The organism is Amycolatopsis balhimycina FH 1894 (assembly GCF_000384295.1).
GTDB lineage: Bacteria > Actinomycetota > Actinomycetes > Mycobacteriales > Pseudonocardiaceae > Amycolatopsis > Amycolatopsis balhimycina.
Genome location: NZ_KB913037.1, coordinates 8537910 through 8991256, shown reverse-complemented (window position 1 = coordinate 8991256; position 453347 = coordinate 8537910). Strand labels below are relative to the sequence as shown.

The window sequence follows — 453347 nt, the reverse complement described above, 5'->3', positions numbered from 1 at the left end:
GCGGTTCTACTACCTGACCGGCGACCTGGGCGGCCGGCGCAACAGCTACGAGTTCTGGTGCGAATGCCTGTCCTACGACGGGTGCTACCTGGGGAACAGCCACGTGCGGCCGCTGCTGCAGGTGATCGACGACGCGGGGACGTTCCAGGGCTGGGTGGGCGCCGAGGTCAGCCCCGACCGCAGCGGCACCCGGGTGATGGACGGCGAGTACTACAGCGCCTTCGCGATGGTGGCCTGACGCTCGGAGAACCCGGTCACGCCAGGCGCTCCCCCACGAACTTCAGGACGTCCGGCAGCACGCCGCGCCAGTACTCGTCGTCGTGCTTGCCCGGCGAGAACCGGGACACCGCCGGGTTCACGGCTTTCACCAGCTTGCGGTCCGCGCCCAGGAACGGGTCCGACTCGCCGCACCACACGCCGACGGCCTCCGGGCGCAGGTCGGCCGTGTGCAGCAGGGGTTCGGAAGCCCGCCAGCCGGCCTCGTCCGCGAACACCTTGCGGCTGCGGGCGTCCGGCCAGCTGACGAACAGCGCCGCGCTCGCCGTGGCCACCGCCTTCAGGTCCGGGTGGGCGCGGGCGAACCGCAACGCGCCGAAGCCGCCCATCGAAATGCCGAACACCGCCGACGCCGGGCGCAGGTCGCGTCCCGCCAGCCAGCCGGGGACCTCGTCGGTGAGCATGCGCTGCGGGTCGTCGTCCGAACCGACGTTCACCCAGTAGTGGTCACCGTCGACCGCGGCGACCGCGAACGGTGGTGTTCCGGCGCGGACCGCCGCCGTCAGCAGCTGCGGGACGCCCAGCGAAAGGAACGTCCGCGCCTGGGCACCTCGGCCGTGCAGGGCCAGGCACACCGGCAGCCCCGAAGCCGGGACGCCTTCGGGCGTGATCAGGACCAGGTCGACGTCGGTGCCGCGGGCCGCCGAGTGCATGCGCTGCACCGTCACCGGGTCGCGCAACGCCGACGGGCGGGTCGGCTCCGGCACCGCGGGCGGGCCGGGTGGTGGCCCGGACGGTGGGGACGAGCAGCCCGCCAGCAGCGCGAGTGCGCTGCCGGCGAGCAGGCCACGGCGGGAGAGCACGGGTCAGCCCCGGCTCTCCTCCTCCGCGAACTCGTCGGTCTCGGCGTCTTCGGAGTCTTCGGTGTCCTCGCGAGGAGCCTTGTACGGGTCGGCGTCGCCCGCGTGCTGGGCACCGGCCGAGCGGCGCGCGACCTCCGCGTCGGCCTCGCGGGCCTTCGCGAGGAGATCTTCGATCCGCTTCGACTCCTCGGGAATCGTGTCGGCGACGAAGGTCAACGTCGGGGTGTAGCGGACTCCGGTGCCCTGCCCGACCTTCGTGCGCAGCACGCCGCGCGCCGATTCGAGCGCTGCGGCGGCACCGGCGAAGTCCGGGGGGACGTCCAGCTTCTCGCCGAGCACCGTGTAGAACACCGTCGCGTCGTGCAGGTCGCCCGTGACCTTCGTGTCCGTGATGGTCACGTAGTCCAGCCGCGGGTCCTTGACCTCGTGCTCGATCGCCGACGCGACGATCTGCGAGATCCGCTTGGCGAGCTTGCGAGCTCGAGCAGGATCGGCCATGTCGTTCTCCTAGAAAGTGCTAATCGTCCGGACCGAGCAGCCGGCGGCGCGCGGAAAGCAGTTCGAACTCCGGTCTGCTCGCCACGTACCGCTCACACGAGTCGAGCACGTCACGGACGTGCTCGCCACCTTCGGCGACCACGGCCACCCCGATGAGGGTCCGGCGGTGCAGGTCGGTGTGTCCGGCTTCGGCCACCGACACGGCGAAGCGCTTGCGCACCTCGGCCAGCACCGGACGGACCACGGATCGCTTCTGCTTCAGCGAATGGACTTCGCCGAGCAGGATGTCGAGCTCGAGAGCTCCGACGAACATAGGCAGTTTTGGTGGTGTAGTAGGGAGACACCGGGTGTGCGCGAGAACGCACACCCGGTGTCGATCGTCCTTACGCTCGCGGCTTCTCGCGCTGCTCGTACGTCTCGATCAGGTCGCCGACCTTCAGGTCGCCGTACGAACCGAGCGTCAGACCGCACTCGTAGCCTTCGCGAACCTCGACCACGTCGTCCTTGAACCGCCGCAGCGAGCTGATCGGCAGGTTCTCCGCGACGACGGTGCCGTCGCGGAGGAGACGGGCCCGGGCGTTGCGCCGGATCTCGCCGGACATGACCAGGCAACCCGCGATCGTGCCGATCTTGGAGGACTTGAAGACCTCGCGAACCTCCGCGCGGCCCAGCTCGACCTCTTCGTACTCCGGCTTGAGCATGCCCTTGAGGGCCTGCTCGATCTCGTCGATCGCCTGGTAGATGACCGTGTAGTACCGGACGTCGACGCCCTCGCGGGTGGCCCGCTCGGTCGCCTTGCCCTGGGCGCGGACGTTGAACCCGAGGACGATCGCGTCGGACGCGGTCGCCAGGTCGATGTCCGACTCGGTCACGCCACCGACACCGCGGTGGACCACGTTCAGCTCGACCTCGTCGCCGACGTCCAGCTGGAGCAGCGAGGCTTCGAGGGCCTCGACCGTACCCGAGTTGTCACCCTTGATGATCAGGTTGAGGCTGTTCGTCTCCTTCAAGGCGGAGTCGAGGTCCTCGAGGCTGACCCGCTTGCGGCGCGACGCGTTGAGCGCGTTGCGCGTACGAGCGGAACGGCGCTCGGCGATCTGCCGGGCGACGCGGTCCTCGTCGACCACCAGGAAGGTGTCGCCCGCACCCGGCACCGAGGTGAACCCGATGACCTGGACGGGACGCGACGGCAGCGCCTCGGTGACGTCGACGTTGTGCTCGTCGACCATCCGGCGGACGCGGCCGTAGGCGTCACCCGCCACGACCGAGTCACCGACACGCAGCGTGCCTCGCTGGACCAGGACGGTGGCCACCGGGCCGCGGCCGCGGTCGAGGTGCGCCTCGATCGCGACACCCTGGGCCTCCATGTCCGGGTTGGCCCGGAGGTCCAGCGCGGCGTCGGCGGTCAGCAGGATCGCCTCGAGCAGGCCGTCGATGTTGATGTTCTGCCGCGCGGAGATCTCGACGAACATCGTGTCGCCGCCGTACTCCTCGGCCACGAGGTTGTACTCGGTCAGCTGCTGCCGGATCTTGTCCGGGTTCGCGCCTTCCTTGTCGATCTTGTTGATCGCGACCACGATCGGGGCCTTGGCGGCCTGCGCGTGGTTGATCGCCTCGACCGTCTGCGGCATCACACCGTCGTCGGCCGCCACCACGATCACCGCGATGTCGGTCGAGTTCGCACCACGGGCACGCATGGCGGTGAACGCCTCGTGACCCGGGGTGTCGATGAAGGTGATCAGGCGCGGGTTGCCCTCGAGCTCGGTCTCGATCTGGTACGCACCGATGTGCTGCGTGATGCCGCCGGCCTCGCTCTCGCGGACCTTCGTCTTCCGGATCGTGTCGAGCAGGCGGGTCTTACCGTGGTCGACGTGACCCATGATGGTCACGACCGGCGGCCTGACCTGCAGGTCCTCTTCGCCACCCGCGTCGTCGCCGTAGGTGATGTCGAAGGTACCCAGCAGCTCGCGGTCCTCCTCCTCGGGGCTGACGACCTGAACGTGGTAGTTCATTTCGCCGCCGAGCAGCTCGAGGATGTCGTCCGACACGGACTGCGTCGCGGTGACCATCTCGCCGAGGTGGAAGAGCACCTGCACCAGCGAAGCCGGGTTGGCGTCGATCTTCTCGGCGAAGTCGGTCAGCGAAGCACCCCGCGGCAGCCGGATCGTCTCGCCCTGGCCCTTGGGCAGGCGGACGCCGCCGACGCTGGGCGCCTGCATGTTGTCCATGTACTCCTGGCGCTTCTGCCGCTTCGACTTGCGGCCCTTGCGCGAGGGACCACCGGGACGCCCGAAGGCACCCGCGGTACCGCCACGGCCACCGGGGCCGCCACGGCCACCGCCGCCGCCACGGAAACCGCCGCCGCCACCGGCCGGGGCACCGCCGCCGCCACCGGGACCGCCGCCACCGGGACGGAAGCCACCGCCACCGCCGCCGCCACCACCGGGACGGAAGCCACCGCCGCCGCCACCGCCACCGGGACCGCCGCGGAAACCGCCGCCGCCACCGGCGCCACCGGGACGACCGCCGCCGCCACCACCGGGGCCGCCACGGGCGCCGCCACCGGGACCACCGCGGGCGCCGCCGCCGGGACCGGCCGGGCGCTGCGTGCGGCCCGGCATCATGCCGGGGTTCGGCCGCGGGGGCATGTTGCCCGGGCTCGGCCGGTTGCCACCGGCGCCGCCACCGGGGCGCGGGGCCGGACGGTCACCGGCACCCTGGTTGCCGCCGCCGGGACGCGGCGGGCGGTTGTCGCCGCCCTGGCCGCCACCGGGGCGCGGGCCCTGCGGGCGCGGCGGGGCGCCGGAACCGACGCCGAACGGGTTGTTGCCGACGCGCGGGGTGCGCGGGCCGGGCTTGGGACCGCCGGGCTTGGGGCCCTGCGGCTTCGGCGGGACGACCGAGCCGGTGCCCTGCGCGGGCGCGGCCGGGGTGTCCTGCTTCGGAGCGGCCGGAGCCTCCGCTTTGGCGGCCGGGACCTGCTCCTGGGGTTCGGGCGCGGCGGGCTGCTGACGCGGGCCGGGCCGGGGACCGGGGCGCTGCCCCGGGGTGGCCGGCTTCGACGCCGCGGGCGCCTGCTGCTGGGGTGCGGCCGGAGCCGCCTGGACCGACGGGGCCGGAGCGGGAGCCGCCTGGGCCGCCGGAGCCTGCTGGGCAGGCGCGGGGGGCTTCGGGGCGGCGGGCTTGGCGGCCGGCGGACCGGGGCGCGCCGACGGGCCGGGGGTGGGCTTCTTGGCGCCCTTGGGCGCATACGCGTCGCGAAGACGGCGGGCGACGGGCGCCTCGACCGTGGACGACGCGGACTTGACGAACTCGCCCTGTTCCTTCAACTTCGCGAGAACGTCCTTGCTGGTAATGCCGAGCTCCTTAGCGAGCTCGTGTACTCGGGCCTTGCCTGGCACAGCTCTCCTCATCTAGGGGAGGCCAGGCGGAAAACCCGCTGACCTCGTCCTTATTGTCTGACGCTCATGGCTTCAGCTTCACGGCTGACTCATGACGGGTCGACCTGCTTCCTTGATTCCTCGCGACCCCGGGGACGTCCCGGGGTCGTGGTGCGGAGTGGTGCGCCCGACGTGCTCGCGGACCTCGCGGGCGTCGAGCGCCCCGGGAGCCCGCAAGGCTCTCGGGAAGGCTCGCCGCCGTTCGGCCTTGGCCAGGCAGTCCGGGTCGGGGTGCAGCCAAGCTCCCCGGCCCGGCAGCCGCCGACGTTCGTCGACGACCACCCGCCCGGCCACCGCGACCACGCGCAGCAGCTCACCGATCAATGCCCGCCGCTTGCAGCCGACACAAGTCCGCACCGGGGAATTCCGGTGGGGCTGGTGCTCGGCTACCCGCCGCGGGCGTTGAACCACTCCTGAGTCTAGCGCTTCGACATTCACTCAGCCGAACCGGTTGTCGCGGCGGGCCGCGGCGGACGGGCGTGGTCTTGATCACCCTCGTCGTCAGCCGGTGCGGCGTCGCTGCGGATGTCGATCCGCCAGCCGGTCAGGCGGGCGGCAAGACGGGCGTTCTGGCCCTCCTTGCCGATCGCCAGCGACAGCTGGAAGTCCGGCACCACGACGCGGGCGGTCTTCGCCCGCTCGTCCACGACTCGTACCGAAACAACCTTCGCCGGCGACAGCGCATTCCCGACGAAGCGGGCCGGGTCCTCGGAGTAGTCGATGATGTCGATCTTCTCACCGGCCAGCTCGCTCATCACGTTGCGCACGCGCGCGCCGACCGGGCCGATGCACGCGCCCTTGGCGTTGACGCCCGCCACGGTCGACTTGACCGCGATCTTCGTGCGGTGCCCCGGCTCGCGCGCGACGGCGGCGATCTCCACCGTCCCGTCGGCGATCTCCGGGACCTCCAGCGCGAACAGCTTGCGCACCAGGTTCGGGTGCGAGCGCGAGAGCGTGATCTGCGGGCCGCGGTTGCCCCGCGAGACCGTGACGACGTACGCCTTGATCCGGCTGCCGTGCTCGTAGGACTCCCCCGCCACCTGCTCGGCGGACGGCAGCACGCCCTCGGTGTCACCCACCTGGACGACGACCATGCCGCGCGCGTTGGCGCGGGCGTCGCGCTGGATGACGCCGGCGACGATCTCGCCCTCCTTGGTGGAGAACTCGCCGAAGGTCTTCTCGTGCTCGGCGTCGCGCAGGCGTTGCAGGATGACCTGGCGCGCGGTGGTGGCGGCGATCCGGCCGAACCCCTCCGGGGTGTCGTCCCACTCCTCGTCGGTCTCGCCGTCGTGGGTCAGCGTGCGCGCGAGGACGCGCACCAGCCCCGTCTTGCGGTCGATGTCGATGCGGGCGTGCGCCTGGTGGCCCTCGGTGTGCTTGTACGCGGTGAGCAAGGCCGTCTCGATGGCCTCGATCACCGTTTCGAAGGGGATGTCCTTGTCCCGTTCGATCGCCCGTAGCGCGGCGATGTCGACGTTCACTTCGACCCCTTCTCCGTCTCGGCGGCGATCATGCCGGACGCGTCGTCTTCGAGCAGTTTCAGGTCCTCGGCGGGCGGCTGCTTGAACTCGATCTCCACGACCGCCTTCGCCACGTCGGCGTAGCGGACCTCGCGGATCTTGCCGCCTTCGAGGACGCGGGCGGCGTCCGCGCCCGCGTGGCCGACCCGGCCGATGAAGGGCGCGCCGTCGGCCGGGGTGACCTTCACCAGGCGGTACCGCGCGCGCCGCCAGTGCCGCGGCTGGGTGAGCGGGCGGTCGAGGCCCGGCGAGGTGACCTCCAGCGTGTAGGCGCTCGCGAGCACGTGCTCGTTCTCGTCGAGCACCGCCGAGACCTTGCGGCTGATCTCGGCGACCTCGTCCAGCCCGACCCCGTCGTCGGCGTCGACGACGACCTTGACCAGCTGCCGCCGGCCGGCCTGCTGCACCTCGAACGAATCGAGGTCGAAACCCGCGGCGGTGACGGCTTCGGCCACTATCGGCTGAAGCCGGCTGGCGAGTTCTCCTGGCACGTGGGGCTCTCCTGTCTCGGTCGGGTCGGTGGTGGACCAGCTTATCCGGTCGCCCGGTCACCCCGCGCGAGCGGCGGGGGCGGCCAGGGGCCTGGCAGGATGGGGCGGCGTGACCGGAAGACCGACCGAGCTGACCCGTCGTGCCGCCCTCCGCGCGGGGGCGCTGGCCTCCCTGACCACGCTGGCCGTCCCCCTCGCCGCCTGCGGGCCCGGCTACGACGAAAGCCCCGACCCGCTGCGGCCGCTGCTGGCCGCCGCCCAGGCGGACGCCACCGCCGCGCGGGCACTGGCCGCGGGCAAGGACGCCGACGCCGCGGGCCAAGTCGCCGACGCGCGCGCGGCGCACTCGGCCGCGCTGAAGTCCGAAGTGGACCGCCTGAACCGGCCCGCGCCGTCGCCGTCCCCGGCGCCGCCGGCGCCCGCGGCGCTCAGTGATCTGAAGGAGCGGCTGGCGACCGCCCGCAAGCAGGCCGAAGACCTCGTCGGCGGGCTGCCGCGCTACCGCGCCGGCCTGGTCGCGGCGGTCGCGGCGGGCTGTGCGTCGCTCCAGCGCGTCGCCCCGGCTCTCGGGCCCGGCGAAGACGCCCCGAAGGTGGGAGCCGCGCCGCCCGGCGCCGTCCCCCAGGAGGCGGTGGACCCACTGCAGGTGGCGCTCGCCGCCGAGCACGCCGCCGTGTGGGTGTACGGGCTGGTCAGCGCGTTCCTGCCGGGCGCCTTCGGCGACGCTGAGAAGAGCGGCGCCGCGGAGCACGCGCTGCGCCGTGACTTCCTGCAGACGATGCTGTCGGCGTCCGGGGCGACCCCGGTCGCCCCGGAACCGGCGTACGTGCCGAAGAAGCCGGTGACGGACGCGGCGTCGGCGGCGCTGGTCGTCGCGACGGCCGAAGCCGACTGCGCGTCGGCGTGGCTGGCGGTGATCAACCACACGGACGACGCGGGCCTGCGCACGACGGCCCTGCACGCGCTGGTCGCCGCCTCCCGCCGCGGCACGCCGTGGCGGTCCGAAGCCGGCGAGAAGCCGGTGGCGATCGCCATGCCCGGCCAAGCGGGCTGAAAGTCCGTGAATGGCACATTGAGGGACTTAGAGTCCCTCAATGTGCCATTCACGGACTTCGGCAGGGTCAGGGGTGCAGGTCGGCCGAGAGGCGCAGGGCGTCCTCGGCGATCTTCTTGATCAGATTCTTGTCCGTGTGCTTGCCGTAGAAGTCGGCCAGCACGATCGTGGTGTTCGTGCCGTCCACCTTCGCGGCGTACGCCGCGTTGGTGCCGCTCACACTCGGGACGCCGGTGCCGGCGAACGTCTTGTCGCGGACCAGGTCGGTGACGTTGCCGGTGTTGTCCTTCTCGGTCAGCGTCTTGAGCGCCTTCGCCTTGGCCGAGTCCGGCATGCCCACCAGCACCACCGAGACGAGGGCCTTCTGGCCGCCCGTCTCCGTCGTGTACAGCGCACGGACCAGCGACTGGCACGGGTTGTCCTGGAAGAAGTCCTTGGTCTTGCCGTAGGACTTCGCGACGCAGTCGTCGGCCTTGTCCGGCCCGGCGACCTGGGTGAACTGGAACTGCCCGGTGTTCTGCGCCGGTGGCTGCGCGACCGGCGCCTCCGGGGTCGAGTCGTGCCGGATCAGGAACCACAGCAGCCCGGAGACGACGGCGATCGCGACCAGCCCGGCGCCCTTGAGCAGCAGGGACCGGGTGTCGCGCGCCGGCGGTCCCGGCACGGGCGGGCGGGGCTGCGGGGGAACCGCGCCCAGCGGGGCCGTGTCGGACGGGCCTGGGGTGAAGTGCGCACCAACCACGAGACCATACGGTAGTTCACCGGCATTCCGCGGTTCACTCGAACGCGCGTAAGACGCGTTCGACGTCGTCAGCGGTGTTGTAGAGGTGGAAACCGACGCGCACCCGGCCGGCGCGGACACTGGAGACGATCCCCGCCGCGGCCGACCGCCCGGGATCGGCTTCGAGCGAGACGATCGCGGTGCCGCGCGGCGGCAGCCCGAGCTTCTCCAGCAGCGAGTCGGCCAGGCCGACGTTGTGGGCCGCGACCTGCGCGAGGTCGAGGCCGCCGAGGTACTCCAGCGCCACGGCCGCGCCCACCTGGGCCAGCCACACGGGCGAGAGGTCGAACGCGCGGGCGTCGCCGGCCAGGCGCAGCGGGAGGCCGTAGACGGTGGCCCACGGGTCCTCGCCGGCGAACCAGTTGGCCGCGACCGCCCGGGTGCGCTCGCGCGCGTCCGGCCGGACCGCGAGCCACGCACTGCCGCGCGGCGACAGCAGCCACTTGTAGCCCGCCGCGACCACCCAGTCCGCCCAGGCGACGTCCAGGGGCAGCCAGCCGGCCGCCTGCGAGGCGTCGAGCAGCACCGCCGCCCCGGCGGCCTCGGCCGCGGCCCGCAGCGCCGGCAGGTCCACGATCCGGCCGTCGGCGGACTGGACGACGCTCACCGCGACGACGTCGTGGCCTTCGACTCGCGACGGCAGCACGTCGAGGGGCACTTCGGTGACCGTGACACCCGGGTTCGCGGCGAACGGGAAGGTCACGCTGGTGAAGTCGCCTCCGGCGGCGAGCACGCGGGTGCCGGCGGGCAGCGCGGCGGCCACGTTGGCGACCAGCTGCGAGGCCGACGCGCCCATCGCGACGTCCCCGGGTCCGACGCCGAGCAGGCGGGCGAACCCGGCCCGCGCCCGCGCGACCCACGGATCGAACTCCGCCGGCCGGATCGCGCCGGTCCGCCACCGTTCGACCGACTCGGCCACCGCGGCGGCCACCGGCGCGGGCGGGATACCCACGCTGGGCGTGTTCAGGTAGCCGGGCGGGACGGCGAAGTCGGTTCCGAAGGCACGCATGCCCCGACCAAAGCAGATCCGGCCGGTCCGGTTCACCCGGTTTTCGGCAGCAGCGCGGTGACGTCGGCGTAGCCCGGCGGGCTCAGCGGCAGGTCACGGCCGTCGCGCACGGCCAGCGCGGTTCCGGCGGCGGCCGCGAGCGCCATCCGGTAGGGCAGCGACCCCAGGCTGACCCGCGCGACCCCCAGCTCCGCCAACCCGGCCAGCGTCACCCGGCCGGGCAGGAACAGCAGGTTGAGCGGCACCGCGGCGGCGACGATCCGCTCGACGTCCGCGGCTTCGGCGAGGCCGGGCACGAAGACGCCGTCCGCGCCCGCCGCCGCGTACGCCCGCACGCGCGTCTCGGCTTCGGCGATCGAGCGGCCGCCCGCCCAGTGCGTGTCCGTCCGGGCGTTGACGAACAGCCCCGGCACACGCTCCTTCACCGCCCTGACCAGCGCACACTGGACGTCGACCGGCGCGAGCGAGCCGTCGGCGCGGCCGTCTTCGAGGTTGACGCCGACGGCACCCGCGTCGGCCAGTTCCGCCACGAGGTCGGCGACGGCGGCCGGGTCCGCGCTGAAGCCGTCGGCGATGTCGACGCTGACGAGCACGTCCAGCCGGGCCAGGCGCCCGGCCAGCGCGACGGTCGCGTCCCGCGTCGACGGCGCGCCGTCCGGCTCCCCGGCCGCCGCGGACACGCCGAGGCTGGTCGTGCCGAGGGCGCGGAAGCCCTGCGCCGCGAGGAAGGCGCCGACGCCGAACTCCCACGCGTTCGGCAGCAGCAGCGGGGACCCGGGGACGTGCAGGGCACGGAAGTCGTCCATGCCCTCGAACCTAGGTCCGCGACGCTTCGGCGGGCACCGAAGCGAACGGCTCGAGGACCCCGGGCACGGCCGCCGCCGCGAACGCGAGCCCCTCGACGGCGTCGGCGTCGCGGATCGAGTAGGCGCCGGCGCCCGCCGCGGTGGTCGCGGTGAAGGTCGCGAGCCCGCGACGGCGCTGGAAGACCGACTGCTTGACCGTCCAGCCGAGGACGCCGTCCCGAGCCAGCACGGCCGTGCTCCGCCGGACCGAGCCCGCCCGGACCACCAGGTAGCGCCCGCGCGTGCCGTGCCCGAGCCCGCGGTAGGCGTCCAGGGCCAGCAGGACCGCCACCGGCAGCGCGACGGCGGCGAATACCGCGGCCGGCACGAGAAGGACGCCGGTGAGCAGCGCGCCGAGCACCAGCAGGACCAGCACCGGGGTGAGCGCGGCCAGGAGGGCCCAGCGCAGCCGCCGTCCCCGGGCGGCCGTGGGGTGCGGCACCAGCCGGACGTCGGCGACGGGCTCGCCCACGATCCGCGCCGCCACGTCGGCCGCCACCGCGCGCGGTGCCACGGGCAGGAGCGTCTTGGACTCGGTCTTGTCGTCGTCACGCTTCATGCCGGTGGCGATGGCGTCCACGCGCGCGGCGCCGGCGAGCCGGGCCCCGAGCGGCTCGACGAGTTCGACGCCGCGCAGCCGCCGCTCCTCGAGGGTGACCGACCGGGTCGTCAGCAGGCCGCGGCGGACGCGCAGGGTGCCGCCGGGCTCGCGGTCGAGCCGGTGGTGCCACCACATCTCGGTGAACAGACCGGCCGCGCCGGCGACGCCGGCGACGAGCGCGAGCACCAGCAGGAGCAGGACGCTCGCGGCGAAGGGTAGCTCGCCGAAGAGGTTCAGCAGCCACTTCAGCAGCCCGCCCCCGGCGCCGAACCAGTCGGCGACCTTGAACAGCCCGCCGAACGCGGCCAGGCCGAGCGCCGGCGCGACGAACGACAGGGGTGCGTACCGGATCCAGCGCGGGTCGAGTGTCGCGAGTGGACCGTCCTGCGATCCGGGGCTCCGGTGCAGCAGCTCGGTGCGCAGGGCTTCGGCGTCCGCCCTGGCCAGCGGGGCGAGGGTGAGCCTTTCGTGCTGCCCGGTACCGATGGTCAGCACCGCGACACCGAACGCGCGGTGCAGCGGGTTCGCTGTCAGGTCGGCGCTCCGGATCCGTTCGCGGGGCAGGGATTTGCGCGTGTGTGCGACGAACGCGAACTCGAGCTCCAGCCGCTCGGCCGTGCACCGGAAGCGGGTGTGGCGCCAGCGGACGTAGTCGGCCAGCACGCCGGCGCCGACGAGGAGCACCGCCGCCGGGACGAGCCACAACAGCACGGTCCCTCCCGCCCCGATGACGATCGGGGTGCCCGCCGACACGGCGAACCCGGCCAGGAGGACCGCGGTGACGCCGAGGGTGCGCCGGTCGAGCCGGCACCAGCCGGTCACGTCGCGTCCCCGGGCGTGGCAGTGTTGTCCGGGGCTTCGCCCCGAGCCGGGGGCTCCGCCACCCGGACCCCCGAAAGCAGTGTGTCCGTGCGTTCGGTCAGCTGCTCCGCGATGTCGGCCGCGATCCGGGCGTCGAGGCCGCGAAGCTTCACGGCGCCGCGCGCCGACGCCGTCGTCACCGTGACGGTCGCAAGCCCGAAGCGTTGCTGCAGCGGCCCGCGCAGCGTGTCGACGGTCTGGACGCGCGAAAGCGGCGCCACCCGCCACTCCTGCCACAGGAAGCCCGACCGCACGTAGACGGCGGTGCCGGTGACCTCCCAGCGGTGCAGGCCGAACCACCACCGCGGCAGAAAGGCGCACCAGGCCACGCCGAGCAGCGCGATCACGGCGGCCGGAGCCAGCAGCCAGAACGCGGCCGGCGGGATCAGCAGGCCGAGGACCGCGAGCACCAGCGCGGCCGGGCCGAAGACGAGTGCCCCTTGGGCACGCCACCACGTGATCGCGCGGCGGTCCAGTGCGTTTCGCGGCGGCCTCAGCCGCACTGTTCCGGTCTGCACCGGACACCCCCCGAGGTTGTTTACAATGCGGTCGCATCGTAACGGCGGAGCCAGGGTTTTCGCAATGCGATCGCATGACAACGGGAGCCAGCGTGCCGAAACAGGTCGACCACGAGCAACGCCGGGTGCAGATCGCCGAGGCGCTGCAACGGCTGACGACGCGGGCCGGGCTGGAAGGCGTCAGCCTGCGCCAGGTCGCCGCCGAAGCGGGGATGTCCATGGGGTCGGTGCAGCACTACTTCCGGACGAAAGACGAAATGCTGCGGTACGCTCTCGAACACCGCCACAAGCTCCGCAGCGAGCGGATCACGGCGAAGATCCTGGCCGAGGGACCGCCGACGCCGCGGTCGATCCTGCGCGCGTGCCTGGTCGAGATCCTGCCGCGCGACCCCGACAGCGAAGCCGACTTCCTCATCGGCGTCGCGTACTTCATCCGCGCGGTGGCCGACCCGGCGATGGCGAAGGCCTTCGGCGAAGGCATGCCCGAACTCCTGGCGTTCTTCGCCGGCCAGGTCCGCCAGGCCCAGGAGGCGGGCGACGTCCCCGCCTGGGCCGACCCGGAGACCGAAGCGTCCCTGCTCTGGGCGATCGCGGACTCCCAGGGCTCGGAAATCGTGATGGGCCACCGGACCCCGGCGGAGGCAATATCCACAGTGGACTACTACCTGGACCGGTTGTTCAGCGGCTGACCCCGTGTCGACCCTTCAATCACGCGTGTCGACTGTGCAATCACGCGTGTCGGCGTTCCGGTCACGCGAACAGGTTCGCCGCTCGTGCGCGAAGAGTCGACACGCGTGATCAGGAGGTCGACACGCGTGATTCGGGGGTCGACACGGCGTCAGCCTCCGCCGCCGGAGCTTGCCGCGATCGCCGCCGCGCGGGCCGCTTGGAGTTCGCGGAGCACCTTTCGCAGGGCCGGGACCGCGACGCCCGCCGCGTCCTCCAGCTGGGCGAGGCGGGCCCGGTGCCGGCGGCGTTCGGCGCGCGAGAACACCGTGCCCAGCTCGGCCGCCGCGGCGAGGGACGTCAGGGCCGCGATGTCCCGCGGCACCGGCGAATCGGTCCGCAGCGCCGCCGTCACCCGGTCGTGGAGCGCGGCCGCCGTCGCCACGTCGCGGACCACCGGGCGGCGGCGCGGGAACACCCCCAGCACGCGGGACGTCCGCAGCTCGATCGTGCCCGCCGCGTCGAGCTGGGCCTCCAGGGAGTACAGCGTCGCACGGGCGCCGCGGCGCACCCAGGCGCGCCACTTCCGGTGCGGGTCGGCGGTGAGCTCGGCGAGCAGGTCGTCGAGGACCAGGTGGCCGGTTCCCCCGGCACCGGTGACGGCCGGGCGGCCGCCGTCGTCGGCCACCCGGCCGCGCAGCACCAGATCCGTCAGCGCCGCCGCGCGGACCAGCAGGGCCACGCGCTCGCGGCCGGGCAGCCGGTCGCGCCGGGTGTCGCACGCCAGCAGGTACGCCCGGGCGGGCAGGGACGGCTCGGTCATTTCACTCCCGTTTCGGTGCGGTGGCCGGTCGAAATACCCCCGGTCGCTTGATCTCGACCGGCCACCGGGCACCTCGTCCGTCGCGTTAGGACAGTCGATGTGGCGGTTCCAGTAGACCGCTTCCGGCAGCCGGGCGAAACCGGTGGAGGATGCTGACCGCGGCGACGAAAGTTGCGCTCCTCCCCGCGGGCCGCAACTTTGGTTGCGCATCCGGGGCGGCGCCCCACGCGAGCCGTTACCGTGGCCGCGTGACCAGCATCCGGCGGCCGATGTGGCCGAGCCGCGCCGACACCTTCTGGCTGTTCCTGCCGGCGGCGGCGTTCACCGGGCTCAACGTCCTGTACCACGTCCTCGGCGACCGGACGACCGGCGCGCTCGGCCCGGCGGCCGGGCTGGTCCTGCAGATCTGCTGTGACCTCGCGCTGGTGCTGCTGTTCCGGTTCCCGGCACTGGTGGCCGGGACCCTCGTGGCGGCCGCGTTCGCGATGCTGGGCTCCGACCTGTTCGCGCCCGGGCTGCTCGTGCCGGTGCACCCAGTCGCGCTGATGACCGTCCCGACCATCACGCCGGTGGTGCTGGCCCAGCTGGTGCGGGTGCTGGACCGGCGGACCGTGCTGTGGCTGACCGGGATCCTCGCGGTCGTGGCCACGCGGCCGTGGGAGCCGAGCTGGAGCGTCACGCCGTTCGGGCTGCTGAGCACCGTGCTGCCGGTCGTGATCACGTTCTACGTCGAAGCCCGCAAGCAGCTGCTGCGGTCGCTGCGGGACCGGGCGGAACGCGCCGAGCGGGAGCAGCACCTGCTCGCCGAGCAGGCCGGCGCGGAGGAACGGCGGCGGCTCGCGGGCGAGATGCACGACGTCGTCACGCACCGGCTCAGCCTGATGGTGCTGCACGCCGGGGCGCTCGGCGTGACGTCGGCCGACCCGGCGGTGCGGACGGCGGCCGAGGACATCCGCCGCGAAGGCGCGCTGGCGCTGGACGAGCTGCGCGACCTGGTCGGAGTCCTGCGCAACGGCGCCGAAGCCGGGCCGCGGACGCTCAGCCCGGAGGCCCCCGGCGACCCGGCGCGGCTGGTCGAGGAGTCGCGGTCGGTCGGCGTCCCGACGGAGCTGGCGGTGGACGGCGACCCGGCGCAGGTGTCGCCGACCGTCGCGCGCACCGCGTACCGGCTGGTGCAGGAGGCGCTGACGAACGTGCGCAAGCACGCGCCGGGCGCGACCGTAGCGGTCTCGCTGCGCTACCACCCCGGTGGTCTGGACGTCTCGGTGGACAGCACGGCGGCGGCCCGCCCGCCCGACCCGGCGCTGGCGGGCAGCGGTTCCGGGGCCGGCCTGGCCGGGCTGCGGCAGCGCGTCGAGCTGGTCGGCGGGCGGTTCACCGCGGGTCCGGCGCCCGGCGGCGGGTTCCGGGTCGGTGCGATACTGCCCCCCTACGTCCCGACGGCGGAAGGCACGCGCTGTGATCCCGGTGCTCGTGGTCGATGACGAGCCGATGGTGTGCGCGCACCTGCGCACGATCCTGGGCTCGGCGGCCGACATCGAGGTCGTCGCCCAGGCGGCCGACGGCGCCGAAGCCGTGGAGGCAGTGGTCCGGCACCGGCCGCGCGTGGTGCTGATGGACCTGCGGATGCCGGGCGTCGACGGGCTCACGGCGATCGCGCGGATCACGGCGTTGCCGGACCCGCCGGCGGTGGTGGCGCTGACGACGTTCGACGCGGACACGTACGTGATCCGGGCGTTGCGCGCGGGCGCGGCGGGGTTCCTGGTGAAGTCGACGCCGCCGGAGGACCTGATCGGCCTGGTCCGCGTGGCGGCGGACGGCCACACGGTGCTGTCCCCGTCGGCGGCGCGCCGCCTGGTGGCGCTGTCCGCGGACGGCCGCGAGCGCGGCGAGGACGCGCGGCGGCGGACCGCGGGGCTGACCGAGCGGGAACGGGATGTGCTGGCGTGCCTCGGCGAGGGACTGTCCAATGCGGACATCGCCGGGCGGCTGCACCTCGCCGAAGCGACGGTGAAGAGCTATGTGTCGCGGATGCTCGTGAAGCTGGAGTGCGCGAACCGGACGCAGGCGGGATTGCTGGCCCACGAAGCGGGTTTGGTGGCTCGCTGACGCAGTCAGGAGGACTTGTCCACAGCCATGCTCGAATGTGGACAACTCGGCGAGTTCGGGTTCGCACGGCCGATTTCGCCCAGGGCCACCGATAGACTGGACTTGGGCACGCCCCCCAGGGCGGGTGGGGGCCGTCTGGGGGCGGGTGGCTGCCCTACGCCGACGCGGGGGTGTGCTCCGCGTCGTAGGCGTCCCGGGCCTCCTGGACCGAAGCCATGTGCCGCCGCGCCCAGCGGTCCAGCACGTCCAGCGGCTCGGACAGGTTGCGCCCCAGCGCGGTCAGCTCGTACTCCACCTTCGGGGGGATCGTCGGGTAGGCCGTGCGGGTCAGGATGCCGTCGCGGACCAGGCTGCGCAGCGTCTGCGTCAGCACCTTCTGGGAGATCCCGTCCACCCGGCGGCCGATCTCGGTGAACCGCAGCGGGCCGTCCGTGAGCGCGCCGACGATCAGCACCGTCCACTGGTCGCCGATGCGGTCCAGCAGCTGGCGGGTCGGGCAGTTGCGGTCGTACGGGTCGGGCCCCACGGCGTCCCCTCCTCGCTTTCCCGGAGAGAGTAACACCCTGACCAGACAGTGAGACACGCTTCAGGACGCCGTCGCGAGCCCCGCCACCACCCGCCCGATGAAGCGGCCGAGGAACCAGCGGTAGAACCAGCCGGTGCCCGGGATCTTCGCCCGAAACGTCGAGTGCCAGTGGATGTCGGTGCCGTCGTCGCGAGGCGAAAGGTCGACGTAGGCGACGTAGTCCCGCAGCGGCAGGCCGTGTTCCAGCGCGTAGCCGAACCGGCGGCCGGGCTCGAGTGCGACGATCTTCTCGTACGAGCGGAAGCCGCCGGTCTTGAACAGCCGGACCGCGCCCACGCCCTCCGGTTCGTCCTTCCCTTCGCTGACCAGCTCGAACGACCCGAGCGGCGACCACGTCGGCCAGCTCGCGCCGTCCCTCAGCAAGGCGTACACGGTGTCGGCCGGCGCGGATGTCCGGCCGCGAACGGAGATGCGTTGTACCATTTGGTACGTGTACCATTTGGTACATGATCGAGGCAAGCCCGCGCGCCAAGCTGCTCGACGCGGCGATCGACCACATCGCCCACCACGGCGGCGCCGGCAAGAGCCTGCGCGCGCTGGCCGCGGGCCTCGGCACCAGCCACCGCATGCTGATCTACCACTTCGGCTCGAAGGAAGGCCTGCTCACGGCGGTGGCGCGGGAGGTCGAAGCCCGGCAGCGCGCGGCGCTCGCCGACCTCGATCCGGCCGGAGCGGGCCGCGAGTTCTGGCGGCGGCTCACCGACGAAAGCCTGCGTGCCAACGAAAAGCTCTTCTTCCAGCTCTACGGCCAGGCGCTGGGCGGCACCCCGGGCACGAAGGAGTTCCTCGACGGCGTCATCGAGGATTGGCTCGGCCCGGTCGAGGCCTTGCTCGCCCAGTACGGCGTCCCGGAGGCCGACCGGCCGGCCCACGCGCGGCTCGGGCTCGCTGTGGCCCGCGGGCTGCTGCTCGACCTCGTCACGACCGGCGATCGCGACGCCGTCGACGCCGCGATGGAGAAGTTCCTGGCGCTCTACGAAAACCCGTGATCCCCTGTTCTGATGCGACTGATACTGGGGTTCTTGGCCGCTTTGCTCACGACATCGGGGCTCACGCCCGCGGCTTCCGCGTCACCACCGGAGAGCCGCCCGAGCTACGCCTACGACCAGGCGATCCGCCAGACGGCGTGGGTGGAGACCGGCACCGACCACGACCGCGACGGCAGGATCGACCGCGTGGCCGCCGACGTCATCCGGCCCGACGCGCGGGTGCGCGTCCCGGCGATCCTCGACGTCAGCCCGTACTACGCGTGCTGCGGCCGCGGCAACGAAATGCAGAAGAAGACCTACGCCCCCGACGGCACCCCGCAGCAGTTCCCACTGTTCTACGACAACTACTTCGTGCCGCGCGGCTACGCCGTGGTGCTCGCCGACGTCGGCGGGACGAACCGGTCCTCGGGCTGCTTCGACGACGTCGGCTCCGGCAACGCGGTCGTGAACTGGCTCAACGGCCGGGCGAAGGCGTTCGACGCGCCCGAGGGCGGCCACGCGGTGACGGCGGACTGGGCCACCGGTGACGTCGGCGCGATCGGCAAGTCGCAGGACGGCGCCACCGCGATCGGCATGGCCGCCTCGGGGATCGCCGGACTGAAGACGATCGTGCCGATCGAAGGCGTCGCCGACAACTACGCCCAGCTCATCGGCAACGGCGCGCCCTTCGCCACGCCGGAGAACACCGGGTCGTCCTTCACCTACAACGAACGTGCCGCCGAGCTGTGCAAGCCGTTCGAGGCGGACCTCAAGGCGCGCGCCGGCACGAACGGCGATTACAACACCTTCTGGCAGAGCCAGAACTACGCCGCGCAGGCCGGCAAGGTCCGGGCGAGCGTGCTCGCCGCGCAGGGCTTCGGGGACTGGGTCGTGGCGCCGGACCAGTTCGCCCGCTACTGGGACGCGCTCGGCCGGGCCGGCGTCCCGCGCAAGGCGTGGCTGAGCCAGGCCGGGCACACCGACCCCTTCGACCTGCAGCGGCAGCAGTGGGCCGAGACGCTGCACCGCTGGTTCGACCGCTGGCTGCTCGGGCTGCGCAACGGCGTCGAGCACGAGCCCGCCGTGCACCTCGAAACCGCGCCGGACCACTGGACCGACCTCCGGAGCTGGCCGCCCGCGACGGTCCCGGCAACGCTCCGGCCGTCGAGCGACGGCACCCTCGGCCACCGCGGGTCCGGCACGGCCACCGTCGTCGACGATCCCGCCATCGGGCGCGAGCAGTGGGCGGCCGGGACGTCGGCCGCGCGGTTCACCGGCACTCCCCTGCCGTCGCCGGTGCGGCTGGCCGGGTCGCCGTCGGTGACCATCACCGCGTCGTCCGACCAGCCCGCCGCCCGGCTCGGCGTCGCGCTCGTCGACTACGGCCCGGCCGACGAGCGGAACACCGCGACCTACGGCAGCGGGATCAAGAACCTGGCCACCCGGTCGTGCTGGGGTTCGAGCACGACGGCGGACAGCGCGTGCTTCCTCGACACGGCCGCCGACGTCGTTTCCGCCGACCACCGGATCGTCGCCGCCGGCTGGGCCGATCTCGGGCACCACGCGTCGCTGTGGCACGGCGAGCCACTCGTCCCCGGGCAGCAGTACACGATGACGTTCTCGCTCACCGCGCTCGATCACGTGGTCCCGGCCGGGCACCGGCTCGGGCTGCTCCTCGGCGGCACCGACGGGCAGCTGTTCGACCCGGCGCTGCCACGGCTGGGTGACACGCTGACGTTCGACCTCGCGCGGACGTCGGTCACCGTGGGCCTTACACACCCCGAACACTAGGCGGACACCCTTCGAACACCACCCGGCCAGAGTTCTCCTCAGCACCCCGAAGTACCCGGAAGTACCCCGGAACGGAAACGAGGAGAGACGATGCGAGGAACCACCTGGACGCGGCTGGCGCTGGCGGGCTGCGGGAGCGCGGCCTGCCTGCTGGTGGCGGCGCCACTGGCTTCGGCCCAGACGCCGACGCCGGTGGCGCCGATCACGCTCAGCCCCGAGGAGTCGCAGCAGGTCTGCTCGGAGTGGGTGCCGAAGCTGCAGAAGCGAGCCGACAACCTGGAGAAGCGGATCAACGGCGGGCCCGAGGTCAAGGGCTCGGTCGCCAACCTGAAGGCGCGGGCGGCCGACCAGCGGGCCGCGGGGCACACCGCCCGCGCCGACCAGCTGGACCAGCGCGCCACCAAGCGGCAGGGCCGCATCGGCGAGCTGGACACGGCCAAGCAGAAGCTCGACGCCTTCGCGTCCGCGCACTGCAAGCCGGCCAAGTGAGGGGCGCGAGGGTCGCGGCGGCGGTCGGGGCCGCCGCGCTCATCGCGCTCGGCTGCTCGGCGTGCCGCGACAACCTGATGGGTTCGCCTGGTGACTCGCCGGCGTCGTCTTCTTCGTCGCCCTCTGAATTGAGCGGGATCGAGTCGACACTGAACGGCATCGAATCCGACATGAACAGCGATGGCTCGCCCTGACCGGCTAGCGTCTCCCCTCTGAACACGGCGGAGACGGGAGCAGGCATGGGGTCACCGGGACGCGGCCTCGTCCTCGTGGTCGAGGACGAGACCGCGATCGCCGAGCTGGCGGCGCTCTACCTCAAGCGCGACGGTTTCGGCGTGCACGTCGAGGCCGACGGCGGCCGGGCGCTGGACGCCGTGCGGCGCCTCAAGCCGGTGGCGATCGTGCTCGACATCGGACTGTCCGGAATGGACGGTATCGAGATCTGCAAGACGCTGCGCGCCGCCGGGAACTGGACGCCGGTGCTGTTCGTCACCGCCCGCGACGACGAGCTGGACCGGCTGCTGGGCCTGGAGATCGGCGCGGACGACTACCTCACCAAGCCGTTCAGCCCGCGCGAGCTGGCCGCCCGGGTGCGGACGGTGCTGCGCCGGGCCTCGGGGGCGACGCCGGCCGCGGAGACGTTCGCCGTGGGCGGCGCGCGCGTCGACGTTCTTTCGCGGCGAGCGTGGGCGGGCGACGTCGAGATTTCGCTGACGTCGACCGAGTTCGACCTGCTGACGCACCTGCTCCGGCACCCGGGGCAGGTGCTTTCGCGCGACCAGCTGCTCAGCGCCGTCTGGGGGTACGCCGCGGCGGCGGGCACGCGCACGGTCGACGTCCACGTGGCGCAGCTGCGGGCGAAACTGGGCGCGTCGAGTCCGATCCGGACGGTGCGGGGCATCGGTTACGCGGCGGATCCGGCATGAGGGGCACCTTGGCCGGCCGGATCACGTTGGTGTGCCTCGCGGTCGCGAGTGTCGCGGTGATCGTGGCGGGGCTGGTCGCGTCCCCGCTGATCCGGACCACGGCGGACAACGTGCTGCAGTCGTCACTGGCCGCGCAGGCCGACGTCGTCGCGTCGCAGCTGGACGAAACGGGCATCGGGAACCGGCTGGGCGTCGGCAAGGTCGCGGACGTCGTGCGGGGGCAGGGCATTTCGGTGGTCGTCCGGCGCGCGGGCGGGCAGGCGCTCGGGGACGCCGTCGCCGTGCAGGCCGCCGTCAAGGCCGGGCTGGCGGCGGATCACTCGGGGCGCGTCACGGTGGCGGGCTCGCAGTACCTGGTCGAGACGCGGGTGGTGGGCGCGCGCGGGGCGGCGTTCGCGCTGGTCCTGCCCACGCGGAACGCCCAAGCGACGCAACGGGCGCTGGTGCGCAACATCCTGGTGGCGCTGGGCATCGGGTTGCTGGTGGCGGCCGCGGCGGGCTTCGTCTCGGGGCGGCTGCTGGGCCGTCCGCTGCGCCGGGCCGCTCTTGCCGCGGGGTCGCTGCGGGCGGGGCGTCGCGACGTGCGGGTGCCGGTGCAGGGACCGCGGGAGGTGGCGGAGGTGGCGGGGTCGTTGAATTCACTGGCCGACGCGCTGTCTCAGAGTGAATCCCGGCAGCGCGACTTCCTGCTGTCGGTGTCGCACGAGCTGCGGACGCCGCTGACCGCCGTGACGGGCTTCGCCGAGGCGATCGCGGACGGCGTCGCGTCGGGGCCCGACGCCGTCCGGGCCGGGCAGACGATCCAGCGGGAGGCATTGCGGCTCGAGCGGCTGGTCACGGACCTGCTGGAGCTGGCGCGGCTGGGCGCGGACGAGTTCCGGCTGGACGTCGCTTCGCTGGATTTGGGGGCACTGGTCCGCGACTGCGCGGAGGTCTGGCAGCTGCGGTGCGCGCGGGAGGACGTCCGGCTGTCGGTTTCGGCGCCTGCTACTCCGGTCCCGGTGCTGGCGGACGCCCGGCGGCTGCGTCAGGTGGTCGACGGGCTGGCGGAGAACGCTCTGCGCGTCACCCCTTCGGGTGCCCCGATGGTGTTCTCGCTGTCCTCGTCCGATTCGTCGGCCTCGCTTGCGGTCCGCGACGGCGGTCCGGGCCTGGCGCCGGAGGACTACCCGGTGGCGTTCGAGCGCGGGGTGCTGAACGCACGGTACCGCGACCGCCGTCCGGTCGGCTCCGGCATCGGCCTGGCCCTGGTCCACGCCCTGGTCACCCGCATGGGCGGGACGTTGGCAGCGGGCCCGGCGCCCGAAGGCGGCGCCGCCTTCACCATCACCTTCCCGCTGACCGCGGGCTGAGCTGGGCGGCGCGGGCGGTGACGTCCATGAGCGCCCAGTGCTCGACGACCCGGCCGTCGCGAACCCGGATCATGTCCATGCTGGTCACGGCGTAGCTCCGGCCGGTCGAAAGCTGCGTGCCCGAGCTGGTGTAGCGGTTCACCGAGAACTCGCCGTCGGCGACGTTCTGCTCGACCCGCACGGTGACGTCGCGGAAGTCGGCGAAGAAGTCCCCGGCGGCCATCGCCTCCCACTTCGCCCGCCAGGCGTCGATGCCGTGGTGGTCGCCGCCCGCGCCGCCGCGATGGTCGACGACGTCGGGGTCGATGTACCGCAGGCCTTCGGCGTACCGGCCGGCGGTCCAGAGTTCGATCAGGCGGGCGTGCACCGCGGAAGGGGTCACGGCGACCTCCATCAAGTGGGGAGTTCCCCGGTTAGGGGAACGCTAGACTAACCGGGGAACTCCCCACTTGACAACTCCCCGTTGGACAAGGAGCACGATGCCCGGACGAGCCCGCCGATCCGACGCCCGGGACAACCACGCGCTCCTGCTCGCGGCGGCGAAGGAGGTGTTCGCCGAGGACGGGCCGGACACCCCGCTCGACCGGATCGCCCGGCGCGCGGGCATCGGCAACGCGACGATGTACCGGCACTTCCCCAGCCGTCGCGAACTGGTCATCGCGGTGTATGCCGACGAAGTCGCTTCGCTGACGAGCCGCGCGCGGCTCGACGCGGCCGACCCGGGCGCGGAGCTGTTCGCCTGGCTCGGGTCGTTCGTCGAGCACGTCCGGGGCAAGCGCGACCTCGCCCTGTCCCTCACCACCCCGGCCGGCGACCACGAAACCCTGTTCGCCCGCTGGCACGAGACGGTGAACGAGACCGCGGCCGCACTCGTCGCCCGGGCGAAGGCCGCCGGTGCCGTCGAGCCGGACACCGACGCGCTCGACCTCCTCCTGCTGGGCACCGGCGTCGCCCTCGCCAACGCCCCGGCCCGCACCCCCCGCCTCCTGGAACTGGTCCGCCGCGGCGTGTCGGCCTCCTGATCACGCGCGTTGTCCGACTGGGTACGCGAGTTCGACGGGCCGGTACGCGGGATTCGCGTGATCGGGGGCGTAACTCGCGTGATCGGGGCCGGAACTCGCGTGATTGGGGGCGGAACTCGCGTGATTGAGGGGACGACACTCGTGATTGGAGGGACGACACGTGTGTCTGGGGGGACGACACGGGGTGGCCGTTAGGGTCGGGGTATGGAGATGCTGCATCTGCGTTATTTCGTTGCGGTTGCCGAGGAGCTGAACTTCTCCGCTGCCGCGCGGAAGCTGCACATGGCCGCGTCGCCGCTCAGCCAGCGGATCAAGGACCTCGAGCACGAGCTGGGACAGCAGCTTTTCGACCGCAGCACCCACCACGTCACCCTCACCGGCGCCGGGGCCGCGCTGCTGCCGCTCGCGCGAGACGTCCTCGAGCAGGTCAGCGCCATTCCGTGGAAGCTGGCCGAGGCGACGCGGCCGCAGCGCAGCACCCTCTTCCTCGGCATGCCCGCCGGCGTGCACCCCGACCTGCGGGAACGCGTCAACGCCCTCGCCGAACGCGTGAAACAACGGTATGAGCTCAAACGCTGGCCCGGCACCACCGCCGACCTCGTGCAGGGCGTGCACGACGGCAAGCTCGCGCTCACCCTCGCCCGGCTGCCGGTCACCGATCCCGCGCTGGAGCAGCTGCCCGTGATGACCGAACGGCTCGGCGCGGTCGTGCCCGCCGACCGGTTCGCCGGCCGGGACTCCGTCAGCCTGGCCGAGCTGGCCGGATTCCCGTACGTGGCCTCACCAGGGGAAATCACCCCCGCCTATTTCGACCAGCTCGACCACCAATTGAACGAACTGGGCGTCAGGAAACGCATCCGGCTGACCAATACCGGTTACGGCGGGACGTCGGAAATCATCTCCAGCGGCGAAGCCTTTTCCATTTCCATGCTCGACGACAAGAGCCCCATGCACGGCTACCGGCTCGACAACGTCATCGTGCTGCCCTTCACCGACTTCCGGCCCCAGCTGGACACCGGCCTGCTCTGGCGGCGCGATCGTACCGACGGCGACCTGAACGAACTCGTCGAAGCCGCGAAAGAGATCTTCGCGGAGCCGCTCAGCAGCTAGAACAATGGTATGACTACTGTGGTCATACCATTGTTCGCATCATGATCATTCCCTTTCGCGTCGGTCGCGCCTACGTTCGTAAGTAGAGCGAAACAGCAAGGCGCGAAAGGACGGAAAAGATGACGGACATCACGACCGGACCGCTGGACGGCGTGCGCGTGATCGACCTCTCGACCGTGGTCATGGGCCCGTACGCGGCGCAGATCCTCGGCGACCTGGGCGCCGACGTGATCAAGATCGAGTCCCCCGCGGACACCGTGCGGGTGGGCGAGTACCGCACCACGCCGGGCATGACCGCACTGAACCTCAACGTCAACCGCAACAAGCGCAGCGTGGCCCTCAACCTCAAGGACGAGACCGAGCGCGAGCAAGCGCTCAAGCTGATCGACACGGCCGACGTGCTGATCACCAACATGCGCCCCGGCGCGCTGGCCCGCCTCGGCCTGAACTACGCCGACGTCGCCGCGCGCAACCCCCGCCTGGTCTACGCCCACGCGCAGGGTTTCCGCAGCGACTCCGACCGCGCCGGGAACGCCGCCTACGACGAGACCGTGCAGGCCTCCTCCGGCCTGGTCGACGTGGCCAACCGGGCGCTGGGCGAGCCGGTCTACCTGCCGACGATCATCGGCGACAAGGTTTCGTCGCTGACCATCGCCTACAGCGTGCTCGCCGCGCTGGTCCACCGGGACAAGACCGGCCAGGGCCAGCAGATCGAGATCCCGATGACCGACACGCTGATCGCGTTCAACCTGGTCGAGCACCTCGCCGGGCACACCTACGAGCCGGCCGAAGGCCCCACCGGGTTCGCGCTGTCGATGACGAAGGGCCACGCCGCGGTCCGCACCAAGGACGGCCTCGCCTGTGTCATCCCCTACAACCCGCAGAACTTCCGCGACTTCTTCGCCGCGGCCGGGCGCCCGGACCTCGCCGCCGACCCGCGGGTGAACGGCGACGCGATCAACCGCGCCGACAACGAGTGGCTGAGCGAGCAGATCGCGGTGTGCGCCCCGGCGCTGACCACCGAGGAGTGGGCCGAGGTGTGCGCCAAGCACAGCATCCCGATGGCCCCGGTGCTCGAGCTGGACCGCGCGCACGAGGACCCGTACGTCCGCGACGGCCACCTGCTGGACACCGTCGAGCACCCGAGCGAGGGCACCATCCGCACGGTCGGCATCCCGGTGAAGTTCTCCGCGACGCCCGGCTCGATCCGCCGCCTGGCCCCGCTGGCCGGCCAGGACACCGCCGAGGTCCTCGCCGAACTGGTCTGAACCACCGCCACTTTCACGTGAAAGTGGCACCAAGGAAGTGAAGTCATGACCGAAGTACGCACCGAACGGATCGGCAGCACCCTGCTGATCACGATCGACCGGCCGCAGGCCCGCAACGCGGTCAACGCCGCCGTCGCGACCCAGCTGGCCGCCGCCCTCGACGACCTCGAGAGCGACCCGACGCTCCGGGTAGGCGTCCTCACCGGCGCCGAGAACACCTTCAGCGCCGGCATGGACCTCAAGGCCGCGCTCACGGGCGAGTCGCCGGAGATCCCCGGCCGCGGGTTCGGCGGCCTGACCGAAGCCGAGCTGACCAAGCCGCTGATCGCCGCCGTCGAAGGATTCGCCATGGGCGGCGGGTTCGAACTCGCCCTCGGCTGTGACCTGATCGTCGCCGGTGAAGATGCCAAGTTCGGCCTCCCCGAAGTGAAGCGCGGCCTGATCGCCGCGGGCGGCGGCGTGATCCGGCTGCCGAAGCGGATCCCCCACCACCTGGCGATGGAGTTCCTGCTCACCGGCGAGCCCATCACCGGCCGCCGCGCCGGCGAGCTGGGCCTGGTCAACCGCGTCACGCCGAACGGCGACGCCGCCGCCGTCGCGCTCCAGCTGGCCGAGAAGCTGGCGGAGAACGCGCCCCTGGCGCTCGCCGCCGTCAAGAAGATCGTGCGTGGCTCGGAGGCGAAAGCCTTTGCCGTGCAGCGCGAAGAGACCAAGAAGCTGATGCAGTCCAAGGACGTCCGAGAAGGCATGACCGCCTTCGCCGAGCGCCGCGCTCCGAAGTGGACAGGCGAATGAAGATCGAAGAAGTCCGCCGTCACGTGACGACCCCGCTGACCGCCCCGGCGTTCGCGCCCGTGGTCCCCCGGTTCACGAACCGCGAGTACCTCAACATCGTCTACCGCACCGACGCCGACGCCCTGCGCGCGGTCGTCCCGGAGCCGCTGCAGGTCGAGGAACCGTTGGTGCGCTTCGAGGTCATGAAGATGGGCGACGTCTCCGGCTACGGCCCGTACACCGAGTCCGGCCAGGCGATCGAGGTCAGCTTCGACGGCGAGCGCGGCGAGTACCTGCACGCGATGTACCTCGACAACTTCCCGGCCACCGCGTCCGGGCGCGAGGTCAGCGCGTACCCGAAGACCGTCGGCAGCCCGGATCTCTATGTCGACAACGGCGTTCTCGTCGGCACCCTGGACTACGGGACGCTGCGGGTGGCCACCGCGACCATGGGCTACAAGCACCACGAACTGGACGCCCGCGAGGCCGAACACCAGATCACGGTCCCGACGTTCATGCTCAAGACGATCCCCGGCTACGACGGCGCCCCGCGCGTGCAGGAGCTGGTCCGCACCGAGATCACCGACGTCGTGGTCAAGGAGGCCTACACCGGCCCAGCCCGGCTGCAGCTGTTCCAGCACGTCCTCGCCCCGCTCGCCGACCTGCCGGTGCTGGAGGTCGTCTCCGCGAGCCACATCCTCACCGACCTGACACTCGCCCCGGTCAAGCCGGTCTTCGACTACCTGAAGGGAGCCCAGGCATGAAAGACACAGTCATGAGTTTCCGCAATGCCGCCGTCATTGGCGCCGGAACGATCGGGTTGTCCTGGACGGCGCTGTTCGCCCACCACGGCCTGACCGTCCGGGTCACCGACCCCCGCCCCGACCTCGCCGACGCCGTGGCCGACGCGCTGAAGACGTTCGCCCCGCACCTCGGCACGACCGCCGATGACCTGGCGAGCCGGGTCCACATCGCCGCCGACGTCACCGAGGCCGTGAAAGACGCGGATGTCGTGCAGGAGAACGGTCCGGAGAACGTCGAGTTCAAAAAGGACCTCTTCAAGCAACTCGTCGAGGAAGCGCCCGGGCACGCGTTGTTGCTGAGTTCGTCGAGCGCCATCCCCTCGACGGCCTTCACCGGCGAGATCGACGGCAGTCGTGTCCTCATCGGACACCCGTTCAACCCGCCGCACCTGATCCCGCTGGTCGAGGTCGTTCCCGGCGAGCGCACCAGCGACGAGTCGGTGCAGGAAGCGGTCGACTTCTACACCTCGCTCGGCCGGGCGCCGGTCGTGGAGCGCAAGGAGATCCCCGGGTTCGTCGGGAACCGGCTGCAGAACGCGCTGAGCCGCGAAGCGATCTACCTCGTCGAGCAAGGCGTGGTGACCCCGGAAGACCTGGACAAGGTGATCACGAATTCGCTCGGCATCCGCTGGGCGACGGTCGGGCCGTTCCTCGGTTCGCACCTGGGCGGTGGCCCCGGCGGCTACCGGCACATGGCCGAGCACATCGGCAAGTCCATGAAGAAGATGTGGGCCGGGCTGGGCAACCCCAGCCAGAGCCCCGAAGAGCAGGAACGGCTCATCGAAGCCGTCGAAAAGGCTTACGGCTCCTCCACGTACTCGGAACTCGCCGAGACGCGCGACCGCAAGCAGCTCGCAGTGTTGAACGCAGTGGAGGAGAACTGACATGGAACCGCTCAAGGACAAGCTCACCGCCGACTTCTACGACTTCGAGGCGCTGCTGCCCGACGAGGAGCGCAAGCTGCTCGTCAAGGCGCGGGAGTTCATGACCGGCGAAGTCAAGCCGCTAGTGAACGACAACTGGGAAGCCGGGACCTTCCCGAAGGAACTGATCGGGATGTTCCGCGACTCCGGCCTCGCGGGCCTGCCCTACGAGGGCTACGGCGAGCACAAGCCCGCGGTCAGCAACCTCCTCACCGGCATGATGGCGATGGAGATGAGCCGCACGGACGCTTCCGTCGCAACGTTCTTCGGCGTCCACAACGGACTCGCGATGTACTCGATCCACAGCGGCGGCAGCCAGGAACAGCGCGACCGCTGGCTCCCCGAGATGGCCGCGATGGACAAGATCGGCGCGTTCGCGATGACCGAACCGCTCGGTGGCTCCGACGTCGCGGGCGGCATGCGCACCACCGCACAGCGTCTTTCAAAAGAAGGGTCCGGCGACGTCTGGATCCTCAACGGCGCCAAGAAGTGGATCGGCAACGCGACCTTCGCCGACTACGTCGTGGTGTGGGCGCGGGACGTCGACGACAACAACGTCAAGGGCTTCGTCGTCGAGAAGGGCACGCCGGGTTTCGTGGCGGAGAAGATCCAGGGCAAGACCGCGTTCCGGATCGTCGAGAACGCCGAGATCACCCTGACCGACGTCCGCGTGCCGGAGGAGAACCGCCTGCAGGGCATCGATTCCTTCCGCGACGTCGCGGAGATCCTGCGCGCCACCCGCGGCGGCGTCGCCTGGCAGGCGCTGGGCGTGATGATCGGCGCCTACGAGGCCGCGCTCGCCTACGCTCAGGAGCGCAAGCAGTTCGGCCGGCCGATCGCCCGCTTCCAGCTGGTGCAGGACCTGCTCGTGAAGAGCCTCGGCAACATCACCGCGTCGTGGGGCATGCTGGTGCAGCTCGCCCAGCTGCAGGACGCGGGAATCTTCAAGGACGAGCACTCGTCGCTGGCCAAGGCGTTCGTCACCTCGCGGATGCGCGAGGTCGTCGCGTGGAGCCGGGAGATCTTCGGCGGCAACGGGATCGTGCTCGAATACGACGTCGCGCGGTTCTTCGCCGACGCCGAGGCGATCTACTCCTTCGAGGGCACGCGCGAGATGAACACCCTGATCGTCGGCAAGGCGATCACCGGGCAGTCCGCGTTCGTGTAAGGAATCAGTTCACGCAGCCGGCGGCCGTACTGGTCGCCGGCTGCTTCGCGTCCGACGCACCCGGGGCCTTGGTACCCGTCGCCGCGACCGGCTTCACGCCGCCGGTCGTGTCGTCGCCCGCGGCCTGGACCGCCGGGGTGCTGATCGTCGTGCGCACGAACTGCTGGACCTGCGCCGGGTCGACCTTCACCGCGTCGCCGTCGGACGGCGTCGGCAGGGACAGGCTCAGCACCGGAATCGTGACGAACGCGATCGCGCCCGAAGACATCCCCCGCAGCTGCTGCGCGAAGCTCAGGATGTCCCAGCCCCTGTCCAGCACCACCGCGCCCTGCACCGCGCCGACCAGGGCGCTCAGCTTCGACGGGTCGGTGAACGTGCCTGCGCTCAGCACCTTCTTCGCCATCCCGGACAGGAACGCCTGCTGCCGCGCGATCCGGTCGAGGTCGCTGGTCAGGCCGTGGCGCTGGCGGACGAACGCAAGCGCCTGCGCCCCGGACAGCGTCTGCGTCCCGGCCGGGAAGTCCGCGCCGGAGTAGCTGTCGTGCACCGGCGCCTTGAGGCAGACCTCGACGCCGCCGACCGCCTGCGAAAGCGCGTCGAAGCCCGCGAGGTTGATCGCCGCGTAGTGGTTGATCGTCAGGCCGGTGAACTTCTCCACGGTCTGGATGGCCGTCCGCGCGCCCTGCTCGTTCGCGGCCACTTCGAGCTGCGCGCCGGAGAGGCCCTGGGCGCGCAGACCGGGCAACGAGGCGTTCTTGCCGCGGCTGTAGGCCGAGTTGATCTTGTGCTTGCCGAACCCACCCGCGATGTCCACATAGGAGTCACGCGGGATCGAGATCGCGGTGGCCGCGGCGCCGCCCGCCGGGATGTGCACCACGATCATCGTGTCGGTGGTGTCGCCGCCGTCGTCGCCGCCTCCGGCGTGGAGCGCGTCGAGCACGTTCTGTGGCAACGGGTTGCCGTAGGTGTCGGTTCGCGCGTCGATCCCGGCGAGCAGGATGTTCTGGGCGACCTTGAGCGGCTCGCCGGGCGGGGTGTCATCGTTGTCGATCTGGGCCGCGGGCGGGATGACGTCGGCGGTGACGATGCCGGAGTCCAGCGTGCTCAGCTGCGTCCACAGGTAGCCGGTGGCGCCGAGCACCAGCGTCGACACGACGCCGAGCGCGACCCGGCCGCCGATGCGGCGCCCCCGCGACGACAACAGCACGACACTTCCCCTTGCTTCCCGCCGGTGGTTCCCCCGGCTTCGAGGATCACCGGCTTAGCTGGGAATCAGCTGAGAAAGTTGTCGGAAACCTGTGACGCTGCCCGATCGGCCGAGCCACATCGAGCCCATCGACGGGTTTCGCCACGGAAAGTACCCGGGCGGGCACGGGAAAGTGCTGTGGCAGTGGCCACATTGGGCGGCTAGCGCGGCATCCTGCGCCAGATCGCGCGCGGCAGAAAGCGCATCCCGAAGAAGACCGTTCGGAGGATGCCGGGCACCCAGACGACCCCGCGGCCGCGGCGCAACGCGGCGACCGTCGCGTCGGCCACCTGGTCCGGGGTGCTGGAGAACGGCGCGGGCGTCATGCCCTCGGTCATCCGGCCGATCACGAAACCGGGACGGACGAGCAGCAAATGGACGCCCGAGCCACCGCGTTTTCGGGGGCCCGGGTGGCGGAGCCCCCGGCCCGGGGCGGAGCCCCGGTTGTCACAGTGCAAGGCGTCGGCGAGGCCGCTCGCGAAGCCGTCGAGACCGGCTTTGGCCGAGCCGTAGACGTAGTTCGCGCGGCGCACGCGCACCCCGGCCACCGAGGAGAACACGACCAGGCTGCCGTGCCCCTGCGCGCGCAGCAGGTTCGCGGCGTGGGTCAGCACGCCGACCTGGGCGACGTAGTCGGTGTGCACGATCGCCGTGGCGTGCGCGGCGTCCGTCTCGGCGCGGGCCTGGTCGCCGAGGATGCCGAAGGCGAGCACGACCACGCCGAGCGGCCCGTGCCCGGCCGCCACCTTCTCCAGGAACGGGCCCTGCGCGGCGAGGTCGTCGGCGTCGAACTCGGCCGTTTCCACCGTTTCGGCACCCGCCTCGCGCAGCGCCGCGACCTCCGCGGCCAGGTCCGCGCCCGGCCGCGCGGCCAGCACGAACCGCCGGGTGTCCCCGCTGACCAGGCGTTTCGCCACGGCCAGCCCGATCTCGCTGCGTCCGCCGAGCACCAGCACCGTTCCGCTCACTGCAACATTCTCCCAGCCGGGGTGCGCTAGCGTGCCGGGGTGGGTCACGTCAGCGACTTCGAGACGCTCGTCGAACGGCACCGCCGGGAGATCCAGGTGCACTGCTACCGGATGCTCGGTTCCCTGGCCGACGCCGAAGACCTCGCGCAGGAGACGTTCCTGCGAGCGTGGAAGGGCCGGGACGGCTTCGAAGGCCGGGCGAGCGCGCGTACCTGGCTGTACCGGATCGCGACGAACGCGTGCCTCGACGTCCTCGCCCGCCGTCCGCGGCGGGTGCTGCCCGACCAGCTCGGCCCGGCCGGCGAACCGGACGGCCCGATCACCGCCGTCGACCTGCCGTGGCTCGAGCCGTACCCGGACCGGCTGCTCGACGCGGCGGCGCCGGACGACACGGGGGCCACCGTGATCGAGCGGGAGACCATCGAGCTGGCGTACCTCGCCGCCCTCCAGTACCTGCCGCCGCGGCAGCGGGCGACGCTCGTCCTGCGTGACGTGCTCGGCTGGTCGGCGAAGGAGACCGCGGCGTCGCTGGAGACGAGCGTCGCGTCGGCGAACAGCGCGCTCCAGCGGGCTCGCGCGACGTTGCGTGAGCGACTGCCCGCGCGCCGTGCCGAGTGGACGGCCGGCGACCCGACCACCGGGGAAACCGCGCTGCTGAAGCGGTTCATCGCGGCGTACACCGACGGCGACCCCGCCGCGGTCGCCCGGCTGCTGCACGAGGACGCCCAGGCCGTCATGCCGCCGTACCCGTTGTGGTTCGGCAACCGCGCCTCGATCGTCCGGGCGCTCTCGCTGTCGATGGATCCGGCTTCGCCGCACTGCATCGGGCGGTTCCGGATGCGGCCGACCCGCGCCAACCGGCAGCCCGCCGTCGCCGGCTATCTGCGGCGCCCAGGTGAGCACGATTACCGGTGGTTCGGGGTCACCCTGCTGACGATCGAGGCCGGGCTGGTGACGGCGATGGCCGCCTTCGAGTCGGCCTCGGCCGCCGCCTGGGGAATGCCCGAGACGTGGCCGGACGACCACGGAGGGGAATGACGTCTCCCCGCCGGGAGACTGATGCGAACAATCGCATACTTACTCACCGCCCTTCGAACGACGAAAAGCCCGGGCGGGTGATTCACTCAGGAATCACCCGCCCGGGCACACACCGCGAATCTCGATTTTTCCGGATTCGGGGGTTTCATGCTCGAGGCCGCCGGGAAGAGGTCACCGGGCGGCGGGTCAGGCAGCTCGGTGCCGCTGCGGAGCGGTCCGCACCAGCCGGCGGCGTTCATCCGCGGTGGCGCCGCCGAAGACGCCGTGGTCGAGGCCGTTGTCGAGCGCGTAGCCGAGGCATTCGGCACGCACCGGGCAGCGCGCGCACACGGCCTTCGCCTGCGCCGTCTGGCGGCCGCCGGGACCGACCTCGGAGATCGGGAAGAACAGTTCCGGGTCCTCGTCCTTGCAGGCCGCGAGTTCCGCCCAGCCCGTCATCGTGGCTTCCATTTCCTTCGTTCACCTCCCTTGCTCTCTCTTACTGCTTCCCATTGTGGGGGCGCGTCAACCGACTTGACCGCGGCGGACGCGCGAGCTTATCCGCCTGGGTCAAGGGGGTTTTGGCTTCGGTCCCCGGCTCACCCTCCGGGCAACCAAGACTGCAACACATGAGAGTACGCCCTTCTTCCCGGGATCTCGATGTCGATCACGTCACCCGATCGGCGAGATCGCGTCCCCGCGCGCCCCGGACCGGGGCCGCCGTCGCGGCTCCGCCGCCCGGCTCCCGCGCGAACCTCAGTCCGCGCGCGCCGTCCGTCTTTCCCTGATCCGGCAAGGCTTTTCCCGCCGGACGCGACGGCATCGCCGGGCGGCGGCGCCGGCCACCTCCCGGCGGAGACGGCGGCGGCCGGCAGCCACACCCCGGCTGCCGGGCCGGTGACCGGAATCCGCCGTTCGCGGACCCCCGTTTCGCGGATCGGCACCACCGCGGGCGAGCACGGCTCGCGCCCCCTCGCGGGGCGCCGTCGCGATCGCGTCTCGGTAGATCATCGGCCTCGGGTACCCGACATCTCCGCAGTCATTCGTCACCGGCCGTCACCACTGCGACGCGGTCCATTACTCCGGCCGGGCAGTCTTGATCGAATCGTTACACGTAGCCGCCCCTTCACCGCACCTGTCCTTGTGGAGGCGAGGGGCGGTGAGGGGTCCGTGTGGGGTCATGACGAGTTCGACGCGTTCTTCCGCGCCGAGTTCCCGCCACTCGTGGCGTTCCTCTGCAAGGCCGGGTTCGAGGTCGAGACCGCGCGCGACGTCGCCGCCGAGGCGATGCTGCACGCGCTGGAAGCGTGGCCGGTCGCCGGGGACCCGCGGGCCTGGGTCCGCCGGGTCGTCGGACAGCTGCTCGACGCCGCGGGCGACGCGCGCGCGGACTGGTCCCTGGGGGGCGACCCGCGGGACGACGAGGAGCTCGCCGCGCTGGTCGAGAAGCACGCGGGGCTCATCGACCTGCTCGCTTCCCTCCCCGGCCGGCAACGGATGGTCCTCGCGTGGTCGCTCGACGGGTTCACCCCCGCCCAGATCGCGGAGGCGCTCCGGATCACCCCGTCGACCGTCCGCTCCACCCTCCGCCACGTGCGCGAACGCCTCCGACGACAGCAGGGCGCCCGGCCCGGCGGCCACCGGGACAGGGAAAGGTGAACAGAATGCCGGCAACCGAGTACGGGGATCGGGCGGTCACCGAGCTGCTGCGGGAGTCCAACGCCGCGCTGCACGACTCGATGCGCGGTGGCCTCGACGTGGAGGGCGCCCTGCTGCGGGTGCGCAGCCGGGCCCTGGTCCGGGAGATCGCCGCGGCGCAGCCCGTCGAAGCGTTCCCGTCGCACTGGCGGCGGCACGACGAGCCGGTCGCCGCCGCGATCGCCGGTGACGACGCCGCGACAGCCCGCCTGCTCGCCACCATCCGGCCGCTGGTGGTGCGCTACTGCCGGGCCCGCGTCGGACGGCACGAACGGTCGTTCGCCTCGGCCGACGACGTCGCCCAGGAGGTGTGCCTCGCCGTGCTCACCGCGCTGCCGTCCTACCACGACCAGGGCCGCCCGTTCCTCGCCTTCGTCTACGGCATCGCCCAGCACAAGGTCGCCGACGCGCACCGCGCGGCGGCCCGCAACCGCACCGACCCGGTGCCCGAGGTGCCCGACGGCGTCAGCGAAACCGCCGGCCCGGAGCAGCACGCGCTGCGGTTCGAGCTGAACGAGCGGCTGGCCCGGCTGCTCGACGTGCTGCCGGCCAAACAGCGGGAGATCGTCGTGCTGCGCGTGGTCGTGGGGCTCTCGGCCGAGGAGACGGCCACGGCGGTGGGTTCGACGCCCGGCGCCGTCCGCGTCGCCCAGCACCGCGCGCTCGGCCGCCTGCGCCGCCTGCTCACCGGCGAAGAGGACTGAAGAGGGCTAGCGCGCCACGCGCTCGAGGACGAAGTCCGCCAGCGCCGCCGCCGGTCCTTCCATCGACTCCCGCGCCAGCAGCATGAACTCGATGTCACCGGGCTCGGGCAGGCCGTCGAGCTCGACCAGGTCGGGCGGCACCAGGCTGCGCGCGTGCAGGGTGACACCCAGCCCGGCCGCCGCCGCGGCCCGCAGGCCGGTGAGGCTCGACGTCTGGCACGCCGCGCGCCACTCGAGGCCGGCGCGTTCGAGGCACTCCACCGCCAGCTGCCGCGTGATCGACGGCATCGGGTACTGCACCAGCGGCACCGGCCGGCCCGGCTCCAGCACCGTCGCCGCCGACCCGATCCAGACCAGGGGTTCCCGCCAGAGCAGCCGGCCGTGGTGCGCGCCCGGACGGCGTTTCCCCAGCACCAGGTCGAGCTGCCCGGCCCGCAGGCGCTGGGCCAGGACGTCCGACAGCTCGACGGTCAGCTCGACGTCCACCAGCGGGTGACTGCGGCGCAGCCGGTGCAGGATCTCCGGCAGCTCGCCGAGCGCGAAGTCCTCGGACACGCCGAAGCGCACGCGGCCGCGGAGCTCGGCGCCGCGAAAGTGCCGCTCCGCGCGCTCTTCGGTGTCGATGATCGTCTGCGCGAAGCCCAGCATCGCCTGGCCGCGCGCGGTGAGCTCCACGGTGTGGGTGTCGCGGGCGAAGAGCAGCCCGCCCGCGTCGCGTTCCAGCCGCCGGACGTGCTGGCTGACCGTCGGCTGGCCGACCCCCAGCCGCCGCGCGGCCGCGGTGAAGCTGCGCGTCTCGGCGACGGCGAGGAACGAACGGCACAGGCGGGAGTCCAGCACCGCGTCACCCTATCGCGATTCGCGATGACAGTCAGTCCGGTCATCGGGGTTCACAATGATCGCGCGAGCGCCGAGAATGGGCCGTGGAAGGAGATCCATGTCCCGGTTGCGTCCAGACCCGTTCGTCCTCGCCATCCTCGCGACCGTCGGCGTCGCCACCCTGCTGCCCGCTTCGGGTGTGGTGGCCGGCGGCTTCGGCGTCGCCACCACGGTCGCCGTGGGGGTGCTGTTCTTCCTCTACGGCGCCCGGTTGTCCACGCAGGAGGCCCTGGACGGGCTGCGGCACTGGCGGCTGCACGCGCTCGTGCTGGCCGCGACGTTCGTCCTGTTCCCCCTGCTCGGCCTGGCCGCGATGCTGCTGCCTTCGTCGGTGCTGCCCCCGGACCTCGCCGCCGGCGTGCTGTTCCTCGCCGTGCTGCCCTCGACGGTGCAGTCGTCGATCGCGTTCACCTCGATCGCGCGCGGCAACGTCGCGGCGGCGATCTGCAGCGCGTCGCTGTCCAACCTGGCCGGGATCGTGCTCACCCCGCTGCTGGTGGCGCTGCTGCTCGCCGGCGACGGCGCCGGTGTCGACGGCTCGGCCGTGCTCGGGATCGTGCTGCAGCTGCTCGCGCCGTTCGTGGCGGGCCAGCTGGCCCGGCGCTGGATCGGCGGCTGGATCACGCGCCACTCCGCGCCGTTGAAGCTGGTCGACCGCGGCTCGATCCTCCTGGTGGTCTACACGGCGTTCAGCGCGGGCATGACCGAAGGCATCTGGCACCGGCTCGACCTCGGCCACCTGCTGGTGCTCGTCGTGGTGTGCGGCGTCCTGCTCGCGGCGGTGCTGGGCGCGACCGGGCAGGCTGCCCGCGTGCTGGGCTTCGCCCGCGCCGACCGGATCACCATCGTGTTCTGCGGGTCGAAGAAGAGCCTGGCCAGCGGCCTGCCGATGGCGACGGTGCTGTTCGGGCACGCCCAGGTGGGGCTGATCGTGCTGCCGCTGATGCTGTTCCACCAGATCCAGCTGATCGTCTGCGCGACACTGGCGCGCCGCTACGCCGCCGCGTCGGAGGCCAGGGAACTCATGCCGGCCTGACCGATGAGTTTTTCCGGGCGCGTCGTCGGTACAGGGTGCCCCCCCAATACCGAAAGGCGGTCCCATGGCCAAGCTGCTGTACCACATCACGATGTCCCTCGACGGTTTCGTCGCGGCACCCGGCGACGACATGACCTGGCTTCGCGACCTGCACGCCGGGCCGAACCCGGTCGTCGAGCGGGTGATCGGCGGGATCGGCGCGGTGCTGATGGGCCACCACACCTACGCGCCCGCGACGACGGCGGAGGGCGAGGTCTACGGCGGCCGTTGGCGAGGCCCGATCTTCGTGGTGACCCGCGACGCGCCGCCGTCACCTGGTTTCACCCTCGTCGACGACCTGGGCAAGGCCGTGGCGGCGGCTTCCGAGGCGGCGGGAGACGGCTACGTCGCGGTGCTGGGGGCCACGACGGCCCGGCGGTGCCTGGAAGCCGGGCTGCTCGACGAAGTGCTGGTGCACGTGGCCCCGGTCCTGCTCGGCGACGGCGTCCGGCTCTTCGACCACCCCGGCGGGACGCAGGTGCGGCTGACGCCCGTGGAGCTGAGCCACGCCGGCCCGATCACCAACGCCTGGTACCGGGTCGCCTGAAGTCCGTGAATGGCACATTCAGGGACTCTACGTCCCTCGATGTGCCATTCACGGACTTTCCGCTCCCTTGTGGACGGTCAGGTGCGTTTCCCGTCTCACCCGACCATGACGTTCTTGGAGAAGATGTTGGCGTAGCGGTTGATGTCGTCCATGCTGCTACGTGAACCGAAGCCGAGGAAGAGCCGGGTTTCGCCGTCGGCCGTGCGGTACACCGCCATGCCCTCGGGTTCGCGGTAGACGAGGGACTCGCCGGCCCGGGTGATCGCGCGCTCCTTCACCTCGCCGGTCTTCATGTCGATGCGCGTGACGTAGGAGTCGATGTCCGCCGCGTCGGCGTGCCCCGATCCGTCCAATGTGTACAGATAGCTGCCGAGGATCGTGTAGCCCTGGAAGACGACGCTCGACGTGCTCAGCGCCGGTTGCGGGAAGTGGGCCAGCGGCGTGGAGAAGTCGCCGGCGGCGGCCTTGGCGAGCGGATGGACGCTGTACCACATCTGGCCGCCTTCGCTGCGGCGCACGGCGATCCGCTGGTACACCGGGTCGGTGGCGCAGGTGATGGTCTTGCTGCCGGTGAGGAACTTCTTCATGGACGGGGTGCCGCCGTTGACGAACTTGAAGCGGGCGAGGGCGGTGCCGCGGGCGTCGGTGGTGGTCCCGTCGGCGTCGCATTCCATCCAGATGTAGGACGCGGTGCCGACGGGTTCGACGCCGAACGACACGCCGTGCCCGGCGTGCCCCAGGTGCATCGAGCCGAGCAGTTCGCCGGAGAAGCTGACCTGGTTGACGCACAGGTCGTCGCCGGAGGTGCCGTTCTGCGCCTGCACGACGAAGAGCCGCCGGTTGACGTTGTCGAAGGCGAAGCCCTGCATGACGTGGTGCGATTCGTGCAGCATCTTGCTGCGGAAGAGGTCCTGGGAGGGCTTGGTGATGTCGATGTAGGGCGAGGTGGGGAGTTCCCCGGCGAAAGCGGTCCGGGTGAGCAGGGCCCCGCTGCCGAGCGCGACGGCGGTGGCGGCCCCGGCCCGGAAGAGCGACCGCCGGGAAAGCGCTCGCCGGGTGAGGTCGGGAAGGGGGTTCTGTGGCACTGCTCGCCTCCTGGATCGGATGTATGGCGAGCGACCCTGCCTCCGCGTCGTACACGCGGCGTACAACCGGGGATCCAGGGTTGTAGACACCCGCGCGGCACGACCGCAACGCCCGAACCGAAGGCGACCACGGTGTGGGGGTCCGGGGGCTCGCCCCCGGCCGGGGTCTGGGGGCTGGGCCCCCAGAGGCGATGACGATGATCGCCAAGGGGGAAGGCGTGCCCGCCGAACAGGCGGGAACGAAGATCGGGTGGGGCGGGCGGGGCTCGAACCCGCGGCCAAGGGATTATGAGTCCCCTGCTCTAACCAACTGAGCTACCGCCCCCTGACCCCCGGCGCGTAGGCGGCACGGGGGGTTTGCTTCCGCACAGAAGACTCAGTTCGCTCCAAGTTATCACAGCGGCCATCCGGGCAGATCCGGTAGGCCAAACAGGTTGAAGTGCCCGCCAACCGGCGCAGGCTCGTCTACCTTGCAAGGGCGTCACCGCTGAACGGAACGGCGGGAGGGCCATGGCCACGTCACCGCGGACCACACCGCCCCGCTCCCGGGCCGTCAAGCTGGCGCTGCTCGACGCACTGACCGCCGGGGCGGCCCTGGGTTACCTCGCGCACCAGTACCGGGAGGCGCTCGTGGCGAACTCCGCGGCCATCGGCCTGGCCTTGCTCCTCGGCGTGGGGTTCGCCGGTGTGGTCCGGGCGGCGGCGCGGCTGCTGCGGCAGGCGAGTTCGCGGGTCGACGCGATCTTCGCCGACGAACTGCGGGACAAGCCGTCACCTTGGCCGCGGTGATTCTCCCGGAATCGGGAACTCCGCGATATGATGGATTTCCGGAAAGCCCACTGGGGAAAGGCTCTACGTGGACTGGCGACCTGCGCTGTTGTTCGAACCGTCGGGGTCACGGCTGAAATGCACGCTGTGCCCGATCGGCTGCGCGCTCGCCGATGGTCAGACCGGGGCCTGCAAGGTCCGGCGCCGCACCGGGCACGGCGGGGAGACAGCTACGTTCGCGACGTCGGTCCGCCACCGTGACGTGATCGAGCGGAAACCCTTTTACCATTTCCGGCCGGGCAGTGAAACCCTCACCGTCGCGGCACCCGGGTGCAGTTTCCGGTGCGACTACTGCATCAACTTCCGCCTTTCCCAATTCGGGCGTGACGAGCAGGCCGAGTGGCAGGCCGAACCGGTCGACGCGGGTGAGCTGGCCCGCGAAGCCGCGGCCGCCGGTGCCGCCGTCGCCTTTTCCTACACCGAACCGTCGCTGGCGCTGGAACTCACGCTCGCCGTCGCCGAAGCGGGTGCGCCGCTCGGGGTCGACGTCGTGTGGAAGAGCAACGGCTACCTCACCGAAGAGGCGGTCCGGCTCGTCGGGCCGGCGCTGGCCGCGGTGAACATCGACGTCAAGGGCAGCGACGACGCGCGGCACCGGGAGCTGACCGGGGCCCCGGTGCGGCCGGTGTTCGCCGCGCTCGGGCTGTTCCGCGAGCTCGGCGTGTGGGCGGAGGTCAGCACGCCGCTGATCCCCGGGGTCAGCTCGGCTCCCGCCGACCTCGCCGCGATCGCCCGGGAGATCGCCGCCGTCGATCCGGACGTCCCGTGGCACCTGCTGCGGTACACGCCGACCTACCGTCGCAGCGGCGACCGGCCGACCGCGCCGGAAGCGCTGGCCGAAGCGGTGAAGATCGGCCGGGATGCGGGCCTGAAGCACGTCTACGTCGAGCGCGCGCTCGGCGAAGCCGGGCGGACCACCAGCTGCCCGTCGTGCGGCACCGCGGTCGTCGAACGGGCGGTGTGGGGCGCGGTGCGCTCCCACCTGTCCGGCGGCGCCTGCCCCGCCTGTGGCACCACGGTGGCGGGCCGCTGGAAATCCGCCGGACATCCCGAAACCGTGAGGGGACGATGACCGACCACGCCTTCGTGCCGGACCTGCCCGACCTGATCGACGCCGGCGAATACGAGCGGTACCCGAAGGGCGAGCTGGTGCGCGTCCGGATCTCGCGCACGGAGAACGGCGTGGAGATCCTCGGCGACGGCCTGCGCCCCGAAGTCGTCGAGAAGCTGCTGGCGGCGCTCGGGCCCGAGGTCATCCAGCAGATGCTCTGCGGCTGACACCGGTCACGGCGCCGCGCCCAGGACCGTGGCGACCGCGGTCCGGATCTCGTCCGGACCGGCGCCGCAGGCCAGGCTCACCACCCGCGCTCCCGGCACCGCCGGCCCGCTTCGCGGGTACCGCACCCGCACGACCCAGTGGTCCCGTTCCGGGAGTTTCCGGTGCTCGTGCGTGAACAGCACGATCCGCGCCCGGCCGCCGAGGTCGTCGGGGTGCTCGTCCGCCGCCCGCTCGGCGACCTCCAGCGCGCCCGGGACGTCGCCGGGGCGCAGCGACGATTCCAGCCACAACAGGCTGAGGTCGGCGGACTCCACCATCGGCACGGCGAGGGCCGGTTCGCCGAACGGGACGAGCAGGCACCGCTGACCGCTGCCGAGGACCGCCGAGGCCAGGACGTGCGCCGCCGAGCGCAGCGTGGTGCCGACCTGACCGCAGGCGGCGGGGGTGTCGTCGAGGACGACGATGGTCGTGCGGGGCGTCGGCGGCACCCCGCCGCGGCGCGTGCGGAACAGCAGCTCGCCCCGGCTCGCCCGCAGCCCCAGCAGTTCCGGGACCGCGAGCTGCGTCGGCAGCAACGCGGTGATCGGGCCGTGCCGGGCCAGGCCCGCCCGCTCGCCCAGCCCGCCGCCTTCGGCCTGCCGCGCCGCCGCGGTGGACAGCCGCAGCCCGATCAGTTTCCGTTGCGGGGCCGACAAAGTCCACCCTCCGCCGCCGCGCAGCCCGCGCAGCTGCGCCGGCAGCAGCGGCTCGGCGGCGACGGCGGCCGGCCCCAGCAGGGTGAGGATCGTCAGGACGTCGTCGTCGACGCGGTCGAAGATGGCCGACAGCGCATCCGCGTCGCCCGCGTCCGGGTCCGCCGGCACCGGGGGCGCGGCGAGCGCTTCGGTGAGCGCGCTCAGCATCGCGGCCGGCCGGATTTCCGGCGGCAGCGGGAAACCGGGGTCCGCGCCGAGGTCGCAGACCAGCAGCGTGACCACCCCGATCAGGCCGCCGACCGGCCAGCGCAGCGCCTGCAGCGCCCGGACTCCGGGGTGGCCGGCCAGCCGGGCCAGCGGCGGCGGGGCCTTGCCCGCCAGCAGCGCGAGGACGTCGGCGGGCCGTGACAGCGGCAGCGCCGCGCCCGCCGCGGCGACCGTGACGCCCAGCCGGGCCAGCACGTCCGTGTCGAACGGCGTCCGCGGCGGGGAGTCCGGGTCCTCGGCCAGCAGCCGCCAGTGCCGGACGCACCCGCCGCGGTAGGTGGTCACCAGCTCGCCGGCCACCGGCGACCAGCGGATCGCCCAGACGTGCTCGTTCCGTTCCTGCGGCGGCAGGCTGCGCACGATCCGCCCGGACGCGACGTCGTAGAGCTCCACCGAGCCCGGTGCGGCCGACGGGTACGCCAGCGTGGCCGAGTCCGGTGACCAGGCCAAAGCCGGCGCCCACCCCGGCTCGCCCGGCGCGGACGGCTCGCGCCGCAGCCGCCAGGTTCCGGTGTCCCACAAGAAGAGTTCGGCGTGTTCGCCCACCGACAGCGCCGCCAGCCGGGTGCCGTCGGGTGACCACGCGACCGGCCCGAACACCGTGCGCTCGCCCGCGGGCGGCGGCCCGGCGACCCGCTGACGGCGTTCGACGTCCCAGAGCACGATGCGGCCCCGTGAGGCGGCCGCGAGCCGCGAGCCGTCGGGTGACCAGGCGATCCGGCCGACGCCTTCCGCAGCCGCCAGCCGCACCGGCGGCCGGTCCGTGCCGAGGTCGGCGACGCGGTGGACGTGCACCGCGGCCGGCCGCGGCCCGGGCGCGGTGACCGCGAGCCGGTCCCCGCGCGGCGACCAGGCCGGCGACTGTCCACCCGGGACGGTCGCGGTGACTTCGCCGGTGTCGGTGTCGACGACGAGCACGGTGCCGTCCGGCCCGTCGTTGCGGAACCCCAGTGCGGCCAGGGGTTCCGCGTCACCGCCCGCCGGTTCGACGTCGAGGGCCCCGCCCGCGCGCGGCAACGGCCGCCGCCACCGCACCGCGCCCCCGGCCTCCGTGCGGATCAGCGCGCCACCGACGTCCTGGTAGCACCGGCCGTCGCCCCGCGGCGTCCAGCCGAACCCCGGGCCCCACCGGCCCGGCCCGTCGGTGACCAGGGTGCGGACGCGGACGGCGAGCACCGCGGCGCTGCCCGCGCCGTGGTCACGGCCGACCGAGCGGGCCGCGCGCCGCGCCCAGTGGCGGATCGCCGTGCCGTCCCGGTCGGCGGGCGGGGCGTCCTCGGTGTCCGCCAGCCGCCAGCAGGCCACCAGTTCGGGGTTCTCCCGGCCGAGCAGCAGCCCGGTGGCGCCGACGTGCAGGTCGCCGGGCTCGGCCAGCCGCACCGGCAGCGTGCCCGCCTGCCGCAGCTGCCGGTCGACGATCACGACGGCTTCGGTGAACCCGACGAGCAGGTGGGTGCCGGAGCGGCTGAAGGCCAGCGTCACCGGGCGGCCCGGGCGGCCGTCGACGCGCAGCAGGTCCAGGCCGCGGCGTTCGCGGACGTCCACGGTGAACACGTCGGCCGCACCGGCGACGGCGAGCAGGACGCCGTCCGGGGACCAGGCCAGCCCGGCCACGCCGATGATCCCGAGGAACGGCAGGCTGGAGAGCAGCGAGCCGGTGCCGAGACTCCAGAACTGGAGGTTGCGCTCCATCGCGACGCAGAGTTCGGGGTCGCGCGGGCCCCAGGCCAGCGCCCGCACCCGGCCCCCGACGGGGAACTGCCGGGTCGAGCCGTCGCCCCGGTCGGCAACGGTGACCGCACCCGAGTACGTGCCCGCCGCGAGCCGCACGCCGGCGGCGTCGAACGCGACGGCGGTCAGGTCGGTGACGCCGTCCAGGGCCGCCGGTGGCGGCAGCGGCGCCCCGGTTTCCGGGTGGAAGCCGGACAGCCGCCGTCCGGCGAGCACGAACAGCTCCGGCCGCGTCGCCGACCACGCGACGGCGACGTCGTCTTCGCCGGGGACGTCGAGGGGGCTCGACCACACCGGGGCGCCGCTCGGGCCGAGCAGGGTGACGCCGGTGGCGCGCACGACCAGGACCGCGCCGCCGTCCGGGGACAGCGCCGTGCACCGGGCCCGGCCGGTCCGCGTGCGGCCGGTCAGCGCCGCGACCGGCGTCATGACGGCTCACGCGCGATGCGCTCGTAGATCCGGCCCGCCCGGTAGAACTCCCCCGCCTGCTCCAGTTTCGCCGCCGCCGCGCTCAGCTTTCCCGCGTGCTCCAGCCGGTCCGCCGCGCGCAGCAACCCGGCACGCGCTCCCGGATCCTCCGCCGGTGCGCCGGTTTCGGGGGCGTCCTCGGTGCGCGGCGCGGCGCGGCCCGGCACCGCCTCGTCCAAGCGGCGGAGCAGGGTGCGGCCGCGCTCGTCGAGACCGGCGCGGACTTCCGGCGGTTCGCCGAGCCAGAGCGTCCACGCCGGCACCAGGTGTTCGGTGGAGAACCGGAAGACGCCCTCCCTCGTGACGGCGACGACGGTGTCCTCTGCCAGGCCGTAGTGCCGGACCAGCGCCGTGCGGGGTGGCGGCGGCCGCAGCCGGCAGCCCGCTTCGACGTACAGGCCGTCGGAACCGAGCCGGGTGAGCCCGACGCCGAAGGGCACCGGCCTGCTCAGCCCGCCGGGTTCGACGAGCAGGCTGCGGCCCGCACCGGGCACCAGGTGCAGCGCGTCGTCGTGCGGGCCGAACGCCAGGTAGCCGCACAGCGCGCCCAGGTCCGCGTGGTCGATCAGGGTCGCGTGGACCTCCCCGGTGCCGGTCCCGCACGGCACCAGTTCGACGTCGACGCGCAGGGCCGCGTCGAGCCGCGCGGGGTCGAGGACGTCGGACTCGGGTGGCGGGGCGGGCGGGGTGTCGAGGACGAGCGACGGCGTCGTCGGCCGGCCGCGCTCGGTCACCACCCAGGTCACGCCGTCGGCGATCAGCCAGCGCTCCCCGGGCGGGATCGCGACGGCCAGCTCCACGGCCGGCCGTTCCAGCACGCTCCGGTAGTCGACGAGCAGGGCCGGGTGCGGCGCGCGGCAGACCGTGGTCCCCGGCTGCCCGGCCAGCAGCCGCAGCAGCGGGGCCGGCAGCCTGGTCGTGCCCGGGCTGCCCAGGTGCAGCAGCACCCCGGCGCGCTCGTGGCCGGCAGTGGTGAGGTCGACGGCGGTGAGCGTGACCGGGATCTCCGCGGCGAGGCAGTGCCGGACGAACGCGGCCGCGAGGGTGCCGCCGGTGACGACGTCGGCCTCGGCGGGCACCACCGGGGTGGCCGTGGTGGCCAGGCCCGCGGCCAGTTCGGCGGGCGCGATCGGCGGCCAGCCGAGTGCGCCGTCCGGCATCCCCCGGACCACTTCGCCGCCGAGGGCGCGCGCGAGCTCGAGCACGGCCTCGGCCGGGTCGTCGGTGAAGGCCCACGCGGCGCCGTCCCGGGGATCGCGGTAGTACTCCGGCCCGCCCTCGACGCCGAACACGGCGAGGAAGTCGAAGGCGCGGGCCGGTTCGGTGAACCGGATCCCGACGCCGTCCCCGGCTACCGGCGGGGCCACCGGGTAGGCCGGCGGGACCGGGGCGGCCGGCGGTGTCAGCGGCCGGACGTCGAACGACGGCTGGGGCGCGGCCGGGCGCGGCAACGGCAGCGGGAGCAGCGGGTCGGGCTCACTGCGGCCGTTCCCGAACGGCCACTTCACGCCGCGCTCCCGTGTTCTTGAGTGCGGCGGGGTTCTTGAGTGCGGCGGGGCTCGCCGGGCAGCCCGAGCGTGCCGCCCATCGCCTCCTCGGCCCACGCCCGCCAGGCGGGCAGGACGCTGTCGCCGTCGATCCCGTAGGCGGCCGCGAACACGGTGGCCGCGAGGTCGCGCCGGCCGGCCAGGTCGGCCGCGGCGACCGCGCGGTCGCGCAGCTCGGCCCGCCGCGCCGCGGTGTCCGACCGCAGCGCGTCCCCGGTGGCCAGCTGTTCGACGACCCGTTCGAGCCGCGCTTCCCCGGCGCCTTCGCGGACTTCGGCGAGCGCGAGCGCCAGCTCGTGGCGCGGGCCGTGTTCGCCGGTGCCGTCGAGCAGCCAGCGGGCGTGCCGGAACCGGCGGGTGTGCACCAGCAGCAGCCACGCGGCGGTGACGCCCTCGCCCGCCCGTTCCCAGCAGCCCGCGGCCTCTTCGGCGCGGCCCAGCCGCAGCAGCAGGTCCGCCGCTTCGGCCGGGTGGCGGGCCCGCTCGTAGCACTCGGCCGCGCGCGCCGGATCGCCCGCCCGGACGTACAGCGGCGCCGCGGCGAGCAGCGTGCCCGCCTCTTCCCGGCAGCGCGCGGCGTCGCCGAAGAGCCCGGCGCGCTCGTAACAGCCCGCGGCGAGATCGAGGTAGCGGGTCCGGTCGCCGCTCATCCACCCTCCGTGTGCGTCCGCCGTTCGGGCAGTTCGGCCGGCTCCGCCTCGGGCCGGGGGAGCAACGGGGTCTCCTCCGCGGGCCCGCTGCCCGGCAGGACCTCGACGACCCGCGGGCGGGGATCGAGCACCCGGCCCACCTCGGCGGCGATCTCGTCGTGCCGGGCGTCGTGGTCCTCGCCGCGCCGCGTCCCGAGGTCGTCGACCACCATCGGCGTGATCTCCCCGGTGGCGACGTTCAGCCGCATCGTCACCCGTACCCGCACGTCACGCCTCCATCTCGAACTGGATCTCGACGACGTCGCCGGACTCGGTCACCGACAGGTTCTCCGCGTTGTTCTGCCGCGCGTACCGGACGATCGCGGCGCGGTAGCCGGCCGCCATGGTCCGGAACACCGCGTCGAGGGTCTGCCGGTGGATCTCGGCCAGCCGGGCGTCGGCTTCGCCGCGCAGCGCGGCGGACCGGGTCTCGGCCGCGTCCGCGTACCGGCGCTGCGCGTCCGCCTCCGCCTCGGCCTGGACGCGGCCGGCGTCGGCCCGCATCGCCTCCTGGGCGCGTTCCCGGCCGGCGCGGGTGAGCGTTTCCCGTTCCCGCGCCGCGTTCGCTTCGGCGGCGGCCGCGGCGGCCTGCTCGGCCTCGCGCTGGGCCACCGCGCGGGTCCGGCCCGCGAACCCGTCGGTGTAGTAGGTGGCTTCGCCCTCGGCGGTGACTTCGGTGTCCACCGCGCCGGTCACGACGCGTTCGGCGTGCCCTTCCGTCCGCAGCTGCTCGGTCAGCCGCACGACGATCTCGATGCGCTCGCCCGCCGGGTCGAACGTCACCTGCCCGCCGGGGACGGCCAGCCGGTACACGCCGTCCGCGAAGACCCACTGGTCGTCGTCCCGCACCGCTTCGACGAACGCGGCCAGCGCCGCCGGCGCCAGCATTGTCGCAAGTGGACACTCGAGCCGGGCTTCCCCGGCGACCGTGCCGCTCGCTTCGGCGGTGCGGGCGATCTCCGCCCGCCACTGCTCGGAAATCGTCCTGGTCGCGCGTACCTGGACGCGCCGTGGGTTGCACATCTGTCGCCTCAGCCCCGTCCGTTCAGCCGCTGGGTGACGCCGGCGATGAGCCGGCGCACCTCGTCGATGGTGTCGTGTTCCCCCGGGTGATGCCGTTGCAGCACCTGGAGAACATCCGTGTTGAGCGAATACAGCGTGCTCAAGATCGAGTTGTCGCCCGCCGCCGCCTCGAGCCGCCCGACGCGCTGGCGGGCCAGCTCCACCAGGCTCAGCGCCGAACGCACCTTCGGCTCGGCGACGACTTCGCTGCCGAGCCGCTCGTCGAGGACCTCTTCGAGGACGCGCGCGTCCTCGCTGCCTGCCCACAGGTACCGCAGCGGCCAGAGATCCGGGACGTCGGCGACCTCGGCCAGCCGCAGCAGCGCGGCGCCCGCGATCAGCTTCTGCCCGCGCACGATCCGCCGGTCCGACAGCACGACGCCCTGGGCGGCGAGCTCGGCGATGATCTCGCCGTACGGCCCGCGGACCCGGCCGAGCTCGACGTGCCGCAGCTGCGGGGTGAGCTGCTCGAGCTCGGCGATCCGGAGCACCGCCTGCTCCGCCCGGTGCCGGCCGGCGAGCGCCTCCTGCTCCTGGGTCCAGCCGCGGTCCAGCAGCTCCGGCAGCCGCAGCCGCGCGACCGGCGCCACCCGCAGCCGCAGCAGGAACCGGTCGGCGAACGCGGCGAGCGCCGGATCGTCCGGCAGTTCGGCGGCCGCGCCGAACAGGCTGACCAGCGGGGTCACCGTGGTCTGCGAGCCGTTGTCGAACCGCCGTTCGTTGAGCACGGTGAGCAGCGTGTTGAGGATCGCGCTGCTGCCGTGGAACACCTCGTCGAGGAACACCACGTTCGCCTCGGGCAGCATCCCGCTGGTGCGCACGTGGTACTCGCCCGCGCGGAAGCGCTGGAAGTCCAGCGGCCCGAAGATCTCCGCGGGCTCGGTGAACCGCGTCAGCAGGTAGCGGAAGTGGCGGGCGTCGATCAGCTCGGCGAACCGGGTGATCAGCTCGGTCTTGGCGGTGCCCGGCGGGCCGAGCAGCAGCAGGTGCTCGCGGCACACGGCGGCCAGCAGGAGCAGCCGGACCGCCTCGGTGCGGGCGACGAACCGCGCCTCGAGGGTCTGCCGGATCGCGTCGAGCCGGTGGACGAGCTTCTCGGTGGCTTCCGGCCAGCTCATGCTTCCCGCCGTTCCGCGGCCAGCCGCTGCCGCCGTGCCGTGAGGTGCTGCCCGACGAGCTCGCCGAGCTGGTAGGCGTCCGCTGGCCGGTCGTCGAACTTCTCCCCGACGTAGGCATCGCGGAACAGGGCGCGGATCTGGTCGCCGTTCCAGCCGTCGGTCGCGTGCGTCAGGGCTTCGAGGACGCCGTCGACGGAGACCCGGTACCGGCGCGCGTGCACCTGGATGATGCCGCGGCGGGCCTGGGCGTCCGGGAGCCCGATGTGGAACCCCACGAACCGGGCGGGCCGCAGCAGCGCCGGGTCGATCAGCGACAGCCGGTTGGTCGTGCCGACCACCAGCAGCTGGACGTCCGGGCGGAAGCCGTCCATCTCGGTGAGGATCTGCGCGACCATCGCGTTGCCGGCCCGGCTGCCGCCGTCGTCGCCGCCGGTGCGCCGTGCGGCGATCGAGTCGATCTCGTCGAACACGATCACCGACGGCGCGTTGCGGCGGCCCTCCGCGAACAGCTCGCGGATCCGGCGTTCCCCTTCCCCGACGTACTTGTTGGTGACCTCCGGGCCGGAGACGATCTGGATGGTGGCGTTGAACTTGTTCGCGATCGCCTTGGCGAACAACGTCTTCCCGGTGCCCGGTTCGCCGTGGAAGATGAACCCGCGCGGGGTCAGCTCGCCGCGCAGGTGCTCGTCCTCCTGCGGGAGCGTGCGGCTGCGGTCCATCGTGTCCAGCGTCCGGGCCAGTGCCTCCTTCACCTCTTCGTAGCCGCCGATGTCCTCCCACTGGACGTCGGGGATCTCGAAGTTCGACGACTGCTGGGCCTTGAAGGTGCGGATGGTGTCGCGCAGGTCGTTGACGGTCGCGTCGACGCGGCCTTCGTAGCGCTGCAACGCATAGCGCAGCGCGTGCCGCAGCCGCACCGGGTTCAGCCCGGCGAGGAACTTGTACATGTCGGTGTCGTCGAGCCCGGCGAAGTGCGCGGCCTCGTCGCGGGTGATCAGCGCCTTCTGGATCGGCTGATGCTCACCGGTGCCCGGGATCGGCACCTGGCGCGGCGTGCCTTCCAGCGCGAGCCGGGTGCTGAACCGCGCGGCCAGCACCTCCGGCAGCGGCAGCGACGGGTCGACGAATCCGAGCAGCACGACGTCGCCGGCGCTGTAGAGCAGTTCGATGAGCTCGCGGGCCTCGTTCGGCAGGGCCGCGTCCTGGCCTCCGCCGAGAAGGTCGAGGTGCGGGACGACGAGCACCTGGCCGTCCTTCAGCTCGCGCAGGATGCCGCGCAGCTGGTTGAGCAGCCGCTGCCGCAGGCTCTGCTGCGCACCGCCGCCCATGCCCAGCGCGCCCGGCGAGGCGTCGCCGTCGGTGTCCTCGGGCCCGCCCGCTTCGAGCAGCCGCGGCTCGCGCCCCGCCTGGAGCACGACGTGCTCGGCCAGGTACGGGACGACGATCTTGTCGCACACCACGAGCACCGACTGCCCGGCCCGCAGCAAGGACGCGGCATCGGCGACTTCGGCGCCGTAGGCGAGCCGGGTCGCCTGTTCCTCGGTGAGTGTCTCCGGGTGCTCCCGGGTCCGCGGCCCGGCGAGCGGAGTGCCCTCCGGGGGTGGTGCGGCGAGGACGAACTCGAAGTCGAAGTCCCCGATCGGCAGGTCCGCCCAGGTGCCGGGCACGGGGTCGAGCGGACGGCACGGCGAGTCCCGCAGCGCCTCGCCCAGCGGCTTGTCCCGGGCCGTCCCGAGGAACTCGATCCGGTCCGTGGGACCGCGGATCTCCAGCCGCAGCCGGATTCCCGTGCTCATGACCGCCTCCTCTCGAACGCTTCGCGGACCATCGCGGCCAGCCGGGCCCGGCGACGCGCGAAGTCGATCCCGGCCGGATAGCCGACGAGACCCGGGCGGGCCCGCAGCAGCTGCCGGTGTGAGCGCTCCAGCGCGGCGAGGGGACGCCACCACGCCGCCGTCGCCTCGGCCAGCTCCCCGTTGTCGCGGACCGCCTCGGCGAGCCGCTCGCGGTGTTCCGCGCCGTGGAACCGCAACGCCTTCTCGTAGACGTCGAGCACGAACGCGCGGTCCGCGAGCCGGAACCCGTCCAGCAGGTCACCGCGCCAGCGGGCCTGGGCCGCGTCGGCCGGGACCCCGGCGAGCTCCACCGCGGCGAGCGTCCGCCCGTCCGCGTGCGCGAGCAGGCGTTCCAGTTCCTCTTCCGCCGCGGGCTCGCCGGCACGGGACGGCGTGCCGAACAGGCCGGTGAGCGGAGAGGCGTCGAGTACGGCCGCGCGCAGCGGGCCGGTCAGCCGCGCCACCGCCGGGGCCACCACGCCGTGGCGCGCCAGCCGGTCGAACGCCGAGCCCGCGCGCGGCACCGCCGCCGCCACGGCGAGGGCCTCACGCGGCCGCGTCCGCGCGCCGATCACCGCCGCCAGCAGGACCGGTCCCGGCCCCACCGGGCCGCGGTCGCCCAGCGGCGGGGACGGCAGCCGCAGCCGGGCCGCGGTCACCGCGGCCAGCCGCGCGGCCGCCGCGGTGACGTCCCGGCCCGGATCGGCCAGCCCCGCGGCGCCGGTCAAGTCACCCCGTGGCAGGGGCGCCGACGGCTCACTCGCGCTCCAGCCGAGTACCCGCGCCGCGGTATCGGTCGCCGTCATCGCACACCCATAGCTTGCATTCCTTCATCGCGTCCGCCACACGGCCGTAGCAGCGCAGGACGCGTTCGTCGTCGGTCAGGTTGAGCAGCCCCGCGACCTGCCACGGCCGCCGGAAGGTGGAGAAGTGCGTGTCGACGTCCACATCGGACAGTCCCATCCGGCGCGTCGCGGAGAACAGGTGCGTGTGGTACCAGCCGGCCAGCACCTCGTCCTTGCCGCGCTCGGCCAGCAGCCGGTTCACCGCGCTGAACGAGTCGCTGGTGAAGGTGAAGTGCCCGCTGCCCGCCCCGGATCCCTCGGCCGGGGTGACGTCGGTGATCTCGACGAGGTAGCGCGGGACGTCCCCGTCGACGGTCCGGATCCGGCCGAGGAAGAACCCGCCCTCCTCGACCTGGCGCGACAGCGGCAGGTCGGCGACCAGCATCCGCCGCGCCCGCGCCGGCAGCAGCACGTTGATCGTGCTCAGCTCCGCCGGGTCGAGGCCCAGCTCCGCCGGGTCGACGGTCTCCATGCCCGGTTCGTCGAGCCTGCTCACGCTGAACGGCAGCGGCCGCGCGGTGTCGAGGTCGACGTCGATCGCCCCCTCGACCTTCGGCGGGCGCCGCTGCTCGCCCGAGCCGTCGAGCACCGGGTGGCTGATCCGGAACGCCCAGCTGTCCTCGTCGGGGTCGATCCGCCCGACCAGCCGCTGGATCACCGGGCCGAACAGCTCGGCGACCGAACCCCGGGTCCGCGCCACCATCTTGCTGCCCCGCAGCATCACGACGTCGACCTCGGTCACCGTCGGCAGCAGGTTGACCAGCTGCGAGCCGTCGGCCACCGCCTCCGCCGCCCGGTGGAACACCAGCGCGAACCGGATCTTCGGGTCGCTCGTGTCCACGTGCCTGCTCAGCAGCTCCCGCAGGATCGGGTCCATCGACAGCCGGCCGAAGTACGTCTGGTTCGTTCCCTTGTAGAGCACGATCTCCGCGGTCATTCGCCGGCTCCCCACGGTTCGACCCACAGCGGGATCGGCCGGCCGGCCGCACCGCCGGGGTCGTCGTCCGGCGGCGGCAACGGGATGCCGCCGATGGCCAGGATCCGTTCCTGCCCGTGCTCGGACCGGGCCCAGGTGGCCGCGGGAATGTTGACGTACCCCTCGGTCTCTTCCCAGCGGCCCAGCGTCCGGGCTTCGTAGTTGCGGTAGCCCGCCATGTCCACGAGCAGCTGGCACAGCACGGCGAAGTCGAGGTCGGGGCGGTAGGCGTCCATCAGCGGGCCGAGGCACACCGCGCCCTTGGGCACATCGCCCCGCCAGGCCGGGACGATGTTGGGGTGGAAGACCTCCGACCGCCACTGCACCGCGGGCGCCCGCCGCGGGAACTCCCGGGTCAGCATGATCCGCAGCCGGTGGCGGTCGATCAGGACCGGTTCCGCCCCGGCCTCCGGCGGCGGGGCGAACCCCGGCGACCGGATCTCGATCTCGAACAGCGTCGGCAGGTCGGGATCGTCGGTTTTGGTGACCGTGAACTCTTCGTGCCGCTGGGCGAACAGGTCGATCTGCGCCCGGGCCCGGTCGAACCACTCCATCGTCTGGCCGACGCCGCTGCCCGCCGTCGCCCGGGCGCCGACCCGCATGGACGCGCCGTCGGTGACGCCGTTCTCGTGCAGGCTGCGGTTCGGGTCGAGCCGGTGCGGCGTGCCGTCCTCGTCGACCAGGTCGACGGTGGTCTCCATGAACTGGCCACGCCGGTTGCGCACGGCCTCGTCGTCGTAGTGGTTGAGCACCGCGAACGGGATGTCCCGCACCGGCGTGCTGGCCGGCACCCCGCGCAGCTCGTACGGCGCGCCGTCGGGGCCGTAGACCACCAGGCTGGCCAGCAGGTACGGCCGGAAGGCGTAGTTGGCGTAGCTCACGTCCGCGCTGATCTGCCGCGCGGCCAGCTCCTCCTCGATCCGGGCGGCCACCTGGCCCGCGCTCGCGCCCGGGTCCTGGATCCGGACCGCGGAGATCTGGCGCGTCGCGTACAGCAGCTCCGCGTCCGGGTCGGCGACCGACCGCACGACGTCGAGGAACTCCGCGTGCTGGGTCGTGTTGATCGCGAGGATCGCGAAGCAGTCGCCGTCCTCCTCCACCGGCGGTTCCGCCGAGCGGCCTGCCGGGGCGTCCCGGGCTTCGTCGACCGCGGCCTGCTTCGCCGCCAGCTCCTGGAGCACCGCGTGGCCGGGATACCACTCGGCGGCGGCGACCACGATCGTCGGGATGCCGTCGGCCAGGATGCCCAGCTCCAGCTCGGAGACGACCTCCGCCCAGAACTGCCGCGCGCTGCCGAACGGCTGGAGCCGGTCGACGGGGTAGCCCATCTCGGTCAGGAACGAGCGGGCGCCCTGCTCGTCCCGGAAGCACTGCGCCAGTGCCGCCGCCAGTTCTTTCATCGGTTTCCTTCTCCTTCGGCGGCCAGCTCCAGATAACGCGTCCGGGCCGGGTCACCCGGGACGACGACGGGGATCAGCTCCCGCGGGGCGACCCGCAGGCTCGCGAGGGTGGCGTCCGGGGCGGCGTCCCGCAGGCGGATCGTGGTCGGCAGCGGAGTGCCGAACGGGTTCCAGCCCAGCGCGATCTCGTCGGCCGCCACCAGGGCGAGCAGCTCGCCGACCCGGCCGCCGGCGGCGACCGGGGTGCGGCTGACCGACCCCGGCGCGATCCGCTCGTGCAGCGGGCAGTCCGGGTCGCGCTCGGCCGCCAGCCGGTACGCCGTGCCGGACACCGGTTCGACCCGGGTGATCCCGGCCGGTTCCGGGAGTCCGAAAAGGACTCTCAACGCCGTGGTCGTGAGCCAGGCCGCGGTCAGCGCGGACACCGGGGCCGACGCGCCGTGGCTCGCCGCCGCCACCGGCCGCGCGCAGCTCCACGGGTCGTCCGCGGTCTCCCGCTCGGCCGGGGTGAGGCCGCACCCGAAGCAGGCGCCGCCCGGGACGTAGTGGCGGACCTCGCCGCCCCACGGGTGCGTGCCCGCGTCGAGCAGCCCGGCACCGACGAGGGTGCACCGCCGGGTCAGGCTCACCCGGGCCGCGATGCTGTCCAGGCAGCTCAGGACGAGGTCGGCGGACCGCAGTTCGGCGAGGCCGACCCCGGCCGACAGCTCGGCGTGCCGGGCCTCGGCCCGGAGGCCGGGCACGAGCGCGGTCAGCGCCGCCGCCGCGGCCTCGGCCTTGGGCCTGCCGACGTCGGCGGGCGTGAACAGCGCGCCCCGGCTGAGGTTCGACTCGTCGACGTCGTCCGGGTCGCACAGCACGAGCCTGCCGACACCGGCCTGGGCCAGCAGCCGCGCGGTCTCCGTGCCGAGCGCGCCGACGCCGATCACGACAGCCGTCGCCTCGGTGAGCGCGTCCTGGTGCCAGCCGGGAATCTCCGCGTGCCGTCGGTAGCGCGTCACGGCTTCCTCTTGCGGTAGCTCATCGGGCAGTGCTCGAGCGGACGGCCGGTCAGCCACTCGTCGAAACAGCTGACGCCGCGGGCCCGGTCGTTGTGCACGGCCAGCCGGCAGCGCGGTTTCTCCGGGTCACAGGGGCAGAACACGATGACCTCCAGCGGCCGCAGGGAATGCCCGCAGCCGGCGCACTTCACGCGGTGGACGAGCTTGGCCACCTGCGGCGAGTCCGCCTTCAGCCGGACACCGCCCTTGAGCGGGTTGCTCGCGTCGACGGCGGCGAAGAACCGCGCGGCCAGTTCCGGGTCGTCCGTGCCGCCTTCGACGGTTTCGCCGTGACACGGCAGTTCCCGGCTCGCGTGCACGACGCGGGCCGGCTTCCCGGCCACCGCGTGGTCCACCCACACCCGCTCGCCGATGCGGAAGGTGTGCCGGCACACCGGGCACACCCGGCTGCCCCCTTCGGCGACCCAGAACGACGCGGCCGTGGTGACCGCCGGGCCGTCGGCGCCGCTGTTCGTCCGGTCCATGCCGTGCTGGCGGCCGCGGTCGAACAGCTCGTCCGGGGTGAGGCCCGCCAGGTCCTCTCGCGGTTCGTTCACACGCGCTTCGGTCACACGCGGTTCGGTCACACGGCCCGCCCGGCGCCGGACCGGAAGCACATCTTGCCGGTGTCGCACCGCGAAAGCCGCATCTGGGCCAGGCCGGCCCGGTAGGCGACGTCGAGCTCCTCGCCGCCGGCGAGCCCGGTGTAGAAGCCTTCGGTGAACGCGATCGCGCAGCGGTCGCCGAGCGGCACCCGCGAGCCGGTGACGGCTTCCGCGCGGCCGGCCAGGACGTCGGCGTAGGCCCCGGTGTAGCAGGAGTTCAGCACCACGCACAGCAGCGGCGGAACGACGTCGAGCACCTCGGCCAGCACCTGCGCCGACACCGGGCGGGCGAAGCCGCGGTCGTCCTCGAAGACCAGTTCGCCCTCGGCGGTGCCGTGGCCGGCGAAGTGCAGGATGTCGGGCTTGGCGCGCAGCAGGCCGGGCACGATGTCGCGGGTCCGGGTGGCCGGGAGGACGGTCACCTCGAGCCGCGGGCTCGTGCGCGCGATCTCCTGGAGAACGCGGTGTTCGACTTCCAGCCGAATTCGCGACGTATCGGCGGGCGAGGCGAGCAAACAGAGGACGCGAAGCGTGGAGGTGGCCCGGCCGCGCCCGCGCAATGCTTTCAGTTCGGCGCTCGCCGGATACCAGCCGATGGCCGCGTCCAGCAGTTTTTCCAGGGTCGTCGGATGCCGTCCGTCGGCAATTTCCCGACAGACCGTGCGCCAGTACTCGGCCGGGGCCGACGGCGCCATCGGCGGCACGGCCCCGATCCCGACTCCGGCGTCCTCCAGCAGGCCACGCGCCTTCGCCTGGTCCGGGAAGAGGTTTCCGAGCAACGAGAAAGCGCCTTCCCGCCGCAGTTCGTCGTAGGTCAGGCCGACCACTCCCCGTCCCGAATCAGCGCGCGCCAGAACGCGAAAACGGTCATTGACGTGGTGTCCAATCGGTCGTCGGAGGATGCGCGTTACAACTGACGGACAGGACGACCGGAACGTTAGGAAACACTCGTCCGTTCGGAGACTACTGAGCAGTAGGGATCGTCGGGCCGGGTATTCCGACCTACGGTGCGCGAGTCACGATTCACGAGGGGCATGGATGACCGAACGGCTCCAGCTGATCATCGCCGGGCACATCGGCCGGGGTTACCAACCGTATGACGTCGAGTTCGAGGGGCACCGCGTGCTGGGTGGGCTCGCCTGCGCGCGCCGCGCGCACGACCGGCTCAACGAACCGATCGTCGTCAAGGAGGCCCTCGACCGCGCCGGGGCCGGCGAGGCGCTGCGGCGCGAGATCACGATGCTCGACCGGCTCACCGGGCGGCTGACCGACACCCGTTATCCGGCGCAGCTGACCCGGCTGGTCGGGCACAACCCCGACCACGCGCCGCCGTTCCTGGTCGCCACCTGCCGCGGGGAACCGCTGCGCCACTGGGAAAGCGACCTGCCCTGGGACCCGGCGCGGACCGGCCCGGTCGTCGACGACCTGCTGCGCATCCTGCGCTACCTGGCGATGACCCGGATCGTGCACGGCCGCATCGGCTTCGACACGCTCCGCTGGGACGGCAAGGGCCTGCAGCTCACCGACTTCGAGCACGCCACGCTGGCCGGCGGCCCCCGGCCGCCGTGCTCCTGCTGCCCGCCGCGGCCCGCCACGCCCGCCCACCCGGCCGACGACGTCGCCGCCGCGGGGCTGGTGGTCTACCGGCTCTACACCGGGGAGGCCGTGGCCGGGCCCGCCGAAGCCGCCGAGCGGCTTGACCTGCAGGACACCCCGCTGCGGGTGCTGCTGGAGAACGTCTTCTCCGCCGACCCGCGCAAGGTGCCGGAAGCCCGCGAGCTGCTGCGCCGCCGCCGGCTGCCCGACCCGGTGACGCGCGCCGGTTCCGCGTCGCCGATGCCCGAGCGGGAAGTCGAGGCACGGCGGAACTTCGAGCGGCTCCGGCACGAGCAGCGCGCGTTCCGGCAGAGCCTGCCGCGCCGGCCCGACGCCGCGCCGCCGTCGTCTTTTCCGGCGCTGCTGACCGGATTGCTGCTCGTGGCCGCCCTGATCGTCGTGGTCGTGGTGGCGGCCCTGTGATCGGGCGCCGCCGCTCCGCCCGGGTGGAATGCCCGATCTGCCTGCACCGGCTCGACTGGGCGCGGGCCAGGGTGGTCGCCCTGGACGACGCCGGGGAGGCGACGCCGTTCCTGCCCCGGCCCGGGGAAAGCGAATCGGCCCGGCGGATGCGGCTCACCGCCGCCTACCGCGTCTGCACCGGTGACGGCACCACGCACTACCTGCCCTATGACTACGGCGAGTACGACGACCGCATCGTGGTCGGGGTGATCGGCGCGAGCGCCGCGGGCAAGAGTCACCTCCTCGCCGCCATGATCGGGCGGCTGCTGGCCGGGTCCGCGCAGCTGAAGCGGCTCGGCCTCCGGGTCGACCCGCTGGACCTGCGCGTCCACAACCAGTACATGCGGGACGTCGTGCAGCCGTTCATGGCGGGCCGGGAGCTGCGGCCCACGCCGCGGGAGCAGATCGAGTTCACCGACGCCTTCCGCGTCACCAACGACCTGACCGGCCGCCGCTGCGCGCTGACCTTCTTCGACGTCGCCGGCGAGGTCCTGGAGGACGTCGACCCCGGCGTCTCGTTCATCGGCGCGGTGAACGCGCTGCTGTTCGTCATCGACCCCGAGGCCGTGCCCCGGCTGGTCCGCCCGGACGCCGCCGCCACCCGGGACAACGCCTTCGACGTCTCGCTCGGCAAGCTGCAGCGGATCCGCAACCCGCGGCACCGGCCGTTCCTGCCGATCCCGTCGGCGTCGGTCGTGGTCAAGGCCGACCGGCTGCGGTTCCGGTCCGAGCTGGTGCGCCGCTGGCTGGACCACGACGGGGACGAGGAGTTCGACCTGAGCACGCTCGAAGCCGAAAGCCGGGACGTCTACGCGTACCTCTCCGCCCGCGGCGCGACGGGCTGGCTCGCCCCGGCCGAGCAGTGCCTGGACTCGACGCTGCACTTCGCGTCGGCGACCGGCACCCAGGCCGAGGACGGGCGCTTCCCGGCACTGACCTTCCGCCAGCGGCGGGTGCTCAAGCCGCTGCTGGCCCTGCTCGCCATGAAGGGCGTGGCCGGCCACGCCGAGGCCGGAGTGGACGGTGGCCGGGATGACTGAACAGCTGACGCGGCACGGGACGATCGACCAGATCGTCTACCGCTGGTCCCCGCGCTCGCTGACCGGCAAGCGCGGGGTGGGGCCGGTGGCGACGTCACTGGACGCCGAGGCGCTGCGGGTCTGGGACGGGCGCCTAGGCAAGCTGGTCTGGGCCACCGGCGACGACGGCGAAACCGAACCCCAGCACGGGTTCGTCTTCTTCGCCGCGGGCGAGCAGTACGCCCTGCTGCGGAAGATCCCGGTGGCCGACGACGAAGGCCGCGCCGGGTCGACGCTCGCGCACGTGCTGACCTGCCGCGCGCTGACGACCCCGGAGGCGCTCGGCCTGACCTACTGGGAGGGCTGGGCCGGGGACGCGGCGGAACTGCCCGAGGACGGCGTGCTGCCGGTGCTCGACGGCCCGGAACTGGGGCGGTGGGCCGAATACGGGCTGTACCAGCTCCGCGAGCGCGTCGCACAGCTGCCCCCGGAGGCGCTCACCTGCCTGCTCGGCGCGGTGCTGGAGAACCCGGTCGACGACCTCACCGTGACCGCCGCCGCCGCGCCGCCGCTGGAGCTGGTGTGCGCCCTCGCCGATATCCTCGGCGAGGAGCCCGGCCGGCCGTGGACCTTCGCCACGCACGAGGCCGCGGACACCGCGGCGGGCCTGCCCCGCGTCGTCTTCCTGGCCCACAACCAGTTCTCGACGCGCGGTTCGGCGCGCCGCCGGGTCCGGCTGGACACGGCGGCAGCCGCGCCCGCCGCGGCGAGCCCGGTGGTCGCGGCGATCGTGGCCCGGTACCTGCGGTCCGGGGTCGACGGCGTCGCGCGGCTGCGGCCGCCGGAACCGCTGTCGGGTCCCAAAAGCGTCGCGGTGTGGGCGAAGAGCGTCCAGTACGCGCCGGGGGTGCTCGCCGACGCGGCGGATCTGCTCCGGCGCATGATCGACGGCGGCCTCAGCGACACCGAGCAGCAGGTGGTCGTCTCCGGCCGGATCGACGAGCACCTGGTCGCCGCGGTCGGCAGGCTGCCGGACAGCACCCTGGTGCGGGCGGCGCGCGCACAAGCGGGGACGAAGACGGCGGAGGACCTGGCCCGCCGCGCGGTCCGCGAGCTCGCCGTCCGGGTCGCCACCGGCCGGCTCGCCCCGGAAACCCGGCTGGACGAGACCGGTCTCGTCTTCGACGAGCCGCTGATCGTCAGCGTGCTCGGGCAGGAGGGCCTGCTGCCGACCGGCACCGCGGGCCTCACCGGGTTCCTGCGCGCGGTCGGCCGGTTCGGCGGCCTGAGCCACGGCGGCAGGCTCGCCCTCGCCCACGGCGTCGAGGAGATCCCGGCGGCGAACCTGCTGCACTGGCTGGACCGCACCGACGACATCGAACCCGAGGTCGCCACGCACGTCCTGGCCGTGCTCACCGAGCGCAAGGAGAGCTCCCGCGACCGGCGGGACGCCCTCGACGTATTCCTGAACCGGCACGGGCTGGTGCAGGCGGTGACCCGGCTCGCCCCGGTCGACCAGGAGCCTGCCGTCCGCCACTTCGCCGCGCTGGTGGAGATCGTGCTCGGCAAGTCGGCCACGCGGGCCCGGACGATGGCGGAGGTCCTGGAGCGCCTCGGCCCCGACCCGGCCCCGGCCCTGCTGCGCGCGCTCTGGCTGGCCGCCGGCCGCGGCCGCGCGCGGCGCCTCGCCGAGCAGCGCATCGCCGCCCTGTACTTCCAGAGCAACGACGTCGCCGGTCCGCGAGGCTCCGCGGCGGGCAGGAGGACCTGGTGACCACAGCCATCCCGAGCCGTGAGCACGTCGCCGATCGGCTGGCGGCGCTCGCCGACCGCGCCGCGCCCGGCCCCGGGCAGGACGCGCTGGTCCGCCTGGCCCAGGTGCTGGCTTCGAGCCCCGGCGACCTCGCCGGCGTCGACCTGGTCCGGGCGTACCCGCCCGAGGTGCTGCTCCCCGACCACCGTCGGGAAACCCCGCGGTGGCAGCGCATCCTGCGGGGCACCGAGATCTTTCGCGACGTGCTCGTCTTCGTCCCCGTCGCGGTGACCTGGTGGCAGCTGCGTTCGGCGCTCGAGGCCTACCAGACGGCGGGCGGCGGCGAATCGTTCCTCCTCGGCTGGCAACGCGGGTTCGGCGGCGCCGTCACGCCACTCGGCGAGTCGGCGCGGGTCGTGGCGCTCACGGTGCTCTTCGTGATCGGCCTGACGCTCGGCGTCCACGCCGCGCACCGCGTCCCGTCGTCGCTGTCGCGGCAGAACGAGCGCGAAGAGCTCGGCGGGCTGCTGGCCGTGGCCACCCTGCTGACCTCCGCCGGTTCGGCCGGGCCACCGGTGACCGCGAAGGACCTGTCCCGGCTGGCCCCGCGGCTCGGCACGGCGAGCACCGCGCTCGCGTCCGCGCTGGAGAAGACGACCCGGCAGATCACCGAAGCGGTCGACAGCGGACCCGGCAGCCGCCTGCACGAGGCGATCGACGAGTGGACGGCGACCGCGCGGGAGCTGCGGCGCACCACCGAGGCGCTGGCCACGCCCGCGGAAGCCGTCAAGACGTTGGAGGAGCTGCAGAAGGCCATGCACGCGGACAGCCGGGGCCTGCAGGAGCGCATCGGCGTCCTGGTGGGACAGCTGGAAGCCGCGACGCAGAAGTCGGAAGCCGAAGCCCAGAGCCACCGGGAAATCGCGCAGGAGGTGGCGCGCTCGGCCGAACGGCTCGGCGAGACGCTCGAGGTGTTCCGGGAGCGCACCGAGTCGCTCAGCGAGCTCGTCGAACGGCTGCGGTACGCACTCGACCGCCTGGACAGCCCGCCCGCGGTCTACGACAGCGTGCTGCCGCTGGGCAACGCCGGGCCGCCGGGTGAGCACCGGTGACCGCCCGCCGCGACCCGATGCGGCTGGCCCTGCTGGCGGGCTGGCTCCTGGCCGACCTGTTCCTGGTGCTGTTCCTCGTCGGCCTGAGCACGATGCCGGCGGCCGCGCCGCTGCCGTCCAGCCCGCCGCCGAAGCCGACGCCGACCACCACGCCCCCGACCACGACGACGCCGCCGAAGGCGCCACCGGTGCTGCGGCCCGACCCGGTCGAGTTCACCGTCCCCGCCGACCTCGCCCACCTGGACGGCGACCAGGTGCGCCGCGACGTCGAGGCGGTGCTCGCCGGCACCGGCCCGCAGCCGCGGGTCGGCGTCGTCCTGGTGTTCGCGGCGGGCCCGCAGAGCGCCATCGGCGTCGCGACCGGCCGCGCGAACTCGGTGATCGACCTGCTGCGCGCCGGTTCGGCGCCGTTCCAGCGAGCGACCGGCAAGGGCTACTGGAAGGCGGGCTCGCGCGCCGACTCGCTCGACTTCGTCGTGTTCCTCTTCGCGTGAAGCGAGGTGCTCCCGTGACCGTCCTCGACCCGGCCACCACCGCCGACGCGCTCGACGTGCTCGCCGAAATTCCTTTGTGGACACTCGCACCGGCCCAATGGGACGCGGTGACGCGCGACCTCGGCGTACTCACCGACGCGGTGCGGTACAAGGAAACCGGCGACGCCCGCGCGGCCGTCGACCGGCTGCTGCTCGCCGAGCCCTCCCGGGTGACGCCCATCGGCGCGGAGCCCGCCGTGCCGGCGCCGCCGCCGGTGCGCGAGCGGATCGCGCTGCTCGTGCACGCCCTGCTCGGCGACGGAGGTGACCGCCGTGCCACCGGAACTCGTTGAGCCGGAGCTCGTCGTCCACGCGTTCGCGCCGCTCACCGGGCCGTCGGTGGCGGCCGCCTACGACCAGCTCGGCCGCGTCTGGACCCGCTGCCGGTCCCTGCTCGGCACCACCGAACCGCTGCCGGTGCCCGGGCTGCCGACCGGCCTGCCGGAACGGCCGCCGGAGCCGGGCAACGCGGAGAACGCCGTGGCGGGGCAGGAAAACCCCGGCGGTGACCGGCAGGCGATCGTGCGCCGGGTGCAGGACGTGCTGGTCTTCTCGCTGGTGTTCACCGGGCCGGGCGCCGGCTGGCGCCAGGCCGGGCGCCGGTGGGCGACGCTGGCCGCCGGATCGACCGGCGACCTGCTCGGCACCTGCCTGCTCCACCAAGCGAAACACGTAGACGAAGTCGCGTCACCCGCCGAACTCGCGGCCGCGCTCGACGGCTGGGCGGAGTGCCCGGAACCGGGTGAACGGCGGCCCGGCGGCTTCACCGTCTGGGACTTTTCCCCACCTTTCGACGCGCCGATCGAGCAGCGGCTGGTCGTGCTCGCCCCGGCGGGGCGCGACGCCGAACTGAGCGCCTGGACGTGGAGCCGCGGCGACGTCGTGCTGCCGCCCCTGCCGCGTTACCTCGCCCAGGTCGCGAAGATCCGGTACCAGAGCCGGGTCTGGCAGGCCGGCCAGGACCGCGTCGAAGAGCTGCGGACCCGGCTCGACGAGGCCGTCGAGGCACTCGGCGCCGATCCCGGGCAGCGAGCCGGCCTCGACGAGCTCGCGCGTGACCGGGCGCAGGCGGCGATCGCCGCCACGCGGCTGCGGGACATGGCGCGCACGGTGGAGATCTGCGCGGCCAACCTGACCACCGTCCTCGGCTCACCGCTGGCCGCGGACCTGCGCCGGACCACGTGGCTGGCCGACCGCCTCGCCGATTCGGCGTCCTATGTGGACAATGCGCTGCGCCGGGCCGAGCAGGTCGTCCAGGCGGTGGCCGCGGTTCCGGCCGCTTCCCCGGCGCCGGCGAAGCGGGCCGGGACGCTGACTGTCCGGCTCGGGTACGCGCTCGACATCGTCGGCTTCAGCAAGCGCCCCGCGCCGCGCCGCGAAGCCCTGCAGCGGCGCCTGGCCGCGCTGTCCGAAGAGGTCCTCGCCGATCTGGGTGTCCCGCCCGAAGAAACCGACCACCAGGGCACCGGCGACGGGCTGATCGTCTTCCTGCCCGACGGCTGCCCGGTGCACGAGGCACTGCCGCGGCTGCTGAACTCGTGGCACACGCGGCTGGCGGCCGACAACGCCCGGCACGCGGAACGTCTCCGGCTGCGGCTGGCCGTCGCGATCGGCCCATTCGGCCTGGCCGCGCTCGGCTTCCGCGGCCAGACGGTCATCGAGGTCAACCGGCTGCTGGACAGCGAGCTCCTGCGGGGGACGCTGGCCGAGCGCGACGACCTCGGCCTCGCCGCCCTGGTTTCCGACCAGCTCTACGGCTACGTCGTCGGCGACGGCTACCCCGGGCTCGACCCCGGGCAGTTCCACCGCCACGACGTCACGGTGAAGTCCTTCTCCGCGCAGGCCTGGCTCTGGACCGCGGGCTGACGGTTCACGAAGCCAGCCACCGCACGCCGTAGGCAAAGCCCAGCTGCGGGCCCACGAAGTCCTGGGCCACTTCGCAGGCGCCGTCCAGCGGCAGCGTCGCGCCCGGCTGGGCCGGGTCGGCGAGCACCGACTGCGGCACCCGGTCCAGCCGCCACACCGCCCGCGGCAGCCGGTGCGGGTGGAAGCGGACCCGGACCGTGAACGACTCGCACGTCACCAGCGGCACGAACGCGTACGACGTCCGGATCGGCCTGCCGTCGCGGACGCGGAACACCAGGGAGAAGGTGTGGCTGTCGCCGCGGGCCAGTGGCCGCGGCAGGTCGAGCAGCCAGCGGAAGTGCCGCTGGCCCTCCCGCTTCGAGGCGCCGATCCGGACGCCGTGCTGGGCGTCCGCGACCACGTCCCGTTCGCCTTCCCCGCCGTCTTCGGTGCGGGGCACGGTGAACCGGGCGGAGATCCGGCTCAGGCCGTCGCGGGTCGCCACGATCACCCGCTCTTCGATCAGCTCCGGTTCGTCGGTGTCCAGCCGCACGAGGGCCTTGAGCCGCTTGACGAACCAGCCCTTGTCCGGGTCGGGCACCGCCTCGCCGGGCCGGGTGCCCGCCTCGATCTCGGCGGCGAGCCGGGCGAACGCCCGGTCGATCCGGCGGCGCGCTGTGCGTTCCGAGATGCTCAGCTGGTGTGCGAGGACCCCGACCCGGTCGCTGAGCCGGGCGTGCCGCGCGTCGGGGGTGATGGCCAGCGCGACGTTGACCGCCAGGCGGTCGTCGGCCGGGAAGTCCGCCATCGCGGCCGCGATGGCTTCCCGCAGGACCCGTCTCGCTTCGCGGTCGCTGGTCGTGCGGTGGAGCTCGCACCAGCCGGAGACGAGCGGCCCCAGCCGGCCGCGTAGCTTTTCGGTTTCCAAGCCCCAGCCCCGCCGCAAAGTGGTCAGTTCCCGGATCAGTCCGTCGTCTTCTGCCATGGGATTTCGATTGTGACACGCGGACTTCCGGGCGATCGGCGGAAGCGGTTGGGCCGATCAGGTGATTCCGGGGTGGCCAGTGACTGGCCAGTTCCGCGGAAAATCGGCCCGCCACGGGCCTTTTCCGCTTCCCCGGCTGACCGACCATTCCCCCGTCGGTGCAGTTATGACGGCATCCGGAGGAAAGTTGCTCCCCAGCACGCTCCCGCCGAACGAGCAGGCCGACGTCGCGGTGCTCCGCCGGCTGGCGCGCGACGGCCTGCTCGCCAGCTCGGCCTCGTCCGCTCCGCCCGGCCGGCTCGCCCGGTTGCGCGGGGCGGTCTACACCGTGGCGTGGCCCCTGGTCTTCGCGCGGATCACGAAACCACTGGAACAGCAGCGCCGCCACCCGGACTGCACGAGACGCCTCGAGTCGATGCGGCCCGACTGCCTCGACCGCTTCCACGACGACGTGGAAGCGGTGGTGGAGCACGCGCTGCGGCGCGCGACCGACCCGATCGAGAACCTGGAGGGCTGGCTGGCGACCCGCCTCACCCCGGCGACGGTCGACGCGCACCGGCGGCGGCGCGGCGAAATCGGGGCCCTGCAACGACCGCGCCTGCCGGCCTGGCTGGCCGACGCCCTCGGCGGCGACCGGTGGCTGGGCGACCTGGCCGTGCAGGTCCTGGTCTGGGCCGGGGTGCCCTCGACCGCGGGCGCCGAGCTGTGGCCGCTGGACGGCTGGGCGGCGCGGCGCGCGGAGGTCACCGGCGAGCCGGTGGCCGGCCGGGAGACCCTCGACCGCGAGGTGCGGACGGTCCTGGCCGCGATGCGCACCCGGCCGAAGTGGCACGCCGAGCACGTCGAGCGCCCGCTGGGGCACAAGCAGGCACCGGTCGCGCCGATGCCGGCGGACAACGCGGCCGAGCTCCCGGCACTGGACCTGGCCGGCCCGCAGGAAGCCGAGGACACCCGGCTGACGGGGCTGGCCGAGCAGGCACTGCACGCGATCGAAGCCCGCCTGAACCGCGGCGAAGCTCCCCTGGCCGCGGTGACGGCGGTGGTCCGGCTGGTCTTCGGCGCGGACGAGCCGGGACGACGGCCGGACCACGGCTCGCCCCACGACGACTGGCTGGCCGCGGCACTGGCCGACGAGACCCGGCTGGCGGAGATCGTGGCCACGGCCCTGGCCATCCTCGGCCGCTGACCAGCCCGCGTGTCGCGCGTCGCAGGTTGTTTGACGCTCGGACCGCTGGAGTCAAGGCGCTCGCTCAGCCCCGGCGAGCTCGACAGCCCGGACCAAAGGTCTTGAATGACTCATTCAGGACCTCCGAAGACCTGAGTGAGTCATTCAGGACGCTCGCCCGCGCTGCCGCGCTATCGACGAACCTCGGACGCGCAACACTAGCCGCGGTCGCCCGCCGGTTCCCCGGCGCGGCCGTCGCCGGCCGCCGACCTCCGGCGGGCGTCGAAGACCGCCGCCAGTACCTCGGGCGGGCAGCCCGCGGCGCGTGCGCGCATTCCCGCGGCCACCAGCTCGGCCAGCAGGAGCGCGCGCACCGCCGCGCGGGTCGCGTGCGGAAGTCTCGTGCGCGGGGCCGCTGGTTCGGTCACCCGGCCTCCTCTCGCCCGGGGACGGCGTCCGCCGGCCCAGCCTTCACCTGACGGACACGCCGCCCCACGACGATCAGCGCCACCACGCCGGCGGGGGCACCGGGAGCCGCAGCGGGCGGCCGGGGTGGCGGCCCGTCCAGCTGTCCGCGAGCCGCCGGGTCAGCGCGACCGGCCCGAGCAGGCTGTCCTCCCACACCGGAGTCAGCTCGCCCGCCCGGCGCAGCACCGCTTCCGCCGTGCCGCAGCAGGAAACGATCGCGGCGACCGCGGCGTCGGCCCGCTCGACGGGCCAGGCGACGGCAGCTCCGGGCAGCCGGGCCGGAATGGCCAGGCCGGTGCCGACGGTGCAGTTGCGGGCCAGCTGCGCGGCGAGGTCGAACTCCACCGCTTCGGCGTGCAGCTGCCGGGCGCACCACCGGGACGAAACCGCGGCGGCGTGCAGGCCGCCCAGCCGGGCGGCGACCAGCCCGTCCCACACCGTCAGGAGCACCGCTCGCGTGTCCGCCGGGTGGAGGCCGGCGAGCTCGTGAGCGACGGCGGCGAGCCAGGCACACGGATCCTCGACATGACGATCAACGGTGACAGTCACGGCTGTCAGTCTCGCACCTGAGCGCACGTCCGGCAGCAAGATGATCATGGTTCGCGGCAGGACCACCCGGTCGGTGGCGAACCGTTGAGCGGCGCCGTCCCCCCATCGGGCACTGCACGTGACCGAATCGTCACAGCTGTGTCATCATGTCCGCGCTCAGTGCCGAGCACACCCTCCCCGACCGTTCCGCGAAAGGCCAGCACCCCCGTGATCAAGATCAGCAAGAGCCGGGCCGGCACCCCGCGCGTCACGTTCAGCCTCCCGGCCGGAGCGCCGCCCGGACGGGTGAGCGTCGTGGGTTCGTTCAACGACTGGACGCCCGGCCGCCACCACCTCACCCCGCGGTCCAACGGCCGCCGCTCGGCGTCGGTCGACGTCGCCCCGGGCACCGTGCTCCAGTTCCGCTACCTCGGGGAGGACGGCCTCTGGTTCGACGACCCCGACCTGCCCGACCGCGCCGACGGCAACTGCGTCTGCGCGACCTGCTGACGTTCAGCCGCGGCGGCGCCGCTTGCCCCCGCCTTGGCGGGCCGGCTTCGGCGCCGCGGGCTTGCGCGGCTGCCGCTCGGGACGTTTCACCGCGGGCTGCGGCGAGCGGCCGCGCGTGCTGTTGACCGTGCGGCCGCGGACGATCCCGATGAACTGCTCCATCAGGTCCGTCGTCTCCTCCTCCAGCCACGACAGCGCGACGCTCGACTGCGGCGCGTCCGCGACCGGCCGGTAGGTGAGGTCGCGGCGGTGGTGCAGCCGGGCGAGCGACTGCGGGACGACGAGGACGCCGGCCCCGGCCGCGACCAGCTCGATGGCGTCCGCCGTCGTCTCGGGCCGCGAAACCGCCGCTCGGCCTGGTAGCCGAGGCCACTCCAGCGTGTCGTCGAGGGGGTGCAGCACCACGTCGTCCGCGAGGTCCGCTGCCGACACCTCGTCCGCCGCCGCGATCAGGTGGTCCTTGGCCACCACGACCACCGACGTCTCGGTGTAGAGCGGGATCGCGTGGAGGCCGTCGCGGTCGATCGGCGAGCGCAGCAGCGCCGCGTCGGCGGCACGCTCACGCAGCAGGCCCGCCGCGTCGGCGGCGGCGACCGGGACGAGCACCAGCGGCACCTCCGGCACCCGCTCGCCCCAGGTCCGCACCCACTTGGCGGGGGTCGCGCCCGGGACGTAGGCGAGCTTGAAAGAGGTCACCGGGTCAGGTTACCGGGAGTGACGCTGGCTACCCTGGACGGCATGACGTCGCACAAGACCGCCCAGACCATGAAGCCCGCGACGGCGGCGAAGAAGCTGGGTGTGTACCTCGAAGCCACCCCCGCGGAGTTCCAGGAGGGTGTCGTGACGCGCGACGAGCTGAACGCGCTGCAGGCCGACCCGCCGGAGTGGCTGCGGGAGCTGCGCCGCACGGGCCCGCACCCGCGGCCGGTGGTCGCGGCGAAGCTGGGCGTCTCCATCGGCGGCCTCACCCGCGGCGGCATCTCCGAGCCGCTCACCACCGAGCAGATCGACGCGCTGAAGGCGGAAAACCCCGACTGGCTGGTGCGGGAACGCGCCACCCAGGCCGAGGTGCGCAAGGAAACGGTGCGGGTCAAGGAAAAGCACGACTGAGCCGGGCCGGTCATGGACCTCTCGCCCGAAGCGGCGAAACGGCTCGACACCACCGACGAGCTCGCCGCGTTCCGCGACCGGTTCGTCCCGATCACCGACGCGAGCGTGATCGCCTACCTCGACGGGAACTCCCTGGGCCGCCCGTTGCGGGCCACCGCCGAGCGGCTTCAGGCCCTCGTCGCCGAAGAGTGGGGCTCCCGGCTCATCCGGTCGTGGGAAGAACGCTGGCTCGCGCTGCCGGAGGAGATCGGGGACGAGCTGGGGCGCGTCGCGCTCGGGGCCGCGCCCGGGCAGACGATCGTCGCCGATTCGACGTCCGTGTGCCTGTACAAGACGCTCCGGGCGGCCGTCGCGCTCCGGCCGGGGCGCGACGAGATCGTCACGGACACCGCGAACTTCCCCACCGACCGGTTCCTCGTGGAGAGCGTCGCCGCCGAACTCGGCCTGACCCTCCGGTGGATCGAGACCGACCCGCTGACCGGGGTCCGGCCCGAGGACGTCACCGCGGCCACCCGGCGGCGGACCGCCGCGGTCGTTCTGTCCCATGTGGACTACCGGTCGGCGGCGATCGCGGACCTGGCCGCCATCACGCGGGAGACGCACGATCGCGGCGGCCTCGTCGTCTGGGACCTCTGCCACAGCGCCGGCGTGCTCCCGGTCGAACTGGACGCGGCGGGCGCCGACTTCGCCGTCGGCTGCACGTACAAGTTCCTCAACGCCGGGCCCGGCGCGCCGGCCTTCCTCTACGTGAACGCGCGGCACCACGAGGCGTTCGGCCAGCCCATCACCGGCTGGATGGGCGCGGCCGACACCTTCGCCATGGCGCCGCGCTACGAGCCCGCGCCGGGGATCCGGCGGGCGCTGTCGGGCACCCCGCCGGTGCTCGGCATGGTGGGCGTCCAGGAGGGGGTCGCGCTGCTGGCCGAAGCGGGGATCGACCGCGTGCGGGCCAAGGCCGTCGCACTGGGCCGGTGGGTGCTCGCCCTCGCCGACGCGTGGCTCGTCCCGCTCGGGTTCACGATCGCCTCACCCCGCGACGACGACCGGCGCGGCGGCCACGTCACCCTGCGGCACCCGGACGCCGAACGGCTCTCGCGCGTGCTCATCGAGAACGGCGTGCTCATCGACTTCCGCCGTCCCGACGGCATCCGGATCGGGCTGAGCCCGCTCACCACCGGCTTCGCCGAAGTCCGGCAGGCCATGGCGCGAGTGCGGGAACTCGCGGGCTGATCGCCACCGCCAACGCGCGGCGAGTGCCATTTCATTTTCACCCATTCGGACCAGCGTGCATGATGTCGAAATGTGTCCTGGGCCTGCTACCAGAGGAAATGCCGGTGATCACCCCGGTGCACTGAGTAAACGCCGTTCGCCGCGCGCCGGACGACTGTCCGCCAACCGGGTCAAAGCCACAGCCCTCCACGGGTTCGTGGTAAAAAACGCACCCTGATCGATTCCGCGGCAACACGGAGGGTGAGGCGAAGACGGGTGACGGCGGCCGCTGCATCCCATCATCGTGTCAACCTCCTCGTCCGGGTCCCCTTTTCTCGCCGACCGTCACTCAGGAGTTCGTGAACCGCCGTGCTGAACAAAGACCCCAGGGACGAGTCGGACAAGCCGTACGACAAGTCGATCCGCAAAAGGCTGACCAGGACCGTTCTCATTCCCAGCGTGACGCTGCTGGTGCTGTGGATCGCGGTCTCCTCTTACTTCCTCTTCAATGGCGTTTACGTCCGGTTGGTAGCCGCTTCCGTGCGCGAGGTGTCGATCCCCGCCGCCACCGCGCTGGCCGAGTTCCAGAAGGAACGCCAGACCGCGCTGCAGTACCTGGACGACCCGGCGCAGGGCCCGGCGCGGCTCCAGCAGCAGCAACGGGCGACCGACGAAAAGCTCGCCGCGCTGAAGGACGCCTTCGCCGCGACCATCTCCACCGCGCCCGACGAGATCGCGTCCAAGGTCAACGCGCTGAAGTCGCAGTTCGACCAGCTGCCCGTGCTGCGCTCGCAGATCAGCTTCCGCAGCATCGACCGCGCGCAGGTCAACAGCTACTACAACGGCGTGATGGACACGGCGTCCAACCTGTTCGACACCCAGGCTCGCGTCGTGCCCGACGCCGAAGCGGCGACCGGTGGCATCACGGCGACCTCGGTGTTCCGCGCCGGTGACATGATGTCGCGCGAAACGTCGCTCGCCTCGACGGCGTTCTCGTCCGGGACGTTCGCGCCCGACGACTTCGCGCAGTTCGCGCAGCTGTCCGGGCTCTACCGGACCCAGCTGGGGCAGATCGCGCCGTTCCTCGACCCGGGGGTCCGCGACAAGTACCGGGCGCTGACCGGCGGCACGGCTTGGCGGCAGCTGGCGACCGCCGAACAGGCGCTGGTGAAGCGCGGCCCGTGGTCCTCCGGCGAGCAGAACACCGTGCCGGTGTCCGAAACGGACTGGGAGAACGCGACGACCCAGGTCGCCCAGGGCCTCAACGATCTCGCCATCACCCAGGCGGACAAGGTTTCCGCGGCCGCGATCGACTCCGGCGACGCCCAGCTGCGCAACGTGATCATCGGCAGCATCGTGGCGCTGCTCGCGTCGCTGGCGGCGATCATCGTGGCGGTGCGGGTGTCCCGCTCGCTCGTCGACCGCGCGCTGATGACGCGCCTCGCCCGGCTGCGCAACGACTCGCTCGACCTCGCCCGCAACCGGCTGCCGAACATCGTGGAGCGGCTGAAGAGCGGCGAAGCCGTCGACCTCAAGGAAGAGCTGCCGCAGCTGGACCACGGCCGGGACGAGATCGGCCAGGTGGCCGAGGCGTTCAACGTCGCCCAGCTGACCGCCGTCAACGCCGCGGCGAGCGAGGCCAAGGCCCGCAGCGGCGTGCACAACGTCTTCCTCGGCATCGCGCACCGCAACCAGGTCCTGGTCCACCAGCAGCTGCAGATCCTCGACGAGATGGAAGCCCGCGAGGACGACTCGACGCAGCTGGCGTCGCTGTTCCAGCTCGACCACCTCGCGGCCCGTGCTCGCCGCACCACCGAAAACCTGATCATCCTCGGCGGCAAGCAGCCCGGCCGTCGCTGGCGCAAGCCGGTGCCGCTGATGGAGGTGCTGCGCGCGGCCGTCTCCGAGACCGAGCAGTACGCGCGGGTCCAGGTCGAGCAGGTGCCCGACGTCGCGATCCTCGGCGCCGCGGTGGCCGACACGATCCACCTCGTCGCCGAGCTGGTCGACAACGCGACGTCGTTCTCGCCGCCCGGCTCGCCGGTCGAGGTGACCAGCCGCCGGGTCGCGCGCGGCGTCGTCGTCGACGTGTCGGACCAGGGGCTCGGCATGAAGGACGGCGTCCGCGACTGGGCCAACGCGATGATGGCCGAGGCGCCCGAGTTCGACGCGATGGCCCTGCGGGCCGACTCCAGCCTCGGCCTGTTCGTGGTCGCGCGCCTGGCGGCCCGGCTCGGCATCACCGTCACCTTCGACCCGTCCCGCTACGGCGGCCTCCGCGCCACCGTCCTCATCCCGACTCAGCACCTGGCCGGCCAGGACGGCGACCAGGCCGACGACACCGGTTCCACGCCCGCGGAGGACACCGCGGTCCTCGCCCCGGTAGGCGGCCCCGCGCCGCAGGCAGCAGAAAGCTCGCTCCGCACGATGGACACCCCCAGCTCGTTCAGCGGCCAGATCCCGATGAAACGAGACACCAAGCCCCGGCCGTACCCGGCACGCGCCCTCACGCCGCCCGACGCGCTGCCCTCCGTGCCGGCGGCGACGCCGGAGCCGGCTCTCGCCGCCGACCCGGCCGACGCCGCGAACGCCGCAAAGAACCAGCCGACCGACGACCGGCCCCGGCTGCCCCGGCGTGAGCCCCAGCAGAACCTCGTCGCCCAGCTCGAGACCGAACCCGACGAAAGCGCCGACGAGGTCGTGGCGCCGGGCGAAGGCACCGCGCGCACGCTCGCGGCGTTCCACAAGGGCACCCGCCGCGGGCGCCGCGGGCCGGACGACGACTCGTAATCCGCGACAGCACACAGGAAAGTCCACACACCGAAAGTCAGGGTCTGACGTCGAATGAACGAGTACGGGAACCCCAAACCCGATCTCAACTGGTTGCTCGATGACATGGTGAACCGCGTGGTCGGCGCGCAGAACGCCATCGTGCTGTCCGCCGACGGGCTGCTGATCGGCAAGTCGGCGGGAATGGGCAAGGACGACTCGGACCAGCTGTCGGCCATCGCCTCCAGCCTGCAAAGCCTCGCCAAGGGGGTGAGCAAGCAGTTCAACCGCGGCCCGGTGCTGCAGAACATGATCGAGATGGAGCGCGGCTACCTGTTCGTCTCGGCGGCGGGCCAGGGCGCCTGCCTCGCCGTGCTGGCCGCGGACAACGTCGACGTCGAGATGATCGCCTACGAGATGAGCCGGCTGGTCAAGCGCGTCGGCGACTACATGGCGTCCGCGCCGCGAGAAGCGGCGTCCGTCCTGCGGGAGGCCACATGAGTGCCGACGACGGCTGGTACGACGAGGCCGCCGGGCCGCTGGTCCGGCCGTACACGATCACGAGCGGCCGGACACCGGCCGAGAACGCGCGGCTCGACCTGTCGACGCAGGTGATGACCCTGCGGTCGGAGCAGGAGCCGGCCGGGCTCGGCCCGGAGCACCAGGCGATCGTGCAGCTGTGCCGCCACCCGGTGTCCATCGCCGAGATCGCGGTCTACGTGAAGATCCCGCTCGGGGTCGTGCGCGTGCTCGTCGGCGACCTGATCGAACGCGGCCTCGTCATCACGCGGTCGCCCACCCATAACCCGGCGCAGGCGCCGGACCTCGAAACACTCCAGGCGGTTCTCGATGGCCTCATCAAGTACTGACCCCACGGGGGCGGACATGGTCCCCACGCCGGTCAAGATCATCATCGCGGGCGGCTTCGGTGCCGGGAAGACCACGATGGTCGGTTCGGTCAGCGAGATCCCGCCGCTGACGACCGAAGAGGTGCTGACCGAGGCGAGTGCCGGGGTGGACGACCTGTCCGGCGTCGAGCGGAAGACGACCACGACGGTCGCGCTGGACTTCGGCCGGATCACGATCTCGCCGCGGCACGTGCTGTACCTGTTCGGGACGCCGGGACAGGCGCGCTTCTGGTTCATGTGGGACGACCTGGCGCGCGGGGCCATCGGGACGATCGTGCTGGTCGACACGCGGCGGCTGGAGACCAGCTTCGCCGCGATCGACTTTTTCGAACGCCGGAAGATCCCGTTCGTCGTCGCGGTCAACTGCTTCGACAACGCGCCGCGCTACACGACGGACGAGATCCGCGAGGCCCTGGTCATCCCGGACCGCGTGCCGATCGTCATGTGTGACGCCCGCGACCGTGACTCGAGCAAGCTCGCGCTGATCCGCCTGGTCAAGCACGCGATGACGGTGGTGCCGGCGCGAGTCTGATTGTCCACTCGATGTCCGGTCGTGTCCGGACTGGACAACGCCGGTGTCCGATGTGCCCCTCCGTGTCCACCCCGGACACCGGCGTACCCACATGGCGCAATTGACTGGACCACCCGGGTGCAGACTTTTAGTTGAGCAAGCATCCAACTGATAACATCCGATCGTGACGAGTCATGTACCGGAAATTCCCGAATATATAAGGGAAAACTATCCGGCACAGGGTCGGCTCTTCGGTGACTTTCTGTGTGGACTTTGGTCGACGGCGTGTGACGCGCTCGAGGTCCCGGTCGAGCAGTCCGTCCGGACGACCCGGATGCTGCGCGCCCTGCTGCCGCCGTGGGCGCACGAGCGGATCGGGCACGCGCCCGCCCAGCCGTCCTATGTGGCGGACGACGGCTTCCCGGCCGAGATGTCGGTGAACTGGTCCGGCGGGCGACCGGAGCTGCGCGTGCTGTTCGACAGCCTCGGCCACGACCTGGTTTTCCCTGGTGAAAGCGGTTTCGCCGCCCGACGGCTCGAGCGCGTCCACGAGACGTTCACGCCGCGGGCGGGCCGGCCGTCGCCCGCGCCGCTGTGGCATTCGATCGCCTGGCGCCCGCCGTCCGGCGTAGTGCACAAGACCTACTTCGGGCTGTACTCGTGGCCCCACACGCAACGCGTGGCGGCCGTGGCCGAAGCCATGGCCCAGCTCGGCCTGGCGGCCGCCTGGGAAGACGCCCACCGTCGGATCGAAACTGTCGAAGGTGACCGGGAGATCGAGTTCTTCGCGGTCGACCTGGCGGGCGAAACCCGGGCCAGGGTGAAGATCTACTACCGCAACCACACGGCAGGCCTCGCGGAGGTCGACCGGGTCGCGGCGGTGGCGTTGCGCCACGACCCGGAGGAGGCGCGAGCCGCCTACCGGGTGCTGACCGGCGAACGCGGCGACGCCGGCGAGGCGGCCTTGAGCTGCTTGGCGTTCCGGTCCGGCGTGGACCGCGCCGCCGAGTCCACGACGTACCTGCGGTTGCCCGCTCTGGTGCCGGACGACCAGGAAGCCGTGGAGCGCACCGCCGAGCTGCTGCGCGACGAAGGCGTGGACCCCGGCCGCTTCCGCACGCTCGCCGCGGCGCTGGCGCCCGGACCGCTGTCCGAAAGCCGGGGCGTGCTGGAGCTGGTCAGCTACCGCGCGGCGGGCCGGCGCGGCGACGTCACCACGTACTTCAGGTTCCCCGTCTACGACCGGCCCGGTCCCGCTCCGCTCTCCCCTGTCGATCTTGCCTAGTGTTGATCTTGCAGAGTGTTGATCTCCCGCAGCACCACGGTAAGGAGCCGATCGTGACCCAGCAGGACGTCGAGCGCGTCGCCCGCCACAACGAGCAGCGGCAACGCGAGTACGAGTCGTCGGACCTGATCCGGCTGCTGACCGGCGAGGACACTTCCGAGGAGACGAAGAAGGCGGTGCTGACGTACCTGCAGCCGTGGTCGAACGCCTTCCAGCGGATGATCAGCGCGCGCGTCACGTTCGAGAGCGACCCGGAGCTGCGGGCGCTCGCGTGCGAGCACCAGCAGGAAGAGGTGGGCCACGACCGGATCCTGGCGCGCAGCCGCGCGGACGACCGGGAGCTGATCTGGGATCCGGTCATCGAGATGGGCGCGTCGTGGTTCGTCGACCAGTTCGCGATCCTGCCCGGCGTGCAGCGGGCGGTCCTGGCGCACCTGGCCCTCGAAGCGGGCAGCCTGGTGTTCAGCCAGGCGGGCACGAAGGCGTTCCCGGAAGACGAATACTTCGACCTGCACGACGAAGCCGACGTCGAGCACCTGGAGATGGGCTACGAACTCCTGCGGCGGCGCGAGGACTGGACCGCGGACGCGGTGATCACGGTGCTGGACCGGGCATGGCAGGTGATCGGAGTGGTCTCGGACCGCATCGCGGAGTGCGCCCGCCGCGATACGGTGGCACCGTGACGACGACCGAACCGGCAACCGAGGCCCGGGCGATAGCCGCCGAAGCGGCCGAGTCCTACCGGGAAGCGCTCGGTTCGCGCCTGATCGGCGCGTACGTGCTGGGCAGCCTGTCGTACGGCGGCTATTCGGCAGCAGTCAGCGACATCGACCTGGCCCTGGTCCTGACCGACGTCCAGGAGGGCGACCACGCGGCGGTGGCGGCGGCGACGGAGGCGCTGCAGGAGCGAAGCCCGTTGCACCGCAAGCTATCGGTGTTCTGGGCATCCCTGCCGGCCTTGCGAGCGGGAGAGGACGACGGCCGTTTCCCGGCCCTGGACCGCCTGCAGCTGGCCGAGCACGGCCGCGTCCTGCTCGGCGAGGACGTGACGGCGGAGATCGTCCGCCCAGCGGCGGAAGAGCTGCTGCTGGAGAGCGCCCGGTTCGCGGTAGCGATCTTGGCGACCGACGAGGTGACGGCGGAGTTCCGCACCCCCCGCCGTCTCCTCGCTGACAAGGTGTGGTTCACGAAAGCGGTGTTCTTCCCGGTCCGGTTCCTGTATTCGGGAACGACGACGACCGGGCGCGCGGCGACGAACGACGAAGCGCTGGAGTGGTATCTGGCCCAGCCGGAGGCACCATCGAAGTCTCTCGTTCGGTTGGGGGCGCGGGTCCGGGAGGGACAGCCGTTGGATGCGGACGAAGCCGGTCCCGAACTGGCTGCCGGTTTGGTTCCGTTGTACCGGTACTACATCGAGGCTGAGGTCCGTCGGTTGCGGGACGTTGGCGGTCCAGGGGATCTTGTCGCCGCGTTGACGGACTGGAGCGAACGCTTGGGGTGACGCTCGCGGGGTGCTGCGGGCTTTGCGGCGGCACCTTTGGAATTGACGCTCGGATGGGCCATGCCATTAGCGGCAACCCTTTCAGGCCGAGTAGCACGCCGGCGGGCAAAGGTTATGGTCAGCGTCGTCCATATGATGCCTCGCGCACGTGGGTGTAGGCCCGTAGCCGTGTGGCTGCGGGCCGGTCCCCTGTTCGGTTATGCCGCGACGGGCAGCGGTTGGTGGAGGTTGTTGCGCCTGGGTTTTCGCCGCTTGTCCAGAAACACCGGGGGCAGGAACTCCGGGAGACCGTCGGCGGCCATGCGGACTTCCCACCCGGAGCGATGCAACAGCCTGTGGTGGTGAGCGCACGTCAGCACCAGATTCCCCAGCTCTGTCGGACCACCATCCGCCCAATGACGAAGATGATGCCCCTGACAGTGTCGCGGCGGCCGATGACACCCAGGAAACGCACAGCCCCGGTCACGCAGATACAGAGCGTGGCGGAGTCCCGGGTTGACCAGGCGACGCAAGCGCCCCAGGTCGAGCGGTTCGCTCTTCGCACCGAGCACCGCGGGGATGATGTTGCAGTCACAGGCATGCAACCGCGCCTCCGCCGCCGAAATCGTCCCGACATCACCGAGGAGCGCGGTGCCCACCCCGGACTTCAAGTCCTCCAGCGAGACCGTAACCATGACGTGCGCTCGTTCACCGGCCTGCCTCGGCAACTCCGGAGAATTCAACGCCAGGTCGATCGCGTCGGAGAACGCATCACCGTAACGTTCCTGCGGCGAGCGTAAGTCGGGGCCCTCGTCGGTGGTGCGACGCTGCGCGAGAGAGTCCAGCAGGGCACTGGCGCGGGCACCGGTCTCGTCATCCAGTTTGCCGCTGAACTCCCACATCCCGGTTCTCCTGCGCCGCAACGACAGTTCCCGGGTCGGGATGGCGGGTTCGGTGTCGTCCGGCTCGGCGCCGTCGGGATCCAGGTGGGCCAGGATCCGGGCGCCGAGGGCGGCGACCTGCCGATGCCCGGCCTCCTCAGCAAAGGTGAGCAGATGCTGCTCGGCGCCCTCACGATGCTCGGGCGGGATGTCCTGCAACACCCCGACGATCACGTCGATCATCGGATTACTCAACCGCCCCGACCGGGCCGTAACCCCCGTGGCGACGGCGAGGGCGGGAATCGGGGTGCCATCGAGATTCACGCTGGGGTTGATGGCCCGGGCGCGTTTCACGATCCGCTCAGCCGAGGATTTCGGGACATCCGCCAGATGCTCGAGGAGCCGGGGAACGGACCGGTAGCCGAACAGCTCCAGCACACCCCGCCGCTCGATCTCCACCACCAACGCACCAACTTCAGCCTCAGCAGACCGTATCGACGCGAACAGCTCACCGAGACGGTCGGCGAGTGCCACCGCATCAGCTTGCCAGATCGCATGTTCGGCCATAACTCAAGAATACCGACAATCGAACACCTGTCATCACACGATCAGGTACCACCAAAGCCAACCTGTCACAGCAGCAGAACACCTACGAGAAAGGCAGACGAGGCTCGGTGCGTGGGGAATCGGCGCTGCCGACCACAACGAGAAAGCAACCCGAGGAGCGCCGATTTCCCACGCCACGGCGAAGCCGCATTTTGAAACCCAACCACGATCATCATGAGCAAGTCCACAAGCGCAGGCGGGCCGAGACCGGGCCGGACGCCTAGGGCGACGGCACCCGCGACGCCCTGGCCGCCCACGCGGCCACCTGCGCACGCGAGTCGAAACCCAGCTTCCGCAGGATCCGGTTCACGTGCCCCTCGGCGGTGCGGCGGGAGATGACCAGGCGGTCGGCGATCTCCTGGTTCGACCGGCCGTCCGCGATCAGGGCGGCGACCTGCGCTTCCCGGTCCGTCAGCGGTGTCGGCCGTTCCAGGGACGGCGACGGCGACGGGGACGGCGACGCGCAGCCGTCCCCGAGCGCGTAGGCGATCGCCTCCTTCAAGCCGAGTTCGGCGCCGCGCCGGAAGGCGGCTTCGTACGGGCCGTCCCCCAGCGCGCGGCGGGTCCGCGTCACGCATTCGCCGTGCGGGGCGCCGAAGTGCCGGGAGCCGAACATCGGGAAGCCGACCGCGTCCCAGATCGGCCGGGCGGACCCGAGCATCGTCGCGGCCGGTTCCCAGTGTTCGCGCGCGGCTTCGGTCCACGCCAGCACCTCGATCGCGAGCACGATGCCCAGCAGGTCGTGGAACGTGCTCTTGACGCGCAGGCAGTGGCGCCCGTGCGCGGCCGCCCGGTCGAGGTCGCCGCGTGCCAGCGCGACCATGGCCTGGACGTAGGCCGCGTAGGCGCGCGCCCACTGTTCGCCGTGGGCCGCGCCGATCGCGCACGCCTCTTCGCACAGTTCGGCGGCGCGGTCGAGGTCGCCGAGGAAGACCGACACGACGGCGAGTTCGATGCCGGCCAGCAGCACGGTGCTGTTGAGCTCGCCGAGCCGCCGGTAGCGGGCCTGCGCTTCCTCGAGCAGGGTCTTCGCGTCGGCGACGTCGTCTCCGACCAGCAGGTTGCAGCCGAGGCGGTGGGTCGCGTACGCCAGCGCGACGTCGTCGCCGGCTCGCCGCGCGTAGGCACGGCATTCCTCCAGCATCGCGACCGCCACGTCCTTGTCGCCCTGCACGGTGGCGACGTACCCGTTGACCCACAACGCTTTCGCTCGTGCTTCGCCGGGTTCGACGGCGAGCGCGAGGGCGCGGTCGAGCCAGTGGCGGCCTTCGCCGAACACCCCGCAGCCCGCCCAGTAGAACCACAGGGCCGAGGCGAGCCGGAGGCCGGTCTCGACCTCGCCCGGCACCGTCAGGCTGTAGTCCAGCGCCGCGCGCAGGTTCGCGTGTTCCCGGCGCATGCGCCGGAAGATGCCCGCCTGCTCCGGGCCGAACCACGCGCGTTCACTCCGCACGGCGAGGGCGAGGTAGTGGTCCCGCATCCGCCGCCGGACCGCCGCCGTCTCCCCGGACCCCGCCAGCTTGTCGCGGCCGAACTGCCGCAACGGCTCCAGCAGCCGGAACCGTTGCCGGTCGCCGTCCGTTTCCCGGACCAGCACGGACTTCTCCACCAGCCCGGCGAGCCGGTCCGGCAGCTCGCCGACGGGCAGCCCGTCGCCGGCGCAGACGCGCTCGGCCGCCGCCAGGTCGAAGCCGCCGGCGAACACCGACGCCCGGGCCCACAGGTGCCGTTCGGCCGGGCCGCACAAGGCGAAACTCCAGTCGATGGCGGCCAGCAGCGTCTGGTGGCGGGGTTCTCCGCCGCGTTTCACCGTTCCAGGCAGCCGGAAGCAGTCGCCCAGCCCGGCTTCCAGCTCCGCCAGCGTGAGGACCCGCAGCCGCACGGCCGCGAGCTCGATGGCCAGCGGGATGCCGGCCAGCAGGCGGCACACCTCGGCGACGCGATCCTGATTCTCCGCCGTGACGGCGAAACCCGGCACGACCGCGGCCGCGCGTTCGGCGAACAACGTCAGGGCCGGGTAGCGCAGCCAGCCGCCGCCGGGCAGCGGGCACCCGGGTTCCGGCAGCGGCAACGGGGAAACCGGCCAGAGGTGCTCGCCGGCCAGCGCGAGCCGTTCCCGGCTGGTCGCGAGCAGCCGGAGGCCGGGGGCGGCCCGCAGCAGGTCGTGCGCGAGCGTCGCACAGCCGTCCAGGAGGTGCTCGCAGTTGTCCAGGATCACCAGCAGCCGCCGGTCCCGCACGTGCCCGGCGAGCCGGACCGCGGCCGGCCGGCCGGTTTCGTCGGGCACGCCCAGCGCTTCCAGGACGGTGTGCGCCACGAGCGCCGGGTCCTCGAGCCCGGCGAGCTCGGCCAGCCAGACGCCGTCGGGGAACGCGCGGGACAGCCCGGCCGCGGTCTGCACGGCCAGCCGCGTCTTGCCGACTCCGCCCACGCCGGTCAGGGTCACCAGCCGGGCCTCGGCCAGCAGGTGTTTCACCTCGCCGACTTCGCGCTTGCGTCCCACGAAACTCGTGGTGTCCGCAGGCAGGTTTCCCCTCCCGCACGCCGCACCGGCCTTGCCCACCACTGAACCGTAGGGAGGACGTCACGAGCGGTCAATGCGACCGGGCGGGAGTCCCTCGGAGGAAGCAACCCCCAGGCCTCACCGGGCGGAAGTGGCCGGTCGCGGCAGCGGGTCGTCCGAGGGGGAGACGACCCGGAGGAGGGGACGCGACCGGCCGGGCACCATCTGCTTGGACCTCCCGCGGTCTTCGACGGCCCGTCCGAGCGTGCTCCCGGCGGCTCCGCGCCGCACCCGTACAAGTACCTCACTCCATACCTGTTTCATCGTCACTCACCGCACCCGGCGGGCTACTTTCAGCGCAAGGTGAGCGGGGTTTCGGCCGCGAGGCGGGTCAGTTTCGCCGGGTTGCGGACGTAGTAGAGGCCGGAGATGCGGCCGTCGTCGAACCGGACCGCCATCACGCCGTCGAGCTCTCCGTCCAGGCGCACGACGAAGCCCGGGTTGCCGTTGACCGTCGTGGGGTCGACGGTGATCCGCTCGGTCGTCTTGCCGAGGCCGCCGAGGATGAAGCGGACCACCTTGCCGGCACCGGAAACCGGGCGCAGCGCGGCCTGCTTGATCCCGCCGCCGTCACCGACGACGACCACGTCGGGCGCGAGGACGTCGAGCAAGCCCTGCAGGTCCCGGCCTTCCAGCGCGCGCCGGAACGAATCCAGCACTGCCCGGGTTTCGCGCGCGGAGACCGTCTCGCGCGGGCGGCGCGCGTCGACGTGCCGCCGCGCGCGGTGCGCTATCTGCCGGACGGCCGCGGGCGTCTTGCCGACGGCGTCGGCGATTTCGTCGTAGCCGACGTCGAAGACCTCGCGCAGCACGAACACGGCCCGCTCGGTCGGCGCGAGCGTCTCGAGGACGAGCATCAGTGCCATCGAGACGCTCTCGGCCAGCTCGACGTCCTCGGCCACGTCCGGCGTGGTGAGCAGCGGCTCGGGCAGCCACGGGCCGACGTAGGCCTCCTTGCGGCGCTTCATCGTGCGCAGCCGGTTGAGCGCCAGCCGGGTCGTGATCCGGACCAGGTAGGCGCGCTCGTCGCGCACGTCGGCCTGGTCGACCTTCACCCAGCGCAGCCAGGTTTCCTGGAGCACGTCCTCGGCGTCGGCCGCCGAACCGAGCATTTCGTAGGCGACGGTGAAGAGCAGGTTCCGGTGGGCGACGAAGGTTTCCGTGGCGTGGTCGCTCAAGAGCCGCTCCTTTCGCGGTCGCCGGTCACGCGGGTGGCGGTCCATCGTGATTCTCCTTTTCGGTTCGGCCTCAAGACACCGCCCGCCGGGACGCTGTGACATGACCTGGGTCACTTGATTCTGTACCTACTAGTATGTACATTCAGTCGCCATGGGCACCAGGGACCAGCTGATCGACAGCACCCGCGAGCTGTTGTGGGAACGGGGTTACGTCGGCACGAGCCCGAAGGCCATCCAGCAGCGGGCCGGCGCCGGCCAGGGCAGCATGTACCACCACTTCGCCGGCAAGAAGGAGCTGGCGCTGGCCGCCGTGCGACGCAGCGCCGACGTCCTGCTGGCCGCCGCCGACGAGCAGCTGCACGGGCCCGGCACCGCCGTCGACCGGATCACCGCGTACCTGCGGCGCGAGCGCGAAGTGCTCAAGGGCTGCCCGATCGGGAGGCTCACCCAGGATCCCGACATCGTGGCCGATCCCCTCCTGCGCGCCCCGGTGGACGAGACGCTGACCGGCCTGCGCGCGCGGCTGGCCGAGGTGCTCGACGAAGGCCGGGCCGCGGGGGAACTGCCCGGCACGACGGACGCCGCCGCGCTGGCCGCCACGATCGTCGCCGTGCTGCAAGGCGGGTACGTGCTGGCCCGCGCCGCGAACGCGCCCGAACCGTTCGACCAAGCCGTTTCCGGCGTGCTCTCACTGCTCGCCGCCCTCTGACGCTTTCAGGAGTACTCCGTGAACTTCCCAGCCACCGCCGATGTGGTCACCGGCAGCGCGTGGATCACCCCGCTCGCCGCTCCCGAAGGCGTTTCGCGCACCCGGGTCGACCGCGTGCAGTTCGCACCCGGCGCCCGCACGCACTGGCACCGGCACCCGCTCGGTCAGGTCCTCGTCGTCACCGAAGGCACCGGTTACGTGCAACGCCGGGGCGGCCCGGCGACGCTGATCAGGGCGGGCGAAACGGTCCGCGTCGCGGCCGGCGAATGGCACTGGCACGGCGCGACGGACACGACGTCGATGACCCACCTGGCGATCGAGGAGATCCCGGGCGACGGCACCCCGGCCGAGATCGGCGAACCGGCCGCCGCTCCCGCTGTCACGCGCACGATCGTGCTGGACCAGCAGCTGCCCGAACCCCGCGTGGTCGGCCACGTCGAGGTCCGCCGCATCACCATCGCCCCCCACCACAGCCCCGGCCCGCACACCCACAACGGCCCGGTCTTCGGCAGCATCGAGGCCGGCTCCGCCGTCTACCAGATCGAGGGCGAACCCGAGACGGTCCTGACGCCCGGAGACGTCTTCTACGAGCCGGAAGCGACCCGCATCGCACGGTTCGACGCCCAGGGCGACGGGGTCACGTTCCTCGCCCACTTCCCCGTCGGCCCCGGCGAAACCCCGCGCCTGGACCCGGTCGAAAACTGACGCGATGTCCGGTTGAAGTTTCACCAGGTGACGGTATAGCCTGTTGCTCCGGGAGCGCTCCCATAAGCCACCGCTCGATCATCCGAGAATGGAGGCTCATCCATGCGCACGCCCACCTCCCGGTCCGTCCCCACACGGCGGAGCGTCATCGCAGTGATCACCGGCGTCCTGGCCGGCCTGTTCCTCTGGGCCCCGCCGGCCTCCGCGCACGGCACCATCGTCAGCCCCGCCACCCGCGCCTACCAGTGCTGGAAGGACTGGGGCAACCAGCACACGAACCCCGCGATGCAGCAGCAGGACCCCATGTGCTGGCAGGCTTTCCAGGCCAACGCCGACACCATGTGGAACTGGATGAGCGCCCTGCGGGACGGCCTCCACGGGAACTTCCAGGGATCGACCCCCGACGGCCAGCTGTGCAGCAACGCCCTCGCGCGCAACAACTCCCTCAACACCACCGGCCAGTGGCGGACCACCAGCATCGGCAGCAGCTTCTCGATGCACCTGTACGACCAGGCCAGCCACGGCGCCGACTACATCCGCGTGTACGTCAGCAAGAACGGGTACGACCCCGCCACGCAGCGCCTCGGCTGGGGCAACCTCGACCTCATCACGCAGACGGGCAAGTACGCGCCGGCGAAGGACATCACGTTCGACGTCCAGACCTCCGGCGGTTACCGCGGACACCACGTCATCTTCACGATCTGGCAGGCTTCGCACCAGGACCAGACCTACATGTGGTGCAGTGACGTGAACTTCGGCTAGCACGCTGACCGGGTACGTCGTGAACGACTCTTTCCTGGCCTGCGAGGTCAGGAAAGAGTCGTTCACGATTTTCCCCAACCAGCCGCGCGAATCGGTACGGAATCACCAGCCAAAAGGGGTCGCGCACTGCGGCATTCGGGTGAGACTTGTAACTGTGCGTCAGTGCGCGACGAGTCTTCTGGTATCCGTGCGCGGAACACCAGCGTCCCTGGCGGCCGGCACGCAAGACCCGGGGAGGCGTCATGGTCGTCATCGGCACGTGGAACCTGGAAAACCTGTTCCGGCCCGGCGGAGCCGGCCATCCGGCTCCGCCGGTCTACGACGCCAAGCTGGAGGCCCTGCGGAGCACCATCACGACGATCGGCCCGGACGTGCTGGCCGTGCAGGAAGTCGGCGACCCGGAGGCGCTGAAGGAACTCGCCGAGCGGCTGCCCGGAGAATGGCACACGGTGTGCTCGCAGCACCCGGACTCACGCGAGATCCGGGTCGGCTTCCTCTCCCGCCTGCCGCTGACCGTCGTCTCCGACACCGTGGCGCTGCCGGCGAAGCTGGCGCCGATCCAGGTCGCCGACCCGCCCGCCCAGCTCAGCGGCGGGCTCGGCCGCGGCGTGCTGACCGTCAGCGTGGAACTCGCCGCCGGCGGCAGCCTCACCCTGATCACCTGCCACCTGAAGTCCAAGCTGCTGTCCTACCCGGGAAACCGGTTCTTCCCGCACGACGAAGGCGAACGCGCCCGCTATGGCGCCTACGCCCTCTACCGCCGGACCGCCGAAGCCGCCGCCGTCCGCGAACTGGCCACCACCGCCCTCGAGCAGGGCGACGGGAAACGCGTCATCGTGCTCGGCGACCTCAACGACGAAGCCACCGCGGCCACCACCCAGATCCTGAGCGGCCCACCGGGCTCGGAGATCGGCACCGGCGGCTTCGAGCGTGACGACACCGGCGACCGTCTCCGCCTGTGGAACCTCGCCCCGCTGATCCCCGACGCCGAGCGCTACTCCCGCGTCAACCACGGCCGCCGCGAACTGATCGACCACATCTTCGCCAGCCACGCGCTCGTCGCGCCGCTGCCCGAAGTCCACGTCCGCCACGACCACGACCTGCCCTCGGTCACCGAAGAGCCGTCCGCGCACGTGAGCAAGCCGGGCTCCGACCACGCCCCGGTCTTCGCTTCCTTCCCCCTGGCCGGCTAGGTCATTTCTTCTCCGGCGCGGTCCGCATCCGGCTGAAGTAGAGCTGCGTGAGCGGGAGGGGCACGAGCGAACCCACCACCACGACGAAGAACATGGGCCACAACAGGTTCAGCACCATCAACAGGACACTGACCGCGACCAGCGCGGCGAACCAGCCGAAGAGGGCGATCACGAACCAGCGGACCTTGCGTTTGACGAACGCCACCTGCTCCGGGTCCTCGGGGACGGGCGCCGCCGCGGGCTGAGCCGCGACCCGCAGGTTCAGCGCGTAGGCTGGCACGGCGTAGGGCGGCTCGCGCCAGCGGCCGTGCGGGAAGAGCACCACCATGTCGCGGTCGGTGCCGCCGATCCAGGCCCGCCGGTTCGGCTCGTGCTTCAACGGCGCCGCGCCGTGTGACGACGTGGCCGCGCGCAGCGTGATCGTCGTGCCGTCGCGGTATCGGACGTTGATGTCCGGCAGGTGCCTGTTCGAGCGCATCGGCTTGTCCGGCACGACGGTCACCGACGCGATCCGCCAGCCGGTGGCGCGGACCGCGCGGGAGCGGCGCCGCCAGTTCACCGCGGCGATGACCGAGAGCACGAGCCCGATCCCGCCGGCGGCCGTCCCCACCGTCAGCACCCAGGTCCAGGCCGGGTCGTCGTTGGTCTCCTCCAGCGTGCGCACCCGGGCGGGGTCGGCCTTGTCGTAGATGACCGTGATCCGCTGCCCCTTGCGGTACGACCGGCCGGAGTCCCAGACGATGTCGGCGAACCGGAGGTCGCCGTACCCGGTGGGGTACGCCACGTCGCCGTACCCCACCGGATACTCCACGTGGATCGTGTCCTCGCCACGGCTGTGCTTGTAGACGCCCAGCACCTCGCCGGTCACGCGCGTCCCGGTCTTCAGCAGGTGGTCGGCCGACGCGCTCATCGCGACGAATCCCGCGACCACCCCCGCGAGCACAGCCAGCCAGCCGAGCACGAGCCCCACCGAGCGCACCACCAGCGGCCGCAACCGGGCGGTCTCGACGTCGAGGTCGACCTGCCCCTGGCCGTCGCGTTCGGTCAGCGGCGGCAGCCAGTGCTCGTGCTCGGCGACCAGCGAGGCGCGCTGCCGGTCGTGGCGCCGCCCGAGGGCGACGCAGCCGAGCATCAGCGCGACGGCCAGGGCGAGGACCAGAATCTCGCCCGTGAGCTCGCCGTCGGCGAAGACGTACCCGGGAGCGCTCAGCGCGTAGCTCGTCCCTGCCGCGTCACCGAGCGCGGCCATGCCGAAGACGATCGCTCCGGCCAGAAAGGTGTTCTGCCACCGGCGGTGCTTCGTCGCATCCCGGTCCATCCCCAGCGTCATCGCCTCAGCGTAGACCCGGGAAACAGGCCGTGACCTGCGATCAATCAGACACCGGACGAAGGCAACCCCACGGGCCCGCCAAGCGTGCAAGCGAGCACTGCCCACCCCTTCGGCAGGGATCCCTGCCGAAGGGGTGGCGCGGGTCAGCGCTGCAGCGTCAGGACGCCCGGCCGCCACGGCAGCTGGTCGTACGGGCCGCCTGCGCTGGGGGACTTGCCCTGGTACAGCAACTGCAGGTTGCAGGGGTCGACGGTCATGGTCTGGTCCGGGTTGGACCGGACCAGGTCACCGTGGCTGATGTCGTTGGTCCAGTTCGCGCCGCTGTTCGCCTTGCCCGCGAAGGGGTTGCTTTCGCTGGCGGCCTGCGGCGTCCAGGAACCACTCAGGCTGCTGGCCGTGAACGAGCGGAAGTAGCGCCCGCCCGAGCCCATTGCCTCGACGATCATCAGGTACTGGTTCTGGCCCTGGACCTTGTAGACCTGGACCGCTTCGAACAGGTTGGCCTGCGAGTCGCTCATGATCGTCGTGTAGTTCGAGCCGAAACTGCCCGGGAAGTTCCCGATCGGCATGCTCGCCCGGTAGATCTTGCCGTTGTCACCGGCGAAGAACAGGTACATGTTCGAGCCGTCGGCGATCAGGGTCTGGTCGATCGGGCCGGTGCCGGAGCCGGAGATGCTGCCCGTGAACAGCGGCTGCGGCGAAGACCAGCCGTTGGGGTTGGTGGGGTCGCTCGACGTGCGGTAGATGAACGGCCAGGCACCCCACTGGTACGCCAGCACCCAGATGTTCTTGGGCGCGAAGTAGAACAGCGTCGGCGCCACCGTGCCCTGGTTCATCCCGGTCTGGCCGGCCGAGGCCATGTCGGACCAGTTCGTGAACGGGGTGAAGGCCATCGAGCCGTACGACGATCCCGAGACGTTCGACGCGTAGACGAGGTGCTTGCCGTTGTAGACGACGTTGGTGAAGTCCTTGAGCGAGACCCACCCGTTCTTCGGCTGTGCCAGCACACCCGTCGAAGACCAGCGGTACGTCGACGGAAGCGAGCAGCCGGTGTTCCCGCCGGTCGTGGTGGTGGTCGTCGTCGGCGGGGGCGTGGTCGACAGGCCCGTCCACTGCTGGTTGCTGCCGCCGTTGCACGTCCAGATCTCCACGGCGGTGCCGTTGGCCGTACCGGCGCCGGTGACATCCAGGCAGAGCCCGGACTGCACCCCGACCACCGTGCCGTCGGCGTTCACCCGCCACTGCTGGTTGGCCCCGCCGTGACAGGTCCAGATCTGCACCCGGGTACCGGCGCTGGTCGCGCTCCCGGGCACGTCCAGGCACTTGTTGCCGTACACGGTCAACAGGCCGGCTGCCGTCGACGTCCACTGCTGGCCCGCCCCGCCCGAGCAGTCGGAGATCTGCAGGGAGGCACCGTCGTTCTGGCTGCCGTTCGGGACGTCCAGGCACCGGCCCGAACCGACACCGCGCAGTGTTCCGGTGGCGTCGGCCAGCGCCGGGCCGGTGACACCCAGCGTCACCCCCAGGGCGACCGTCACCGCCGCGGCGCTGAGCACGGCGATCAGGCGCCGGCTCCGGCGGCTGATACTTCCTCTGTTCATGACGACCTTCTCCCAGTCCGCTTCGGATCCACTTCCGGTTGCTCCCGCCGTCGCACGGCCAGATCGGCATTCCCTTCAGTGAGCCGACTGTTACCGTTAACACGCGTCGCGCCAGCCTGAACTTCCCGGAGAAGAGTTGTCAATCCACGCGCCGGCGCGCCCGGAGACCTAGGCGCAGGCCGGGCGACCTCGCAGTTCAAGGCCACGATCGTCAGTCCACAAAGGACGAATAGGCTGTGTAAGTTACATTTGCGCGCGTGTCTCCGGCGACGCGGCACGGATGGAGCTGACCACGCTCGCGGCCGCCAGGTACGCCGGCGCCGCCATCGTTGTCGTGCTTGCGACGACCAGCGCCCACAGGGCGACGACGTTCACGGGCAGGTTCGTGAAGGTGACCTTGCGGACCTTCGGTGTCACGGTTTCGATGGCGAACTGCGTCATGGTGTTCCCTTTGCCGGCGCGGACGGGTTCAGGCGGCGAGGAAAGTGGCCACCTGGGTGGCGAAGTCCTTGGCGTGCTGGAAAAGGAACGCGTGACCGGCGTCGCCGTAGATCACGAGGGTGGCGTCGGCCAGGTGCTGGACGGCAACGTAAGCGCTGAGGGCGGGGATCATCGCGTCCCGCATGCCGGTGGCGTAGAGGACGGGGTGGGTGATGGTTTCCAGGTCCGCTCGGGTCCGGTCGAACGAGATTCCCGCGCTCTTGCCGATCGCGCTGAACTGGCTCGTGGCCGCCGCCTCGGAGATCTCGGGGCGCCCGGTGGCCAGCCGGCCTGCCACCCTGGCGAGGTAGGCGTGCCCGGCGGCGCGTCCCGTATCGGTGTCGGGGAAGAAGAGGTACACCAGGTCGTCCCCGCTGACCTCGGGCTGTCCCAGGATGGCTCGGACCTTCGGGTCCGGGGCCGGTGCGCCCGGCACCCGACCGTCCAGGTTGCTGGCCGCGAGGACCAGCTTGCGGACCAGTTCGGGCCGGCGGCGCGTCACGTACTGGGCGACGATGCCGCCGAGGGTCCAGCCGAGCAGGTCCACCCGCGTCAGGCCCAGGGCCTCGATGAACTCGATGGCGCCGTCGGCGAAGCCTTCGACGGAGTCGCGCGGGGTGCCGGTGCTGTAGCCGACTCCGATGTCGTCGAACACGATGACGTCGTGCTCGGCGGCCAGGTGGTCCAGGAACTCCGGGTCCCACCAGTCGATGGTGCCCCGGAGCCGGTTCAGCAGGATCAGCGGGACACCGCCGCGGGGGCCGAGGCGCCGGTAGGCGAAGGTCGCGGAAGGACCTTGTACGTAGAGGTTTTCGGCCGTGTCCGCCGTCGTGGTGCTCATGCGGGCAGCCCGTTGAGCTTGCGGATCTGCCGGTCGAAGATCCCGGCGGGAGCGAGGCGGCGCAGGGTGTGGACGCGTCCGCTTTGCCCGGCGGCGTAACGCAGCTTCGGCTTGACGTCGGTGGCGGCCGCGACGATGGCCTTGGCGACGATGGCGGGGTCGTCGCCGTTCTTCACCGCTTCCGCCATCTGCTGCTCGAAAGCGCGCCGCTGCCGGGCGTAGATCGGCAGCGGGTGGTCGGGCTGGGTGGCGTTGGCTTCGAAGGAGGTGTTCGTCCAGGCGGGCTCGACCAGCAGGACCCGCACGCCGTGCTCGCGGACCTCGTGGTCCAGGGACTCCGAGTAGCCCTCGATCGCGTGCTTGGACGCGGCGTAGACGGCCATGTAGGGCATCGGGATGAACCCGACGATGGATGAGATGTTGACGATCCGGCCGCTGCGCCGGGACCGCATGTGCGACAGGACGGCCTTCGTCATCCGCAGGACGCCGAAGACGTTGATGTCGAACACTTTCCGGTCCTGCGCGAGCGAGCTTTCCTCGGCGGCGCCGCCGGAGCCGAAGCCGGCGTTGTTGACCAGGACGTCGATCCGGCCGAACCGCTCGATCACCTCCCCGACCGCGGCGGTGACCGAGTCGTCGTCGGCGACGTCGAGGTCGATGAACGTGACGCCCGGCAGTGGACCGGCTTTGGCGGCGTCACGGCTGGTGCCGACCACGTCGTAGCCGGCTTCGACCAGCGCGAGGGCGGCGGCTTTGCCGATGCCGGAGGACGCGCCCGTCACCAGCGCTACCGGTTTGTTCGTTGTCATTGCGGGTCTCCTGATTGTCGCGGGGGGGGTTAGCGGTCGAGGAAGGTGGTGACCTCGGTGCCGAACTGGACGGCGTACTGGAAGAGGAACCCGTGACCGGCGTTCGGGTAGATGTGCAGCTGGGCGTCGGGCAGGCCCTTGGCCAGCAGGCGGGAGTTGGCCGGCGGCATCAGGATGTCGCTGTCGCCGTCGGCGACCAGGACCGGCTGGAACAGCGCTTCGAGACGCACCAGCTTGGACTTGTCGGGGATGCCCCAGTCGGACCACGCGGTGAGCTGTTCGTCGCGGGTGGCGAGACTCGCGGGGGCGTCGGGTTCGGCGGCGCGCTGCCCGAGGCGGTGCAGGAACTCGGTTCCCGCGGCCTGGCTGGTGGCGGTGTTCTTGAAGAACAGGAAAAGGAAGTCCGCGGGACCGGGGTCGTCCTTCAGGGCGCCGGCCAGCACCTTGGGGTCGGTGGCGCGCTGATCCACGCCACCCTGGGGGCCGGTACCGGCCAGGACGACACGACGGACCTGCCAGGGGCGGCGCAGGGCGACCTCCTGGGCGACCTCGCCGCCGAGGGAGAAGCCGAACAGGTCGTAGCGGGGCAGCTTGAGCGCGTCGATGAACGCGAGGGCGTCCAGGCTCATCTGCTGGACGGTGCCGGGGGTCGTGCCGGTGGAGCCGCCGACGCCGACGTTGTCCACGAGGATGACTTCGCGCTTGGCGGCGATGGTGTCGACGAGCAGGGGGTCCCAGTTGTCGAGGGTGCCGCGGTAGTGCTGGAAGAAGACCAGGGGCACGCGGCCGGCGCCGGGGTTGCCGAAGCGGCGGTACTGGTAGGTGACGCCGTTGGCGGCCGTGACGCGCAGGTTGGGCGCGGTGCCGGCGCTCTGCGTCCGGGCGACCGCGCCGGCCGGCCCGGCGCCGGCGGCGGTCGCCGCGCTCGGTGCCGCTCCGGCGACGGCGGCGGCGATCGACACCGCGGCCACCGCCACGGCGGTGCGCCGGGAGACACGGGCGCGGAGTTTCGTTGAGGGCATGGCAATTCCTTGGGTCTGGCCGGTGACTTCCCCGGCGTGAGGGACCGTCGAACCCCGTCGGCGTTGCGTCGACAGAGCCGCTATCCGTTTCACGAACGTATCACCTAGCCGCCATAGCTGCAACAGTGAAGTATCAACTAGTCAGGTACACGTAGCGTTCACGTATCCTCTCCGTGGGGACGAGTCGTGCACCGAGACAGGAGACAGACATGGGCCGAGCACTGCGGGCAGATGCCGAGCGCAGTGTGCGCGCGATCCTGGAGGCGGCCGAGCGGGTCCTCGCCGAGGACCCTTCGGCGTCGATGGAACAGATCGCCGAGGCGGCCGGCCTGACGAGGATCACCGTGCACCGCCGCTTCGCCAACCGGCAGGCGCTCCTGGAGGCACTCGCCGTCTCCGCGAAGCAGCAGCTCATCGACGCGATCGAAGACGCCCGCCCGGCGGCCGCGCCCGCGCTCGTCGCGCTGCACCGGGTGACCGCGAACGTCCTGCGGGTCAAGAGCACGTGGCGGTTCACCCTCAGCCACGCCACTGCGCACACCAGCGCGGCGGCCGCGCTGTGGGCGGAGATCGACGGCCACACCGTCGACCTCATGGTCCGCGCCCAGCGCGAAGGACTCCTCGGGCCCGACGCCGACCTGGACTGGGCGCGCCAGGTGTACTACGCCTTGCTCAGCGAGGCGATCGACAAGCCGGACACCCAGGACCCCGACGACCTGGCCACGCTGGTGATCGACACCCTCCTGCACGGTGCGGGACCACGCGGCTGAGCCGGAACCGATCCAACGCCGCAGCGGCCGGCCGCCGGGTAACGGAGGCACTCCGGGGTTCGACACGTTACCTGCGGGTGCGCGGGCAGTTCGGGACAGTTGTCCGTGACGAACGAGCCCGCACGCCGCATGATCGTTGTGGTCCGACGTCCACCGAATCGCCCCAGGAGCCGTCTCGTGGAAGCTTCACCGAAGGGCGTGCTCGACGCCGATCGGTGGCACGAGGAAGCAACCCGCAAGACCACGCTCGCGATCGTCGCCAAGCTCCAGCCGGCCGGCGTCCTCTTCCAGTTCCTCGGGTCGTTCATCAGCGCGATGGTCGATCCCTACGCCGGCCCGGTGGCCCGGAACATCGTCCTGGGCCTCTCCCTCGCTCACCTGCCCCTCGCCGCGTTGTTCCTGAAGCGGCCCAGTCCGTTCGCGCTGGGCCGCCGCTGGCTGTGGCTGCCGTGCCTGCAGAGCCTGCTGCTCCCCGCCGTCGCGGCTTTCCTCACGGCGACCGATCGCTACGGGGTGGGCGCCTGCACTCCCCTGTGCAACTACGCCGCGCCGACCATCACGTTCTTGACCATGTACGTGCAGGTGATCCCGCTCGCGCTCGCGGCCCGTGTCGTCGTCGAGACGCTGATCGTGGTCGTGCCGGTCGCCCAGCCGCTGGTCCTGCTGCTGCTCATGACGGACCACCCGACGGCCGAAAACCTCATCGCGGTCGGCGCCGGGCAGCTGCAGCTGGTGGTCGGGTACGTGATCGGCCGGGCCGCGGTGGCGGTCTGCCGGGTGGCCGTCGGCGGTCAGACGGAGACCCTGCAACGAAGCTACGACGAGTTCTTCAACTTCCTGCATTCGCACGTCAAGGCGGGGCTGGCCGCGGTGCGCGCGGAACAGCCCGCCATCCCGGCGATGCTGGAGAAGCTGGAGGAGCTGGAGCAGGCGGTCAGCGACCGGCGGATCGACATGCTGTTCATCCGGGACCAGATTCCCCTCGCGGTCGTGATCAGCGAGCGGACCCGGACCTTCACCGGGCGGCTGAAGATCGTCGAGAGCCCGCGGGTCGGAGCGCTCACCGTCGTGCGGCCGATCGGGGCACTGATCAGCAGGGCCCTGGGCGACCTGCTGAAGAACGTCGTCGTGCACGGTGGCGACACGGTGCGCATCCGGTGCTCGGTGCACGATTTCACGAGCGTGACCGTCGAAGTCGTCGACAACGGGCCGGGCTTCGCCGCCGCCGTGCTCGACGACCCGGCCAAGAGCCTGCACCGGCTTCGCGCCGACGCTCGCCGGCTCGGTGGCGACCTCGAGCGGTACACGGACGACGGGGAAACCGGGATGCGGCTCAGCCTGCCGCTGCGGTGAGCCGGCCATTCAGGTGAACGACGGAGACGACGATGCGAGTACTGCTCATCGAGGACACCATCCAGCTCGCCGGCCCGGTCGCCCAGCTGCTGCGCGACGAACACGGGCACGAAGTCGAACTGGCCCGGGATCCACTCGAGGCGCGGAGCTTGGCGGGCCCGTTCGACGTCGTGGTGGTGGACCTGTTGTTCGAGCACCTCAGCCAGGAGTTCGACCGGCGCCGGCTCCGCCGTGAGGTACGGCCGACCCGGGACCGGATGCTGATCACCGGCCTGACGGCGGTGAACGACTTCCGTGCCCGCCCGGATCCCGGCGGCATCGTCCTCTGGACCTCCGGCGAGGCGAACCGCAGGCTGCACCTGTTGTACGCCGAAGAGGAGCTGAAGATCCGCGCGTACTGCTCCAAGAGTTCCGGAACGGGGAAGGCCGATGTGCTCAACGCGGCGATCCTCGCCGCCGCGGCGGGCCGGCCCTACGTCGACCCGGTGCTCAGCGCGTATCTGCCGAGCAGCCACAGCCACCCGATTTCGCAAACGATTTTCCGCGACGAAAAGCACCGGGCGATTTGGCGGGCCATCGCTCTGGGCGCCCATTCACGGGAAGAGATCGCCGAACTGACCGGCCACCCCCGCCGGACGATCGGCAACCTGATGCCCGACCTGCTCGTCCAGCTCCTCACCCTGGACCCCGGGATCCAAGCCGGAAAGCCGCTCAACGAGATCGTCCGGTACGCCAACCGGAACTGGGAGTTCTTCCTCGACGACGCCGTGCGTGCTCGTTTTCCCTGACCGCCGGGGACAGTTGTCCTGGCTGCAGGGTCGACGGTTTATTAGATTCGGGGAGTACCCGATCGGGTGCACAACCTCGACCCACGCAAAGGAAACGCAAATGCAGGTCACCACGAGACGTGGCAGTGTCGAATTCGACGGCACCACGGTCACCATCAGGCCCCCGCGGGGTTTGGGCAGCGTTCTCGCCGGCAAGTCCGAGATGTCGGTGCCGCTGCGGGCGATCCGGTACATCGAATTCAGCCCGGCGGTGGCGTTGAAGAACGGCTACTTCCGCATCAACACCGGCCAGCCGCCCCTGACCGGTACGCCGATCCGGCCGGCGTTCATGGAGGCCATCAAGGACGCGCACTCCATCATCTTCACCGGCCGGGAAGCGGACCAGTTCGTGCAGCTGAAGAACGCGATCGAGGAAGCGCTCGACAATGGCCGCCGATGAGGCGAGCGCGTCACCGGACCGGAACGCACTGGTGGCGCTGGCATTGGCGGTACTCGGCGTCGCGGCCGGGGTTTTCGCCTTCAAGCTGCACCTGCGCGGCGGGGACGAAAAACTGTTCACCTACAGCCTGGGTCTTGCCTGCACCGGGTTCTACATGAGCAGTCTCGGAAAGGCGGTGAAGGCGCTCAGGGCCCGGACGGCACCCGCACCGGGCGCCTCGGGCACGGCGCGGATCCTGGCGACAGCCGCGGTCGTGACCCTGGCCGCAGCGATCATCTTCACCTTCTCGTCCGTGCTCGCCAACTACCTGTCGAAGTTCGGCAACCTCAGCGGCGTGGAGATCGCGGTGGGGCTCGTGGCCTCGGTTCTGCCGTTCCTCGGCCCTTTGCTCCTCGCCGCGTTTTACTTCTACTCGCTGCAGCAGTCGCTGTGCGACGCCGGCTGGAACATGGCTGCCGCACTACTGGCGGCACTGGTCTGCGCGGGCGGGTCCGTTGCCGTCTGGTACGGCCTGAACATCTACCTCGGCCCTCTGCTCTACCGGCAACTGGGGCTCTCGTAACACTCGCACCACCGCGACGCAGGGGCCGGCCGGCAGGCCCCTGCGTCAGGCCGGCTTCCGAAGCCGACCTGACCAGGGACTCAGTTCCGGTCCCGTGACCGCCGACGCACCAGCAACACGACGGCGATCAGCAGCACGAGCGCACCCGCCGCCCAGAACCACCACGACGACGGCCCGAAGCTCGACACGGCCGCGGCTTGCGATGTCGTTGTGTCAGAACTGATCGCGCCGGAACTGCCCGTCAGGACGACGTCATTGCCGTCGCCGCCGTGGTAGGAGAGCCGCAATGCGCCGACCGCCGCTCCCTCGGGCAGCCCGTCGAAGGTGCCACTGACCTGGTCGGTTCCCTGGTTGTCGATGATCACACCGGGGCTTTGCGCCGGGGCCGGTGCGAAGGTGCCCGCGAGCTTCACCGCGCCGGTGACGCTCATCCGGGTGGCGGTCAGGCGGGCGCCAGGCCGCTGGGTGTAGGCACCACGCACGGTCATGCCGGTCGCCTCGACCGTCCCGGCGTTGTCCACCGCTCCCTGGACCGTGCCGGTGGCCCGCACCGTACCGGCGGGCTCCACGGCGAGCTGCCGCGCCTGGACCGACCCGCCCAGCGCGAGCGCTCCCTCCCGGACGGTCCAGGTGCCGTCCGGGGTTGTGTGCTTGCCGGTCAAGGTGAGCGTTTCGGCGCCGGTCTTGGTGACACCGTCGGCGGCGTTCAGGGCGCCGCCGAACGTCGTCGCGGCCGTGGCACGGACGGTCAGCTTGCGTCCGGCCACCACAGTGCTGCCCTCGGCGCCGGAGAGGTTGTTGACCGTCTGGTCGCCGGCCCGGGCGAGGTCCAGCGTCGCCCCGGCCGCCGGCAGGTCGACCGCGGTGCTCGCGGTGAGGGAACCGCCGGTGACCGCGAGCGTGCCCGCCTTCACCGTGGTCCGGCCCGTGTAGCTGAGCTCGCCGGTCAGGGTGGTGGTGGCCGGGCCGGCCTGGGTCACCGAACCCTTGCCACCGATCCGGGCCAGTTCGGCACCGCCGGTGGCGTTCTGCACGATCAGCTCGCCGTTGTCGACGATCTTGCCGGTCCGCAGCAGCGAACTGTCACCCCGCGGGCTTCCGTCACCCAGCCGCAGCGACGCGCCCTCACCGATCGTCGTGTCGCCGTCGTAGTTCTGCGGCGCGGTGAAGGTGACCGCGTTACCGCGAGTCGCCGCGATGACGACGTCGCCGCGGCCGACGTCCGCCATCGTGTCGTGGTACTTGCCGCCGGAGATGGGCGCGTCCAGGGTGACCGGGCCGTCGTAGTCGAACTTCAGCACGCTGCGGGCGCCGCTCGGGTCCGCGTGCATGTTGAGGTAGACGGTGTTCTCGTTGCCCGGCAGGAAGAAGCGGTTGTTCGTGCCGTCGCCCCAGGTCACCGTGGCGCCTTCGATGTTGATACCGCGCTTGTTGTCGCGGTGCGGCACGGTGGCGAAGTTCCGGGACGGGTCGCTGAGCGCGGGATCGGTGTCCGACCCGTTGTCCGACCAGCTGTACACGCCCGACATCCGCACCACACCGGAACCCCAGGTGTGGAAGTTGATGTCGTTGCCGTAGTACTGCGAGTAGATGTCGGCGGCGTCGGTGACCACCTCGCCGTCCGGAGCATTGTGGATGAACGACCCCTGGTTGACCACCTTGCGCACGTGCGGCATGGCGGTGAGGTAGTTCACGCTGCCGTAGTCCGCGCCGGTCCCGACGTACAGCGTGCCCGAGAACGGGTGCGTTCCCGGCAGCTCGATGCCGGGCCAGGTGCTCCGCCGTTGCTTGACGAGTCCGGAGCCGCTGATCACGCCCAGGTCCACCTGCCGGTGCACGGCAAGGTCGAGGGTCCCGTCGATCTGGTGGTTGAGCGTGTTCAGCGACATTCCGGGCGCCTGGGCGAAATGCCCGATGATGCCATCCTCGCCGGTTCCGGCCCCGTACTGGAGAGTCGCACCGCGTTGCACGATCACGGCGGGCGGGTCGGGGTTCTCGATCGTGCTCACCGGATGGTTGCCGCCCACCGTGACGATCTTCTGCCGGCGGCGCTCACTCGGCAGGGAGAAGTCACTGTTTTTCACCAGCACCAAGGTGCCCGTTCCACCGACGGTGAAGACCCCTTCACCGCTCATCACGCCCGTGTAGGTCGTGACGCCACCGGTGAGCCGCACGACAGTGTCCCCGCTCAGCGTCACGTCCCGGTTCGCGAGGATGTCGGCGGTGACGTCCCTGCCCCCGGACTGGGCGAACGCGCTCGGCGCCCCCAGGGCCGCGAGGAGGACCGCGGTCACCACCACCGAAAACCAGCAACCGCCACGCCGCACGCGAACGACCTCTACTCCATGATGTTAGCGATAACATTCTTCCGGCGCTCAGTGTTCGTGGCCGGCACAGCCCTGTCAACCCCGTGCGCCCATTGCCCTGGCGTACTCGGCAAAGTCCACTCCGGACTCCGCGTCGGCAGCCTCAGCGCCTGGTCAGGCGTCCCCGTCGCCGGCGTCGCCGCTGTCGGCGTCGCCGCCGGACCGGCCGCCGGTCATGCCCCACAAGAGGAAGGCGAGCAGTACGCCACCGAAGATCGCGGTGGCGGGGTGGCCTTGGACGATGCCGGCGATCACCAACGCGATACCACCGGCCACCATCAGGAAGAGGACGATCACGACAGCGTGCTCCGTCCTCTGCGGAGGGCCAGTCCGGCGAGAACGGCGGTGCCGTCCGGCAGGACCGAGTCGTCGAACACGGCCAGCGGGGAATGGTTGTCCGTGGTGCCGTCGCCCGCACCGAGCAGGACGAAGGCTCCGGGGATCCGTTGCAGGACCCGGGAGAAGTCCTCGCCGCCCGGCAAGGGGTCGGCCAGGTGGCGGAACCGGTGTCCGCCGAGGACCTCGCCGACGGTGCCGGCGACGAACGCCGTCTCCTGGGGGTCGTTGACGGTCAGGGGATATCCGTCGATGTAGGTCACCTCGGCACGCAGGCCGTGTGCCCGGGCGATGGACTCCGCCAAGGTGATGACGGCGTCCTTGAGCCGGGCTTTGGCGGGTGCGGAGAACGTACGCAGGGTCGCTTCGAACTTCGCCGTGTCGGGTATGACGTTGCGTCGCGTTCCGGCGTGCAGGGACCCCACGGTCAGGACCACCGGGTCGAAGATGTCGGACTGGCGGGTCACCAGGGTCTGCAGTGCCGTGACGATCTCGCACACCACCGGGATCGGGTCGTGTGCGCGATGCGGCCTGGCGCCGTGCCCGCCGGAGCCGACAACGGTGACTTCGAGCCCGTCGGAGGCCGCCATGGTCGTGCCGGGGCGGGCCGTGAACATCCCGTGCGGCACGGCGGCGCTGAACACGTGCAGCGCATAAGCCGCGTCCGGTGGCTTTCCCGCGGCATCGAGCACGCCTTCGGCGATCATCGCGGCCGAGCCGTCCCAGCCTTCCTCGCCGGGCTGGAACATGAAGATCACGTCCCCGGGCAACGCGTCTCGCCTCGCCGCGAGCACGTGCGCGGCGCCGACCAGCATGGCGGTGTGCAGGTCGTGTCCGCACGCGTGCATGACTCCGTCGGCACGGGACGCATAGCCGAGTCCGGTGCGCTCGTGCACGGGCAGGGCGTCCATGTCCGCGCGCAGCAACACGACCGGCCCGGGCCGGTTCGCCCGCAGCACCGCGGTCACAGAGCTCAGCGCTACCCCGCGCGACACCTCCAGCGGCAGCCCGTCGAGTGCGGCGAGCACTTTCTCCTGCGTACGCGGCAGGTCCAGGCCGATCTCGGGTTCGGCGTGCAGCCGGCGGCGTAGCCGGACCAGATCGTCGCGTATCGCGGTGGCGTCGTCGTGCACGGACATCGGCGGTCTCCTCGGTGTCGCTGGGCTTCTTGCCGAGAATCGCGGCCGATGTCACCCTGAGGGTCCAGATCCACGATTTCGCTCACTTGGATGGCCCTAAGTGCGGGATGTGCTCACACCTGACGAGATGGATCTGCAGCTCGTGCACACGCTGCAGGCGGCACCCCGCGCGACCTGGCACGAGATCGGCCGGTCACTCGGCGTCGACCCCGCTACCGCCACGCGGCGCTGGCAGGGACTGGTCGAGGCCGGATCCGCCCGGGTCACCGCCTATCCCGACGTCCGGCTGTGGGCGCAGGACCACTGCAACGCGTTCATCGAACTGGACCTCCAGCCGACCGCTCGCGCGCATGCGGTGGAGGTGCTGTCCCGTGTCCCGCAGATCGCCTCGATCTCGATCGTCAGCAGCGGCCGGGACCTGTTCCTGACCGTGCTGACGCCCGATCTGGCGACGCTGTCCCGGCTCGTTCTCCAGAAGCTCCAGCAGCTTCCCGGACTGCGCGGAACGCGGACCCACGTGGTCACCACCGTCTACGGCGAGGGCAACCACTGGCGGCTCGACGCGCTGTCGCCGAAGCGGCGCGTCTACACCCCGCCGAAAACCGGCAACCGGCCCGTCTGGAACGATCACTACCGGGAAGTGCTCAGCGCCCTCGACGACGGCCGCACCCCCGCGGCCGACATCGCGGCCCGCACGGCGAAAAGCGGATCCACCGTCCGCCGCCGCCTCAACGAGATGATCGACGGCGGCCTGCTGTCCCTGCGCTGCGAGGTCGCCCAGCCCATCACCGGATGGCCGGTCGCCGCAACGTTCTGGGCCCGGGTACCCCCCGACGAACTGCACCGGACCGCCGCCACCTTGACCGAACTGCCGGAAGTCCGCCTGTGCGCGGCCACCACCGGAGCGGACAACCTGGTGATGACCCTGTGGCTGCGCTCCCTCGGCGACGTCCAACGCCTGGAAGCGGAACTCGCCGGAAAACTCCCCGCCCTCACCCTGACCGACCGCGCCGTCACGCTGCACGCCGCCAAGCGAATGGGCTGCCTGCTCGACGAAGCCGGCCGGATCACCGACGTGGTCCCCATCGACCCATGGGCATCGGCGGCGCCGCGGTAGCGCGAGGGTGGTGGAGCCGAGGATGCTTCGTCCACAATCCGAGACCGCACGAAGCCACGCTGCGGCAAGACACTCCCAGCGCGGCCCACCGCACCGATCTGGTTCGTGATCGCCTTCTCGCGTCGCCGGGTTGCAGCTCCTGCTCTACGCCCAGCGGCTGAGCCCCAGGCCGGCTCAATCACCGTCTGGCGTCAGCAGCTCCTCGATCTCGGCGATTGCCTGAGCGTTGTCGCGGTAGTGGATTCCGCGGATCCCGATCGCACGGGCGGCGGCGATGTTGGGCTCGATATCGTCGAGGAGAATCATTTCCTCGGGGCGGACCTCGAGCCGCGCACAGCTGAGCTCGTAGATCCGTGGATCTGGCTTGCTCATGCCGACCTCGTGCGAGTAGACGATGTCATCTACGAGGTCCTCGAACCCGTATGCGGCCTGCTCCCGTTCCCGGGCACCGACGAAGCTGTTGCTCAGGATGCCGGTCCGATAGCGCGGGCGCAGCCCCCGGCAATACTCGATCAACTCGGTGTTGCCGGTGCCCAGGTACTGCTCCCAGAGATCCGCCATGATCGCGTCGGCCTGTTCATCGGCAACGCCGAGTCGATCGCTGATCGCCTGACGCACCTCATCCTCGGTGACCACGCCAATGGCCCCGGCTGCCCAGACGTCAGCCAGTCGTCCGCCGACCTCGCCCTCCGCGAGACCGAGCCTGGCCTCCCACCGTCTGCCGACCCCCAGGTCGGGCGCGATCTCCAGTACGTTGCCGATGTCGAACACCGCCGCACGAATCGCCATGATCGCCACCCTATCGGCCGCAGACCAAAACACGGAGGGCAACAGGCCCCGCGCACCGCGCCAAGAACCTGACGCCGAGGCGTGAAACCCAGCATCATCACCGAAGCCGATGCTCAAGCCGCGCGGTTGAGCGACCGTGGCCCGTCTTGTCGACGAGTTGCGCCCGAGGCCGGCGCCGGTGCGCTCGCGGTAGACCTTGATGGCCTCGATCTTCTTGCCCTCACGCAGAAGCCGCAGCACCTCGTGCAGTCGGACTCGGGCTCGGCGATACCGAGGTGGGCCATGATCGCGTCGAGCTTGCGCTCGGTGCGCGTGAGGCGGCGTGCGACGCGCGCGACCTGCCGCTGCCCGCCGGCGGCGCTCACCGTGAAGGCGGTGTCGGACAGGGCGAGCACGGCGGCGATGCGCGCGTGCCCGAGTGCGCTCACCGTCGGATGCAGCCGGACGCAGTCGGCGACGTCGGCCGCGGCGGGTCCGCGCCGGCATTCGACCGCACGAGCCCAAAGCGCGAACGCCGCCTCCGGACGCCCGCCTTCGCGAGGAGCGCGGCGGTCGCCGAAACCTTCAGCAAACGCCGTGGTGGGAGTGAGTTCATCGCAGTGCGTCCGATGCACGATGTATCTCACCCCACAGCCGGGTGGACAACTGGGCACGCCGACCAGTGGGCACGACAGAGCGCCGGCCGGACGGACGAGTGACTTGAGCTACGCGGCGGAGTCGCGGGAACCGGCCGCGCCGACGTCAGGCAAAGGGCGCCGGCAGAGTTCGTGTGCTTCGTCGGCGGACAGGCCGAGCATGCGCAGGAGATCCTCGGCGACCTGGTCGGTCGCCTCCGCGGCGTCACGGCCGGGCCGGTCGTGCAGCAGCTGGCCGAGACACAGCATCGCGCCGGCCACCGTGACCATGGCGAGTTCGGGGTCGCGCACGGTGAACCGACCGGCTTCGACCGCGGCCTCGATGTCCCGGCGGGCCCGGGGCGCCAGCCCGTACTCGGACGTTGCCAGGGCCAGCCCGTTGTTCAGCAGCACCCGGCTCAACTCGGGCTGCAGCCGGTGCAGGCGGCCGCTCAGCCGGAAGCTCTGCGCGAACGCCAGCGCCGGGTCGTCCAGATCCGCGGTCAGTTCGTCGAGCAAGGCGCCGTAGCGGTCCAGCGCGTCTTCCACCGCCGCCTGGTAGAGCTGTTCCTTGCTCTCGAAGTGGTTGTAGAACGAACCCATCCCGACGTCGGCGGCCTGCGTGATCTCCAGGATCGGGACGTTCGTGTTCCCGGCCGCGATGAAGGCCTGAGCCGCCCGGAGCAGCGCGGCACGAGTTCGCGCCTTGCGCCGCGCCGACCGGTCACCGGTCGCTTGCTCGGTCATACCCGCACCTCCCGGGAGCCACCTTAGCTGATCACCTCAGAAATGAGGAAATCGTCAGAATCGCTTGACTGACGGTACCCTCGGGAGTGACGATATCGTCAACAACTTGGGAGGGGCGATGATCGACCACGACGATCCCCACGCCGACCTGCACAGCGAGCAGGGCGCGTTGCCCGGGGAGCACCCGGGAAGGGCGCCCAATCCGGTCATCAAGGTGCACGACCTGGCGTGGCTGGAGTTCGAGAAGCCGGACCTGGCCAAGGCCGAACTGTTCGCCCACGCCTTCGGTTTCACCACGTCGCTACGCACCGCGGACGAGCTGCAGCTGCGCGGTACCGAACCCGGCGCGCCCTGCGTCCTGATCCGCCGCGGCCCGCGCTCACGGTTCACCGGACCGGCGTTCCGGGCCGCCGACCCGACGGACGTGCTTCGCCTGGCGGAGGCGACCGGGCACCAGGTCACCCGCCTGCCGGAGAGCCTCGGCGGCGCCACAGTGGACCTGCACGACCCGAGCGGCGCCCGGGTGCGAGTCGTATCCGGCACGCACGAGCTCCCCGCGCTGCCGGGGCAGAAGCCGCTGCCCCTCAACTTCGGGCACGAGGTCACGCGGGTGAACGCCACCCAGCGGCCGCGGCGGGAGCCGGCCAAGGTGCAGCGGCTCGGCCACGTCGTGCTGCAGACCAGGAAGTACCGCGAAACGCTCGACTGGTACCTCAGCCACCTGGGCCTGATCGTGAGCGACTTCCTCTACTACCCCGGGCAGCGCGGCCGGGGTCCGGTGATGAGCTTCATCCGCTGCGACCGCGGCGGCACCCCGACCGACCACCACACCCTCGCGATGGTGCTCGGCCCGGCGAACCGGTACGTGCACTCGGCCTACCAGGTGCCCGACCTCGATTCGCTCGCCGCCGGCGGCGAGTACCTGCTCGAGCGGGGCTACCGCCGGTCGTGGGGCATCGGCAGGCACATCCAGGGCAGCCAGCTGTTCGACTACTGGCGCGACCCCGACGGATTCCTCGTCGAGCACTTCAGCGACGGCGACATGTTCGACCGCTCGCTCGAGCCCGGCTGGGCGCCGATGACGGCGTCGGGACTGGCCCAGTGGGGCCCGCCCGCCACCAAGGACTTCCTCGGCGTCAAACCCGGCCGGGAAGCGTTCGGCGAGCTGCGCGCCATCATCGGCGCGCTGCGCGAGGAAAACGAATTCGACTTCGACCGCCTGCGCGGCCTGCTGAAAGTAGCTGTGTCATGAGCATTTCCGTCCTGCGTACCGCCGACGCCTGGTGGGTGGCCACCCCGGCCGGGGTGGCCAAGGTCGCCACCCGCGCCACGACCACCGCCCAGCTGCTCGCCGACCGCAAAGCCCTCGAAGCGGCTACTGCCGGCGGCCGCACGGTCGGCGTGGAGACCCTCGAACTCGTCTCGCCGGTCACCGCCCCGTGCCGGGTGGTCGCGCAGATGACCAACTTCGCCTCGCACGTCGAGGACACCGGCGGGAACCCGGACACGGTGCCGCTGACGTTCTTCCGCAAGTCGTCCGGCTCGATCAGCGGCCCGCACGACGACGTGGTGCGCCCCGCCCACGTGCGGCTCCTGGACTACGAAGTCGAGATCGGCCTCGTCATCGGCACGGAGATCCCGGTCGGCACGGAGATCGGTGACGACGTCGCCGGGTACGTCGCGGGCCTCGTGGTGACCAACGACGTCTCCGCGCGCGACATCCAGCTGCCCCAGACCCAGTTCTACGAGGCCAAGTCCTACCCGACGTTCACCCCCACCGGGCCCGCGCTGGTCCTGCTCGACGCCGACGAGCTCAAGCGGTTCACCGATCTGCGGCTGAAACTGAGCGTCAACGGCGAAACCCGCCAAGACCAGACCGTCGCCGACATGATTTACCGGCCCGCCGAGGCCCTTCGGGCTCTCACCCGCTTCCAACGGCTCGACCCGGGTGATCTCGTCCTGACCGGAACCCCGGTCGGCACGGCGTTGTCCGCACCGCCGAAGCCAGTGGAGATCATCGGCTCGCTCCTGCCACCGGCGCTCAAGTGGAAGCTGTTCTTCCGGGGCCAGGCAAGGAATCCCCGCTACCTCCAGGACGGCGACGTCATCGAGGCAGGAGTGGCCACCGACGACGGCACGATCGACCTGGGCACCCAGCGCACGGTGGTGAGGCACGCCCGATGAACGGGAACCTGCTGTGGCCGGAGTACTCGGCCCCCACCGACGTCGCCGCGATCGAGGCCGTGCCGCTGGCGGCACGCGGCCTTCCCGCGTCCACCTACGCCCTGCTGGTCCGCGCCGCCACCACCTGGCCGGACCGCACCGCGATCACCGTGCTGCCGGAAGCCGCGCGCTGGCGCGAATCCCGGCAGCGCACCTTCGCCGAACTGCTCGGCGACGTCCACCGCTACGCGAATCTGCTGCACGAACTCGGCGTCCGCCGGCGGGACGCGGTCGCGCTGATGTCGCCCAACACCGCCGAGCTGGTGCCCGTCACCCTGGCCGCGCAGCTCGCCGGGATCGCGGCACCCCTCAACGGCGGCCTCTCGCGCAAGCACCTCGCCCAGCTCCTCCGCCGTTCCGGCGCGCGGGTGCTCGTCACCGCCGGGCCCGAGCTGTCGTCGGCCGTCTGGGAGACCGCGCAAGCCCTCGCCCAGGACGGGCATGTCGACTCTCTCCTGGTCCTCCGGCCCACGGGGGCCGCCGAGCCGGTCCCGGACCTGCCGAGCCTGCCCGGGGTTCGCGTCGGCTACCTCGGTGAGCTGGCGGCCGGGCAGGACTCGCCGGTGTTCCTCGGTGCACCACCGAGTCCGGACGACCTGGCCGCGTTCTTCCCGACCGGCGGCACCACCGGCGCACCGAAACTGGCCGCGCACACCCACGCCGGCGAGATCGCCGACGCCTGGATGCTGGCCGCCAACTCGCTGCTCGACGACGACGCCAGGCTCTTCGCCGCGCTGCCGCTGTTCCACGTCAACGCCCTGGTCGTGACCCTGCTCGCGCCGCTGTTCAAGGGACAGGCCACGGTCTGGGCCGGGCCGCTGGGCTACCGTGACGTCCAGCTCTACGGCGAGTTCTGGAAGATCGTCGAGCACCACCGGATCTTCTCGATGAGCGCGGTCCCCACCGTTTACGCGGTGCTCGCGCAGTGCCCGGTCAACGCGGACATCAGCAGCTTGCGCTTCGCCATGGTCGGCGCCTCTCCCCTGCCGGCCGCCGTCCGCGAAAGCTTCCAGGCCCACACCGGCATCACGCTCGTCGAAGGCTACGGCCTGACCGAAGCGACCTGTGCCAGCGCGCGCAGCTTCCCCGACGCGCCCCGGCCCGGCTCGGTCGGACAGCGGCTGCCCTACCAGCGGATGAAGGCCGTGCGCGTCCGCGAGGACGGCACCTGGGAAGACCTCCCACCCGCACACACCGGCGTGCTCGCGATCAGCGGCCCCACGGTGTTCCCCGGCTATGTCACCGGCCGCGACGAGCACGGCCACGTCCTCGACGGCCTCGGCAAGCTCGTCGACGGCTGGCTGGACACCGGCGACCTCGCCCGCCTCGACTCCGGCGGGTTCGTGTATCTCGCCGGCCGTGCCAAGGACCTCATCATCCGCGGTGGCCACAACATCGACCCCGCGCTCATCGAGGACGCCCTGCTCGCCCACCCCGCGGTCACCGCCGCCGGCGCGGTGGGCCGGCCCGACGCCCACTCCGGCGAGGTCCCCGTCGCCTACGTGACGCTCGCTGCCGGTTCCGCGGTCACCGAGCAGGAACTGGGCGACTGGGCCCGCGACCAGGTCCCCGAGTCCGCGGCGGCGCCGAAGACCGTCACGGTGCTCGATGCCCTGCCGCTGACCGACCTCGGCAAGCCGTACAAGCCCGCCCTGCGTGCCGACGCCACCCGCCGCGAACTCACCGAAGCCCTGGCCGGCGTCCCCGGGGTGCTGGACGTCGAGGCCGAGATCGACGACGGCGCGGTCGTCGCGGTAGTACGGACCACAGGCGAAGACTCCGCGATCAAGGCCGTCCTCGGTCGCTACGCGATCGGCTGGCGCCTGGCAGGTGCCTCGTGACCGACGTACCCGTGGTGATCATCGGTGCGGGCCCGACCGGCCTCACCGCCGCCACCCTGCTGGCCCAGTACGGCATCGAGTCCCTCGTCCTCGACCGCTGGGAAACGATCTACCCCCAGCCCCGCGCCGTCCACCTCGACGACGAGGTCTGCCGCATCCTCGGCCGGCTCGGTCTCTTCGAGGAGTTCGCGGCGATTTCCTGGCGCTGCAACGGGTTGCGGCTCGTGGACCGGGACATGCACGTGCTCGCGGAGTTCCGGCGCGACGCGGCGCACGGCAGGCACGGTTATCCCGAGGCCAGCATGTTCGACCAGCCCGAGCTGGAAGCGCTCCTGCGCTCGGGACTGAAGCGGCACAGCGTGGTCACGCTGCGCGGCGGTGCCGAGGTCACCTCTCTCGCCCCGGAGGCCGGTGGTGTGCGTGTCACGTTCACCGAGTCCGGCCGACCGGACTCCGTGCTCGCGAAGTACGTCCTCGGCTGCGACGGAGCGAACAGCCTGACCCGTACCTCGATCGGTGCCGTCCTGCGCGACCTCGGGTTCACCCAGCGCTGGCTCGTCGTCGACATCCGCGCCGACGTCGACCTCGGCGCCTGGGAAGGGGTGCACCAGGTCTCCGACCCGGGCCGCGCCGCCACGTACATGCGCATCGGCGAGAACCGCTACCGCTGGGAATTCCAGCTGGCCGACGGCGAAACGGCCGACGACTACCGCGCACCGGACGCGCTGCTCCCCCTCATCAAGCCGTGGACCGGGGAGGCACCGGCCGATCGCCTGGACATCCTCCGTGTCGCCGAATACACCTTCCGCGCCCAGGTCGCCGACCGCTGGCGCGATCGGCGGGTCTTCCTCCTCGGCGACGCCGCCCACCTCACCCCGCCGTTCATCGGCCAGGGCATGGGCGCCGGAATGCGCGACGCGATGAACCTCGCCTGGAAGCTCGCCGGCGTGCTCGACGGGACACTCGCCGAAACCGTCCTCGCCAGCTACGAGACCGAACGCAAACCCCACGCCACCACCATGATCAGGCTCGCCAAGCTGATGGGCACCGCCATGACCGAAGGCGGCGAACTCGGCAACCTCCTCCGCCGCGTCGCCGCCCCCCGCCTGCACCTCGTGCCCGGCCTGCTCAAGCGCGTGCTCCAAACCGAAACCCCGGCCCTGCACCGGTCCGCCCTGGTGGTGCGCCCGCCGCTGCGGCATTCCCTGGCCGGCCGGCAATGCCCCAACGCACCGATCGACGGCGACCGGCGCCTCGACGACGTGACAGCCGGGCGGTTCGCCGTCGTCAGCGCCGCCGAGCCGTCGCCCTCGCAGCGCGCGGACATCGAACAACGCGGTGCCGTGCTCGTGGTCGCCCGGCCGGGCAGAGTCCTGCACGACTGGCTGCGCCGCGGCTTCGCCCACGCTGCCGTCGTCCGTCCCGACGCGACGGTCCACAGCGCCGGGCGCGACTTGGCCGCCCTCTGCACGGCGATACCTCCTTACCGCGCAACCCCGTGAAACGGGACCACACGCGTGGCCGCGACAGCGCGGCCGGGTCACTACGCGATACTGGCCGGGGTGCTCAACAGTGCCGGCACCCGGATCGAACCGGGCATCGAAGCGCCCGTCCCGCTGAACTGACGAAGCACACCGCCGCTGGGAAGCCGGCGGGCGGGGGTCTATCCCGTGATCGGTATTTCCGGCGTTGTTGATCAGTAGGTTTCGGCTCAATCCGTGCGGGGCGGGGACACCCACGGGGCCGGGTGTCACGGCCCGGTGTAGGAGACCGAGAACGAGTTGCCGCCGGAGGGATCGGAGGGCGTCGAGTAGGTGACGCCGTTCTGCACCAGCGTGATCTTGTTGTTCGCGGTGAGGCCGGCATTGGCGCCGTTGGCCGTGGCGCCGGTGAAGCTGAACGTCGTGAACCGCGGCGGCGGGCCCACGGCACCGTTGACCGTGGGCGTTTCCTCGATCCACTCCACCGACGCGTCCGGGCCGGCGTAGGCGAGGGCGCCGCGGAAGGCTTCACCGGTGGTGTCGTCGGTGAGCGTGATGCGCCAGGCGGTGCTGGTGGGGCTCTTGGTCAGCGTGGCGGTCATCGCGTCGCCGCCGTGGATCGTCAGCGGAAGCGGGGATTCGGCGGCCGGGAGGATCTCCCACCACGCGTGGTAGGTCGCCCTGCCGTTCTCGACGTAGGCCGCGGTACCGGTTTGTATCAGGTTCGAATTGGCGAACCCGTCGATGCCGACCCACTGCGACGAGTAGTGGTTTCCGGAACCGGAGACCGTCGGCACGGTCCAGTGCCCGGTCACGGCGGTGTAGGTCCCGGTGAGCGCGTACCCGGACCAGTTCGTGGACGTGGACGCGTTGTGGGCGTGCGCGAAGGCGGCGTTCGCGACACCGCCGGCGGCCGGAGCCGCGGCGAACGCGACACCGGCCGCGGCGACCGCCACGACCGCGAAAGCACGTAGGACTTTGCCGGACATCGGACCCACTCCCCCTGGTTCCCGCCTCTGGTGACGGGACCACCGTGACACCGGCCGTCGACAATCCGCCGACAATCCGTCGACAGAGCCGCCGTCACCGCCCGGCCGGGGCGAAGATGTCCTCGCATGTGAGCCAGTCCGGGCCAGGGTGTGCTTGTCGTATCGGGTCGCCTGGCTGGTCGATCTCGTCCGCGACGGCGACAGCCCCGGCCGACGCGAACGTGTTCCAGGCTCACCTCGGCGGTGAGCCCGCGATCAAGGCGTCCGCCTCGCTGTTCCAAGACCCCGCTCCGCACGGACCGCTTCAGGTGACGCGAAAGACCGGCCAGCCGATCTCGGTGCGCCACGCAGCGGGATCGCTTACGTCACGAGGGCCGGCAACGTAGACCTCCCGCACCGGCCCGGCCACCGACATCGCGTTCTCCACCACCCAGGTCCCGAGTTCGCCGTACGTGACCTCGATGCCGTCGTGCTCGCCGACGTGGGTGGTGACGGCCAGTTCCGCGGCCGGAAGAACCGCGGGGTGCACGCGTCCGGTGCGAGGTGGCGCAGCGGTGGGCAGGTAGACGAGCAGGTGACCGCGTTCCTGTTCGAAAAGGGCGTTGTCGTAGCAGCCGCCCGGCGGTCCGGTCACGGCGGCGCCGACAGCCGCCTCCAGTTCGGCCATCGCGCCGGCGTACCAGGTCTCGACGTCGCGATGCCCGACTATGGCCTCCACCGCCGCGACCGTCCTGGCGGGCTCCGCACGCAGCTCGACGTCGATCGGCGCGGGGTCGGGCCGGAGCAGGCGCCGCAGCGACACGACCGCGGCCCGGGTGCGGTCGAGCACGTCCTCGAGGCGTTGCAGGTGGTCCGCGACCAGGGCCGCCCGGACACCGGGGTCGGGGGTCCGCAGGATTCGCTGCACGTCGCTCAGGGGGACGTCGAGTTCGCGGAGCCGGTGGATGACCTGCGCGGCCGGGATCTGGTCGATGCCGTAGTAGCGGTAACCGGTGGTCTCGTCCACCACGGCGGGTTCCAGCAGGGCCGCCTCGTGATACCGACGCAGGGTCCGCACGCTCAAGTGGGTCAGCCGCGAGAACTCTCCGATGCTCAGCACCTCTCCATTCTGGACTCTCTCCCCGGGGGAGAGTCCAAGGCTTGACCCTCCCACGCCGCGAGCTCACACGATGGGCTCATGACACAGCACACCGATCTCCCGTCCGATCTGCTCCCGGCCACCGTGCGCGAGTTCTTCGCCGCCCACGTCGTCCGCGACGCCGACACCGCCTCGTCGTTCCTCACCGAAGATGCGGTGCTCGTCGACCAGGGCGAGACCTTCCGCGGCAAAGAGGAGGCCCACGCGTTCCTGCGGGACGCCGGGTCCGAGTTCGAATACACGACCGAGCAGATCGGCGCTCGCCGCGTCGATGACGCCCACTGGGTGGTGACCGTGCGGCTCGAGGGCACTTTCCCGGGTGGTGTCGCCGAGCTCGACTACCGGTTCACGTTGCGGGATGACCTCATCGCCGAACTCGTCATCGCCAACCACGCAGCCTGACCGAACTCTTCAATGGAGAGAGAAATGTCCAGTTCAGATCGTGATCGTCTTGACGGTCGCCGGGCGCTGGTCACGGGCGGTTCGAAGGGCTCGGGCAAGGCCGTCGTGGAGAGGCTGCGAGAGATGGGTGCCGACGTGTACGTGACGGCGCGAACAATGCCCGACGGGTACGAGCACCCCGACCGGTTCATCGAAGCCGATCTGATGACGATCGAAGGCACCAACGCGGTGGCCGCTCGAATCGCCGAGGCCGGCGGCGCACTCGACATCCTGGTGCACGTCGTCGGAGGTGCGTCGACGCCGGCCGGCGGATTCGCCGTCATCACCGATGATCAGTGGCTCACTGAACTGAACCTCAACTTCCTGGGAGCGGTGCGGCTCGATCGAGCTCTTCTCCCGGCGATGATCGAGTCCGGGGCGGGCGTGGTGCTGCACTTCACCTCGATCCAGCGCGAACTACCCCAGTACGACGCGTCCCTGGCGTATGCGGCAGCGAAGGCCGCTCTGCGCACGTACAGCAAGGGACTGGCCAACGAGCTCGCCCCGCGCGGCGTACGGGTCAACGCAATCAGCCCCGGCGGGATCGAGACCGAAGCCTACGAAAGATTCGTGGACCGCATCGCCGAGGGCAACGGACTCACCCGTGAAGCAGCCAAGCAGACCATCTACGACTCCCTCGGAGGAGTGCCCCTGGGACGATTCGCGAACACCGGGGAGATCGCGGACCTGGTCGGTTTTCTGGTCTCGGACCGCGCCTCGGCCATCGTGGGCGCCGAGTACGTGATCGACGGCGGCACCGTTCCGACTGTCTGAGCGAGGAGAACATATGACTACGCAAGTCACGGACCGGTCCACCGCCCAGCCGGTCGGACCGCCACCACCCTTCGATCCGGAGCTCGCTCCCGTCGTCGAGATGCTGACCAGCCTGCGCCCTCCCGACGCGTACCGTTCGGACAACATCGTCGAGATGCGCAAGCCCGTCCCTGGTGTGGAGACCCCGACCGACGAGATCCTCTCGCGCGGTGGCGCCTACAGCGTGGAGGAGCGGGCGGTGCCCGGGCCGGCCGGGGAACCGGATATCTCGCTGCTGATCTGTCTCCCGAAGCACGCGGCGACCCCGACTCCGGTGATCTACCACATCCATGGCGGCGACATGATCGTCGGAGACAACCGGTTCGGCCTGGCCGAGATGGTGAACCTGGCCGAACCGATGGGCATGGCCGTGGTCTCGGTCGAGTACCGGCTTGCACCCGAGACACCCCACCCAGGTCCCGTCGAGGATTGCTACGCGGGCCTGGTGTGGGTGTCGGATCACGCCCACGAGCTCGACATCGACCCTGAGCGCATCGTCATCGGCGGTGCGAGCGCCGGCGGCGGCCTCGCGGCAGGTGTCACCTTGATGGCACGCGACCGCAACGGCCCGGCCATCCTGGCCCAGCTGCTCCTGTCGCCGATGCTTGACGACCGCAACGACTCGCCCTCTGCTCAGCAGATGCGCGGCATCGGCATCTGGGACAGCTCCTCGAACGAGACCGGATGGAACGCGCTCCTCGGCGACGGCGTTCGCGGAGGACCGGACGTGTCTCCGTACGCTGCGCCTTCCCGCGCCGCAGACCTCGCTGGCCTGCCGTCCACGTTCGTCGACGTCGGGTCGGCCGAAACGTTCCGGGACGAGGACGTCGCCTACGCAAGCCGCATGTGGCAGGCGGGCTGTCACGTCGAGCTGCACGTCTGGCCCGGTGGGTTCCACGGGTTCGACGTCGTGGTTCCTCATGCCGTGATCTCGCAGGACGCCATCGCTGCTCGGGTGGCATGGCTGCGCCGTCAGCCAGGGCGTGTTTCCCCGGTGAGGCGCTGAGCTGGGCCGAGCTGCGCGCCGTCCGCGCCCGACAGCTCCAAGACCGAGACGAGAAGGACCGGCAAGAGGCGCGCCGCGACGAAGGTCAAAACGAGTACGACGACCGGCGGGAACCTTCGGTGACAACCTGCATCGCGGCATGGGTTACTGACCGGCCCGTTGATCCGCGTCGGGGCGCTGGCGATCGTCCAGTACGTAGACGACGCTGGCCTTTCCGTCGGGCGCGGAACGGCGTTCGACATGGAACAGCGTGGTGGCTTCGATCAGGCCGCTGAGTTTCGGGTATCCGTAGTTGCGGGCGTCGAAGTCCGGGCGCCGTTTGAGGATGATGTTTCCCACGGCTCCCAGCGGCGCCCAGCCGTCCTCATCGGACGCCGCGTCGACCGCGCTGCGCAGCAGCGTGACCAGGCCGGTGTCCTGCTTCAGCTCAGCGGCTGATCGTCGCGGGTTTGGCTTCTCCGTCACGCCTACCGGGCTCACTGTGCTGGTCACGCGGACTAGATTTTCGGTGTAGACGAACTTGTCGCACGCCGCGACGAACGGAGCCGGTGTCTTGCGTTCCCCGAATCCGTACACCGTCAGCCCGGACTCCCGCAGCCGTGACGCGAGGCGGGTGAAGTCGCTGTCGCTGGACACCAGGCAGAAGCCGTCGAATCGCTCGGTGTAGAGCAGGTCCATCGCGTCAATGACCATCGCCGCGTCGGTGGCGTTTTTGCCGGTGGTGTAGGCGAACTGCTGCATCGGCTGGATCGACGCGGTCAGCAGCTGCTCCTTCCACCCACGCAAGTTCGTGCCGGTCCAGTCGCCGTAGGCGCGTTTGACGTGCGCGGTGCCGTACTTGGCGACCTCGGCCAGCAATCCGTCGACGATGCCCGGCTGGGCGTTGTCCGCATCGATGAGCACAGCCAGCTTCGCCGCGTCGGAGTTCACCACGAACGTCGTCCCTTCATCCGCTCCATCGATGATCGTCCGGCGACGCGCCCGAGCGTGCGACTCCGCGATCTTTCCCGAGCGTGCACGACGTCGGCTTCCGTGGCAACGGGACGCCCCGAGGTGGCGTTCGGTACTGCCCCATCGGGGCGTCCTGCGAAGCAGGCCGGTCTCGGGTCATTGAACCCGCCCTTGGGCTTCTTGACGAGCTACTCGCGCAGCGTGTCCGTCCACAGCCGCAGGACGCGGGAACCGACCTCGAGCAGCAGGGCCCGGACCGAGTCGAAGTGTTCGGCCGCCGTGCCGGGCGGGAGGCCCGCCTCGGCCGTCACCGTCTCCGCGGTGATGCTCGCGAGGCCGCCGCGCTGCGCCAGGCGGACGGCGGCATGCACGAGCCCGCTCTCGCCATTCGGGGTCGATCGGCTACAGCCAGTCGTGCTCACGGGCGTATCGGGCCGCTTCGTGGCGGGTGCGGGTCTGGGTCTTCTGCATCGCGTTGGACAGGTAGTTGCGGACCGTGCCCTCCGCGAGGTGCAGCTGCCCGGCGATGTCGGCCACCGAAAAACCCTCACGGGTCGCGCGCAGGACGTCCAGCTCGCGGTCGGTCAGCGGGCAGTCGTCGACGACGGCGAGGGCGGAGACGTCCGGGTCGATCCAGCGCTTGCCCGCGTGCAGGGTCTTGATCACCGAGGTGATGTGGGCCGGTTCCGCCGCCTTGCTGACGAAGCCCTGGACGCCGAGTTTCAGCGCCTTGCGGAGCACGCCGGGGCGGGCGTGGCGGGTCAGCATCAGGATCACCTGCTCCGGCCGGGCCCGGCGGATCTGCTCGACCGCGCCCAGCCCGTCCACGCGGGGCATCTCGAGGTCGATGACCAGCACGTCCGGCCGGTGTTCGAGGGTGGCCGCGATCGCCGTCTCGCCGTCGTCGGCCTCGGCCAGCACCGTGATCTCGCCTTCCAGCGGCAGCAGCGCGGCCAGTGCTTTGCGGAGCAGGGCTTCGTCGTCGGCGAGCACCACCGTCGTCATCGTCGGGCCTCCTTCGGCGCTTTTGGGGGTCCGGGTGGCGAAGCCCCCGGTTGTCACGGCGCGGGGAAGGCCGCCGCGGTGCGGAAGCGGCTGCCGGAGTGCGAGACTTCCAGCTCGGCGCCGTGCTCCGCCAAGCGCTGCCGGAGCACCGCGAGCCCGCCGAGCTCGAGCGGGCCGGTGTCCGGGGCGCCGTCGTTGACGATCGCGATCCCGCGCCGGGTGAGCGTGATTCCCACCTGGCGGGCTTCGGCGTGCCGCAGGATGTTGGTCGTCGTCTCGCGCAGGACCTGGCCGAGCAGTTCGCCCGCGGCGGCGTCCACTTCGGACTCGCGCGTGACGCGGACGTGGATCCCCGCGGCCTCGAAGAGGTTCTTGGCGTTCTCCAGCTCGGCGGACAGGTTCAGCCGCCGTTGGGCGTAGGCGAGTTCCCTGGTCCGGACGATGGTTTCACCGACCAGGTCGTGCACCTCACGCAGTTCCTCGCGCGCCCGATCCGGTTCGCGGTCCAGCAGCTTCTCGGCCAGCGCCACCTTCAGCTTCACCACGTGCAGGGTGTGCCCCTGGATGTCGTGCAGGTCGGACGCGAAGCGCACCCGCTCCCGGGTGACGGCGAGGTCCGCTTCGCGCTCGCGAGACTGCTCGAGCTCCGCGATTAGGTCGAAGAAGCGCTGGCTGACGAACATGAACGCGGTCGAGACCAGCATGGCGACCGCGGGCACGGCGGCGAACTGGAACAGCCGCCAGCCGATCCGGTCGTCGTGCACGAGGACGTTCGCCGCGCCCAGCCCCGCGATCAGGACCGTCAGCCCGGCCAGCGCGGCGAGCCGGTGGCGGGGCAGCGGCGGGATGAGGTACGACCCGACGACCGAAAGCCCGAAGAACGCGGCCGTGTCGTCGGTCAGTGACCCGGCCAGCCAGACCACCGCGGTGACGGCCAGACTCGGCCGCGCGACGCGGAGGTAGTCGCCCGCGGTCCAGCGTTCGGCCGTCGCCAGCGCCGCGAGCAGCCCCACGACCTGGATGACGACGTGCCACCAGGACCGGGCGGTCACCAGCAGCAGGAACACGCCGACGAGCGCCAGCGGCGGGACGGTCGTGATCAGGTTCAGCCGGCGTAGCCGTTCCTGGACCTTCCCACCGGTCCAGGACGTCCTGCGCGCGATCGCCGGCATCTCCACCAGCCGAGCGTATCCGGCCGAGCGGGCCGCACCAGTGACACCACGTCATGTATCCGGGTGACGTCGCCGCACTGCCGGGCCGCGCCGATCCACGCTGGAATTCGAGGCATGTCCACGACACCGGTCATCGACGTCGATCGCCTCACCCTCACCTACGGCGGCTTCCCCGCCGTGAAAGACCTTTCGTTCCAAGTGGATCGCGGGGAGCTGTACGCCCTGCTCGGTACGAACGGCGCCGGCAAGACCTCGACCCTGGAGACGGTCGAAGGCCACCGCGCGCCGACCTCGGGTGCTGTGCGGGTGTTCGGGAAGGACCCCCGCGACCGCGCCGCCGTCCGCCCGCGGCTGGGGATCATGCTGCAGGAGAGCGGGTTTTCCGCCGACCTGACCGTGCACGAGACCGTCGCGCTGGTCGGGCGGCTCACCGGACGGCACGACGACGTCGGGCGCCTGCTCGGCGTGGCCGGCCTCACCCACAAGGCGGGCACCAAGGCCGGGCAGCTCTCGGGTGGGGAGAAACGGCGGCTCGACTTCGGCACCGCCGTCTACGGCACGCCCGAGCTGGTCTTCCTCGACGAGCCCACCGCCGGCCTCGACATCCAGTCGCGGGACGCGCTCTGGGACGCCGTCGACCGGCTGCGCGAGGACGGCTCCACGGTCGTGCTCACCACGCACTACCTCGAGGAAGCCCAGCAGCGCGCCGACCGCATCGGGCTCATGCACCAGGGCGTCCTCCACCGCGAGGGTACCGTCGCCGAGCTGACCCGGACGCTGCCCTCGACCATCCACTTCGGACTCCCGGACCACGCGCCGTCGCCGCCGCTGCTCGCCACGCGCGGTGTGGACGGCAAGTTCCTCGTCGAGACCTTCGGCCTGCAGAAGGACCTGCACACGCTGCTCGCCTGGGCGCAGGACCAGGCCGTGGAGCTGCTCGACCTGCAGGCCGGGCCGACGCGGCTCGACGACGTCTTCCGCTCCATCGAAGCCATCGAAAACTCTTGAGAGAAGGAACCATGGTGACGATCGCTCGCGGCGAGCTGATCCAGCTCTTCCGGAACCGGCTCGTGCTGGTCACCGCGCTGGTGCTGCCGGCCGCGCTCAGCGCGTTCTTCATCGCCCGGCACGACGTCTTCACCGAGGTGGGGAGCCTCGGCTACATCGCGACGCTGACGTTGTTCTTCGTGCTGGGCATCGGCCTCTACACCACGACGGTGACGACGCTGGCCGCCCGCCGCCAGAACCTGTTCCTCAAGCGGCTGCGCTCGACCGCGGCCGGGGACGCCGGCATCCTCGGCGGGCTGCTGCTGCCGGTCACCGCGATCGCGGTGGTCCAGATCGCCGTGCTGCTCGCCGTGCTGGCCGTGGTCACCGGGAAGCCGGCGAACCCGCTGCTGCTGGCCACCGCTGTCGTGGCCACCGTGGTGATGATGCTCGCGCTGGGCCTGGCCACGGCCGGGCTGACGAACTCGCCGGAACACGCGCAGGTGACCACGCTGCCGATCAGCGTCGGCGTGATCGCGGTGGCCGGCTGGGTCGGCCTCACCGGCACCGGCGAGCTCACGCTGCTCAAGCGCCTGCTGCCCGGCGGTTCGGCGGCCGAGCTGGTGCTCGACGCGTGGAACGGCGGGAAACCGGCCGCCGGCTCCCTGCTCCTCTTCGCCCCGACCCTGGCCTGGGTCTTCGTCGCGGTCGTGCTGGCGAGGCGGCTCTTCCGCTGGGAACCGCGCCGCTGAGCGCGGTGCGAACGAAAGGAATTCCGATGCGCAAAGCCTTGCTGATGGCCGCGATCGCCGTGCTCGGCGCGACGACCGCCGTCCCCGCGGCCTCCGCCGCACCGAACACCGTGGACTGGGGACCGTGTCCCGCCGGGGCGTTCCCGACGCCGGACCTGCAGTGCACGACCCTGAAAGTCCCGCTGGACTACCGGGAGCCGGGCGGGCGGACGATCGACGTCGCCGTGTCGCGCCTGCCGAGCAAAAACCCGGAGAAGCGGCGGGGCGTGCTGCTGACCAACCCGGGCGGCCCCGGCGGCGGTGGCCTGGACTACCCGCAGCTGCTGAAGTACGTGAAGCTGCCCCAAGAAGTGCTCGACTCCTACGACATCATCGGGTTCGACCCGCGCGGGGTCGCGCACAGCACCCCGGTGACGTGCGACCTGACGCCGGAGCAGATCGCGGTCGGCAACCTGCCGTACGCGAAGGGCCCGGCCGACGTCGTGAAGCAAGCCGCGCTCGCGAAGCGGGAAGCCGAGCAGTGCGCCGGGTCGAAGACCGGATCGATGCTGCCGTACGTCACCACGGCGAACACCGCGCGGGACATGGACCGCATCCGGACGGCGCTCGGCGAGCCGAAGGTGTCGTTCCTGGGCGCGTCCTACGGCACGTACCTGGGCGCGGTGTACACGACGCTGTTCCCCGAGCGCAGTGACCGGTTCGTGCTGGACAGCAACCTCGGGCCGGGCGGCTACGACATCGACGCGATGCGCGGCTTCGGGCGGGGCATGGAGGACCGGTTCCCCGACTTCGCGGCCTTCGCGGCGAAGCACCCGGAGTACGGGCTCGGCACCACGCCTTCGCAGGTGACTGCCAAGTTCCACGAGCTGGTGGCGCGGCTGGACCGCGCGCCCGTCGAGGGCGTCACGGGCTCGGTCTTCCGCGGCGTGACGTTCGAAGGCCTGTACGTGACGAACCTGACACAGCTGGCCGAAGACTGGCAGGCCCTCGACCACGGGCGGGCCCCGAAGCCGCCGGCGGAACCGGTGACCGGGGTGGAAAACCTGCTGGCGTCCCGGTTCGCGGTGATCTGCGGCGACTCGGCGTGGCCTCGCTCGATCGCGAGCTACCAGCTGGACGTCGCGGTCGACCGGGTCCGCTACCCGCTGCTCGGCGCGGCGAGCGCGAACATCGCGGCGTGCGCGTACTGGGCCCCGCCAGCCGAGCCGCGGGTGCGGATCACCGGCCACGGCCCGGCGAACGTGCTGATGGTCCAGAACCAGCGTGACCCGGGCACGCCGTTGTCCGGGGCCCGCAAGCTGCGCGCGGCGTTCGGCGAGCGCGCCCGGATGATCACGATCGACCAGGGCGGGCACGGGGCCTACCTGTTCACGCCCAGCGAGTGCGGGAACTCGCTCGTGACCGAGTACCTGGTGAGCGGGAAGCGGCCGGACGACACCTTCTGCCCCGCGGGAAGCTGACCGTGGGCGGGCGGTGCCACCCCGTGCGGTCGGCGGGGGACAGGGCGCCGTAGGCGGTCGCGTTGGTGCCGGTGTTGTAGTACCCGACGACCACCCCTCGGTCGCCGAGATCGCCACGCTCCGCAACCTGGTCCTGCACGTGGGCGCCCGGATCACCCGCGGTGCCCGACAGGTCCGAGTCCGTATCGATGAAACCTGCACCCACGCCCCTGCGATCGCGGTGAACGCCCGCCGCGACGGACGCGGGCGGGGTCGGTCTGCTCCCCGCCGGCCGAACGCCGGGACTGCTCATCAGATGGTGTGGACACACGCACAGGATCTCCGGTCCTGCTCTCTCGATCAGGGACCCCGCACTCACACGGGGTGTCTCACACCAGTCTGACCAACAGGGATACGGGTCAGCGCGTCGACCACCGTGACGGGCTGCGCCGGTGAGGTGGAGGCGGCAAAGGTGCTGTCGCCGTTGTATGTAGCGGTGATCTGGAACGTGCCGACCTTGAGCTGGCTTGGCTTCAGGAAACAGCCGTCGCCGGAGGCGAGGACGATCGTGCACACCGCCACCGCCCCGTTCTTCACGGTGACGTTCCCGGTCGGAGCGCCGCTCACGGCCGGAACCGCCGCGACGGTGAACAGTTCGACGTCCTCGCTGCCGAAGGCGATGGTGTCCGCCGACAGCGTCAGCGCGGTGGTGGTCGGTTCCTTGGCCACGACCAGGGTCTGCGAGGTGTCCGAGGACCCGGTGTCGGTGGAGTCACCGCCGTAGGTGGCGGTGAGGGGATAGGTACCCGGCCGCAGCTGGCTGCCGGTCGGGCTGCACCTGCCCGTGCCCCCGGACAGGAACAAGGAGCAGACTGCCGTCCCCCCGGTGGTGATGTTGACCAACCCCGTCGGGGTACCGCCCCCGGCGTTCGTGACCCTGATGGTGAGGACCTCGTTCTGCTCACTGGCGAACGGCACTGAGGGGCTCGACAACGTCAGGGCGGTGGTGGTCGCCTGCACGGGCAACACGGTGACCGTCCGGGTCGTGGAGGACGCAGCGAAGAGGCCGTCGCCCGCATAGGTCGCGGTGATCTGGTTGGTGCCGACCGGCAGCGTGCTCGTGTCCAGCGTGCACAAGCCGGCGTCCCCCAAGTTCAGGGTGCTGGTGCACAGGGTGGTCGTGCCGGAGGACGTGGTGTCCGAGATGGTCATCGTGCCGTGTGGGATGCTCCCCACGCCGACGATCCCCCGGGTGTTGACGCTGAACGCGTAGTTCTGCTCGTGGCCGAAGACGAGCCGTGGATCGCCCGTCACCATGGAGCCACCGGGATCCAGTACCTGCATGCTCGTGGTGGTCGGCTGCACCGCCACGACGAGGGTCACCGGGTTGGAGAACGACGAGAACGTGTCCACGTTACCGTAGTAGTTGGCCCGTAGCGTGTAGGTGCCGGGAGCCAGGGCCTGTGACGCCATCGTGCAGGTTGCCGTGCCGTTCACGGAGCCGGAGCACAACGTCTTCCCCCCGCCCCCGACATCGAAGGGGCCGCTGGGATTCCCGGCGGAGACGGTCACCGTCATCACGTCCAGGTCCTCGGCGCCCGCGAACACGGTGCCGCTCTGCAGGGACAGCGACGTCGACGACCCGTCCTGGTCCGCCAGCGCCGGACCGGCCGCGACCGTCTGCACCGCGAGCACGGCCATCGCGGTCGCCACTCCGACCAGCACTTTTCGCCATTTCATGAATTACCTCGTTTCCCCGCATGGGCTTGGCGCTCCCATGGTGCCCGGGAGGACTGAAACGGCACTGAAACGGCGCTGGAACGGCCGCCGCCCGTGCCCGAGGCCACACCGGCGGCCGAAACCGGCCCCGACGGACCCCTTTCGACTTCCTGGCTTTGAAGATGGCAGCCCGTCGAAGGGTTCGGCATCGGCGTCGAACGTGCCCGGAGCAGATCGGCCTTTGTCGGCTGCGTGACCTGGCACCACAGTGCGGCCGAGGACGGGTTTACGGTGGTCCGGTGCCGCCATGGCGCCAGTCGGGAGCGGGTCGAGTGGCTTCCGGCGTCGTCGTATCGCCGCCGGCGTGATGTCGGCGTTCGTGGCTACGGTCCGGACGGCCTGCCCGGTCCTGGGTTCCGCGGGCGGTGGCCGGCGCGCAACGTCACCTTTTGCGATCCGATTGGTCGCCAAGCGATTCGCTGAGACTGGCGGCGATGTTCTTGCCACGATCTCGCGAAGGAGGCGTGACCTTCCCCCAGTGCCGTCGCCGGTGACTGGGGAGGTCGAGGCGCGGCTGATCGCCCTGGCGTGCTCGCAGCCACCGGCGGGGCATGCCCGGTGGTCGTTGCGGTTGCCGGAAAAGCACGTCGAACTCACCGAGGACATCCCGAACCTGGACCACTCCACCATCGGCCGGGTCCTAAAAAAAGAACGGGCGAACGCGGAGTTCGCCGCCCGCCTCCAAGATCGGTGGCGACGGGCTCCCGCGGTGGGAGCCGCAGAACGAAGACGACCAGAAAGAGCAGCGCCTGTCCGATGTAGAAATGTTCAGGATGCAGCTGTGCGCGCCGCTGTTCGCCAAGGCGTTGCACGAGATCGGTGTCGTCCACCACCCGATTCGCGAGGAAGTCGAGGAGTTCTTCTCAGAACAGACCTTCCTACCCGGTGGACATGCCCCGGGTCTTGGCCGACGCATTGACAAGGTACCGGCGCCGAGACTACGAAGGCTGCGCTTACCTCCTCGCACCGAAGATCGAGACGATGCTTCGCGCCCTCGCCAGAGCGATTGACGAGCCGGTCCATCTCACCCAGCGGAAGAACACTCCGGGGAAGTACGTCGGCCTTGGGACTCTGATCTCGACGCTCGGCAAGCACGGCCTGGACGAGTCCTGGGGCAGATATCTCTCCACGTTGCTCGCCGGTCCCACGGGGTGGAATCTGCGGAACGAGCTGGCGCACGGGTTCGTCGACGAGGTTTCCGTGCCCATGGCCGCGCTGCTGATCCAGGCGGCGCTCTACGTCGCCAAACTCGTCCCGCACGCGGACGAGTCGCCGGCGCCAGAAGCCGAATAGGCACCGTTCAAGGCGTGCATGCGGACCGACCGCGGCCTTCGCCCCGTCGAGGGCATCGGGCAGCAGGCCGCCTCTTGCCACCACTGAGTCGTGGGAGACGGCCGGCCAGATGGACGCGGAGCCGACCACAGCGAGCGGCGGGGAGCCCGCCGCCTCGTCCTACGGGTAACGCGGCGCGTCGGTGAACCGCTCCTCCGAGAGTTCGTACTTGCCGAGGACGATGGCGCTCTGCAGCCGAGGTAGCGGAAAACCGGCCACTCGTTCGGCCAAGCACGGTCAACCTTTGGGCACCCCGTACCCGTAGGAAGTGTCACAGAACGTCGTACAGACCGACCCCGCTCAGCCGGCGTTCGGCATGGCCGCGTCGCTGACTGGCACGCCGTGGGTCTGCTGGCGCACGCCGTCGGCGGCATGGTACCCAGCGTTGGACGATCGTCAAGATAGACACTAAATCACCCCTACTCAGGGGTAGCAAAAAAGCCCAGGTCTGTGACCTGGGCTTTGCTCCCCCGCTTGGACTCGAACCAAGAACCCTCCGGTTAACTGGAGGTTCTAGACGTGGGTCGACGTCAGTCGATCTAGCTGGGATGTTTGCATTCGCTCATGCCCTGATTTGGTCCCAGTCGACGTCAATCGACGCCGTTTATGGAGCATAAATGCTCCCTCGTTTGTGACCACCAAGCAGCGAAGGCGGCTGGTCAGGTGACCCGGTCGTGGTGATCGAGAAGCTGACGGGAAGCTAGCGTGACCCGCGCCACTGTGATCGGCAAGCCGATCGGCCAGTCCTCTGAGTGACCGTGGACGGCAAGCATTTCCGAGCGGCCCGCTTCAGTTGATGTTGTCCTAGATATTGCGCCCCCTCGCTGGACTGCGGGCGGCCAGCGCTACTACCGCATCGAACACCTTGGGTTCATCTTTACGCAGTTGCGATTCTCGCTCGCTGTCCGTGGCGAGCGCTGTCCTGCACGACCAGCCGGTTTCCGCCGAGACAGCAAACCGCCAAGCTGTCATACCAATTGTTGAGACGACGCGCCGACTCTCACCTCGATCCAGAGCTGCCCACCCGAGCTGCTGGAGGCCGCGTACCAGGCGATGCTGCCGTTGTTCGTCGGCGGGCGCCCACCAACATCAGCAACATCTGGAACCCCTGCGGCCTCAACACCTGGAGGACCTACAGCAAAGGATTCAGGGGGGCGTGGCAGGGGTTCGTGCAGAGCGCCCTGAAGCCGCAAGAGACTTGCTGACCACCACCGTTCGAAGTGGACCGCGGTCTTGGGCGCGACTGGCGACTCGATTCCGAATCGATAACAGTGCGTAACGAAGACGGCTGCAGAGTCGACCGCTACGTCACACGCCGACTTGGCGCGCCCAACCTGCCGTAGGAGGTCAGATGGCCAACAACTACACCCGCATCTCCTACACCTTGAGGCAGATCGTCGAACGCACGAGATGGTCCAGCCGCGCCGAGGTGGTCGAAGAGATCCGGCAGGCTAAACCAGTGGAGATGAAGATCCGGGGCGATGGTTCATCCGACGATCACTACATGTCGGCTCGAGCGCTCGATGACTTGCTCTCGTTGATGGTGGATCTGAGGCTCGTCACTGTCGACAACAGGGGGCGAGTATCCGCAAGCATCGAAGGAAGGCGGGCGGCAGACGACCCGAGTATCTACGACCTGCTGATCAAGTCGTCGATCCGCTCTCTCCTCGAACAGGACGGTTGCCCGATCGGCAAGGTACTTGACACCGTCCGGGGTATCCGCCTACCCGCGGTGCCGGACGCCAAGACTATCCACGATCGACTTAAGGCGAACAACAAGTCCATGACGCTCAATCTGGATCGCTTCCGCCGACTGCTATACATGTACGCCTGCGCCGGTGGCATCGATCGGCTTGTGCGCGTCCACTACCGCCAGGCGAATGGATAGAATCGATGACCTGGACGGGAGAATACTTCGGCGAGGCCGACGCCGCCACCGCCACGGATAGCGCCGTGACCGCACATCATGTCTTTCGTGGCATCGAAGCCAGTCTGAAATGGGGATCAGCCGATTCAGGGATTCAGGTCGTCGTCGGAGTCAAGGGCAGCGGCAAGACAGACCTGCGCCGATACCTGGAAACCAGCAACCCGACCTACGTGTTAAATCTAGACGCAGACCACGCCTATCTCAGCCTCAATGCCGCCAACATCCGCGAGCCGTCCGGCCGCACTAAGAACGCAATCACCGCCATCCTACTTCAGGAGTTTGCCCGTCGGATCGCTGAATCAAATTCAACAAGTGGAACAATGGCCAGAGCCCTGAAGGCAGCACTCGAGGTCTCGACAGCCACCCTCCGAAACCTGCCCGGAGCAATAGACCTCAGCGTTCCCGGCGCCAAGATACGGCTGGCTGACCTCCTCAGACGCGACGACGCCGACGTGCTACAGGTCACTGTCGATAAGCTGATGACCAACGTTTTGGACGCCCTGCAAACCCGGCGCGGCGCGATCATGATCGATGACGCCGAAGACGTTTTCCCCGGGATCGTTGAGAACCCGCGCTTCCTAGAAGGAGTCGTCAGGGCCGTGTCGGACATCAACGTGCACAGCGGTAACCGCATCCACGCGCTGCTGCTCATCAAGCATGGCCTTTGGCGATCGTGGTACGAGAACCAGCGAGAGTACGACCGCGTCAAGCACTCGATCGGCTTCCTCTCTTGGGACCACTCAGCTTTGGTGGAGTTGATCGCCCGGAGGATTTGTCATCGAGAAGGCATCACCGTCGGCTCCGACGGAATCGACGTTCGTAGCCTATGGTCCAGGCGGTTCGCCTGGAGCGGCGATTTTGAGGTATTCACTCGGTTCTGCACTCGACACTGCGTTAGCGGATCACGTGACATCGTCGCCCTGTGCAATATGGCGGCAGCAAGAGCCGGAGACGCCTTAATCGGACAAGAACACATCGAAGCTTGTTTGGGCAAGTACGCCGAAGACAAGCTCTATAACCTCAACGCTGACTACGGGGATACCTATCCGGACATCAGCCAGTTCGTGGAGAGGGTCTTTCAGGGAGCTGCGGCCATGATGACCGGCACCGAACTAGCCCAAATGATGGGCTCTCGTGCGCTGCTCACACCAGCAGTCGACCGAAAATTCAACCGCCTGACCTGGTACGCAAACGCCACCCAGGAGCGTCTGGCAAAAATCATGTATGAAGTCGGAGTGATCGGCTACGAATCACCGCGCGGCCCGGTCCACGCCATCGAGAATCCCAATCTCTCCACCGCCGACCTCCTGAGCAAGGACGCGCTCTTCGTGCACCCGGCATTCCGGCCGCACCTCGCAATCGTGCAGGCCTCCCCTGATGCTGAACAATAGGTCGGCCGGAGCGCGCGGCGTGGCATCTTCGCGGCGCGACTTATCACCACGTCGGGTGCGCGTTCGTTCGGGTCACGGCACCACGGACGACCAGGACCTGCTGCGCGAGCTCGTCCCGCTGACCAATCGACTACCACCGCGACGCCCCGACAAAAGTCACGCTGGAACAGACCGCCGGCGCCGGGCGGCAGCTTTGGGGACAATCCTCTCACCCAGTGGGCCCGGCGAGACACCGGCTACGCCCGCCAGATCGCCCCCAGCTTCCGCGCCATCCTCGGCCACCCCGACCCCCAAGCCTTCACCCGGGAGCTCTACTCCGAAGTCAACGGCACCCGCACCAAGATCTCGGACAACGTCACCGCCATCGCCGCGCCGAGCTGACAATCACCGGCGTCGTGTCTTCCCGACAGGTTGCGCGACCCCTACCCACCGCGGCGGTTCTATGAAGTCGCCTTCCGCAACCGCGGGGCCACACGCCGGACTTGTCGTGGCTGGCAGCGTGCTCGCGTTCTACATCGACGGGCTGGTCGAGCGCCGCCGCACCGACAAAGTGGCTGACACTAATACTGGCCACATTGCCGCGATCGGCGCACTGGCCAGCGTTCAGACCTTCGTTAACCATCCTCGGTCATCCGGCACTCCCTCACCCCATCTCACACGCCAGCCCGAAGGCCAAGCGTGCCGAACTTTTGAATCAGAAATGATTGCGCCCTCCAGGCCTGGCTCAATCGCGAAGCTTGCTCCAGAAAAGTTCACACTTCCTCGGAAAATTGCCGACCCGAAGTTCGCCGCCGCCTTGAACGCGGCACCCCTGAATCGAGCTTCCGAATTGAACGTAGTCTCTGTAAATCGAGCCACACTCCTGAAGGCTGCGTCGTCGAAGTCGGCAACATTGCAGAATTTCACGAACCCGAAGTCGACCCGGCCTCCGAATACGGCATGCCCAAATAGTGCCGCACCAGCGAAGGTCGCACCATCGAATTCCACGCGGCCCCTGAACATCGCAGACATGAACCACGCCGCCTCGACGAACTTAACACCACTAAAGACGCATCGATAACCGAATGATGTCTCATTGAACCGCACGCTCTTCAAGAAATCCACGTGACCGAAGTCGACTTCTTGCAAGAAGTCGACTTCGGAGAACAACGCATGGTCTTCGAAAGCCGCTCCCACGAAAGTGACCGGATCATTGAAGACGAGCCGATCGAACCAAGCCAGGTCACCGAACGTGGCCTCGTCGAAGTACGACTTTCCATAGAAGCTAGCTCCCCTGAAGTCCACTTCGGGAAGCCTGCACCTGGCGAAATTTACCTCGACCAAGCTGGCATCCCTGAGGTCGAGACTGCGCAACTCCCAGAAAGATGTCGGTTTGTCGTCGCCCTGCGGCCAGTACAGATGTCGAGAGAGAATTTTCTGTGCCGTGCGGCGGACATCCAACTCCAATCGACTTTCCGCCTCTTCCGCACCCGAAGCCAGCGCTTCATCGAGCGTCTCCGCCGAGTAATCGGCCGGCGGTCTGTAGGGTGCACGCAGATACGCACAGATCCGGTCGACGACGGTTTGCCGCAGATCCGGGTAGTTCTGGGCGAGCCGCTCCAGATCGGTGAGGCCACCTATGCGGACCGCGGCCTTGTCGCTGCCCAACTGCTCACTAGCTTTGGACGACAAGTTCGCGACCAATGTCGCGTGGTCGACAGCCTCCTTCGCAGCATCGGCAACAATCTGCCTTCGATGCTCATCTTCACCCAGTCGGAGTCGCCGCACGGTCACAAGGGCGGCAAGGATCGCGAGGACGGCGGCGGCAACCTTCCAGGACGTGTCCAGCGCATTCCGGTGGTCCGCAGTGGTATCTCCCCAGAGCACGACCGCGAAGACAACACCGGCAGTAGCACTGGCAGTAAGGAAGCAACCAACCCACCACCACGAAAACCTCTGCCCCATTCGATCATCCGTCGCTCCCGTCACGAAGCTATTTCAGCACGCCTCCGGTTCGACGACCCTGTCAGCCGAGGTAGAAGTCCTTGCGGACGGCGACGAACTCCTCGACCGTCTGGGGGCGTTTTCCGGTGATGCGCTCGACGTCGAGGGTCGCCCGGTCGTATCGGTTCGCGCGGTGTAGCTGGGCCATGGTCGCGATGTGTTGTTCGGTGTGCTGCGGCAGGCCGGCGTTCGCGAGTACCTCTGTGCGCCACCATTGCAAAGGGACGTCCACATAGGTCACCGTGCGGCCGAGCGCCTTGGAGAACTCCTGGGCTACTCCGGTCATGTCGAGCGCCCGCGGTCCGGTCAGCTCGTACACCTTCCCGACGTGCTCCCCGGGGTCGCGCAGGATGGTCGCGACCACCTGGGCGACGTCGTCGGCAGCGACGGGCGAGGTCCGTCCGGTGCCGAACGGCAGCGCCAGCGTGCCGTTCTCGGGGATCGACCGCGCCGCGAGGGTGGTGAACAACGGGTTGTCGAGGAACGTGGTCGGACGTATGTGCACCACGGGCAGGCCCGACCAGTCCAGCACCTGCTCGGCCAGCCAGTGCAGTCGCTGCTGGTGGGATTCGGCGGTGCTGATGGCGGTCATTTGTGACACCGTCATCTGCGACATGTCCACCAGCAGGTCGAGTTCGCCGTGCGCCTTGGCGACGGTGACGACGACGGTCGCCGCGAGCAGGTGGTCCGGGGAGACGCTGAGCCCGAGGTAGGCCCGGCGGACGCCGTCGAGCGCGGCCGCCACCGTGTCGGCGCGGGTCAGGTCGCCGGTGACGACCTCGGCGCCCAGTGCCCGCACCTCGGCCGCGCGGTCGTCCTCACGGCGGACCAGGACGCGGACCGGCGTGTTCTGCGCACGCAGCCGCTCGGTGACCAGGCGGCCACCATCGCCGCCGCGGCGGCCTGCTCCGACGACCGCTCCTTCGTCGGCCTGCGGTCACTCCTGCGTGGACTCACAGGCTCCGAAGTGATGCACAGTGCCCTTCCCCACCCGACCTCCGGCACGTCATGTCAGACCGAACACCAGACGGGGAACGGTCGCGTAGACTCCGGAACTTGCGCAACAAGACTGGCCGCTGCTACTCGGCGCGGAGCCGCAGTCGGTAGCAGGGACCAGCCTGATGCCGTGTGCGGCGAGTGCGACCCACACTGATCCAGGTCGTAGATCGGGCTTGTTGTCGGCGATGACGCCGTGGTCGTGATGGTATTGGCCGCCGTTCACGTCGACGATTGCTCCGGCGGGAAATGCTTCCACGCCGGGGGTTCCGTCGGGTAATCGCGGCAAGGCATCTCGCGTCGTGGTCATCGGTTCCTCCTGCAGCCGGTGTGGTCGGACCGTTTCCGACGGTCCGCCTGGCGGCGGCCCTGCGCTGGAGTCTTAAGTCACCTACGCAGCTGCCTTTCGTACGGCGGCCTCCACAGCCGGGTTCTGGCGGCGAGGGCGTGGCGCAGGCCGAGGCTGCGCGAGACGCTACGGCACTGCTAGTCGAATCAGTGTCGCGGCACCAGCGTGGCCGGCTCGCCGAGCGGCGCGGCGGTTACCCCGAGGTGCTCCCCCACCCGGAGGGAGAACCTACCAACCGGCGGCGGGCGCTCGTCCTGGTCAGCCTGACCAGGACGAGCACTTCGTCCTACCTGCCCGCTATGGGAGGCCGGTGCCAGTACCAACGCGAGCAGGTCGTTGCACGCCGACCGCCCGGCACGGACGGAACTGGCCTCCAGCAGCCCCGCTTCCCGCAGCGGCACCGGATTCCGGTCGCCGACCTTCACATTGACCGCGAACGACCCGGATGTCGGCGCGTACAGCTCGTTTTCAGCAATTCGGTCGCACCCGCAACGAATCCTTGACGAACTCGTCCCAGAAACCACCGGAAAGATCGTTGCCGAACATCCGCCACGTGTTCTTTCCAGTGTTCCACAGATTGCTAAGCCGCCAAGGACGCGGTCCGCGCAGCGTGAACAGATCGCCCGTTCCCATCAATTTGCCAAGTGGCCCCAGGACAAACCCGAATGCAGCCGCACCGGCCAGTTTACCGGGATCGAACTTCCAGTCGAAGAGCTGCTGGACACCTTCAGCGGCTGCACCGCCCGTCGCCCCGCACAGGGCGGCGGCGGCGAGGACAGTTGCGGTGTCACACGCACCGGTGATCGCGCCGCCAACTGCGCCGCCGACCGTAGCACCGAGAAATCCGTTCAGGGTGACCGGTTCCTTATTGGCCCACACGTTCACCGCATAGGTGGTGCCACCAACGATCGCTCCTGCGGCCGCCCCGACAATGGCACCCAGCGCGATGTGCACCCAGGTGCCGTTGGGATCGATATTGTTTGCGGGGTTGCTTTCGGCATACCGGTAAGCGTCGCCAGTGAGTGCGAGCGCAGGGTCGACGGTGAGGAATTGGGCGGTGGCTGGGTCGTAGTAGCGGTGGATGAGGTAGCTGAAGCCGGTCTCGGTGTCGCTGTAGGCGCCGGTGAAGGTCAACGGTGTCGTTGCGGGGCCGGTGGTCTTGGCCCGGCCGTAGGCGTCGTAGGTGTAGGTGGCGGCGAGTTTTCCGTCGGCGCCGAGGAGGGCTCGGGTGGAGCCGAGCTGGTCGTGGAAGAAGTAGCCGGCCTGTCCGTCGTTGTCGATCTGCTCGACGGGCAGCCCATCTGGTCCGTAGATGTAATTGGTCGTGCCGTCGGTGAGCAGTTCGGGGGTCGCGGTTGAGGTGTCCCAGGTGAAATGCTGGGTGACGCCGGCCGCGGTTTTGGCGGTGCGCAAGCCGTTGCCGTCATAGGCGTAGGTCGCGACGGTCGTAGGCGGTGTTTGGGCGATGGCCGACTTGACCGGTGCAGTGGTCGCCGAAGCGCTGGTGGCCGGTGGGCTGGTGGCGTAAAAGTCGGGGACCTGCCAGGTGGAACGGGTCTTGCTCGGGACGTAGGTGTAGCGGTCGGCCGCGCTGGTCGCGCTGGTGCCAGCCGCGGTGGTGACAGTGACGTCGACAGTCCCTGTTCCGGCGGGGGCAGCGACGAAGATCAGCATCGGGAACAAGCGGCTCTGGTAGAAGCGCGCGGGTTTGGTGCCGAACTTGACCGCGGTCGCATGCGCGAGGTTGGTCCCGATGATGACGGCGTAGGTGTTGCCGGTAGACGGGCCACGATTGGGGATCACCGCAGTAACGGCAGGTTTCGGGGCCGTCGTGTAGGTGAACCGGTCGGCCGCGGTGACGGCGCTGGTGCCGCCGGGCGTGGTGACGGTGATGTCAGCGGTTCCGGTGCCGGGCGGGGAGACGGCGGTGACGCTGGTGTCGGAGACGACCGTGTAGGACGTAGCGGGCACCGTTCCGAAGGTCACGGCGGTGGCGCCGGTGAGGCCGGTCCCGGTGATGGTGACCGTCGTGCCGCCGGCCGAAGGGCCGGACGCTGGGGCGATCTTGGTGACGGTCGGTGCGGGGGTGGCGGGTTTGGTGCTGGTGACCGTGGTGAGCCGGTCGGCCTGGTCGTAGGTGTAGGCGTAGCTGGTGGCGGTCGGCGTGGAGGCCGTGGTGCGGTTGCCGCGTTGGTCGTAGCCGTAGTTCGTGGTGGTGGCGCCGCTGGTCGCGGTGGTGAGCTGGTCGGCGTGGTCGAAAGTCTGGGTGACGGTGGTGGCGAGTTTGGTGGGGTTGCCGGCCAGGTCGTAGGAGTAAGCGGTGCCGTTGGCTGAGGTCAGCTGCAGTTTCGCGTCGTAGGTGTAGGCGGTGGTTCTGGACAGGCCCGTCGTGGCGGCTTCCCGGGTGAGCTGACTGTTCGCGTCGCGGGTGTTGCTCAAGGCCGCCAGCGGTGCCGCGGGAGTGCCGGTCGGTGCGACCTGGGTGGCGGTCTCCTGGTCCGTGGTGTCGAACGTGGTGGTGACGGTGTCGCCGTTGGGGTAGTTGGTCGTGGCGAGGTTGCCGTTCGGGTCGTAGCCGAAGGTGGTGGTGTGCCCGGCCCAGTCGGTGACGGCGGTGAGCCGGCCGGCGCCGTCGACGGCGCGGGTGAGGGTCTTCGTTCCGGGGTAGGTGACGGTGGTGGCGTTGCCGGCGCCGTCGTAGCCGTAGTGCACCTCGTTGCCGGCGCCGTCTCTGGTGGCGGTGAGGTGGCCGGCCGGGTCGTAGGTGTAGGTGCTGGTGCCGGTGCCGTCGGTCATGGTGGCGCGGCGGCCGTCGGGGTCGTAGCCGTAGGTGACGTTCGGGGTGCTGCCGTCGCTGTAGTTGATCGTGGTCGGCCGGTTCGCCGGGTCGTAGCCGTAGGTGGTCGCCTGGCCGGCCGGGTTGGTGCGGCCGGTCTCGTTTCCGGCGAGGTCGTACTGGTGGTTGGTCGTCAGGCCGCCGGGCCGGATCTCGGACAAGACCTGGCCGCGGACGGTGTAGGCGGTGGTCGTGACGTTGCTGTTGGGGTCGGTCTGCGTGGTGCAGTACGCGGCGCCGGCTGCAGCACTTGGACAACTTCCCGCGCCAGGTCGCTGGTCGTAGCTGGTGCTGGTGGTTGCCGCGCTCGCGGTGCCGGTGCCCTTGGTGACGGTCGTGGGCCGGTTGTCGGCGTCGTAGGCTGTGCCGGTGGTGTTGCCGATGGCGTCGGTCGTCGCGGTCAGGTTTCCGCCGGCGTCATAGGTATTGGTGGCGACGTGGCCGGCCGGGTCGGTGATCGAGGTCAGTTGCCCGTCCGGGTTGTAGCTCCACGTCGTCGTGCCGGCGACCCGCGCTGCGCCGGCGGCGGGGCAGCTGACAGTGGCGTAGGGCGCGGTCTGGCAGATCTGCTCGCCGTCGGCGTCGTAGACAGTTTTCGTGGTGTTCGTGCTGGTGGCCGTCGGTGAGACCGCGCTGCTGGTGACATTGCCGCTGGTGTCGTAGGCGAGGGTCTTGGTGCGGCCGTCGGCGTCCGTGACGGCGGTGACGTCCCCGGGATGTGCCGGGTCGCCGTGGGCGTAGTTCGTGGGCTTTCCGAGCGGGTCGGTCATCGAGAGCAGGTTGCCGGTCCCGTCGTAGGCCATCGAGGTCGTTTCCCCGGAGGGGGTCGTGCGGGAGGTGACTTCGTCGAGGCTGTTGTAGGCGTAGCTGGTGCGAAGGCCGCTGGGGTCGGTAGTCGAGGTCAGGTTGCCGTGGTTGTCGTAGGTGTTGCGCGTGACGTGCCCGAGCGGGTCGGTGATGGTGGCTCGGCCGAGTGTGGCGACGTCGTAGGAGTAGCTGGTCGTCGCCGCGGCAGCCGTGCCCGCGCCCCGGGTGAGCGCGGTGAGTTCGAGGTTGGCGTAGGCGTAGGCGGTCACGACCCCGTGCTCGTCGGTCATGGTCGTCGAGCCGCCCGCGGGCGAGGTGGGGTCGCCAGCGTAGGCCCAGGTCGTGGCCAGGCCGGCGGCATCGGTTTGGCGCACGACCCGGCCTGTGGTGTCGTAGACGTTGGTGACGACGCCGCCGCGGGGATCGGTCATGGTCAACAGCTGGTGCCCGGTGTCGTAGCCGAAGCTGAACGATCGTCCGGCCGGGTCGGTGGTCTTGGCGAGGTTCCCCGCGGTGTCGTAGGCGTAGGTGGTAGTGCGGCCGAGCGGGTCGGTGACCTTGCCGATGTGAGTTCCGGTGTAGGAGAAGGTCAGGGTCCGACCGGCGGGGTCGGTCACTGTGGACAGCTGGGTGCCGGTGTAGGTCAGCGTCGTCGTGGCGCCGTTGAGGTCGGTTTCGCTGAGCAACTGCCCCGCGCCGGAGAAGCGGTAGCCGATCTGATTGGCGCGGCGAGTGAAGGTGTAGGTGCCGTCGCTGTTGTGCAACAGCGTCGCCAGCACGCGAGGCGGAGCCGAGAAAACCCCGAAGCCGAGCGCCCGGAAGGTCACGGTGGCGCCGTTTTCCTGGCTGATCGTGACGTTGCCGGCGGCATCGGTGGCCAGGCTCATCCCGTAGCTGTCGGTCCAGCCGAACCCGAACAGCCCGTCGACGGACGCGGCCGACGAGGCATAGGAACGGTCCAGCTGCAGCGCTGGCCCGCGGCCGGGCACCTTGGCGTCGGTGAAGTCGTGCAGGAAGTCGCCGGAGGCGCAGTTGATCGGCTGCTTGGCGAAACAGACCGTGACGTGCTCGCTGGGGTTCGCACCCCGGCCCTGCTCGCTCAGGGTGGGACCGCCGGCGAACACGGCCGTGCCGGTCAGAGCCTCCTCAAGGGAGAAGTAGGCGGTCGCTCCAGGTGCGAGGGGAGGACTGAAGTTGACGACTCCGCCGCTGCCGTCACTGGAGATGTCGGAGAAGCTTGTCCCCGGGCCTTCGTATCCGGTCGGGCCAAACGGGCACCCCGCCGGCTGGGGAGACGCCGTGCACAAGCCGTCGCTGTCGAATCCGAACAGGTTGGTGTTGGACGACAGTTGGAGGCTGCTGACCGGCTGGCTCGAGTTGTTGACCACGCCGGTCAGCGTGTCGTCCGCACCGTCGTACGGGCCTTGGCCGGGGTCGCTGTAAACGTTCGTTTCGCCGTTGGTGACCTGGACCAGTACCCCGCAGCTGGTGTCCGCGCCGACGGCGGGGCATTCGGTGAACGGCGCTGCCGGAACCGCCACGGCGAGTGGTGCGGCCAGCGACCGCGCCGCCGTCCGCCCGGCGGGTGCGGCGAACGTCGCTTTCGCGGTGAGGGGGTGAGTACCGGCGCGAGGCTGGTCGTTGGGTCGTGGCGGCGGTGTCGTCGGGGAAACAGAGGTAGTCGGCGCCGTGGTCGTCGGTGTGACGGCTCTGCTCAACGACGATGACGTATTTGTAGTGGCGATCGTCGGCGCCGGAGAGGTCGAGTTGGCCACGGTCGAAGTTGGCGGCGCGGGAGCAGCAGAGGCTGCAGGCGGGACCAAGCCGGCGACCAGGATGAAGGCCGCGAACAAGCTTGCGCGAGAAGCGGAAGACGGTTGCACAGCGGACCTCCTGGCCAGGCGTCGAACGACAGCAACCCCTCATGTCGCCCACGTCATCAGCCGTGTTACACATTCCATATTTATTCGATGAATCCGCCTTCGTCAGCGAATTTCGACCATATGATGTTTTTCCGAAAATTTGCAGTGGCAATCCTTTGCCCTCGGCTTGTCATTCCCCTACCGAACGCGCATGCAGTGTGCTGACCGTCCCCAGGCAAGCGCGGGTGCAAGTTACGACGCTTCTCACACAACAGGGGCACACCCTCGTAAGCCAAAGAGTGCAAATGTACAGTTCTGTCCGGTATGATCTGTTTGACTTATTGAAAGGCAACTCCAGTTCATCACTCGTGTCGTTGTACGTACAGCTGGCTTCGGGCAGTAGTTTGGTCTGCGATCGCACGAAGATGATCAGGGCCGCGCCGGTTGCCCCCGTGCCGCGGTCGTCGTCCCAGCGACAGCGTTGACCGGGACACGCTCGTCAAAACCACCGGGCCTTGCCGGGTCGCTGGACCTGTCCCGGATTGGCATGTTCGGCTGGTCCATCGGCGGCGCGACCGCAGCGGCCGTCATGCACGGCGACCCGCGGGTCGCCGCAGGTGTCGACATGGACGGCACCTTCCACGGCCCCGTGGTCACCGACGGGCTGGATCGCCCGTTCCTGCTGCTCCGCGCACAAAACCACAACCGGGACAACAGGTAACACAGGACATCGGCACGATCAGTCCCGACCGCGCCGTCGGCATCGAACGCACCTACCTGGCGGCGTACTTCGACCAGCAGCTCCGCCACGAGCCTGGGCGGCTGCTGGACGGACCCTCGCCCTGCCACCCGGAAGTCGAGTTCCTGCCCTGAATCGCTACATATGCGCAACTCTCGACGCGGCACTGTTCGCGGCACGTCCCCCCGCCCTCGACGGGCGCCGCGGATGACAAGTTCGGGACGCCCGGAGTCCTGGACCCGTCATCCGCAGCCGTACCACCGGCATCCCCGACACCGATGGAGCTTCGCGGCTACTGGAGCGTGGACATCGGTTCTCGCCGATGCCCACCCCCAGTTCGCACCGTCAGCCGACCTTTTCGATCTTCGCCTTGCGGATGAGCTGCTTGCCGGGCTGGTGGATCTTCGCGAACGCCGCGTTGTTGAGCAGCGCGCAGCTGCCGGACTTCGCGGTCACCGGCACGGTGATGGACTTGGCGTTGTCCAGGTTGGTGACCTTCAGCATGGTGCCGACCGGGAACTGGTTGCTGGCCGCGGCGGGCGCACCCGCCTCTCCGGACAGGGTCACGGTCGAACCCTTGCAGACGACGTCACCCGCGGCCGCGGCGCCGGACTGATCCGCGGTGCTCGCCACCCCGGCCAGACCCTGGTTGGCCGCAGTGGCACAACTGGCGTCGGAAGCCGCTCCACCAGCCGCGGCGTTCGGATCCGCGGACGCGGCGGTGTCCTTTGCCCCGGCCTTCTTCTCCTTCGCGGCGTCCTTTTTGTTCTTGCCGGCGTCCTTGGTAGCTTGCTTGTCCTTGGCGGCCATGCCGTTCTGGTTCGCCATGCCGTTCTGATCGGCAGCCATCCCGTTGACCCCGGCATTCGGGTCAGCGGCGGCGTTCGCCTGGCACGCCGCGATGGCAGCGCAGTCGGCGGCGTTGACTACGTTGTTGTCGGTGGCCGCACCGTTCTGATCAGCGGCCATGCCGTTCTGGTTGGCCATGCCGTTCTGGTCGGCCATGCCGTTGTTGTTGGCCATGCCGTTCTGGTCGGCCATGCCGTTGTTGTTGGCCATGCCGTTCTGATCGGCAGCCATCCCGTTGGCCGCTGCATTGGGATCGGCAGCGACGTTCGCCTGGCAGGCCGCGATCGCGGCACAATCGGCACCGTTGGCAGCGGCGTTGTTGTCGACGGCCGCACCGTTCTGATCAGCGGCCATACCGTTCTGGTTCGCCATGCCATTGCCGCTGTCGGCCGCACCGTTGTTCGTGGCCATGCCGTGCTGGTTGGCCATGCCCTGGCCCGCGGCGTTCGGGTCGGCCGTCGCGGTCTGGTCGGCGGCGGCCGCTGCGCCGTTGTCCGCACAGTTCACGGCCGCTTCGGCGGCCTTGCCCGCCGCAGCACCCTTCGCCACGCAGCCGGTGGCCGCGAGCCGCTGCTGGATCAGATCCGCCACCGCCTGCCGGTTGGTGATCCTCGCGGCGGACTGTGCGTCCGCGTTCGACTTCTGCCCCGCGATGAAGTTCAGATTGTTCTGTAACGCCGTCTGGAGACCCTGGCAGTTCGCCGTCTGGGCCGTCGCGGCATTGCTGTCCGGACTGCTGAACGCGAGCACCGTTGCGGTGACTCCCGCAACTCCCAACAGGGCGGCGAGTCCGATCGTCGCCTGTTTGCGGTGTCGTCCGGAACTACGCAAGCGGGGCATCTGCCCCTCCTCTCTGGTCGCCACCTCACCCTGGGACACGGCTGCGCGACACAAGTGGTTCAGAGGAATTCATCCAGCCTCGCAAGCAAAGTCCGCACACGCGATCACAACAAGAGCGGAAAGATGCTTTACCAGCGGTGTTTGTGCGAATCGACGATCGGGCGCAACGAAAATCCGTTGGCAGATGGCGGGTTTGAGCCGACACAATCCACAGTGGACTGCTCAACCTCTCGCTCGAGCAGTCCACCAGAGCCAAGGCGGGCGGCATTCAGAAGCCGCGAGCCACACACTACATCTACACCAACGTAGTAGCAATGGCAAGCCGACATTCAGTAGTTACCAGGAGGAAAGTTATCCGCTGGTTAACGCGACCCCAGAACCCGTTTACCCTCGAGCGCAGCCGCCCCGACCAGCGGCCGGCATCTACCCGCCCTCAGGCGGATGACGAGGGCGGTCAGCGGCGCGCGCAGCAGCAGGCCGATCAGCGCCACCCCGGCGCCGAGCACAGCACCGGCGAGAACGTCATGGACGTAGTGCGCGCCGAGGTACACGCGGGAAAATCCGATCAGCACCGCCACCGCGAGCGAGGCGAGCCCGGCCCGGCGGCCGACGAGGAGCAGAGCGACGGCCGCGGACACGGCGATCGTCACGTGGTTGCTGGGGAACGAGTAGTCCGTCGCGAAGTCGCAGGTGGCCACGGTCGGCACGGCCGGAAAGCGGATGCAGGGGCGCGGTTCCTCGACGAGGATCTTGACGAGGTTGCTCAGGCCGTAGGCCAAGCCGACGGCGATCGGCACCCAGAGCACGGCCGCCATCCGGCCGGCGTCCCGGCGGCGTGCGCGCCACCACACGAACGCGACGACGAGCGCGAGCAGTACCAGTCCGGCGTTGGTGAAGACCTGGAAGAACCCGTGCAGCCACGGGGTGGCGCGGGCGAACCCGAGCACATCCAGGTACCAGCCGCCGTCGATGGCTCCGCCGTCCACCGCCCCATCCTTCCGTTCGATTGACAACGTCGTAGAACTTCTACTTCAGTGTAGATGTTCGACGAGTGCCCCGCCGCCGGGAGGTGACGAACGGGTTTCGACAGACAGGTAGATTGGTGGTATGCGGATGCGGCGAGACGACAGCGCCCGGCGCGCGCCCGGCGAGCTCGAGGCGCAGGTCCTGGCCGTGCTGTGGAAAGCCGACGGCCCGCTGGCCCCGGCCGAAGTGCGGGAGCGGCTCGGCGCCGACCTGGCCTACACGACCGTCGTGACCATCCTCTCCCGGCTCCACGACAAGGGCGTGGCGGAACGGGAGAAGGAAGGCCGGTCCTTCCGGTACCGCGCCGTCGACGACGAACCGGGGCTGGCCGCGCGGCGGATGACCAAGGTGCTCGACAGCGAACCCGATCGCGACAGCGTGCTCGCCCGCTTCGTCTCGAACTTGTCCGAATCGGACGAACACCTGCTCCGCGAGCTGTTGCGGCAGAACGAAGGCTGACCGCATGGACACCGACTTCTGGGTACCCTTGCTGCTGCCTTTCGCGGCCTGGCCCCTGGCGCGCATCGTCGTCCCCCGGTTGCCCCCGCGCGCCGCGAGCTGGCTGCTGACCTCCGGATGCCTCGTGCTCGCCGCCGCCAGCACCGCCGCACTGACATTGCAGGCTTTCGCCGGTCTGACGCTCGTACCGGCCATCGCTCAGGCCGGCCATTGGTCACCTCAGGCCCTGAACACCGTGGAACCGGTCAACGTCCCCCTGGCGATCGGCTGCGGGCTCCTGCTGAGCGTCCTCGGCCTGGCGTTCACGCGCACGGCCGTGCGGTACGCGCGCTGGAGCCGTGCACTGACCCGGGAACTCGACGAACACGACCCGGCCACGGGAATCATCATCCTGCGCGGCCAGGAACCGGTCGCCTTCTCCGCGCCGGGCCGCGGCGGTCGGATCGCCATCTCCAGCGGCATGCTCGACGCCCTCGGCCCGGCGGAACGGGACGCCCTGCTGGCGCACGAACGCGCCCACCTCCGCCTGCGCCATCACCGCTTCCTCATCGCGATCACCCTCGCCGCGGCGCTCAATCCGCTCCTGCGCCCGCTTTGCTCGGCAGCGAGGTTCGCGCTCGAACGCTGGGCCGACGAAGCCGCCGCGCAGGACGTCGGCGACCGGACGGTGGTGGCCAAGGCCGTCGCCAAGGCCGCGCTCGCCGGACGGGCCCAACCCGGCTTCGCCCTCGCGGCGACCGGCGGACCCGTGCCACGCCGGGTCAGCGCCCTGCTGACCGCACCCGCCCGCCGCCTTCCCGCCGCACTGCTCAGCGCGACCCTGGTCCTCGGCGTCACCGGCTGGTCCGCCCAGACGGTGCTGGACGCGGCCACCGACCTGCACCAGAACCTCGAATCCGCGCAGGACGTCGCCACGGATGCCCCGGGGGTTCTCCCCGACGACCACGACGGGTTTGACCGCTGAATCGGATTCAGAGCGGCGCTTCGAGCCGATAGCCGTGCCCGCGCAGCGTCGTGATCACCGGCGTCGCGCCGGTCCCCTCGGCGAGCCGCCGGCGCAGAGCGGCCATGGTGACGTCGAGGGTCTTGGTCGGCCCGAACCAGTGCTCGTCCCAGACCTCCGCCATGAGGTCTTCGCGGCTGACCGCGACACCCGGCCGGCGGGCCAATGCGGCGAGCAGGTCGAACTCCTTGGGACGCAGGGAGATCTCGTGCCCGCCCAGCAGGCATCGCCGCGCGTCGACGTCGAGCACGAGGTCGCCGAGGTCGACCGGACCGGTGCCGGCGGACGCGACGGGGCGGCGGCGCAGGTGGGCCCGCAGGCGGGCCAGCAGCACGGTGACGGTGACGGGTTTGACCACGTAGTCGTCGGCGCCGGCGTCGAGGCCCACGATGATGTCGATCTCGTCGGCCCGAGCCGTGAGGATGATGATCAGGACATCCGGGTCCGCGCCGCGCAGGGTGCGGGCGACGTCGACGCCGTCGGTGTCCGGGAGGCCGAGGTCGAGCAGGACGACGTCGGGTGCGGTCTGCCGCGCCTGTGCCAGCCCGCCTTCCCCCGTGCGGCACCAGTGCACCTCGTAGCCGTTGGCGAGCAGTCCGGTGCGGAGGTGACCACCGATCGCCGGGTCGTCCTCGATCAGCAGGACCTCGACGGCGTCGCCGGCACGCTGCATGCTCATGTGCCGGATCGTAACCAGTGTGGCCGCGGCCGGCCCGGGACACCGTGGCCGGTCACAGGTCCCGCAACTCCTCCACCGCCGGGCGGCTCGACGCCCGGGCGCTGAGCAGCGCGGCGGCGGCGAGGGCGGCGATCACGGCCGCGGTAGTGGCCGCCAGGTAGGTCCAGGGGACGGCGATGGTGGACGGAGGCGGATCGAAGACACCGGTCAGCACGGTCACGAGCATCCGGGCCAGGCCCCAGGCGATGACCGTGCCGCCGACCAGGCCGCAGGCGCCGAGCAGGAGTCCTTCGCCGAGTACCAGCCCGCGCAGCTGCCGCCGCTTCGCGCCGAGCACGGCCATGATGGCCAGGGTGCGTCGCCGTTCGGCCAGCCCGACGGCCAGGACGATGCCGCCGGCACCAGCCGCCAGCAGGACGGCGAAGGTCAGCTCCAGCCGGGTCAGGCCATGCAGGTTGACCGACGTGAGGCTGGAACCGACCTGCGCGCGGGTCTGCGTGAGGTCGGTGACGGTGGCGGCGGCTCCCAGCCGGGTCCGCAGTGCTGCGGCGACCTCGGCCTGACCGGTCCCCCCGGTGTCGACGAGGAACGCTCCGACGGCGTCGGAACCGGTCACCCGGGCGAGGTAGGCGGCGTTGGCGACGAAGAAGCTGTCCTTGGGCGCGGTCGGGAACTCCTTGACGATCCCCGCGTAGTGGAACGGCACGGTCTGCAGTTCCTTCGTGCGGCTGTCCTGCACCCGGAGATTGACCAGATCGCCCGGGACGAGCTGGAAGTCCTTCACCGTTTCGGCGCTGACCAGGATCGCATCGGGCTGCCGGGCGAGCATCGCCATCAGCTCGGCCGCGGTGCCGCCCTGGAAGTAGGCGTCCTGCAGGGCGGTGGCCTGGGTGATGGTGTCCGGCCGCACGCCGTACAGGTCCTGCAGATCGGCGCCGACGTAGGCGAACCGGTGCTGGATCGGCTCGACGGCGCGGACCCCGGGTACGGCCCGCAGCTGCCCGGCGGCACCCGGTCCGACCTGCGTGCCCGGCGACTCGGTGACGGTGACGTCGGCGCCGTTGGTCAGCTGGGCGTCCGCCTCGGCCTGCTGCTGGTAGGTGCTGTTGAACACCGCAGTCGACGCGGCGAAGGACAAGGCCAGCGCGAGCAGGACGATGGCCCGGGCGAGGATCCGGCGCTGACGGGACAGACTCGCCGCACCCGGTCCGGCGAGCCGGCCGGCCAGCGGCCGCAGCAGCCGTTCCAACGGGCGACGCCCGTGCGCCAGCGCCAGGATCACCAGGCGCCACAGCAGCACGGCGGCGCCGAGCCACAACAGCGCTGGTCCGAGAAAAGCCCAGTACGACACGGAAATCGACGGCACGCCCTCCGGGGCCAGCACCAACGCGTAGTCGTTGCCGCTCGACGCCCAGAAGACCACCAACGATCCGCCGATGAGCAGGAAGTCGCCCCCGGCCTTGAGCCACCACGGGGTTCTTTGCTTCCCGACGGCTTGTCGGGCCTCGGCGACGCTACGGCCGCGCAGGTCCACGACTGCGGGTACCAGGACCGTGAGGGTGGTGATCAGCAGGCCCGCGGTGAACGCGACGGCGAACCACAGCATGGTCGCCCAGATATCCGCACCGGCCGGAGAGGGTCCGAACGCGAGGCGGCCGGCCGCGGCGGCGATGCCGAGTCCGGCGGCACCGCCAAGGACACCGACGAGGACGGCTTCGCCGACCGCGAGCCGTACCACTGCTGCCGGTGCGTAGCCGCGAGTGCGGAGCAGCGCCTGTTCGGCACGCCGGCGTTCTGCGCCGGAGCTGACCAGCGCCGCGGTCAGCAGTGCGGACAGCACTACTCCGGGCAATCCGAGGAACAGGAAGAGCATCTGCGCATAGGCGGCATCACCGCGGGCGGCGTCCAGTGCCGCGGCGACGTTGTCACCGACCAGCGCCGCGCCGGCGGCGCGGGCCTCCAAGTTGTGCGCGGCGGCAATCGCCGACTGGTACGCCGCCGCCGGATCACCAGGCCACGGGGTGGTGAGCCGGACGTGGAACTGGGTCGTCCCGGGCTGGCCGCTCAGCTCGGCGAACATGGCTTCCGGCACCAGCAGCACGTTGTCCGGAGGCGCCGCGGGCTGTGCCTGGGCGGCTGCTCCGACCTTCTGGAACAGGGAGTCGGCCTGGGGCAGGTCGACGACCCCGGCAACGGTGATCGTCAAGGGGTCCGCCCCGGCGCGTCCGATGCCGACCTGGTCACCAGGGCGTACATGCAGGTTGGACGCGGTCTGCTGCGCGATGAGCACGCCGGTGGAAGCGCCGGCCAGGTGCCTGATCTCGCCCGGGAACGCCGCCGCGTAACCCGCTGGAACACCGAGGACGACGCCGGGACCCGTGGTCTGCGTGGTGCCGTCGGCGGAAGCCCGGAAACCCGGGGTTCGCGCGAGGCGGACGCGTTCCACCGCACCGGCTCCGGGTGTGGTGCGCAGTTCCCTCAACACAGCCTCGGGGTCTCCGCCGGGCTGCACCTCCACCTGCCAGTCGACGGCAACCGAGCGCAGTGCCCGGGCGGTCATCGTCGCCTGCGACGCCGTGAGGAACGTTCCCAGTGCCGCGATCAGCGCGACCCCGAGCGCGATGCCCGCCGCGGTGGCGAGCACCCGGCCGGTCCGGTGCCGCAGCAGCCCGGCCAGCCAGCGCACTGTCATGACTGCACCACGGCGGTGAACAATCTGCCTTCACGCATCGTCCAGTGCGTGTCGAGCCGATCGGCGACCGCATTGTCGTGGGTGGTGACGACCAGTGCGGCCTGGACGTGATCCGTCGCGGCGAGCAGTGCGTCGAGCAGACGGCGACCCGCCGCGTGGTCGAGCTGGCCCGTGGGCTCGTCGGCCAGGACCAGACGGGGACGCCGGGCGAGCACCCGCGCGACGGCCACCCGCTGCGCCTGGCCGCCGGAGATCTCCTCGGGGAGTTTCGCGGCCAGCTCCGCCACATCCACCAGTTCCAGGGCCTCGGCCACCCGTCGCGCGACTTCGGACCGGTCAACGCCCGCGATGACGAGTGGGAGGCCGGTGTTCTCCGCGACGTTCAGGGCCGGCACCAGGCTGGGGCTCTGGAAGACGACCCCGATCAGGTGCGCGCGGGTGTCGGCGGTCACCGGCAGCCCCGGCCACGTGACCTTCCCCCGCGTCGGCCGCTCCAGGGCCGCCATCAGGTGCAGCAGGGTGGACTTGCCCGAACCGGACGGCCCCGCTATGGCGATCCGGGCCCCGGCCGGGACCGTGCAGGTGGTGCCGTGCACCGCGACGACGGCCGACGGGCCGGTGCCGTAGGTACGCGACACGTCATCGCAGGCAACCATGATCTCGGTCATCCGGCCACCGCCCCGTCCTGCAAGGTCACCACGCGGTCGGCGATCCGCACCACCTCGGCGCTGTGGGTCACCACGAGCAGCCCGGCACCCCGGCCGGTGCGTTCCCGCAGCAGGGACAGGACCTCCTGCTCGGTCGCCCCGTCGAGCTCGCCGGTCGGTTCGTCGGCCAGGATGACGTCCGGGTCGTTGGCCAGCGCCACCGCCAAGCCGGCCCGCGCGAGCTCGCCGCCCGAGAGCTGCGCAGGGACGGCCCGGCCTCGGCAGGTGAGGCCGACCTGCTCGATCAGTTCGTCGGCTCGGACGCGCCCACGACCGGCGGCGCGACGGGCAAGCCGGATGTTCGCGCGCACGTCGAGGTGCGGGACGAGGTTCCGGGCCTGGAGGAGCACACCGATGCGGTCGGCCCGGAGACGCGCGCGATCGGCCTCGCGGCGATGGGTCATGCGCTCACCACCGACCCGGACGGTGCCACCCGCCGGTTCGTCCAGACCGGCCAGACAGGCCAGAAGGGTCGACTTTCCCGAACCGGACGGGCCGACCACAGCCACTGTCTCGCCCCGTTGGACGGTCAGCGACACGCCACGCAGAGCAAGCGTTTCGTCGTCGCCGGTGCGGAAGAACCGGTACAGGTCGCGGGCCTCCAACGCCGGGGCGGGTTCCGCCGTCATCACTGCCATCGCAGGGACTCGGTGACGGTGCGCCACGGGTCGACGTTGTCGGCGTTCACCGGACCGGACAGCGTCAGGTCGACCCGGGTACCGGCGTGGAAGAAGACGTAGTGCTCGAAGGCGTCCCGGACGACCTTGCCGGTGACCGGGTTCGGCGCCGAGTCACCTTGGTAGGTCACCAGGACGGCCGGACCGGCCTGGCGGGTCACGGTGGATACCTGACCGAGGGCGAATCGCGGCACCTGGCCGCGCCACGCGGGGACGTCCGTCGCCGTGACCGAGGCGGCGGTCGGGGCGGTCGCGGCGGCGGCCGTGCTGACCTGGACCTGGTTCAGCTTGTCGGTGAACGTCGTCGTAGCGCCCGCGGCGGTCGAGGCCCAGCCCTCCGGGATCTTCACCGAGAACGCCGCACCCGGCGGGGTGAATGCGACGAAGGCCTGGTTGTCCGGGATGTCACCCGGTGGGTTGGATTCCGTGGCCGGCTGCCCGGACCCCGACGTCGACGCCGAAGAGGTCACCGACGTCGGAGCCGACGCGCTCGGTCCCGGTGGTGCCGATGCGCCCGAACAGGCGGACACCGCCCACGCCGTGACCAGGATTCCCGCGCCCAGCACCACTTTCCCGCCCGACATGACACCTCCCGGCCGTGCGACAACCACCTGCTCCCAGGCTATGAACCACACGGCTACGGCAACCGCCCGGAAAGGTACGAGGACGGCAAAACACGAGCCGGCCGGCCCGGGATCCGTCGCGGCGGCCCGGCGGACGACCATGATGGGCTGCATGAGAGCTCGGGTTGTCCGGGTGGCCATGATCGCCGTCTCGGTGGCGCTGGTCCTCTTCGCCGTGCCGCTGGCGATCCTGGTGTGGTCCTCGCTGGTCACCGAAGAACAAGGCGAGCTGGAGCGGGTCGCGTTGGCCGTCGCCGTCCGAGTGGGCCCGCTGTTCCTCACCGGCGACCCGGTGGAGCTGCCGGCCGCGGAGGCCGACAACACCATCGGCGTCTACGACCTCGGCGGCCATCTCAAAAGCGGCCACGGACCGGAGACCGCCGACGACGTCGTCCGGCAGGCTTACGCCGGCGCTGCGGCCGACGGGCAGCCCGGAACGGATCTCGTGGTCGCGGTCCCGGTGTCCGCCGCCGAACACGTCAACGGCGTGGTGCGCGCCGCAGCGCCGGTGAACGTGGTGTGGACCCGGGCCTTTCTCGCCTGGTCCCTGCTCGGCGCCCTCGCCGGTGCCGCCCTCGTGGTCGCCGTGCTCGTCGCACGCCGTCAGGCCCGCCTGCTCACCGAACCGCTGGAGGACCTGTCGAGCGCGTCCGACCGGATCGCCGGCGGCGACCTCGGCGCGCGGGCCGAAACCGGCGACATCCCGGAAATCACCCGGGTGGCACTGGCCCACAACCTCATGGTGGACCGGCTGACCCAGCTGCTCGAACAGCAAAGCCATTTCAGCGCCGACGCCTCGCACCAGCTGCGGACCCCGCTCAGCGGGCTGCTGCTCAAGCTGGAAGCCGCGCGCACCGCGCCGCCGGCCGACCTGCCCCGGGTCCTCGACGACACCGCGCGGGGCGTCCGAGACCTGTCCCGGACCGTCGAGGACCTGTTGGCCTTGTCGCGCCACCATCCCGAACGGTGGTTCACGGCGGCGCCCGGCACCGTCGCCGAGGTCCTCACCGGCGCCGAGCAACGCTGGCACGGCCCGCTCGCCCGCGAAGGACGCCGGCTCGTCGTGGAGATCGAACCGCAGGTCAGGGCTTGGACCCTCCCGGCGAGCCTGCTCACCCAGATCGTCGACGTCCTCACTGACAACGCCGCACGCCACGGCCGAGGCACCGTGACCCTGACCGCCCGCGACACCTCCGGCGTCCTAGCCGTCGACGTCGCCGACGAAGGCACCATCCGGCTGGACCCCGCGGACGTGTTCGTCCGCGGCGCATCGGGCGGCGGGGGTCACGGCATCGGCCTGGCACTGGCCCGCACGATCGCCGAAGCCGGCGGGGGACGCCTGACCGTCACCCGCCGTGCCCCGACGACGTTCACCCTCTATTTCCCGCCCCTCGACGACGCGGTCTGAGAGGCCCGGGGATTTTGCCATGCGCTAACCAAGCTATGCCCATGCGTTTGCCTGACCGTCCGAAGTGGACCGATCGCGGTGCTCCGTCCGCATGAAACGCGCCACCTCAGGCGAATTAGGTACGCCTCACCTCTATGAGGCGAGCCTGGCCTGAGTTACGGTCGCAGCGTTCACCGCGAGACTCCGGGAGCCAAGCTCATGTCGCCCACCCAGATCGCCGTCCTCGGCGCCATTTCCGGGTTCACGATCTACCTGGGATTGCCGCTCGGCCGGCTACGCGCCGAGATGCCACGCCTGAAGACGTTCCTCAACGGCACGGCCACGGGCATCCTGGTCTTCCTGCTCTGGGACGTGCTCGCCCACGCCTGGGAACCGATCGACGCCAGGTTGGGCAAGGACGAGCTCGGCGGGGTCCTCGGCAACGGCGCCGTACTCCTGGTCACCGCGGGGGCGGGCCTGCTCGGCCTGGCCTACTTCGACCAGGCAACCGCTCGCCGCCGGGCCGACACGCAGCGCGCCTACGGGCCGGGTGCCGCATCGGTCGGCGAGCTGAGCGCGGCTGCGACCGGCAACCCGGCTTCCCGCCTGGCCATGACGATCGCGATCGGGATCGGCCTGCACAACTTCGCCGAAGGGCTCGCCATCGGCAATTCGGCGGCCGCCGGCGAACTCAGCCTCGCCGTCCTGCTGGTGGTCGGGTTCGGGCTGCACAACGCCACCGAGGGGTTCGGCATCGTGGCGCCGCTGACCGGGACCCGCCCGTCCTGGGGCTACCTCGCCCTGCTCGGCCTGATCGGCGGCGGCCCGACGTTCGTGGGCACGCTGGTCGGGCAGGCTTTCGTCAACGAGACCCTCTCGATCGCGTTCCTCGGCCTCGCCGCCGGGTCGATCCTCTACGTGGTCATCGAACTGCTCGCCGTGGCCCGCAAGGCGGACCTCAAGACTGTCACCACGTGGGGCGTGTTCCTCGGCCTCGTCCTGGGCTTTGCCACCGACGCGGTCATCACCGCCGCCGGAGCCTGACGAGCCGCGAGCTCACGGTCCGCCAAGGACGGACGCCGACGCACGTCCGCGTCATTCCCGGCCGAGTTCGTGGTGCTCGAAGCCGTCCCCGCCGATGCCGTGCAGCGCCAGCACGAGGAATGACACCGCGACAAGCACCGTGGCCAGGGTGATCAGCGCGATCGTCAGGCGGCGGCGCGTACTGACGGTTCCGTCACGTCCCAGCAGGGCCGACAGGTCGGTCAGCACCTGCCGGCTTGCCGCGGACACGATCGGACGCCAGCCAGTGACTGCTTCCGGCTCCGGTGGCAGATCCGCTGTGATCGCGGCGAGTTCGTGGCGGTATCGGGCGGTATAGACCCGGGCTATCCGGTCCTCGACCTCCGCGATCGTCAGCCGTCCTTTGCCGGCGGCGACGTGGAGCGCCGATTCCGTCTCGGCGCGCTCGGCGTCCGAGCAGCGCACGGCACCCGGCGTGGCCGCGCTGGTCTCGCCAGGTTGAGCCGGTCGGTGTTCAGGGGGTTCCGTCATGGTGCACCTCGGTCTGCAGCGAAGAGCAAGGAGCCGAAATTCTCATCATTCTTTAATCTACTACCGTGTAGAACTTCTACAGGATAGTCGTAGAAGGGAACCGGATGATGACGCGCATCGTGATCGTCTCGGCGCGCGTCGGCGCCGGCCACGACGGAGCGGCCTACGCCCTGGCTGAACGGCTCGTCCACCACGACGTCGAGGTCCTCGACTTCCTCGACCTGCTGCCACGGTCGTTGGGCCGGCGGCTTTGCGGCCTCTACCACCGGCAACTGGAGGTCGCTCCGCGCAGCTGGGACTGGACGCTGCGGGCTCTCGGCACCGCCGGGCCGGCCTGGCTCGCGGCGCGTGCGGCGACGCTCGCCTGCGACCGTCTGCGCGCCGTCCTCGGAGACGGCCCCGACCTGGCAATCTCGACCTATCCCCTGGCCACCCACGCACTGGGCGCGCTGCGTGCGCGGGGCGCGCTGACAGCACCGCTGGCGGTGTACCTGACCGATCCCTCGGTGCACCGGCTCTGTGTCAGCGGCATCGCCGACCTGCACCTCGCGCCGAACCAGAACGCCGCGACGCAGGCGCTCGTCTGGGGCGCCCGGCAGGTCGACGTCGCCGCGCCGCTGGTCCGAGCCCGGTTCGGGCCGGCCACGACGGCCGAGCGAGCCCGTGCCCGCCAGCAGTTCGGCCTGCCCCCGACCGGCCGGCTGGCGCTCGCCGTTGCGGGGTCGTGGGGTGTCGGGCAGCTGGCCGAGACGGCCTGCGACGTCGCGGCGTCCGGCGTCGCGGTGCCGGTCGTGGTCTGCGGGCGGAACACCGCCCTACGCGACCAGCTCCTCGCCGCCGGGCACCCCCACGTGTTCGGCTGGGTCGAGGACATGCCCCGCCTCATGCACGCCGTCGATGTCGTCGTGCAGAACGCCGGTGGCCTGACGACGTCCGAGGCGCTCGCCGCCGGGCTGCCCGTGGTGACTTACCGCTGCCTGCCCGGCCACGGCCGGGCCAACGCCGACGTGCTCGACCGGATCGGCGTGGTTCCCTGGATCCGGTCGGCGGCCGACCTGGCGTCCACGCTGGCGGCTGACCGACCAACCGCAGTCGCCGCCGTCCCGGCCGGCGATCCCGTCCCGCTGCTGGAGAAACTCTTGGACGTCGCGTGAAAACCGCTCTCACCCTCGCTGCCCTGGCGGCGGTGGCGCACGCCGGACCGGCGGCGACGTTCCTGCCGGGGCCGCGGCGGGGCCTCCTGCCCCGGCTGGCCGGCCTCGCCGCGGACGGCGAGGTCGCGCTGACCTTCGACGACGGGCCCTCGGCCGCGTCGACCCCGCACTTCCTCCGGCTGCTGGACCGCCACGGCGTCAAAGCCACCTTCTTCCTGCTCGGGACGGAGGCGCTGCGGGCACCGCAGCTGACCCGGGCGATCGCCGAGGCCGGCCACGAGATCGGCGTCCACGGCTGGGACCACCGATGCCTGCTGCGCAAGTCCCCCTGGCGCACCCATCGCGAACTCCTCGACACTCGCGCACTCCTCGAGTCCCTCGCCGGCGTCCGGCCGCGGTGGTTCCGCCCGCCCTACGGCGTCTTCAGCGCCGCATCCGTGGCGTCGGCGCGGTCGCTGGACCTCACGCCGGTGCTCTGGAGCACGTGGGGCTTCGACTGGACCGAAGGCTGCACCCCGGAGTCGATCCACCGCAAGGTCATGCGGCGGCTGGGGCCAAGGGGCACGATCCTGCTCCACGACAGCGACGTCACCACCGGCAATGGCGCGTGGCGGGCCACCCTGGCCGCGGTGCCGAAAATCCTCGACGACTGCCGGCGGCACGGACTCCGCGTCGGCCGGCTCGCCGACCTCACCCTCCCGCCGACGCCGCCACATCAGCCCGAGACAGGAATCGCTCCCGCGACTGCGCGGAGCGTGACGGCGAAGAAATCACGCTGGTCAGCGGTGAGATAGCGGTCAGGCGGGGACAGCATGGACGGCAGCAGCGTGTTGGGCGGCGCCCCCTCGATGCCGGGACGGAACAGGGTGCAGTCGACCCTGCCACTGTGGATGTCCAGCTCCATCCCCCGGACCACGCCCGCGGACGCCATGGCGCCGGCCAAGGCCGTCAACGTGAGCTGGCTACCGGCCACATAGATCAACCGGCCGTGGGCATCGGTCCCGATGCCCGAGCGCCAGGTGAACTGGAACTGGTTGCCCGCACTTCCCCATTGCCCCGCGGAGTTGCCCGCGAGGCCGGGAACCGGAACACCGCCGTCGACGATCAGTTCGAGGTTCTGCCGGACCGCTGCCACCTGCGGCCCCGGGCGGACGTCACGGCCCCACACACCGACGGTGGCCACTCCCGAACGATCGATCACCAGCGACGCCATGCCGTCCTTCAACGGCTTTCCGTAACGGCCGTCGGCGAAGAACCCGCCGTCGGTGTCCCGGAATTTGAAGCCCGAGTTGAACGTCGCGAGCAGTATGGCTCGCAGGGAGTCGGGGACTCGCGCGTGTTCGGGCCATTCCGGACCGCCGGGTTCCCGGGTCCCCGCGATCAACGAAGTACGGACCCAGTTCTGGTCGAACGCCACCATCCCGGCGACCACGCTCGTGTGGGCCCGGTCCGGCCGCGCAAAGGCCGTGTAGTCGGCGGCCTGCCCGCCGGACATCCGCGCCTCCGGGGCCCAGACGCCCTCTCCGGGCAAGGCGTCCGGCGAGACCGGCAAAGGGGCCGGTGCGTTCGCCGTGTCGCCGGTCGTCGGCGGCACGGGCTTCGGCAGCGCGTCCGCACCGGGTGGGTTGTCGGCGGGTGGATGCCTGGTGTACCACCAGTTCTCGAGCGCGTTCACGACCGGACCCGCGCCGATTTCGCGAGCCCAGTCGGCCGTCCGCGCCGTGAACGTGGCGGCACCGGGGTCGGTGAGCGCCTGGACATACGTGACCGTCGGATACACCAGCAGAACAGCGAAGACGAGGAGCGTCCTCTTGATCCGCCGCCTGCGACGGATCATCGCCGGCGCAGCCAACAGGTTCGCTGTCCGGGTCATATCCCACCGCAACGAGATCGAGATCTGTACAAGGAAGCGAAAAGTCAGAGCACGGTCAAAGCCGGCGATCCGGGTCGCCGGACGGGCGCTTGCGACCGCGCCGGAGTTCCAGCGCCAGCGGGATCAGCGAGACCACCACGACGACGGCGATGATCGGCAGGAGGTACTGGTCGATTCCCGGAATGCTGGCGCCGAGCACGTAGCCGGCGAGCGTGACCCCGACCGACCAGAGCAGGCCGCCGAGCACCTGCCACACCAGGAACGTCCGCGCGGGCACGTCGAGGATGCCCGCGAGCGGGTTCAGCACCGTCCGCACGACCGGCACGAACCGGGCGAGAACGATGGCCTTCGCGTGGCCGTACCGGGAGAAGAGCTCCTCGGCGCGCTCGACACCCCGGTGCAGGTGGGGATTTCCGATCTTCCCCAGCAGTGCCCGGCCACCCCGGCGGCCGAGCACGAACCCCACCTGCGCACCCGAAATCGCGCCGGCGACCGAGGCCACGAGCACGAGCGGCAAGGACAGGTGCACCGGCGCCGAGGCACTGGTGGTGCAGAACAGCCCGGCGGTGAACAGCAGGGAGTCACCGGGCAGGAAGAAGCCGACCAGCAACCCGGTCTCGGCGAACAAGACCAGGAACACCCCGGCCGTGCCCAGACTGGACAACCAGGACGTCGCACTCAGTGGATTCACGCCCGCGACCACCTTCCGACGGTGACTTCCGTACCGCTCCGACACCCGTGCAGCTCTTCTACACGATTGTAGAAGAGCTGCGGGCGCCCCGAGGACCCGGGACTCATCCAAGCGAGCCGAGCAGGGCCGTGAGAGCCGCCTTCTCGTCGGCAGGCTGGGGGCTGGTGGCCCGAAGCTCGCGCAGCACCTTGTCGATTTTGCCGTCGATTTCGGTCCACGAGGCTCGATCCTTGGGCTTCAGCCGGGCCTCGGCCTCGTCCCACTGGCTCTCGAGGTCGTCGACCCGGCTCGTCGCGCCGGACTGGTTGCCGGCGTTGAGCAGGTCGAGCGTGTCCTGGGTGATCTTCCGGAAGGCCGAGAGGTCACCCAGCGGCGTGACGTGAGCGACCGGGCCGCCGCCACTCGCGTTCGGTGCGGCGACCGGAGCAGGGTCCGCCGAGTCCTGTAGCGCGGACTTCCTCACGCTATAGCCGGTGGCCCCGGCGATCAGCACCAGCGCGAGCACCACCACGGTCTGCCACAGGCCACCTCGCTCCCGCGAAGCACTGGCCGGCGCCGCTGGCGTGAGGTCAGGCTTCGCGACCGACAGATAGAGAACGGTACCGAGGATGGCCGCCGCGAAGATCACGCTGGTCACGGTCGTCCCCAGACCGAGGCCGCCCGCATCCGGCGGCTGTGCGAGGTAGTCGCCGAGCGACGCGCCGAGCGGACGAGTCAGGACGTAGATGCACCAGAAGGCCAGCACCGGGTGGAGCCCGAGCCGCCACCCGATCGCGAGCAGGGCGATCAAGGCGGCCACGATGGCGCCCGTTGCGAGGTAGCCCAGGCCCAGCACCTCGGCCATGAGGTCGCCGGTCGCCGTACCGAGTGCGAAGGTGAACAGGATCGCCAGCCAGTAGAACGCCTCCCGACGCCAGGTGACGATGGAATGGATGGACAAGGTCTTCTCGGTGCCGTACCACGCGAGGAAGGTCACCGCGAGGAGAACGCCGAAGAGCAGGGTGCTCGTCTCTAGCGGCACGCCTGCGGCGTCCGTGAGGTTGTCGGTGACCAACGTGCCGAAGACGCTCACGAGCGCCACCGTCAGCCAATAGACGCCCGGCACGTAGCGCTTCGTCGCGAACTGGACGGCCAGTGTCACGGCCAGCAGGACGCCGGTGATGACGGAGACGCCGGTCAAGCCGAGGTTCAGGTTGACGTTGAGGAAGTCGGCCGCCGATTCGCCGACCGTCGTGCAGAGCACCTTGACGATCCAGAAATAGACCGTGATTTCCGGCACTTTGTTGAGCAGCTGGCGATGCGGCTGAAGAACACGTTGTGAGGTCATGGACTCTTTCCTGGTCCGTCCACCGCGGTGGCGGAAAGGGCGGGCGGGCACGTGCCGGTGAGGTGTGCCGGGACCCGGCAAAGCACCGTTGCCGAGTGGGGGGAATCTCGGCAACGGGCGCGAGGTCCCGTCACGGCTTGCCACGCTAGGGGTAACCGAATTAGTGATCACTTGCACGAGAGCAAAAGGACGGTTAAATGGACTCAGCCGTCTTATGGTTCACCCTTCCGGGTAACGTCCGACTCGTCCTGGTTGTGCGTTCTGCGGCGAATGCGTCGCAGCGTTCATCCGGAATTCGTTTCGGTGTGCCCTGGCCGCCGTGTGCCCGGCTTGGAATGCCTTCGGCCCCCACACCGGCCGCCCGTAGTCGAAGGAGAGATCCGTGCCGAGTACTCGATCGAGAACCGCCGCGCTGGCCGTGGTCGCAGCGGCCACCGTCGCCGTGACCGCGCCGCCCGCGTCCGCCGGTGATCGCTCCACCCACGTCCTGCTCATCTCGGTCGACGGGATGCACCAGTCGGACCTCACCCGCTACACCACCACCCACCCGGGCTCGACGCTGGCCGCCCTTCTCGGCCACGGCACCGAGTACACCCACGCACGCACCCCCGTGCCGTCGGACTCCTTCCCCGGGCTCCTCGCCCAGGTCACCGGCGGTGGGCCCGCGACGACCGGGGTCTACTACGACGCGACCTACAACCGTGCTCTCCTCCCGGCCGGCACGACCTCCTGCGTCGGCGCACGGCCCGGAACGGCGGTGAACTACACCGAAGACCTCGACCGAACGAAGAACGCCATCGACGCGGGCCAGGGTCTGCCCGGCCTGCCCGGCAACGTCCTCGCCATGACCGGAGCACCGCAATCGCTCCTCGACCCGGCCCGTCTTCCCGTCGATCCGCGGACCTGCACGCCCGTCTACCCCCATCAGTACCTCCAGGTCAACACCGTGTTCGAGGTCGCCCGCCAAGCCGGCCTGCGCACCGCGTGGGCCGACAAGCACCCCGCGTACGAAATCCTCGACGGGCCGACGGGTACCGGCGTGCAGGACCTGTTCACCCCGGAGATCAACAGCCTGGTCCCCGGCACGACCGGCGACTGGACCACCGACAACGCCGCGACCCAGCGCTACGACTCCTACAAGGTCCGCGCGGTGCTCAACGAAATCGGCGGATATGACCACAGCGGCGCCCACCGGGTGAGTACGCCGGCCATCTTCGGACTCAACTTCCAATCCGTGTCCACAGCGCAGAAACTGCCGCTCTCCGGTGGCCGCACCGGCGGCTACCTGCCCGGAGACGGTGGCCCGGGTCCGGTTCTGAGTTCGGCGCTGGACTTCGTCGACCAGCAGCTCGGCGCCATCACCGCCGAACTGAAGCGACGTCACCTCGACCGCAGCACGACCATCGTGCTCTCGGCCAAGCACGGCCAGTCGCCGACCGCCCCGTCCGCCCTGACCAGGATCGACGACGGCGCCCTGCTCGACGGTCTCAACGGCGCGTGGCGCGCCGCCCACCCCGGCGCGGCCGACCTCGTGACCCTGGCCACCGACGACGACGCCATGGTGCTGTGGCTGACCGATCGTTCCACCGTCGCGACGACGTTCGCGAAGAACTACCTGCTGACCCGGTCCGGGCTCGGCAACGACATCTCCGGAGCGCCGAAGCCGTTCGTCCACTCCGGACTCGACCGGGCCTACTCGGGCGATGACGCTGCCCGCTACTTCCACGCCCGGCCCGGTGACCCGCGGGTGCCCGACCTCGTTGGCATCGCGCAGTACGGCGTCGTCTACACCGGCGGCACCAAGAAGATCGCCGAACACGGCGGTGCCGCGGCCGACGACCGCGACGTCCCGCTGGTGATCACCGGACCCGGCCGCCCCCACGCGGTCGCCACCCCCGTCGGCACCACGCAGATCGCGCCGACCATCCTGCGGCTGCTGGGCCTGCGGCCGGACGCGCTGCAAGCCGTGCGCATCGAAGGCACCGAGGTCCTTCCCCGGTAGCGTCCGCCCGGCCGGGTTCGTCCCCGGCCGGGCGGCCGTTCAGGTCAGGGATTGAGGACGCCGGTCACCAGCAGACCCAGCAGCGCGACACCGACGACGACCCGGTAGACCACGAAAGCCGTGAACGTGTGCCCCGCCACGAACTTCAGCAGCCACGCGATGGACGCGTAGGCCACGACGAACGACACCACCGTCCCGACCAGCAACGGCAGTACGTCCACCCCGCCACCGACCGCGTCCTTCAGCTCGTACACACCGGCGCCGGTCAGCGCGGGAATGGACAGGAAGAACGACAACCGGGTCGCCGCGACGCGATCCAGCCCCCGCAGCAGCCCCGTCGAAATAGTGGCTCCGGATCGGGAGAAACCGGGGAACAAGAGGGCGAGGATCTGCGACGAACCGACCAGCATCGCGTCCGGCAGCGTCGTCTCGGCCTCCCGGCGCTCGCCCGTGCCGAACCGGTCGGCGGCCCACATGACGGCGCTGCCGGCGATCAGCGATCCGGCGACCACCCATAGGGAAGCCAGCGGTCCCTTGATCAGCGGCTGGAAGAGCAGGCCCGCCACGACGATCGGCACCGTGGCGAAGATGACCCACCACGCGAACTTGTAGTCGTGTTCCTGCCGCGCCTCCGGCCGCACCAGCCCACGGCCCCACGCCGCGGCGAACCGGATGATGTCCCGGAAGAAATAGACCAGCACTGCCGCGATGGCGCCGACCTGGATCACCGCGGTGAAGCCCACCACCGCCTGGTCGTCCACCGGGATGCCGAGGAATCCCTCGGCGATCTTCAGGTGCCCGGTCGAGGAGACCGGCAGGAACTCGGTCAGCCCTTCGACGACTCCCAGGATGACGGCCTGGCCGATGTCGATCACGCTCAACAGTCTTTTCCTTCGCTACCGGCGGAATCGGGGCGCGCCGAACAGTAGCGACCAGCCTCACCGGCGGGGCGAACCGCCCCGCCGGTTGACTGTCCGTTTGCTTTCGTCACGAGTGCGACACCACCGCCGCCGACACGCTTTCACGCTCACGAGTCCGTCGCATCCGAGAGGCGACCAACCCCAACGCCGTCCCGCCCAGCAAGAGCGCGGCGATCGCGAGCCACCCGGTGTATGCGGTCAGCGGTGACCAGGAGTAGACGGGCTGCCGGGCGAAAACCGCGGCAGGCGGGACAGTCCAGTCAAGGGTCGCCGTCGCCGGGACGAGACCGGGCCGCACCGCCGTCACCGTGATCGTCCACGGGCCACCGGTCGCGAGGTCGTCGGTCGCCAGCAGGTAGGAGCTGGGTCCGGCCGGGCTTGCCGTGCGGCTCGCCACCGTCCCGTCCGGGCGTAGACCCGGACTGTCGAGGTCGTCATCAGCTGCGCCACATCGAAGACAGCCTGTTCCAGGGTGCGGTTACCGTAGCCGCGAGACGCGGGCGGCCGCGTCGGCGTTTCAACCGCCGCAGCCCCCTCCCCCTCCACCGCCGCCACAGGAGCTGCCGCCGCCGCAGCCCCCACCGCCGGAGGAACTGCCACCGTAGAAGCCGGCGAACCCACCACCGGCGGCACCCGAGAACCGGCCTCGGCCGCTGTAAGTGCGTGCCGTCGAACGCTGCATGGCGCGCGTGACTGCCAGCCGGACATCCTTGTCGGGGTGCCCGGCAAGGCCGCCTGAGGCGACCGAACCCGCCGGGCTGGCGACGAGTGTCCCGGCCCGGCGTGCCTCTTCGGCGGCCGCCCGGCCGGCGGAAGTGGCTGTGGCCTGCGGTTCGTTCCGCGCTTTGACCGTGCTGGCGATCGCCGCGACCGTGCCGAGGGCCGCCAGCCCGAGCAGGTATCCCACCGGGTGCCCGGCGCTCGACCCGGCGAGCAGCCGGACCAGGCCGAGGACGATCAGCAGCCAGGCCGCCACCGCTGCGGACACCCAAATCGATCGGACTTTCCGCGGGTCGGCGAGCAGGCCACGGGCGATCAGCCCGGCCTCCAGCTCCGCCACCGCAGGCTGGTCCCCGACCGTGTGGCGGATCCAATCGACCGAGGCGCCGCGCGTGCCGGTCTTCCCCACGGCCGCGCGGCCCAGATCGTCGGACGCTGTGCCCGTGACGCGCGAGAGCCGTCCGGTGCCATCGAGCCGGACGACCTGCTGCTCCAGCAGCCGCGCGAGGACGACCTCGCCGACGCGCGGGCGGCCGCCGGTCAGCAACGCGAGCTCTTCCGCCGTCTCGGGCGCGCCGCCCGCGCGGCCGCGCCGCAGCAGCCGGAGGCGCACCGCGGCGGACAGCGCCGGCAGGACCAGCAGGCCAAGGTAGAGGCCCGCGAAAACCGGGCCGGGAATGCCCCAGGTGTCGGTCATGACTCCGCCCTCCTCGTCCGTGTGCGGAGACCACGTTCGAGGACGAGTGGCAGGTTGCTCCCTTGAGGAGGATTTAGGACTCGAGTACCAGGTTCAGCGAAAGCGAGTTGCTAGCGAATCGAGTTGATGCAGTACCGCCGATCGGTCGAGACGAGACCGAACTGACCATCTTCTCCGCGAGGTCACTCGCCGAAATCGGGCGATGTGGCCGACCAGCAGTGATCAGCCGTTGGTGGCGCGCTATTCAGAGATGACGCCGTGGACTGTGCCGACGGACAGCCTGTCTGCTGGAGGGGGGCCAGGTCGGCAACGCATCGGCAAGCTCGACACCGAGTATGACCAGCTCAGCCGGCGCCTGGACAGGGGGTAACGGAACGCTTCACTCCTGCGACTTGCTGACTATGAAATCCCTGCCGGGTGAGTGGTCTCGTGCGATCTACCCGTACGGACTGCTGTGCGGGTTCCTGATGTCGGTGTCGGCGTATCCGATGCGGCACTGGGACGCACCGGTCCCGATGATCGTTGTCGTGCTGTTCGTCCCGTGCTACATCGGGGCGGCGTTCCTGGCCGGACGGCGCGGTGGCCTCGCGTCGGCCGTGACGACCGGCGCGGTGACCGCGCTGACTGGCCACGTCGTGGTGTTCCTGCTGACAGCGCTCTACAAACTCATCAACGCGACGTGGCTGGTCGCGCTGCAGTGGTTGGGACTAGCGGCGTTCTCGGCGCTGCTCACGGCGGCCATCGGCGCAGGAGCAGGCCTGGCGGGCGGCATGATCGCCAAGGCCATCAAGCCGATCCAGTCGTGAACCGCCCAACGGTACGGCTCCATGGTCCTGACCGATGACTATGACTGTGGTGGCTTCGTCCTCGGCTCTGGCCACGTAGAGGATCCCGTAACGCTTACCCACCGACTGCGGTTCTATGGGACCAGCACTCTGTGGGCACGGCGGCGGGAGCGTCGGCGCACCGCGACAATCCGCCTCCTTCAAACAGCGCTTTTCCGCCGGTGATCCAGGTGATGGGTGACGCCGCGATTTTGCTGAGCACGCCAACACTTCGGCCAGGCCCCGCTCGAGGTGAATGTCGCCGTCGATCGGGCCGAGCCGCCTGTGGCGCTGATCCGCGCCGATCTCACCGAGGGCGACGGTGCTGCTCGACCTAGACGCGCGCCGGCGCCCACGTGACCCACGTCTCGGGCAACGGGAACGCTGTGCCATTGGGGCTTTCCCGACCTGTCTCTGAGGTTTCACACGTCGTCGGTCCGCGGGACGTCCTTGCGGGTGATCGAGAGATACCCGACGAGCGCGAGAATCGCCACCAGCAGGGCGAGGCTGACCGGTCCCGTGCCGAGGTCCAGTCCACCGCGTCCGGTGGACACGCCCATCCAGTCCGCGAACGACGCGCCTAGTGGGCGGGTGAGGACGTAGGCGACCCAGAAGGCAAAGACGGCGTTGAGGCCGAGCCACCGGCGAGCCAGCGGCGGCAGCGCGATCAGCACTGCGAAGGCCACTCCCGACCCGAGATATCCGAGGTGCAGGGTCGTCGCCGTCAGGTCTCCCGCGGCGGTGCCGAGCGCGAAGGTGGTGACGACCGCGAGCCAGTAGAACAGTTCCCGGCGGAATGTGGTGATGCTGTGGATCACCAGCGTCTTCTCGGTCGCGTACCAAAGCCCGAAAACCGCAGCCAGCGCGACGGCGAAGAATACAGTCGACACGGCGTACGGAATACCGAAACCGACATGCAGGACATCGGCTGCCATCGTGCCGAAAACACTCACCAACACCACAGCCGCCCAATACAGCCACGGGACGTAGGACCGGGTCCGGAACTGCACAGCCAACACGATCCCGAGTGCGCATCCGGCCAAGCCGACCGCGATCACCGGATCCATCAGATGGGCCAGGAAGTCCGACGTGGTCTCCCCCATGCCGGTCGTCAGGACCTTGACGACCCAAAAGTACATCGTCACTTCGGGAACCTTGACGGCCATACGGCGCGGAGCCGTCCGGGAATCGCCGAGCCGGATCTGACCAGTTGTCATGGCGGAAATCTTGACACACGACCGAATCGGCGCATCGGCGACCTCGACCGTTTCCGCAATCCGCCATTTGCCGAGTATGCCGGATTTTTCGCACGGAGAGTTTGCCAGGGGAAACCGTGGGTTAACCTTTCGACGCGCGTCCGGTTGGCGTCCACATCGGACGCCGACCGGTGCGCCGGGGCCTACTTGCTCGCTTGGACGAACTGGTTGGTGTAGGTCTTGGTGAGATCGATGGCCTTGCCCTTGACGTCGGGGTTGAACGCCTGCAGCACCTTGAGGTTGGTGGGCGGCCCGGTCGGCGGCATGATGCCGGTCGGGTTGTAGATGCCCTTCTCGTTGTCGAAGGCCTTGATGTAGGCGTCCTTGCCCGAGCCGGCGTAGTAGTCCGCCGGCATCGTGGCGGCCACGTCGGCGCCGGTGTGGGTCTGGATCCACTTCAGGGTCTCGACGTAGGCGTTGACCAGCTTCTGGACGGTTTCGGGGTGCTTCGACACGTAGTCCGTGGTCATGTACAGCGACGTCGCCGGGTACTCGCCGCCGAGTTGCTTGGCCGTCCCGTCCGCGGTGCGCATGTCGAGCAGGATGTAGGCCGTGCCGGTCGCCATCAGGGTGGACACCGTCGGCTCGGTCGTCATCGCGCAGTCGACGTTACCGTGCTGCATCGCGCCGATCAGGGTCGAGCCGGACTGCACCCCGATGCGGTGGATGCCCGCCGGGTCGACGCCGTTCTTCTGCGCCAGGTACTGGGTGAGGAAGTCGGTGGAGGACCCGATGTCGGTGACGCCGAGGTTCTTCCCGGCCCAGTCGGCCGGGGACTTGATCTTGTCCTTCACCTCGTTGCGGCAGAGCTCGACCTCGCCGGGGGTGGTCAGCATCGACACCACGGACTCCATCTGCTGCCCGAGGCCCTGCATGGCGATGGTGTGGTCGTAGAAGCCGCCGACGCCGTCGACCTTGCCGGCCACCATGTTCGTGGTGGCGTCGACGCCGGCACCTTCGTCCTGCAGCGTGACGTTGAGCCCCTGCTGCTGGTAGTAGCCGAGCCGTTGGGCGAGCATGAAGGGCAGGTAGATCTGCTTGTTCAGGCCGCCGACCATGATGCTCACCTTGGTACCGCTGCCGCCGGAGCTGCTGGTTCCGGCGTTCTGCGTGGCGGTGGACGCGCACCCGGACAGGCTGATCGCGGCGATGGCCGCCAGCGCGGCCCACGTCTTCTTGGACACGGAGGATCTCCTTTGATCGTTGTCAGAGTTCGGGGCCGGCGAGTTGCGCGGGGCGCCACCGCAGGAGGCGATGTTCGAGCCGGGTGATGAGCCATTCCGCGAGCAGGGCGACGATGCCCATGATCACCATGGCCGCCCACACGCCGTTGGCGTCGAAGGTGCCCTGGGCGTTCTTGATCAGCACGCCGAGCCCGGCGTAGCCGCCGAGGAACTCACCGACGATCGCGCCGATCAGCGCGAAGCCGAAGCTGACGTGCAGGCTCGCGATGATCCAGGTGAACGCCGAGGGCAGCACGACCTGCCGGGTGACCTGCCAGCGGGACGCACCGAGGATGCTGGCGTTGGCGACGAAGTTGCGGTCCACCTCGCGGGTGCCCTGGAAGGCGTTGAAGAACACGCCGAAGAACACCAGCACGATGACCAGCAGGATCTTCGACTCCAGCCCGAGCCCGAAGGCGAGCACGAACACCGACCCCAGCACGATCCGCGGGATCGCGTTGAGCACTTTGATGAACGGGCCGAAAACGTCGGCGAGGAACCGGATCCGACCCAGCGCGATGCCGCACACGATGCCCAGTGCCGTCCCGATCGCGAAACCGATCAACGCTTCCTGCAGGGTCGTCAGGATCTGATCACCGAGCGAGCCGATCGCGGTGCCTTCGGTGATCCAGGTCTTCAGCCGGTCCACGATGCCCGACGGGACGCCGTAAAGGATGATGCCGCGCTGGTCGCCCTGGACGAGCAGCTGCCAGCCGCCGAGCACGACGACCAGCACGGCGGCCTGGGTCAGGTGCACCAGGGCCTGCCGCCGGCGGCGGCGCGCTCGATGTGCCCCTTCCACGTCGGCCACCGGCGGAGCGCCGCTGACCGGTAGTTCGGTGGGTGCGCTCATCACGATGCCTCCTTCTCGCCGAGGCTGGTGCTCTGGGAGTAGGCGGCGTCCACTTCGGCGCGCAGTGCCTCCCAGATCTGGTGGTAGAGATCGGCGAAGCGCCGTTCGAACCGGATCTCCTGAACCACGCGCGGCCGGGGCAGGTCGATGGGGAAGCGGGCCTTGACCGTGGCCGCGGGGCCCGCGGTGAGCACCACCACGGTGTCCGCGAGCGCGATGGCCTCCTCGAGGTCGTGGGTCACGAACACCACGGCCGGCCGGGTCAGGTCCCACAGGGACAGCAGCTCGTCGGACATCTTCGCCCGTGTCTGCACGTCGAGGGCGGAGAATGGCTCGTCCATCAGCAGGATCTCCGGTTCGTTGATGAGGTTCTGCGCGAGCGCGACCCGCTTGCGCATCCCGCCGGAGAGCTGGTGCGGGTAGCGGTCCTCGAACCCGGCCAGCCCGACGCGGCGGATCCAGTCGCGGGCGTCGGCCAGCGCGACCCGCTTGGCCACACCACGGAACCGGGGGCCGGCGGACACGTTGTCCAGCACGGTCTTCCACGGCAGGATCGCGTCGGTCTGGAACATGAAGCCGACGCCGGGGGTGATGCCGGCGACCCGCCGGCCGTGCACCGTGACCGAGCCGGCCGACGGTCGCTCCAAACCGGACACCAGGGTCAGCGTGGTGGACTTGCCGCACCCGGTCGGGCCGACGATGGCGCAGAACTCGCCGGGCGCGACCCGGAGGTCGAGGTCTCGCAACGCCGTATAGGGCGTCCCGCGGTCGGTGGTGAACTGCTTGGTCACCCCCGACAGTTCGATCGCCGTGTCCCCCGGCTTCGCTGCATGCACGATGAGTTCCTTCCGTTCCGGCCGTCGTCGGAGCAGGACGCTAAAACGGCGGCAGGCACGGCAAAACGTTGTGCGCATTACCGGCGGTGGTGTGCGTTTACCGGGTTTTAGCTCGTTTAGTTCACACCGATCCGGACGATCGGGAGCTTTCGGCTGCGCAAGCTTGGCACCGCGGGGATCGCGTGGTGTCATGCGAAGCGCCCCTACGACCAGCGGCAGAGCGGAGCGGCCATGCGGCGCACACGGCCCCTGGCGTCACAGATCCTGCTCGCCGTGCTGGGCATCCTCGTCGTGACCGTGTCCGCGGGAGCACTGCTCTACGTCAAGATGACGGGCGACACCCTGGACCGGCAGTACGAACAGCGCGCGTTGGGCATCGCCGCGACCGTCGCGCAGATGCAGCCGGTTCGTGACGCACTGGCGGAGGGCGACCCCGGGCATGCGATCCAGGCGATCGCCGAACAGGTCCGCCACAGCACCGCCGCGGCTTACGTCGTCGTGACCGACCGCTCGGGGATCCGCTTCTCGCACCCGAACCTGTCCCTCATCGGACAGCGCCTTGAAGAGCCGGTCGCGGCGCTGGACGGCCAGGGCCACGTCGGCATCGACAACGGCAGCCTGTGCCGATCCGCCAACGGGAAAGCGCCCCTGCGCGGAGCTGACGGCACCATCGTCGGCCAGGTCTCCGTCGGGATCTGCGAGGAGCAGGTCACCAGCCAGCTCGTGCAGCAGACTTCCGACGTCGTCCTCTACTCGGCCGTCGCCCTGGCCATCGGCGTCATCGCGTCCTGGCTGCTGGCCCGCAGCCTCAAACGCGCGACCTTTGGCCTGGAGCTCGCGGAGATCGCGACGCTGCTGCAGGAGCGGGAGGCGATGCTGCACGGCATCCGGGAAGGCGTGATCGGCGTCGACGCCGGCGGCGGGGTGAGCGTGATCAACGACGAGGCACGCCGGCTGCTGGGGATCTCCGCCGCCGCCCAGGGCCAGCCGGTCGCCGATCTGCTCCCACCCGGCCGCGCCCGCGACGTGCTGGCCGGCCGGACCTCCGGCGCCGATGACGTCGTACTCACCGACGAGTACCTGCTGTTGGTGAACCGGATGCCGGTCGTGCTGGCCGGGCGCCACGCCGGACATGTGATCACCTTGCGCGACCACACTGAGCTCGAAGGCCTCGTCCGCGAGCTGCACGCGCTGACCGGGCTGACCACGGCACTGCGGGCCCAGGAACACGAGTTCAACAACCGGCTGCACATCCTGTCCGGCCTGCTCGGCCTCGGCGAGCTCGAGGAGGCGAACCGGTTCCTCGCGGAGATCTCCGCCGCGTCCCTGGCGCAGGCCAACGACCTTCGCGCGCGGATCGCGCCGGCCGAGCTCGCCGCACTGATGCTGGCGAAGGTCACGATCGCCGCCGAGCGCGACGTCCGGCTCACTGTGACCCCCGACTCGCACCTCGACCACCCGGCCACCGAGGCACAGACGCTGCTCACCGTGCTGGGCAACCTGATCGACAACGCCGTCGAGGCCACCGCCGGCGGCCCAGAGCCACGCGCAGTGACCGTCCACGTGTCCGACGCGGGCGAGGACATCCACATCGTCGTGACCGACACCGGGCCCGGCATCCCCCACGACGCACTACGCGAAATCTTCGTCGACGGGTACTCCACGAAGACCGCGCGCGGCGGGATGCCCCGCGGACTCGGGCTCGCGCTGGTGCACCGGCTGGTGCGCCGGGCGGGCGGCGTCATTGACGTCACCCCCGGCCCGGGCGGACGCTTCGAGGTCCACCTGCCCAAACCCGAACCCGGCGCGCCACGCGCGCTCGAGCCCGCCACCCCGGGGGTGACCCGATGATCAGGACACTCGTCGTGGACGACGACTACCGCGTGGCGAAGATCCACGCGGCCGGCATCGACCGGGTCCCCGGCTTCACCTGCGTCGGGCAGGCACACACCGCGGCCGAAGCCCGCCAGGCGGTCGCCCAGCTGCGGCCGGAGCTGCTGCTGCTCGACATCTACCTGCCCGACGAGGACGGCCTGGCGATCCTGCGCGGGCTCAATTCCGCCGACGGCACCGGCCCGGACTGCATCGTCATCACCGCGGCCCGCGACCTGGACACCGTGCGCACCGCGATGCACCTCGGCGCGGTCTATTACCTGGTCAAGCCGTTCGGGTTCCCCCAGCTGCGCGACCAGCTCGACGCCTACCGGCGCTGGCGCCAGCAGACCAGCGGCAGCGGCGACGCCGACCAGGCCACCGTCGACGCGCTGTATAACCTGCTCCGGGGCCCCGCCACCAAACCGGCGACGACGCCACCACTGCCCCCGACCATGCGGAAGATCCTCGACACCATCCGCTCCTCACCGCGCCCGATCGGGGCGAGCGCCCTCGCCGCACAGCTGGGCGTGAGCCGGCCGACGGCACAGCGGTACCTCACCGAACTACACCGGCGAGGAGCGATTCAGCTCCACCTCGAATACGGCCGCGCAGGACGACCGGTGCACCACTACACCTCCGCCCTCGGCACGCCGTAACGGATCAGGCTTCAGCGCCCTTTCTGCACAACGCCACCGAGGGCTTCGGCATCGTCGCCCCACTCACTGGCAGCCGCCCGTCCTAGGGCTACCTCGCGCTGCTCGGCCTCATCGGCGGCGGCCCCACCTTGCTGGGCACCCTCGTCGGGCAGGCCTTCGTCGACGACACCGTCTCGATCGCCTTCCTCGGCCTGGCCGCCGGCTCGATCCTGTACGTCGTGATCGAACTGCCTCGGTGGCCCGCAAGGCCAACCTCAAGACCATCACCACCTGGGGCCTGTTCTTCGGTCTGTTCCTCGGTTTCGCCACCGACGCGGTCATCACCGCCGCCGGGGCGTGAGACTCAGCCGGCTCGCTCGTCCGTGCCGACCAGCCGGGACATCCGCCCGGCGCGCCCCCGCACGACGAGAGGCGAGTGACCGTTGCCCTGGACGTCGAGATCGCGGCCGCCCTGGCCCCGGTCTACGAGGCGATGAAGGCCATCCCGCCACCGGTACCCGGCGACTGGCGCGGCCGGCGCGAGCTGTTCGGCGCGGCCATCGCCGCGCAGGCGGTCCCTGCTGCTGGTCCCCGACGGCGTCGTCGTCACGTCGTGCGCGGCGTCGATGTGCTCGGTGACCTCGTCCGAGAGGACGATCAACGCCCGTGGACACCTCGATCGCCGGCAGCTCGGGCAGTTCCGCCCGAGCTGCCGCCACCACGGCGGCGGCGACGTCGAGGTCGATCGCGTCCGCGCCGACCGCGGTCGGCGCGGACGCGACCCAGTAACCCGATTCGTGGCCGCCGAACAGCGTCGCCCAAGCCGACCAGGCGAAGGACGCCAGCACTCCGAGCGAGACCAGGGTGTCCATGCTTGACGATCGGTGCCGCAGGTTCCGCAGTGCCGCACGGTGGAACAACAGCGCTGCCCAGAACACCACCGGGACCGCCAGCGCGCGAAGCACAGCAGCTGCCAGCCCGGGAACCGTAGCGACGGGACCAGCGCCAAAGTGATCGACAGGTTGCCTAGCGGCACGGCCAAGGACGGCGGCGACGGTCAGCCTGCGACGCAGGCCGCGCACCGGGCCAGGGTGAGGTCTTCGTCGTTCTCGCCGCGGACGCGGGCGCCGTACCCTGCCTTACGGATGCGCTCGACCAGCACCTCGTTGCTGAGCTCGGCGGGGATCTGAACGCTGGCGCGCTCGGTCGGGTAGTTGACCGACGCTACTCCCTGATCAAGTCGTAGCGCTCCGAAACATGGCCAAATGGGTGGTCTTTTACGGCGCCGGTCACCGGCTCAATGTCTCACGATCCGAGCGTCTGGGGCCTCTGACGATCGTGAGGCCCGCGCCGTGAGCAGCCGCAGCGCCACAAAGCCGTTGTCTCATGAGACAACGAAATCTGGAGAACACCTGCGGCGCGGTCAGACTCCGGCGTGGGTCGCCAGCGCGGGAAGCGTTGCCGGGGTCCGGCCGGGGGTATCGAGCATGACGGTGATCAGGTCCCGGACTGACGGCCGCTGAAGTTCCTGCGGCGCGCAGGTGAAGGCCCGGTTCAGCGCGCTGGTGGCCTGGTCGAGGTTGCCGTGGGCGTTCCACGCTCGTGCGCCGTCGACGTAGGCGCGTGCCCGGCGTTCGGCGGTGGGCAGTTGGCCGGGCTCCACGGAGTCGAAGTAGCTGAGGGCCGTCGCGGTGTCGCCGAGAGCGGTGTGAATGCCGATGCGGTAGACCGCGACGGTCGTCTCGCTGAACTGGGCGCTGCCGCCCCCGGCGGTGGCGGTTCCGGGCAGCCGGCGGGCGGCGTGCTCGGCTTCCTCGATGAGCCCGATGGCCTGGGCGGTGTTGCCGTTCTGGGCAGCGGCGTAGCTGGCCGTACACAGCAGCGATCCGTAGGTCGCCAGCAGCGGCGCCCGCGGGTCGCCGTGGTCGGCTTCGAGGTCGAGCGCGGTCTTGGTAAGCATGGTGATCGCGCCGTTCAGCCCGGCCTCGCGGTCGATCCGCTCCGGCGCGTCGAGGGCGTGGCGGCGCATCGAGATGGCGATCGCGCGTGAGCTGGCCGCGATCGTGAGCGGGTCCCCGCTGGCTTCGGCGGCCGCGTGGGACCGGTCGGCGGCGACACGCGCGACGGTGTCGCGGTGCCGTTTGGTGGCCAGTTCCGAGCCGAGCAGGTAGGCGCGGGCCAAGGCCGCGGACATCCGCTCCCGCAGCTGGCCGGCGGCGGAGTCGCGGCTGGCGTGAGCGGCGGCGATCAGCCGGGGCAGCGCGCTGGTGAGTTCGCTGTACTCGCACCGCTCGAAGGCGTGCTGCGCCTGGCCCAGCGCGTGGTGGAGGGTCATCAGAGGCACGGGCGTCGCGGGCAGCTGTGACTTCGTGAGCAGCAGTGCTTCCAGCGATTCCTCGCTGGATGCTGCGCGGGCCGTGCCGGGCAGAACGCCGGCGATCGTGAAGCCGGCCAGTCCTGCGAGAACCTGTCGTCGCCGCATTGCCTCGTCACCGCCCTGTCCGCTGCCCGAGCTCGTTGCGCGGACAGTAACGGTCCGGGCACGGTCGTGCTCTTCTGCCGCGCCGGTCACGACCGGGGCCAGTCCGAACAGGTGCGGCGGGATCGCGAGGACCTCGGACAGGGTGCGCAGGTAGTGGACGTCGCTGAGCGTGCGCTGACCGGTTTCCATCCGGGAGAGGGTGCTCACCGACAGGTGGCATGGGACGGCGACCTGCGCCAACGTCCAGTGCCGAGCCTCCCGTACGGCTCGGGCCAGCATGCCGTAGCGGCCTTCGGCGGCGGCGCGTAAGACCTCGGGCGACGTCCAGAACGGGTGCAGAGCGTCCATCGCAACCCCCTCACCGATCATCCCTCATCAGACACCCTGAGCGACAGCCTGAGGTTGCGTGTTGCGGTTTGACAGTTCGCAAATCGGCCTCGAGCTCCTCGATCGCAGAGGACACCGCGGGCTCGGGATAGGCGAAGCGGGCGGCGAGAGCACCCACCGCAATCCCCCACATCCGGGCCGACAGCTCGGGCGATCGTCATAGCAGCCCAGCCGCTCGCAAGCTTCGAGATCGGGCGTCTCATGTAACGTTGAGCCCCGCCTAGAGCGACGAGGGGTAGTGCAGATGGCTGGGTGGTACGCGCGTTTGGCCGATGTGCCTCGGATTCAGTTCCAGGGAAGTCCGGGCGTTGACCGTGCCCGTCTCCCCGAGGCGAACGTCCGTCCGACCTCGGGATACGCCGGCACCTTGATGTGGCCTCACCCCGACGGCACCACCTCGGCATCTCCCGCACATCAACGCGCATTCACTGATGCGGCACCCGACGACGTGGAGGGGCTGGCGCAGTGGGTCTGGGAGGGTCTTGAGATCCCGGGAACACCTTCCGACTACCACTTCTTGCTTCAAGGAGCCGTGCAGACACTGTGGTCGTGGCGTCGGGATCAGCCCGACGGACTTCAATTCGTCGAGGTCTTCAGTTACGTTGATCTTGCATTGATCGAGGCGGTCCCGGAGGCCGCGATGATCGATGCCGCGAACCCTTCACGAGGGTTCCTGCGCATCGTCACGATGGAGAGGTTGCTGGTACTGCTCGAGCGAGAGGGTGCTTTTCGCGAGGCTATGGCCTTGTGTCGACGGGTCGAACGATTCGGGGAGCAGTACTGCAGCGACGGTCTCGCAAGCAAGATCGACTCACTCGACCGGGAACGCCTGTGAATAACTCGAGGCTCGTCGATCTGGTCGCTGGTCAATCCTTTCTTGAGGACGCCTTTGTTCGATGGGTGTTGGCCTCAGCTGCAACGCGGGACATCGCTCGACACATTGTTCCGCAGCATAAAGTGAATGTCGAAGATCATCAGTATCGTTTGGACTTCCTCTTACAGGGAGCCACGAGACGCGTCGCCGTGGAACTCGACGGCTACGAGTTCCACAGCGACAAGAAGGCGTTCGTATATGACCGGATTCGACAGAATGACTTGACCGGGCTGGGCTACACTGTCCTTCGTTTCTCCTACGACGCGATTCGCAGTCACACAGCTCGGTGCGTATCCCAGCTACAGGCGGTTCTCCGTAGCGACTCTGCGCTCGCCGCGTATGTTGTCAAGGATCCGATCGTTCCGGTGCCAGACGATATGGACGGCAACGCACTGTGGCTGGCCACCCCGGCATCACGCAGGCCCAGCGCTCAGGTCAGCTACTTTGAATCCGTCCGGAAGCGGTTTGACATGCGCCCACTGCGCGACTGTCAGCGCGAAGCAATGGTGGCTCTAGCAAACTACTATCGCCGCGGCGGCCTCAACGCCGCGTGCGTAATGTCGGTCGGTGCCGGCAAGACCGCGTTGGGAGTGGCTTCCGCCCTGGCTTTCGCCCGTACACGATCACTGGTCATCACACCAGGTCGAGTCATTCGGGGCACGTTTGCCACGGCGCTGGATCCCGGAACAGCCGGCAACGTCCTGTACACCCTCCGCGGAGGCGCACTCATTCCAGGTTGCCGCGCCCCGAAGACAAAGATCCTCGACAGTAGCGAGGGCTCGATCCGATCAGTGACCAGAGAGGCGCTGCTCGATGCAGAAGTGATCGTCACCAACTTCCACTCGATCAACGCTGCCAGCGACCGCGAAGACCTGTTGGAGAAACTTCGTCCCGACGATATCGACCTCATCGTCATCGACGAGGCTCACATGGCGGCAGCACACACATACCAACGACTACTCACACATTTCCCGAAAGCTCGACGGCTTCTGATGTCCGCCTGCTTCAGCAGAGCCGACGGAAAAAAGATCTCCGCCGACGTGGTCTATCGATACAGGCTTATTGATTCCGTCGCAGATGGGCACGCCAAACACCTGCGCGCACACAGGTTTACACCGCAGGTGGAACAAACTCGCTACGAGATCTTGTGGCCGAACGGCAAACGCGAGGACATCGTCGGCAAAGAAGCACTGCTCAGCGTCATGGAAGACGAGAGCAGGCTCGCTCGCATCACGGCCACGTCCGAGGAACCCATCAACCATGTCATGCAGATAGTCCGACAATGCCTTGCTCTCCAGACACACAGACTTTCGCCAGTACGACCCCGAGTGCTGTTCTCAGCTCTTGGACAGCGCCACGCAGAACAGATCTCACGAATCGCCAACAGCCACGGTATTGCCTGCGCCTCCTTGCACCACTCGATGGGCGATGCGGCAATCGCAGCCACGCGAACGCGATTCGAACACGAATCAGGCAGCCTCCAAGCTATCGTCCAACTCAAGATGCTCGGCCAAGGTTACGACCTGCCCGCGATCAGCATCGTCGTTCCGATGCGTCCCTACGGCAGCTTCGGTGAGTTCTACCAGTTCGTAGGCCGCGGCATCCGAATCATCCATCATCCACAGCTCACGGCAAGTCAACAGCAACATCTCGACCTGATCTATCACGGGGAGCTTGGGCTCGACGACCACCTGGAGACCCTTCGTGTCGAGAACGACATGGATCCTCATCCCGCCGATGACGACGCCTTCGGTGATCCGCCTGTACCGGACAGAACCGACGGCGGACGGGGTGGCGTACACGTCCCCGATGCGGTAGTCCTGGCCGAGTACGGCGACAGTCACCAGCAGCTACTGCATGGCATCGATCGGGTCGAGGCACGCCGCGAGGAACGAGAACTCAACGCACTGGCGCAAAAGTATGCAGCCTATGCGGCAACTACGCCCAACCCTCGTTCGTTCGATGACTTCGTCGCAGTTGTCCGGAGCACCCATGGCTGACGCCGAGTTCCCCGCCGCCTTAGTCGGCTCAACTCCCGAGCAGTTCCTCCTTCTTGAGGGTGAGAACAGCCACGCGGGGGGTCAGTTCGCTGAACTTGACCGTCTTGCTGCGAGCTTCATCGAAACAGCGCTATCTGGCCGCACGCTGATCAGCATCTCCCAGGGAACTCGGGGGACCAAGAACAGTGACCGCATCGCGCTGGCAACCGCAGTCAGCGACCGCGGCTTTGTTGACCGAACCTTCGCGCTGGCTGACCAGCGAGCACGCGGCGCGTGGTTCCTACCGGACACCCTGTCGCTGAAAGCCACGAGCGTTAACCTCGCCGCGCACATCCGCCAACACCCATGGCATGCGATGACGCTCGCCCATGAAGACGTCGCTCGCACGCGCCTCTCCGAGAGTTCGGACGCGCTGGTCACCTGGTCGTTGTTGATCCCACTCTTCGACGCATTGCTGGCGCCGATCAATGAACGTGCACACGGCTCCACAAAGACGGGCGACGAACAGAAAGAGCGATGGGCCGAAATATTCAATTCATACAGGCGCCTCGGAATCGACATCGGACCGGCCATCTCGACATTCGCCTACCAATGCAACTGGAGCAACCTCGACCGATCTGGTCAAGTACACGCGCGTTTGTCGCTTCTCGACGCGATCAGTCGCCACGACCCGCTGCAGCTCGCGAGCCGTTTTCGGGCCGACCGCATGCGACTGTTGATAGAAGCGACAATGAAGAAGGCCCGCCGCGGCACACCCTTGGCCCGGCAAGTGCTCGTCAAATCTTTGCAGCCAGTACTCGCAGCGTACTTTGGCGGCGATTGGCTTGTTTTCCTCGACTACCTCCAATTGAAGCCCAATCCAAACGAAGAAGTCATTGCTGCACTCCCCTCACCTAAGCTGTACGTCAAAGGATCCAAGGCCGCATCAGTCGCGGCTGAGCGTGGAATTCCCGCAGATGACGTAAACGCGATGCTGGCCGCGTTCATGGGAGAAGCCACCCCGGTATCTCCAGTCGAGCAACGTGTCGCCGCCCTGTCCCACTGGTGGGCCGAATTCGATGCAATACACGCACGACAGACAATCAGCATGGGACCACTGTGGGGACTGGTCGAAGACGGGCCGTATTTCATTGGCGAAGGACAACATCTCCCCAGGCAACAGCTTTACAATCAACTCCTGCCTCCGAACTTAGTGACTGAAGTTAATCGACTCTGGGACGGCGTCATCCTACCCCGCTGGCCGCAGACAGTAGTCAGCGAGCCCTACCCGCACAAGCTTATGGCCGAGAGTCTTGGGCCGGCTGTCACCGTGTGGCACGGCATTGCTCTTACAGCCTGGTATGTATGCGAAGGCCCCTATTCGCGCACTAACCTGTCGAGTTTACGCGAATACCACGCTCCGCAGTTAGCAGCGCTGACTGAAGCCAACACGCCGATCCATCCCACACTCTTCGACGAGCTGCAGCGCGCCGAGCTGCGACTCGGGCCGCCACAAGACCTCGAGACACACATCCATGAGATCGAAACTGCAGGTGGGCGCATGGGGGTGAGAGTCAGCGGCGGAGGTCAGCGTCGCGAAGGATTCGACATCCTGCGTGACATAATCTCGCACCATCGCGTGGGCTGGACTCGTCGATATTTCCAGGAATACTTGGACCACCGATGGAACCATGAACTAAGCGGTGTCGCACGCGAACTGCATCGCTTTATCGCAGCCAAAGGAAAGCCCCCAACCTTTCGTCAGTTCGCGCGATTCGCCGCCACAGCGGCAAATCGATGGTTCAACGGTGATCTTGCCAAGCTCTACACCGCACTCGGAGAGAAAGCCCCGGAGACGACCCGCCGCATCGATCTCCTTCCGGTCGGAGCACACGAGTTCGTCAATGCGGTCTACAAGCAGCTGGGCGGGAGGCCTCATGACGAACAGCTTCGAATCACAGATCCTGACGCAGCTGACCGCTTTCACCAGTTGGCGAGACTTGCTGCGGCCAGCGTCTACTATGTACAGGTTTCAGAAGCGCTTGGCCGGGCTCCCACGCCGATAGAGTTCCGCGCCAATCGATACGAGTGGAACTGGTCTGAAGGGCTCGAAAATGGCTGGCCGATATATCGGCAGACAATTGAGCATGTCCGCACAGCGCGCACGACCTAACAACAAACTGCCCCTCAGGCAACCCGGCAACCTAATCGCCGATCGACATCTACACACGACAACGTCGAAAAGCCGAGCATTCAAAGGCCAGACAGCACCTCGAGTGGAGCCAGCGATGATGCTCGCACGTCGGCATCACAAAACGGAGGAGGAATCCAATCTGCGCATTAGTAGGCTTGCGAAAGCAAGTTGGTCAAATGCCTCATTCTCATCCATTTCTAAGTGCTGCTCATGGGCCCCCGGGTTCCGTAGCGCTTGCATACCACCCATAAACATGAATCGATAACCACTCTGGATGTTTCGCCCAGTCTCAGTTGTCAGATCAGCTAACGCGATGCGCGGTCCCTTGTCCGCGAAGACCTGCCCCATTAGCCGTTGGCCATCCTCGTCGATGGATGCCATCTTCTTGACACGATTACTGACTGCCTTCATCGCCTCAAAGACTGCACCCGCATGATAACCATCGAGGACATACTGCTCTGCGACCGACCCAATCTCGGGATGCAAGGCAGCAATTCGTGCATCTCGCAACATGGGCGAGCTTGCCATGAGCCCACTTGTTGGCTTATCGACAACAAGGCGTCCGTCTCGAACAAACCAGCCTTGTCGACCGAGTTGCTCAACAAGTGCCACCCTCAATTCCCTCGTCGGACCAGAGAGCAGGCCACCTTCAACCCACCTCCCCAGGAAACCGCGCAGGACACGTCGCCCCTCAGACCCAAGTTGTTGTTCCAGGCACGCGAAAACCTCCATGGGATCGCCGTGGTTGACGTTATCAGGGAGCGAGATTCGATCCGGTATTAGATTTGATTCACGGAGGAAAATCGCGATTTGTTCAGGACTGTACTCCGCCCTGATGGCCGCAGCTATACGTCCAAGGATCAGCTTGCTGATAGGCCGACCGTCATCTTCAGCCGGATCTGACAGATCATGGACGACCTGGCGCCCACGAGCCCTATCTTGCCCGGCCACGGTCAGAGCGAAATTGCGAATCAACTGGAGGTAGTAATGCGGCTCCGCGACCGCCGATGGAGCTCCGGCACCACCAGGTGCCACGAGGTCGAAAGTCAGGAGACCAGCGTCACGTGCGATTTGAACTTCCTGAATGAAGCCCCTCCACAGCCATTCGTCAGCAACCAGCGCTCCCGCAAGTTCCTCCATAAGTTGGAGGCCGCTGACCGCGTACACGGCCGCGCCGCACGCGCGCTCCTGATGACGATCAATCGCTTGCAAAATCTCGATGTTATCCCAACGTTTCACCGTCATCGCATTCCTTCAGGTCCTCAGCGACACCTGACCGTGTCAGCCGATGAAGTATAGCTTGCATGAGGCGGCATTCCTTCTGAGCACCCAAGTCCGTCCGCCCCTGAAACGACGACGGACGGAACGTTGGCGAGCAGAACTTTGCTGACGCGCCAGAAGCCGACACTGCCGCCCCTTCGTCCTCTCCGCGACGTCGCGCTCAGGCGAACAAGCGCCGGTTCGGATGCAGTCACTGTTCGAGAAGATTGACGAGTAACGCTGCCGGACGCATGCGGACGGAGGATAATTCTCTCTGACTTCGAGAGCAGAGTATTCCCGCGATCTCCTGGTCCTCAACCAATTCGGGCGGCAGGGGATTCGGAATGCAGGCTCCGCACTCGCTCGACAGCAGCCGCTTGGCTGATGTCGTACTGTAACTGATCCTTGTAGAAGTCGAGTCCTCACTCGGCCTGGCAGATCAGCTCGCGCCAGGTGGCGACCCACACTTCGTGGTTTTCGTTCTGCAGGCCGATCCCGAACCAGCAGCTTCTCGATCCGGCTCAGCACCGGGTCACGCGCTCGCGCAGCCCAGCCGGGTCGGGGTTCGCGTTGGGCGACCTCCGAGACGTGCCGGCGAGGGAGCAGGGCACGCCTCGACGAGCCCGCTAAGCCACGTGTGCGCGGGCGGCGAGCTGGTCGATGCCGGGAAGATTCGCCCCGCGGTGGGCGCGCAAGTCGTGGATGAGGTTGCGGGCGGTGGCGCGGGTGTGGACTTCGCCGGGTGCACGGAGTTCTGCTTCGCGCAAGGCGTTGTACGCAGGTCCGGGCCGGCCAAGCGCATGGTGGGCGAGGGCGAGGTCGACGAGGTAGCGGCCTTGGCGTTCGGTACTGGTGCCGGTCAGCGGCCCGGCGCTGCGGGCGTGTTGCAGCGCGGCGGCGGGGTCGCCGAGGACGTGCAGGGCGGACACCTTGTGACTGGTGATGTTGGCGGCGAGAGGGCCGCGCAGCGCGCGGTGCTCGTCGAGGCGGGCTGCGGTGCGGATGGCGTCACCGAGCAGGTCCAGGGCCAGGTCGCGGTTGCCGGCGCGGGCTGCTCCGTAGCCGGCGGTGCACATAAGCACGCCATGCAGCGCCAGGTGCTGCGGGGCGGCGCGACCACTGGTGTCGAGGTGCTCGGCGGCGGCCAGAACGAGGTCCTGGGCGCGGTCGTGCTGGCCGCCGCGGCGGCAGACGGATGCCTTGAGGCGTTCGGCTTCGGCCAGCAGCAGCGGGTCGCTGGTACGGGCGGCGGCTCGGGAGGCGCGGTCGGCGCTGATCCATTCGAGCCCGCCGGCCGGCAGCTTGATCAGCGCGCGGGTGATCAGCGCGTACACCTGCCCGACGACGTCATGGCCGGTGTCGGTGGCCGCTTGGGTCGCTTCGGCGGTGCGGGCGAGATGCGGCAGGTTGCGGGCGACGGTGAGGTAGTCGGCCCGGTCGAACGCAGCCCGCGCGGTGAACAGCTCGCGGCGGAGCACCACCACGGTCGATGGGGCGGCTGGCACGGCCGGGCCGAGCAGGACGGGCTCGAGCTGCTCGGCCAGCAGCGCCGCCGGGTCCGGTTCAGCGGCGCTCGCGGTCCCGGCGGCGAGGCCCGACCCGAGTAGCCCGCTGGCCATCAGGAATGTGCGGCGCCGCATGTCGTCCTCCTCGGCTTGGCTGGTGCTCACCCTAGGAGACCGGGGCGGAATGTGCTGGGAGGCGGCGCCGTCGTGTAGGCCGAACGCGTTGGCGGGCAGGTCGAGCAGCCTCGCGAGCCGACGAAGTGTTGCCGGATCGCGCAGCGCGCGCTGCCTGCCCTCGAAGCGGCAGATCAGGCTGGGGTGACAGCCGAACATTCCGGCCAGCTCCGTCTGGCTGAGCCTGGCACGAAGGCGGGCCAGGCGCAGGATAGCGGCGTGGTCACCTGTGGCGATCGCCGCGGCGAGGGCGGCGTCGTCGGTGTGGGTCGAGCGGTTCGGCATCGGGGCGCCTCGATTCCCAGCGGCAACACACTCAGGGTAGTCGGCCGATGACCTGGCGGCGTCAGCTGTGCCAAGTTGGCACAGCTGTGCCACTCCGGCACAAAGCCCTGCCGCAACCGCGAGATTGAGCAGTTTCCTCGACCTCGGAACGGCGGGCGTCGCGCTCGCCGCCGAGGGCGTTGGAGGGCGAGCAGGTGGATGCGACACGAACGGCGGATGTAGCGGTCGTCGGCGCGGGCATCGTGGGCTTGGCGTGCGCAGTGGAGCTGGCGCGCGCCGGGACTTCGGTGGCGTTGGTGGGGCCGCGCACCGGGGATCACGCGGGGCAGGCCAGCCGCGCCGCGGGGGCGATGCTCACGGTGTTTTCGGAAGTCGAGGCCGCGCACGCGCCAGAGCGGGTTGCGATGGAAGTTGCCGAGCGTGTCGCGGCTCGCGCGGGCTACGAGGCGTGGCTGGATCAGCTGGCCGAGATCACTGGCGGCCCCGCAGTGTCGCTGGTACCGGGAGTGTGGGTCACGGCGAGCGTCCCGGCCGACCGCGCCGAGCTCGCGGCCATCGCAGCTGCGGCCGCCGACGCCGGCCTGCCTGGTCAGCTGCACCCGCCGGATGCCGTGCCGGGGCTGCAGTCCGAGTCGGTTTTCGAAGCGCTGTGGCTGCCGGGCGAAGCCGGGGTCGACGCGGCGGCCTTAACCGCGGTAGCCGCCGCCGCTGCGATCGCGCATCCGCGGATCACCTGGTACGACACCGACGCCGTCACCCTGGCCGAGACCGGCGCGGCAATGCAGGTCCGGGTCGCCACCGGTGACACCGTTACGACCGATCAGCTGGTGCTCGCCGCCGGGGTGCAGATACCGGCACTGCTGCGCCGCTCCCGCAGGATCGAGATGGGCGCTCCGCCGGTGCTGGCCGGGCGCGGAGTCAGCATGGTGCTGGACGCCGCCCCGGTGGCCGTGACCGCCCCGGTCCGCACACCGAATCGCGGATTCGCCTGCGGCGCACACCTCGTCGCCCGCGGCGACGGCCAGATCTACCTCGGCGCCACGAACCGGCTGACCACCCGCCCTGACCCGGACCGGCGAGCGAGCGCGGACGAGATCGCGACGTTGCTGCACGACGGGATCCGCGAGCTGAACGCCGGACTACGGAACGCCCAGGTACGCGACATCCGGGTCGGGTACCGGCCATTCACCATCGACCACCTGCCGCTGGTCGGCCGGACCGCACACCCGAACGTGCTGCTGGCGACCGCCACCTACCGGTGCGGAATGCTGCTCGCCCCGCGAGTGGCCACGCTGATACGTACCGAAATCGACCACCCCGGCGCGCTGAACAGCCACCCGTACTCGCCCAGCCGGCCGATGCCCGAGCCGGACCTCGCCCAGCTGGTCGGCGAGCACAGCGCCGCGCTCGTGGAGCTGGTGTGCCAACCCGGAGGTCAACTGCCCGCTGGCGCCCCCGCGCCGCTCGGCACGACCTTGTCCACCGCGCTCGCCCACCAACTCGCTGACCCTTCCGTTCGGCGGCTGGCCGCCAGCGCGCCGGTCCCGGAAGTCCTGCCCTTGCTACTTGACATCATTGGCCGGAGTACGCGATGACCCTGCCTGCCAGGCTGACCGCCATCGTCGCCGCGCTCCGGCCACCGACTGCCCTTCCGATGACGCTGACCCCGAAGTCGAGCCTGGATGAGCTCGGCCTCGACTCTCTCGACCGGATCCGGCTCGCGGCAGCATTCGAGGCCGCTTACGGCATCACCATCCCGGACACCGCGTTGGCTGACGCCCACCGGCTGGGCGATCTCGCCTCCTTGATCGCCCCGGACTCGACGGTCACGCCGGCGCAGGTCGAACTCGTCGGCATCGATGAACTTCCCGTCCCGAGGCCCGCACCGGAGCAGCTGCCCGAGGCATTCGTACACCCGACCGCCGACCTGGGCATCGGCGCCGAGGTCGGGCCGGGCAGCCGGGTCTGGCACCAGGCACAGCTCGCCGACGGCGTGCGGGTCGGTTCCAGCTGCGTCTTCGGCAAAGGCGTCTACCTGGGCTCCGGCACCCGGGTCGGAAGCCAGGTGAAGATCCAGAACGCGGCGCAGGTGTTCGGCGCCGACATCCACGACGAGGTACTGCTGTGCCCCGGCGTGCTGATCGTCGAAGACCCCACTCCACGGGCCGTGACCGTGTCCGGCGTGCCGCAAGCCGCGGAAGACTGGACCCCAAGCCCTGTGACCGTCGGCCGCGGCGCCACCATCGGCGCCGGCGCCGTCCTCCTGCCGGGAATCCGGATCGGCGCACATGCCCTGGTCGCTGCTGGCTCGGTCGTCGACCGCGACGTTCCGTCGCACGCCCTGGTCGCCGGTAACCCGCACCGGCATGTCGGCTGGGTTTGCCGCTGCGGGTGGCGACTCCCTGGCACCACCTGCACCCGCTGCGGCGCCCGCTATCTGCGCCGCACCCTCGACCAACCCGCAACGAACTACATTGTGTAATCGACCGCCGAGCGGAAAGTGATCAACGGGGCGGGATAGCCTGCCCCGGTGACGACACCCACCGCGACACAGAGCGGCTTCTTCCGCCGGTACCCGATGGCCATCCCATCCGCCGGCGTGCTGTTCTTCGACGAGGAAGGCCAGGTACTGGTGGTCAAGCCACGCGGCCGCGAACTGTGGGAGATCCCCGGCGGAGTCACCGAGATCCGCAACGGCGAATCCCCCATCGTCACCGCGCGGCGAGAGGTCGCCGAGGAAATCGGCCTGGACGTCATCATCGGCCGGCTGCTTGGCATCGACTCCGTACCACAAGGCGACGACCACGCACCGATGATCGCCTTTCTCTACGACGGCGGCATTCTGTCCACCGAGCAACTCGCTTCGATCCGGTACGTCGATCAGGAGATCGGGGAATCGCTGTTCGCCCACCCCGACGAGCTCGCCGGAATGATGGTCGCCCGCCTCGCCCGCCGCGTCGCCGCGTGCGCCCGTCACGCTCGCACCGAGAACCCGGCTCCGCTCTACCTCGAGCACGGCTTCGAGCCAGCGGCACCCTGATCACGACGACAGCGAGCCACTCGGCCCTGCCACGGCGGGGATATCGGACCGAGGTTTCAGCTGCGGAGATCTCGAAGAAAGGCGACCAGTTCGGCAGGTTGGAGGTCGCACAGCTCGGCCATGCGACACAGCGCCGCCAGATCCAGCTGAACGTCTTCGCCCGCGCCGGGCCGGCGGAGCCGGTCCTCAGCCCAGCGGCGCAACGGCGCAAGGCGCGGCTCGACGAGGGCCGCAAGCGAGCGCAGGTTCACCCGGACGTGGCCGGGTTCATCGACGACGACACGCTGATGCACTCTCGCGATCAGGTGCTGCGGAAGTTCGTCCATCGCAAGACACAGCTCGACCAGACGCACCACTGAGCATTGCCGGGAACCCAGCTCGTACGTGGCGATGGTCTGCACGGAAATGCCGCTTGGCAACTGCCGCTGCAGGTCATTCCGCGTCCAGCCACGCCGACGTCGCAGCATCCGGAGCTCGTCGCCGAGGATTCGCTGATAGACGTCCACATCAAGCATGCCGACCTCGGATCCCGGCACCAGAGCAGTCAATACTTCGCCACCAGTCATTGTGTCCCGACGTGTCGCCTCGTCCGATGAAGTCGGCACGCTCGCCGTAGGAGCGTCTGGCAGCAGGTCCGGCTCCCCCAACACTCTGGGCGCATGCAGGTTCTCAGTGCCGAGAGCGGCGAAGCCGCAGAGCGGAACATCCGGCCGGCGGTCACGCTCAGCCTGAGTCGAAGTCACAATGCGATCCACACCTCCGGTGCGTAGTCCCCCGTTCATGACTTCGGCCGCTCGACACCCTGAGCCTGCAAGATGTCCCAGATCTGCTGCTCGGACATGCCGTGACGCTGTACGAGCGTCAAGACGCTCACGCCCGAACGAAACTCAGCAGCAATTCCTTCAGCCGACACCGACTCTCGCGTGACATCAATCAGCTCCCGCACCCACCTGTCGATTTCGGACGGCGACGGTATCGGCGATGAGGCTGCTGAGGAGGCACCGCCGTCACGATGGCGGAGAATACGGCTCCCGACCGCGGAGAATCTCATTCCTGCGACTGGCGCGATCATCCGCAGCGACCACTCGTCGTTCTGAGCGGCAATGAATGCTTCGGCCACTTCGGCGGTCAACATTCCGGTCATGGCCGCAACCCAACGACGCCACCCTTTCTCGAGCTCGACCAGGCCCAGGATCCGCGCTCGGTGCGGCAGCTCCGCCAACGCGGCGCTCTGCTCCTGCACGACCGTAACCATCAGGTCTGCGCCTCGTGCCACTCGCGCCGGGGCCTCCACTACCCCGGGATCAACCCGGACCAACTGTCGTCGCAGCTCCCAGACCGTTTCGTCTGGCACGACTGTCCGGTCGTGTTCTGCCAGTGCCACAAGTGATACCTTCCACTTCGATGTGACTAGAAACCTTCGATGCCACGGAGAATGCGCTCCATGACTTCGACGGCTGGGCCGCTGGCCGCGGGACGCCGCGGGTACGGCGTCGGATTGCGTGGACGTTTCGGCAAGCCGCGCTCAGTGCGTTCGAATACCGGGAGTTGCGCCCAAACCGTCCGGCCTCGTCCATCTGGGACCTCACCCCAGCGTGCGGCGGTCACATGCAATGCTTCGACCAGGCGGCAGCTCACCTCGCTGGTCTTCAGCAGTGCTTCTGACGTGGCAGGGGCCGAGTCCCACACTTCCAGCCCAATGCTCCGGTGCAGGCAGAAGAGGCGGATTGTCAGTAACTCCAGGGTCGGCAATGCCCACCAGTTGACGATCGATTCGTCGGGGCCGGTCATCGCGACCGAGCGGCTGACCATCTCCTCCGCGAGCAGCACGGCGTCTCCGATGGCAGCCGGTGTCCGCCAGCGCTCCAAGGTGGACACGACAAAGGCTCGAGCCGAGCCCACGGCCGTAGGAAGAGCCGCCAACGTTAAGGATTCGACGTGAACGGGCCGCTCTGGCATCGTGGCGTCTTCAGATTTCACCGATCGGTGTACCGGTGGTCGCACCTGCGCCAACGTCGTCATCGACGACACCTCCTTCCGCTACTTGACCGGACGCACTGAGCGCCCGCTGTCGGATCGTTCCGATGGCCTCGACCAGACGAGGGGCGGAGCTGATCTGTTCGTCATGGCTCAAGCGCCTTAGCTGGAGCAAGATCGTCTCGGCGATGTCCTCCATCAGGGAATCTCCTCAAGCGTGAAGACCTCCGCAGCAGCGTCGAACTCGAGCCGAGCGAGCATCATGTTCTGCAACAGAAGTTCTGGGGGTCGGGGATGGCGTGCAGCAACTGCCGGAACAGGCCCGGAAGCCACCGCACGCCATCCGCTGACACCCGTGTGTCCGGTTCAGGCGGCTTCGTCGTCCCCGGCAGGGGTGGCCGCCTCCGCGTTGAACCACACCAGCCGAGCCCGGATCTGGCTGCCGACCCTGAACAGGCCCAGCGCGTTTTCCGGTGCTTGCAAACACATCCGCTGCGTCCGACCGACCGAGACGACTTCGGTGTGATCGTCAAAAGCCAGGCCCCACGCGGCGATTCGGCCGTCGACGCGTTCCCCATACTCCTGCACGACGGCGAACAGCCGGGGCGCTTCGTCGGCGACCATCTCCTCCAAGATCGCCGCGAACTCCAGCTCGTCACACACCGCCGGCAGCCCGGCGGGATCGGGCACCAATGCATCCAGCGGATGCGTGCGCCTTCGCTGATGATCGTCGTTGAGTTGGTGGGGTTGCGGGCCGCGTGTGAGTGCCGTGGTCATCGGGTTGCCTCTCCAATCGTGAAGGTTCTTTGCGGAGTTCGTGGGCGACGGACGTCAGCCGTCGGTTTGCCAGCGCTGCTCGTCGGGGATGTGAGCGCCGTAGAGCACGAGGCAGGCGGGGCAGAACACGCGCGGCGCGGTGTGCTCGGCATGGCGAGCTGGGACCGAGTGGTCGCACAGCGCCTGGTAGAACGTGCGTGCCGGGTCATCGACCTGAGCGGCGGGAAAGGCGTGCCAAGTCGAGTCGTAGGCCGACATCAGCCAATCCACTGCGGGCAGAAGGAGATTCATCCGCCACCTCCCGGCTCGTCGGATGCGTCGGGCGCGGCGTACGGGCGCGGCAGGTCGCCGGAAGGCAGTTCAGTGCTGGTGAGCAGCCAGTTCAGGGCGCTGACGGCGTGGCCGGAGCGGTGCTCGATCACCGGGCCGTGCTCGGTAAGACGCCGGAAGTCGAAAGTCGCCTTGGCTCGGACAGCGTGGGCGAGTCCATTGGGGCGCAGGGCAAGGTATTCCACGTGTCCGGCGCGCAGCCGCCACAGGCGAGTGCCGATCAGTTCGCCGTCGTCGGCGACGTCGGGCAAAGAGTGGAATCCGGCGGCGCGCAGACGTCCGCCCAGTGCGCGGGCAATACGTGCGGACAACGGGCTCACGGCTGCCGCTCCTGGCGGGCACGGCGGGCGGCGACGCGGCCGTCAACCCGCGCGTGATACAGCGCGACCACCAACCGGACGACGAACACCGTGGCCGCGATGACCAGCACTGCGGAACTCATGCGCTGGTCCGTTCGGTCGGGACGGCGTGCCGGTGGTCCTCGTGGTGGGGGGCGGGCTCGTTCAGTGCAAGGACGGCGTCCCGGAGGGCCGCCCGTAGGCGACCGGCCTGCAACGGCTTCAGGATGACGACCTCGCCGGGTGGGAAGACCAGCACCACCCTGTCATCGGTAGTCAGCACCAGGATCTCCCGGCGTCGAGCGGCGACATCCCGGCACGCCGCCATCCATCGACTGGGCTTGCGTCGCGTTCGCCACATGACCGCTCTCCCCTCGCCGAAGCGAGGCCAGGCAGGTCGTCCGGCCACGCTGGCTCCGTCGCTGCTCATGGTGTCCACGCCCGCCACGGGTGTTCGGCCGACAGCGTGCCCGTGCTCAGTCCGTCCCGGACCGCTTGAGGTTGAAGGGCGGACAGTTCTTGATCGTTGGCCCACCGATGTGGCTGTGCCGAGTCGGTGAGGAGGCCGGCGTCGGTGAGCGTCACATCGAACAGGAAGGCGATCTCGGAAGCGGATGGTTCGCCGGTGCCGTGTTCAACAACGGTGCAGAAGTCCAGCTCGGCGATTGTCGCGCCCAGCTGGTCGTGCAAGGCTCTGCGGAGGGCCTGCTCGACGGGTTCACCGGCGCGGACGTCGCCGCCGGGGAGGGCGTCATGCCCTGCATGCTCGACGAGAAGCAGGTGATCGTCTCGCCCGATGAGGGCGTGGACCCGGACGCGGGGTCCGATGGCCTGGGTGTCGGGTTCGCTCACGTGGAACACCTGCCGTTGAGAGGTCTCTGGATTTGCCGAATGTCCTCGGTCATCACTTGGCTCCCGAGCGGCTACCCAGGTCACGGCCAGGTCGAGAACATCGTGAAAGCTTCCGGCATGTCCGGTGTCTGGCGTGGTCATCGCAGGAGGCCGCCCACTCCGCCAGAAACCCTGGCCGCGCGGATAGAGGCCGACGAAGCAACTGCCGGAGGCACGCAGGGCGATGTTGACTTCCTGATCGAGCTCGCTCGCCCACTGACCCCAGACCGAGGGTTTAGCCTCGGATGCTTCCGTCGTCACCTGCCACGTGAACCTGAGCACGAGGTCTTGAAGCCGACGAGCCTGCTCGGCGGTGACCCAGGTCGGCCAAGGTGACGGTTCGGAGCTCATGCGATGTTTCCCGTCGATGCAAGCCCGGGGAGCACGCAACCGGCCATGACGCCGGGGCTTTCGTCCAGGAGCGCGTCCCAAAGCCTTCCCACGTTCATGCGATCAACCGTTCGCGCAGGACCCACGGGTCGTCGTAGAACTAGTCGACCGGGCGATCGCAAGGACAAAACCCTGGTCAGGACCGTCAGCGCCACCTCCGACACCATGACTATGCCACCTACCTGCATACGCTAGTCTCCTGACTTCCAGCTAGCCATATCGTCATACCATCAGTTCATAGTCTGATTGCCTGAAGCTTGATTATCAAGCTTCAGGCCGACGCCCATTCGGGTGGCTTCGAGCGATACCCTCTGGCTTGAAGGGAGGTGTCGGCCGATCTATGCCATGGGCCGCCCAGCCGGCTCACGGAGAGGGTCACGCGTATGGCTGCCACGGTGAAGACCGCGAAGAAACTGCTCCTCGGTCGCGAGATCGACCACATGATCAAGACGGCCGGCATCTCCCAGGCAGAAGCGGCGCGGCTGATCGAGACGAGTCAGCCGCGCATGGCGAGCCTGATCAGCGGCGGCAGCAGCATCTCACCCGGCGACCTTGAACTCCTCGCCCGGGAACTCGGGTTCGCGGACGAGGGTTACTTGGAGGCATTGCGCGAACTCCGCCGCGACAACCACAAGCGCGGGTTTTGGACGACTGGTCACAACCGCGCCTACTCCGAAGACATCCGGCTTCGTGTGGACCTGGAAAAGCACGCCGACGAGATCCGCGGTGTCGAGGTCGAGGTCGTGCCCGGTCTGCTTCAGAAGGAGTCCTACGTCCGCGCGCAGCACGCCGACTGGCCGAACGTCGTCGGCGTCACGCTTGAAGACAGGATCAAGGCGCGGCTCGCCCGGCAAGACATCCTCGACAAGACGGACCCGCCGATCCTCCGCTACGTGCTCTCGGAATCCTGCGTGCGCCGCGTGTGGGGCGACAACGACGTGATGCGGGAACAGATGTACTACCTGATCGAGCTCTCGAACCGCGAGAACATCCAGATTCAGGTGATGCCGTTCAACGCGAAGCCGGGGCGCCGATCGCCGATCTCGTCGCCCTTCACGCTGATTCGTGTACCGACCACGGGCGCGGCCGGCGCGCTCATGATGGCCTACGTCGAAGACGAAGGAGAGATCCGCTACCTCGATGACGCCAAGGCCCTCAAGGCGCGTGAGCTGGCATGGGGTCGCCTGACCAACGCCGCCCTGAAGTTCGACGAAACCCGAGCTTTCCTTCGAGACGTCGCCGAATCCTATGCGGCCTGACGACGAGTCCCACCCCCTCTAGGAGAAACGCAATGACTGCAGCCACCTTCCGCGAGCAGGACTTCCGCAAAGCCTCCGCCAGCAATCCGGACAAGGACTGCGTGCGTGTGGCCCGTCAGGGGTCGCGTGTCGAGCTGCGGGACGACAAGAACGTCTTCGGCAGCTCCGAGGACGTCCGCCTGCGCTTCACGGACGCGGAGTTCGACGAGATTCTCACCGCACTGCGGTCCACCGGGACTGCCGCTGGCACATGCCTGGAGATCACCCAGACCGTAGATGCCTTTGAGTTCCGCCGTACTGGCGAGCGCGCCGCTCTCGTGTTCACGGCGAGCGAGATGGACAAGTTCCTCATCGGAGTTCGTGACGGCGAGTTCGAAGCCTTGGCGTTCGCCGTGTAACTCGTATTCACCATTCTGAGGGCCCCGGCGTTTCGCGGGGCCCTCAGCGCTTTCCGCCCCTACCTGATGCTTCCCCATCGGGCGCCGACCCGTGCTCACCAGCGCGATGCGTACCGCACCAACCGAGAAGCCCAAGCAGGAGGTCGACATTCGCACCAAGAGTCGACACGTCAGACCCGCCTGTTGCGAGATCACCACGTTGCGATCAGTGTCCCAGGCAAGGTGATCCGCCGAGAAACGTGTTCCGGATCCTCAGCATCCGAGTACCCCTCGTTCCGACATCGACTCCTCGAAACAGCCTAGAGTCCCGGATCAATAGGCCCCGCCCCGATGCCGAGCGCAGACAGCGCACCTCGACGCCTCCTTGCGCGTGGTCGTCATCGATCTTGCCGAGCTGGCCGAGGTGCGCGCCTGGGGCAGCCGGTTGCTGCAGCGAGCGTCACGTCGGAACGAGGGTGATCGTGACCAACGCCCCGAATAGCAGAAACGGCCCCATCGGAAGCAATGAGCCCTCTGGCCTTCGTCGGAACATCCGAAGGACCAGCCATATCAGGGCGGCTGCAAACCAGCCGATGGCGGTGGCCGTGACGAGTGCCGACCAGCTAAGCCAGCCGAGAGCGAGTCCGAGCAGGCCACCGAGTTTCACGTCGCCAGCCCCCAGCCCGCCTCCGGACACAAGCGCGAGCACGAGGTAGAACACGGCAACAACCGCCATCCCAGCCAGCGCGCGCACAAAGTCCGGTCCTCTGGAGTGCATGATCGCCGAGCTCGCCAGCAGTACGCCGACTACGGCGACGCCCGAGTAAATGAGCACGCTGGGTAGTCGTCGGTCGATAGCGTCGATCGCACTGAGTGCCACGCCGAGTGCAGCGAGAACGCTGTATGGCAGCAAATCGAACTGGTGACCGAAGCGCCAGGCGAGTCCGCCAAACACAAGGGAGGTCAGCGGTACGGCCATGAGCCACGTCGTATGGGATGCGGGTGGGGCCACCGTGAGCAGGCATCGGACGCCGAACGCCAGGGCGAGACCGACGAGGATCCCCGCACTCGCCCATATCGTGATGAATTCGGTGGTCATCAGTCAGAACCGCCATAAGTCACGTTCCGTAGCCGTTGCACCATCCCTTCACCTCCAGAAAGCCGCTGGTGTCGTCCCCAGTGTTATCTGCGGCGGTATCGGAAAGTGACAGCCATGACCTGAAAGAGTGAAGATTCACTGGAAAACCCATTCCGACTTCAAAGTCAGTCACATACACACTTTGCAGTCGGCGGGGGTCAGTGGTGTAGACGTGGTGTGTATCACGAAAAAGATTGACGATCTTCGCTGACGTCTGAGGGGTGGGGCCGTGGTAAGCCGTAGGGGCTTGATCGTTGGTGGGCGCCGGTCCATGGCGACATTCGCGCTCGGAGTCACGTTGGTGGTCCTCGCCGCCTGCAGTCCCGGCACGACGCCTGCCCCCGCCCCCAGCACGGTCCAGCCGACCGGGAAGGCGACCTCGGCTCCGCCAACCACACCGTTGTCCGGTGTGGACAAAGCCAAGCAGGATGCCCTCGCGTCCTACCGGGGCATGTGGCAGGACTTCGTTGCCGCCGGGGCCACCTCGGACTGGCAGTCGCTGAAGTTGGGTCAGTACGCCACAGGAATCGCGTTGACGAATCTGTCGCGAGGGCTGTATGCCGATCACTTCAACGGCCTCGTGACCAAAGGCGAACCGGTCTTGAACCCCAGCGTGTCCTCCGTGGACCCGCCCGGTGCCCCGAAGAAGATCATCGTCACGGATTGTGGTGATTCGACTCACTGGTTGAAGTATCGTGCGGACAACGGGCAACTCGCCGACAACAAGCCAGGCGGTCGCCAGCAGATCAACGCCATCGTCGAGAAGCAAGCCGACGGGGCGTGGAAGGTCGCCGACTATGGCGTGCACGACGTGGGGACGTGCTGACCATGCGACGCATAGCGACCGTTACCGGAATCGTGGCCATCGCCATGCTCGGCATCGCAGCGCCTGCTCTGGCCGGCAACGGCTGGGGAAGCACGACCTGCAGCCAAACCCCTTCTCCGGCTTGCGATCTCGGCGCAGGCGAGGGCGGCGACAACAGCAAGCCGGGCGACCCAGGCAACGGCAACAAACCCGGACGTCCCGGCACCGGCAACCCAGGCAAGGACAACAGCAACCCCGGCGACACGATCATCGGCGGGAACTCGAACCTGGCCAAGTGTTCCTACGTGAAGAGCGACTACCAGCCGCCGTCCGGCGGTGTGGTCACTGCCGCCTTCACCAAGCCACTGAACACAGGCGGCGTGATCGCGCAACCTGCGGTCTTCACCCGTCCAGCGGCAGGTGGTGTGGTCCTGGCGCAAGCAGCCCAGCCGACGCAGGGCCAGCAGGGTTCTTGGTACGTATGGCAATGCTCGACCGCGGGCGTCACCGACGGGCTGTACCGGCCCCCGGTGTGGATCGCGGATGGACAGCAACCCGGTGCGGCGCAGTTGCCCTCGCCGGCCGAGTTGGCGCAGATGGCGCGCAAGCAGTTGCGGCTGCCCACGCCGACGATCGCGGCGAACCCTGTCGGCGACCAGCTGGTGAACTTGCCGACGTGGATGTGGCTCTCGAGCGGGTGGGGGCCGGTATCGGCGACAGCCTCCGTGCCGGGCGTGTCGGTGACGGCCACCGCGACGCCGACGTCGGTGACATGGTCCATGGGCGACGGCAGCACGGTGACGTGTACTGGGGCGGGCACGCCGTTCCGGGCCGGGACTGACCCGAAGGCGCCGTCGCCGGACTGCGGCCACACCTACCGCACCTCGTCCGCGAAGCGAGCGGGGCAAGCGTTCCCGGTCGCCGCGACGGTGCACTGGACGGTCACCTGGGCGGGCGCGGGGCAAGGTGGAACGTTCCCGGACCTGACCACGACCGGTAACGCGGCCTTCCGTGTCGCGGAGTCCCAAGCCCTCAACAACGGCGGCGGCTGACCTTCCCAGGCAGCACCTCCTTTCACGACAACACCAACAGCAACTCGTCCTTCCGCTCGCTGAAGAACCTTGGCGACGTGGCGCACTACTCCCATGCCTGGAGGAGGTACCGGCGTGACCACGAACATCACGACCCAGCCGGACACCGACCGACCCACGAAGTCGGCCAGCGGCCCCTGGGTGGCGGACGGCAAGAAGCCCGCCTCGCGGCTGCGCGGAACAAAACGACGTCGCAGCATCCCGCACCTACTGCTGGGTGCGCTGCTTGTGCTGGCGTGTGCGGCCGCGTTCCTAGTGGTTTCGCTGAACTCCGGGAACCGGCAATCGGTCTTGGCGTTGGCGCGGCCGGTTGCGGTCGGGCAGGTGCTGACCGCGCAGGATCTCAAGCAGGTAAACGTCGCCGTCGACCCCGGCGTTTCTGTTGTGGACGCGAACCAGGCTACGAACGTGGTGGGTAAGACGATGTCCGCGAGTCTGCCCGCCGGTGCGCTGCTGACTCTGGACGCGGTGAGCGGTGCCGGTGTTCCTGTGACAGGCCAAGCGATCGCGGCTTTGTCGTTGAAGGCGGGCCAGTTCCCGGTGGAGGTGTCGCCAGGCGCGCACGTGTCAGTGGTGTTCGTGCCGGGCCAATTGGGCGCTGCGCTGGCCAGCCCGCCGACGCCGGACGCCACGACGGTGTGGCCGGCCGTGGTCACCAGCGTGACCTCGCCGCCGAATCAGCAGGTCACGGTGGTGTCGGTGCAGCTGAGCCAGGCCGCCGCCCGCCAGATCGCCGCCGTGCCCGCGGGTCAGTTGTCGATCGTGATGCTTCCGGGAAGTGGTCAGTGATGCTGGTGGCGGTGCTGTCGGTGAAAGGGTCGCCTGGAGTGACCACGTTCTCGGTCGCGCTGGCCGCGCGCTGGCCATCGCCCTCGCGCGCGCTGCTGGTGGAGGCCGACCCCTCCGGCGGGGACGTCGGGACGCGGTTCTCGCTGGAATCGGCGCCGGGGCTGGTGAGCTTGGCGGTCGCCGCCCGGCGTAGCGACGACCCGGCGCTGCTGTGGCAGCACGCGCAGGCCCTGCCGGGCGGGCTGCCGGTGGTGGCCGCACCACCGGACGCCGACCGCGCGCGAGCAGCGTTGTCCGCGCTGGCCGACCCGACTACAGGCGCTGGGGTGCTGCGGACAGCTGCGGGCGCGCCGGAGTCCGTGGTGATCGTGGACTGCGGCCGAATTGACGCTGGGTCTCCGGCGATGCCGATCGTGCGTTCGGCCGACGCGATGGTCTTGCTGACCCGTGCGCACGCCGACGACCTCGCCCACCTGGCCCGTCGCCTGCCGGCGATCGGCAGGTGGACCGCGCATCCGGCGATGTTGCTGGTCGGCGAGGGGTATTCCACTGCTGAAGTCGCCCGCGAACTGGGCGTTCTGCCGCTGGGCCGCGTTCCCGACGATCCGCACGGGGCCGCTGTGCTGTGTGGACGGCCTAGCACGCTGCGGTGGGGCCGCAGCGGACCGGCGCATTCGGCGCTGGGGCAGGTCGCGCACAAGGTCGCGAAAGTGCTCATCGCCGAGCAGGCACCGCCGCCCGCGTTGCCCCGGCAGGCACCAGCCGACAACCAGCCGATGTCCATGCTGCGCGCGGTGCCCGGCGTGCCCACCCTCGCGGTCTCGGCCAACGGTTTTCGACTGGCACCTGCACCCCTGCCGCCGAACACCGAGACCACCTCGCGCGGAGGGCAAGCGTCATGACGTACCCGCCCAACAGTCCTCCGCCCAACGGCTATCCGGCTCCGGTGCCCCTGCGTCCGCACCAGCCGCAGGGACAACCGTCAGGTTGGCAACCGGCCAACACGTCCGGCAACCCCAGCTGGGCGCAGGCGACCCCGCAACCAGCGCCGGGCGGTTCGGAGCCGGCGCAGGCGACCGAGGCCGTCGGGCGGCTTCGCCAGCACCTGCGCGACACGCTCGGCACCGAGCTGCCGCTGCGGGTCGATGCCCAGCAGCGCCGCACCGGCGCCCCGGTCACCAGGGAGGCACGGCGCGAGCTGGCGCGGGCGATCCTGGAGGACGCGGTCGCCGCGCACAGCGAGAACGAGCTGATGGACAACCGGTCGCTGGTCGGCCGGGATGTCGAGCAGCGGGTGATCATCGAGGTCATCAACGAGCTGTTCGGCATGGCCGGCCTGCAGCCCCTGCTGGACGACTCGACGGTGGAGACGATCAACGCCAACCGCTACGACCGGGTCTTCGTGCAGTACAACGACGGCCGCCGCGCGCGGGTCGCCCCGATCGCGGGCTCGAACGAGGAGCTGACCGACCTGGTCCGGTTGCTCGCCGCCCGCGCCTCCAGCCAGGAACGCCGCTTCGACTACGGCTCCCCGGCGGTCAACCTTCAACTCCCCGGAGGGGAGAGGTTGTTCGCGGTGATGGGCCTGACCGCGGGCGGGGTGACCTCCCTGTCGATCCGTCGGCACGGCTACCTCACGGTGACCCTGCCCGAGCTGCGCGCTCGCGGCACCATCGACCCCGGCCTGGAGCAGTTCCTGCGCGCGCTGGTGCGGGCGCGCAAGAACATCCTGATTACCGGCGGCACGGGTGCGGGCAAGACCACGTTGTTGCGGGCACTGGCCTCGGAGATGGACTCGATGGAGCGGATCGTGACCATCGAGGACGCCTTCGAGCTCGGCCTGGAACTCGACCCCGACGTCCACGCCGACGTGACCGCCTTCCAGGCCCGTGAAGCCAACGTCGAGGGCGAGGGCGCGATCTCCCAGGCCGAACTCGTCCGGTGGGGCCTGCGCATGTCGCCGGACCGGGTGATCGTCGGCGAGATCCGGGGACCGGAAGTCATCCCGATGTGCAACGCCATGAGCCAGGGCAACGACGGCTCGATGGCGACCCTGCACGCCTCCAGCTCGCGGATCGCCTTCACCCGGCTGGCCTCCTACGCCGCGCAAGGCGTCGAACGCCTCCCGCTGGACGCGACGAACCTGCTGGTCGCCTCGGCGGTGCACTTTGTCGTGCACCTGGCCCGCGGCACCGACCGGACAACCCGCGTCGTGTCCTCGATCCGCGAGGTCGTCGGCGCCGACGGCCCGCAGGTGGTCTCCAACGAGGTCTACCGGCCCGGCGCAGACCGCCGCGCCCGCCCGGTGGCCGGGGCACTGCGAACCGACACCCTCGACGACCTCGTCGACGCCGGGTTCGACCCCGGCCTGCTCGAGCAGCCGGAAGGCTGGTGGCCGCGGTGAACATCACGATCAGCGCCACCACCGCCCTGTCGGCCTTGCTCGGCGTCGGCGTCGGTGTCGGGCTGCTGCTGGTCATCATCGGCTGGCGCGGCGTGGACCCGAACCGGCGCGCCGGCCTGTTCCGCCGCGGGCAAACGCGCCGCGCGCAGGCCGCACCGCGAGATCAGCGCCAGGCGCTGCGGATCGGCCTCGCCGTCGCGGTCGGTGTGCTCACTGGAGTGGCCACCGGCTGGGTCGTCGGCGCCGTGCTGGCCGGGCTCGCGGTCTGGGCACTGCCCCGTGTCCTGGGCCGCGACCCCGAGCACGCCCGCCGGGTGGCGCGGATCGAGGCGATCGCGACGTGGACGGAGATGCTGCGCGACACGCTGTCGGCCGCCGCCGGGCTGGAGCAGGCCATCCTCGCGACCGCTCCGCTGGCGCCGCCGGCCATCCGCGGTGAGATCACCGACCTCGCGGTGCGGATCGAGAACGGAGACCGGCTGGCGCCCTCCCTGCGCCATCTGGCCGAGCGGCTCGCTGACCCCACCGGCGACCTCGTCATCGCCGCGCTGGTGCTCGCGGCCGAACAGCAGGCCCGCCAGCTCGGGGACCTGCTCGGCTCGCTGGCGCACACCGCCCGCGAGCAAGCCTCGATGCGGATGCGGGTCGAAGCCGGGCGTGCCCGGACCCGAACCAGCGTGCGGGTGATCGTCGGCACCACGTTGTGCTTCGCCGTGGCCGTGGTGCTGCTCAACCGCCCGTACCTGTCGGCCTACGACTCCGCGACCGGGCAGATCGTCCTGCTGGGCATCGGGGTCCTGTTTGGACTGGGGTTCGCGTGGCTGGTGCGGGTCGCCAGGGTCGCCGAGCCCGAACGGTTCTTGTCCCTGGCCGCCGATTCCGAGGACCAGCCCGCGCTCGTCGCCGAGAGGCAGGTGTGACCACCGTGATCACCGCACTGATTCTGGGAGCCGGGCTGGGCCTGGGCCTGTGGGCGCTGGCGGTGTGGGCCTTCCCGCCCCGGCCCGCCTTGGGCGCGGTCCTGGCACGCAGCACAGCGACGCCCGCGCCGACCCCGATCCTGGCCACCGAGGACACCGGGTGGGCGGCCAGGCTCGGCCGCCCGTTCATCGCGCCATTGCGCGCGCTCGGTCTGCCCGGCGAGCGGCTGGCTCGGGATCTGGCGGTCATCGGCCGCCCGGTCGCGACCCATCTGGCCGAGAAGGCAACCCTGGCGATCGCCGGGCTGCTCGCGCCGGTCCTGCTGCAACTGCTGCTCACCTTGGCCGGGTTGTCGCTGGGAATCGAGTTCCCGATCATCGCCGGACTTGTTCTGGCCGCTGCCGGATTTGTCCTGCCCGACCTGCAAGCGAAGTCCGACGCGACGAAACTGCGCACGGGGTTCCGCCACGCCCTGTCCGCCTACCTCGACCTGGTGTGGATCACCCTCGCCGGTGGCGCCGGGGTCGACAGCGCGCTGAACGACTCGGTCGCCATCGGCCGGGGCTGGGCGTTCGAGCAGATCCGCCGAGCCCTGGACACCGCCCGGCTGACCCGCACGACGCCGTGGGCAACGCTGCGCCAGCTCGGCGAGGAACTCGACGTCACCGAGCTGTCCGAGCTCGCCGCGTCGGTCAGCCTGGCCGGCACGGAGGGCGCCAAGGTCCGCACCTCGCTCGCGGCCAAGGCCGGTGCCCTGCGCACCCACCAGATCACCGACGCCGAAGGCGACGCCCAGGCCGCCACCGAACGCATGTCGCTGCCGGTGATGGCGTTGTTCCTGGGCTTCTTGGCGTTCATCGCCTACCCCGCACTCACCCAAGTCCTCAACGGACTGTGAGTTGCGGGGGCACGTGGAAATGGGAGGAGAAGCGCGATGCACCTCTACCTGGTGGCATTGTGGACGACGGTAAAAGCGCGGTGGGAAGTGCTGCGCCGGGAACCCGAGGCCGGGTACTCGACCGAGACCGTGCTGGTGACAGCGTTGCTGGTGGTGGCCGCGTTGGCGATCATCGCGATCATCATCGCGAAGGTCACCGCCAAGGCCAACGGCATCAACCTGTAACCGTGATGAGCCGGGAGCAGTCACAGCGGTGGCGTCACTGTAGGGAGTCAACGGAAATGTCCGCTGGGCCCCCTACTTGTCCTTCGCGTGTCCAAAGCGCTGGCAACTTGTCCTTCCGCGTAGGGATATCGCTTGAACAGTGCCTATCCGTCCAGCCGACGGCAGATGGCTGCAACGGTCACGGAAGAGGAAGAGAACACCTGCGATGCTCCACCACGAACCGGCACGTCGGAAGTCGGCGCCGTTTCCGCATCGACCGGTGGACACGAAGGCGTCCCGGGTGGACAAATTCGCGGAATCCCTACAGTCACCGCCGAGCCGACAGAGGCCGCGGTGATGGCCGGCCGCGGCCTGTGCGCGGGAGGACGGCCTCGCGAGGCCGTATCCGGCTGCTGCTGCGCGGTGACCGCGGCGCGGTCAGCGCGGAGCTGGTGATCGCGACGCCGCTGCTTCTGTTGATGCTGCTGGCGATCGTGCAGTTCGCGCTGTGGTCGCACGCCACGCACATCGCCCAGGCCGCCGCGTCTCAAGGGCTCGCCGCCGCGCGAGCTCAGAACGGCACCGCGGCCGCGGGCAGCGCGAGCGCGCAGCAGATGCTCGACCAGCTCGCACGCGGCCCGTTGACCGGCACCAGTGTCGGTGCCGACCGCACCGCCAACTCGGCGTCGATCCGGATCTCCGGGACCGCGACGTCGGTAGTCCCGTTCCTCAGTTTGCCGGTGCACGCCGAGGCGTCCGGCCCGGTCGAACGGTTCGTTCCCGATCTGGCCAGCGGTGGGTGATCGGACGCTATGACGACCAAGAACTCGCCCGCCGCCCGGACACCCGCCACACGCCCGTCCGGTAGCCCAGAACGCCCGCTGGGGCGCGATCACCCGCGCTGGGGTTGGTGGGTGGCCTGGTGGCGCGCGGACCGTGGCTCAGTGGCTGCCGAAGTCACCCTAGCGGCGCCGTTTCTGGTCATGCTGCTCGTGTTCGTCGCCGTGGTGATCCACCGAGGGGTGGATGCCCGGCTGCGGGTGGACGATGCCGCGCACCAAGCGGCCCGCGCGGCGAGCATCGAACGCACCTCGGCCACCGCAAACGCAGCGGCCCAGTCCACCGCCACGAACGCGCTGTCCTCAGCCGGAGTGACCTGTGCGTCGCTGAGCGTGGACACCGCCACCGGCGGGATGCGACCGGGCGGCACGGTCAGCGTGACGGTGTCGTGTGCGGTCGACTTCGGCGACGCGCTGATCCTCGGCGTTCCCGGCCAGAAACGCTTGTCCGCCACCGCTGTCGAACCAGTCGATACCTGGCGCTCGGTCTCGGGAAATGCCTCCGGAGGCGGCGCATGATCCGCCAGGCAAACGATAAGTCGCCACTCTGGTGGACACGGTGGAGCCACTGGTGGCGATCGCAGCGGCGGACCTGGTGGCGGGCCGACGACGGCCGAGCAACCGCGTTCGTCGTGGTGCTCACCATCGGGATCCTCGCCTTGGCCGGGCTGACCCTGGACGGAGGCTTAGCCTTGTCCGCCAAGGTCAAGGCCAACGGGCAGGCGGAGGCCGCCGCTCGCGCCGGCGCCCAAGCCATCGACCTCTCCGCCTACCGCAGCACCGGAACCCTGCAACTGGTGCCCGTCCAAGCGGTCGCCGACGCGCAAAGCTATCTCGCCACCGTCGGCGCCTCCGGAACTGTGACCGTCTCCGGCGACACCGTCACAGTCACCATCACCGCCTCCCAGAACACGCAACTGCTGGGCATGGTCGGGATCTCCAGCCTCACCGTTCACGGCACCGGTAGCGCTCATCCCCAGCGCGGGGTGGTGACCGCAATCGACCCATAGCGGCACTCCAACGCTCACACCAGTACGTCAACACAGAGGAGAACAGGATGGCTACGACCGACGAGATCGCCACGGCTGAGGAGATCGACCGCCGAGTTGAGGCGGCCGACACGGCTCGGCGTCTGAAGCGATCCGCCGCGGCAAAGCAAGTCGGCGAACTCGCCAAAACCCGAAGCGAGCTCGCCGCGCAACTCGACGAGGTCGAACGACAGCTCGGCGAAGTACTCGCTGACGCGAGCGACGTGCTGGACATCGACGAGCTCGCGCGGTTCACCAACATTCCCGCAGCCGACCTGACCGGATGGCTCACAACGCGGAAACCGAACCGCACCACGAAAAAGAAGAAGCCCGCCGTGACTGCGCCGAGCACCACAGCCCGAGGACCGGCCGCGGCGAAGGCACCGACGAACGGCCTGGCGTCCGTGCCGCGCGAGCCCGCCGCACCTCGCGCTGACACCGCGGACACGCCTGAACGCGTCACGGCGGGGGTGACCTGACAGGCGGCTGTCACCAAGCCACGCCGACGCGTGCATCCGTTGCCTCGTCGAGGTGGTGGGCATCGAACCCTAAAGCCCTGTACTACCAAGGAAACGAGTCAGCTGTGACCTCGACATCGCACAAGTCCGGCCGGGAGCCGACCCGGCCACCGGGCACGGGCCGCCGCGTGTGGTGGGCACTGACCGGCATGTTCCGGTTCGTCGGCCGGGTGCTCCGAGGGCTTATCGCCGCCGCGGTGCTGCTCGCGCTTGTGGTGGGCTTGCCCTGGGCGTTGTGGCACTACGTCGGCTGGCCGTTGCCGAACCACGTCCCGACGTGGGCAGAGGTCCAAGGCGTGCTGCTCGGCCCGATGACGACCACGTTCCTGCTGAGCTTTCTCGCCTGCTTGTGCTGGATCACCTGGGCCGCGTTCACCATCGACGTCCTGCGGTGCACAGTCGACCTGGCACGCAGCGGGTTCGACGCGGCCCGGTTGCCGGACTTCTCCGCCGCCGGTCCGATGCACGCGCTGGCGGCCGTGCTGGTTGGCGCGGTCCTGTTGGCAATGCTGGGCAACCGGCCCGCTCCGGCACCATCCACCTCGTTGTCCACGGCGCTCTGGACCGGATCGCAAGTCGTGGCGACCGCTCCGGCCTGGCAGCACTCGACACCCATCGGGGAGACCCCGGTGGTGCGCAACGCGGTCTTCGCCACCCAGACCACCACCGGAGACAGCACCATCGTCGTCGCTCCCACACATCCGGAGTCGGTGGTCGTGCTGGCACCGCAGAACGGGGTGCATGACTCGTTGTGGCGAATCGCCGAACGCAGCCTCGGCGACGGCGCGCGGTGGCCGGAGATCTTCGACCTCAACAAGGGCAAGCCGCAACCGAACGGGCATACCTTCACCAAACCCAGCCTGATCTTCCCGGGCGAGGAACTCGCACTGCCGCACGACGCCAGCGCGCCCACGGTGCCGCCGCAGCAGCCAGCCGACCCGGACCAGTCCACTCCCGCCCCGCCGACCGCGCCCGCCCCGCCGACCACCGCTGTGCCACCGACGAGCATCCAACCGTCCACACCAGCGCAACCAGCGCCGTCCACCCAACACGCACCACCGACCGCGACCGGCACCAACTCTGCTTCCGCGACGAGCGAACCCGGCTTCCGCTGGGGAGCGGAGCTGTTCGTCGGGCTCGGCCTGGCCGCCGCTATCAGCGCGGCACTGCTCGTCGCCCGCCGCCGCCACAACAGCCGATACCGGCCCGGCAGCGGCGACCGCGACGACCTGCCCGTCGCACCGGTGGTCTACCAGCTGCGGCTGGCACACCTGCGCTCCGAGGCCGACGACGAGATCGACCTCGACGAGTACTACCCGGACGACGAGGAACAGCAGCGTCCGCAGCGTGTCCCGCCCGCGCCGCCCCTCGTGGTGGGCGCACCCCAGACCGGCGCCGGCCGACCCCCCACCGTCGCGCCAGGTCTGGGTGTCCGCGACGGTCGCGAGGTCGCCCTCGACCTCGCGACCGCCCGCGGCCTCGGCCTGGTCGGCGCCGGTGCTCCCGCCGCGGCCCGTGCTCTGCTGATCACCGCGCTCACCACCTCCCCAGACCACCTGGCGACGTCGGCCGGGGCGATCGTCATCGTCCCGGCCGACGACCTGGTCTCGGTGCTCGGACGCGGAGCAACACAGGAGCACCTGCCCTCGGCCGTGCGGGTCGTCGCCGACCTGGACGGCGCGCTGGACGCGGTGGAGGCCGAGACCCTGGTGCGAGCCACGGCCAGCCGGGAACCCGAGGCCGAGCCGGGGACGTGGCCGCCGCTGGTGTTGGTGGCACGACCACCAGCACACCACTCACGACTGCAGGCCGTCCTGGATAACGGAGCGCCGTTCGGGGTCACCGGTCTGCTGCTGGGCCAGTGGCAACCCGGCGTTACCGCCTACGTCCGCGACGATGGCTCGATCTCGGCCACCGGCCCTGGTCTGGGCGAGGCCCTGCGCGGCACCCGGATGTTCCGCCTCGGCGGCGGCGACGCCGCCGAGCTGCTGGCCCTGCTGCGTCGAGCCGAACCCGACCCGCCGGCCACCGACGAGCTCGTCGCGCCGCCCATGCCGCGTCCTCGCATCGTGGCGGCGCACCCCGCCGGCAACGACCAAGCACCAGGCGAGGCCGACCCGCTCGAGACCGGCGGCTCGAGCGCGGACGAGATCGAGCTGGAAGTCACGGCCGCGGTCACGCAATCGGCGCTCCCGGACACCGAGCTGGAGATCCTCGGCCCCGCTCAGGTTCAGCCGCCCGGTGCCCGGCTGCGCCCACCGGCCTCCAGCGGCCGGCAGGTCCCGTCGCGCTTGGCCGACGACGAGACCGAGCACCACGACGAGGGCGAAGCCGACGAACCGGCGTCCACCAGCGAGCCCGCCAAACCCGTGGCCGAGACACCGCCAACCACCACCAGCGGCGGTGAACCGGACACCAGCCCAGCGCTGCTCACCGTGACCGTGCTCGGTGACCTGCGGGTGCACTGGCACCCCGAACCCGGCGCCACCGGCGATGCGTGCGAGATCACCGGCGCCTTGCAGCCCCGCACCAAGGAGTTGCTGGTGCTGCTGGCGCTGCATCCGGACGGTGCCACCCGCGAGACGCTCGTCTCGGCCTTGTGGGGCCAGGACCCGCCGGCGCGGCCGACCAACGCCCTGCACACGGCATTGTCGCGGATGCGCAGCGCGCTGGCCACGGCCACGAACGGCGCGGTGACCGACGTCGTCTCCGCCAGCAACGGGCGCTACCAGCTCGATCCCGCGAGCGTTCGCAGTGACTACTGGCGCTTCGCGCACGCCGTGGCCGCCCGCCGCGCCGCCGCCACCGACTCAGCGCGTGTCGATGCGTACCGCGAGGTGGTCAACAGCTACGGCGGACCGCTGGCCGAGGGCATGTCGAACGAGTGGATCGAGCCCGCCCGCGAGGCGATCCGCCGCGACGCCATCGACGCTGTCGCGGCGCTGGCCCGCGCGCTGGTGGACTCCGATCCCCAGCAGACCCTGGATCTGCTGGAAGTCGCGCGGGCCTTCGATCCGCACAACGAGCTACTCTACCGCGACATCATGCGACTGCAGGAACGTCTCGGGCAGCTGGACGCCATCCCGCGGACGCTGACCTTGCTGACCACCCGGCTCGCCGAAGTCGACGCGGCACCGACTCCGCAGGCTCGTGGGCTGGCTGCCCGGCTGGGGCAGCGCCACGAGGACGGCTCAGCCGGCGCCGCGAGTGCACAGGCCCAGGGCGAACGTGGGCGCATCGCGGCCAGCTGAGGCGGTGAGGCAACGGCGGCGAGGGCCTGCCGTTGCCGGCCCGGAGCGTGCGGGTGTCTGCCAGCTCGGCCTATTCGTCGTCCTCGTCATCGGTGAGACCGATTTCGTCCAGCTCACCAATTCCGGTCAGCGTGCCCATCTCGTCACCATTCCGGCGACTGTATGCCTGAGCTTGCGCGATGAGTTCCTGATGCTTATCGGCCCAGGCCACGAGCACCTCGGCCTGCTTCAAGAACTCCAAGACTTCCGGCTTCAACTCGTAAGTAACCGTGACCGGAAAAGTCTTTGTGCACCGGATGCGCGTCAAAAGACCTTCTTCGGTCATCTTTTTCAATGTGCGCGCCAGAATGCTATCGTGCAGGACGGCGTGTTTGTCCGACCATTCTTCACCAATGGAATACGAGCTGATCGTGGAAAGAATCTCTTTTCGCCGCATGGGGCCGCCCGAGAGCGTGACCAGGATGGCCGGTGCCCACTTGTCCCCGAAAAGGTACTTCAGGTCGTACAAACCCCGAAGGAACCTCTCGTCCCCCACCTTCATAGCGCCTCCCCGTGTGCACTGACCCGGCCCTCGCGCCGCGCCCGTCGTCCCCTCGTCCGGCGACGCGCCCCCTGCGGCAGCCACCTGAACGGTCGTGCCTGCTCAGCACGACCACAGAGCCGGTCTCGGCCTCCTCGTCTCGTAGCGATAGAGCCCTCCACGTTACGCCGAACGGCGCAACCAGCCCACTGTATTCCTACTCAAAGCGAACCATGACCGAATGTCACGCAGAGTAGTCGTTTCGGAGATCATCGACACGCACGGTGGCTTCCGTTGGGGGTTCATACGGGGGATCATGATGGGGTTCATACGGGGGATCAGGTTAGAGGACCACCCCCTGCGGCCTGCGAAGACGCTGGTCATGCGGGCCATCGGGGGATCCGCTGGTATCCCAGACTCGCTTGTCCACAAGCCGGTAGACACATCGGGGCGGGCTGAGTGGTCGTCGCTTCCATGCTGCTCCCTTGGTCACCCTTTCTATCCATCTTACGCCCACTCTTGCCCCCCTTTTCTATTTGTTTGTTTTATTTCTTACTGCTCATTGAAGTCATTCCCTGTATCCTGCCGAACTATTCCCCTCCGCGGTGGCCGGCGCGTGGCCGGGTCGCTGACCTGCGGAAATCGGCGCAACGGCGGCCGGAATTGTGACCGTACGGACGGCTTTCTATTCGCCGGAAATGGCGGCGGCGAACATCGCGAAAAGAGTCTTGAAAATGGGCGGCTATTTCTATTGCGCGCGGCGCGTGGCAGAGTCATAATTGAATTACCACCGGAGGAACCGGAAACAACACCGAATACCACACCCGGCGCGAGCTATGTCCGACGAATGGGGCCGATTATGTGTTACGCCGACACCGCCACCGAAACCGACAACACGGTGACCGCGTTTTGTTACTGCGGGTGGGTCGAATACGGCCACACCCCGGAATCGGCCGACGCCGCCGCCGAAGCCCACCAGAACGCGCCCGACGTCATCGACGACACCGCCGCCGTGGCGGCCTGACCGTTCCCCGCCGCCCCGCACTAGATCCGAAAGGACCCACCCGCGATGACCACGCCAGCCACGCCGACGACCGCCCCGGCGGCATCCGGCACGACGACCACCGCCCCGGCGGGCGGGCGGTTGCCCAACGGCGAACTCCGCCGACAGGTGGCGCAAGTCCTCACCGATCAGGCGGGCACCGAACTGACCCCGCGCAACATCGCCGCCGCACTCGGCGGGAAGTCATCGGGCGCGATCGGCAACGCGCTCGCCGCGCTCACCGCCGGGGGCTACGCCGAACAAACCTCGACCAAACCGGTCCGCTACCGGTCGACCCCGACCACCGCTGACGCCGCCGCCGCGCCCGTGGCGGTCCCGTCGGGCACATCCCGCCGCCCCCGCACGCCCCGCCCGACGACGCCACCGCCCGCGACGACCACGCCCACCGCCCCGACGACTCCCGCCTGACCGGTCCGGTAACGCGCCCGAACGGGCAGCTCTACCACCCGCGCAAGCTGTCCGGACTTCCGGACGTGACCGCGCTGCGCAAGTTGCGCGACGCCGGGGTCGCCGCCCTGATGTACGGGCCACCCGGAACCGGGAAGACCTCGGTCGTCGAGGCCGCTTTCGGTGACCTGGTCACGGTTCAGGGTGACGGGGACACCACGGTCGCCGACATTGTGGGCGAGTACACCCAGACCCCGGACGGCAAATTCGTGTTCGTGCACGGTCCGCTGGTCCGCGCGATGCGCGAAGGCCGGACCCTGTTCATCGACGACGCCACGCTCATACCCCCGACCGTGCTCGCCGTGGTGTACCCCGCGATGGACGGCCGCCGCCAGATCATGATCAAGGCGAACGGCGGCGAGGTCATCGACGCCGCGCCCGGTTTCTACGTGGTGGCCGGACACAACCCCGGCGTGCACGGCGCGGTGCTGTCGGATGCGTTGGCGTCGCGGTTTTCCGTGCAGATCCAGGTGTCCACCGACTACGACCTCGCCACCCAACTCAAGATCGACACCCGCGCCGTGTCCGTGGCGCGCAACCTGTCCACCCGACAGACCAACGGCGAGGTCCGGTGGGCACCGCAACTCCGCGAACTGCTGGCATTTCAGAAGATCGCCGACGTGTTGGGCAGCGACGCCGCCGCTGGAAACCTGATCGGCACCGCCCCGGAAGAGGACCGCGACATCGTGGCCACCGCCGTCAAGGCGGCCTTCGGCAAAACCGTTGCCCCGCTGGCACTCGGTGCCCGTATCTGACCAACCGCCGCCCGCGCCCGAACCGTCCGGAAAGGACACACCGCGATGACCGCGCACATGATCGCCGACCCCGCCGCCACCGCCTCGGCCGTGTTCCCCGCCGCCCCCGGATGGGACGCGCTGTCGGCCGCGCTGACCGCCGAAGTCCCGGCGATCGCCGACCGCGACGACCTGCTGGTCACCATCGCGCCCGGTGCCGGACAGGGTGCCCCGGCGTGTTTCCTGCCCGCCACCGCCATGATCGAAGTCGACGGTACGCACCTGCACCCGGTCGACCCCGCCACCGCCAAACCGCACCGGATGAGCGACCGGAAACGCTACGCCCCCACATGGGGCGCGCTGACCCACGAGTGCGCGCACAGCAAGCACACCAAATGGCTCGCCGCCGTGCCCAACGACGCCGACCCCGGCGCGGTGGACGCCGCCCTGCTGCTGGAAGAGCCCCGGATCGAACGGGCGCAGATCCACCGCCGCCCCGACGACCGCCACTGGTTGCGCGCGTGCGTGAAAACCATCGTCACGGGCGGCATGAAACTCGACGCCCCCGCCTTCGCCCCGAAAATGACCCCGCGCGACGCCGCCCACACCGCCGCCCTGTTCCTGGGACGCACCGACGGCGGCATCCTCACCCGCACCGAAACCGCGCCCGTCGCGCGCGCCGTGGAAGACGTGCTCGGCGCGGAGAAACTCGGGAAGCTACGCGCGGTGTGGCGTCAGGCGTTCCGCACCGCCGACGACGACACCGCCGCCATGATCGAACTTGGCCGCCAGTGGTGCGAGATCATCGGACCCGACCCCGACACCACACCGCCGCACCTCGCCGACCCGTCGGCCACCCCCGACCCGTCCGGCACCCCGTCGCCGTCCCCGTTGGCGGACGCGATCGGCAAAGCACTGGGCAAGGTGGCGCGCGCGGTGGCGCGGGCGAAGCTGCCCGAGGACCCTGCCGAGATCGCCGCCCGCAAGAAGGCCGCCGTCGACGCCGCCGAGAAGAAGGCCGATGACGCCGCCCGCACCGTGTTCACGGTCGGTGGTCCCCGTGACGGGCGTACCGAAACGATCGGCACGCGCCCGCCGACCACGGGCGAACGCACCGCCGCGCGGGTGCTCGGGCGCGCGTTGACCACCGCCGGGGTGCGTGACCGGGTGGCGACGAAGACGACCTCGCCGATTCCGCCCGGACGCCTGCGGATGCGCGGTGCGCTGGCACGCGAGGCGCAACTTGCCGCCGGGGCGATGCCGACCGCCGAGCCGTTCACCCGCACCACCCGCACCACGGTCCCGACCCCGCCGCTCCGGCTGGGCATCGCGTGCGACGTGTCCGGTTCCATGGGCAGCTTTGCGAAACCGGTCGCCTCGACCGCGTGGATTCTGGCCAACGCCGCCACGCAGAGTCCGGTGCCCGCCGACACCGCCACCGTGATCTTCGGGCACCACGTCCGCCCGATCACCCGCCCCGGCAAGGCCCCCGCCGCCGTGACCGACTTCGCCACCCGCGACAACTGGGAAGCCATCGACACCGCGATCGACGCCCTCGACGGCGCGCTCGGCCTGTCCCGCCCCGGTGCCGCGCGGTTGCTGGTCATCGTGTCCGACGGGAAGTTCCGCGACACGCCCCGCCGCAACGGGCAGCAGCTTCTCGACCGGTTGCGCGCCACCGGTTGCGCCGTGTTGTGGATCGCCCCGGACGTCCCTGGGCGCAAGCCGATGACCGGGGCGACCGTGCACGTGATGACCGACCCCACCACCACCGCGCAGGCCATTGGCCGCGCCGCCACCGCCGCCCTGCGCGCCGCCCACTGACCGACCAACCAACACCCACACCAACACCGAGAGGTGATCACGTTGTACGACAACACCATCGCGACGGTCGGTGAACTGGTCGCTGCGCTCGAACAGTACGACCCGACCACTCCGGTACGCCTTGCCACGCAACCCGGCTACCCGCTGGAGAACCTCCTCGCGCGGGTTGCGTGCACCCCGGACGACGCCGAGTACGAAGGCCCCACACGCACCGACCCGCCCGTGGTGTGGCTCGGCGCGGGCCACCAGGTCGGGTACCTGCCCGCACTCGCCGCCAACGCCCTGGGGTGGTCGTGATGACCACCACCGCGCCCAGAATCGCCACCGCGCTGGCCGAGCGTGCCATGCACGCCGCACACGCCCACCGCGCCGCCGACCCCGACGGATTCCACCACCGCCACGACGACCCCGACCAGTGGAACCGGTGGGCACGCCGCGCCCGTGTCGCCCGCACCATCGCCGCCGCCCTGCAGGTCGGTGTGGACGGCGTGCTCGTCACCGATGACCCGCGCCGCACCTATCGCACCCGCACCGGACCGGTTCCTGGTGACCTGATCACCGTCACCGACCCGGTGACCGAGCGCGCGTGGCGGTTCATCCCGGACTTCACCGCCCCCGGCGACGGCTGGCTGCTCCTCGACCGTTGCCCCGGTTGTGACGCCGAGGTCCCGGTCACCCGCATCGCCACCTTGGGCGACCTTGGCGAGTACCTCGACCCCGACGGCGACAGCCCGATCGCCGACGAGGCTCGCGACGAGTCGATCCACCAACCGGGCTGTGTCCTCGGTTTACCCGCTGTGAACGGCTAGCGGCCTCGAGCCGACAACCGCCTCGGCACGTCCGCCGGAACCCGCACCGAAGGAGGTCACGTCGTGACCAGCAACGCCCACGGCACCACCACTCCGACCAACCACGCCTGTGCCGCCCTTCCGGCCGAGTCGGTGCTGGTCGCCCCCGCACCACCCCGCGCCGTGCCGCTACGCCCACCCGACGGGGCGTGGGGGCTGGTCGTGGTGGCGGTACGGACCACCGACGCCGCCGGAGCCCCGGTTCGGCTGACCGGGGACGCGCCCGCCCCCGACCCCGCTCTCACCGACACCACCGACCTGCTCGCGGGGGTGTGGCTGCCCGCACCACCGCCCTCCGCCCTGCACACCGGGGACGTCGTGGTGCGCCTGCTCGCACCCGCCGATGACGACCCCGCCGTGGCCGACGTCGAGGTCGTAGCCGCCACCCAGAGCGGGTGGACCACGGTCCGCACGTGGCAGGCGATGGGCACACGCTGGCCGCACGAGGTGGCGATGTCAGCACTCGTGCACATGCGCTACCTCGCCGACATCGCCTTCAAGGACGCCCAGTGGGCGACGCTGACCGGGCCGATCGCCGCCGCCTTGCCTCCAGGACTGCTTACTGCCGGACTCGCCGGCGAGTCCCGCGGGCGGGCCTCGCCGGCGGCGCCTTCGCGCGCCACCCGGATGCCCTCGCCGAGCTGATCGAGGCCGGACTCGTCGAAGGGGGCGAGCAGCTGGTGTGGAACGGGCACACCGCCACCGTCCGGCAGGGCGGTGTCCTGCACGACGGCGGACCGCACGAGTTCGCCGTCTCCACCGTCACCGCGCTCGCGACCAGTCTCGCGGGCTACACGGTCAACGGCTGGCACCTCTGGCGACGTGCCCGCGACGACCGCCCCCTGTCCGAACTGCGCACCGCACTCGCCGACCACTGACCCCGGCAAACCCACGACACGACGGAGACCGCCATGACCGCCTCAACCATCGAACGCGACCAGGACGCCGGAGCCACCTCGACCCGCTACCACTACACCCGCGTCGTCGAGATCGCCGGGCGCACCGTCCGCGCCCGCCTCGAGCGCGGCGTCTACCTCAACCACAGCGGTGCCGTCGCCGAGGTGCTCACCGACCAGACGGACTGGTCCACCCTCGTCGCCGACGACCTCAACAACTGGTGGCACGACACGCCACCCCCGAGCATGGACGTCAACGCCTCCGCCGTCCTCGGCCCGCTCGCCGAGCAGCTCCTACATCGCGCCGCCGAGATTCTCGCCGCACCGCCGCCCACGGTGACCTTGTCACCCCACCTCTACCGGGCGGTGAGCGCGTTGCTGGCCACCAGCAGCGGCTACAACGCCGAATGCCGCATCGACCCGAACGACATCACCTGGGCAACCAACAACGGCGGAACGCTGCACATCTTCGAGCACCCCGACGGCAGCGTCACCTTCACCAAAGCCCACCGCGACGAATGCCCTTTCGTAGCAAGCAAAGGCGGTCAGGACTGCGACGACGAATGCTACTTCGACCTTCCGAGCCGGGTATAGGAAACACCCCACCCACAGGAGATCACCATGACACCGTATGAAGTTCCCGAGACCGTCATCCGTCGCTTCACGGAGAACGGCTGCGAGGTGACCGCGATCGTCGCCGACCCCGCCGACGCACAACAAACCTTGTACGGCACCGTCACCCGCGACGGGGCACTCGTCGGCAGCTACTACTGCGCCGACCGCGTCCGCCAGTCCGACTGGCACATCGTGACCGCCCTCGGCCGTCCTCTTACCCTCGACGGCCAACCCGTGAACCCGGTCTCCGAAGGTGACGCCGTCCTCGTGCTGACCACCATTCTGACCGCCCGCGACAGCTTCGAGGTCGAACAGCGACTCCGCGACGCGATCCGCCCGCCGCAGAGGTGACCGGTGACCACCACCGCCGACTTCTACGACGGGCGCGGACCGCACGCCGTCTGGCTCGGTTCACTCCAAGGCGACGCCGACCCCGCCACGGTGCGCACCATCGCATGTGGACGGCTGCTACTGGACGCAACCGACCCGCTCACCTACGCCGACGCCGTGACCGACCTGCTCGACGTGTGGGCCGATGAGGACCACGGGCACGGCTACCACCCACGCAACGGCTGGCCGTGGTTGTGGCCCGACAGCCACGACACGGACTGGGTGTTCACGTTCGCCCACGGTCGGGTGTGGATCACGACCGGGCGCGCGTGGCTGCGTGTCCAACAGAGAGTGTCGCAGTAAGACCGACGTAACCGATCCCATTCCCTACTAGAACAACAGGAGTTCACGATGTCGGAGGCCGTCACAACAACACCGTCCATCACGAGGCAGGCCATGTCCGCCGCCGATCACTGCGCCGCCGCCGAAGACGAGTTTGCGAACGCACAGCGACTTTACGCCTCCGACCCGGACGAGTACCGGCGAGCGATGGACTCCGCGTCGATGCACCTGCGGATCGCCGAGGTCATGACCCAGGGGTCGTCACTGGTCACCGAGCTCGCGATCGCCGAGACGAACCCGGCGTGGAAGTCCATCCGGATGAACGCGTCGCACGAGGCCAAAGCATGGAACGAACTTCTGGGACGAGCCCGACGATGAACCCGTCGGACACAGGAGGCGCGATGAACGACAACAACGAAAACGCTCAGAGCAATCAGGTCCGCCTCCTGGACTTCGAGGCGACCTGTCCGGACTGCGCCGTCGCCGTCGGCGAGCCACACGAATACGACGAGTACGACGGCGGGTGTGACGTCGCGCGGTGCCTGGTGACCGGGCTGCAGCGGCTGATGTGCGACCTCGACCATGACTGCGGCCGAGACGTCTGGACCGGGTGGTGGCCCGGCTTGGTCGACTGCGAGCAACTCGGCTGGATGATCGGCCCTGGTCTTCCCGACCTCAACCGCCTTTACACCGAGGCGACCTGGGATCCCGCGCGGTGCGTCTGGGTGAAGGCCGACTGACCTCGGCCGCGCTACCGCCCGGAGGTAACCAGCATGCCCCGTGACCACGCCGACTTCTACGTCGGAACCGGACCGAACGCCCGCTGGCTGGGCTCACTGGCCGACGTCGGCGGCCCGGCCGAGCTGGCTCGTCTCGGCACGGCGGGCGACGCCGAGACGACCGCCGTACTCTCCGCCACCGATCGGAACGGCTTCGCGATGGCCGTCGCCGCACTGCTCGTGCGCCAGCGGGCCGCCGAGGTCGGGTTCGTCGCCGTACCTGGCCCGGACGGGAAGGCGGATTGGCCGTGGCTGGCCACTACCAGCAGCGGCTGGTACGCCTACGCCCTCGCCGACGGGCAGGTGCTGGTGTCCGCCCACGGCGGTCCGTGGTTCCGGCCCGACCCGCGCCGCCCCGACGGCGGTGCCGGGGTCGCCACCGGTCCGGACGCTGCGCTGCCCGTGTTCGGTGACACCACGCCGAAGACCGCGACTTTCACCTACACCGGCTTCCGGGGCCTGCCGATCCCGATCAGAGCCACCTTGCCGCCGGTGCCGCCGGCCTACCTTTGCGCACCGCGGCGAGGTCGCCCTCGCCGTGGCCGGCGCCGCGGAGTACGTGCTGGGCCGGCGTTGGCCTCTGGCCGACCTCGCCGCGTCAGCCGTCCGCGAGGTCATGCACGGCCTGCTGCGGCCCGGCCCGGCTCGTGGCCTGCACGTGCTGCCTGCCGATGCGACGTTCGCTCACGAGCGTGTGGTGACCGCGCTGCGGTTCATGCTCGACGCCGACCGCTACGCCGAGGGCAATAACCCTGACCACGCCCGTGAGCTGCTGGAGTCGGCCGCCGACGTCGCCGCGCAGGCCGTCACCGCCCACCGCACCCATCAACCGCACCCGTGGCCACCGCGCTGACCACGCCGAACGACAAGGTTCCGATCATGGGCTTCACCGGTTCGCTCATCCTCGCCCGCACTCAGGTCTCGCTGATCGACATGCTGGCCCCGCACGAGGCGGAGCTCGTCAGCCGCCGCGACGACAACTGGCAGCTCGCCGCTGTCATGGGGGAATCCCCGGACATACCCGGCTGGGCCGCCGAGCTGGTCGAGGCCACGGCCGCGCCCGTGCTGATCGCGGTCGTCGGCGACAGCGACACCGCTCTGCTGCTGGCCGACAGCCCCGACGGGCATCGGTGGGTCACGGTGCTCAACGCCCCGCCCGACAGCGCGGGCCGGGCGGCGGTCGCCGACTCCAGGGCGATGACCGCGATCGCCGAGGCTGCTGTCTCGTGGGCAGCTGAAGCCGGGCACGCCGTCGCGACCGATGCCGTCCTGACGGCGTTGTGTGAGGCCGACCGCGACAACCGCGCCGCCGACCAAGCGTTCAGCGATGCCCTGGACGCAGGCGATTTCGCGGCAACGCACGAGGTTGTGCGCAACCAGATCTCGTTCATCGAGGTCTACGTGCTGCGGGTGCTGGTCGCGCTCGGGGTTGCCGTGTCGGTCCAGGACACCGGTTCGTGGTGGGCGCATCTCGCCGACCAGGCACACGCGCCGTCCCCGTTGCCCGGAGATCTGCCGACCGGATAGCGGGCGGACGCGAATGTGGTTGTGTCCCAACGGAAGCCCGTTGGGACACAACCACATTCGCCATGTCGTCGGAGCGTTAGTTCGTCGGCGCGGGAGCCGCTTCCTGCTCTGCCGGGGCGAGCGCGAACCGCCTCGGCTTGTCCTGCGTCTTCGCCGCCACGCCGCCCTCGACCAGCTTGTCCAGCGCGTTGCTCACCGCGCCTGAGGACTTCCCGCCCAGCGCGTTCGCAATCGCGGTGGGACCGAACTGCTCGCCGGGGTGATCGCGCAGGTAGTCCTCGACCATCCCCCGCAACCCACCGGGTGCCAACCGTGCCTTCTTCTCGTCCGTCGCGTCCGCGCCATACTCCGTCGTCGTGTCGCCGTCTGTCGTCGCGCCGTCCGCGCCGTTGGCGGCGGTGGGGTCGTTCACCTCGGCGACGACAGGCTCGGCATCCACGGGGGCGGCGTCGTCGGAGTCGGCCGGGTCCTGCGCGCCATCGGCTGCGGTGTCTGCCTGCTCGACGGGGTCTTCCTCCGTGACTGCGGAGTCGTCGGCGTCGGGTGCGTCCGAGGCGACCGTTTCGGCCTGCGTGGTGTCGGTCGTGTCGGAGTCCTCCGCCGCAGCGGTGTCCACCGAGGTCGGGTCTGCCTGGGTGGTGTCGACTTCGGCGATCGCCCACAGGTCGGCGGCACGCCGCCCGCCCTCGGCGATCCCGGCGGTGCGGGTGACGCTGCCGTCGGCGGCCCATTTGACCAAGATCTTCTGCGCGGTCGACTTCCCGATCTTCGCCGCTGCGGACAGGTCGGCGGCGGTGCTGTTCGGGGCGGCGTGCAACGCCTCCCACAGCTTGTCTTCGGTGTCCGTGCGGACCTTCGCGGCGACGGTCTGCTCGGGAACCGGCCGCAACGTCGGAGCGGATCCGGTCGCGCTGGCGGTGGTGGTGCGGGTTTTGCGGGTGCGGGTCTTGCTGGACATGACATCCCTCGATTCGCGTTCATGATCGGTGTCGGGTGGTCATGCCCCGGCCGGAGCGGGTGTGGCCCCCGGTGCGCTGCCGGTGTGTTCGGGCTACACGACTATGGACGCTTCCTTCGGCCCATGAAGTCAAGCGGGTTCGGCAAACAAGACGTCTGTCTCGTGTAGACGGTGGCGCGGACCTGGGAATCGTTGCGCCACACGGGTCCACTTCGCGCCCATGGCGCACATGTCCGTTGACAACCACGCGGTCACGAAGCGTCCATACACGTCGGCCACCCGGCCGCTACCCGGAAACCGAAGGGGCGCATAGACAATGACGACCGACCGCGACATCCACGAACCACCCGAACTGGCCGCCGACGCGGCCGTAGACGCACCGCGAACCGATCCCCAGCCCGATGACACCACCGCGACCGCCGGGGCGTCACAGCCGCATGACGAGGCGACGATGCGGGCGTGGGAGGGGTTGCCGCCGGACACGATGATCCTCGCCCCGGCGTTCGCGCCGCCGCCGATGCGATGCCCCGACGACGTGTGGGCGATGCTCGTGACGGCGGTCGACATCATCGGCGACGCCGACCCCGACCGCGCGGGCGAGGTGGCATTGTTCGCGGGCAACTGGATAGCCGAGCAGCCCCCGGCGGACAGCTTGTACGACGGCGACCTCGTCGTGCGCCTGACCCACCCGGCCGATCCCACGTACCCGCTGCCCCGTGACCACGCCACCGATGTCGAGATGCTGCTGGCATACCAGGGACGCTGGCAGCGGGTCGGCCAGTGGCACGGGCTCGACGACGGCTGGCCGAATCTCGTCGCGCCCACCGCCGCCGCCGTGATGGGGCTGCACGGCGACGCCACCGAGGCCGCCATCTGGTCGGAGACCCCGCCGCCGTCGACCTCGCCGTCGCTGATCAAGTGGGCGCGCGGCGGCATCGCCGAACTGCTGGACGCCGGACTGGTCACAGCGGGCGAGGAACTGGTCTGGAACCGCCGCAACCTCGGAGTCCGGCACACCGCGCGCATCCGGGTCGACGGCACCCTCATCCTCGCCGACGGCCGTGTCTTCGCCAACCCGTGTGGTGCCACCACCGCGCTGGGTGGCAACCACCAGAACGGCTGGAACGCATTTCGGCGGGTTTCCGACGGCCGCACGTTGGGCGACCTTCGCGCGGAACTCCGCGCACGGCGCGGTAAGTAACCCGCCCCCTTCTCGTGCTGTGGGGCGCACGTGCCGGGGTCGGCCTCGGCTACACCTTGGAGGCCGCCGCCGTGCGGCTGGCCGAAGACATCGCCGAGTTGCGCGTCGACGGCGGACTCCCGGCGCACGTGTGCACCGTGATTACCGTGCTGCCGCAGCAGCGGGTATTGGAGATCCGGGTCGAGGGCTTGTCGGTCGAGGCCGACCCGGATCGCACCACCATCCGCGAGGTGACCCACACGCTCTTCGAACTGGCCAGCTACCACAACATTGTTGCACTCGACGCCACCACGCCGCCGCTGCTCGTCGACAGCGACGGCCGACCGTTCTCTGCTATGGTCGGCTCCGGTGTCGGCGACGTAGACTCCGTTACGCCACAACAGAACCGGCGGGACGCGTAGCACCTGCGTAGTCATCTCCCTTGTACCGGTAGGGTTGCACCTTCACAACCTGGCCGAAGTCCGGCGCGTCCACCATGGAACCTCCACCAATGTAGAGACCTACGTGGTGGATGTTGTTTGGTGTGCCGTAGAAAACGAGGTCACCCGGCAACAGTGGCTGCCCGGCCGGAACGTGGGGACCAGCATTGAACTGGGTCTGTGCGGTGCGCGGCAGGGTCACTCCTGCGGCGGCATAGGCCGCCTTGGTCAACCCCGAACAGTCGAAACCCGCGTGCCCGCCATCAGGCCCATTACCGCCCCAGACATACGGAAGTCCTCTCTGCCCGCAGGCGTAGTTGATCGCCGCCACCGCGACCGCGTTGGTGGCCTGGATGGCGTTGCAGTCTCCTGTGCCGACCGTCGCGGCGGCGTCGGCGTATTGCTTGGCTTGGTCGAGGACCTGTTTGACGTACCAGTCGGCGTGGTTGTAGGCGAAGATCGCTGCCCGCAGATCACCCCGCCGCACTCCGTCGTCGCAGAGCATGAAGGCGGCGGCGTAGATGGCGTCGTGTGGATTGTAACGCGAGGGTGGGCTGGCACCGCCTGGAGGGATCTGGTGGCGGGCAAGCACTCCGTCGAAGGTGGCGGACTTGAACTGCATCGGCCCCCCTGCCCCATAGCCGTTTTCGCCGCTGTGGACGCCGGGCAGGGGTGAGCGACCGTGATCACTTTCGATTTTGCCGATGGCGGCGAGGATCGACCAGTCCAGCCCTGGGCACTCTCCGGCCGCCGCGCGGTACAGCGCGAGGTAGTCGGCGGGGATGTCGGCCAGCGCGGTCGCGCTGGGCTTGCTGTTTCCACTACCGAACAGGGCTGAGATCGCGGCTGACACTCCGTTCCCGATCAACGTCGGGATGAAGATGATCACGCCGATCGCGATGGCGCCGACTTTCAGGATCATCGGGTACTCACCGCCTGCCTGTGCTCGGTCCGCGTGAGATGGGGGCTGGCGGCATCGGCGCGGGCGCCGGGGCCATCAGCGCCAGCGTCGAGTCCGGCCCGAGAGCCGACTCGCCGTCCGCGCTGCTGGTGCTGGGTGGCGCGACGTGCGGCCAGGCGTCGAGCAACCGGTGCAACTCGCGCCGGGCGCTCCCCGCGCTGCCGGTGGTGGTGTCCAGGGGTAGCCAGACCTCGTCGGCTGGGCTGGGGTGCGCGGCTTCGGGGTTGAGCAGCTCGGCCCCCGCGGTGGCCACCGGGACCGAGCGCGGATCGTCGAGTTCGCGCCAGGCGCGAGCCAGCAGCCGGCGGGCGGTGGCCTCGCGCCGCGAGGTCGGTAGCCACACCAGCAGCGGCGTGGTGATTCCGGTGGCCTCGGCGAGCGCGGCGTAGCCGACCAGTTTCCCGGCAAGCTTGGCCAGGACCTCGGTGCCGAAGTCGTACTCGAGGAAGAACTCGATCTCTCCACCGGCGCTGGCCCATCGGCCGTAGGCATCGGGCTTGATGAGGTCCCCGAAGTGCCGAGCGCAGCGGGCTTCCGACCACCACGCGCCGAGCGTGCTGTGCTCGTCGGCGTCGCTGTGGCGAGCGCGGTCGACCAGGGCGGTGAACCACTCGGCGACACCGACGGTGTGCGCGAGCCGCAGCGAATGGGCTACCCCGAAGGCGCGATCGTGGCGGTAGCCGAGTTCCTTGACGTCCAGGCCGTCCTCGGCGGCCAGCACCGCGGCCCCGGCGGGCGCGAGGACGTAGTGCATCGGCGCGGTGCCGACGGTGATGAACGGCTGGAACCGGTCCACCACGCCCCACTGGAACAATTCCCGCAGCCGCATCCGGCCCGAGCGGAACGACGGGAACGCGAGCGCGGTGATCTGGTGGGCGGTGAGTACGCGGTGCTCGTGCAGCATCCGGATGATCCACCGATCGCGCGGCGTCAGCCGCCACGCCAGCACCGCCTGGTGATCGGCGTTGTTCGCGGCGCGAGGGGTGGGCCGGGTCGCCTTGTGGCCTCGAAGAGTGCGCTGCCTGGTGGGGTTGGTGATCATGACGCGAACCTCCGGGAAGTGTTGAGCGGAAAGGACTTCCGTCCGTCTTTGCGGTGTGGCCGAGTCGGGTCAGGACTGCTGGCGGCGTGGATCGGCGCTGCGCGCCCGGACGCCGGACTGGCCTCGGCGATCGCCGCTGGTCGGCCGCGTCTGCCCCGAGGTCCCGGCGGGCCGCTGCGGAGGCCGGGTTGGTGCCTGCGAACCGGACGCGGACGCGGTGGCACCGGGAACTCGGCTGCGCAAGGCACGGCGGGCGATGCCGCGGATTTCTCGTGCGCGGCCGGGAATCGCGCGAGGAAGCGGCTGGGTGCGCATGGTGAACGGCTGCGCCTCTTCCCCGTTGAGCACGAGCCGTACGGCGGCGTGGTAGACGCCGAGGTGCGCCAGGTCGTGGTCGGACAGTCGGGGTGCGGTATGGCGGGACAGCTCGCGGGAGTCCTCTGGGGAGGCGTTGAAGAAGACCTTGCTGCGAGCGTTGGTGGACATGCCTTCCCGCAACTCGCGGGGCAGCTGGCCGAGATGCTGGTGCGCCAACGTCATCGCGACGCGGAAGCCCCGCGCCTCGGCCAACATGTCCTCGATCGGATACGGCAGATTGAGGAAGTTGTGACACTCGTCGATCACCATCGACGCGTCCCGCCGCTGGCGTTGCGGCGTGCGGGCGCGGGCGGTGGTGGCCTGCCAGGTGCGGGCGACCACCAGCGACCCGACCAGCCGGGTGGTCTCCTCGCCGAGCGAACCTTTCGGGATGCGCACCAGACAGATCCCGCCGTCGAGCACCTCACCCATGTCCACTGTGGAATGCCCGCCCGCGATGGCGTCGCGCACGAACGGCCGCAACAGGAAGGCGCGCAGCTTGTTCATCAAGGGCGAGATGACCTGACTGCGGGAGGAATCGGTGAGTTCCTCGTACCAGGACCAGAACCCGCGCAGCACCGGGTCGGTGACCCCGGCGGTGACCCGTGACCGGAACGCGGGATCGGCCAGCAACTTGGGCAGATCGGCAAGGGTGGCGACGCCCTGCTGGGTGCGCAGGGTCAGACAGGCGGCGCGCATCACGTCGTCGGTGCGCGGACCCCAGAACGCGCTGTAGACCCGCCGGAACACCGAGACGAGGTTGTCGACCGTCAGATCGGTTTCCCCGCCATCCAACGGGTTCAGGCACGGCGGCCGGGACTTCGAATCGGCGTCGAAGATCACGACACGATCGGCCACCGAGCGAGGCAGGCGGGAGAGCATGTCGGTGACGAGGTCGCCCTTGGGGTCGATCAGCACGATCCCGCGCCCGGCCTCGGCGTCGGCCAGGATCATGTTGCCCAGCAAGGTGGACTTACCGGAGCCGGTCGCGCCGATGACGTGCAGGTGATGCCGCGCGTCCGGGACACGCAACGCCACGGGGCGTTCGTGTCCGGTGTCGGTGACCCCGATCGGCTTGGCCTCGGGACCGGGCGTGGCGATGCCCGGTGGCGGCGAGATCGCGCGGGCGCCGGCACGCTGCACGCCGGGGATCGCCTCGTCGGTCGGCAAGTGCGCCAGCGCCGCCAGTTCGGCCACGGACAGCAGGTCACCCTTGCCGAGACGCCGGTCGGCCAGCACAGGGCCGGGGTCGCGGACGCGGTGGCGGGTGTAGTGGTTGTGCTCGGTGTAGGAGGCGAAGCTCGCGGCCAGCGCGTGTGCCCGGCCGCGGGCGACATCCCGCGCCTGACGAACCTCGGTCTCGGTGGCGTCGGCGGGGAGGAGGGTAGCGACGGCGTAGCGGATGACCGTCTCGTACTGCGAGCCGCGCTGTTTGCCGACGATGGCGCGGTTCTGCGCCGCGTACTCGAGCGAGGTCTGCGGATCGCTGTGCAGCGCCCCGGACTTCGCCGTGCGCCGGGCCGGTCCGGACTTCACGCCGGGAGTGACCAGGTCGAGCAGGCGGCCGACGACACGGGCGGAGCCGCCGGTGTGCACTCGCCGCGCGGAGCGCCGGGCTTTGGCGACCCGGCGGCCGGTGACCGGGCGCGCGAGGATCTGCACGCAGGCGTACTCGTCGCGGCCGAGCCCAACCGGGGCGCCGATCAGGGCGCGGAGCGGGTCGGCGTCGAAGTCGGTGCGGATCGGCAGCGCCTCAGAGCGGGCAAGACGGAGTTCGCCGCCGACGACCAGCCGCCGCTGCCCGTCACCGGGCGGTCGTAGGGGCGGGTCGGCGGTGCCGACCCGCGTGTGTGAGCCGGGCCAGGCGGCCTCGATGGCGCGCTCGACCAGGCCGGGCGGGATCACACCGGGCACCCACAGCCGGATGCCGACCCCCGCCTCGGAGAACGTGTACTCGCACGCCACATGTGGCTGCCCGGTGAACCAGCGGCGCCAGGCCGGGCGCAGCAGCCCGACGAGGTTGGACCACAAGGCCGCGCCGCCCGCGGGATCGACGGTGGGCGGGGCGAGCACGGCGACCTGGCGGGCGTCGGCGACCAGCCTCGCGTGGCAGCGCCGCGCCCACCGGCGCCGGCCAACCACGAACCCGGCGATGCCGACCGCGAGCACCGGGCCGACAAACGGCCCCCAGGTGACCGCCCAGTCCCGCAGGTGACCCAGCAGCCGCAGCAGCGCACCGCCGGGGTCGCGCAGGTAGTCCCCGAGCCACCCATTCGTCAGGCCGGTCCGCGCGATTTCGTGAGCAGCCAGCGCATGGGACAGCTCGGGGTGGTTGAGGGCAGCCGGTATCCAGGAAAGCATTACGGGTCCTTCCAAGAATGTAGGAAATGCTCAAGCGGGAAAGGGACCGCCGGTGTCAGGCTGCGTCGAGTTCGATGTCGTCATCAGCACCGAACGAACCGAACTCATCGCCCTGGGCCGCATACGCTTGCTCGCTGGCAAAGCCCAAATCCACGAAGGACTGCTCCTCGGCGTCGGACTCGCCGGGGTCGACGTCCGCGGCGTACCCGGCGAGTTCGGCCGGATTACTCGTGACGAGGTAGTGCTCCGTGGGCGAGGCAATACTTTGGAACGCGACGCGCTGGGTGCCCGCCGACAGCAATCCCTGACCTCGGTCCGCCGACAGCAGGAATTGCCGTTCCCCGGCCGACAGGTCGAAGGTCTGGGTGATCTCGTCGATGGCCTGCGACGCCTGCCGCAGCAACACTTGGGTCGCTGCGTTGGCCACCACGGCTTTGCCGAGATCGTTACCGAGCACATCGGCGGTGTCCTGGGTCGCGACCGTCAAGCCCGCCCAGTGTTTCCGGGAGGCTTTGGCCATGCGGAACAGGAACTCCGCGCCCGACTTCTCTTTCATCAGCAGCCACGCCTCGTCCACGACCACCAGGCGCGGGCGGCGAATCGCGGGATTGGACACCCGCCGCCACACCGCATCCAGGGTGAGCAGCGTGCCGATGGCTTTCAGCTCGTCGGGAACGTCCCGCAGGCTGAACACCACCAAGTGACCTTCGGGATTGGTGGTCGTCGGGCCGTCGAACAGCTGCTTGAACGCGCCCTCGACGAACGGGTGCAACCGTGCGGCGAGCTCGACGGCGGCCCGGTCGCCGGCCTGGCCCGCGGTGGCCAGCTGGTCGCGCAAGGTCCGCAAGGTCGGTGAGGGCCGGCTCCACGTGCGGGCGTCGGCGGTGATCCCCACCGACTGGTACGTCGCGGCGATACCCCGGTCCAGCGCGGCCCGCTCGGCGGCTTCCAACTCACTGCCGACGAGCACCGCGATGACGGTGTGCAGGAACAACGACCGCCGCACGAGGGCGTCTTTCGGTGCGGTCCGGCGGCCGTCGGCGCGGGTGTGGATGGGCAAGTCGAACGGGTTGAGCCGGACGCCCGTGGCACCGAGATGGACGTAGGTGCCGCCCACGGCGGCGGCCAGGCGTGCGTACTCGTCCTCCGGGTCGACGACCGCGATCTCGATTCCCCGGTACAGGCTGCGCAAGAGTTCGAGCTTGACCAGGTAGGACTTGCCCGCGCCGCTACGCCCGAGAATCACGCTGTTGTGGTTGTGCATCCCCTCGCCGAACCGGTCCCAGTGCACCAGCCCCTGCGATCCGACGTTGTAGCCGTAGAGCACACCAGACGGCGCGGCCACCGAGGTCGGGTCCGCCGCGGGCAGGTCCGGCGAGGTGAACGGGAACGCCGCCGAGAGCGCACTCGTGTCGAAGGTGCGGCGCATCCCGATCAGATCGAGGCCCATCGGCAGGGTCGACACCCAGCCCTGCAGTGACCGGTAGGTGGTGTGCTTGGCATCCAGCAGCAGGCTCGCCGCCAGCGAGCGCAACGCCGCCACCTCGTCGGCCAGCGCCCGCTCGGACGGGGCGTGGATGGTGAGGTACAGCCCGACGCGGAACAGCTTGCCTTCGCCGCGCGCCACGCGGGAGGACAGGTCATAGGCGTCTTCAGTGGCGGCTTCGACCTGCGGGTCATACAGGCGGCCGTGCTCGGCGGTGTGCCGCCGACCGCTCTCGAGTTTGGCGAGCTGCTTCTTCAACCTGGCGGCGGCGGTGGCCGGGTCGATCGGCTCGACATGCAGCGCGACGTCCAACCTGCCGGGGTAGGTCAACAAGGGCGCGAGCCAGCCGGGGTGCACCTCACGCGGGAACCCCGTCACAGCGAAGCTGGACACCCACTCGTTGCCGACCTCGAGATGCCGGGCGCCGACAGACAGGGCGTCCGGCGTGAACGCGGCTGCCCGGTGGTGCGCGGCGGGCCGAGTGCTGGGACGGCGCTGGCCGCGCCGCGTTCGGGTGGTCATCACAACCGCCCCCTCTCCGGGTAGTCGTCGTCTTCGTCCTCGTAGTCCCAGTCGTCGACCTCGCCGTCGTCCGGGCCGTACTCGCCTTGGTCGACCGCGGCACGGCCGTCGCCCTGCCAGAACGCGCGGTCCTCGGCGAGGTCGCCGTCGTCCAGGTCGGTGCCGCCGACGGTGGTGATGACCTCGTCGGCACCGGCCAGGGCCGCCGAGGGCGGCAGCAGGGTGTCGGGGTTGCACGCCGAGGCGAGCACGGCGGTGGCCTGCCCGGCGTCCAGCGGGGTGACCACGATCCCGGCGGGCGCGAGCAGCTCCATCGCTTCACTGAGGCGGCGCACCAGCCGTGACTCCGCCGCCCGCCGTGCCCCGGCGCTCGCCTGTGTGTTCTCGGCATTCGCGCGGCGTTTGCCGCGGGTCAGCGAGGACAACACCGCCAGCGGGCCGGGGCCGCCGAGCCCATCGGTCGGCCGGGCGGCGCCCATCGGCTCGCGCAGGATCAGCAACACCTGACGGCGCAGCAGGTCGGTCTGCTCGCCGAGCTGCACCAGGTAGTCGGCGTGCTCGATGGCGGCGGCCTCCAGCGCCGGGTGCGGCAACCCGCCCGCGCGCGCCCGCAGCTCGGCGATCTGGCCGGACAGGTCGAGTCGTTCGGTGCGCACCAGCACCTGCACGGGCGCGGTCAGGCTGTGCAGGTAGCGGCCGAAGGACGCGACCAGGGACTCCTGCTCGGACGGTGTCCGCAGCGCGAAGTTCACCGTCGAGGCGACCGCGACGACGGCCAGGCCATCGGTGCCCAGGTCGACCACGCCGGTGTCGGTGACCGCCTCGGCGGGCAGCCGCAACGCCGACGGCGAAATCTGCTCGGGCACCGGTGCCTTGCTCTTGGCCTTGGCCGACTTGCCCTTGCCAGCGGCCCGGCTCGCACTCGTGGCGGCGGTCTGGCTGGTCAGCCATTCCGGCGCGGGGCGAACGCCTTCGGGGGCGGCGACCCGGTGGCGCGGTCCCATGCGTTGCCGGATCGCGGCGACCAGCAGGCGGTCCATCGAGATCCCATCGCGCTGACCGAGCGCGATGACGGCCGCGCTCACCCCGATCGGGATAGCCGGCGCGAGGAACACCGGAAGCGGCACAACCGCGCGAGTGGTGGTCCACCCGGCGTAGAGCACGAGACCGGTCACCGCGAGGATCGCTAGTTGGCGGGCGGTCAACGGGCCGATCACTTTGTCGGCCATGTCGACGTCGGCGGGTATGCGAACAGGCGAAGTCACGATTTACCTCCGGGCTTGAGTGGTGGCGGCGGGTGCGCCGCGGTGGTTTCGGCAGGTCCAGCGGGAGCCGGAGCTGCTGCCCGGCGGGCGAGGCCGGTCGTGCGGGTGGCGTCGCCGGTGGTGGGGTCGACGGGCGCGGTGTGCGGCGCACGCCGTCCATCGGGAGCGGGTACTGCCCGGAGCGGGTTGCCCGGTTGCCCTTGTACGGGTCGAAGGGCAGTTCCATCTGAGTGCCGCGTGCTCGAGCCGGGGGTGCCGCCGGGGGCGGCGGGCTCGACGGGCGCGGTGTGCGGCGCAAACCGTCCAGTGGCAGCGGGTACTGCCCGGAGCGAGTCGGCCGGTTGCCCCGGTAGGGATCGAACGGCAGCTCCATCTGCTGCCCGCCCCGACGCCGACCACCCGGCTGGTTGGGCGATGCCGGAGGCGGCGTCGGCTTGACCCGCTCGGCGTCCAGCGGCAACCGGTACTGGCCGTCGCGCCCGAGGACCGGCTTGTTCTCCGGCCAGTCGTCCCCGAGCGGCAGCGCCAGCTGGCGACCCTGCCCGGCCTTCGGTTTCGGCGCGGGAGCGGGCTTGGGCTTGGCGGCCGGACGGCTGCGGCGAACACCGGCCAGCGGCAGCACGTACTGGCCGTCAGCGTTGGTGCGGGCGTGGGCGTAGGGGTCCGTCGGTCCGCGACCGCCGCCGCCCCCGTTGCCTCCGCGACCACCACCACCGCCGCCGGACGGGCGAGGCTTGCGGCCACCACCGCCTCGACCACCGAGCAGGCCGAAGGTCTTGTAGGCGATGAAGCCGCGCACGATCGAGCCGAGGATCGAACGACCGCCGCCGCCCTTGACCGAGGACAGCACCCAGAACGGGATCTTGAACAAGATGTACATCAGCGCGAGCGCGACGAGCAGGTTGACCAACCCGCTGACGGTCGGGCCGAACAAGGTGAACCCGCCGGGCGCGAGGAACACCTTCATCGCGGTGATCAATGTCAGTGACTGCCCGACCTGGATGGCCAGGCAGCCGCCGCCCGCTTTCCACCACCAGAAGGCAATGCCTTCGGTCTGTGGAGTGGCGTGGCACATGAGTGCGATCGGTGCCCCGGCGATCAAGATCACCGTCAGCGCGACCCGGACGACGTAGCTCACAAGCAGGATGACCAACACCACGGCTAGCGCCAGCGCGAGCCAGATGGCGAGCTCGTTTCCGGTCGCCATGTTGATGGGGTTCAGGATGATGGTCTTCAGCGTCTCGCCGGCCGAGCTGGCGTCCACGCCGTCGCCCATCACCGCCTGGGCCAGCCCGTTGGCGAGCTCGATGGCCTTGGTCGCCACCCACAGCGACAGGGCTCCGGCAAGAAACCCGACCACGATCCTGGGCGCGATCTCCTTGATGGAGTGCCGGGTCTGCAGGGTCTGGTAGCCCATCAGCAGGATCCCGGCGATGAGGATCAACATCCCGTAGCAGGCGAGCAGGATCTGCCAGGAGTTGTTCCACAGCTCCCCGATGCCCGGCAGCGAGTCGGGCGTCGGAGTGGTCAGCAGCGTCTTGGACAGCAAGTCCAGCAGCGGGTTCAGCGCGGCAATGACGATGCCCCGGAAGAACGCGTTGATCGCGTTGGTAATGCAGCCGCCGATGTCGGTGATCCCGCAGTCGGCCTCGCCGTCATCTCCGTTGCCGGGCTGGCCAGTGCCGGGATTGGTGGGCGGTGCCGAGGTCGGCGGCTGCGGGATGCAGCCCTCCCCCGTGCACGGGGGAGGAGCCGGAGCGGTGGACGGGTGCGTGCACTCGTACTGCAGCGAACCGGGGAAGCACGTCACCGGCGTGCTCAGCCCGGTCGGGATCGGCAGCGGGACGCCGGTGGGCGGCGGTGTGGTCGTGGGTGCGGGAACGTGACAGACCGGCAACGGCGAGTCCGGTGTGCACGGGTCGCCGGTCGGCAGCGGCAGCGGCGGTGTGGGCGCGGGCTGTGCGGCGGCCGGACCACCGGGCGTTGCGGCGGCGCTGACGGCGAGAGTGCCGCCCAGCAGGACGACCAGGCTCAGCGCCAGCATCACCAGCGCTCGGCTTCGCGTCATGCGCAGCCGCCGAACCCATCGTCCGGGCCGGGTGCGCCGGCCACTGGCGCGCCGCGTGCTCGCGGCCGGAGGCGCGAGCAGTTCCCGGTTGGCGCCGGTGGCCTCCGCGCGAGCCTGAGTGGACTCGGCGGGGCGCAGGCTGTGGACGGTCGGGGTGGCTGATGTCCGACGACGGGTGGGCCTGGTCGTGGACATGGCTCAGGCCCCCACGATGCCCTGGAGCACGGTGACGACCAGGGGTGCAAGGGCGGCCAGGCCGTAGCCGATCGCGGCGGCCTTGAAGCACTCCTTGGCCTTCTCCTGCTCGCCGGGATCGCCGCCGCCCATCACCCGGCGGACTCCGCCGATGGACAGGAAGACGGTCGCCAAACCGGCGAGCACGCCCATCACCCAGTTGCGGATGTTGGTCAGAACCTGATCAACAGATCCGGCCAGGGCGACCACGACGGTGTCCGCGTGCGCGGCCGAGGCGGGCACGAACAGCGCGACCACAAGCACGCCGATCAGCACGACGAGCTTGCGCCGGAGGGTGGCCCGGCGGCGGCCCGCTGACGCGGAATACATCGGAGGTGTGGCCGTGGTGCCGGCGGAGGGGTGCGAGGTGCAGGAGCTGGTCCGCCGGGCTCGGCGAGCCGCCCCGTGAGGCAGGGCGACGGCTCCGCGGCGAGGCCGACGGTCGCGCGAGCGGCGGTCGGGCCGGCAACAGATGGGCGAATGGGTCAGGCGCATCGCGGCACCTCCGGAGTCGTGCTCGACAGCCGCCGGGGTGTTCCGGCAAAGCGGTCGAGCGAGGCGGTGTGCGCGGGAGCGGCTGGGGTCCTCCCGCAGCCCTCGACTCCGGATTCAGGAGCCTTTTTCCAGGCGCGTGACCGAACCGTGACCAACGACTTTCCACCGATCCTGGTCACCTTGCGTGACTTTCGGGTCGGTCGTCGTGGGGTGCGGCAGGCATCGCTCGCGGCGGTGGCGATGACTGTCGCGTTCACCGCGCGGATCTCCACGTCGCGCTCGCGGCGGTCGGAGGGGTCGTCGTGCGGGGCCTGGTCGGTGAGCCAGGCGAGCAGACGTGCTTCGGCTTGGCTGCGGACCCAGTGCAGGGCCGTGACCTTGACGCCGCGGTCGGCCGCGGCGGCGGTGAGCGTGTACTCCTCGAGGCGGGTCGAGCCGATCAGTTCGGCCTCGTCGCCGGTGATCGCTCCGTCGGCGACGGCGCGGGCGAGGACGAAGTCCGGGTGCCCCCACGGCGGGGTTGGCTCACTGGAGTGAAAGTCCTCGTCCGTGGGCATCGGGCGGTCGAGCGCCTCGCGGATGAACAGGTGTCCCGCACGCAAGCCGGCACATCGCAGCCGCCACATGACCCACGGCCTGGCGAGGTCGATACTCGCCAGCTCGGACAGGAAGCCGGTCAGAATCGCGGCGTGGATGTCGCGGTGGTCGTCGGCGTACGGCGCGGACAACTCAGCAGCGATGGCGAACAGCGCGGGCAGCGCGACGCCGACGCACGCCACGGTCCAGGCGCCACCCTCGTCGCGGGAACGGGTGACCAGGTGGACCCAGATCGGGTCCACGGTGGACATCGGGAGATTGGCGTCGAGCAGCAGGTCACGCAGCTCGTCCAGGGGCACTCGCCGCCGTGGCAGGCCAGGGAAGCGCCAGCCCTCGATCGAGACCGGGCTCGGCCCCGTGACCAACCACTCGAACGCCGTGCGCGCGGAATCCAGCGGCAGCGAGTCACGCTCGAAAGGCGTGCGACGGAATATGTGATTCGAGGCCATGTCGGCTCCTTTACGTGGTCCGGGAAACAGCGACCAGGCAAGTAAGCAGAATCAGGTCCACCAAAACGCCACGAAACCGCCACCAAATGGCCTCCAAAACGCCACCGATGATCTTGATCGACCACTTTCGGTCGCTACCAAGATCATCCACGTGCGCCATGCAGACTCACGCAGAAGGCCTAGCAAGATCATCTAATGATCACCGGTAATAGCCTTTGAGCTGTGGTGACCGTGTTTTGGTGGCGTTTTGGTGGCGATCCGGTAATAGGCCACAGGGCAAGGAGTGGGCCATGGCGCAAGGCTCAACCGTCCTCATGCCTCAACGTCAACGAAGAAGACGGTTCTTCCTAACGCTCGACTCAAACACAGGGCTCAGCGCACGCATGCACGCGAGCCTTATGTGCATTCTTTGCTTCCGAATGACAGCGAAGTTTGATGGTAAAGATTAGATAACAGTCCTGGAAAAGTGGGTCGTTTTTCGGAGTCGGGGGGTGTCACAGAGCGCCACGTATCGCGGCGCGCACCCCAGAGGTTCTGCGAGGATTCCATGACCCAGTCCGACCACTCCACGAGCCGCGGACCGAAGCGGCGCGGTGACACCACCCGCCCGGCGAGCACCCGCTCCGGCACCCGCCGAGGCGGGGATCGCCGCCCCTATCCGACCGCGTCGACCACCACCAGGGTCAGTCCCGCCAAGCCCGGTTCCGCGAGCACCCGCTCCCGGTCCCGCGGGTCCACATCGACGCCCACCCCGGCGACGGTCTGGACGGCCGGCCCGGCTCCGATCGACCTCGACACGGCCTGGCCGGAACCGATCGTCAGCAAGATCGTCAGCTCGTTCAGCGAGCCCGGCGGGCGGGTCGCCCTGCTGCCCTGGCCGACCTCCGGCAGCCGTGCGCCGCTCGCATCGGTAGGCGCGGACGGGGTGATCGACCACGCCCCGGCCACCGAACCGGACCACGCACTGGCCGACGCGCTCGCCACCGTCGAGGAGCTCAACCGGACCGGCCGCGTGGTGCGCGTCGCGGCGGACCCGACCGCAACCGGTCCGGGTGCGCGACCATTCTGGGCCGACCTTGTCGGCGACGCCGATCGCTCCGCCGTGACCGCCTTCCCATCGGCGCGGACGGACCTCGGCGACGAGGTCTTCGACGGCGCCGAGGACGCGCCGGCCGACACCGACCTGATCATCACGAGCCTGCGCCCCGAGCACGGCGGCGACCAATCCAGCGACCTCGTGGCATTGATCGCGGCACGACTGCTGCGGGTCCGCGGCATCCTCGTCGTTCTCACCCACTGTGACTGGCCCGCCGGTGAGCTGATCGACCCGACCGGCGCGGTCGTGGCCTCGACGCAGAACGCCGACCTGCTCTACCTCCAGCACATCATCGCCCTGCACGCGCCGGTGCGCGGCGGCCGGTTCGACGCCGAATCCCTCACCGCACTCGACAGTGCGGCGGCCGAGACCGAGGCGCGAGCTCGACACCGCGCGGTCGTGCGCGGGCTGCCCCAACCGCATCGGCGCATCCACTCCGACGTCCTCATCTTCGCCCAGCCGCACGACTACGAGCCGCCTCGCCTGAGTCCGGCCGACGCGGCGCTCAAGAGCGGAATCATCCGATGAACAGCGCCCAGGTGCCCAACCCCGCCCAACCCGGAGACCACCGCCAGGAAGGCACGACTGTGGCCGACGACCGCTTCCCGCGCGCTCTGTCCGACACCGACACCCACCCGGTCCCGGCCGGTGCGGAGAGCCCGGTGGACGGGCCGACCCAGCGCGTCCCGCGCGCACTCATCGACGACCTCGACGGCACCACGGGCACGCCGCCCGAGCGGGTCGCCGACGACTCCGTGGGAGACGTTGCGGTGTCGGTGTGGACGACCGCGCAGACCTCCCCGGCCGCCCAGCGCAAGGGCCGCTACACGCCCGGGTCGACCGCGCACCCGGCGAAGATGCTCCCGGCCGTGGCCGCGCACACGATCGCCCACTACACCGAGCCGGGCGACCTGGTGCTCGACCCGATGTGCGGGATCGGCACCACCCTCGTCGAAGCTCTGCACGCTGGCCGGCGCGCGGTCGGCATCGAGTACGAGCCGCACTGGGTCGACGTCGCCCGCGCCAACCTCGCGCTCGCCCACGACGCCGGAGTGGAGCACGAGGGGCGGGTGTTCCACGGTGACGCCCGCCAGATCGCGTCACTGCTGCCACCGGAGTACGTCGGGCAGGCCGCACTCGTGGTCACCTCGCCGCCGTACGGGCCGTCCACGCACGGCCAGGTGTCGGTCGCGCCGGGCGCGGGGGTGCAGAAGTACCACCACCTCTACGGCAACACCCTCGACCGCGGGAACCTCGCCAACATCGGCCACCACCGGCTGCTCGCCGGGTTCACCCGCATCCTCGCCGGACTCACCACCTACCTGCGGCCGGGCGGGCACATCGCCATCACCATCCGGCCCTGGCGCGAGCACGCCGAGCTGATCGACCTGCCCTCGCAGATCCTGGCCTGCGGCCTGCACGCCGGCCTGATCCCGGTCGAGCGCTGCGTCGCGCTGCTGGCGCGAGCGGCCGAGCACGACTTGGTCGCGCGCGGCAGCTTCTTTCAGCGCGACTTCATCCGCAAACAGCGCGAAGCCGGGCTGCCGCTGCACCTCATCAGCCACGAGGATGTGCTGATTTTCCGCACGGCCCTAACCCGCTCAAGTTCAGAAAAACCGAAGCAGGTTCAGACCGAACCCGAGCACGCACCTGGGTCATTGTCAGGGTTGGATGCTCGGGTTCGCAAGGGATCCGAGGGCGCGGCAGCATGATCGTCCTCGAGCAGTCGCAGGGCGTTCACGGCGTAGCGCACCGCGGCGGTGTGGGAGATCCCGAAAACGGTCGCCAGGCGAAGTGGGTCGCCGCCGCTGGTGAGTGCTTCCTCGAGTTGCCGGTCGATGCGCAGCCGTTCCAGGGTTGCGCGCAGGCCGCGAAGGTCGAGGATCCAGGTGGCGCTGACCGGACCGTGGTGCAAGGCGGTTTCCTTGCTGACCAACAGATGCGGGTTGGCGGTGTGCGGCCAACGGCCGCGCCGGTGATCGAGCCAGTCGAGCAGAACGCGGTGGGTCAGCTCGTCGAGTGGCCGGGTGGTTCCGGCGATGGTGAGTCGCCGGTCGCCGAGGCGGATGTCGTCGAGTTTCAGTGCGCGCATCTGGCCCGGCCGAGCGGCGTGCACGGCGGCAAGGACAACGCACAGCCGTGCTTGTGGTGTCGTGGCCGCCGCGACCGCGTCGGCCAGGTCGGCGTCGGTCAAGGGCTGCCAGATCCGGTGCGCGCGTTTTCCGAGTCGGATTTGGGTGGCGGGATTGCGGAAGATCACCCCGTTTCGCCGCGCCCAGGTGAACACGGAACGGAGTGCGGTCACGGTGCTGTCCCGGGCACTGCCCTGCAGCGGATCAAGGTAGGCGAGCACGTCGTCGTGGGTCACTTCACGCAGGTGGTCGTAGCGGGTGGTCCAGTCTCGCAAGGCGGGCATCACACTGCGCAGGTAGGCGCACACGGTGTCCGGGTGTCGGGCACGGCTGCGCGGGCCGCCGTCGCGCAGGACGCGCACCCAGTCGCGGACCGGCGCGTCGATCCCCGGGGCGAGGCCCTCGAGTTTCGCCTCCAGCCACAGCTCGAAGGTGGGCGTGCGATCCTCGATCAGGATGCCCATGCGGTCGAGGATGTCTGTCGCGTTGTTGACGTTTACGCAGAAGCGCAACGCGATCGCCCGCACCTCGGATGCCTTGACGAGATCACCGTCGTCGTAGTCGGCGAGCAGACGCACCAGCGTGCGCTGCATCGCCCGGCGCGCGATCGGCGACCAGCCGCGCGCCTCGGCGGTGGCATGCGCGAGGTAGAGCGCCCAGGCCAGCCATGGATTATCTGGTGCGGGTGCCGAGCGCAGGTCGAACCGCACGGCCGCAAAGCTGCGCGGAAGGTCCTCGGCGGACACCAGCGCCAGTTGCGTTCCGGTGCTGACCGGACGCACCTGCGGAGTCGGCGGAGTCTTGTGGGGTCGGCCCTTCTCGCCGTAACGGCGGGGCGTGGTGCGCGGGCGGCCGCGGCGTTTGGTCATCCCGGCGAAGAACAGTTGCTGGCAGCGCACGCGTGGGAGGTAGGGGGCGAGTACGACGCGGGAGCGCGCGTCTTCGGCGGCGACGGCGCGATCTTCCCGAGCCTGGAACCAGCACAGCCGGCAATACCCCTGCTTCAGCGGTATCCGGCGGCCGCACGCGCCGCAGTCACCGACGTGGTGCCCGAAGTGCGGCGCGGAGAAGTTGTAGCAGGCCAGGCACACGCCCTGGGCGTGCGTTTCGCCCCACGCGAAGCACTCCGCGCAGCTGGTCACCGCACGAGGGATCTTCCGGCCGCAGCCGTCGCGGGCGACCACCGATCACGTCGGGGGAAGCGATCGGCCATCTCGTCGCCGCGGCACCACACGCGGCGTCGGGCGTTCGCCTGCGACCGACTGATCGGACGCGGCAGTCTCGGGCTGCGGCACGGTTTCCGGTTCCGGGATCAGCAGTTCGCCGACCTCGCAGCCCAGCACCGCGCAGATCACCTCCAGATCGGCGAGCTTGATCGACGCCGGCTGTCCGGACCACAGATTCGACATTTTGCCCAGCGAGACGACCAGGCCGCGTTCGGCCAGCATGCGTTGCAGGTCGGATGCCTGCCAGATGCCGCGATTCGCGGCGGCCAGCCGCAGGTTCCACCGCATTCACATCAGCCCTTCCAGCCGCGCGGCAGCGCGTTTCTGCCCGGCGATCCAGGCGTCCTCGATCCGGCTGCGCTGCACATGGACGTACTTCATCGTGGTGGCAACCCAAGCGTGGCCGTACATCTCCTGAATGGAGATCAGATCGACGCCGCCCAAGTAGAGCTGCGAAGCGCAATAGTGCCGCAGCACATGTGGCGTCAGCCGCCCCGCCCACGACGGCAGATGCTCGGCGGTTGCCTCGACCAGCCCGACCCGCAGCGCGTTGTAGCTGACCCGGCAACGCGACCGGTCCGTGTGGCGGCGCTCGGAGGGAAACAGCGGCGCGCCGTGACGGGTGTGATCGTCGTCGAACTGGCCCCACACGTCTTCGATGTACCAGCGCAAGGTGCGGCCGGCGTCGTTGAGCAGCGGCACCATCCGCTCCCGCGGCCCGGAACCTCGCGCGCCCTTGCCGATGCGGACGTGCAGCTTCCCGAAGCGGCCCAGTTCCCACCGAATGTCGTCCAGATCGAGGTGGCGGGCCTCGTTGATGCGCAGCCCGACATCGGCCATCAACCGCGCCGCCGCGTAGTTACGGGCCGTCGGGGCGTACTTCCGGCAGTCCGCGAGACTTCTTGCCCACCCCGTGAACAAGGTGCGGACTTCGGACTCCAGCGGCGGGATGCGCAGCTTCGCGTTCTTGTTGCCGCGGGGCCGGTTCACCTCGTCGAGCGGACACTCCACGACCCGGCCGGTCATCGCGTGCAGCTCGACCTTGTGCCGCAACTCCAGGAACTCGAAGTACAGGGACAGCGCGCTCGCCCGCGCCAGCCGGGTCCCGCTCGGCGCCTTCCGCAGCTCGCGTCCGAAGTAGACGTCCGCATCGGACGGTTCCATCTCCCACAGCGGCCGTCCGAACCAGTCCCGGATCTGCTCCAGGTTGCTCAGCTCGCCACGGATGGTCTTGTCCGCCATCCCGGCCGAAGACCGGGCCAGCACCAACCCGGCCATCACGTCGACCTCGAACTGCTCGAGCTCATCCGCCGAGGGCGACGGCCGATGTGACCGCAGGTCCCGCACTGCCGCGACCGCCAACTCACACCACCTGTCTTCACTCAACCTGGAATGAGATCACACGCGATGAAACCACTTCAGAAATCCCGAAGCAACTTCAACACGCCGACAGCCGCAGCGGAGGACACAAAGCCGCTGATCAGCGGCCAGTCGGCACCAAGGACGCGAACGAACTCGGGTGATGTCGTACTGCGGCGCCCGGCGGGTTCAGGAATCTCGACGGACCGTCAGGATTCCCGACGGCTCCTCACCGGCCGAGCACGACACGCCGAGAACCCGAGGGGCGAGTCGGGTGTGTCGGCGAGCTGGGCGGCATGACCACCCGACCACCTCGCACCCGAGCCCGGTCGGGGCGCGACTCCGCCCCCACCCTCGTCGCCGTCACTACGGCGGCGGCGGGGGCGGTGCGGGCGGCCACTTCGCCGACCGTGCCGGACGACGCGCGGCAGAACGTGTCGGTCGGCGCGAGCCCCGGACCGGTCGTCGGGTCGGTGTGTACCGGCTACCTCGGACTGGACCTCGGCGTGCTGGCCGCGTTCGGCGGCGGACGCGTCGCCTGGGTCGCCGACCCCGACCCGCACATCGCTCAGATCCTCGCCGCCCGGCTGCCGGGTGTGCCCAACCTCGGCGACGTGCGCGCCATCGACTGGACCGCGGTGGAGCCGGTTGACGTGCTCACCGCCGGGTTCCCCTGTCAAGACATCTCCGCCGCCGGGCGGCGCGCGGGCATCGAGAACGGAGCGCGAAGTGGCCTGTGGACCGACATCGTGGCGGGCGTTCGCCTACTACGACCCGCGCTGCTCGTCCTGGAGAACGTCGCCGCGCTTCGCTGGAAAGGCGGAGGTCTCCACCGTGTACTCGGCGACCTGGCCGAAGCAGGGTATGACGCGCTCTGGCGTAGCGTCCGCGCCGCCGACGTCGGCGCGGCACACCGCCGCGAGCGAGTGTTCCTGCTCGCCTGGCCTCGTCCCGGTGCCCCCGACCACGGAGGCCGAGATGCTGCCGACGCCGACCGCGCACGACGGTTCCTCCAACGGCATCTCGGCGGCCAGCCGACAGGGCGGCCCGTCGCTGCTGGACCGGTTGCGGCTACTGCCGACACCGACCGCCTCGGACGCGAAGAACTGCACGCACAAGACGCAGGGTGGCGGCCCGTCGCTACCCGACCAGGCGCGGCTGCTGCCGACGCCGAGGGCGTCGGACACCGGCACGGCGGGACGCCGTGCCGGGGTCGGGTTTCGGCCGCCGTTGTCGCAGCAGGTGCTTCCGTTGGTCGACCCCGAGACGTTCCTGCCAACGCCTCGGGCAACCGACGGGACGAAGGGTTGCCCGGCGCAGCGGGGCTCGAAGGGCGACTTGATGCTGCCCTCAGCGGTGATGCGCCTGCTCGTCCCGGAAGCGGGCGGCGGCATCTCGTAGCCGTCGACCCCGATCTCGCCTCGCCAGCATCGGTGCATCCCGAGGTGGACTGGGGCGACTACGCGCCGGCCGTGCGGCGCTGGGAACAGGTGCTCGGGCGACCAGCGCCGCTCCCCACGCAACCGGGCGTCCATGGGCGTCCCGTGCTATCCCCGGCCTTCGTCGAGTGGTTCCAAGGGCTCGAGCCGGGCTGGGTGACGGCCCTTCCGCTACCGCGCACCGCGCAACTTCGAGCGCTGGGCAACGGCGTCGTCCCGCAGCAGGCCACATACGCCGTCGGGTTGCTGCTCGCCGACCTCGCCGCACTTCTCGACGCCGGTTCCACCGAGCCCTCCGGATACGCGGAGGAGGCGAACGCGGCATGACCAATCTAGCCTCCGCTCACGACGCCGGTCCGGTCCTGCGATGCCTCTCGCTGGGCGCCGGAGTCCAGAGCAGCGCCGTCCTTTTGCTGGCCTGCGAGGGCGTGATCCCGCGCTTCGATGTCGCACTGTTTGCCGACACCGGCTGGGAACCACGCGCGGTGTACGCGAACCTCGCCCGGCTACGTGCGCACGCGGCGAAGTTCGGCATCCCGGTCCGCACGGTGTCGGCGGGCAACATTCGCGACGACGCGCTCGACCCGGCCCACCGGTTCGTGTCGATGCCACTGCACGTGCTCAACCCCGACGGCAGTCGAGGCTTGGCGCGCAGGCAATGTACTAGCGAGTACAAAATTTCGCCGCTGAAGAAGGCAGCGCGCGAACTGCTCGGCTACCCGCATCCGCGACGGGTGCCCCGCGGCGTGTACGTCGAGCAGGCCATCGGCATCAGCACCGACGAGTTCACCCGCGCCAAGGACTCCGGCGTCAAGTACCTGCGCAACGTCTTCCCGCTGATCGACCTCGGCTGGGACCGCACGCGGTGCGCCGACTATCTCGCCGAGCGCGGATTCGGCGAAACGGTGAAAAGCGCCTGCATCGGGTGCCCGTTCCACGGCAACGCGGGCTGGCGCTGGATTCGCGACAACGACCTCGACGGCTGGGCCCAGGCGGTCGAGTTCGACAAGGCCATCCGCGACGGCTACCCGCACGCCACCAAGCAAGGCCAGGAGTTGCGCGGGAAGTACTTCCTGCACCGGTCGTGCCGGCCGCTCGACGAAGTCGACCTCGACCTGCCCGCTCCCGGAAAGCGGCACCTGAGGCTGGCCTCCGCCAAAGCGGTGGAGGAGGACGATCCTGACGGCTGCTCGCCGTGGTCGTGCCGGTCCGGTGCCGCGGTCACCGAGGAGCGCGCGGCATGACCGGGCTGTCGCACTCCCGCGCGGAGGCGGGGCACGGGCTCGTCTGTTCGGGTCTGGCGGTGTCGGCCGCCTATGTCGGCTCGGTGGTGATGGCGAACTGGGCCTCCACCCATTGGTCGGCCCTGCTCGTCGGCTCGCTGATCGTGCCCGCCGGCACGCTGTGGGCCGGGGTGACGCTGACGCTGCGAGACCTGCTGCACGAGGCCCTGGGCACGGCCGGCGTCCTCGCCGCGATCGCGGTGGGGGCATGGCTGTCCTGGTCGTTGGCCTCACCACAGATTGCCGTCGCGAGCGTCGTCGCGTTCGGCGTGTCCGAGTGCGTCGACTCGGTCATCTACGGCCGGATCCGGTGCCGGTCACGGCTGGGCGCGGTCGTCGGCTCGAACGCCGTCGGCCTGGTCAGCGACAGCGTGCTGTTCGTGCCGCTGGCGTTCGGATCCTTCGCCGCAGTACCCGGCCAGATCCTCGGCAAGACGGTCGCCACCGCGCTCACCGTCGCGGCGTTGCTGCTGGCGAAGACCGCTCGGCGGGCGGTGTCGCGATGAGGTTCTTCCTTGGCACCCATCAGCCGTCCTGGTTGGCCCGTGATCTCGGTGTCCCGCTGTTGGTCTCCCACCGCAGGTTGGCCGGCCGACGCAGCCTGCCGCGCGCGACCGGGCCGTGGGCGTGCGACTCAGGCGGCTTCACGGAGTTGTCGATGCACGGCCGGTGGCGCATCGACGAACGCGGCTACGTCGCGGCGCTTCGCCGCTACGCCACCGAGATCAGCCACCTCGCGTGGGCCGCACCAATGGACCACATGACGGAGAGCCATGTCCTGGCACGCACCGGTGCGACGGTGCGCGTCCACCAGAACCGCACGGTTGCCAACTACCTGCGGCTGCGGGACCTCGCGCCCGAGCTGCCGATCATCCCTGTGCTGCAAGGCCAGTCCATTACGGACTACAACCGGTGCGCGGATCTCTATGAACGACACGACGTCGATCTCGCCGCGTTGCCGCTGGTCGGTGTGGGCAGTGTGTGCCGCCGTCAGCACACCGCAGAAGTGGAACAGATCATGCGGTCGCTGTCGGCTCGTGGATACCGCTTGCACGCATTCGGGGCGAAGGTTCTGGGGCTGGGGCGCTACGCCGACGCCATCTCTAGCAGCGACTCGGCATCGTGGAGTTTCCGCGGGCGATACGTTCCCGGCTGCTCGCCCAGCCACCGCAGCGAATCCAACTGCCTGCGCTTCGCGCTGGGTTGGCATACCCGGCTTCTGACCTCATTGCGCGCTGAAGAACCTGGCTACCGGCCCGATCGCGGGCTGACTTCCGCGCGCGGCAAGAGACCGCGAGCAAGTAGCCAAAGGACCGGGCGCACCCGGTCTGGCTCGCAGCGCCCGCGCCAGGCCGGCGCGTGTACGGCCGCTCGCACGCAGATCTCGCGTGCCTCATAGGCCCTTCACGGAATTGGAGAACCGCCATGCCTTCGAACAACACCGCGCGGGAAGAGTCCGGCGACCGTATTTCGCACTGGGCTGCGACCGCCGGCCGCCTGACTTTCGGACAGCGCCTCGCCGCGATGGGCGCCCGGCTGTTCGGTTCGGCGACAGAGCCGGACAACGGCGAGGCCATACCGTCGTGGGGCGTGCGGCAGTACGTCTTGCGCGGCTACCACGCCGCGAACCTCGCAGCAGCGTGCTCCACGTCCGAGGAATTGGTGCGCGCCGGTTCCAACAGCGGAGACGTGCCCTACGGCTACCGCGCCCGGCGGGTCCGGGTCAATCCGGAAGGCCGAAGGCCGCGCTGGCGCACCCGGCTGCTGATGGAACCGGTCGAAGCCTCCACGGTACGGATGATCTTCGTGTGGAGGGCCGGCGAGCCCGGCGCATGGACGGTGGCGACGGTGCGGGCCAACCTCCGCAACCCGAAGTACTTCGGCCGACAGGTCTGGGGACGCACCCACCACGGAAAACCGACTCCACGAACTGCCTGGATCTGGTCAGAGGCGTGGGCGCACCCGCCGCCCGTAACCGCCGAAGAGTTCGCCTCCGCCGACCGACGCTCGTGGCATGTCCCGTCCTCGGTCAAAACCAAAGACGACCCGGCGAATGCGCTGCCATCCGATCACCGGCAGGCGGCGTGATGGCCGCGAACCACCACCCGGACGGGTTGACGATCGACGTCATCACCGACCTGCAGCGTGAAGTCAACGACGAACTCCGACGGGAGGGCTATCCCGTTCAGCAACCAGAGCCTCGTGGCAGTCCGGCCAACCCCGGCCCGCAGGCGCCGGGATGACAACTCCTCACCAACGGGTGACTTGCCGTGGCCGGTGCTGCGTCACGGCCGCCCCGGGATGCGATCCGATCGGAGGCAGGACCGGCGTCGGTACGTCGCAGCGCCACGACCGTTCCACAGATGGGTTCTGCGGACCGCAGGCGACCGTCAGCGCGCCGATCGCGACCACGCAAGACCTGCGCCCCGCCGCAACCAGGCAACACCGACAGGTGCGGCCCAAGAGCGCGCCAGGAATCCAACAGCGAAGCTCCATCTCAACCCCGTAAGGACAACGAAGATGACCGAGTCACTGCCACGACGAGCATGGACGCCCAAGGAAGTAGCCGCGCAGCTGGGAATTCCCTACGAGACCGTGCTTGACCTGATCCACAAGAAGAAGCTCGGCGCCGTCACGGCCGGACGCTACTACCTGATTCCCGATTTTGAAATAGAAAATTTTCTGCGCACACAAGAGTTGCCCTAACATCGATTGCGCAAATCGAATGCGGAATAGCCGCAATCAGCTCATCTTTCCAGCGACGGAGTCGGCATCATGGGGCGACCAGCAACACCGGTAGGCACATACGGCGTCATCAACGTCGAGCAGTTGCCTCCGACCCGAGCTGGCAAGGTGCGTCATCGCGCGAGCGCGTACTTCAGGATGGCAGACGGATCGCTTCGCCTCGTTCGCCGGCAGGCACCAACGAAAGGCCAGGCAACGACCCGCCTGAAAGAAGCACTACGCGAACTGGCAACCGAAACCCAGGACGGCGACATCGACAAAGACACACGTTTTTACCATGTGGTTGAACTGTGGCTCGAAGAGATCGCCCAGGAGGCAGAATTGGGCAACCTGTCCCCCACCACCGTCAGCCTGTACCGGCGAGCCCTCAAGAACTGGGCGCTCCCCTCACTCGGCCAACTGCGATGCCGCGAAGTCCTCGTCACCCGATGCGACAAGGTAGTCAAAAAGGCACGCGCCAAGGCGAGCTATGACACCGCCAAGACCGTCAAGGCAGCCCTTTCGGGCGCCTGCGACTATGCCGTGCGCCATGGCGGCATGGATGCGAACCCCATTCGCTCGGTCGGGCGCATGTCGCGGGGCAAGCAGAAGGAAGTCGTGACGTTGTCTGCCCCGCAGCGTGCCGACCTTCTGGCGAAGCTGCGCGCCTACGCGCCGACGCGGCAGGTCGACGCGCGCGGACGGTCGCTGGGGGCACGCGGCCGGATCTGGCTGGACCTGCCGGATCTCATGGAGGCCATGCTGTCGAGCGGAGCGCGGATCGGGGAGGTACTCGCGATCCTCGGGCCTGACGTCGAGCCGGCAGCCCCCACGGTCGCGGTGACTCACCACGTCGTCCGCGTACCGGGTGCCGGGCTCGAGAGGCGTCAGCTCCGCAAGGGGAACGTCGGCGGCCTGCTGCTCGCGGTGCCGCAGTGGTCGGTGCCCATGTGGCAGCGACGCAAAGAAGCCGCCGGCGACAACGCCCTGTTCGCCTCGTTCACCGGCGAACTCCTCGACCCCTCGAACGTGATCAACCGCCTGACCGAGGCAGTGACCGCGGTCGGCTACGAGTGGGTCACCAGCCACGTGTTCCGGAAGACGGTCGGCACAGTGCTCGACGAAGCCGACCTACCCATCACAGCGATCGCCGACCAGCTCGGCAATACCCCAGCAGTGGCGGAGCGTCACTACCGAAAGCAGCGGGTAGCCAACTTGGGGAACGCCGACGCGTTGGAGGCGATGATGCCCGCAGCAGCGGCGCCCTAACGGAGTTCCTAATCACGTCCCCGGCTGGGACGCGGTCACCGAGGGCCGCATTGGTGGATGCAGAGTGCGCCGTCATGGCAGATGAGGAAGGGCCCGGTCGAGGTAGCCACGTTCGTGGGTCTGCCAGCGGACATGAAAAAATCCGGGTGGGCGGACAGTTCGGTCCGGGTGGGCGGACATGAAATCTCCGGGTCGATGGACATGAGATCTCCGGGACACGCCTGACATCAATGCAGGTAGGGACCCCTCCGGCGGGGTTGGCTCTGGTTGCTGATCAGTTGCCCGCCCGTGCGGCCGGAGGAGTCCCTTGACCAAGTCTGACAGGGAAATCATGGACATCTTGGAAGCGTTCGATTTGACACGCTGTGCGCACTCGGCAGCGGAGCTGGCGGGGGTGGATGAGAAGACCGTCGCCCGTTATGTCGCGATCCGCGACGCGGGTGGTGACCCGTTCACCCCGGCGCGGCGGGCTCGTGGGATCGACCCGTTCCTGGGCAAGATCGAGGAACTGGTGGCGAACTCCCAGGGCCGGGTCCGCGCCGATGTGGTGCATCAGCGGCTGGTCGCGATGGGGTTCACCGGCACCGACCGCACGACCCGGCGCGCGGTCGCCGAGGCGAAAGCAGCGTGGAAGGCCGGCCACCGCCGCAAGTACCGGCCGTGGACCCCGGAGCCGGGGATGTGGATGCAGTTCGACTGGGGTGAGGGCCCTCGAGTCGGCGGGCGGCGCACGCAGTTGTTCTGCGCGTGGCTGTCGTGGTCGCGCTTCCGCGTGGTGCTGCCCGCATGGGACCAGACCTTGGGCACTCTGGTGTCCTGTGTGGATGCNACGTTGCGTCGGATCGGTGGCGCACCAACATATCTGCTGACCGACAACCCCCGGACGGTGACGATGGACCGGGTCGCCGGGGTGCCGGTACGTCACCCTGAGATCGTCGCCGCGGGCCGGTATTACGGCTGCAAAGTCGAAACGTGTGAGCCGTTCGACCCCGAGTCCAAGGGCGGCGCCGAGCACACCGTCAAGATCGCCAAGGCGGACCTGGTGCCCACCACGGCGAACCTGCTGCCCGCCTACTCGACGTTCGCCGACCTGGCGGACGCGTGTGTCGAGTGGTGCGAGCGGGTCAACGCCCGCACCCACCGCGAGACCGGGGCCGCTCCGGATGTCCGGCTGGCCACCGAACTGCAGCATCTGCACGTCCTGCCCGCCGAACCGCACGCGATCGCCCTCGGCGAGGAGCGCCTGGTCGACGATGACCAGACGATCCGGTTCGGGTCGGTGCGCTACTCCACCCCCGACGGGCACCAGGGCAGCAAGGTCTGGGCCCGCGTCACCGGCGACGAGCTGGTCATCGTCGGCGACACCACCGCCGGGCTGACCGAGATCGCCCGGCATGTGCTGTCCACTCCGGGTTCTCCGCGCATCGACGACGCGCACTACCCGCACCATCCGGGCGGGAATCTGCCTCGCCCGCCGAAGGTCAGGGCACGCACTCCGGAGGAGGTCGCGTTCCTCGCCCTCGGCGAGGGTGCTCGCCGGTGGCTGGTCGAAGCCGCTGCGACCGGGGTGACCCGGATCCGGGTCAAGATGGCCCGCGCGGTGGAACTGGCGGCGATCCTGGATGCCGGCCGGGTCGACGACGCGCTGGGGCTGGCGGCGATCGCGGGCCGGTTCGCCGAGGACGACCTCGCCTCGATCCTGGACCACCTGACCTCCTCCGGGCCGCCGAGTGACGTGGTGGTGGCCGATGAGGCCCACTCCGCGCAACCGGGCACCAGCGGCTGGGAGGTGTTCGGCCAGTGAGCAGCCCCAAAGCCCCCGCCCTGCCTGAGGAACTGGACCTGGTGCTGCGCCGGATGCGGCTGCCCTACCTGCGCAAAGCCGCACCCGACGTCCTGGCCACCGCGCGGGCGCAACGCTGGGATCCCGCCGAGGTGCTGCGCGTCCTGCTCGGCGAGGAGGTCACCGGCCGCGGCGCCGCGACCCGGCGGATGCGGCGCAAGACCGCGAACTTCCCCACCGGCAAGACGTTCTCCTCCTGGCGCGCCGAGGAATCCTCGATCTCCGAGGCTACCCAGAACTCACTGTCCACATTGGAATGGATTGGAAGACAAGAGAACCTGGCCGTCGCGGGGCCGTCGGGCACCGGGAAGTCGCACTTCGTGGAAGCCCTCGCGCACTCGGCGATCGAGAACGACATGCGGGTGTCCTGGTTCACCCTGGAAACCTTGACCGCCGCGGTCGGCAAAGCCAAGGTCGACGGCTCGGTGGCCCGCACGATCTCCCGGATCTGCGGCTGCGACCTCATCGTCGTCGACATCGGGATGCTGCCCGCCGGGCAGGACGCCGCCGAGGCGTTCTACCGGATCATCGACGCCGCCTACGAACGCCGCTCGATCGCGGTGACCAGCAACATCCATCCCAGCGGGTTCGACTCGATCATGCCGAAAACCCTCGCCACGGCCACCGTCGACCGGCTACTGCACCACGCCCACCTGGTCACCACCAAAGGCGACAGCCACCGCCTCGCCGAAGCCATCGCGGGCAAGGGGGTGGTCCCCTTGACCTAACCAAGATCCGGAGAACCGCTGTCCATCAGCCCGGACAAGTACTGTCCGCCAGCCCGCAGACCAGCTGTCCGCCCGCCCGGAGTTCCCAATGACCGTTGACAGGGTCTCGGGCTGATGCTCGGCATACCAGGCAGCGGCATCGGCGATTGATCCTGAATTCCAGAGTAGGTCGGCCGGGCACGGTTCGGCGCGGGCGCCGGCCAGTTCCAATCCGCCTCCAATACCTGGCCGGCGAACTCGGCCCGCCGGAGCCCGATTGACGTCCCGGTATCGTCGTTGATCGCGCAATTCGCTGCGCCGCTCCCGGCGAGCCCGATCGTTGCTCTGCCCCGACCACACCACCACGGCCGCGACGTCGGCCACGAGGAGTTAACCGCTTTCCAGGATCGACCACATCGCCGCCTACCGAACCGTGGTCGCCGAACCGACCGCCAGCATCTCCCGGAGCATCCACTACGGCCGGAGGCGTTCTTTCTGCCGCCTCGGCCGGGGCTCAATAGGAATGACACCGCGGCGCGCCTTCAGCAGGTTTTCGTCCTTCGCCCTCTCGCGCACCGCCAGTCGGCTCAGGATCCGTTGCTGTGTCTCCGGCGTCCAGAAGACGCCCAGCCGACGCCTTGCCCGCGTGATCGCCGTGTAGAAGATACTGTGGGAGATCCGCTCCTCGTTGGCGTCCGTGATGACCACCTTGACCGAGTCGTATTCCAAGCCCTGTGCCTTGTGAATCGACACGGCGTAGGCGATCTGGAAGGGCACTAGCGTGTTGACGTTGTCGTCATCGTCGTCCGAGTTCGGGCGCTCGAAGATATCGAACTGGACTACCGAGCCCTCGACCCACCGCAGGTCAGTGCCGAACAGATCGCCCTCGGTGACCTCACGTTCGAGGTCGATGTCGAACGTGATGCGACCGGGCGCGCGGTCGATGCCGGTAATCGTGCCTTTCATGTTGTTGAAGATGACCGGCCGAAAGCGCTCGGTCTCGTTGAACAGCACTGGGTCGCCGACCTTGTAGGTCGCTTCGCCCCAGGTCGCGGCGGGACTCGGGTTGCTCGCCTGCAGGAACCGGTTGACGTTGTTGATGCCGTAGAGCCCGTCATAGTTTAGGCACAGTACGATCTCGTCGTCGCTCTCGCGCAGGAAGAGCGCATCGCCCAGCCGTTTCGAGTAGCCGTTTTTGGAGAGTGACTCCTCGATCCGGTCGTCAAGGTTCCGCACCCGATTCCATAAGGTGAGCAGGGCTCCGTCTTCCGTCCGCCAAGGCTTGGTCAGCTCAAAGACCGAGTCCTTGGGGACGTAGGAGCGGGCGAGGTTGAACCAGTTGCCAAACTGGATCGACTCGATCTGGTAGACGTCACCGACGAGCACCAGCAGCTCGAACTTGGTGCTGTTGAGTACCTTCAGCAGGCTCGCGTTGTCCACAAAGCTGCACTCGTCGATCACGACGACGTCGTAATTCGAGCCGAATGGCGCGCTTTTGTTGATGTGACTGGTGATCGTGCTGAATTCGGAGTTCGGTGCATGTACCCGACGCTTCAGGTTATCGATGGCCGGGTGGGTGTGCGCGAGGAAGAGCTTCCGCCCGGTCGAGAAGTAGTTGGCGATGTGGTCGACCATGGTGGACTTTCCGGTCCCGGCCGCGCCGTAGAGCAGGGCGACCTTCGAGTGTTCGAAGAGGGCCTTCAGCGCCTGGGCTTTCAGGTCGTCATCGACCTTGTCCGGGTTCGCATCCAGCCAATCCTGAACGCCATCGGCGTGCCCATCGATGCCCTCACCCACGATCGACTGCAGCTTCTGGATGATGGCCACCGTGTCGTCTTCGTACCCGACGATGAAGACGTGTCCGTTGGCGTGGGCGAGCTTCCGCGGCGCGTGCCGGTCGGTCGGGGGGAGCAGCTGGTTGTACTTCTGGATCAGCGCGTCGACGTCGCCGAGGTCTTCGCACTCCGTATCCGGTGTGTAGATCGCGCCGTGCTGCTCGACGTTGTTCCTTACGCGGCGCGCCAGCAGCTCGTGCTCGCGGCCGGTTGCATCAAGGCTCTCAGCGAGATCCGCGAATCGCGGGAGGTGACCGCTGGGAGCGCTGCAGAACGGCATCGTGTCGAAGGGTTTGCTCCGCGACGTGAGCCGGAGCCCCGAGAGCCAACTGTTCGGCGCGGGGTCGTATTGGGCCTTGATCCACCGATTACGCATCTGGAGCATCAGGTACCGCAGCACACGGGACCCCGGCTGGTTCGCGCGGATGAGCGCTCGAGCCTGGTCGAGCGCAGGGAAGATCGATGCGACCTGCGGCGAGTCGCCAAGAGCCCAGCTGCGGATCTGGTTGTAGCTCGCGTCGGTCATGTCGACGAGGTCGAGCAGGCTGGACCGGGTAATGGTCAGGTACTGCATCAGGTTTCGATACTCAACGTGGCTCGCTTGAACACGCGTCGACAGGCCGAAGAACCGCGCGTAGTTGTTGAACTCACAGGGGCGTATCGAGACCTCCCACGAGCGGATGACCAAGATCGGCATGGTTTGCCCCAGCACCGTGATCGATTCGCTCGACAGGTCCAGGTAGGCCGCGTACCTGTCGGTCATGTCGATGTCGGTGAACGCGATCGTGCGGTCGAACTTGCTCGTCCAGTTGTGCGCCACCGAGAAGGTGACCTCGTAGTAGATCCTCCCGCGACAGAAGAAGGGTCGCGAGCTATGGATGTAGTAGCGCTGGCGACGGCGCTCGGTCCGCGTCGCACGGGTCGCCTCGATGCGCTCCGCGATCTTCTCGTGGTACTCACGCAGCGACGGGTCGAGGTCTGCGGGGAACAGCTCGAGATTGCCGAGAATCCTGATGCCGAACTGCTTCAGCGCGAGGTCGCGAGTGCGAAGCAGGTACTCGTAGTACTTGAGCATCAGCCGCTCGGACGGGTCGCCGTCCAGCGTGTAGTGCGAGACACTGGCCTGGAGCAGGTTGTGGAACCTGCTCAGCAAACGGAACTTCGCCTTCGCCTTGACCTCAACCAGTGCAGGCCCCACCTGGTCGTAGTGGAACTCAGCAGAGGGATCGTCGAGATGCGCCCAGACGATGAGCCCCTCGACCATGTTCCGGAGCTGAGAGAGTAGGTTCTGCGACAGAAGACCGCGATCGTCACGGAGACTGGCGATGTTCTGGCAGATTACCCCGTCGACGCTCTGCACCTGCTGCTGTACCGATGCCATGGCAGTCAGTTCCCGCCGCCGACCAGGCGAAGGACCGGACGCTGGTCGGCATCGCCGAGCAGGTCACGGACTTGCGCGGTGCTGAGTTTCAGCGCCTCAGCGAGAGCCGGAACCCCCACGCCGTGGTCGCTCGCCAGCTCCGCAGCCTTCTTCAGGAGTGACGGGTTCTCCCCCGGGTACGCGCTCGTCGGGTCGGCCCGCGGGTCGTCGGTTGTGGCCAGGCGCTGGTATGCCCGCCGCGCTGACGACTCGGTGGTGCGCCCGCGCTCGACCATCCGGCGGACGAGCGACTGCGGTGAGACACCCCATGTCCGCCCGAGCCGGTCCAGCGCCGCCAAGTCCAGCCGTTGCGGCAGCAGTGCATCCATGGCAGCTGCCGGCGTCAGGAATGCGGCCGCGAACTCGTCTGCCTCCTTCTCGACCCCAGCGCTGTGGCCGCTGGCGTCACGATGCAGCAGGAGGTGGCCGATCTCATGCGCAGTCGAAAACCTATGTCTGAAGACGTTCTCGCTGCGGCGGGGCGTGGTGATGATGATCGGTCTGTCGACGATGACGGCGGAGAATGCATCGACAGCGTCGATCTCGCGCAGCGGCCGTATGGCGACGACGATGCCGCGGGACTCGGCCGTGGCGACCAAGTGCTTCACCGGACCGTCTGGCAACCCCCAGTGCGCGCGGAGCGCCGCGGCAGCCTCGGACGGCGTCGCACCGGCGGCGAGGACCGGGAGATCCGCGTCGGGCAGCTTGACATAGCGCTCGAGCGCGAAGGTCAGCTCCCACACCAGCGCCGCAGTGGCCAGCGCCTTCTGGCGGTCGCTGACGCGGGCTGACCTCAGGCTGCGGAAGTGTGCGGTCAGGGTGTCGATGCGCGCAAGTGGGCGGCCAACGCCGAAGAACTCCGGACGGACGTTCAAGTAGGTCGCCAACCGGTCGAGCACCTCGGGCCGCGGCGAGTTCACGCCGGCCTCGTACTGGCCGATCGCTGCCGCAGAGACACCGACCTCGGCAGCTAGGTCGGCCTTGCTCACGCCGAGGCGAACCCGTGCCTGGGTCAACCGTGCCGGCTCGAACCGACCGTTCCGGCCGGGCTGGACCTCGAACAGGCCTTGGCCCTCCTCACCCATCGGTCGGCGTCCGGCCCTGCTTCTGGAGCTCCACGACCGGCGCGACCGGCTCACCGCTATCGAACGACTCGACGGTGGATGCAGCGTCATCGGCGGCGAGTTCCGGCTCCCAGATGCACTCATGCCCACGCAGCTTGACCTTGCCGTCGACGTCGAGCACGGCGACGGCCCACTCGATCGACTGCAGCTGCCTCGGCGTCGACTCGACCATGACCAGCACCAACGGCATTGTGTCGCCGACCGCCCTGAGCACGGGGCCGAGCTCGCTCTCCTCCGAGGCGTCATAGACGGGCTCAGGCTCGCCGGACAGGCTGGGCTCCCACAGTGTCGGGTCGAGGGGAGCAATCATGAAGCCGTTCTTCCGGGTCGGGCTCGACGCGAACCCGCTCACCGCCTTCGGATTGTTCGACATGCGCCAGACGTACACCAGGCTATCGTTGACGACCGGGACCTCGTGCCCGCCGGGGGCCAGCTTGATGGACCGGAAACCTCGGCCCTTCAGTGCTTCACAGGTGTCGTCCAGTAGGTCTCGCCACTGGCTGCCGAACCCCATCGCGTACCGCGACCCGGAGACCAGGTGAGCTTCGGCTGCGAGACCGTGTCGCGCCCGTACGACCTCAACGAGCAAGTCGCGCAGGCCGGGAGCATGAGAGCCGAGAGCATCGGCGGGTGAGTCCGGAACCATGGGTGGCCCTCCTGGAGCAGGTGTCCAAGGCCGCGGCTCGGTCAGGACGTAACTTCAGTATCGCACACGATCCACGCGCTAACGCTTCAGTTGTGTGGCGTGTCGACCATGGGCCCCGGGAGGTTCGCCGGCACCGGGGCAGACTGACAAGGGGCGACCCCGGCCGACGGCTACGAGCCCTTTGTCCGATAGTCAGTCACCGAGGCGTCCACGCTCTCGCGAGGAAATGTCATGGATCGAGACTGATCATGGACGACAAGGCCGGGCGCCGCGAGGGCCGGGCGCTATCTCGACGTCCCGCTCTGGCCGTGGATCTCGCCGGTGACCGGGCCGCCGCACCTACCCCGCAGCTGTCCCGCCGGGCACCGGCTGGACCCAGGGCAGCTGCAGCGTTGATGCCCGCAGCGGCACCGTGACGGAGTTTTTAATCACTAAATCCTCCCTCCAGACGTCACCGCCCCACAACGCAGAGAAGCCCAGGCCGTTGGCCTGGGCTTTCTCGTCTGGAAGCTCCCCCGCTTGGACTCGAACCAAGAACCCTCCGGTTAACAGCCGAATGCTCTGCCAGTTGAGCTACAGGGGAATGTGCTCACTTCCGGTGCCGGTCTCCGACCGACGAGAAGAACTTTAACCCATGCCCCCAAAGGCCTTCTCACCACCCCCCAGTTAGCCGGCCCGCCCCCGCCGGTGGTGGTTTCCTGGACAATGGACAGTCGGACGACCTAGTGACGGAAGGCGTGGACGCGATGAAGAAGTTCCTGCTGGGGGCAGGCCTGGGGTACATACTGGGCGCCAAGGCAGGCCGGGGGCGGTACGAGCAGCTCGTGCGCACCTACCGCCGGGTCGTCGACCACCCCATGGTCCAGGGCGCCGCCGGGGTGGCGCGTGCCAAGATCAGCGAGAAGGTCCGGCGGCGTTAGACCTGGGCCACGAAGAACACCCGGCGGAACTCTAACCACGTGGTCCCGTCGGGGCGGGGCGGGTAGGCCGCGTCGAGCCGGGGTGCCAGCTCGGCGCGGAACCGCTCCCACTCGGCGTCGGTCAAGGCCGCCCTGACCGGGCGCAACGCCGTTCCGGTGATCCACTCCAGCACCGGCCGCGGGCCGCGCAACGGCTGCACGTACGTCGTCTCCCAGGCGTCGACGCCGCAGCCCGCGTCGGCCAGGAGGTTCGCGTACTCGAGCGGGCTCGACACCGCGTCGTCTTCGCGCAGCAGCACGTCGGCCAGCCGGGACGACCAGGCCGGGGACGCCGCCAGTTCGCGCGTCAGCACGTGCGAAGGCGCGTTGAAGTTGCCCGGCACCTGTACCGCCAGATGAGCACCAGCAGGCAGCGAAGAGACCCAGCGGCGGAGGAGCGAGCCGTGGTCCGGGACCCACTGCAGGACGGCGTTCGAGACCACGACGTCGGTGTCCGGGGCCGGCGTCCAGTCGCGGACGTCGAGCAGCGTGGCGTCGAGACCGCGGGAGCGCGCGGCCGCCACCATTTCGGGTGAACTGTCGGCGCATTCCAGGACCGCCGACGGCCAGCGTTCCCGGAGAGAAACGGTCAGGTTCCCCGGGCCACAGCCGAGGTCCGCCACGCGCCGGGGAGCGGAAGCCGCTACGCGCGCGATCAGGTCGTGGAACGGCCGGGCCCGCAGGTCGGCGTAGTCGAGGTACTTCGCGGGATCCCACATGGCCGCCTCCATAGCAGTACGCCTGTACTGAGTACGAGCGTACTGCTACTCGGCCGGGTTCACCAGCTTCGCGGCGACCTGCTCGGCGATGGCCCCGACCAGCGTGACGTCGGTGCCGGGGTCCGGCCGGACCTGCAGGACGCTGCCGTCGCGGCCGGGCACCTTGCGCTGGACGAACCAGGCTCCCCCGGCCCCGATCTCCTGCCGGTGCCGCGACCGCACCGAGCCGTCGACGCGCAGGCGCACCTGGTGCGGCACCTTGCCCGGCGCAGGCAGCCGGAACCGCGCCGGCGGCAGGTCGGCCAGCACGACGGCGGTCCCCGCGGTGCCCACCTCCGCCGACTCCGTCAGCGTGAAGACGCCGTCCGCCCAGGCCGCCTTGCCGACGAGGTGCCAGCCGACGCGCCGCGCCCCGCCGTCGGCGGGGATCCACAGCCCGAGCTGCGTGACCACGAGGTGCCCGCCGTCCTCGACCGGGGCGCTGTCGAGGACGTCCTCGCCCGGCTCCAAATCCCCGGCGAACCCGGCGGGCGTGCGGTCGCCCAGCAACCGGCGCAGGAAACGAACGCGGCTACCCATGACTCAGCCCCACGCGCCGGCGGCCGCCTGCTCGCCCAGCGACTTCTTGTACTGCTCCAGCGCGACGAGGTCGCCGAACAGCGCGCGGTAGTCGTCCGGCGCTTCGACCGGCGACAGCCGCTGCAGCTTCCCCTTGATCTCCGCGATCTGCCGCCCGACGAGGCTCTCCTGCAGCCGCGCGAGGATCGACGAAATGTAGCGCGAGTCGACCTCGTCCTTGGCCTGCAACGGTTCCACGGCCAGCTCCGACAGCACCCGCCGGACCGTCCCTTCCGGACAGTGCGGGGCGGCCGCGTCCAGCAGCGCCGACCCGGTCAGGCCCGAACCCGCGCCGCCCGCCTTGAGCACGGCTTCGTGCACCGCGACGTACACCGGGTGCGTGAAGGCTTCCAACGGAAGCGCGTCGTACTCCGGCCCGGCGATCGCGGGCTGCTGCAGCGCCGCCTTCAGCGCCTCGCGCTGCACAGCGAACCGCGGGTCCTTCGGGGCCGGGCGGGCGACGTCCTGAGCAGGGGCGGCCGGCGCCGCCTGGGCCCGCGCCGGCTGCCGCAGGGGCGCCCCGCCGCGCTTGTCCGTCGCACCCGCGCTGCCGCGGACGCGGTTGACCACCTGCGCGACGTCCTGCCAGCCCACCCACCAGGCGAGTTTCGACGCGTAGCCGTCCCGGGCCGCGCGGTCCTTGATCGACGCCACCATCGGCACGGTCTTCTGCAGCGCCGCGACCTGGCCGTCGACCGAGTCGAGGTCGTAGTTCTTGAGCGTGCTGCGGATGACGAACTCGAACAGGGGGGTCCGCCGCGCGACCAGGTCCTTGACCGCGCTGTCGCCCTTGGCCAGGCGCAGCTCGCACGGGTCCATGCCGTCCGGCGCGATCGCGATGTACGTCTGCCCGGCGAAGGTCTGGTCACCTTCGAACGCCTTCAGGGCCGCCTTCTGGCCTGCTTCGTCGCCGTCAAAGGTGAAGATGACTTCGCCGCGGAAGGCGTCGTCGTCCATCATCAGCCGGCGAAGCACCTTCATGTGGTCTTCGCCGAACGCCGTGCCCGACGACGCGACCGCCGTCGGCACGCCTGACGCGTGCATCGCCATGACGTCGGTGTAGCCCTCGACCACGACCACCTGGTGCCGCTTCGCGATCTCGCGCTTGGCCAGGTCGAGACCGAACATGACCTGGGACTTCTTGTAGATCGGCGACTCGGCGGTGTTGAGGTACTTCGCCGAGATCCGGTCGTCGTCGAACAGCCGCCGCGCGCCGAAGCCGACGACCTCGTTGCCGACGTCGCGGATCGGCCAGACCAGCCGCCGGTGGAAGCGGTCCATCGGGCCTCGCTGGCCCTCCTTGGACAGCCCCGCCGTGAGCAGCTCCTTGACCTCGAAGCCGCGGGTGAGCAGGTGCTTGGTCAGCTTGTCCCAGCCGCCGGGCGCGTACCCGCAGCCGAACGTCTTCGCCATGGCGGCGTCGAACCCGCGCTCGGACAGGAAGTCCCGCGCCGGGCGCGCCTCGTCGGTGACCAGCTGCTCGGCGTAGAACTCCTGGGCCGCGCGGTGGGCCTCGATCAGCCGGCTGCGGCTGCCGCGGTCGCGCTGGATCGTGGCGCCGCCGCCCTCGTAGGTGAGCCGGATGCCGACCCGGTCGGCCAGCCGCTCGACGGCTTCCACGAACGTGATCAGGTCGATCTTCTGGACGAACTTGATGACGTCGCCACCCTCGCCACAGCCGAAGCAGTGGAAGGTGCCGTGCGCCGGGCGGACGTTGAACGAGGGGGTCTTCTCGTTGTGGAACGGGCAGAGCCCCTTCAGGCTGCCCCCACCGGCGCGGCGCAGGGCCACGTACTCCCCGACGACCTCGTCGATCCGGTTCCGCTCGCGCACCTCCGCGATGTCGCTCTCCCGAATCCGTCCTGCCACACCCCCACAATAGATCGGTCCTCATCCGGACCTCATCCGGCACACTCGGAGGTATGGCCACACCTACCGCCCAGGACACCCTCGCCGCGGAGTTCGCCGAGCACCGCAGTCACCTGATCGGGGTCGCCTACCGGCTGACCGGCACGCGCGCCGACGCCGAGGACGCCGTCCAGGAGTCCTGGCTGCGGCTGGCCGGGCTGGACGATGCCGGCCGCGCGGCCATCCGCGACCTGCGGGGCTGGCTCACCACGGTCGTCGGCCGGATCTGCCTCGACCGGCTGAAGTCGGCCGCCGCGCAGCGCGAGCGGTACGTCGGCAACTGGCTGCCCGAGCCGGTCGTCACGCCGTTCGGGCGGCCGGTGAGCGAGGACCCGCTCGACGTCGCGGTGCGCGACGACGGGCTGCGGATGGCCGCGCTCGTCGTGCTCGACAAGCTGACCCCGGAGCAGCGGGTCTCGTTCGTGCTGCACGACGCCTTCTCGGTGCCCTTCGCCGAGATCGCCGACGCGCTCGGCGTCTCGGTCGAGGCCGCGCGCCAGCACGCGTCGCGGGGCCGCAAGGCGCTCGCCGACGCCGACCCGGCGCCGCGCGTGCCGCTGGACGACCAGGCGAAGATCCTCGAGAAGTTCGTCATCGCGCTGCAGCAGGGCGATATCCGGGCGATGACCGAGCTGCTGGCCCCGGACGTCGTGCTCATCGGCGACTCGAACGGCAAGGGCCGCACCGCGCGCCAGCTCATCGTCGGCCCCGACAAGATCGCCCGGTTCTTCGTCGGCCTCACGCGCAAGTACGCGCCGGGGATGGCCGAGCGCGGCCTCCCGGTGCTGGTCAACGGCGACCTGGGGATGTACCTGCCGCCGATGCCAGGCCGCGACGGCTTCCTCGCCCTCGACGAGCACGTGCAGTCGGTCACCATCCGCGACGGGAAGATCGTGGCGATCTACGACGTCGTCAACCCCGACAAGCTGACCCGGATCACGCGTCCGGCTACGGGAGCGGGACCCGGCACGCGTCGCCGGAGGTGAAGCCCTGGTCGACGATGCCGAGCGCGCTGTTCATCCGGGCGCGGGAGTTCTCCAGCGCGATCTGGTAGGTCAGCTCGACGACGCCGTCGCGGCCGAACTCGCGCTCGAGTTCGGCGACCTGCTCGTCGGTCACCGTCACCCGGTCGGCGGACATCGCGTCGGCGTAGGCGATCGCGAGCCGCTCCTGGTGGGTGAACGCGGGCGAGGTGGCGTAGTCGTCGACCTTCGTGAGCCGTTCGATGTCGAGGCCGCCGTGCTTCTGCAGCATGGTGCCGAAGTCGACGCACCACGAGCAGCCGATCCGGGTCGCGACCCGGTAGACGGCGAGCTCGCGCACGTTCGGCGGCAGCTTCTTCGACGCGCGCTCCACGAGCAGTTCGTGCACGACGTTCGCCCGCAGCAGGCCCGCGTGGTGCGCGGTGACGGCCATCGGTTCCGGCACCGCGCCGTAGCGGCGGCCGGCGATCCGGTAGAGCAGCTTGACGACCGGTCCGGCTTCGGCGGTCTTCTTCGCGGTGATGCGCGGCATTGCGGTCTCCTTCGTCTCGGTTTGTCACCTGGACGAGACGGCGCCCGCAGGTGTGACAACCGGCGCCGTGAGCCACGCCACCAGCATCGTCAGGGCGGCCGCGGCGAACACGACGGTCAGGCCCGGCGCGGCCAGCCCGCCGGTCGTGACCAGCGCGAGCCAGCCGAACACCGCGGCCCCGGCCAGGCCGCCGGCCTGCCTGGCGAAGGTCAGCGACCCCAGCGTGACGCCCAGCAGCGCCCGGTCCGCCCGGGTCTGGCCGAGGACGGTGTAGGCGGAGGTGCAGACGGCGAAGGCCGCGCCGATCGCGAACAGGCCCGGCGCGAGAAGCCATGGCGTGCCTTCGAATGCCGCCGCACCGGCGATCGCGGCCAGTCCCGCGGTGCCGAGCAGGCAGCCGAACCGGCCCCACGCCGTCATTCCCGGGTGCCGCCGGGCCAGTGCGGCGAAGGACGCCGACAGCACGAGCTGCCCCGCGGTCATGGCCACGAGCAGCAGTCCGGTGCCCGCCGCGCCCGCGGCCAGGGCCGCGGCCAGCGCGACGTAGGTGAAGGTGCCGTAGAGCGCCGCGCCCGCCAGGCCGTTGACCACCACCGCGCGCTTGAGGACGGCGTCCGCGAACACCTTCGGGGAGATCAGCGGGCTCGGCGTGCGGCGCTGCCGCCGGAGGAACAGAAACCCCGCCACCACGGTCGTTGCGAGCAACACCGGCGTCCACAGTGGACTGCGAGCGAGGGCGTCGACCGTGCCGAGCGCGACGACGGCGGCACCCGCGACGGTCAGCAGCACGCTGCCCGGGACGTCGAATTCTTCCTTCTCCCGGCGCGGTTTCGCGGGCAGCCCACGCCACCCGAGCACCAGGGCGGGCACGCTCAGGGGCAGGTTGACCAGGAAGATCCACCGCCAGCCGGGACCGGCCGCGAGCAGGCCGCCCAGCGGCGGCCCGCCGAGGGTGGCGGCCGCGAAGACGGCCGTCTGCCAGCCTTGGCGGCGTAGCAGCTCGTCGCGCTCGAACAGCTCGCCGAGCGCGCTCATCGCCGTGACGATCAGGCCGCTGCCGCCCAGCCCCTGCAGCGCGCGGGCGGCGATCAGCGAACCGACGCCGGGTGCGGCAGCGCACCACGCGGAAGCGGCGGCGAACACGAGGACCGACAGCGCGAAGGTGACCCGGCGGCCGTACAGATCACCGAGCCTGCCGTGCAGCGGCGTCGCGACGGTCAGGGTCAGCAGGCCGGCGGCGGTGACCGCGACGAGCCCGGTCCGGGCGTGCAGATCGGCGCCGATCGACGGCAGGGCCGCGGTGAGGACCAGGCCGTCCAGCTGGGCCATGGCCATGCCGAGCAGGAGACCCGCGTAGGCGAGGTTCCGAGATGCGTGCATAAAGCACACGTTATAACGTGCCTTATGCACACATCAAGCGAGGGCGGCCCGGCACTGTTCCGCCTGGTCCGCCACTGGGCGCGCCAGTGGGCCCCGGACGTCGTCGAGCGGTTCGCCGCCGACGCGCCGCCGTCGTGGACGGTGCCGAACCTCTTCGTCATCCAGGCGATCGACGGCGCGGCCGGCGACGAGGTGACCGTCGCGGACGTGGCACGCCAGCTGGGCATCGACCGCTCGGTGGCCAGCCGGATGGTGAGCGAAGCAGCGCGAGAAGGCTTCGTAGCGCGCTCGACATCGACCCGCGACGCGCGCCGCGCGGTCCTAACCCTGACTGACACGGCGAAGGAGTTTCTCGAGGCTTCGCAGGCCCACCAACGTCAGGCGTTCGAAGCACTGGTGGGCCATTGGCCCGCGGAGGACCGCGATCGCTTCGCGGGCTACCTGAGCCGGCTCGCGGACGAGGTCCTCGGCTAGCTCCCGGCCAGGATTTCGTTCAGCGCTTCCCAGGCGTGCCACGCTCGGGTGACGCCGAACTGGGCGTTGAACCGCAGGGCCGCGCGGACGTCCTCCGGCGCCGCGCCGCCCCGCAGCGCGCGTCCGACGTGCGCGCGGAAGGTGTCGGCCAGGGTCTGGTAGTGGACGTCGACACTGAGGCTGACCAGGCCACGCTCGCGTTCGCTGAGCGTGCCGGGGCCGTGGCCGGTACGCATCCGCGACTGCAGGTCGAAATAGCCGGTGAAGTGCGGGTCCAGCTCGGTCAACCGGGCCCGCACCGGGTCCGGCAGCGGGCTGGGTGCCGCGTCCGGCCCGGTCGACACCAGTTCCGGGGCCAGGAGTTCGGCGTCCGGACGTGGCAGGCCGAGTTCCACCTCGAGCTCGGTGATCCGCTCGATGCCGGCGGTCGCGGCGTGGTAGCCGCAGTCGTACGAGACGAACCGCAGCAGTTCCCGGATGTCCGCGGTGGACACCCCGGCCGCGAGCCCGGCCCGCACGTGCGCGGTGAACGCCAGGCCGAGGCTCGCCTGGCAGACGTCGGCCGTGACGCACAGGAAGGTCTTCTCGCGGTCGGTCAACTCGGGGATCGAACGGACGTACCGGGCGGTTGCTCCGACCATCTGGGCGAACACCGGGTCGAGCGCGGCCAGCCGTTCGAGGTTCGTGGGCGCTTCGGTGGTGGTCAAGTTTCACTCCTCAGTTTTGTGAACGTTTGTAGCGCTACAGCCGTAGTGCAATTGACACTACACCTGTAGCGCAAAGGGTGTCCAGCTACACTGGGCCACAATGGAAGAGACCAGACGCCGGCCGAACGCCCGCGGCAAGGGCGAGCTGCTGCGCGAAGAGATCGTCACGGCCGCCGTCCGGATGCTCGACGAGCTCGCCGACGACGAGGCGCTGTCCCTGCGAGCCGTCGCCCGCGAGGTGTCGATCGCGGCGACGTCGGTCTACCTGCACTTCCCGGACCGCGACGCCCTCGTGCTGGCCGCGATGCAGCGCTGCCACGAGGAGCTCGTGGGCGCCGGCGACGAGGCCGCCGCGGCGGCCCCCGGCCCGGCCGCCGCGCTGCGCGCCCGGATCCTGGCGCAGGCTGCGTGGGCGCAGGAGCATTCCGGGCTCTACAAGGTGCTGCACGAGAGCAAGGTCCACCGGCGCCACGGGATGCCGTTCAAGGAGATCATGGTCGCCCGCACGACCGAGGCGGTCCAGCGGTGCATGGACGCGGGCGTGGCCCCGGCCGATGACGCCGCGATCGTCGCGATCGACCTGCGGACGGCCGTCAACGGCATGCTGGCCCAGCGGATCAACGAGCCCGACCTGCCCTGGCCGCCCGCGGTCGGCCAGCTGGACCGGTTCCTGGTCAAGCTGGTGGGCCTGCGCGCTTAGGCTTGTGCGCCCGGCCGGAACCGGCTTGGGTGGGCGGGTATGACATTCCCGACGGTGGTCCCGCGGCTGGTGGTCGGCGACCTCGCCGCCGCGGTCGCCTTCCTGCGCACGGTTTTCGGTGCCACGGGCGAGGTCGAGAGCGGCCGGCCCGCCGAGCTCCGCATCGGCGACTCGCTGATCATGGTGTCGGCCGAAGGTGAGCGTGCGTTGTTCCCGGCGTTCCTCCACATCTCCGTGGCGGACGCCGACGCAACGTACCGCCGCGCCCTCGGCTGCGGCGCGACGAGCCTGGAGGAACCGGCGGAGATGCCCTACGGCGACCGGCGCGCGATGGTCCGCGACCCGTTCGGCAACGTCTTCCAGATCGCCCGGCGCGGGAGCTGACTACTCCCCCGTGCGGCCGTCGATCGACTCGCGGATCAGGTCCGCGTGGCCGTTGTGGCGGCTGTACTCCTCGACCAGGTGGACCAGGATCCAGCGCAGGGTCGTGCTGCCCGCCCGCGTGGGGCGCCGGGCCCGCTGCCCCAGGCCGCCGTTCACCAGTGCTTCCGCCACCGCCGCCCGCGAGCGCTCGACGGCGGCCGCCCAGAGTTCGCGCAGCTGCTCCGGGGTGTCGTCCGCGGCGGATTCCCAGTCCCAGTCCGGCGTGGCCGTCCAGTCGATCGCGTCGAAGGGAGCCATCCGCGGGCGGCCGGCCAGCACGTGGGAGAACCAGTGGTCTTCCACGTAGGCCAGGTGCTTGAGCAGCCCGCCGAGCGTCATCGTGGCCGGCGGGTGCGTCGCGCGCAGGCCCGCGGCGTCCAGTCCGGCGCACTTCCAGGCCAGGGTCGCGCGGTGGAAGTCGAGGAAACCGAGCAGGGTCGCGGTTTCGTCACCGTCGAGGGGCGGCTCGGGCCGGCCCTGTTCGTCCACGGAGGTCACGAGCGCCGACTCCACTCACGCCGTCAGCGGGCGGACGTCCCAGACCCACACCCCGCCGACGAACTCCGCCGGCTTCCGCAGCAGCAGCTCCACAGTGGACTTCAGGGCTTCCTGGTTCTGCCGCGGCCCGACCACCAGCACGTCCGCGTTCCAGTACCGCAGGTCCGCGAGGGCCTGGGTGCGGTCGGCCTCGGTGACCTCCGCCGCCTGGCCGGTGCGTTCCACCTCCGCGAACAGGTCCGACGTCGGCCGCGGCAGCGCGCCGTACCGGCCGCGGCGGTCGTCCGGCGAGGTCGGGCCGACGAAGTAGCCCTCCGGCATCGGGTAGCCGAGGCCCGCGTCGACCTGCCAGTGCAGCGGCTCGGCCTCCCCGGTGCTCGGCAGCGGGACCGGGACGAGCGAACCGCCGGGAGCGACGTACTGGCGCCAGATGCCGTCGGCGAAGAAGGGTGGGGAGAGCGGGCGCTGGTGCGTCACCAGCTCCGTCGGCGCGATCGGGAGCAGCACCGCCACCACCGCGCCGATCCAGATCATCCGCAGCGGGAACGGCGGCTTGCCGTCCAGTGGCTCCGGCTGTGCGGGCGCCGCCGTCCAGACGCGGTGCGTCGCGATCGCCAGGAGCGCGCCGACCACCGGGATGCAGCCCATCGCCAGCCGGGATTCGAGCAGCGAATCGAGGAGCGGCAGCTGTCCCAGCCACTTCCACAGGCCGGGGATGCCGGTGTCGTCGTGCGCCACGGTGATCTCGACGCCGAGCGAAAGCACGGCCATGACGTACATCGTGATCGCGAGCGCCCGCGACACGACGTCGCGCCACAGCCAGATCGTGAGCACCACCATGAGCACGATCAGCGGCCAGCCGAAGAACGCGTTCTCTTCGGTGCGGTTCATCGACACGTCCGCGGCCGCCTCCGGCGCGCCGGCGATCGACTGCGTCGCGAAGCGTGTGAACGCCGCCGTGTCGTTGCCCGCCGGGCCGTGCAGGAGCGAGTGGAAGCTCTGCGGGCCGAAGAACTGCTAGTACAACGGGAATCCGGCGATCAGCAGCGCGACGACCGCGCCGACGCCGACGCCCTTGGCCAGCGGCGCCAGCATGCCGCGGATTTCGCCGCGGTGCGGGATGAGGTACGCGACCGCGAACACGACGAAGGTGAGCGCGAAGATCATCAGCGGCTCTTCGCCCAGCAGGATCTGCCACGCGACGAGCAGGCCGAGCACGACGCCGTTACGCACCGGGCGCTCGCCGCGGGAGATCTGGATGGTCTTGAGCGCGATGAACGGCAGCACGAACAGCACGACGAAGTTCGGGTGCGCGTTGCCGTGCGAGATCATCGGCGGGGCGAAGCCGCAGAACGCCCCGCCGATGGCGGCCGCCGTCCGGTGGGGCACCAGGTGGCGCGAAAACACCCAGTACCAGCCGATCGCGGTGCCGGCGAGGCCGGCGGTGAGCACGATCGCCCAGGTCAGCGTCGCGCCGAAGGTCAGCGTGATCGGGGCGAGCGGGATGTTCAGGCCGAACATCGCCGCGTTGGCCGCCATGTTGACGCCGAGCGGGTAGTTCTGCAGGTCCGTGGTGAACGGGTTCTGGAAGTGCAGGACGGACCTCGCGACGACCGTCGAGTACCACTCCCACTGGCTCTGGTCGGACGCGCCGTTCCAGAGGTAGCCGCGCTTGAGGTCGAACCAGAGCCCGTTGTAGAGCAGGATCGTGAACAGCAGGTACCCACCGGCGATCGCGGAGTCCTGCCACGCCCAGCGTTTCGGGCCTTCGGGGGGTTCGGGTGCGGGTGGCACGAGTTCGGGAACGGCTTCGGACTTCAAGCTCACGGTTCGACCACCCTGGCGAGGAAGTAGAGCGCGCCGGTGCCGGCGTGCCGGACCAGCAGCAGGAACGGCCGGTCCACCGTGACGGCGACCGGTTCGTCGATGATCATCGAGGTGAGGCGCATCGTCACCGCGGTGGCCGCGGCCCCCTCGAAGCCTTGTTCGTCGACGCGCAGCACGGCCTGGTGCAGCACCTCGGACACGGTCAGCCGCGGGTCCGGGGAGAGCCCGCCCAGGTCCGCTTCGTCGGTGAACATCGTGCGCACGCCGAGGCCGCGCAGCACGCCGGTCAGCGAGCTGGGCAGGTCGAGCGAAACTTTCGGGAGCGCGAGCTCCACGGGCTTGAAGCGGATTCCGTCGAGCAGGCTCGTCAACGCCGCCTGGTCGAGGGCCGCCTCGGCTTCCGCGAGGTCGCCGTCGGGCAGCAGCACCAACGTCTGCAGGCCTCCGGCCGCGACCAGCCGCACCGCCTGCCAGCCATCGGCGTGCGCGTAGCCGACGCTCTCGCTGAGCCACATGGTCGGCACGTCGCGGGTGCCGGACGGCGCGTGGAACGGCGCGTCCGAGGTGTTGGCCTCCCGGAACGGCAGCCTCCACGCGGCCTTCAGATACAACGCGTTGACCAGCACGGCCGCGACGTCTTCGTCGATCGAGCCGGGCGGCAGCAGCCGCGGGATCAGCCCGCGCGTCGTGCGGCCGACATCGTCGTTGATCAGGGCGCGAGCGGCCTCGGGCTCGTCGTGGAAGGGCGCGCTCGCGATGGCGGCTCCCGGCCACCCGGCCAGCTCCGCCTTGAAGGAGTCCTTGAGCGGGAGCCGGTCGTCTGCCCACAGCGTGTTCGCGACGGCCAGCTCGGGCGGTTCCCCGCCGCGGGCCTCTTCCGCCAACCGGGCGGCCTCCCTGAGCAGGGCGGTCTGCTCGTCCAGGTCACCGAGCAGCGCGACCAGCTCCTCGCGGGTCCGGCCCCGGGCGGCCCGCGCGGCCAGGGTCAGCGCACTGGCCACCGAATACGGCGAGAAACAGCTGTTCCCGCCCTCGGCACCGAGGGCTGCGTGGACGGCGAGGGCGAACCGGAGGTGGCTGTCCGTGGCCATGCGGGCGAGAGTACCGGACCGGTCGACCCCCTCGGGCGGCCACGCGCAAACCCGCCCACCGGCGACAAAACCCCCACCCATCCGTGCGGAAAGAGGCATCACCCGTGATTGAAGGGTCAACTCGCGTGATCAGAGGGTCAACTCGCGTGATTGGAGGGTCGACACCGCACGAGGCGGGCCCTTTCGGCGTGTCGTCGCTCTGATCACGCGTGCCGGCTTCGCGATCACGCGTGCCGACCCTTCAAGCACACCGCGGGCTAGCGGTGGTGGCGGGTTACGTGCCAGGAGTACCAGACGTGGGCTTGGGCGTCGGTGAGCGAAGCGACCTGGTCGATCACCACCCGCAGCAGCGCCGCGTCGTCGCGGGCCGCGTTCCAGGCCGGGACGAACAGCGGGTCGAGGGATTCCGGGGCGCGGCGCGCGAGCGCGTGCACCAGCTCGACCAGCAGCTCACGCTGGCCCTCCTGCATCGCCAGCCGGCGGCGGTCGCTCATCACGTACCGCAGCGCCAGCGCCTTCAGCAGCGCCACCTCCGCCGCGACCTGCTCGGGGACGCACAGGCGCGCCCGGTAGCGCCCCAGCGGCTCCTCGCCGAACTTCTCCCGCGTGCCGGTGACCGCCGCCGTCGTGAAGCGGCCGACCAGCTCGCTCGTCAGCCGCTTCAACGCGACCTGCGCTCCGGGCGAGCCGTCCGGTTCCGCGGAAGCCAGCGCCGCCACCACCGGCAGCGCCAGCAGTTCCTCGGCCGCACCCTCCAAAGTGGACACCGACTGGGCGGAGAAGTGCTTGGCGGCGGCCTCGGCGACGGCGGCGCGCTCGTCCGCGTGGGCCAGCACGCGCAGCTTGATCCGGCCGGCCAGCACGCCGTCCTCGACGTCGTGCACCGAGTACGCGACGTCGTCGGCCCAGTCCATGATCTGGGCCTCCAGGCAGGTCTGCTCCGCCTGCGCCCCGTCGCGGAACCACTCGAACGCCGGAGCGTCGTCGGCGTACACGCCGTACTTCACCTGGCCGGGCCGGCGCGGCCACGGGTACTTCGTGGTCGCGTCCAGGCAGGCGCGGGTCAGGTTGAGCCCGGCCGGGCCGCCGTCGGCGCCCAGCAGCTTCGGTTCCAGCCGGGTGAGGATCCGCAGCGTCTGCGCGTTGCCCTCGAACCCGCCGCACGCCGCGGCCACGTCGTCGAGCGCGCGCTCGCCGTTGTGCCCGAACGGCGGGTGCCCGATGTCGTGCGCCAGCCCGGCGGTGTCCACCAGGTCCGGGTCGGCGCCCAGCTCCTCGGCGATGCCGCGGCCGATCTGGGCGACTTCCAGCGAATGCGTCAGCCGCGTGCGCGGGACGCCGGTGACCTCGGCGCCCTCCCCCGGCCCGACCACCTGGGTCTTGCCGGCGAGCCGCCGCAGCGCGGCGGAGTGCAGCACCCGGGCCCGGTCGCGGGAGAACGCGCCGCGCCCGTCCGCCCGGGCGCCGGGCAGCGCCGCGCCCTTGGCCGGCTCCGGCAGCAGGCGGGCGGTGTCGTGCTCGGTGTAGTCCACGTGACCAGCCTAAACGGACCCACCGACAGAAACTCAACCCAAGAAGGTGGCGAACAGGTCGTCGGCCGGGGTCTTCGTCAGCCGGTAGTACAGCAGCGCGCCGGTCTCCCGGACGATGTAGCGGAACTGCGTGACGCGCTCCTGCACGATCGGCCCGCTGTGCGTCGGCGCGGTCCAGGCGTCCAGCCCCAGGTCGCCGGCCATGGTCCGGGCCCGGAAGGAGTGCCACGGGTCGCTCACCAGCACCGCCGTCCGCCAGCCGCGGGCCTGGACCTGGTCCGCGACCGCCCGCAGGCTGCGCAGCGTGTCGCTGCCTTCGCCGACGGCGATCGTCGCCGACGCCGGCACGCCGTGCCGGGTCAGCCAGAGCTGGCCGGCCCTGGCCTCGGTGAAGTTGTCCTCGGCCTTCTTGCCGCCGGCGGTGACGACCGTCTTCGCGACGCCGGCGTCGTAGAGCTGCTTGGCCTTGACCAGCCGGGCGGCGTAGATGTCCGACGGCTTGCCGTTGTACTGGGCCGCGCCCAGCACCACGATGACGTCGGCGGGCGTCCGGTCGTTCTGGCGGGCGACCTGCCAGACCCGGAACGCGGTGCCGCCGACGAGCGCCACCAGCATGAGGACCGTGCCGAAGGCGATCCGGCGCGCCCAGCTCGCGGCCGACGGCTTCGTGCGTTCAGCGGTACCCACCCGCCCCATCTTGTCAGAAGTCCCCGCGCGGCTCAGAGCCAGCCGCGCTCCTCGGCGACCCGGACCGCTTCGGCGCGGGTCCGGGCGCCGGTCTTGCCGATCGCGGCGGACAGGTGGTTGCGGACGGTGCCCTCCGACAGGTGCAGCGCGCGGGCCACGTCGGCGACCGTGCTGCCGTCCTTGGCCGCCCGCAGCACGTCGTGTTCCCGCCCGGTGAGCGGGCTGGCGCCGGTGGCGAGGGATTCAGCGGCCAGCGCCGGATCCACCACCCGGAGTCCACTGTGGACCCGGCGGACGGCTTCGACGAGCTGCTCCGGCGGGGCGTCCTTGACGACGAACCCGGCCGCGCCCGCCGCCATCGCGCGGGCCAGGTAACCGGGGCGGCCGAACGTGGTGCAGATGATCACCCGGCACGACGGGAGCGCGGCCCGCAGGTCGGCCGCGGCCTCCAGGCCGTCCTTGCCCGGCATCTGCACGTCCAGCAGCGCGACGTCGGGCTTGGTCTCGCGTGCGGCGGCCACCACCTCGTCGCCGGAGCCGACCTGCCCGACCACTTCGATGTCGTTCTCGAGGCCCAGCACGGTGGCCAGTGCCCCGCGGACCATGGCCTGGTCGTCGGCCAGCAGCACCCGGATCAAGCGAGTCCTCCCGCGGGTTCGGCGCGCACGGCCGGGACGGCCGGGCTCGGTTCGGGCAGCGGGATCTCCGCCCGCACGGTCAATCCTCCCCCGGGCCGGGCCGACGTCCGCAACGCGCCCCCCACGGCGGCCAGCCGCTCGGAGAGCCCGCGCAGGCCGTTGCCCGCGACGACCTCGGTGGCCACACCGTCGTCCTCGATCTCCAGCCAGTTGCCGCCCAACCGCACGCGCACCCGCTTGGCCCCGGAGTGCCGCAGCACGTTCGTCACGGTCTCCCGCAGCACGTAGCCGAAGGTGGGCTGGAACTCCGGCCGGACGTTGTCCACGGCGTGCGGCAGGTCGGCGTCGATCTCCGCCGCCCGCAGCGCCGCACGAGCGCCGACGAGCTCCGCCGACAGCGACACCTCGCGGTTGGCCGACACGGTCGCGCGGACGTCGGAGAGCGCGCTGCGGGTCAGGCTTTCGACCTCGCGGATCTCCTCGACCGCGCGCGGGATGTCGCCGGCGCTTTCCAGCACCCGCCGGGCCAGCCCCGCCTTGACGGTGATCGTGGTGAGGCTGTGCCCGAGCAGGTCGTGCAGGTCGCGGGCCAGGCGCTCCCGCTCGTTCGCGACGGCCAGCGTGGCGATCTCCTTGTTGGCCAGTTCCAGCCCCCGGACGGCACGGATCAGGCTGGACATGAAGAACATCGCCAGCGTGACCGACGCGACCGTGATCAGGTCGCCGTAGTTGTCCGCGAACCGGCCGGCCAGCAGCATGATCCCGGCCGCCAGCACCAGCGCCGCGCCGTCGAGCATCACCACCCACGCCGGCGGCACCAGGAAGACCATCGCCGCGGTGCCGTAGAGCAGGACGAACGGGTTCGCATTCGCCGCCGCGACCAGGGTGAGGCCCAGGACGAGCATCCCCACCCCGTAGGCGAAGCGGAACGGGCGGCGGCGGTCGAATACCAGCGGGAAAGCCGCGTAGGCGGCCGCATAGCCGTAGGCCAGCACCCACAGTGCCACCAGCCCGGGCGTCACCCGCTCCGCCGCGAGCAGTGAGCGCGTCACCGGCAAGAGGTAGGGCAGGCTGAACACGAGAGAGAAGAGGGGCCACCGCAGCTTGTCCGGCCCGCCGCCGTCCCGGCCCCGCGGCGGGTCCGCCCACCACGTTTCCCGGTTGCCCAGCCCGAACTTGTGGCTTTCGGACTCCGCCATCGTCGTCCCTCGTCCCTTCCGGCCCTCAGACGCGGGCGCTGTCCTTACGGTAACGCCTGATCACCAGCGCCCCGAGCACGACCGTCCACGCGCCGAGCACCCCGGCGGCCTGGGGCAGCGACACCACCATGTCGCTGGTCACCGCGGGCCGGGCCACCTGCAGCACCCAGTACGTCGGCATGATCTGGGCGACGTCGTGCATCCAGCCGGGCATCGTCTCGATCGGGATCCACAGCCCGCCCAGGAACCCCATGCCGAGCGTGACGATCATGGTGATCGGCTGCATCGAATCCGGCGTGCCGAACTGGCCGAGCAGCAGGCCCAGCAGCACCAGCGGGATCGTGCCGAGCCAGATGCCGGCGAAGACGCGCACCCAGCCGCTCGCGTCGACGTGCACGCCTTCGGCCAGCACGGCCAGCAGCGGCACGAGGACGAGCGCGGGCAGCCCCACGAGCATCCCGGAGATTCCCTTGCCCGCCAGGTAGCCGGTGCCGGTCAGCGGGGTCAGGCGCAGCTGCCGCTGCCAGCCGACGGCGCGTTCGAGGGCGAGCCGGGCTCCGCTGTTGGTCGCCGCGGCGAAGACACCGAACGTCATCATGTTGACCATGATCACTGCGGCGATCTGCGCGTGGTTCTGGTCGCTCGTCTTGGTGAAGACGTTGGCCTGCAACAGGAACATCAGCACCGGGAACGCGACGACGAAGATCAGGAACCGCGGCGCCCGGAAGTTCCGGCGGATCTCGGTGAGCAGGTAGGTGACGTTCATCGCACGGACTCCGCGGTCTCGTCGGCGGTCAGGGACAGGAAGGCGCCTTCGAGGCCGACGGCGCTGATCTCGACGTCGCGCACTCCCGGCACCGCGGCCTTGAGCGCCCACAGCGTGGCGTCGGAGTCGCTGCTGGAGATCGCGACGCGGTCGCCGCGCAGCTCGAACTCCTTGACGCCGGGCAGCGCGGCGATCGTCGCGTCGGTGGCGTCCGGGACGGCGGCCCGCAGGGTGCGTCCGCCGGCCAGCGCGCGGACCTCGGCGACGGAACCGTCGGCGACGACCCGGCCCCGGCGCATCAGCACCACCCGGTCGGCGAACTCCTCGGCCTCTTCGAGGTAGTGCGTGGCGAACAGGACCGTGCGGCCGGACTCGGTGAACGAGTACATCGACTGCCAGAACTCGCGCCGGGTGCCGACGTCCATCGCGGCGGTCGGCTCGTCGAGGATGAGCAGGTCGGGGTTGCTGACCAGCGCGACGGCGAAGCGCACGCGCTGCTTCTGCCCGCCCGACAGCTTGTTCGCGCGGCGGCCGGCCAGCTCCTCGACACCGGCGGCGCGCAGGGCCTCGGCCACCGGCATCGGCTTGCGGTGCAGGGCCGCGACCATGCCGACGGTTTCCCCGACGGTCAGGTCGTCCATCAGCGCGCCGCCCTGCAGCATCGCGCCGATCAGCCCGGCGCGGACGGCGTCGATCGGCTTGCGCCCGAACACGCGCACTTCGCCGTCGCCGGGGCTGGTCAGGCCGAGGATCATGTCGACGGTGGTGGACTTGCCTGCCCCGTTCGGGCCGAGCAGGGCGACCACTTCGCCCGGGGCGATCGTCAGGTCGACGCCGTCGACCGCGTGGACTTCGCCGTAGTGCTTCCGCAGGCCGGTGAGGTGGATCGCGGCCCCCGCCGCCACCGCCTGGATGTCTGTTTCTCGCATGCCCCCAGGCTGCCGCCCGGAAGGCCCGGGTCCCCAGACCGTGCGTCACGACCTGACCGTGACAGGTGTCAGGGGTACCCGGGCCCGAACGCCATGAGGGGCACCTTCACGGCGTTAAGAGCCATGAAGGTGCCCCTCATGTACTACGGCGTCAGCAGCCGATGAGGCGGGCCGCCAGGTAGGACTCGAGCTTGTCGATCGCGATCCGCTCCTGCGACATCGAGTCGCGTTCGCGCACGGTCACGGCCTGGTCCTCGAGCGAGTCGAAGTCGACCGTGACGCAGAACGGCGTGCCGATCTCGTCCTGACGACGGTAGCGGCGGCCGATCGCCTGCGCGTCGTCGAAGTCGACGTTCCAGTGCTTGCGCAGGGTGGCTGCCACCTCCTTCGCCTTCGGGGTCAGGTCGGCGTTGCGCGACAGCGGCAGCACCGCGACCTTGAACGGCGAAAGCCGCGGGTCGAGCTTGAGCACCACGCGGAGGTCGGTGCCGCCCTTGGCGTTCGGCACCTCTTCCTCGACGTAGGAGTCCACCAGGAACGCCATCATCGAGCGGCCGACACCCGCCGCCGGCTCGATGACGAACGGCCGGTAGCGCTGGCCCGAGGCCTGGTCGAAGAACGACAGGTCCTGGCCCGAGTGGTTCGAGTGCGTCGTCAGGTCGAAGTCGGTGCGGTTCGCGATGCCCTCGAGCTCGCCCCACTCCTGACCCGCGTTGAACGCGAACCGGTACTCGATGTCGACGGTGCGCTTCGCGTAGTGCGAGAGCTTTTCCTTCGGGTGCTCGAAGTGGCGCAGGTTCTCGGCCTTGATGCCGAGGTCCTTGTACCACTCGGTGCGCTGGTCGATCCAGTACTGGTGCCAGGTCTCGTCCTCGCCCGGCTCGACGAAGAACTCCATCTCCATCTGCTCGAACTCACGCGTCCGGAAGATGAAGTTGCCCGGCGTGATCTCGTTGCGGAAGGACTTGCCGATCTGGCCGATGCCGAACGGCGGCTTCTTCCGCGACGTCGTCTGGACGTTGGAGAAGTTCACGAAGATGCCCTGCGCGGTCTCCGGGCGGAGGTAGTGCAGGCCCTCTTCGGACTCCACCGGGCCGAGGTAGGTCTTCAGCATCATGTTGAAGTCCCGCGGCGGGGTGTACTTGCCGCGCGTGCCGCAGTTCGGGCACGGCACCTCGGACAGGTCGTCCTCGCTGGTCTCCTTGCCGGTGCGCGCCGCGAACTCCTCGGCGAGCTGGTCGGCGCGGAACCGCTTGTGGCACGACAGGCACTCGATCAGCGGGTCGGTGAACACGTTGACGTGCCCCGACGCGACCCAGACCTCACGCGGCAGGATCACCGACGAGTCGAGGCCGACGACGTCGTCGCGGCCCTGGACGACGGTCTTCCACCACTGGCGCTTGATGTTGTCCTTGAGCTCGACCCCGAGCGGCCCGTAGTCCCACGCAGAGCGGGTGCCGCCGTAGATCTCTCCGCTGGCGAAGACGAAACCACGGCGTTTGCACAGGCTGATGATCTTCTCAATGGTGTTCGTGGGCACTCCACGCTCCGAAAAGCTTGCGGGGACGGTTCATCGGACTAGAACGTCCAGGGTATCCGCCGGGGCCCACTCCTTTTCGCGCAGGTGAGCCTACGGCCGCGTCACCAGCGACGCGGTCACGACGCGGTTGTCCTCGTACCCCTCGCTGCCGCCGACGTACTCGCCGCCGCAGGTGACCAGCAGCAGCTTGTGCGGCCCGTCCGGGGAGAACAGCTGCTCCGAGCGCCCGGCCAGCTCCGACTTGTGGACGGTCTCGGTCGCGTCGACGCGGTAGACCCACGCGCCGCCCGCCGCGTCGGTCAGCTTGACCTCCTGCCCCTGCTTGACCTGCCACAGCTCGTCGAACGGGCCCTTCTTGCCCTTCCAGTTCACGTGCCCGGACAGCAGCGCGACGCCGTGGTCGGCCCCCAGCTTCGCGCCCCACCAGGCGGCTTCGCCGAGGCCCTCGGGGATCTTCAGGGCGCCGTTCGCGTCGAGGTCCTCCTGGACCAGCTTCGCGGTGCCGCCGCCGGGCAGGGCCAGCTGCGCGGGCGCCTTCCCGGTGTCCGTCTGGGTGCCCTGGGCGGCCGGCTGGTTCGCGACGGGGACGGGCGTGCCGGTGCCGTTCGCGACCGCAGGTTCATCCTTTCCAGTGAACACGAGCAGGGTCGCGACGATCGCCGCGACCACGAACGCGCCCGCGACGCCGACGATCCACCAGCGGCCGGAGCCCTTCTTCCGCTCCGCCGGGTTCTGCTCCTGCATGGGCTTGTGCTCCTTCGCTGTCGTGGCCACTGCACAGGCAGACATGCCGCGAGGGGCGAAGGAGGTTGCACCGAACCCGCTACTGTGCCGATCGTTACTAATCCGACCACAGCCACGGCCGAATGGCTTCGTAGCGACGGTTACGTGCCGCGCGGGGGGTCGGCCTACTTTTGGCCGGATTAGTAACCGGCGGGGCGCGTCACCAGCCTGGCCGTCACCAGGCGGTTCTCGTCGTAGCCCTCGGTGCCGCCGACGTAGTCGCCGCCGCAGGTCACCAGCACCAGCCGGTGCGGGCCGTCCTGCCCGAACCACCGGGCCGCCTGGGCGGCCAGCGCCTCCTTCGGCACCGTGACGACGTCGTCGACGCGGTAGACCCAGCGGCCGCCGCTCGCGTCGACGACGCTGACCTCGTCGCCGTCGCGCATCCGCCACAGCTCGTCGAACGGGCCGCGCCTGCCTTCCCAGTTCACGTGCCCGGACAGCAGGGCGGCGCCGTGCCCGGCCCCCAGCTTGGCGCCCCACCAGGCAGCGTCGCCGAGCCCGCGCGGGATCGGCAGCACGCCGCTGTCGGTGAGCTCGGTGCGGACCAGCCGGGCGGTGGCACCGCCGGGCAGCCGGACCGTGCCCGGGCGCTGCTGCGCGGCGGACTCGCTGTCGGCGGGCAGCACGGCCGGGGCCGCGTTCTCCCCCGGCAGCGCGCCGGGCGGCGGGGCCGCCGCCACCGGCGTGGCGACCGGCGGCAGCCAGGTCAGCACGACGATCCCGGCCGCGAAGGCGGCCACGGCCAGCGCCGCCGAGAACGCGGCCAGTGCGGTGCGCAGCACCTAGTCCGTCCCGGACTTGCGCCGCCTGCCGAGCAGCAGGGCGACCGCGGCGAAGAAGACGCCGCCGAAGAGCAGGCCGATGCCGAGCGGGAGGCGGGAGCCGTCACCGCCGGTGTCGGGCGCGGCCGCGCCGAGGTAACCGGCCGGCACCTGCGTCGGCACGGCGGCCTGCGTGGCGGTCGTGCCGCCCGCCGGGGCGGCCGCCTTGGCGACGAACCCCTTCGGGACCGAGCAGCTGACCCCGCCGAGGACGATCGTGGTCCGCACGTCCTGCAGCGCGGCGCCCTCGGCGTTCTTGACGTGGGTGGTGATCTCGGCCCGCCAGCCGGCGACGGCGGTGAAGTCGCCCCCGCGCCAGCCGTCCTGGCGGATCAGCTGGTCGAAGCCGGCGACGCGGGTGAGCTTGAGGTCCGAGAGGGTGGTCTCCTTGCCGGCGCCTTCGATGTCGCCGGGCGGGCCGAGCCGCAGGTTCTTCAGCTGCAGGCCGGCGGTGCCGCCGGGCATCGGGACGATGCCGAGCGCGCCGCCCTGGCGCACCCACAGCCGCGTCACCGACGACGAGCCGGTGAGCTTGGCGGGCCCGGTGCAGTCCACCGCGGTCTTGGCGCCCTCCAGCACGAGCACGGTGTTGTCGGCCGGTTTCGCCCCGCCCTGCCAGTTGTCACGCAGCGCGTAGTTGGTCTCCGCGACGGCGGTGGGCACGGTGGTGGCCTGCAGCGCGGCGACGACGTTGTGGTCCCGGCTCGCGACGCCCGGCGGGTACGGGTCCTGTGACGGGCTGTAGCGGCCGAGGTCGATCTGGTAGTGCCCGCCGAAGGTGGCCCGCTCGCCGTCGTCCTTGGGGACCGAGACGCGGTCCGCGCCGAGCTTCGACTGGCCGGGCAGCAGCGGCGAACGTTGCGTTTCCGTGATCAGGGCGCCGCCGCGCTGGCCTTCGTCGCCGATCCGCACCGACGCGATGTTCGCGAACGAAACCGGCCCGGTCTTCTCGTCGACCGCCTGGGTCTGCGCCCCGGCCAAACCGGCTCCGGCCAGCGGGAACAGCACGGCCGTCAGGGCGGCTGCCTTCGTCACGAAACGCGTCATGTCTCCCCACTGCTTTTCCTCGGGCGGCCGCGAGCGGCGAAACGCTCCGCGACAACCTTGCACCGTCGGCCACGACATGCGAAGCCGCAGAGCCAATATCCCACGAACTCACCCGAACGGGGTAATACGACCAGCCGTACCCCGCAGCTCGGCGCCGGGCCGGGGCTCCCGGACGGGGGAACACTAGGATGAGCGGCGCCGTTATCGGCAATGACTACGGAATTCATGGTCGCGGACGGCGGACGAGCAAGCGTGGAGGCGGGAATGGCGACGGTCACCGGGAGTGGCGCCCAGCCGGGGCTCGCGGAGTGCGCGCCGGCGGCCGAAGCGGCGCCGGCGCACCCGTCGCCGTCGGTCCTGACCGACGCGGGCGACCTGCTGCGCGCCCTCGCGGCGCCGGTCCGGATCGCGATCGTGCTGCAGCTGCGGGTGGCCGACCGGTGCGTGCACGAGCTGGTGGACGCCCTCGACGTCGCGCAGCCGCTGATCAGCCAGCACCTGCGGGTGCTCAAGACAGCTGGGGTGGTCCAGGGCGAGCGCCGCGGCCGCGAGGTCGTCTACCGGCTCGCCGACGACCACCTGGCGCACATCGTGGTCGACGCCGTCGCCCACGTGCAGGAAGGAAAGTGATGAACGCCGTGCCGCAGCCTGCCGCACAACCTGCCGCACAACCTGCCGCACAACCTGCCGCACAACGCAGCCAGGCCCCGGTGCCCGGGCGCCGATCGACCAAGCAGCGGGCCGCGGTCGTCGAGCTGCTGAGCACCGTCGACGACTTCCGTTCGGCCCAGGAACTGCACGACGAGCTGCGCAAACGCGGCGACGGCATCGGCCTGACGACGGTGTACCGCACCCTGCAGTCGCTGTCGGAGGCCGGCGAGATCGACGTGCTGCGCACGGACTCCGGCGAGGCGATCTACCGCCGCTGCTCGGCCCACCACCACCATCACCTGGTGTGCCGGCTGTGCGGCCGGACGGTGGAGGTCGAGGGGCCGGCGGTGGAGCGCTGGGCGGAAAAGATCGCGGCCGAGCACGGCTTTTCGGAGATCTCGCACACGGTGGAGATCACCGGCACCTGCGCGGAGCACTGAGCCCCTGGCGGCCGTGGATCAGCTTCGCGGCAGGCCCGGCCAGGCCACGTCGTCGATCGCGAGCCACGGCGCGGCGGCCACGGCGGCCGGCGTGACCCCGGCGATCGCCTTGACTTCGCGGTGCAGGTGGGACTGGTCGGTGTAGCCGCTCCGGGCGGCCACGTCCGCCGCGGCGTGCCCGGCCGCCAGCAGGTGCGCGGCGTGGTGGAAGCGCACCAGCCGCGCGGCGCGTTGGGAGTCAGCCCGAGCTGGGCCCGGAACCGGGACCACAGGCGCTTGCGGCTCCAGCCGATTTCCTCCGCCAGGCGCTCGACCCGCAGCCGCCCCCGGCCGGCGACCGTCCGCCGCCAGGCGTGGGCGACCTCCGGCTCCAGCCGCCGGTCTTGGACGAATGTCAGCGCCCGGTCAGTACTCGTAGGGGTCCTTCGGGGCCGGGATCGTCGTCACCGAGGCCGGCGTGAAGTCCGGCGTGTAGCTGTTGTCCTTCGTCGCCGTGCCCGGGACCACCTGGCCCGTCACCTGGATCCAGGCGTCGCTCGCGAGGGGGTCCGCTTCGCCGCCGCGGAGGCGGACCGTCACCGGGAACGCGTCCGCCGCGCAGCAGCTGATCACCAGGCGGGCCAGCAGCGTGCTGCCGCCGGTGTGCACGACGAACCCGGTCAGGGAGACCGTGCGGCCGTTGAGCGTGCCTCCCGTGTCCCAGCCCGCGCGGCTGACGAACTCGTTCACCGGCAACGGCACCACGTTCCCCGCCGGCAGCGCCGGGAAGGCCATGGAGCCGGCGGCGGCCGCGCTCGCCGGCACCCGCGCCTCGGTGCGGATCACCGAATCCGCCCCCAGCGCGGGCGGGGCGATCAGGAACACCGCGAGCACCGGCACCAGCAGCAGCCAGGCCGGCCGGGTCGAGTGCGCGTGGCCGTCGCCATCGCCATCGCCGTGGTCGTGGTCCGGCGAGGCCGGAGCCGTGGCGACACGCGCGGCACGCAGGTCACGCAGGATCGCGACGGCGCCCAGCAGCACCATCACCGCGCCGCCCACGATGATCCACGGCTGCTGCGCCGGCTTGACGTACCGCAGGTAGTCGCCGTTGACCGCGATCTTCACCAGCGCCCCGCCGAGCAGGATCAGCAGGATGTTCTGAGTCTCCCGTTTCACGCGACTCCCACCAGTACCCCGGCGACGACCGCGCAGGCCACCGCCACCACGAACGTCGCGGGCGCGAACCGCACCGCGAACGACCGGCCGAACGTGCCCGCCTGCAGCGCGAACAGCTTGACGTCCACCGCCGGGCCGACGACCAGGAACACCAGTTTCGGCAGCAGCGGCAACGCGGTCAGCGACGCCGCGACGAACGCGTCCGCCTCGCTGCACAGCGCCAGCACGACCGCGAGCACCGCCATCACGACGACGCCGAGCACGATCTGGTCGCCCAGCACGCCGAACCACTTCGCCGGCACCAGCACGTTCAGCGCCGACGAGATCAATGCGCCCAGCACCAGGAAACCGCCGGCCTCGGCCAGGTCGGTCCGCGCGGTCTCGGCGAACACCCGCCACCGCTGCCCGGCCGCCACCTCCGGGAGCCGGCGCAGGGCGCGTTCGGTGATCCATTCGAGCTTGCCGAAGCGGGCCCACAGCCAGCCCATCACCATCGCCGTGGCGAGCGAGCCGGCGAACCGGGCCAGCACCAGCTCCGGCTTGCCCGGGAACGCGACCGCGGTGGCCACCAGCACCACCGGGTTGACCGCCGGGGCAGCGAGCAGGAACGCCAGCGCCGCGGCGGGCGCCACGCCCTGGCCCATCAGCCGCCGCGCCACCGGAACCGAGGCGCACTCGCAGCCGGGCAGCGCGACCCCGGCGAGCCCGGCGACGCCGACGGCCGCACCGGCCTTCCGCGGCAGCACCTTCTCCAGCACGCGGGCGGGCACGAACGCGGCGATGGCCCCGCTGATCAGCACGCCCAGCACGAGGAACGGCAGGGCCTGCACGCAGACGGCGACGAACACGGTCGATCCGGTGCGCAGCGCCGGCACGTCGAACAGCTGCTGCAGCCGGCCCTGGCCGAGGATCGCGATCAGCAGGATCGCGCACAGCACTTCGACCGAGCTGATCCGGAACCGGCGGCGGGTGCGCCGGCCGGGCTCGGCCGCGGTGTCGGGAAGGGTGTCCACGCCGTGATGATGCCAGGACTCTCCGACCGGACGAGACCCGCACGGGCCGCGAGCGGCGGATTACGGTCCGTTTTGGCCCCTGATTCGCCGTTCGCGCCGAAATTCGGCCACGCCGGCGGGTTCCTGACGCCGTGAACGACTCTTTCCTGACGTCCGACGACAGGAAAGGGTCGTTCACGACGTCCGGCGCCCCGGGCTTACTCCGGCAGGATTCCCGGCAAGTCGGTCCGCAGCTGCGAAGCCGTCGACACCACCAGCATCAGCAGCGTCCCGAGCGCGGCCGCGTCCAGCCCCGCGGCCGGGAACGCGTACCGGAGCGTGACGTCGACGCCGTTGTCCGAGTGCCCGACCCCGAGCGTCCCGAACAGTCCCTGCCCCGCCCGCTCGGCGACCGCGATCGACAGTTCCGGCGCGTCCGCCAGGTCCCAGCCGACCACGCAGGTCAGCGTCAGCACGGTCAGGCCCTCGCCGAGCCGGGTCGCCTGGATCACGCACGGCACGCCGCCGTGGGAGAACGTCAGCGCTCCGTCGTCGTCGACGCGGACCTCGAGGTAACGCTCGAGAGCGTCCTTCGCCTGTGTCAGCAGCTCCGCGGTCTCGGCCGCTTCTGTTGCGCTCACGAAGAAGCCGCCTGATCGACAGCGCCGCCGAAGCGCCTGTCCCGCTTCGCGAACTCCAGGCAGGCGCGCCACAGGTGCGTCCGGTCGAAGTCCGGGAACAGCGTGTCCTGGTAGACCATCTCGGCGTAGGCCGACTGCCACAGCAGGAAGTTCGACGTCCGCTGCTCGCCCGAGGGCCGCAGGAACAGGTCCACGTCCGGCATGTCCGGCTGGTACAGGTACTTCCCGATCGTCTTCTCGTTCACCTTGTCCGGGTTCAGCTTCCCGTCGGCGACGTCACGGGCGATCCGCTGCATCGCGTCGCCCAGCTCCGCGCGGCCGCCGTAGTTGACGCACATCGTCATGTTCAGCGCCGTGTTGTGCTTGGTCTTCTCCTCGGCCACCTGCAGTTCCTTGATCACCGACGCCCAGAGCTTCGGCCGCCGCCCGGCCCAGCGGATGCGCACGCCGATCGAGCCGAGGTAGTCGACCTGACGGCGGATGGTGTCGCGGTTGAAGCCCATCAGGAACCGCACCTCTTCGGGGCTGCGCTTCCAGTTCTCGGTCGAGAACGCGTACACCGAGAGCCATTTGACGCCGATTTCGACAGCACCGGCGGCGACGTCGATCATCACCGCTTCGCCGCGCTTGTGCCCCTCGATGCGCGGCAGGCCGCGCTGGTTGGCCCAGCGGCCGTTGCCGTCCATGACCAGCGCGACGTGCTTGGGCACCAGCTCGCGCGGGATCTCCGGCGGCTTGGCGCCGGACGGGTGCGGATCCGGTGCCCGCAGCTCGGATCGCGACGCCTTGTTCTCGCGTCCCCTGCGCAGCACTGGGAGCCTCCCTGGATGGGTGAAAGCCGATCAGGTCCGACCCTACTGCCCGGGCACTACCTATCTTTCGGGGGTTCGGGTGGCGGAGCCCCCGGCTCGGGGCGAAGCCCCGGATGTCACTACCTATCTTTCGGGGGTTCGGGTGGCGGAGCCCCCGGCTTGGGGCGAAGCCCCGGATGTCACTGTCGTCTCCCGGGCGCGTCGCTCGACCAGGGGAAGGGACCGGAGCTGGCGCTCCAGATGCCACTGCAGGTGCGCCGCGACCAGGCCGCTCGCGTCCCGGCGGGTGCCGGGCAGGGTCGACTCGGCCAGTGGCCATTCGCCGTGCAGGAGGGCGGTGAGCAGGTCCAGGACCTCCGGGGCGGGGTGCACGCAGCCGGGGATGCGGCAGTCCTGGCACATCGAGCCGCCGGCGGGGACGCTGAACGCGGTGTGCGGGCCCGGCAGGCCGCAGCGGGCGCACTCGGTGAGCGCGGGCGCCCAGCCGGCGTAGGACATCGCGCGGAGGAAGAAGGCGTCGAGCACGAGGGAGGAGTCCCGCTCCCCCGCGGCGAGCGCCCGCAGCGCCCCGACGACGAGGAGGTACAGCTTGAGCACCGGCTCGCCCTCTTCGGCCGAGAGCCGGTCCGCAGTTTCGGCGATCGCGCTGGCCGCGGTGTAGCTCTGGTAGTCGGCGACCAGCGGCAGCTGGAACGCGTCCACGGTCTCGACCTGGGTGACGACGTCGAGCGTGCGTCCGGTGTAGAACTGCACGTCGACGTGACCGAACGGCTCCAGCCGGGCCCCGAAGCGCGACGACGTGCGCCGCACGCCCTTCGCCACGGCGCGGACCTTGCCGTGCCGCCGCGTGAGCAGGGTGACGATCCGGTCGGCCTCACCCAGCTTGTGCGTGCGCAACACCACCCCGGTGTCGCGGTAGAGGTTCACCACCCCGACATCGTCCCACTATCGGGCGATGCCGGGGTGGACCGACCCGGATTCAGCAGGAGTAACCGGTGCAGTACGTCGGGATGGACGCGACGGCCGTGATCGAGATGATGATCATGATGATCGCGAAGATCCAGCCGATCGCCCCGATGACGGTGGCGATCAGGCACAGCGTGCGCGTGGTGTTGGAGGCCTGCTCCGCCATCGCGTAGTTGCCCTGCATCTTGTACGTGTTGACCTCGTTGGACTTCATGATCGCGAAGATCGCGAGGATCCACATGAGGAAGATGCAGCCGATCGCCCAGCCCTTGTAGTCCTTGATGGCGTTGATGTCGCCGGGACCGCCGGGCGCGCCATAGCCGGGGGCACCACCATAGCCGGGGGCACCGTAGCCGGGAGCGCCGAAGCCCCCGGTGGGCGGCTGGCCGTACGGCGCGGGCTGGCCGTAGGGCGCGGGCATGCCGCCGGACGGCGGGCCGTAGCCGGGCTGCGGCTGCTGCGGCTGCTGGCCGTAGGGCTGCTGCTGGCCGTAGGGATTGGTCATGAACTTCTACCCCAACTATTCGTGAACTTCCCCCGGGCGACCCCGGCGGTGGTGCGGAACTGTCTTCTCAGCGCTGCGGCGGCTGATCGGTCGGCGGCTGCCCGAACTGGCCCTGCTGGAGCTTCTGGGTTTCCCCGGCCCCGCCCTGGCCTTCGGGACGCAGCATCTGGGTGCGCTCGGCCTGCTCGTCGAAGGCGGACCCGCCCCCGGCGTCCGGGCGGAGCATCTGGGTGCGCTCGCCCTCTTCGAAGGCCGGGCCACCCGACGGCGGGGCGGGCGGCTGCTGGCCGAAACCGCCCGGCTGCGGCGGCTGACCGAACGCGCCCTGCTGCGGCGGCTGACCGAAACCACCCGACGGCGGCTGGCCGAACCCGCCGGACGGCGGCTGCTGCGGGAAACCACCCGAGGGCGGCTGCTGACCGAACCCACCCGGGGCGGGCTGGCCGAAGCCGCCGGACTGCGGCTGGCCGAACTGACCGGGCTGGCCCGGCTGCTGGCCCGGCGGCGGGTAGCCACCGGCGAACGGCTGCGCGCCCGGCTGGCCGAACGGGGCCTGGCCGGCGGGGGCCGACGCGTCGGCCTGCACCACTACGGTATTCACGATCTTGTCCGCGAACGTCTGGGTCTTGTCGTCCCACAGCGGCCACAGGAAGCCGAGGTAGCAGGGCAGGGCGTCGGCGATGTGGGCGAGGTCGCGGAGGAAGGCCGTGCCCACGCCGACCGGCTGCCCGGTCTGTTCGGAGACCAGCTTGATCCCGAGGACGCGCTTGCCGAGGGACTGGCCGGTGTTGCCCTGCTGGATCCACCGGTTGTAGATGGACCACCCCAGGCCCGCGAGCCCGCCGAGCACGTACAGGATGAGGCCGACGAACCGCGCGCCGCTGGCCGTCAGCACGAGCGCCAAGAGGTCGAGAACCAGCACCGGGGCGATGTCGATCAGGTAGGCACCGGCGCGCTGCCCCCAGTTCGCGTAGTTCCGCGGCGGACCGAAGGGATTGCCCTGCTGGCCGAACGGCGCGGGCTGCCCGAACGGCGCCGGCTGCCCGTAGGGCTGGCCGTACGGCGCCTGCCCCGGCTGCGGCTGTCCGAACGGCTGCTGGCCGCCGGGCTGCTGCCCGAAGGACTGCTGGCCGTAGGGATCGGTCATTGGGTCTCCCCCTCGCTGGTCACTCCACCCGCACACCCCGTGCGGAACACGCCCTGGCGTACGGCGCGGTCCGCGGGAGCGTACTCCGTTCGGGTTCGGCCGCGCTGCCCAGGCATCAGCTGTCCGGGTGAACCGCACGCTTGGCTCCGACGCGGGAACCGGCGCGCCGGTTCCCGTCCGTCCGAATCAGACGTGCAGGGCCGTGAACGGCGCGAACGGCAGGTTGCGGATGACGAACCAGACGACGAACACCACCGAAAACACCAGTGGCGTCCAACGCCAGTGCAGCCAGCTGAGCAGCGCGCGCCCGCGCAGGCGTCCGGTGGTCCACGCGACCATGCTCCACACGAACAGGAGCACGACCACGAAGGACACGGCGTTGTAGTGCAGGGCCGCGGGGATGTCGCCGTGCATCACGCTGTAGGCCATCCGCATGCCGCCGCAGCCCGGGCAGTCGATGCCGAAGAGCGTCTTGGTCGGGCAGACCGGGAGAAACCCGCCCGGGGTGGTGGGGTCGCCGACCCAGACCGCCGCGCAGCAGACGCCGAGCCCGGCGACGACGGCCAGCGGCGGCGCGAGCGCCCGCAGCGTAGCTTTCGTGCCGCGGGCGGGGATTCCCGTGTAGACGGTCGTGGTGGTCATCTCGGCAACCACGCCACCGTCCCGAGGATGAAGAAGAAAAAGACGACGTAGAGCAGCAGGAGGATCCCGGTCGCGATGGCCGACCACATCGCCCACTTGCGGGCGTCGTCGGCGGCCTTATGCGCCTCGGCGTGGAAGCCCTGGAACCAGAGTGAACTGACCTGGCTTGACTTCACGATCGAGACGACACCCAGGGGCAGACAGCACAACACGGTGGACAGGATCGCCCACACCATGTTGTTGTCCGGCGGCGGCCCGTAGTTCGGGGGCGGGTAGCCGTAGCCGTAGCCGGGCGGTGGCCCGCCCGGGGGCGGGTACGGCGGCGGGTACTGGTCGGTCACCGGGGTCCTCCTGCTGCTCGGCTACGTCAGTAGCGCGGCGTGGTGCCGAACGTGAAGACGCCGGCGATCGAGAGGATGACCGCCAGGACGATCCACGCGACGCCGACGACGGCGGAGATGATCGCCCACTTCTTCGCGGAGTTGGCGGTTTCCTGCGCCGCGGCGTGCTGGCCCTGCGCCCACAGCCCGTTCACCTTCGCGGCCTGCACGATCGACACGACGCCGAACGGGAGGCAGCAGAACAGGGTGGTGAGGATGGCCCAGACGAGGTTGTTGCTCGGCGGCGGCCCCGGCTGGTAGCCACCCGGCTGACCGCCGGGGTAGTTCGGCTGGTCGCCGGGGTAGTTGGGCATGCCCTGGCTGTCGGTCATGATTGCTTGATCCCCTTCGTCGTGCTCCATGGACGACCACCGGGTCCGCTGCCGCCCCGACCGGCTGCGGTGTGGTCGAAGCCGAGACTGTAGGGGGCCGGAGGGGCTCGCGTCCGGCGTTTCCTCCCGCCGCGACCTAAATGAGATCAGGAATTCTTCCGCCGGGGGAACTCCCAGGTCAGAAGCCGAGCCGGCGCAGCTGGCGGGGGTCGCGCTGCCAGTCCTTGGCCACCTTGATGTGCAAGTCGAGGTAGACCTTCGAGCCGAGCAGCCCCTCAATGTGCTTGCGGGCGGTGGCGCCGACTTCGCGCAGCCGTTCGCCCTTGTGCCCCAGGATGATCCCCTTCTGGCTGGGGCGTTCGACGTAGAGGAACGCGTGCACGTCGATCAGGTCGTCGCGGCCTTCGCGGGGCAGCATTTCCTCGACGGTGACGGCGATCGAGTGCGGCAGCTCGTCGCGGACGCCTTCCAGCGCGGCCTCGCGGATCAGCTCGGCGACCAGGGTCTGCTCGGGCTCGTCGGTGAGCTCGCCGCCCGGGTAGAGCTGCGGGCCCTCGGGCAGCCGCCGGACCAGCAGGTCGGTCAGCGTGCCGACCTGGAATCCGTCCACTGCGGACACCGGGACGAGCTCGGCGAACTCCATCACTTGCTGCAGGGCAAGCAACTGTTCGGCGACCTGCTGGGGCTGGACGAGGTCGGTCTTGGTGACGATCCCGATCACCGGGGTTCGCTTGGCGATCTTCTGCAGCTCGGCGGCGATGAACTTGTCGCCGGGCCCGATCTTCTCGTTCGCCGGCACGCACAGGCCGACGACGTCCACTTCGGACCATGTCGTGTGGACGATGTCGTTGAGCCGCTCGCCGAGCAGGGTGCGCGGGCGGTGCAGGCCCGGCGTGTCGATGAGGACGAGCTGGGCGTCTTCGCGGTGGACGATGCCGCGGATGGCGTGCCGGGTGGTCTGCGGCTTGCTGGAGGTGATCGCGACCTTGGTGCCGACGAGGGCGTTGGTCAGCGTCGACTTGCCGGCGTTGGGGCGGCCGACGAAGCAGGCGAAGCCGGAGCGGTGTTCGGTCATCGGGTCAGCACCTCGAGGACTTCGCCGTCCGGGTCGGCGAGGATGATCGGCGCGTACTTCGCGATGTCGCGGACGGCGTGCACGGACGCGCCCTTGAGGAGCCCTTCGCCGGTGACGACGGCGGCGGCCTCGATGCCCTCGGCGCCGCTGGACAGCGCGGCGGCGACCGCGGCCTGGAGCGCGGTCAGCTTGAACGACGGCTGGTCGACCGTGCCGGCGGCGTACGTGCGGCCGTCGGTGTCGCGGACCGCGGCGCCCTCGGGGGCCTGGATGCGGGCGCGCGAGGACCTGGCCAGCGTGACCAGTTTCCGGTCCTCGGCCTCGAGGTCAGGCATGTTCGACGCTCCTGTCGCGTTCGTCGGTGTGGGGCGGGCGCGTCCGGCGGCGCGTCCGGTCGACCGGGTCGGTCACCGCGTCGGCGTCGGCCGGGTGCACGACCACGGAGGTGATCCGCATGCGGCCGCGCCGGTCCTTGCCCCCTTCGGCGAACAGCCGAAGGCCGGCGACCTCGGCTTCGGCCCCCGGCAGCGGGACCCTACCCAGTCGTTCCGCGAGCAGCCCGCCCACGGTCTCCACGTCGTGGTCTTCGAGGTCGATGCCGAACAGTTCACCCAGGTCGTCGACGCTCATCCGGGACGACACGCGGACGGCGCCGTCGTCGAGTTCCTCGACCTCGGGGCGCTCGTCGCCGTCGGACTCGTCGGTGATCTCGCCGACGATCTCCTCGAGGACGTCTTCGATGGTGAGCAGGCCCGCCGTGCCGCCGTACTCGTCGACGGCGATCGCCATGTGGTTGTGCGAGCGCTGCATTTCCTTGAGCAGCTCGTCGAGCCGTTTCGAGTCGGGGACGAAGGAGGCCTGGTTCATCACGGCGGTGACGAGCGTGCCCGGCCCGTCGGGCTCGAGGGAGGCCGCCATGAGGTCCTTGATGTTGACGACGCCGGCGATGTCGTCGACCGACTCGTCGATGACCGGCAGCCGGGTGAAGCCGGTGCGCAGGGCCAGGGCCAGTGCCTGGCGGACGGTCTTGGTGCGCTCGATCCAGACGATCTCGGTGCGCGGCACCATGACCTCGCGGGCGACCGTGTCGCCGAGCTCGAACACCGAGTGGATCATCTCGCGTTCGGAGTCCTCGACGACGCCGCGTTCCTGAGCGAGGTCGACGAGCTCGCGCAGCTCGACTTCGGAGGTGAACGGGCCTTCGCGGAAGCCCTGGCCGGGCGTGATGGCGTTACCGATGAGGATGAGCAGCCGGGACAGCGGGCCGAGGACGGAACCGAGGACGCGGACGGGCCCGGCTACGTAGCGGCCGATGCGGTAGGGGTGCTGGCGGCCGAGGGTGCGGGGGCCGACGCCGATGAGGACGTAGCTGACGACGACCATCACGACGGCGGCGACGAACACCGCGAGGCCGAGTGGCCGGATGCGGGTGCCGAGGGCGACGGTGACGAGCACGGTCGCGGTGAGTTCGCAGCCGAGGCGGAGCAGGAGCAGCAGGTTGATGTGCCGCCGTCGTTCGGCGACGACGGCGGCGAGCTGGCTCGCGCCGGGCAGGCCGAGCCGGGCTAGTCCTTCGGCCCGGGCCTGCGAGACGCTGCTGATGGCCGCGTCGGCCGCTGCGAACACGCCCGCGAGGAGAACGAGCGCGATCGCGAAGAGGAGCTGATCCATGGCTGGCGCCTAGGGCGTTTCCCCGGCGGGTGGTTCGGCGGCGGGTGGTTCGGCGGCGGCGAGCCCCGCGATGCCGAGGACGCGGTCGTCGGTGTTGCGCTGGGCGTCCTGCTTCTCCAGGGCGGCGACCGCGTCCTGGTACTCGCCGAGGATGCGCTTCTGGAGGGCGAACATCTCGCGTTCCTCGGCGGGTTCGGCGTGGTCGTAGCCGAGGAGGTGCAGGCAGCCGTGCACGGTGAGCAGGTGCAGCTCGTCGATCAGGCCGTGGCCCGCGGTCTTGGCCTGGTCCTTGGCGAACGCCGGGCAGAGCACGATGTCCCCGAGCAGCGCCGGGGACGCGTCGGGCGCGTCCGGGCGGCGGGAGGAGTCGAGCTCGTCCATCGGGAAGGCCATGACGTCGGTGGGCCCGGGCAGGTCCATCCAGCGTTCGTGGAGGTCTTCCATGACGTCGAGGGTGACGAGGAGGATGGACAGCTCGGCGAGCGGGCTGACCTCCATCTTGTCGAGGGCGTAGCGCGCGGCGGAGACGATGGACGTCTCGTCGACGTCGACGCCGGACTCGTTGGCGATCTCGATGCTCACCGCCGGTTGCCCTTCCAGCCGTCGGTCTGCTGGGCGTCCTGCACGGCCTGCCACTTCTCGTAGGCGTCGACGATGCTCGCGACGAGCCGGTGCCGGACGACGTCCTGGCTGGTCAGTTCGGCGAAGTGGAGGTCCTCGACGCCGGTGAGGATGTCGCGCACCACGCGGAGACCGCTGCGCTGCCCGCTGGGCAGGTCGACCTGGGTGATGTCGCCGGTGACGACGATCTTGGACCCGAAGCCGAGCCGGGTGAGGAACATCTTCATCTGCTCGGGCGTGGTGTTCTGGGCCTCGTCGAGGATGATGAAGGCTTCGTTGAGAGTGTTGTGCGTCAGCAGGTGGTCGTCGGTGACATACAGCGAGTCTTCCGCCGCGACCTGGATGCACACCGCTTCAGCGCGACCGGCCGGCTCGATGCTCTCGATGAACCGCATCGGGCGTCCACCGCCACCTGCTTCGCGGTACTTCAGCCGCTTGCGGGTCAGGCGGAACGGCTCGATATCCGCGGGCAGCCGGATCTCGAGGATGTGGGCGTCATGCCGGTAGCCGACCTCACGGCCCTTGGCGCGGCCGGGCTTGCGCCCGAGGGCGGCCCGGCGCCGGGTGTAGGCCACGCCGCCGAGCGACTGCACCAGGCGGATGACGTCGTCCTTCAGCTGCGAAGACGTCGTCATGTACTGGATGCGGCAGGTGCGGGCGAGTTGAGTGACCGGTCCGCCGTCCGAATCCAGAAGCCCCTGCAGGACGGCGAGGCGGACATCCGCGGAGTTCTGGAGATAGACCTCGGGGACGAACTTGGTGTGCGAGCGGGTCCCGATCAGGTCCAGCCGGCGCAGGACGCCGGTCACCGGGTTCTCGAGGGTGATGACGTCGCCGGGTTCCCGGACGCGGTTCAGGGTGTAGTCGACCCCGCCCTTGTGGCGCACACGCACCCCGGGCAGCGCCGTCTCGAGGGCCATCGCCAGCTCGGGATCCTCAGTCGCGAAACCCGGGGTCGTGGAACCGGTCAGGCAGCCATCGCCGAGCAGCAGGCCGAGGGCATACGGGTCCATGGGCACTTCGCGCTCGGGGTGGCACACCGGCGCCGTCAGCATCGGCAGCTCGTAGCGACGGGCGTGCGCAGCGCGCAGCTTGCCGATCATCTCCTTGGTCTCCAGGACGCGCCACGGCTTGTTGCGGCGCTTGTCAGCCGCGGTGCGGACCGTCCAGAGGTGTTCATCGCAGCAGAGCGTCGAAGACCGGTCGCTTGCGGTGACGCGGTAGATCTCCTTCTCGCCCTGCGGGTACACGCCCAGGACCGGCGTCGGCTCGCCGTTGGACCCGATGACGAGATCGCCGACCTGCAACTCGCCGATGGGCCGGAATCCCTCCGGAGTCAGCACGGGCGTGTCGACCGGTTGGGCCCGGCCGCGCATGTAGGCCAGTGGCGCGATTTCGATGGTGCCGGCCTGCATCAGCCGCGGAATCGACTCCGGCTCGACCATGTCGTGCAGCGCGTCGTAGAGGGGCCGCAGGTAGGGGTCGATCTTCTCGTTCAGCGTGCCCGGCAGGTATCCGAGGCGCTCGCCGGCTTCGACGGCGGGCCGGGTCAGCACGATCCGGGTGACCTGCTTGGCCTGCAGGGCCTGGACGGCTTTCGCCATGGCCAGGTACGTCTTGCCGGTGCCGGCGGGGCCGATGCCGAAGACGACGGTGTGCTTGTCGATGGCGTCGACGTAGCGCTTCTGGTTGAGCGTCTTGGGCCGGATGGTCTTGCCGCGGCGGGAGACGATGTTGAGGCTGAGGACCTCGGCCGGCGAGGCGTCGCCGGTGGAGAGCATGCCGATGGTGCGGCGGACGGTGTCGGGTCCGACCTGCTGACCGCCGGTGGCGAGCTGGACGAGCTCGGCGAAGACGCGTTCGGCGAACGCGACGTCGGCGGGGCTGCCGGTCAGGGTGACTTCGTTGCCGCGCACGTGCACGTCGGCGGTGAGGAGTTCCTCGGCGACGCGCAGGTTCTCGTCGCGGGAGCCGAGCAGGCTGAGGGCGGCGGCGTCGGGGATGGGGAACCGGGACTGCGCAGCCTGAGCGGAGGCATCCTCGGTCTTGGCGACGTCCCCGGGGACGTCGGGTCGGGCGGCTCCACCCGGTACGGTTCCGGCCACGTGGCCTCAGGCCTGCTTTCTCGGTGAGGGACTACGGACTCCACCGATGCTACTGGCACCCACCGACAAGACGCAGGCCGGTTTCCCTAGTCCTGCCCGGGAGCCCCGAACAGCCCCAAGGGCTCCCCGCCGAGAACGTGGGCGTGAACGTGGAAGACGGTCTGCCCGGCGTCCTGATCGGTGTTGAAGACGACCCGGTACCCACTCTCGAGGATCCCCTCGAGCTCGGCGACGCGACGAGCACTCAGCGCGACATCGGCAAGCAGCTGAGGGTCGGCAGCAGCAAGCTCCCCGAGGTTCCGGTACCGCTTCTTGGGCACGACGAGCACATGGACCCGGGCCTGCGGCCGAATGTCCCGGAAGGCGAAGGTGGTCTCGTCCTGATAGACGACATCGGCGGGGATCTCCCCACCGATGATCCGTTCGAAAAGAGTCTCATCCTCGGACATGCCCGGAACCCTATCGACTCAGGTGCACGAAGGGGCAACAGCTCGGATACCCACCACCCCGAAGCCGGATTGTGACTACGGACGGCAGTACCGCGTCAAGGCGGGAAAGCGTGCCTTGACCCGGCACTACCGTCCGTGTTCTGGCTTCGTATCGGGGCGGCGGGGGAGGTCTGGGCGGTGCGCAGGTCACGCTTCAGCGTGCCGTTCACACCGTAAGGCCCCCAAGGGGCGAGAAGACGACAACGCGGAGCGAGGGGCCGAAAGCCACCGAGCAAGGCAACCCGCCCAGACCAACGCAACCACAACGAGACTCGCGGGGGTCCGGGGCTTGCCCCGGCTGGGGGTCTGGGGGTTTGACCCCCAGAAGACACATCGAACGCTCAGCGGCGTCTGAGAGGAGCGAAGCGACTAAGACGCCGCGGGAGCGGTAGACCCTGGGGGTCGATCTACCGCTGCCGCGGCTACCGCCGGACCGAGGGGGGAGGTGCCCGGCGGGGTCCGTGTTCTTCCCAGTGGCGCGCCGAAACGGTGCGTGGCGCGTTAATAAACGAGAGTAACGGGTCGGAGCGTGATCGCGCCATAACTGGGCGCAAAATCGGGCAATTTTTTCGGTTGATCTCTCAGTGCCAGCGGCTGGTGAGGGCGCCGAGTGCGCCGAGGGCGACGGCGGCGGCTGTGGAGGTGCGGAGGACGGTCGTGCCCAGGCGGACGGCTCTGGCGCCGGCTTGGCGCAGTGTCGCGAGTTCGTCGTCGGTGATGCCGCCTTCGGGGCCGACGACGAGGAGGATGTCGCCGGTGCCGGGCAGGGGCAGGTCGGTGAGCCGGTCGGGGGTGTCGGATTCCAGCACGATCGCCAGTGACGTCGTGGCCACGAGTTCGGCGAGTTCGCCGGTGGTGACGGGTTCGGTGACGTCGGGGACGTGGGCGCGGCGGGCTTGTTTGGCGGCGGCGCGGGCGGTTGCGCGCCAGCGGGCGAGGGCTTTTTCGCCGCGGGTGCCGTCTTCCCATTTGGCGACGCTGCGGGTGGCGCGCCAGGGGACGATGGTGTCGACGCCGGCTTCGGTGGCGAGTTCGACGGCGAGTTCGCCGCGGTCGCCCTTGGCCAGGGCCTGGGCGACGAGGACGCGCAGGGCCGGTGGCTCTTCCGTCCAGTGTTCCTCGACCGTGAGGGTCAGGAGGGGGTCGCGGCCGGCTTGGACGGCGTCGACGACGCAGCGGGCCATGGTGCCGGCGCCGTCGGAGAGGACCAGCCGCTCGCCCGCGCGGAGGCGGCGGACGGTGGCCGCGTGCCGGGCTTCCTCGCCGTCGAGGGTCGTCCGCCCGGAGGCGGGGACCGTGGCGGCGAGGAAGACCGGCAGGGTGGTGTCGGGCACGGCTCAGCGGTGGTTCTTGGCGCGGAGCTTGCCGAACAGCCCGCCGTGTTTGCTGCCGTTGGACGCCAGGGTGGGGACTTCCTCGCCGCGCTGCTGGGCGAGGTCGACGAGGAGCTCGCGCTGGGCGTCGTCGAGCTTGGTGGGGACGACGACGTCGATGTGGACGTGGAGGTCGCCGCGGCCGTCGACGCGGCCCGAGGACCGCAGCCGGGGCATGCCCTTGCCGGTGAGGACGAGCTCGGCGTTGGGCTGGGTGCCGGGTTCGATGTCGAGCTGGTAGTCGCCGTCGACGAGGGTCGAGATGGGCACCGTGGCGCCGAGGGCGGCGGTGGTCATCGGGATGCGGAAGTTGCAGTGCAAGTCGTGGCCCTGCCGGATGAAGACTTCGTGCGGGGTCTCGTCGATCTCGACGTAGAGGTCGCCTGCCGGGCCGCCGCCGGGGCCGACCTCGCCCTGGCCGGAGAGGCGGATGCGCATGCCGTCACCGACGCCCGGCGGGATCTTGGCGGTGACGTTGCGGCGGGCGCGGATGCGGCCGTCGCCGCCGCACTGGCGGCAGGGGTCGGGGATGACCTCGCCGAAGCCGCGGCAGACCGGGCAGGGGCGGGCGGTGACGACCTGGCCGAGGAAGGACCGCTGGACGGACTGGACCTCGCCGGCGCCGCCGCAGGTGTCACACGTCTTGACCGAGGTGCCCTCGCTGGTGCCGGCGCCGCGGCAGAGGTCGCAGACGATCGCGGTGTCGACCACGATCTCCTTGTCGACTCCGGTGGCGCACTCCTCGAGGGTGAGGCCGAGCCGGATGAGGGCGTCGGAACCGGGCTGGACGCGGCTGCGGGGGCCACGGCCACGGCCGCCGCCCGCGCCGCCGGCGGCGCCGAAGAAGGCGTCCATGATGTCGCCGAGGCCGCCGAAGCCGGCGAACGGGTCGCCGCCCCCGCCGCCGCGCCCGCCGCCGTCCATCGGGTCACCGCCGAGGTCGACGATCTTGCGCTTCTGCGGGTCGGACAGCACCTCGTAGGCCGTCGTGACCTCGCCGAACTTGTGCTGCGCGTCTTCCGACGGGTTGACGTCGGGGTGCAGCTCCCGGGCCAGCTTCCGGTACGCGCGCTTGATCTCCTGATCGCTCGCGTTCTTGGCCACCCCGAGGATGCCGTAGTAGTCCCTCGCCACCGTCTCTGCTTCTCCTTCTGCTCTGCCCGGCTCAGCGGCCGGCCAGGATCTGCCCCACGTAGTTGGCGACCGCGCGCACCGCGGCGATCGTGCCGGGGTAGTCCATCCGGGTCGGGCCGACCACCCCCATGCCGCCGAGCACCAGGTCGTCGCGGCCGTAGCCGATCGAGACGACCGAGGTGCTGCGCATCTGCTCGTCTTCATTTTCCTCACCGATGCGGACCGTGATCGCACCGGGGTTGCGCGCGGCGGCCAGCAGCTTGAGCACGACGACCTGTTCCTCGAGCGCCTCGAGGACCTGGCGCAGCGAGCCCGGGAAGTCGGCGACGTTGCGGGTGAGGTTGGCGGTACCGCCGAGCACCAGGCGTTCTTCCGGGTGCTCGGCCAGCGACTCGACCAGCACCGTGGTGACGCGGATGAGCGCGTCCCGCAGCTCGCCGGGCGACTTGTCGGGCAGCTCGGCGACGCGCGCCGCGGCGTCGTTGAGCCGCCGTCCGGCCATGGCGTCGTTGAGCACGGCCCGGAGCCGGGCCACGTCCTCCTCGGTGACGACGTCACCGAGGTCGACCGTGCGCTGGTCGACGCGCCCGTTGTCGGCGATCAGCACCAGCATCAGCCGGGCCGGGGTGAGCGGCACCACTTCGAGGTGCCGGACCTTCGCGTTGGTCAGCATCGGGTACTGCACGACGGCGACCTGCCGGGTCAGCTGCGCGAGCAGCCGGACCGAGCGGCGGAGGACGTCGTCGAGGTCGGTGCCGCTGTCGAGGAACGTGGTGATGGCGCGGCGCTCGGCCGCCGACAGCGGCTTGATCTCCGACAGCCGGTCGACGAAGAGGCGGTAGCCCTTGTCGGTCGGGACGCGGCCGGCGCTGGTGTGCGGCTGCGTGATGTATCCCTCTTCCTCGAGCGTCGCCATGTCGTTGCGCACCGTGGCGCTCGACACACCCAGGTTGTGCCGCTCGACGATCGCCTTGGACCCGACCGGTTCCTGGTTGGACACGTAGTCGGCCACGATCGCGCGCAGCACGTCGAAGCGGCGTTCCTCCGCGTTGGCCACCGGTTCACCACCTACCTCGCTCGCTGCCCATCCCGAGTTTACGTAAGCCTGAGCCGGTCGCGCTCAACGCCGTCCGCGGACGGCGGGTAAAGGCCGGGCAAATGAATTCCCATGGGCGGTTCTGGCGGAGAATTCCCGGGTTGATAGGGGAACCGAAAAGCGGTTTGCTGCCTCTGATCCGTATGCCCTTCCCGACTCCCGAGGTCGCCGTGAACCGAATTGAACCCGCTTCGGCCGGAATGCCCGAAATCGCCCGGCGCGCGGCTGAGGCGAAGGCTCAGCTCGAACGCATCGCCGCGACCGCCACGAGCCCGGACGGCGCCGTCACGGTGACCGTCAACACCAGCGGTGCGCTGCAGGAACTCGCCTTCGGCCCGCGCGCGGACGAGCTGCCGCGCGCCCGGCTGGCGGCCAGTGTGGTGGCCACCGCGAAGCGGGCTCAGGTGCAGGCGGCCCAGCAGCTGGCCACCGTCATGGCCCCCGTGATCGGTCCGGACAGCGACGCCATGAAATTCCTTCAGGAACAGATTCCGGCGCCCGAACTGCCGGAAGAGCAACCGGCGCCGCCGCGCTGGGAATTCACCGAGACTCAGCGGGAAACCCCGCCGCCGTCGAAAACTCCCCCGCCGCCCGCCCGGCCCGCCCGGCCGCGCCCGGACGACGACGAGGACTTCGGCGGCCCGATCCTGCGCCGGGGGCTGTGATGGCGATGAAGCTCGACCTCGACGCCCTCGGCGGCCACGAGGACGAAATCCGGGAGATCGCGGACAAGGTCCAGCAGGCCCTCGACGCGGCGGGCACCGCGCAGGCCCTCGACTTCGACGCGTTCGGGCTGGTCGGGCAGGTCTTCGCGATCCCGATCCAGATCTGGTTGACCACGGCCGACAGCTTCCTCGCCGCGGCCGTCGAGGCCGGTCACGACGTCGCGGACCGGGTGAAGACCGCGCACACGGCGTTCCACGAGCACGAGCAGAACACGAAGTCCCTGATCGAGGGCATCGGCAAGGAGCTGCCGGCATGACCGAGACGCAGGAGAACCCGCTGGTCGCGACGGCCGAGTCGCCGGGCGGCTTCTGGAGCGGGATGGGCGACGGCTCGAAGGGCGAGCTGGACAACCTCAACGCGCAGACCGGCGGCGCGGGCATCTTCAACGACGCCGCGTCGACGCTCACCGACGCCCGCAACGGCGACTGGGGCAACCTCGCCATGGACGTCGGCACCGACGCCCTCGACCTGCTCGGCGCGGCGATGGACCCGCTGGGCACCCTGGCGAGCGCCGGCGTCGGCTGGCTGATCGAGCACATCAGCTTCCTCAAGGACGGCCTCGACAAGCTGGCGGGCAAGCCCGAGGCCATCACGGCCAAGGCGGTGACCTGGACGAACATCGCCAAGCAGCTCACCGAGACGGCCGAGAGCTACGAGCAGAAGGCCAAGAAGGTCCAGGAGTCGTTCAGCGACTGCGGGTCGGCGGAGGCGTACCAGAAGACGGCCGAAAGCTACGTCGGCGTCCTGCGCGGGGCCGCGTCGCACGCCGAAGGCGCGTCGACCGCGATGAACATCGGCGCCGCTCTGGTCGGGACCGAGCGCGGGCTGATCCGCGACATGATCTCGTCGTTCGTCGGCGAGCTGATCATCAAGGCGCTGGCCGCGCTCGCCGCGTCGTGGTGCACCTTCGGCGGCACGATCGCCGCGTTCATCGCCGACACGGTGATCGAGGGCGGGGTGCTCGCGGAGAAGATCAGCACGCGGATCGCGAAGATCGTCGAGAAGCTGGAGAGCCTGGCGAAGGGCGCGGGCAAGTCGAAGGCGGCGCTCGAAGGGGCGGCGAACGCGCTGAAGAAGGCCGGGAAGAGCGCCGACCGGATCGTGGACCAGAGCGTCGAGACCGCCGCGAAGATCGAGCGCAAGGCGAACGACCTCAAGGACGCGGCCCGCGCACACGGGATGTCCCACGTCGACGAGTCGGTCGCCGCGAAGGCCGACCGCTGGACCAAGGGCGCGGAGGAGAAGGTGCCCGGCCGCGAGAAGGTGGAGGGTCTCGGCGACAAGTACTCCGAAGACGGCCGCGGCTTCCTCAGCCAGAAGGCGTGGCGCGAAGGCCATGGCGAGGTGCCGAAGTGGAACACGGCGGACAGCGTCGGTGCCGCCACGGAGGCCCGCCGGCAGGAGAACGAGCAGTTCGACCGCTACCACGAAACCCGGGAGGCGTACGAGAAAGAGCACCCCGAGGGCGAGGGCGAGCCCAGTGGCGCCCCGGCCGCTGAAGGGACCGGCGAATGAGCGTCGCCGAGCAGGCCGAGGTGGAGCTGGCCAACAAGCAGGGCCGGCTCCACCCCTCCCAGCGCAAACTGGTGCTCGACCTCAATTTCTGGCTGCCCGCGCTCCTGGTGGTCGCCGGGATCGTGGTCCTGGTGGTCATCCCGGTCGCCGCGCCGGCCGGGACGGCCGGCGCGCTCGGCCCGATGGTCCCGATCCTGGCGCTGGTGGTGTGGTTCGCGTTCGTCAGCGGGCGGCGGCTCGCGGACGTCCGCGACGGCCAGCTGGTCGCGGTCACCGGCTGGACGCACGACTTCGGGCGCGCCCGGCCCGACCGGGACTACCCGATCATGCTGTACACGCGCCTCAGCCGGGGCGCCAACGAGCAGTACTTCCTCAAGGCGGGCGGCAAGGAGTTCCGGGTCTACCAGCTCATGCACCTGCGCGAGCGCATCCAGCCCGAACGCAACAACACCGTGCTGATGACTCCCCGCAGCAAGCTCCTGATCAACGTCCTCCCCGCCTGAAAGCCGTGAATGGCACATTCAGGGACTTAGAGTCCCTCAATGTGCCATTCACGGACTTGCGTCAGGAGTTGCGGGGGAAGCCCAGGTTGACCCCGGCGTGCGAGCGGTCCGGCCAGCGGGAGGTGACCACCTTCGTGCGCGTGAAGAAGTGGAAGCCTTCCGGCCCGTACGCGTGGCTGTCGCCGAACAACGAGTCCTTCCAGCCGCCGAAGGAGTAGTAGCCGACCGGGACGGGGATCGGGACGTTGACGCCGACCATGCCCACCTCGACCTCGTTCTGGAACCGCCGCGCGGCCGCGCCGTCGCCGGTGAAGATGGCCGTGCCGTTGCCGTAGGGGTTGGCGTTGATCAGCGCCAGCGCGTCGTCGTACGACGTCGCGCGCACGACCGCGAGCACCGGGCCGAAGATCTCGTCGGTGTAGATCGACATCTCCGGGCGGACGTGGTCGAACAGCGTCGGGCCGAGCCAGAAGCCGTCGGAGGCATCGGAGACCTCGATGCCCCGCCCGTCCACGACGAGCGACGCGCCCGACGCCACCCCGGCGTCCACATAGGACTCCACGCGGGTGTGGTGGGCCGCGGTGACCAGCGGTCCCATCTCGGACTCGGGGTCACGGCCGTCGCCGACGCGCAGCCGTGCGATCCGCTCGGCGATCTTCTCGACGAGCGAATCGCCGACCGGGTCTACCGCCACGACCACCGAAACCGCCATGCACCGCTCCCCCGCCGAGCCGAACCCGGCCGACACCGCGGCGTCGGCGGCGAGGTCGAGGTCGGCGTCCGGCAGCACGACCATGTGGTTCTTCGCGCCGCCGAGAGCCTGGACGCGCTTGCCGTACCGGGTGCCGGTTTCGTAGACGTACCGCGCGATCGGCGTCGACCCCACGAACGAGATCGCCTTGACGTCGGCGTGTTCGAGGAGCCCGTCGACCGCCACCTTGTCGCCGTGCAGCACGTTGAGCGCGCCCGCGGGCAGCCCGGCCTCGGCGAACAGCTCGGCGATGAACACCGCGGCCGACGGGTCCTTCTCGCTGGGCTTGAGCACGACGGTGTTTCCGCAGGCCAGCGCGTTGGGGACGAACCACAGCGGCACCATGGCCGGGAAGTTGAACGGCGAGATCACGCCGACCACGCCGAGCGGCTGGGCGATCGAGTAGACGTCGACACCGGTGGACGCGTTCTCGCTGAACCCGCCCTTGAGCAGCTGGGCGGCCCCGCACGCGTACTCGACGTTCTCGATCGCGCGGGCGATCTCCCCGGCCGCGTCGGACTCGACCTTGCCGTGCTCGCTCGTGATGATCTTCGCCAGCTCGTGCTTGCGCGCGGACAGCAGCTCGCGGAAGGCGAACATCACTCGCGTCCGGCCGGCCAGCGACGTCCCGCGCCACCCCGGAAGCGCCGCCTTGGCCGCGGCGACGGCGGCCTCGACCTCGGCGTCCCCGGCGAAGTCGACGTGCGCCCTGACCTGCCCGGTGGCGGGGTCGAACACCTCGCCCGAACGCTCGGCGGTCCCGGTGAACGGCTTGCCGTCGATCCAGTGGCTGATGCGGTCGGTCACGGCAGGCACTCCTTCACTCCGGCAACGTCCCCCCGAGTCTCCGGGCGGGCGCCACGCCACCGCCATCGGCAACGTGTACGTCAGTTGGCTCCCGGCCGTACAGTCTGTCCCTGCCGCTACTGTGCCGATGGTTACCACTCCGACCACAGTCACGGCCGAATGACTTCGCACCTCCGGTTACGTTCCGCTGGGGGGTCGGCCTCCTTTTTGGCCGGATGGGTAACAACACCGAGGAGCCATGTACCCGACCGTCGCCGAGGCGCTCGCGCTGCCGGTGCTGCGCCAGGGCCGCCCGCACGTCGTCGCCGGCGCGGCCGGGCTGGACGCGCCGGTGCGCTGGGCGCACGTCGCCGAGGTCGCCGACATCGCCCACCTGCTGCGCGGCGGCGAGCTGGTGCTGACCACCGGTGTCGCGCTGCCCGACGACGGCCCGTCGCTGGCCCGCTACGTCGCCGACCTGGCCGGGGTCGGCGCCGCCGGCGTCGTGGTCGAGCTGGTCCGGCACTGGAGCGACAAGCTGCCCGCCGCGCTGGTCGACGCGGCCGAGGAGCACGGCCTGCCGCTGGTCACGCTCTCGCGGGAAACGCGGTTCGTGAGCGTCACCGAAGCGGTGAACGGCCAGATCGTCGACGCCCAGGTCGCCGAGCTGCGCGCCGCCGAACGCGTGCACGAGACGTTCACCGCCCTGACGGTCGCGGGCGCCGAACCCGGCGTCGTCCTGGGCGAGGTCGCCCGGCTCACCGAGCAGCCGGTGGTGCTGGAGACGCTGTCCCACGAGGTCCTCGCCTACGACGCGGCCGGCACCGACCCGGCGGAGCTGCTCACCGGCTGGCCGGCCCGGTCCCGGGTGGTCCAGGTCGGCGAGCGGACCGGCTACCACCCCGGTTCGGGCTGGCTGGTCACCGTCGTCGGAGCGCGCGGGCACGACTGGGGACGGCTGATCCTCGTCTGCGCCGACCAGCCGCCGCACCGCCATCGGGTAGTCGCCGAGCGGGCCGCGTCCGCGCTTGCCGTGCACCGGCTGGTCGCGAAGGACTCCGACGGCCTGGAACGGCAGGCCCACCGCGCCCTGCTCGCCGAGCTCGTCGCTTCGCCGGCACCGTCGGCCGAGCTGCTGGCGCGGGCCTCGGCGCTGGCCGTGCCCCTGGCCGGGCGGCAGCTGGTCGGGCTGGCGGTCCGGCCCCGGCTGACGGGCACGCCGCGGCCCGCGCTGTCCACCCCGCCGGTACTGCGCGAACTGGCCGAAGCGACGGTGCTGGCGGCGCGCCGCGCGAAGGTGTCGGCACTGGTGGCGAGCGACGAGCTGGGCGTGCGGGCGTTGCTCGCGCTGTCGCCGGAGGCGAACGCCGACGCCGTGCTGCACCGGCTCGCCACCGACGTCCACGAGGCCCGGAGCAGCGCCCCGGGGGTCCTGGCCGTCGGTACGACGGTGTCGTCGCCCGGCGAAGCCCGCCGGACGCTGCTCGAAGCGGGGCAGGTCGCGGCGGCCGCGCTGGGAGCGGGCTCGGACCGGGTGCTGCACCGGCTGTCCGACGTCCGGCTGCGGGGCCTGCTGCACCTGCTGTCGGGCGACGAGCGGGTCACGGCGTTCGCCCACCGCGAGCTGGGACCCCTGCTGCAGCGCGACGCGGCGACGGGCAGCCGACTCGTCCAGGCCCTGCGCCACTACTGCGAACAGGGCGGCAACAAGTCGGCGGCGGCCGCGGCGGCGCACACCTCCCGGACGGCGTACTACCAGCAGCTCGCCCGGATCGAGCAGGTCCTCGGCGTCCGGCTGGAGGATCCGGAGTCGATGCTTTCGCTGTACGTCGCGTTGCTGGCCGCGGACCTCACCCGGCCGAGCGAAGAAGACTCACCCGGACGTGGAGCACAGTGATCGGCCCCGCCGTGCCGATGACACCGATATGGCCCTAATCCCCTTCGCAGCCTGTTTGATGAGCCTCGGCTGTCTCGCGCCGGCGCAACCCCCGGCGTCGACGCTGCAGCTGACCACCCACGACATCGCCAACCGGACCGGCTCGGTGGTGCTCACGTGCGACCCGGCGGGGGGAACGCACCCGAAGCGAGACAAGGCGTGCGCGGTGCTTTCCGGCGCCGGCGGCGACTTTTCGCGGATCACCGCACGCCACCAGGCGTGCACGCTGATCTACGCCCCGGTGGACGCCACGGCGATCGGCACCTGGCGCGGCAAGCCGGTGTCGTTCCACACGACGTACGCGAACCGCTGCGAAGCCGGCCGCGACTCGGACGACGTGTTCGCTTTCTGAGTTTCCTGACGCAGCTCTGCGACAGCGGACCGGCATCACCCGACCGGGCACGGCCTGCCGACGGGCAGGCTGTGCCCATGCCACCACCGATCGCCACGCCCCGGGCCCGCGCGCTGGGGTTCGGCATGAAGAAAGCCCGGGAGGCGCGGAATCTGGGAGTCCGGGAACTCGGCCGGTTGACCGGTCTGATCGCCCAGAACATCTCCAGCTGGGAGAGCGGTAGGCGGGTTCCGAAGATCGAGGAGCTGGCCACGATCCTCGGCGCGCTCCGGGTCGAGCCCGCCGAACGTGCGCGGCTCGTGAACCTGGCACGCACCGCCGCCGAGCCCAACTGGCTCGAACAGCACACGCCGACCATCGCCACCTTCGTCGAATACGAGCGCACCGCCAGTGCCATGACGCAATGGGCGCCTGGCCTGCTGCCTGGTCTGTTGCAGACTCCGGCCTACATTCGGGCGCTCTTCGCCACCACGTCCCGCCCGAAGCCGGATGTGGAGAAGCAGGTGATGATCAGGCTCGCCCGGCGCGAGGTGCTGAGCGCCCGGCACGCCCTGCCGTACCAGGCGTTGCTCAGCGAGGCGGTGCTGCACCAGCAGATCGGCGATCGCCAGATGATGGCCGAGCAGCTCCGCCACCTGCTCACGGTTTCCCGCGCCCGGAATGTGTCGTTGCGTGTTTTGCCGGAGAGGAGCGGCTACCACCCCGGACTCTATGGCCCTTTCGTACTCTTCGACTTCGATGATCTCCCGTCCATCGTCTACCTGGAGCTGTACCGCGGCAACGGATATGTCTACAACCGCGAACATGTGGCCGACTACCGTGGTGCCGTCGAGACATTGTCCGCCCTGGCGCTGAGCGAGTCCGATAGCGAACACCTCGTCCAGGGGGTGATCACCGAACTGGAGGCCTGAAATGCTCGGAGCCGCTTGGCGAAAGTCCTCTCACAGCGGCGAGCACGAGTGCGTCGAAGTACGGTTCGCCGGGCTGTCGCAGATCCGCGATACGAAGGACCGCGCGGGAGGCACACTCTCCGTTACCACCCGATCGTTTGAAGCCCTGGTGGCCTGTTTGAGCGCGCGGAAGCCGCCGGGCCGCCCCCACGACGGTCCGGTGGCTTCCGCGTAACTCTTGACCACGCGCCGCACGGCGATGCGGTTCAGCGGCAGCCGATACCGTTACCGAGAGGCACGTCACGCGCGGCTGAGCGGCTGAGGTTCCAGGCCGGCCAGCCGTCCGGGGTGTCGGCGCTCAGCACCTGCCGCAGCACGCACGTCCGCAGCGGCTCCTGGACCCGGGCCGAAACCACCGGGACCACGTCGGCCGAGAAACGCGCCAGGTAGCGGTCGTCGAGGGGCTTGCCGGCGGCCACGCGGTCGAGGTTGGCGTCGGCGATGAGACGTTCCGGGTCGAGGACGGCGAGGGCGAGCAGCGCCGCCGCGGCCGTGCCGATCGCCGCGCGGGGCAGCCACGTCGAGCGCAGGCGGACCAGCGAGGCTCCGACCAGCACGAACACCGCGCCGAACCACAGTTCGCAGACCTCGACCAGCAGCCGCAGCACGGTGAAGCCGTACGCCTCCTGGTATGTCCACATGCGACTCAACGCCGACCCGACGAGCACCAGGCTCAGCGCGCTCAGCGCCCCCAGCAGGACGCGCTGGCGCAGCCGGTCGGCGCGGGTGGCGTCCGGCGCCCAGCGCAGCGCGGCCGCGACGATCGCCAGCGTCAGCACGGTGACCGCGCACAGCTGCCAGAAGCCGCCGCGGGCGTACTCCGCCGACGTCAGGCCGCTCGTGCGCAGGACGTACTCGGTGCCGCCGAACAGCACGACCAGCCGTACGCCGACGAAGAGGCCGAACACGAGGACGAGGACGGTGAGCGGGACCGTCCACTCCAGACTGTATCTAGTCCTGTGTGGACTATCCGCCGAGGCGCGCCGCGCCGGCGCGGCGAGGAAGTAGCACGCCCCGGCGACCACCATGGTGACGGCCGCGAACACGCAGCACCACCGCAGGAGAACGTCGATGCCGAGATCGGGAACCATGGCGTTGACGACGGCGGCGAAGGCAGCGTCGGCACTCACGAGCAGCGGCACGAAGACCCCGACGAGCGCGGCGGCGGCAAGCACGGCGAGCGCGATCCGGCGGGCGACGCCGTCGCGCCGGGCGGTGAAGCGTCCGACGCCGCGGCCGGCCCACGGAATGGCGCGCAGGGCCTCGACCGGGATCGCGAGCATGTCGTAGAGGACGGAATTGACGGTCCGCTCCCCGACGACGGCCAGCGACCCGGTGACGACGGCGCCGAGCACGCACAGGACGAACAGCCACCCGGAGGCCCGCACGGCTCCCATCCCGAGCAGGGCAAGGGCGAGGAACGCCCACCCGGCACTGAGCCAGGTGAAGGAACCGCCCGCCCGGGAACGCCGATCGGCGACGACCACGGCCGCGGCCGCGGCCAGCCCGCTGAGCAGCCACCCGGCCCCGGGCCGGTCGACGGGCAGCACGAGCGCGGCGGCCACCCCGGCAAGCCCGGCGGCGGGCAGCACGGCGGGAGGCAGAGGCACAACAGCGGACTTCGGCGGCGGCAGCGGCAGCATGAGCACGGGCGGAGCGGCCACGGCCACCCCACCGCCGGACGCCGCACCCGCAGCAGCAGAACCGGCCAGTCCCACCGATCCACCCCCGGCACCCCCACCCACCGCCCCCGACACCGGAGACGCGGAGCCGGCCACCCGAGCATCGCCGGCTCCTGCCCGCTCCCCGGCGGGCGAAACTCGGGCCGTTGCCGGATCCGGCGTGGCCACCCGGGACGCGACCGAACGCTTCCCCCGCGGCACACCGCCGCCGACATGAGCTTTGGGCATTTCGCCTCTTCCTCGAGATCTCGCGTTCACTTTTGCGAACGCCACAGTCCGGCCGAAAGGTCTTGAATGACTCATTCAGGACCTCCGGCGCCCTGAATGAGTCATTCAAGACACCGGAGCCGCGGGAACTAGGCCGGCAGCGTCACCCGGATCCGGCTGCCCGTCCCCGGCGCCGGGTCCGCCACCCCGATCGTCCCGCCGTGCAGTTCCACCGCCCACCGGGCGATCGCCAGCCCCAGCCCCGTGCCCCCGCCCGAGGGCCGTTCCCCGCGGGTGAACCGCTCGAAGACCCGCTCCCGGTCGGCCCGCGCGATGCCCGGCCCCTCGTCGCAGACGTCGATGCGGACCTCCCCCGGCCGCACCTGCGCCAGCACCCGCACCTCGCCGCCCGCCGGGCCGTGGCGGGCCGCGTTCTCCAGCAGGTTCGCCACCACCTGGAACAGCCGTCCGCGGTCCGCCGTCACCAGCGCGCCCTCCGGGGAGACCGACACCGAGAACGTCACCCCGCGGCCCGCGAACGCCGCCTCCCCCACCACTTCCGACAGCAGCGACCACAGTGAGAAGGACGTCTTGTGCAGCGGGATCGCCCCCGCGTCGAGCCGTGACAAGTCCAGCAGCTCGTCCACCAGCGTCGCCAGCCGCTCGGTCTGCCGCAACGCCGTCTTCAACGTCCCCGGATCGGGTTCCTCGACGCCGTCGACGAGGTTCTCCAGCACGCCGCTCAGCGCGGTGATCGGCGTCCGCAGCTCGTGGGACACGTTCGCGATCAGCTCCCGGCGCCGGCGGTCCGCGTCGCCGAGGTCCCCCGCCATCTGGTTGAACGCGCGCGCCAGCGAACCCACCTCGTCGCGGGTCGTCGCGCGGATCCGGCGGCTGTAGTCGCCCTTCGCCATCGCCCGCGCCGCCGCGGTCATCTCGCGCAGCGGCCGCGTCATCCCGTGCGCCAGGACCTGCGACAACACCAGGGCCAGGACCATCGCGGTGACCGTCGTCCTCGGCGGCAGCCAGCCGATCTGCCAGTTGAAGAACGCGAACGCCACCCCGCCGGAGGCGACCATCAGGATCGCCAGCTTCAGCTTGATCGACCGGATCCGATCCAGCGGCCGCGGAACGAGGTTCACGAGCCCGCCTCCAATGCGTAGCCGACGCCGTGCACCGTCCGGATCAGGTCCGCGCCGAGCTTCCGCCGCAGCGCCTTGATGTGGCTGTCCACCGCCCGCGTCCCCGCCGACGTGCCGTGGACGTCCCAGTCCCACACCTCCGACAGCAGCCGTTCGCGCGGCTGCACCACTCGCGGCCGCCGCGCGAAGTGGACCAGCAGGTCGAACTCGATCGGCGTCAGCTGCGCCGCGACGCCCGCCCGGGCGACGCGCCGCTGGTCGATGTCGATGTCGAGGTCGCCGAGCACGATCCGGGCGCCCGCGACGGACGCCGAGCGGTCCACCCGCCGCAGCAGCGCGTGCACCCGGGCGGTGAGCACCCGCATCGAGAACGGCTTCGTGAGGTAGTCGTCGGCGCCGACCCCCAGCCCGACCAGCAGGTCCGTCTCGTCGGCGCGCGCGGTCAGCATCAGCACCGGCACCGGACGCCGTCCCTGGATCCGGCGGCAGACCTCCAGGCCGTCGAACCCGGGCAGCATCACGTCGAGCACCACCAGCTCCGGCTCGCCCGCCGAGTCGGCCTCGACGGCGGCGGGCCCGTCGTGGGCGACGTCCACGGTGAACCCCTCGGCCCGCAGCCGGGCCGCGATCGACGCGGCGATCGTGACGTCGTCCTCGACGACGAGCACCCGCCGCCCACCCAGTTCCATGGCCACGACAGTAAGCACCTCCGATGGAGACGGTCCGCGTGAACTGTGAAGATCCTGTGGAGACGTTTCAGCCGCTTTGCCGGTTCGTGACGGCGAGATGTGTGACGCAGTTCATGCACTCCGGAGCCCCTTGGCGCAATCGACAGACTGCACTCCTGATCAGCGAAGAGTGAACAGACTGCCGTTGCACCGGCGATGACCAGGCGCGCAGGATTCCGCAATGGCGCCGACACCCGCAGACCAGCGCGTGCACGACGACGGCCGGGTCGAACTGAACCCCGCCGACGTCGGGTCTCTCGAAGGCAGCCGGTTCTTCAACGAAGAGCTGGCCCCCGTCCCCGTCGCAAAACGGACCTGGACCACCTACAACTATTTCGCGCTCTGGATGGGGATGGCGCACAACATCCCCAGCTACGCCCTGGCCGCGTCGCTCATCGCGCTCGGCATGAACTGGGTGCAGGCGCTGCTCACGATCACGATCGGCAACCTGGTCGTGCTCGCGCCGATGCTGCTCAACAGCCACGCCGGCACGAAGTACGGCATCCCGTTCCCGGTGTTCGCCCGCGCGTTCTACGGCCTGCGCGGCGCCAACCTGGCCGCGCTGCTGCGGGCGTTCATCGCCTGCGGCTGGTTCGGCATCCAGACCTGGGTCGGCGGCGAGGCCATCTACGTCATCCTCGGCCGCCTGCTCGGCTCGTGGTGGCGCGACTCCGCCGTCGTAGCCGGACAGCACTGGACGCTCTGGCTGTCCTTCGTGGTCTTCTGGATCGGCCAGATGCTCATCATCTGGCGCGGCATGGACGCGGTCCGCCGGTTCGAGAACTGGACGGCGCCGCTGGTGTCGGTCGGCTTCCTGGTCATGCTCGGGTACGTGCTGGTCAAGGCGGGCGGGCTCGGCCCGATCCTGTCCGACGGCGGCAAGCTCGGCTGGGGCCCGGACTTCTGGAAGGTGTTCGCGCCGTCGCTGATGGCGATGATCGCGTTCTGGTCGACGCTGTCGCTCAACATGCCGGACTTCACCCGCTTCGGCGGCAGCCAGCGCAAGCAGGTCCGCGGCCAGATCCTCGGCCTGCCGACGACGATGACGTTCATCGCCATCGTGGCCATCCTGACCACGTCGGGCGGGCACGTGCTCTACGGCGAGGACATCTGGGACCCGGCAAAACTGGCCGACAAGTTCGACAGCCCGGCCGTGGTCGTCGTCGCCCTGGTCGCGCTGGTGCTGGCGACGATCTCGGCGAACCTCGCGGCCAACGTCGTCAGCCCGTCCTACGACTTCTCGAACGCGTTCCCGAAGAAGATCACCTTCGCGGTCGGCGGCGGGATCACCGGCGTCATCGGCATCCTCATCCAGCCCTGGCGGCTGTACTCGGACCCGAACATCTACATCTTCGCGTGGCTCGGCTTCTACGGCGGGCTGCTCGGCGCGGTCGCCGGGGTGCTCGTCGCCGGCTACTGGCTCGTCAACCGCACGAAGCTGCGGCTGAAGGACCTCTACACACCCGATGGGGTGTATTGGTTCACCGGCGGCTGGAACTGGCGCGCGCTGGTCGCGACGCTGGTGGGAGCCCTCCTCGCGGTCGGCGGTGCGTACGGCGGGCCCTTCCCCGCCGACGGCCTGATCCCGTTCCTCAAGCCGCTTTACGACTACAACTGGGTGATCGGCCTGGTCGGCGCCTTCGCCGTCTTCGCCGCACTGACCCTTCCCTCAACCAAGGAGGAAGCAAGTGAGCGTCGTCCGAGCCGGATTGATCCAGCAGCGGTGGACGGGTGACAAGGAGTCCATGATCAAGGCGGCGGTCGACCACATCGCCACCGCCGCCTCGCAGGGCGCCCAGGTCGTCTGCCTCCAGGAGCTGTTCTACGGGCCGTACTTCTGCCAGGTGCAGGACGCCGACTACTACTCCTACACCGAGGCCATTCCCGACGGGCCCACCACGCGGCTCATGCAGGAGGTCGCCGAGCGTCACGGCATCGTGCTGATCGTGCCGATGTACGAGGTCGAGCAGCCCGGCGTCTACTACAACACCGCCGCGGTCATCGACGCCGACGGCACCTACCTCGGCAAGTACCGCAAGAACCACATCCCGCAGGTCCAGGGGTTCTGGGAGAAGTTCTACTTCCGGCCCGGCAACCTCGGTTACCCGGTGTTCGACACCGCCGTGGGCCGCATCGGCGTCTACATCTGCTACGAGCGGCACTTCCCGGAGGGCTGGCGTGCCCTCGGCCTGGCCGGGGCGAAGATCGTGTTCAACCCCTCGGCGACCAGCCGCAGCCTGTCGCAGTACCTGTGGAAGCTGGAGCAGCCGGCGGCCGCGGTGGCGAACGAGTACTTCGTCGGCGCGATCAACCGCGTCGGCGTGGAACCGCTGGGCGACAACGACTTCTACGGTCAGACGTACTTCGTCGACCCGAAGGGCCAGCTCGTCGGCGACGCCGCGTCCGACACCGACGACGAGGTCGTGGTGCGCGATCTCGACCTCGGGCTGCTCGACGACGTCCGGAACCAGTGGGCGTTCTACCGCGACCGCCGCCCGGACACCTACGGCCCGCTCGCGGAGGCCTGATGACCACGCTCATCCAGGGCGGCCGGGTCGTTTCGCCGTCCGGCGCGCTCCTGGCGGACGTCCTCGTCGACGGCGAGACCATCGCCGCCGTCGGGGCGCCCGGGACGCTGACCGGCGACGAGACGATCGACGCCACCGGGAAGTATGTCCTGCCCGGCGGCATCGACGCCCACACCCACATGGAGATGCCGTTCGGCGGCACGCACTCCGTCGACACGTTCTCGACCGGCACCACGGCGGCGGCGTGGGGCGGCACGACCACGATCATCGACTTCGCCGTGCAGGCCAAGGGCACGTCACTGTTGTCCACAATGGACAAGTGGCACGCGAAGGCGGACGGAAACTGCGCGATCGACTACGGCTTCCACATGATCGTCTCCGACGTCAACGACCAGTCGCTGAAGGAGATGGAAGCCTGCGTCGACGGTGGCGTCGGCAGCTTCAAGATGTTCATGGCGTACCCGGGGGTGTTCTACTCCACGGACGGGGAAATCCTGCTGGCCATGCAGAAAGCGCGCGAAATCGGCGCTACGATCATGATGCACGCCGAAAACGGCATCGCGATCGACCAGCTGGCCGCGCAGGCGTTCGAGGCCGGGAACATCGACCCGGTGCAGCACGGCCTGACGCGGCCACCGGAACTGGAAGGAGAAGCGACGTCGCGGGCGATCCAGCTCGCGAAGGTGACCGGCTCGCCACTGTACATCGTGCACCTTTCGGCGTCGCAAGCGCTGGCGGCGGTGGCGGAAGCACGCAACGAGGGTCAGAACGTCTTCGCCGAGACGTGCCCACAGTACCTGTACCTGTCCATTGAGGACCTGGCGAAGCCGGACTTCGAGGGCGCGAAGTACGTCGCATCGCCGCCGCTGCGGGAGAAGTCGCACCAGGCGGACCTGTGGCGCGGGCTGCGGACGAACGACCTCTCCGTGGTGTCGACCGACCACTGCCCGTTCTGCTTCAAGGACCAGAAGGAACTGGGGCGCGGCGACTTCCGGGCCATCCCGAACGGGATACCGGGCGTCGAACACCGGATGGACCTGCTGCACCAGGGCGTCGTCGCCGGCGAGCTGACGCTCGGCCGCTGGGTCGAGACATGTTCGGCGACACCGGCGCGGATGTTCGGGCTGTACCCGCGTAAGGGCGTCATCGCGGCGGGTTCGGACGCGGACATCGTGATCTACGACCCTTCGGCGACGCAGACACTGTCGGCCGAGACGCACCACATGAACGTGGACTACTCGGCGTACGAGGGATTCGAGATCACCGGTCGCGTGCACACCGTGCTGTCCCGCGGGCGCGTCGTCGTGTCGCCTGACGGCTTCACCGGGTCGACGTCGCACGGCAAGTTCCTGTCCCGCTCGCTGAACCAGTACCTGAACTGAGGTGAGCATGGATTTCGGGATCGTGCTGCAGACGGACCCGCCCGCGCGGGACGTCGTGCGGCTCATGAAGGACGCCGAGGACGCCGGGTTCCGCTACGGCTGGACGTTCGACTCCTGCGTGCTGTGGCAGGAACCGTTCGTCATCTACTCGGCGATCCTCGCGGCGACGTCGTCGATGGTCGTCGGGCCGATGGTGACCAGTCCCGGCACGCGGGACTGGTCGGTGATGGCGTCGACGTTCGCCACGCTCAACGACATGTACGGCAACCGCACGGTGTGCGGCATCGGCCGCGGCGACTCGGCGCACCGGGTGGTCGGCAAGCCGCCGTCCACGTTGGCCACCGTCCGCGACTGCATGCGCGTGGTCAAGGACCTGGCCGAGGGCCGCCCGGTGACCATGAACGAGAAGACCGTGCAGATCCCGTGGATCTCGAACGGGCAGCTCGAAATGTGGATGGCCGGGTACGGGCCGAAGGCGCTGCAGACGGTCGGCGAGCACGCGGACGGCTTCATCCTGCAGTGCGCGGACCCGGCGATCGCCCGCTGGACGATCGGCGCGGTCCGCGACGCGGCCCGCGCGGCGGGAAGGGACCCGGGCGGCATCACGATCTGCGTCGCGGCCCCGGCGTACGTCGGCGACGACCTGGCGCACCAGCGCGAACAGCTGCGCTGGTTCGGCGGGATGGTCGGCAACCACGTCGCGGACCTGGTGGCGCGGTACGGCTCGTCGGGGGCGGTACCGCGGGAGCTGACGGACTACATCCGCGAGCGCGAGGGCTACGACTACAGCCACCACGGCAAGGCGGGCAACCCGTCGACGGAGTTCGTCCCGGACGAGATCGTCGACCGGTTCTGCCTGCTGGGCCCGGCTTCTTCCCATGTCGAACGGCTGCAGGAGCTGGCGGAACTGGGCGTGGACCAGTTCTCGCTGTACCTGATGCACGACGACCGCGAAGCGACCCTCGCTTCTTACGGCGCCCAGATCATCCCAAAACTCACCACGTAGGGGCCGCCCTACCCCGGTTCCGGGGGCGCGCACCAGCGCGCCCCCGGTCCTGGTGACGGGACGATCGGGAGCATGAATCCTCGGAAACTCCGTGCTGCGCTGGCTCTGGGGGCCGCCGCGAGCGTGGTCGCCTTGAGCGCGCCCGCGGCCGCGGCGAGCCCCGCCGGAATCGTCTGGGAAGACTCGTGCCAGGCCGGCTACCAGTGCGGCCACCTCGACGTCCCACTGTCCTATCAGGACCTTTCGGCCGGGTCGGCGCGCATCGCCGTCGCCCGCCTGCCCGCCACCGACCAGGCCCACAAGCTGGGCACCATCTTCTACAACCCGGGCGGCCCGGGCTCGTCCGGACTGTTCGCCCCCGCGTTGACGCCCGCCTTGCACGCCCGCTTCGACATCGTCGGGATCGACCCGCGCGGCGTCGGCGCCAGCTCGAAGATCCACTGCTTCACCGACCCGTCGCAGCTGGAAGTGCTGCAACGGGCACTCGGCACGTTCCCGCTGACGCGCGAGGCCGAGCGGCAGCAGATCGCGGACACCCGCGTGGTCACCGACCTCTGCGAGCAGAACGCGGGACCCCTGGCGAACCACCTGTCGACCGGGACGATCGCCCGCGACCTGGACCGGCTGCGGGCGGCGTTCGGCGAGCCGAAGCTGCGGTACTACGGGAAGTCGTACGGCACCTACATCGGTGAAACGTACGCCAACCTGTTCCCCGGCCGGGTCGGCTCGCTGGCCCTCGACGCGGTCGACGACCCGGTGCGCTGGTCGACCGGCCCAGGCCCGATGAGCTACCGCCTGCACGGCTTCGAGGACGCCCCACGGGCCCTCCAATCCTTTTTGGACGCTTGCGGTGCCCACTGCACTTTCGACTACGGCAAGGTCCTGGACCGGCTGGAACGCGGCCCGATCACGGTGACCGACACGGCCGGACAGCAGGTCGTCGTCACCGGCCAAAGCGCGATCGCCCGGATCCACGACTACCTGACCGACGCGCAGGCGGCGCCCCAGCTGGCGGCGTTCCTCCAAGCCCTGGCCGACCCGGCCTCAAGCCGCGTTCCGGCGGTCCAGGGTGGCCCGCCGGACATCGACTCCCTGCTGGGCGGCGGCGCGACGCTGTGCTCGGACGCGGCGAACCCGCGGGACCCCGCGGTCTGGTGGGACTACGCCCGTCGCGCAGACCGCGTCGCCCGCGGCTTCGGACCGTTCGACGTCTACAAGACACTCCCTTGCGCGACCTGGGACGTCACGGACACGGGCCGCTACACCGGACCGTGGAACCGTCCGACGGCGCCGATCCTCCTGCTCGCCAACCGCCAGGGCGACCTGGAGACGCCCTACGCCGGCGCCCAACGGGCGGAACGGTTGCTGGGCAACGCCCGCCTGCTGAGCCTCGACACGTACGGCCACGGTTCCCGCGGCAAGAGCGCCTGTATCGACAAGTCGCTGGACGACTACTTCGTCGCCGGTGCGGTGCCCGCCCCGGACACGCTCTGTGCCCCGGACTGAACATCATGGAGGTACCGCATCGCCGCTTCGGGCACGCGCTGCGCGGTGTCCGAAGCGGCCAGAACGTGATCCGGCGGCGGGGTCCGCTTGCGAAGCTCAGTCCACCAACGCCTGGTAGACCAGCTGCCGCAGCTGCGGCCGCAGCCGGTAGGTGCTCGACGGCAGCAGCTGCGTGTAGAACCCGACCGTCAGGTCCTCGTCCGGATCCACCCAAAACGCCGTCGAAGCCGCGCCGCCCCAGGCGAACTCGCCTGCCGATGACAGCGTCCGGGCCTTCACCGGGTCCTCCAGTACCGAGAAGCCCAAGCCGAAACCGTGGCCGTCGAAGGGCATCTCCGCGAACAACGGCCGTCCGTATGCCTCCAGGTCCACGTGACCGGGCAGGTGGTTGCTCGCCATGAGGGAAACCGTGCGCGGGGACAGCAACCGCACGCCGTCGAGTTCGCCGCCGCGCAGGAGCATCTCCGTGAAGCGGCCGTAGTCCGCCGCCGACGACACCAGGCCGCCGCCGCCCGAAAGACAGTCCGGGCGGGACGTGCCCAGGCGGCCGAACGCGTCGTTCCGCACCGCGCGGCCGGACGCCGGGTCCGGCACGTACAAGGCCGCCAGGCGGGAACCGGACGAGGCCACGAAGCCGGTGTCCGCCATGCCCAACGGCGAGAAGATCCGCGACGAAAAGAACTCGTCCAGCGGAAGGCCGGACACCACTTCGACGACCCGGCCGAGCACATCGGTCGCGATCGAGTAGTTCCACTCCGCGCCGGGGTGGAACAGCAGCGGCAGGGAGGCCCACTGCACGCAGCACGCCGCCAGGTCAAGACCGCGCGGCGTGCCCCAATCGAAGCCGGCCGCCCGGTAGATCGCGTCCACCGGGTGGCCGTGGTGGAAGCCGTAGGTGAGGCCCGCCGTGTGCGTCAGCAGGTGCCACACGCGGATGGGCTCGCGGGCGGGCTCGGTGAACGGCTTGAGCGCCGACCCCTTGACGAACACCCGCGACGACTCGAACTCCGGCAACCACCGCGAAATCGGGTCGTCCAGCTCCAGCAAGCCCTCTTCGGCGAGCATCATCGCGGCGACCGACGTGATCGGCTTGGTCATCGAGAAGATGCGCCACAGCGTGTCCGTCTCGACCGGCAGCCCGGCTTCGACGTCGCGGTGCCCGCCTCGTCCGACGTGCACGGTCCGGCCGTGCCTGCGCACCACCGCGAGCCACCCCGGCAACCGGCCATCCTGGACATACCGATCGAAATGGGCGTCGATCCGCGCGAGCCGGTCCGCGTCGAACCCCGCATCGGCCGGGTCGACGTCCACTTCGAGTTCCGCCATGCGGCGAGGTTACTTCTCCCGCGCCCGCTCGGCGGCCTTCTCCTCGCGCCAGGCTTCGTCGTTCTTCCCGAAGCGCCAGTACCCCGAGATCGACAGCAGCTCGCGCCGCACCCCGCGCTCGTCGAGCAGGTACCGCCGCAGCTCCCGGACGAACCCGGCCTCGCCGTGCACGAACGCCTGCACGACGCCGTCGGGCCACGGCAGCGCGCGCACCGCCGCCGCGACGTCGCCGCCGGAAGCGCGGTGCAGCCAGGTGATCTGCGCGTCCGCCTTCGTGACCAGCGGCTGCTCCTCGTCCGCGTTCTCGACGAGGATCACCGCGTGGACGGGGACGCCGGCCGGGAGCGCTTCGAGCGACGCCGCGATGGCCGGCAGGGCGCTTTCGTCCCCGGCCAGCAGGTGCCAGTCCGCCTCGGCGCCCGGCGCGTACGCGCCGCCGGGACCGGAGAGCAGCAGTTCGTCGCCCGGCTGGGCCGCGGCCGCCCACGGGCCGGCGATGCCCTCGTCGCCGTGGTGGACGAAGTCGATGACGAGCTCGCCGGCCTGCGGGTCGAACGCGCGAACAGTGTAGGAGCGCTGCCGCGGCCAGTGCTCCCGCGGCAGCGTGGCGCGGCATTCCTGGACGTCGAACGGCTCCGGGTACTCGACGCCGGGCACCTTGAACAGCACCTTCACGTAGGCGTCGGTGAACGCGTTGGGCGCGAAGCCGGCGATGCCCTCGCCGCCCGCGACGATCCGGATCATGTGCGGGGTCAGGCGCTCGCTGCGCAGCACCCGCAGCCGCACCGCGGGACGCCCGGACCGCCGGGGTGCTTCAGCCATCACCACTCCAAAGTTCGCTAAGGGTTACCTAACTCACCCTACGCGGGAAAACCGGCGCACGGCTACTGCGGGGTACCCAGTTCCTCGAGCATCCGCGCGAAAGCGACAGCCGTGCGAGCCCGGAATCCGAGGAAGAACCGGTTGACGAGCGGCACACCCCAGCGGCCCCGGGAAGCCACGTTCAGCACCCGGTGTTCGACGCGGGCGCCGGCCGGATCCGGCGTGACGCGGTACTCGGCGCGATACCACCAGCCGCCCTGAACCGCGAGGAACCCCCGCTCGCGGTCGACCTCCATCCGCATCGGGTACGCACCTCCGGCGAGCGTGCGCCGCAGCCGCTCGAACACCTCACCGGGTGGCCGCGCGACGACCCCGGCGGCCTCCGCAAGCGTTTTCACGAGCGCGGATCCGAGACGCGCGTGTTCTGAAACGCGGTGATCAGCCACTCGCCGCCGTCGTGGACGAGCACGAAACTCACGGTCGATTCGCGACCTTCGTCCGCGGTGTCCGCGCCGGTCAGCGACGAGCCGCCACCGGCGACGACCACGGCGACGTCCGGCCGGACGAACCGCACCTTCGCCGCCGCGCCGAGCTGCCCGGTCAGCTTGACGCCCTTGAGCGGGCCTTCGAAGAGCGCGCGATGCGACTCCTCGATCGCTTCGCGGCCCGGAAAGTTCAGCCCGAAGAACGTCACGTAGTCCGCGTCTTCGGTGAAGAGCCGCCCGTACGCGGTGGCGTCGCCGTCGTTCCAGGCCTGGGTGAGCCGCTCGAGCACGGCACGGACATCGGCTTCGGCAGTGGTCATGAGATCCCCTTCGAACGCTGTTCGTCGAACGAACACCGTTCTACATACGAACGACGTTCGCGTCAAGTACAGTGTTCGCGTGACCGTTCCCCCGCCGCCGTGGCGCCGTCCCCCGGGCCGCCGCGCCGCGAAACCCGCGCTCTCCCAGGAGCTCGTCGTGAAGACGGCATTGGACGTCCTGGCGAAGGAGGGCTTCGACGCGGTCACCATGCGGCGGATCGCGCAGGAGCTCGAGACGGGGCCCGCGTCGCTGTACGCGCACGTCTCCAACAAGGACGAACTGGCGGAGCTCATGCTCGACGCGGTGCTCGCCGGCGTGCCGCTGCCGGAGCCCGATCCGGCGCGCTGGGACGAGCAGGTCAAGGACCTCGTCCACGCCCAGATCCGGGTGATGGTCGCCCACCCCGGGATCGCGCGCGTGGCGTGGGACATCGCCGTGCCGGTCACGCCCAGTTCGCTGCGCTTGGGCGAGGCGATGCTCGCCCTGCTGCGGGCCGGCGGCCTCGAACTCAAGCAGGCGACCTTCGCGGGCGACGCGCTGGGCCTCTACGCGAAGGCATACGCGTACGAAGCGAGCGGCTGGACCTGGGGCGAGATCGACGCGGCCGAAGTCAGCGAACGCGGCCGGCAGATGGTGGACTACATGCGCTCACTGCCCGCCGAAGCGTTCCCGAACATGCTGCGGATCGGCGAGTTCTTCTCGGCCGAGACGGCGGCCGAACGCCTCGGCTTCGCCCTCGACACGTTCCTCGCCGGGCTCAAGGCCATGGCGGCGAAGAAGTAGCCGGTTGCGTTCGTTCGCGGGCACCCACTATGACTGGCGTCACGCACCCACGTCGGCAGAGAGGGCTACCGATGGCCGTCCGGCACATCAACCCCGAGGGACTCCACCGCAGCCCGGCCTTCAGCCAGGCCGTCGTGGTCGAACAGCCCGCGAAGACGATCTACATCGGCGGCCAGAACGGCGTCGACGCGGACGGCAAGCTCGTCGGCCCCACGGTCGGGGAGCAGGCCCTGCAGGCGTTCCGCAACCTCGCGACCATCCTGGAAAGCGAGGGCGCGACCCTGGCGAACATCGTGCACTGGCGCATCGCCGTGGTGGACGGCCACACCTTCGACGAAGGAGTGGCCGCCTTCCAGCAGGTCTGGAACCGCGCCGACCCGCCACCGGCGATCACGGTCCACGTCGTCGCCGGCCTGGCGCCGGGGTTCCTCGTCGAGATCGACGCCGTCGCCGTCGTCTGACCGGGACTAGGGGCGCAGGACGATCTTGCCGCGTGTGTGCCGTTTCTCCAGCTCGCGGTAGGCGTCACGCACTTCGTCCAACGCGTACACGCGCGCGACCGGCACCTCCAGCAATCCCTTGTCCACCAGCAGGCTCAGCTCGCGCAGCACCTCGGCCGACGCCGCGGCCGCGTTGCCTTCGGTCTTGACGTTGTACTTCGCGGCCGCGGCACGGTCGATGACCGTGTCGATCCGTCCGGGGTGGATGCCCAGGTGCAGGGCCAGTTCCACGTATCCGGAGCCGAAGGTGTCGACGAACGCGTGCACGCCGTCCGGCGCGGCTTCCCTGATCCGCTCGAGGACGCCGTCCCCGTAGGCCACCGGGATCACGTCGAGTTCGCGCAGCCACGCGTGGTTGGCTTCGCCGGCCAGGCCGATCACAGTGGCGCCGGCCAGCTTCGCGAGCTGCACGGCCAGTGAACCCACGCCACCGGCGGCGCCCGAGACGACGACGGTCTCCCCATCCCGCGGGCTCACCGCGCGCACCGCGGCGTACGCGGTGGTCCCGGCGACGAAGAGCGAACCGGCGACCTCCCACGGCACGCCGTCCGGGCGGGGCGTCAGGTTCTCCGCCTCCGCGACGACGAATTCGGCGTGGCTCGAGCGCGTGTTGACGAAGCCGATCACTTCGTCGCCGACGGCGATCTCCTCGACGCCCGCACCGAGCTCGGTGACCACGCCGGCGAAGTCGCTTCCCTGGCCGGACGGGAACGTCGCCGGGAAGCGCTCGTGCAGGAACCCCCGGCGGATGGCCGCCTCACCCGGGTTGATCCCGGCCGCACGGACCTCGACGAGCACCTGTCCCCGTCCCGGAGCCGGCTTCGGCACGTCCTCGACCCGCAGAACCTCCACGTCGCCGTACTCGTCGAACCTGATCGCGCGCGCCATGGGGCCTCCTCGAAAGTCGTTGCTGAATACAAGCAACGACCGGCCGCGGCGGTTTCATTCCCGGACGGCTCAGCCGGCGAGCCGGCGGACCACGCCGTCGGCGAGCAGCCGCCCGCGGTCGGTGAGCACCGCGCGGCCCCGGGAGTCCAAAGCGGACGGATCGAGCAGGCCTTCGGCCGCGGCCGCGCGAGCCTCGGCGAGTCCCGGCCCGTCGAGGACGTCGAGCGGAAGCCCCTCGGCGACGCGGAGTTCGAGCATGATCCGTTCCAGGTGCTGGTCGTCGTCGCTGAGCACCTCGCGCCCGCCCGCGGGCGAGGCGCCCTCGGCGAGCAAGGCGGCGTAGCGCGCCGGGTGCTTGACGTTCCACCAGCGCACCCCGCCGACGTGGCTGTGCGCGCCCGGACCGGCGCCCCACCAGTCGTCGCCCCGCCAGTAGCCGAGGTTGTGGTGGCAGCGAGCCTCGTCGGACGCCGCCCAGTTCGACACCTCGTACCAGCGCAGTCCCGCCGCCGACAGCGTGGCGTCGATCATCTCGTAGTCCGCGGCCAGCACGTCGTCGTCCGGCGCGGGCAGCTCGCCCCGGCGCACGCGGCGGGCCAGCGCCGTGCCCTCCTCGACGATCAGCGCGTACGCCGAGACGTGGTCGGCTCCCGCGGCCAGCACGGCGTCGAGCGTCGCCCGCAGGTCGTCGGCGCGCTCCCCCGGCGTGCCGTAGATCACGTCGAGGTTCACGTGCTCGAAGCCGGCGGCGCGGGCTTCGGCGGCGGCCTTCCCGGGACGGCCCGGGGTGTGCACGCGGTCGAGGATCTTCAGCACGTGCGGCGCGGCCGACTGCATGCCCAGCGAGACGCGCGTGTAGCCGGCTTCGCGGATCCCGGCGAAGAACTCCGGCGACGTCGACTCCGGGTTCGACTCCGTCGTCACCTCGGCGCCCGGGGCGAGCCCGAAGACGTCGCGGACGGCGTCGAGCACCGAGCGGAGGCCGTCAGCGCCGAGCAGCGACGGCGTGCCGCCGCCGACGAACACGGTGTCGGCGGCCGGTGGCACGACCAGCACACGGGCCGCGAGCTCCAGTTCCCGCCGCAGTCCTTCCAGCCAGGACTGCGGCGACGAACCGGAGTCGAGCTCACCCGCGGTGTAGGTGTTGAAGTCGCAGTAGCCGCAGCGCGTCGCGCAGAACGGGACGTGCACGTAGACCCCGAACGCTCTGCTCCCGAGCCTCTTCAGCGCGCTTTCCGGCAAGGCGGGGTCGATCGGGGTGGCGGGGTCGGGACGCAGCTCGGGCACCCTGCGATTGTCCACCCCGCCACGCTCGGTCGCGCCGAGAGGCCGATCGGGTGAACACCTGTCACGATGCCGGCGCTGACCGCCTCCGCCCGTCACTGCGTTCGTAGCACTCCGACCATAGTGATCTGAGTCGCGCAAGAGGACGCAGGAGGGCGATTGACACGGTTTTCCCAGGTGAGTGACCCTCCTCCCACCATGCGGGCAGTCCTGGACCACATTGTGGACGCGTGGCACGCTGAGGTCGTGACTCATGCCGGTGTTCTCCTCGTGGCCCGCCGCCACGTCGACCTCCTGCGGGTCGCCAGCGCCCTCTGCGTACCCGTTCGCTGAACTGCCGTCGCCACCACCTGCCACGAAATCTGGACAGCCGGCGCCGGAGGAACCCCGCGAGCCGGCGGGCCTCCGCCGCCACGAAAAGCCTCTCGGAGGACGCCGCCATGGCCACGCCCCAGACCCCAGCCCGCCCCGCGCGCGCCAAGCAGAAGCGCGGCGAAGGGCAGTGGGCGCTCGGTTACCGGGAGCCGCTGAACCCGAACGAGCGGTCCAAGAAGGACGACCACCCGCTCAACGTGCGGGCGCGCATCGAGAACATCTACGCCCACCGAGGGTTCGACGCGATCGACCCGGGTGACCTGCGCGGCCGGTTCCGCTGGTTCGGCCTCTACACCCAGCGCAAGCCGGGGATCGACGGCGGCCGCACCGCGACGCTGGAGCCCGAGGAGCTCGACGACCGCTACTTCATGCTGCGAGTCCGGATCGACGGCGGCGCGCTGACCACCGCGCAGCTCACCGTGCTCGGCGAGATCTCGCAGGCGTACGCGCGCGACACCGCCGACATCACCGACCGGCAGAACATCCAGTACCACTGGATCCGGATCGAGGACGTCCCGGCGATCTGGGCCAAGCTCGAGAACGCCGGCATGACGACGATGGAGGCCTGCGGCGACAGCCCGCGTGTGATCCTCGGCTCGCCGGTCGCGGGCATCGCCGCGGCCGAGGTGATCGACGGCACCCCGGCGATCGACGAGATCAAGCGGCGCTACATCGGCAAGCCGGAGTTCGCCAACCTGCCGCGCAAGTTCAAGACCGCGATCTCCGGCCAGCCCGACGTCGCGCACGAGATCCACGACATCGCCTTCGTCGGCGTCGACCACCCGGAGCACGGGCCCGGCTTCGACGTCTGGGTCGGCGGCGGCCTCTCGACCAACCCGATGCTCGGGAAGCGCCTCGGCGCCTGGGTGCCCCTCGACGAGGTCCCGGACGTCTGGGAAGGCGTCATTTCGATCTTCCGCGACTACGGCTACCGGCGGCTGCGCTCGCGGGCCCGGATCAAGTTCCTGGTCAAGGACTGGGGCGCGGAGAAGTTCCGGCAGGTGCTGCAGGACGAGTACCTCAAGCGCGAGCTGATCGACGGCCCGCCGCCGGTCGACCCGGCCGTCCCGATCGACCACGTCGGCGTGCACCCACAGGTCGACGGCAAGTTCTACGTCGGCGCCGCGCCGGTCGCCGGCCGCGTCTCCGGCGGCACGCTCGTCGCCGTGGCCAAGGCCGCCGAGCGGGCGGGCTCGGGCCGCGTCCGGCTCACCCCGCAGCAGAAGCTCGTCGTGCTCGACGTCCCCGAGGCCCAGGTCGCGACGCTCTCGGCGGAGCTGGCCGAGCTGGGGCTGGAGTCGAAGCCGTCGCCGTGGCGGCGCAGCGTGATGGCGTGCACCGGGCTGGAGTTCTGCAAGCTCGCGATCGTCGAGACGAAGGCCCGCGCGCAGCAACTCGTCGCGGACCTCGAGAAGTCCCTCGCGGACATCCAGGACGGCCTCGACACGCCGGTGACCGTGCACCTCAACGGCTGCCCCAACTCCTGCGCGCGGATCCAGACCGCCGACATCGGCCTCAAGGGCCAGATCGTCACCGACTCCGAAGGCAACCAGGTCGAAGGCTTCCAGGTGCACCTCGGCGGCGGGCTCGGCCTCGACGCCGGGTTCGGCCGGAAGCTGCGCGGCCACAAGGTGACCGCGTCGGAGCTGACCGGGTATGTCGAGCGCGTCGTGCGCAACTACGTGACCGGCCGCGAACCCGGCGAGCGGTTCGCGCAGTGGGCCGCCCGCGCCGAGGAAAGTGCCCTCCAGTGACCTCCGATGAGCGCGCGGCACCGTTCTACTGCCCTTATTGCGGCGACGAGGACCTCAGGCCGGAAGAGAACGGCGGCTGGCTGTGTTCCAGTTGTCGCCGGGTTTTCTCGGTCAAGTTCCTCGGCCTGTCCCTCCCGGAGGTTTCCCGATGACCGCCACCGCCGACTACAAGACCCTCGCCGAGCGCGCGTCGAAGGAGCTCGCCGACGCCACCGCCGACGAAGCGATCCGCTGGACCGTCGAGACGTTCGGCGACGACTTCATCGTCGCGTCCAACATGCAGGACGCCGTGCTGATCGACCTCGCCACCCAGGTGAAGTCCGATGTGGACGTCCTGTTCCTGGAGACCGGTTACCACTTCCCGGAGACGATCGGCACGCGTGACGCCGTGCAGACGGTCTACCCGGGCGTTCGCATCGTGAACGCCCAGGCCGAGCAGAGCGTCGCCGAGCAGGACGCGGAGTACGGCGCGAAGCTGCACGACCGCGACCCGACGCTGTGCTGCAACCTGCGCAAGGTCGTCCCGCTGCGCAAGACCCTCTCGCACTACTCGGCGTGGGTCACCGGCGTCCGCCGGGTCGACGCGCCGACCCGCGCGAACACCCCGATCGTCACCTGGGACGACCGCAACGGCCTGGTGAAGGTCAACCCGATCGCGGCATGGACCGACGACGAGTTCAACGGCTACATCCGCGAGCACGGGATCCTCGAGAACCCGCTGGTCTCGATCGGCTACCTCTCGATCGGCTGCGCGCCCTGCACGGCTCGCGTGGCGCCGGGCCAGGACCCGCGCAGCGGCCGGTGGGCCGGGCAGAGCAAGACCGAGTGCGGACTGCACGGCTGAGGAAGGGACGCATGACGACCTTGGAGCCCGCTACTGATGCGGCACAGGACAATCTCGCGGCTTTGGAGTCCGAGGCCATCCACATCTTCCGGGAGGTGGCGGGCGAGTTCGACCGGCCGGTGATCCTCTTCTCCGGTGGCAAGGACTCGACGCTGCTGCTGCACCTGGCGATCAAGGCGTTCTGGCCGGCGCCGGTGCCGTTCCCGCTGCTGCACGTGGACACCGGGCACAACTTCGACGAGGTGATCGAGTTCCGCGACCGCGTCGTCGAGCGCCACGGCCTGCGCCTGCTCGTCGCGAAGGTCCAGGACTGGATCGACGACGGCCGCCTCGAAGAGCGCGCCGACGGGATGCGCAACCCGCTGCAGACCACGCCGCTGCTGGACACCATCTCGGAGAACAAGTTCGACGCCGTTTTCGGCGGCGGCCGCCGGGACGAGGAACGCGCCCGGGCGAAGGAGCGGATCTTCAGCCTCCGCAACGCCTTCGGCCAGTGGGAGCCGCGTCGGCAACGCCCCGAGCTGTGGAACCTCTACAACGGGCGGCACCGCCCGGGCGAGCAGGTCCGCGTCTTCCCGCTGTCCAACTGGACCGAGGCCGACGTCTGGAACTACATCGCCCGCGAGAAGGTCGAGCTGCCGTCGATCTACTACGCGCACCAGCGCGAGGTGTACCTGCGCGACGGGATGCTGCTGGCCGAGGGACCGTGGGGCGGCCCGCGGCCGGGCGAAGAAGTCCGTGAGCTGACCGTCCGCTACCGGACCGTCGGCGACGGCTCGTGCACCGGCGCGATCGAGTCGACCGCGACCACCGTCGAAGACGTCATCGCCGAGGTGTCGGCGTCGCGGCTGACCGAACGCGGCGCCACCCGCGCCGACGACCGGATGTCCGAGGCGGCCATGGAAGACCGCAAGCGTGAGGGGTACTTCTGATGAGTTCGCTGCTTCGCCTGGCCACCGCCGGGAGCGTCGACGACGGCAAGTCCACCCTCGTCGGGCGGCTGTTGTACGACACGAAGTCGGTGCTCGCCGACCAGCTCGACGCCGTCACCCGCGCGTCCGTCGACAAGGGACTGTCCACTCCGGACCTTTCGCTGCTCGTCGACGGCCTGCGCTCGGAGCGCGAGCAGGGCATCACCATCGACGTCGCGTATCGGTACTTCGCCACGCCGAGGCGGTCGTTCGTGCTGGCCGACACGCCGGGGCACGTGCAGTACACGCGCAACACCGTGACGGGCGCGTCCACCGCGCAGCTGGCCGTGCTGCTGGTCGACGCGCGCAAGGGCGTGATCGAGCAGACCCGGCGGCACGCGGCCGTGCTGGCCCTGCTCGGCGTGCCGCAGCTGGTGCTGGCGGTGAACAAGATCGACCTGGTCGACTACGACGAGGCGACGTTCACGGTGATCGCGAAGGAGTTCGCTACCCACGCCGAGACACTGGGCTACCCGCGGGGCTCGGTGCTCGCGATCCCGGTTTCGGCGCTGGAGGGCGACAACGTCGCGTCGCGCTCGGAGCGGACGCCGTGGTACAGCGGGCCCAGCCTGCTGGAGCACCTGGAGGAGGTGCCGGTCGCGCCCGACCCGCACGACTCGGCGCTGCGGTTCCCGGTGCAGTACGTGATCCGCCCGCGCACGCCCGAGTACCCGGACTACCGCGGCTACGCGGGTCAGATCGCCGCCGGCACGGTCCGGCCGGGCGACGAGATCGTGGTGCTGCCGCAGGGCATCCGCAGCCGCGTCGAGCGGATCGACACCGCGGACGGGCCACTCGAGGAGGCCGGCTCGGGGACTTCCGTGACGCTGCTGCTCACCGACGACATCGACATCTCCCGCGGCGACCTGATCGCGGCCGCCGACTCGCCCCCGCGGATCACCGACGAGATCACCGGCACGCTGTGCTGGCTGTCGTCCAAGCCGCTGAAGCCGGGCGCGCGCGTGCTCGTCAAGCACGGCACCCGCACGGTCCAGGCGCTGGTGGACGAGCTGCACGCCCGGTTCGACGAGCAGACACTGTCCAGTGTGGACTCACCGGCGTCGCTGGAGCTCAACGACATCGGCCTTGTCTCCCTGCGGCTGGCCGAGGAACTGGGCGTCGACGACTACGGCGTCAGCCCGCGCACCGGCGCGTTCCTGGTGATCGACCCGAAGGACGGCGACACCCTGGCCGCGGGCCTGGTGGGTGAGCGCTTCTCGTGACGCCTCCCCTGGTGGCCGTCGCGCACGGCAGCCGTGACCCCCGCTCGGCGGCGACCGTGCGGGCACTCGTCGACGTCGTGCGCGCGCAGGCACCGGGCATCTCGGTCTATGAGTCCTTTTTGGACCTTTCGGCGCCACTCGTCACGGACGTGCTGCGGTCGTTGCACGCGGCCGGGCACCGGACGGCGGTCGTGGTACCCCTGCTGCTGGGCAGCGCCTTCCACGCCCGGGTCGACCTGCCCGCGCTGATCGACGAGGTCGTCGCGGCGTGCCCGGGGTTCCGCGTCCAGGTGTCGGACGTGCTGGGTGCCGACCCGGCACTGGAAGCGGTCGCCCTCGACCGGCTGGCCGCCGCGCCCCGCCGCCGTGGCACGGGCGTGCTCGTCGGCGCGGTCGGCTCGTCGAACGCCTCCGCGAACGCGGTCGTCGCTTCACTGGCGGCGCGGTGGGAAGAGCGGCTCGGGCTGCCGGTGAGCGAAGCATTCGCCAGCGCCACCCAGCCGGACATCCCCGCGGCCGCCGAAAAGCTGCGGTCCCGCGGGGTCCGTCACCTCGTGGTGGCGTCGTGGTTCCTCGCGCCGGGCCTGCTCCCCGACCGGATCGCGCGGCTGGCCCGTGAAGCCGACCCGGGCGCGTTCATCGCCGCACCACTGGCGGACGACCCGCGCGTCGCGGACGTCGTCGTCGCCCGGTACGCCACCGCGGTCACCGGACTGCTGCGCACCGGGCAGCACGTCTAGTGCCGCGCGTCGCAAGTTGTTCGACGCTCGGGCCGCTGGAGTCAGGGCGCTCGCCAGCCCTGGCGAGGCTCGCTAGCCCCGACCAAAGGTCGTGAATGACTCATTCAGGACCTCCGAAGACCTGAATGAGTCATTCACGACGCTCGCCCTCGCCGCCGCGCTGTCAACGAACCTCGGACGCGCAACACTGGCCCGGCCCGAACACGCCCGGCGGATTCAGCCGGCGGCGACTATCCGCCACCGCTGGTTGGCGCTGCTGCTGTCGGCGTACTGGCCCAGATCGGCACCACTGCTCGTGCGGCCCATGCTGTCCAGGTACTCGCCGGTGGCGCCGTTCCTGATGCGCACGTTGTCGGCGTCGGTCACCACCGACCACTGCTGGTTGGCGCTGCCGCTCGCGGCGTACTGGCCCACTGCCGCGCCGTTCGACGTGCGGCCCACGCCGTCCAGGTAGAGCCCGGTGGCGCGGTTCTTGATGCGCACCCGGTTCCCGGAGTTCTCGATGACCCACTGCTGCTCGGAGCGGCCGGCGTCGCCACCGGACTGGCCGGCGTTGGCGCCGCTGGTGGTGCGGCCGAGCCCGTCGACGTACAGGCCGGTGGCGGCGTTGACGATCCGGACGTAGGTACCGCCGCCGTCGCCGATCCCCCACGCGTACCGCAGCCGCGTCAGCCCGCTGGCGTTCGACAGCGTCAGCTTGGTTCCGGAGCCGGTTCCGGTCTTGGTGGTCAGGCTGTACCAGTCGCCGTCGCGCAGGCCCGGCCAGTAGACGCTCCCGACGCCGAGGCTCCGCATCTTCGCGCTCACGCCCCGGATGTAGTCGGCGAAGAACGACCCGCTCGGGATGCTGTAGTCGATCGTGTCGTAGTGGACGCCGTTCTTGCTGCCGGGCGACATCGGACCGCCCCACTCGGTGACGACCGTGCGGTCCGCGTACGCGCCGATGTAGCCGCCGAGGTGGTTCGCCCACTCGGTTTCACTCTCGTAGCCCGCGAAGAACGAGTAGTCGTGGGCCGCCAGCAGCGTCCCGTCGAGCCGGTGGTCGCCGCCGACCGCGGGCACGTTCTGCGCGTCGCCGGTGCCGTCGAGGATCACCCGGCTTCGCGGCACGCTGGGATAACGGGCCAGCCAAGCGTCGTAGAAGTTGTTCAGGTCACCGGCACTGTAGCTGTAGGGCTCGTTGATGACTTCGAACAAGGCGTTGGGGTTGCCGCCGTACTTGCCGACGACCTTGTCCCACATCTGCTGGAACCCGGCCGTGCTCGCGGGCTTGCCGCCGCTGTAGGCCCAGTACGCCAGGATCACCTTGCCCTTGGCGAGCGCGGTGTCGATCGCCCCGGTGTAGGTGCCCCAGTAGTTCGCGACCGTCGGCTCGTTGATCGGCATCCGGACCGTGTTGGCTCCCGAGATCGAGTACAGCTGCCCGACCACCTGGTCGGCCGTCGCGGCGGCCGAGGAGTACGTGTCCGAGGAGGTCAGCCCGGACACGTACAGCACGCCGTTGACGAAGTTGTCCCTCTGGTCGGCCCAGTTGACGCCCCGCAACCCGGCGGTGGACGCCTGGGCCTGCGGCGGGACGGCGGCCAGCAGCCCACCGGCGAGCACGAACAGCATGAGCAGCCTGAACACCTTCGACAGCGATCTCATCGGCGCCTCCTTGCGACCGGGAGTCTTCTGAATGACACAGGTAACAGACCGCGCGGGAGCTGCCCAGGGTTTCGAAGCGAAGCGGTCAGAAACGCTCTGAAACGACGATCGGCGGCGCCACCACCGCCGAAAGGTGAGATCCATTCACATTTATCGTCACCCTGCGCGCATGGGAACAGTGAATCCTTGACGCGCTAGTTAACTTGCCGGTAACTATCTAATCGCTGCGCAGCTTTCTCCCTCCCCCTCGTGAAATCGCAGGTAGGTGGACTCAGATGAAAGCTCTTCACCTTTCCCGGCTGGCCGCGCTGACCGCGGCCGCGGCTCTCCCGATCGCCCTCGCCGCCCCGGCGTCGGCGGCCACCGCCGTCACGTTCGACTGCCAGGCCAACGCCCCGATCGTCGGGCCCCAGAAGGTGTCCCTCAACCAGGACACCGCCGTCACCGCGCCCGCCACGGTCGCGCCCGGCGCCGCGTTCGACGTCGTCATCGACCCGGCGCCGAACACCGTGCCGGCCGAAGTGAGCGGGAACAAAGTCAAGAACATCAACACTTTCGCGCTGAAGATCCCGATCCCGGCCAACTCCAGCTACGTCGGCGCGGACCTCGCGGGCGGCTCCGGCCTCGGCTCGACCCCGCCGGCCCTCTCGGTCGCGAACGGCGTCGCGACGCTGAGCTTCCCCGGCCCGATCGCCGGCGGCTCGACGTTCGAACTGCCCACCGTGACCGCGCACCTGACCGCGGGCAGCTCCGGCACGATCCAGACGAAGCTGGCCGGCACCAGCTACAGCGACCCCGGCCTGACGTTCAAGGCGGTGGCGAGCACCATCATCGGCGACCTCACCGCGCCGACGGCCTGCTTCCCCAACCCCAGCCCGGTCTTCACCACGACGACGATCGGCTGACCACGGAAAGGCCACCCTGCGGACGCCGTCGCGCCCGTAGGGTGGCCGCATGGGGAACTTCGAACTGGCCCAGGTCAACATCAGCCGGATGAAGGCACCGCTCGACGACCCGTCCTTCCGCGACTTCGTCGACGCCTTGGAGCCGGTCAACGCCATCGCCGACCACGCGCCGGGGTTCGTGTGGCGGCTGCAGACCGAGGACGGCGACGCGACGTCGATCCGCGCCTTCGAGTGGGACGCGCGTGGCACGTCCGGAATCCTGGTCAACATGTCCGTCTGGACGTCGGTGGAAGCGCTGGCGGACTTCGTGTTTTCCGGCGAGCACCTGGCGATCCTCAGGCGCCGCCGCGAGTGGTTCCACCGCGTCCAGGACGTGATGACCGCGCTGTGGTGGGTGCCCGCCGGCTACCGGCCGACGACCGCGGACGCCGAGGAGAAGATCAAGCACCTGCGCGTCTACGGGCCGACGCCCGGGGCGTTCACGCTGAAGCAGCACTTCCCGGCCCCGTCCTCGGCCGTCGTCGAGGCCCGCGAGGGTGATCCGGGTTGGCTGTGCCCCGCGTAACAGCGGCCCCGCGCGGCGAGTGTGCGAGGGTGTCGGGCATGGCTGACGAACTGGTGCACTACGACGTGGTGGGCGGCACCGCCACGATCACCCTGGACTCCCCGCACAACCGCAACGCGCTGTCGGCGCGGCTGCGCCACGAGCTGTCTTCCGCGTTGGCCGCCGCGGCCGCCGACGACGCCGTGCGCGTGATCGTGCTGACCCACACGGGCCCGGTGTTCTGCGCGGGGATGGACCTCAAGGAGGCCCGCGGCGCCGGCGCGGGCGACCAGGGCGTGAACGAGTTCCCTCGCATTCTCGAGCAACTGTGGACCAGCCCGAAGCCGGTGGTGGCGCGCCTGGCCGGCCCGGCGCGCGCCGGCGGCATCGGCATGGTGGCGGCGTGCGACATCGCCGTGGCGGTACCGGAAGCGACGTTCGCCTTTTCCGAAGTCCGCATCGGCGTGGTCCCGGCGATCATCTCCCTGACGGTCCTGCCCCGCCTCGATCCCCGCGCGGCACACGAACTGTTCCTGACGGGCGACACGTTCGACGCCCGCCGCGCGGTCAAGATCGGCCTGCTGAACTCGGCGGTCCCGGCGGACGAGCTCGACGCCGAAGTGGCGCGGTTCGTGAAGGCGCTGGCGGCGGGCGGCCCGAAGGCACTGGCCGAGACGAAGGCGCTGCTGAGCCGCCCCCGCCCGGCCACGCCTTCGGAAGGGTTCGAAGAGATGCTCGCGCTGTCGGCGAAGTTCTTCGCGAGCGAGGAAGGCCAGGAGGGCATCCTGGCCTTCGCCCAGAAGCGCAAGCCGAACTGGGTCCCGCAGGACTAGACCAGGATGCGGGCCTGCTTGCGCGGAACCAGGGCAAGCAGGCCGTCACCCCCACCACAAACCGCGGCCGAGATCGCCGCGCCCATCGACGGCCCCGCGACACCCACCCCGATCCCCGTCACCGCCACGCCGCCGCGCACGCCACTAGCGCCGCGAACCCGCCGTCATGATCCGTGGCGTGCAGACGCTCGAAAGCGCGCCGGTGATCCGCACGGTCAAGCGCGCGGGGACGCCGCTCAGGCGTCCGGCAGCACGACCGTGAGCCGCCAGGAACCGGTTCCGGTCCCGGTGCCGGGCCCGAGCGCGCGCTGCGCGTCCGAGAGCACGCTGCGGATCGCCAGGTACGTCTTGGGTTCGGCCTTGCGCAGCGCGTCCGAGCCCGGCCAGATCAGCACGTGCTCCCCCGGCGGCAGCCACGACAGGTCGGTCAGGCAGTCGTAGAGCGCGTCGAGGTTGTGCCCGAAGTAGTCCGGAAAGGACAGTGCGACGGCGAAGGCGCTGAGCGTGCTGGCCTTGTCGACGGTCGGCCGCGAGTTCACCAGATGCGGGTACGCGCCCCTCGCGAAAGCTTCTTCCGCGGCGGCCTTCGCCTGCTCCGAGGCGCTCATCGGGCCGCGTCCACGACGACGAACGACGCGTAGTGGTCGCCGGTGTAGTACAGCTCGTGCGCCTGTCCGGTGATCAGCCGCCGCGCGCCGCGGTCGGCGCTGCCCGGCGTCTTCACCGTGTACTCGTGGTAGTAGCCGGACTTCTTGGCGGGCAAGCGTTTCTCGCGGTTTTCGAACACGACGTCGTCGTTGCGCGGGAACGGGTACGGCCCGCCCTTTTCGACGAGCTTCCACGTGTCCGCGGCCTGCGGCGGCAGCGCGGAAAGCGCCTTCACCGGCAGCCCCGAGTCCGCGCCCGGCACGGCGGCGCCGCCATGCGCGGGAACACTGGCCGAGGTGCTCGGCGCGGGCGACGACGAGCCGTCGCTGAGGACGTCCTTGACCAGCCAGCCCCCCAGCACCAGCACGAGGAGCCCGATCAGCGCGGCGGTGATCCGCCTTCGGTTGAACATGGTGCGCGAGCCTATGCCGACCCGTCGGAGGAGTCGTCGTCACGTCCCGGGGCCAGCCGGCGGGCGAACAGCCCGACCAGCTTGTCGAGCACCCACGCGGCGGCCAGGCACAGCGGCACGACGACCACCATGACCAGCACGAACTGGACCGGGAACCAGGCCTGGGCAAGCCACAGCTCGACCCCGTCCCACCAGTCGGCAAGCCCGTTGAACACGGTGTGAGCCTACGCGCGCCCTGCTGCCGCCGCGTGCCAGGGGCGGTACGTTGCAGGACATGTTCGCCGTGTACGCGCAGGAACCCAACGCCGACAGCCCCCTGGACGCGCTCGTCGTGGGCGAGCGCCCCGAGCCCGAAGTGCCCGGCGGCTGGGTCCGCGTGCACGTCAAGGCGGCCAGCCTCAACATGCACGACCTGTGGACGCTGCGCGGCGTCGGGATCAAGCCGGACCAGTTCCCGATGATCCTCGGCTGCGACGGCGCCGGCACCCTCGACGACGGCTCCGAGGTCGTGATCCACTCCGTGATCAACGCGCCGGGCTGGCAGGGCGACGACACGCTCGACCCGAAGCGCACGCTGCTCACCGAGAAGCACCAGGGCACCTTCGCCGACCAGGTCGTCGTCCCGGCCCGCAACGTCGTCCCGAAGCCCGCGGCGCTCAGCTTCGCCGAAGCGGCCACGATGGGCACGGCGTGGCTGACCGCGTACCGGATGCTCTTCGTGAAGTCCGGCCTGCGGCCAGGCCAGACGATGCTCGTGCAGGGCGCCTCCGGCGGCGTCTCGACGGCACTGGTGCAGCTCGGCCGCGCCGCCGGGTTCCGGGTCTGGGTGACCGGCCGCACCGAGGAGAAGCGCGCCCTCGCCACCGGCCTCGGCGCGCACCAGGCGTTCGAGCCGGGCGCGCGGCTGCCCGAGCGCGTCGACGCCGTGTTCGAGACCGTCGGCAAGGCGACCTGGTCGCATTCGGTCAAATCGCTCAAGCCGGGCGGGATCATCGTGGTCTCGGGCTCGACCAGCGGCCCGGACGCGAACGCGGAGCTGCAGCGCGTCTTCTTCCTCCAGCTGCGCGTCACGGGCTCGACCATGGGCACCCGTGACGAGCTCGCGGACCTGCTCGCCTACCTCGACCTGACCGGCGTCCGACCCCAAATCGGCGCGGAACTTACATTTTCCGAGGCACCCCAGGGGTTCCGGGCAATGCTCGACGGGGAAACCGCCGGCAAGATCGTCTTCACCCGCTAGACCGCCGCCGAGCTGGGCGGATGCGCCATCCGCCCGGCCCGGAAACCATTCCGACATCTCGTGAATCTTTGACGTCTTCAGTTCGAGACCGGGTCGTTAGCGCCGAAATTCCACCAAAACTCCACCCCGGCCAGCTAATCTGTAGTCATGACCGCGACGCAGCGGCCCGCTCCGGCTGTACCGGACGGCCGGCTCAGTGACCCGGACCCCGTCCGGGTCTCCTTCCGGCGCTACGCCGGCGTCCGCACCCGCGTGCTCGAAGTCGGCGCCCCCGAACCGGAGCAACCCGCCGCGCGCCGCTCGCTGCGTCGCAAGGCCGCCGTACCGCACGTCCGGCCCAGCGCACCCAGGCTGGTGCTCCTGCACGGCTACTGCGACAGCGCCGACACCTGGCGCCCCGCCCTGGAACAGCTCGCGGCCGCCGGGATTCCGGCGGTCGCGGTCGATCTGCCGGGGTTCGGCGACGCCCAGCCGCTCCGGCCCGGCCCGATGCTGCCACAGCTCGACGCGTTCACCACCGCCGTCGTCCGCGAACAGGCGGTCCTCGGCTCGGTCGTGCTGGCCGGCAACTCCCTCGGCGGCACCATGAGCCTGCGCGCGGCCCAGACTGCAGTGGATTCCTTCTCGGCGGAGAAGAGTGCCTCGAAGGGCCGGCTCCCGATCTCGGGAGTCGTCTCCATCGCCGCGCCCGGGTTCGTCGACTCGTGGCTGATCCGCACGGTGGCGCGGTACCCGCTGCCACTGCGGCTGTACTCGTCGCTGCCGGTGCCGGTCCCGGGCTTCGTGGTGCGCAAGGTCGCCGAGCAGGTCGTCCCCCGGCTGCTCTACGCCGACTCGGGCACCGCCGACGCGGCCCAGGTGCAGCGCTTCACGGCGCTCTTCCCGGACTACCGCGCGACCAAGAGCCGCCTGGAGCAGGCCCGGCAGCTCGTCGCGGAACTCGCCGACGCCTACCGCCTCGACTCGGTGAAGGTCCCGCTGCTGGTCGTCGCGTGCGGCAAGGACAAGCTCGTCACCGCCGCGTCCGGGCGCCAGCTGCACACGCTGGTGCCGCACAGCAGGCTGCTGGTCCGCGAGGACTGGGGGCACTGCCCGCAGCTGGACGCCCCGGTGGAGATCTCGGAGCTGCTCACCTACTTCGCCGCGAGCGCGGTCCGGACCACCCAGGCCAAGCGAGCCGCCGCGACGGCGTCGGAGGCGGTGAGCGAGGACACCGCGGCGGGCTGACGCGCTCACGCTGTCTTCACGCGCGGTTGGCGGTAGGTTCCGGCCTTGGGTCCGTGATCCGGGCTCTCCACCGACCGTTCGGGAGGCGATGATGTCCGCTCCAGAAGGCCTGGGCTCGAGTTCAGGTATCTTCCGGCGCAAGCCGATCGACCAGATCCAGGACACGAGCGAAAGCGGTGGCCTGAACCGCACCCTCGGGCTGTGGCAGCTGACCGCCATCGGCATCGGCGGCATCATCGGCGCCGGGATCTTCGCCCTCGCCGGCAGCGTCGCGCACGGCGACGACGCGGCGGGCATCCCCGGCGTCGGCCCGGCCGTGCTGATCTCGTTCCTCATCGCCGGGGTCGCCAGCGCCGCGGCCGCGTTCTCCTACGCCGAGTTCGCCGGCCTGATCCCGAAAGCGGGCTCGGCCTACACCTACGGGTACGCGGTGCTGGGCGAGATCGTCGGCTGGTTCATCGGGTGGGACCTGCTGCTGGAGTACACCGCGATCGTGGCGGTGGTGGCCATCGGGATCTCCGGCTACTTCAGCTTCCTGCTCGGCCAGCTCGGCCTGGACCTGCCCGCCTGGATGCTCGGGGCGCCCGGCACCGGGCCGGGCCACAAGGTCGACCTGTTCGCCGCGCTGCTGTGCCTGCTGATCGCGTACCTGCTCAACCGCGGCATCCGCAGCGCCGCCCGGTTCGAGACGGCGATGGTCGGCATCAAGGTCCTCATCGTGCTGGTGGTCATCCTCGTCGGCTTCTTCTACGTCAAGACCGGCAACTACACGCCGTTCGCCCCGGCCGGGTTCGGCGGCGCGGTGACCGGCGCCGCCACCGTGTTCTTCGCCGTCTTCGGGTACGACGCGATGTCGACGGCGGCCGAGGAGTCGAAGGACGCGCAGCGGCACATGCCGAAGGCGATCCTCTACTCGCTGGCCATTTCCATGGTGCTGTACGTGCTGGCCTGCCTGGTCCTGACCGGCATGCAGAAGTACACCGAGATCGACCCGAAGAGCGGCTTCTCGACGGCGTTCAAGTCGGTCGGCCTCTCCGGCCTCGCCACGGTGATCGCGATCGGCGCGATCATCGGCATCCTCACCGTGCTGTTCACGTTCCTGATGGGCGCCACCCGCGTCGGCTACTCGATGAGCCGCGACGGCCTGCTGCCGCCGTGGCTGGGCAAGACGAACCCGAAGCGGCAGGTGCCGAGCCGGATGACGTGGATCCTCGGCGGCGCGTCGGCGGTCATCGCCGGGGTCCTGCCGATCGGCGAGGCCGCGGAGCTGACCAACATCGGCATCCTGCTCGCGTTCGTCGTGGTCTGCGTCGCGGTGATCGTGCTGCGCTACAAGCAGCCCGATCTGCCCCGGACGTTCAAGACGCCGGGCATGCCGGTGGTGCCCGCCGTCGGCATCGTGTTCTCACTCTGGCTGATCACGTTCCTGCAGCCGGCCACCTGGATCCGGTTCGGCGTCTGGTTCCTGATCGGCCTGGGCGTCTACTTCCTCTACAGCCGGCGGCACTCGGTGCTGAACCGCACCGCTTCGGGCAGCTAGCTAGTGGTGTGTCGGTGATTTGTCGCGGTAGGGTTGGTTATGGCGATCATTACAGCCGCGCCACTGTCGATGTCGGACACCCAGCGGACTGAGCTGACGAAGATGGCGTCTTCGTCGGTCCTGCCCTATCGGCAGGTGATACAGGCCAAAGCGTTGCTGTGGGCCGGTGATGGAGTCGCGAACGAGGAGATCGCGCGGCGCTGCGAGGTCGACTCCGACACCGTGCGGCGCTGGCGGAAACGGTTCACTGAGAACGGCACCGACGGAGTCGGGGTAATCGCGAAAGGCCGAGGCCGCAAACCCTCGCTCCCACCCGGCACCGTGGCCGAAGTGCTGCGCCTGACCTTTCACGAACGCCCCGAAGACGGATCGACACACTGGAGCACCCGCACCCTGGCCGCACGGATGGGGATCGGCAAGGACACCGTGGCGAAGATCTGGGCCGACCACAACCTCAAGCCGTGGAAGGTCGACACCTTCAAGATCAGCAACGACCCGCAGTTCGAGGAGAAACTCCTCGACGTCGTCGGGCTCTACCTCAACCCGCCGGCCAGGGCGGTGGTGTTCAGCTACGACGAGAAAACCCAATGCCAGGCACTCGACCGCACCCAGCCGTCGCTGCCGATGACACCCGGACGGGCCGGGACCATGACGCATGACTACAAACGTCATGGCACCATCGACCTGTTCGCGGCGATGAACATCGCCACCGGCGAAGTCGTCACCGACCTGCACAAAGGCCACGCCGGCGCCGATGTCCTGCGGTTTTTCAAGCAGATCGACAAAACCGTTCCCCGCGGGCTCGGTGTCCACGTGGTCCTGGACAACCTCTCCGCCCACTCCACCCCGGCCATCATGAAGTGGCTGGGACACCGCGACCGTCGCCGCTGGCATCTTCACTTCACTCCGACGTCGAGTTCCTGGCTCAACATCGTCGAGCGCTGGTTCAAAGAACTCACCGACAAACGCCTCCGCCGAGGCGTGTTCACCAGCGTCGCCGACCTCACCACCGCGATCACCACCTGGGCCGAACACTGGAACAAGGACCCGAAGCCCTTCATCTGGAAAGCCACCGCCGAACAGATCATCACGAAGGTCCAACGCGGACGAGACACCCTCAACCAGATCAAAACACAGACAGACCACTAGCGGATCCGGTCGAGGCGCGCGGCGGCAGCGCGCGCCTCGACCTTCAGCCGCTCGATGATCACGGCGGCCGAGGCGTCGTACGCGAGCGGGTAGGTCTGGCCCGCCCACAGCGAGATCCCTTCCGGGTCCCCGGCCTTCGCCGACGCCTTGCGCACCGGCCCGGCGAGGTTGTTGAGCTGCGGGTACGCCGCGGGCGCGCCCTCGGACAGCGCGTCCATGAACTTGTTGACCAGGCCGCGCGCCGGCCGTCCGCTGAAGGCCCGGGTGAACGCGGTCTCGCGCTCGGCGAGGGCGAGAGCCTTGCGGTGCGCCTCCGACGTCCCGGCTTCGTCCGCGCGAAGGAAGACCGTGCCCAGCTGGGCGGCCACGGCGCCGGCGGCGAGCACGGCCGCGACGTCGGCACCGTGCACCAGCCCGCCGGCGGCTATCAGCGGCAGGTCGACGCGGGCGGCGACGAGCCGCAGAAGTGCGAGAACGCCGTACTCGGCGCCGCCGCCGGGCAGGCTTGCGTCGTCGGTGAACAGGCTCCGGTGCCCACCCGCTTCGAAGCCCTGCAGGACGAGCGCGTCGGCGCCGAGGTCCGCGGCCCGCCGCGCGGCCTCGGGCGTGGTCACGGTGACGACCACCTTGATGCCCGCTTCTTTCAGGCGGAGCACCTGCGACGGCGACGGCGGGCCGAAGGTGAACGACACCACCGGGACGCGCTTCTCGAGCACGACGTCCAGCTTCGCCGGGTACGCGTCGTCGTCCCACCTCGGTTCGCCGAGCTCGACGTCGTACTCGCGGGCGAACGCCTCGAGCCGCTCGCGGTGCGCGCCGATGTCGGCGCCGGTGTCCGGCTGCGGGACGAAGAGGTTGACGCCGAACGGCTTCGCGGTGAGTTCGGCGGCGCGGTCGATCTGCGCGGTCAGCGCCGCGGACGTGAGCATGCCGGCGGAGAGGAAGCCGAAACCACCGGCCTCGGTCACCGCGGCGACCAGCTCCGGAGTGGTGGGACCGCCCGCCATCGGCGCGGCGACGACGGGGAACGTCAGCTCGTCGAACATGCCACCGAGCGTAGTCCGGGCTCGCCGGTCGCGCGGACCACCCGACTTGGTCTAGACCATCGCGGGTGGAAATGCGACGATCCGGGCAGGTGCGACGGCGAGGTCGCGCCCTTCCCGCCAGGAGGTCCCCCGGTGAAGCCTTCCTTCGCACGGCGACTCGGCCGCGCGCTCGCCGCGCTGGCCCTGATCGGCGCCGGCACCACCACCGCCCAGGCCGCCGCGGCCACGTCCGCGCTGCAGTCGATCGTCCCCGTGCCGGTCTCGGTGACGCCGTCGGCCGGGGTCGTTTTCCCGCTGGTTTCGACGACGAAGATCGTCACCGAAGCGGGTTCGGCGCCGGCCAGGCAGGTCGGCGACTACCTCGCGGGAGTGCTGCGCCCGTCGACCGGCTACGCGCTGCCGGTGTCCGACGCCCCGGCGGCCGTGCCGTCCGGCAGCATCGCGCTGCTGCTGAGCGGCGCGCCGGCGTCCGTCGGCACGCAGGGCTACCAGCTGGTGTCGACGGCGTCATCGGTCACGGTGCGCGCGACGACCGCCGACGGGCTGTTCGCGGGCGTCCAGACACTGCGGCAGCTGCTGCCGGGCCGGATCGAAAGCTCGTCGGCGCAGACCGGGCCGTGGAGCATCCCGGGCGCGACGATCGTGGACTACCCGAGGTTCGCCTACCGCGGCGCGATGCTCGACGTCGCTCGGCACTTCCACCCGGTGCCGACGGTCAAGCGGTACCTCGACCAGCTGGCCCAGTACAAGATCAACAACCTGCACCTGCACCTGGCGGACGACCAGGGCTGGCGTATCCAGATCGACAGCTGGCCCCGCCTCGCGACGTACGGCGGCAGCACGCAGGTCGGCGGCGGCGCGGGCGGCTACTACACGAAGGCGCAGTACACGGACCTCGTGAACTACGCGGCGTCGCGCCACATCACGATCATCCCGGAGATCGACATGCCGGGGCACGTGAACGCGGCGCTGGCGTCGTACGCGGAGCTGAACTGCAACGGCGTGGCGCCGGCGCTGCGGACGGACACGGCGGTCGGGTACAGCTCACTGTGCATCTCGAAGGACGTCACGTACACGTTCGTCGCGGACGTGCTGCGCGAGCTGGCGGCCCTGACACCGGGCCCGTCCTTGCACATCGGCGGCGACGAGGCATCGGCGACTTCCCAGGCGGACTACCTGAAGTTCATGAACAAGGTGCTGCCCCTGGTGGCGGCGACGGGGAAGTCGGCGGTGGGCTGGCACGACATCGCGAAGGCGTCTCTGCCGGCGTCGGCAACGCCGCAGTTCTGGGGAACTTCCACGTCGGACGCGGGCGTGTCGACGGCGGTTTCCCGCGGCAGCAAGGTGATCCTGTCCCCGGCGAACAAGGCGTACCTGGACATGAAGTACACCAGCTCGACCCCGATCGGCCTGTCGTGGGCGGGCTACATCGAGGTCCAGGACGCGTACGGCTGGAACCCGGGATCGTACCTGTCGGGCGTGGGCGAGAGCGCGGTCCGCGGAGTGGAATCACCGCTGTGGACGGAAACGGTGGTGACACCGTCGGATATCGACTACCTGGCCTTCCCCCGCTTGGCGGCGCACGCGGAGCTGGGCTGGTCCCCGTGGCCGACCCACGACTGGACGGCGTTCCGGACGCGTCTCGGAGCCCAGGCCCCGCGCTGGGTGGCGCAGGGGATCACCTTCTACCGCTCGTCGCAGGTTCCGTGGGACACGGGCGGAACGAGCCCGGGCACGTGCACGACCCCGGAGTGGAGCGCTTCGCAGGTGTACACGGGCGGAAACGTGGTGTCGCACAACGGCCACAATTGGACGGCGCAGTGGTGGACCCAGGGAGAGGAGCCGGGAACGACGGGCCAGTGGGGAGTCTGGACCGACAACGGCGCTTGCTGAGCGACTGAGCGGCGGGCCCTGCCGCTCGGCGCGGACCGTTAAGAGCGCATTTCGCTCGGTGAAATCCGGACATCCGGCTCGCCGGGCGGTTAGGTTGAAGCCATGAGCGCTGATCTGGAGCAGGTTCGGACGCTGTCGCTGCAGGAGCACGGCCTCGCCACCGTCGCCACGACGCGCGCGGACGGCACCGTGCACGCCTCCGTCGTGAACGCCGGCGTCTTCGGCGATCCGGTGACCGGTGCACCCGGCGTCGCCTACGTGGCCGTCGGCAAGGCGCACAAGCTCGCGCTGCTGCGACGGGCCGGGCACGCCACCATGACCTTCCGCCGCGGCTGGAACTGGCTCTCCGTCACCGGCCCCACGCACCTCATCGGCCCCGACGATCCCGACCCCGCGTTCGACCCCGCCGGCTTGCCGCAGCTGCTGCGCGACGTCTTCATCGCCGCCACCGGGACCCACGACGACTGGGCCGAGTACGACCGCGTGATGGCCGAAGAGCGGCGGGTTGCGGTGTTCATCCGGGCAGACCGGATAATCGGCAACCCCTGACCCGCCCGGCCCCAGGAGTCGTCCCGTTGTCCGAGTCCCCACTCCGCGTCACCACGCCGGTCAAGGTCCTGATCGGCGTCCTTGTCGTCGCCGACGTCGCGTTCGGGGCGGCGCTCGCCCTCGGCCTGCTGCGCGGCCTGTCCCCGTGGCTGATCGGCGGGGCCTACGCGGCGACTGTGCTCATCGCGGTCGTGGCCTTCCGGGTGTCCCGCGCCCGCGAGCTGAAGCGAGGTTTCGAGGGCCTCCGCGATCTCACCGTCGGCGACGAGGGCATCCGCCTGCCCGCAGGCACGCTCAGCACGCGCCTGGTCCCGTGGCCGGAGATCGCGGACGTCACCGTCCGCCGTTCGGCCCGCTTCGGCGACGGCTACCTGCGCGACGCTCTCTGGGTCGACCTGGTCACCGGCGGAGGCGTCGAGAGTTCGGTGCAGCGGTACGCGCCGCGCGGGAAACTCCAGCCGGCGCCATCCCAGCGGAGGCAGTTCGAGCAGACCGCGATCCTTGCCCCGGCGTTGTTCGACGCGGTGGTGGAACGGCTCAGGAAGGAGCTGCGGCACCGGCAGCTGCACACCCAGCTCCGCGGCACACCCCGCGTCCGGCGCGCCGACCGGTGGCACGGTTCAGCCGAGACGCCCCAGTAGGTCCCGCGGGACGATCCGCACCGGGAAGGGCAGCTCCGCGTCGAAGACCTCGTCGCCCGCCGCCTTGGCCACCTGCTGGTAGTGACCCTCCTCGTCCAGCTCGAACACCGTCAGGGCGGGGTCGGCCGGGTCGATCACCCAGTAGCTGCCGGTCCCGAGCCGCTCGTAGACCGCCTTCTTGAGGTTCAGGTCGTACATCGCCGTGCTCGGCGACAGCACTTCGACGGCCAGCACCGGCGGCGCCGGGAGATCCTTGTCCGTGAAGTCCTCGTCCAAGCCGACCAGGACGTCCGGCTGCAGCTCGATCTTGTCACCCGAGTGCACCGCGAACGGTGCGACGAGTACGTCGCACTCGGCCGGGCATGCGTCCTCGAGGACTCTCGCGAGCCTTATCACGATCTTCTGATGTCTTCTTCCCGGCGCGGGGCTCACGATGAGCAGCCCGTCGATGAGTTCGTAGCGTCGGCCATCATCCGGCATCCCCTCGAGGTCCTGCACCGTCAGGGGGCCCGAATCGGCAGGATGCTCGATGTCAGCCATGACCGTCATGGTGCTCTCCTTTCGCTCTTCGCACCAGAGCGAACCAGAGACCACCGACAGAAACCGCATCGAACACGGGTTCGGCGCCCATATTCACACCGAGGAGTGAATATGGGCGCCACTGTCACACCAATGAAACTGTCACACCAATGAAACAGTCACATCAACGGAACTGTTGCTACTTCTTGTTCTTGCCGGAGTCCTCAGTGGACAGTGCGGCGACGAAGGCCTCCTGCGGCACCTCGACCCGGCCCACGGTCTTCATCCGCTTCTTGCCTTCCTTCTGCTTCTCCAGCAGCTTGCGCTTACGCGAGATGTCACCGCCGTAACACTTGGCGAGAACGTCCTTGCGGATCGCGCGAATCGTTTCGCGGGCGATGATCCGGGCACCGATGGCGGCCTGGATGGGCACCTCGAAGTTCTGCCGCGGGATCAGCTCGCGGAGCCGGTTCACCATCCGGTTGCCGTAGTTGTAGGCGTCGTCCTTGTGCACGATCGCGGAGAACGCGTCCACGGCCTCGCCCTGCAGCAGGATGTCCACCTTGACCAGGTCCGCCGCCTGCGTACCGGCCTCTTCGTAGTCCAGGGACGCATACCCCCGCGTACGCGACTTCAGCGTGTCGAAGAAGTCGAAGATGATCTCGCCCAGCGGCATGTTGTACCGCAGCTCGACCCGGTCCTCGGACAGGTAATCCATGCCGAGCAGCTGGCCGCGCTTGTTCTGGCACAGCTCCATGATCGTGCCGATGAATTCCGACGGCGCCAGGATGCTGACCTTGCTGACCGGCTCGAGCACCTTGTCGATCTTGCTCCCGGTCGGCCAGTCCGACGGGTTGGTGACGTGGATTTCCTTGCCGTCGTCCAGCACCACGTCGTAGACCACGTTCGGTGCGGTGGAGATCAGGTCGAGGCCGAACTCGCGCTCGAGCCGGTCGCGCGTGATCTCCAGGTGCAGCAGGCCGAGGAAGCCGCAGCGGAAGCCGAAGCCCAGCGCCACCGACGTCTCCGGCTCGTAGTCGAGCGCGGCGTCGTTCAGCTGGAGCTTGTCCAGCGCCTCGCGCAGCTCGGGGTAGTCGGAACCGTCCACCGGGTACAGACCGGAGTAGACCATCGGCTTCGGCTCGCGGTAGCCCGCCAGCGCTTCCTTCGCGCCGTGGCGCTCGGACGTCACGGTGTCGCCGACCTTGGACTGGCGGACGTCCTTCACGCCGGTGATCAGGTAGCCGACCTCGCCGACGCCCAGGCCCTTGCTGGGCTTGGGCTCCGGCGAGATGATGCCGACTTCCAGCAGCTCGTGGGTGGCGCCGGTGGACATCATCTTGATGCGCTCGCGCGGGGTGATCTTGCCGTCGACCACCCGGATGTAGGTGACGACGCCGCGGTAGGTGTCGTACACCGAGTCGAAGATCATCGCGCGGGCGGGCGCGTCCGCGTCGCCCTGCGGCGCCGGGACCGACTTCACGACCTCGTCGAGCAGCGCGCCGACGCCCATGCCGGTCTTGGCCGAGACCCGCAGGACGTCGTCCGGCTCGCAGCCGATGATGTGGGCCAGCTCACCCGCGTACTTGTCGGGGTCGGCCGAGGGCAGGTCGATCTTGTTGAGCACCGGGATGATCTGGAGGTTGTTCTCCAGCGCGAGGTAGAGGTTGGCCAGCGTCTGGGCCTCGATCCCCTGCGCCGCGTCGACCAGCAGGACGGCGCCTTCGCACGCCTCCAGGGCCCGGGAAACCTCATAGGTGAAGTCGACGTGGCCGGGGGTGTCGATCATGTGCAGGACGTGGTCCTGCCCCTCGACCTTCCAGGGGAGCCGGACGTTCTGGGCCTTGATCGTGATCCCGCGCTCGCGCTCGATGTCCATCCGGTCGAGGTACTGCGCGCGCATGGCCCGCTCTTCCACGACGCCGGTGAGCTGCAGCATGCGATCGGCCAGGGTGGACTTGCCGTGGTCGATGTGCGCGATGATGCAGAAGTTCCGGATGAGCTCCGGAGGCGTGAAGGTCGTGTCGGCGAACTTGTTGAGCGCTGTCACTCGAATGAGTCCTCGGAAAGTCGGGGATGGCCACCTCTATCGTCCCATGGCCCTCCGGGTGCGGGTGGGGGTCATCCCCGATGCGGGGTTTCGCGATCCGTGGTGCCCTCGAAGTATGAGTACTCCGCACCAGCCGGCACCCCCTCCCCAGCCGGAGACCAGCGGCTTTGCCCGCGTCCTCGACCGGACGTTCGGTCACCCCTCCGGCGCGCTCGGCCGCCTCGGCGGCTGGGTCATGGCCCGCGGCAACGCCGCCACCGAACACCGCGTCGTCGACCTGGCGAAGATCGAGCCGGACGAGACCGTCCTGGTCGTCGGGCCCGGCCCCGGCGTCGGGCTGGACGCCGCCGCTCGCCTGGCCGGGCGCACCGTCGGCGTCGACCCCTCCCCCGAGATGCTCGCGCTGTGCCACGAGCGCTGCGGCGACCGGGCCGAGCTGCGCGAGGGTTCGGCCGCCCGCACCGGCGAGCCGGACGGGTCGGCCGACGTCGTCCTGACCGTCAACAACGTCATGCTCTGGGACGACCGCGCGGCGGGCTTCGCCGAGCTGTTCCGGGTGCTGCGCCCCGGCGGGCGGCTGCTGCTGTCCGCGCACGAGAAGTGGCTGCCCGTGAGCAGGCACGTGCTGGCCGACGAGGCCGCCGCGGCGGGGTTCACCGACCTGCAGACGTGGACCTGGGAGCCGCCGGGCTTCACCGCGCTGGCCGCGCAGCTGCGCGCCGTCAAACCGGCCTAACGGGTGTCCGTGCGGATCGGGTGGCCCTCGGGCACCTCGACCAGCACGATGCGCGTGCCGTCCGGATCGGCGATCCAGGCCTCGTCGAGGCCCCAGGGCTCGCGCCGGGCGTCCCGCACGGGCTCCAGGCCCTTCGCCTCGAGGTCGGCCAGGGTGCCGGCCAGGTCGCGGACCTGCAGCCAGAGCACCAGGTCGGGCGACGCGCCCGCCTCCCCCCGGCCGGAGACCTCCAGGGACCCGTGGCCAAGGAAGAACACGGTGCCGCCGGGGAACTCCCGCTCCACGGCCAGGCCGAGAAGCTCGCGGTAGAACGCCGTGGACGCCGCTGCGTCGCGCGGGCGGATCAGCAGCCGGCTCTTCAGGATCTCCATCCGCCCATCCCTACCGGACGGGCTCAGGCCGCCGCAATCGCGACGATCCCGGACAGCACGATCACCGCCCCGGCCAGGCGTCGGACGGCGTCCCGCTCGCCCAGCACCAGCCACGCGGCGAGGCCACCCAGCACGATGCTCAGCTCCCGGGCGGGCGCGACCAGGCTGACCGGCGCCATCGTGAGGGCGAACAGCACGAGGATGTAGGCGAGCGGCGACAGCAGCGCGACGAGCAGCACTTCGCGGCGCTGCTCCCGCCAGATCCGGGCCACCTCGGCGCGGCCGGCCAGCGCACCCGGCACGAGCATGACGCTCTGCAGGACCGAACCGAGGCCGAAGTAGACGACCGGCGGCACGCCGACGCCGGTCACCGAGTGCGCGTCCCAGAGCGTGTAGCCGGCGATGACGGCGCCGGTCAGGAGGCCGTAGAAGACACCGGCTTTGACCGCGTGCGTCCCGCTTCCGGTGCGACCGGTGCTGATGACGAGCACCCCGGCGATCACCAGGAACGCGCCGAGCAGGCCCAGCCACCCGGGCCGCTCGCCGAGCACGAACACGGCGGCCAGCACCGACAGCAGCGGACCGGTGCCCCGCGCGACCGGGTAGACGACCGAGAGATCGCCGGCCCGGTACCCCCGCTGGAGCACGATGCCGTAAGCGACGTGCAGCACCGACGTGCCCGCGGCGGCGAGCAGCCAGCTCCACTGTGGACGCTGCGGCCCGACGGCCAGCAGCACGACCGTCACGGGCAGCAGCACGACGGCGGAAACCGTGTAGTAGAGCCAGACGAACTGGGTGCCGCCGGAGGAGATCCGTTTCGCGGCCAGGTTCCACACCGCGTGCACGACGGCGGCGACGAGGACGAGGGACAGGGCAGTGGCGTTCATGGGACCCCTTACGGGGTTTCCGCGCGTACGGAAGCCCGGCCCGCCGGGCTTTCCCCCGTCAGCTGCACGACCGGCCGTCCGGCTCGCCGGTCCTGGTGTGTCGTGCGACCGACGGTACCCCTGGTGATCGGATCCCGGCGCGGGCCGCCGTGAGCTGGGCTGTTAGAGTGGTCGCTCGTTGCCGTGCGGCATTCCGTCATGGAGGAAACCCGCTCCTCGAGCAGGGCCACATCAGCGCGGCGGCGAATCTCACCGAGTGAAACAGGAGTTGCCCTATGGCCAACATCAAGTCGCAGATCAAGCGCATCACGACGAATGAGAAGGCGCGTCAGCGCAACCAGGCGATCCGGTCCTCGGTGAAGACCGCGATCCGCAAGGTCCGCGAAGCCGCCGAGGCCGGCGACAAGGCCAAGGCCGTCGAGCTGCAGCGCGACGCCGCCCAGAAGCTGGACAAGGCCGTCTCGAAGGGCGTCATCCACGCCAACCAGGCCGCCAACAAGAAGTCGGCGCTGGCGAAGCGCGTCAACGCGCTCTGAGCTGCGTGATTTCTGGAAAGCCCCGGCTCCGGCCGGGGCTTTCTTCATGCCTTGGGGGCGCTGGGCGGAGATGCTTCATGCCTTGGGGGCGCTGGGCGGAGATGCCGCGCCCGCAGGGACGAGACATCGGTGGCCGGCAGGCTCTCGGGTCAGCCGTTGCGCGGAGTCGATGCTCCTTCGCTACCGCCTGCCTCTACGAGTGATCAGCCGGTCCGGCTTGCCCGCGTCGGTCAGCGGTCGCCTTTTGCCGCGGCCACCTCGAGGACCGCGCGCTCCAGCGCGTAGCCCGGGTCCGCCGCCACGCCCTTGACCTCGGCGTTCAGCCGCGCGACCACGCGCATCGCCGTGGCCAGGCCGTCGGGGTTCCAGCCGCGGGACTGCCCCTGCGCCTTGCGGATCTTCCAGGGCGGCATGCCCAGCTCGCCCGCCATCTGGTTGGGGTTGCCCCGGCCCGCGCCGGAGACTCGCGCGATGGTGCGGACCGCGTCGGCCAGCGCGTCGGCGACCAGGACGTGCGGGACGCCGAGCTGCATCGCCCACCGCAGCGACTCCAGCGCCGCCGCGCGGTCACCGCTCACCGCCTTCTCCGCCACCGCGAAGCCGGTGACGTCGGCGCGGCCGCGGTGGTAGCGGCGGACCGCCTCCGCGTCGACGGACCCGCCGGTGTCCGCGACCAGCTGCGTCGCCGCCGACGACAGTTCCCGCAGGTCGGAGCCCACGGCGTCGATCAGCGCGGCCACCCCGGCCGGGTCGATCTTGCCGTGCACCCGGCGCACCTCGTGGCGCACGAACTGCTCGCGCTCGGCCGGCTTGGTCAGCTTCGGGCACTCCGTGACCTCGGCGCCGGCCTTCTTCAGCACCGCCGGGAGCGTCTTGCCCGCCTTGCTGCGGCCGCCGCCGGTGTGCACGACCACGAGCACGACCCCGTCCGCCGGGTCCTTCAGGTAGGCCGCGACGGCGTCCGCCAGCTCCTGCGAGATGTCCTGCGCCGACTCGAGGACGATCACCCGGCCTTCGCTGAACAGCGACGGGCTGACCAGTTCGGCGAGCTCAGGGGCTGTGAGATCGGACACCCGGACGCGGGTCAGCTCCGCCGTCGCGTCCCTTGCCCGGGCGGCGGCGAGCGTCTCACGGACGGCCCGCTCGATCAGCAGTTCTTCCTCACCCAGGACCAGCTGCAGCGGGGCCGGGGCGGTGGCTTGCGCGGTCACCCGTGAATCCTCTCACTCGCTCCCCCATGCGCCCGCTCCGGTGATGTCGAGCGGGCACCGTGGCACAGCGCGAGCGCCATGTCGTACGGTGTAGCCGAGGCAGCCGCCCCGGGTTTTCCGGTGGGCGCGCACCGACAACTGAATACCGCTCATCCAGAGGGGCAGAGGGAACGGCCCGACGAAGCCCCGGCAACCGGCGTACAGCCTGTCATCCCGCGATCGCGGGGTAGCTGACGACCACGGTGCCAATTCCGGCCCGCTTCGGCGGGGCAGATGAGGAAGGAACCTCGCGATGACCGCAACCCTCGGCACGACCTCCGCCACGAAGACCCCGGATCTCGGTCCCGCCGTCGAACTGGTGTCGAAGGAAGAGGGCCACCGGCAGCCCCTCGCCCCCGAATTCGTCTCCGCCGAGGACTTCTCGCCGCTCGAGGTCGCCTACGACTTCGGCCGCGTCCGCCGCGAAGACATCGAGGCCGGCCCCAAGAACATCTGGCGCTACAAGAAACTCCTCCCGGTTCCGTCCAACGTCGAAGAGATCCCGAACACCGAGCCCGGCGCGACCCGGCTGGTCCGTGCCGACCGCCTCGCCAAGGAACTCGGCCTCAAGCGCGTGTGGGTCAAGGACGACACCGGAAACCCGACGCACTCCTTCAAGGACCGCGTCGTCGCCGTCGCGCTCGCCGCGGCCCGCGAGTTCGGGTTCGAGGTGCTCGCCTGTCCCTCGACCGGCAACCTGGCCAACGCGACGGCCGCCGCCGCGGCACGCGCCGGCTGGCGGTCGGTCGTGCTGATCCCGAAGACCCTCGAGCGCGCCAAGATCCTCACCACCGCGGTGTACGACGGCGACCTCCTCGCCATCGACGGCAACTACGACGACGTCAACCGCCTGGCCACCGAACTCGCCGGCGAGCACCCGACGTGGGCGTTCGTCAACGTGAACGTCCGGCCGTACTACTCGGAAGGCTCCAAGACGCTGGCCTTCGAGGTCGCCGAGCAGCTCGGCTGGCGCATCCCGCCGCAGATCGTCGTGCCGATCGCCTCCGGTTCGCAGCTGACCAAGGTGGACAAGGGTTTCCGCGAGCTGGGTCAGCTCGGTCTCGTGGACGCCAGCCCCTACAAGGTGTTCGGCGCGCAGGCCACCGGCTGCTCGCCGGTGTCGGCGGCGTTCCGCGCCGGCCAGGACGTGGTCCAGCCGGTGAAGCCGGACACCATCGCCCGCTCGCTGGCGATCGGCAACCCGGCCGACGGCCCGTACGTCCTCGACATCGTCAACCGCACCGGCGGCGCGATCGAGGACGTCAGCGACGAAGAGGTCGTCGAAGGCATCCGGCTGCTGGCCCGCACGGAAGGCATCTTCACCGAGACGGCCGGCGGTGTCACCGTCGCCACGGCGAAGAAGCTCGTCGAGACCGGCAAGCTGGACCCGGACGCCGAGACCGTGCTGCTCATCACCGGCGACGGCCTCAAGACCCTCGACGCGATCGAGAACCACGTGGGCCCCAAGGCGGTCCTGCCGCCGTCGGCCGCGGCCGTGAACAAGGCACTAGGTTACTGACGTCCCGCGGCTCGCCCCCGCTCAACGCCGGGGCGGGCCGCGTGGCTCGCCCCGGCGCACGATCGCGGGGCCGGCGACGACAGCGGTGTCCCCGTCCACGTCCGTGCGCGTCACGCGCGCGCCGAGCGCGGTGAGGCTGTCCATTGTGGACTTGCTCGGGTGCCCGTAGCTGTTGCCCGCGCCCACGCTGACCAACGCCACCCGCGGCGCCACCGCCGCGAGGAACGAAGGCAGTGAGTAGCGGCTGCCGTGGTGCGGCACCTTCAACACCTCCGCCTTCAGATCTCCGACGTCGGCCAGCAGGTCCGCCTGCGCCGCCAGTTCGACGTCACCGGTCAGGAGTGCCCGCCCGGCCGGGGTTTCCGCGCGCAGCACCACCGAACTGTTGTTGATCGTGGTCCCGTCCTGCAGTCCGGCGGAGCGAGCCGGCACGTACCGCGGGCCGAGCACGTCCAGCGCGAGCCCCGGCCACTCCAGCCGTTCCCCCGGGTTCAGCTCGACCAGCGGCACCGCCTGCCGGGCGGCCTCCGCGGCGACCTGCCGCCACGCCCACTCCGGCGCGCGTCCCGGCCCGACGGCGATCCCGCCGACCGCCCGGCCGTCGAAGACCGACGCGAGCCCGCCGATGTGATCGGCGTGCAGGTGGCTCAGCACCAGCAGCGGGATCCGGTCGACGGCCAGCCGGTGCAGGCACTCGTCGACCGGCCCCGGCTCCGGTCCGGCATCGACGACGACGGCCCGTCCCGGCTCGGCGGTCGCCAGCACGACCGCGTCACCTTGGCCGACGTCGCACTCGACCATCGCCCAGTTCCGCGGTGGCCACGCCGGCGCGAGCACTCGCACCGGGACGAACACCAGCAGCGCGCCGACGACCAGCAGGGCCATGAGCAACCGCAGGCGCCGGTACCGGGCGGCGAGCACCAGTACCGCGATGACCGCGGCGGCGAGGAGCCCGCCCGCCCAGCCACCGGGCCAGGCGACGACCGCGCCCGGGGCCCGCGCACCGTGCCGGGCCACCGTGATCAGCCACCGGGCCTCCGGGTCGGCCAGGCGCACCAGGACCTTCCCGGCGCCCGGCCACCACGGGCCGGTGACCGTCGCCAGCACGCCGAGCACCGTCGCCGGAGTCACGACCGGCGCCGCCAGGACGTTGGTCAGCACGGAGACCAGGCTCACCGAGCCCGCCATGCCCGCGAGCACCGGCGCTGTCACCACGAAGGCCGCCAGCGGGATCGCCAGCCCGTCCGCGAACCCCGGCGGGACGCCGCGCCGGACGAGCGCCCCGGCCCAGCGGGGCGCGAGCAGGACCAGCCCGGCGGTGGCGAACACCGACAACGCGAACCCGAAGTCCGTGGCCATCGCCGGATCCGCCACCACCAGCACGGCCACCGCGAACGCCAGCGCGGGCAGCGCCGAGCCCCGCCGGCCCAGCGCCAGGGCCAGCAACGCCACCGCCGCCATGACTCCCGCCCGCAGCACGCTCGGCTCCGGGCCGACCAGGACGAGGAACCCGGCCAGGCACGCCCCGGCCGCCACCGCGGACAGTCGCGGCCCGAGCCGCAGCAAGCGCAACAGGAGCAGTACGGCGCCACAGGCAGCGGCGAGGTTGCCGCCGCTGACCGCGGTGAGGTGGGCCAGGCCCGCGGTGACGAACTCCTCTTCGACACGCGGCGACAACGCGCTCGTGTCGCCCAGGACCAGCCCGGGGAGCAGGCCCGCCGGTTCCTCCGGGAGGGACGACCGGCACAGGTCGTGGAGACCGGCGCGCAGCGTGGCCGCCGCCCGCTGCCACCACGGCGCCGGGCCGGGCTCCCCCGGCGGGCCGCGCACGGACAGCACCGCGACCGTCAGGTCCGAGCCGCGCGGCGGCATCAGCACGCCGGTCACCCCGACCTCTTGCCCGGGGAGAAGCGCCGCCCACTGCGCGACCGGCGCCAGCAGCAGCACACGTCCGGTCGACGAGACGGGCCGGCCGTCGACCGACGCCGTGCGCACGTCGGCCGCCAGCACCACCGACCGCGCACCGGCCTGCCGGTCGGCGTACCCGGCGCTGCGCACGGGCTTCGGGCGTCCGGCGACGACCACCCGCAGCGCCGCGGGCAGCCCTTGGGGCGCGGCGGCGCGAAGTTCGTCACGCTGCGCGTCGCGGATCCGCCAGGCGACCGGCCCCGCGGCGACGAGGCCCAGCACCAGCAGGGCCGCCGCCGCGCCGAGGACCCGGGGACGCCCGCGCGCCCGCCAGAGCACCAGCCCGGCGACCACCGCCGAAGCCAGCCCGGCGGCGACCGCCGTCCACCAGCCGAGGAGCAGGCCGGCCAGCGCGGCGAGCCAGCACACCAGCGCCGCCGGGACCAGCCGCATGTCCTGCCGGGTGTCGGTCGTGGGAAGGGTGCTCATCCGACGGTCACCTGCTCTCTCAATTTCTCGAACTTGTTTTCGCCGATGCCGTCGACGTCCCGCAGCTGCTCGACCTTCGTGAAGCCGCCGTGCTCGGTGCGCCACTGGACGATCCGCTTGGCCATCACCTCGCCGACGCCGGGCAGCGTGTCCAGCTGGTCCGCGGACGCCGCGTTGAGGTCGACCTTGCCGCCCGCCGGCGCACCGGAAACCGCGGCGGGAGCGGGGATCCCGACCGCGAGCTGCTCCCCGTCGGTCACCTTGCGGGCGAGGTTCAGCGCGGCGAGATCCGCGCCGGGATCGGCGCCGCCCGCCGCACGCAGCACGTCCGCGACCCGGGCGCCCTGGGGCACGGTGATCAGGCCCGGTGACCGGACGCGGCCGACCACGCTGACGACGAGGCCGGTCTGGGGTGCCGCCCGCGCCTCCCCCGCCGGTTTCGCGCTGGGCAACGCGGGCACCGGCTCGGCCGCCGGACGGCCGCCGGCGAGCGCGACCGCACCAAGGACGATCACCACGACGGCCGCGAGGACGCCGGCAAACGCCCACCGGCGGCGGCCGGCACCGGCCGGTCCGCCCGGCAACCAGCGCCGGACCAACCGGCCGCCGGGCCCGACCGTGCTCGCGTCGGGCGAGAGCTGGTCGGCCAGCCAGGCGAGCCGGTCGTTGACGGGAGGGCCCGGATCCCGGGCGGGCTGCTCGAACACACGATCGACGTTAGGGCGCGCGGGGAGGCGTCCGACAGGGGTGCCGCCGCGTCCTGTGGACAACCGGGGTGTTGTGGACGGATTCCCCCGGGACGGCCCGGGACCGGCCGTTTCCGTCGTACCCGGGTGGCATGCTGGAGGGTTCGGCGCGCCACCCGGCGCCGGCTGGTGTCGCGCGTCCGAGGTTCGTTGACAGCGTGGCGGCGAGGCGAACATCTTGAATGACTCATTCAGGACTTCCGAGGTCCTGAATGAGTCATTCAAGACCTCGGGGCCGGGCTGTCGAGCCTCGCGCCTGGGCGAGCGCCCTGCCTCCCAGCGGTCCGAGCGACGCGCGACCCGGCGCCGGCTAGCTCCGGGACGGGACCGCGCGCTGGACGACCACGCCGAGCACCCCGGGACCGGTGTGCGCCCCGATCACCGCGCCCAGCTCGGAGACGACGCAACCGGCCGAACGCGGCACGGCTTCTTCGAGCCGGTTCGCGAGTTCGACCGCCCGCTCGGGCGAGGCGAGGTGGTGGACGGCGAGCTCGACGTCGTCGTCCTGTGCGGCCTCCGCGGCCAGTTCGACCAGCCGCGCCATCGCCCGGTTCATGGTGCGGACCTTTTCCAGCGGGACGATCCGGCCGTCGCACATGTGCAGCACCGGTTTCACGGCCAGCGCCGTGCCGAGCAGCGCCGCCGCCGGGCCGATCCGGCCGCCGCGGCGCAGGTGGTCCAGGGTTTCCACGACGAACAACGTCGACGAGCAGCCGGCCGCCGCCATCGCCGCGGCCTCGACCTCGGCCGGGTCCTTCCCGGCGGCCGCGGCGCCGGCGGCGTGCAAAGCGGCGAAGCCGAGGCCCATCGCGGTGGTCCGCGAGTCGACCACGCGGACCCGGTCCGGTCCCACTTCCTGCGCCGCGAGCACCGCCGCTTCCCACGTGCCCGACAGTTCGCGCGAGAGGTGCACCGACACGATCGCGTCCGCGCCGTCGGCGAACGCCGCCTGGAACTCCTTGACGAACTCGGTGGGCGTCGGCCGCGACGTCGTGACGATCTTGCGCTGCTTCATCGCCTCGGCGACCGCCGCCGGACCGGTCTCGACGCCGTCGAGGGACACCACGCCGTCGACCAGGACGTGCAGCGGCACCACCCGGACCGCGTGCCGTTCGGCGAACCCCTCCGGCAGGTGGGCGGTGGAATCCGTGACTACGGCGACCGACACGCCGTCAGCCTACGTGGCCGGGCGCCCGCACCGGCGCCATCAACACGGACATCGCCTCGCCCACCGCGGCGTGCCCCGGCCAGCCCCAGTGCATGCCGTCCGGGTTGCCCGCGCCGCTCAGCACGTGCTCGCCGACGACGGCTTCGAGGTCCAGCAAAGGAACTCCCGCCCGCGCGCCCCACGCCGCCATCGCGGCCGCCGCGGCCGGGCGCGCGGTGTGCACGCCGCCGTAGGCCGCCGCGCGGTGCACGGACGGCAGCATGCCGAAGATCGGCAGCTCGGGCCGGAGGACGCGCAACGCGCCCACGGCCGTGTCGAGGTACTGCACGGTGAGCTTGGCCGGCAGCACCGCGGGACGGCCGCGGAAGGCGACCGACAGCCGCGGCTGCGCGGCCAGGTAGGCCTTGCGCACCACCCGACGCACCGGGTCGGGCCGCAGGTAGCGCAGCCCGGTGCGCAGGTAGGTCGGCAACGGCGAAGGCAGCGTGTCCATGCTGCCGACCGCGAACACGACCGCGTCGACGTGGTGGAGGTCGGCCCAGACGCGCGGATCGCCGGTCAGCGACCACCAGGCGTCGCGCGCGGTCCAGCCGATCCCGGCGACCAGGTCGGCGGTGCCGCCGAGCGCGGCGGCCGCGATGTTGGGCCACAGCCGCGGCTCGTCCGCGGCGCAGGGTCCCTCGGGACCGTGAAAGCTCAGCGAATCGCCGAACACCAGCAGGCGAGGCCCCATCGGCTAGCCGTGCATCCCCGCGTTGTAGGCCTGCAGCCGCCACTTGCCGTCGCGGCGGCCCAGCTCGACCCAGTGGCAGTTCGCGATCCCGCCCAGCGACGGCCAGATCTCCACCGGCAAGGTCAGCAGCCGTGCGGTGAGAGCGACGATCAGCCCGCCGTGCGCGGCGAGCAACACCGTCTCACCCGCTTCGGAGTTGGCCTGCAGCAGGTCGGTGACCACCTCGCCGGCCCGGTCGGCGACGTCGACGCGGCTTTCCCCGCCCGGCGGCGCCCAGGTCGCGTCGGTGCGCCAGCGGTCGCGTTCACCGGGGTAGGCCTGGTCGACCTCCTCGCCGGTGCGCCCCTGCCAGTCGCCCAGGTGCGTCTCGCGCAGCCGCTTGTCGATCCGCAGCGGGACGCCGATGGCGTCGGTGAGCACGGTGGCGGTGTCGGTGGCGCGGCGCAGGTCGGAGGCGATGACCAGGTCCGGGGAGAAACGGGCCAGCGCGGGCACCGCGAACCGGGCCTGGTTCCAACCCCGCGGGGTCAGGGCCGAGTCGAGGTGACCCTGCATCCGCCCGGCGGCGTTGTAGTCCGTCTCGCCGTGCCGCCAGAGCACCAGCCGCCGCGGGCTCACGGAACGTCCGGGTCCTCGTCGGCGGGTGGCTCCTCGAGTCCGGCCACCTCGATGCGCGGGCAGTCCTTCCACAGCCGCTCGAGGCCGTAGAACGTGCGCTCCTCGACGTGCTGGACGTGCACGACTACGTCGACGTAGTCGAGCAGCACCCAGCGCCCTTCGCGGGCGCCTTCGCGGCGGACCGGCTTGTGGCCGCTCTCCCGCAGCTTCTCCTCGACGTTGTCGACGATGGCGCCGACCAGGCGCTCGTTGGAGGCGGAGGCGATGACGAAGGCGTCGGTGATGACAAGCTGCTCGGACACGTCCAGCACGACGACGTCGCTGGCCTTCTTGTCCGCCGCCGCGTGGGCGGCCGCTACGGCCAGCTCTCGTGCCTCGGACGTGGCTGCCACAGTGCTCCTTCACAGATCGGGTTCGCCCGAGAAGGGTACCCGCCGGGACCGGAGGCGCTTCAGTCGCTCTTCCGGTACAGGTCGTTCTTGACGATGTAGCGGACGACGCCGTCGGGCACGAGGTACCAGACCGGCTCCCCGCGCTCGACCCGGTCGCGGCAGCCGGTGGACGAAATCGACATCGCCGTGACCTCGACCAGGCTCACCCTGCCGCTGGGCAGGTGGTGCGAATTGAGCCGGTAGCCGGGGCGCGTGACGCCGATGAAGTGCGCGAGGTCGAACAGCTCGTCGGCCTTGTGCCAGGTCAGGATCTGCTCCAGCGCGTCGGCGCCGGTGATGAAGAAGAGCTCGTCCTCGGGGTGCTCGGCGTGCAGGTCGCGCAGGGTGTCGACGGTGTAGGTCTGGCCGCCGCGGTCGATGTCGACGCGGCTGACCGAGAACACCGGGTTCGACGCGGTCGCGATCACCGTCATCAGGTAACGGTGCTCGGCCTTGGTCACCTGGCGGCTGGTCTTCTGCCACGGCTGCCCGGTCGGGACGAAGATCACTTCGTCGAGCCCGAACCGGGACTGGACCTCGCTGGCCGCGACGAGGTGGCCGTGGTGCACGGGGTCGAACGTGCCGCCCATGACCCCGATCCGCCGTGGTGACATGACCGGAGAGCCTATACAGCGGGGCCGCGGGACGCCGGGGGCCGTCGAACACCCGCGGCCAGACTTGTGATTCAGGTCACATTACCACCCGTATTCGTCGCGAACGGTCCGTTCGTGACGCCGCCGATTCCCGGTCTGTCGGTGCCATGGGGTAGACGTGGGGACGTGGACACGACCAGCACCACCTCAGCCCTCCGCGACCGCGCCGAGACCCTCCTCCGGGCATTGGCCGGCGATTCGGCGAAGCTGCGCGAAGACCAGTGGACGGCCATCGAAGCCCTGGTCGCGCAGCGGCGTCGCGCGCTGGTCGTGCAACGCACCGGGTGGGGCAAGTCGGCGGTGTACTTCCTGGCCACGGCGTTGCTGCGGGAACAGGGCAGCGGGCCGACGGTCATCGTCTCGCCGCTGCTCGCCCTGATGCGCAACCAGATCTCGGCGGCGGCCCGGGCCGGGATCCACGCGGCGACCATGAACTCCGCGAACCCGCAGGAGTGGGACCACGTGCAGGCGGCGGTCGCGGCCGGCGAGGTGGACGTCCTGCTGGTCAGCCCCGAACGGCTGAACAACCCGGACTTCCGCGACAACGTCCTGCCGAAGCTGACCGCGAGCACCGGGCTGCTGGTGGTCGACGAGGCGCACTGCATTTCCGACTGGGGCCACGACTTCCGGCCGGACTACCGGCGGCTGCGCACCCTGCTGGGTGATCTTCCGGACGGCGTCCCGGTGCTGGCGACCACCGCGACCGCGAACGACCGCGTGGTCACCGACGTCGCCGAGCAGCTGGGCCTCGGCACCGGCGCGGACACCCTGGTGCTGCGCGGCAGCCTCGACCGGGAAAGCCTGCGGCTGGCGGTGTGCCGGCTGCCGACGTCGCAGGCGCGGCTGGCCTGGCTCGCGGACCACCTGGCCGAGCTGCCCGGTTCCGGGATCATCTACACCCTGACCGTCGCGGCGGCGCACGACGTCGCGTCCCTGCTGAAGGACCGCGGCTACCCGGTGGCGGCCTACACCGGGAAGACCGACCCGGCCGACCGGCAGGCGGCCGAGGACGACCTGCTCGGCAACCGGGTCAAGGCCCTGGTGGCGACGTCCGCGCTGGGCATGGGGTTCGACAAGCCGGACCTCGGGTTCGTCGTGCACCTCGGCGCGCCGTCGTCGCCGATCGCGTACTACCAGCAGGTCGGCCGCGCCGGGCGCGGCGTGGAGCGTGCCGAGGTCGTGCTGCTGCCCGGTGAGGAGGACAAGGCGATCTGGGCGTACTTCGGGTCGCTGGCCTTCCCCGACGAGCTGCGGGTGACCCAGGTGCTGAACACGCTCGCGTACGCCGACCGTCCACTCTCGACGGCCGCGCTCGAGCCGTCGGTCGAGCTTTCGCGGTCCCGCTTGGAAATGGTGCTCAAGGTGCTGGACGTCGACGGCGCGGTCCGGCGCGTGAAGGGCGGCTGGGAGAGCACGGGCGGGGACTGGCAGTACGACCGCGGGCGCTACCAGCGGGTCGCGGAGGCACGTGACCGCGAGCAGGAGGCGATGCTCGGGTACCTCGCGACCGGCGGCTGCCGGATGGAGTACCTGCGGCATCAGCTCGACGACCCCGAGGCGGTGCCGTGCGGGCGCTGCGACAACTGCACGGGCCGGCACTGGGACACGTCGGTGGCCGACGAGGTCGTCGACGCGACGCGGGAACGCCTGCAGCGGCCGGGCGTCGAGGTCACGCCGCGGAAGCAGTGGCCGACCGGGATGTCCTCTTTGGACGTTCCGGTGTCCGGCCGGATCTCCGCCGACGACCAGGCCGAGCCGGGCCAGGTGCTGGGGCGGCTCACCGATGTCGGCTGGGGCAACCGGCTGCGGGAGCTCGTCGGTCCGCAGGCGGCGGACGCGGAGGTGCCCGACTCGGTGTTCAAGGCGTGCGTCCAGGTGCTCGCCGGCTGGCAGTGGGCGCAACGGCCGGTGGCGGTCGTCGCCGTGCCGTCGTCGACGAGGCCGCAACTGGTGTACAGCCTGGCGACGCGGCTGGCCGAGGTCGGCAGGCTGGACTTCCTCGGCGCACTCGACGCGGAGGGCCCGCCCCCACGCCAGGCGAACAGCGCACAACGGCTGGCCGACCTGTGGCGGCGGCTGAGCATGCCGGCCGACCTCGCGGCGTCCTTGCCCGCCGGTCCGATCCTGCTGGTCGACGACGTCATCGACACGGGCTGGACGATGACGCTCGCCACGCGTCTGCTGCGACGGGCCGGGGCGCCCGCGGTGCTGCCGTTCGCGTTGGCCAGCACGGCCTGACTTCGGCCGGCCGGGCGCCGGTTCGCGGCCTTGCGGCGTGCTTGCGGACGGATCTCGCGTGATCGAAGACGGATCTCGCGTGATCGGGCGCGGATCTCACCTGCCCGGAGGGCGGTTCGGCGGTGAACGACGTCGGCGAGTGGTGGGGATCTTTCGCACCGCGAACGAATGTGGCAAAGTCCCGTTCCACCTTCGGGTGACGTGGAGGCCGCCATGACCGAGTCCACCGTCCGGGCGTCGCAGCGCCACCGGCTGCCGGTGCGCAAGCTGTTCGCGGCGAGCGCGGGCAACGCGCTGGAGTGGTTCGACTGGACGATCTACGCGACGTTCAGCATCTACTTCGCCGGTGCGTTCTTCCCCTCCGGGAACGACACGCTCGCTCTGATCAACACGTTCGCCGCCTACGCGCTGGCGTTCTTCTTCCGGCCGCTCGGCGGTGTCCTGCTCGGGCGCTTCGCCGACACCCGCGGCCGGAAGCCCGCCATGATCCTCACCATCCTGCTCATGGCGGGCGGGTCGGTGGCGATCGGCCTGTTGCCGACGTTCGCGCAGGTCGGCTGGCTCGCGCCGATCCTGCTGCTGCTCGCCCGCATCGCGCAGGGGCTGTCGCTCGGCGGCGAGGTGTCGAACGCGTCGGCGTACCTGGGCGAAATCGCGCCGCCGGAGCGTCGCGGGCGGTACTCGGCCTTCTTCTACATCTCGACCGGCTCGGCGGTGCTCGTCGCGACGGTGCTCGGCTTCGTGCTGGCCCGGACGCTGGACAAGGCGCAGCTCTCGTCGTGGGGCTGGCGGCTGCCGTTCCTGCTGGGCGGCGTCTTCGGCCTGATCGGGTTGTGGCTGCGCCGCAGCCTCGCCGAAACCGAACTGTTCGAGCAGACGAAGACCAAGGCGCGGAAGATCGAACGGCCGCTGCTGACGACGCTGACCCACCACCCGAGGGCCGTCGGCAGGCTCGTCGGCTTCACGATGCTGTCGACCCTTTGCTACTACACGTTCTTCAGCGCGCTCACCTCCTTCGCGGTGAAGAACCGGCATGCCGGCGCCGACGCCGTCTTCCTCGCGCTTTCGGTCGCCACCGCGTTGTTCATCGCGTTGCAGTACCCGCTCGGGGCGTTGTCGGACCGGGTCGGGCGGAAGCCGCAGCTGCTGGTCTGGTCCGGGGCGACCGCGGTCGTCGTCGTCCCGCTGTCCACTTTGATCGGTCCCGGCGTCGGCGGCCTGCTCGTGGTGTTCTGCGTCGGGCTCGGGCTGTACACCGCGATGACGTCGATCGCGCCGGCCATCATGAGCGAACTGTTCCCCACCGAACTGCGCGGCCTGGGCATCGGAGCCTGGTACAACCTGACCGTCGCGATCTTCGGCGGCACCGCCCCGCTGCTCATCACGCTGTTCGGCAGCGTGTCGCCGACGCTCTACTTCTGGTACGTCGCCGCCGGCGCCGCGATCGCGTTCGCGGTGATCCTCACGCTGCCGGAGACCAAGGGCACCGAGCTGCGGTAAACCCTTCGTCCTCGGCCGGTCACGCTCGCTACGCTGCGACTTTGCGTGACCGAGCCGAAGGAGGGACACCGTGCAGACCGCCGACGTTACCGAGGAGCTGGCGCGCCGCGTGGTGGCCGCCGCCGGCCGGGCGCTGGACGTCGAACTGACGCCGGAGCAGGCGCTGATCCAGGCGTCGCCGCGCGAAGGCGTCGACTACCAGGGCAACCTCGCGATGAGCCTGGGCAAGCGGCTCGGCCGTCCGCCGCGCGAGGTCGCCGAGCTGATCGCCGCGGCGCTGGAGCTCGACGGGATCGCCGATCCGCCCGAAATCGCCGGGCCGGGCTTCCTGAACTTCGTGCTGCGCCGGGAATGGCTCGAAGCGCGCACCGGCGCGCTGCTCGGCGATCCGCGTCTCGGCGTGCCGGAAACCACGGCGCCGCGGCGGGTCGCGCTCGACTACAGCAGCCCGAACGTGGCGAAGGAGATGCACGTCGGGCACCTTCGCTCGTCGGTGATCGGTGACGCGCTCGCCCGCCTGCTGCGGTTCGCCGGCCACGAAGTGCTGCCGCACAACCACCTCGGCGACTGGGGCACGCCGTTCGGGATGCTCATCGAGCACCTTCTCGACGTCCCCGCGGGGCAACGCGCGATCGCCGACCTCGACGCCTTCTACCGCGAAGCACGCCGGAAGTTCGACAGCGACGAAGCGTTCGCGACGCGGGCGCGCACCCGCGTCGTCAAGCTGCAGAGCGGCGACGAAGACACACTCGCCGTGTGGCAGGAACTCGTCGACGAGTCGACCCGGCACTTCAACGAGGTCTACGCGCTGCTCGGGATTTCCTTGACGGACAAGGACATCTACGGCGAAAGCTTCTACAACCCGTACCTCGCTTCGGTCGTCGAGGACCTGGAAACGGCCGGTCTCACCGAAGTCAGCGACGGCGCGGTCTGCGTGTTCCCCGAAGGGTTCCGCAACCGCGAAGGCGCCCGGCTGCCCCTGATCGTCCGCAAACGCGACGGCGGCTACGGATACGCCGCCACGGACCTCGCGACGGTCCGGTACTGGACAGCCGAGCGCGGCGCGACCGACCTGCTCTACGTCGTCGGAACGCCGCAGGCGCAGCACTTCGCGATGCTGTTCGCGATCTGCCGCGAGGCGGGCTGGCTGACCGGGCACGCCGAGCACATCGGGTTCGGGACGGTGCTCGGCGCGGACGGCAAGACCATGCGGACCCGCGCCGGCAAGACGATCAAGCTGGCCGACCTGCTCACCGAAGCCGTGACGCAGGCCGCGGCGGTCGTCGCCGAACGCAGTGAGCTCGACGCGGCGGCGCAGGCTGAAGTCGCCCGCGCGGTGGGCATCGGCGCGGTCAAGTACGCGGACCTGTCCGGCGACCGCGAACGCGACTACGTCTTCGCGTGGGACCGGATGCTGGCCAAGGAGGGCAACACCTCGGTGTACCTCCAGTACGCGCACGCGCGCACGCGGTCGATCCTCCGGAAGGCGGGCGGCCTGCCCGACGACACCAGCGTACGGCTGGAAGCCCCAGAGGAACGGGCGCTGGCCCTGAAGCTCCTCAGGTTCGGCGAAGCACTGAAGGCGGCGACGAGTGGTTACGCGCCACACAAGCTCTGTACGTACCTCTACGAGACGGCGGTCGCGTTTTCCCGGTTCTTCGAGGAGTGCCCCATCCTGAAGGCATCTTCACCGGAGTTGCGGGCGTCCAGGTTGCGGCTGACTACGCTCACCTCGCAGACGCTCGCGCTCGGGCTCTCCCTGCTCGGCATCGAAGCGCCCGAACGGCTCTGACCGGAGGAACACGCATGATCATCGTGGCCGGCTGGCTCGCCGTGGCACCCGAGGCACGGGACGCCTACCTCGAAGGCTGCGCCGAAGCCGTGCGGCTGGCGCGGGAAGCACCCGGTTGCCTCGAGTACGCGCTGGGTGCCGACCTGCTCGACCCCGGCCGGGTCACGGTGTACGAGCGCTGGGAGTCCGACGAGGACCTCGAGCGCTTCCGCGGTTCCGGGCCGTCGGACGAGCAGGCGGCGCAGCTCCTCGGCGCCTCGGTGGCGCGCTACCGGATTTCGGCGGTCGAGGCGCCGTGACCCGCTAGCAGCGTCACCAGCTCGCCGGCCAGGCCACGGCCGACCGGTTCGCGCGTCGCGAGGAGCCGGTACCAAAGCGTGCCGAACACGACGTCGATCACCGTGCCGGGGCCGACGCCGGCCGGGAGTTCGCCGCGCTCGCGGGCGCGGTCGACGATCTGGCCGAGGGCGTCCCGGCGGCGGAAGAGGAAGTCTTCGCGGAACCGCTTGCCGAACTCCGGGTCGATCTGGGCCTGCGCCATCAGCGCCCGCAGCGTGTCCGCGACCGGCGATTTCTCGCCCAGCTCGAAGGTGCGCCCCAGGAAGCCGGCCAGGTCGGCGCGGAACGAGCCCTCATCGGGAATCGGGATCTGCAGGTCCGCCTTCGTCGCCAGGGCGTCGAGCAGGACGTCGGCCTTCGACGGCCACCAGCGGTAGATCGTCTGCTTGCCGACGCCCGAGCGCGCCGCGATGCCTTCGATGGTCAGCGCGCCGTAGCCCGCCTCCGCCACCAGTTCGAGTGTGGCGGCGAGGATCGCCAGCCGGCTCTGTTCGCTGCGCTTGCGGCCGGGGCGGGACTGGTCGGTCATGGGATCCGATGGTAGCGTCAATTTCGAAACGAGACGTACCGGTTCGAAATGAGGACAAGCATGAGCATCGCTCTCGTCGCCGGCGGCACTTCGGGCATCGGCCTGGCGACCGCGCGGCGGCTGCACCGCCAGGGGTACGACGTCCACGTCACCGGACGCGGCAAGGAACGCCTCCACGACGTCGCGGCGAGCGACCCACAGCTGACCGGGCACCAGGCCGACGGCGGCGACGCCGAGGCGATGGCCGCGCTGGCCGGGTCGCTCGGGACGGTCGACGTCCTGGTGGTGAGCCTGTCGGGCACCGAAGGCATGGGGCCGATCGATTCGCTGGACCTCGCGATGCTGCGGCGGGCGTTCGACGCGAAGTTCTGGGCGCACCTGACCACCATCCAGGCCGTGCTGCCACACCTGGCCGCGAACGGCTCGATCACGCTGCTCAGCGCGATCACCGCCCGGGCGGCAATGGCGGGCACGGCCGGGATCGGCGCACTCAACGCGGCGGTCGAAGCCCTGGTCAAGCCGCTGGCGGTCGAACTGGCGCCGCGGCGGGTCAACGCCGTTTCGCCGGGCGTGGTCGACACGGCCTGGTGGAGCGGGTTCCCGGAGGAGATGCGGGCAGGGTTCTTCGCGCAGACGGCGGCTTCGATCCCGGCCCGCCGCGTCGCGACGGCCGACGACGTGGCGGAGGTGGTGACACTCGCGGCGACGAACGCCAACCTCACGGGAACGGTCCTCGAAGCCGACGGCGGCGCCCGCCTGGTCTCCCTGGGCTGAACCCGGCCCTTTCAGCGGGACCCGAGGGGGATCACGGGTGCCCGAGGAGGCATCACCCGTGACGGGAAAGGCATCAGCCGTGATTGGGCAGGCATCACTCGTGATTGGAGGGTCATCACACGTGATTGAAGGGTCGACACGGCGATGCCCGGCCGGTCACGGGTGATGGCTGCCTGGCGGTCGCGGGTGGGTCAGCGGCGGAGGGGGACCAGGTCGTCTGCGTGGACCACCTCGCGGCGCTGCTCTTCCGGCAGTTCGGGGGTCGAGTGGCCGATCAGCTCCGGGAGTTCCGTCGCGTCGAAGGCCACCACCCCGCGGGCCACCGGGCGGTCCTTCGCGTCCACCAGGTCCACCACGTCGCCCGCCTGGAAGTCGCCCTCCACGCCCGTGATGCCGGCCGCCAGCAGGGACCTCCGGCGGCGGACCACCGCCGTCACCGCGCCGTCGTCGAGGCGGAGCCTGCCCGTCGTGTCCGCCGCGTAGCCCAGCCAGAAGCGGCGGGCCGACAGGCGGGTGTCCGCCGGGGCGAACGCTGTTCCCGGGGAAGCGGAAGTCAACGCCGCCGAGGCTTCCGAAGCTGCCGCCAAAAGCACGGGGATGCCCGCGCCGGCCGCCGTGCGGGCCGCCGCCAGCTTCGACACCATGCCGCCCGTGCCCAGGCCCGAGCTGGACATGCCGACCGAGATATCGTCCACATCGGACTCGGACAGGACCTCGGTCAGCTTGCGGGTGGCGCCGTTCCGCGGGTCGCCGTCGTACAGTCCGTCCACATCGGACAGCAGCAGCAGCGCGTCGGCACCGATCAGGTGGGCCACCAGCGCCGCCAGGCGGTCGTTGTCGCCGAAGCGGATTTCTTCGGTGGCCACCGTGTCGTTTTCGTTCACGACCGGGACCGCGCCCAGCGCCAGCAGCCGCGAGAACGTCCGCTGCGCGTTCCGGTAGTGCGAACGGCGGACGACGTCGTCGGACGTGAGCAGCACCTGGCCGACGGTCAGCGAGTACCGCCCGAACGACTCGGCGTACGCGTGCGCCAGCGCCAGCTGCCCGACGCTCGCCGCCGCCTGTTGCGTGGCGAGGTCACGCGGCCGCTTGCCCAGCGAGAGCGGGGCCAGGCCGGCCCCGATCGCGCCCGACGACACCAGCACGATCTGGGTCTCCCGGGCGACGCGCTCGGCGATCGCGTCGACCAGCGCGTCCAGCCGGGCGACGTCGAGCCCGCTGCCCGCGGTGGTCAGCGCCGACGAGCCGACTTTGACCACCAGCCGCCGCGCGGCCGCGATGGCTTCGCGCGTGCCGCTCACTCCTCGACGTCCAGGGCGTCCTCGAACTCGTCCGAGCCCGCCCGCCGGACCCGGCGGGCTTCCTTGCGCTCGGTCGCGCCGATCCGGTCGCTGCGCTCCAGCCGGACATCGGTGCCACGCCCGGACAGATGCATCGCGACGGTCGGTGTCGACGGCTCCCAGTCGAACTGGACGTCACCGATCGTGACCGGGCTGCCGGGCCTCGCACCCAGCTTCGCCAGCTTCTCCTCGACGCCGAGGCGCTCGAGCCGGTCGGCGAGGTAGCCGACGGCCTCGTCGTTGCCGAAGTCGGTCTGGCGGATCCAGCGCTCCGGCCGCGCGCCGCGCACGATGAAGGAGCCCTCTTCTTCGGGGTCGACCTCGACGGTGAACCCGGAGTCGTCGACGGCGAGAGGCCGCAGCACGATCTTCTCCGGCTCCAGCACCGGCTGCGCCTCGCGGTACTTCTCGACGACCGCCGCGAGCGCGAAGGTCAGCTCCCGCAGGCCCTTGCGGGACGCGGTCGAAACCTCGAACACCTGCAGGCCGCGGGCTTCCAGCTCCGGCCGGACGAACTCGGCGAGCTCGGCCGCCTCCGGGACGTCGATCTTGTTGAGGACGACCACCCGCGGCCGCTCCTCGAGCTTCCCGCCGAGGCTGGGCGTGTACTTCGCGAGCTCGGCTTCCAGAGCGTCCACATCGGACAGGGGATCGCGGCCGGGGTCGAGCGTCGCGCAGTCGACGACGTGCACCAGCACCGCGCAGCGCTCGATGTGGCGGAGGAAGTCGAGGCCGAGCCCCTTGCCCTCGGACGCGCCGGGGATCAGGCCGGGCACGTCGGCCATCGTGAACACCGTGTCGCCGCCGGTGATGACGCCGAGGTTCGGCACCAGCGTGGTGAACGGGTAGTCGGCGATCTTCGGCTTGGCCGCGGACAGCACCGAGATCAGCGACGACTTGCCGGCGGACGGGAAGCCGAGCAGTCCGACGTCGGCGACCGAGCGCAGCTCCAGCGTCAGGTTCCGGGTCTCGCCCGGCTCCCCCAGCAGCGCGAACCCGGGCGCCTTGCGGGCCTTCGACGACAGCGAGGCGTTGCCGAGACCGCCGCGGCCGCCCTGGGCGGCGACGAACGTGGTGCCCGGGCCGATCAGGTCGGCGACCAGCTCGCCGTCCTCGGTGAACACGACGGTGCCGGACGGCACCTTCATGATCAGCGTCTCCCCCGCCGCGCCGGCGCGGTTGCCGCCCTGGCCCATCTTGCCGCTGCCGGCCTTGGCGTGCGGGCGGAAGTGGAAGTCGAGCAGGGTGTGCACGTTCGGGTCGACGACCAGCAGGACGTCGCCGCCGTTGCCGCCGTTGCCGCCGTCCGGGCCGCCGAGGGGCTTGAACTTCTCGCGGTGCACCGAGGCGCAGCCGTTGCCCCCGTCACCGGCGGTCAGGTGGATGACCGCGCGGTCCACGAACCGGGACGCCATAACAAGCCTCTTTCATGCAAAAACGGTGCGGACCACGCTGGGTCTGCCAGCGGCCGCACCGTGGGGGTCCGGGGGCTCGGGCCCCCGGGTCAACACATGGAACGGGCGACGTGGTCCGCGTATTCCGCGGACACACGTCGCCCCAAGATCGCCCGTTACGCCTCGGCCGGCACGACGATGTTGACCGTCTTGCGGCCACGCTTCTCGCCGAACTGGACCGCACCGGCGGCCAGGGCGAACAGCGTGTCGTCGCCGCCACGACCGACGTTCACGCCGGGGTGGAACTTGGTGCCGCGCTGGCGGATCAGGATCTCGCCCGCGTTGACTTCCTGGCCGCCGTAGCGCTTGACGCCGAGGCGCTGCGCGTTCGAGTCACGACCGTTGCGGGAGCTGGACGCACCCTTCTTGTGAGCCATAGCTCAGTCCTCTTTCTGAAGAACGAAGATCCGGAGAAGCCCTTACAGGGAGATGGCGGTGACCTCGACGCGGGTCAGCTTCTGCCGGTGACCCTGGCGCTTGTGGTAGCCGGTCTTGTTCTTGAACTTGTGGATCCGGATCTTCGGGCCCTTGGTCTGCTCGACGACCTTGCCGGTGACCGAGACCTTCGCCAGCGCGTCGGCGTCCGTGGTGACATCGCCACCGTCGACGTACAAAACGGCGGGGAGGATGTGCTCGGTGCCCGGCTCGCCTTCGAGCTTCTCGACCTCGACGACGTCGCCGACGGCCACCTTGTACTGCTTGCCGCCGGTCTTGACGATCGCGTACGCCGACACGGAAGTCTCCTGCATTACTCGACAATGGGTGGGGGGCTTGCGCAACCGGCCCGCCTGAAGAGAAGGCGGTCCTGGACTCACGCAGGCGACCTGCTCTGGTGGCAGGCCGTACTACAGGTTACGTGGGGTCCCCCGGTGCGTTACCACCGGGGTCCCCCTAGTTGTTCACTGACGCTGGTCCGAGGCGTGCACCGGCGGGCCGGCCGGCCGCGACGCCGCCCGGCGCGGACGGCGCCGGGTGGAGCGCACGGCCGGTTCGGGCACGCTGACCTCGGGTTCGTCGGCGACCGGCTGGGCCGGCGCCGAAGACTCGTTGACGGGCTCCTCCGCCGGCTCGGGCGCCGACGACGCCTCGACCTCGGGCTCTGCTTCCTGCGGCACCGGCGTCTCGTCCGCTTCGGTGGTCACCGGGGTGCCGGCGACCTCCTGGGCGGGTTCCGCGGGCGGTTCGGCCGCCACCGGCGCCTCGTCCGCCTCCGTGGTCACCGGGACGTCCGCGACCTCCCTGGCCGGCTCCGGGACGTGCCCGTTGCCGTTCAGGGCGCCGTGGTCGTGCTCCTTGGCGACCTTCGAGGCGTTCGCCATCGCCGCCACCGCGGACGCGATCGACTCGCGCTTTTCGGGCGGCGGGACCGCGTGCACCTCGGCCTTGGCGGTGGCCTCGGCCTCCACCTTGGCGGCTTCGTCGCCCTTGCCGCGGCCGCGGGACCGGCGGGAGCTCTTCTCCCCGCCACCGCTACCGCCGCTGTTCCCGCCGTTGCCGTTCCCGCCCTGGGAGGACGAGCTGCCGCCATGCGTGCGCTGCACCTCGGTCGAGACGAGCACGCCCCGGCCCTTGCAGTGCTCGCACGGCGTCGAGAACGCCTCCAGCAGGCCCGTGCCGATCTTCTTGCGGGTCATCTGGACCAGGCCGAGCGAGGTGACCTCGGCGACCTGGTGCCGCGTGCGGTCGCGGCCGAGGCACTCGGTGAGGCGGCGCAGCACCAGCTCGCGGTTGGACTCGAGCACCATGTCGATGAAGTCGATCACGATGATGCCGCCGATGTCCCGCAGCCGGAGCTGGCGGACGATCTCCTCCGCCGACTCCAGGTTGTTGCGGGTCACCGTCTCTTCGAGGTTGCCACCCGATCCGGTGAACTTGCCGGTGTTGACGTCGATCACCGTCATCGCCTCGGTGCGGTCGATGACCAGGTAACCGCCGCTCGGCAGCCAGACCTTCCGGTCGAGGGCCTTGGTGATCTGCTCGTCGATCCGGTGGTCGGCGAACGCGTTGGCGGTGCCGACGTAGCGCTTGAGCCGGTCGGTCAGCTCCGGCGCGACGTGCCGGACGTAGTCGTTGATCGTCTCCCACGACCGGTTGCCCTGGATCTCCAGCTTGGTGAAGTCCTCGGTGAACAGGTCACGCACGACCTTGACCAGCAGGTCCGGCTCTTCGTAGAGCATGGTCGGCGCGCCGCCCTTTTTGCCGGAACCGGCGGCGGCCTTGTCCTTGATGACGTCCCACTGGGCCTTCAGCCGGTCGACGTCGCGCCCCAGCTCCTCCTCGCCGATCCCCTCGGAGGCTGTGCGGATGATCACACCCGCGTCCTCCGGGACGATCCGCTTGAGGATGTCCTTGAGCCGGCGGCGCTCGTTCTCCGGCAGCTTGCGGGAGATGCCGGTGGCGCCGCCCGCGGGCACGTAGACGAGGAAGCGGCCGGGCAGCGAGATCTGCGTGGTCAGCCGGGCGCCCTTGTGCCCGACCGGGTCCTTGGTCACCTGGACCAGCACCGAGTCGCCGGTGGACAGCGCCTGCTCGATCTTGCGGGCCTTGCCCTCAAGGCCGGCGGCGTCCCAGTCGACCTCGCCGGCATACAGCACGGCGTTGCGGCCGCGGCCGATGTCGATGAACGCGGCTTCCATGCTCGGCAGCACGTTCTGGACGCGGCCGAGGTAGACGTTGCCGACGATCGAGCCGGAGCCCGACTGCGTGACGAAGTGCTCGACGAGGACGCCGTCCTCGAGCACCGCGATCTGGGTGGAGTCGCCGTGCTCCGCGACGACCATCGTGCGCTCGACCGACTCGCGCCGGGCCAGGAACTCGGCCTCGGACAGGATCGGGGCGCGGCGGCGGCCCGCCTCGCGGCCGTCACGGCGGCGCTGGCGCTTGGCTTCCAGGCGGGTCGAGCCGCGGACGCTGCGCACCTCGTCGCGCGCCGGGCGCTCACGCTCGGCCTGCTCGGCCTTGGCCTGGCGGACGTGCGTGACCGTGTTCGGCGGGTCGTCGGTGCCGGTGGCCTCGGCGTCCTCGCCGTCCGAGCCCTTGCGACGGCGGCGGCGGCGACGGCGCCTGGTGCCGCCCTCCCCTTCGCCCTCGTCGGCGTCGCTCTCGGCTTCCGCGGCGGCGTCCTCGGCCTCTTCGGTGTCCGCTTCGGGCTTTTCGTCGCCGTTGCGGCCCTTGCGGCGCGGCTGCTCCTCGACCTGGTCGTCCTCGTTCTCGGCGGTCTCGTCGCCGCCGTCGGCGCCCTTGCCCCGGCCACGGCCGCGACGGCCCCGGCGACGGCGGCGGCGGCTGCCGGCGTCCTCGTCGTCGTCGGAGTCGATGGCCGGCGTCGTGTCCTCCGCCTCCGCTTCCTCGGCCACTTCGGGCTCCGGGCGGGACGGCGGCTCCGCGAACGGGTCGACCGGCTTGCGGGACGGCTTGGCAGCCGGTGTCTCCGGCGGCAGGAACACCGGCGAAGGCGCGGCGAACACCGGCAGGTGCGCGCGGGTCTTCTGCCGCGGCCGCGGCTTCTCGGCCTCCCCCGACGACACTGACGACACCGACACCTCGGGCACCGGCGGGAGCGCGGGCTGCCGAGGCGCCTCGGCGGGGGTTTCTTCGACGTCGCCGGGCGTGAAGGCCTCGGCCACCTTGAGCGCCACTTCCCTGGTCACGCTCGACTGCGCGCTCCGGACGCTTTCGCCCAGCTCGGCCAGCTTCGCGAGGACGTCCCGGCTGTGCGATTCGAGCAGCTTGGCCAGCGCGTGCACCCGGATCCGGGCGGGCAGGTCGGCCAGCGGGCCGGTCGTGGGTGTGGCGGGATTCCCGCCGGCGTGCTCGGCGGGTGTTTCCGCGTTCGACATATGTCTCCTCCGCCCCCGGGCGCGTCTGCCGGTGCTCACCGGCAGGGACGCGGCCGCGCAGGGGCCCCTTTCTGTTCGTTCCGCCGTGGTGGTCACCAGCGGCGGGAATCCTGGCCCGACGACCGGGCGCCACGCACCGCCGATTCCGGCGGGCGCAACCCGGTCAAAGGTCTGCTCGGCGGCGTACATGAGGCACTCGCGGCCCCCGGACCGCCCGCCACGTCGTCCAGCCGCCCGGTTCACGGGCGGCGACGCGCGTCGCGGGAGTCCATGCACATCACCGGGCCACAACGCCGCAGGCAGCACCTGTCACATGCGCCCCGCGGCCCAGTGGCCTCTCCGAGTATCCCACACCGGGTGACTGCCCGGGTGTACTCGGTACCTCCGCCCACGCCGCCGGGCGCGCCGCAGGCCCCACCGGCCGGGGGAACTTGGCCGCAGCGCTTGTCCGCCGGGCACGGGGTGGCTACCGTGCGGCTCGGGGTGACCGGGATCTCGCGCGCCGGCACCCGCGGTCCCTGCATCCGGTGGGAGGTCCGGTGTCCCTGCTGGCGCGGCCCCTGCGGGCGGCCGTGTGCACCGTCCTGGCGCTTTCCGGGTGCGTCACCGCCGGTCCGGCGGTGGCCGAAGAGCCCGGCTGCGGCCACGGCCGGTCCCTGCGCTACGTCGTCACCTTCGACCGCGGCACCGACGAGGACGAGGCCCGCGCGCGGATCGCCGGGGCCTGCGGGACCACCACCGTCTACTACCCGCAGATCGCCGTCGCCATCGCCACCTCCGGCGACGCGGGCTTCGGCGGCCGGATCGGGCTCGACCAGGCGTTCAGCGCCCAGGCCGGGCGGCTGGCCGCGCAACGCGCGACGGATGCGGTCAAGCCCCAGCCCGCCCGGGCGGCGCTGCCCCGGACCGATCCCGCGAAGGTGCCGGCCACGGACCTGAGCGGGCGGCAGTGGGACATGCGGATGATCAAGGCCTTCCAGGCGCGCGGTGCCGCGGACGGCAGCCGCGACGTCGTCGTCGGCGTCCTCGACTCCGGGATCGACCCGGACCATCCGGACCTCGCCGAGGCCCTCGACGCGAGCGACTCCGCCGGCTGCCTGACCGGCGCCCCCGACCGTTCGCCATCCGCCTGGGCACCGACGACGTCGGTCCACGGCACGCACGTCGCGGGGCTCATCGCCGCGGCCGACGACGGGCGGGGCGTGACGGGTGTGGCTCCCGGGGTTCGCGTGGCGTCGGTGAAGGTGATCGACGACCGCGGCTACGCCGACCCCGAAGCCGCGGTCTGCGGGCTGATGTGGGCGGCCTCACGGCACATGCGGCTGACGAACAGCAGCTACTTCGTCAACCCGTGGACGCTGTCGTGCATCCGCGGCGACGACCGCGGGGTGGTGCACGAGGCGCTGGCGCGCGCGGTCGAGTACAGCACTTCGGCGGGCACGTTGAACGTCGCGGCCGCGACCAACGAGGCCGTCGACCTGCAGCCGTCGGCGCGGTCCGGCTCGCCCGGCGCGGGCGCCGGCTGCGAAGCCCTGCCGGCCGGGCTGCGGGACGTCGTCGCGGTGTCCGCCGTCGGCGCCGACCGGGTGAAGGCGGGCTACAGCTCGTACGGGCTCGGCGTGATCGACGTCACGGCGCCGGGCGGGGAAGCCGGCGAGTGCGTGCTCTCGACGGTGCCCGGCGGGTACGCGCCGCTGTGCGGCACGTCGATGGCCGCGCCGCACGTCACCGGGGTGCTCGCGCTGCTGGCGTCCGCCGCCCCGGACGCCCGGCCTCGGCAGCTGCGTCGGACGCTCGAAGCCCAGGCGATGCCGATGCCGTGCCCGGCCGACTACGACCTCACCGGCGACGGGACCCAGGACGCCTACTGCGCCGGGTACGAGGGGTTCAACGGCTTCTACGGGCACGGCATGGTGGACGCGCTGGCCGCCGTCGCGCCGGCCGGGCGGCCCGATCCGGCTCGCTGACCTCCCGGCGTCACGTCAGGAGCAGCTTCGCGATCCGGCGCGTCGAGGCCCACAGGCCCACCGCGCCCAGGACGATCAGGTAGCCCAGGTTGACCAGCATGCCGCCGGACAGCAGGCCCGTCGCCAGGCCGCGCATCAGCTCGATCCCGTGGTAGAGCGGGAGGCAGCGGACCACCCACTGCAGCGGCTCCGGGTACACCGACAGCGGGAAGAACGTCGTCGCGAACAGGAACATCGGGGTCAGGCCCAGCTGGATGTAGTCGAACTGGGAGGTCGACTTCAGGAACGTCACCAGCGCCATGCCGATCGCCGAGAAGGCCAGCCCGATCAGCAGGGCCGCCGGGACCATCAGCAGCGCCCACCACGAGGCGACCAGCCCCATCGCCGCGGCGATGGCCAGGAACGCCACGGCGTAGATGCCGCCGCGGGTCATCGCCCAGCCGAGCTCGCCGAGCGCCACGTCCAGCGGGCCGATCGGCGTCGCCAGCATCGCGTCGTACGTCTTCGCGTAGCGCAGCTTGAAGAACAGGTTGTACGTCGACTCGAACACGGCGCCGTTCATCGCCGACGTCGCCAGCAGCGCCGGCGCCACGAACGCGACGTAGCTCATCGGGTGCCCGCCGGGCCCGGCCACCTCGGTGACCAGCCTGCCGAACCCGAGCTGGAACGCCATCAGGTAGAGGAACGGCTCGACCGCACCGGACAGGAAGATCAGCCAGCTGCCGCGGTAGACCATGACCGAGCGCTCGACGAGCATGCGCGCCCGGCCCGCGTACAGCCCGGGTGGGAGGATCCGCAGCAGCAGCCCGGCACGGGCCTCGACGGCCGTCATTCAGACCACCAGCCTCCGGTAGAAGGCCCGGTGCGCCAGCGCCCACCCGGCCGCGAACAACGCCGCGAGCACCGCGAAGTGGCCGAGCATCGCCCAGCCGCCGACCCCGCCGACGCTGACGCCGCGGGCCAGCTGCGTGCCGTGCCACAGCGGGGAGAGCCAGGCCAGCCACCGGATCGCGCCCGGCAGCTGGGAGATCGGGAAGAACGTGCCCGAGAACAACGTCATCGGCATCACGACGAAGCGGAAGATCAGCCCGAACCGCTGGCCCTCGTCGAAGGTGCGCGCCGCCAGCGCGGCCATCGGCGTGGTGCAGGCGAGCCCGGTGACCGTGCCCGCGAGGATCACCAGCAGGACCCCCGGCCCGGTCCAGGCGCCGAAGAAGAGCGCGACCAGCGCGTAGATCGCGCCCGCCAGCGTCAGCCGCAGCGCCGACCAGATCAGGTGACCGCCGAAGACCTGGCCCGGCGACACCGGCGTGGCCGTGACCGCCAGGTAGTCCTTCTGCCACTTGAACCCGGACAGCACCGGGTAGCTGGACTCGCCGACCGCCTGCTGCGCGGCACCGGCGGCGAGCAGCGCGGGCGCGATGTACTGCAGGTAGGACAGGCCGCCGGTGACCGCGCCCGGCCGCACCTGCGAGCCGAAGCCCAGCCCCATCGCGGCGAGGAAGAGCACCGGTTGCAGCCCGGTGGAGTACAAGGTGGACAGCCAGTGCCTGCGGTACCAGGTCCAGTGCCCCTCGACGCGCAGCCAGGCGCCCTGCCACTTGCCGACCACGCGGCCGGTGGATTCGACGGTGCTCATCACTCCACCAGCGTCCGGCCCGTGAGCCGGAGGAAGACGTCCTCCAGCGAGCTCCGGCGCACCAGGCTCGACAGCGGCCGCACGCCGCGGGAATGCGCGCGCTCCAGGGTGTCCTCGCCGTCGTCGCTGTAGAGCAGCACCCGGTCCGGCAGCACCTCGACCCGCTCCGCGAGCCCCTCCACCTGCCGGGCCGCGGAAACCTGCTCCCCCGACGCGAACCGCAGCTCGACGACCTCGCGCGTGGAGTACCGCCTGATCAGCTCGGCCGGCGAGCCCTCCGCGGCGATCCGGCCGTTGTCCATCACCACCAGCCGGTCGCACAGCTGCTCGGCCTCGTCCATGTAGTGCGTCGTGACGATCAGCGTCGTGCCCTGGGCCTTGAGCCGGAACAGCCGGTCCCACAGCAGGTGCCGGGCCTGCGGGTCGAGCCCGGTCGTCGGCTCGTCGAGCAGCAGCAGCTCCGGGTCGTTGACCAGCGAGCGCGCGATGGTCAGCCGCCGTTTCATGCCGCCCGAGAGCGGGTCGACCTTGTCCTCGGCCCGGTCACCCAGCTGGGCGAACTCCAGCAGCTCCGCGGCCTTGCGCCGGGCCGCCGCCCGCGACAGCCCGAAGTACCGGGCGTAGATCTGCAGGTTCTCCCGCACGGTCAGCTCGACGTCCAGGTTGTCCTGCTGCGGCACCACGCCGAGCCGGGCGCGGATCCGCGGCCCGGCGACGTCGGGGTCGAGGCCGAGCACGCGGAGGTCGCCGTCGGTCCGCGGCGACACGCACGCGATCATCCGCATGGTCGACGACTTCCCGGCGCCGTTCGGCCCCAGGAAGCCGAACGACTCCCCGCGCCGCACCTCGACGTCGATCCCGCGCACGGCCTCGAACTCGCCGAAGCGCTTCACGAGTGCCTTGGCCTGCACCAGTGCCGGTTCCCGCTCCTCCGATTCGTCCACGCTTCGCACCATAGGACCCACCACCGACAAAAACCGAACGGATTAGCCGCCACGGCACTCCGGGAGACGGCGTATCCGTCAGCCGCCGACGGTCACGACCAGCGTCCGCGTCACCCCGTTGACCGTCACCGACAGCCGGGCGACGCCCGGTTTCAGCGCCGTCAGCACTCCCGACGCCGGGTCGAACGACGCGACGTCCCACGGGGCCGGTGGCCAGGCGCCGGCGATGTGCGTGCCCCAGCCGCCCGTCCAGTCCGCGCTCACCGGGTACGCCACCGGCACGTCGCGAATCCCCTGCCGGACCGTCGCGCGGACGTCGGCGCGAGCACCGGGCGCCAGCTCGGACGGCCCGGTCAGGGACAGCGCGTCGACGTTCGGCCGCGTCTCGAACCGCACCGGCTGCGCGCGGTCGGCCGGGTCCACGCGCAGCAGCGTCCAGCCGACGAAGCCGCCGTCGCCCGGGGCGGCCGCGGGAGTCTTGCCCGAGTTGCCGTTGACCAGGTAGGGCACCCCGTCGACCCGGGACAGCGAGAACACGCCCGCGTGCGAGGCGACGGCGGCGGCCGGCTTGCCGGACGCCTGCTCGAACCCGGTCAGCCAGCGGGTCAGCAACGCGGCCTCCTTCCGGTCGCCGAGCTGGGAGTTCCCGGTCGGGCCGGGATCCTTCACCGGGTGGTGCATGGCGACGACGACCCCGCGCACGGACCGATCGGCCGCCGCCGAGTCGAGCGCCGAGCGCAGCATCCGGACCTGGTCGAACCCGCCCGCCCGCAGCGAGCCGCGTGAGGAGTCCAGCAGCACCAGCCGGATGCCGTGGACGTCGACGACCCGATGCGTGACGCCGAAGACGGCCTGGAAGTTCGAGAGGCCGTTGCCGGCCTCCGCCTCGTGGTTGCCCGGCAGGTAGTACCAGGGCACCTTGCCGTCCAGCTCGTCCGCGAGCACCTGCCGGGCCAGCGCGAAGTCGGGTGCCGTGCCGCGGTCGACGAAATCGCCGTTGATCAGCACCAGGTCCGGTTTCGCCGCGACGGCTTCGCGCAGCGCCCGCCGGGCCTGGGCGACCAGCGGCCCGGCCGGGTCGTCCGCGGTGAACTGCGCGTCACTGACGACCGCGACGCGCAGACCACCGGCCAAGAAGCCGTCCGTGACCAGCGCCGGGTCGTGCGGGGCCGGGTCGGCGGGCACGGCCGTCGCCGGCGCCACCTCGAACGTCAGGTCGTCGAACACCAGCCGGCCCTCGTACTGCTGGTCCGGCACGTTTTCGACGGCGTAGAACCGCGCCAGCCGCTGGCCGGCGGGCAGGCCCGCGGGCACGGCGGCGGTGACGTACCGCCAGCCCGTCCAGCCGACGCTCAACGAAAGGTCCACAATGGACGCCACGTTCGCGGCGTCGCGCAGTTCGGCCCGCAGCCACGCGCCCTTGCCGTCGCCGTTCACCCACAGCCCGATCTTCTGCGTCCCGGCCGGTACCGGAAGCGGCGAAGACGGCGTCACGTACGCGGCGCGCGTGGCCGTCGTGCCGGTCAGCCGGTAGTCCAGCGCCAGACCGGCACCGCCGTCGCGCCCGGGTGCCGCCGACAGCGCCGCGCCGACGACCGCCGGGAACACCGTCGCCGTCCAGCCCGCCGGACCGTCCAAAGGAGACGCCACCTGCGCGACGGTGCCGACGGACGCGGCCAGGTGCGTGGTCAAGCCCGCGGCCGTCGCGGTGATCGTGGTCGCGCCGGAGGAGGTCAGCGCGGTCACCGCGAACCCGTCGCCCGACGGCTCGATCCGCGCGACCGAGTGGTCGTAGTCCAGCTTGACGTCGTCGGGCTCGAGCCAGGTGCCGTAGCCGTCGGCGTCGTAGCCGTAGACCTCGAACGTGCTCCCGGCGCCCGCGGCCGACAACGCGACCTGCTCGGTGCTCGTGCCGAGCCGGACCGGCTCGCCCAGCACCGAAAGCGCCGTCTTCCAGGACGCCCGGCCCGAGCGCGCGACGACGTCGACACCGCCCGCGCCGTGGCCCGTGACGACTCCGTGCGTCACGGTCGCCCGCCGGAGATCCGACGTGCTCCAGCGCGGGTCGGCGGCGACCGCGGCGCCCGTCTCGTCGTGGCCGTCGGCGACCAGGTGCCGGGTCAGGCCGGAGAGCACGCGGTCCGCGCCGTCCGCCGTCACCGCGGGCGCCGGCGCGAAGCCGGTGAGCTTGCCGCTGCCGGGCACGGTCGTGAACCCGATTCCGTTGGGCACCAGGCGTTCCCCGCCATCGGACGGCGAGTTCCGGACGCTCGGCGCGGCTTCGCCCTCGTTGCGCGCCAGGAGCGTCGACGACCCGCCGCCGTCGAGGTTGATCGCGTCGTCGGCACCGAGGCTCTTCAGGTGGCGCGCCAGCTCCAGCTCGGTCATCCCGCGGCTGTCGGACTGACGTCCGTCCACAGTGGCCAGCCACAGTTTCGTCCCGTCGGCGGAGAAGCCGACCGCCGTGCGCGGGTGCATGGCCACGTCGTCGACCGGCTGCACGACGCCGTCGCGGAGCAGGACTTCGTTGCCGCCCACCGCGACCGCGATCTTCCCGGCGTCCGTGCGCGGCGCGTAGGTGACGCCGACCGGGTCGCCCGGCTTGAGCGCGGCCAGTGCGTCCGCCCCGGCTTCGCGGGCCAGCAGCACCGTCGTCCCCGCCGCGATCGGGCCGTCCGCGGGCGCGGTGCGGACCTGCGTGACGACGCCGTCGCGCAGCTCCGCTTCGAGCACGCGGGACGCGCCGGCCACCGAAGACCGCCGAGCCGAGGCGCCCCACAACGGCGTGTAGACGCCGATCGCGTCCGCATCGAGGACGGGACTGTTGAAGTTGGTCGCCTGCACGGTGCCGCCGGGCAGCGTCACGCTCGCTTCGAGGAACACCGAAGCCAGCCGGGCCTTGCCCGCGTCGGTGATCGACGCGGTGAGGTTGTGGCCGGCCGCGGGGGCGGTCTGCAGCTGCCCGCGGTCGATGCCGACGCCGATCGGCGCGCCGGTGGCGCTGATGTCGAAGAAGTCGCCGTTGACGCCGGCCACCGCGCCCGCCCGGGCGATCTGCTGGGAGAGCGGCGTGCGCGCGGAGACCGTGCCGGGGCTCAGATACGCCGGCTTGAGCACCTTGCTGCCCAGGTCGACGGCGAGGGTGTCGCCGCGGATCCAGCCGGCCGGGTCGAACCGGTCGAACTGGGTGAGGTTCAGCCCAGGCGCGACTTCGGTGGTCGCAGTGCCGGTGACGAGCCCGTCGTCGGAGTCGGCGGCCGCGAAGGCGGCCGGGCCTTCGTGGGCCGACGACGCGGGGGGCGCGGCCTCGACCGGTGGCGTGCCGAGCGGCGCGGCCAGGGGGTCGGCGTGGGCGGGGGCGACGAACGCCGTCGCGAACAAGGCGACGAACGGCAGCGCGATGCGTGACTTCTTCACCAGGTACCCCAGTATCGAGTGAGAGTGAGCCCGACCAGCACAGCGCAGTGGCACGGCCGGGGGAAGGCTTCCCGGTGAACGCCGCCTGAATGGTCTAGAACACCATCAGGGCGTCAGGGGCGTGGCGAGGAACGCGGCGGCGGCGGCGCCGGCGGTGTGGGGGGAAGGCCCGGTGCGCTTCCACAGCCGCAGCAGCAGTGCCCGGGCGGGCGCCTCGACCGTCGCGGCGCCGTCCGCGGCCGGACCGAGCGCGGGCGGCTCGCCGGGGTGGACGGTCCAGACGTCGCCGGTGTCGGTGGCCCGCAAGGAAACCGGATGCGGGAGCTCGGGTACGGGGTGCCACCGGGCCACCCGCGGCATGAGGACACCGAGCACCTCGTCGACGCCGTCCGCGGCCACGGCCGGGTCGAGCACGTGGTCGCTGCCCGAGTCGGCGAGGTGGACGGCGGTTTCGTGGACCTGGCGGCGGAACCAGAAGGACTTCGTCTTCGGAGTGCCGCCGAAGTGCCAGCACGGGTCTTCCGGGTCCGCGGCGTCGAGCGCGTCGAGCAGCAGCCGCGCGCTTTCGGCGTACCACGACGCCAGGTCGGCGCCGACGTCGGCGCCGAAGTTCTGTGGCTGCGCGTCCCCGGTCCGGACGACCGTGGCGGCCCAGCGGTGCACGTTGCCGAGGTGCGTCCCGAGATCGGTGACGGTCCAGCCGGCGCAGTCGGGCACCGCCGCGGCCGGGTCGGCCGCGCGCAGCTGCCCGGCGAACGCACCCGTCAGCTCCCGCAGCACGGGAAGGTAGTCGCGGGCCGGGAACGGCATCGTCGTCATGGGTGCTCCGGAAGGAGGAACCGGGGCCACGCGAACGTGGCCCCGGCGCCGGTCACAGGTCGGGGAACCAGAGCTTCAGCTCGCGCTCGGCCGACTCCGGTGAGTCCGAACCGTGCACCAGGTTGTACTGGGTCTCCAGCGCGAAGTCGCCGCGGATGGTGCCCGGGGTGGCCTTCTCGACCGGGTCGGTACCGCCGGCGAGCTGGCGGAACGCGGCGATCGCGCGCGGCCCCTCCACGGCGATGGCGACGAGCGGGCCCGAAGTGATGAACTCCAGCAGGTCGCCGAAGAACGAACGCTCCTTGTGCTCGGCGTAGTGCTCCTCGGCCAGTGCCTGCGGAACGGTCCGCAGCTCGAGGGCGGCGAGCTTCAGGCCCTTGCGCTCGATCCGCGAGAGGACCTCGCCGACGAGGCCGCGCGCGACGCCATCGGGCTTGACGAGGATCAGCGTGCGTTCAGTCACGACGGTGTTTCTCCTTGGTGCGGTTTGTGTCGTTGTGTCGGTGCGCGTGAGCGTAGCCGACCCTGCTCAGCGGCCCTGCGGGTGCAGCTTCTTCGACCACAGCGACGCACCGGTGGCGTCGCGCAGGTCCACCGTCAGGTCGCCGGTCGCGCCGTCGATGTTCAGCTCGCCGAAGTGCTGGAAGCCGTCGATCGGGGACGTGTTCGCCGCCGGCGGGGCGTGCACGAACACCGCTTCGGGGCCGAACGTCGGGTCGAGCTGGTTGGGACCGAACGCGCCGGCGTTCAGCGGCCCGGACACGAACTCCCAGAACGGGTCGAAGTCCTGGAAAGCCGCCCGGTCGGGTGAGTAGTGGTGCGCCGCCGTGTAGTGGACGTCCGCGGTCAGCCAGACGACGTTGCGCACCCGGCGCCGCTGGATCTCCCGCAGCACCCAGGCCAGCTCGGTCTCGCGGCCACCTGGTGCGCCCGGCAGGTTGTTCGCCACCGCTTCGATCGCGGTGCCGTCCGGGACGACCAGGCCCAGCGGCATGTCGGCCTGGACGATCTTCCACGTCGCGGTGCTGCGGCCGAGCGCGTCGGCCAGCCAGCGGGCCTGCGCGTCGCCGAGGATGTACCCCGGCTTGGTCTGGTCCGCGGTGTTGGCGTTGCGGTAGGTCCGCATGTCCAGCACGAAGATCTCGGCCCGCGAGCCGTAGCGGAAGCTGCGGTAGACGCGGCCGTCGACGGCCTGGCGGGAGTCGATCGGGTGCCACTCGTGGAACGCCTGGTACGCCCGCGGCGCGAGGACATCGACGCGCTTTTCGGTGTAGGCCGGGTTGTCGAGGATCTTGCCCGGGTACCAGTTGTTCAGGACTTCGTGGTCATCCCATTGGGCGTAGACGGGGACCTGCGCGGCGAAGCGCTTGAAGTTCCCGTCGAGCCGGTTGTAGGCGTGCTGGCCGCGGAACTCGTCGAGGGTCTCGGCGACCTTCGACTTCTCCGGCGTGACGACGTTGTGCCAGGTCCGGCCGCCGGGCAGGGTGACGCTTTCGGTCAGGGGGCCGTCGGAGTACACGGTGTCCCCGCTGTGCAGGAACAGGTCCGGGCAGCGGGCGGCCATCGCGGAGAAGATCGTCATGCCGCCCAGTGCGGGGTTGATGCCCCAGTTCTGGCCGGCGACGTCGCCCGACCACAGGATCCGGGTGTCGCGGCGGCCGACCGGCGCGGTGGCGAACCGGCCGGTCAGCGGTTCGCTCGTGGTGCGGCCGTCGAGTGCTTCGGCGGTGACGCGGTAGTGGTATTCGGTGCCGGGCTGCAGGGCGGCGACGCGCACGCTGCCGGTGCCGCCGCTGTCCGGGCCCACCAGCGGGCCGGGCACCCGGCGGGCGTGCCGGAACGACGGGTCCCGCGCGATCTCGACGACCAGCCGCGACGGCCGGTCCGCCCGGGACCAGACGATCGCCGAGCCGGGCGTGACGTCCCCGGACTGGACGCCGTGGGTGAGCACGGGCCGGCCGCCGCGCACGAGCGGGGCCGCGGCGAAGGCCGTGGACGGCAGGACGAGGCCCGCGGCGACAGCGGACGCGCCGGTGAGGCCGGCCTTGAGCAGGGAACGGCGGGAATGGGTCGGTTCGGTCATGCGCGGTTTCTATCCCGCCGCGGCCAACGCCGGTTTGCGCGCGGGTGAACGAATACTGGGGTTTTCCCCCATACCCGGGAGTTATCGCCGTCGGTAGCGTGGCGATCACGACAAGGGGGTACGAATGACGCACTTCAGGAAAGGCTTGGCCGTTGCCGCGGCGGTGCTGTCGTTGACCACGCTCGGCACCGGGGTGGCTTCGGCGGGCGAAGACGGCGCGAAAGCCGTTGTCCGCTACACCGAACACGGCATCCCGCACATCGTCGCCAAGGACTTCGGCGGCCTCGGCTACGGGTACGGCTACGCGGCGGCGACCGACAACGTCTGCGAACTCGCGAAGATCTACGTCACGGTGAGCGCGCAGCGGTCGCGGTACTTCGGCCCGGACGGCGAGGGCTACCCGTCGTTGTCCGAGGCGAAGAACAACCTGCACAGCGACCTGTTCTTCCAGCAGATCAACGACTCCGGCGTGGCCGACCGGCTGGTCGCGCAACCGGCGCCGCAGGGGCCGCGGCCCGAGGTCCGGCAGATCGTTTCGGGCTACGTGAAGGGGTTCAACGCCTTCCTGGCCCGCACCGGCCGGTCCGGGATCACCGATCCGGCCTGCCGCGGCGCGGACTGGGTCCGGCCGATCACCGAACAGGACTTCTACCGGCACTTCTACTCCATCGCCGTCACCGGTGGCCTGGGCTTCGTCACCGAAGGACTGTTCGCGACGCCCCCGTCCGGCACGGCGGCCGCGAGCCCGGGGACGGCCGCTCAGCTGTCCGCGAGCCTGCGCGACGGGCTCGGCAAAGGCGGCCTCGGCAGCAACGGCATCGCCATCGGCAGCGACGGGACCGCGGCGGGCAAGGGCAGTGTGCTGCTCGGCAACCCGCACTACCCGTGGCACGACGGACGGCGGTTCTGGCAGAGCCAGCTGACCATTCCCGGCCGGGTCGACGTGGCCGGGGCGAGCCTGCTCGGCATGCCGTTCGTGATGATCGGGCACACCGCGGACGCGGCCTGGACGCACACGGTGTCCACACCGGTCACGTTCGGCCTGTTCGAGGTCCCGCTGACGCCCGGCGACCCGACGACGTACCTCGTCGACGGCAAGGCCGAGAAGATGACCTCCCGCGACGTGACGGTCCAGGTACGCCAAGCCGACGGCTCGCTGAAGCCGGTCCGCCAGACCTTCTGGGCGACGCGGTACGGGCCGGTGCTGAACGACGTCGGCGGCTTCCCGGTGCCGTGGACGGCGAAGTCGGCGTACGCGCTGCGCGACGCCAACGCGACCAACCTGCGCGGGCTGAACACGTGGATCGAGCTCGACCAGGCCCGCAGCACGGCCGACATCGTCGGCACGCTCAGCCGTACGCAGGGCGTGCCGTGGGTCAACACCATCGCGACCGACCGGGCGGGCAACGCGCTCTACGCCGACATCCAGGTCGTCCCGCACGTCACCGACGAGCTGGCGGCGAGGTGCAGCACTCCCTTGGGCCAGCAGACGTTCCCCGGCGACGCACTGGCCATTTTGGACGGTGCGAAGTCGTCCTGCCAATGGGGTTCCGACCCGGGCGCGGTCGAGCCGGGGATCTTCGCGCCGTCGAGGCTGCCGCAGCAGCAGCGCCGTGACTACGAGCTGAACACGAACGACAGCGCCTGGCTGGCGAACGCGAAGGCGCCGATCACGGGGTATCCGCACATCGTCGGCGACCAGGCCACCGAGCGCAATCCGCGGACCCGGGAAGCGCTGCTCACCGCCGAGCGGGGCGGGTTCACCACGGACTCGATGAAGCAGATGCTCTTCGCCGACCACAGCCTGTTCGCCGACCTGGCGGCGGCGGATCTGGCGAAGCTGTGCGCGTCGTTCCCGGACGGGCTGGCACCGTCGTCGGCCGGCCCGGTGCCAGTCGGTCCGGGGTGCGCCGCGCTGGCGAACTGGGACCACACGTATTCCCTCGACAGCCGCGGTTCGCTGCTGTTCCAACGGTTCGCCATCCGGCTCGGCGGGGTTTCCCGGTTCACCGTGCCGTTCGACCCGAAGGCGCCGCTCACCACGCCGAACACGCTCAACGTCGGCGACGCGGGCCTCCAGAAGGCGTTCGGCGACGCTTTGGCGGAGCTGCGCGCGGCGGGACTCTCGCCCGACGCACCGCTGCGCGACGGCCAGTCCGTCACCCGCAACGGCGAGCGCATCCCCATCCACGGTGCCCAGGGCTTCCTCGGCGTGCTGAACGTGATGACGCCGCAGTGGGACCCGGCGCACGGGAACACCGAGGTCGCGCACGGCTCCAGCTACCTCCAGGTGGTCGGGTTCAGCGGGCGCGCGTGCCCGGACTCGTCGACGTTGCTGACGTATTCGCAGTCGGCCAACCCGAAGTCGCCGTACTTCAGCGACCAGACGAAGCTCTACAGCGGCGGTGAGTGGGTGAAGGAACGCTTCTGCGAGGCCGACATCCTGCGCTCACCCGCGCTGCGGACCGTCGTGCTGCACTGACGTTTCCCGCACGGAGGCGGGCATCAGGACCCGGTGCCCGCCTCCGCCGAGAGGGCGCGCAGCTCTTCGAAGGTTTCGGTGAGGCGGCGTCCAGGCTCGGCTCACGTCGGCGACGGCGGTATCTGAAGGCCCGCGGTGCACCGGCTCGACGCGGCAGTCCTGTTCCGCCTGGCCCCTGGTGTACGGCTTCGACACCCCGTCTCCAGCGCCTTCACGCGCTCGACGCGCTCACCACCGAGGTGCGGGCCTGCCAAGCGGCGCCGCACCCGTGAGTCACGGCTGGGGTTGCTGGCTCGCCAGCGTTCCGGCCGCCATGCGGCGGGCGACGTCGCGGCGCAGCCAGAGCAGCCACAGCCAGACCGCCAGGAAGATCGCGCCGAGCACGGCGATCGCAGGCAGCCAGAACACCAGCGCGATCAGCACCGCCTGGAGCGCGAGGATGAGCGGCACCGCCCACGTCCGCTTGACGAACCCGCAGGTCAGCAGCAGCACGACGGCCACGGCGATGACCGTCCAGCCGGTGCCCGTGGAGATCCCGCCGCCAAGTTTGTCGACCACCGGGAGCGCCAGGGCGACCGTGATCGCCTCCATGATCAGCGTCCCCGACATCACGCCGCGGAAGCCCTTCATCGGGTCCTTCGGCTTGGGTGCGTCCTGAGCGGTCACGCCGGCTCCTTCCCGAACAGCGTGCGCGCCTCGCCCACGGTGACCACCGACCCGGTGACCAGCACGCCACCGCCCGCCAGGGGTTCTTCGGGGTCGTCGCTGGTCTCCACCAGCGCGATCGCGGTCTCGATCGCCGTCTCCAGGTCCGTCTCGGCGACCACGCGGTCCTCGCCGAACACCGAGATCGCCAGCTGGTTCAGCTCTTCCAGCGGCATCGAGCGGGGCGAGGAGTTCCGCGTCACGACGATGTCGGAGACGACCGGCTCCAGCGCCTCGAGGATGCCGTGGGCGTCCTTCTCGGCCATCACGCCGACCACCGCGACCAGGCGGCGGAAGGCGAACTCCTCGGCCACGGTCGTCGCGAGCGCGCGGGCGCCGTGCGGGTTGTGCGCCGCGTCGAGCAGCACGGTGGGCGCCGAGCGGACGCGCTCCAGCCGTCCTGGCGTCTCGACTTCGGCGAACGCCTCGCGCACGGCCTCGACGACCAGCTGCCTGTCCTTGCCCGCGCCGAAGAACGCCTCGACCGCGGCCAGCGCGAGCGCGGCGTTCGCGGCCTGGTGGGCGCCGTGCAGCGGCAGGAAGATCTCGTCGTACACGCCGCCGAGGCCCTGCAGCTTCAGCAGCTGCCCGCCGACGGCGATCTCCTTCTCGAGCACACCGAACTCGCTGCCGGCGCGCGCGACCGCGGCGTCGACCTCGACGGTGCGCTCCAGCAGCACCTTCAGCACCTCGGGGTCCTGCTCGCCGATGACCGCGACCGAGCCGGGCTTGATGATGCCCGCCTTTTCGCGCGCCGCGCCGAGGATGTCCGGGCCGAGGTACTCGACGTGATCGAGGCCGATCGGGGTGATGACGGCGACGTCGGCGTCCGCGACGTTCGTGGCGTCCCAGGCGCCGCCGAGTCCCGCTTCGAGCACGGCGGCTTCCACCGGCGCGTCGGCGAACGCGGCGAACGCCATGCCGGTGAGGATTTCGAACTTGCTCATCGCGACGCCGTCCGCGGCCGCACCGTCCACCATGGACACGTACGGCGCGATGTCCTGCCACAGTTCGGCGTAGCGCGCGGCGGAGATCGGCCGTCCGTCGAGTGCGATCCGCTCGGTGACCAGCTGCAGGTGCGGGCTGGTGTAGCGGCCGACGCGCAGGCCCATCCGGGTCAGCAGCGCGTCGATCATCCGGGCCGTCGAGCCCTTGCCGTTCGTGCCGGCGACGTGCAGCACCGGGTAGCCGCGGTTCGGCTCGCCCAGCAGCTGCGTCAGCGCGGAGATGCGGGTGAGCGACGGCTCGATCTTCGTCTCCGGCCAGCGCTGGTTCAGCTCGGCCTCGACGGCCATCAGCTCGCGCCGCGCCTCGGGGCCGTCCGGGCTGCCGTAGACCTCGGGTGCGCCCTGGTCGTCGAGCTCGTGCAGCTCGGTCTCCTCGGGCACGGCCAGGTCGGGCACCGGGCCGGTGGCGAGGTTGTCGCCCAGCTGGCCGACGCCGCCGATCCCGCCGCGCGCGCCGCCGCCCGCCTCGAACGCGGTGTCGCGGGCGTCCAGTTCCGGGTCGTGGTCGTCGGACTCCTCGTAGCCCGACGACTCCAGCTCGTCGACGCCCGCGAAGCTGTCCAGATCCGACAGGTCCGGCCTGCGACCTGTCTCATCCTGCGGCACTGACTCTCCTCCGGACCGGGATTCACCTGACCAGACGAGTCTACGTGCGCCACCGGTGGCACTCTCGACGCATGCCGTTCAACCACAACGACCACTACCACCCGCTCCTGCTGGATCTGCTGCCGCCGGGACCGGGGATCGCGCTGGACGTCGGGTGCGGCACCGGCCGGTTCGCCCGGCGGCTGGCCGCGACCGGCATGGCGGTGGAGGCGGTCGACGTCTCGGCGGCGATGGTCGAGGCGGCGGCGGGGCTGGGGTCGCCGGGCCCCGGCGAGATCGTCTACCGGCGGGCCGACGTCACCACCGACGCCCTGCCCGAGCGGCACTACGACTACGTCTCGTGCCTGGCGTCCCTGCACCACATGCCGTTCGAGACGGTCACCAAGCTGCGCCGCGCGCTGGTGCCGGGCGGCGTGCTCGTGGTGCTCGGCCTGGCGAGACCCAGCACGCCCGCGGACTGGGCGCGGGCCGTCGCGGCGGTCCCGGTCAACGCGCTCGCGCGGCTGGTCGTCTACGCGGGCGAGCGGCTGAACGGCGGTCCCGAACCGGGTCCGAAGGCGCCGGTCGCCGACGACTTCCCGACGCTGGCCGAGGTGCGCCGTGAGGCGGCCCGGCTGCTGCCCGGGAGCACGGTCCGGCCGTTGCTGTTCTGGCGGACGTTGATCACTTACCGTGAGCAAGGTGACGGTGACCCGACTGGCGGGTGAAGTCCGTCCCGCCACTGTCCGGCGCTCGCTAGATGTGGAGGCAGCGTAACCGGAACAGAACGGGGTCTTCATGCGCATCACCCGGCTGCTCGTCGCCGTCTCCTCGGCAGCCATCCTCCTGACCACCGCGGCCACCGCGTCGGCGACGGCGGGGTTCCACCACTACGTCGCCCTCGGCGACTCGTACACCTCCGGGCCGTTCATCCCGGCCCAGCGGCTCGACCCGCTCGGCTGCGGGCGCTCGACGGCGAACTACCCGTCGGTCGTGGCGGCGGCGCTGCACGTCGGCGCGTTCACCGACGTCAGCTGCGCCGGCGCCGACACGACCGACCTGGCCCGCCCCCAGCAGGTGCCCTTGAACGGCACGAACGCCCCGCAGCTGGACGCCCTGCGCCTCGACACCGACCTGGTCACCGTCGGCATCGGCGGCAACGACTTCGACCTCTTCGACCGGCTGGTCACGACGTGCCCGGGGCTGCGGCCGAGCGACCCCACGGGCAACCCCTGCGAAGAGCACTTCGCGACCAACGGCGTCGACACGGTGAAGACGGTCATCGGCACCATCCGGCCGCGGATCGACGCGGCGCTGGGCGCCATCCGCCAGCGCTCACCGGGCGCGCGGGTGCTCGTCGTCGGCTACCCGCGAATCGCACCGGAGAACGGCTACTGCCCGGACGTCCTGCCGTTCGCCGACGGCGACTACGCCTGGCTGAACCAGGTCGAGCGCGACCTGAACCAGGCCCTCGAAGATGCCGCGGCGAACGGCGACGCTGAGTTCGTGGACACGTACGGCCCCTCCCGCGGCCACGACGCGTGCGCCCGCGGCGGCTCGGCGTGGATCAACGGCAAGGACCAGGACGTGTTCGCGGCGGCCGCGTACCACCCGGTGAAGGCGGGAATGGCCGGCGTGGCGGCGGTGGTGCTCAAGGCATTGCGCTGACGAAGTCCAGCACGAGCCGGGCGAACTCGTCCGGCAGCTCGGCCGGAGCACCGTGCCCCGCGTCGATTTCGGCGGCGCGCGCGTCCGGGATCGCGGCGACCAGCTCACGCTGCTGGTCCGCCGTGACGAGCCGGTCGTGCGCGCTGCCGAGCACCAGCACCGGCGCGGTGATCCGCCCGAGCACCGGCCGCAGGTCGACGGCGCGGTCGGCCTCGATCTGCCGGTCCGCGCCGGGCTGGATCACCGTTTCCAGCGTCTTGACCAGCTGCTCGTTGCCCTCCGCCGTGGTCTGCTCCCAGTAGCGCGGGCCGAAGGCCATCAGCGGGAGCATGCGGGCGAAGGTGCCGGTTTCGAGCAGGTCCAGCCAGTAGCGGAACTCGGCGTCCTGCCGGACGTCGGTGACCGGCCAGGCGGCGTGCAGCACTGCCGAGCGCACCCGGTCCGGGTGGGTGCCGGCCAGCTGGGCCGCGACCACCGCGCCGAGCGAGTGCCCGACGACGTGGGCGGGGCCGGCCCCGGAGTGGTCCAGCACGGCTTCGGCCTGGGCGGCGAGGGCTTCGACGGTGATCGGGCCGCCGTCGTCGGTGGTCAGGCCGGAGCCGGGGAAGTCGGGAGCCAGGACGGTGAAGCCGCTCGCCTGCGTGGTCAGCGGTTCCCACTGTTCGCGGGACGCGGCGGTGCCGTGCAGCAGGAGCAGCGCCGGGCCGTCGCCGGTCCGGTCGTAGTGGACGACGGTGTCTCCGAGCGTCACTTTGGGCATGGTCGTTCCCTTCAGGCGGCGATGGTCCGGAGCGCGGCGGTGAACGCGCGCGGGTTTTCCTGGTGCGGGACGTGCCCGCAGCCGGCGAGCACGTGCACGCGGGCGCCGGGGGTCTCCGCCGCGCAGCCGCGCGGTACCTCGAGCGGGATCTGGGCGTCCAGCTCGCCGTGCAGGTAGGTGATCGGGACGGCGAGGCCCTTGAGCCGGGGCCGCGGGTCGTAGGTGGTGCATTCGGTGAACAGCTCGTCGATGTAAGGGCCGGAGTCGAGCAGCTGGCGGACGGTCCAGTCGACGAGTTCGCGCGCGGCGCCCGCGGCGAACCAGCCCGGCGCCCAGCCCGCCACCGTGCCTGCCCGATCGTCGGCGAGCTGTTTACGCAGGTCATGAATCTGGTCGAGCATGCCGGTGCTCGGCCAGTAGCCCGGGCCGTCGACCACGACGACGTGGTCGACGAGGTCCGGCCGGGCGAGGGCCAGCTCGGTGGCGAAGACGCCGCCGATGCTCGACCCGACGACCGTGGGTTTGATCTTCAGCGCCTCGATCGTCTTCACGAGGTCGGCCGTGACGCCGTCGATGGTGTTGCCGTCGGCCGGGTGGTCCGAGCGGCCGCACCCGCGCCAGTCGAGGGTGACGACGCGGTGGTCGCGCACGAGATCGGGCAGGCACGAGTACCAGACGCGGCCGCTGGTCCCCCAGCCGTGCAGGAGCAGCAGGGCGGGGCCGGTGCCGGCGTCTTCGTAGTGGAGGCGGGTTCCGTTGACGTCCAAGTAGGGCATGGCACGAGCCAACCGCCCGGGCGCGTGCTTTTCGATGAGCAGTCCGCTCCTACACTCATCACGAACACTGATGAATGGGGACGCCGTGGAGCTTCGTCAGCTCAGGTATTTCGTGGCGGTCGCCGAGGAGCTGCACTTCGGGCGGGCCGCGGAGCGGCTGCACATCGTCCAGCCCGCGGTGAGCCAGCAGGTCCGGCGGCTGGAGCGGGAACTGGATGTCCCGCTGTTCGGGCGGACGACACGCAGCGTGTCTCTGACGGAGGCCGGCCAGCGGTTCCTGCCGCACGCACGGGCGGTCCTGGCGGCGGCCGGCCGGGCGGCGGATTCGGTGGCGGAGTTCCGGGCCTCGGCGGCATTGGTGCGTTTGGGCACGAGCGAGGGTCTGGGCGACCGCTTGGACCTCTTGCTCGGAGCCTTCGCGCGGCTGGCACCTTCGGCACAGCTGGAGCTGGTCCACGCGCCGACTCCCCAACGGCTGCAACGAGTCCGCGACGGTTCCTTGGACGCGACCATCGTGCGCGGTTCGTGGCCCGCTTCCGGCCTCGACTTCACTCCTCTGTGGACGGACGAGGTCTGGGTCGCGCTGCCGGATTCCCACCCACTGGCCGCTTCGGACGTGGTTCCGTTCGCTTCCCTGGCGCCGTTGCCGCTGCGGATCAGCTCACCGGAACGGAACCGGCCGTTGTTCGACCTGGTGCTCTCCTGCTGCCGGGAAGCGGGGTTCGAACCGGTTCTGGGCAAGGAGTTCACGACGGCGCAGGACACCCTGGGGACGCTGGGCTTCGGCCGTCCACACTGGACGGTGTTCTACCGGGCGCACGCCAAGCTGCTGCCGGTTCCGGGGGTGGTGTTCCGGCCGCTGACGGACCCGTCACCACGGATGCCGACCTCCCTGGCGACCCCCTCGGACCGGCGGCTGACCCCGGAACTGGTGGCGCTGATCGAAGCCGCGCGGGCCATCGACGCCGGCTGAGCAGCCCCCGTTTTCCACGCTACCGGAGCGGTACGACGAAGCCCGGCACTCCGCAGGAGAGTGCCGGGCTTCTGTCCACAAACCTCAGGAGACCGGGAGCGCCGCCAGCCGGGCCGTGATGCGGTCGATGTCCGCGACCGCCGTTTCCTTGCGCGCCTTGATCTTCTCGACCACGTGCTCCGGGGCCTTCGCGATGAACGCGTCGTTGCCGAGCTTGGCCTCCGTCTGCGTCAGCTCCTTCTGGGCCGCCGCCAGGTCCTTCTGCAGGCGCTTGCGCTCCGCCTCGACGTCGACCGTGCCGGAGAGGTCCAGCTCCACCGTCACCACGCCGTCCGCCAGTGCCACCTCCAGTGACGCGCTCGCCGCGAATTCCGGAGCCGGCGCCGTCAGCCGGACCAGCGAGCGGACCGCTTCCTCGTGGCCGCCGGTGTACCCCGCGAGCCGCGCCGCCACCTTCTGGCCCGGCTTGAGGCCCTGGTCCGCGCGGAAGCGGCGGATCTCCGTCACCAGCTTCTGGACGTCCGCGATCCGGGTGTCGGCCACCGCATCGGCATAACCCGAAGGAGCGGCGGGCCACGAAGCGACGACCAGCGACTCGCCACCCGTCAACGCCGTCCAGAGCTTCTCCGTGATGAACGGGATGAACGGGTGCAGCAGCCGCAGCACCGTGTCCAGCACGTGGCCGAGGACAGCGCGGGTCGCCGAGACGCGCGAGGGTTCCCCTTGGTACAGCTGGACCTTCGCCAGCTCCAGGTACCAGTCGCACAGCTCGTTCCAGGTGAACTGGTAGAGCGCGCCCGCCACCTTCGCGAACTGGAAGTCCTCGAACAGGCCGTCCACTTCGGACACCAGCGCGCCGAGGCGGCCCAGGATCCAGCGGTCCGCCTCCGTCAGGTCCCCGGCAGCAGGCAGCGGAGCATCGACCGAAGCGCCGTTCATCATCGCGAACTTCGTCGCGTTCCACAGCTTCGTGCAGAAGTTGCGGGAGCCCGCCGCCCACTCGTCGGCCAGTGCCATGTCCGCGCCCGGGTTCGCGCCGCGGGCCAGGGTGAACCGGGTCGCGTCCGCGCCGTAGGCGTCCATCCACTCCAGCGGGTCGATCACGTTGCCGCGCGACTTGGACATCTTCTTGCCCTGCGCGTCGCGGATCAGGCCGTGCAGGTAGACGTGGTCGAAGGGCTGCGAGCCCTGCATCTGGTGGACGCCGAACATCATCATCCGGACGACCCAGAAGAACAGGATGTCGTAGCCCGTCGAGAGCACACTCGTCGGGTAGAACTTGGCCAGATCTTCCGAAGAAGAGGGCCAGCCCAGCGTCGACATCGGCCACAGGCCCGAGGAGAACCACGTGTCCAGGACGTCCGGGTCCTGCGTCCAGCCCGCGCCCGACGGAGGCTGCTCGTCGGGGCCGACGCACACGACCTCGCCGTCGGGGCCGTACCAGACCGGGATGCGGTGACCCCACCACAGCTGGCGCGAAATCGTCCAGTCGTGCATGTTGTCGACCCAGTCGAAGTACCGCTTGCCCAGCTCCGGCGGGTGGATCTTCGTCCGGCCGTCGCGGACCGCGTCGCCGGCCAGCTTGGCCAGCTCCTCGACCTTGACCCACCACTGCAGCGACAGCCGCGGCTCGACGACCGTGTCGCACCGCGAGCAGTGCCCGACCGCGTGCACGTACGGGCGCTTCTCGGCGACGATCCGGCCGGCCTCCCGCAGCGCGGCGACGACCGCCGGGCGCGCCTCGAACCGGTCGAGGCCCTCGAACGGCCCGGGCGCGGTGATCTCGGCGCGCTCGTTCATGATCGTCAGCATCGGCAGGTCGTGCCGGCGGCCGATCTCGAAGTCGTTCGGGTCGTGCGCCGGGGTGACCTTCACCGCACCGGTGCCGAACTCGGGGTCGACGTGCTTGTCGGCCACGATCGGGATGCGGCGGCCGGTCAGCGGCAGCTCGACCTCGGTGCCGACCAGGTGCGCGTACCGCTCGTCGTCCGGGTGGACGGCGACCGCGGTGTCGCCCAGCATCGTCTCCGAGCGGGTGGTGGCGACCACGATCGCGTTGTCGCCGTCGCCGTAGCGGATCGACACGAGCTCGCCGTCGTCGTCGTTGTGGTCGACCTCGATGTCCGACAGCGCCGTCTGGCAGCGCGGGCACCAGTTGATGATCCGCTCGGCGCGGTAGATCAGGCCCTCGTCGAAGAAGTTCTTGAACACCGTCTGGACGGCCTTCGACAGGTTCTCGTCCATGGTGAACCGCTCGCGCGACCAGTCGACGCCGTCGCCGAGGCGCTTCATCTGGCCGAGGATCTTGCCGCCGTACTCGGCCTTCCACTCCCAGACGCGCTCGACGAACTTCTCGCGGCCCAGGTCGTGGCGCGAAAGGCCCTCGCCGGCCAGCTGGCGCTCGACGACGTTCTGCGTCGCGATACCGGCGTGGTCCATGCCCGGCAGCCAGAGCACCTCGTAGCCCTGCATGCGCCGGCGGCGGCTCATCGCGTCCATCAACGTGTGGTTGAGGGCGTGGCCCATGTGCAGCGAACCGGTGACGTTCGGCGGCGGCAGTACGATCGAGAACGGCGGCTTCCCCGACGAGGCGTCGGCCGTGAAGTACCCGGCCGCTACCCAGCGGTCGTACATCGGTGCTTCCTCGGCGGCCGGGTCCCAGGCACCCGGAAGGTCGGTGGTCTGCTGCGGAGCGTTCTCGGTCACAATGGACAAGTCTACGAACCCGTCACGGCGGGTCACCCAGGGGGAAGGCACTCGGGATGGCACAGCCTCAGCAGCCGCAGGATCCGGACGACCGGCGCCTGGAAACGCACCCGGACCTGATGAACCCGGACTGGCAGCAGCACGCCCAGCGGGACGCGTGGCTGGGCGCGAAGAAGGACCTCAGGAAACGCCGCAAGCGCGAGCGCCGCACGGGTGGTCGGAACCGGCCGGGGCAGAGCCGCTGGCCGGGTGTGCTGGCCCTGCTCATCGTGGTCGGCCTGGTCGCGGCGGCGATCATCGTGCACCAAATCCAGGGCATCGGCGTCAACGAGTTCGCGTATTTCGGCTAGGCCCGTAACGCTCGTCACCCGAGGTCGATGATCAGACGTCGGCTTGGGGGGACACATGGACGAAGACAACCTGCTCGACTCGCACCCGGACCTGATGGACCCGGACTGGCGCAAGCACGCGCAGAAAGACGCCTGGCTGGGTTCGAAGAAGGACCGCAAGCAGTTCCGCAAGCAGCAGAAACGCGCCGCGCGCGGCCCGCGCCGCCGGTGGTGGATCTTCGCGGTGTTCGTGGCGATCCTGGCCGTGACCACGGTGGCGATCGTGCTGGCCGGGCGGCGCCCGGCGCCGGAAACCGCCATCGGCCCGGTCACGCCCACGCCCACGCCGGTCAACCCGACGTCGGTCGCCCGGGTCGCGCACGTGGACCTCAAGCACGCGTACGCGCGGACGCCGGCCGACGTCTGGAAGAAGGGCATCGACGGGGTCACCTCGCCCGCACCCGCCGCGGTCGGGTCGTTCACCCCCGCGCAGGTCGGCGACGCCTACGCCAAGGTCAAGCAGGTGATCGCGGCCGCCAGGCTCGACCCGGCCGTGCTCGACCGGCACGACACCGCGGCCTTCCTGGCGCTCTTCGCCAAGGACGTCCAGGCCTCCGTCGGGAAGACCCTGGCGGCGAAGCCGGACTTCTCCGGGTACGTCACCGAACTCGCCGACGGCTACCACCTGCTCGACCAGGGCCCGCGCACGCTCGGCTCGATGACCGCGAGCCCCGGCAAGAAGCCGGGCGAACTGGTCGTCGACGTGAAGTACGTGGTCGCCTACGCGTTCGACTCTCCCCACCCCGGCAGCCTGACCGGACCGTGGGAGATCGTCAGCTTCGTGCGGTCGGACGAGCGCTACGTGATCCGCCAGGGCAAGGGCTTCGCGGCGGACAGCCGCGGCCTGTGGCCCGACGACGGCGGCGGCACCTTCTACGAATCCATCGGCTGCGAAGCGCTCAAGCAGGGCTATCTCGCTCCGGGATACGCCAACCCCGACGATGCCGGGCTTCCCGGCGAGGAGAAGGAGGTTCCGGGCGCGTACGACCCGAACCTCCCGCTGCCCGACGTCCACGGCTGCCACGACTGACTGTTCGTGAAGGCCACCTTGAGGAACTTGAAGTTCCTCAAGGTGGCCTTCACGAACCTGGCCCAGATGCACAGTCTGGACTGAACAGTTAAACTGTGTGCATGGGCGAAGTATCTCCGCACGTGGCCGAGAGCGCCGGCTGGATCCGCGCGGTCGTCGGGCAGCTGCACCGGCGGCTGCGCCAGGTCGACAACGCCGGCATCCTCACGCCATCGCAGTCCGCCGTGCTGCACCGGCTCTATCGCGACGGCCCCGCCACGCAGGGTGAGCTGGCCGCCGCCGAGCACGTCCGGCAGCAGTCGATGGCCGCCACCCTCGGCGTCCTCGACGAGCTGGGCTACCTCGCCCGCACGCCCGACCCCGCCGACCGGCGCCGCGTGGTGATCAGCCTCTCCGCCGACGGCACCGACACCGTGCGCGGGATCCAGCGGCACCGCGACGAGTGGCTCGCCCAGGCGCTGGTGGACGAACTGTCCCCCGCCGAACTCGACGCCGTCACCCGCGCGTTGCCGCTGCTGCAGCGCGTGGCTCAGCACTGATAACCAGTCGGCCGGTAAAAAACGAGGAGTTCTCACGACCACCGTCACCGCTCCCGCCAAGTTCGGCGCCCGCCTGGTCACCCCGCTGGTGGCCGGCGCGGTGCTCAACCCGATCAACTCCACGCTCATCGCCGTCGCGCTCGTGCCGATCGGACGCAGCTTCGGGGCCGGTCCCGGCCAGACCGCCTGGCTCATTTCGGCGCTGTACCTGGCCACCGCGGTCGGGCAGCCGGTGGTCGGCCTGCTGGTCGACCGCTACGGCGCCCGCCGCGTCCTGCTCGGCGGCGCGACGCTGGTGATCGTCGCCGGGATCGCGGGCATGATCCCGATCTCGGTCGGCTGGCTGACCGGCGTCCGGGTCGTGCTCGGCCTGGGCACGTGCGCCGGGTTCCCGGCGGCGATGGCCGTGCTGCGTCACCACGCCGAGGCGACCGGCCAGGGTGTGCCCGCGCGTGTGTTGTCGGTGCTGTCGATGTCCGCGCAGACGGTGATGGTGATCGGCCCGACGCTCGGCGGGGTACTCATCGGCCTCTTCGGCTGGCCCGCGATCTTCGCCGTGAACATCCCGCTCGCCGGCCTGTCGCTGGTGCTGGCGCTGCTGTGGGTGCCGAAGGACGACCGCGGCGAGCGCACCGCCACCCGGATCGACGTGCTCGGCATCGCGTTGTTCTCCGCCACCCTGCTCGCGCTCCTGTTCTTCCTGATGAACCCCGGCGCGGACCTCTGGCTGCTCGCCGTGGTCGCCGCGGCCGGGACCGCCTTCACGCTGGTGGAGCTGCGACGCGGGGCCCCGTTCCTCGACCTCCGGATGCTCGCGGCCAACCGCGCGATCCTGCGCACCTACCTGCGGCAGTCGCTGAGCTTCATGGCCATCTACGCGATCATGTTCGGGTACGTGCAGTGGCTCGAGACCGCGCGCGGTCTGAGCGAAGAAGCCGCCGGGCTGATGCTCCTGCCGATGTCGGGCACCGCCGTCTGCGCCGCGGCCTTCTCCGGGCGCGCGTCCGGGATCAAGGCGCGGCTGGTCACCGTCGCCGTAGCGCTGGTCGGCGGCTCCGCGTTGCTCCTGTTCGTCCACGACGGCACCGGGGTCGGCGCACTGCTCGCGCTGGCCGGGTTGTTCGGCCTGGCCCAGGGCCTGACCAGCGTCGCCAACCAGACGACGCTCTACCGCGAAGCCCCGGCCGGGCAGATGGGCACCGCGAGCGGCCTGTTCCGCACCGCCCAGTACCTCGGCGCGATCGTGGCCTCCACGCTCATCGCGCTCTGCTACGGGCCGCACGCAGGCTCCGCGGGCCTGCACCGGCTCGCCCTGGCCCTGATCGCCATCACCGGTCTCCTGCTCGTGGTCACCGTCGCCGACCGCGGACTGCGCACCGCCGAAGCCTGACCCCTGTTAACGCGAGCGACCAGCAAGGCGGACGATGAAGGCATGACCCGTGAAGCGCCGGCCCAGGACGTGGACGAGACCCGCCTCGAGGTGGGCAAGCCGAAGGGCTGGGCGGCCGGGATACCCGGCGTGGCCGTGTCGCTCGCGCGCAGCGTCGAGCAGATGGGCACCGGCCGGACGATCAAGGCGCTGCGGCTGCTGAACCAGCGCGAGGGCTTCGACTGCCCCGGCTGCGCGTGGCCGGAGCCACGGGAGATCGACGGCGAGCACCGCAAACTGGCCGAGTTCTGCGAAAACGGCGCCAAGGCCGTCGCCGAGGAAGCCACGAAACGGCGGGTCGGCCGGGAGTTCTTCGCCGCCCACCCGGTTTCCGAGCTGCGGGGGAAGACCGGCTACTGGCTGGGCCAGCAGGGCCGGATCACCGAGCCGTTCGTGCTGCGCGACGGCGCGACGCACTACGAGCCGATCTCCTGGGCCGCCGCCTTCGAGCTGGTCGCGGGCGAGCTCAAGGCGCTGACCGACCCGAACGAGGCGATCTTCTACACCTCGGGCCGCACCAGCAACGAAGCCGCGTTCCTCTACCAGCTGCTGGTGCGCTCCTTCGGCACCAACAACCTGCCGGACTGCTCCAACATGTGCCACGAGTCCTCGGGCGCGGCGCTGGCGGCCACCACCGGCGTCGGCAAGGGCTCGGTCAGCCTCGCGGACATCCACCAGGCCGACCTGATCGTCGTCGTCGGGCAGAACCCGGGCACCAACCACCCGCGGATGCTCTCGGCGCTCGAGGAAGCCAAGGGCAACGGCGCGAAGATCATCGCGGTCAACCCGCTGCCCGAGGCCGGGCTGATGCGGTTCAAGAACCCGCAGAACGTCCGCGGCGTCGTCGGCAAGGGCACGCCGCTGGCCGACGAGTTCGCCCAGATCCGCCTCGGCGGCGACCTGGCGCTGTTCCAGGCCGTCGGGCACCTGCTGCTGGCCTGGGACGCCGAGGCACCCGGCGCGATCGTGGACCGCGCGTTCGTCGAGCAGGCGACCGAGGGCTTCGACGACTACGCGAAGCACCTGCGCGAGATCGACTGGCCGGAGGTCGAGCGCGCGACCGGCCTCCCGCGCGAGCAGATCGAACGCGTCGCGCGGATGATCGCTTCGTCCGAGCGCACCATCTACTGCTGGGCGATGGGGCTCACGCAGCACAAGCACGCGGTGCCGACGATCTCCGAGATCGCGAACCTCGCGCTGATGCGCGGGATGATCGGCAAGCCCGGCGCCGGCCTGTGCCCGGTGCGCGGGCACTCGAACGTCCAGGGCGACCGGACGATGGGCATCTGGGAGAAGATGCCGCAGTCGTTCCTCGACGCCCTCGCCGCCGAGTTCGGCGTCGACGTCCCGCGCGAGCACGGCTGGGACACCGTCGACGCGATCCGCGCGATGCGCGACGGCCGCGGCAAGGTGTTCTTCGCCGTCGGCGGCAACTTCGCGTCGGCGACGCCGGACTCGGAGCTCACCGAGAGGGCGCTGAGCTCGTGCGCGCTGACCGTGCACGTGTCGACGAAGCTGAACCGCTCCCACGTCGTGCCCGGCCGGTCCGCGCTGATCCTGCCCACGCTCGGCCGCACCGAGCGCGACGTCCAGGCGAGCGGCGAGCAGTTCGTCACGGTCGAGGACTCGATGTCGCAGGTGCACACCTCGCGCGGGCGCCTGAAGCCGGCGAGCGAGCACCTGCTGTCCGAGGTCGCCATCGTCTGCCGGCTGGCCGAAACGCTGTTCGGCGCCGGGCACGCCGTGCCGTGGCGGACGTTCGAGACCGACTACGACCTGATCCGCGACCGGATTTCGCGGGTCGTGCCGGGCTGCGCCGACTACAACCGCCGCGTCCGCGAGCCCGACGGGTTCGTCCTGCCGCACGCGCCGCGCGACTCCCGCGAGTTCACCGGCACCGCGAACGGCAAGGGCAACTTCACCGTGTCGCCGCTGGAGTACCCGCAGGTGCCCGAGGGCAGGCTGCTGCTGCAGACCATGCGCAGCCACGACCAGTACAACACCACGATCTACGGGCTGTCCGACCGCTACCGCGGCATCGAGAACGCCCGGCGCGTGGTGCTCGTCAACCCGGACGACCTGGCCGAGCTGGGCCTGGCCGACGGCGCCGTGGTCGACCTCGTGTCCGAGTGGCGCGACGACCCGGAACGTCGCGCGCCGGCCTTCCGGGTCGTCGCGTACCCGACGGCGCGCGGCTGCGCGGCGGCGTACTTCCCGGAGGCGAACGCGCTGGTGGCACTGGACTCGGTCGCGGACAAGTCGAACACGCCGGTGTCGAAGGCCATCGTGGTCCGGCTCGAACCAGTCCGGGAAGAGCCAGGCCGGGAAGAGCCTCAGCCCTGAAAGTTCCGCTGCAGCGTGCTCGCCATGTCCGTGACCACGGCCTGCACGTTGTCGAGGGTCGCGGGCGGGATCAGCGCGGCCTCGGTGCCGCCGTCGGCGATGACCAGGCCCAGCACGACGTTGCCGGTGCGCACGGCGGCCCACTGCTCGGCGAACCCGGCCTCGTCCCCGACCCCGGTGGCGAGCCGGACGCCCGAGTGGTCGCCGAGCGCGTCGGTCATCAGCTGGCTGGCCTTGGTGGCGGCCTGGCCGGCGTCGGAATCGGTGAACCGCACGACGGCGATCGTGAGGAGCCGGTAGTCCTGCAGGTCGGGCTTCCCGCCGCCGAGGTCGCGGGCGAACAGGCGCTTGCAGCCGGTGACCTCGTTGCCGTCGCCCGGCTGGTCCTCCGGCACGACCTTGGCGTCGGCGGTCTTGATCGAGTCGGGCGGGATCTCGACCGTCCCCTGCGCGAGCTGCGCCTGCGCGTTCGGGCCGGGCAGCCGGCAGGCGTCGATCGCGCCGGGGTAGTGCACCGAGGCGGACGCCGACTGGCATCCGGAAGAGAGAAGGACTGTAGCGAGGACGAGCAAGATCCATCCACCGCGGGTGACGCTGCTGCGCATAAATTCCGGACTTTCCGTATTCCCTGAAATTGTCTTTCCGGAGCGCCCACCGATCGGGTGAACTTCCCGCGCCGTCGCCCGGCACTGCCGCCGACGGTCCCCGCACACTGCCTCACCAGGGTCGCAGCGTCAAGACCACTGACCCGGGTGGTCCACCGTGGTCCAGTGGGCGGGAAAGCCGATCGCGTCCTCGCGGAAATCCGGGCACATTTCTGGGAATCAAACGGAAATGGCGACAGATCAGTTCACGCAGACGACTCCGTTCGAAGTGATCGGCTCGTCCCCGGGGCCCGCGGGCGCGCCGCCGCCACCGGCCACGCCGGGACCGGAGTACACCGTGCCGAGGATCACCTCGATGTGGCCCGCCGGGACCGACGCGGACTCCTGCGTCGCCAGCCCGCCGAGCAGCTTGGCGACCTCGGCGCCGCGCGCGGCGAGGTCCGGGCCGAAGCGCACCAGCGACGTCCGCCGCGAGCCGGTGGTCTTGGGCGTGCCCTGGGTGAACCCGTGCTGCTCCAGGAACCCGCCCACGCGGGCCGCCAGCCCCTCCTTCGGGCTCGCGTTGGAGACGTCGACCGTGACCGGGGCGGCGGCCGGCCTCTTGGGCGCGGCAGTGTTCTTGGGTGCGGCGGAGTTCTTGGGTGCGGCGGAACCGATCAGGCTCGCGGCGAAGGACTTCACCGCAGCCGGGTCCACCTGCACCGCCGTGGCTTTCGGGTTGGCCGGGTCGTACCGGTAGTCGACGTTCGCCACGGGGATCGTCGCGAACTGGATCCCCCCGCCGCTGACTCCGCGCATCTGGGCGACGAAGTCGAGCAGGTTCCACGAATCGTCCAGCACCACCGAGCGCTTCACCGCCTCGATGAGGTCCGAGAGCTTCCCCGGGTCGGCCAGCGTGCCCGCCGACAGCACCTGCCGCGCCAGCCCGGCGAGGAACACCTGCTGGCGCCGCACGCGGGCCAGGTCCGTGCCGGGGAGACCGTCGCGCTGCCGGACGAAGGCGAGTGCGTCCGCACCCGAGATGCGCTGCGGACCGGCCTGGAAGTCCGCGCCCGAGTTCTCGTCCTTCGTGGCTGCCTTCAGGCAGACGTCGACGCCGCCGATGGCCTTGCTGATCTCGTAGAAGCTGAGCAGGTTGACTTCGGCGTAGTGGTCGATCTTCACCCCGGTGAGGTCCTCGACCGCCTGGCGCGTCGCGCGCCGCCCGGCCGTGAGCGCGCCCTGGTCGATCTTCGCCTTGTCGGACTCGCCCGCGGTGCGCAGCCGCCGCGCTTCGGCCGCCTTCGCCCGCCCGAACGCGGAGTTGATCTTCCCCTTCCCGCCCGGCATCGAGACGTAGCTGTCCCGGGGAATGGAGAACGCTTTCACCTCCTTGGTGCCGTTCGGGATCCGCAGCACCATCAGGGTGTCGGTGAGGTCGTCGCCGTTGGCGCCGACCCGCAGCTCGCGCAGCATCTCCGGCGCCAACGGCTTGCCCTGTTGATCGTTCCGGGAGTCCCGCCCGACGAGCAGGATGTCGAGCGAGCCGTCGGCGGGCTGCTCCCCCGGCTTCGTCTCGCCTTCGGCGTCGATGACGCTGTCCCGCGTCACCTCGTCGAGAGCGCGGAGGTTCGCGTAGCCGTACGCCGTACCGCCGAAAACGACCAGGGCCAGCCCGGCGACGACGATCTTCCCCAGTGGATGCACGCCCTACCGACGCCCGCGAACCCCGTTCTGCTGCACGCGTGAGGCAGGTCACAGAAAGCCGTGAAGGCCACCTTCAGGAACTCTGAGTTCCTCAAGGTGGCCTTCACGAACCGGACTCAGCCGAAGAGCTGGACCAGTTTCAGGAACAGCTGGTAGACGCCGTAGCCGAACGGCAGCACGACCCACGCCCACGCCAGCACCATCAGCGGTACGCGGTTCGGCCGCGTTTCCTCCTCCGCCATCACGCCTCACTCCTCGCGGCCGCGCCCGCCGGCACGGGCTCGTGGTACTTCTCCTTGACCGGTCGCACCAGTTCGTTGGCCACGAAGCCGACGACGAGCAGGCCGATCATGATGTAGAACGACATCGTGTACAGGTCCGGACCGGCCTTGTGCGCGGCCTTTTCGCTGTCGGCGATCCGGTTGACGATCAGCGGGCCGAGCACGCCGGCCACCGACCACGCGGTGAGCAGCCTGCCGTGGATCGCGCCGACCTGGTAGCTGCCGAAGAGGTCCTTGAGGTACGCCGGGACCGTCGCGAACCCGCCGCCGTAGAACGACAGGATCACCATCGCGCACAGGATGAACACGAGCTTCGACGAGTTCTGCGTCAGCGCGATCACCAGGTACAGCACCGCGCCGGCGCCGAGGTAGGTGCGGTAGATGTTCCTGCGCCCCACCAGGTCCGAAGTGGACGACCAGACGAACCGGCCGAGCATGTTGCACAGGGACAGCAGCGCAACGAACCCGGCCGCCGACGCCACGCCCACCGGCGTCGACGTGCCCTTGAAGAAGTCCTGGATCATCGGCGACGCCTTCTCCAGGATGCCGATGCCCGCGGTCACGTTGAAGCACAGGACGACCCAGAGGCACCAGAACTGCGGCGTCTTGATCGCATTGGCCGCCGAAACGTTCGCGGTGCTGATCATCGCCGTGCCGTGGTCGGTCTTCGGCTCCCAGCCCGCCGGCTTCCAGCCGTCGGCCGGCACCCGCACGAGCAGCCAGCCCAGAGACATGAACACCGCGTAGACGACGCCGTGCACGAGGAACGCCGTCGCGATGGTGCCCTGCGTCGGCGAGGTGCCGAGCATCGACGACGACCACGGCGACGCGATCAGCGCGCCGCCGCCGAAGCCCATGATCGCGATGCCGGTGGCCATGCCCGGCCGGTCGGGGAACCACTTGATCAGCGTCGACACCGGCGAGATGTAGCCGATGCCCAGGCCGACGCCGCCGATCCCGCCGTAGCCGAGCACGACCAGCCAGAACTGCCCGGTCGCCACGCCGAGCGCGGAAATGAGGAACCCGGTGGCGAAGCAGCACGTCGACACGAACATCGCCCAGCGCGGGCCGTTCTTCTCGACGAGGGTGCCGCCGAACGCGGCGGACAACCCGAGCATCACGATGCCCAGCTGGAACGGCAGCGCGCTCTGCGTGCCGGTCAGGTGAAGCGTTTTCTCCAGTGGCGGTTTGAAGACGCTCCACGCGTAGGCCTGCCCGATCGACAGGTGCACCGAGAGGGCCGCCGGCGGCACGAGCCAGCGCGTCCAGCCTGGGGGTGCCACGGTCCGGGATCGGTCCAGGAAGCCGAGAGCCATCGAGTCCCCTCCGTACTCTGATGAGTGATGGAGGGAATGTATTACCAAAAACCCGGTGTTGCACCATACGAGTGTCAAACTTTCGGGCAGGGAAGGGTGTGCCGATGGGCAGGGTGACCGTGCGCAGGCCGGTACGGCGGATCTCCGCGACCGGGGACCGGCGCCGCCTCGACGCGCTCGCCGCCGAAGAGCCTCTGGAGCTGCGAGTCGGCGGTAAGGCGCTGGCGGTCACCATGCGCACGCCCGGGCACGATGTCGAACTGGCCCACGGCTTCCTGCTGTCCGAGGGCGTGATCGGCGGCCGCGAGGACATCGCGGTCGCCCGCTACTGCGACGGCGTCGACGACCAGGGCCGCAACACCTACAACGTGCTCGACATCGCGCTGGCGGACGGCGTCCCGCCGCCGGACACCGGCGTCGAGCGCAACTTCTACACCACCTCTTCGTGTGGCGTCTGCGGCAAGGCGGCGCTCGACGCGGTCAAGCTCAGCACCCGCTTCTCCCCGGCGGCGGCCGGGTTCGCCGTGAAGAGCGAGACCCTTTCCGGCCTCCCGGACGCGTTGCGCGCCCGGCAGAAGGTGTTCGCCAGCACCGGCGGCCTCCACGCGGCCGCGCTGTTCACCCCGGACGGCGGGATCGATGTCGTCCGCGAGGACGTCGGCCGGCACAACGCGGTCGACAAGGTGCTCGGCTGGGCGGTCCTCGAAGGCCGGATCCCGGCGCCCGGCTACGGCCTCCTGGTGTCCGGGCGCGCGTCGTTCGAACTGGTGCAGAAGGCGGCGATGGCCGGCATCGGGCTGCTGGCCGCGGTGTCCGCGCCGTCGTCACTGGCCGTCGAGCTGGCCGAGGAGAACGGCATGACGCTGGTCGGCTTCCTGCGCGGCGACTCGATGAACCTCTACACCGGCGACCACCGCATCCTGACCTGAGCCCGCCGGCCGGCGCCGTGTCGTCCCCCCAATCACGCGTGTCGACTCCCTGATCACGCGAGTCGTCTCCCTGATCACGCGAGTCGACCCTTCGATCACGGGTGTCCGCGGGCTCGGCGCGCCGAGCGTCGTGTCGGGAAGGTCGACACGCGTGACTGGAGGGTCGACACGCGTGATCAGAGAGTCGACACGGTTCAGGCGGGCACCCAATTGCCGTGGAAGCCGTTCGGCACGCGGTCCGGCAGGTGGATCGCGGCGACGGTCTCCAGCGTGCCCGCGTCGAGCACCGTGAGGTCGCTGCGCTGCGACGCCGGGTCGAAGACGAAGCCCAGCAGGACGCCGTCGTCCTCGGCCGCCTCCTCGTGGCGGGGCACGAAGACGAACTCGCCGGGCTGACGTCCCGCGCCGAACGCGCGCTCGGCGCGCCGGCCGGTCTGCAGGTCGTGCTTGAACAGCGACCCGCTGGGGTTCGCGCCGCCATCGGCCGATATCGCGTAGCCGTAGCGGTGGCGACGGCCGACCAGGCGCTCGTCGACGCGCGGGAACTCCTGGCCGCGGTCGTCGAGCCGCTCCTCCAGCACCTTGCCGGCGGCGAGGTCGACGGTCCAGCGGTCCAGCGTCGGGCCGCCCTCGCCCGGGCCGTGCAGCTCGGTGTCGAACATCTTCGGGTGGCGCACGACGTCGAGCACGACGCTGTCGCCGTCGTCGTAGGCGTTGAGCGGGTGGAAGACGTAGCACGGCTCGACGTCGAACCAGCGGACGTCGCCCCTGCCGCCCTCACGATTGCCGCCCTCGCGGGGCATGACGCCGATCCGCGCCGGGTACTTCGGGTTCCAGCGGTACGGCAGGCCGCCGTTCGCGCCGATCCGGCCGGCCATCATCGCGGTCACCGGGTCCGGCACGCGGACCTTGCCGATCATCGCGGACATCACCAGCTTCGCCGGGGTCCGCAGCGCGGCCGGCACGCCGGCGGAGACCGCCATGCCGGCGTTGAACGTCACCGGCAGGTCGTAGAACACGACGTGGTTTTCGGTCAGCGAGAAGTCGTGCATCATCGGCGACCCGGTGACCTCGACGTCGACCGTGCGGCGAACGCGGCCCCCGGCGTCGATCACCGAGTACTGGACCTTGTTGCCCATGCCGAAGAAGTACGAGACGGCGTGCAGCTCACCGGTGCGCGGGTCGCGCTTGGGGTGGGCGGTGTAGCCGCCCGGCAGCGTCCCGTCGAAGTCGCAGCGGCCGACGGTGTCGAGCTCGTCGGTCAGCTCGTAGATCGGCGCGCCCGCCTCGACCAGGGCAAGGGTCTTGCCCGCGTGGCCGATGACGTTGGTGTTGGCGCCGAGCGCGTCCAGCCCGCAGAACCGGCTCGCGTCCTCGCCGTTCAGCGCCGCCGCGACGGCGGGGTTGCGCACCCACCGGTTCCGGTACCACTCGGCCCTGCCGTCGCGCAGGCGCACGCCGTGGACCATGCCGTCGCCCATGAACCAGTGGTAGGCCGCCGGGTCCACTTCGGACAGCGGGTTGGGGCCGTTGCGCAGGTAACGGCCGTCGAGGAACTCGGGGATCCGTCCGGTGACGGCGAGTTCGGTGATCGTGTGCTCCCGGCTTACCGGGGCGAAGTTTCCTTCGAGGAACTTGTTGCCCATGAGTGACCCCTCGGCAGCTTTATAACTCGGTTATGCCTCCAGGTATAACAGGGTTATGGGATACTGGCAAGCATGAGCCCGAAACCACGCGCGACCGAGGTCAAGGCCCGCCTGGTCGAGGCCGCCATCCGGCTGCTCGACGACGGCGGCCCCGAAACCCTCCAGGCCCGCAAGCTGGCGGCGGAGGTCGGCGTCTCGACGATGGCCGTGTACACGCACTTCGGCGGTATGTCCGGGCTGGTCGACGAGGTCGCGCGCGCCGGCTTCGTGCTGCTCAGCCGGTGGCTGGCCGAGGCCGGGGAGACCGACGACCCGGTGGCGGACATCTTCACGATGGCCCGCACCTACCAGCAGGCAGTCGCCGAGCGGCCGCAGCTGTTCGCGGTGACGTTCGGCCAGACCACGCCCGGCGGCAAGCGGGCGACGCTGTCCGACCTCACCACCGCGGAAGGCCGCGAAGGCGCCCAGGAGGGCCTGGAGGCGTTCGGCCACATCGTCCGGGCGACCGAGCGGGCCATCCAGGCGGGCCGGTTCCGGCCCGCGGACGAGTACCAGGCGGCCGCTCAGCTGTGGAGCGCACTGCACGGGTTCGTCACGCTCGAGGCTTCCGGCCACTTCGGCCCCGGTGAACAGGGCATAGACCACATTTTGGTACCCCTCGGGATCACCCTCGCGGTCGGACTCGGGGACACTGTGGAGCAGGCCGGACGCTCGGCCGAGGCCGCGAAAGCGGCTTGGCGGGCGAAGACCGGAAACGCCGGGCAGGGTGATAACGAATAACCCGGTGAACGGGGCGCGAGGGAACGCGGAGCGGGTGCGCGGCGTCCTTATTCGAGGGGCCAGGGGGACGGAGACAGGGTGAACGAGCAAAACGGGGACGCGGAGCCGGCCGGGGCGGTCGTCGAGGCGGTCCAGGGCGCCCGGCGGTGGCTCAGCCGCCGTTCGGTGCTCATCGCGGGCGCGTCCGGGCTGGCCGTGACCGGCCTCGCCGTGGGGACGGCCACCGGCACGCTGCCGTTCAGCCAGGCCCTGCAGCGGACGCTGGGCGTGACGTCGTCGAACCCGACGACCCAGCTGGGCAGCACCCGCGTCGAGCGCGTCTACTCCGCGGCCCGCGGCCGCATGGTCGACCTCGTGTTCATCCTGCCGTCGAAGACCCCGCCGAAGGGGCTGCCGATGTCGCTCATGCTGCACGGCCTGCACGGCAACGCCCGCAGCGCGGCCCCCACGGGCACGCTCAAGCAGCTCGCCAGCGACGTCGCCCGCAAGGCCGTCCCGGCGTTCGGCTTCGTGGCCGTCGACGGCGGCGACAACTACTGGCACGAGGTCCACCCCGGCGACGACCCGATGGCGATGCTGCTGGAAGAGGTCCCGCAGTGGCTGCGGGCCCGCGGCTTCGCCGGCGACACCGGCCTGCCGTTCGCCTGCACGGGCACGTCGATGGGCGGGTTCGGGGCCCTGGTGTACACGCGCCGCCGGGTCGAGCGGCGCCAGCCGCCGTCCGCCGTCGCGACGCTGGCCCCGGCGCTGATCACGTCGTGGGACGAGATGGCCAAGCGGCACATCTTCACCGGCATCCAGGACTGGACCACGCTCGACCCGCTGCGGCACATCGACGAGACGAAGACCGTGCCCAACGGCATCTGGTGCGGCACGGAGGACTCGTTCATCACCGGCGTCCGCCGCTACATCGAGGCGGCGCACCCGGCGGTCGCCCACACGGCCCACGGCAAGCACGGCGACTCGTTCAACCGGACGGTGGTGCCGAGCGTGATCAGCTTCCTCGGCAAGCACGTCCCCCGCGCCGACTGACCAGGTCTGCCGCGGGGTCGGCCGCCGCTCAGCGGGCGAAGTGGACGCGGGTGGTCGTTCGGCCCGGGACCCAGTACGTGCGGACCAGGTCGGCGAGCCGGTTCACCAGCAGCAGGCCGCGGCCGCCCAGGGTCATCGCCGACGGCGGGATACGGCCGGCCAGCGGCTCGGCGATCGTCCCGCCGTCACTCACCTCGCCGACCACCTGCGACGGGTCCGCCCACAGCCGCAGCACGCCGGTGCCGCCGCCGTAGAGCACGCTGTTCGTCGTCAGCTCGGCGATGGCCAGGGCGAAGTCGTCCCGCCGCGGCCGGCGCAGGCCGTGCCGCGCGGCCCAGATCTCCGCGAACCCGCGCAGCGACCCCAGCTGCCCCAGGTCGAACCGGCGCTCGACGACACCCACCGGCGGCACGAGCGGCCGCGTGAAATCCGCGCGCACGCCGTCGGGATCGAAGCGCGCGCTGATGAACGGCCCGGCGAGGCCCCACAGCTCGGGGTGGGTGCGCTCGGCGTCAGCCAGGACCGGCGGCGGCAGCGCCCCGACGTCGTAGGGGCAAAGCACGGCCAGGTCGTGGCCCGCGAAGGCGTTGTTGATGAGCGCTTCGTGCACCACGCACGCCGGGTATTCGACGTCGGTGCGGCCGGCCCAGATCGGCTCGCCCACGATCCGCACCGGGCCCGCGTGCCCGGCGGCGAAGGCGTGGAGCACCGACGGAAGGATCGCGCCCGGGTTGCGGCCCGCCTGCCGCATGTCGATCAGCCGGACCTCGTTGGCCCGGTCGTCCAGCGCCTTCTCGATGAGCAGCAGGTTGCGGCCGGGAACGGCGGCGGCCACCGGCTCGCCACGGTCGAGGCCTTCGAGGAGGAACGGAACGACACCGTTCAGGTACTCGGTGTCACCGCGATAGAGCAGCGCCGGATGCCGAAACGGCCTGAGGGCAGCTACCACGGAAGCGGCTTACCCCACCGCCCGCCGGTTCAAACCCGTCCGACGGAGGGAACTCACTCCACCCAACGGCCGACGACGGAGATCAGCCAGAAGCCGACCAAGGTCGCGACGGCGAACAGCAGCACCCAGTTGACCAGCTGACGCCGCGCGGTCACCCCACGGGCCTGCCACAGCCCGTAGCCCGCGACGACGAACAACGGGACCGGGATCAGCGGCAACGGCGACAGCCGCGCCACCACGGCCACGACGCACGTACCGGCGAACACGGCCAGCATGCCCATCAGCACGCGGTTCACCCACGGGTACCGGTCGAAGACCGACGCGATCACGCGCTCGCTCAGCTCGCGGAACCCGAGCACCGGCCCGGCCGGGGCGTCCGCGTCTCGAGCGGGCACCGGGACCGGGGGCGGCGGCGCCTGCACGCCGCCGCCGGAGGCGGTGCCCCCGGGACCCGGGAAGGAGTCAGCAGTCATTCAGCTTTCCTGTCGGGTCTCCGGGCCCGTGCGGCCCGGAGAGTGCGCTAGTGCATGGCGACGACCGGCGAAGCCAACCACACCCGAACCCGCCCCGGCCGGCAGGCCCCGCGATCGCGCCGCCCAGGGCGACGCGATCGCGGACGCGGGTTCACCGACAGACACTGTGACGCCCCGTGTCAGGCCGACTTCTCGCCGCGCTCGCTACGCGCGCGCCGCGTCGGCTGCCGGGCCACGATCGTCGGGTTCACGTTCTCCCGGACGGTCTGCTCGGTGATGACGACCTTCGCCACGTCGTCGCGGCTCGGGATGTCGTACATGACCGGCTGCAGCACCTCTTCCATGATGGCCCGCAGCCCGCGAGCACCCGTGCCGCGAAGGACCGCCTGGTCGGCGATGGCCTCGAGCGCGGTCGCGGTGAACTCGAGCTCGACGTTGTCCATCTCGAAGAGCTTCTTGTACTGCTTCACCAGGGCGTTGCGCGGCTGGGTGAGGATGCTGACCAGCGATTCCTTGTCGAGGTGGTTCACCGTCGCCACGACCGGGAGCCGGCCGATGAACTCCGGGATCAGCCCGAACTTGATCAGGTCCTCGGGCATCGTGTCGGAGAAGACGTCGCTCTCCTCGATCTCGGACTTCGTGCGGATCTCCGCGCCGAAGCCGAGGCCGCGCTTGCCGACCCGCTCGTTGATGATCTTCTCCAGCCCGGCGAACGCGCCGGCCACGATGAACAGCACGTTCGTCGTGTCGATCTGGATGAACTCCTGGTGCGGGTGCTTCCGTCCGCCCTGCGGCGGGACCGAGGCGGTGGTGCCCTCGAGGATCTTCAGCAGTGCCTGCTGGACACCCTCGCCGGAGACGTCCCGGGTGATCGAGGGGTTCTCGCTCTTCCGGGCGATCTTGTCGACCTCGTCGATGTAGATGATCCCGGTCTCGGCCCGTTTGACGTCGTAGTCCGCCGCCTGGATGAGCTTGAGCAGGATGTTCTCGACGTCTTCGCCGACGTAACCGGCCTCGGTGAGCGCCGTGGCGTCCGCGATCGCGAACGGCACGTTCAGCAGCTTTGCCAGCGTCTGCGCGAGATAGGTCTTCCCGCAGCCGGTGGGGCCGAGCATCAGGATGTTCGACTTGGCGAGCTCGACCGACTCCTCCTTGGAGTCCTTCGGGCCGGCCTTGTCGTCCGCCTGGATCCGCTTGTAGTGGTTGTAGACCGCTACCGCGAGGGTCCGCTTGGCGTCTTCCTGGCCGATGATGTACTGCTCGAGGAACTCGTGGATGTCGGCGGGCTTGGGCAGCTCGTCGAGCTTGACGTCGCCGGCCTCGGCCAGCTCCTCCTCGATGATCTCATTGCAGAGGTCGATGCACTCATCGCAGATGTAGACCCCGGGGCCGGCAATGAGCTTCTTCACCTGCTTTTGGCTCTTCCCGCAGAAAGAACACTTCAGCAGGTCTCCGCCGTCACCGATCCGTGCCATGGCCGTTGACCTCGTCCCCTCCGGCGCGGGTTTCCACGCCTGACTGTGTTGCGACGGTGCGACCCTGCCGCACGTGTGGATGCGAGCGGGGTCTCACGCATTGCCACTGACGGTACCCGTCCGATGCCGTGAGCGGGAACACCCACGAGCTTCCGGGAGCACGTCAGAGGACGACCCTAAACCAGGATGCCGGTGTATGTCGTCTTCTCGACACACACCGGCCCGGCGGATCGCTAGAGAGCCGACGCCTTGCGGTAGGGCAGCACCTCGTCGATGATGCCGTACGCCTTGGCCTCTTCGGCGGTCAGGATCTTGTCCCGCTCGATGTCGGCCTTGATCTGGTCGGGGTCCTTGTTCGTGTGCTTGGCCAGGATGACCTCCATCTGGCGCCGCACCCGCTGGATCTCGTTCGCCTGGATCTCCAGGTCGGAGACCTGGCCGTAGGTGCCCTCGGTGGCCGGCTGGTGGATCAGCACGCGCGAGTTCGGCAGCGCGTAGCGCTTGCCCGGCGTGCCGGCCGCCAGCAGCACCGCGGCGGCCGAGGCGGCCTGGCCGAGGCAGTACGTCTGGATGTCCGGGCGGACGAACTGCATGGTGTCGTAGATCGCCATCAGCGAGGTGAACGAGCCACCCGGCGAGTTGATGTAGACCAGGATGTCGCGGTCCGGGTCCTCGTGCTCGAGGTGCAGCAGCTGGGCCATCACGTCGTTGGCCGAGGCGTCGTCCACCTGCACGCCGAGGAAGATGACCCGCTCTTCGTACAGCTTGTTGTACGGGTTCGACTCCTTGACGCCGTAGCTGGTCCGCTCCACGTACGACGGCAGGATGTACCGCGACTGGGGGATGCTCGGGCCCTGGAAGTCACCCGGGAGCCTGAAGTTGCTCATCGAAAGTCTCCTTGGTGCTTCGGGCTCAGCGGGAGCCCGGGCGGGCGATGTCGGCGGTGAGGACGTGGTCCACGAACCCGTAGTCCTTCGCCTCCTGGGCGGTGAACCAGCGGTCGCGGTCGCCGTCCGCGATGATCTGCTCGACCGTCTGCCCGGTCTGGTCCGCGGTGATCCGGGCCAGCTCCTGCTTCCACTTGTTGAACAGGTCGGCCTGGATCGCGATGTCCGACGCCGTGCCGCCGACACCGGCCGACGGCTGGTGCATCAGGATCCGCGCGTGCGGCAGCGAGTACCGCTTGCCGGGCGTGCCCGAGGACAGCAGGAACTGCCCCATCGAGGCCGCCATGCCCATCGCGTAGGTCGCGACGTCCGGGCGGATCAGCTGCATCGTGTCGTAGATGGCGAACCCGGCGGTGACCGAGCCACCCGGCGAGTTGATGTAGAAACGGATGTCGGACTCGGCGTCGTCCGCGTCGAGCAGCAACAGCTGCGCGGTGATCCGGTTGGCGATCTCGTCGTTGACCTCGGAGCCGAGGACGACGATGCGCTCCTGGAGCAACCGCTCGAACACCGAGTCGGTGAGGGTGAGCCCTGCGGTACCGGTCCGCGCCTCGGGCGTGTGCTGCGTCACGTCTGCCTGCCTTTTCGCCGGCGGCGGCCCGGTGTTGACGGCCACCGCTGTCGTTTCAGATGCTTGAGATCTTGTAACCGACCCTAACGAACTTGGGCGGCGCGGAATGCCCGACACCGCCCAAGTTCGCTCACAGCTTCACTCCGCCGGAGTCTTGGCCGTTTCGTCGGTGACCTGCGTCTCCTCGGCTGCCACGTCGGCGGGCGGCTCCTCGGTGCCGAACAGCTCCGAGAGGTCGACCTCGGCGCCGGAGCCGTCGGTCACGGTGGTCTTGCGGACCACGGACGCGAGGGCCTTGCCGCGCCGGACGTCGGCGTAGATCGCGGTCAGCTGGCCCGACTGCTGGGCGCGCTGGACGTACTCGTCCGGGCTGATCCCGAAGCGCTGGGCCTGGTAGATGATCCGCTCGGTGAGCTCGCCGTCGTTGACCGACACCTCTTCCTTGTCGGCGATGGTGTCCAGCAGCAGCTGCGTGCGGACGGCCTTCTCCGACTCGGTGCGGGTCTCCGCGTCGAACTCCTCGACCGTGCGGCCCTCGGCCTCGAGGGCCTGCGCGAACTGGGCCTCGTCGTGGTCGAACGGGTGGATCGCGTCGTGCTTGCGGTTCTCGATCTCGGCGTCGAGGACCTTCTCCGGGATCGGCACCTCGGTGCGCTCCAGGAGCTCGTCGAGGACCTTGTCGCGGGCCTGGACACCCTGCTGCATCTTCTTGACGCGGCCGAGGCGCTCGCGCAGGTCGCTCTTGAGTTCTTCGATCGTGTCGAACTCGCTCGCCATCTGGGCGAACTCGTCGTCCGCCTCGGGCAGCTCGCGCTGCTTGACCGACTGGACGGTCACGGTCACCTCGGCGTCCTTGCCGGCGTGCTCCCCGGCGACGAGCTGGGTGGTGAACGTCTTCGTCTCGCCGGCGCTCACGCCGACGATCGCCTCGTCGATGCCGTCCACGAGCTGGCCGGAGCCGATCTCGTAGGACAGCCCCGAGGTGGCGGCCTCCTCGACGGCCTCGCCGTCGACGGTCGCGGCCAGGTCGATCGAGACGAAGTCGCCGGTCTCGGCCGGGCGTTCGACGCCGGTCAGCGTGCCGAAGCGGGCGCGCAGCTCGTCGAGCTGCTCGTCGACCTCGGCATCGGTCAGCTCGACGTCGTCGACGGTGATCACGAAGCCGTCCAGATCGGGCAGCTCGATCTCCGGGCGTACGTCGACCTCGGCGGTGAACTCCAGGACGTCGCGGTCTTCGAGCTTGGTGACGTCGAACTCGGGGTTGCCGAGCGTGCGCACCTCGTTCGCCCGGACGGCCTCGATGTACTTCGCCGGGATGGCCTCGTTGACGACCTCGTCGAGCACCGGGCCACGCCCGATCCGGCTTTCCAGGACGCGAGCGGGCGCCTTGCCGGGCCGGAAGCCCGGGATGCGCACCTGCTGGGCGATCTTGCGGTAGGCGCGATCGAAGTTCGGCTGAAGCTCGTCGAACGGCACCTCGACATTGATCTTCACTCGCGTCGGGCTGAGCTGCTCGACGGTGCTCTTCAAGGTCTTCTCCTCGAGCGGTAACGATTGTGCTGGACAATCCTGCGGAAACGGCCCCAGGTCACCTGCAGACCGGGACGTCCGAGTCTAGGCCAGTGGCCTTGGCCACCGGGGCGGGGGCTACCTGCGGCGTCAGGCGCCGAGCATCCGGCCGATCACCCAGCGCATCTGCCCGGTCGCGTGCTCGACCGACCCGCTGGGCTGCACCAGGTGGGACAGCAGCAGCCGGACGATGGCTTCGACCGCGACCGCCCATTCCGACGGGCTCAGCCGCACCTCGGGGTAGCCCTGCGCGAACAGCGTCGCCACGGTGTCGACGGACCGCTCGAGCACGCCCTCGGACCGGGTGGTGAGCAGCGGGAGGAAGTCGTCGCGGCCGCCCTTCGGGCAGCCGAGCGCGATCACCAGCAGCGGGTTGCCCCGGGCGGCTTCGAGGGTCTGGCGGAACGCCGCGGTGACGCCGTCGACCGGCCGGCCGGGGTAGGCGGCGACGACCTCGGTCACGCGCTCGGCGAAGCGGCCGGCCTCGCGCAGCACGAGTGCCTCGGCGAGCTCGCCCTTGGAGCCGAGTTCGTTGTAGACGGTCTGCCTGCTGACGCCGACGTGCGCGGCCAGCTTGCCCATCGTCACGGCGGCCCAGCCCTCCGCGGCGATGAGGCCGGACGCCGCGGCCAGCAGCCGTTCCCGGGTGGACACGGGGGCGGGAGAGGTGACGACGTTCACAAGGCGAGCTTACCCGGCGCTTGCCTTCGGGCTGGCGGACACCTTTTTTCGAAGCCTGCCCGAACGTTTACAAACAACTCCGGGTTGTCTACGGTGACTCCCGCCTCGCCAGGAGCTTCTCGACCGAGGAGACCGCTCGATGCCCGTCGTCGATACCCCGCCGCGTGGCTCCGGGACGTCCGGACCGTCCCCGGCGCCCGCGACCGGCGTGCCGGCCTCCCCCGCGGTGCCTTCGCCCCGCATCCCGCTGCCCCGCGTGTCGGTGCCGACGCTCCTGCTGTTCGCCGGCGGCGTCGCCCTGTGGGTCACCGCGACCTGGCTGCTGCTCGCCGGGGTGGCGCCGCCGGTGTTCACCGTGCCCCTGCACGCGATCGTCACCTTCACGATGTTCACCGTGGTGCACGAATCGGCGCACCACGCCGCAGGAAAGCTGACGTGGGTCAACGAGACGCTCGGCAGGCTGGCGATGCCGTTCGTCGCCGTCTACGCGTCGTTCCCGCTGCTCCGGTTCATCCACAGTGAACACCACCGCAACACGAACGCGGACTCGCACACCGATCCGGACGCGTGGACGTCACAGGGATCCTGGTGGTCGCTGCCGTTCCGCTGGCTGACCATCGACTTCTGGTACGCGCGCTTCTACACCGCCCGGGTGCACGGCCGCCCGGCCTCGGAACGGGCGGAGACGATCCTGACGCTGTCACTGGCGTTCGCGGCGGCCGCGGCCCTGCTCGCCTGCGGCCACGGCCGGGAACTGCTGCTGGGATACGTGCTCCCGCAGCGGATCGGGCTGGCCGTGCTGGCGTGGTGGTTCGACTGGCTGCCGCACCACGGCCTGCCCGCCGCGGAGCCGCGGGACAAGTTCGGCACCACGCGGGTGCGGGTGGGGCTGGAGTGGCTGATGACGCCGATGATGCTCTTCCAGAACTACCACCTGGTGCACCACCTCCACCCCGCCGTGCCGTTCTACCGCTACCTGCGGGCGTGGAAGGACAACCGCGAGGCCTACCTGGCCCGCGACGTCCCGATCATCACGGCGTGGGGCCGCGAGCTGACGCCGTCGGAATACCGCGCGTGGCGGCGCCTGACCGACGACCTCGGCTGCCCCGAGGCCGCCCCGGAGCCGCCACCGCTGGGGCCGAGCCGGTTCCACCGGCTGCGCGTGCGGCGGGTGCGGCCGCTGACCGCGGACGCCGCCGAGATCACCTTCGAGGTGCCCGGGCACCTGGCGCCGGAGTTCCGGTTCCGCCCCGGCCAGCACGTGGCGGTCCGCGCGGTGCTCGACGGCAGCCCGGTGCGGCGGACGTACTCGATCTGCGCGCAGGCGCGCCCGGGCGAGCTGCGGATCGTGGTGAAGCGGCGTCCCGGCGGCGCGTTCTCCGGCTTCGCGACCACGACGCTGGCCACGGGCGACTTCCTCGACGTCCTGCCGCCGTCCGGCGCGTTCACCTTCACCCCGGACCCCGCGCGGGCGGCGCACTACGTCGCCCTGGCCGCGGGCAGCGGCATCACGCCGGTGCTGTCCATCCTGGTCAGCGCGCTGACCGAGGAACCGCACAGCCGGGCGACGCTGCTGTACGTCAACACCTCGGGCGCCACGACGCTGTTCGCGCCGGAGCTGAGCGCGCTCGCCGAGGGGTTCGGCGGGCGGCTCCACGTCGTCCACTACCGCACCGACGAGCGCGACCCCGATCTGCACACCCACCGGCCCCGGCACTTCGACACGATCGGCGAAGCACTCGCCATCTCGCACGAGCGGTACCAGCGCGGGCGGCTCGACGGGACCCGCCTGCGCGCGCTGCTGCAGAACCGGCTGCACCCGGCGAAGGTCGACGAGTGGTTCCTGTGCGCCCCGCGCGGCCTGGTGGACCTGGCCCGGCGCACCCTGGCCGACGCGGACGTCCCGGAGGAGAACGTCCACTTCGAACTGTTCCGCGGCGCGGCGCCCCCGCGCGACCCGGCGGGTACGGCGGCCCGGGTGGCGGTGACGCTGGGCGGCACGACGACGTGCGTGCGTGCCGAAGCCGGCGAGACGGTGCTGGACGCCGCGCTGCGGGCCGGGTTCGAGGTGCCGTACTCGTGCACTGGCGGCGCGTGCGGCACCTGCCGGGCGACGCTGCGCCACGGCCAGGTCGACATGGACGTCCGGTACGCGCTGACCGAGGACGACGTCGCCGCGGGCCGGATCCTGACCTGCCGCTCGCGCGCGACGACCCCGGAGGTCACGGTCGACTACGACCGCCGCTGACCCGCCCGGCCCGGATGTCGTGAACGACCCTTTCCTGTCATCCGGGGCCTGTTGCTTTTTGGTTGCCTGACACGTGGTGATGATCTTGCTGGTAGCGGTGGTCGGCGGGGATGATCGTGGTGTGGCAAGGGATTATCGGCCGGTTGATCGTGGGCAGGAGTTTCTGCTGCCGCCGTCGATGACAGAGTGGCTGCCAGAAGATCATCTGGTGTGGTTCGTGATCGCGGCGGTGGCACGGCTGGACACCACGGCGTTTCACCGCCGCGCGAAGCGCGGCGGTGTCGGGCGGCGGGGCTACGACCCGGACATGCTGCTCACCCTGTTCGTGTATGCCATGGCACATGGGGAGTCCTCCTCACGCCAGATCGAACGGCTGTGTCACACGGATGTGGCGTTCCGGATCATCTGCGCCCAAGACGTGCCAGACCACACCGTGCTGGCCCGGTTCCGCCAGCACCACGAGGCCGCGCTGACCGACCTGCTCACCGAGTCGCTGGTGCTGGCCGCGCAGCTGGGCATGGTGTCACTCGGGGTGGTCGCCTTCGACGGCACCAAGATCGCGGCGAACGCCAGCAAGGACACCAACCGCAGCGAGGACTACCTGCGCACACAGGCCGAGCAGTTCCTGGCCACCGTCGCGGAGACCGACACGGCCGAGGACGCCCGCTTCGGCGCCGACCGGCGCGGGGACGAACCACCGCCCGGGATGGACCGCACGCACCGTGACCAGCGGATCAGCCAGGCGCTGGAACAGATCCAGGCCCGGCGCGAGAAGGCCGAGCGGGCCGCGGCCGAGCAGGCCGAGACCACCCGGGCCTACGACCAGGCAGTCGCCGACGGCGCCACCCGGGCCGGGGCCCCGCCCAAGGGCGCGGACCGGGTGGCGGTGGCCAGGGCCCGCTGGGAACGCCTGCNGGCCGAGGCCCAGGCCCGTTATGCCGAGTTCCTGGCCCGTCCCCGCCCGCCGGGGCGGATGGTGGCACCGGACGAGCACCACAAGGTCCGCGCGGCCCGCGCCGCCTACGAGGCAGCACGCGCTCACACCGAGCGGACCGCCGCCGGACAGACCGCACCCGCCGCAGGCCAGCCCGCCGCATCGGCAGTGCCCGGACAGGCCGGAAAGGACCGGCTGACCGCGAACCTGACCGACCCGGACTCGCGGCTGCTCAAGACCCGCAACGGCTGGGTCCAGGGCTACAACTGCCAGACCGCGGCCAGCACCGACGAGTTCCTGATCTCCGCCCGCGCCACCCAGGACGCCAACGACCTCGAACAGTTCATCCCCACCAAAGACGACGTCACCGCCACCGCCGCGCACCTGGCCGAACGCACCGGCCGCACCGACCTCACCGTGGGAACCATGGTCGGCGACGCCGGCTACGACTCCGACACCAACCTCACCACCGACGGCCCGGACCGGCTCATCGCCGACGCCAAACGCCACGTCATCGACCGGCGCGCCGTCACCGACCCCGCCACCGGCGACCCACCCGACAACGCCACCCCACGCGAGAAAATGAACCACCGGCTCCGCACCCCCGACGGGCACGCCCTCTACAAACAACGCGCCCCGATGATCGAAACACCCTACGCCTGGGTCAAAGACCGCCGCGGACTCCGCCGCTTCGCCCGACGCGGCCTGGCCGCCGTCCAAGCCGAACTTTCCCTCGCCGCCGCCGTCACCAACCTGCTCAAACTCCGCACCAAAGGCATCACCACCACCCGACTCCGCACCACCTAGCACCAGGCCGGACACCCCGGCCCGCACACCGGGACGGCACGTCTCAGCCCCCCCAGACAGCCAACACAAAAAACAACAGGCCCTCCGGCGACAGGAAAGGGTCGTTCACGACGTGGGGCGCCGGGGTCAACCGGTCCGGGTGGGCGCGCCCGAGGGCGGAGTGCCCCGGCCGCCGCCCGGCGCTGCCGTTTCCCCGTCGGTCACCGAAGTCGCCGTCGCCGTGCTGCCCGACTCCGTGGCCACCACCGTGACGGTGTCGCCGGTCGCCAGGCCCGTCGCCTGCGCCGACGTGATCGTGTATGTCTTCGAGAACCCGTCGTCGCTCTTCGCGGTCAGCGACGTCGCGCTCAGCTCCGTCACCTCGCCCGTCTGCATGATCTTCGTGACGTAGCCGCCGTTTCCGTCGGATGCCACGTACTCCCCGTGCAGGGCCGAGCCCAAGCCGCCGGCGCCGCGCGGGCCGCCGTTCATGCCACCCGGCCCGGCCTGGGCATCCGTCGCGGCCGACGACGACGAAGCGGCCCAGACCGCCGCTCCTCCGCCGGCCACGATCGCCGCCGCGACGGCGCCCGCCGCGATCTTCTTGCCCGGCGACCAGCCCGGCCGTGGGGCCGAGCCCGGCGCGGGTGCCGCGCCCCATGTCTGTTCCGGAGTGGACGGTGCCTGCGGTGTGGTCATGCTGGTGCTCCTCAACGAGATCGTTCGGTGCGATCCACGGTGGGGTCACCGGCTGTGCGCGGACTGTGCCTGCCGTCAGCCGTTCCTGTGATCCGGAGGAATCCGGCATCGGCCCGTCACCACACAGCGGCCTCACAGGCAGCGCACAAGTCGCACACACGGCGCGGACCGACGCTGGATCCATGGCCGCGCCGACCGTCCCGCCACGCCCCCGCCGGGGGCGGCTTTCGCTGCGCACGAAACTGACCGGCTCGATGGTCGTGCTGCTCACCGTGGTGTGCCTGATCGTCGGGGTGGTCAGCGAGTTCGCGCTCGACCTGTTCCTGACCCGCCAGATCGACCAGCAGCTCTCAGCCGCGGCGAACCGCTCACTGGTCTTCGCGAGCAACGTCCGGCCGCCGGACGGCGGTCCGCCGCCGGAAAGCCTGGGCCAGCACCCGCTCGGGCAGAACGTCGGCACGGTGAGCGGCACCTTCTCGGGGCAGCTGCTCGTCCACGACGACAGCATTTCCGAACACGGCGGACGGCTGCACCTCAGCGCGGCCCAGCAGGCCGTCATGCTCTCGGTGCCCGCCGACGGCAAGCCGCACACGATGTCGTTCGACGACCTCGGCGAGTACCGGTTGATGGCGCTGCCGGTCACCGGGACGTCCGACGTCGTGGTCACCGGCCTGCCGATGAAGCCGGTCACCGACACGCTGCTCACGGTCGGGCTGATCCTGTTCGGCGTGGCCGCCGCGGGCGTGCTCGGCGCGGCCCTCCTCGGCGCGTTCGCGGTCCGCCGCACGCTGCGCCCGCTCGAGCGCGTCGCGGCGACCGCCGGGCGCGTCACCGAGCTGCCGCTCGACCGCGGCCAGGTGGCGCTGTCCATCCGCGTCCCCGAAGCCGACACCGACCCGCGGACGGAGGTCGGCCAGGTCGGCTCGGCCTTGAACCTGATGCTCGGCCACGTCGCGCAGGCCCTCGAAGCACGCCACGACAGCGAAATCCGCGTCCGGCAGTTCGTCGGGGACGCCAGTCACGAGCTGCGCACGCCGCTGGCCGCGATCCGCGGGTACGCCGAGCTGGCCGTCCGCGGCAGCGCGCTGGTGCCGCCGGACGTCGCGCACTCGATGGGCCGGATCCAGTCCGAGGCCGTCCGGATGACCGCGCTCGTCGAAGACCTCCTGCTGCTCGCGCGGCTCGACGCGGGCCGCCCCCTCGACGTGCGCGAGGTCGACCTCACCCGGCTGGTCGCCGACGCCGTCGGCGACGCCCGGGTCGCCGGGCGCGAGCACCGGTGGCTGCTCGAGCTGCCCCCGGAGCCGGTACTCGTGCTCGGCGACGTCCAGCGCCTGCACCAGGTGCTGGCGAACCTGCTGGTGAACGCCCGCACGCACGCCCCGCCCGGCACCACGGTGGTGACCGCGCTGGCGCGCTCGGCCGACGGCAACGGCGTGCTCACGGTGACCGACAACGGCCCCGGCATCCCGCCGGACCTGCTGCCGGACGTCTTCGAGCGGTTCGCCCGCGGCGACTCCTCGCGCTCCCGCACCGCCGGCAGCACCGGGCTGGGGCTGGCGATCGCGTCCGCCGTCGTCGTCGCCCACCACGGCACGATCGAGGTGCACAGCCGTCCCGGCCGGACGGAGTTCGCGGTGCGCCTCCCCGTGGCCGTCCCCGCACAGCGCGTGCACAGCATCGGCACAACCCGGCCCCAGCTGGAAACCGGAAGCTGATCTCATGACCGCTGTGACATCCGGGGCTTCGCCCCAGGCCGGGGGCTCCGCCACCCGGAACCCCCGAAAAGCCGCTGTGACATCCGGGGCTTCGCCCCAGGCCGGGGGCTCCACCACCCGGAACCCCCGAAAAGCCGCTCTCGCGTCACACGAAACCGCCGTGACCCCTGCACCGCCTGTCCGCTCTACGTGGCACCGCCCCGCCCTGGCCGTCCTTCTGCTCGGGACGGCCGTCCTCTACCTGTGGGGTCTTGGCGCGTCCGGCTGGGCCAACGCGTTCTACTCCGCGGCGGCCCAGGCGGGCTCGCAGAGCTGGAAGGCGCTGTTCTTCGGCTCGAGCGACGCGGCGAACGCGATCACGGTCGACAAGACCCCGGCGGCACTGTGGGTGCTGGGGCTATCGGCCCGGCTGTTCGGCGTCAACGCGTGGAGTGTCCTGGTACCGCAGGCGCTGATGGGTGTCGGCTCGGTCTGGCTGCTGGCCGCGGCCGTGCGCCGCACGTCCGGTCCGGCCGCGGGGCTGGTCGCCGGCCTGGTGCTGGCCCTGACGCCGGTGGCCGCGCTGATGTTCCGGTTCAACAACCCGGACGCGCTGCTGGTGCTGCTGCTGGTCGCCGGCGCGTACTGCGTCGTCCGTGCGTTGGAGAAGGCGAGCCCGCGCTGGCTCGCGCTGGCCGGCGTCGCGGTCGGCTTCGGGTTCCTGGCCAAGATGCTGCAGGCGTTCCTGGTGCTGCCGGCTTTCGCACTCGCTTACGTCGTCGCCGCGCCGGTGCCGCTGGGCAAGCGGCTGCTGCACCTGCTGGGCGCGTTGGCCGCGACGCTGGTCTCGGCGGGCTGGTACCTGCTGGTCGTCGCACTGTGGCCGGCGGCTTCACGACCCTACATCGGCGGGTCCCAGACGAACTCCCTGTGGGAATTGATCTTCGGCTACAACGGCTTCGGCCGGATCACGGGCGACGAGGTCGGCAGCGTGGGCGGCGGCGCCGGCCGCGGCTGGGGCTCGACCGGGCTGACCCGGCTCTTCGGCAGCGAGATGGCGGGCGGGATCGCCTGGCTGCTGCCCGCGGCCCTGCTCGCGCTGGGAGCGGGCCTGTGGTTCACCCGCAGGGCCACCTGCACCGACCGTTCCCGCGCGGCGCTCCTGCTGTGGGGCGGCTGGCTGGTGGTGACGGCGCTGGTGTTCAGCTACATGGGCGGCATCATCCACCCGTATTACACCGTGGCTTTGGCACCGGCGGTGGGCGCGCTGGTCGGAACGGCGGCGGTCCAGCTGTGGCGCCTGCGAGCACAACCCGCGGCGTCCGGCCTGCTCAGCGGCGGAGTCGCGCTGACGGCGTTGACGGCGTACCTGGTGCTGTCGGGGTCGTCGTGGCAGCCGTGGCTGGCACCGACGGTGCTGGTGGGCGGGCTGATGGCAGCTGTGGCGCTGTTTTTCGCGGCGCACCTGACCCGCTGGGCGGCGTCTCTCGTGGCGGTGTTTTCGCTGGTGGTCCTGCTCGCCGGCACGAGCGCGTACACACTGGCGACGGCAGCGACGACGCACAGCGGCGCGATCCCGTCGGCGGGGCCGTCTTCGGGCTTCGGCGGCCGTTTCGGCGGCCCGGGTGGTCCTGGCGGCTTCGGCGGCGGTCGTGGCGGCGGCCCTGGTTCCCTGCTTTCGACGACACTGCCGGGCACCTCGCTGACGGCGTTACTCCAGAAGGACGCGTCGCATTACCGGTGGACGGCAGCCACGGTGCTCTCGAACGCGGCAGCCGGCTACCAGCTGGCCGGCGGGGCACCGGTGATGGCTGTGGGCGGGTTCAACGGGACGGATCCGTATCCGACGCTGGAGCAGTTCCAGCAGTACGTGGCGAGCGGCCAGATCCACTATTTCCTCGGCGATGGCCTGGCGATGCAGGGCAACAGCGGTTCGGACGCGGCCCAGCAGATCGCCGAATGGGTGGCTTCGCACTTCCAGTCGTCCACCGTCGACGGTGTAACGGTTTACGACCTCACCGCGACCGTGTGAGACACGACGAAAGCAGGGTGTGAGGGCGCCGACCTGGTCAAAGACCGGCTCACTCCGGCAGACTGGTCGGTGCGGTGCCCAGGCGAACAGGAGTCCCGGCGATGACCGAGCTTTACATCCGGTCGGCCCGCTCCGCAGACCTGGAATCCTTCGCCGCGACCTTCGGTGACCACGGATACTTCACCGATCGGCTCGCCCGTCAGCAGAACGGCCGCGGTGTGCTCTTCCTCGCCTGGCTGGACTACCGCCCCGCGGGCACCGTCTACCTGTGGCTGGAAGAGGCCGAAGAGCGGCCGATCCGCGAGCAGCTGCCCGGCGTCGCGTTGCTGACCCACCTGCAGGTCCATGACGAGCTACGCAACCGCGGGGTCGGCCAGGCCCTGGTCGCGGCGGTCGAGCGCCGGCTGGCAGAGGCAGGCCGCGACCGGGTCGCTTTGGCCGTCCTGACGGACAACCTCGACGCGGCCCGCCTCTACCACCGGCTCGGCTACCGCGACTGGAGTCACGGCGAGGTTATCTGTTATGCCCAGAGACGACTCTCCGGCGGTGGGATTCTTGAAGAACCGGAACGGTGTCATGTGCTGACGAAGGACCTGCCAAGCCCTTCGGCGCCGCCCCCTCGTACCGAGTCGAGCGCGGTCGGCGCTTCCTCGCAGGGGTGATCCGGCCGTCGATCCCCGGCTGGGCGAAGCAGGCGATCCCCAACATGGCGAGCGTGTGGTTGATGTCAACGCGCTCCCCGTAGTCTCGCCGGAGCCAGGTGACATGGTTGCGCCACCGCACACAGTCCGTCTGCCAGGCTCGCAGGTACCTCACGCACAGCTCCGGCGTGATCTGGTAACTGCTGCTGATCGCCGCTTCGAGCGAGACGGACATCTTCGCTTTGTCCGCGGAGTGGATCGCCGAACCTTGAATTTGCGCTACCGTCGTACGGATGATCTGCCGTCGGTGAGCCAGGAACTCGGCCCAGTAGGCGTCATTCGCCTCGGCAAGCGCACGGCCGTTGTCCAACAGGCCGTATACGCCCTCGGCAAGCGTGTCGCCCAGTTCCTCCGCGCGTGCACGCCGGGGGTTGTAGGGGTCGTAGGGACGCTGGATCGCCGTTCCGGTCACCGCCGGCGACCGGAGGGTCCGGCCGTCGAGCAGGAAGAACCAGTCCTCGTTGTAGATATTGGGGAAGAACGAGGTGAACGCCGCTTCCCCGACCACGAGCGCGCCGCCACCGATGAACGACTCCTGGGGGGCGCCGACACCACGGAGAGCGTGGCACACGACCGAGTTGTCCGGCATCCCCGCGTTCCGGAGGCCGACCACCGGGTGATCCCGCAGCAACCCTGCCGCCGCGGCCAGGTCAGCGGGCTCGGGCAGCACTATGTCGTCGTCGAGGAAGAGAATCCGCTTCCAGCCCGTGAGGAGCGCGATGAGCAGGCCGAGGTTCCGCTTGAGGCTGGTGTCCACCTTCCGGTGGAACTCGGTGCCGCGGAGCAGTTTGTCGGTGGCGAACGTGGGCACGAGCCACCGGGGCAGGAGATCGGTGTCGATCGCTGTCACCCGGACACCGGCCTGCCTGGCCGCGAGCGCGGCGCTCAAGGCGTTGGCATCGAGGCTGCACAGCAGCACCAGATGAGCATTGGCCTGCCTGGCCGCGCTGATGGCCGCCGGCAGCTCGGAGACGGCGCGTCCGTTGGGCACGATGATCGCATCCAGGACCGCCCGCGGTGCCTCGCCTGCCTCGACACTGGTCAGCAGGCCGGCGTGCGTCCGGTGTTGCCGCGCGTTCACTCGGCCTCAGGCCACTCGTGCAATCGGTTTTCCTCGAGTGTCCAATCGGGAGTCGTTCCCTGACCGGCCACCACCGGGACCCGGCTGATGATGCTGAACGACTCGGCCTCGCCGAACCGTTCCCGCAGGTACTCGTGGTTCCGATCACGGAACCGGGCATCCGTCAAGGCGCGCACCGCGCCAAGCGTTCCACGACCGTACATACCATTGCATACGGTCACGGTGCGCTTTTGGTTGAACGGATTCACCCCCCGGTAAAAATGTGCCACGTCTTCCAACAGGTGACCCTTACTGTCCAGCTGAGGTGGGAAGAGCACGGACCCGCTCTCGCGCTGCACCAGGAACCCACCGGGCTCGCTGGTCGGCGCGTCGTCGTTCCGGGCGACTTGTTCCACCGGGAGGTCGACGCGCTCGATGACGTCGCGGGTCACGGTGTTCCAGTCGACGCCACCGAGGAGTACGAGGTGGGTCGTGTAGTCGTCCGGGGTCAGCTGGTCCGTCGTGTGGAAGCTGACGTGGTTCTTGGGGTTGACAGACCTGATGTGTCCGAACAACTCGATCAAGGCGTCGGGATCGGCGTAAGTGTACAGAGTGGTGAAGTCCGCACTTTCCGGGTCCGCATAGGACAGATGCTGCCGCAGGTCCTCCGGGAGCAGGGCGCAGACGATCGTGACGTCCTCGTTCTCGGGGAACCGCCAGACGTCCAGCTCAGGCTCGGCGGCGTGCTCACGTCCGTCGCGGAGCCACAGCAGCTCCTCGAGCAGTTCGTCGTGCCGCCGTCGCTCGTCGTCCGTCAGCTCATCGAGTGCGAGGACACGCACGGACGCGCCGTTCACGGACCGCCGCGTGGCGAACAGCAACGCGTAGGCGTTCAGCCGCCGGACCGGCGGGGCGACGGGCCTGTCCGCGTTCTCCCACGAGGAGATGAGCGAAACGCTGAGGGGTTTGGTGCCGCCGAGCGCCTGGGCAAGCTGCCCCTGAGTGATGCCCGCTTCGGGCCACTGCTCCTCCCTCAGCGCGCGCAGACGCCGAGCGAGCGCGGGCCGGCGCAACTCGGCTGGGGACACGACCACGCCGCCCTTCAGTAAATTTCAGTAACGTGAGCTGACACACAATTGTACACGGATGGACGAGTTTCGTTCGAAGCCGCATCGCGACCGTGACCGAGCGCTGGCGCCTGCGCGTTTTTCCTGCAGCAAACCAGTAACACTGTCGTCCTCCGCGTTGCTTACAGCTCAGTTCAGCACCTACAGTCCAGAGACTGAAATTGAGTGAAGGTGGGCCGAACGGCCGCAGGCGGATGCCTCTCCTGCGCTCCCTCGGCGACTGGCGGACTGAAAAATCCCGCGTTGTGTGTCAACCGGCATACGGGACGGGACGACCCGGAGGTTTCCTGGATCCACAGCAGAGGGAGGCGTAACTCATGGACCCCTTCACCCCCGCTCCGCGCAGCCGCTGGCGCCGGGGCGTTTACGCGGCCGGTCTCGTCATTCCCTTCACCGCCTCCCAACTGTGGGCGCTGCTGGTCCTGCTGCGCCTCGCGCCGCTCGACGGGCTGGTCGGTCAGGCCTTCGTGCTCGTCCTGCTGGGTTCCGTCGCCGCGATCTGGGCCGGGTGGCGCTGGGCCTGGCGGCTCGGCCGCGACCGCGACCTGAAACCCGAGCCCGCCCCCAAGACCCGGATCTCGACATGACGTCCGCGCCGGTGATCGTCGCCGCCCTCGTGCTGGGCATCGGCGCCGGACGTCTCTCGCGCCACCTCGGCGGCCTCCTCCGCCGCCGGGCGACCGGAAGGAGCACGGAAATGACCAGCAGGCAACCGGCCTTCCCACTGCGGGTGTACCACTGGCGGTGGGAGATCCTGGCGGTGACGCTGCTCCCCTACTGCGTGGTGACCTTCGCGCTGTGGGCGGGCCCGCTGTGGGCGTCGGCGGTCTTCGCCACCGCTGCGGGTGTGGCGGTGCTGCGGCGCCGCCAAGTGCGGGCCCGGATTCACGCGATCCGGGTGCAGCACCGGCTGCGGGCGGCGTTCCCCCGGCTGCGCCTGCCCGGCGGCCGTCCCCCGGCGATCCTGTGGACCCGTCCCCGCGGCGGCGACATCGTGGTGTCGCTGTTCGGCCGCGAAACGTTCGAGCACCTCCACCGCCAGCGCACGGTCCTGGCGGCGGCGTGCTCGATGCCGGAGGTGTACGTGGACCGCCACCCGCGGTACGCGAGCCTCGTGACGCTGACCATCAGCCCGACCGAGGCGCACCGCGAGCCGGGACGCGCTGCCCTGCCGAGCAACGTGGTTCCCCTGCGCGCCCACAGCTAAGCCGGAATGCTCAGCACCTCGGGGACCAAAGTGGACAAGTCACCGCCGTGCCACGAACTCGCCGAGAACCGCTCCTGCGCGATCCCGCGCCAAGGAGCGGTTCCCGCGGTGAGCCCGCCGTCCGCCGTGAGCGTCCCGATTTCCTGCACCGCAACACCTTCTTCGCGCACCATCTTCGTGGCCAGCGCCACGTCCTCGGCCCGGACGGCGACGACGAGCCCCCAGTCGCCCCAGGTCTGGGCCAGGTCGAACGGCCGGAGGCCGGCCTGGGCGCACACCTGCGCCAGCGGTTCGCCGAGGTCGAAATCCCCGCTGACCGCCGCGCCGAGGCCGTTCGCCTCGCCCAGCGTGCGGACCGTGGCGAACAGGCCGTCGGAGACGTCCATCGCCGCCCGCGCCAGACCGTTGGCCGCCAGCACCTTTCCCGCCTTCAGCTGAGCCATCGGCCGGCAGGCGCGGCGCCAGATGTCGTCCCGCTCCGACGCCGGGAGCGTCGCCCGCCCCGTCGCCAACAGGGCCGCGGCCCAGAGGTAACCGGGGGAGCCGGTCAGCAGCAGGCGGTCCCCGGCGCGGGCCCCGGACCGCCGCAGCCTGCTGCCCGGAACGCACCTGCCGATCGCGGTCGCCGTCAGCTGCGTCGCGGCGCCGTCACGGAGGTCGCCTCCGACGACCTTCGTGCCGTGCTCGGTGCAGCAGTCGTCGACGCCGTCGAGCAGCCGCTCGAACTCCCGGACCGTGGTCGCCTTGGGCAGCGTGTAGTTGACGACGAGGCCGAGCGGCTCGGCGCCGGCGGCGGCCAGGTCGGACAGGTTGATCGTCGCCAGCAGCCAGCCCGCGTGGTACAGGTCCGGTTCGGCCAGGAGGTTGACCACCGGGGTCGGACAGCTGTCGGTCGTCGCGACGAGCTCGCTCGGCGTGGTGACTTTCGCCAGGAACGCGCTGTCGTCGCCGAAGCCTTCCGTGTCGCCGTATCTCGGCCGCAGGACGTGTTCCTGGATGCCCCGCTCCCCCAGGTCGCCGAGGTGAAGCTCAGTGGTGCCGGACATGATCCGCCAATCGGGACGCGACGACCGCGTGGTCGCTCGAGTAGTTGTGCGGCATTTCGCCGTAGGGCAGCTCGCTGCCGCTCGAAGCGAACAGCATCAAGTTGCAGATCCGGGTCCCGGGATACAACAGCACGGGATGCCGGAGGTGGTTGACGATCTCCAGCGTGATCACCGCCAGCTTGCCATGGCCGAAACCCGGGCTCACCTGACCGCACAAGACGACGCTGATGCCCAGCCGCGCGTAGTCGCTGGTGCCGTCGACGAGGCCGACGAGATTCTCGGAGAGACCGATCTTCTCCAGGGTGGGGGCCAACACGACTTCACCGGGTTCGACGACGAGCCTGCCGCGCGGATCCGGTTCCTTGCGCACCAGCCCGGGGTAGGTCGATCGATCGGCGATGTCGACCGGACCGTGGGTGACCAGGCTGAACGCCTCGTGTCCGAGCCTCAGGCTGAGCGCGGCCGGGCGGACGAGGGTCGCGTCGAAGGGCTCGATGCGCAGCTCGCCGCCACTGTGCGCGCGCCGGATGGCCCGGTCGGTCAGCACACCGCGGCGGGCGCGCCACAGCGGGATCCGGCGCTTCTTGACCTGGGGTTCCGGCTGCACGGGCGTCATCATGAGACCGCCCGGTCGAGGATCGAACGGACTTCGCTCACGATTTCTTCGAAATCGGCTTCGGTGAGGTCGAAGTTGGGCTGGTCGTCGCTTTCGCCGGGCGCGCAGTAGACGACCGTCGTAGGAGTCCGGCGGGGACCCTGGACCACGACCGTCGCGGTGAGCCCGGCGTCGATCGGCCGCACCGTGTGGACGATCGACGTGTCGCAGGTGTAGACGTCGCCGCCTTGGACGTGCGGGACCGCGCGGCGCTTGAGCCGCACCTCGCCGTCGGCGGTCAGGGCTGCCGGGTTCGCGAGGTCGGCGCCGTAGCGGTAGCGCCGGAAGGCCTTGCCGCCCTCGGCGGTCTCGGTGAACTCGACCATGTGCATCCCGGTCCCGGCCAGCACGTGGGAGGCGAACTCCCAGCGATGGCTGTGCGGGTTGGACTCGCCGCGCGACGGCGTCTCGCTGCGCGGCCAGACGTGCAGGCGGACGCGGAACTCCGGCTCGACGCCCGCGTGGAGGACGATCTTGGCGAAGCCGTTGGGGTGCCAGTACGAGCGTTTCGCGATCTCGGCCGCCGCGACCGGATCGGCGGCCAGGTCCCGCAGCCAGGCCGCGAAGGCGTCGCGGTCGGCGCGGATGCGCTCGGCCGCCGCTTCGAGCTGGGTCAGGCCGGGCCGGGAACCGTGGCCGCCCAGGGCTTCCGCGAGCTGCCGCGGAAAGGGGTGACCGGCCGTGCGCTCGGCGGCGACGGCGAAAAGAGGTGTGCTCATCGTGCTGGAGCTTCTCTATTCTGCGACTGGAGGCGGAAGGAAGGGAGGCGCCGCGAAGGCCAGCGCAGCCGAGCGCAAAGCCGTGACGGCGTCGAGAGTCATCCAGATGGGAAGGTCGCCGCTGCCCCAGGCCCAGAGGCCGCGCCCGGGTTCGTAGCGTTCCCACAAGGAGTTGAGCGCGCGGCTCAACCGGGCCAACGGCACCTTCGGCGCCTCGGCCAGTGCCTGGACCACCCAGGCGGACGTGAAGTGCCTGATCGTGAGCCGTACCTCCGGTAGGCCGTCCGGCTGGAGCAGGGCGAGGTCTTCGGAGACGCCGTCGTCCGGGTGGGTCCGCTCGATGAGCCACCGCGTGCCCACCTCGACCGCTTCCCGGACGTCTTCGCCGCCCTGCCCGTAGCGCAGCAGCTCGCGCAGCGCGACCACCGCGCGCGCGGTGTGCGCGGTGGACGGCTCAGGCGCCACCAGCCCGGGCTCCTTCTTCTCGCCCCAGAGCGGGACGCCGTCGAAGTCGAGCCGCGACGCGAGGAGGTCGTCCGTGAGGCGCCGGGTCAGCGGGGCGTCCGGCCGGAGCCGGACCGACGTGCGCAGCGCGGCCGAGAGCAGGAACGGCCGCGTCCGGCTGTAGTCGTCGAGCGAGTGCTCGAGGTAGCCCAGTCCTTCCTCGGCCGAGAGGACAGTGCCGGCCTGGAACAATGCGTCCACCACTGCCGCCGTGACCTCGGGGCGGCGGCCTCCGGACCGGCCCTGCCAGCCGAACTCCGAACGCTTGGCGTAGAGGTCCTCCACGACCGGACGTAGGTCGATGTAGGGCTCGCCTACCTCGACCATCGCCGAGATGCCGTAGGCGGTGGCCAGCGTCGTGTGCTTGCCCCGCTTCTGGAGGTTGTGCCGCCAGCCGACCGCGCGACCGTTCGCGTCGCGGATCAGCTCACCGGCGAGGCTGTGGCCGGCCCGCCGGCAGACTTCGAGGAGCGAGCCGCCGGTGGTCAGGACCCCACCGGCCGCCGGCGCGGGCGACCGGGCCGCTTCGGCCAGCTCGACCAGCGCGTTCGCCGCCCGGAAGTGGTCGTCGAGCAGCCGGGCGTTCTCCGCCGAAGGCAGGTAGCGCCCGGTCTCCCACTGGGTCAGGTTCGCACGGCTCACGCCGACGATCCGGGCGACGTCGGCCTGGGTCTGCCCGGCCGCTTTGCGCAGCCTGCGCAGCTCCGCGCCGACGTCTTCAGCCTCTGTTACCACATCAAGACCTGCCGATTCCGCCACGGTCGAATATCATGTAGGTAGGCGCTCCGCGCCGACCTTACCTACCTAGTAGGCGAGAGTAGGAGGTGACAATATGTGGACACAGAGCGCACTTTATCTCATCCCTGACGCTTTGCTGCCGCCGACTCGGCCCGACTCGCCCGAACGGGTTGGATCCGCAGCTCGCGCGCCCCCTGTTCGGCCGAGTAGCCACGACCACGCGCGCCTGGGGCACTACCCAACGTGTCCGGCGGCTTCCCCGAGCCGCCCGCGGGCGTCCCTTCCGAGTGGGCGCCTTCCGAGTCCGTGCGTTCTTCCGGGGGTGTCACGATGGATCACAACTTACCTACGTCCGGCCAACGCGGTTGGTTCGATCGTTTGCTGGACCGCTTCGGCGAGTGGCTCTTCGCCGCCGAGGAAGACGCCCGGGCGGAAGCCCGCGGCTTGGAGGTCCGCCGCGGGCCCCGCGGCACCCGCACCTATCGCGATCCCCGCTGGGACACCGTCCACGCCTGCAGTTCCTGTGGCGGCCACGGGCTCAGCCTCACCGACGGCGCGGCCTGCCCGGCCTGCGCCGGTACCGGAGTCGTCCGATCGACGCCCGCGGCCGCCGTCCCGGTCGCCGACGCCGGGAAAGGAGCACGGTCATGACCCGCAGGCGGACCCCCGACCACCAGGTCACCGAACTGGCCCGGCAGCTGACCCACGTCAAGCGGCCCAACCCGGTGCTCTGGCTCTACCACTGGCGTTACGAGATCCTCGCCGTGACGCTCCTGCCCTACGCCCTGGTGAACCTCGTCCTCTGGCTCGGGCCGATCTGGTCCCTCGTGGCCCTCGCCGCGGCGTTCAACTGGGTCTTCTACTGGCGTGCCGCCCGCCGGCACGTTCGCGGGCGGTTGCGCTCGATCGTGGTGCAGCACCGGCTCCGCACGGGTTTCGCGGGCGCCCGGATCTGCACGATGGACGGCCGCCGCCCGGCGATCCTGTGGACCCGCCCGGTCGACGGCGACATCGTGGTCTCGCTGTTCTGCCCGGCGGGCATCGGGTTCGAGCAGATCCACGCCCGCCGTGAACTGCTCGCCGCGGCGTGCTTCGCCACGGAGGTCTACGCCGACCGCCACCCGAAGTACGCCTCGTTCATCACGCTGACCATCTGCACCACGGCGGTCCGGCACGAGCCCGGCCGGGCCGCGTCACCCGGTGAGGTCGTGCCGTTGCGGGCGCACAGCTGAGGTTTCCGGGCCCGGCTTCCACCTGGTGGACGCCGGGCCCGGCACACAGCAAGCGCACAGAGAGATCACACGGTCACCAAAGCGGCACCCGCGACGGTAGACGGCATGACAGCCACCGCCTCCGCATCGCGGCCCGGGACCGTCCCGGTCGATCTGGCCGGTCCGCGACCGGTTCTCGACGTCGTCATCCCGGTCTACAACGAAGAGACCGACCTCGAACCGTGCATCCGCCGGCTGCACGACCACCTGGCCGAGCACGTCTCCTACCCGTACCGGATCACCATCGCCGACAACGCGAGCACCGACGCGACGCTGCGGGTGGCCGAAAGACTCGCACGGGAGTTCCCCGAGGTGGCCGTCCACCACCTCGACGAGAAGGGCCGCGGCCGCGCGCTCAACGCCGTTTGGCGAGCCTCCGACGCCGCCGTTCTCGCCTACATGGACGTCGACCTCTCCACCGACCTCGCCGCGCTCGGGCCGCTCGTCGCGCCGCTGCTGTCCGGGCACTCCGATCTCGCCATCGGCAGCAGGCTGGCCCGGGGAGCGCGAGTGGTGCGGGGCCCGAAGCGCGAGTTCATTTCCCGCTGCTACAACCTGATCCTCCGCTCGACGCTCGCCGCGAAGTTCAGTGACGCGCAGTGCGGCTTCAAGGCCATCCGCGCCGACGTCGCGCGCGAGCTGCTGCCCCACGTCGAGGACACCGGCTGGTTCTTCGACACCGAACTGCTCGTCCTGGCGCAACGCGCCGGGCTGCGGATCCACGAAGTACCCGTCGACTGGGTGGACGACCCGAACTCGTCGGTCAACATCGTCAAGACGGCGACCGCGGACCTCAAGGGCATCGCCCGCGTCACCAAGGCGACGTTCACCGGGGAGATCCCGATCAGCAGGCTGCGCGAACAGCTCGGCAGGCAGCCGATCGGCGTCGAGGCGCCGGGCGTGCCGCCGCGGCTGGTGACGCAGCTGGTGCGGTTCGCCGCGATCGGCGTCAGCAGCACGCTCGCCTACCTCGTGCTGTTCCTGCTGCTGCGGACAGCAGTCGGCGCGCAAGCGGCGAACTTCACGTCGCTGCTGGTGACGGCGGTCGGGAACACCGCGCTGAACCGGCGGCTGACGTTCGGCATCCGCGGGCGCACCGGCGCCGGGCGGCACCAGTTCGAAGGGCTGATCGTCTTCGGCCTCGGCCTCGCGCTGACGAGCGGGGCGCTGGCCCTGCTCAACGGTTCCACCACCCCCGGCCTCGTCCTGGAGATCACCGTGCTGGTGCTGGCGAACCTCGCCGCCACGGTGCTCCGGTTCCTGCTCCTGCGCGGCTGGGTGTTCAACCCGCGCCGCCAGGCCATCACTCAGAAGGAGTCCTGATGACCGCCGTCCTGCCCGCCCCGGTTTCCGAATCCCGGCACCGCAAGGAGTCCGGCGCGCACGCACCACCGCGCTGGGTCCGCCCGGCCGCGTTCGGACTGCTGGCCGCGACCGCCGTGCTGTACTTCTGGAACCTCACCGCGTCCGGCTACGGCAACTCGTTCTACGCCGCCGCCGTGCAGTCCGGGACGCAGAGCTGGAAGGCCTGGCTGTTCGGGTCGCTGGACTCGGGGAACGTGCTGACCGTCGACAAACCGCCCGCGGCGCTGTGGGTCGGCACGGCCTTCGCCCGGATCTTCGGGTTTTCCAGCTTCACCGTGCTGGCGCCGCAGGCGCTGATGGGCGTCGCGTCCGTCGGGATCCTGTACCTCACGGTGAAGCGGACGGCCGGCCCGGTCGCCGGGCTGATGGCCGGCGCCATGCTGGCGGTGACGCCGGTCGCGGCGCTGATGTTCCGGTTCAACAACCCGGACGCGCTGCTCGTGCTGCTCATGGTCGCGGGCGCCTACTTCGTCGTGCGCGCCACGGAAACGGCGAGCCCGCGCTGGCTGGCGCTGGCCGGGGTCGCGATCGGGTTCGGCTTCCTGACGAAGATGATGCAGGCGTTCCTCGTACTGCCCGCGTTCGGCCTGGCGTACCTGCTCGCGGCGCCGACGTCACTGGGCAAGCGGCTGCTGCACCTCGGTGGCGCGGTCGTGGCGCTGGTCGTCTCGGCGGGCTGGTTCGTCGCGCTGGTCGACCTGTGGCCGACGTCGTCGCGGCCGTACATCGGTGGGTCCGAAGGGGACAGCCTGCTCGAACTCGCGTTGGGCTACAACGGGTTGGGCCGCATCTTCGGTGGCGAAGGCAACGGCGGGGGCATGGGTGGCGGCGGCATGGGCGGCAACACCGGGTTCGGCGGGTCCACGGGCCTGTTCCGGATGTTCGGGGCCAGCTTCGGCACGGAGGTCTCGTGGCTGCTGCCCGCCGCGTTGATCGGCCTGGTCGCCGGGCTGTGGTTCACGCGCCGCGCGCCGCGCACGGACCGCACGCGGCTGGCGCTGGTGTTGTGGGGCGGCTGGCTGGTCGTGACGGCGCTGGTGTTCAGCTACATGAGCGGCACCGTGCACCCGTACTACTCGGTCGCGCTGGCGCCGGCGATCGCCGCGCTGGTGGCGATTTCGGGCCGCGCGCTCTGGCAGGGCCGGGCGCACGTCGCGCCGCGGGCGGTGCTGGCCGGGATGGTCGTGGCGACGGCGGTGTGGTCGTTCATCCTGCTCGACCGGACGCCGGAGTGGTTCCCCGCGCTGCGCTGGATCGTCGCGGTGCTCGGCGTACTGGTCGGGACGGTGCTGGTGATGGGCACGTCTGCTTCGCGTCGCCTGGTTGCCGTCGTGGCGGCGGCCGTGGTCCTGACGATCGGGGCATCGTCGGCGGCCTACGGCGTCGAGACGGCGTCGGTGGCGCACAGCGGGTCGATCCCGGCCTCGGGCCCGACGTCGAGCGCCATGGGCGGCTTCGGTGGTTTCGGGGATGACACGTCGTCGAGCGAGATCGGCGCGTTGCTGGCGAAGACGACGACCGAATGGGCCGCGGCGACGACGGGTTCGCAGAGCGCGGCATCACTGGAACTGGCGAGCGGCAAGGCGGTGATCGGCATCGGCGGCTGGAGCGGCTCCGACCCGGCACCGACGCTGGACGAGTTCAAGGCGTACGTCGCGGCGGGCGAAGTCAAGTACTTCATCGAAGGCGGCCGCGGCGGCGGTCCGGGCGGCGGATCGTCGGAGATCACGGAGTGGGTGACGGCGAACTTCACCGCCACCACCGTCGACGGCCAGACGGTCTACGACCTGCAGAGCTGATCACCGTCTTCAGGGGCCGTGAGCGGGAACGCCGTTTCCGCTCACGGCCTTTCGCGCGAACCGGAAGTCGTCCACGGAAAACGATCTTACAGAGAAAGTATGGAAATCTTCCGTACCGTGGCGGCGAACGGCGGCAGGGGGCCGCCGGACCAGGGGGAACACATGACACTCGATCGACGGAACCTGCTCAAGATCGGTGCGGCCACCGTCGCCGGATCCGTGCTGCTCTCCGGGACCGCCATGGCGGACACGGGCCTGCCGCCCGTGCCGGGGATGCTCGGTGACCGCCGCGCCAACGAACTCTGGTACCAGCTCGACGAAATCGCGCTGTACCACCCGTCCCAGGAAGTCCAGGACGCCTACGCCGTGCTCTTCCCGTTCATCCAGCAGAACGCCCCGGAGGGCCTTTACAAGAAGTGGCGGGAGCTGAGCCGGGAACCGGGCTACCCGAAGAACTACGCCGAGTTCGTCAAGCCGGTCGAACAGCCGCTGCGGACCCTGTCGACGCTGCAGCTCGACAATTTCGACCGCTTCTACCGCGGTGACGAAGCGGGCCTGGTCACCGCCTTCGCCGCCTTCGGGCAGGGCATTCTCTTCGACCCGCGGCGGGAGCCGGTCGAGTCGGAGGTGCACACCATGGACGGCAGCCCGCCGAACGGCTACCACTTCTGGCACTCCATCCAGCGCGGGCAGATGTTCCTCGGCATCGACCGGCACCGCTGGGCGCGGATCGACCCGCTGCTCGGCTTCGCGTGGGCACTGCAGTCCATCGCGAAGCCCGACCACCGCCACGTCAATCCCGGCCTGCCGCGGGAGCAGGTCCGCGCGCTGGCCCGGTACTGGCTGCCGCGCACGCCCGCCCAGCTCGACCGGGACTTCCAGTCGGCGCCCTACCCCGCGTGAGCGTCCAGCACCCGCTGGTACGCCGCCCGTAGCGCCGGGCCCGGTGCGATCCCGAGCCGCCGGCCGAGCAGCTGGCGGCCCTGGTGGTAGACCGCGATCGCATCGGCCGGCCGGCCGCTCGCGCAGAGCCCGGCCATGAGCAGGGCCCGTGCGCGTTCCCGAAGCGGGTGTTCGAGGACGAGCGCGGTGGCGTCGGGCACCGCCCGCAGGTGGTCGCCCGACGCCACTTCCGCTTCGATCCGGCCTTCCAGCACCGCCAGCCGCAGCTCCTCGAACCGCGCCGACTCCCCCGCCCGGAGCGGCCCGGCGACGTCGGCGAGGACCGGGCCGCGCCACAGGTCCAGCGCGGCGCGGAACGCCTTCGCGGCGTCGGCCGGCCTGCCCGAGCTCAGCTCGTCGCGCCCCGAAGCGGCCAGCCGTTCGAACTCCTCGGCGTCGACGGTCCCGCCCGGTGCCAGGACGTAGCCACCGCCGGTCCGGACGAGCCGCGCCGGGCGTCCGAGGGCCTTGCGCAGGCGGGAGACGTACGTGCACACCTGCGCGTCGACCGTCGACGGCCGTTCGCCGTCCCACAGCAGCGAAATCAGCCGTTCGTCTGGCACCACGCGCCCGCCGGCCAGCAGCAACGCGGCCAGCAGCGTCCGCGGCTTGCGCCCGCCGAGCACGGCCGGACGGCCGTCGGCGCGTGACACCGCCAGCGGCCCGAGAATCCGGAACTCCATCCCCCACCCCCCTTCCCAAGGTACGCGGACCGGCACCCACCGGCACCGGAAAGCCGGCATCGGAAAGTCTCAGCCGCCCCTTAGGTTCGGCGCGGATCATGGAGGGCAGAGGGGACGAGGAGGCCGCGATGATCACCACACGTCCGGGTTACCCGCGTTGGCACACCGCGAGCGCGCAGGGGCCGCGCTCGCTCAACGCCGACGCCGTCGGCGCGTACGCCGCCGCCGGTGGGCCAGGCATCGTGTTCGCTCTCGCCGACGGGGTCGGGGATGATCCCGCCGCCGCGCGGGCGGCTCGCACCGCCGCCGCGGCCGCCGCTCGCACGCCTGTCCACAAAGGACCTGTCGAGGCCGTTCTCGCCGCGCAGCGGGCGGTTCGCGAGCTGGGCGGCGGGGACGCCGTGCTCGTCGTCGCCATGCCCGCCGAGCACGGCGGGTACCGCATCGCCTGGGTCGGCGACTCCCGCGCGTACGCCTGGGACGGCACCGCGCTGACCCTCCTGACCACCGACCACACGCTCGCCGAGTACTTCCGCGCCCGCCACCAGCCGGTGACGCCGCGGATGGAGCACGTGGTCACGACCAGCGTGCGCACCACCGAACCGCACGAGATCGGCACGGCCGAGACCACGAGCGCGGGACTGCTGCTGACCAGTGACGGCGTCCACAAGCCGCTCACCGGCGGCGGCATCCGCGCGGTGCTGGCCCAGCCCGGCACGGGCGCCGCCGAGCTCGTCGACGCCGCGCTCGCCCGCGGTGGCTCGGACAACGCGACCGCCATCTACGTCGAACCCCTGGAGGCGGCCGACAGCACGACGGTCCGATTTCCCGTCGCCGCGTGAGCCAGAGCCCGAGCCGATAGACAAATCCCGGCCAATCGAGCAGAACCCGTAGCCATCCGATCACGGTGCGTTTATCCTGGTGACCAGGTCCACCTGGGGGTACGCCGATGGTCGAAACGGATCATTCCGGGTCCGTCCTGCTGACCCGCCGGCTGCTCTGGAACGGCGTCGACGCCAAGCCACCGCCGCCGGTGGTCCTCCTGCTGGGGCCGGTGGGCGCCGGCAAGTCGCACGCGCTCGAAGAGATCGGCGACCACCTCAGCTGGGGCGTCGTGCACGCCCGGTTCGACTTCGCCGGCGACGAGCCCACCCCGGTCGACGTCCTGACCAGGCTGACCTACAACCTTTCCCGCAAGTGGCCGCACCGCGCGCGGCCACGGTTCCTGCGCTTCACCGTCGCCCTGATCGCCGTCGGCGCGGAACTCACCACCACCGATCGCGTACAGGACAAGGAAACGCTGCGCCGGCTGCTCGTGGAGTTCAAGCGCAGCCGGTGGTCCGGCCGGCTCGACCCGCTCGTGCGGGTCCTCGTCAAGACGGCCGCGTCCGCAGTGCCCGCGCACCTCGGCGACGCCTTCGCCGCCGAGGTCCCGACACTGATCCAGACCATCCGCCCGCGGCTGGGCCAGGTTCTGCGGTCGCTGACGGAGTTCGACCGGTTCAAGAGCGGCGACGCCCTCGACGCACTCGTCGATCTCAACTGGCTGGCCCGCGGCAACGAGCCCGACCCCGACGGCGTCACCGCGTGGCTGACCGAAGCGTTTCTCGCCGACGTCCGGGAGAACCACCGCCGGATGTCCGCCCCGGAACGGCGCAGCCCGTGCGACTGTGAAAGCCCCGGGAAACACGTGCACAACTGGGTGGTGCTCCTCGACGACGTCGACCGCCCGGGCGGGCTCGCGTTCCTCAAGGCACTGGCGGCGGCCCGCGAGACCCACCGCCGCCGGCACGGCGACCGCGGCACCGGCGATCCGCTGCTGGTCGTGGCCACCAGCGGCAAGTGGGACGGCGAGTGGGAACGCGAGCTCGCCCGCGCCTGGCGGCCGCCGTGGCAGCCGGACAGGGGCACGGCCCGGGTCGTGCCGAACTGCCGGAACGCTTCCTACGACGGGTGGGCCAAGGTCCCGGAGAACGCGCGTCCCTCGGGCTACTATCCCGTGCTGCTCGAACCGCTGGACGTCGACGAGGTCGCGGCCGTCCTGAGCGAGCACGAGGGCGAGGACGTCCCCCGCGCGACGGCCGCGTTCGTCCGCCGAGCCACCGGCGGCCTGCCGATGGCCGTGCGGCAGCTGGCCAGGACGCTGGACGGTACCCCGGTCCGCGACGGTGCCCGTGACGTGCTCGGCACCTCGGGCCCCGACCCGTGGCGCAGCTGGCTGACCAGGCTCGGGCTGTCCACTGTGGACACCGAGGCGCTCGTCACGGCCGCGCCGTTCGCGACCGCGCCGTGGCTGGTTCCGCTGACCGAACACGGTCTCGTCGGCCAGCCGAACGTCGGCACGATCCTCACCGAGCTCCGGTCCTCCCTCTGGGTGAGCGCGCCGGACACCGGTGGTGGCACGCCCGACCACGCCACCCTGCACCCCTGGCTCGCCGGCAACCTGGTGTCCGCGCTGGCGCGGCGCAACGGCGGCGCCGGCCCGACCTACGAGGCGCAGTTCACCGCGCTGAGCACCGGCCCCGGCTCCGACGACGTCCGGCGCGCGTACTGCCGGCTCGCCCTCGGCGACTTCCCCGCCGTGGTGGACCTGTTCGAGCAGGACTTCCCGAAACTCCCGCACCAGGACTGGATCGACCGGCTCACGGTGGTGGTGCACGCCCCGGACGCCCAGCCGCTCGAGGAGGACTACGAGCGGCTCTACGGCAAGCTCGTCGGCTCCGACGTCAAGCAGAACCCGGGCGACCGCACGGAAATCCGCAACAACCTGGCCCGCCTGATCGCCGCGAGCTGGCTCACTGCGAACCCGTTCGCCGTACGGGGCCCGGACCAGAACCGGGCCATCGGCAACGCGTTGGTCGCGTTGTCCTCTCAGTCCCAGCGCGCGGACACGAAGGCACTCGACGAAACCGCCAAACTCGCCTACCAGGGACTCTGGCCCTGACGCGCCGGAACGGAGGAACCCCGATGCCCCGCACCACGCTGCTCGACCGCATCGCCCCGGGAAACCGGTCCGCCGTGCCGCCCGTCCGGCCGCGAAGCCTGCTCCACCGGCACTGGATCGCCGTGTCCGTGGTCGCCTTCCTCGTGCTGGCCGGCGTGCTCGGGTGGACCCGCCCGTGGGAGCAGTGCGGCGCCGGGCTGACGGCGGCGGACGACGTCTGCGTCGGCCTCGACCTCGGGGCCGCTCCCCTCCGCGACGACGATCCGCTCGCCGACCTCGAAGCTCTGATCGCCGACCGCAACGCGCACGCCGGTTCCACCTTCAAGACCGTCGTCGTGCTCGACGACCTGACGCCGGACCCGGACACCGACAGCACGCCGATCAAGTTCGTCCGGCACGGGGTCCAGGGCGCCATCGCCGCGGCCTGGCCGCGTCCGGAGTCCTCCGGCATCAAGCTGCTGCTGGCGAACTTCGGCAGCAGCGCCGGTCACTGGCGCGAGGCCGTCGGCCAGATCGTCGCGTCCGCCGGAACCGAACACATCGCCGCGGTGACCGGGATCGGCGTCAGCCTGGAGAACACCCGCAACGCGGTCGCCGAGCTGTCGCGCCACGGGATCGTCACGATCGGCGCGACGGTGACCGCCGACGACCTGAACATCGACGCCGACGGCAAGCCGATCAAGAACTTCTTCCGGGTCGGGCCGACGAACAGCGACGAAGCGCACGCCGCCGTCAACTACGTCGCCAAGCTCCCGAAGCAGCGCACGCTGCTGGTCGCGGACGTCAACGAGGCAGACACCTACGCCGGCACCCTGACGAAGGCGTTCCAGGACCAGCAGCTCGTGCCGATCCCGTTCTCGAAGAAGTACGACTCCCTGGAAGGGCAGCTGACCGACACGAGCCGCGACGAGTACCTCCAGAAGCTGTTCCGCGGCATGCATTCCGACATCTGCACCGCCCAGCCCGACGTCATCTACTTCGCCGGCCGCGGGGTCGACCTTCGGTCGTTCGTCTACGCCCTCTCGAACGACGGCGCGTGTCAGCAGCTGCGCTCGGTCACGGTGATCTCCGGCGACGACACCGCGACGCTCGTCGGCACCAAGCTCCCGTTGTCCGGCGACATCGCCGTCACGCCGCTGTACACCGCGCTTGCCCATCCGGACCAGTGGAAGATGTTCACCGGCAACGACGCCGCGCTGACCTACCGGCAGAACTACACGGACTTCCTCAACGCGTTCACGGGCACCCACGAGTTCACGCGGGACGACCTCTTCGACGGCGCGGCGATGATCGAGCACGACGCCGTGGCCACCGCGGTCGAGGCTGCCGAGACCAACCCCTCGTCCAGCCCGCCGTCGATGCGGAACTTCGTCGCGAACATCGACTGCAACTCCCCGGTGCCCGGGGCCACCGGCTTCATCGCGTTCCGGCAGGACGGCGGGAACCAGATCGACAAGGTGCTCCCGATCCTGCGGATCCAGGAGGACGGGACGACCAGCCCCGTCGACCTCGTGTGGTCGCAGGGGCGTCCGCTGGACACGTCGCCGTCATGCACCTCGTGACCGCTTCAGCTGACGGTACTCGCGCAGCACGAGAACGATGATCACGACGTCGAGCGCGGCGAAGAACGGCAACGCGAGCGAGTGGGTGTGCACCGCGCGGAAGATCTCGTAGACCACGAACGCGGCGAGGATCAGCGCCGCGACGGGGTAGGCGCGGACGATCTTGCGGGCCAGCGCCCACACCAGGCCGAGCTTGATCACCCCGTGGGCGAGCAGGTACGCGACGGCGAAGGTCTTCGTGTCGCCGTGGAGGAAGTTCTCCGTCGCCGACTCCAGGTGGCGCGCCAGCGTGCCCGACGGGTCGCCGAGCAGGTCACGGGTGATCACGGCGTGGCTGAACCCGCTGACGGTCGCCGCCGGCACGAACGCGAGGATCAGCGCCCCGACGACCTGCAGGGCGCCGTCGAGGCCTTTGACCGCGATCGCGATCCGGAAGAACTTCTCGGTCGCCGTCGGTTTCGTCTCGGACATGCCTCCAGCTCAGCAGAAATCGGCGGTCACCGCACGTGGAAGCCCTTGCCGGCCGGCCGGCCCCGCTCAGACCAGGTGCGTGACGTGCCCGCCGAGGATGGTCGCTGTCACCGGGAGCGCTCGCAGGTCCGCCGGAGACAGGACCGACGGGTCCGCCGCCGTCACCATCAGGTCCGCGACGTCCCCCACCGCCACTCCGCGACGGCCGCCGGAAGAAGCCGCCAAGGCGTCGGCGAGGGAGATCGCCTGCTCCGGGTGCCACGGCGGGCGGTCGTCGTCCGTGCGGGAAATCGCCGAGGCGATGCCGTCCCACGGGTCCAGCGGCGCCACCGGGGCGTCCGAGCCGAACTCCAGCCGCGCGCCCGTTTCCAGCAGCGAGCGGTAGGGGAACGCCCGCGACGTACGGCCGTGCCAGTGGCGGTCCGCGACGTCGCGGTCGTCGGGCTGGTGGGACGGCTGGACCGCCGCGATCACTCCCAGCGAAGCGAACCGGGGAACGTCGGCAGCCGCGAGCAGCTGCGCGTGCTCGATGCGGCCCGGGCAGCCGACCTCTTCGAACGCGTCCAGCGCGATCGTGTTCGCGTGGTCGCCGATCGCGTGCACCGCCGGGATCAGGCCGTGGTCGAAAGCCCGCTGCAGCAAGGGAACCAGGTCCGACGGCGGGAGTTCGAGCGAGCCGGGTGAATCGCTGCCGGGGTACGGGTCGTGGCAGTAGGCCGTGCGCGTGTTGAGGGAACCGTCCACGAAGAGCTTGAACGGCCCGACCGTCAGCAGCCCGTCCGAATCCGGCAGGACGTCGCCCGTGCGGTGGCCGCGCTCGATGGTCCGGTCCAGCAGGTGCCTCGCGATCACGCACGAGATCCGCGTGGCCGGGGCGCCCCGGCGCGTCCAGTCCGCCACCGTGTCCGCGTATTCGTAGTCGACGATCTGCGTCACCCCCCGCGCGGCCGCCGCGGCCACCGCTTCCGCCACCCACTGGTCCTGGACGTCGATCGCCGCCGTCGGGAGCTGGGCCGTCGCGGTCATGCAGTCGCCCTCCAGCAGCACGCCGGTCGGGTGGTCGCGGCCGATCAGCTTCAGCGCCGCCGGGCTCAGCCACAGCGTGTGCAGGTCCGCGCTGAACAACGCGACCGCCCGGCCGGGCAGCGCGCGCTGCAGCAGGTCCTTGTGCGGCTTGTCCGGCCACAGCCCGTCGCGGAACCCCGCGCCGACGACGAGTTCCGTCCGCGGCGCCGGCGTCGCCAGCAGGTGCGCGAGCAGCAGCTCGACCGCCTCCCCCGCCGAGCGGGCCGCGTCCAGCGGGATCCGGCGCCGGAACGTCGCCCACTGCAGGACGTGGACGTGCGCGTCGATCAGCCCCGGCAGCAGCGTGCCGCCGTGCCCGTCGACCACGCGCGCGGCGAACCCGGCCGAGCCGGGTCCGGTGATCGACGTGACCCGGCCGTCGTTCACCCGGACGTCCGCGAGGTCGCCGCCGAGGCCCGGGCGCACGCGGCGCAGCAGGAGATCATCCATGCGGACCACTGTGCCAGCCCGCCCATCCGGGTGAAACACGCATAAGACCTGAAATATCCGGGTACCTGTATGCGTTCTAACCATTGGCAGCCGTCGCCCGCCGAAGGGTCAGGGCCGGTCTAGGGGCGCCGCCTTCACAAGCCGCGCAGGGTTCGACTCCCTCGGTTGCCGCTCGAATCCGTGAATGGCACATTGAGAGACTTCAAGTCTCTCAATGTGCCATTCACGGCCTTTCACCCCACCGGCATGTCACGGCGGCGCAACGCTGCCAGGCCGGCGGTAACGGCCAAAGCCGCGATGAGCAGCAACCCGAGGACCGGCGGCAGGGAGAACGTTCCGCCCGGCAGGTGGGCCAGGTGCGCGAACGGCGAGATCCCCAGCACCACGTCGTTCCACTGCAGGGCCGAGCCGACCAGCGACAGCAGCAGGAACGCCGCCAGCAGCCCCCACGCCGCCGCCGCGAAGCGCGGGAAGAAGCCGATCAGCGCCGCCGCCAGGCCGGCCAGTACCCAGACCGCCGGCAGCTGGGCCAGCGCCGACGGAACCAGCGAAACCCCGGACGTCAAGCCGGTCGCCCAGCCCGTCACCGCCAGCACGAACGCCGAACCCGCCAAGGCGAACGTCAGGTGCGCGAGCGCCCAGCCGACGCGGCCGACCGCCGTCGCCAGCACCGGTTCCGCGCGACCCGCCGCCTCTTCGGCACGCAGCTTCAGCGTTGCCTGCACCGCGTAACCCGCCGCCGCGAGCCCGAACAACGTCATCGTCCCGGCCAGGTACGCGTCCGTCGCCGCGCCTCCGCCGCCCATCCGGGAGAACACCTCCGCGACCGCCTTGTTGTCCCGCATCATCTCCGCGACGTTGCGCGCGACCCCGCCCATCAGCAGGCCGACGAGCCCGAGGCACACCGTCCAGACCAGCAGCGTCCCCCGCTGCAGCCGCCAAGCCAGCGCCAGCGGCGAACGCAGTGACGCCTTCGCGGCGGAACGCCCCAGCCGGGCCGGGAGCAGTGCCGCGCCGAGGTCCCGGCGCGCGGACAACGCGACCGCCGAGACCACCAGCAAACCGGTCGCTACGACGGCCAAGGCGAGCACCCACCACTGCTCGCCGGCGAACGGCCGCAGCCGGTGCGCCCAGCCGATCGGCGACAGCCACGCGAGCCAGCCCGCCGAGCTGCTGTCGCCCGCCGCACGCACCAGGAACGCCAGCACCAGCACGCCGATCCCGATGCTGCGCGCCCCGCCCGCACCCCACGTGAGCTGGGCGGCGACCGCGCCGACGCCGGCGAACACCCAGCCCACCGAGGAAAACTCAAGCCCCAGCGCGAAAGCCCCCGCCGCCGGGACCCCCTGTGCGGCAACAGCCAACCCCACCAGCAGCCCGTACACCGCACACGCGCCACAGGCGGCGATCACGGCCGCCGCGAGCCCGGCGTGCCGTCCCACGACGGTCGCGCCGGTGAGCTCCCGGCGGCCCGCCTCCTCCTCGGCCCGGGTGTGGCGGACCACGGTGAGCAGCGCGATCAGCCCGGCGACGACCGGCACGAACCCGCACTGCCACGCCAGGAGATTCCCCGGCGACGAGCCGTACAGCGGCCCGTTGCGGACCACGAAGGTCGCGCTCGAAGCGTTGAGGTCGGAGAAGTGCTGCCGCGACAAGGCATCCGGGTACGCCGCCTTGATCGACGACAGGTAGCCGACCGGCGCCAGCGCGAGACCGGTGATCCACACCGGCATGAGCACCCGGTCGCGCCGCAGCACCAGCCGCAGCAGCGACCACGTCCCGGTCATCGCCCCGCTCCGACCGGCTCGTCCTGCCGGTAGTGACGCAGGAACAGCTCCTCGAGCGTCGGCGGCCGGCTCACCAGGCTCCGCAGCCCGGCCTCGGCGAGGTGCCGCATCACGTCGTCCAGCGACGTCTGGTCGACGGACAGGTGGATGTGCGAGCCGTACGTGCTCAGGTCGTGCACCCCCGGCAGCGACGCCAGCTCCGACGGAACCCGCGCGAGCGACGCGTCGATGGTGATCCGGCCCAGGTGCCGCAGCTCGTCCAGGGTGCCCGACTCGACCGTGCGGCCGGCCCGGATGATCGTGACGCGGTCGCACAGCGCCTCGACCTCGGAGAGGATGTGCGAGGACAGCAGCACCGTCCGGTCGCCGCGTTCCCGCTCCTCCGCGACGACCTGCCGGAACACCTCCTCCATCAGCGGGTCGAGCCCGGACGTCGGCTCGTCGAGGACCAGCAGCTCCACATCGGACGCGAGCGCGGCGACGAGCGCGACCTTCTGCCGGTTGCCCTTCGAGTACGTCCGGCCTTTCTTGCGCGGGTCGAGGTCGAAGCGCTCGACCAGTTCCGCGCGGCGAGCGGTGTCGAGGCCGCCGCGCAGCCGGCCGAGCAGGTCGATGACCTCGCCGCCGGTCAGGTTGGGCCAGAGCGTGACGTCACCCGGCACGTACGCGAGCCGCCGGTGCAGCTCGGTGGCGTCGGTCCAGGGGTCGCCGCCAAGCAGGGTGGCGCGGCCGCCGTCGGCCCGCATCAGCCCCAGCAGGACGCGGATCGTGGTGGTCTTGCCGGCGCCGTTGGGCCCGAGGAAGCCGTGCACCTCGCCGGTGTGGACGGTCAGGTCGAGCCCGTCGAGGGCCCGCGTCCGGCCGAACGCCTTGGTGAGGCCGTCGGCGGTGATCGCCTCAGCCATCTTCGTTCCTTTCTCGACTGTCCAGGTTGGACAGAGCTTCGCGGGCCTTGTCGAGCATCTCCGTCCCGGCGAGCGGATGGGTCAGCAGATGCCCGGCGGCGGCCATGATCCGCAAGGTGGCTTCGTGGGTGTTCGGCGTCTCCCCGAGCACGTCGGCCATCGGGCCGTGGAAGACGAAGAGGCCGCCGGTCATCGCGACGAGCGCGGCCGCGGTGCCGCGCGGGTCGGGCCCGCCGATGTCCGCGGCGCGGAAGTAGGCCTCGGTCTCGTCGACTATCTCGGCGAACTGCCGGGCCGCGGCCGCGGAGCCGTCGATCATCGCCCGGCCCAGGTACCGCCGCAGCAGCAGCTGGCGCGCGTCGAACGTCGGCAGGAACCCCGCACTGCCCTTCTCGAGCGCCTCCATCTTGAATTTCAGCAGCTCGTCGTAGACGTAGGCGTCGCAGACCTCACGCAGGCCGTCCTTGGACCCGAAGTGGTGGCGGATCAGGCCGCCGGAGACCCCGGCTTCCTTGGCGATGTCGAGGATCGACGTCTTCTCCATGCCGCGTTCGGTGAACAGCCGGATGGCCGCGTCGCGGATCCGCGCCCGCGCGGTGAAGTCTTCGGTGCTCATCATCAGTCCTATACGTTCATGTAGTCGACTACACGTGAATATAGCCCGCTACACGCACGTATAGCAAGGCGCCACTTTCACGTGAAAGTGACACTTCGGGTTACCGCCTAACCGCCGAGCCGGTTAGGCCATTCGGCTCGCAACCAAGTGCGGTCTATGGGCTGACTGTCTGATTGCTGACGAAGATCCCACCCTGTGTACTGCTCGGACGCACATCTCCACGAAGGGGTCAGTTCAGTGACACAGCACAGATCGCGCTGGAGACGGAGGGCCGGGATCACCGTCCTCGCCACCGCACTCGGCGCCTCCGTCCTCGGCGTGGCCGTTCCGATGGCCTCCGCCCAGCAGGCCCCGCCGACCAACGGCGCCGCCGACGGCAAGACCCTCGACGAGCACGACCGCGCGCTCGTCGCCGAAGCCGAGAAGGCCGGGAAGCCGGACGTCACGCTGCTGATCGCCGCGGAAAAGGGCCAGACCGGCGCCGCCGTGAACGAGCTCAAGGCCCTCGGCGGCGTTGTCCAGTCCACCGACGAGAAGCTCGACTACGTCAAGGTCAGCATCCCGCCGGAGAAGGCCGAGAAGGCCGCCAAGCTCAAGTCGGTGAACGCCGTCGACGTCGACGGGCTCATCATGCGCGACGACCCGAAGCCCGACGGCGCGACCACCCCGCTGCCGCAGCCGGCCCCGGGCAAGAACACCCCGCGCGTCAACCCGTACCTGCCGACCGGCGACACCTACGCGGCGCAGTTCGGCCAGGTCCTGCCCGGCTGGGACGGCAAGGACGCCACGGTCGCGGTGCTCGACTCCGGCGTCGACCTCGACTCCCCCGCGCTGGCCACCACCAGCCACGGCGAACGCAAGATCGTCGACTGGTACAACGCCAACGCCACCAACTCCGGCGACGGCACCTGGGTCAAGCAGTCCACCCAGACCTACACCGGCACCTTCACCGCGAACGGCAAGACCTGGACGGCTCCGGCGACCGGCGGCCCGTACACGTTCGGCCTCTTCGGCGAGACCGCGGGCGACCTGGGCGCGGCGGACAGCGAGACCGGCGGTGACGTCAACCGCGACGGCGACCGCGCCGACTCCTGGGGCGTGCTGCTCGACCCGGCGACCAAGGAGGTCCGGGTCGACCTCAACGGCAACGGCGACTTCACCGACGAGAAGCCGATGACCGACTACAAGGTCAAGAACGACTTCGGCTTCTTCGGCACGGACAACCCGGCGACCGACGTCGCCGAGCGGATGGCGTTCGTGGTCCAGACCGACAAGGCGGGCTACGTCGGCATCGGCATCGCCGGCGCCGAGCACGGCTCGCACGTCGCGGGCATCGCCACCGGCAACGACCTGTTCGGCGGCAAGATGGACGGCGCGGCCCCGGGCGCGAAGGTCCTGGCCGTCAAGGTCTGCCTCACCGGCAGCGCCTGCACTTCGTCCGGCCTGGTCGACGGTGTCGTCTACGCGGCCAGCCACGGCGCCGACGTCATCAACATCTCGATCGGCGGCCTGCCGGCGCTCAACGACGGCAACAACGCCCGCGCGGAGCTCTACAACCGCACGATCGCCGAGTACAACGTCCAGATCTTCATCTCGGCGGGCAACAGCGGCGCCGGGGCGAACACCGTCGGCGACCCGTCGGTGGCCACGGACGCGATCTCGGTCGGCTCGTACATCACCAAGGAGACCTGGCTGTCGAACTACGGCTCGGTCACGAAGAACCCCGAGTCGCTGCACCCGTTCTCCTCGCGCGGCCCGCGTGAGGACGGCGGCTTCAAGCCGGACATCATCGCGCCCGGCGCGGCGATCTCCACCACCCCGCGGTGGACAGCGGGGAGCCCGGTCGCCGGCACGTACACCCTGCCCGCCGGCTACGCGATGCTGCAGGGCACGTCGATGGCGGCGCCGCAGGCGACCGGCGCGGCGGCCCTGCTGGTGAGTGCGTACAAGGCGACGCACAACGGCCGGCGGCCGCCGGTGGCGCAGCTGCGCGCGGCGATCAAGTCGACCGCGCGGTTCGTGCCGGGCATCGGCGCGTACGCCCAGGGCGCGGGCCTGTTCAACGTCCCCGCCGCGTTCGTCGCGCTTTCGCTCAACCCGAAGCCGGACGCCGTCTCGACGTCGGTCGAGGTGCACACCGCGCTGTCGGGCCTGCTGGCCACCCCGAACACGGGCGTGGGCATCCACGACCGCGAGGGCGTGACCACCGGCAAGGCGTACACCCGGACGTACACGATCACCCGCAGCACGGGCTCGGCGCACCCGGTGCCGTACTTCGTGCGGTGGGTCGGCAACGACGGCACGTTCTCTTCGGGGTCCACAGTGGTCCTTCCGCTGAACACGCCGGTGAAGTTCGACGTCAAGGTCAACCCGAAGAGCACCGGGGTCCACTCAGCCCTGCTCTACCTGGACAACCCGCTGACCATCGGCATCGACGTGCAGACCCTCAACACGGTCTTCGCGCCGCAGGAGTTCGTCGCCGGCAAGGGTTTCCAGGTCGACGTCTCGGGCAAGGCCGCCCGCAACCAGGCGACCAGCTACTTCGTGCGGGTGCCGCCGGGCGCCAGCGCGCTGAAGGTGGACCTGGACGCCGGCGCCGGCGTCCCGGGCAAGGGCCAGGTGCGGTTCCTGCGGTACGACCCGACCGGTGTCCCGGCCGAGGCCAGCACCGCGACGACCGCGTGCTACCTGCCCGACGCGGGTGCGGGCTGCGCCGGCGGCACGCCGGCCAGCCGGACCATCGCCAACCCGCTGCCGGGCGTGTGGGAGATCGTCGTCGAAGCGCGGCGGACGTCCGATGTGGACGAAGCGGCGTACAAGCTGTCGGCGACGGTGCTGGGCACGGCGATCTCGCCGAACCCGGATGTCATCGCGTCCGCCACGCTGGGCACGCCGATCGCGCGGTCCTACACCGTGCAGAACTCGCTCGGCGCGTTCACCGGCAAGCTGAACGGCGCCACGCTGGGCAGCGCGAAGACGCTGCGGCCGTCGATCGCCGAAGGCACGCAGCAGCAGTACCAGATCGCGGTGACGCCGGGTTCGACGTCGCTGACCGCCACGATCGGCAGCCCCGCCGTCGTGGGCACGGACCTCGACCTGGTGCTGTACAACTGCACGACCGGATCCTGCGTGCAGGCGGGCGTCAGCGCGGACGGTGACTCCGAGGAATCGGTGACCGTGCCCAACCCGGCGCCCGGTGTGTGGGTCGCGCTCGTCGACGGGTACGCGGTGCCCGGCGGCACCACCGCCTACGACTACCTCGACGTGTTCACCAACCCGGCGTTCGGTTCGGTCGCGGTGACCGACGCGAACGCGCTGCGGGCGTCGGGGAGCTCGTGGACGGTACCGGCGACGGTGACCGTCGCCACCGCGCCGGCCGCGGGCCGGACCCTGCGCGGCCAGCTGGCCGTGCAGACCGACACCGGCGTCACGGTCGGCACCTCGCTGGTGCAGATCACCTCGGTGAGCTAGTCAAGGTTCGTGAAGGCCACCTTGAGGAACTACAAGTTCCTCAAGGTGGCCTTCACGGCTTTCAGGCTTCCTGGGCCCGGGTGACGAACGGGGCCGGGTCGGCGAGGACGCGGTGGACGACCCGGCCGGCCGCGCCGAGCGTGGCCGCGTCGCCGCCGAGGCGGGAGGCCGACAGCAGCGGGGGCGCGCCGCGGAGGCCGCCGAGACGGGTGGTCAGGACCTCCGACACCGGGCCGGACAGCCACGGGTACAGCTGCGTGAACACCCCGCCCAGGACGATGCGGTCGAGGTCCAGGAGGTTCACCGCCGACGTCAGGGCGATGCCGAGCGCTCTCCCAGCCGAGGCGCATGCCGCCAGCGCCGTCGCGTCGCCGCCCTCGAGAGCGGTCAGCAAAGCCGGCACCGAGACGGCGTTTCCCGCCGCCAGCAACGCTTCCTGCCCCGCGTAGGTCTCCAGGCACCCGCTGCCGCCGCAGCTGCACGGCGGGCCGTCCGGCGCCACGACGACGTGGCCCAGCTCGCCGGCCAGGCCGCTCGCGCCGGCGTACAGCGTGCCGTCGACGACCAGGCCGGCCCCGACGCCGACCTCACCGGACACGTAGAGGAAGTCTCGTTCGCCGTCGCCGTACCAGAACTCGCCCAGTGCGGCGAGGTTCGCCTCGTTGTCCAGCTCGACCGCGATCGGCAGCCGCAGCAGGTCGGCCGGGCGGACGTCCTGCCAGCCGAGGTTGGGGGCACTGAACAGGACGCCGCCGCCGACCGGGCCGGACACCGCGAGCACCGCGCCCGCCACCTCCAGCCCGAGCCGGTGGGTCTCCGCGAGCGCTTCGACCGCCAGGTCCTGCAGCTCGCCCAGCACCTTCTTCGGCCGTGAGCCGCGGTTGTCGCGCTCGCGGCGCGCGGCGAACCGGACCGCGCCGGTGAGGTCGAGGACGTGCACCGCGAGGTAGTCGACGTTGATCTCCAGGCCCATCGACGCCACGCGCGCGCCGCTGAGCACGACCGCCACCCCCGGCCGGCCGCGTTCGCCCGCGCGGGCGGGCCCGGTCTCGGCGAGCAGCCCGGCCTCGACCAGGTCGCCGACGAGCTTCGAGACCGTGGACTTGGTCAGCCCGGTGACCTCGGCGAGCGCCGCCCGGGTGAGCGGGCCGCCGCGGCTGACCGCGCCCAGCACGACCTCGAGGTTGCGGGCACGCATCTCTTCGTGGCGCACGGCCTGCGTCATCGTGTCCTCCCGCGAAGCACTTTAACCGGCCACTTGACGCCTGGGACCCCCACGGCGCATATTTAGTCTACAACGTGAACTAAATGAAGGGACAGTCATGAGCGACTACGCTCCCCAGCCGGCCGACAAGTTCACCTTCGGCCTCTGGACCGTGGGCTGGCCGGCGAACGACCCGTTCGGGGTCGCGACGCGGGCGCCGCTGGACCCGGTGGAGAGCGTGCACCGGCTCGCGGAGCTGGGCGCCTACGGCGTGACCTTCCACGACGACGACCTCCTGGCCACCGAGCCGGACCGCGACAAGGCGATCGAGCGGTTCCGCAAGGCGCTCGCCGAGACCGGCCTCAAGGTCCCGATGGCGACGACCAACCTGTTCACCCACCCGGTGTTCAAGGACGGCGGCCTGACCAGCAACGACCGCGACGTCCGCCGGTACGCGCTGCGGAAGGTGCGCCGCAACCTCGACCTCGCGGCCGAGCTGGGCGCGGAGACCTACGTCGTTTGGGGCGGCCGCGAAGGCGCCGAGTCCGACGCCGCGAAGGACGTCCGCGCGGCGCTGGACCGCTACAAGGAGGGCCTCGACCTGCTCGCGGACTACGTCGTCGAGAAGGGCTACTCGCTGCGGTTCGCGCTGGAGCCCAAGCCGAACGAGCCGCGCGGCGACATCCTGCTGCCGACGATCGGGCACGCGCTGGGCTTCATCTCGCAGCTCGCGCGGCCGGAGATGTTCGGGCTCAACCCGGAGGTCGGGCACGAGCAGATGGCCGGGCTGAACTTCGTGCACGGCATCTCGCAGGCGCTGTGGCAGGGCAAGCTGTTCCACATCGACCTCAACGGCCAGCACGGCCCGAAGTTCGACCAGGACCTGATCTTCGGCCACGGCGACCTCAAGAGCGCGTTCTTCCTGGTCGACCTGCTGGAAAACGCCGGCTACGAGGGCCCGCGGCACTTCGACTACAAGCCGTTGCGCACCGAGGACGCCGAGGACGTCTGGGTGTCGGCCGCGGCGAACATGCGGACGTACCTGATCCTCAAGGAGAAGTCGGCGGCGTTCCGGGCCGACCCCGAGGTCGTCGAGGCGCTGGCGGCGTCGCGCGTCACGGACCTCTCGACGCCGACCCTGGCGCCGGGCGAGTCGTTCGACGACGTCCTGAAGGACGACTTCGACCTCGACGCGGCGGCCGCGCGCGGCTACCACTTCACCCGCCTGAACCAGCTGGCCCTGGAGCACCTGCTCGGCGTCCGCTGAGGTCCGTGAATGGCACATTGAGGGACTCCAAGTCTCTCAATGTGCCATTCACGGCCTTTACTTGAGCCCGGCGGCGGCCAGGAGCAGGGTCTTGACCTCGGTCGCGTGGATCTTTTCGCGGGCCAGGGCCGGGTCCGAGCAAAGCAGCACCGGGCCGTCGTCGGGCGAGTCGGGCAGGCGGCCGTGGCTGCCGCGCACCGGCGCCGGGTCGAGCGGGACGACCTGCATCGAGTACCGCAGGCCGAGCTTCTTGCGCGCCAGCGCCGACGCCGCCTTCAGCTTCACCATCGGGTCGTTCGGATCGAAGAACAGCTCGGCCGGGTCGTAGCCGGGCTTGCGGTGGATCTCGACGGTCTTCGCGAAGTCCGGCGCGCGGTCGTCGCTCAGCCAGTAGTAGTAGGTGAACCACGCGTCCGGCTCGGCGATCGCCACCAGCTCACCGGCCCGTTCGTGATCGATGCCGAGCCCGGCCTGTCCGGAGCGGTCGAGGACGACGTCCACTCCGGACAGTCCGGCCACGATGCCGCGCACCCGCGGGATGTCCGCCGGGTCGGCGACGTAGACGTGCGCGACCTGGTGGTCGGCCACCGCGAACGCCCGCGACGTCCAGGGGTCCAGGTACTCCATGCCCGCCTGGACGTACACGTTCAGCAGGCCCGCGCGCCGCAGCGCCCGGTTGACGTCGACCGGCCGGCTCGCGTCGGTGATGCCGTACTCCGAGAGCGCGACGACGGTGTGGCCACCCGCGGCCGCTTGCTCCAGCAGCGGCTTCAGCGCGGTGTCGATCTCCCGCGCGGCCGCCGCGGCCTGGGGCGCGTCCGGGCCGAAGCGCTGCAGGTCGTAGTCCAGGTGCGGGAGGTAGACGAGCGTGGTGTCCGGCTTGTCCTCGCTCATGATCTTCCGCGCCGCGGCGATGATCCACTGCGACGAGGTGATCGACGCCGTCGGGCCCCAGTAGATGAACAGCGGGAACTCGCCGAGGTCGCCGACCAGCCGGTCGTGCAGCTGCGGCGGGTGGGTGTAGGCGTCCGGGGACTTCTTGCCGTCGGCGTGGTAGATCGGCCGCGGGGTCACCGTCAGGTCGGTGTCCGCGCCCATCGCGTACCACCAGCAGACGTTGGCGACCTTGTGCCCCGGCTGCGCCCGGCGGGCCGCGTCCCAGAACTTGTCACCCTGGACCAGTTTGTTGTGCTGGCGCCAGAGGAACACCTCGCCGAGATCGCGGAAGTACCAGCCGTTGCCGACGATCCCGTGCTCCGCCGGGGTCAGCCCGGTCAGGAACGTCGACTGCACCGAGCAGGTGACCGCCGGGAACACGGTGTCCAGCTGCGCGGTGAAGCCGGGTTCGGCCATCTTGCGCAGGTTGGGCATGTGCGGCAGCAGCCGCGGGGTCAGCCCGACGACGTCGAGGACCAGCAAACTCATGCGCACACCTCGCTGACGCTCAGTGCGGCCTGAGCCGAAGACGCAGTGTTGAATGATTCGTTCGCAAGCTCACTCATTGGAAACCTCTTCCAGGCCAAGGGTGATCAGTTCCCGCCGGGTCCAGTCCAGCTCGGCCGCGATGCCCGCGACCAGCCCGGCGTCGTCAGCGGGTGCGTCCGGGAGCACCTGCCAGGTGTAGGTCTCGACCTCGACGTGGTCGGTGCGCGCCCTCGCCCCGCCGAACAGCTCGGCGAGGGTGCCGGCCAGCACCGGCCGGGTCGACGTCAGTGGCGGCGCCGGGTCGGCGTGCAGCGGCACGTGAAAGTGCACGCGCCACGGAGACTCGCCCGGCAGGCCACCGGCCAGCGCCAGATCGAGGTCGTCGGCGCCGGGTGGCGCGCCTTCGTTGCTCTGGTGCAGGAACCGCGGCTCCACAAAGGACTCAAGCACTCGCCGCGTCGCCGGATCCGCCGGGTTCGCCGCTTCCAGCGCGGCCGACGCCTGGAGCTTCACGACGTCCAGCCCGGCGGCTTCGAGCCGGCCCAAAGCGGCCGCCGGCTCCTCGAACCCGACCGCGAGGTGGCACGTGTCCAGGCAGACGCCCAGCCAGTCCTTGTCCACTTCGGACAGCAGTGACGCCGCCTGCGCGGTCGTCTCGATCACGCACCCCGGCTCCGGTTCGAACGCCACGCGCACCGGACGGTCCTGCGCCGCCAGCCCCTTGGCGAGCACCTCGAGCTGCCCGTCGTCGCCCCGCCATTCCGTGCGCCAGCCGAGCGGCAGGGTCGAGACGCTGCCGCGCACGGCGTCGTCCGGCATCAGCTCGCCGAGCAGCCGCGCCAGGTCCAGCGTGTAGCGCGTCCGCTCGGGCGTGGCCCAGTCCGGCCGGTACACCTTGTGCTTGACGACCGGGTCGTGGAAGCCCTGGTACGGAAACCCGTTGAACGTCACGACCTCCAGGCCGCGCGCGGTGAGTTCACGGCGGAGCCTGCCGACCGCGGCCGGGTCGGCGGCCAGCTCGCTCGCGACCGGCCGGGCCAGCCACAGGCCGAGCCCGAGCCGGTCCACGCCGAGGCGCTCCCGGACCGGCTCGCCGAAGCGGGCCAGCTGGGCGAGCACGCCGTCGAGGTCCTCGGCCTGGTGCACGTTGGTGCAGTAGGCGAGATGGACGAGCGAGCCGTCGCGGTGCCGGAACCTCACTTGCGCGCCCCTCGCAGGATCGAGTTGCCCGCGAACTCGGCGGGCGCGGAGCCCGATTCCAGCGAGAGCCGCCCGCTCTGGCCGTAGAACTCGACGGGGTTGCGCCACAGCACCCGGTCGACGTCGTCCTCGGTGAACCCGGCGGCGAGCATCGCGTCGCCAGTCTTGCGGGTCTTGAGCGGGTCGCTCTTGCCCCAGTCGGCCGCCGAGTTCACCAGCACCCGCTCCGGGCCGTATTCACGCAGGATCGCGACCATCCGGTCTTCGTCCATCTTCGTGTCCGGGTAGATGGAGAACCCCAGCCAGCAGCCGGACTCCTTGACCATGCGCACGGTCACTTCGTTGAGGTGGTCGAGCACCACGCGCTCCGGCGCGATCCCCGACTCGCGGACGACGGCGATGCTGCGCTCGGTCCCCGCGGCCTTGTCGCGGTGCGGGGTGTGCACCAGCGCGGGCAGGTCGTGGTCGATCGCCAGGGCGAGCTGCGCGGCGAACGCCTTGTCCTCTTCCGCCGTCATCGAGTCGTAGCCGATCTCGCCGACCGCGACCACGCCGTCCTTCTCCAGGTAACGCGGCAGGAGCTCGAGGACCGGGAAGCAGCGCGGGTCGTTGGCCTCCTTGGGGTTGAGCGCGATCGTGCAGTGGTGGGCGATGCCGAACTGGCTCGCGCGGAACGGCTCCCAGCCGACCAGGGCGTCGAAGTAGTCGGTGAAGCTGCCGACGCTCGTGCGGGGCTGGCCCAGCCAGAACGCCGGCTCGACGAGCGCACGGACCCCGGCGGCGTGCATCGCCGCGTAGTCGTCGGTGGTGCGGGAGCTCATGTGGATGTGGGGATCGAAGATGCGCATCAGGAGTCCTGTTCTGCCAGCGGGAGGAGGTCGGCGGGCACTTCGCGGCCCGCGGCGGTGCGCTCGGCGGCGAACGACCGCAGCATCCGCCGCAGCTCGTCGTCGGCCCGGCGGTCGAGCCCGGCCACGCGGGCCAGCGGGATGCCCATGAAGACGCACTTGAGGACGCCGTGGCGGTACGCGGCGTCGTCGAGGTGCGTGGCGGCGTACTCGCCCATCGCCGCGGTGACGAGCCGGGTGTCGTTGGTCCGCAAGGCGTCCGCGACCAGCTCGATTCCGGTGTCTCCGACGTCCACAGCAGACAGTCCGTAGAGGACTGCGCGCTTCTCCGCGGCGTCGCCGTAGCGGTAGAGATCGGGCATTTCCGCGGCCGCGCCCGGCGCGGCTTCGAGCAGGCGGACGCGGGCCACGTCGTCGACCGTCCGGCCCGGGACGTCCGACGGACCGCGGCCGCAGCGGCGGCCGACGGCCGGGAACAGCGTGCGCAACGCCGTCGCGTCGGCGGCGGCGTCGCGCAGTGCCTTTTCCAGCCAGCCGTTCACGCGATCACCGCCTTGCGCAGGAATTCCAGCGACTCGCGGGCGATCCGCGGGGCCGCGTGGCTGTCCCGGGGCAGTTCCACCGCGACCAGCCCGGTGTAGGGCGCCAGAGCCGCCAGCACCGGCGGGAATTCGATTTCTCCGGCGCCGAATTCGAGGTGCTCGTGCGTGCCACGGCGCATGTCGTCGATCTGGACGTTCACCAGCCGCGGCAGGGCCCGCCGGACGCAGTCGGGCACGGACGCCGACTCGTTGCACCGGCAGTGCCCGATGTCCAGCGTCAGCCCGAACCGCTCCGGGTCACCGAGCCGGCGCGCCAGCTCGAAGTAGCCGTCGAGGTCTTCGACGAGCATGCCCGGTTCGGGCTCGAAGCCCAGCTTGACGTCGTGCTCGTCGGCCGCCTCGAGCACGTCCGCGCAGCCGGCGACCAGGTGATCCCACGCGTCCTCTGTGGACAGATCACCGGGTCTGTTGCCGCTCCAGAATGACACCGCCTCCGCCCCGAGATCGGCGGCGATCTCGACCGCCCGGGTGAGGAACTCGATCCGGCGCACGCGGCCGGGGTCGAGGAACGTCGGCGAGTGCTTGCGCCACGGGTCCAGCAGGAACCGCGCGCCCGTCTCGATCACGACGGCGAGGCCCAGCCGGTCCAGTTCCCCGGCCAGTGCCGCGACGCGGCGGGCGAGGTCCGGCGCGAACGGGTCGAGGTGCTGGTGGTCCAGCGTCAGGGCGACGCCGTCGTAGCCCAGGTCGGCGAGGACGCGCAACGCGTCACCGAGGCGGTGGTTGGCGAAGCCGTTGGTGCCGTATCCGAACCTCATGTCGGCGACACCTTCCGGCTCAGCGCCCGCGCGATGGGGAACGCGGCGGCCACGGCCAGCGCCGAGCGCCACGCGCCGGTCCGCGCGATCAGCCCGGCCTGCAACGGGATCATGCCGTGGATGCCGGCGCCCACCGCACGGCGGATCTTCGGCGCGGCGGGGTCGCGGACGGCGTCGTACTGCGCCCCGCCGGTGGTCACGGCGTACGTCCCGAGCAACGCCGAGGACAGCAGGCCGCCCCGGCCGGCGGCGACGCCGACGCCGGCCGTCGCGGCCAGGGTCGCCGCGGGCAGCGACGGCTTCGCACCGTCCACTTCGGACCGTGACAGCGTTGTCACGGCGTAGGTGTGCGCCCCGACGGTCAGGGCCGCCGGCACCGCCGCCCGAGCACCGCCCGCCCCGAGCAGGACGTCGAGGGTCCGCGCCGCGGCCATCGCGGCCGGCCCGAACACGGTCTCCTTGAGCACGAAGTCGTACGCCCAGACGGTCGCGGCCAGGGGCAGGGCGACGCGCAGCGCCCGCCGTCCCCCGGCGGCCGCGGCGATGCCCAGCCCGCCCGCGGTGAGCCCGGTGGCGACACCGAGCGCGGTCGCCGGCTTGACCCGGCCCGACGGGATCGGCCGCTCCGGCCGTTCGATCGCGTCGAGGTGGCGGTCGGCGTAGTCGTTGAGTGCCATGCCTGCCCAGTAGATGCAGACGGACGCGCCGGTCAGGGCCAGGGTGCGGCGGCCGAACGGCCAGCCCGAGGCGGCGGCCCCGGCGACGGCGTCGCCGGGCACGGTCAGCGCGGCGGGCGCGCGGACGAGTTCGACGAGCGCCTTCACCGGTGCGCCCACTCACGCAGGGCCGCGTACTGCGACGCGAGGTCGTGTGGCCCGTCGCCGGCGGGGTCCTTGAAGAAGAACCCGAACTCGGCCACCGGACCGGCGACGCCGTCGCGGCAGGCCTTGCCGGTCAGCCGGGCGAGGTCGAGCACCAGCGGCGCGGCGAGCGCGGAGTCGCAGCCCTGCCAGGTCAGCTGGAGCGTCATCCGCGTGCCGAGGAAGCCCTCGAACAGCACGTGGTCCCAGGCGGTCTTCCAGTCGCCGAGGGCGGGCACGTAGTCGATGTGCACGTCGCCGTCGACCTCACGCCCGAGGTTCTGCGAAAGCACCTGCTGCTTGGAGGCGTTCTTGCTCGACGCCGCGCCGGGGTCGGCCAGCGTCGCGCCGTCGCCGCCGCCGAGCAGGTTCGTGCCGGACCAGGACAGGACGTTCAGCCCCCGCTGGGCGAACATCGGCGCGAGCACCGACCGCAGCAGCGTCTCGCCGGTCTTGCCGTCCCGGCCCGCGTACGGCAGCCCCGCGGTGCGGGCCAGCTCGTCGAGCGCGGGCAGCCGCGCACCGGTCGAGGGCGTGAAGTCGACAAAGCCACAACCCGCGCGGAACGCGGCGTAGGCGTACAGCGCGCTCGGCGGCAAGGTGTCCAGCGCATCCTCCAGCGCGGCGAGGGACTCGTGCGCCGGGTGCGGCGCGCACGGCGGCTCGGTGGAGGAGACGTTGACGACGACAACGTGGTCGAGCCCCGCCCGGAAGGCGGTCAGGTCCGCGACGATCCGGTCGATCGCCGCCCGGCCGCCCCCGGCAGGCGCCGGACGCAGCCGGGCCTCGGCCGCGTCCAGCTCGCCCGCCACCGCGCCGGGCAGCGTCGACGGCAGCACGCCGGCCGCGGCCAGTTGCTCGGCCCGCTTGAGCAGCGGCGTGTCCACCACGTCGTGCCCCCCGAAGACCAGATCTTCCAGGCCGGGCAGGTCAGCCCCGGCGAAGTCCGGCAGCTCGGTCACGCACCCCGTGCGCGCGGCCAGTCCCGCACGCATGGCGGCGGCCCCGGCGATGGCCGTCGTGGCCACCGACCCGCGGGCGCCGACCAGCCAGACACCGATCTTCCCCATCATTTCCTCCACTAGTCCCGCAGTTCAGCCGCGTCGGCCGCCCCCGGCCTGACGCGGTTCCGGACCCTGCGGCGCGGCCGCGGACGACAGCGGCGTGCAGGTGCCCACCAGGACTACATCGCTGGGCACGATCGAGTGTTTCCACCCGGCCTCCACCGAACGGAGGGTGCGCGGTGCGCCACCCGGCGGAGGACTCTAGTTTCGTGTCCGAGGAACGGGTACTCGCCCGATGCACCACCCACCGAAAGGAACCCTTGTGACCAGCGTGCCCGTCATCGAACTGAACAACGGCGTGCGGATGCCGCAACTCGGCTACGGCGTGTTCCAGGTCCCGGACGACGAGACCGCCACCGCCGTGAAAGCCGCCCTCGAAGGGGGCTACCGCAGCATCGACACCGCCGCCGTCTACGGCAACGAGAAGGGCGTCGGCCAGGCCATCGCCGAGTCCGGCGTCGCCCGTGACGAGCTGTTCGTCACCACCAAGCTGTGGAACTCCGCCCAGGGCTACGACTCGACGCTCAAGGCGTTCGACACGAGCATGACCAAGCTCGGCCTGGAGCAGCTGGACCTCTACCTGATCCACTGGCCGACGCCGAAGCGCGACAAGTTCCTCGACACCTGGAAGGCGTTCGAGAAGCTTTACGCCGACGGCCGGGTCCGCGCGATCGGCGTGTCCAACTTCCAGCCCGCGCACCTCGAGCGCCTGCTGGACGCGGCCGAGGTCGCCCCGGCGGTCAACCAGGTCGAACTGCACCCGTACCTGCAGCAACCGGAACTCCGCGAGTTCGACGCGAAGCACGGCATCGCGACGGAGGCGTGGAGCCCGCTCGCCAAGGGCGGCAGCCTGCTCGGCGACCCGGTGATCGCGGACCTCGCGGTGAAGCACGGCCGCACACCCGCGCAGATCGTGCTGCGCTGGCACCTGCAGCTCGGCAACGTCGTGATCCCCAAGTCGGTGACGCCGTCCCGGATCGAGGAGAACTTCGACCTGTTCGGGTTCACCCTCGCGGAGGAGGAGCTGGAGTCGCTGACGCCGCTGGACCGCGGCGAGCGCACCGGTCCGGACCCGGACACCTTCAACGCCGCCTGACCCACCGCCGCAAGTCCGTGAATGGCACATTGAGGGACTTAGAGTCCCTCAATGTGCCATTCACGGCTTTGGGTCACGGCTTGCGGGCGACTCCGCCCAGGGTGAGGAAGTTCAGCTCGCTCAGGGGGTGCAGGCGGGGGCCGTCGGGCCACCATTCGTGCAGGTAGACCAGGCCCGGCCGGAGGAGTTCGGTGCCTTCGAAGAACGCCGCGATCTGCTCCCGCGTGCGGTGGACGCTGCCCAGCCCGGTGCCCTGGAAACTGGTCTCCAGCAACCGCGCCAGCTCCTGGCGCGGGGAGTCCTCTTCCGGGTCGAAGTGGTGGGTGAGCAGCAGGAACGACCCGGGCGCGAGCGCGTCGACGTACGCCGCGACGATCCTCTTCGCCCGCTCGAAGTCGTCGATGTGGTGGACGATCGACGTCAGGATCAGCGCCACCGGCCGGCTGAAGTCGAGGTACTCCGTGACGACCTCGTCGGCCAGGGTCTCGGCCGGCCGCGTCAGGTCGGCGCCCGTCACGTGGGTCAGGTAGTTCTCTTCGAGCAGTGCCCGGCCGTGCACCTGCACGACCGGGTCGTTGTCGACGTACACGACCTGCGCGTCCGGGTTGTACCGCTGCGCCACTTCGTGGGTGTTTTCCGCGGTCGGCATGCCGGACCCGAGGTCGAGGAACTGGTCGATGCCGCGTTTGCCGGCGAGGAACCGCACCGCGCGCACCAGCCAGTCGCGGTGTTCCTTCGCCATCGCGCGGGCACCCGGCGCGATGGCCAGCAGCCGCCGCATCGCTTCGCGGTCGACCTCGTAGTGGTCGTGCCCGCCGAGGAGCGCGTCGGACAACCTGGCCAGGCTCGCCTTGCTGAAATCGAGGGAGGCCGCGCCCCCTTCGGTTCCGGACCGCAGGTCGCCAGGCGTCATCGGCTGTTCTCCCACTCTGCGCGTGGCGGACGACACCCCTGCCCGGGTTCGCTCACCGTGTCCGGCAACGGACAGTGCTCAGACTACGACATGCGGTTCATCAAGTGAACCGGGCGCAAGGGCCTTGCCTGCCAGGGATTACTACCCAAACCGGAGTTCCTGCCAGCTACGTCCCCCGTTCGTGGTCCGGTACACGGCGGAGCCGCCATAGGCGTCCGGCTGGCCGTCGACGACCACTCCGGTGCCGGCGCCGGGGAAGCCGAGATCGGTCAGCGCGAAGCCGCGTTCGGGCAGCTCGGTCGTCGTCCAGGTGCGCCCGCCGTCGGCGGTGTGGTGCAGGAAGCCGACGCCGCCGCCCACGGCCGCGACCGTCGCGGACGCCGGCGAGGCCGCGTCGAAACCCTGGTTGATGCCGGCGAACGGCGCCGCGTCACTCCCGCCGAACACCCCGCCGAGCCGCGGCGCGTGCCGCAGCTCCCGCTCGGTCGAACCGGGCTGCGGCGAGCCGGGACTGCTGCTGCACAGCGCCACGACCTGCCGTTCCCGGACCCCGGCGAGCGACGCGACCGTTCCCCCGGGGCACGGCGGATCGGTCGGCGTGAACCGGACACCGTCGCGGGAGGTCCAGTACTTCTCGGTGCCGTAGTCCGCGCCGAGCGCGACCTGCAGGCCGCCGCCGACAGCCAGGTCGCCGTAGGTGAGGCCGCCGGTGACCGCGAACCCGGGCACCGGGACCAGCGCCGGCGAGCCGGCGGTCCCCGAGTACAGCCGGGTCGAGCCGCGGCCCTCGCCGTAGGTGGTCAGCACGGCGAAGACGCGGCCGCCGGTTTCGGCGATCTTCGAGAGGTAGTACGGCTCCCGCGCCCCGGCCAGGGTGACCGGCTGCCAGGTCGCGCCGCCGTCGCGGGTCGTGCGCACGTGGACGCCGTCACTGACGTACGCGACGCGGTCGCCGAAGGCCCTCAGCGCGACGTGGTTGTGGTTGTCCGGCAGCGACATCGGCGGCGCGCCCAGCCGCCGCCAGTGCCGTCCGGCGTCGGTGGTGCCCAGCAGCGCCGGGCACCACGACTTCGCACACGGCGAGTAGCCCAGGACGTAACCGGTGTCCGGGCCGGTCCAGCTCGTCGACGCGGGCTGGAAGCCCGGCGGGACCGCGGTTTCCGCCGTCGCGGGCGACGCGAACGCGGCGAGGAGGGCGAGGACGGACACCAGCAGCGCTGCTCTCATGATCACGGGGACGTCCCGCGCGAACCGGGGTTGCCCACCCCGCGCGAGGTTCCGCCGCGCGGCTCAGCGGCCCGCGGCCAGCCGGGTGTCGAGCTCGGCGAGGTCGGCCACGAACCAGACGTCCTTGCCGCGGTTCGACTCCCGCACGACGTCGCGGAACACGGCGCTCGCCTCGACGTGCCGCCGGACGTCGCCGAGCACGACCAGCCGGAAGCCGTACTGGACGATCTTCGAGAAGAAGTGCCCGACGAGCTTGGTGCGCAGGTCGAAGAACCGGGCCGGGAACCGCTCGACCGGCACGACGATGACGTCGGCGCCGAGCCCGTAGGTGGCCCCGACCAGGTCGACGGCGTCCTGCTCGGTGGCCAGCTCCGGACCTTGTGACGGCGCGTGCCACACCGGCACGCCGTGGCGGACGTCGATCATGCGCGGACTCCGTTCAGGAACGCGGTGACGTCCTCGGCCCAGCCGGGGAGGAAGTGCCCGGCGTCGCCGGCCAGCCGGACGTCGGCGTCCGGGAGCGCCGCACGCAGTTTCGCCGCCGCGTCGCGCTGGTCGAGGAGGACGTCCCGGGCGCCGAAGTGGGCCTGCACCGGCATCACCAGTTCGTGCAGGCGCTCGACCGGGAACCCCGGGATCGCCTCCAGCCGCGGCTTGAAGTGCTCGAACGTCGCCAGGGTGAACTCGCCGACCGCGCGGCGCCCCGGGTCGGCCGGGCTGCCGTGGGCGACCATGGCCAGCGACCGGCGCCGTCCCCAGCCGCCGAAGAGGCTGTAGACGGCGAACTTGACCAGCGGCGCGGTCCGGCGCCGGCCGATCCCGGACGGGTTGACCAGCGCCAGCGCGGCGACCCGCTCGGGCCGGCGGAGTGCGTAGTCCAGCGCCCACCAGCCACCCAGCGAGGTGCCGAGGAAAGCCGCGCGGGGCAGTTCGAGCGCGTCGAGGACGTCGTCGAGCCACTCGGCGTAGGCCGGCGACCCGAGCGGCGGCCGCGCCTCGACGGTCCGGCCCGGTTCGCCGGGCGCGTCGACGGCGGACACCCGCAGCCGCCCGGCGAGCGTGGCGATGTCCGGCAGCCAGTGCGCGGCGGTGCCGCCGGAACCCTGCAGCGCGACGACCGGCGGCGCGTCCACCGGCCCGGACACCACCGCGAAGGTGCCTCCGAGCCGGGTTTCCAGCGTGCGCCGCGTGGACGGCACGGGCCAGCGGTCCAGCAGCGTGTCGTAGCGTTCGCGGACCGCGGCCGCCCCGGCCGCCGACCGGTAGATCGCGGTCACGTCAGGTTCTCCGTGACCGAGGCCACCCAGCGCAGCAGGTCGGCGCCGGCGGCGAGGTCGCCAAGCACGATGATCTTCATGGTGGAGCGCTCCCCGTCGTAGATGGTTTCGACGCGCAGGGGCCGTTCACCACCGTCCCGCGGCCCGTTCACCGAGGCCACGACCATGGTGGCGATCCGGTCGGCCGCGGCCCGGTCGACGCCGCCGATCTCGGCGACGCCCGACAGCTCGGCGGTCGGCGCCTCGGCCCGCTCCGCGACGGGCAGCCCGGTGAAGGCCGCCAGGTCCTCGGCCGTGATCCGGTACTGCTTGCCGATCCGGACCGCCTTCAGCCGCCCGTCCCGCACGTAGTTCCGGACGGTCCGGACGTGCAGGCCGAGCTTCGCGGCGACCTGTTCGACGGAGAAGACTTCCTGCGCCATGACCCTCCTTGCATGCCTCAAACTACCCTATCACTCATCCAATAGGGAAGTTTGAGGAGTACGCGGTTCGCTCACCCGGGTGACGGGTATTCCCCGTGTTGTTCCCGCTCGCCCGATACGTCCACATCGGACAGTCGAAAGGACGCCGACGATGCCGTATCCCCCGCCCCCCGAGCCGTACGGCACGCCGTACGAGCCCGCACCGGCCGAAGAGATCGTGGAGCGCACCCACCCGCGCCTCCGGGTCGTCCGCACGATCAACGCCCTCATCCACCTCGTCTGCGCGGTGTTCGCGCTGGTCCTGGCCGTGCACATCGTGCTGGTGCTGGGCTCGGCGAACTCGGCGAACGGCTTCGCGCACCTGATCTCGGAGTGGTCGGCGGGCGTGTCGCTCGGCCTGCGCAACCTCTTCACGCCGGACTCGGTGGGGCTGCGGACGTTCCTCAACGACGGTCTCGCCGCCGTCATCTGGCTCGTCATCGGCGCCATCCTGACCGACGTCATCACCCGCATCGGCGTGCCCGGCCCCCGGCGGGTCTGGTACCGGCGCAGCTACCGCTGACGCACGGAAGAAGGCCTCCCCGGAGTCCGGGGAGGCCTTCTTCGCGTTCCGGTCAGCGTTGCGGCTGCTCGGTGGCCGGTTGAACAGGCTCCGGCTCGGGTTCGGGCAGGGCCTGGCCGGCGGGCTCGCCGCCGCGGGGTGCGGGAACGCCTTCGGCGGCGATCGCGTCGAAGTGTTCACGGCACCAGCGGCCGTAGCGCCTTGCGTGCACAGTCATCGCGTCCACCTCCTCTCCACGGGCGATCCTCGTCACACCCTCAGCGTCCTCCGCCGCGGTGCCGAAAGCCAACAGATTTAAGCGGGACTTAACACACGAAAGAGGGACGGTCCACAGAGGACAGCATCGTCCGGGGCTTCGCCCCGAGCCGGGGGCTCCGCCACCCGGACCCCCGCAATAAGCACGGGTCAGCGCGCAAACTCTCGCACGACTGTCCGGCAGAACGCCGGCAGGTCGTCCGGGTTGCGGCTGGAGACCAGTCCGTTGTCCACTACGACCTCTTCGTCGATCACCGTGCCGCCGGCGTTACGGATGTCGGTCCGGATGCTCGGGTACGACGTCAGCGTGCGGCCACGTACGACATCCGCTTCGACGAGCGTCCACGGACCGTGGCAGATCACCCCGACCGGCTTGCCGGCACGCACGAAGTCGCCGGCGAACTTGACCGCGGCGGGGTCCGTGCGCAGGTTGTCGGGGTTCATCGTGCCGCCGGGCAGCAGCAGCGCGTCGAAGTCGCCGACCTCGACGTCGGCGACCTTCCGGTCCACCGGGAACCGGTCGCCCTTGTCGATGTCGCCGTTCATCGCCTGGATTTCGCCGGTGTCCAGGGACACCAGCTCGACCGTGGCGCCCTCGTCGAGGACGGCCTGGCGCGGCTTTTCCAGCTCGACCTGTTCGACGCCGTCCGCGGCCAGGATCGCGACCCGGCGTCCTTGCAGTGCGTTCGCCATGGGGCTCCTCCGTCGGAAAACTGAGTGCACCGGGGTAATTACCCCCTCGCCACGGCGTCAAACTCAGTCCACAAAGGACAGTGACATCCGGGGCTTCGCCCCGGGCCGGGGGCTCCGCCACCCGGAACCCCCGCAAGATGGGTTAGTCCGCACATTCCACGGCGAGCACGGCGATATCGTCATGTGCGGAGCTGCCGAGCCAGTCGCGCACGGCCTGACGCAGCCGCCGCACCACCTCGCGGGCCGGCTCGCCCGCCGCGGCCGCGAGCACCGAGCGCAACCGGTCGTCGCCGAAGAGCTCGCTCTGGTCGTGCCGGTTGCGGGCCTCGGTGATGCCGTCGGTGTAGAGCAGGCAGACGTCGCCGCGCTCCAGCCGCACCTCGGCTTCGGCGAACCGGGCCTGCGGCGAGATGCCGACCAGTGTGCCCGGGACTGTGACCTCCTCGACCACGCCCGACCGGCGGACGATCAGCGGCGCCGGGTGCCCGCCGGAGGCCAGCGTCAGGCCGACACCCCCGTCGGACGGGCGGGCCGTGCCGAGCACGAGGGTGGCGAACCGGCTGCTGCCGCCGGCGATGAGCAGTTCGTTGAGCAGCCGCAGCAGTGTGCGGCCGTCGCGTTCGACCATGGCGAGCGCGGTCAGTGCGTGCCGGACCCGGCCGGTCAGCGCGGCGGCCTCCGGTCCCTTGCCGCAGATGTCGCCGAGCACCAGGAACGCGCTGCCGTCGTCGTGGGCGAGGACGTCGAAGAAGTCCCCGCCGACCGCGAGCACGCCACCCGCCGGCTCGTACCAGGTCTCGAAGCGGGCGCCGTCGAGCTCGGGCGGGTCGACCGGGCGCAGGGTGGTCTCCAGCCCGCGGGTCGCCTCCTCCTGGCGGGCGTAGCGCTGGGCGTTGGCCAGGGCCGTCCCGGCCGCCTTGGCGAACTCGACGACCGCGCGGGCCTGCTCGGCGCCGAAGTCCGGGTCGGCGCGGCGGCCCAGCAGCAGGGCGCCGGTGACCCCGGCACCCACGTTCGGGCCGAGCGAGACGACCGAGACGTCGGCGTGCCCGGCGAAACGGTCGGCGACGACCGGCGGCAGCGTGGCGACCTCGGCCGCGGGCACCGGGGCGAACTGCGGCCGCCCGGTGGCGCCGAACGTCGCCGCGAGCACCGGCGCGGCCTGGGGCGGGACCCGCCGGATCCGGCCGTGGCCCTGCGCGGCGGGGCGCTCGCAGCTCCACCACTCCCACCGGCCGCGGGTGGTCGGCAGCAGGACGAAGACGGTCTCGGCCAGCGCCGACGCCGCCAGCTCGGCGATCACGCGAGCGGTGCCGTGACGGCCGTGCGCGGTCGCCAGCCGCGGCCCGGCCTGGGCCAGGAAGTCGCCCACGTGCCGCTGCGGGACCTCCTCCGCCGGGACCGTCCAGGCGTGCCAGCCGCCCGGCAGGGCGCAGACCCTTGCCGGGTGACGACGGCCGGCGACTTCTATGTGCCCGGAGGTCTCGGCGACGGGGTTCAGGCGCGGCGCGGCCTCTCCGGCCAGCGCTCGCGCGGCCGGGTTCGCCCAGCGCACCGCCCCTTCGGCGTCCTGCAGGAACACCGCGTCGCGCACGTCTTCGAGGACGGCCCGCCCGAACGCGTCGAAGCCCGGCGGCCCGCCGTCACCGGTCATCGGCGCCAGGGCCGCCGACGCCGGGGCCGGTCGTGACACCATGCACGGACCTCCTGCCTCCGGACTGCTGTCGTACGGCTACCGCGTGAGCGGGCGGACTGGCTCGAAGTGTAGGGCGAAGCATGGCACGCTGGGTCGACGACCATGGCTGGCGCGCGCGTGGTGGAGAGGGTCGGCACACATGACAACGGAATCCCAGAGCGAAGCGGCCGCGCTGGAGCGGGTGCTCGTCGCGGTGCGGGATCTCGGGGACGGCAACTTCCGCCGGCGGCTCGTCCCCCACGGCGACGGCATCTCGGCGCAGCTCGCCGTCGCGTTCAACGACATCGCCGAACGCAACCAGCGGCTGGTCAGCGAACTGCTGCGGGTGCGCGGGGCGGTCGGGCAGGAAGGCAGGCTCAGCGAGCGGCTCGAGGGGCAGGTCGGCCCCGGCGGCTGGACCACCGCCGTCGACTGCGTGAACGGCCTGGTCGAGGACCTCACCCGGCCGGCGATCGAGCTCGACCGGGTGCTCGGCGCCGTCGCCGACGGCGACCTGTCCCAGCCGATGACCCTCACCCTGGACGGCCGCCCGCTGCAGGGCGCGTACGCCACGCTCGCGAAGACGGTCAACGGTCTCATCTCGCAGCTGTCGCGGTTCGCCGCCGAAGTGACGAGGCTCTCCCGCGAGATCGCTGGTGAGGGACGTCTCGGCGGCCAGGCGGTCGTGCCGGGCGTGTCGGGCACGTGGCGCGACCTGACCGACTCGGTCAACTTCATGGCCGACAACCTCACCGAGCAGGTCCGCAACATCGCGCAGGTCACCACCGCCGTCGCGCGCGGCGACCTGACCCAGAAGATCAACGTCGACGCCCGCGGCGAGATCCTCGAGCTCAAGAACACCATCAACACGATGGTCGACCAGCTCTCGGCGTTCGCCGACGAGGTCACCCGCGTCTCCCGCGAGGTCGGTTCGGACGGCAAGCTCGGCGGCCAGGCCCAGGTGCCGGGCGTGGCCGGGACGTGGCGCGACCTCACCGACTCGGTCAACCTGATGGCCGACAACCTCACGGACCAGGTCCGCGGGATCTCCCAGGTGGCGACCGCGGTGGCCAACGGCGACTTGACGAAGAAGATCGATGTCGACGCCCGCGGCGAGAT

At 70.6% G+C, this 453347-nt stretch carries 444 protein-coding genes, 2 tRNA genes, 8 pseudogenes and 1 riboswitch (2 of these 455 cut by a window edge); of the genes and pseudogenes, 212 read left to right on the top strand and 242 right to left on the bottom strand.

Going from position 1 to position 453347, the window contains the following annotated elements:
- Positions 1-238, top strand: the 3' portion of a protein-coding gene (locus tag A3CE_RS0141475; protein ID WP_020646013.1) for a hypothetical protein. The gene continues 857 nt to the left of window position 1, outside the view; only the last 238 of its 1095 coding nucleotides appear in the window; its start codon lies off the left edge, out of view; it ends in the stop codon at positions 236-238.
- A 16-nt stretch (positions 239-254) separates the two neighbouring features.
- On the opposite strand, the gene A3CE_RS0141470 is transcribed toward A3CE_RS0141475, so the two are convergent.
- The 7 genes from A3CE_RS0141470 to rimP form a co-directional block, all read right to left on the bottom strand.
- A complete protein-coding gene (locus tag A3CE_RS0141470; RefSeq protein WP_020646012.1) occupies positions 255-1079 on the bottom strand; it encodes an alpha/beta hydrolase in 825 nt (274 codons plus the stop codon).
- Between the two features lie 3 nt (positions 1080-1082).
- On the bottom strand, positions 1083-1577 hold the full coding sequence (gene rbfA, locus A3CE_RS0141465; protein ID WP_020646011.1) for a 30S ribosome-binding factor RbfA: 495 nt from the start codon (positions 1575-1577) through the stop codon (positions 1083-1085).
- A gap of 19 nt (positions 1578-1596) precedes the next feature.
- Positions 1597-1890 (bottom strand): DUF503 domain-containing protein, encoded by a 294-nt coding sequence (locus A3CE_RS0141460; protein WP_020646010.1) that lies wholly within the window; start codon positions 1888-1890, stop codon positions 1597-1599.
- 70 nt (positions 1891-1960) lie between these two features.
- The gene (gene infB, locus A3CE_RS0141455; RefSeq protein ID WP_026469360.1) at positions 1961-4978 is read right to left on the bottom strand and encodes a translation initiation factor IF-2; all 3018 of its coding nucleotides are present in this window, start codon (positions 4976-4978) and stop codon (positions 1961-1963) included.
- A gap of 78 nt (positions 4979-5056) precedes the next feature.
- On the bottom strand, positions 5057-5374 hold the full coding sequence (locus A3CE_RS52395) for a YlxR family protein (protein ID WP_080582936.1): 318 nt from the start codon (positions 5372-5374) through the stop codon (positions 5057-5059).
- Positions 5375-5451: 77 nt separating this feature from the next.
- Positions 5452-6498, bottom strand: coding sequence for a transcription termination factor NusA (gene nusA / locus A3CE_RS0141450; protein ID WP_020646008.1), 1047 nt, complete (start codon positions 6496-6498; stop codon positions 5452-5454).
- Positions 6495-7028 (bottom strand): ribosome maturation factor RimP, encoded by a 534-nt coding sequence (gene rimP, locus A3CE_RS0141445; RefSeq protein ID WP_026469359.1) that lies wholly within the window; start codon positions 7026-7028, stop codon positions 6495-6497. Before rimP ends, nusA begins: the two co-directional genes overlap by 4 nt.
- A 109-nt stretch (positions 7029-7137) precedes the next feature.
- Here rimP and A3CE_RS0141440 point away from each other — a divergent pair, with 109 nt between their 5' ends.
- Positions 7138-8082 carry a ferritin-like domain-containing protein gene (locus A3CE_RS0141440; protein WP_020646006.1) on the top strand — a complete coding sequence of 315 codons (945 nt, stop codon included), beginning with the start codon at positions 7138-7140 and terminating at the stop codon, positions 8080-8082.
- Positions 8083-8149: 67 nt separating this feature from the next.
- Here A3CE_RS0141440 and A3CE_RS0141435 read toward each other — a convergent pair whose 3' ends face one another.
- The 5 genes from A3CE_RS0141435 to A3CE_RS52390 all read right to left on the bottom strand — a co-directional run bounded on the left by A3CE_RS0141435 (position 8150) and on the right by A3CE_RS52390 (position 12697).
- Complete coding sequence (locus A3CE_RS0141435; RefSeq protein WP_020646005.1) at positions 8150-8746, bottom strand: hypothetical protein; 597 nt, start codon at positions 8744-8746, stop codon at positions 8150-8152.
- Between the two features lie 112 nt (positions 8747-8858).
- Complete coding sequence (locus A3CE_RS0141430; RefSeq protein ID WP_020646004.1) at positions 8859-9872, bottom strand: aminotransferase class V-fold PLP-dependent enzyme; 1014 nt, start codon at positions 9870-9872, stop codon at positions 8859-8861.
- Between the two features lie 32 nt (positions 9873-9904).
- Positions 9905-10678, bottom strand: coding sequence for an isocitrate lyase/PEP mutase family protein (locus A3CE_RS0141425; protein ID WP_020646003.1), 774 nt, complete (start codon positions 10676-10678; stop codon positions 9905-9907).
- Positions 10679-10688: 10 nt separating this feature from the next.
- Entirely contained in the window at positions 10689-12140 is a 1452-nt protein-coding gene (locus A3CE_RS0141420; protein ID WP_020646002.1) for a PH domain-containing protein, read from the bottom strand.
- A complete protein-coding gene (locus tag A3CE_RS52390; protein ID WP_245589675.1) occupies positions 12137-12697 on the bottom strand; it encodes a PH domain-containing protein in 561 nt (186 codons plus the stop codon). The genes A3CE_RS0141420 and A3CE_RS52390 overlap by 4 nt, the downstream gene beginning before the upstream one ends.
- Before the next feature lie 92 nt (positions 12698-12789).
- Between A3CE_RS52390 and A3CE_RS0141410 the strand changes: the two genes are divergently transcribed.
- Positions 12790-13386, top strand: coding sequence for a TetR/AcrR family transcriptional regulator (locus A3CE_RS0141410; RefSeq protein ID WP_020646000.1), 597 nt, complete (start codon positions 12790-12792; stop codon positions 13384-13386).
- A 149-nt stretch (positions 13387-13535) separates the two neighbouring features.
- Here the strand turns inward: A3CE_RS0141410 and A3CE_RS0141405 are convergent, their stop codons facing one another.
- Positions 13536-14186: a GOLPH3/VPS74 family protein gene (locus A3CE_RS0141405; RefSeq protein WP_020645999.1), complete on the bottom strand. Its 651-nt coding sequence runs from the start codon at positions 14184-14186 to the stop codon at positions 13536-13538.
- Between the two features lie 248 nt (positions 14187-14434).
- Between A3CE_RS0141405 and A3CE_RS0141400 the strand changes: the two genes are divergently transcribed.
- Both A3CE_RS0141400 and A3CE_RS0141395 read left to right on the top strand, forming a co-directional pair.
- Positions 14435-15670: a histidine kinase gene (locus tag A3CE_RS0141400; RefSeq protein ID WP_020645998.1), complete on the top strand. Its 1236-nt coding sequence runs from the start codon at positions 14435-14437 to the stop codon at positions 15668-15670.
- Entirely contained in the window at positions 15645-16295 is a 651-nt protein-coding gene (locus tag A3CE_RS0141395; RefSeq protein WP_020645997.1) for a response regulator, read from the top strand. Before A3CE_RS0141400 ends, A3CE_RS0141395 begins: the two co-directional genes overlap by 26 nt.
- A gap of 154 nt (positions 16296-16449) precedes the next feature.
- On the opposite strand, the gene A3CE_RS0141390 is transcribed toward A3CE_RS0141395, so the two are convergent.
- Positions 16450-16821 carry a winged helix-turn-helix transcriptional regulator gene (locus A3CE_RS0141390; protein ID WP_020645996.1) on the bottom strand — a complete coding sequence of 124 codons (372 nt, stop codon included), beginning with the start codon at positions 16819-16821 and terminating at the stop codon, positions 16450-16452.
- A 60-nt stretch (positions 16822-16881) separates the two neighbouring features.
- Positions 16882-17304 carry an SRPBCC family protein gene (locus tag A3CE_RS0141385; RefSeq protein WP_020645995.1) on the bottom strand — a complete coding sequence of 141 codons (423 nt, stop codon included), beginning with the start codon at positions 17302-17304 and terminating at the stop codon, positions 16882-16884.
- 23 nt (positions 17305-17327) lie between these two features.
- On the opposite strand from A3CE_RS0141385, the gene A3CE_RS0141380 reads away from it, so the two are divergent.
- From A3CE_RS0141380 to A3CE_RS0141360, 5 genes are all read left to right on the top strand, one after another.
- Complete coding sequence (locus tag A3CE_RS0141380) at positions 17328-17870, top strand: TetR/AcrR family transcriptional regulator (RefSeq protein ID WP_020645994.1); 543 nt, start codon at positions 17328-17330, stop codon at positions 17868-17870.
- A gap of 12 nt (positions 17871-17882) precedes the next feature.
- Positions 17883-19640, top strand: coding sequence for a CocE/NonD family hydrolase (locus A3CE_RS0141375; protein WP_020645993.1), 1758 nt, complete (start codon positions 17883-17885; stop codon positions 19638-19640).
- A 90-nt stretch (positions 19641-19730) separates the two neighbouring features.
- Positions 19731-20129 (top strand): hypothetical protein, encoded by a 399-nt coding sequence (locus tag A3CE_RS0141370; RefSeq protein ID WP_020645992.1) that lies wholly within the window; start codon positions 19731-19733, stop codon positions 20127-20129.
- A 239-nt stretch (positions 20130-20368) separates the two neighbouring features.
- Entirely contained in the window at positions 20369-21055 is a 687-nt protein-coding gene (locus tag A3CE_RS0141365; protein WP_020645991.1) for a response regulator transcription factor, read from the top strand.
- Positions 21052-22407, top strand: a complete 1356-nt coding sequence (locus tag A3CE_RS0141360) for a sensor histidine kinase (RefSeq protein WP_026469358.1) — start codon at positions 21052-21054, stop codon at positions 22405-22407. The genes A3CE_RS0141365 and A3CE_RS0141360 overlap by 4 nt, the downstream gene beginning before the upstream one ends.
- Here the strand turns inward: A3CE_RS0141360 and A3CE_RS0141355 are convergent.
- Entirely contained in the window at positions 22382-22789 is a 408-nt protein-coding gene (locus tag A3CE_RS0141355; protein WP_211231869.1) for an ester cyclase, read from the bottom strand. The genes A3CE_RS0141360 and A3CE_RS0141355 overlap by 26 nt on opposite strands.
- Before the next feature lie 97 nt (positions 22790-22886).
- Between A3CE_RS0141355 and A3CE_RS0141350 the strand changes: the two genes are divergently transcribed.
- From A3CE_RS0141350 to A3CE_RS0141320, 7 genes are all read left to right on the top strand, one after another.
- The gene (locus A3CE_RS0141350) at positions 22887-23429 is read left to right on the top strand and encodes a TetR/AcrR family transcriptional regulator (protein WP_020645988.1); all 543 of its coding nucleotides are present in this window, start codon (positions 22887-22889) and stop codon (positions 23427-23429) included.
- Between the two features lie 204 nt (positions 23430-23633).
- Entirely contained in the window at positions 23634-24539 is a 906-nt protein-coding gene (locus A3CE_RS0141345; RefSeq protein ID WP_020645987.1) for a LysR family transcriptional regulator, read from the top strand.
- Between the two features lie 119 nt (positions 24540-24658).
- Positions 24659-25807: a CaiB/BaiF CoA transferase family protein gene (locus A3CE_RS0141340; RefSeq protein ID WP_020645986.1), complete on the top strand. Its 1149-nt coding sequence runs from the start codon at positions 24659-24661 to the stop codon at positions 25805-25807.
- A gap of 45 nt (positions 25808-25852) precedes the next feature.
- Complete coding sequence (locus tag A3CE_RS0141335) at positions 25853-26602, top strand: crotonase/enoyl-CoA hydratase family protein (RefSeq protein ID WP_020645985.1); 750 nt, start codon at positions 25853-25855, stop codon at positions 26600-26602.
- Complete coding sequence (locus A3CE_RS0141330) at positions 26599-27345, top strand: acetoacetate decarboxylase (protein ID WP_020645984.1); 747 nt, start codon at positions 26599-26601, stop codon at positions 27343-27345. The genes A3CE_RS0141335 and A3CE_RS0141330 overlap by 4 nt, the downstream gene beginning before the upstream one ends.
- A gap of 11 nt (positions 27346-27356) precedes the next feature.
- A complete protein-coding gene (locus tag A3CE_RS0141325) occupies positions 27357-28268 on the top strand; it encodes a 3-hydroxyacyl-CoA dehydrogenase NAD-binding domain-containing protein (protein ID WP_020645983.1) in 912 nt (303 codons plus the stop codon).
- Between the two features lies 1 nt (position 28269).
- Positions 28270-29475, top strand: a complete 1206-nt coding sequence (locus tag A3CE_RS0141320) for an acyl-CoA dehydrogenase family protein (RefSeq protein ID WP_020645982.1) — start codon at positions 28270-28272, stop codon at positions 29473-29475.
- 4 nt (positions 29476-29479) lie between these two features.
- On the opposite strand, the gene A3CE_RS0141315 is transcribed toward A3CE_RS0141320, so the two are convergent.
- Both A3CE_RS0141315 and A3CE_RS0141310 read right to left on the bottom strand, forming a co-directional pair.
- Positions 29480-30682, bottom strand: coding sequence for an LCP family protein (locus A3CE_RS0141315; protein WP_020645981.1), 1203 nt, complete (start codon positions 30680-30682; stop codon positions 29480-29482).
- Between the two features lie 200 nt (positions 30683-30882).
- Positions 30883-31689: an SDR family NAD(P)-dependent oxidoreductase gene (locus A3CE_RS0141310; RefSeq protein WP_020645980.1), complete on the bottom strand. Its 807-nt coding sequence runs from the start codon at positions 31687-31689 to the stop codon at positions 30883-30885.
- A 39-nt stretch (positions 31690-31728) separates the two neighbouring features.
- Here A3CE_RS0141310 and A3CE_RS0141305 point away from each other — a divergent pair, with 39 nt between their 5' ends.
- Complete coding sequence (locus A3CE_RS0141305; protein WP_020645979.1) at positions 31729-32727, top strand: RNA polymerase subunit sigma-70; 999 nt, start codon at positions 31729-31731, stop codon at positions 32725-32727.
- Positions 32728-32913: 186 nt separating this feature from the next.
- Here the strand turns inward: A3CE_RS0141305 and A3CE_RS0141300 are convergent, their stop codons facing one another.
- On the bottom strand, positions 32914-33177 hold the full coding sequence (locus A3CE_RS0141300) for a WhiB family transcriptional regulator (protein WP_020645978.1): 264 nt from the start codon (positions 33175-33177) through the stop codon (positions 32914-32916).
- Positions 33178-33876: 699 nt separating this feature from the next.
- On the opposite strand from A3CE_RS0141300, the gene A3CE_RS52380 reads away from it, so the two are divergent.
- Both A3CE_RS52380 and shbA read left to right on the top strand, forming a co-directional pair.
- Positions 33877-34365 (top strand): RNA polymerase sigma factor, encoded by a 489-nt coding sequence (locus A3CE_RS52380; RefSeq protein ID WP_043791361.1) that lies wholly within the window; start codon positions 33877-33879, stop codon positions 34363-34365.
- Positions 34366-34445: 80 nt separating this feature from the next.
- Positions 34446-35108, top strand: coding sequence for an RNA polymerase sigma factor ShbA (gene shbA, locus A3CE_RS0141290; RefSeq protein ID WP_376741707.1), 663 nt, complete (start codon positions 34446-34448; stop codon positions 35106-35108).
- A gap of 6 nt (positions 35109-35114) precedes the next feature.
- On the opposite strand, the gene A3CE_RS0141285 is transcribed toward shbA, so the two are convergent.
- Positions 35115-35948, bottom strand: a complete 834-nt coding sequence (locus A3CE_RS0141285) for a LysR family transcriptional regulator (protein WP_020645976.1) — start codon at positions 35946-35948, stop codon at positions 35115-35117.
- 97 nt (positions 35949-36045) lie between these two features.
- Here A3CE_RS0141285 and A3CE_RS0141280 point away from each other — a divergent pair, with 97 nt between their 5' ends.
- Positions 36046-37023, top strand: a complete 978-nt coding sequence (locus tag A3CE_RS0141280; protein WP_020645975.1) for a bile acid:sodium symporter family protein — start codon at positions 36046-36048, stop codon at positions 37021-37023.
- Between the two features lie 64 nt (positions 37024-37087).
- Positions 37088-37609 carry a dihydrofolate reductase family protein gene (locus tag A3CE_RS0141275; RefSeq protein WP_020645974.1) on the top strand — a complete coding sequence of 174 codons (522 nt, stop codon included), beginning with the start codon at positions 37088-37090 and terminating at the stop codon, positions 37607-37609.
- 95 nt (positions 37610-37704) lie between these two features.
- On the opposite strand, the gene A3CE_RS0141270 is transcribed toward A3CE_RS0141275, so the two are convergent.
- Together A3CE_RS0141270 and A3CE_RS0141265 are read right to left on the bottom strand one after the other, a co-directional pair.
- Positions 37705-38694: a phage baseplate protein gene (locus A3CE_RS0141270; protein ID WP_020645973.1), complete on the bottom strand. Its 990-nt coding sequence runs from the start codon at positions 38692-38694 to the stop codon at positions 37705-37707.
- A 251-nt stretch (positions 38695-38945) separates the two neighbouring features.
- Positions 38946-39019 (bottom strand) — tRNA-Ile (locus tag A3CE_RS0141265).
- Between the two features lie 185 nt (positions 39020-39204).
- Here A3CE_RS0141265 and A3CE_RS0141260 point away from each other — a divergent pair.
- From A3CE_RS0141260 to A3CE_RS0141250, 3 genes are all read left to right on the top strand, one after another.
- Positions 39205-39483: a hypothetical protein gene (locus A3CE_RS0141260; protein ID WP_020645972.1), complete on the top strand. Its 279-nt coding sequence runs from the start codon at positions 39205-39207 to the stop codon at positions 39481-39483.
- 67 nt (positions 39484-39550) lie between these two features.
- Positions 39551-40594 carry a radical SAM protein gene (locus A3CE_RS0141255; RefSeq protein ID WP_020645971.1) on the top strand — a complete coding sequence of 348 codons (1044 nt, stop codon included), beginning with the start codon at positions 39551-39553 and terminating at the stop codon, positions 40592-40594.
- The gene (locus A3CE_RS0141250) at positions 40591-40800 is read left to right on the top strand and encodes a radical SAM-modified peptide, FtsH ternary system-associated (protein ID WP_020645970.1); all 210 of its coding nucleotides are present in this window, start codon (positions 40591-40593) and stop codon (positions 40798-40800) included. The genes A3CE_RS0141255 and A3CE_RS0141250 overlap by 4 nt, the downstream gene beginning before the upstream one ends.
- Positions 40801-40806: 6 nt before the next feature.
- Here A3CE_RS0141250 and A3CE_RS0141245 read toward each other — a convergent pair whose 3' ends face one another.
- The 13 genes from A3CE_RS0141245 to A3CE_RS0141185 are packed head-to-tail and all read right to left on the bottom strand — an operon-like array spanning position 40807 to position 55906.
- On the bottom strand, positions 40807-43923 hold the full coding sequence (locus tag A3CE_RS0141245; RefSeq protein WP_020645969.1) for a WD40 repeat domain-containing protein: 3117 nt from the start codon (positions 43921-43923) through the stop codon (positions 40807-40809).
- Complete coding sequence (locus A3CE_RS0141240) at positions 43920-45470, bottom strand: hypothetical protein (protein WP_020645968.1); 1551 nt, start codon at positions 45468-45470, stop codon at positions 43920-43922. Before A3CE_RS0141240 ends, A3CE_RS0141245 begins: the two co-directional genes overlap by 4 nt.
- Positions 45467-46159 (bottom strand): soluble NSF attachment family protein, encoded by a 693-nt coding sequence (locus A3CE_RS0141235; RefSeq protein WP_020645967.1) that lies wholly within the window; start codon positions 46157-46159, stop codon positions 45467-45469. The genes A3CE_RS0141240 and A3CE_RS0141235 overlap by 4 nt, the downstream gene beginning before the upstream one ends.
- Positions 46156-46425 (bottom strand): hypothetical protein, encoded by a 270-nt coding sequence (locus A3CE_RS0141230; RefSeq protein ID WP_043791358.1) that lies wholly within the window; start codon positions 46423-46425, stop codon positions 46156-46158. Before A3CE_RS0141230 ends, A3CE_RS0141235 begins: the two co-directional genes overlap by 4 nt.
- Before the next feature lies 1 nt (position 46426).
- Entirely contained in the window at positions 46427-47221 is a 795-nt protein-coding gene (locus A3CE_RS0141225; protein ID WP_020645965.1) for a hypothetical protein, read from the bottom strand.
- A gap of 8 nt (positions 47222-47229) precedes the next feature.
- A complete protein-coding gene (locus tag A3CE_RS52375; RefSeq protein ID WP_020645964.1) occupies positions 47230-48378 on the bottom strand; it encodes an AAA family ATPase in 1149 nt (382 codons plus the stop codon).
- Positions 48375-50174 carry an ATP-binding protein gene (locus tag A3CE_RS0141215; protein WP_020645963.1) on the bottom strand — a complete coding sequence of 600 codons (1800 nt, stop codon included), beginning with the start codon at positions 50172-50174 and terminating at the stop codon, positions 48375-48377. The genes A3CE_RS52375 and A3CE_RS0141215 overlap by 4 nt, the downstream gene beginning before the upstream one ends.
- A complete protein-coding gene (locus A3CE_RS0141210) occupies positions 50171-51019 on the bottom strand; it encodes a hypothetical protein (RefSeq protein ID WP_020645962.1) in 849 nt (282 codons plus the stop codon). Before A3CE_RS0141210 ends, A3CE_RS0141215 begins: the two co-directional genes overlap by 4 nt.
- On the bottom strand, positions 50970-51995 hold the full coding sequence (locus tag A3CE_RS56960; protein WP_020645961.1) for a JAB N-terminal domain-containing protein: 1026 nt from the start codon (positions 51993-51995) through the stop codon (positions 50970-50972). Before A3CE_RS56960 ends, A3CE_RS0141210 begins: the two co-directional genes overlap by 50 nt.
- Positions 51992-53434 (bottom strand): effector-associated domain EAD1-containing protein, encoded by a 1443-nt coding sequence (locus A3CE_RS0141200; protein WP_020645960.1) that lies wholly within the window; start codon positions 53432-53434, stop codon positions 51992-51994. The genes A3CE_RS56960 and A3CE_RS0141200 overlap by 4 nt, the downstream gene beginning before the upstream one ends.
- Complete coding sequence (locus A3CE_RS52370) at positions 53431-54435, bottom strand: ThiF family adenylyltransferase (protein ID WP_020645959.1); 1005 nt, start codon at positions 54433-54435, stop codon at positions 53431-53433. The genes A3CE_RS0141200 and A3CE_RS52370 overlap by 4 nt, the downstream gene beginning before the upstream one ends.
- The gene (locus A3CE_RS56955; RefSeq protein WP_125591894.1) at positions 54432-55031 is read right to left on the bottom strand and encodes a hypothetical protein; all 600 of its coding nucleotides are present in this window, start codon (positions 55029-55031) and stop codon (positions 54432-54434) included. Before A3CE_RS56955 ends, A3CE_RS52370 begins: the two co-directional genes overlap by 4 nt.
- 26 nt (positions 55032-55057) lie before the next feature.
- Positions 55058-55906, bottom strand: coding sequence for a CHAT domain-containing protein (locus tag A3CE_RS0141185; protein WP_020645957.1), 849 nt, complete (start codon positions 55904-55906; stop codon positions 55058-55060).
- A 211-nt stretch (positions 55907-56117) separates the two neighbouring features.
- On the opposite strand from A3CE_RS0141185, the gene A3CE_RS0141180 reads away from it, so the two are divergent.
- The 7 genes from A3CE_RS0141180 to A3CE_RS53750 are packed head-to-tail and all read left to right on the top strand — an operon-like array spanning position 56118 to position 63420.
- The gene (locus A3CE_RS0141180; protein WP_020645956.1) at positions 56118-57098 is read left to right on the top strand and encodes a protein kinase family protein; all 981 of its coding nucleotides are present in this window, start codon (positions 56118-56120) and stop codon (positions 57096-57098) included.
- Positions 57095-58177, top strand: coding sequence for a hypothetical protein (locus A3CE_RS52365; RefSeq protein WP_020645955.1), 1083 nt, complete (start codon positions 57095-57097; stop codon positions 58175-58177). The genes A3CE_RS0141180 and A3CE_RS52365 overlap by 4 nt, the downstream gene beginning before the upstream one ends.
- Positions 58170-59930: a hypothetical protein gene (locus A3CE_RS0141170; RefSeq protein WP_125591892.1), complete on the top strand. Its 1761-nt coding sequence runs from the start codon at positions 58170-58172 to the stop codon at positions 59928-59930. Before A3CE_RS52365 ends, A3CE_RS0141170 begins: the two co-directional genes overlap by 8 nt.
- Complete coding sequence (locus A3CE_RS0141165) at positions 59927-61021, top strand: hypothetical protein (protein ID WP_020645954.1); 1095 nt, start codon at positions 59927-59929, stop codon at positions 61019-61021. The genes A3CE_RS0141170 and A3CE_RS0141165 overlap by 4 nt, the downstream gene beginning before the upstream one ends.
- Positions 61018-61515: a hypothetical protein gene (locus A3CE_RS53755; protein ID WP_026469356.1), complete on the top strand. Its 498-nt coding sequence runs from the start codon at positions 61018-61020 to the stop codon at positions 61513-61515. Before A3CE_RS0141165 ends, A3CE_RS53755 begins: the two co-directional genes overlap by 4 nt.
- A gap of 14 nt (positions 61516-61529) precedes the next feature.
- Positions 61530-61847, top strand: a complete 318-nt coding sequence (locus A3CE_RS0141155; protein ID WP_020645953.1) for a CATRA system-associated protein — start codon at positions 61530-61532, stop codon at positions 61845-61847.
- Positions 61828-63420, top strand: a complete 1593-nt coding sequence (locus A3CE_RS53750; RefSeq protein WP_125591890.1) for a CATRA conflict system CASPASE/TPR repeat-associated protein — start codon at positions 61828-61830, stop codon at positions 63418-63420. Before A3CE_RS0141155 ends, A3CE_RS53750 begins: the two co-directional genes overlap by 20 nt.
- 4 nt (positions 63421-63424) lie before the next feature.
- Here A3CE_RS53750 and A3CE_RS0141145 read toward each other — a convergent pair whose 3' ends face one another.
- Positions 63425-64384: a hypothetical protein gene (locus A3CE_RS0141145; RefSeq protein ID WP_020645951.1), complete on the bottom strand. Its 960-nt coding sequence runs from the start codon at positions 64382-64384 to the stop codon at positions 63425-63427.
- Positions 64385-64571: 187 nt separating this feature from the next.
- Between A3CE_RS0141145 and A3CE_RS0141140 the strand changes: the two genes are divergently transcribed.
- Positions 64572-65570: a hypothetical protein gene (locus A3CE_RS0141140; protein WP_020645950.1), complete on the top strand. Its 999-nt coding sequence runs from the start codon at positions 64572-64574 to the stop codon at positions 65568-65570.
- Between the two features lie 197 nt (positions 65571-65767).
- Here the strand turns inward: A3CE_RS0141140 and A3CE_RS0141135 are convergent, their stop codons facing one another.
- Complete coding sequence (locus tag A3CE_RS0141135) at positions 65768-65977, bottom strand: hypothetical protein (RefSeq protein WP_020645949.1); 210 nt, start codon at positions 65975-65977, stop codon at positions 65768-65770.
- A 73-nt stretch (positions 65978-66050) separates the two neighbouring features.
- Positions 66051-66566 (bottom strand): hypothetical protein, encoded by a 516-nt coding sequence (locus A3CE_RS0141130; protein WP_026469355.1) that lies wholly within the window; start codon positions 66564-66566, stop codon positions 66051-66053.
- A 207-nt stretch (positions 66567-66773) separates the two neighbouring features.
- On the opposite strand from A3CE_RS0141130, the gene A3CE_RS0141125 reads away from it, so the two are divergent.
- Positions 66774-67055 (top strand): early set domain-containing protein, encoded by a 282-nt coding sequence (locus tag A3CE_RS0141125; protein WP_020645946.1) that lies wholly within the window; start codon positions 66774-66776, stop codon positions 67053-67055.
- A gap of 3 nt (positions 67056-67058) precedes the next feature.
- Here the strand turns inward: A3CE_RS0141125 and A3CE_RS0141120 are convergent, their stop codons facing one another.
- Entirely contained in the window at positions 67059-67751 is a 693-nt protein-coding gene (locus A3CE_RS0141120; protein ID WP_020645945.1) for a LysR substrate-binding domain-containing protein, read from the bottom strand.
- A gap of 42 nt (positions 67752-67793) precedes the next feature.
- On the opposite strand from A3CE_RS0141120, the gene A3CE_RS0141115 reads away from it, so the two are divergent.
- From A3CE_RS0141115 to A3CE_RS0141075, 9 genes are all read left to right on the top strand, one after another.
- Complete coding sequence (locus tag A3CE_RS0141115; protein WP_043792997.1) at positions 67794-68165, top strand: DUF5997 family protein; 372 nt, start codon at positions 67794-67796, stop codon at positions 68163-68165.
- A 12-nt stretch (positions 68166-68177) separates the two neighbouring features.
- Positions 68178-69395: a kynureninase gene (locus tag A3CE_RS0141110; protein WP_020645943.1), complete on the top strand. Its 1218-nt coding sequence runs from the start codon at positions 68178-68180 to the stop codon at positions 69393-69395.
- Positions 69396-69743: 348 nt separating this feature from the next.
- A complete protein-coding gene (locus A3CE_RS0141105; RefSeq protein ID WP_020645942.1) occupies positions 69744-72164 on the top strand; it encodes a sensor histidine kinase in 2421 nt (806 codons plus the stop codon).
- A 54-nt stretch (positions 72165-72218) separates the two neighbouring features.
- Entirely contained in the window at positions 72219-72644 is a 426-nt protein-coding gene (locus tag A3CE_RS0141100) for a roadblock/LC7 domain-containing protein (RefSeq protein ID WP_003097762.1), read from the top strand.
- Positions 72641-73012 (top strand): DUF742 domain-containing protein, encoded by a 372-nt coding sequence (locus tag A3CE_RS0141095; protein WP_020645941.1) that lies wholly within the window; start codon positions 72641-72643, stop codon positions 73010-73012. Before A3CE_RS0141100 ends, A3CE_RS0141095 begins: the two co-directional genes overlap by 4 nt.
- A gap of 16 nt (positions 73013-73028) precedes the next feature.
- Entirely contained in the window at positions 73029-73583 is a 555-nt protein-coding gene (locus tag A3CE_RS0141090; protein ID WP_020645940.1) for a GTP-binding protein, read from the top strand.
- 313 nt (positions 73584-73896) lie between these two features.
- Entirely contained in the window at positions 73897-74847 is a 951-nt protein-coding gene (locus tag A3CE_RS0141085; RefSeq protein WP_020645939.1) for a hypothetical protein, read from the top strand.
- 53 nt (positions 74848-74900) lie between these two features.
- Positions 74901-75530, top strand: a complete 630-nt coding sequence (locus A3CE_RS0141080) for a hypothetical protein (RefSeq protein WP_020645938.1) — start codon at positions 74901-74903, stop codon at positions 75528-75530.
- Positions 75527-76348 carry a hypothetical protein gene (locus tag A3CE_RS0141075; protein ID WP_026469354.1) on the top strand — a complete coding sequence of 274 codons (822 nt, stop codon included), beginning with the start codon at positions 75527-75529 and terminating at the stop codon, positions 76346-76348. The genes A3CE_RS0141080 and A3CE_RS0141075 overlap by 4 nt, the downstream gene beginning before the upstream one ends.
- A 197-nt stretch (positions 76349-76545) precedes the next feature.
- Here the strand turns inward: A3CE_RS0141075 and A3CE_RS0141070 are convergent, their stop codons facing one another.
- The 3 genes from A3CE_RS0141070 to A3CE_RS0141060 form a co-directional block, all read right to left on the bottom strand.
- Positions 76546-77775 (bottom strand): HNH endonuclease signature motif containing protein, encoded by a 1230-nt coding sequence (locus A3CE_RS0141070; RefSeq protein ID WP_020645936.1) that lies wholly within the window; start codon positions 77773-77775, stop codon positions 76546-76548.
- Between the two features lie 259 nt (positions 77776-78034).
- Positions 78035-80317 (bottom strand): ATP-binding protein, encoded by a 2283-nt coding sequence (locus A3CE_RS0141065; protein WP_020645935.1) that lies wholly within the window; start codon positions 80315-80317, stop codon positions 78035-78037.
- A gap of 353 nt (positions 80318-80670) precedes the next feature.
- A complete protein-coding gene (locus A3CE_RS0141060) occupies positions 80671-81600 on the bottom strand; it encodes an RNA polymerase sigma-70 factor (protein ID WP_051183820.1) in 930 nt (309 codons plus the stop codon).
- Between the two features lie 106 nt (positions 81601-81706).
- On the opposite strand from A3CE_RS0141060, the gene A3CE_RS0141055 reads away from it, so the two are divergent.
- The 4 genes from A3CE_RS0141055 (at position 81707) to A3CE_RS0141040 (ending at position 84924) form a co-directional block, all read left to right on the top strand.
- The gene (locus A3CE_RS0141055; protein ID WP_020645933.1) at positions 81707-82264 is read left to right on the top strand and encodes a TetR/AcrR family transcriptional regulator; all 558 of its coding nucleotides are present in this window, start codon (positions 81707-81709) and stop codon (positions 82262-82264) included.
- A gap of 18 nt (positions 82265-82282) precedes the next feature.
- The gene (locus A3CE_RS0141050) at positions 82283-82969 is read left to right on the top strand and encodes a cupin domain-containing protein (protein ID WP_020645932.1); all 687 of its coding nucleotides are present in this window, start codon (positions 82283-82285) and stop codon (positions 82967-82969) included.
- Positions 82970-83071: 102 nt separating this feature from the next.
- On the top strand, positions 83072-83731 hold the full coding sequence (locus tag A3CE_RS0141045) for a lytic polysaccharide monooxygenase auxiliary activity family 9 protein (protein WP_084641956.1): 660 nt from the start codon (positions 83072-83074) through the stop codon (positions 83729-83731).
- A 242-nt stretch (positions 83732-83973) separates the two neighbouring features.
- A complete protein-coding gene (locus tag A3CE_RS0141040; RefSeq protein WP_020645930.1) occupies positions 83974-84924 on the top strand; it encodes an endonuclease/exonuclease/phosphatase family protein in 951 nt (316 codons plus the stop codon).
- Position 84925: 1 nt separating this feature from the next.
- On the opposite strand, the gene A3CE_RS53745 is transcribed toward A3CE_RS0141040, so the two are convergent.
- The 6 genes from A3CE_RS53745 to A3CE_RS0141010 all read right to left on the bottom strand — a co-directional run bounded on the left by A3CE_RS53745 (position 84926) and on the right by A3CE_RS0141010 (position 91007).
- Positions 84926-86254 (bottom strand): DUF3592 domain-containing protein, encoded by a 1329-nt coding sequence (locus A3CE_RS53745; RefSeq protein WP_020645929.1) that lies wholly within the window; start codon positions 86252-86254, stop codon positions 84926-84928.
- A 143-nt stretch (positions 86255-86397) separates the two neighbouring features.
- Entirely contained in the window at positions 86398-87855 is a 1458-nt protein-coding gene (locus tag A3CE_RS0141030) for a non-reducing end alpha-L-arabinofuranosidase family hydrolase (protein ID WP_026469352.1), read from the bottom strand.
- 243 nt (positions 87856-88098) lie between these two features.
- Positions 88099-88296, bottom strand: a complete 198-nt coding sequence (locus tag A3CE_RS0141025; RefSeq protein ID WP_020645927.1) for a hypothetical protein — start codon at positions 88294-88296, stop codon at positions 88099-88101.
- Positions 88297-88324: 28 nt separating this feature from the next.
- Positions 88325-89176 (bottom strand): alpha/beta fold hydrolase, encoded by an 852-nt coding sequence (locus A3CE_RS0141020; RefSeq protein ID WP_020645926.1) that lies wholly within the window; start codon positions 89174-89176, stop codon positions 88325-88327.
- Positions 89173-89985, bottom strand: a complete 813-nt coding sequence (locus tag A3CE_RS0141015; protein WP_020645925.1) for an oxidoreductase — start codon at positions 89983-89985, stop codon at positions 89173-89175. The genes A3CE_RS0141020 and A3CE_RS0141015 overlap by 4 nt, the downstream gene beginning before the upstream one ends.
- A 29-nt stretch (positions 89986-90014) precedes the next feature.
- The gene (locus A3CE_RS0141010) at positions 90015-91007 is read right to left on the bottom strand and encodes an alpha/beta fold hydrolase (protein WP_084641955.1); all 993 of its coding nucleotides are present in this window, start codon (positions 91005-91007) and stop codon (positions 90015-90017) included.
- Between the two features lie 209 nt (positions 91008-91216).
- On the opposite strand from A3CE_RS0141010, the gene A3CE_RS0141005 reads away from it, so the two are divergent.
- The 5 genes from A3CE_RS0141005 to A3CE_RS0140985 all read left to right on the top strand — a co-directional run bounded on the left by A3CE_RS0141005 (position 91217) and on the right by A3CE_RS0140985 (position 94919).
- Positions 91217-91777: a TetR/AcrR family transcriptional regulator gene (locus A3CE_RS0141005; RefSeq protein WP_026469351.1), complete on the top strand. Its 561-nt coding sequence runs from the start codon at positions 91217-91219 to the stop codon at positions 91775-91777.
- 177 nt (positions 91778-91954) lie between these two features.
- A complete protein-coding gene (locus tag A3CE_RS0141000; protein WP_020645922.1) occupies positions 91955-93130 on the top strand; it encodes an ATP-binding protein in 1176 nt (391 codons plus the stop codon).
- A gap of 32 nt (positions 93131-93162) precedes the next feature.
- Positions 93163-93918, top strand: a complete 756-nt coding sequence (locus A3CE_RS0140995) for a response regulator (RefSeq protein WP_020645921.1) — start codon at positions 93163-93165, stop codon at positions 93916-93918.
- 100 nt (positions 93919-94018) lie between these two features.
- Positions 94019-94357: a DUF4429 domain-containing protein gene (locus tag A3CE_RS0140990; protein ID WP_020645920.1), complete on the top strand. Its 339-nt coding sequence runs from the start codon at positions 94019-94021 to the stop codon at positions 94355-94357.
- Positions 94344-94919 (top strand): hypothetical protein, encoded by a 576-nt coding sequence (locus tag A3CE_RS0140985; protein ID WP_020645919.1) that lies wholly within the window; start codon positions 94344-94346, stop codon positions 94917-94919. The genes A3CE_RS0140990 and A3CE_RS0140985 overlap by 14 nt, the downstream gene beginning before the upstream one ends.
- 80 nt (positions 94920-94999) lie before the next feature.
- On the opposite strand, the gene A3CE_RS0140980 is transcribed toward A3CE_RS0140985, so the two are convergent.
- The 3 genes from A3CE_RS0140980 to A3CE_RS0140970 form a co-directional block, all read right to left on the bottom strand.
- Positions 95000-97246 (bottom strand): autotransporter-associated beta strand repeat-containing protein, encoded by a 2247-nt coding sequence (locus A3CE_RS0140980; RefSeq protein ID WP_020645918.1) that lies wholly within the window; start codon positions 97244-97246, stop codon positions 95000-95002.
- A 153-nt stretch (positions 97247-97399) separates the two neighbouring features.
- On the bottom strand, positions 97400-97582 hold the full coding sequence (locus A3CE_RS0140975; RefSeq protein WP_020645917.1) for a hypothetical protein: 183 nt from the start codon (positions 97580-97582) through the stop codon (positions 97400-97402).
- Positions 97579-98760 (bottom strand): M20 metallopeptidase family protein, encoded by a 1182-nt coding sequence (locus A3CE_RS0140970; RefSeq protein ID WP_020645916.1) that lies wholly within the window; start codon positions 98758-98760, stop codon positions 97579-97581. Before A3CE_RS0140970 ends, A3CE_RS0140975 begins: the two co-directional genes overlap by 4 nt.
- Before the next feature lie 127 nt (positions 98761-98887).
- Between A3CE_RS0140970 and A3CE_RS0140965 the strand changes: the two genes are divergently transcribed.
- On the top strand, positions 98888-99877 hold the full coding sequence (locus tag A3CE_RS0140965; protein WP_020645915.1) for an Lrp/AsnC family transcriptional regulator: 990 nt from the start codon (positions 98888-98890) through the stop codon (positions 99875-99877).
- Positions 99878-100051: 174 nt separating this feature from the next.
- On the opposite strand, the gene A3CE_RS0140960 is transcribed toward A3CE_RS0140965, so the two are convergent.
- Positions 100052-100906 (bottom strand): HAD family hydrolase, encoded by an 855-nt coding sequence (locus A3CE_RS0140960; RefSeq protein ID WP_020645914.1) that lies wholly within the window; start codon positions 100904-100906, stop codon positions 100052-100054.
- Between the two features lie 464 nt (positions 100907-101370).
- Positions 101371-102027 (bottom strand): TetR/AcrR family transcriptional regulator, encoded by a 657-nt coding sequence (locus A3CE_RS0140955; RefSeq protein WP_020645913.1) that lies wholly within the window; start codon positions 102025-102027, stop codon positions 101371-101373.
- Between the two features lie 118 nt (positions 102028-102145).
- On the opposite strand from A3CE_RS0140955, the gene A3CE_RS0140950 reads away from it, so the two are divergent.
- Genes A3CE_RS0140950 through mhpA form a run of 4 tightly spaced genes read left to right on the top strand, consistent with a single transcriptional unit; the run spans position 102146 to position 107593 of the window.
- Positions 102146-103279, top strand: coding sequence for a VOC family protein (locus A3CE_RS0140950; RefSeq protein ID WP_020645912.1), 1134 nt, complete (start codon positions 102146-102148; stop codon positions 103277-103279).
- Positions 103276-104211, top strand: a complete 936-nt coding sequence (locus A3CE_RS0140945; protein ID WP_020645911.1) for a fumarylacetoacetate hydrolase family protein — start codon at positions 103276-103278, stop codon at positions 104209-104211. Before A3CE_RS0140950 ends, A3CE_RS0140945 begins: the two co-directional genes overlap by 4 nt.
- Positions 104208-106091 carry an acyl-CoA synthetase gene (locus A3CE_RS0140940; RefSeq protein WP_020645910.1) on the top strand — a complete coding sequence of 628 codons (1884 nt, stop codon included), beginning with the start codon at positions 104208-104210 and terminating at the stop codon, positions 106089-106091. Before A3CE_RS0140945 ends, A3CE_RS0140940 begins: the two co-directional genes overlap by 4 nt.
- Positions 106088-107593 carry a bifunctional 3-(3-hydroxy-phenyl)propionate/3-hydroxycinnamic acid hydroxylase MhpA gene (gene mhpA / locus A3CE_RS0140935; protein ID WP_020645909.1) on the top strand — a complete coding sequence of 502 codons (1506 nt, stop codon included), beginning with the start codon at positions 106088-106090 and terminating at the stop codon, positions 107591-107593. Before A3CE_RS0140940 ends, mhpA begins: the two co-directional genes overlap by 4 nt.
- Before the next feature lie 248 nt (positions 107594-107841).
- Here the strand turns inward: mhpA and A3CE_RS0140925 are convergent, their stop codons facing one another.
- Together A3CE_RS0140925 and A3CE_RS0140920 are read right to left on the bottom strand one after the other, a co-directional pair.
- A complete protein-coding gene (locus A3CE_RS0140925) occupies positions 107842-108561 on the bottom strand; it encodes a G1 family glutamic endopeptidase (RefSeq protein ID WP_020645907.1) in 720 nt (239 codons plus the stop codon).
- Between the two features lie 304 nt (positions 108562-108865).
- Positions 108866-109660: a MerR family transcriptional regulator gene (locus A3CE_RS0140920; protein WP_020645906.1), complete on the bottom strand. Its 795-nt coding sequence runs from the start codon at positions 109658-109660 to the stop codon at positions 108866-108868.
- 78 nt (positions 109661-109738) lie between these two features.
- On the opposite strand from A3CE_RS0140920, the gene A3CE_RS0140915 reads away from it, so the two are divergent.
- The 3 genes from A3CE_RS0140915 (at position 109739) to A3CE_RS0140905 (ending at position 111959) form a co-directional block, all read left to right on the top strand.
- Positions 109739-110101, top strand: coding sequence for a nuclear transport factor 2 family protein (locus A3CE_RS0140915; RefSeq protein WP_020645905.1), 363 nt, complete (start codon positions 109739-109741; stop codon positions 110099-110101).
- Between the two features lie 12 nt (positions 110102-110113).
- Positions 110114-110914, top strand: coding sequence for an SDR family oxidoreductase (locus tag A3CE_RS0140910; RefSeq protein ID WP_312024833.1), 801 nt, complete (start codon positions 110114-110116; stop codon positions 110912-110914).
- Positions 110915-111014: 100 nt separating this feature from the next.
- Entirely contained in the window at positions 111015-111959 is a 945-nt protein-coding gene (locus A3CE_RS0140905) for an alpha/beta hydrolase (protein ID WP_245589674.1), read from the top strand.
- A 144-nt stretch (positions 111960-112103) separates the two neighbouring features.
- On the opposite strand, the gene A3CE_RS0140900 is transcribed toward A3CE_RS0140905, so the two are convergent.
- The 4 genes from A3CE_RS0140900 to A3CE_RS0140885 form a co-directional block, all read right to left on the bottom strand.
- On the bottom strand, positions 112104-112892 hold the full coding sequence (locus A3CE_RS0140900; RefSeq protein WP_020645902.1) for an NYN domain-containing protein: 789 nt from the start codon (positions 112890-112892) through the stop codon (positions 112104-112106).
- 206 nt (positions 112893-113098) lie between these two features.
- Positions 113099-113281, bottom strand: a complete 183-nt coding sequence (locus tag A3CE_RS0140895; protein ID WP_020645901.1) for a TetR family transcriptional regulator — start codon at positions 113279-113281, stop codon at positions 113099-113101.
- Between the two features lie 31 nt (positions 113282-113312).
- Positions 113313-113915 carry a response regulator transcription factor gene (locus A3CE_RS0140890; protein WP_020645900.1) on the bottom strand — a complete coding sequence of 201 codons (603 nt, stop codon included), beginning with the start codon at positions 113913-113915 and terminating at the stop codon, positions 113313-113315.
- 53 nt (positions 113916-113968) lie between these two features.
- Complete coding sequence (locus A3CE_RS0140885) at positions 113969-115093, bottom strand: sensor histidine kinase (protein ID WP_020645899.1); 1125 nt, start codon at positions 115091-115093, stop codon at positions 113969-113971.
- Between the two features lie 108 nt (positions 115094-115201).
- Between A3CE_RS0140885 and A3CE_RS0140880 the strand changes: the two genes are divergently transcribed.
- Genes A3CE_RS0140880 through A3CE_RS0140870 form a run of 3 tightly spaced genes read left to right on the top strand, consistent with a single transcriptional unit; the run spans position 115202 to position 118286 of the window.
- Positions 115202-116095: an ABC transporter ATP-binding protein gene (locus A3CE_RS0140880; RefSeq protein ID WP_020645898.1), complete on the top strand. Its 894-nt coding sequence runs from the start codon at positions 115202-115204 to the stop codon at positions 116093-116095.
- A gap of 11 nt (positions 116096-116106) precedes the next feature.
- Positions 116107-116826 (top strand): hypothetical protein, encoded by a 720-nt coding sequence (locus A3CE_RS0140875; protein WP_020645897.1) that lies wholly within the window; start codon positions 116107-116109, stop codon positions 116824-116826.
- Positions 116827-116852: 26 nt separating this feature from the next.
- The gene (locus A3CE_RS0140870) at positions 116853-118286 is read left to right on the top strand and encodes an alpha/beta hydrolase (protein ID WP_020645896.1); all 1434 of its coding nucleotides are present in this window, start codon (positions 116853-116855) and stop codon (positions 118284-118286) included.
- 354 nt (positions 118287-118640) lie between these two features.
- On the opposite strand, the gene A3CE_RS0140865 is transcribed toward A3CE_RS0140870, so the two are convergent.
- Positions 118641-120005 (bottom strand): Ig-like domain-containing protein, encoded by a 1365-nt coding sequence (locus A3CE_RS0140865; RefSeq protein ID WP_084641952.1) that lies wholly within the window; start codon positions 120003-120005, stop codon positions 118641-118643.
- A 286-nt stretch (positions 120006-120291) separates the two neighbouring features.
- Here A3CE_RS0140865 and A3CE_RS59995 point away from each other — a divergent pair, with 286 nt between their 5' ends.
- The 4 genes from A3CE_RS59995 (at position 120292) to A3CE_RS0140845 (ending at position 124694) form a co-directional block, all read left to right on the top strand.
- Positions 120292-120963 carry a helix-turn-helix domain-containing protein gene (locus A3CE_RS59995; protein WP_376741611.1) on the top strand — a complete coding sequence of 224 codons (672 nt, stop codon included), beginning with the start codon at positions 120292-120294 and terminating at the stop codon, positions 120961-120963.
- Complete coding sequence (locus A3CE_RS0140860) at positions 120936-121337, top strand: DUF4209 domain-containing protein (RefSeq protein WP_125591882.1); 402 nt, start codon at positions 120936-120938, stop codon at positions 121335-121337. The genes A3CE_RS59995 and A3CE_RS0140860 overlap by 28 nt, the downstream gene beginning before the upstream one ends.
- Before the next feature lie 1390 nt (positions 121338-122727).
- Positions 122728-123264 carry a hypothetical protein gene (locus A3CE_RS0140850; RefSeq protein ID WP_020645892.1) on the top strand — a complete coding sequence of 179 codons (537 nt, stop codon included), beginning with the start codon at positions 122728-122730 and terminating at the stop codon, positions 123262-123264.
- Between the two features lie 5 nt (positions 123265-123269).
- Entirely contained in the window at positions 123270-124694 is a 1425-nt protein-coding gene (locus A3CE_RS0140845; RefSeq protein ID WP_125591880.1) for a P-loop ATPase, Sll1717 family, read from the top strand.
- Between the two features lie 603 nt (positions 124695-125297).
- Here A3CE_RS0140845 and A3CE_RS53740 read toward each other — a convergent pair.
- The 3 genes and pseudogenes from A3CE_RS53740 to A3CE_RS59440 form a co-directional block, all read right to left on the bottom strand.
- The gene (locus A3CE_RS53740; RefSeq protein WP_125591878.1) at positions 125298-126662 is read right to left on the bottom strand and encodes a pentapeptide repeat-containing protein; all 1365 of its coding nucleotides are present in this window, start codon (positions 126660-126662) and stop codon (positions 125298-125300) included.
- 37 nt (positions 126663-126699) lie between these two features.
- Positions 126700-127581, bottom strand: a pseudogene (locus A3CE_RS52335) (NmrA family NAD(P)-binding protein); the annotation flags it as partial.
- A gap of 909 nt (positions 127582-128490) precedes the next feature.
- Positions 128491-133440, bottom strand: a complete 4950-nt coding sequence (locus A3CE_RS59440; RefSeq protein ID WP_125591876.1) for an IPT/TIG domain-containing protein — start codon at positions 133438-133440, stop codon at positions 128491-128493.
- A 634-nt stretch (positions 133441-134074) separates the two neighbouring features.
- Here A3CE_RS59440 and A3CE_RS56950 point away from each other — a divergent pair.
- Entirely contained in the window at positions 134075-134248 is a 174-nt protein-coding gene (locus A3CE_RS56950; protein ID WP_020645887.1) for a hypothetical protein, read from the top strand.
- Between the two features lie 363 nt (positions 134249-134611).
- Here the strand turns inward: A3CE_RS56950 and A3CE_RS0140820 are convergent, their stop codons facing one another.
- Both A3CE_RS0140820 and A3CE_RS52325 read right to left on the bottom strand, forming a co-directional pair.
- Positions 134612-135955: an RlpA-like double-psi beta-barrel domain-containing protein gene (locus A3CE_RS0140820; protein WP_026469345.1), complete on the bottom strand. Its 1344-nt coding sequence runs from the start codon at positions 135953-135955 to the stop codon at positions 134612-134614.
- A gap of 362 nt (positions 135956-136317) precedes the next feature.
- Positions 136318-136941, bottom strand: a complete 624-nt coding sequence (locus A3CE_RS52325) for a phosphatase PAP2 family protein (protein WP_020645885.1) — start codon at positions 136939-136941, stop codon at positions 136318-136320.
- Positions 136942-137062: 121 nt separating this feature from the next.
- Between A3CE_RS52325 and A3CE_RS0140810 the strand changes: the two genes are divergently transcribed.
- Positions 137063-137440: a BlaI/MecI/CopY family transcriptional regulator gene (locus A3CE_RS0140810; RefSeq protein WP_020645884.1), complete on the top strand. Its 378-nt coding sequence runs from the start codon at positions 137063-137065 to the stop codon at positions 137438-137440.
- A 4-nt stretch (positions 137441-137444) separates the two neighbouring features.
- Positions 137445-138404 (top strand): M56 family metallopeptidase, encoded by a 960-nt coding sequence (locus A3CE_RS0140805; protein ID WP_020645883.1) that lies wholly within the window; start codon positions 137445-137447, stop codon positions 138402-138404.
- A gap of 7 nt (positions 138405-138411) precedes the next feature.
- Here A3CE_RS0140805 and A3CE_RS0140800 read toward each other — a convergent pair whose 3' ends face one another.
- Genes A3CE_RS0140800 through A3CE_RS0140780 form a run of 5 tightly spaced genes read right to left on the bottom strand, consistent with a single transcriptional unit; the run spans position 138412 to position 143782 of the window.
- Positions 138412-139122 carry a response regulator transcription factor gene (locus tag A3CE_RS0140800; RefSeq protein WP_020645882.1) on the bottom strand — a complete coding sequence of 237 codons (711 nt, stop codon included), beginning with the start codon at positions 139120-139122 and terminating at the stop codon, positions 138412-138414.
- A gap of 52 nt (positions 139123-139174) precedes the next feature.
- A complete protein-coding gene (locus A3CE_RS0140795; RefSeq protein ID WP_020645881.1) occupies positions 139175-141814 on the bottom strand; it encodes an FtsX-like permease family protein in 2640 nt (879 codons plus the stop codon).
- Positions 141811-142482, bottom strand: coding sequence for an ABC transporter ATP-binding protein (locus tag A3CE_RS0140790; protein ID WP_020645880.1), 672 nt, complete (start codon positions 142480-142482; stop codon positions 141811-141813). The genes A3CE_RS0140795 and A3CE_RS0140790 overlap by 4 nt, the downstream gene beginning before the upstream one ends.
- Entirely contained in the window at positions 142479-143150 is a 672-nt protein-coding gene (locus tag A3CE_RS0140785; RefSeq protein ID WP_020645879.1) for an ABC transporter ATP-binding protein, read from the bottom strand. The genes A3CE_RS0140790 and A3CE_RS0140785 overlap by 4 nt, the downstream gene beginning before the upstream one ends.
- Positions 143150-143782, bottom strand: a complete 633-nt coding sequence (locus A3CE_RS0140780) for a hypothetical protein (RefSeq protein WP_020645878.1) — start codon at positions 143780-143782, stop codon at positions 143150-143152. The genes A3CE_RS0140785 and A3CE_RS0140780 overlap by 1 nt, the downstream gene beginning before the upstream one ends.
- A 151-nt stretch (positions 143783-143933) precedes the next feature.
- Here A3CE_RS0140780 and A3CE_RS0140775 point away from each other — a divergent pair, with 151 nt between their 5' ends.
- Both A3CE_RS0140775 and A3CE_RS0140770 read left to right on the top strand, forming a co-directional pair.
- Entirely contained in the window at positions 143934-145229 is a 1296-nt protein-coding gene (locus A3CE_RS0140775; protein ID WP_026469343.1) for a sensor histidine kinase, read from the top strand.
- A 198-nt stretch (positions 145230-145427) separates the two neighbouring features.
- The gene (locus tag A3CE_RS0140770; protein ID WP_020645876.1) at positions 145428-146252 is read left to right on the top strand and encodes a ZIP family metal transporter; all 825 of its coding nucleotides are present in this window, start codon (positions 145428-145430) and stop codon (positions 146250-146252) included.
- A gap of 51 nt (positions 146253-146303) precedes the next feature.
- Here A3CE_RS0140770 and A3CE_RS0140765 read toward each other — a convergent pair whose 3' ends face one another.
- Positions 146304-146762 carry a DUF1707 SHOCT-like domain-containing protein gene (locus A3CE_RS0140765; protein WP_026469342.1) on the bottom strand — a complete coding sequence of 153 codons (459 nt, stop codon included), beginning with the start codon at positions 146760-146762 and terminating at the stop codon, positions 146304-146306.
- Between the two features lie 107 nt (positions 146763-146869).
- Between A3CE_RS0140765 and A3CE_RS55615 the strand changes: the two genes are divergently transcribed.
- Together A3CE_RS55615 and A3CE_RS0140755 are read left to right on the top strand one after the other, a co-directional pair.
- On the top strand, positions 146870-147916 hold the full coding sequence (locus tag A3CE_RS55615) for an MGDG synthase family glycosyltransferase (protein WP_084642172.1): 1047 nt from the start codon (positions 146870-146872) through the stop codon (positions 147914-147916).
- Positions 147913-148710 (top strand): polysaccharide deacetylase family protein, encoded by a 798-nt coding sequence (locus A3CE_RS0140755; RefSeq protein WP_020645873.1) that lies wholly within the window; start codon positions 147913-147915, stop codon positions 148708-148710. The genes A3CE_RS55615 and A3CE_RS0140755 overlap by 4 nt, the downstream gene beginning before the upstream one ends.
- Here A3CE_RS0140755 and A3CE_RS58995 read toward each other — a convergent pair.
- From A3CE_RS58995 to A3CE_RS0140740, 3 genes are all read right to left on the bottom strand, one after another.
- Positions 148632-149753, bottom strand: coding sequence for a phosphodiester glycosidase family protein (locus A3CE_RS58995; protein ID WP_245589673.1), 1122 nt, complete (start codon positions 149751-149753; stop codon positions 148632-148634). The genes A3CE_RS0140755 and A3CE_RS58995 overlap by 79 nt on opposite strands.
- Positions 149754-149844: 91 nt before the next feature.
- Positions 149845-150480 carry a DedA family protein gene (locus A3CE_RS0140745; RefSeq protein WP_026469341.1) on the bottom strand — a complete coding sequence of 212 codons (636 nt, stop codon included), beginning with the start codon at positions 150478-150480 and terminating at the stop codon, positions 149845-149847.
- A 103-nt stretch (positions 150481-150583) separates the two neighbouring features.
- Complete coding sequence (locus A3CE_RS0140740; protein WP_020645870.1) at positions 150584-151807, bottom strand: COG4705 family protein; 1224 nt, start codon at positions 151805-151807, stop codon at positions 150584-150586.
- A gap of 418 nt (positions 151808-152225) precedes the next feature.
- Between A3CE_RS0140740 and A3CE_RS0140735 the strand changes: the two genes are divergently transcribed.
- Positions 152226-153809: an alkaline phosphatase family protein gene (locus A3CE_RS0140735; protein ID WP_020645869.1), complete on the top strand. Its 1584-nt coding sequence runs from the start codon at positions 152226-152228 to the stop codon at positions 153807-153809.
- A gap of 44 nt (positions 153810-153853) precedes the next feature.
- Here the strand turns inward: A3CE_RS0140735 and A3CE_RS0140730 are convergent, their stop codons facing one another.
- The 3 genes from A3CE_RS0140730 to A3CE_RS0140720 all read right to left on the bottom strand — a co-directional run bounded on the left by A3CE_RS0140730 (position 153854) and on the right by A3CE_RS0140720 (position 156146).
- Entirely contained in the window at positions 153854-154684 is an 831-nt protein-coding gene (locus tag A3CE_RS0140730) for an undecaprenyl-diphosphate phosphatase (protein ID WP_245589838.1), read from the bottom strand.
- 112 nt (positions 154685-154796) lie between these two features.
- Entirely contained in the window at positions 154797-155126 is a 330-nt protein-coding gene (locus A3CE_RS0140725; protein ID WP_020645867.1) for a hypothetical protein, read from the bottom strand.
- A 120-nt stretch (positions 155127-155246) separates the two neighbouring features.
- Complete coding sequence (locus A3CE_RS0140720; protein ID WP_020645866.1) at positions 155247-156146, bottom strand: TIGR04222 domain-containing membrane protein; 900 nt, start codon at positions 156144-156146, stop codon at positions 155247-155249.
- Positions 156147-156538: 392 nt separating this feature from the next.
- Between A3CE_RS0140720 and A3CE_RS0140715 the strand changes: the two genes are divergently transcribed.
- Entirely contained in the window at positions 156539-156952 is a 414-nt protein-coding gene (locus A3CE_RS0140715; RefSeq protein ID WP_125592377.1) for a hypothetical protein, read from the top strand.
- Positions 156953-157392: 440 nt separating this feature from the next.
- On the opposite strand, the gene A3CE_RS0140710 is transcribed toward A3CE_RS0140715, so the two are convergent.
- From A3CE_RS0140710 to A3CE_RS0140695, 4 genes are all read right to left on the bottom strand, one after another.
- A complete protein-coding gene (locus A3CE_RS0140710) occupies positions 157393-158136 on the bottom strand; it encodes a COG4705 family protein (RefSeq protein WP_020645864.1) in 744 nt (247 codons plus the stop codon).
- A 233-nt stretch (positions 158137-158369) separates the two neighbouring features.
- Positions 158370-159410, bottom strand: coding sequence for an ABC transporter substrate-binding protein (locus A3CE_RS0140705; protein ID WP_026469339.1), 1041 nt, complete (start codon positions 159408-159410; stop codon positions 158370-158372).
- A 22-nt stretch (positions 159411-159432) separates the two neighbouring features.
- Entirely contained in the window at positions 159433-160302 is an 870-nt protein-coding gene (locus A3CE_RS0140700; protein WP_020645861.1) for an ABC transporter permease, read from the bottom strand.
- Entirely contained in the window at positions 160302-161138 is an 837-nt protein-coding gene (locus A3CE_RS0140695; protein WP_020645860.1) for an ABC transporter ATP-binding protein, read from the bottom strand. The genes A3CE_RS0140700 and A3CE_RS0140695 overlap by 1 nt, the downstream gene beginning before the upstream one ends.
- 231 nt (positions 161139-161369) lie before the next feature.
- Here A3CE_RS0140695 and A3CE_RS0140690 point away from each other — a divergent pair, with 231 nt between their 5' ends.
- Positions 161370-162989, top strand: a complete 1620-nt coding sequence (locus tag A3CE_RS0140690) for an ATP-binding protein (protein ID WP_020645859.1) — start codon at positions 161370-161372, stop codon at positions 162987-162989.
- Entirely contained in the window at positions 162986-163669 is a 684-nt protein-coding gene (locus A3CE_RS0140685) for a response regulator (protein WP_020645858.1), read from the top strand. Before A3CE_RS0140690 ends, A3CE_RS0140685 begins: the two co-directional genes overlap by 4 nt.
- A gap of 343 nt (positions 163670-164012) precedes the next feature.
- Here the strand turns inward: A3CE_RS0140685 and A3CE_RS57560 are convergent, their stop codons facing one another.
- Complete coding sequence (locus A3CE_RS57560) at positions 164013-164309, bottom strand: hypothetical protein (protein WP_020645856.1); 297 nt, start codon at positions 164307-164309, stop codon at positions 164013-164015.
- 5 nt (positions 164310-164314) lie between these two features.
- On the opposite strand from A3CE_RS57560, the gene A3CE_RS59435 reads away from it, so the two are divergent.
- The gene (locus tag A3CE_RS59435) at positions 164315-164437 is read left to right on the top strand and encodes a hypothetical protein (RefSeq protein ID WP_020645855.1); all 123 of its coding nucleotides are present in this window, start codon (positions 164315-164317) and stop codon (positions 164435-164437) included.
- Between the two features lie 634 nt (positions 164438-165071).
- Here A3CE_RS59435 and A3CE_RS52310 read toward each other — a convergent pair.
- Positions 165072-166478, bottom strand: coding sequence for a helix-turn-helix domain-containing protein (locus tag A3CE_RS52310; RefSeq protein ID WP_020645853.1), 1407 nt, complete (start codon positions 166476-166478; stop codon positions 165072-165074).
- A 283-nt stretch (positions 166479-166761) separates the two neighbouring features.
- Between A3CE_RS52310 and A3CE_RS0140655 the strand changes: the two genes are divergently transcribed.
- From A3CE_RS0140655 to A3CE_RS56945, 3 genes are read left to right on the top strand one after another with little or no spacing between them, the layout of a single operon-like run.
- The gene (locus A3CE_RS0140655) at positions 166762-167352 is read left to right on the top strand and encodes a hypothetical protein (protein ID WP_026469338.1); all 591 of its coding nucleotides are present in this window, start codon (positions 166762-166764) and stop codon (positions 167350-167352) included.
- On the top strand, positions 167349-169391 hold the full coding sequence (locus tag A3CE_RS55595) for a DEAD/DEAH box helicase family protein (RefSeq protein ID WP_084641949.1): 2043 nt from the start codon (positions 167349-167351) through the stop codon (positions 169389-169391). The genes A3CE_RS0140655 and A3CE_RS55595 overlap by 4 nt, the downstream gene beginning before the upstream one ends.
- Positions 169384-171543: a stress protein gene (locus tag A3CE_RS56945; protein ID WP_125592379.1), complete on the top strand. Its 2160-nt coding sequence runs from the start codon at positions 169384-169386 to the stop codon at positions 171541-171543. Before A3CE_RS55595 ends, A3CE_RS56945 begins: the two co-directional genes overlap by 8 nt.
- A gap of 135 nt (positions 171544-171678) precedes the next feature.
- Here A3CE_RS56945 and A3CE_RS55590 read toward each other — a convergent pair whose 3' ends face one another.
- Both A3CE_RS55590 and A3CE_RS0140635 read right to left on the bottom strand, forming a co-directional pair.
- The gene (locus A3CE_RS55590) at positions 171679-172809 is read right to left on the bottom strand and encodes a TIGR02391 family protein (protein ID WP_084641947.1); all 1131 of its coding nucleotides are present in this window, start codon (positions 172807-172809) and stop codon (positions 171679-171681) included.
- A 641-nt stretch (positions 172810-173450) separates the two neighbouring features.
- Entirely contained in the window at positions 173451-174788 is a 1338-nt protein-coding gene (locus tag A3CE_RS0140635; RefSeq protein ID WP_020645848.1) for a helix-turn-helix domain-containing protein, read from the bottom strand.
- 194 nt (positions 174789-174982) lie between these two features.
- Between A3CE_RS0140635 and A3CE_RS0140630 the strand changes: the two genes are divergently transcribed.
- The 3 genes from A3CE_RS0140630 (at position 174983) to A3CE_RS0140620 (ending at position 177828) form a co-directional block, all read left to right on the top strand.
- A complete protein-coding gene (locus A3CE_RS0140630; protein ID WP_026469337.1) occupies positions 174983-176383 on the top strand; it encodes an NAD(P)/FAD-dependent oxidoreductase in 1401 nt (466 codons plus the stop codon).
- The gene (locus tag A3CE_RS53725) at positions 176380-177270 is read left to right on the top strand and encodes a phosphopantetheine-binding protein (RefSeq protein ID WP_020645846.1); all 891 of its coding nucleotides are present in this window, start codon (positions 176380-176382) and stop codon (positions 177268-177270) included. The genes A3CE_RS0140630 and A3CE_RS53725 overlap by 4 nt, the downstream gene beginning before the upstream one ends.
- A gap of 117 nt (positions 177271-177387) precedes the next feature.
- A complete protein-coding gene (locus A3CE_RS0140620; protein ID WP_245589671.1) occupies positions 177388-177828 on the top strand; it encodes an NUDIX domain-containing protein in 441 nt (146 codons plus the stop codon).
- A gap of 56 nt (positions 177829-177884) precedes the next feature.
- Here A3CE_RS0140620 and A3CE_RS55585 read toward each other — a convergent pair whose 3' ends face one another.
- The 10 genes from A3CE_RS55585 to A3CE_RS58990 form a co-directional block, all read right to left on the bottom strand.
- Positions 177885-178343: a helix-turn-helix transcriptional regulator gene (locus A3CE_RS55585; RefSeq protein WP_084641945.1), complete on the bottom strand. Its 459-nt coding sequence runs from the start codon at positions 178341-178343 to the stop codon at positions 177885-177887.
- A gap of 263 nt (positions 178344-178606) precedes the next feature.
- Positions 178607-179071: a hypothetical protein gene (locus A3CE_RS0140610; RefSeq protein ID WP_245589670.1), complete on the bottom strand. Its 465-nt coding sequence runs from the start codon at positions 179069-179071 to the stop codon at positions 178607-178609.
- A gap of 167 nt (positions 179072-179238) precedes the next feature.
- On the bottom strand, positions 179239-179658 hold the full coding sequence (locus A3CE_RS56940; protein ID WP_125592381.1) for a hypothetical protein: 420 nt from the start codon (positions 179656-179658) through the stop codon (positions 179239-179241).
- Between the two features lie 139 nt (positions 179659-179797).
- A complete protein-coding gene (locus tag A3CE_RS52295) occupies positions 179798-180004 on the bottom strand; it encodes a hypothetical protein (RefSeq protein WP_020645842.1) in 207 nt (68 codons plus the stop codon).
- A gap of 167 nt (positions 180005-180171) precedes the next feature.
- Positions 180172-180582, bottom strand: coding sequence for a hypothetical protein (locus A3CE_RS0140600; protein ID WP_245589669.1), 411 nt, complete (start codon positions 180580-180582; stop codon positions 180172-180174).
- 54 nt (positions 180583-180636) lie between these two features.
- A complete protein-coding gene (locus A3CE_RS0140595; RefSeq protein ID WP_125592383.1) occupies positions 180637-180873 on the bottom strand; it encodes a hypothetical protein in 237 nt (78 codons plus the stop codon).
- Positions 180870-181232 (bottom strand): hypothetical protein, encoded by a 363-nt coding sequence (locus tag A3CE_RS0140590; RefSeq protein WP_026469336.1) that lies wholly within the window; start codon positions 181230-181232, stop codon positions 180870-180872. The genes A3CE_RS0140595 and A3CE_RS0140590 overlap by 4 nt, the downstream gene beginning before the upstream one ends.
- Complete coding sequence (locus A3CE_RS59430; protein WP_260473812.1) at positions 181229-181354, bottom strand: hypothetical protein; 126 nt, start codon at positions 181352-181354, stop codon at positions 181229-181231. Before A3CE_RS59430 ends, A3CE_RS0140590 begins: the two co-directional genes overlap by 4 nt.
- Complete coding sequence (locus tag A3CE_RS0140580) at positions 181351-181533, bottom strand: hypothetical protein (RefSeq protein ID WP_376741689.1); 183 nt, start codon at positions 181531-181533, stop codon at positions 181351-181353. The genes A3CE_RS59430 and A3CE_RS0140580 overlap by 4 nt, the downstream gene beginning before the upstream one ends.
- Positions 181534-181676: 143 nt before the next feature.
- On the bottom strand, positions 181677-182492 hold the full coding sequence (locus A3CE_RS58990; protein WP_245589668.1) for an NUDIX domain-containing protein: 816 nt from the start codon (positions 182490-182492) through the stop codon (positions 181677-181679).
- 422 nt (positions 182493-182914) lie between these two features.
- Here A3CE_RS58990 and A3CE_RS0140570 point away from each other — a divergent pair, with 422 nt between their 5' ends.
- Both A3CE_RS0140570 and A3CE_RS52290 read left to right on the top strand, forming a co-directional pair.
- Positions 182915-183790 (top strand): DUF5753 domain-containing protein, encoded by an 876-nt coding sequence (locus tag A3CE_RS0140570; protein ID WP_020645835.1) that lies wholly within the window; start codon positions 182915-182917, stop codon positions 183788-183790.
- 32 nt (positions 183791-183822) lie between these two features.
- On the top strand, positions 183823-184188 hold the full coding sequence (locus tag A3CE_RS52290) for a DUF397 domain-containing protein (RefSeq protein ID WP_020645834.1): 366 nt from the start codon (positions 183823-183825) through the stop codon (positions 184186-184188).
- A 439-nt stretch (positions 184189-184627) separates the two neighbouring features.
- On the opposite strand, the gene A3CE_RS0140560 is transcribed toward A3CE_RS52290, so the two are convergent.
- Positions 184628-185266: a prepilin peptidase gene (locus tag A3CE_RS0140560; protein WP_020645833.1), complete on the bottom strand. Its 639-nt coding sequence runs from the start codon at positions 185264-185266 to the stop codon at positions 184628-184630.
- A 310-nt stretch (positions 185267-185576) separates the two neighbouring features.
- On the opposite strand from A3CE_RS0140560, the gene A3CE_RS0140555 reads away from it, so the two are divergent.
- The 13 genes from A3CE_RS0140555 to A3CE_RS0140495 all read left to right on the top strand — a co-directional run bounded on the left by A3CE_RS0140555 (position 185577) and on the right by A3CE_RS0140495 (position 198053).
- Positions 185577-186131 carry a hypothetical protein gene (locus A3CE_RS0140555; RefSeq protein WP_245589667.1) on the top strand — a complete coding sequence of 185 codons (555 nt, stop codon included), beginning with the start codon at positions 185577-185579 and terminating at the stop codon, positions 186129-186131.
- 2 nt (positions 186132-186133) lie between these two features.
- Positions 186134-187162 carry a hypothetical protein gene (locus A3CE_RS0140550; RefSeq protein WP_063714266.1) on the top strand — a complete coding sequence of 343 codons (1029 nt, stop codon included), beginning with the start codon at positions 186134-186136 and terminating at the stop codon, positions 187160-187162.
- Between the two features lie 114 nt (positions 187163-187276).
- Positions 187277-187990, top strand: a complete 714-nt coding sequence (locus A3CE_RS0140545; RefSeq protein ID WP_020645830.1) for an SAF domain-containing protein — start codon at positions 187277-187279, stop codon at positions 187988-187990.
- Between the two features lie 38 nt (positions 187991-188028).
- Entirely contained in the window at positions 188029-188892 is an 864-nt protein-coding gene (locus A3CE_RS0140540) for a MinD/ParA family ATP-binding protein (RefSeq protein WP_245589666.1), read from the top strand.
- Positions 188889-190394 carry a TadA family conjugal transfer-associated ATPase gene (locus A3CE_RS0140535; RefSeq protein WP_020645828.1) on the top strand — a complete coding sequence of 502 codons (1506 nt, stop codon included), beginning with the start codon at positions 188889-188891 and terminating at the stop codon, positions 190392-190394. Before A3CE_RS0140540 ends, A3CE_RS0140535 begins: the two co-directional genes overlap by 4 nt.
- Positions 190382-191314: a type II secretion system F family protein gene (locus A3CE_RS0140530; protein WP_020645827.1), complete on the top strand. Its 933-nt coding sequence runs from the start codon at positions 190382-190384 to the stop codon at positions 191312-191314. Before A3CE_RS0140535 ends, A3CE_RS0140530 begins: the two co-directional genes overlap by 13 nt.
- Before the next feature lie 5 nt (positions 191315-191319).
- A complete protein-coding gene (locus A3CE_RS0140525) occupies positions 191320-192213 on the top strand; it encodes a type II secretion system F family protein (protein ID WP_026469333.1) in 894 nt (297 codons plus the stop codon).
- 36 nt (positions 192214-192249) lie between these two features.
- Complete coding sequence (locus tag A3CE_RS0140520; protein ID WP_020645825.1) at positions 192250-192438, top strand: hypothetical protein; 189 nt, start codon at positions 192250-192252, stop codon at positions 192436-192438.
- 353 nt (positions 192439-192791) lie between these two features.
- Complete coding sequence (locus A3CE_RS0140515; RefSeq protein WP_020645824.1) at positions 192792-193220, top strand: TadE/TadG family type IV pilus assembly protein; 429 nt, start codon at positions 192792-192794, stop codon at positions 193218-193220.
- Positions 193221-193361: 141 nt separating this feature from the next.
- Complete coding sequence (locus A3CE_RS0140510; RefSeq protein ID WP_245589665.1) at positions 193362-193775, top strand: pilus assembly protein TadE; 414 nt, start codon at positions 193362-193364, stop codon at positions 193773-193775.
- Positions 193772-194266 (top strand): pilus assembly protein TadG-related protein, encoded by a 495-nt coding sequence (locus A3CE_RS0140505; RefSeq protein ID WP_245589664.1) that lies wholly within the window; start codon positions 193772-193774, stop codon positions 194264-194266. Before A3CE_RS0140510 ends, A3CE_RS0140505 begins: the two co-directional genes overlap by 4 nt.
- A 47-nt stretch (positions 194267-194313) precedes the next feature.
- On the top strand, positions 194314-194763 hold the full coding sequence (locus A3CE_RS0140500; protein ID WP_020645821.1) for an SPX domain-containing protein: 450 nt from the start codon (positions 194314-194316) through the stop codon (positions 194761-194763).
- 104 nt (positions 194764-194867) lie between these two features.
- Entirely contained in the window at positions 194868-198053 is a 3186-nt protein-coding gene (locus A3CE_RS0140495) for an AfsR/SARP family transcriptional regulator (RefSeq protein WP_020645820.1), read from the top strand.
- 70 nt (positions 198054-198123) lie between these two features.
- Here the strand turns inward: A3CE_RS0140495 and A3CE_RS0140490 are convergent, their stop codons facing one another.
- On the bottom strand, positions 198124-198594 hold the full coding sequence (locus tag A3CE_RS0140490) for a winged helix-turn-helix transcriptional regulator (RefSeq protein WP_020645819.1): 471 nt from the start codon (positions 198592-198594) through the stop codon (positions 198124-198126).
- A gap of 595 nt (positions 198595-199189) precedes the next feature.
- On the opposite strand from A3CE_RS0140490, the gene A3CE_RS56935 reads away from it, so the two are divergent.
- The 13 genes from A3CE_RS56935 to A3CE_RS0140430 all read left to right on the top strand — a co-directional run bounded on the left by A3CE_RS56935 (position 199190) and on the right by A3CE_RS0140430 (position 206412).
- Positions 199190-199597 carry a hypothetical protein gene (locus A3CE_RS56935; RefSeq protein ID WP_125592611.1) on the top strand — a complete coding sequence of 136 codons (408 nt, stop codon included), beginning with the start codon at positions 199190-199192 and terminating at the stop codon, positions 199595-199597.
- A gap of 45 nt (positions 199598-199642) precedes the next feature.
- Positions 199643-200044: a hypothetical protein gene (locus A3CE_RS58985; RefSeq protein WP_245589663.1), complete on the top strand. Its 402-nt coding sequence runs from the start codon at positions 199643-199645 to the stop codon at positions 200042-200044.
- A gap of 65 nt (positions 200045-200109) precedes the next feature.
- Positions 200110-200838, top strand: a complete 729-nt coding sequence (locus A3CE_RS58980; protein WP_245589662.1) for an AAA family ATPase — start codon at positions 200110-200112, stop codon at positions 200836-200838.
- Positions 200839-200883: 45 nt separating this feature from the next.
- The gene (locus A3CE_RS0140475; protein ID WP_020645817.1) at positions 200884-202641 is read left to right on the top strand and encodes a vWA domain-containing protein; all 1758 of its coding nucleotides are present in this window, start codon (positions 200884-200886) and stop codon (positions 202639-202641) included.
- 33 nt (positions 202642-202674) lie between these two features.
- Positions 202675-202938: a hypothetical protein gene (locus A3CE_RS0140470; RefSeq protein WP_020645816.1), complete on the top strand. Its 264-nt coding sequence runs from the start codon at positions 202675-202677 to the stop codon at positions 202936-202938.
- On the top strand, positions 202938-203450 hold the full coding sequence (locus A3CE_RS0140465) for a hypothetical protein (protein WP_125592510.1): 513 nt from the start codon (positions 202938-202940) through the stop codon (positions 203448-203450). The genes A3CE_RS0140470 and A3CE_RS0140465 overlap by 1 nt, the downstream gene beginning before the upstream one ends.
- Positions 203451-203513: 63 nt before the next feature.
- On the top strand, positions 203514-204134 hold the full coding sequence (locus tag A3CE_RS0140460; protein ID WP_020645814.1) for a hypothetical protein: 621 nt from the start codon (positions 203514-203516) through the stop codon (positions 204132-204134).
- Positions 204135-204169: 35 nt separating this feature from the next.
- Positions 204170-204367 (top strand): hypothetical protein, encoded by a 198-nt coding sequence (locus A3CE_RS58975; RefSeq protein ID WP_020645813.1) that lies wholly within the window; start codon positions 204170-204172, stop codon positions 204365-204367.
- A gap of 33 nt (positions 204368-204400) precedes the next feature.
- Positions 204401-204979 carry a hypothetical protein gene (locus tag A3CE_RS0140450; protein WP_020645812.1) on the top strand — a complete coding sequence of 193 codons (579 nt, stop codon included), beginning with the start codon at positions 204401-204403 and terminating at the stop codon, positions 204977-204979.
- A 27-nt stretch (positions 204980-205006) separates the two neighbouring features.
- A complete protein-coding gene (locus tag A3CE_RS0140445; RefSeq protein ID WP_020645811.1) occupies positions 205007-205351 on the top strand; it encodes a hypothetical protein in 345 nt (114 codons plus the stop codon).
- A gap of 3 nt (positions 205352-205354) precedes the next feature.
- Complete coding sequence (locus A3CE_RS0140440) at positions 205355-205693, top strand: hypothetical protein (RefSeq protein ID WP_020645810.1); 339 nt, start codon at positions 205355-205357, stop codon at positions 205691-205693.
- Positions 205694-205786: 93 nt separating this feature from the next.
- Positions 205787-206050 carry a hypothetical protein gene (locus tag A3CE_RS0140435; protein WP_020645809.1) on the top strand — a complete coding sequence of 88 codons (264 nt, stop codon included), beginning with the start codon at positions 205787-205789 and terminating at the stop codon, positions 206048-206050.
- A gap of 23 nt (positions 206051-206073) precedes the next feature.
- Complete coding sequence (locus tag A3CE_RS0140430; protein WP_020645808.1) at positions 206074-206412, top strand: hypothetical protein; 339 nt, start codon at positions 206074-206076, stop codon at positions 206410-206412.
- 93 nt (positions 206413-206505) lie between these two features.
- On the opposite strand, the gene A3CE_RS56930 is transcribed toward A3CE_RS0140430, so the two are convergent.
- On the bottom strand, positions 206506-206772 hold the full coding sequence (locus A3CE_RS56930; protein ID WP_125592508.1) for a hypothetical protein: 267 nt from the start codon (positions 206770-206772) through the stop codon (positions 206506-206508).
- Positions 206773-206989: 217 nt separating this feature from the next.
- On the opposite strand from A3CE_RS56930, the gene A3CE_RS0140425 reads away from it, so the two are divergent.
- A complete protein-coding gene (locus A3CE_RS0140425; protein WP_020645807.1) occupies positions 206990-207304 on the top strand; it encodes a hypothetical protein in 315 nt (104 codons plus the stop codon).
- The gene (locus A3CE_RS0140420; protein ID WP_020645806.1) at positions 207289-207978 is read left to right on the top strand and encodes a hypothetical protein; all 690 of its coding nucleotides are present in this window, start codon (positions 207289-207291) and stop codon (positions 207976-207978) included. The genes A3CE_RS0140425 and A3CE_RS0140420 overlap by 16 nt, the downstream gene beginning before the upstream one ends.
- 76 nt (positions 207979-208054) lie before the next feature.
- Here the strand turns inward: A3CE_RS0140420 and A3CE_RS0140415 are convergent, their stop codons facing one another.
- Positions 208055-208936, bottom strand: coding sequence for a hypothetical protein (locus A3CE_RS0140415; protein WP_020645805.1), 882 nt, complete (start codon positions 208934-208936; stop codon positions 208055-208057).
- A 316-nt stretch (positions 208937-209252) separates the two neighbouring features.
- Here A3CE_RS0140415 and A3CE_RS0140410 point away from each other — a divergent pair, with 316 nt between their 5' ends.
- Positions 209253-210137 carry a restriction system modified-DNA reader domain-containing protein gene (locus tag A3CE_RS0140410; protein ID WP_020645804.1) on the top strand — a complete coding sequence of 295 codons (885 nt, stop codon included), beginning with the start codon at positions 209253-209255 and terminating at the stop codon, positions 210135-210137.
- Between the two features lie 14 nt (positions 210138-210151).
- Positions 210152-210538, top strand: coding sequence for a hypothetical protein (locus tag A3CE_RS0140405; RefSeq protein ID WP_020645803.1), 387 nt, complete (start codon positions 210152-210154; stop codon positions 210536-210538).
- On the opposite strand, the gene A3CE_RS0140400 is transcribed toward A3CE_RS0140405, so the two are convergent.
- From A3CE_RS0140400 to A3CE_RS60070, 6 genes and pseudogenes are all read right to left on the bottom strand, one after another.
- On the bottom strand, positions 210507-211478 hold the full coding sequence (locus A3CE_RS0140400; protein WP_020645802.1) for a C40 family peptidase: 972 nt from the start codon (positions 211476-211478) through the stop codon (positions 210507-210509). The genes A3CE_RS0140405 and A3CE_RS0140400 overlap by 32 nt on opposite strands.
- Positions 211479-211485: 7 nt before the next feature.
- A complete protein-coding gene (locus tag A3CE_RS0140395; RefSeq protein ID WP_020645801.1) occupies positions 211486-212559 on the bottom strand; it encodes a replication-relaxation family protein in 1074 nt (357 codons plus the stop codon).
- A gap of 69 nt (positions 212560-212628) precedes the next feature.
- The gene (locus tag A3CE_RS0140390) at positions 212629-215277 is read right to left on the bottom strand and encodes a DUF8128 domain-containing protein (RefSeq protein WP_020645800.1); all 2649 of its coding nucleotides are present in this window, start codon (positions 215275-215277) and stop codon (positions 212629-212631) included.
- Positions 215278-215332: 55 nt separating this feature from the next.
- Positions 215333-217285 (bottom strand): VirB4 family type IV secretion system protein, encoded by a 1953-nt coding sequence (locus A3CE_RS0140385; protein ID WP_020645799.1) that lies wholly within the window; start codon positions 217283-217285, stop codon positions 215333-215335.
- On the bottom strand, positions 217285-218514 hold the full coding sequence (locus A3CE_RS0140380) for a PrgI family protein (protein WP_020645798.1): 1230 nt from the start codon (positions 218512-218514) through the stop codon (positions 217285-217287). Before A3CE_RS0140380 ends, A3CE_RS0140385 begins: the two co-directional genes overlap by 1 nt.
- Before the next feature lie 676 nt (positions 218515-219190).
- A pseudogene (locus tag A3CE_RS60070) lies at positions 219191-220153 on the bottom strand (TrbL/VirB6 family protein); the annotation flags it as partial.
- Between A3CE_RS60070 and A3CE_RS0140365 the strand changes: the two are divergent.
- Positions 220047-220436, top strand: a complete 390-nt coding sequence (locus A3CE_RS0140365) for a hypothetical protein (protein ID WP_020645795.1) — start codon at positions 220047-220049, stop codon at positions 220434-220436. The pseudogene A3CE_RS60070 and the gene A3CE_RS0140365 overlap by 107 nt on opposite strands.
- Positions 220437-220816: 380 nt before the next feature.
- Here the strand turns inward: A3CE_RS0140365 and A3CE_RS0140360 are convergent, their stop codons facing one another.
- Both A3CE_RS0140360 and A3CE_RS0140355 read right to left on the bottom strand, forming a co-directional pair.
- A complete protein-coding gene (locus tag A3CE_RS0140360) occupies positions 220817-221182 on the bottom strand; it encodes a pilin (protein ID WP_020645794.1) in 366 nt (121 codons plus the stop codon).
- Between the two features lie 155 nt (positions 221183-221337).
- The gene (locus A3CE_RS0140355; RefSeq protein WP_020645793.1) at positions 221338-222393 is read right to left on the bottom strand and encodes a hypothetical protein; all 1056 of its coding nucleotides are present in this window, start codon (positions 222391-222393) and stop codon (positions 221338-221340) included.
- Between the two features lie 547 nt (positions 222394-222940).
- Here A3CE_RS0140355 and A3CE_RS0140345 point away from each other — a divergent pair.
- Both A3CE_RS0140345 and A3CE_RS52280 read left to right on the top strand, forming a co-directional pair.
- A complete protein-coding gene (locus A3CE_RS0140345) occupies positions 222941-224017 on the top strand; it encodes a hypothetical protein (protein WP_026469328.1) in 1077 nt (358 codons plus the stop codon).
- Positions 224014-225201: a TRM11 family SAM-dependent methyltransferase gene (locus tag A3CE_RS52280; protein ID WP_020645789.1), complete on the top strand. Its 1188-nt coding sequence runs from the start codon at positions 224014-224016 to the stop codon at positions 225199-225201. Before A3CE_RS0140345 ends, A3CE_RS52280 begins: the two co-directional genes overlap by 4 nt.
- Here the strand turns inward: A3CE_RS52280 and A3CE_RS0140335 are convergent.
- Genes A3CE_RS0140335 through A3CE_RS0140325 form a run of 3 tightly spaced genes read right to left on the bottom strand, consistent with a single transcriptional unit; the run spans position 225117 to position 228209 of the window.
- Positions 225117-226805 carry a hypothetical protein gene (locus A3CE_RS0140335; RefSeq protein ID WP_020638770.1) on the bottom strand — a complete coding sequence of 563 codons (1689 nt, stop codon included), beginning with the start codon at positions 226803-226805 and terminating at the stop codon, positions 225117-225119. The genes A3CE_RS52280 and A3CE_RS0140335 overlap by 85 nt on opposite strands.
- Before the next feature lie 3 nt (positions 226806-226808).
- Complete coding sequence (locus A3CE_RS0140330; protein ID WP_020638769.1) at positions 226809-227135, bottom strand: helix-turn-helix domain-containing protein; 327 nt, start codon at positions 227133-227135, stop codon at positions 226809-226811.
- On the bottom strand, positions 227136-228209 hold the full coding sequence (locus A3CE_RS0140325) for a tyrosine-type recombinase/integrase (RefSeq protein WP_020638768.1): 1074 nt from the start codon (positions 228207-228209) through the stop codon (positions 227136-227138). It abuts the gene before it with no gap.
- Positions 228210-228502: 293 nt separating this feature from the next.
- Between A3CE_RS0140325 and A3CE_RS58970 the strand changes: the two are divergent.
- From A3CE_RS58970 to istB, 12 genes and pseudogenes are all read left to right on the top strand, one after another.
- A pseudogene (locus A3CE_RS58970) lies at positions 228503-229087 on the top strand (DNA cytosine methyltransferase); the annotation flags it as partial.
- Between the two features lie 73 nt (positions 229088-229160).
- On the top strand, positions 229161-229607 hold the full coding sequence (locus A3CE_RS58965) for a hypothetical protein (protein WP_245589855.1): 447 nt from the start codon (positions 229161-229163) through the stop codon (positions 229605-229607).
- A 32-nt stretch (positions 229608-229639) separates the two neighbouring features.
- Positions 229640-229972, top strand: a complete 333-nt coding sequence (locus A3CE_RS58960) for a hypothetical protein (RefSeq protein WP_245589854.1) — start codon at positions 229640-229642, stop codon at positions 229970-229972.
- Positions 229969-230889 carry an adenine nucleotide alpha hydrolase family protein gene (locus A3CE_RS0140315; RefSeq protein ID WP_020645787.1) on the top strand — a complete coding sequence of 307 codons (921 nt, stop codon included), beginning with the start codon at positions 229969-229971 and terminating at the stop codon, positions 230887-230889. The genes A3CE_RS58960 and A3CE_RS0140315 overlap by 4 nt, the downstream gene beginning before the upstream one ends.
- On the top strand, positions 230886-231434 hold the full coding sequence (locus A3CE_RS0140310; RefSeq protein ID WP_020645786.1) for a VUT family protein: 549 nt from the start codon (positions 230886-230888) through the stop codon (positions 231432-231434). Before A3CE_RS0140315 ends, A3CE_RS0140310 begins: the two co-directional genes overlap by 4 nt.
- On the top strand, positions 231431-232327 hold the full coding sequence (locus tag A3CE_RS0140305; RefSeq protein ID WP_020645785.1) for a deazapurine DNA modification protein DpdA family protein: 897 nt from the start codon (positions 231431-231433) through the stop codon (positions 232325-232327). Before A3CE_RS0140310 ends, A3CE_RS0140305 begins: the two co-directional genes overlap by 4 nt.
- A 26-nt stretch (positions 232328-232353) precedes the next feature.
- Positions 232354-233016 carry a recombinase family protein gene (locus tag A3CE_RS0140300; RefSeq protein WP_020645784.1) on the top strand — a complete coding sequence of 221 codons (663 nt, stop codon included), beginning with the start codon at positions 232354-232356 and terminating at the stop codon, positions 233014-233016.
- Entirely contained in the window at positions 233016-233171 is a 156-nt protein-coding gene (locus A3CE_RS56925; RefSeq protein ID WP_157376799.1) for a hypothetical protein, read from the top strand. Before A3CE_RS0140300 ends, A3CE_RS56925 begins: the two co-directional genes overlap by 1 nt.
- Before the next feature lie 277 nt (positions 233172-233448).
- A complete protein-coding gene (locus A3CE_RS57555) occupies positions 233449-233634 on the top strand; it encodes an excisionase family DNA-binding protein (protein WP_169524045.1) in 186 nt (61 codons plus the stop codon).
- 69 nt (positions 233635-233703) lie between these two features.
- Complete coding sequence (locus A3CE_RS0140295) at positions 233704-234921, top strand: site-specific integrase (RefSeq protein WP_084641941.1); 1218 nt, start codon at positions 233704-233706, stop codon at positions 234919-234921.
- Between the two features lie 331 nt (positions 234922-235252).
- Positions 235253-236722 (top strand): annotated as a pseudogene (gene istA / locus A3CE_RS0140290) (IS21 family transposase); the annotation flags it as partial.
- The gene (istB, locus tag A3CE_RS0140285) at positions 236722-237492 is read left to right on the top strand and encodes an IS21-like element helper ATPase IstB (RefSeq protein ID WP_020638425.1); all 771 of its coding nucleotides are present in this window, start codon (positions 236722-236724) and stop codon (positions 237490-237492) included. The pseudogene istA and the gene istB, both read left to right, overlap by 1 nt.
- A 453-nt stretch (positions 237493-237945) precedes the next feature.
- Here the strand turns inward: istB and A3CE_RS0140280 are convergent, their stop codons facing one another.
- From A3CE_RS0140280 to A3CE_RS0140265, 4 genes are all read right to left on the bottom strand, one after another.
- Positions 237946-240687, bottom strand: coding sequence for an ATP-dependent DNA helicase (locus A3CE_RS0140280; RefSeq protein WP_026469327.1), 2742 nt, complete (start codon positions 240685-240687; stop codon positions 237946-237948).
- Positions 240688-240692: 5 nt separating this feature from the next.
- On the bottom strand, positions 240693-241811 hold the full coding sequence (locus A3CE_RS0140275) for an XRE family transcriptional regulator (RefSeq protein ID WP_020645781.1): 1119 nt from the start codon (positions 241809-241811) through the stop codon (positions 240693-240695).
- A complete protein-coding gene (locus tag A3CE_RS0140270) occupies positions 241804-242364 on the bottom strand; it encodes a hypothetical protein (RefSeq protein ID WP_020645780.1) in 561 nt (186 codons plus the stop codon). The genes A3CE_RS0140275 and A3CE_RS0140270 overlap by 8 nt, the downstream gene beginning before the upstream one ends.
- A 642-nt stretch (positions 242365-243006) precedes the next feature.
- Positions 243007-243079: transfer RNA gene (locus A3CE_RS0140265), tRNA-Asn, on the bottom strand.
- Positions 243080-243221: 142 nt separating this feature from the next.
- Here A3CE_RS0140265 and A3CE_RS52275 point away from each other — a divergent pair.
- Positions 243222-243416, top strand: a complete 195-nt coding sequence (locus tag A3CE_RS52275; protein ID WP_020645778.1) for a hypothetical protein — start codon at positions 243222-243224, stop codon at positions 243414-243416.
- On the opposite strand, the gene A3CE_RS0140255 is transcribed toward A3CE_RS52275, so the two are convergent.
- The 3 genes from A3CE_RS0140255 to dnaG are packed head-to-tail and all read right to left on the bottom strand — an operon-like array spanning position 243413 to position 246661.
- A complete protein-coding gene (locus A3CE_RS0140255) occupies positions 243413-244174 on the bottom strand; it encodes a trans-aconitate 2-methyltransferase (protein WP_020645777.1) in 762 nt (253 codons plus the stop codon). The genes A3CE_RS52275 and A3CE_RS0140255 overlap by 4 nt on opposite strands.
- A gap of 45 nt (positions 244175-244219) precedes the next feature.
- On the bottom strand, positions 244220-244753 hold the full coding sequence (locus A3CE_RS0140250; protein WP_063714221.1) for a hypothetical protein: 534 nt from the start codon (positions 244751-244753) through the stop codon (positions 244220-244222).
- Between the two features lie 3 nt (positions 244754-244756).
- Complete coding sequence (gene dnaG, locus A3CE_RS0140245; RefSeq protein WP_020645775.1) at positions 244757-246661, bottom strand: DNA primase; 1905 nt, start codon at positions 246659-246661, stop codon at positions 244757-244759.
- A 53-nt stretch (positions 246662-246714) separates the two neighbouring features.
- On the opposite strand from dnaG, the gene A3CE_RS0140240 reads away from it, so the two are divergent.
- Positions 246715-247686 carry a sigma-70 family RNA polymerase sigma factor gene (locus A3CE_RS0140240; protein ID WP_020645774.1) on the top strand — a complete coding sequence of 324 codons (972 nt, stop codon included), beginning with the start codon at positions 246715-246717 and terminating at the stop codon, positions 247684-247686.
- On the opposite strand, the gene A3CE_RS0140235 is transcribed toward A3CE_RS0140240, so the two are convergent.
- Positions 247649-248215, bottom strand: coding sequence for a carboxymuconolactone decarboxylase family protein (locus A3CE_RS0140235; RefSeq protein ID WP_020645773.1), 567 nt, complete (start codon positions 248213-248215; stop codon positions 247649-247651). The two genes, A3CE_RS0140240 and A3CE_RS0140235, sit on opposite strands and share 38 nt — an antisense overlap.
- A 24-nt stretch (positions 248216-248239) precedes the next feature.
- Positions 248240-249595 (bottom strand): MFS transporter, encoded by a 1356-nt coding sequence (locus tag A3CE_RS0140230; protein ID WP_020645772.1) that lies wholly within the window; start codon positions 249593-249595, stop codon positions 248240-248242.
- A 24-nt stretch (positions 249596-249619) separates the two neighbouring features.
- Between A3CE_RS0140230 and A3CE_RS0140225 the strand changes: the two genes are divergently transcribed.
- Positions 249620-250069, top strand: a complete 450-nt coding sequence (locus A3CE_RS0140225; RefSeq protein WP_020645771.1) for a MarR family winged helix-turn-helix transcriptional regulator — start codon at positions 249620-249622, stop codon at positions 250067-250069.
- On the opposite strand, the gene A3CE_RS0140220 is transcribed toward A3CE_RS0140225, so the two are convergent.
- Entirely contained in the window at positions 250066-250776 is a 711-nt protein-coding gene (locus A3CE_RS0140220; RefSeq protein ID WP_020645770.1) for a carboxymuconolactone decarboxylase family protein, read from the bottom strand. The genes A3CE_RS0140225 and A3CE_RS0140220 overlap by 4 nt on opposite strands.
- 100 nt (positions 250777-250876) lie before the next feature.
- On the opposite strand from A3CE_RS0140220, the gene A3CE_RS0140215 reads away from it, so the two are divergent.
- Positions 250877-251476 carry a TetR/AcrR family transcriptional regulator gene (locus A3CE_RS0140215; protein ID WP_020645769.1) on the top strand — a complete coding sequence of 200 codons (600 nt, stop codon included), beginning with the start codon at positions 250877-250879 and terminating at the stop codon, positions 251474-251476.
- Between the two features lie 39 nt (positions 251477-251515).
- Complete coding sequence (locus tag A3CE_RS0140210) at positions 251516-251860, top strand: VOC family protein (RefSeq protein ID WP_020645768.1); 345 nt, start codon at positions 251516-251518, stop codon at positions 251858-251860.
- Here A3CE_RS0140210 and A3CE_RS0140205 read toward each other — a convergent pair whose 3' ends face one another.
- The 13 genes and pseudogenes from A3CE_RS0140205 to A3CE_RS0140145 all read right to left on the bottom strand — a co-directional run bounded on the left by A3CE_RS0140205 (position 251861) and on the right by A3CE_RS0140145 (position 265260).
- Positions 251861-252397 carry a DinB family protein gene (locus A3CE_RS0140205; protein WP_026469324.1) on the bottom strand — a complete coding sequence of 179 codons (537 nt, stop codon included), beginning with the start codon at positions 252395-252397 and terminating at the stop codon, positions 251861-251863.
- 15 nt (positions 252398-252412) lie between these two features.
- Positions 252413-254224 (bottom strand): annotated as a pseudogene (locus tag A3CE_RS59990) (glycosyl transferase).
- On the bottom strand, positions 254221-255315 hold the full coding sequence (locus tag A3CE_RS0140195) for a serpin family protein (protein ID WP_020645763.1): 1095 nt from the start codon (positions 255313-255315) through the stop codon (positions 254221-254223). The pseudogene A3CE_RS59990 and the gene A3CE_RS0140195 overlap by 4 nt, the downstream one beginning before the upstream one ends.
- A 257-nt stretch (positions 255316-255572) precedes the next feature.
- The gene (locus tag A3CE_RS0140190) at positions 255573-256847 is read right to left on the bottom strand and encodes a deoxyguanosinetriphosphate triphosphohydrolase (protein WP_020645762.1); all 1275 of its coding nucleotides are present in this window, start codon (positions 256845-256847) and stop codon (positions 255573-255575) included.
- Between the two features lie 33 nt (positions 256848-256880).
- On the bottom strand, positions 256881-257534 hold the full coding sequence (locus A3CE_RS0140185) for a YdcF family protein (protein ID WP_020645761.1): 654 nt from the start codon (positions 257532-257534) through the stop codon (positions 256881-256883).
- 32 nt (positions 257535-257566) lie between these two features.
- Positions 257567-258172 carry a response regulator transcription factor gene (locus A3CE_RS0140180; RefSeq protein ID WP_020645760.1) on the bottom strand — a complete coding sequence of 202 codons (606 nt, stop codon included), beginning with the start codon at positions 258170-258172 and terminating at the stop codon, positions 257567-257569.
- A complete protein-coding gene (locus A3CE_RS0140175) occupies positions 258169-259371 on the bottom strand; it encodes a sensor histidine kinase (protein WP_020645759.1) in 1203 nt (400 codons plus the stop codon). The genes A3CE_RS0140180 and A3CE_RS0140175 overlap by 4 nt, the downstream gene beginning before the upstream one ends.
- A 25-nt stretch (positions 259372-259396) precedes the next feature.
- On the bottom strand, positions 259397-260137 hold the full coding sequence (locus tag A3CE_RS0140170; RefSeq protein ID WP_020645758.1) for an ABC transporter permease: 741 nt from the start codon (positions 260135-260137) through the stop codon (positions 259397-259399).
- Positions 260134-261066, bottom strand: coding sequence for an ABC transporter ATP-binding protein (locus A3CE_RS0140165; protein ID WP_020645757.1), 933 nt, complete (start codon positions 261064-261066; stop codon positions 260134-260136). Before A3CE_RS0140165 ends, A3CE_RS0140170 begins: the two co-directional genes overlap by 4 nt.
- Positions 261067-261217: 151 nt before the next feature.
- Positions 261218-262606: a glycine--tRNA ligase gene (locus tag A3CE_RS0140160; protein WP_020645756.1), complete on the bottom strand. Its 1389-nt coding sequence runs from the start codon at positions 262604-262606 to the stop codon at positions 261218-261220.
- 90 nt (positions 262607-262696) lie between these two features.
- A complete protein-coding gene (locus tag A3CE_RS0140155; protein ID WP_020645755.1) occupies positions 262697-263350 on the bottom strand; it encodes a class F sortase in 654 nt (217 codons plus the stop codon).
- A gap of 179 nt (positions 263351-263529) precedes the next feature.
- The gene (locus A3CE_RS0140150; protein ID WP_020645754.1) at positions 263530-264174 is read right to left on the bottom strand and encodes a class F sortase; all 645 of its coding nucleotides are present in this window, start codon (positions 264172-264174) and stop codon (positions 263530-263532) included.
- Positions 264175-265260 (bottom strand): LPXTG cell wall anchor domain-containing protein, encoded by a 1086-nt coding sequence (locus tag A3CE_RS0140145; RefSeq protein WP_020645753.1) that lies wholly within the window; start codon positions 265258-265260, stop codon positions 264175-264177.
- Positions 265261-265524: 264 nt separating this feature from the next.
- Between A3CE_RS0140145 and A3CE_RS0140140 the strand changes: the two genes are divergently transcribed.
- Entirely contained in the window at positions 265525-265890 is a 366-nt protein-coding gene (locus tag A3CE_RS0140140; protein ID WP_020645752.1) for an ArsR/SmtB family transcription factor, read from the top strand.
- On the top strand, positions 265890-266351 hold the full coding sequence (locus A3CE_RS0140135; RefSeq protein WP_084641937.1) for a Fur family transcriptional regulator: 462 nt from the start codon (positions 265890-265892) through the stop codon (positions 266349-266351). The genes A3CE_RS0140140 and A3CE_RS0140135 overlap by 1 nt, the downstream gene beginning before the upstream one ends.
- Positions 266352-266369: 18 nt before the next feature.
- Here A3CE_RS0140135 and A3CE_RS58945 read toward each other — a convergent pair whose 3' ends face one another.
- From A3CE_RS58945 to hrcA, 22 genes and pseudogenes are all read right to left on the bottom strand, one after another.
- Positions 266370-266567 carry a helix-turn-helix domain-containing protein gene (locus A3CE_RS58945; protein ID WP_020645750.1) on the bottom strand — a complete coding sequence of 66 codons (198 nt, stop codon included), beginning with the start codon at positions 266565-266567 and terminating at the stop codon, positions 266370-266372.
- 189 nt (positions 266568-266756) lie between these two features.
- Positions 266757-267506, bottom strand: coding sequence for a TIGR03943 family putative permease subunit (locus tag A3CE_RS0140125; protein WP_020645749.1), 750 nt, complete (start codon positions 267504-267506; stop codon positions 266757-266759).
- Entirely contained in the window at positions 267503-268519 is a 1017-nt protein-coding gene (locus A3CE_RS0140120; protein WP_020645748.1) for a permease, read from the bottom strand. Before A3CE_RS0140120 ends, A3CE_RS0140125 begins: the two co-directional genes overlap by 4 nt.
- Positions 268520-268716: 197 nt before the next feature.
- Positions 268717-269139 carry a YbjN domain-containing protein gene (locus tag A3CE_RS0140115; RefSeq protein WP_020645747.1) on the bottom strand — a complete coding sequence of 141 codons (423 nt, stop codon included), beginning with the start codon at positions 269137-269139 and terminating at the stop codon, positions 268717-268719.
- Positions 269136-269951 carry an isoprenyl transferase gene (locus A3CE_RS0140110; RefSeq protein WP_020645746.1) on the bottom strand — a complete coding sequence of 272 codons (816 nt, stop codon included), beginning with the start codon at positions 269949-269951 and terminating at the stop codon, positions 269136-269138. Before A3CE_RS0140110 ends, A3CE_RS0140115 begins: the two co-directional genes overlap by 4 nt.
- A 123-nt stretch (positions 269952-270074) precedes the next feature.
- Positions 270075-270881: a DNA repair protein RecO gene (gene recO / locus A3CE_RS0140105; RefSeq protein ID WP_020645745.1), complete on the bottom strand. Its 807-nt coding sequence runs from the start codon at positions 270879-270881 to the stop codon at positions 270075-270077.
- A 49-nt stretch (positions 270882-270930) separates the two neighbouring features.
- Entirely contained in the window at positions 270931-271422 is a 492-nt protein-coding gene (locus A3CE_RS0140100) for a CD225/dispanin family protein (RefSeq protein WP_020645744.1), read from the bottom strand.
- A gap of 67 nt (positions 271423-271489) precedes the next feature.
- A complete protein-coding gene (locus A3CE_RS0140095; protein ID WP_020645743.1) occupies positions 271490-272569 on the bottom strand; it encodes an RDD family protein in 1080 nt (359 codons plus the stop codon).
- A gap of 186 nt (positions 272570-272755) precedes the next feature.
- Positions 272756-273211 carry a DUF2752 domain-containing protein gene (locus tag A3CE_RS0140090; protein WP_020645742.1) on the bottom strand — a complete coding sequence of 152 codons (456 nt, stop codon included), beginning with the start codon at positions 273209-273211 and terminating at the stop codon, positions 272756-272758.
- Positions 273208-273552 carry a CD225/dispanin family protein gene (locus A3CE_RS0140085; RefSeq protein ID WP_020645741.1) on the bottom strand — a complete coding sequence of 115 codons (345 nt, stop codon included), beginning with the start codon at positions 273550-273552 and terminating at the stop codon, positions 273208-273210. The genes A3CE_RS0140090 and A3CE_RS0140085 overlap by 4 nt, the downstream gene beginning before the upstream one ends.
- 26 nt (positions 273553-273578) lie before the next feature.
- Positions 273579-273923, bottom strand: a complete 345-nt coding sequence (locus A3CE_RS0140080) for a CD225/dispanin family protein (RefSeq protein WP_020645740.1) — start codon at positions 273921-273923, stop codon at positions 273579-273581.
- A 178-nt stretch (positions 273924-274101) separates the two neighbouring features.
- Positions 274102-274998, bottom strand: a complete 897-nt coding sequence (gene era, locus A3CE_RS0140075) for a GTPase Era (RefSeq protein WP_020645739.1) — start codon at positions 274996-274998, stop codon at positions 274102-274104.
- A complete protein-coding gene (locus A3CE_RS0140070; RefSeq protein WP_020645738.1) occupies positions 274995-275333 on the bottom strand; it encodes a hypothetical protein in 339 nt (112 codons plus the stop codon). Before A3CE_RS0140070 ends, era begins: the two co-directional genes overlap by 4 nt.
- The gene (locus A3CE_RS0140065; protein ID WP_020645737.1) at positions 275326-276669 is read right to left on the bottom strand and encodes a hemolysin family protein; all 1344 of its coding nucleotides are present in this window, start codon (positions 276667-276669) and stop codon (positions 275326-275328) included. Before A3CE_RS0140065 ends, A3CE_RS0140070 begins: the two co-directional genes overlap by 8 nt.
- A gap of 9 nt (positions 276670-276678) precedes the next feature.
- Complete coding sequence (gene ybeY, locus A3CE_RS0140060) at positions 276679-277251, bottom strand: rRNA maturation RNase YbeY (protein WP_020645736.1); 573 nt, start codon at positions 277249-277251, stop codon at positions 276679-276681.
- A complete protein-coding gene (locus tag A3CE_RS58940; protein WP_260473810.1) occupies positions 277248-277685 on the bottom strand; it encodes a PhoH family protein in 438 nt (145 codons plus the stop codon). Before A3CE_RS58940 ends, ybeY begins: the two co-directional genes overlap by 4 nt.
- Positions 277686-277850: 165 nt before the next feature.
- A pseudogene (locus A3CE_RS59675) lies at positions 277851-278210 on the bottom strand (PhoH family protein); the annotation flags it as partial.
- 444 nt (positions 278211-278654) lie between these two features.
- Positions 278655-279395: pseudogene (locus tag A3CE_RS59670) on the bottom strand (PhoH family protein); the annotation flags it as partial.
- Between the two features lie 86 nt (positions 279396-279481).
- Entirely contained in the window at positions 279482-279844 is a 363-nt protein-coding gene (locus A3CE_RS0140050) for a histidine triad nucleotide-binding protein (RefSeq protein WP_020645734.1), read from the bottom strand.
- Positions 279845-280464: 620 nt separating this feature from the next.
- Positions 280465-281217, bottom strand: coding sequence for a 16S rRNA (uracil(1498)-N(3))-methyltransferase (locus A3CE_RS0140045; protein ID WP_020645733.1), 753 nt, complete (start codon positions 281215-281217; stop codon positions 280465-280467).
- 3 nt (positions 281218-281220) lie between these two features.
- Positions 281221-282390, bottom strand: coding sequence for a molecular chaperone DnaJ (dnaJ, locus tag A3CE_RS0140040; RefSeq protein WP_020645732.1), 1170 nt, complete (start codon positions 282388-282390; stop codon positions 281221-281223).
- A 31-nt stretch (positions 282391-282421) separates the two neighbouring features.
- Positions 282422-283447, bottom strand: coding sequence for a heat-inducible transcriptional repressor HrcA (hrcA, locus tag A3CE_RS0140035; RefSeq protein ID WP_020645731.1), 1026 nt, complete (start codon positions 283445-283447; stop codon positions 282422-282424).
- Between the two features lie 140 nt (positions 283448-283587).
- On the opposite strand from hrcA, the gene A3CE_RS0140030 reads away from it, so the two are divergent.
- Genes A3CE_RS0140030 through A3CE_RS0140015 form a run of 4 tightly spaced genes read left to right on the top strand, consistent with a single transcriptional unit; the run spans position 283588 to position 286230 of the window.
- Entirely contained in the window at positions 283588-284151 is a 564-nt protein-coding gene (locus A3CE_RS0140030) for a YbaB/EbfC family nucleoid-associated protein (protein ID WP_245589660.1), read from the top strand.
- Complete coding sequence (locus A3CE_RS0140025) at positions 284151-284468, top strand: type VII secretion target (protein ID WP_020645729.1); 318 nt, start codon at positions 284151-284153, stop codon at positions 284466-284468. The genes A3CE_RS0140030 and A3CE_RS0140025 overlap by 1 nt, the downstream gene beginning before the upstream one ends.
- The gene (locus tag A3CE_RS0140020) at positions 284465-285727 is read left to right on the top strand and encodes a PPE domain-containing protein (RefSeq protein ID WP_020645728.1); all 1263 of its coding nucleotides are present in this window, start codon (positions 284465-284467) and stop codon (positions 285725-285727) included. The genes A3CE_RS0140025 and A3CE_RS0140020 overlap by 4 nt, the downstream gene beginning before the upstream one ends.
- Positions 285724-286230, top strand: a complete 507-nt coding sequence (locus tag A3CE_RS0140015; protein ID WP_020645727.1) for a hypothetical protein — start codon at positions 285724-285726, stop codon at positions 286228-286230. The genes A3CE_RS0140020 and A3CE_RS0140015 overlap by 4 nt, the downstream gene beginning before the upstream one ends.
- A 61-nt stretch (positions 286231-286291) precedes the next feature.
- Here A3CE_RS0140015 and A3CE_RS0140010 read toward each other — a convergent pair whose 3' ends face one another.
- Positions 286292-287788 (bottom strand): CoA-acylating methylmalonate-semialdehyde dehydrogenase, encoded by a 1497-nt coding sequence (locus A3CE_RS0140010; RefSeq protein WP_020645726.1) that lies wholly within the window; start codon positions 287786-287788, stop codon positions 286292-286294.
- Between the two features lie 238 nt (positions 287789-288026).
- Here A3CE_RS0140010 and A3CE_RS0140005 point away from each other — a divergent pair, with 238 nt between their 5' ends.
- The 4 genes from A3CE_RS0140005 (at position 288027) to A3CE_RS52265 (ending at position 291180) form a co-directional block, all read left to right on the top strand.
- A complete protein-coding gene (locus A3CE_RS0140005; protein ID WP_020645725.1) occupies positions 288027-289664 on the top strand; it encodes a PucR family transcriptional regulator in 1638 nt (545 codons plus the stop codon).
- A 58-nt stretch (positions 289665-289722) separates the two neighbouring features.
- Complete coding sequence (locus A3CE_RS0140000) at positions 289723-290055, top strand: SSI family serine proteinase inhibitor (protein WP_020645724.1); 333 nt, start codon at positions 289723-289725, stop codon at positions 290053-290055.
- Between the two features lie 77 nt (positions 290056-290132).
- The gene (locus tag A3CE_RS0139995; protein WP_020645723.1) at positions 290133-290966 is read left to right on the top strand and encodes a helix-turn-helix domain-containing protein; all 834 of its coding nucleotides are present in this window, start codon (positions 290133-290135) and stop codon (positions 290964-290966) included.
- A gap of 1 nt (position 290967) precedes the next feature.
- Positions 290968-291180, top strand: a complete 213-nt coding sequence (locus tag A3CE_RS52265; protein ID WP_043791340.1) for a DUF397 domain-containing protein — start codon at positions 290968-290970, stop codon at positions 291178-291180.
- A 31-nt stretch (positions 291181-291211) separates the two neighbouring features.
- On the opposite strand, the gene A3CE_RS0139990 is transcribed toward A3CE_RS52265, so the two are convergent.
- From A3CE_RS0139990 to A3CE_RS0139980, 3 genes are all read right to left on the bottom strand, one after another.
- Positions 291212-292723 (bottom strand): DUF4153 domain-containing protein, encoded by a 1512-nt coding sequence (locus A3CE_RS0139990; protein ID WP_026469320.1) that lies wholly within the window; start codon positions 292721-292723, stop codon positions 291212-291214.
- Positions 292724-293043: 320 nt separating this feature from the next.
- Positions 293044-294036 carry a HAMP domain-containing sensor histidine kinase gene (locus tag A3CE_RS0139985; protein WP_020645721.1) on the bottom strand — a complete coding sequence of 331 codons (993 nt, stop codon included), beginning with the start codon at positions 294034-294036 and terminating at the stop codon, positions 293044-293046.
- Positions 294033-294704, bottom strand: coding sequence for a response regulator transcription factor (locus tag A3CE_RS0139980; protein ID WP_026469319.1), 672 nt, complete (start codon positions 294702-294704; stop codon positions 294033-294035). Before A3CE_RS0139980 ends, A3CE_RS0139985 begins: the two co-directional genes overlap by 4 nt.
- A 241-nt stretch (positions 294705-294945) precedes the next feature.
- Here A3CE_RS0139980 and A3CE_RS0139975 point away from each other — a divergent pair, with 241 nt between their 5' ends.
- The 5 genes from A3CE_RS0139975 (at position 294946) to A3CE_RS0139955 (ending at position 301186) form a co-directional block, all read left to right on the top strand.
- On the top strand, positions 294946-296499 hold the full coding sequence (locus A3CE_RS0139975) for an NCS1 family nucleobase:cation symporter-1 (RefSeq protein ID WP_020645719.1): 1554 nt from the start codon (positions 294946-294948) through the stop codon (positions 296497-296499).
- Positions 296500-296509: 10 nt separating this feature from the next.
- Positions 296510-297292: a nitrilase-related carbon-nitrogen hydrolase gene (locus A3CE_RS0139970; protein ID WP_043792957.1), complete on the top strand. Its 783-nt coding sequence runs from the start codon at positions 296510-296512 to the stop codon at positions 297290-297292.
- Positions 297292-298674, top strand: a complete 1383-nt coding sequence (gene hydA / locus A3CE_RS0139965) for a dihydropyrimidinase (protein WP_020645717.1) — start codon at positions 297292-297294, stop codon at positions 298672-298674. Before A3CE_RS0139970 ends, hydA begins: the two co-directional genes overlap by 1 nt.
- A gap of 7 nt (positions 298675-298681) precedes the next feature.
- Positions 298682-299680, top strand: coding sequence for a TIGR03842 family LLM class F420-dependent oxidoreductase (locus A3CE_RS0139960; protein WP_020645716.1), 999 nt, complete (start codon positions 298682-298684; stop codon positions 299678-299680).
- A gap of 72 nt (positions 299681-299752) precedes the next feature.
- Positions 299753-301186, top strand: coding sequence for an alpha/beta hydrolase (locus tag A3CE_RS0139955; RefSeq protein ID WP_026469317.1), 1434 nt, complete (start codon positions 299753-299755; stop codon positions 301184-301186).
- Positions 301187-301282: 96 nt separating this feature from the next.
- On the opposite strand, the gene A3CE_RS0139950 is transcribed toward A3CE_RS0139955, so the two are convergent.
- The 4 genes from A3CE_RS0139950 to A3CE_RS0139935 form a co-directional block, all read right to left on the bottom strand.
- Positions 301283-302512 (bottom strand): serine hydrolase domain-containing protein, encoded by a 1230-nt coding sequence (locus tag A3CE_RS0139950; protein WP_020645714.1) that lies wholly within the window; start codon positions 302510-302512, stop codon positions 301283-301285.
- 9 nt (positions 302513-302521) lie between these two features.
- Positions 302522-303334, bottom strand: coding sequence for a siderophore-interacting protein (locus tag A3CE_RS0139945; protein WP_026469316.1), 813 nt, complete (start codon positions 303332-303334; stop codon positions 302522-302524).
- Between the two features lie 62 nt (positions 303335-303396).
- Entirely contained in the window at positions 303397-303732 is a 336-nt protein-coding gene (locus tag A3CE_RS0139940) for a hypothetical protein (RefSeq protein WP_020645712.1), read from the bottom strand.
- A complete protein-coding gene (locus tag A3CE_RS0139935; RefSeq protein ID WP_020645711.1) occupies positions 303729-304139 on the bottom strand; it encodes an SgcJ/EcaC family oxidoreductase in 411 nt (136 codons plus the stop codon). Before A3CE_RS0139935 ends, A3CE_RS0139940 begins: the two co-directional genes overlap by 4 nt.
- 169 nt (positions 304140-304308) lie before the next feature.
- Here A3CE_RS0139935 and A3CE_RS0139930 point away from each other — a divergent pair, with 169 nt between their 5' ends.
- Both A3CE_RS0139930 and A3CE_RS0139925 read left to right on the top strand, forming a co-directional pair.
- Positions 304309-304923 carry a TetR/AcrR family transcriptional regulator gene (locus tag A3CE_RS0139930; protein ID WP_026469315.1) on the top strand — a complete coding sequence of 205 codons (615 nt, stop codon included), beginning with the start codon at positions 304309-304311 and terminating at the stop codon, positions 304921-304923.
- Positions 304924-304994: 71 nt separating this feature from the next.
- On the top strand, positions 304995-305384 hold the full coding sequence (locus A3CE_RS0139925) for a RidA family protein (protein ID WP_020645709.1): 390 nt from the start codon (positions 304995-304997) through the stop codon (positions 305382-305384).
- Positions 305385-305390: 6 nt separating this feature from the next.
- Here A3CE_RS0139925 and A3CE_RS0139920 read toward each other — a convergent pair whose 3' ends face one another.
- Both A3CE_RS0139920 and hemW read right to left on the bottom strand, forming a co-directional pair.
- Positions 305391-306311, bottom strand: coding sequence for an NADP-dependent oxidoreductase (locus tag A3CE_RS0139920; protein WP_020645708.1), 921 nt, complete (start codon positions 306309-306311; stop codon positions 305391-305393).
- A gap of 69 nt (positions 306312-306380) precedes the next feature.
- Positions 306381-307598, bottom strand: a complete 1218-nt coding sequence (gene hemW, locus A3CE_RS0139915) for a radical SAM family heme chaperone HemW (RefSeq protein ID WP_020645707.1) — start codon at positions 307596-307598, stop codon at positions 306381-306383.
- 195 nt (positions 307599-307793) lie between these two features.
- Here hemW and A3CE_RS59985 point away from each other — a divergent pair, with 195 nt between their 5' ends.
- From A3CE_RS59985 to A3CE_RS0139885, 7 genes are all read left to right on the top strand, one after another.
- The gene (locus A3CE_RS59985; RefSeq protein ID WP_020645706.1) at positions 307794-307928 is read left to right on the top strand and encodes a putative leader peptide; all 135 of its coding nucleotides are present in this window, start codon (positions 307794-307796) and stop codon (positions 307926-307928) included.
- Between the two features lie 107 nt (positions 307929-308035).
- A complete protein-coding gene (locus A3CE_RS0139905) occupies positions 308036-309724 on the top strand; it encodes a nitrite/sulfite reductase (protein WP_020645705.1) in 1689 nt (562 codons plus the stop codon).
- Complete coding sequence (locus A3CE_RS58930; protein WP_043791336.1) at positions 309721-309876, top strand: hypothetical protein; 156 nt, start codon at positions 309721-309723, stop codon at positions 309874-309876. Before A3CE_RS0139905 ends, A3CE_RS58930 begins: the two co-directional genes overlap by 4 nt.
- Entirely contained in the window at positions 309873-310568 is a 696-nt protein-coding gene (locus tag A3CE_RS0139900) for a phosphoadenylyl-sulfate reductase (protein ID WP_020645704.1), read from the top strand. Before A3CE_RS58930 ends, A3CE_RS0139900 begins: the two co-directional genes overlap by 4 nt.
- Before the next feature lie 11 nt (positions 310569-310579).
- Positions 310580-311500: a sulfate adenylyltransferase subunit CysD gene (gene cysD, locus A3CE_RS0139895; protein WP_026469314.1), complete on the top strand. Its 921-nt coding sequence runs from the start codon at positions 310580-310582 to the stop codon at positions 311498-311500.
- A complete protein-coding gene (locus A3CE_RS0139890; RefSeq protein WP_020645702.1) occupies positions 311500-312762 on the top strand; it encodes a sulfate adenylyltransferase subunit 1 in 1263 nt (420 codons plus the stop codon). Before cysD ends, A3CE_RS0139890 begins: the two co-directional genes overlap by 1 nt.
- On the top strand, positions 312759-313502 hold the full coding sequence (locus tag A3CE_RS0139885) for a sirohydrochlorin chelatase (protein WP_026469313.1): 744 nt from the start codon (positions 312759-312761) through the stop codon (positions 313500-313502). The genes A3CE_RS0139890 and A3CE_RS0139885 overlap by 4 nt, the downstream gene beginning before the upstream one ends.
- Before the next feature lie 216 nt (positions 313503-313718).
- Here A3CE_RS0139885 and A3CE_RS0139880 read toward each other — a convergent pair whose 3' ends face one another.
- Entirely contained in the window at positions 313719-315149 is a 1431-nt protein-coding gene (locus A3CE_RS0139880) for a ricin-type beta-trefoil lectin domain protein (protein WP_020645700.1), read from the bottom strand.
- A 275-nt stretch (positions 315150-315424) separates the two neighbouring features.
- Between A3CE_RS0139880 and A3CE_RS0139875 the strand changes: the two genes are divergently transcribed.
- The 3 genes from A3CE_RS0139875 to A3CE_RS0139865 are packed head-to-tail and all read left to right on the top strand — an operon-like array spanning position 315425 to position 317431.
- Positions 315425-316054, top strand: coding sequence for a hypothetical protein (locus A3CE_RS0139875; RefSeq protein ID WP_020645699.1), 630 nt, complete (start codon positions 315425-315427; stop codon positions 316052-316054).
- Positions 316055-316103: 49 nt separating this feature from the next.
- The gene (locus A3CE_RS0139870; protein ID WP_020645698.1) at positions 316104-316619 is read left to right on the top strand and encodes a DUF3291 domain-containing protein; all 516 of its coding nucleotides are present in this window, start codon (positions 316104-316106) and stop codon (positions 316617-316619) included.
- Between the two features lie 38 nt (positions 316620-316657).
- Positions 316658-317431 (top strand): enoyl-CoA hydratase family protein, encoded by a 774-nt coding sequence (locus A3CE_RS0139865; protein ID WP_020645697.1) that lies wholly within the window; start codon positions 316658-316660, stop codon positions 317429-317431.
- Here the strand turns inward: A3CE_RS0139865 and A3CE_RS56920 are convergent.
- The 4 genes from A3CE_RS56920 to A3CE_RS0139845 all read right to left on the bottom strand — a co-directional run bounded on the left by A3CE_RS56920 (position 317428) and on the right by A3CE_RS0139845 (position 318706).
- Positions 317428-317571 (bottom strand): hypothetical protein, encoded by a 144-nt coding sequence (locus A3CE_RS56920; protein WP_020645696.1) that lies wholly within the window; start codon positions 317569-317571, stop codon positions 317428-317430. The two genes, A3CE_RS0139865 and A3CE_RS56920, sit on opposite strands and share 4 nt — an antisense overlap.
- Before the next feature lie 96 nt (positions 317572-317667).
- Entirely contained in the window at positions 317668-318039 is a 372-nt protein-coding gene (locus tag A3CE_RS0139855; RefSeq protein WP_020645695.1) for a barstar family protein, read from the bottom strand.
- Complete coding sequence (locus A3CE_RS0139850; RefSeq protein ID WP_020645694.1) at positions 318036-318491, bottom strand: guanyl-specific ribonuclease; 456 nt, start codon at positions 318489-318491, stop codon at positions 318036-318038. The genes A3CE_RS0139855 and A3CE_RS0139850 overlap by 4 nt, the downstream gene beginning before the upstream one ends.
- Positions 318492-318502: 11 nt before the next feature.
- Positions 318503-318706 (bottom strand): hypothetical protein, encoded by a 204-nt coding sequence (locus A3CE_RS0139845; RefSeq protein ID WP_020645693.1) that lies wholly within the window; start codon positions 318704-318706, stop codon positions 318503-318505.
- Positions 318707-318765: 59 nt separating this feature from the next.
- On the opposite strand from A3CE_RS0139845, the gene A3CE_RS0139840 reads away from it, so the two are divergent.
- The 4 genes from A3CE_RS0139840 (at position 318766) to A3CE_RS0139825 (ending at position 323647) form a co-directional block, all read left to right on the top strand.
- Positions 318766-319731 carry a quinone oxidoreductase family protein gene (locus A3CE_RS0139840; RefSeq protein ID WP_020645692.1) on the top strand — a complete coding sequence of 322 codons (966 nt, stop codon included), beginning with the start codon at positions 318766-318768 and terminating at the stop codon, positions 319729-319731.
- 147 nt (positions 319732-319878) lie between these two features.
- Positions 319879-320958, top strand: coding sequence for an alpha/beta hydrolase (locus tag A3CE_RS0139835; RefSeq protein WP_020645691.1), 1080 nt, complete (start codon positions 319879-319881; stop codon positions 320956-320958).
- Positions 320959-321049: 91 nt separating this feature from the next.
- Positions 321050-322498: an amino acid permease gene (locus tag A3CE_RS0139830; RefSeq protein ID WP_020645690.1), complete on the top strand. Its 1449-nt coding sequence runs from the start codon at positions 321050-321052 to the stop codon at positions 322496-322498.
- A 39-nt stretch (positions 322499-322537) separates the two neighbouring features.
- Positions 322538-323647, top strand: coding sequence for an IS630 family transposase (locus A3CE_RS0139825; RefSeq protein WP_020644002.1), 1110 nt, complete (start codon positions 322538-322540; stop codon positions 323645-323647).
- On the opposite strand, the gene A3CE_RS0139820 is transcribed toward A3CE_RS0139825, so the two are convergent.
- On the bottom strand, positions 323644-324693 hold the full coding sequence (locus A3CE_RS0139820; RefSeq protein ID WP_020645688.1) for an NAD(P)H-dependent flavin oxidoreductase: 1050 nt from the start codon (positions 324691-324693) through the stop codon (positions 323644-323646). The genes A3CE_RS0139825 and A3CE_RS0139820 overlap by 4 nt on opposite strands.
- Positions 324694-324825: 132 nt before the next feature.
- Between A3CE_RS0139820 and A3CE_RS0139815 the strand changes: the two genes are divergently transcribed.
- From A3CE_RS0139815 to A3CE_RS0139805, 3 genes are all read left to right on the top strand, one after another.
- Entirely contained in the window at positions 324826-326586 is a 1761-nt protein-coding gene (locus tag A3CE_RS0139815; RefSeq protein ID WP_020645687.1) for a family 20 glycosylhydrolase, read from the top strand.
- Positions 326587-326688: 102 nt separating this feature from the next.
- A complete protein-coding gene (locus tag A3CE_RS0139810; protein ID WP_020645686.1) occupies positions 326689-327135 on the top strand; it encodes a pyridoxamine 5'-phosphate oxidase family protein in 447 nt (148 codons plus the stop codon).
- Between the two features lie 26 nt (positions 327136-327161).
- Positions 327162-327776 (top strand): PH domain-containing protein, encoded by a 615-nt coding sequence (locus A3CE_RS0139805; protein WP_020645685.1) that lies wholly within the window; start codon positions 327162-327164, stop codon positions 327774-327776.
- Here A3CE_RS0139805 and A3CE_RS0139800 read toward each other — a convergent pair.
- Entirely contained in the window at positions 327756-328325 is a 570-nt protein-coding gene (locus tag A3CE_RS0139800; RefSeq protein ID WP_020645684.1) for a Uma2 family endonuclease, read from the bottom strand. The two genes, A3CE_RS0139805 and A3CE_RS0139800, sit on opposite strands and share 21 nt — an antisense overlap.
- A 169-nt stretch (positions 328326-328494) precedes the next feature.
- Positions 328495-330345, bottom strand: a complete 1851-nt coding sequence (gene lepA / locus A3CE_RS0139795; RefSeq protein ID WP_020645683.1) for a translation elongation factor 4 — start codon at positions 330343-330345, stop codon at positions 328495-328497.
- Between the two features lie 115 nt (positions 330346-330460).
- Here lepA and A3CE_RS0139790 point away from each other — a divergent pair, with 115 nt between their 5' ends.
- On the top strand, positions 330461-331081 hold the full coding sequence (locus A3CE_RS0139790) for a class I SAM-dependent methyltransferase (RefSeq protein ID WP_020645682.1): 621 nt from the start codon (positions 330461-330463) through the stop codon (positions 331079-331081).
- Here the strand turns inward: A3CE_RS0139790 and A3CE_RS0139785 are convergent.
- On the bottom strand, positions 331078-331452 hold the full coding sequence (locus tag A3CE_RS0139785) for a VOC family protein (RefSeq protein ID WP_020645681.1): 375 nt from the start codon (positions 331450-331452) through the stop codon (positions 331078-331080). The two genes, A3CE_RS0139790 and A3CE_RS0139785, sit on opposite strands and share 4 nt — an antisense overlap.
- A gap of 23 nt (positions 331453-331475) precedes the next feature.
- On the bottom strand, positions 331476-332339 hold the full coding sequence (locus A3CE_RS0139780; RefSeq protein ID WP_020645680.1) for a DMT family transporter: 864 nt from the start codon (positions 332337-332339) through the stop codon (positions 331476-331478).
- 275 nt (positions 332340-332614) lie between these two features.
- Between A3CE_RS0139780 and rpsT the strand changes: the two genes are divergently transcribed.
- Complete coding sequence (rpsT, locus tag A3CE_RS0139775; protein WP_013228460.1) at positions 332615-332875, top strand: 30S ribosomal protein S20; 261 nt, start codon at positions 332615-332617, stop codon at positions 332873-332875.
- A 230-nt stretch (positions 332876-333105) separates the two neighbouring features.
- Here the strand turns inward: rpsT and holA are convergent, their stop codons facing one another.
- A complete protein-coding gene (gene holA / locus A3CE_RS0139770) occupies positions 333106-334086 on the bottom strand; it encodes a DNA polymerase III subunit delta (protein ID WP_020645679.1) in 981 nt (326 codons plus the stop codon).
- A gap of 146 nt (positions 334087-334232) precedes the next feature.
- Positions 334233-334366, top strand: a riboswitch (SAM riboswitch).
- A gap of 12 nt (positions 334367-334378) precedes the next feature.
- Between holA and thrC the strand changes: the two genes are divergently transcribed.
- The gene (gene thrC, locus A3CE_RS0139765) at positions 334379-335644 is read left to right on the top strand and encodes a threonine synthase (protein ID WP_020645678.1); all 1266 of its coding nucleotides are present in this window, start codon (positions 334379-334381) and stop codon (positions 335642-335644) included.
- A 21-nt stretch (positions 335645-335665) separates the two neighbouring features.
- Here the strand turns inward: thrC and A3CE_RS0139760 are convergent, their stop codons facing one another.
- The 7 genes from A3CE_RS0139760 to nadD all read right to left on the bottom strand — a co-directional run bounded on the left by A3CE_RS0139760 (position 335666) and on the right by nadD (position 342327).
- Positions 335666-338041 (bottom strand): ComEC/Rec2 family competence protein, encoded by a 2376-nt coding sequence (locus A3CE_RS0139760; RefSeq protein ID WP_020645677.1) that lies wholly within the window; start codon positions 338039-338041, stop codon positions 335666-335668.
- The gene (locus A3CE_RS0139755; RefSeq protein WP_020645676.1) at positions 338038-338748 is read right to left on the bottom strand and encodes a ComEA family DNA-binding protein; all 711 of its coding nucleotides are present in this window, start codon (positions 338746-338748) and stop codon (positions 338038-338040) included. Before A3CE_RS0139755 ends, A3CE_RS0139760 begins: the two co-directional genes overlap by 4 nt.
- 349 nt (positions 338749-339097) lie before the next feature.
- Positions 339098-339955, bottom strand: a complete 858-nt coding sequence (locus A3CE_RS0139750) for a DegV family protein (RefSeq protein WP_020645675.1) — start codon at positions 339953-339955, stop codon at positions 339098-339100.
- 4 nt (positions 339956-339959) lie between these two features.
- Entirely contained in the window at positions 339960-340688 is a 729-nt protein-coding gene (octT, locus tag A3CE_RS0139745) for a diglucosylglycerate octanoyltransferase (protein ID WP_020645674.1), read from the bottom strand.
- Positions 340689-340691: 3 nt separating this feature from the next.
- Entirely contained in the window at positions 340692-341306 is a 615-nt protein-coding gene (locus tag A3CE_RS0139740) for a histidine phosphatase family protein (RefSeq protein WP_020645673.1), read from the bottom strand.
- Positions 341303-341698 (bottom strand): ribosome silencing factor, encoded by a 396-nt coding sequence (gene rsfS / locus A3CE_RS0139735; RefSeq protein WP_003067112.1) that lies wholly within the window; start codon positions 341696-341698, stop codon positions 341303-341305. The genes A3CE_RS0139740 and rsfS overlap by 4 nt, the downstream gene beginning before the upstream one ends.
- A 59-nt stretch (positions 341699-341757) precedes the next feature.
- Positions 341758-342327, bottom strand: a complete 570-nt coding sequence (nadD, locus tag A3CE_RS0139730) for a nicotinate-nucleotide adenylyltransferase (RefSeq protein ID WP_020645672.1) — start codon at positions 342325-342327, stop codon at positions 341758-341760.
- 189 nt (positions 342328-342516) lie between these two features.
- Here nadD and A3CE_RS0139725 point away from each other — a divergent pair, with 189 nt between their 5' ends.
- The 4 genes from A3CE_RS0139725 (at position 342517) to A3CE_RS0139710 (ending at position 348219) form a co-directional block, all read left to right on the top strand.
- The gene (locus tag A3CE_RS0139725; RefSeq protein ID WP_020645671.1) at positions 342517-344628 is read left to right on the top strand and encodes a RecQ family ATP-dependent DNA helicase; all 2112 of its coding nucleotides are present in this window, start codon (positions 342517-342519) and stop codon (positions 344626-344628) included.
- A 213-nt stretch (positions 344629-344841) separates the two neighbouring features.
- Positions 344842-346128: an MFS transporter gene (locus tag A3CE_RS0139720; protein ID WP_026469311.1), complete on the top strand. Its 1287-nt coding sequence runs from the start codon at positions 344842-344844 to the stop codon at positions 346126-346128.
- 70 nt (positions 346129-346198) lie between these two features.
- Positions 346199-347920: an arginine--tRNA ligase gene (gene argS, locus A3CE_RS0139715; RefSeq protein WP_020645669.1), complete on the top strand. Its 1722-nt coding sequence runs from the start codon at positions 346199-346201 to the stop codon at positions 347918-347920.
- Positions 347921-347934: 14 nt separating this feature from the next.
- Entirely contained in the window at positions 347935-348219 is a 285-nt protein-coding gene (locus tag A3CE_RS0139710) for a putative quinol monooxygenase (protein ID WP_020645668.1), read from the top strand.
- On the opposite strand, the gene A3CE_RS0139705 is transcribed toward A3CE_RS0139710, so the two are convergent.
- Positions 348189-348788 carry a TetR/AcrR family transcriptional regulator gene (locus A3CE_RS0139705; RefSeq protein WP_020645667.1) on the bottom strand — a complete coding sequence of 200 codons (600 nt, stop codon included), beginning with the start codon at positions 348786-348788 and terminating at the stop codon, positions 348189-348191. The two genes, A3CE_RS0139710 and A3CE_RS0139705, sit on opposite strands and share 31 nt — an antisense overlap.
- Positions 348789-348848: 60 nt before the next feature.
- On the opposite strand from A3CE_RS0139705, the gene A3CE_RS0139700 reads away from it, so the two are divergent.
- Positions 348849-349562, top strand: a complete 714-nt coding sequence (locus A3CE_RS0139700) for an SDR family oxidoreductase (protein ID WP_020645666.1) — start codon at positions 348849-348851, stop codon at positions 349560-349562.
- A gap of 191 nt (positions 349563-349753) precedes the next feature.
- Here A3CE_RS0139700 and proB read toward each other — a convergent pair whose 3' ends face one another.
- The 5 genes from proB to A3CE_RS0139675 all read right to left on the bottom strand — a co-directional run bounded on the left by proB (position 349754) and on the right by A3CE_RS0139675 (position 356195).
- Complete coding sequence (proB, locus tag A3CE_RS0139695; RefSeq protein ID WP_020645665.1) at positions 349754-350863, bottom strand: glutamate 5-kinase; 1110 nt, start codon at positions 350861-350863, stop codon at positions 349754-349756.
- The gene (gene obgE, locus A3CE_RS0139690) at positions 350860-352317 is read right to left on the bottom strand and encodes a GTPase ObgE (protein ID WP_020645664.1); all 1458 of its coding nucleotides are present in this window, start codon (positions 352315-352317) and stop codon (positions 350860-350862) included. Before obgE ends, proB begins: the two co-directional genes overlap by 4 nt.
- A gap of 155 nt (positions 352318-352472) precedes the next feature.
- Positions 352473-352733: a 50S ribosomal protein L27 gene (gene rpmA / locus A3CE_RS0139685; protein WP_020645663.1), complete on the bottom strand. Its 261-nt coding sequence runs from the start codon at positions 352731-352733 to the stop codon at positions 352473-352475.
- Between the two features lie 42 nt (positions 352734-352775).
- Positions 352776-353090: a 50S ribosomal protein L21 gene (gene rplU / locus A3CE_RS0139680; protein ID WP_003067132.1), complete on the bottom strand. Its 315-nt coding sequence runs from the start codon at positions 353088-353090 to the stop codon at positions 352776-352778.
- A 165-nt stretch (positions 353091-353255) separates the two neighbouring features.
- Complete coding sequence (locus A3CE_RS0139675) at positions 353256-356195, bottom strand: translation initiation factor IF-2 N-terminal domain-containing protein (protein WP_020645661.1); 2940 nt, start codon at positions 356193-356195, stop codon at positions 353256-353258.
- 539 nt (positions 356196-356734) lie between these two features.
- Here A3CE_RS0139675 and A3CE_RS0139670 point away from each other — a divergent pair.
- Positions 356735-358162, top strand: a complete 1428-nt coding sequence (locus A3CE_RS0139670; protein ID WP_020645660.1) for a S8 family peptidase — start codon at positions 356735-356737, stop codon at positions 358160-358162.
- A 10-nt stretch (positions 358163-358172) separates the two neighbouring features.
- On the opposite strand, the gene A3CE_RS0139665 is transcribed toward A3CE_RS0139670, so the two are convergent.
- The 7 genes from A3CE_RS0139665 to A3CE_RS0139635 all read right to left on the bottom strand — a co-directional run bounded on the left by A3CE_RS0139665 (position 358173) and on the right by A3CE_RS0139635 (position 367064).
- Positions 358173-358994: an ABC transporter permease gene (locus tag A3CE_RS0139665; protein WP_020645659.1), complete on the bottom strand. Its 822-nt coding sequence runs from the start codon at positions 358992-358994 to the stop codon at positions 358173-358175.
- Positions 358995-359801, bottom strand: a complete 807-nt coding sequence (locus A3CE_RS0139660; RefSeq protein ID WP_020645658.1) for an ABC transporter permease — start codon at positions 359799-359801, stop codon at positions 358995-358997. It abuts the gene before it with no gap.
- Positions 359801-360757 (bottom strand): ABC transporter ATP-binding protein, encoded by a 957-nt coding sequence (locus A3CE_RS0139655; RefSeq protein WP_020645657.1) that lies wholly within the window; start codon positions 360755-360757, stop codon positions 359801-359803. The genes A3CE_RS0139660 and A3CE_RS0139655 overlap by 1 nt, the downstream gene beginning before the upstream one ends.
- 66 nt (positions 360758-360823) lie before the next feature.
- Entirely contained in the window at positions 360824-364162 is a 3339-nt protein-coding gene (locus A3CE_RS0139650) for a phosphodiester glycosidase family protein (RefSeq protein ID WP_020645656.1), read from the bottom strand.
- 105 nt (positions 364163-364267) lie between these two features.
- A complete protein-coding gene (locus A3CE_RS0139645) occupies positions 364268-364981 on the bottom strand; it encodes a maleylpyruvate isomerase family mycothiol-dependent enzyme (protein WP_020645655.1) in 714 nt (237 codons plus the stop codon).
- 52 nt (positions 364982-365033) lie between these two features.
- Positions 365034-365444 carry a nucleoside-diphosphate kinase gene (ndk, locus tag A3CE_RS0139640; RefSeq protein ID WP_020645654.1) on the bottom strand — a complete coding sequence of 137 codons (411 nt, stop codon included), beginning with the start codon at positions 365442-365444 and terminating at the stop codon, positions 365034-365036.
- A gap of 66 nt (positions 365445-365510) precedes the next feature.
- Complete coding sequence (locus A3CE_RS0139635) at positions 365511-367064, bottom strand: alkaline phosphatase D family protein (protein ID WP_020645653.1); 1554 nt, start codon at positions 367062-367064, stop codon at positions 365511-365513.
- A gap of 124 nt (positions 367065-367188) precedes the next feature.
- On the opposite strand from A3CE_RS0139635, the gene A3CE_RS0139630 reads away from it, so the two are divergent.
- Positions 367189-369546 carry a penicillin acylase family protein gene (locus A3CE_RS0139630; RefSeq protein ID WP_026469310.1) on the top strand — a complete coding sequence of 786 codons (2358 nt, stop codon included), beginning with the start codon at positions 367189-367191 and terminating at the stop codon, positions 369544-369546.
- 273 nt (positions 369547-369819) lie between these two features.
- Here the strand turns inward: A3CE_RS0139630 and A3CE_RS0139625 are convergent, their stop codons facing one another.
- Complete coding sequence (locus tag A3CE_RS0139625; protein WP_051183968.1) at positions 369820-370176, bottom strand: DUF4233 domain-containing protein; 357 nt, start codon at positions 370174-370176, stop codon at positions 369820-369822.
- Positions 370177-370208: 32 nt separating this feature from the next.
- Positions 370209-371864 (bottom strand): bifunctional tetrahydrofolate synthase/dihydrofolate synthase, encoded by a 1656-nt coding sequence (folC, locus tag A3CE_RS0139620; RefSeq protein WP_020645650.1) that lies wholly within the window; start codon positions 371862-371864, stop codon positions 370209-370211.
- A gap of 71 nt (positions 371865-371935) precedes the next feature.
- On the opposite strand from folC, the gene A3CE_RS0139615 reads away from it, so the two are divergent.
- Together A3CE_RS0139615 and A3CE_RS0139610 are read left to right on the top strand one after the other, a co-directional pair.
- Positions 371936-372571, top strand: coding sequence for a class I SAM-dependent methyltransferase (locus tag A3CE_RS0139615; RefSeq protein ID WP_020645649.1), 636 nt, complete (start codon positions 371936-371938; stop codon positions 372569-372571).
- Between the two features lie 70 nt (positions 372572-372641).
- Positions 372642-373511 carry an SGNH/GDSL hydrolase family protein gene (locus A3CE_RS0139610; protein ID WP_020645648.1) on the top strand — a complete coding sequence of 290 codons (870 nt, stop codon included), beginning with the start codon at positions 372642-372644 and terminating at the stop codon, positions 373509-373511.
- Here A3CE_RS0139610 and A3CE_RS0139605 read toward each other — a convergent pair.
- Both A3CE_RS0139605 and A3CE_RS0139600 read right to left on the bottom strand, forming a co-directional pair.
- Positions 373495-374271 carry an alpha/beta fold hydrolase gene (locus A3CE_RS0139605; protein WP_020645647.1) on the bottom strand — a complete coding sequence of 259 codons (777 nt, stop codon included), beginning with the start codon at positions 374269-374271 and terminating at the stop codon, positions 373495-373497. The two genes, A3CE_RS0139610 and A3CE_RS0139605, sit on opposite strands and share 17 nt — an antisense overlap.
- Before the next feature lie 11 nt (positions 374272-374282).
- A complete protein-coding gene (locus tag A3CE_RS0139600) occupies positions 374283-375047 on the bottom strand; it encodes an alpha/beta fold hydrolase (RefSeq protein WP_020645646.1) in 765 nt (254 codons plus the stop codon).
- A gap of 70 nt (positions 375048-375117) precedes the next feature.
- On the opposite strand from A3CE_RS0139600, the gene A3CE_RS0139595 reads away from it, so the two are divergent.
- Positions 375118-376020, top strand: coding sequence for a LysR family transcriptional regulator (locus tag A3CE_RS0139595; protein WP_245589659.1), 903 nt, complete (start codon positions 375118-375120; stop codon positions 376018-376020).
- Positions 376021-376104: 84 nt separating this feature from the next.
- Here A3CE_RS0139595 and A3CE_RS0139590 read toward each other — a convergent pair whose 3' ends face one another.
- A complete protein-coding gene (locus A3CE_RS0139590) occupies positions 376105-378726 on the bottom strand; it encodes a valine--tRNA ligase (RefSeq protein ID WP_020645644.1) in 2622 nt (873 codons plus the stop codon).
- Positions 378727-378782: 56 nt separating this feature from the next.
- Here A3CE_RS0139590 and A3CE_RS0139585 point away from each other — a divergent pair, with 56 nt between their 5' ends.
- The 5 genes from A3CE_RS0139585 to A3CE_RS0139565 all read left to right on the top strand — a co-directional run bounded on the left by A3CE_RS0139585 (position 378783) and on the right by A3CE_RS0139565 (position 384456).
- Positions 378783-379076, top strand: a complete 294-nt coding sequence (locus A3CE_RS0139585) for a hypothetical protein (protein ID WP_020645643.1) — start codon at positions 378783-378785, stop codon at positions 379074-379076.
- A gap of 55 nt (positions 379077-379131) precedes the next feature.
- A complete protein-coding gene (locus tag A3CE_RS0139580; protein ID WP_026469308.1) occupies positions 379132-380145 on the top strand; it encodes a hypothetical protein in 1014 nt (337 codons plus the stop codon).
- A 101-nt stretch (positions 380146-380246) separates the two neighbouring features.
- Entirely contained in the window at positions 380247-380684 is a 438-nt protein-coding gene (locus tag A3CE_RS0139575; protein WP_026469307.1) for a MarR family winged helix-turn-helix transcriptional regulator, read from the top strand.
- An 88-nt stretch (positions 380685-380772) separates the two neighbouring features.
- A complete protein-coding gene (locus A3CE_RS0139570) occupies positions 380773-382074 on the top strand; it encodes an MFS transporter (protein ID WP_020645641.1) in 1302 nt (433 codons plus the stop codon).
- A 42-nt stretch (positions 382075-382116) separates the two neighbouring features.
- Positions 382117-384456, top strand: coding sequence for an FdhF/YdeP family oxidoreductase (locus A3CE_RS0139565; protein WP_020645640.1), 2340 nt, complete (start codon positions 382117-382119; stop codon positions 384454-384456).
- On the opposite strand, the gene A3CE_RS0139560 is transcribed toward A3CE_RS0139565, so the two are convergent.
- The 4 genes from A3CE_RS0139560 to A3CE_RS0139545 all read right to left on the bottom strand — a co-directional run bounded on the left by A3CE_RS0139560 (position 384447) and on the right by A3CE_RS0139545 (position 388344).
- Positions 384447-384971 (bottom strand): hypothetical protein, encoded by a 525-nt coding sequence (locus A3CE_RS0139560; protein WP_020645639.1) that lies wholly within the window; start codon positions 384969-384971, stop codon positions 384447-384449. The genes A3CE_RS0139565 and A3CE_RS0139560 overlap by 10 nt on opposite strands.
- A gap of 330 nt (positions 384972-385301) precedes the next feature.
- Complete coding sequence (locus A3CE_RS0139555; protein ID WP_020645638.1) at positions 385302-386747, bottom strand: LCP family protein; 1446 nt, start codon at positions 386745-386747, stop codon at positions 385302-385304.
- A gap of 116 nt (positions 386748-386863) precedes the next feature.
- Positions 386864-386989, bottom strand: coding sequence for an MFS transporter small subunit (locus A3CE_RS59425; protein WP_020645637.1), 126 nt, complete (start codon positions 386987-386989; stop codon positions 386864-386866).
- Positions 386989-388344, bottom strand: a complete 1356-nt coding sequence (locus tag A3CE_RS0139545) for an L-lactate MFS transporter (protein ID WP_020645636.1) — start codon at positions 388342-388344, stop codon at positions 386989-386991. Before A3CE_RS0139545 ends, A3CE_RS59425 begins: the two co-directional genes overlap by 1 nt.
- 104 nt (positions 388345-388448) lie before the next feature.
- Here A3CE_RS0139545 and fdhD point away from each other — a divergent pair, with 104 nt between their 5' ends.
- The gene (gene fdhD, locus A3CE_RS0139540; protein ID WP_020645635.1) at positions 388449-389273 is read left to right on the top strand and encodes a formate dehydrogenase accessory sulfurtransferase FdhD; all 825 of its coding nucleotides are present in this window, start codon (positions 388449-388451) and stop codon (positions 389271-389273) included.
- Between the two features lie 194 nt (positions 389274-389467).
- On the opposite strand, the gene A3CE_RS0139535 is transcribed toward fdhD, so the two are convergent.
- Positions 389468-390919 carry a carotenoid oxygenase family protein gene (locus A3CE_RS0139535; RefSeq protein WP_020645634.1) on the bottom strand — a complete coding sequence of 484 codons (1452 nt, stop codon included), beginning with the start codon at positions 390917-390919 and terminating at the stop codon, positions 389468-389470.
- A 72-nt stretch (positions 390920-390991) separates the two neighbouring features.
- Between A3CE_RS0139535 and A3CE_RS0139530 the strand changes: the two genes are divergently transcribed.
- Complete coding sequence (locus A3CE_RS0139530) at positions 390992-391699, top strand: TetR/AcrR family transcriptional regulator (protein WP_020645633.1); 708 nt, start codon at positions 390992-390994, stop codon at positions 391697-391699.
- Between the two features lie 78 nt (positions 391700-391777).
- Entirely contained in the window at positions 391778-392731 is a 954-nt protein-coding gene (locus tag A3CE_RS0139525; protein ID WP_020645632.1) for an alpha/beta hydrolase, read from the top strand.
- Positions 392732-392759: 28 nt separating this feature from the next.
- Here the strand turns inward: A3CE_RS0139525 and A3CE_RS0139520 are convergent, their stop codons facing one another.
- The 7 genes from A3CE_RS0139520 to A3CE_RS0139490 all read right to left on the bottom strand — a co-directional run bounded on the left by A3CE_RS0139520 (position 392760) and on the right by A3CE_RS0139490 (position 399396).
- Positions 392760-393680 (bottom strand): anti-sigma factor RsbA family regulatory protein, encoded by a 921-nt coding sequence (locus A3CE_RS0139520; RefSeq protein WP_020645631.1) that lies wholly within the window; start codon positions 393678-393680, stop codon positions 392760-392762.
- Positions 393681-393733: 53 nt separating this feature from the next.
- On the bottom strand, positions 393734-394153 hold the full coding sequence (locus A3CE_RS0139515; protein ID WP_020645630.1) for a hypothetical protein: 420 nt from the start codon (positions 394151-394153) through the stop codon (positions 393734-393736).
- Positions 394154-394332: 179 nt separating this feature from the next.
- Complete coding sequence (gene clpX / locus A3CE_RS0139510) at positions 394333-395628, bottom strand: ATP-dependent Clp protease ATP-binding subunit ClpX (protein WP_020645629.1); 1296 nt, start codon at positions 395626-395628, stop codon at positions 394333-394335.
- 233 nt (positions 395629-395861) lie between these two features.
- A complete protein-coding gene (locus A3CE_RS0139505) occupies positions 395862-396515 on the bottom strand; it encodes an ATP-dependent Clp protease proteolytic subunit (RefSeq protein WP_020645628.1) in 654 nt (217 codons plus the stop codon).
- Positions 396516-396540: 25 nt separating this feature from the next.
- A complete protein-coding gene (locus A3CE_RS0139500; protein ID WP_026469306.1) occupies positions 396541-397146 on the bottom strand; it encodes a ClpP family protease in 606 nt (201 codons plus the stop codon).
- Between the two features lie 138 nt (positions 397147-397284).
- On the bottom strand, positions 397285-398676 hold the full coding sequence (gene tig / locus A3CE_RS0139495) for a trigger factor (RefSeq protein ID WP_020645626.1): 1392 nt from the start codon (positions 398674-398676) through the stop codon (positions 397285-397287).
- Between the two features lie 129 nt (positions 398677-398805).
- On the bottom strand, positions 398806-399396 hold the full coding sequence (locus A3CE_RS0139490) for a TetR/AcrR family transcriptional regulator (protein ID WP_020645625.1): 591 nt from the start codon (positions 399394-399396) through the stop codon (positions 398806-398808).
- A 139-nt stretch (positions 399397-399535) separates the two neighbouring features.
- On the opposite strand from A3CE_RS0139490, the gene A3CE_RS0139485 reads away from it, so the two are divergent.
- The gene (locus tag A3CE_RS0139485; RefSeq protein WP_020645624.1) at positions 399536-401644 is read left to right on the top strand and encodes a fatty acid desaturase; all 2109 of its coding nucleotides are present in this window, start codon (positions 399536-399538) and stop codon (positions 401642-401644) included.
- Positions 401645-401723: 79 nt separating this feature from the next.
- On the top strand, positions 401724-403385 hold the full coding sequence (locus tag A3CE_RS52255; protein WP_425387585.1) for a transposase: 1662 nt from the start codon (positions 401724-401726) through the stop codon (positions 403383-403385).
- 126 nt (positions 403386-403511) lie between these two features.
- Here A3CE_RS52255 and A3CE_RS0139475 read toward each other — a convergent pair whose 3' ends face one another.
- The gene (locus tag A3CE_RS0139475; RefSeq protein WP_020645622.1) at positions 403512-404063 is read right to left on the bottom strand and encodes a hypothetical protein; all 552 of its coding nucleotides are present in this window, start codon (positions 404061-404063) and stop codon (positions 403512-403514) included.
- 182 nt (positions 404064-404245) lie between these two features.
- On the opposite strand from A3CE_RS0139475, the gene A3CE_RS0139470 reads away from it, so the two are divergent.
- The 3 genes and pseudogenes from A3CE_RS0139470 to A3CE_RS55575 form a co-directional block, all read left to right on the top strand.
- A complete protein-coding gene (locus A3CE_RS0139470; RefSeq protein WP_020645621.1) occupies positions 404246-405781 on the top strand; it encodes a sensor histidine kinase in 1536 nt (511 codons plus the stop codon).
- A gap of 160 nt (positions 405782-405941) precedes the next feature.
- Positions 405942-407792 carry an ArnT family glycosyltransferase gene (locus A3CE_RS0139465; protein ID WP_020645620.1) on the top strand — a complete coding sequence of 617 codons (1851 nt, stop codon included), beginning with the start codon at positions 405942-405944 and terminating at the stop codon, positions 407790-407792.
- A gap of 101 nt (positions 407793-407893) precedes the next feature.
- A pseudogene (locus A3CE_RS55575) lies at positions 407894-408280 on the top strand (GNAT family N-acetyltransferase); the annotation flags it as partial.
- A 25-nt stretch (positions 408281-408305) separates the two neighbouring features.
- Here A3CE_RS55575 and A3CE_RS59980 read toward each other — a convergent pair.
- Positions 408306-409574 carry a hypothetical protein gene (locus A3CE_RS59980; RefSeq protein ID WP_020645618.1) on the bottom strand — a complete coding sequence of 423 codons (1269 nt, stop codon included), beginning with the start codon at positions 409572-409574 and terminating at the stop codon, positions 408306-408308.
- Positions 409571-410641, bottom strand: coding sequence for a helix-turn-helix domain-containing protein (locus tag A3CE_RS0139450; RefSeq protein WP_026469304.1), 1071 nt, complete (start codon positions 410639-410641; stop codon positions 409571-409573). Before A3CE_RS0139450 ends, A3CE_RS59980 begins: the two co-directional genes overlap by 4 nt.
- Positions 410642-410997: 356 nt before the next feature.
- Here A3CE_RS0139450 and A3CE_RS0139445 point away from each other — a divergent pair, with 356 nt between their 5' ends.
- Together A3CE_RS0139445 and A3CE_RS0139440 are read left to right on the top strand one after the other, a co-directional pair.
- Positions 410998-411267, top strand: a complete 270-nt coding sequence (locus A3CE_RS0139445) for a hypothetical protein (RefSeq protein ID WP_020645616.1) — start codon at positions 410998-411000, stop codon at positions 411265-411267.
- Positions 411264-411887: a hypothetical protein gene (locus tag A3CE_RS0139440; protein ID WP_020645615.1), complete on the top strand. Its 624-nt coding sequence runs from the start codon at positions 411264-411266 to the stop codon at positions 411885-411887. The genes A3CE_RS0139445 and A3CE_RS0139440 overlap by 4 nt, the downstream gene beginning before the upstream one ends.
- Here the strand turns inward: A3CE_RS0139440 and A3CE_RS0139435 are convergent.
- The 4 genes from A3CE_RS0139435 to A3CE_RS0139420 are packed head-to-tail and all read right to left on the bottom strand — an operon-like array spanning position 411884 to position 415546.
- A complete protein-coding gene (locus A3CE_RS0139435) occupies positions 411884-412933 on the bottom strand; it encodes a thiamine-phosphate kinase (protein ID WP_020645614.1) in 1050 nt (349 codons plus the stop codon). The genes A3CE_RS0139440 and A3CE_RS0139435 overlap by 4 nt on opposite strands.
- Positions 412917-413549 carry a dCTP deaminase gene (gene dcd, locus A3CE_RS0139430; RefSeq protein WP_020645613.1) on the bottom strand — a complete coding sequence of 211 codons (633 nt, stop codon included), beginning with the start codon at positions 413547-413549 and terminating at the stop codon, positions 412917-412919. Before dcd ends, A3CE_RS0139435 begins: the two co-directional genes overlap by 17 nt.
- A complete protein-coding gene (locus A3CE_RS0139425) occupies positions 413549-414307 on the bottom strand; it encodes a hypothetical protein (protein WP_020645612.1) in 759 nt (252 codons plus the stop codon). The genes dcd and A3CE_RS0139425 overlap by 1 nt, the downstream gene beginning before the upstream one ends.
- A 15-nt stretch (positions 414308-414322) precedes the next feature.
- Positions 414323-415546, bottom strand: coding sequence for a helix-turn-helix domain-containing protein (locus A3CE_RS0139420; protein WP_020645611.1), 1224 nt, complete (start codon positions 415544-415546; stop codon positions 414323-414325).
- A 381-nt stretch (positions 415547-415927) separates the two neighbouring features.
- Between A3CE_RS0139420 and A3CE_RS0139415 the strand changes: the two genes are divergently transcribed.
- The 5 genes from A3CE_RS0139415 (at position 415928) to A3CE_RS0139395 (ending at position 420887) form a co-directional block, all read left to right on the top strand.
- Entirely contained in the window at positions 415928-416200 is a 273-nt protein-coding gene (locus A3CE_RS0139415) for a hypothetical protein (protein ID WP_020645610.1), read from the top strand.
- Positions 416197-416781, top strand: a complete 585-nt coding sequence (locus A3CE_RS0139410; protein ID WP_020645609.1) for a hypothetical protein — start codon at positions 416197-416199, stop codon at positions 416779-416781. Before A3CE_RS0139415 ends, A3CE_RS0139410 begins: the two co-directional genes overlap by 4 nt.
- 105 nt (positions 416782-416886) lie before the next feature.
- Positions 416887-418143, top strand: a complete 1257-nt coding sequence (locus A3CE_RS0139405; RefSeq protein ID WP_020645608.1) for a bifunctional glycosyltransferase family 2/GtrA family protein — start codon at positions 416887-416889, stop codon at positions 418141-418143.
- Positions 418143-419984 (top strand): ArnT family glycosyltransferase, encoded by a 1842-nt coding sequence (locus tag A3CE_RS0139400; RefSeq protein WP_020645607.1) that lies wholly within the window; start codon positions 418143-418145, stop codon positions 419982-419984. Before A3CE_RS0139405 ends, A3CE_RS0139400 begins: the two co-directional genes overlap by 1 nt.
- 162 nt (positions 419985-420146) lie before the next feature.
- Positions 420147-420887, top strand: a complete 741-nt coding sequence (locus tag A3CE_RS0139395) for a hypothetical protein (RefSeq protein ID WP_026469303.1) — start codon at positions 420147-420149, stop codon at positions 420885-420887.
- On the opposite strand, the gene A3CE_RS0139390 is transcribed toward A3CE_RS0139395, so the two are convergent.
- Entirely contained in the window at positions 420875-421609 is a 735-nt protein-coding gene (locus A3CE_RS0139390) for an AfsR/SARP family transcriptional regulator (protein WP_020645605.1), read from the bottom strand. The genes A3CE_RS0139395 and A3CE_RS0139390 overlap by 13 nt on opposite strands.
- Positions 421610-421737: 128 nt before the next feature.
- On the opposite strand from A3CE_RS0139390, the gene A3CE_RS0139385 reads away from it, so the two are divergent.
- The 3 genes from A3CE_RS0139385 to A3CE_RS0139375 all read left to right on the top strand — a co-directional run bounded on the left by A3CE_RS0139385 (position 421738) and on the right by A3CE_RS0139375 (position 426115).
- Positions 421738-422451 carry a PP2C family protein-serine/threonine phosphatase gene (locus tag A3CE_RS0139385; RefSeq protein ID WP_020645604.1) on the top strand — a complete coding sequence of 238 codons (714 nt, stop codon included), beginning with the start codon at positions 421738-421740 and terminating at the stop codon, positions 422449-422451.
- 107 nt (positions 422452-422558) lie between these two features.
- Positions 422559-424553, top strand: coding sequence for an ATP-binding protein (locus tag A3CE_RS0139380; protein ID WP_020645603.1), 1995 nt, complete (start codon positions 422559-422561; stop codon positions 424551-424553).
- Between the two features lie 23 nt (positions 424554-424576).
- Positions 424577-426115: an ABC transporter substrate-binding protein gene (locus A3CE_RS0139375; RefSeq protein ID WP_020645602.1), complete on the top strand. Its 1539-nt coding sequence runs from the start codon at positions 424577-424579 to the stop codon at positions 426113-426115.
- Here the strand turns inward: A3CE_RS0139375 and A3CE_RS0139370 are convergent.
- From A3CE_RS0139370 to A3CE_RS52250, 5 genes are all read right to left on the bottom strand, one after another.
- A complete protein-coding gene (locus A3CE_RS0139370; protein WP_020645601.1) occupies positions 426101-426586 on the bottom strand; it encodes a DUF2127 domain-containing protein in 486 nt (161 codons plus the stop codon). The two genes, A3CE_RS0139375 and A3CE_RS0139370, sit on opposite strands and share 15 nt — an antisense overlap.
- A gap of 66 nt (positions 426587-426652) precedes the next feature.
- The gene (locus A3CE_RS0139365) at positions 426653-428101 is read right to left on the bottom strand and encodes an amidohydrolase (protein ID WP_020645600.1); all 1449 of its coding nucleotides are present in this window, start codon (positions 428099-428101) and stop codon (positions 426653-426655) included.
- Between the two features lie 233 nt (positions 428102-428334).
- On the bottom strand, positions 428335-429888 hold the full coding sequence (locus A3CE_RS0139360; protein WP_020645599.1) for an ABC transporter permease: 1554 nt from the start codon (positions 429886-429888) through the stop codon (positions 428335-428337).
- Positions 429885-430793 carry an ABC transporter ATP-binding protein gene (locus A3CE_RS0139355; RefSeq protein WP_020645598.1) on the bottom strand — a complete coding sequence of 303 codons (909 nt, stop codon included), beginning with the start codon at positions 430791-430793 and terminating at the stop codon, positions 429885-429887. Before A3CE_RS0139355 ends, A3CE_RS0139360 begins: the two co-directional genes overlap by 4 nt.
- Positions 430786-431409, bottom strand: a complete 624-nt coding sequence (locus A3CE_RS52250; protein ID WP_051183967.1) for a TetR/AcrR family transcriptional regulator — start codon at positions 431407-431409, stop codon at positions 430786-430788. Before A3CE_RS52250 ends, A3CE_RS0139355 begins: the two co-directional genes overlap by 8 nt.
- Positions 431410-431646: 237 nt before the next feature.
- Here A3CE_RS52250 and A3CE_RS0139345 point away from each other — a divergent pair, with 237 nt between their 5' ends.
- Entirely contained in the window at positions 431647-434880 is a 3234-nt protein-coding gene (locus A3CE_RS0139345) for a S8 family serine peptidase (protein ID WP_020645596.1), read from the top strand.
- Positions 434881-434941: 61 nt separating this feature from the next.
- Here A3CE_RS0139345 and A3CE_RS0139340 read toward each other — a convergent pair whose 3' ends face one another.
- The gene (locus tag A3CE_RS0139340) at positions 434942-436105 is read right to left on the bottom strand and encodes an ROK family transcriptional regulator (protein WP_020645595.1); all 1164 of its coding nucleotides are present in this window, start codon (positions 436103-436105) and stop codon (positions 434942-434944) included.
- A 97-nt stretch (positions 436106-436202) separates the two neighbouring features.
- On the opposite strand from A3CE_RS0139340, the gene xylA reads away from it, so the two are divergent.
- Positions 436203-437351, top strand: a complete 1149-nt coding sequence (gene xylA, locus A3CE_RS0139335; protein ID WP_020645594.1) for a xylose isomerase — start codon at positions 436203-436205, stop codon at positions 437349-437351.
- 57 nt (positions 437352-437408) lie between these two features.
- Here xylA and A3CE_RS0139330 read toward each other — a convergent pair whose 3' ends face one another.
- The 7 genes from A3CE_RS0139330 to A3CE_RS0139300 form a co-directional block, all read right to left on the bottom strand.
- Positions 437409-438776 carry an alkaline phosphatase family protein gene (locus A3CE_RS0139330; RefSeq protein ID WP_020645593.1) on the bottom strand — a complete coding sequence of 456 codons (1368 nt, stop codon included), beginning with the start codon at positions 438774-438776 and terminating at the stop codon, positions 437409-437411.
- 69 nt (positions 438777-438845) lie between these two features.
- Positions 438846-439976 carry a metabolite traffic protein EboE gene (eboE, locus tag A3CE_RS0139325; protein WP_020645592.1) on the bottom strand — a complete coding sequence of 377 codons (1131 nt, stop codon included), beginning with the start codon at positions 439974-439976 and terminating at the stop codon, positions 438846-438848.
- Positions 439973-440824 (bottom strand): TatD family hydrolase, encoded by an 852-nt coding sequence (locus A3CE_RS0139320; RefSeq protein WP_020645591.1) that lies wholly within the window; start codon positions 440822-440824, stop codon positions 439973-439975. Before A3CE_RS0139320 ends, eboE begins: the two co-directional genes overlap by 4 nt.
- Positions 440824-441366, bottom strand: a complete 543-nt coding sequence (locus tag A3CE_RS59665; RefSeq protein ID WP_020645590.1) for an EboA domain-containing protein — start codon at positions 441364-441366, stop codon at positions 440824-440826. Before A3CE_RS59665 ends, A3CE_RS0139320 begins: the two co-directional genes overlap by 1 nt.
- On the bottom strand, positions 441363-442184 hold the full coding sequence (locus A3CE_RS59660; protein WP_020645589.1) for a sugar phosphate isomerase/epimerase family protein: 822 nt from the start codon (positions 442182-442184) through the stop codon (positions 441363-441365). The genes A3CE_RS59665 and A3CE_RS59660 overlap by 4 nt, the downstream gene beginning before the upstream one ends.
- The gene (locus A3CE_RS0139305; protein WP_043792945.1) at positions 442181-443008 is read right to left on the bottom strand and encodes an SCO3242 family prenyltransferase; all 828 of its coding nucleotides are present in this window, start codon (positions 443006-443008) and stop codon (positions 442181-442183) included. Before A3CE_RS0139305 ends, A3CE_RS59660 begins: the two co-directional genes overlap by 4 nt.
- The gene (locus A3CE_RS0139300; protein WP_125592127.1) at positions 443005-444114 is read right to left on the bottom strand and encodes an inositol-3-phosphate synthase; all 1110 of its coding nucleotides are present in this window, start codon (positions 444112-444114) and stop codon (positions 443005-443007) included. The genes A3CE_RS0139305 and A3CE_RS0139300 overlap by 4 nt, the downstream gene beginning before the upstream one ends.
- A 256-nt stretch (positions 444115-444370) precedes the next feature.
- On the opposite strand from A3CE_RS0139300, the gene A3CE_RS0139295 reads away from it, so the two are divergent.
- On the top strand, positions 444371-445204 hold the full coding sequence (locus tag A3CE_RS0139295) for an aldo/keto reductase (protein ID WP_020645586.1): 834 nt from the start codon (positions 444371-444373) through the stop codon (positions 445202-445204).
- A 73-nt stretch (positions 445205-445277) separates the two neighbouring features.
- Here the strand turns inward: A3CE_RS0139295 and A3CE_RS0139290 are convergent, their stop codons facing one another.
- From A3CE_RS0139290 to A3CE_RS0139270, 5 genes are all read right to left on the bottom strand, one after another.
- A complete protein-coding gene (locus A3CE_RS0139290) occupies positions 445278-446117 on the bottom strand; it encodes an SAM-dependent methyltransferase (RefSeq protein ID WP_020645585.1) in 840 nt (279 codons plus the stop codon).
- 141 nt (positions 446118-446258) lie between these two features.
- Positions 446259-447350, bottom strand: a complete 1092-nt coding sequence (locus A3CE_RS0139285) for a sialidase family protein (protein WP_020645584.1) — start codon at positions 447348-447350, stop codon at positions 446259-446261.
- A 57-nt stretch (positions 447351-447407) separates the two neighbouring features.
- On the bottom strand, positions 447408-447770 hold the full coding sequence (locus A3CE_RS0139280; protein WP_020645583.1) for a DUF4180 domain-containing protein: 363 nt from the start codon (positions 447768-447770) through the stop codon (positions 447408-447410).
- Positions 447767-448621, bottom strand: a complete 855-nt coding sequence (locus tag A3CE_RS0139275; RefSeq protein ID WP_020645582.1) for an alpha/beta fold hydrolase — start codon at positions 448619-448621, stop codon at positions 447767-447769. The genes A3CE_RS0139280 and A3CE_RS0139275 overlap by 4 nt, the downstream gene beginning before the upstream one ends.
- Entirely contained in the window at positions 448618-449043 is a 426-nt protein-coding gene (locus A3CE_RS0139270) for a helix-turn-helix domain-containing protein (RefSeq protein ID WP_020645581.1), read from the bottom strand. The genes A3CE_RS0139275 and A3CE_RS0139270 overlap by 4 nt, the downstream gene beginning before the upstream one ends.
- Before the next feature lie 151 nt (positions 449044-449194).
- On the opposite strand from A3CE_RS0139270, the gene A3CE_RS0139265 reads away from it, so the two are divergent.
- Positions 449195-449605 (top strand): hypothetical protein, encoded by a 411-nt coding sequence (locus A3CE_RS0139265; RefSeq protein WP_020645580.1) that lies wholly within the window; start codon positions 449195-449197, stop codon positions 449603-449605.
- A gap of 52 nt (positions 449606-449657) precedes the next feature.
- On the opposite strand, the gene A3CE_RS56915 is transcribed toward A3CE_RS0139265, so the two are convergent.
- The 3 genes from A3CE_RS56915 to A3CE_RS0139255 form a co-directional block, all read right to left on the bottom strand.
- The gene (locus A3CE_RS56915) at positions 449658-449822 is read right to left on the bottom strand and encodes a hypothetical protein (protein ID WP_157376798.1); all 165 of its coding nucleotides are present in this window, start codon (positions 449820-449822) and stop codon (positions 449658-449660) included.
- A 188-nt stretch (positions 449823-450010) separates the two neighbouring features.
- Positions 450011-450553, bottom strand: a complete 543-nt coding sequence (locus A3CE_RS0139260) for a type 1 glutamine amidotransferase domain-containing protein (protein ID WP_020645578.1) — start codon at positions 450551-450553, stop codon at positions 450011-450013.
- A gap of 142 nt (positions 450554-450695) precedes the next feature.
- Positions 450696-452249, bottom strand: a complete 1554-nt coding sequence (locus A3CE_RS0139255; RefSeq protein WP_020645577.1) for a PP2C family protein-serine/threonine phosphatase — start codon at positions 452247-452249, stop codon at positions 450696-450698.
- A 139-nt stretch (positions 452250-452388) separates the two neighbouring features.
- Here A3CE_RS0139255 and A3CE_RS52245 point away from each other — a divergent pair, with 139 nt between their 5' ends.
- Positions 452389-453347: the start of a HAMP domain-containing protein gene (locus A3CE_RS52245; RefSeq protein WP_051183966.1), read on the top strand. It continues 3703 nt past the right edge of the window; the window shows 959 of its 4662 coding nt (coding positions 1-959); it begins with the start codon at positions 452389-452391; its stop codon lies beyond the right edge, outside the window.

Bases quoted from the DNA above. Each gene is read 5' to 3' on its own strand.
- rbfA (WP_020646011.1), bottom strand. From the start codon at position 1,577: ATGGCCGATCCTGCTCGAGCTCGCAAGCTCGCCAAGCGGATCTCGCAG.
- A3CE_RS0141460 (WP_020646010.1), bottom strand. From the start codon at position 1,890: ATGTTCGTCGGAGCTCTCGAGCTCGACATCCTGCTCGGCGAAGTCCAT.
- A3CE_RS0141430 (WP_020646004.1), bottom strand. From the start codon at position 9,872: ATGCGTGCCTTCGGAACCGACTTCGCCGTCCCGCCCGGCTACCTGAAC.
- A3CE_RS0141425 (WP_020646003.1), bottom strand. From the start codon at position 10,678: ATGGACGACTTCCGTGCCCTGCACGTCCCCGGGTCCCCGCTGCTGCTG.
- A3CE_RS0141405 (WP_020645999.1), bottom strand. From the start codon at position 14,186: ATGACCGAGCCGTCCCTGCCCGCCCGGGCGTACCTGCTGGCGTGCGAC.
- A3CE_RS0141385 (WP_020645995.1), bottom strand. From the start codon at position 17,304: ATGGTACAACGCATCTCCGTTCGCGGCCGGACATCCGCGCCGGCCGAC.
- A3CE_RS0141380 (WP_020645994.1), top strand. From the start codon at position 17,328: ATGATCGAGGCAAGCCCGCGCGCCAAGCTGCTCGACGCGGCGATCGAC.
- A3CE_RS0141375 (WP_020645993.1), top strand. From the start codon at position 17,883: ATGCGACTGATACTGGGGTTCTTGGCCGCTTTGCTCACGACATCGGGG.
- A3CE_RS0141370 (WP_020645992.1), top strand. From the start codon at position 19,731: ATGCGAGGAACCACCTGGACGCGGCTGGCGCTGGCGGGCTGCGGGAGC.
- A3CE_RS0141365 (WP_020645991.1), top strand. From the start codon at position 20,369: ATGGGGTCACCGGGACGCGGCCTCGTCCTCGTGGTCGAGGACGAGACC.
- A3CE_RS0141360 (WP_026469358.1), top strand. From the start codon at position 21,052: ATGAGGGGCACCTTGGCCGGCCGGATCACGTTGGTGTGCCTCGCGGTC.
- A3CE_RS0141350 (WP_020645988.1), top strand. From the start codon at position 22,887: ATGCCCGGACGAGCCCGCCGATCCGACGCCCGGGACAACCACGCGCTC.
- A3CE_RS0141345 (WP_020645987.1), top strand. From the start codon at position 23,634: ATGGAGATGCTGCATCTGCGTTATTTCGTTGCGGTTGCCGAGGAGCTG.
- A3CE_RS0141340 (WP_020645986.1), top strand. From the start codon at position 24,659: ATGACGGACATCACGACCGGACCGCTGGACGGCGTGCGCGTGATCGAC.
- A3CE_RS0141335 (WP_020645985.1), top strand. From the start codon at position 25,853: ATGACCGAAGTACGCACCGAACGGATCGGCAGCACCCTGCTGATCACG.
- A3CE_RS0141330 (WP_020645984.1), top strand. From the start codon at position 26,599: ATGAAGATCGAAGAAGTCCGCCGTCACGTGACGACCCCGCTGACCGCC.
- A3CE_RS0141325 (WP_020645983.1), top strand. From the start codon at position 27,357: ATGAGTTTCCGCAATGCCGCCGTCATTGGCGCCGGAACGATCGGGTTG.
- A3CE_RS0141320 (WP_020645982.1), top strand. From the start codon at position 28,270: ATGGAACCGCTCAAGGACAAGCTCACCGCCGACTTCTACGACTTCGAG.
- A3CE_RS0141300 (WP_020645978.1), bottom strand. From the start codon at position 33,177: ATGGAAGCCACGATGACGGGCTGGGCGGAACTCGCGGCCTGCAAGGAC.
- shbA (WP_376741707.1), top strand. From the start codon at position 34,446: ATGCGCGGTGGCCTCGACGTGGAGGGCGCCCTGCTGCGGGTGCGCAGC.
- A3CE_RS0141280 (WP_020645975.1), top strand. From the start codon at position 36,046: ATGTCCCGGTTGCGTCCAGACCCGTTCGTCCTCGCCATCCTCGCGACC.
- A3CE_RS0141275 (WP_020645974.1), top strand. From the start codon at position 37,088: ATGGCCAAGCTGCTGTACCACATCACGATGTCCCTCGACGGTTTCGTC.
- A3CE_RS0141260 (WP_020645972.1), top strand. From the start codon at position 39,205: ATGGCCACGTCACCGCGGACCACACCGCCCCGCTCCCGGGCCGTCAAG.
- A3CE_RS0141250 (WP_020645970.1), top strand. From the start codon at position 40,591: ATGACCGACCACGCCTTCGTGCCGGACCTGCCCGACCTGATCGACGCC.
- A3CE_RS0141245 (WP_020645969.1), bottom strand. From the start codon at position 43,923: ATGACGCCGGTCGCGGCGCTGACCGGCCGCACGCGGACCGGCCGGGCC.
- A3CE_RS0141235 (WP_020645967.1), bottom strand. From the start codon at position 46,159: ATGAGCGGCGACCGGACCCGCTACCTCGATCTCGCCGCGGGCTGTTAC.
- A3CE_RS0141225 (WP_020645965.1), bottom strand. From the start codon at position 47,221: ATGTGCAACCCACGGCGCGTCCAGGTACGCGCGACCAGGACGATTTCC.
- A3CE_RS52375 (WP_020645964.1), bottom strand. From the start codon at position 48,378: ATGAGCTGGCCGGAAGCCACCGAGAAGCTCGTCCACCGGCTCGACGCG.
- A3CE_RS0141215 (WP_020645963.1), bottom strand. From the start codon at position 50,174: ATGAGCACGGGAATCCGGCTGCGGCTGGAGATCCGCGGTCCCACGGAC.
- A3CE_RS0141210 (WP_020645962.1), bottom strand. From the start codon at position 51,019: ATGACGGCGACCGATACCGCGGCGCGGGTACTCGGCTGGAGCGCGAGT.
- A3CE_RS56960 (WP_020645961.1), bottom strand. From the start codon at position 51,995: ATGACCGCGGAGATCGTGCTCTACAAGGGAACGAACCAGACGTACTTC.
- A3CE_RS0141200 (WP_020645960.1), bottom strand. From the start codon at position 53,434: ATGAAAGAACTGGCGGCGGCACTGGCGCAGTGCTTCCGGGACGAGCAG.
- A3CE_RS0141180 (WP_020645956.1), top strand. From the start codon at position 56,118: ATGACCGAACGGCTCCAGCTGATCATCGCCGGGCACATCGGCCGGGGT.
- A3CE_RS0141170 (WP_125591892.1), top strand. From the start codon at position 58,170: ATGACTGAACAGCTGACGCGGCACGGGACGATCGACCAGATCGTCTAC.
- A3CE_RS0141145 (WP_020645951.1), bottom strand. From the start codon at position 64,384: ATGGCAGAAGACGACGGACTGATCCGGGAACTGACCACTTTGCGGCGG.
- A3CE_RS0141115 (WP_043792997.1), top strand. From the start codon at position 67,794: ATGACGTCGCACAAGACCGCCCAGACCATGAAGCCCGCGACGGCGGCG.
- A3CE_RS0141110 (WP_020645943.1), top strand. From the start codon at position 68,178: ATGGACCTCTCGCCCGAAGCGGCGAAACGGCTCGACACCACCGACGAG.
- A3CE_RS0141100 (WP_003097762.1), top strand. From the start codon at position 72,219: ATGAACGAGTACGGGAACCCCAAACCCGATCTCAACTGGTTGCTCGAT.
- A3CE_RS0141095 (WP_020645941.1), top strand. From the start codon at position 72,641: ATGAGTGCCGACGACGGCTGGTACGACGAGGCCGCCGGGCCGCTGGTC.
- A3CE_RS0141090 (WP_020645940.1), top strand. From the start codon at position 73,029: ATGGTCCCCACGCCGGTCAAGATCATCATCGCGGGCGGCTTCGGTGCC.
- A3CE_RS0141085 (WP_020645939.1), top strand. From the start codon at position 73,897: ATGCTGCGCGCCCTGCTGCCGCCGTGGGCGCACGAGCGGATCGGGCAC.
- A3CE_RS0141070 (WP_020645936.1), bottom strand. From the start codon at position 77,775: ATGGCCGAACATGCGATCTGGCAAGCTGATGCGGTGGCACTCGCCGAC.
- A3CE_RS0141060 (WP_051183820.1), bottom strand. From the start codon at position 81,600: ATGGACCGCCACCCGCGTGACCGGCGACCGCGAAAGGAGCGGCTCTTG.
- A3CE_RS0141055 (WP_020645933.1), top strand. From the start codon at position 81,707: ATGGGCACCAGGGACCAGCTGATCGACAGCACCCGCGAGCTGTTGTGG.
- A3CE_RS0141045 (WP_084641956.1), top strand. From the start codon at position 83,072: ATGCGCACGCCCACCTCCCGGTCCGTCCCCACACGGCGGAGCGTCATC.
- A3CE_RS0141040 (WP_020645930.1), top strand. From the start codon at position 83,974: ATGGTCGTCATCGGCACGTGGAACCTGGAAAACCTGTTCCGGCCCGGC.
- A3CE_RS53745 (WP_020645929.1), bottom strand. From the start codon at position 86,254: ATGACGCTGGGGATGGACCGGGATGCGACGAAGCACCGCCGGTGGCAG.
- A3CE_RS0141030 (WP_026469352.1), bottom strand. From the start codon at position 87,855: ATGAACAGAGGAAGTATCAGCCGCCGGAGCCGGCGCCTGATCGCCGTG.
- A3CE_RS0141025 (WP_020645927.1), bottom strand. From the start codon at position 88,296: ATGACGCAGTTCGCCATCGAAACCGTGACACCGAAGGTCCGCAAGGTC.
- A3CE_RS0141020 (WP_020645926.1), bottom strand. From the start codon at position 89,176: ATGAGCACCACGACGGCGGACACGGCCGAAAACCTCTACGTACAAGGT.
- A3CE_RS0141015 (WP_020645925.1), bottom strand. From the start codon at position 89,985: ATGACAACGAACAAACCGGTAGCGCTGGTGACGGGCGCGTCCTCCGGC.
- A3CE_RS0141010 (WP_084641955.1), bottom strand. From the start codon at position 91,007: ATGCCCTCAACGAAACTCCGCGCCCGTGTCTCCCGGCGCACCGCCGTG.
- A3CE_RS0141005 (WP_026469351.1), top strand. From the start codon at position 91,217: ATGGGCCGAGCACTGCGGGCAGATGCCGAGCGCAGTGTGCGCGCGATC.
- A3CE_RS0140995 (WP_020645921.1), top strand. From the start codon at position 93,163: ATGCGAGTACTGCTCATCGAGGACACCATCCAGCTCGCCGGCCCGGTC.
- A3CE_RS0140990 (WP_020645920.1), top strand. From the start codon at position 94,019: ATGCAGGTCACCACGAGACGTGGCAGTGTCGAATTCGACGGCACCACG.
- A3CE_RS0140985 (WP_020645919.1), top strand. From the start codon at position 94,344: ATGGCCGCCGATGAGGCGAGCGCGTCACCGGACCGGAACGCACTGGTG.
- A3CE_RS0140970 (WP_020645916.1), bottom strand. From the start codon at position 98,760: ATGTCCGTGCACGACGACGCCACCGCGATACGCGACGATCTGGTCCGG.
- A3CE_RS0140965 (WP_020645915.1), top strand. From the start codon at position 98,888: ATGGATCTGCAGCTCGTGCACACGCTGCAGGCGGCACCCCGCGCGACC.
- A3CE_RS0140955 (WP_020645913.1), bottom strand. From the start codon at position 102,027: ATGACCGAGCAAGCGACCGGTGACCGGTCGGCGCGGCGCAAGGCGCGA.
- A3CE_RS0140950 (WP_020645912.1), top strand. From the start codon at position 102,146: ATGATCGACCACGACGATCCCCACGCCGACCTGCACAGCGAGCAGGGC.
- A3CE_RS0140945 (WP_020645911.1), top strand. From the start codon at position 103,276: ATGAGCATTTCCGTCCTGCGTACCGCCGACGCCTGGTGGGTGGCCACC.
- A3CE_RS0140940 (WP_020645910.1), top strand. From the start codon at position 104,208: ATGAACGGGAACCTGCTGTGGCCGGAGTACTCGGCCCCCACCGACGTC.
- A3CE_RS0140925 (WP_020645907.1), bottom strand. From the start codon at position 108,561: ATGTCCGGCAAAGTCCTACGTGCTTTCGCGGTCGTGGCGGTCGCCGCG.
- A3CE_RS0140915 (WP_020645905.1), top strand. From the start codon at position 109,739: ATGACACAGCACACCGATCTCCCGTCCGATCTGCTCCCGGCCACCGTG.
- A3CE_RS0140910 (WP_312024833.1), top strand. From the start codon at position 110,114: ATGGAGAGAGAAATGTCCAGTTCAGATCGTGATCGTCTTGACGGTCGC.
- A3CE_RS0140905 (WP_245589674.1), top strand. From the start codon at position 111,015: ATGCTGACCAGCCTGCGCCCTCCCGACGCGTACCGTTCGGACAACATC.
- A3CE_RS0140890 (WP_020645900.1), bottom strand. From the start codon at position 113,915: ATGACGACGGTGGTGCTCGCCGACGACGAAGCCCTGCTCCGCAAAGCA.
- A3CE_RS0140880 (WP_020645898.1), top strand. From the start codon at position 115,202: ATGTCCACGACACCGGTCATCGACGTCGATCGCCTCACCCTCACCTAC.
- A3CE_RS0140875 (WP_020645897.1), top strand. From the start codon at position 116,107: ATGGTGACGATCGCTCGCGGCGAGCTGATCCAGCTCTTCCGGAACCGG.
- A3CE_RS0140870 (WP_020645896.1), top strand. From the start codon at position 116,853: ATGCGCAAAGCCTTGCTGATGGCCGCGATCGCCGTGCTCGGCGCGACG.
- A3CE_RS0140865 (WP_084641952.1), bottom strand. From the start codon at position 120,005: ATGAAATGGCGAAAAGTGCTGGTCGGAGTGGCGACCGCGATGGCCGTG.
- A3CE_RS59995 (WP_376741611.1), top strand. From the start codon at position 120,292: ATGGCGCCAGTCGGGAGCGGGTCGAGTGGCTTCCGGCGTCGTCGTATC.
- A3CE_RS0140860 (WP_125591882.1), top strand. From the start codon at position 120,936: ATGCCCCGGGTCTTGGCCGACGCATTGACAAGGTACCGGCGCCGAGAC.
- A3CE_RS0140850 (WP_020645892.1), top strand. From the start codon at position 122,728: ATGGCCAACAACTACACCCGCATCTCCTACACCTTGAGGCAGATCGTC.
- A3CE_RS0140845 (WP_125591880.1), top strand. From the start codon at position 123,270: ATGACCTGGACGGGAGAATACTTCGGCGAGGCCGACGCCGCCACCGCC.
- A3CE_RS56950 (WP_020645887.1), top strand. From the start codon at position 134,075: ATGTTCGGCTGGTCCATCGGCGGCGCGACCGCAGCGGCCGTCATGCAC.
- A3CE_RS0140820 (WP_026469345.1), bottom strand. From the start codon at position 135,955: ATGCCCCGCTTGCGTAGTTCCGGACGACACCGCAAACAGGCGACGATC.
- A3CE_RS0140810 (WP_020645884.1), top strand. From the start codon at position 137,063: ATGCGGATGCGGCGAGACGACAGCGCCCGGCGCGCGCCCGGCGAGCTC.
- A3CE_RS0140805 (WP_020645883.1), top strand. From the start codon at position 137,445: ATGGACACCGACTTCTGGGTACCCTTGCTGCTGCCTTTCGCGGCCTGG.
- A3CE_RS0140800 (WP_020645882.1), bottom strand. From the start codon at position 139,122: ATGAGCATGCAGCGTGCCGGCGACGCCGTCGAGGTCCTGCTGATCGAG.
- A3CE_RS0140795 (WP_020645881.1), bottom strand. From the start codon at position 141,814: ATGACAGTGCGCTGGCTGGCCGGGCTGCTGCGGCACCGGACCGGCCGG.
- A3CE_RS0140790 (WP_020645880.1), bottom strand. From the start codon at position 142,482: ATGACCGAGATCATGGTTGCCTGCGATGACGTGTCGCGTACCTACGGC.
- A3CE_RS0140785 (WP_020645879.1), bottom strand. From the start codon at position 143,150: ATGACGGCGGAACCCGCCCCGGCGTTGGAGGCCCGCGACCTGTACCGG.
- A3CE_RS0140780 (WP_020645878.1), bottom strand. From the start codon at position 143,782: ATGTCGGGCGGGAAAGTGGTGCTGGGCGCGGGAATCCTGGTCACGGCG.
- A3CE_RS0140775 (WP_026469343.1), top strand. From the start codon at position 143,934: ATGAGAGCTCGGGTTGTCCGGGTGGCCATGATCGCCGTCTCGGTGGCG.
- A3CE_RS0140770 (WP_020645876.1), top strand. From the start codon at position 145,428: ATGTCGCCCACCCAGATCGCCGTCCTCGGCGCCATTTCCGGGTTCACG.
- A3CE_RS0140765 (WP_026469342.1), bottom strand. From the start codon at position 146,762: ATGACGGAACCCCCTGAACACCGACCGGCTCAACCTGGCGAGACCAGC.
- A3CE_RS55615 (WP_084642172.1), top strand. From the start codon at position 146,870: ATGACGCGCATCGTGATCGTCTCGGCGCGCGTCGGCGCCGGCCACGAC.
- A3CE_RS58995 (WP_245589673.1), bottom strand. From the start codon at position 149,753: ATGATCCGTCGCAGGCGGCGGATCAAGAGGACGCTCCTCGTCTTCGCT.
- A3CE_RS0140740 (WP_020645870.1), bottom strand. From the start codon at position 151,807: ATGACCTCACAACGTGTTCTTCAGCCGCATCGCCAGCTGCTCAACAAA.
- A3CE_RS0140720 (WP_020645866.1), bottom strand. From the start codon at position 156,146: ATGACCGACACCTGGGGCATTCCCGGCCCGGTTTTCGCGGGCCTCTAC.
- A3CE_RS0140710 (WP_020645864.1), bottom strand. From the start codon at position 158,136: ATGGCCGTCAAGGTTCCCGAAGTGACGATGTACTTTTGGGTCGTCAAG.
- A3CE_RS0140700 (WP_020645861.1), bottom strand. From the start codon at position 160,302: ATGAGCGCACCCACCGAACTACCGGTCAGCGGCGCTCCGCCGGTGGCC.
- A3CE_RS0140690 (WP_020645859.1), top strand. From the start codon at position 161,370: ATGCGGCGCACACGGCCCCTGGCGTCACAGATCCTGCTCGCCGTGCTG.
- A3CE_RS0140685 (WP_020645858.1), top strand. From the start codon at position 162,986: ATGATCAGGACACTCGTCGTGGACGACGACTACCGCGTGGCGAAGATC.
- A3CE_RS52310 (WP_020645853.1), bottom strand. From the start codon at position 166,478: ATGGACGCTCTGCACCCGTTCTGGACGTCGCCCGAGGTCTTACGCGCC.
- A3CE_RS0140655 (WP_026469338.1), top strand. From the start codon at position 166,762: ATGGCTGGGTGGTACGCGCGTTTGGCCGATGTGCCTCGGATTCAGTTC.
- A3CE_RS56945 (WP_125592379.1), top strand. From the start codon at position 169,384: ATGGCTGACGCCGAGTTCCCCGCCGCCTTAGTCGGCTCAACTCCCGAG.
- A3CE_RS55590 (WP_084641947.1), bottom strand. From the start codon at position 172,809: ATGACGGTGAAACGTTGGGATAACATCGAGATTTTGCAAGCGATTGAT.
- A3CE_RS0140635 (WP_020645848.1), bottom strand. From the start codon at position 174,788: ATGCCGAACCGCTCGACCCACACCGACGACGCCGCCCTCGCCGCGGCG.
- A3CE_RS53725 (WP_020645846.1), top strand. From the start codon at position 176,380: ATGACCCTGCCTGCCAGGCTGACCGCCATCGTCGCCGCGCTCCGGCCA.
- A3CE_RS55585 (WP_084641945.1), bottom strand. From the start codon at position 178,343: ATGCTTGATGTGGACGTCTATCAGCGAATCCTCGGCGACGAGCTCCGG.
- A3CE_RS52295 (WP_020645842.1), bottom strand. From the start codon at position 180,004: ATGGAGGACATCGCCGAGACGATCTTGCTCCAGCTAAGGCGCTTGAGC.
- A3CE_RS0140600 (WP_245589669.1), bottom strand. From the start codon at position 180,582: ATGACCACGGCACTCACACGCGGCCCGCAACCCCACCAACTCAACGAC.
- A3CE_RS0140595 (WP_125592383.1), bottom strand. From the start codon at position 180,873: ATGAATCTCCTTCTGCCCGCAGTGGATTGGCTGATGTCGGCCTACGAC.
- A3CE_RS59430 (WP_260473812.1), bottom strand. From the start codon at position 181,354: ATGAGTTCCGCAGTGCTGGTCATCGCGGCCACGGTGTTCGTCGTCCGG.
- A3CE_RS58990 (WP_245589668.1), bottom strand. From the start codon at position 182,492: ATGAGCTCCGAACCGTCACCTTGGCCGACCTGGGTCACCGCCGAGCAG.
- A3CE_RS0140570 (WP_020645835.1), top strand. From the start codon at position 182,915: ATGGCTGCCACGGTGAAGACCGCGAAGAAACTGCTCCTCGGTCGCGAG.
- A3CE_RS52290 (WP_020645834.1), top strand. From the start codon at position 183,823: ATGACTGCAGCCACCTTCCGCGAGCAGGACTTCCGCAAAGCCTCCGCC.
- A3CE_RS0140560 (WP_020645833.1), bottom strand. From the start codon at position 185,266: ATGACCACCGAATTCATCACGATATGGGCGAGTGCGGGGATCCTCGTC.
- A3CE_RS0140555 (WP_245589667.1), top strand. From the start codon at position 185,577: ATGGCGACATTCGCGCTCGGAGTCACGTTGGTGGTCCTCGCCGCCTGC.
- A3CE_RS0140550 (WP_063714266.1), top strand. From the start codon at position 186,134: ATGCGACGCATAGCGACCGTTACCGGAATCGTGGCCATCGCCATGCTC.
- A3CE_RS0140535 (WP_020645828.1), top strand. From the start codon at position 188,889: ATGACGTACCCGCCCAACAGTCCTCCGCCCAACGGCTATCCGGCTCCG.
- A3CE_RS0140520 (WP_020645825.1), top strand. From the start codon at position 192,250: ATGCACCTCTACCTGGTGGCATTGTGGACGACGGTAAAAGCGCGGTGG.
- A3CE_RS0140505 (WP_245589664.1), top strand. From the start codon at position 193,772: ATGATCCGCCAGGCAAACGATAAGTCGCCACTCTGGTGGACACGGTGG.
- A3CE_RS0140500 (WP_020645821.1), top strand. From the start codon at position 194,314: ATGGCTACGACCGACGAGATCGCCACGGCTGAGGAGATCGACCGCCGA.
- A3CE_RS0140490 (WP_020645819.1), bottom strand. From the start codon at position 198,594: ATGAAGGTGGGGGACGAGAGGTTCCTTCGGGGTTTGTACGACCTGAAG.
- A3CE_RS58985 (WP_245589663.1), top strand. From the start codon at position 199,643: ATGACCACGCCAGCCACGCCGACGACCGCCCCGGCGGCATCCGGCACG.
- A3CE_RS0140475 (WP_020645817.1), top strand. From the start codon at position 200,884: ATGACCGCGCACATGATCGCCGACCCCGCCGCCACCGCCTCGGCCGTG.
- A3CE_RS0140465 (WP_125592510.1), top strand. From the start codon at position 202,938: ATGACCACCACCGCGCCCAGAATCGCCACCGCGCTGGCCGAGCGTGCC.
- A3CE_RS0140450 (WP_020645812.1), top strand. From the start codon at position 204,401: ATGACCGCCTCAACCATCGAACGCGACCAGGACGCCGGAGCCACCTCG.
- A3CE_RS0140445 (WP_020645811.1), top strand. From the start codon at position 205,007: ATGACACCGTATGAAGTTCCCGAGACCGTCATCCGTCGCTTCACGGAG.
- A3CE_RS0140435 (WP_020645809.1), top strand. From the start codon at position 205,787: ATGTCCGCCGCCGATCACTGCGCCGCCGCCGAAGACGAGTTTGCGAAC.
- A3CE_RS0140430 (WP_020645808.1), top strand. From the start codon at position 206,074: ATGAACGACAACAACGAAAACGCTCAGAGCAATCAGGTCCGCCTCCTG.
- A3CE_RS0140415 (WP_020645805.1), bottom strand. From the start codon at position 208,936: ATGTCCAGCAAGACCCGCACCCGCAAAACCCGCACCACCACCGCCAGC.
- A3CE_RS0140410 (WP_020645804.1), top strand. From the start codon at position 209,253: ATGACGACCGACCGCGACATCCACGAACCACCCGAACTGGCCGCCGAC.
- A3CE_RS0140400 (WP_020645802.1), bottom strand. From the start codon at position 211,478: ATGATCCTGAAAGTCGGCGCCATCGCGATCGGCGTGATCATCTTCATC.
- A3CE_RS0140395 (WP_020645801.1), bottom strand. From the start codon at position 212,559: ATGATCACCAACCCCACCAGGCAGCGCACTCTTCGAGGCCACAAGGCG.
- A3CE_RS0140390 (WP_020645800.1), bottom strand. From the start codon at position 215,277: ATGCTTTCCTGGATACCGGCTGCCCTCAACCACCCCGAGCTGTCCCAT.
- A3CE_RS0140385 (WP_020645799.1), bottom strand. From the start codon at position 217,285: ATGACCACCCGAACGCGGCGCGGCCAGCGCCGTCCCAGCACTCGGCCC.
- A3CE_RS0140380 (WP_020645798.1), bottom strand. From the start codon at position 218,514: ATGGCCGACAAAGTGATCGGCCCGTTGACCGCCCGCCAACTAGCGATC.
- A3CE_RS0140365 (WP_020645795.1), top strand. From the start codon at position 220,047: ATGCCCGGCAGCGAGTCGGGCGTCGGAGTGGTCAGCAGCGTCTTGGAC.
- A3CE_RS0140360 (WP_020645794.1), bottom strand. From the start codon at position 221,182: ATGTATTCCGCGTCAGCGGGCCGCCGCCGGGCCACCCTCCGGCGCAAG.
- A3CE_RS0140355 (WP_020645793.1), bottom strand. From the start codon at position 222,393: ATGGCCTCGAATCACATATTCCGTCGCACGCCTTTCGAGCGTGACTCG.
- A3CE_RS0140345 (WP_026469328.1), top strand. From the start codon at position 222,941: ATGACCCAGTCCGACCACTCCACGAGCCGCGGACCGAAGCGGCGCGGT.
- A3CE_RS52280 (WP_020645789.1), top strand. From the start codon at position 224,014: ATGAACAGCGCCCAGGTGCCCAACCCCGCCCAACCCGGAGACCACCGC.
- A3CE_RS0140330 (WP_020638769.1), bottom strand. From the start codon at position 227,135: ATGCGGTGGAACCTGCGGCTGGCCGCCGCGAATCGCGGCATCTGGCAG.
- A3CE_RS0140315 (WP_020645787.1), top strand. From the start codon at position 229,969: ATGACCAATCTAGCCTCCGCTCACGACGCCGGTCCGGTCCTGCGATGC.
- A3CE_RS0140310 (WP_020645786.1), top strand. From the start codon at position 230,886: ATGACCGGGCTGTCGCACTCCCGCGCGGAGGCGGGGCACGGGCTCGTC.
- A3CE_RS0140305 (WP_020645785.1), top strand. From the start codon at position 231,431: ATGAGGTTCTTCCTTGGCACCCATCAGCCGTCCTGGTTGGCCCGTGAT.
- A3CE_RS0140300 (WP_020645784.1), top strand. From the start codon at position 232,354: ATGCCTTCGAACAACACCGCGCGGGAAGAGTCCGGCGACCGTATTTCG.
- A3CE_RS56925 (WP_157376799.1), top strand. From the start codon at position 233,016: ATGGCCGCGAACCACCACCCGGACGGGTTGACGATCGACGTCATCACC.
- A3CE_RS57555 (WP_169524045.1), top strand. From the start codon at position 233,449: ATGACCGAGTCACTGCCACGACGAGCATGGACGCCCAAGGAAGTAGCC.
- A3CE_RS0140295 (WP_084641941.1), top strand. From the start codon at position 233,704: ATGGGGCGACCAGCAACACCGGTAGGCACATACGGCGTCATCAACGTC.
- A3CE_RS0140280 (WP_026469327.1), bottom strand. From the start codon at position 240,687: ATGGCATCGGTACAGCAGCAGGTGCAGAGCGTCGACGGGGTAATCTGC.
- A3CE_RS0140275 (WP_020645781.1), bottom strand. From the start codon at position 241,811: ATGGGTGAGGAGGGCCAAGGCCTGTTCGAGGTCCAGCCCGGCCGGAAC.
- A3CE_RS0140270 (WP_020645780.1), bottom strand. From the start codon at position 242,364: ATGGGGTTCGGCAGCCAGTGGCGAGACCTACTGGACGACACCTGTGAA.
- A3CE_RS0140255 (WP_020645777.1), bottom strand. From the start codon at position 244,174: ATGTGGGATCCCGCGAAGTACCTCGACTACGCCGACCTGCGGGCCCGG.
- A3CE_RS0140250 (WP_063714221.1), bottom strand. From the start codon at position 244,753: ATGGGTAGCCGCGTTCGTTTCCTGCGCCGGTTGCTGGGCGACCGCACG.
- A3CE_RS0140240 (WP_020645774.1), top strand. From the start codon at position 246,715: ATGGCCACACCTACCGCCCAGGACACCCTCGCCGCGGAGTTCGCCGAG.
- A3CE_RS0140235 (WP_020645773.1), bottom strand. From the start codon at position 248,215: ATGCCGCGCATCACCGCGAAGAAGACCGCCGAAGCCGGACCGGTCGTC.
- A3CE_RS0140230 (WP_020645772.1), bottom strand. From the start codon at position 249,595: ATGCACGCATCTCGGAACCTCGCCTACGCGGGTCTCCTGCTCGGCATG.
- A3CE_RS0140225 (WP_020645771.1), top strand. From the start codon at position 249,620: ATGCACACATCAAGCGAGGGCGGCCCGGCACTGTTCCGCCTGGTCCGC.
- A3CE_RS0140215 (WP_020645769.1), top strand. From the start codon at position 250,877: ATGGAAGAGACCAGACGCCGGCCGAACGCCCGCGGCAAGGGCGAGCTG.
- A3CE_RS0140210 (WP_020645768.1), top strand. From the start codon at position 251,516: ATGACATTCCCGACGGTGGTCCCGCGGCTGGTGGTCGGCGACCTCGCC.
- A3CE_RS0140195 (WP_020645763.1), bottom strand. From the start codon at position 255,315: ATGGCCACGGACAGCCACCTCCGGTTCGCCCTCGCCGTCCACGCAGCC.
- A3CE_RS0140175 (WP_020645759.1), bottom strand. From the start codon at position 259,371: ATGGCGGAGTCCGAAAGCCACAAGTTCGGGCTGGGCAACCGGGAAACG.
- A3CE_RS0140170 (WP_020645758.1), bottom strand. From the start codon at position 260,137: ATGAACGTCACCTACCTGCTCACCGAGATCCGCCGGAACTTCCGGGCG.
- A3CE_RS0140165 (WP_020645757.1), bottom strand. From the start codon at position 261,066: ATGCGAGAAACAGACATCCAGGCGGTGGCGGCGGGGGCCGCGATCCAC.
- A3CE_RS0140155 (WP_020645755.1), bottom strand. From the start codon at position 263,350: ATGCAGGAGCAGAACCCGGCGGAGCGGAAGAAGGGCTCCGGCCGCTGG.
- A3CE_RS0140145 (WP_020645753.1), bottom strand. From the start codon at position 265,260: ATGACGCGTTTCGTGACGAAGGCAGCCGCCCTGACGGCCGTGCTGTTC.
- A3CE_RS0140140 (WP_020645752.1), top strand. From the start codon at position 265,525: ATGGCGACGGTCACCGGGAGTGGCGCCCAGCCGGGGCTCGCGGAGTGC.
- A3CE_RS0140135 (WP_084641937.1), top strand. From the start codon at position 265,890: ATGAACGCCGTGCCGCAGCCTGCCGCACAACCTGCCGCACAACCTGCC.
- A3CE_RS0140100 (WP_020645744.1), bottom strand. From the start codon at position 271,422: ATGACCAATCCCTACGGCCAGCAGCAGCCCTACGGCCAGCAGCCGCAG.
- A3CE_RS0140095 (WP_020645743.1), bottom strand. From the start codon at position 272,569: ATGACCGATCCCTACGGCCAGCAGTCCTTCGGGCAGCAGCCCGGCGGC.
- A3CE_RS0140090 (WP_020645742.1), bottom strand. From the start codon at position 273,211: ATGACCACCACGACCGTCTACACGGGAATCCCCGCCCGCGGCACGAAA.
- A3CE_RS0140080 (WP_020645740.1), bottom strand. From the start codon at position 273,923: ATGACCGACAGCCAGGGCATGCCCAACTACCCCGGCGACCAGCCGAAC.
- era (WP_020645739.1), bottom strand. From the start codon at position 274,998: ATGACCGAACACCGCTCCGGCTTCGCCTGCTTCGTCGGCCGCCCCAAC.
- A3CE_RS0140070 (WP_020645738.1), bottom strand. From the start codon at position 275,333: ATGCCTGACCTCGAGGCCGAGGACCGGAAACTGGTCACGCTGGCCAGG.
- A3CE_RS0140065 (WP_020645737.1), bottom strand. From the start codon at position 276,669: ATGGATCAGCTCCTCTTCGCGATCGCGCTCGTTCTCCTCGCGGGCGTG.
- A3CE_RS58940 (WP_260473810.1), bottom strand. From the start codon at position 277,685: ATGCGGTTCATCGAGAGCATCGAGCCGGCCGGTCGCGCTGAAGCGGTG.
- A3CE_RS0140050 (WP_020645734.1), bottom strand. From the start codon at position 279,844: ATGTCCGAGGATGAGACTCTTTTCGAACGGATCATCGGTGGGGAGATC.
- A3CE_RS0140025 (WP_020645729.1), top strand. From the start codon at position 284,151: ATGGCGATGAAGCTCGACCTCGACGCCCTCGGCGGCCACGAGGACGAA.
- A3CE_RS0140020 (WP_020645728.1), top strand. From the start codon at position 284,465: ATGACCGAGACGCAGGAGAACCCGCTGGTCGCGACGGCCGAGTCGCCG.
- A3CE_RS0140015 (WP_020645727.1), top strand. From the start codon at position 285,724: ATGAGCGTCGCCGAGCAGGCCGAGGTGGAGCTGGCCAACAAGCAGGGC.
- A3CE_RS0140005 (WP_020645725.1), top strand. From the start codon at position 288,027: ATGTACCCGACCGTCGCCGAGGCGCTCGCGCTGCCGGTGCTGCGCCAG.
- A3CE_RS0140000 (WP_020645724.1), top strand. From the start codon at position 289,723: ATGAGCCTCGGCTGTCTCGCGCCGGCGCAACCCCCGGCGTCGACGCTG.
- A3CE_RS0139995 (WP_020645723.1), top strand. From the start codon at position 290,133: ATGCCACCACCGATCGCCACGCCCCGGGCCCGCGCGCTGGGGTTCGGC.
- A3CE_RS52265 (WP_043791340.1), top strand. From the start codon at position 290,968: ATGCTCGGAGCCGCTTGGCGAAAGTCCTCTCACAGCGGCGAGCACGAG.
- A3CE_RS0139975 (WP_020645719.1), top strand. From the start codon at position 294,946: ATGGCGCCGACACCCGCAGACCAGCGCGTGCACGACGACGGCCGGGTC.
- A3CE_RS0139970 (WP_043792957.1), top strand. From the start codon at position 296,510: ATGATCAAGGCGGCGGTCGACCACATCGCCACCGCCGCCTCGCAGGGC.
- hydA (WP_020645717.1), top strand. From the start codon at position 297,292: ATGACCACGCTCATCCAGGGCGGCCGGGTCGTTTCGCCGTCCGGCGCG.
- A3CE_RS0139960 (WP_020645716.1), top strand. From the start codon at position 298,682: ATGGATTTCGGGATCGTGCTGCAGACGGACCCGCCCGCGCGGGACGTC.
- A3CE_RS0139955 (WP_026469317.1), top strand. From the start codon at position 299,753: ATGAATCCTCGGAAACTCCGTGCTGCGCTGGCTCTGGGGGCCGCCGCG.
- A3CE_RS0139950 (WP_020645714.1), bottom strand. From the start codon at position 302,512: ATGGCGGAACTCGAAGTGGACGTCGACCCGGCCGATGCGGGGTTCGAC.
- A3CE_RS0139945 (WP_026469316.1), bottom strand. From the start codon at position 303,334: ATGGCTGAAGCACCCCGGCGGTCCGGGCGTCCCGCGGTGCGGCTGCGG.
- A3CE_RS0139935 (WP_020645711.1), bottom strand. From the start codon at position 304,139: ATGACCACTGCCGAAGCCGATGTCCGTGCCGTGCTCGAGCGGCTCACC.
- A3CE_RS0139925 (WP_020645709.1), top strand. From the start codon at position 304,995: ATGGCCGTCCGGCACATCAACCCCGAGGGACTCCACCGCAGCCCGGCC.
- A3CE_RS0139920 (WP_020645708.1), bottom strand. From the start codon at position 306,311: ATGGCGCGCGCGATCAGGTTCGACGAGTACGGCGACGTGGAGGTTCTG.
- A3CE_RS59985 (WP_020645706.1), top strand. From the start codon at position 307,794: ATGCGGGCAGTCCTGGACCACATTGTGGACGCGTGGCACGCTGAGGTC.
- A3CE_RS0139905 (WP_020645705.1), top strand. From the start codon at position 308,036: ATGGCCACGCCCCAGACCCCAGCCCGCCCCGCGCGCGCCAAGCAGAAG.
- A3CE_RS0139900 (WP_020645704.1), top strand. From the start codon at position 309,873: ATGACCGCCACCGCCGACTACAAGACCCTCGCCGAGCGCGCGTCGAAG.
- cysD (WP_026469314.1), top strand. From the start codon at position 310,580: ATGACGACCTTGGAGCCCGCTACTGATGCGGCACAGGACAATCTCGCG.
- A3CE_RS0139890 (WP_020645702.1), top strand. From the start codon at position 311,500: ATGAGTTCGCTGCTTCGCCTGGCCACCGCCGGGAGCGTCGACGACGGC.
- A3CE_RS0139880 (WP_020645700.1), bottom strand. From the start codon at position 315,149: ATGAGATCGCTGTCGAAGGTGTTCAGGCTGCTCATGCTGTTCGTGCTC.
- A3CE_RS0139875 (WP_020645699.1), top strand. From the start codon at position 315,425: ATGAAAGCTCTTCACCTTTCCCGGCTGGCCGCGCTGACCGCGGCCGCG.
- A3CE_RS0139870 (WP_020645698.1), top strand. From the start codon at position 316,104: ATGGGGAACTTCGAACTGGCCCAGGTCAACATCAGCCGGATGAAGGCA.
- A3CE_RS0139865 (WP_020645697.1), top strand. From the start codon at position 316,658: ATGGCTGACGAACTGGTGCACTACGACGTGGTGGGCGGCACCGCCACG.
- A3CE_RS0139855 (WP_020645695.1), bottom strand. From the start codon at position 318,039: ATGAGCGCCTCGGAGCAGGCGAAGGCCGCCGCGGAAGAAGCTTTCGCG.
- A3CE_RS0139850 (WP_020645694.1), bottom strand. From the start codon at position 318,491: ATGTTCAACCGAAGGCGGATCACCGCCGCGCTGATCGGGCTCCTCGTG.
- A3CE_RS0139840 (WP_020645692.1), top strand. From the start codon at position 318,766: ATGTTCGCCGTGTACGCGCAGGAACCCAACGCCGACAGCCCCCTGGAC.
- A3CE_RS0139835 (WP_020645691.1), top strand. From the start codon at position 319,879: ATGACCGCGACGCAGCGGCCCGCTCCGGCTGTACCGGACGGCCGGCTC.
- A3CE_RS0139830 (WP_020645690.1), top strand. From the start codon at position 321,050: ATGTCCGCTCCAGAAGGCCTGGGCTCGAGTTCAGGTATCTTCCGGCGC.
- A3CE_RS0139825 (WP_020644002.1), top strand. From the start codon at position 322,538: ATGGCGATCATTACAGCCGCGCCACTGTCGATGTCGGACACCCAGCGG.
- A3CE_RS0139820 (WP_020645688.1), bottom strand. From the start codon at position 324,693: ATGTTCGACGAGCTGACGTTCCCCGTCGTCGCCGCGCCGATGGCGGGC.
- A3CE_RS0139810 (WP_020645686.1), top strand. From the start codon at position 326,689: ATGAGCGCTGATCTGGAGCAGGTTCGGACGCTGTCGCTGCAGGAGCAC.
- A3CE_RS0139800 (WP_020645684.1), bottom strand. From the start codon at position 328,325: ATGACGGTCATGGCTGACATCGAGCATCCTGCCGATTCGGGCCCCCTG.
- A3CE_RS0139790 (WP_020645682.1), top strand. From the start codon at position 330,461: ATGAGTACTCCGCACCAGCCGGCACCCCCTCCCCAGCCGGAGACCAGC.
- A3CE_RS0139785 (WP_020645681.1), bottom strand. From the start codon at position 331,452: ATGGAGATCCTGAAGAGCCGGCTGCTGATCCGCCCGCGCGACGCAGCG.
- A3CE_RS0139780 (WP_020645680.1), bottom strand. From the start codon at position 332,339: ATGAACGCCACTGCCCTGTCCCTCGTCCTCGTCGCCGCCGTCGTGCAC.
- rpsT (WP_013228460.1), top strand. From the start codon at position 332,615: ATGGCCAACATCAAGTCGCAGATCAAGCGCATCACGACGAATGAGAAG.
- thrC (WP_020645678.1), top strand. From the start codon at position 334,379: ATGACCGCAACCCTCGGCACGACCTCCGCCACGAAGACCCCGGATCTC.
- A3CE_RS0139760 (WP_020645677.1), bottom strand. From the start codon at position 338,041: ATGAGCACCCTTCCCACGACCGACACCCGGCAGGACATGCGGCTGGTC.
- octT (WP_020645674.1), bottom strand. From the start codon at position 340,688: ATGGGGCCTCGCCTGCTGGTGTTCGGCGATTCGCTGAGCTTTCACGGT.
- nadD (WP_020645672.1), bottom strand. From the start codon at position 342,327: ATGGGCGGCACGTTCGACCCCGTGCACCACGGCCACCTCGTCGCGGCC.
- A3CE_RS0139720 (WP_026469311.1), top strand. From the start codon at position 344,842: ATGACCGAGTCCACCGTCCGGGCGTCGCAGCGCCACCGGCTGCCGGTG.
- A3CE_RS0139710 (WP_020645668.1), top strand. From the start codon at position 347,935: ATGATCATCGTGGCCGGCTGGCTCGCCGTGGCACCCGAGGCACGGGAC.
- A3CE_RS0139705 (WP_020645667.1), bottom strand. From the start codon at position 348,788: ATGACCGACCAGTCCCGCCCCGGCCGCAAGCGCAGCGAACAGAGCCGG.
- A3CE_RS0139700 (WP_020645666.1), top strand. From the start codon at position 348,849: ATGAGCATCGCTCTCGTCGCCGGCGGCACTTCGGGCATCGGCCTGGCG.
- obgE (WP_020645664.1), bottom strand. From the start codon at position 352,317: ATGGCGTCCCGGTTCGTGGACCGCGCGGTCATCCACCTGACCGCCGGT.
- rpmA (WP_020645663.1), bottom strand. From the start codon at position 352,733: ATGGCTCACAAGAAGGGTGCGTCCAGCTCCCGCAACGGTCGTGACTCG.
- A3CE_RS0139675 (WP_020645661.1), bottom strand. From the start codon at position 356,195: ATGTCGAACGCGGAAACACCCGCCGAGCACGCCGGCGGGAATCCCGCC.
- A3CE_RS0139665 (WP_020645659.1), bottom strand. From the start codon at position 358,994: ATGACGGCCGTCGAGGCCCGTGCCGGGCTGCTGCTGCGGATCCTCCCA.
- A3CE_RS0139660 (WP_020645658.1), bottom strand. From the start codon at position 359,801: ATGAGCACCGTCGAATCCACCGGCCGCGTGGTCGGCAAGTGGCAGGGC.
- A3CE_RS0139655 (WP_020645657.1), bottom strand. From the start codon at position 360,757: ATGGTGCGAAGCGTGGACGAATCGGAGGAGCGGGAACCGGCACTGGTG.
- A3CE_RS0139645 (WP_020645655.1), bottom strand. From the start codon at position 364,981: ATGACGACGATGCCGTTCCCGGCCCGCGACTACCTTCCCGTGCTGCGG.
- A3CE_RS0139635 (WP_020645653.1), bottom strand. From the start codon at position 367,064: ATGACCGAACCGACCCATTCCCGCCGTTCCCTGCTCAAGGCCGGCCTC.
- A3CE_RS0139630 (WP_026469310.1), top strand. From the start codon at position 367,189: ATGACGCACTTCAGGAAAGGCTTGGCCGTTGCCGCGGCGGTGCTGTCG.
- A3CE_RS0139625 (WP_051183968.1), bottom strand. From the start codon at position 370,176: ATGAAGGGCTTCCGCGGCGTGATGTCGGGGACGCTGATCATGGAGGCG.
- A3CE_RS0139615 (WP_020645649.1), top strand. From the start codon at position 371,936: ATGCCGTTCAACCACAACGACCACTACCACCCGCTCCTGCTGGATCTG.
- A3CE_RS0139610 (WP_020645648.1), top strand. From the start codon at position 372,642: ATGCGCATCACCCGGCTGCTCGTCGCCGTCTCCTCGGCAGCCATCCTC.
- A3CE_RS0139605 (WP_020645647.1), bottom strand. From the start codon at position 374,271: ATGCCCAAAGTGACGCTCGGAGACACCGTCGTCCACTACGACCGGACC.
- A3CE_RS0139600 (WP_020645646.1), bottom strand. From the start codon at position 375,047: ATGCCCTACTTGGACGTCAACGGAACCCGCCTCCACTACGAAGACGCC.
- A3CE_RS0139595 (WP_245589659.1), top strand. From the start codon at position 375,118: ATGAATGGGGACGCCGTGGAGCTTCGTCAGCTCAGGTATTTCGTGGCG.
- A3CE_RS0139585 (WP_020645643.1), top strand. From the start codon at position 378,783: ATGGCACAGCCTCAGCAGCCGCAGGATCCGGACGACCGGCGCCTGGAA.
- A3CE_RS0139580 (WP_026469308.1), top strand. From the start codon at position 379,132: ATGGACGAAGACAACCTGCTCGACTCGCACCCGGACCTGATGGACCCG.
- A3CE_RS0139575 (WP_026469307.1), top strand. From the start codon at position 380,247: ATGGGCGAAGTATCTCCGCACGTGGCCGAGAGCGCCGGCTGGATCCGC.
- A3CE_RS0139565 (WP_020645640.1), top strand. From the start codon at position 382,117: ATGACCCGTGAAGCGCCGGCCCAGGACGTGGACGAGACCCGCCTCGAG.
- A3CE_RS59425 (WP_020645637.1), bottom strand. From the start codon at position 386,989: ATGGCGGAGGAGGAAACGCGGCCGAACCGCGTACCGCTGATGGTGCTG.
- A3CE_RS0139545 (WP_020645636.1), bottom strand. From the start codon at position 388,344: ATGGCTCTCGGCTTCCTGGACCGATCCCGGACCGTGGCACCCCCAGGC.
- fdhD (WP_020645635.1), top strand. From the start codon at position 388,449: ATGGGCAGGGTGACCGTGCGCAGGCCGGTACGGCGGATCTCCGCGACC.
- A3CE_RS0139535 (WP_020645634.1), bottom strand. From the start codon at position 390,919: ATGGGCAACAAGTTCCTCGAAGGAAACTTCGCCCCGGTAAGCCGGGAG.
- A3CE_RS0139530 (WP_020645633.1), top strand. From the start codon at position 390,992: ATGAGCCCGAAACCACGCGCGACCGAGGTCAAGGCCCGCCTGGTCGAG.
- A3CE_RS0139515 (WP_020645630.1), bottom strand. From the start codon at position 394,153: ATGACTGCTGACTCCTTCCCGGGTCCCGGGGGCACCGCCTCCGGCGGC.
- clpX (WP_020645629.1), bottom strand. From the start codon at position 395,628: ATGGCACGGATCGGTGACGGCGGAGACCTGCTGAAGTGTTCTTTCTGC.
- A3CE_RS0139505 (WP_020645628.1), bottom strand. From the start codon at position 396,515: ATGAGCAACTTCAGGCTCCCGGGTGACTTCCAGGGCCCGAGCATCCCC.
- A3CE_RS0139485 (WP_020645624.1), top strand. From the start codon at position 399,536: ATGCCCGTCGTCGATACCCCGCCGCGTGGCTCCGGGACGTCCGGACCG.
- A3CE_RS0139475 (WP_020645622.1), bottom strand. From the start codon at position 404,063: ATGACCACACCGCAGGCACCGTCCACTCCGGAACAGACATGGGGCGCG.
- A3CE_RS0139470 (WP_020645621.1), top strand. From the start codon at position 404,246: ATGGCCGCGCCGACCGTCCCGCCACGCCCCCGCCGGGGGCGGCTTTCG.
- A3CE_RS0139445 (WP_020645616.1), top strand. From the start codon at position 410,998: ATGGACCCCTTCACCCCCGCTCCGCGCAGCCGCTGGCGCCGGGGCGTT.
- A3CE_RS0139440 (WP_020645615.1), top strand. From the start codon at position 411,264: ATGACGTCCGCGCCGGTGATCGTCGCCGCCCTCGTGCTGGGCATCGGC.
- A3CE_RS0139435 (WP_020645614.1), bottom strand. From the start codon at position 412,933: ATGTCCGGCACCACTGAGCTTCACCTCGGCGACCTGGGGGAGCGGGGC.
- dcd (WP_020645613.1), bottom strand. From the start codon at position 413,549: ATGACGCCCGTGCAGCCGGAACCCCAGGTCAAGAAGCGCCGGATCCCG.
- A3CE_RS0139425 (WP_020645612.1), bottom strand. From the start codon at position 414,307: ATGAGCACACCTCTTTTCGCCGTCGCCGCCGAGCGCACGGCCGGTCAC.
- A3CE_RS0139410 (WP_020645609.1), top strand. From the start codon at position 416,197: ATGACCCGCAGGCGGACCCCCGACCACCAGGTCACCGAACTGGCCCGG.
- A3CE_RS0139405 (WP_020645608.1), top strand. From the start codon at position 416,887: ATGACAGCCACCGCCTCCGCATCGCGGCCCGGGACCGTCCCGGTCGAT.
- A3CE_RS0139400 (WP_020645607.1), top strand. From the start codon at position 418,143: ATGACCGCCGTCCTGCCCGCCCCGGTTTCCGAATCCCGGCACCGCAAG.
- A3CE_RS0139395 (WP_026469303.1), top strand. From the start codon at position 420,147: ATGACACTCGATCGACGGAACCTGCTCAAGATCGGTGCGGCCACCGTC.
- A3CE_RS0139390 (WP_020645605.1), bottom strand. From the start codon at position 421,609: ATGGAGTTCCGGATTCTCGGGCCGCTGGCGGTGTCACGCGCCGACGGC.
- A3CE_RS0139385 (WP_020645604.1), top strand. From the start codon at position 421,738: ATGATCACCACACGTCCGGGTTACCCGCGTTGGCACACCGCGAGCGCG.
- A3CE_RS0139380 (WP_020645603.1), top strand. From the start codon at position 422,559: ATGGTCGAAACGGATCATTCCGGGTCCGTCCTGCTGACCCGCCGGCTG.
- A3CE_RS0139375 (WP_020645602.1), top strand. From the start codon at position 424,577: ATGCCCCGCACCACGCTGCTCGACCGCATCGCCCCGGGAAACCGGTCC.
- A3CE_RS0139370 (WP_020645601.1), bottom strand. From the start codon at position 426,586: ATGTCCGAGACGAAACCGACGGCGACCGAGAAGTTCTTCCGGATCGCG.
- A3CE_RS0139365 (WP_020645600.1), bottom strand. From the start codon at position 428,101: ATGGATGATCTCCTGCTGCGCCGCGTGCGCCCGGGCCTCGGCGGCGAC.
- A3CE_RS0139360 (WP_020645599.1), bottom strand. From the start codon at position 429,888: ATGACCGGGACGTGGTCGCTGCTGCGGCTGGTGCTGCGGCGCGACCGG.
- A3CE_RS0139355 (WP_020645598.1), bottom strand. From the start codon at position 430,793: ATGGCTGAGGCGATCACCGCCGACGGCCTCACCAAGGCGTTCGGCCGG.
- A3CE_RS52250 (WP_051183967.1), bottom strand. From the start codon at position 431,409: ATGAGCACCGAAGACTTCACCGCGCGGGCGCGGATCCGCGACGCGGCC.
- A3CE_RS0139340 (WP_020645595.1), bottom strand. From the start codon at position 436,105: ATGACGCAGGCCGTGCGCCACGAAGAGATGCGTGCCCGCAACCTCGAG.
- xylA (WP_020645594.1), top strand. From the start codon at position 436,203: ATGAGCGACTACGCTCCCCAGCCGGCCGACAAGTTCACCTTCGGCCTC.
- A3CE_RS0139330 (WP_020645593.1), bottom strand. From the start codon at position 438,776: ATGAGTTTGCTGGTCCTCGACGTCGTCGGGCTGACCCCGCGGCTGCTG.
- A3CE_RS0139320 (WP_020645591.1), bottom strand. From the start codon at position 440,824: ATGCGCATCTTCGATCCCCACATCCACATGAGCTCCCGCACCACCGAC.
- A3CE_RS59660 (WP_020645589.1), bottom strand. From the start codon at position 442,184: ATGAGGTTCGGATACGGCACCAACGGCTTCGCCAACCACCGCCTCGGT.
- A3CE_RS0139300 (WP_125592127.1), bottom strand. From the start codon at position 444,114: ATGGGGAAGATCGGTGTCTGGCTGGTCGGCGCCCGCGGGTCGGTGGCC.
- A3CE_RS0139290 (WP_020645585.1), bottom strand. From the start codon at position 446,117: ATGACGCCTGGCGACCTGCGGTCCGGAACCGAAGGGGGCGCGGCCTCC.
- A3CE_RS0139280 (WP_020645583.1), bottom strand. From the start codon at position 447,770: ATGATCGACGTCCGCCACGGCGTGCCGGTGTGGCACGCGCCGTCACAA.
- A3CE_RS0139270 (WP_020645581.1), bottom strand. From the start codon at position 449,043: ATGGCGCAGGAAGTCTTCTCCGTCGAACAGGTCGCCGCGAAGCTCGGC.
- A3CE_RS0139265 (WP_020645580.1), top strand. From the start codon at position 449,195: ATGCCGTATCCCCCGCCCCCCGAGCCGTACGGCACGCCGTACGAGCCC.
- A3CE_RS56915 (WP_157376798.1), bottom strand. From the start codon at position 449,822: ATGACTGTGCACGCAAGGCGCTACGGCCGCTGGTGCCGTGAACACTTC.
- A3CE_RS0139260 (WP_020645578.1), bottom strand. From the start codon at position 450,553: ATGGCGAACGCACTGCAAGGACGCCGGGTCGCGATCCTGGCCGCGGAC.
- A3CE_RS0139255 (WP_020645577.1), bottom strand. From the start codon at position 452,249: ATGGTGTCACGACCGGCCCCGGCGTCGGCGGCCCTGGCGCCGATGACC.